Origin of the sequence: Pectobacterium wasabiae CFBP 3304 (assembly GCF_001742185.1) — a bacterium.
Classification (GTDB): Bacteria; Pseudomonadota; Gammaproteobacteria; order Enterobacterales; family Enterobacteriaceae; genus Pectobacterium; species Pectobacterium wasabiae.
Window position 1 is genome coordinate 173,014 of sequence record NZ_CP015750.1, and the last position, 461,373, is coordinate 634,386.

The window sequence follows — 461,373 nt, forward strand, 5'->3', positions numbered from 1 at the left end:
TGGAATCGTTTTACGCAGGCCGCCCATCTTGAAGATATTCTGCTCATGGTGGCAGGCCAAAATCACCGAACCAGAAGAGAGGAACAGCAGCGCTTTAAAGAATGCGTGCGTCATCAGGTGGAAAATCGCGGCATCCCATGCCTGCACGCCCAGCGCCAGAAACATGTAACCAATCTGGCTCATGGTGGAATAGGCCAGCACGCGCTTGATGTCGGTTTGAACCAAGGCAGCAAAACCCGCCAGCACCAACGTCACAGCACCAACAATACCTACCAGATGCAACACATCCGGTGCCATCAGGAACAGGCCGTTGGTACGTGCAATCAGGTAAACACCGGCGGTAACCATCGTGGCGGCGTGGATCAGTGCAGATACCGGCGTTGGACCGGCCATCGCATCTGCCAGCCAGGTTTGCAGCGGCAACTGTGCTGATTTACCCACCGCACCACCCAGCAACATCAGCGTAGCCCAGGTGATTTCAGGTGAACCTTCAGCCAGTTTCTGCGGAGCCAGAACCATCAGTTCGCGGAAGTTGAGCGTGCCCAACTCTTTGTAAAGGATGAACAGCGCAAAGGCTAAAAAGACGTCACCGACACGCGTAACGATAAAAGCCTTCATCGCTGCCGCGCCGTTCTTCGGATTGGTGTAGTAGAAACCGATCAGCAGATAACTGCACAGCCCTACCCCTTCCCAACCGAGGTACATCAGCAACAGGTTATCAGCCAGTACCAGAACGACCATACTCGCGATAAACAGGTTGGTGTAAGCGAAGAAACGAGAATATCCCTCTTCCCCACGCATATACCAGGAGGCGAATAGGTGGATAAAGAAACCGACCCCCGTCACCACGGACAGCATCGTCACCGAGAGACCGTCGAGCACCAGCGTTACGCTAATGTCGAAATTACCCACGGTCATCCATGTCCACAAATGCTGATTAAAGAAGGTGACGCCGCCGCTGTGCTGCTGGCCCATAAAATCGACCGCAGCCCAAACGGTAACTAACGCTGCCAAACCAATCGAGCCAACACCGACCGTCGCAGACGTATTTTCCGACCAGCGACCACGGGAAAATGCTAGCAGCAGAAAGCCGAGCAGCGGGAAGAGTATTGTTAAATAGAGTAAGTTCATCCGCGCATCTCACTGACTGTATCAATATTCAGGGTTTGACGACGACGATACATCTGCAACAACAGCGCCAGACCAATACTGGCCTCAGCCGCTGCCAGCGTAATCGCCAGAATGTACATCACCTGACCATCCGGCTGCTGCCAGTAGCTGCCCGCGACGACAAAAGCCAGCGCGGCAGCGTTGATCATAATTTCCAGGCTGATCAACATAAACAGCAGGTTACGACGAATCAACAGACCAGTCAGCCCCAGAACAAACAAGATAGCGGCTAAAATCAACCCGTGTTGTAACGGAATCATGCGCGTTCCCCCGTTATTTTTTTCTCAACGTCCTGGTTCGCGCCTTCTTTATTGACAACGTCACCACGTTTATCTTCACGACCAATGTGGAAAGCGACAACCAACCCCGCCAGCAGCAGCATTGACGCTAATTCAACTGCCAGAACATAAGGCCCAAACAGGCTGATACCTACGGCTTTCGCCTCAACAGGCGTGCCAGTGATGCCCTGCTCTTTCAGGCTCAGGATGGCGTTAACCACAATCACCAATAACGCCAGTGAGAGAATGCTCGGGCCAATCCAGACGCTGGGCTTCAGCCAATTCCGCTCTTGTTCTTCTACGGAATTGCCGAGGTTGAGCATCATGACCACGAACACAAACAGCACCATGATGGCGCCCGCGTACACGATGATGCTCAGCGCGCCGGCAAAATTAGCCCCCAGCGAGAAAAAGACGCCCGCAATCGCCATAAGCGAGGTGACCATATACAACAATGCATGCACAGGATTGGTATGCGTAATGACGCGCAGTGTCGCCAATATCGCAATCAAACCTGTGGTATAAAAAGCGAATTCCATGCTAGCTCCTTAGGGCAACAGGCCTTTGACATCAATAGGTTTGGCTTCGTTTTCAGCTTCGCCTTTGTCTTTCCCATCGATTGCCATACCAGCCATCCGGTAGAAATTGTATTCCGGATATTTACCCGGCCCCGATATCAGCAGATCTTCTTTCTCGTACACCAGATCCTGACGTTTGTACTCGCCCATCTCGAAATCCGGCGTCAGTTGGATCGCGGTTGTCGGACATGCTTCTTCACAGAAGCCGCAGAAAATGCAGCGCGAGAAGTTGACGCGGAAGAACTCGGGATACCAGCGACCATCTTTAGTTTCTGCTTTCTGCAATGAGATACAGCCAACCGGACAGGCCACTGCACACAGGTTGCAGGCAACGCAGCGCTCTTCACCATCGGGATCGCGCGTCAGCACGATACGACCACGGTAGCGCGGCGGCGGATTCACAGGCTCTTCTGGGTACATCCTGGTTTCGCGCTTCTTGAAAGCATTCGATCCCACCATACAGATACTGCGTATCTGGGTGCCGAAACCAACCACTAACTCTTTCAATGTCATGGTTTATTCACCCCTTCTTAAGCGTTGTACAAAATGACGGCCGCTGTCGCCAGCAGATTCAAAAGCGTTATCGGCAGACAGACTTTCCAACCGAAAGCCATCACCTGGTCATAACGTGGACGGGGTAACGAAGCACGAATCAGGATGAACATCATCATGAAAAAGCCTGTTTTCAGCGCAAACCAGACAAACGGAGGCAAGAACGGACCATGCCAGCCACCGAAGAATAAGGTCACCATCAGCGCGGAAACGGTCACGATCCCGATATATTCGCCCACGAAGAACAGACCGAATTTCATACCGGAATATTCAATGTGGTAACCATCTGCCAGTTCCTGTTCAGCTTCAGGCTGGTCAAACGGGTGACGGTGACACACCGCCACGCCTGCGATGGCAAACGTAATAAAGCCGAAGAACTGCGGGATAACGTTCCACAAATGTGCCTGAGAATCGACGATGTCACGCATGTTGAACGAACCGGCCTGTGCGACAACGCCCATCAGCGACAGGCCGATGAAGACTTCGTAGCTCACCGTCTGAGCAGAAGCACGAACCGCACCGAGCAGAGAGTATTTGTTGTTACTCGCCCAACCAGCAAACAGCACCGCGTAAACGGCCAGACCCGCCATCATCAGGAAGAACAGGATACCGATGTTCAGATCGGCGACACCCCAGGTCGGTGTGATCGGCACAATCGCGAAGGCAATCAGCATTGACGTAAACGCGATCATCGGTGCCAGCGTGAAGATCACCTTATCGGTAAAGTTCGGCACCCAGTCTTCTTTGAAGAACATTTTGATCATGTCAGCGACAAGCTGTAATGAACCGCCCCAACCCACCCGGTTCGGTCCATAACGTCCCTGGAAGAGGCCGAGCAGTCGACGTTCACCCATACTCATGAATGCGCCACAGGTGACCACAACCAGCAGAATCACGATCGCTTTTCCGACGGTGATCAGAATCTCGATTAATTCCGGCGTTAACCAACTCATTGTGCGGCCTCCCGCAGATTTTCAACGGTTGCACCCGCCAGCACCGGTGCAATACCCGGTAAGCCCAGCGGTAAACCAACCTGTCCCTGACCCAATGCCGCACTTAAGCGCAGTGGCAGACGTAGCGTTTGCCCTGCACAGGTCAATTCCAGCAACGCACCCGCGTTTACGCCCAGCGTCGCTGCATCAGCCGGGTTCACCATTACGTAAGGCTCTGGCATACGCTGCTGAATTACGTCAGAACGCTGTGACATTTCATCACTACCAAACAGGTGATAATACGGCGCAACGCGCCATTGACCCGCCTGTGGGACGAAAGCCGCAGGAATGTTGTCGAAGTACGCCAGCGAACCTTCTCCGGCCTCGATCATACGCACACCGGGATCGCCATGACGCAAATGTCCGCCCACTTCGTCCTGGAATTTGTTCCAGGCTTGCGGTGAGTTCCAGCCTGGTGCCCAGGCAAATGGAATTTGCTGACGATTGGCTGTCGGGCTGTTGTTCCCTTCCATTGAGAAGGCAAACATGGTGTCTTTGTCGACAGGCTGACGCGGTTCATGCACGCTGATATTGGCACGCATCGCAGTACGGCCGCTGGAGCGAATCGGTGAACGCGACAATTTCTGCCCACGAATACGGAACGAAGCGTCCGGCGCAGCATCTTTAATCGCCGCTAGTTGCGGCAATGCAGTAACACACGCGTCAATCACGTTATCCAGTTGCGTCCAGTCAACCTGACGGCTGTTATAGGTGATATACAGCGAGTGCAGCCAGCGCCAACTTTCCAACATAACAATTTTGTCGTTGTAGTACGTTGGATCATAGACCTGGAAGAAACGCTGAGCGCGGCCTTCTTGATTCACCAGCGTACCGTCGCTTTCAGCAAAGCTGGCAGCAGACAGAATGATGCTGGCTTTGTCCATGATGCGAGTACGCTGATGATCGACCACAATCAGGTTCTCAGCTTTTTCCAGTGCCGCATCAACGCGAGCGACCGGCGCATGACGGTAGAGATCGTTCTCCAAAACTACCACGCTGTCGGCTTCGTCGTTTTCCAACTGCACCAGTGCTTCATCCAGCGAACCGCCGCCCATGATTGACAACCCAATGCTGTTTGCAGCAGGTGCAACAAAGGTAATACCGACGTCAGAGCCACGATTTTTCAGCGCTTTAGCAACGTTTGCCGCAGCGGAGATTACGTCTTCGCTACCTGCATTGGTGCCAGAGATGATGAGCGGCTTTTTCGCACCGGCCAGCGCCTGTACGATAATATCAACTTTCTGATCCAGACCCGCAGCCAGATCGGCAACTGCCGGTGCGCTGCTATCCAGACCATGTGCAATGGCAAAACCAAGGCGAGCCTGATCGGCAACCGGTGCACGATAGTTCCATGCCGCAATGTCGTCCAAACGGGTGTTGTCTACGTTGGTGACAAACAGCGGGTGCTTGGCATGCTGACCAATGTTCATGATCGCCGCAATCTGCCAGTCAGCCACTTTCTGTGCGGCCGCCATTTCGCGAGCTTTACCTTTAACAGCTTGACGAACGGCCAGAGCGATACGCGCCCCCGTCTGCGTTAGGTCTTCACCCAGAATCAGAACGGCATCATAGCCTTCGATCTCACGCAGCGCTGGCGTTCTCACGCCGCTTTCGCGCAGCACTTTCAGAATCAGTTGCAGACGATTTTGTTCTTCTTGCGCAATACCGGTGTAGAAGTTCTCTGCACCTACCAGCTCACGCAATGCGAAGTTGCTTTCAATGCTGGCACGTGGCGAGCCGATACCGATGGTTTTCTTCGCCTGACGCAGCACATCCGCCGCACCTTGCAGTGCCTGATCGGCATTCAGTGCGATCCAGTCATTACCACGACGTTGCAGCGGCTGGTTCGGACGGTCTTTCTGGTTGACATAGCCGTAACCAAAACGGCCGCGGTCACACAGAAAATAGTGGTTTACGCTACCGTTGAAACGGTTTTCGATACGACGCAGTTCGCCATAGCGTTCACCGGGGCTGGTATTACAACCGACGCTGCACTGTTGGCAGACGCTCGGTGCAAACTGCATATCCCATTTACGGTTATAGCGCTCGGAGTGCGTTTTGTCGGTGAACACGCCAGTAGGACACACTTCAACCAGGTTACCGGAGAACTCACTTTCCAGCGTGCCATCTTCCGGGCGACCGAAATAGACGTTGTCGTGCGCGCCGTAAACGCCAAGATCTTTGCCATCCGCATAGTCTTTGTAGTAACGCACGCAGCGGTAGCAAGCGATACAGCGGTTCATCTCATGAGAAATAAACGGTCCGAGATCCTGATTGCGATGGGTACGCTTGGTGAAGCGATAGCGACGGAAGTTTTGCCCCGTCATAACCGTCATATCCTGCAAATGACAGTTACCGCCTTCCTCACACACCGGACAATCATGCGGGTGGTTGGTCATCAGAAACTCAACTATCGTCTTACGGAATAGCTTCGCTTCTTCATCTTCGATCGCGATGAACGCCCCATCGGTTGCTGGTGTCATACAGGACATCACCAGACGACCGCGAGTATCTTCCGCGTTTTGATACTGTTTTACCGCACAGAGGCGGCAAGATCCGACGCTCCCGAGCGCGGGGTGCCAGCAAAAGTAAGGAATATCAAGTCCCAGAGTCAGGCAAGCTTCTAGAAGGTTGTCTGCTCCGTTTACTTCATACTCTTTGCCGTCTACATGAATAGTAGCCATAGTCAGCATGCTTCCATAATGGCCCGTGTTGCCACGAGCGCTAATCAAAAATTCTGTATACCCTCATCTTTCAAATCGCAAATGCGTTGGCTACCTGCGCCTTGAAATCTATTGGGTTTATGAGGGTGGCTTATTTGCGCCACCCTGCGGATACATTCACTGCATCTCGCACGTGTTGAGCGATAGCTTACCAGCGCTCTTTCAACAGGTTAGGCTGGATACCGCCAATCGCTTTAAGATTGCCTAAATACTGTTTAGAGATACCCGCTTCGAATTCTTCCCGGAAATACTTGATGGCACTTTGCAGCGGCTCGACCGCACCCGGCGCATGCGCACAGAAGGTGTTACCCGGCCCGAGGAAACGGCAAAGCTGCTCCAGCGTTTCGATATCGCCAGGCTGGCCTTCGCCATTCTCCAGCGCACGCAGAATCTTCACGCTCCACGGCAAACCATCGCGGCACGGCGTACACCAGCCACAGGATTCACGGGCGAAGAACTCTTCGAGGTTACGCGTCAACGAAACCATATTGATTTCGTGGTCGACAGCCATCGCCAGCGCAGTACCCATACGGCTACCTGCTTTTGCAATGTGCTCAAAATCCATTGGTAGATCGAGGTGACTTTCCGTCAGAAAATCCGTACCTGCACCGCCCGGCTGCCAAGCTTTCAGCTTCAGACCATCGCGCATGCCACCCGCATAGTCTTCCAAAATCTCGCGCGCTGTAGTGCCGAAAGGCAGTTCCCACAGGCCAGGGTTCTTGACCCGACCCGAGAAGCCCATCAGTTTCGTGCCAGCATCTTTACTTTTACCCGCAGACAACCCCTGATACCACGCCGCACCGTGCTCGATAATCGCCGGTACGTTGCACAGCGTTTCCACGTTGTTGACGCAGGTCGGTTTACCCCAAACACCCGCAGACGCAGGGAACGGCGGCTTGGAACGAGGATTGGCACGACGGCCTTCCAGCGAGTTAATCAGTGCCGTTTCTTCACCGCAGATATAACGCCCAGCGCCCGTATGCACGAACAGCTCAAAATCGAACCCGCTGCCCAGAATATTCTTGCCCAGCAGACCAGCGGCTTTTGCTTCTTCAATTGCGCGACGCAGGTTAACCGCAGCTTCGATGTATTCGCCCCGCAGGAAGATGTAGCCGCGGTAGGCTTTCAGCGCAAACGCGCTGATTAGCATACCTTCAACCAGCAGATGAGGCTCTTGCTCCATCAGCAGGCGGTCTTTATAAGTACCCGGCTCCATCTCATCCGCGTTACACAGCAGGTAGCGGATGTTCATGCTTTCGTCTTTCGGCATCAGGCTCCACTTCAAGCCTGTTGAGAAGCCCGCGCCGCCACGCCCTTTCAGGCCAGCGTCTTTAACCAGTGAGACCACTTCATCCTGTGCCATGCCGGTTAACGCTTTTTGCGCGGCGACATAACCATTTTTGCTGCGATATTCATCCAGCCACACTGGCTGCTTGTCTGCGCGTAAACGCCAGGTCAGAGGATGCTGCTCAGCCGTCAGAACAATGTCTTTACTCATTGATACTGCTCCAATAACGTTTCAATACCTTCCGGCGTCACATGGCTGTGGGTATCGTCGTCAATCATCATTGACGGCCCTTTGTCACAGTTCCCCAGGCAGCAGGTCGGCAACAGCGTGAAACGTCCATCGAACGTTGTCTGTCCCGGTTTAATGCTGAGCTTACGCTCCAGCGCAGCCTGAACGCCCTGGTAGCCATTGATGTGGCACACAACGCTGTCGCAATAGCGAATAATGTGACGTCCGACAGGCTGGCGATAAATCTGGCTGTAGAACGTAGCCACGCCTTCCACATCACTGGCAGGAATACCCAGCAGATCGGCAATCGCGTGGATAGCCCCATCCGGCACCCAGCCGCGTTCTTTTTGCACAATTTTCAGTGCTTCAATTGATGCGGCGCGTGCATCTTCATAGTGATGTTTTTCGTGCTCAATGGCGTCACGTTCGGCGTCACTCAATACAAAAGTGCTTTCTTTTGTCAGCGAATCGGCAGCCGGTTGTCCCAGAGCGTCAATATGATCGTGATTGTTGTGATCATGCATAGTTAGCGGTCCACATCTGACATTACGAAATCAATACTGCCGAGGTAAACGATCAGATCGGATACCAGACACCCGCGAATTACAGAAGGAATCTGTTGCAGATGCGCATAGCTCGGCGTGCGAATACGGGTACGGTAGCTCATCGTGCCGCCGTCACTGGTCAGGTAATAGCTGTTGATACCTTTTGTTGCCTCAACCATCTGGAATGATTCATTGGCAGGCATCACCGGTCCCCAGGAAACCTGGAGGAAGTGGTTAATCAGCGTATCAATATGCTGCAACGTGCGCTCTTTTGGTGGTGGCGTCGTCAGCGGGTGATCCGCTTTGAACGGCCCTTCCGGCATGTTCTTGAGGCACTGATCCAGAATCCGCAGGCTCTGACGCAGTTCTTCAACTTTCAGCATAACGCGGCTATAGCAATCGCTGATGCCGTCGCCTACTGGCACTTCAAAGTCAAAGTTTTCATAACCGGAATAAGGACGCCATTTGCGCACGTCAAAACCAATGCCTGTGGCACGCAGACCCGCACCGGTTACGCCCCATTCCAATGCTTCTTTCGCATTGTAGGCCGCAACACCCTGAGTACGACCTTTCAGGATGGTGTTCTGTAACGCGGATTTGACATAGGTATCAAGGCGGGCCGGCATCCAGTCGAGGAATTCACGCAGCAGACGTTCCCAGCCGCGTGGCAGATCGTGCGCCACACCGCCAATACGGAACCAGGCTGGATGCATACGGAAACCAGTAATCGCTTCAACCAAATCGTAAATTTTCTGGCGGTCCGTAAATGCAAAGAACACCGGTGTCATTGCACCGACGTCCTGAATATAGGTACTGATATACAGCAGATGGCTATTAATACGGAACAGCTCAGACAGCATCACACGAATCGTTTTAACGCGATCCGGCACCTCGATACCCGCCAGTTTCTCAACGGCCAGTACATACGGCATTTCGTTAACGCAGCCACCAAGGTATTCAATACGGTCAGTATAAGGAATGTAGCTATGCCAAGATTGACGCTCGCCCATTTTCTCTGCGCCACGATGGTGGTAACCCACATCAGGCACGCAGTCGACGATTTCCTCACCATCCAATTGCAGGATAATACGGAAGGCACCATGTGAAGAGGGGTGGTTCGGACCGAGGTTGAGGAACATGAAATCCTCATTCTCCGTGCCGCGCTTCATGCCCCATTCTTCCGGTTTAAACGTCAGCGATTCCATTTCCAGATCTTCTTTCTGCTTAGTCAGCTCGAAAGGATCGAATTCGGTCGCACGCGCCGGATAATCTTTACGCAGTGGATGCCCTTCCCACGTCTGCGGCATCATGATGCGTGTCAGATTTGGGTGACCATCGAAGGCCATGCCGAACATTTCCCACGTTTCCCGCTCATACCAGTTGGCATTCGGAAACAGTTTGGTCACGGTCGGCAAATGCAGATCATTCTCGGCCAGCGCGACTTTTAGCATGATGTCGCGGTTACGCTCAATAGAAATTAAGTGATAAAAAACGGAGTAGTCGGCAGCGGGTAAACCTTCACGATGGGTACGCAGACGCTCATCCATACCGTGCAGGTCAAACAGCATGACATAAGGCTTTGGCTGTTTTTTCAGGAATGTGACAACATCGAGTAATTGCTCACGTTTAACCCACACAACGGGAATACCCGTGCGGGTTGCCTGTACAGTAAATGAATCTGGTCCAAAACGGTTACACAGTTCGCCAACGACCGGATCATTAAGATGATCGCGAGTTTGCCAGCCTGGCTGAGCGAGATCGTGTGTCGTTAAATCTGTCATAAATATGTCACCACATTAAATGTGCTATTTCTGTATCTGATAATGACCGCACACTATTATCGAGGTATTACACGGCCACCGGATTTATCAGCTACAGGTCAAATCTCATCAGGCGAACGCAGGTTGGTCACTGCGATTCGCTCGCCGCGTTTGCGCTCACGCTCAGATTGCATATTGGCGCGGTAAACGCCCTGTTCGCCTACCACCCATGACAGAGGGCGGCGTTCTTTACCGATGGATTCTTTCAGCAGCAGCAACGCTTGCATGTAAGCTTCTGGACGCGGAGGGCAGCCCGGAATATACACATCAACGGGCAGGAATTTATCTACACCCTGGACAACGGAATAGATATCGTACATACCGCCAGAGTTAGCGCACGCGCCCATGGAGATAACCCATTTAGGCTCAAGCATTTGCTCGTACAGACGCTGAATAACAGGGGCCATTTTGGTAAAACAGGTTCCGGCTACAACCATGAAGTCAGCCTGACGTGGCGACGCACGCAGAACCTCAGCACCAAAGCGTGCAACGTCATGAACGGCGGTAAATGACGTCACCATTTCTACATAGCAACAGGAAAGGCCGAAGTTATACGGCCACAGGGAGTTCTGACGACCCCAGTTCACCGTATCGTGTAATGCATGTTCCAGTTTGCCCATGTAGACACTGCGGTGAACATGTTGCTCCAGAGGGTCGGAAACGATCTCCTGACGTTGCAGGGGATAACGGTCATTCTCACCGTCCGGCTCTATGCGGGTGAGCGTATAGTCCATCTTAAAATGCCTCGCTGTTACTGCGGATGAGTGTTGGTAGTGTTGATGATGTCTGATTTAACGACTTGTCTCTTGGAACGAACCGGGGTCCAGTCAAGTGCCCCAACGCGAACCAGATAAACCAAACCAGCCAACAGCACCAAAATGAAAATGGTTGCTTCAATGAAGCCAATCCAGCCGCTTTCTTTGATAGACACAGCCCAAGCGTAGAGATAGAGGGCTTCAACGTCGAAGATAACGAAGAACATAGCGACAAGATAAAATTTAGCAGACAGACGTAACCGCGCTGAACCCACGGAATCGATCCCGGATTCATAAGGTACGTTTTTGGCTCTGCCTTTTGCTCTCCCGCCCAGCAAGAATCCACCGGTCAGCATGAAGACGCAAAGGCCTATAGCGATGATAAGGAATAGCGCAAACGCCCAATGATGGGCGAGGATTTCAGTAGTTGTTGACATTCTCTTTGCTTACTCATCAAAAGTGGCAGGTAATATCTCTGCTCTGTTATCGGCAGTTAATGCGCCACATCGATTAAAAGGAAGGATTAATAACCACAAAAAAGCACGGAAACGTATCAGGTAAGCCTTGCTTGGTATGGTTGAGCCCCTAAATTTGTAACCTTTTTTTCAACCTTACTAAAAATAACAGTACATTACTTTACATGCACGCTGTTTTGTTAACATTTTGTGTTCTCACCCGTAGCTAAATCGAGTCAGTGCCTTCCTCAGTTAACTAGAACGCAGCAGCATAAAAAGCAAGTTTGCAGCGTCACTATACCATTTCCACAGAAAATGCCTGTTCCCCCATGTGGTTATTAGGGGTATTTTTTGATCCAGCACACATTTTTACCAATTTAGTTAGTAAAAAAATCACACGGATTCAGGACAAGGAAGGATGTCATTTTCCATAACATAATTTTAAAAAAATAGAACCAGCGTTTTATAAAAAGAAATAACGCCTGATTTCGCTACGCCTAGGCTATTGATACCAAATGGAAAACGCAAAGTGGGAGAAAACTGGAGAAATCAGGTCAATAAGACGCCGCCTACGCGGGTTTAACACATTAGTCATAAATCATCATCATTCGGGGTGCATCCCTACCCTCCCCGAATGATAGTTAACTACCCATTACGATTAGATCGCGTCCTTCAGCGACGAATCAGAAGACAACTTTCCATTCGTACTATTTGCCAACATACTGACAGGCGTAATGTGAGAAGGCTTCCCTGATTCAATCACATTGAAAATTGCCGTCGCCAGTTCATTCTCCTGATTAGGATTCTGGCAAAGAAAATAACGGGTTTCAGGCAATCTCGGCAACCCTTCCTCTTCGCCCAACACCCGTAGTTCCGGACTCATCATTTCCACCGAACGCACAGTGATCCCCATGCCCGCCTTCACGGCGGCACGCACAGCAGAGAGCGTTGAAGCCACATAGGCGATTCTCCAAGGGATCCCAGCAGCCGTCAGTTGCTGTGTGGCCAACGAACGGAAAGGGCTTGGCTCATCCAGCACAACCAAAGGTATAGGTTCTTGCGCTCGGAACTGATAATCCGCCGCGCAATACCATAACGTCGGGGAACTACGCAATAACACATGGGGAAACAGCACACCGCTCATTGTGGTAATGACCAGATCTATTTTCCCCTGATTCAGCATTTCCATCATTTCAGCACTACGTTTTATACTGACATTGACGGAGAGTTTAGGAAATACGGATGCCACCCGATGTAAAATATAAGGAAGGATGGTGTCTGCCGTATCGTCAGACGCCCCGATGGTTAGCGTGCCTTGAATATCACTGTACATTAATGAAATACAGGCTTCATCATTGAATTGTAATATTTTTCTGGCATAACCTAGAAATTGTATACCATGTTCGGTCAGCAATTTATTACGCCCGTGTCGGGCAAAAAGCTCCTTTCCGATGAGTTGCTCCAGCCGCTGCATCTGCTGGCTAACAGCCGATTGAGTCCGATTGACTGCGGTTGCCGCTGCTGCAAATGTATTTAAATCTGCAACGGCAACAAACGTCCTCAGTAAATCAAGATCGAGATTAAGTACTGGTCGATTTGCACTGGTCATACGATTTTTCACTTATCTATTTTAATTTTAACAAAATATTCCTGGTGTTTTATTACATGTACAGGTAATGACCGATACATTTAAAGACACTATCGCAGACGCACGATAAGGGCAAAAAAATACTTATATTTCGTTACCCCTATCGCCTTTCCATTGGTAAGACATCACATAATTAAATGGCTCACCTGCCTTAATCCTTTATTCAATAACAACGACACGTTTTTTATTTCACCCTACGAAATAAATACGCTCCACACGTAAATAAACACGCTATCCCTGTCACCCAATTCTGGCGCTAAAAAGTGCGGCCTGAACGGTTATCCGCTCCCTACAATATCGCACCATTCGACGAGTACACAACCATATAGTGCAGATGCGCAATCATTTGCAGCGAAAGCGATAATCATTCTTCAAAAGGTACTTTAGGAGGAGTACATTAAGCAGGTTATGCTATTCCGTATGGGAATATGCGCTCTCTGCAAAAGGTTCGTACTATTTATGTCTCCGATTGAAAAATCCAAGAAACTGGAGAACGTATGCTATGACATCCGTGGCCCAGTTCTAAAGGAAGCCAAGCGGCTTGAAGAAGAAGGTAATAAGGTCCTTAAACTGAATATTGGCAACCCTGCGCCTTTCGGCTTTGAGGCACCTGACGAAATTCTGGTCGATGTCATCCGTAACCTGCCAACAGCACAGGGCTACTGTGATTCTAAAGGGCTCTATTCCGCCCGTAAGGCCATCGTTCAGCACTATCAGGCACGGGATATGCGCGATATGACGGTTGAAGACGTCTATATTGGCAACGGTGTTTCCGAACTCATCGTACAATCCATGCAAGCGCTGCTCAATCCGGGCGATGAAATGCTGGTTCCCGCACCGGATTACCCACTCTGGACCGCGGCGGTTTCCCTGTCTAACGGCAATGCCGTTCACTATCTCTGCGATGAGTCCTCCGATTGGTTCCCCGATCTGGATGATATCCGCAAAAAGATCACCTCTAACACTCGCGGTATTGTCATCATCAACCCGAACAACCCGACGGGTGCGGTCTACAGCAAAGAACTGTTGCTGGATATCGTGTCTATCGCGCGTGAGCACAACCTGATTATTTTCGCCGACGAAATTTACGACAAAATTCTGTATGACGATGCGCAACATCACTCTATTGCCGCTCTGGCACCGGACCTGCTGACGGTCACGTTCAACGGGCTGTCCAAGACATACCGTGTGGCAGGTTTCCGTCAAGGCTGGATGGTACTGAACGGCCCGAAAAAACACGCCAAAGGCTATATTGAAGGGCTCGAAATGCTGGCTTCAATGCGTTTGTGTGCCAACGTGCCGATGCAGCATGCGATTCAAACCGCACTGGGGGGATATCAAAGCATCAGCGAATTTATTCAACCCGGCGGGCGCCTGTACGAACAGCGTAACCGCTCCTGGGAGTTGATCAACCAGATCCCCGGCGTATCGTGCGTAAAACCACGCGGTGCGCTCTATATGTTCCCACGCATTGATGCCAAGCGCTTTAATATCCACGACGACCAAAAACTGGTACTGGATCTCCTGTTACAAGAAAAAGTGTTACTGGTTCAGGGCACCGCCTTTAACTGGCCTTACCCGGATCATGTGCGTATTGTCACGCTACCGCGTATTGATGAGCTGGACATGGCAATCCACAAATTAGGGCGTTTCCTGGGGCATTATCATCAATAACCCAGCAGTCAGCGAATCGACCATCGCCGGGCAGTCGTCGCCCGGCGAAAGCCAGACCTTCGTTTGCATAATCTTTGGCAAGTGCTCACAATAGACGCCCACGATATTGATATTTCACCGCGCTGTTGTCTGAGAGATCGCCATGAATCAGAGCCACTTTTTCGCCCACTTATCCCGTCTAAAACTGATCAGCCGTTGGCCATTGATGCGCAATGTGCGCACGGAAAACGTCTCCGAGCACAGTCTTCAGGTCGCGTTTGTCGCTCACGCGCTGGCGGTCATCAAAAACCGCAAATTCGAAGGTAACCTGAACGCAGAACGTATCGCGCTATTGGCGATGTATCATGATGCCAGCGAGGTACTGACTGGCGACATGCCGACGCCGATCAAGTACTACAATGCGCAGATCGCGCACGAATATAAAAAGATAGAGAAGATTGCCCAGCAGAAGCTGATCGAGATGCTGCCAGAAGAGTTGCAGCAGGATTATCGGGTGCTGCTGGATGACAACTATACCAGTGAAGAAGAACGCGCTATCGTTAAACAGGCAGACGCACTCTGCGCCTACCTGAAATGTCTGGAAGAATTATCCGCAGGCAACGCGGAATTCACGCTTGCTAAAGCACGACTGGAAAAAACATTGCAGTTGCGCCATAGCCCGGAAATGGACTATTTCATGACGGTGTTCGTTCCCAGCTTCAGCCTGTCACTCGACGAAATTAGTCAAGACTCTCCGTTATAGCGAACATCCGCAATAACGAGCTGAACCCCTTAGAACGGATACAACCACGGCACCATCACCACGCTGACAAGCATCACCAGTACGGTAAAGGGGACGCCCATGCGCACAAAGTCCCCGAATTTATAACCGCCCGGCCCCAACACCAGCGTATTCACCGGTGACGATACCGGCGTCATAAACGCGGCAGATGCCGCAACAGCGATGATCATCGCAAAGGGATAAGGTGATACCCCCATTTGCTTCGCCGCAGCAATCGCAATGGGTGCCATCAACACCGCCGTCGCCGTGTTGGAAATAAACAGGCCAATGACGGCACACAACACGAACAAGCACACCAGCATCACATGCGGTCCGGCATTCCCGGCAACATCCATCAGACCTTTAACAATCAACGCAACACCACCCGTTTGCTGCAACGCCAGCGCAAATGGCATCATCCCGACGATGAGAATAATACTTGGCCAGTGAATGGCTCGGTAGGCGCTTTCCATATCAATACAGCGGAACTTACCCATCAACAAACAGGCGATCAGTGCGGCAACCGCATTCGGTATTTCATCCGTCAGCATCATCGCTACCATCAGCGCCAGACAAAACAGCGCGTGCGGAGCCTGACTCACCGCGGGGGCGACATCATCCACTTCGGCAGGAAGATTGAGCAACAGGAAGTCATTTTTCTGCGTGTGCAACTGCCGAATCATGCGCCAGTCCCCCATCACCAGCAGAATATCACCGAGTTGGAGCGGCTCATCGGCAAGAATACCCTCCATTGCTTCACCCGCTCGGCGAATCCCCACGACGCTCAGGCCATAGCGGCTGCGAAATCCAACGTCGTAGAGCGTTTTTCCCAGCAGCTCAGAATCGGGGATTAAAGAAACTTCCGCCATCCCCACATCACGCGCTTGCTCAGAGAAATACTCACCGCGTAGCACCATCGGCTCAAGTCGCTGTGAGGTGCAAAATTCGCGTAAATCCACCTCAGATGCCGACATGTCGATCAGCAGCACATCATTCAGGCGAAGTTCGGTATTGCCAGCCACGCTGATCATCACGCGGCGGAATTTACGCCAGCGTTCAATCCCAACCACATTGGCACCAAAGCGCTGACGCAGGCGTAAATCATCCAGACGGTGACCGATAAAAGGCGAGCCTGGACGAATAGCCAATCGGCGCGCCCTGCCCGTCAGTCGGTAATCGCGAATCAGATCGCGAAACGTTCTTCTCTTCCACATTTCTTTTGCGGTTGCCGTCTCAGCGTCGCCAAGCCAGTAACGTGCCACCATCATATATGCCACGCCGAGCAACAACACCACCATCCCTATCGGCGTCACGCTGAAGAACCCAAAACCCGCAACACCCTCGCGCATCAGTTCGCTGCTCACCACCATATTCGGCGGCGTCGCCACCAGCGTCATCATGCCGCTAATCAACCCAGCGAAACTCAGCGGCATCATCAGCCTTCCGGGAGAAATTTTCATCCGCGCGGAAACACTCAGTACTACGGGAATGAAAATTGCGACAACGCCAGTGGAACTCATGAAAGCTCCCAGCAGCGCAACGGTGACCATAAGCAAGATCAGCATCTTCATTTCACTGCTGCCCGCCACGCGCACCAGCCAGTCACCGACCTGATAAGCGACACCGGTACGAACCAACCCTTCACCAATCACAAACAGGGCAGCAATCAATATCACATTAGGATCGCTGAACCCCACCAACGCTTCAGATAGCGTCAGCGTGCCGCTCAGTACAAACGCGATGATGACCAACAGCGCGACGACGTCCATGCGTAATTTATTGGTGGTAAACAACACAATGGCGATCAGCAACAGGGATAAAACCCAGAGAAGTTCGCTATTCAAAACGGTTCCCCTGACGGAAAATACAGAGTGAGAGGCGTAGGTTCAGCGTGTCACAAAAAAGGAAGCTAACACCCATGCAGCTTGAAATATGACAGATATAGTCTGCCATAAAAAAAACCTCACGGATGCGAGGTTTGATCATATTTAGTCACAGTTTCGTCATTATATTACAGACGAGCTATTGGCACAGAAGCACCTTAACGCCACCTTGTGACTTATCTACCTTTATCTGTTCCAACGAATCAAGAATCAGATCGACCTGATCCAACTTCGGCGTATCCGTTGGTGCTTTAACTGCAATAACCTTGCAGCCTGCCGCCAGACCCGATAGCACCCCTGCGGGTGCATCTTCAACAACCACACATTCTTCTGGCTTAAGTCCTAACTGCTGTGCACCCAGTAAATAGGCATCAGGGTTAGGCTTACCTTTGGCAACCTGCTCCGCCGTAATAAAGGCGCGAGGAGCAGGGAGTTCTCCACGATGATGACGCGCGCTGGCAATCGGTACGGTGCCGGATGTCACAATTGCCCAGGGAATATCCAGCGCATCCAACCGTTCCAATAGCGCCTTTGCCCCTGGCATGGCAACAATACCTTGCGTATCAGAGGCTTCAGTTTGCTCCAGCGCATCGAACTCTTGTTGAATCGTTTCTTCGCTCTGCCCCTGAAGAAAGTGGCGCAGGGACGTGATGGCCTGTTTGCCATGAATAAAATCCAGCACTTCCTGTGGTTCAATATCGTGATCTTTTGCCCAGTTAATCCACGCACGTTCTACAGCAGGCAGTGAATCAACCAGCGTACCATCGAGGTCGAACAGAAAACCTTTACACTCCACAGAAAGCCCCTTTTTCATTAATCAGGCGTTGATGATCTGTGCGATTTCAACCGCACTCAAGTGATACTGACGCGGGCAGGATTGCCAAACCGCCAGCATTCTGTTGTATTTTTCCCACATTTTTGTCTGCGCATTGAAACCATGCGTACCCGCATCAAAGTGAGGGTAACGACCTTCAACATGTACCATGAAGCGTACAAAACCCAGATAACGCGCTTCCGTTGCCGCATCAAAACCCAGGAAGGTCAGACGTCGTTCATCCAAATCCTGCTTATCTTTCAGATTGGTCCATGACACCTGCAAAGCATGATGCATTTCCATGACGTTAATAATGGTGCGGCAAACCTCTTCCGTCAGCTCACCAAACTCACGATCCAATTCACGCATCTGCAAGCCGTAACCACGCTCGATAATCGTTTGTAGCCGACGATAGCGCTCAGCGTTATCTGGATCGAGCATCGTCATCATTTTGTATTGGTTTGAAAGGATCAATCTCTGGGCATTCGTCATTTCCATGTTGCTCTCCTGAACCCTCTTTGGTGTAGGCCAATGTCACTAAATAGGTATTACCCGCAGAATCGCATACTGAATCGTGTCACGGTAGCAGTAGCTACCGCTTCTTTGATTTGAAACAGGGGAAAGAACAAAATAGCCATCAACCCGTACACAGCCTGACGCCGATCACAAATCATCAAGGAAGGTTTTATCAAGCTGATTAAATGCACGTTTCAGCACATCCGCCAACGCTTGGTAAGTTGGCGCTTCTTCTAACGGGGCTAATGCCTGTCCTGACTCCACGAGCTTGTGGCGAATGTCATGGAACCACTGTGCCAGCGTTGGTGGTAAAGGCGTAACGGAACGGCGGCCAAGCCACCACAGGCCCTGCAACGGCAGGCTACAGGCAAAAAGCGCGGTAGCGATAGCCGGACCGAGTTGGCCACCAAGCGCAATCTGCCACGTTAAGGTAAACACTGCCAGTGGCGGCATAATGCGAATACCGAACCGCGTCGCTCGCGCCACACGGTTCTCTGGAAATATCGGTGCCAACTGCTTTTCTGCTGGCCACGTCTTCATGTAATGCTGCCCACGTTGGAGTAACTGTAGCCAACTAATTCTACTGTCTGGTTTCGTCGCCATAGCCACACCTCAACTTTACAGATAAAAAATAAAACTTTTGCACAAATCAACAACTCAAGTTGATAAGGTTAAAATATATTTTGTATTTACCCTACGCAATCGGTATCCTAAACCGGCCTTTTGGCCGCTGTATACCTAAAGTAGTAGACTACTCGCAAGGAGTATAATTCCCTTCGCGACACAAGCGCAGCCAACGGTCATAACGCGGTTATCATCACTTTAAAAGCTGCGGTTTACATCAGGTCGAAATCACGTTGTTGTAGAGATTATGGTGTACCGATTATCCGGTATAACATGCATCATAGTATCGACCCTTATTCATCATCGTGCCTGGTGTATCACACCAAGGCATGATGTTAATCATAAATGCCAGCAGCGGCATGCGATACGCTATGTCCTGTATGACATTTTTTTAACCATGTATAACAAGTAGGTACTTCCATGTCGAGTAAGTTAGTACTGGTTCTTAACTGCGGTAGTTCATCTCTGAAATTCGCGATCATCGATGCGATTAACGGAGAAGAGTACCTGTCTGGTTTAGCCGAATGTTTCAACCTGCCTGAAGCCCGCATCAAATGGAAAATGGACGGCGGTAAACACGACGCCGAACTGGGTGCCGGTGCAGCTCACAGCGAAGCGCTGAACTTCATCGTCAATACCATTCTGTCTCAGAAGCCAGAGCTGTCTGCTCAGTTGGTTGCTATCGGTCACCGTATCGTTCACGGCGGTGAGAAGTTCACCCAATCCGCGATCATCACTGATGATGTTCTTCAGGGTATCAAAGATTCCGTACCTTTTGCACCTCTGCACAACCCGGCGCACTTGATCGGTATCGATGAAGCACTGAAATCTTTCCCGCACTTGGCTGATAAAAACGTCGCTGTCTTCGACACAGCGTTCCACCAGACCATGCCGGAAGAATCCTACCTTTATGCACTGCCGTACAAACTGTATAAAGAAAACCATATCCGTCGCTACGGCTTCCACGGCACCAGCCACTACTTTGTTTCTCGTGAAGCCGCTAAAGTGCTGAACAAACCAGTAGAAGAGCTGAACGTCATTACTTGCCACCTGGGCAACGGTGGTTCCGTTACTGCAATCCGTAACGGCGAATGCGTTGACACCTCTATGGGTCTGACCCCGCTGGAAGGTCTGGTGATGGGTACACGCTGTGGCGATATCGACCCGGCTGTGATTTTCCACCTGCACGACGCACTGGGCATGGACATCGAGCGCATCAACACGCTGATGACCAAAGAATCTGGTCTGTTGGGTCTGACTGAAGTGACCAGCGACTGCCGTTACGTTGAAGATAACTACGAGACGAAAGCAGATGCTAGACGTGCGATGGACGTTTACTGCCACCGTCTGGCTAAGTACATCGGCTCTTACGCTGCACTGATGGAAGGTCGTCTGGATGCCGTCATCTTCACGGGTGGTATCGGTGAAAACGCGGCAATGGTTCGCGAACTGTCGCTGAAAAAACTGGGTCTGCTGGGCTTTGACGTCGATCACGAACGTAACCTGGCGGCACGCTTTGGTAAAGGTGGCAACATCGCTAAAGATGGCACCCGTCCGGCGCTGGTTATCCCGACCAATGAAGAATTGGTCATCGCCGAAGACGCTTACCGTCTGACCGCGTGAAACACGTAACTCCCAACACCGTCAGCCAAGGCTGACGGTGTTGTTTTTGACTAACGAGCAACCGTAAAGAGGTTCGGCCGTGTCCCGTATAATCATGTTGATCCCAACTGGCACCAGCGTTGGTCTGACAAGCGTCAGCCTGGGTGTCATTCGTTCCATGGAACAAAAAGGCGTCCGCCTGAGCGTGTTCAAACCTATCGCCCAGCCGCGCAGTGGCGACAGTACGCCAGATCAGACGACCACTATTATTCGTGCTAATTCCGCCATCAACGCTGCCGAGCCACTGGCAATGAGCCGCGTTGAAGCCCTGCTGAGTTCCAACCAGCAAGACGTGCTGATGGAAGAAATCATCGCGCGCTACCACGAAAATACCAAAGATGCTGAAGTTGTTCTGGTTGAAGGTCTGGTTCCTACGCGTAAGCACCAGTTTGCTAACGCGCTGAACTATGAAATCGCCAAAACGCTGAACGCAGAAATCGTCTTCGTACTGGCGCTGGGCAACGATTCTCCGGCACAGTTGAAAGACCGCATCGAACTGGCACGCTCTAGCTTCGGCGGCAGCAAAAACAAAAACATCACTGGCGTGATCATCAACAAACTGAATGCGCCGGTAGATGACCAGGGCCGTACTCGCCCTGATCTGTCTGAAATCTTTGATGACTCCACGAAAGCCAGCGTTGCCAACATCGATCCTAAGCAACTGTTCGCTAACAGCCCGCTGCCAGTTCTGGGCTGTATCCCGTGGAGCTTCGACCTGATTGCCACGCGCGCCATCGATATGGCGAAGCACCTGAATGCCCGTATCGTCAATGAAGGTGACATTCAGACGCGTCGCGTTAAATCTGTGACGTTCTGCGCACGCAGCATTCCTCATATGCTGGAGCATTTCCGTCCAGGTTCACTGCTGGTGACCTCTGCTGACCGTCCTGATGTTCTGGTTGCGGCTTGCCTGGCTGCCATGAACGGCGTGGAAATCGGTGCCTTGCTGCTGACTGGCGGCTACGAAATGGACCCAAGCATTGCCAAGCTGTGCGAACGCGCCTTCCAGACTGGCCTGCCAGTATTTATGGTCGATACCAACACTTGGCAGACCTCACTCAGCCTGCAAAGCTTCAACCTTGAAGTACCGGCTGATGACCGTCAGCGTGTCGAGAAAGTGCAGGAATATGTTGCACGCCATATCGATACCCAGTGGATCGACTCTCTGAGCGCTGAATCTGAGCGTTCACGCCGTCTGTCTCCGCCAGCATTCCGTTATCAGCTTACTGAACTGGCACGCAAAGCGGGCAAACGTATCGTTCTGCCAGAAGGTGATGAGCCACGTACCGTTAAAGCCGCTGCAATCTGTGCCGAACGTGGCATTGCACACTGTGTGCTGATCGGTAACCCGGAAGAGATTCAACGCGTTGCCGCCGCTCAGGGCGTAGAACTGGGCAAGGGCATCGAAATCGTCGATCCGATTGTCGTGCGTGAGCGCTATGTTGCGCGTCTGGTTGAACTACGTAAGAGCAAGGGCATGACCGAAGTGGTTGCGCGCGAACAGCTCGAAGATAACGTGGTTCTGGGTACGTTGATGCTGGAACAGGGCGAAGTTGATGGTCTGGTTTCTGGTGCCGTTCATACCACCGCTAACACCATCCGTCCGCCGTTACAGTTGATCAAAACTGCACCGGGCAGTTCACTGGTGTCTTCCGTGTTCTTCATGCTGCTACCTGAGCAGGTTCTGGTTTACGGCGACTGCGCCATCAACCCAGATCCGACCGCAGAGCAATTGGCTGAAATCGCTATCCAGTCTGCTGACTCTGCAACGGCATTCGGTATCGATCCACGCGTTGCGATGATCTCCTACTCTACCGGTAACTCCGGCGCGGGTAGCGATGTTGAGAAAGTGCGTGAAGCGACCCGTCTGGCGCAAGAAAAACGCCCTGATCTGGTCATCGATGGTCCGTTGCAATATGACGCCGCTATCATGGCAGACGTTGCACAGTCTAAAGCACCAAACTCACCTGTTGCGGGTAAAGCCACCGTGTTCATCTTCCCTGACCTGAACACCGGTAACACCACGTACAAAGCGGTACAGCGTTCTGCCGATCTGATCTCCATCGGGCCAATGCTGCAAGGCATGCGCAAACCGGTTAACGACCTGTCTCGTGGCGCACTGGTAGACGATATCGTTTACACCGTCGCTCTGACCGCAATTCAGGCTACACAGCTCTAATCTATTCAGATTAATTCTGTTATCTTCTATGCCAGCCTTAGCGCTGGCATTTTTTATTGCTATCCACACGAAAAATAACACCGAGTAGACACAAAAATAACCATAAAACAGGGTCAATGGATGATTGTAATACGATTATTGGATCAACACTTTCAGCAGCAATTGGAAAAAGGGATCCCCCCCTCACCACCACAAGGATTAGCCCGTTTTTTGATTGAATTTCTCTATTTTGGTGTCAAAGAAGCCCGCGCCTGTATCTTCGTTGGTCTGTTCTTCCTTGCGGTTTTCAGCGTACCGAAAGCTGGCTGGTTTTCTATCCCGCGCTATGATTTGCTGCTGATATTCGCCATTCTGATTCAGGGATGGATGGTTGCCAGTAAATTGGAAACCTGGGACGAGCTAAAAGCCGTTACACTGTTTCACCTCGTGGGTTTTGCGCTTGAGGTTTTTAAAACCTCATCGGGTATTCGTTCCTGGTCTTATCCTGATTTCGCCTACACCAAATTATTCGGTGTGCCGCTGTTCGCCGGATTCATGTACGCCTCTGTGGGTAGCTATATCATTCAGTCTTGGCGGCTATTCGATCTTAAAATTCGCCATCACCCGCCCTACTGGCTGGCGACGCTGGTTGCGATCCTCATTTATGCCAATTTCTTCACCCACCACTACATCGGCGACTATCGCTGGTATATCGCCGCGCTAGCCGTCGGGCTCTATGCACGAGCCACCGTCATTTTCACGCCTTACGATCGGGAACGACGAATGCCGCTGTCATTGGCTTTTATTCTGATCGGCTTTTTCATTTGGCTGGCTGAAAATATCAGTACGTTTTTCAGTATCTGGAGCTATCCAGAACAGCTCGGCGCCTGGTCGATGGTTCACGTAGGAAAATGGAGTTCATGGGCTTTGCTGGTGATCATGACGTTCACCATCGTGATTTACCTGAAGGACATCAAAAAGAGTATTCATGTTCCTGAATGATGAACAGCGAGCCATCATTCGGAAAATAGACGCCGCTGCGGAGAAAAAGCAGCGGCGAGGCAGGAATTTGGCTGACGTTGGACTATTTCTGCGGATCGCCTTCCGATAACTCTGCGTTGCTGTCGTTGTCGTCATGAGTACTTTCATCATAAACAACAGACGTCGCAGAGGCTTCTACCGCCTCGATCAACTGACGTGGAATCGGCTTGCCATATTCCTGATCGCTATAGCGCGTCAGCCACAGCGACAGGGCTTTCAGTGAATCCGGCGTAAACTCATCGCAACGTGCGGTGATTTCTTGCGGCGTCAGCCAACTGACTTCGTCAACTTCTTCTTCCTGTAGCGCGAACGGCCCGTGAGTGACACAGCTAAACAACCCGCCCCACACTCGGCAATTTTCGCCTTCGTAATAAAACAAACCGTGTTCCGCAAACGGTACACCAGCAATGCCAAGCTCCTCTTCCGCTTCACGACGCGCAGATTCCAACATCTGTTCACCGCTTTGCACCACACCGCCAGCAGTCGCATCCAGCCAACCGGGATAGAAATCTTTGATTTTCGTCCGGCGCTGCACCAGAATTTTACCCATGCCATCATGTACAACAATGTATGTGGCGCGATGACGAAGACTCTGAGCACGCATCTGCTGACGACTTGACTGAGCAATTACCTCGTTATTTTCATTGACGATATCAACCCATTCGGTGCCTGCTGCCTGACTTTGTTCCGCCATCCTCTGAAACCCTTTAGTATTGGCGCGTTGCTACGCGCATCTGTTTTAAATGATCGATCTTTGCTGTGAATCTTCCCTACTACCCTGCCATTATTCAAGGTCAAAAGCAGGGTATATATCCGTCATACTTCAAGTTGCATGTGCGTTGGCTGCATTCAAATACTCGGCCCGTCGTGGGCCTCGCCCTGAAGGGCCGCTGCAAGCAGCGTTCAAATCTGCTCCCGGCAGATTTGTCACCCGAATCACTTACCTGAGTAAGCTCATCGGGATGCCTTCTCTTGCCATGTTACGATGCTCATTGATGAGCATCGCCCTAAAGGGCTAACGCTTCGCGTTATTCAAAACGAATACGTTTTGTCCTGAAACTCGAATTATTTAGGGTATACGATAAATTAGTGCCTAATCGCGACCTGTGCAATAGGCTCGCCGCCGTGTAACGATAGAACCCGCAGTTCGTCTTGTTCAAGTAAGCCGTAGCTCGCAGGGTATCCCCCTTTCGGCAAGCTCACTGAGCCGGGATTAAAAAAATAGTGCTCCCCGCGCTGCTCAGCAACCGGGATATGGGTATGACCATATACCAGCACATCTCCCGTGTGTAGCGGCGGTAGATTCCCGGGATGATAAAGATGACCGTGCGTCAGGAAAAGACGATTCTGTTGCAATAGCACATGTTGCCACGGTGCCGTTATCGGAAAGGTCAACAGCATTTGGTCAACTTCGCTGTCGCAATTCCCGCGCACGGCAATGATGCGTGATGCATAAGCGTTCAACCGAACAGCAACTTCCGCAGGCTGATACTTTTCCGGCAGCGGGTTACGCGGACCATGATTAAGAAAATCGCCCAGTAAAATAAGCCAGTCGGCATGACTTTGCTCAAAAATCGTCAGCACCCGCTCTACTGCATTAAGAGAACCGTGTATGTCGGACGCAAACATCAACTTCATCGCTTATCTCCACCGCGTTTATACCAACAATGTTATATCCACAATACGCTCACCCAACTAAGGACGTAGTCTACCAAAGTTGGCAGTGCGCTTCCGGTAAAGATCGTGCAACAGCGTGCGCTATCGCTTATTTTTCGCTCGCAGAAGTGGTAGGGTAAGAACCCGTTCCCTACTACGCCATTCTGACAGCACCTCGCTCTCTGAAGCGATCGCCTGCCATACAGTTCCATGATGTTTTTCTGAATTAAAACGGAGACTTGATTCATGATTGACCTGTATTACGCACCAACCCCCAATGGGCACAAGATCACCCTGTTTCTGGAAGAAGCTAATCTCCCCTACCAACTCCACCGCGTGAATATCAGCAAAGGCGAGCAGTTCAAGCCGGAGTTTTTAGCTATCTCGCCTAACAACAAAATTCCTGCCATTGTCGACACGCAACCATCTGAAGGCGACACGCCAATCAGCCTGTTTGAATCCGGTGCGATCCTGCTCTATCTGGCGGAAAAACACGACGTACTCTTGAGTTCGTCATTACGTGAGCGCACGGCTACACTACAGTGGCTGTTCTGGCAGGTCGCTGGTTTCGGGCCTATGCTGGGGCAGAATCATCATTTCAACCACTATGCCCCTCAGCCGGTGCCTTATGCCATTGATCGCTATCAGCAAGAAACGCAGCGTCTGTATCGCGTGCTGGATAAACATCTGCAAGACAGCCCTTGGCTAGCGGGGGAACATTACAGTATTGCCGACATTGCAACCTACCCTTGGGTGGTTTCTTATGCACGTCAGCGCATCGACCTTGATGATTACCCGGCGGTGAAGGCGTGGTATACCCGCATCAGTGAACGTCCGGCAACACAGCGAGCTTATCAGCGAGCAGAGCAGTAAAATTCTGGCGTATCTCATTCGGCCTTTGGGTATCTTCTGCTATGGTAATCAACATATTATTGTTAACGATACCCCTGACGCTGCGATTGACTCGCGGTAACAGAAGCAACCGAGGGCCGAGCAATGCCACATCCCCCTTCCGACGCCATTATTCGTATAAAAAATCTGCGGCTACGCACCTTCATCGGTATTAAAGATGAGGAAATCACGAATAAGCAGGATGTAATCATCAACGTTGTGATTCACTACCCAGCAGAGCAGGCACGTAACAGCGAGAATATCGCTGATGCGTTGAACTACCGCACTATCACCAAACATATTATTCGCCACGTAGAAGATAACCGCTTCGCTTTGCTGGAAAAATTAACGCAGGATGTGCTCAACATCGCCAGCGATCACGAATGGATAACCTATGCTGAAGTAGAAATAGACAAACCGTTTGCCCTGCGATACGCCGACTCGGTTTCTATGACCCTGCGTTATCACAAGGCATAAAGATAGGGAGAGGGAGCGATGCAACTACTCATAACCGGCGGAACCGGCCTTATTGGTCGCCATCTCATCCAACGATTACAACTGCTTTCCCACCACATCACGGTACTGACACGCGATCCTGAACGCGCCCGAGGAGTTCTCGGCAAACAGGTCGAATATTGGTCAACATTGAGTCATGTCACCTCACTGAACGACTTTGATGGTGTCATCAATCTGGCGGGCGAACCTATTGCCGATAAACGATGGACGCCGCAGCAAAAGCAGCGTCTGGCACAGAGTCGCTGGAGCATCACCGAACAGCTTGCCACGTTGATTAAGGCCAGCAGTGAACCACCGGCCGTTTTCATCTCAGGCTCCGCCGTCGGATACTATGGCGACCAGGGAGAAGCGCTGGTCACGGAAGAAGAATCCCCGGTTGATGAATTCACACATCACCTATGCGCCCGCTGGGAAGCGCTGGCGCAGTCTGCAGAAAGCGATGACACGCGCGTCTGCCTGCTGCGTACCGGTATTGTTCTTTCGCCACAGGGCGGTGCGCTGGCAAAAATGCTGCCGATTTTCCGCCTTGGATTAGGTGGGCCGATGGGTTCCGGCAGACAATACATGCCGTGGATTCATATTGATGACATGGTTAACGGCATTATCTATCTATTGGACCAGCCGATATTGCGTGGCCCCTTCAATATGGTTGCGCCCTATCCGGTTCATAATGAACAATTTTCCGCCATGCTGGCACACGTATTAGATCGCCCCGGTTTTCTGCGAGCCCCCGCTTTTGCCATCAAACTGCTGATGGGAGAAGCTTCGACGCTGGTACTGGGCGGACAACGCGCCATCCCACAGAGATTAGAGGCCGCAGGCTTTGGTTTCCGTTTCTTTGAGCTGGAAGAAGCCCTACAGGACGTGATCAAAAAATCGAGCTGATTCGGTGCTGAGAGCGGTGACAATGGACGTTTTATTCTCCTATTCCATTATCACCGTTTTATTTGAGAGAAACATCTGAGGCTGATAATCATCAGCCCCAAAACCTACTTCAACGCCCCTGACAGAAATTGCTGCAAACGCGCACTTTTCGGGCTACCGAAAAGCTGCTCCGGTGGCCCTTCTTCTTCGATCACACCCTGATGCAGAAAGATAACGTGGCTAGAGACATGACGGGCAAACTCCATCTCATGCGTCACCACCACCATCGTTTTCCCTTCCTCCGCCAACTGCTGCATGATGCGCAACACCTCGCCCACCAGTTCGGGGTCAAGCGCCGACGTCGGCTCATCAAATAGCAATACTTCAGGCTCCATCGCCAGCGCCCGCGCAATCGACACACGCTGCTGTTGGCCACCGGAGAGATCCGACGGGTATTTCTGTTGGGCTGAATCCGTAATCCCAACTTTATTCAGGTAGAACACCGCCCGCTCACGCGCTTCCGCTTTACTGAGCCCTAATACCTGAATCGGCGCTTCCATCACGTTCTCCAATGCAGTCATGAAGCTCCACAGGTTGAAGTGCTGAAACACCATAGTCAGGCGCGTCCGCAGCATCTGAAGCTGCTTTTTATCAAAAACCTTCAGTTGTCCGTCAGTATCGCGCACCATGCGGATTTCCTGATTGCTGACGTAGATGGCCCCTTCACAGGGCTTTTCCAGAAAATTAATGCAGCGCAGTAAGGTACTTTTCCCCGACCCTGACGACCCGATAATCGAAATAACGTCCCCCGCTTTCGCCTGCAATGAGATCCCTTTAAGTACCTCATGCTGGCCATAACGTTTACGCAGTTCCGTCACCATCAATTTGTTATTCGACATGTTTTTTCCTGCGCTTAATGAGATGAACGGGTATAAAGATGACGTAACCAGCGCCGCTCTGCCCTTCTGAACAGCCCGATTAATACAAATGAGATCGCCAGATAGATCACCGCTGCGATGCCAAACGCATAAAACGGCTGGTAGGTAGCAGCATTAATATCGCGTGCAATTTTCAGAATATCCGGCACCGTCACGGTAAAAGCCAGCGCCGTCGAATGCAGCATCAGAATCACTTCGTTGCTGTAGGCTGGCAGTGCAATACGCAGCGCACTCGGCAAAATAATGCAGCGATACTGCTTAAAACGGGAGAAACCGTATGCTCTGGCGGCTTCAATCTCCCCATGAGGTACAGAGCGGATTGCCCCCGCGAAAATCTCTGTGGTATACGCACAGGTATTGAGCGCCAGCGCCAAAATCGCGCAGTTCAGCCCGCTGCGAAAAAAAGCGTTCAGCAAATCGGTACCACGCACGATTTCCAGGCTATATACGCCGGAATAGAACACCAAGAGTTGCACGTAAAGCGGCGTACCACGGAATACATAGGTAAATAGCCAAACCGGAAAGCTGAATCGGCGTCGCGGCGACACGCGGGCAATCGCCAGCGGCAATGCCATCAGTCCGCCGATCACCACCGAGGAAATCAGCAGCCAGAGCGTCATCGCCAGCCCGGTCAGGCGATAACCATCGCTCCACAGCAGCGGTTGCCAATATTGTTGCAGGATCTCATTCATAGTTTACTTTCTTGACTCCCTGCGAATAGTGCCGCTCAAGCCACCACAACACGCCGTTAGAAACCGTGGTAAAAATCAGATACATCGCCCCGGCAACCAGTGCGAAATAAAACGGTTCGTGCGCGCCCTTGCCTGCCAGTTGCGTCGCCTTAATCACATCATTCAGGCCAAGCAATGACACCAGCGCCGTCGCTTTCAGGATCACCTGCCAGTTATTGCCAATCCCCGGTAGCGCGAAGCGCATCATGGAAGGAAACAAAATACGGCGGAATACTTTCAGAGGGGAGAAACCGAACGCCACAGCCGCTTCGATCTGTCCGCGCGGTACGGCAAGATAGGCACCACGAAAGGTTTCCGTGAAATAGGCACCGTAAATAAAGCCCAGCGTAATCACCCCAGCAGTCAAAGGATCGATGTCAATCTGCTCCAGACCGATCGATTCTGTCACACCGTTTAAGACGATTTGTAAGCCATAGAAAATCAGCAGCATCAGCACCAAATCGGGGATGCCGCGAATCAACGTGGTATAGCAGGAAAATCCCCCAGCCAGCAGGCGGTTGGAAGACAGCTTCGCCGATGCGCCCATCAGGCCGATAACCAGCGCCAGCAGCAGCGAACTCACCGCCAGCTCCAGCGTCATGATGGCACCATCCAGAATTAGCGGGGCATAGCCATAGAGCATCGATTATATCCGTTGAAAATAGGGCTCGGTGCGTTATCGGTCAGGAACACAACACGAGAGGAACGTTCCCGTGTCGTATTGCCCTACGAGCTCGCTACAACATATGAATAGTGGTGACGAAATTAGCCGCCGTAGACGTCAAAATCGAAGTATTTTTTCGCGAAAGTATCGTAAGTGCCGTCTTTGCGCATCGCTTCAAAGGCTTTATCCAGTGCGGCTTTCAGCTCAGTATCCGCTTTACGCAGACCCATCCCCGTACCAACACCGAAGAACTTGTCATCTTTTACTGCCGGGCCAGCAAACGCGTAGTCTTTGCCCATATCAAGCTTCAGGAAACCTTCGCTTGCCGCCACTTCATCCTGGAAAGCAGCATCGACGCGGCCTGCGGCCAAATCTGCGTAAATCAGATCCTGATTTTGATAAGCGACAACCTCAACGCCTTTTGGCTGCCAGTTCGCATTGGCAAAAGCCTCCTGCGTTGACGCCTGCAATACGCCTACACGCTTGCCGCCCAGCGAAGCCAACGTTGGCTCAATATTCGCCCCTTTCTTCGCAATCAGACGAGAGTTAGCCGCATACAGCTTCTCGGTGAAGGCAATTTCCTGCTGGCGTTTCTCGGTAATGGACAGAGAAGAGATGATGGCATCAATTTTTTTAGCTTTCAGGGAGGGAATTAACGCATCAAAGTCACTTTCCACAAACGTACAGTTAGCTTCAATACGCTTGCACAACTCTTTCGCCAAATCGATATCAAACCCGACCAGTTCGCCGCTGGCATTTTTAGATTCAAAAGGCGCATAGGTAGGATCGGTGCCGATTTTAATATTCTTAGGAATCTCCGCCATCGCGCTGCCCGCGGCCAGAATAAGTGCCAACGGCAAAACCTTGATCAGTTTCTTCATATTGCTACCCTTATCATGAGTGATTGATGTCATGTGTCGTCAATGTCGGAACGATATATCGATTTATTGCTTTAAATATGAACGATATGAGTGCTATTTGTTTTCTACGCCGACTATTACAGTTTTCATAAGCAGTTTTCATGCCACAATGAAAGTAGGGAGTCATAAAAAACTCATGCACAAAACACACAGAAAACACTGACTAATCATTTGATTACCCAGTGTTTTTATAGATATCTTCGGTGAGTAACAATAAGAATAGATAATATTGGCGTGAATACAAAAAAACCAATAGCACTATTTTAGTGCAATTACGCACAAAACTGGTGCAATGTGATAAAAAGGCACAAAAAAAGGGCAATCTCGTTTTACTGCTTGGAGATAAGAAAATAGCACTTATTGGCATCTATACTGTTACGACGCGCCCTGCCAGCGGGTAAAGAGATCTTTCGGCAGGTCGATGTCAAACTGGTCGAGAATGCGATTCACTGTCTGATCGACAATATCCTGCACACTTTCTGGGCGATGGTAAAACGCAGGGACGGGCGGCATGATTATCGCACCCAGCTCAACAGCCGTGGTCATCAGTCGCAAATGCCCTAAATGCAGCGGCGTTTCACGCACGCCCAACACCAGACGACGACGCTCCTTCAGCACCACATCGGCTGCGCGGGTCAATAAATTGTCACTGTAGCTGTGCACAATCCCAGAGAGGGTTTTTATTGAACAGGGCAAAATCACCATCCCCGCCGTTTTAAACGACCCCGAAGAGACACTGGCAGCGATATCACGCGTGTCATGTACCACATCAGCTAACGCCTGTACGTCACGCAGGCTAAAATCTGTTTCTAACGCCAACGTCTGACGAGCCGCCTGACTCATGATTAGGTGGGTTTCGATACCTTCCAACGTCTGTAAAACCTGTAGTAGTCGGATGCCATAAATGACACCGCTGGCACCGGAAATCCCTACAATGAGTCGTTTCATTCTTGCTGCCTCTGGCTGACCGCGTAAGCAGAAACGCGGAAAAATCATCTGCGCAAACTTTGCCGCATTGATTAGTGATAAGCAAGGACAAGCGCTGAAGCGATGTTTTTATATACAAACAGGTTTTCTATATACAACCTGTTTTCTATATACAAGAAGGGGGAAGACACTTTCGCGCCCTCCCCCTTAACTAAAGCCTTACGTGAAGCTAGCCGTTAACCTTCGTTGTGCAGTTCCAGATCTTCGACTTCATTCTGGCTACGCAACGCTTTGGCATCGTCGTTACGCAGAACTTCCAGATAATCCAGATAGCCTTGATCGACGTCCTTGGTCACGTAAATTCCGTTGAAGACTGAACATTCAAACTGAACAATATCTGGGTTGTCTTCACGCGCTGCGTCGATCAGATCTTCGAGATCTTGGAATATCAGCTCATCGGCACCAATAATCTTACAGATCTCATCCACTTCGCGACCGTGAGCAATCAGTTCATTAACGCTTGGCATGTCGATGCCGTACACGTTAGGGAAACGAATTTCCGGTGCCGCAGAGGCCAGATAAACCCGCTTGGCTCCTGCTTCACGCGCCATTTCAACAATCTGCTCCGACGTTGTACCACGCACGATGGAGTCATCCACCAGCAGCACGTTTTTATCACGGAACTCGGCACGGTTAGCATTCAACTTACGACGCACAGATTTCTTACGCGCCTGCTGTCCCGGCATGATAAAGGTGCGACCAACATAGCGGTTCTTCACAAATCCCTGACGATACGGTTTGTTGATAATGCGCGCGATTTCCAACGCAATATCACAAGAAGTTTCAGGAATCGGGATCACAACATCGATATCGAGATCTTCCCACTGGCGCGCAATCTTTTCGCCGAGCTTCTGCCCCATGCGAACGCGTGCGCTGTAGACCGAGATTTTATCGATGAAAGAGTCCGGGCGAGCGAAGTAGACATATTCGAACAGGCACGGGTTGCTCTTTGGATTCTCTGCGCACTGACGGGTAAACAGTTGTCCTTTTTCCGTAATGTAGATCGCTTCTCCCGGCGCAACATCGCGTAAAAACTCAAAGCCCAGCGTATCCAGCGCAACACTTTCTGACGCTACCATGTATTCGCTGCGGCCATCTTCCAGGTCGCGTTTACCAATGACCAGCGGACGAATACCGTTAGGATCGCGGAACGCCACCATGCCATGACCGATAATCATGCCAACACAGGCATAGGCACCGCGAATTTGCTGGTGCGTTGCAGCAACGGCCGCAAAAATATTATCGGCTTCCAGCGGATAATGTTGGAAACGGTCCAGCTCTCTGGCAAAAATATTCAGCAGAATTTCAGAATCGGACGTGGTGTTAACGTGGCGACGCTCCTGCTCGAACAGCTTTTTACGCAGTTCGTGGGCGTTCGTCAGGTTACCGTTGTGAGCCAGCGTGATGCCGAACGGAGAGTTGACATAGAAAGGCTGTGCTTCCGAGGCGCTGGAACTGCCTGCGGTCGGATAACGCACATGGCCAAGCCCCATGTTTCCCTGTAAGCGTTGCATGTGCCGCGCTTCAAACACATCCTTCACCAGGCCATTGGCCTTACGCAGGCGAAAACAATTAAAGGCATCGATGGTTACAATACCCGCAGCGTCCTGCCCACGGTGTTGCAACACCGTTAACGCGTCATAAATCGACTGGTTGACCGGTGTAAAACCGGCGATACCGACAATACCGCACATGGTGTCTTTTCCTCATCAGCGCTACCGCAGCGATAAATGCTGCGGCAAGAAACTTGACGTGCTTTGCAGGTAGTCAAAAAACCACCTGATAATATAACTGAACTGCGGGATTAACTGGGACTGTTTCCAGTCATCACTTTGTGAAAAACCGGTGAACGTATCCAGAAAGAATAGCAGTGCGGAAACGATCAGCACCCCGCGCAGCGCACCAAAACAGATGCCCAGAACGCGATCGGTGCCGGATAATCCGGTACGTTCAACCAGTGAACTAATCACATAGTTGACGATAGCTCCCACAATCAACGTTGCAATAAACAGAATGGCAATCGCAATGCCGTTACGCACCAGCTCATCATCAAAACGGGTGAAGTAGACCGCGAGGTAAGCGTAGTAATGACTGGCAACAAAAAAAGCACATCCCCAGGTTACTAACGACAGCGCTTCACGAACAAACCCCCGGATAAGGCTAACCAGAGCCGAAAACCCGATGATGCCAATAATGACGTAATCAACCCAAACCATGAACTATCCTAATAATGAACGATGCTACCGATAAGCCGCTACGTCATCCTGTTCGCGGCGCATTCTAACAGAAAAAGAAAACGTTTGCGTAGCGTATTTCCGCCGATTTCATCGATAGATAATCAGGCGTAAAAACCAACAATCCGTCACGCCTGATTCTATTATCTACCGGTCTCTTAGCGAACCGAATGTGCTCGCACCTGCCCGCTTAATCCGCTCAACTGTTGCAGTTCACCCAGAGAAGACTCTAGTTTCTGCTTTGAGGCATCCGGCCCGACATAAATACGGGTGATTTGCCCTGAAACTGGCGTTGACGGTACGGTATACGCGCGATAGCCAGAGAGACGAAGTTTAGCGACAATTTCGTTCACCTTATCCGCATTTTTCAGCGCACCAAGCTGCACAATATAGGCCTGTCCGGCTGGCGCTTGCTGCGTCGGCTGCGTTTCAGGCTTCACTTCCGGTTTCGGTTCCGGCTTAGGTTCAGGCTTCGGTTTCACTTCTGGCTTAGGCTCAGGTTTTGGCTGAGGCTTCGGCGTCACTGGCACTGGTGTCTGAATTGGCGGACGCTCAACCACTACCGGCGGCGCCGTCATGGCTGGCGTGTTTGTGCCTGAGCGGGACGATGATGGCGGCGTGGACGTTTCGGGAGCCTTGGTTTCAGGTAATTTAGCTTCCGGCGTTTCGGCTTCTGGACTGTTCTGCATCGCTGCTTCCGCCCCTTCCGGTGGCTGGCTCGGCAACGACGGGTTCAGCGCAGGCAGCGATTCCATCTCATTGCTGTCGCCCGGTTTAGGGATCAGCGGAATTGAGGCAAACTCATCTTCGTAGTGCTTTTTCTTGCCATCCAATAGGCCGGGTAAGACGATCACGCCCAGCGCGACCAGAATGACCGTGCCAACCAATCGATTCTGAAATTTACTCGCCATTCGCCTTCTCCTCATCCAGCGCTTCCATCACATGCGCTACCGTATGAAAAGATCCACACACAATGACGATATCCTGTTCTGTCGCGTCGGACATCGCCTGCTGCCAGGCGGTAACGACATTGGGGAACGACTGGCTGCGCGTCAGGTGTTCAGCGATCTGCTGTGCCGTTGCGCCACGAGCCCCTTCCAGCGGTGCGCAATACCACTCATCCACTAACGGCGTTAAGTAGGCCAGCGTACCCGCGATATCTTTATCCGCCAGCATGCCGACAACCGCCCGTATTTTTCCGTTTTTTGGCAACGCAGCCAAACGATTTGCCAGATACGCCGCCGCATGAGGATTGTGCGCAACATCGAGGATCAACAGCGGTGATTTCTGCACGACCTGAAAACGACCCGGTAATGCTGCGCACTGTAAACCTTGACGAATCGCCTCTTCGCTCACATTCAGTGAAGAATAGTGCAGTGCGGCCAATGCCGTAGCGGCGTTCGGCAATGGAACATTGGGTAATGGCAGACGCGACAATTCGCGCTGTTTATCCTGCCAGCTCCACGTCTCGCGCTGAACTGAAAATTCCCAATCGCGACCGCGCCGACGCAGTTGCGCGCCTTTCTCAGCGGCAACATCAGCAATCGTTCCCGGCATATCCGGTTCACCGACAACGGCTGGTCTATCCCGTCGGAATATCCCCGCTTTCTCACGGCCAATGCTTTCCCGATCGTTACCTAGCCAGTCGGTGTGGTCGATAGCAATGCTGGTGACCACGGAGACATCCGCATCCACAATATTGGTGGCATCCAGACGCCCGCCTAATCCCACTTCCAGAATGACGACATCCAGATTCGCTTGCTTGAAGAGTTGCAGTGCCGACAGCGTACCGAATTCAAAATAGGTGAGCGATACCGCTCCCCTTCCTGCTTCGATATCCGCAAACGCTTGAGTATGCAGTGCTTCAGGCAATTCGTTGCCCTGAATACGCACCCGCTCGGTATAGCGCACGAGATGAGGAGAACTGTACACGCCAACCCGTAGGCCTGCGGCCAATAGAATGGACTCCAGCGTACAGCAAGTGGTCCCTTTGCCGTTCGTTCCCGCAACGGTGAAAACCGTGGCTGCTGGCTGTAGCAGTTGAAGATGTTCGGCAACCTGCTTAACGCGTTCCAGACCTAAATCAATGGCCTGAGCGTGCAGGTGCTCAAGATAATGAAGCCACGTGACCAAAGGTGACGTGGCTTGAGGTATTTGAAGAGTATCCATGAGTCCCGTTCACCGGCTTACGGTTCATTGCGGGCAGAGCGTGCGCATCACTACTTGGTCGAGAACAACTTAGTCGAATGCCACACGCCCAGCCCATCATGTCAATTATGCGTCATCCTGTGATGATTCAGACGGCGCATCGCTGCGGATTTCCACGTCATCGTTGCCCGGTTCTGGATGATTCGTCAGTTTGGCAAGGATGGTGGCCAGCTTGTAGCGCATTTCCGGACGGCGAACGATCATATCAATCGCCCCTTTCTCAATCAGGAATTCACTACGCTGGAAGCCCGGCGGCAGTTTTTCACGCACGGTTTGTTCGATCACGCGTGGACCAGCAAAACCGATCAGCGCTTTCGGTTCGGCAATGTTCAGATCGCCCAGCATTGCCAGACTCGCAGAAACGCCACCCATGGTTGGATCGGTCAGCACAGAGATATAAGGCAAGCCGCGCTCGCGCATTTTCGCTAGGGCAGCACTGGTTTTCGCCATTTGCATCAACGACATCAGCGCTTCCTGCATACGCGCCCCGCCACTGGCGGAGAAGCACACCAGCGGGCAACCGTCTTCCAGTGACTGCTCAACGGCACGCACAAATCGCGCCCCGACGACAGACGCCATTGAACCGCCCATGAAAGCGAACTCAAACGACGCGACCACAACCGGCATGCCGTAAAGCGTGCCTTTCATGACAACCAGCGCATCTTTCTCATCGGACTGTTTCTGCGCAGAAACCAGACGATCTTTATATTTTTTGGAATCCCGGAATTTCAGGACATCCTTCGGCTCCAGTTCACTTCCCAGCTCGACAGTGTTTTCTTTATCCAGAAAAGCCTGTAGACGGGCACGCGCGGAAAGACGCATATGGTGATCGCACTTCGGGCAGACCCCCAGATTGCGTTCCAACTCAGCACGATAAAGAACCTGACCGCAGCTATCACATTTTGTCCAGACCCCTTCAGGGATGTTCGCTTTACGGGTCGGTGTGATATTGCTTTTGTTAAGAATTCGTTCAATCCAGCTCATTGATAACCTTTCTGCTTGAACCTGGCAAACGCCAGTCCGCTGTTCATGTTATTCCCTGACAACATTGCCAATGAAAAAATGCCTGAGACGCACGACAATCGCGGTACAAAGGCATCGGCACCAAGGGTGTTCCCGAGAACAGACCATAAATGCTGCCCATTAAACCATAACGCTCCGGGACTGTGGATAAAAAACTGGTCAAACCGGATGTTAAAATACTTCACTTATTTCACATTGCCGCGCGAGGCCGCTCTACGGTGACGGGCGATTTCAATAATACCCGGCAGGATAGAGAGAAAAATAATCGCAACAATCAGTAATTTCAGATTTTCCTGCACGACCGGCAAATCGCCAAACTGGTAGCCCGCATAGGTGAACGACAGCACCCACAGCAATGCACCAATAACATTATAGGCGGCAAAATGCCGATAGCTCATATGCCCCATCCCAGCGACAAACGGCGCAAATGTTCTCACAATCGGGACAAAGCGTGCCAGAATTATCGTCTTGCCACCGTGACGTGCGTAAAACGCATGCGTTTTATCCAGATAGCTGCGGCGAAAAATCTTTGAGTTCGGGTTGCTAAATAGCTTCTCTCCGAACAGTCGTCCAATCGTGTAGTTCACTGCATCACCGGTAATCGCGGCAGCAATCATCAGAAATACCATCGTATGCACATTCAGATCGTTCGACGGCAGCGCTGCCAGCGCCCCAGCGACAAACAGCAGCGAGTCTCCCGGTAAAAACGGCGTCACTACCAGCCCTGTCTCACAGAACAGAATCAGGAACAAAATGGCATAAACCCAGACACCATATTGCGCCACCAGTTCCGCCAGGTGAACGTCAATGTGCAGAATAAAATCAATAATAAACTGTATGAACTCCATCACAGCATCTTCTCCCAGAATGTATACCAAACGCACGCGGTCGATATACGCAAGGCAGCCGCACCATCCGTGTTGCCTTGCGTATAGCACGCTAACTCGTATCGTCCTGATCACGCATTGCACACAGCCTTTTGATTTATCGCCATCCGGCAGCATGCAATGCGCAAAAGACGCACTCGTTACAGCAAAAACATCAATCCGCTAAAAAGAGCGGCCCCATAGTAGGCTGTGGCAAAGCAAAACGCGCGGGGTAATCTACAGCCACCAAATACAGTCCTTCTGCTCGAGCCGTTGCACCTGCCAACGTGCGATCTTTGGCTGCCAGCAGCTCCGCAATCCACGACTCGGGACGATTGCCACATCCAACGTCCATCAGGCTACCGACGATATTGCGTACCATGTGATGAACGAATGCATTGGCCTTAATGTCTACCACGATATAGTCGCCGTGACGTGTAACCTTTAAATGATTTACATAGCGCCACGGCGTGCGCGACTGGCACTGCACCGCGCGAAAAGAGGTGAAATCATTTTCCCCCAGTAGACACTGTCCGGCGCGTTCCATCCGTTCCACATCTAGCGGGTGATAAAAGTGCGTCATACCGTGCGAGAGCACCGCAGGGCGATAGCGGTGATTATAGATAACATAACGGTAGCGGCGAGCCGTCGCACTAAAGCGCGCATGGAAATCTTCATCCACCGTTTTCACCCAGCGCACCGCGATATCTGGCGGTAAATTCGCATTCACGCCCATCGTCCAGGCGGCATCTTTTCTGATCGCCTGCGTGGTGAAATGCACAACCTGCCCAGTACCATGAACCCCGGCATCGGTCCGTCCGGCGCAAAACACTTCTGTCGGTGCATCCGCGACTTTGCTCAGCGCCTTTTCAAGACAGGCCTGTACGCTAGCGACATCATTCTGGCGCTGCCAGCCATAATACTGGCTACCGTCATACTCAATGCCTAGCGCAATTTTTAGCGTAGCGCGTTCGTTTTCCGCAACGGCGGTGGCTTGAATAGCCACCGCCTGAGTGGTTTCCGACATTACCCGAGATACTCCTGCACCAGACATTCTGCCGTTGCCACCGCCATCAGCGCACCGCCAAAGCGAGCGTTATCGGCGACAGACCAGAATTGCAGCAGCTCAGGAATACCATAATCATTACGCAGACAGCCGACGCTCAGTTGCCCATTGCCAGAAGCATCACCCACCTGCGTCGGGTAATCCTGCTCGTCGCTGACCTCAATATTTCCGGCATTGAGCAGTTCGTCACGCGCCTCTTCCGCAGACAGCGGACGCAGCGATTCAAGATGAACAATCTGAGCGTGGCCATAGAACACGGGGGATTGAACGCAGGTCACTGAAACGGGTAGACCTTCATCCTGCAAGACTTTACGCACCTGATCGACCAGGCTGCGTTCTTCACGCACACTGCCCACGTCATCCGGCAGTAAGGGCAACAGATTGAACGCCAGCTGTTTCGGGAACAGCCCTTCTTCGGGCGGAATACCATTCAGCAAGCGGGCACTTTGCCCAGCCAGATCGTCTATCGCCGCTTTACCGTGTGCAGAAACTGACAGCATATTGACGACATGCAGACGCGAAAGCCCAGCAGCATCGGTCAACGGTTTAATCGCCGTCAGCAGTTGGCTGGTCAGGCTGTCCGCCACCGCAACAATATTGCGGTTACGATAATCGGCCAACGTATGTGTATTCACGCCAGGCACCACCAGCGGCACATCCGGTTCAAGTGCAAACAAGCCGCTGCTGTCGATGACCAAACAGCCCGCATCCCCCGCGGCTTCTGCATAGCGAGCGCTCGCATCTTGGCCTGCAACAAAAAACGCCAACTGCGCCTGCGACCAGTCAAAATCCGCCACATCGGTGACCAGACAGGATTGCCCGTTAAAGCGTATGGTTTCACCCGCGCTACGTTCGCTGGCCAGCGGATACAGTTCACCCACTGGGAATTCGCGTTCCTGCAATAATTCCAGTAACGCCGTGCCTACTGCGCCCGTTGCGCCCAGCAGAGCGATATTCCAGCCGTTAGACATTTGGTTCTCTCCCAAATTTTGAATGAAACACAAATCATGAAGGAAACCGACAGACGATAGCGACACCGTTTGTCAGTTCCTGAATAAAAAAGGATCATACTCGTGCAACACCGTCGCAAGAGAAGCGCCGCTAGTGTCTGCCCCGCACCGATGCGGTGAATCCCAGCGCGTTCAGACAATCTGCGCTCTCAGCATCGGCGCAGATGACATGAAGTGACGACCATTCGCGTCGTTCCTGATAATGTTTACGTAGGCGGTCAAACTCGCCTTCCTGATGCGCAACATGACGTAACAGCGCATCGTCTCGGCGCACATCATACACCAGATGCACCAGACGTTTTAGCAACGCCTCATCTACCGGCGCAGTTAATGTCACTTCGGCAAAGTCCGGCACAGGTAAAAGCGATGAAAGCGCGACCTGCTGCGGGGTTCCGATAAACTCGCTCCAGGCTTCAAAAACCTGTGTGGTGCCACGTGCCTTTCCTTCCAACGTATAACCGGCGATGTGCGCCGTGCCAATATCCACTCGCGCCAACAGTTCGGTCGATAACGCGGGTTCGGGTTCCCACACATCAAGGATCACGCTAAGTTTTTTGCCCTGTTGCAGCGCCTCAAGCAATGCCACATTATCCACCACCGGACCACGGCAAGCGTTAATCAGAATACGTCCGTCCGCAAACGCATTCAGCACATTGGCATCAACCAAGTGATGGGTCCGGTATGGCCCGTCGAGATACAGCGGCGTATGCAACGTCAGAATATCAGCATCACGTACCAACGTTTCCAGCGGTAGGAAATCACCCGCATCCCCGCGGTCAGCACGCGGCGGATCGCACAACAGCGTTTTCACACCCCAGGCTTTCAGGCGAGCGTCCAGACGCCGGCCAACATTCCCCACGCCGACAATACCGACAGTTTTATCCCGCAGTTGAAAACCATCACGCTCGGCCAACATCAGCAAAGAAGAAAACACGTACTCTACTACCGCAATGGCATTACAACCGGGGGCAGCAGAAAACGCGATGCCGTTAGCGTTAAGCCAGGACTCATCAACATGGTCGGTGCCTGCCGTCGCGCTGCCGACAAATTTTACCGCAGTGCCAGACAGCAGATCCGCGTTCACCTTCGTGACCGATCGCACCATCAACGCATCAGCGCCTGCCAGCAGATCGCGCGGCAAAGGGCGTCCTGGTACAGCCTGAACGTCACCCAAACGGCTGAAAAGCTCGCGGGCATACGGCATATTCTCATCAACCAGAATCTTCATTCTCTTCTCCGGTAACCTGTAGCCAGCAAAAAAGCGGGGAGATATTTTGCCACCGAATGGTGCAGAAACCCAAGGCAATTACGATGCAATCCCTTTCCTCTATCGGTTCACGTCGCTCTCGTAGCATCATCGTTCCCGCGATAGACGGCAATTTATGGTAGCAAAGCCATGCCTCTTGAAGGATAGACTGGGTTGATCGTCGTCACGTGGCTCTGCTATGTTGTTTGCCATTGTGGCACTTGCCCATTTTTATCAACCAGACTGGCAACCGATACCTTTTCCGTCTGGTCTCCTACGAGAAGCTCAACGTTGAACGCCCTATTTCCCACCATTGCCGTCCTGATCTGGTCAGTTAACGTCATTGTCAACAAACTCTCCGCGAGCGTCATCGATCCCGCTGCCATTTCATTTTACCGCTGGCTACTGGCATTTCTTGTCATGACACCGTTTATGCTGCCAGCCCTGCGCCACCATGCAGCAACTATTCGCCAGCACGCAGGGAAACTGCTGGTATTGGGTCTGCTCGGCATGGTGTTGTATCAAAGTCTGGCCTACTACGCCGCACACACGATCAGTGCCGTGATGATGGGGATCATGGGGTCGCTCGTGCCGCTACTCACCGTCCTGCTCAGTATTCCTCTGCTACGCGTCGCACCCACGCTGGGCGTACTGCTCGGGAGCCTGCTGTCGCTGGCAGGAATCGTCTGGCTGATTGGCGAAGGACACCCCGAACAGATTCTGGCGCAAGGCATCGGCCCCGGTGAATTTATGATGTTTTGTGCTGCGTTGTCGTATGCACTCTATGGCGTATTAACCAAACGCTGGAGCATCCCCCTGCCCAACTGGGTATCGCTCTATGTGCAAATTGCCTTTGGCGTGGTGGTGCTGATTCCCAATTTCTTGCTAACCGACAATGTCGAGCTAAATGCCCAAAATCTGCCGCTGGTCATTTTCGCCGGTATCATGGCTTCCATTATTGCACCTTTTCTGTGGATTCAAGGGGTGATGCGTCTGGGAGCCAGCAAGGCCGCCATCTTTATGAACCTGACGCCAATCTTTGCGGCGGTGATTGCAATCGGTTTTTTGCACGAACCGTTGCACCATTATCATCTGGTCGGTGGGGGCATTACGCTACTTGGCGTTATCCTCGCCCAGCGTTTGCGCATCCCGTTAGGGCGTACTTCAAGTGATTAGTGCGTTTTAGGCGATGCATGACTATCGGCCGTCACGGGAGATTGCTATGATTCATTTCAATCATGACGGCAGTGAGGATAACCGATATGCAACCTGTAAGTGGCCCAGGTGCCCCGCTGCCCGGCGAACGTGCGGTTACGCCGACAACGACATCGTCAACCTCATCTACATCCTCTAATGCCGCAGGTTCTACCAGCGGCGATCGGCCACTGACGCTGGCACAGCGCACGACGCTGGAAAATCTGGTAATTAAAGTTGCCGCGCTGACAACGTCAAAAGCAGCGGAAGTCTGGACGACGGTAAAACAGGGATTAGGGCTGGCAGAAAATAATGAACTACAGTCCCGTCACTACCAGCCGGCCGAGCAGATACTTCAGACGCGTCTAACGCAGGCGCAAGATAGCAGCGGTCGTCAGCCGTTGCTCCAGCGCCTGACAGATATGCTGCATCAGGGTAATAATCGCCAGGCAGTCAGTGATTTTATCCGTCAACAGTTCGGCAGCACCACGCTAAGCGCACTGAGTAAAACACAGCTACAGCAGGTTGTGACACTGCTACAAAATGGGCAGATTCCGCAGTCAACAGCACCGGCCTCAGCGCCGCAAGCGGCTCAGGCACCTAATTCGCCTGAGCGTCCGCTCTCGCCAGTTGAACAGCGCAGCTTGAATCAGCTAGTCACCCGGTTAGCAACCATGACGGGAGAACAGCCTGCGAGAGTGCTGAGTAACCTGATGACGATGCAGAATCTTACCCCTGGCGACGCCATCCCGTTCAAGCATCTGCCGCTACTCACGCAGTTCCTGCAAGCACAAGTTGAGCTGCAACAGACACAGACGCTGCTTCGCACCACGTTGACGCCACAGGGAACGCCGACCAATACGGGAACGACTGGCGCGCCGCAGGAACCGCCGACAGCCAACACAACCAGTACGGCTAACGCGACAAATGCCAATTCGGCATCAACAACCACGCTATCATCATCACAGCCACTGCCAACACAAAGCGCACTGCTTTCCCCGAACCTCGCTCCGTTACAGGCGCTGTTACCACAGCCTATGACCGCGCAGGAACAACAATTATTGATAGATTACACACAGAATCGTTTTAATATTGGCTTGCAAACCCCGTTGACGCCGATGCAGGTCAGCGATCTACTGACGCTCCTGTTTACGCAACGAATTCAGCGCTCACAGGAAACTGACTGGACGACGACCTCACAGTTGCTACATCCGCTGTTTAACCCGTTGATTGCATCGCTACCGCTCAGTTGGCAATCCCTGTTCCATAAGCCGATGTTTCTGGTGATTGTCAGCACCTGCGTGGCTGCGTTTCTGCTCTGGGTACTGCTGTAGCGCAAAATTAGTCCACGCAATACGTGTTAAACCTAACCACACCACGATAGTACACCTTAATCACGCAACTCAGCTTTCTTCCATCAAAGGAGACAGGATGACTCTTGAGCCAAACATCGCTGAACTCGTCAATACGTTTATCCGTAATGGTCGCCCTTCAGTAAAAAATCAAACGTTGGCAGAACGCCGTGAAGGATATATCGCCAGTACCGTGCTGGCAGGAGAGGCACCTCCTGGCATCCATTGTGAAGAGATAAATTGGCAATCACTCACACTGCGGCTTTACACGCCACCGACCGCACCGCCACACGCTTCTGCTGTAATTTACTATCATGGTGGATGTTTCGTCAGCGGTGGGTTCGCCACACACGATTGCCAATTACGACATATCGCCTTTCACAGCGGCTGTAAAGTCATTGCCGTACAGTACCGTTTAGCCCCAGAACATCGCTACCCGGCTGCGCATGATGATGCCTACCAGGCTGCTGAAATGATCCATGAACGGGCCAACATGCTGGGTATCGATCCCGACAATATCATCTTGATGGGTGACAGTGCTGGAGGCCACCTAGCGTTAGTGACCGCCATACGGTTACGCGATCGCGGTACATTCAAACCCTGCGGACAAATCCTGATCTACCCCATGTTGGATGCCACAGCCAGCAGCGATAGCTACCGTACAAATGGCAAAGATTATGTCATTACACGAGAAACATTGGTGAGTGGATATGAAGCCTATTTTGATTCCTTGCCCCCCAATCATTGCGAAGCCAGCCCGGCAATGCACAGCCCATTATCAGGTCTACCGTCAACGCTGATCATTACAGCGGAATATGATCCGCTGCGAGACGAAGGAGAAGCATTGTTTCGCACGCTAACCGAGCAGGGTGTCAATGCACAATGTCGGCGCTATTTGGGGGTTATCCACGGTTTTTTCCAGCTTGGTGGCATCAGCCAGGCGGCAAAAGACGCAATGCAGGATGTGACTGCCACAATCAAAAAATGGACAGTACCTCTTCCATAACAGCACCTCACGCCAGTTGAACACCATCCAAAAAACAAAACCCCGTGGCTTACGCCTGCGGGGTTTTTATTACTTTTCATAATAATACGCGTGTGAGAAACCGATTATTTATCGAGTTTTCTCATCACCAGCGCGGCGTTAGTGCCACCGAATCCGAAGCCGTTAGACATCACGGTCTTCAGTTCACGGTCGGTGGTTTCGGTAATGATATTCATACCTTCCGCACGTTCATCCAATGTATCCACGTTGATACTTGGCGCAATAAAGCCATGTTCCAACATTAACAGGGTATAAATGGCTTCCTGAACGCCAGCAGCACCCAGAGAGTGACCCGTCATCGCTTTCGTCGCAGAAATCGGCGGAACCTTGTCACCGAAGACTTCGCGGATCGCCCACAGTTCTTTCACATCGCCCACTGGCGTAGAAGTACCGTGCGTGTTGATGTAGTCGATCGGCGTGTCAATGTCCTGCATCGCCATCTTCATGCAACGCACTGCGCCTTCACCCGACGGAGCAACCATATCCGCACCGTCAGACGTCGCACCGTAGCCGACGACTTCCGCGTAGATATGCGCACCACGCGCTAGCGCGTGTTCCAATTCCTCTACCACAACCATACCGCCGCCGCCTGCGATCACGAAACCATCGCGATCGGCATCATAGGTACGAGAAGCTTTTTCTGGCGTCTCATTGTATTTGGTAGACAACGCGCCCATAGCATCAAATTCACAGGCCAGTTCCCAGCACAGCTCTTCGCCGCCACCAGCAAAAACGATATCCTGTTTGCCCATCTGGATTTGCTCAACCGCATTACCGATGCAGTGTGCAGAAGTGGCACAGGCAGAGCTGATGGAGTAGTTCACACCGTGAATTTTGAACGGCGTTGCCAGACAGGCAGAAACCGCAGAACCCATTGATTTAGTCACTACATAAGGGCCAACCGCTTTCAGGCCACGCGGGCTACGCATCGCGTCAGCACCAAACACCTGATAGCGTGCAGAACCACCTGAACCAGCAATCAGGCCAACGCGTGGGTTATTCTGATAAACCTCATCAGACAGCCCAGAATCTTGAATCGCCTGCTCCATAGATAAGTAGGCATAAATCGACGCATCACTCATAAAACGCACAACTTTGCGGTCAATGAGGCCAGTGGTGTCCAGTTTGACATTCCCCCAGACGTGACTACGCATGCCGGAATCTTTCAGCTCTTGAGAAAAAGTAATGCCCGAGCGGCCTTCCCGCAAAGATGCCAGAACTTCCTGCTGGTTATTACCAATGCTTGATACGATCCCCAGGCCAGTAATCACTGCACGTTTCATTTAATACCTCTTCTTCCACTTATAGAGTTTGGGATTTCGCTTCGCACTTTAGCGTACAGTTGTAAGCTGAACAAGTCCGATCAGCCGAACTATCGCGAAATTATTGCTAAATTTGCACCACGATCTTCAGCCCGTTAAAATCTCGCCATCACTTGAATAATGAGCTTTTGCCGTGGCGAACCTTCCCATCCAACATGCGTCGTTAAGTTGGAACACTCAGGGTACACCTGTATCGCAACAGTTTGATGACGTCTATTTTTCGAATCAGGATGGGTTAGCAGAAACCCGTTATGTGTTTTTACAGGGCAATCAATTTCCTGAGCGCTTCACTACACACCCGCGTACAAACTGCGTGATAGCGGAGACTGGCTTTGGCACCGGCCTGAATTTTCTCACGCTGTGGCAAGCCTTTGCCCACTTTCGTCAACAGCAACCACAGGCAACACTGCGGCATCTGCATTTCATCAGCTTCGAGAAATTCCCCCTGCGCCAGCACGATCTGGCTGCCGCACACGCACAGTGGCCGGAGCTAGCAGAATTCGCAGATGAACTGCGCCAGCAGTGGCCATTGGCGCTACCAGGCTGTCACCGTCTCATTCTGGCGCAAGGCAGCATTACACTCGATTTGTGGTTCGGTGACGTCAACGTCTTACTACCTGAGCTGGATGACACCCAAAACCATCAGGTCGACGCCTGGTTTCTGGACGGTTTTGCGCCCTCTAAAAACCCCGATATGTGGACGGATAACCTATTTCAGGCGATGGCACGCCTGTGTCGTAAAGAAGGGACATTCGCCACCTTTACCGCTGCAGGCTTTGTGCGTCGCGGTCTGCAACAGGCGGGGTTTCACGTCAGTAAAGTCAAAGGATTCGGACAGAAGCGCGAGATGTTGAGCGGTATCCTTCCCGACGCGCTTCCCATCACCTCGCCGACACCGTGGTATGCACGTCCCGCGGCCAGCACAACTGACGATATTGCAATTATTGGCGGCGGTATCGCCAGCTTACTTGCTGCACTGGCTCTGCAACGGCGCGGCGCAAACGTCACGCTCTACTGCGCGGAGGCACAGCCAGCCACTGGTGCATCCGGCAATCGTCAGGGCGCGCTGTATCCTCTGCTGAATAACCGACACGATGCGGTATCCCGCTTTTTCTCGCTCGCCTTTGACTTTGCCCACCGCAACTACACGGCGCTGGCGCAGCAGGGACTGGAATTTGAACACCAGTGGTGCGGCGTCAGCCAACTTGCCTGGGATGAAAAGAGCGCACGTAAGATCGCGCAGATTCTGCGAGGGGAATGGCCAGAAGAACTGGTCGTTAGCGTGGATGCCCAGCAACTGGAGAAACAGAGCGGCCTGAATCCCGGCGTAAATGGCATCACCTATCCCGACGGCGGCTGGCTGTGTCCGGCAGAACTGACAGCCGCTGCGCTGAAGCTGGCACAGCAGAACAGCCTGTCGGTACAGATGAATACTGCCGTTTCCGCTCTGGAGAAAACGGATAACGGCTGGGCGCTCACCTTAAGCACGGGCCAACAGGTAAATCACGCGGTTGTGGTGCTGGCGAATGGTCACCAGATTACCGACTGGCCACAAACCCGCGATTTACCCGGCTACGCCGTGCGCGGACAGGTCAGCCACGTTCCAACTAACCCTGTTCTGGGGCAGTTAAAACAGGTGTTGTGCTACGACGGCTACCTGACGCCAGTTAGTCCGCAGCATCAAACGCACTGCATCGGAGCGAGCTATCTACGGGGCGAAGCGCATTGTGATTATCGGGAAGAAGAGCAGCAGGAGAACCGTCAACGGCTACTGAATTGTTTGCCTCACGCAGACTGGGCCAAGACGGTCGATGTCAGCGATGGGCTGGCTCGTCAAGGCGTCCGCTGCGCACTGCGCGATCATCTGCCGCTCTTAGGCGCGGTGCCGAACTATGAACAAACGCTGACAGAGTATGAAGATCGGTTGCATCCCCAGCACCGTGCCGACGCCGTACCGAGCGCACCTTATTGGCAAGATCTGTTTATTCTCGGTGCGTTAGGCTCACGCGGGCTCTGTTCTGCCCCACTTGCGGCGGAAATTTTGGCTTCGCAGATGTATGGCGAGCCTCTACCGCTGGATCGCGATACGCTAGCCGCGCTAAACCCGAATCGCTTCTGGATAAGGAAACTGCTGAAAGGCAAACCCGTGACGCGGGATTAATGAGGAAGATGTGCTGGCTCGACTAAGCCAGCACTGACAGATCACACATGAAAATCAGTGCGTACTGTTTTGCGCCTGCTGGAACAAACGTTCCCACATGCCGTTAACCAGTACCTGATCCGGCGGTGACAGTTCACCGTTTTTGATCGCGTTATTAATGCTGCCGCTAACGCGCACATGCAGGGCTTCAAGCGTGTGTTCGCCGTTTTCTTCCGCTTCTGCGACTGACACCGTCAGATGACCACGTAAATAGCCACCGGCAAAGAGTTCATCGTCGCTGGCATGCTCTACCATGTCATCAATCAGCGCCAGAATGCGCGTTTCAAATTCTGCGATCATTTCTTATCCTCAAATTTTTTGCAGTTCCCGCTCATCACAGATCGGCTGGATACGGGAAGCTCGCCGCCGTCAGCGGTGGCGTATTGTAAAACGATTGTAACGCACGAATAAAGCTCGCTGGACGCGCGGGAATCCCGTCGTCCAGATACTGCATCACTTGTGCATGCACACGCCGTTGGAAATCAATACGGTCTGGCTCGCAATCGCCGTTCAGGTTGTCGCAACTGACGTTAAACGGAAAGCCTGCCGCGACGCAGAACAGCCAGTCGAAGGCCTGGGGTTTGATTTCCACCACTTCAAACTGGCTTTGCGTCGTGGCATCGCGGCCATCCGGGCAATACCAGTAGCCGAAATCGACCTGCAAACGCCGCTGTGCGCCGGCAATGCACCAATGCGAAATCTCGTGCAGCGCGCTGGCATAAAAACCGTGAGCAAACACAATCCGATGATACGGAATCTCATCATCTGCGGGCAGATAAATAGGCTCATCGTCGCCTTTTACCAGACGGGTATTGTATTCGTCGCCAAAGCAATCATTAAATATATCAATTAGTTGCTGATAATGGTGCGTCGTTGTCATGTTATCTGTTGTTATCATAAAATTGTTATCATAAAAGCTGCTCCAGCCAGACAGCAATTGTGTGTCCATGGCTGTCATAAATCAGCTTGCCGCTCATGATGGCAGAAACCAACACCAGCATAGGACGAATCAGCTTTTGCCCTTTCGTCATCACCATTCTGGCACCAAGTCGCGCACCGAGGATCTGCCCGACCAGCATCACTCCCCCGACTACCCAGACGACTTTTCCGCTGAGCATAAAAAACAACAGCCCACCGAAGTTAGAGGTAAAGTTCAGGATTTTGGCATTCGCCGTCGCTTTTGCCAGGTTGAAACCATACAGCGTGACAAAGGCCAGCGCGTAAAATGATCCGGCACCGGGACCGAAGAAACCGTCATAAAAGCCGACGCAGCCGCCTGCCACAATCGCAAACGGAAGTGGCGACAGACGACGCTGCCGATCTTCATCGCCGATTTTGGGCGTGAGTAAAAAGTAGAGGCCGATACCAATGATGAGAAACGGCAACAGTTGGCGTAGAAAATCGGCGTGGATTTGCTGAATCAACCAGGCACCAAAGGTCGAACCGACAAACGTCAGCGCAATAGCCAGTTTCTGCTCGCCCAGATTCACCGCACGACGACGAATGAAATACAGGCTGGCAGAAAAGGAGCCGCCGACAGCCTGAAGTTTATTCGTTGCCAGCACCTGCGCCGGGGATAAACCCGCCGCCAGCAAGGCAGGGATCGTCAATAACCCACCACCTCCAGCAATCGAATCAATAAACCCTGCCAACGCCCCGACAAAAAACAGCACGACCAGCATGTCTGGCCCAAGAACTAACCAATCCATCGTTATTCGTTATCTCGCGGCAAAATGTCTGTCGAGCAATGCCTGACAAGAAGGCGGCAACGGTGGCGGCGTCGTTTTCTCTGGGGCTTCGCTACTCGGCTGCTTCGGCTGGAACCAACTGGTTAACTCAGCACCACATCCGTCTCCGATAGGGGGATCGCTCTGTTCCTGACACTCCAGGCTATCTGCCGGGCAGCGCAAGCGAACATGCATATGCGCACGATGCGCAAACCAAGGACGGACTTTACGTAACCAATCACGATCGTGGCCTGCTTCGGCACACAGTTGTTTTTTAATCGCCGGATTAACAAAAATACGCGTCACGTCACTATCCAGTGCTGCGGTCTTGATCAACGTGGTGACTTCCGGCCGCCAAACGCGCGGATTAACACTCAGCCCGCTGGCGTTAACCAAATCGATAGGCTGTGGTTTCAGCAACTGTTGTTCACTCCAGCGCTGTCTGGGCAATTGCAGCCAAATGTCCACATCCAACCCGGATTGGTGACTGGCGTGGCCGCTGCTGAAACGCCCACCGACAGGCATTCCCATATCCCCCACCAGCACATTACCCGATGTCGTGCGCTTAACCTCGGTGCTCAGGCGCTGAATGAACGCCAGAAGATCAGGGTGACCAAAATAGCGTCGCTGGTCGGTACGCATCACCTGATAATCCAAAGACTGCAACGGTAACGGTTGGGCACCGATGATACAGCCATTGGAAAAGCTACCGATTGACTGTGCCGTACCCGCAACCGGATGCGCAATCTCCTGCCAGGGCGTTTTCGCCCACGTGGCGTTCGACAACAACGATGCACTCAGCGCCAGAACCCCGATTAACCCTTGTTTCATTATTTTTTACCAGCGAGGAACTTGACTGTTCACATCCCCACACTGCGCGCGTTGGCGCAACAGGTGATCCATTAACACAATCGCCATCATGGCTTCGGCAATCGGCACCGCACGAATCCCGACACACGGGTCGTGACGTCCGCGCGTCACCATTTCTGTCGCTTCCCCCTGACGGTTAATCGTTTTCCCCGGCACCATAATGCTGGAGGTCGGTTTCAACGCCAGATGCGCAATGATGTTCTGCCCGCTGCTGATCCCACCCAAAATGCCGCCAGCATGATTGCTCTGGAAACCTTCCGGCGTGATTTCGTCACGGTTTTCGCTGCCACGCTTGGTGACAACCGCAAAGCCATCGCCAATTTCAACGCCCTTCACGGCATTGATGCTCATCAGCGCGTGAGCCAGGTCAGCATCCAGACGGTCAAAGACCGGTTCGCCTAACCCGACAGGCACTGATTCCGCTACGACGCTCACCTTCGCACCAATGGAATCACCCTCTTTTTTCAGCGCGCGCATTAGTTCATCCAATGCGTCCAGCTTGTCGATATCGGGGCAAAAGAACGGGTTTTGCTCAACCTGTTCCCAATCTTTCAGCTCGCAGGTGACATCGCCAATCTGTGACAGATAGCCACGGACCTTCACACCATGCTGCTGTTGCAGATATTTCTTCGCAATCGCACCCGCGGCAACGCGCATCGCGGTTTCACGCGCGGAAGAGCGGCCACCGCCACGGTAATCACGCTGGCCATATTTTTGCTCATAGGTGTAATCGGCATGACCGGGGCGAAAGACGTCTTTAATTGCGCCGTAATCCTGAGAACGCTGATCGGTGTTTTCAATCAACAGGCCAATGCTGGTGCCAGTCGTCACGCCCTCAAACACACCGGACAGAATCTTGACCTGATCCGGTTCACGGCGCTGCGTCGTATAGCGGGATGTCCCCGGACGACGGCGATCCAAATCATGCTGCAGATCCGCTTCCGTCAGCGGGATACCCGGCGGTACACCATCAACAATACATCCCAGAGCAATACCGTGGGATTCACCAAATGTAGTGACGCGAAAAAATTGCCCAATACTGTTGCCTGCCATCACAACTCCTTCACATGTGTTCTGTTTCCACCTGACCGTCAAACGGTAAGGTGGATGAATATCGTTATGACCGTTTAATCACGGTAAGCGCTAAAATGATCTTTGCAATCAACCAACTGTGACTGAGTTAGCATAAACACGCCGTCACCGCCGTTATCAAACTCCAGCCAGGTGAACGGAATCTCTGGATATTGATCGATCAGGTGCACCATGCTGTTACCCACTTCGCAAATCAGCACGCCATCATCGCTAAGATAGTCTGGCGCACAGGCCAGAATACGACGAACCAGATCCAGACCGTCATTGCCCGCCGCCAGCCCCAGTTCAGGCTCAAAACGGAATTCCTGCGGCAGATCGAACATATCTTCTTCATCGACATACGGCGGATTGGTCACGATCAGGTCATAGCGAATCGCCGGTAAATCGCGGAACAGGTCGGAGCGAATCGGCGTCACGCGATATTCCAGACCGTGCTGCTGAATATTTTGCTCGGTCACCGCCAGTGCATCGCTGGAGATATCGACGGCATCGACTTCCGCTTCTGGGAACGCCTGAGCACAGGCAATCGCAATACAGCCGCTGCCGGTACACAGATCCAAAATATGGTTTGGCGCTTTCGGCAGTTGCTCGCCAAAATAGTTATTGATCAGTTCACCGATAGGAGAGCGCGGCACCAGCACGCGTTCGTCAACGTAGAATTCCAGGCCGCAAAACCAGGCTTTATTGGTCAAATAGGCGACCGGGATACGTTCATTGACGCGACGGATCACGCGTTCAACAATGCGCTGCCGTTCGCTGGTGATCAGACGCGACGTGTACATATCTTCAGGAATATCGAGCGGCAAATACAGGCTAGGCAGTACCAACTGTATGGCTTCATCCCAGGGATTATCCGTCCCGTGACCGTAATAGACGTTAGCTGCGTTAAACCGGCTGACAGCCCAGCGCAACATATCCTGAATAGTATGAAGTTCACTGACGGCCTCATCGACGAAAATTTTGTCCAAGGGTGTCCTCCGCAGACAGTTCTGAATAGGAAATTGGCGCTTAGTTTGCCACGAAGCCCACGACAAATCAGCAGATATAACCGACTGAACGCGCCCCGATACAGACTTTTATTTAGCGACAGCGGAGAGACAAGGTAAACTGCTCGAATGTTGACGCAAGATGAATGAAAGATGAGTAATAAATATTCGCTGAATGACGACGAATTGCAGCTTTTTCGCACGTCAATCACTGGCACAAAAAAGTTGCGTCAGGATACCTATACCCATAAACCGCTGCGCAGGAAAACAGGCGAACTGCCGGCAAAACGGGCATTGCAGGAACAGGTTGATGCCAGTTTTTATTTTTCGGATGAATTTCAGCCACAGTTGGATGCAGAAGGCCCGACGCGCTATGTCCGGCCAGGCACCAGCCATTATGAATTGAAGAAACTCCGGCGGGGAGATTATTCACCGGAACTGTTTCTGGATCTGCACGGTCTGACGCAGCTTCAGGCAAAGCAGGAATTGGGCGCGCTGCTGGCAGCCTGTCGCCGGGAGCACGTTTACTGCGCCTGCGTGATGCACGGGCACGGCAAACATATCCTTAAGCAACAAACGCCGCTTTGGCTGGCGCAGCACCCTGACGTGCTGGCTTTTCATCAGGCACCGAAAGAATTCGGAGGGAATGCAGCACTGCTGGTACTGGTTGCGCTGGAAGCCCCTTCGCTTGAATAATTCCGGTCATACTCTTGAATGAAAAGGCGTGTAAGTGCGTGACACACCTCATAGTATTTATGGGTATAGCCTATGAATTTAGGGGATCGAAGTTAGCACTCAGGGTTTCGCGGTCAATTGTGCCGGACTAACCTGCCAGTGCAAAACACCGTTACCGGATTCCCCTTCTACCTTCACGCAGGCAATGGCAGACGTGGCGAACATTGGAGCCGTTTCATTCCGGCATAATTCGGCAACCAGATAACCCACCAGCGGCAGATGCGAAACGACCAGAACCGCACCAACACCTTCTCTCGCCAGCGTTTGCAGATAATAGCTGACAAGTTGCGCATCACCGCCGGGCGTCAGTTCATTGAGGCAGTCCGCTTCTTCTGGTAAAGGCAGTGCTTTTTTCACCACGTCGAGCGTTTGCTGGGCGCGTAAATAAGGGCTCACCAGAACACGCTCAATATCGATATTTTGCTCGTTCAACCAACACGCCATCTGGCGAGACTCATCACGACCACCGGCACTCAATGGCCGAACAGCATCACTTGCTGCATCAAGTACCGCATCACCATGACGCATTATCAACACTTGCATATTACACCGCTATGTTAATGAAATATATGATATATCCTTCATGCTTTACGTTGTATGAGCGCTGACGTTCCTGCAACATAAGTGTATGTAGGGTATAAACAGTCTTATTACTGTAGGTTACCTGAGTTTTTCATGTTGATAAACTCACCCGGAGCCAGGTTTCGGGTACGGATACATCCGACACCCATTCTCCTGAAGTAATCACATGATAAATAAAAGGTTTAAAGACACACGGCAGAAGATATTCTCTACAGCACAGATAACCACGACCTTAAAATGGGTATTAAAATAACTTACAACAAGGTCATTGTTTGGCCTAAAAAACCACATAATATTAATTAATCAGCATAAAAATCCAACTATAAAACCAACATCAATCATTTTCACTTTTTTAACACATATCAATTTTGAGATATTGTTAAATAACCACTCTACTTCTATCTTTATCTTAAATAGCGTTTTTTTATATTCACTTTATATAAACAAAGAAATCATACGGAATATCACGTCATATAATAAAAATAAATTACTCTTCTATTTTATGGACGTTCGTGCAACTCAGGATAAAAATCGAAGAAATTTTTTATTATTCTTATATGTTCGGAATTCCCCATCATCATGGAAGAGAGAATTAGCAGCACATTTTTCCTTTATAGATTTATTTTCACCATGCGAAAAACACTGAAATTTTAGCAAGCTATATTTCAGCAGTGCGGATTTGTTGTGTCAGTGGCTCGACCAATCAGAAAAGAGAATAATCCTCTGCATTTTTCCGATAGGTTACCCCATGCCATATAAATATCCGGACTGATTAAAACGACTCGTTATGATTTCCTTTGTCATAGTCACTCGTAACGAGCAGTTTTCACGAAAAAAATACACTTTCGTGAAGATACTTTCGATGAAAATAAGTGAGATACCTATAAAGGAATCGTTATGAATTCTAGACGTATAACATTACCTATTCTGGCTACACTATTCACCACATTCGGCCTCTCTCCCATCGCCAGCAGCGTGACGATTACTGGCGAGATCCCCGTATCGCTGACCATTACTGCCGCCTGTGCGGTCAACAGCGGCGGAGGTGCCGGCACCACATGGGGAACCATCGACTTTGGCTCCCATTCAAACCTGATGACCAATATTGACAGCCAGGTTACCAACAGCGGGAGCAGCGGGATTACCATCAGTTGCCCTGTCGGCCTATCAGCAGCATTGAAGATAGGTCAAGGCGGAAACCCACTCAACTCGCTACGCAGGCTCACTCCGGGTACGGGAACCTATAATGTGCCTTACCGTTTATACAGTGACTCAACACGCTCGACAGAAATTCCACTCATAGACGCCACGGGTATTGCTATTCCAGCAACAGGCAACCCACTGCTGATTCCGATTTATGCACGCATCGCTCCAGCAGACCAAACTGTTATGTCCCCTGCCGCTGGATCGTATACCGACACCATCACTGCCACTATCGAATGGTAATTTTTATAGGCTGACATGCTTACATGTCGGCCTTTTTAGGGGTATTGCCCCACAAAGAAAGGAACGGCTATGTCACTACATTTTATACACGCTGCCGCGTTTACTGCTTACGCCCCGCAGTCGGCTTCCGACATGTTCCGTCTCGCCATTCAGGCTAAGTAACCATCGGTATCGCAATGCGTTTTCCTCTGGCATTGATTTCATTACTTCTGCTGTTTGGCCCTCTTGTCCCTACGGTGACAAGGGCGCTCACGGTTAGCAGCACCTTTGACGTCAACGCAACCATACAAAAGGGCTGTGTATTCGGCACCAGTACAGCAAATAGCCAGCCCAATATGGGCCCACTTAATTTTGGGACACGCAGTTCTACAGCGACCAACGTGGATATTGCTAGTACGGACGGGGGCGGATCGATTATCGCCACCTGTACACCGGGCACTAACGCCATTATTGAACTGGACTACGGCACTAATGGCGGCAGCAGTACGCAGCGTTATCTGATAAATGCGGCAGGAACGCGCCTGCTGGCGTATCAGCTTTATCGCGATGCTGCACGCACACAGGTATGGGGGACGGGAGGTCTGGCTCTTAGCATTGTCTCTTTTCCCGCCACAACCCAGACCTACACGGTTTATGCCCGCTACTTTGGCGGCACACCTCTGCCTCCCGCGGGGGTTTATACCGATAACGTAACCGTCAGCCTGACTTATTAAAAATAAAACAGGGTAGATACAGGATGAAAAGGAAAATGACGTTTTTTATTCGGGTAATGGCTTTTTTGTTAAGCAGTATCAGCTTATCTTGCTTCGCCGCCAGTTCTATCCTCGTTTGGCCGATTTATCAGGTCATTGAATCAGATGAGAACAGTTCGGCGCTGTGGCTGGAAAACAAAGGCAATGCGCCCGTCGGTTTACAAATTCGCATCGTGTCCTGGAAGCAAATTGACTTTCAGGATCGTTATGCAGAACAACGTAGCGTAATTGCTACCCCGCCGTTCATGACGCTGGAGCCGGGTAAGCGCAATATGGTGCGCCTGATTCGTGTCAACCCAGCCCCCGCCAACACCGAGCAGGCTTACCGTATCATCATTGATGAAATCTCTCCCTCCTACCAACAAGACGCACCGCAGATGGGGCTGCAATTCCAGATGCGCTATCTACTGCCCCTGTTTCTTGATGGGGAAGGGATCTGGACACATACTCGCCCAGATAAACGGCGTGCCGGCACTGAGCCTACACGGCCAGTGCTCAGTTGGCGAGTCCGTGCAGCAGAAGGGAAAAACTATCTTTATGTCCGCAACCGAGGCGTAGTACATGCCCGCCTGAGCAACGTCTATTGGTCCACCGACCAGAACGGGAAAGGGAGTCGAACAACGTTAACCGACGGCTTTTTAGGCTATGTGCTACCGGGGCAAGAGATGCGTTGGCCGTTGCCAGCAGGGGTATCCACACCGAGTGCGGCGATGCAACTCTTTACCCACCTGATCGACACCCACGATCCCATCTTGATCAAACGCGAATGATGGAACGGTTAACGACAGAGCTGTGTTTATTGCCCGTGCAGCCAGGGTGAGGCCAGATATGAGGATCAGTACGGGTCTCTTCCCCTTACTCATGTATGCCCCGTTTGCGCTGTTTTATTCTGCGATGGCTCTCGCGGAAGAGTACACCGATCTTCCCGCTCCCCCTCGTGCCATGCCCTCACTCAGCGAATCCGTTTATTATTTAACGCTTTCCGTTAACGGACAGAGCGATAACACCGTGGTGCCCGTCACGTATCGTGCTGGAAATTATTATGTGGATGCCGAGGTGCTGCGGCAGAATCACGTCCGTTTGCCGCAGCAAAGCACGGGGCTCGTCAGTGTCAGCACGCTGCCTGAGGTCACCGCTGATTACGATCAGGCCATACAGCAGCTACAGCTCACCGTGCCCACGCTCTGGCTGCCCGAACAATCCGTTGAAGGTGGCGGGCAGGACATGGCGCACCTCCCCGCTCGCAGCAGCCCCGGTTTGCTATTCAACTATAATCTGTATTACACCTCCCCCGCAGCAATTCGGATTCACTCAGCAGTTGGATGGAACAGCGCTTTTTTAGCCCCTATGGAACCTTATCCAATTCGGGGATCTACAATTTTATTTCGGGCAGTAATAACACGCAGCAAGGTGGTTATCGGCGTTTTGATACCTATTGGCGCTATAACGATAGCGAACGCATGATCACCTACCAGGTTGGCGACCTGATTAGCAACGCCTTAACGTGGAGCAATTCAGTACGTATGGGCGGCCTACGTGTCGCCCGTAATTTCGGCCTTCGCCCGGATATCGTAACCTATCCGATGCTGCAATATACCGGCACTGCCGCCGTACCCAGCACGCTTGATCTGTTTATCAACGGCTATAAAGCCAACAGCACTAGCCTGAATGCAGGTCCTTTCACCCTAACCAATACGCCTTACCTGAACGGTGCAGGGGAAGCGACCGTGATTACGACGGACGCTCAGGGGAGGCAAGTCTCTACCACGATCCCTTTTTACGTCTCCAACGTATTACTGAGAGAGGGGTTAAGCGATTTCGATCTGTCGGTTGGAGTTTTGCGTCAGAACTATGGGGTACAGAATAATGCCTATACTAACGATCCTGCCATCAGCGGCATCTATCGATATGGGTTGGCCAATAAACTGACGGTTTCAGCGCATGGTGAAGCGGTACAGGATCTGTATCTGCTCGGCGCAGGGGCCGACTTTACCCTTGGCCGCTGGGGAACATTGAGTTCGTCCTACAGTCAGAGCGAGAAGGACTCGACTGGACACCAATACACCGCAGGCTACTCCTATTACACCTCCGCATTTGGCCTGAGCACTCAACATGCCAAACGCAGTGAAGAATACCGTGATTTAACGGCTGTGCTCACAGAAGGTCGTCTCAGCCGGGAAAGCAATCAGGCAACGCTCAGCAGCCAAATTTTCGGTAAAGGCAATGGCTCGTTCGGCATGGGTTATTTCGATATCCGTGCCTACGATTCAACCCGCACCCGCCTGCTGAATCTCTCTTTCAGCCGCCAGGTCTGGCAAGGCAGCTCCATCTATCTCGCCGTTAACAAAGCGTTAGGGGAAAACGGCTACAGCGCTCAACTTCAGTTCGTGATGCCTTTTGGTAACAACAGCAGCGTCAATGCTGGGGTTCAGCGCGACAGTAATGGCGATTATTCACCGCGCATAGGGGTGAACCGTACCGCGCCGACAGAAGGTGGCTTTGGCTGGAACGCGGCGTATGGCGCGGGCAGAAATCCTTATCATCAAGGTGCATTAAATTGGCGCGGCCCTTATGCCATGCTGGCTGGCGGGGCGTATGGCAATGAAGGAAATACCACACAGTGGGGGGAACTGAGCGGTTCGCTGATCTACATGAACGGAGGGCTTTTTCCCAGTAACCGCATCAACGACGCCTTTATTGTCGTCGATACCGAGGGATACCCCGACGTCCCGGTGAAATATGAAAACCAGTTGGTGGGGAAAACCAATAAACGCGGCCATTTACTCGTACCGTGGGTCGTATCCAATTACCCCGCGAAAGTGGAAATTGACACGTTACAACTGCCGGCCAACGTCACTACCCCACAGGTGGAATCACGCGTGTCGGTAAAAGAAGGCAGCGGCACCGTCGTGACGTTCCCCGTTCACGTCGTGCGCTCAGCCAACATTATGCTACGCAATACAGATGGTAATCCTCTCACCATCGGCACCTGGATAACAGACGAAGCCAGCGGCAACACTACGATCAGCGGCTATGACGGCCTGGCCTACTTCGCCAATCTGGGGACATCAACTCGCTTACGCTTTAAACAAGAAGATGGACGACTTTGCCGTGTGGCGTTCTCACTGCCGGAATCACAGACCATGATGGCAACCATCGGCCCGCTTACCTGTCAGACTGACCCAAAAGGATAAAATGATGCTGACCCCAAGACCGCAGATCCATCGCCTTCCTTCCGTCAACCGGCACGCCTCCCGTTGGCTGCGGCTGGCTTTCCTGCTGGTGGCGCTGCATTACGCCCCCTTCAGCGACGCCGCTTGTACCACGCCCCCCAGCAGCACCACGCTGGGGCCTTATAGCTCTTCTGTGGTCGGCGTTAACGGTACACCGCAGGTCGTGGCATCGGGAAGTGGGTTTCGCTGCTCAGGAGGGGTATTGAATGTGGGGACGACCAATACCATTGACGCCACAATACTGAATGATAGCAACTCCAGCGGTACTACCATGCGGATGCGCAGAGGAACAAGCACAGACTACGTTCCTTATAGCCTTTGCATGACTTCTGCCTGCAATCCTCCCTATTACACCATTGGCTCGACCTACAACTGGACCCAAACAACGGTACTGGGCATACTCGGCCTGTTCAATTCATCGGATGGCACCATGCCAATTTATATCCGCACCAGCATCGGCAACAATATTGCCGCGGGTACCTATACCGATGTGGTAACGATTAAATGGGATTACAATATTTGTTCTCTGGGGATTCTGTTCGCCTGTATTCCTGATCGAGGAACGACGACGTCAACCCTCAATATCTCTATGACCATCACCAATGATTGCCAGATTACCAGCGCACCGAACATCAGCTTTGGTATTGCGGCGTTTCCCGCTGATTTCGTAGCCGTCAATAACAACCTCGGCGTTAACTGTACGCAACTGGGCGCGTATACCGTCAAACTCGTCAGTACCCACCCCGATGATGCCAACTGGCGTAGGATGACCGCAACCGTCGGTGGAACGCCTTACTACCTGCAATATCAACTCTATCGCACCGGAAACATCGCCTGGACAGAGACGAACGACCATAGCGGGACGGGAACGGGAATCACACAGAATATCCCGTACACCGCCCGTATTAACGCCAGTCAAACCAGTAAACCGGAGGGAGCGTATAAAGACACTGTCACGATTAACGTCACGATCAACTAACGCGACTGTCTTCATCGTCTGGCGGATAGAAGGTCTGCCGCTCTTCGCGCATCGTGAGTAAACGTTCACAGGGTGCGAACCGCTCGCCATACTGTTGTTGCAGCACCAGTAGCGTTTTCACCACCGTTTCCATCCCCAGACGATCCATATAGTGGAATGGCCCGCCAAGGAAAGGGGGGAAACCGATGCCAAATACCGCGCCAATATCGCCGTCACGGGCACATTGAATCACCCCTTCATCCAGACAACGTGCCGCCTCATTTAACATCATCATCACGGCACGCTGGCTGATTAACGCAGGGTCGATATGAGCCTTCGGCGTGACATCCAGCAGCGGGTAAACCGAACTATCGACCTCTTTTCCCGCGTGCCAGAAGCGGCGCGTTTTATTGTACCGATAGAACCCTTTGCCATTCTTGCGCCCTTTGCGCCCATCTTTCAGGATCGCATCAAACGCGGGTGGGGAGGTAAAGCGTGCGCCGAATGCTTCGCTCAGCACCGGTACGATCTTGGTTGCAACATCAATACCGACTTCATCAAGTAGCGCGAGCGGACCGACAGGGAAACCAAAACGCACCAGCGCATAATCAATCGATTCAACCGGCTCCCCTTCCAGCAGGCAGTACGCGGCTTCGTTGATGTAAGGTGCCAATATGCGGTTTACATAAAAGCCGGCGCTATCACCGACAACAATCGCTATTTTCCCCTGCTTTCTCGCCAGAGCAACCGTCGTCGTGACCGCCTCTGCGCTAGTGTGTGCGTGGGGAATGACCTCAACCAGCGGCATTTTATCTACCGGGCTAAAATAGTGCAGGCCAACCACCTGCTGTGGACGTCGCGCACCCTCTGCGATTTGATGGATCGGCAACGATGAGGTATTTGATGCGAAAATCGTGTGCGGCGCGGCATGCTCTTCAATCTCCGCCACCATTTGCCGCTTCAGCGCCAAATCTTCAAAGACCGCCTCAATGACGATATCCGCATGCTCAAAACCACGATAGTCCGTACTGCCGGAAATCAACGTCATCACGCGTTGGCACTCTGTCGGCTTCATTCGCTTACGCTCGACGCGCTTGGTCAGCAGTTGCCAGTTGTACTTCAACGCATGGTTGATGCCCTGCTCATTGATATCTTTAATGCGCACTGGCAACTGCCCGCGCATCGCCGTGACGCTGGCGATCCCTCCCCCCATCAATCCACCGCCGAGAATGCCGACGCGATGGATTGGCTTCGCGTCAGAGGCCGCACCTGCGGTTTTCTTTAACGCATTCGAGGCGAAAAACAGATGACGCAGTGCAGCAGACTCCGGCGTCATCACCAGCTTGCCGAACGCTCGTGCCTCCTGCCGATATCCTTCTTCACGGCCTTTTTCTATTCCTCGACGTACCACCTGAATAATCTTTTCAGTGGCTGGGTAGTTGCCGTGTGTTTTCGCGCGGGTCTTGCGTTTCACCATCTTGAAAAGCAAATGGCGTATACCCGGGCTGCTCAGCAAACGCGAACGCCAGCCTAACGGCACCGTCTTCCTTTTGCCTTTTTTGATAATCTCGACTGCCGTATCCAGCAGAATATCGTGCGGCACCGCCTCATCCACCAGCCCTTGCCGCAGCGCCTGACTCGCGCGGAGATGACGACCTGTCAGTATGAGATCCAATGCGCTATCCAGACCAATCAAGCGTGGCAAGCGCTGCGTTCCGCCCGAACCAGGAAGAAGGCCAAGCTGGACTTCTGGTAGCCCCAGCACCGTCTTTTCATCCAGCGAGCAAACGCGATAGTCACAGGCTAATGCCAGCTCTAACCCACCGCCCAGACAGGCACCGTGAATGGCAGCCACCACGGGGAAAGGTAACTCAGCAATTTGATCGAACGTCTCCTGCCCCTGTTTCGCCAGATTTTCTGCCTGTTCTGCGCTGCTGCACTGGTTCAACATGGTGATATCCGCTCCGGCAATAAACGAATCAGGCTTGGCAGAAATAAAAATGAGTCCTCGGAGCGTCGCATGCTGTCGCGCCAGTTCGAAGACCGAGATAATCTGTTCTGCAAATTCGCGCTTTAACGTGTTCACTTTCTCACCGGGGACATCAATGTTGATCACACCAATATTATCCGGCCGAATGGTGAAAGAAAAAGCAGAGGGGCTTTCCGTTGCCGCAAGGAAAGGCTGTTGATCGTTCATGGCGTCACCTCCAGTACCATTGCCGCACCCAGCCCGCCCGCCGCGCAGGCGGTGGTTAATCCCAGTCCACCACCGCGCCGACGCAGTTCATTCAGCGTTTGCGTGATCATCCTCGCACCAGTGGCGGCAAAAGGATGTCCATAGGCAATAGAGCCACCCAATACGTTGAACTTAGCGCGATCCACCTCACCCAGTGCGGCATTTCTGCCCAATTGGCTTCGGGCGAACTCATCGCTGGCAAACAGCTTCAGATTTGCCAACGTCTGGGCGGCAAAGGCCTCGTGCATGTCAATGAGCGTCAGATCGGCCAGTGCTACACCCGCCCTTGCCAGCGCAAGCGGAGACGCATAAGCCGGCCCCAACAACATATCACGTTGCACGCCGATGGCGCTGAATGCATAGCTGCGCAGGTAGCCTAATGGCGTAAGTCCCAGGCTTTTGGCCTTAGATTCACTCATCATCAAGACCGCCGCCGCACCATCCGTTAGCGGCGTACTGTTCGCTGCCGTCACCGTGCCATGCCGACGATCGAACGCCGGACGTAAGCGCGAATACTGCTCTAAGGCCGAATCGTGGCGCACGTTGTTATCTTCACTCAGTGCTTTCTCATAAGGAGGAACATACGCCGTCATCACCTCATCGCGCAGCACGCCAGATTCCCAGGCCTGGGCCGCTAGCCTGTGCGAACGATGCGCCAACTCATCCTGCTCTTCACGCGTGATGCCGTAAGTTTTTGCCATCTGTTCAGCAGTATCGCCCATGCGCAACCCGGTGGAATATTCCGCCACAGCAGGCGCAACCGGCAGCAGATCTTTCGGCCGCAGGCCACTTAACAGCTTCAACTTCTGACTCAGCGTTCTGGCCTTGTTCATATCCACCAGCGCTCTGGCCAACGCTTTGCTGACACCAATGGGCAGCACGGAAGAAGAATCTGCGCCCCCGGCAATGCCGACTTCCACCGTTCCCGCCATAATGCTTTCCGCCACATTGGCAACGGCCTGAAAGCTGGTAGCACAGGCGCGTGAAACGCTATACGCATCGGTATATACGCTCATGCCCGTACCGAGCACGATCTCTCTGGCGATATTCGGCGCTTCGGGCATTTGGACCACCTGCCCGAACACCAATAGCTCGATCAGTTCAGGATCGATACCCGTTCGAACCAGTAACTCACTGGTGACGAGCTTGCCTAACTCAATGGCAGGAACGCCATGATAGGCCGTTGCCTGCCGGGCAAATGGGGTGCGTAATCCGCTCACGAACGCAATGCGATCGCCACGGCGGGTTATCAGAGGTAATACCTCGCTCATAAACGCTCCTGTTAACCGAAAATAAAGTACGCGCACAACAGGTCTGACCTGATTTCATTGTTAACCAGATAGTTACATTACGCAAAGCTGCGCAACATAAAAGTGTGAAGAGCATGCGCGTCGCGGCGAACAAAGATGAATGAATGGCAAAAAGCGAAGGGGGAACCAGTAGTCAGGCGATTCGTTAGGACAAGACAGGAAACAATCAACAGGAGCCAGGAAAAGACTCCTGCCAACACAAAAATTAACGCAGGCCGAGCTGGAAAATCATCGTTTCAGCCTGACAACTGAATGTGAAATCGATGTCCAGTTTCACGCCGCCGTCTACCTCTTCCAGCGTGCTGGCAATTTCGCAAGGTTCGGATTCTACCGCGCGCGCTTTTGCCGTCAGAGCAGTGAGTGCCGCCTCAGCATCAGAACGATCGCCGAACACTTTACTGTAAGACGCCGTGCAATCCGTATTATCCATGATGGTACCGACATCGACACAGCAGCAGGCTGCGGTTTCTTCAGCGCTGCATTTATTGATTACGTTCGTCATGATGCTTTCCTCTTAAGACTTAAGACGCGGGAGATTTGATCCAGTTCAAATATTTCTATCTTCCTTATATTTTACTCTCTCACCCTAAAGCAGTACCAGCACTTCATGCCAGCCAGTAATTTTAGTGATATCAGTCACATTAAAGCGTTATTAGGCAGTGAAAACCGCGTAACACCTCCTCACACAAATTAACCAAAACGTTAAGCAGATCTAAATTCCGCATCATTTTGGAAATATTTAGAACACACAAACGCAACATTACCGTATTCACAACTTATACTTTGGCAACTGGTCTGATTTGTCAGGCTGAGTGCGCCCCCTACAATGCGCGTCCCTTGTTACCTCGTGTAACAACGTTAAATAACAAGCATATAAAGAGGTTTTGGTCATGAGCCAGAAAAACCTGTTCAAACAATCCACAATTGCTGTTGCGGTGGCCCTGTTTTCAGCAAATGTGTCCGCGGCTGGTTTCCAGCTTAATGAATATTCATCATCGGGTCTGGGACGTGCGTTTTCTGGTGAAGGTGCCGTAGCCGACAACGCCACCTCCGGCAGCCGTAACCCAGCGACCATGACTATGTTTGACCGCCCATCGTTCTCCGGTGGTGTCACCTATATCAACCCGGATATTGATGTTCAGGGGAAAAACTCCCAAGTCCCAGGGCAGAACACCAGCGCCAAGAATATCGCGCCACACGCCTGGGTACCTAATCTGCATTTCATCATGCCGCTTAATGAGCAGTGGGCGATCGGTGCTTCCGCCACCACTAACTATGGTCTGGCGACTAAATTTAATGATAGCTATGCGGCTGGTTCTATCGGCGGGGAGACCGACCTGTTGACGTCAAACCTGAACCTGAGCGCTGCGTATCGCCTGAATCAACATTTCAGCTTTGGTCTGGGCCTCAATGCGGTCTATGCCGATGCTAAGATTGTTCGCCGAGCAGGTGAACTGGCAAACATTCCTCCCGTCATTAACGGAGTACCGTCTGGTGGTTTGCAAGGCGTAGTTGCAGGCCCATCTTCAGAACTGGTTCACATGGAAGGTAAAGAGTGGGGCTACGGCTGGAATGCCGGTATCCTGTATGAAGTGGATGAAAACAATCGCTTCGGCCTGACCTACCGTTCCAAAGTCGACATCGACTTCGATGGTGATTACCGCAGTAATATCCCTGCCGGCCTCCCAGGAACACCTGTCGGGACAGGGGGGGCAACAATTCCCGGTAAGCTGACGCTGAACCTGCCGGAAATGTGGGAAGCCTCCGCCTACCACCGCGTAGCGCCTAAATGGGCGGTGCATTACAGCCTGACCTACACCAGTTGGAGCCATTTCCAGGAACTGAAAGCGACAGGTAGCAACGGTAATACGCTGTTCCAGAAAGAGGAAGGCTTCCGTGATGCCTACCGTATCGCACTCGGCACCACCTACTATCATGACGATAACTGGACATTCCGTAGCGGTATCGCATTTGATGATAGCCCGGTACCAGCCGACAGACGTTCTATCTCTATCCCCGATCAGGACCGTTTCTGGTTAAGTGCAGGCACTACCTATGCGTTTAACAAAGATGCCTCTGTTGATGTTGGCGTGTCTTATATGCACGGTAAGCAGGTTGATATCAGCGAACCTATCTCTGATAGAGCAGGTTCTCCAAGTTACAACTTCAGCTCTAAAGGTAAAGCCTGGCTGTACGGCGTGAACTTCAACTATGCGTTCTAAATAAAAAATGGCGTTCTAAATAGAGTACGCATTCTATTTGTTACCAGTCAGCGTGATAAAGCAGGTAAGGCAACTTACCTGCTTTTTTTTTGCTCATCACAAGGCATTTGTCTCTTTCTTACTGGCGTAGTGATTAGCTAATGATGAACAATCCACGAACATCATAATGTCAAATCAGTCATTCAACAGACGCCCGCCATCTACGACGATCTCACTACCGATTGTCCATCGGGACTCATCTGAAGCCAGGTACAACACAGCCTTGGCAATCTCCTCCGCCGTGCCGAAACGGCCTGAAGGGATGCTCTTGACGATCTCCTCATTGACTTGTTTACGATAGCTTTCAGGAATACCCAGTTTGTCATACAGCGGGGTATCTATAGGACCTGGGCTAACCGCATTGATGCGAATACCACGTTCCATCAGTTCGCTAGACAGCGTTTTTGACAGGCTAAGGAAAGCTGCTTTAGTCGCAGAATAAACGGAGGAGCGGCTCGATCCTACATGCGAACTAATCGACGTATTGAGCACGACTGAAGCGGGATTGGCGAACACAGGCAAAAGCGACTGGATCAGAAAATACGGCCCCTTGACGTTAATATCGAAGGAGCGATCAAACATTTCCTCTGTCCATTCTTCGATCGGCTGCCAAACGGAAACACCAGCGTTGAGAAAGACAACATCAACCTTTCCGTAATGTGCCTCCACGGCTTGAGCCAGTTCATTCTGTGCACTCACGCTGGCCGAGTCAGCACGCAGCACCAGCACTTCACTGCCAAGTTCGGATTTTGCCGCGGCAATAGAATCGGGGTTGACCCCGGTGACGATGACGCGAGCCCCCTCAGCGAGGAACTGCTTTGCGGTTTCCAACCCAATGCCGGAGGTGCCGCCAGTGATAAGGGTACGTTTATTGTGTAATCGAGACATTAAGAACTCCTGATCATAATAGCCGGATGCAGCAATTTGCTGCCAGGGACAGCGCTAATCATATGTGTATGCATAAATAATGATAAGATTCTTATTTCGCATATGATTTATTCCATTACCGCATGAATCAAGGAGCCTTCACGTGGATCGTTTTCTGCTCATGACCTGTTTTAAACGAACTGTCGAAACGGGTAGTTTCTCTGCGGCAGCGCGCGACCTGAATATGGGGCAACCCAACGTAAGCCGATACGTTGCCGCCTTAGAAGAGCATTTGGGCGTAAGACTACTTCAGCGCACAACACGCCAACTTGTGCTGACGCCCGAGGGTGAGCGGTACTACGCAGATGTAAGCCGAATTCTCGATGCAGTTGCAGAATCAGAGTCATCCTTGAGCAATGAGACGGAACCCACGGGACTTCTGCGAGTGGCCTGCCCAACGGCAATGGCCCATAGCTTCCTGGTACCACAAATCCCCGTTTTTCTGGCACGCTACCCCGGCTTGTCGCTGGATTTGCAACTGAGCGATCGTTTCGTCGATCTGGTGGAAGAAGGTGTCGAGTTGGCGATCCGAATAGGCCATCCCTCCGACAGCGCACTACGAGCACGCCGGATTGGTCTTTTCACTCGCGTGTATGTCGCCTCTACAGACTATCTGAGCCGTCGCGGTATACCGCAAACACCGGAAGATCTGCGCGATCATGACTGTATTCTGTATTCTCTGTTAAACACGGGTAATACGTGGCATTTTCGAGATACCGAAATCAACGTTTCGGGGCGATTCCGCGTCAACTCACCACAGGCCATACAGGAAGCCGTCATAGCCGGTCTTGGGATCGCGAATGGGCCCGCATGGTTATACGAGGATGGATTGAAGAGCGGCAGACTGTGTCAGGTGCTTTGTGACTATGAAGCGCCGCCCGTGCCAATTCAGTTTCTCTATGTTGCCAATCGGCTGCTACCGAAGCGAGCGATGGTATTCATGGACTTCATTGCAGAAGCGTTTTCCAGAATTCCAGGACTCAACACTGGCCATCATTACCGCTAGCGCATATTGTTCTCGATTGCTGTGACTTGCTTAACCCAATCGATATTGGTGCTCAATTGCAAATGTAGTATTCCACTTCAGCAAAGTACAGCAACCCTTTTCTCACCCGGTTTACCGAGTCAGAGAGACGAAAAAGGCCGCTTTCGCGGCCTTTTTCGTGACTTCCAGCTAACCCGATTACTCAGGCTTAACCTCAATATAATCCAGATCCAGCGTGCTGCTGGTGTAGCTGCGGATTTTATTGGTCATTTCAATATTACCGTCCAGTTTCTGACCATAAGACGGAACAATCTCTTTCAGCTTGCTCTGCCATTCCGGCGTCGCCACTTTATCTTTAAATACTTTTTGCAGCAGGCTCAGCATAATCGGCGCGGCGGTAGACGCCCCCGGAGAAGCCCCCAGCAGTGCGGCAATTGAGCCATCCTGCGAGCTGACGATCTCAGTACCCAATTTCAGCACGCCGCCTTTATCATCATCTTTCTTGATAACCTGAACACGCTGGCCTGCGATCGCCAGTCGCCAGTCTTCTTTCTTCGCATTCGGGAAATATTCCTGTAATGAAGCGAAGCGATCGTCATCATCCATCATGACCTGGCCGACCAGATATTTCACCAGATCGAAGTTATCCAGACCGACGTGCGTCATCGGCATCACGTTGGAGAAGGTCACTGAACCGATCAGATCCCACAGCGAACCGTTTTTCAGGAATTTACTGGAGAAGGTGGCAAATGGCCCGAACAGCAGGACTGGCTTACCGTCAAAAATACGCGTATCCAGATGAGGAACCGACATCGGTGGCGCGCCTACCGAGGCTTTACCGTATACTTTTGCCATGTGACGCTTCACGATTTCCGGATTTTCTGTCACCAAGAATTCGCCACCGACCGGGAAACCACCGTACAGATCGGCCTCAGGAATGCCAGATTTCTGCAATAGTTGTAATGCCGCCCCACCTGCACCGATAAAGATGAATTTCGCCTTAATCACGCTCTCTTTTTCGCCGTTCTTCAGATCGGCGTAAGTCACGCTCCAGGTGTTGTCTGCATTGCGCTTGATATCGCGCACTTCTGAATTCAGGTGCAACGCAAAGTTGGACTTGGTTTTCATCGCACCAACCAACTGACGTGTGATTTCGCCGTAGTTCACGTCCGTACCGATAGGCATACGGGTTGCTGCAATTTTCTGAGCCGGATCGCGACCTTCCATCACCAATGGAGCCCACTCTTTGATCGTATTGGGATCGTCAGAGAATTCCATACCACGGTACAACGTGCTGTGCTGCATCGCATCATAGCGGTGTTTCAGGAAGGCGGTATTTTCGTCGCCCCAGACAAAACTGATGTGCGGCACACTGTTAATGAAAGAGTGCGGATTATTCAGCACGCCGTTTTTCACCTGATAGGACCAAAACTGGCGCGAGATTTCAAACGCTTCGGTGATTTCCAGCGCTTTGCTGATATTGATTGGACCGTCGGGATTATCCGGCGTGTAGTTGAGCTCCATGAAGGCCGAGTGGCCCGTACCGGCATTATTCCAGCCGTTAGAGCTCTCTTCCGCAACGTTATCCATACGCTCAACCATATCGATGGACCAATCTGGCTGTAGTTCCTGTAGATACACACCCAGCGTAGAGCTCATAATCCCCCGCCGATCAATACCACATCCGTTGTCTTCTCTGTCGTTTTAGCATCTTCAGCCATCGCCAGTGGGGCGCTAACCACCACACTCAGGCTGAAGAACATAGCAAGTAGTTTTTTCATGCTTATATCTCTATTTTTATAAGTGCAGGTAAATAGAACTCCAGGCATTCATTAACACGACCGCACTACCATCAGTAAAAGGCATCATTCTTATGACCTTTTTGTTAATCATCTCGCTAACAAAAAAATCAGCGTACTGACACATTCAGTCATGATGAGCATTCGAACCGGTTAACGACGTGACATTATTGTTATCTAACGGAAGGAAATAAATTTTAGTAAGTAAATAAATACACAACAAAGTAATAACTTTTAAGAAACAAACCACAGAATCAGTAGGGTAAAAACACGTTTAGCCGTATTTTATAAAAGAAAAAGGCACCCACAGACAGGTGCCTTTGAAATGAGCGAGATTATGCAGAACGACCTACATCCCTATTTCGCTGAATCGATCTCGTCGAGCGAGTCTTCAATCGCGGCGGCATTTGGATTCTGCTGCGGGGTGATTTTCCCGTCGCTGGCAAGGAAGTCATGCCGTTGGAAGTAGGCTTCACGCATCATCAGGTATGGATCGGAAGAATTACGCAGCAAACCATCGGAATCCAACAGTTGCGCTCGCGTTTCTAGTCCCTCGATAGCCCACTTGCCCGCAGACATCCAGAGCGTCAGATAGCTCAGCATCGGATATAGCGTATCCACGACGTCACCGCCATCTTCACGCAGGGTAGCACTACCGTAGCCCGGCACGACCAGATAAGGCCCATAGCCCATGCCATAATTACCCAATGTGCTACCAAAACGGCGAGGCTCTTCTTTTGCCAATTTAGGATTAGCCATCGATGCAACATCAATCAGACCGCCCATCCCAAGCAAGCTATTCAGGAAAAAACGGTTAAAGTGAATCATCGCTTTATACGGTTTACCTTCAACGAAGTAGTTTACCATCGTCGCTGGCTCTTCCAGGTTGCTGAAGAAATTCCCCAGCCCGTTACGCGCAGGCGTCGGCACATAATCGCGCCAGGCAACAGCAGCCGGACGAACCAGATAAGGATCCAGAACGTCGTAATTGAAGTTGAACATGGTACGGTTAAAGCCTTCAAGCGGATCTGAACGTCCTTCTTGAGCGCGATCCCCGGAACTGGCGCAGCCGATCAGTAACACGCTGGCAAACACCACCCCACTCAGGCGGTAATTCATATCTGTTCTCCCTGATTTATAGTGTGCTATACCCGCGACCGAAATGGGTATTCCCACGATCGGCCCTAACCTATCAGGCTGGACGATAAGGACGGGATATCGGCCAACAGTGTAACATTTTATTGATCTATCGCTACGCTGGCTTACGTATTACTGCCTTTTCAGAGGCTTGCCATTTTTTCTTATCAGGACAACATGCTAGTTCGTTGTTCCGCTCAAAGCATAGCATTGCCAACCTAAATCAGTGAGGCATAACGCGGCATCCCGCGTTGTAAAAAAGACTACGCCTACCCTCGGGGTTATCGCTATTCACGTCAGCACCGCTAGCCAAGTATCAACGGGTCCAGACATTGAGGGGATTGCTATGAATGCATTTTCAGAATCCAAACATACCCGGCAAGAGAAAAAGAAGGACGTAGGGGTAGAAAACGAGAAAAAAGAACATTGATAAGGCACTGATTGACGACACTTTGAGCAAACGAACCGTTAAGTGCTTATTCTCAGAGCAAAAATGCGTATAATAGCCAAGCTTTATGTCCCCGTAGTTAAACGGATATAACAAGCCCCTCCTAAGGGCTAGTTACTGGTTCGATTCCAGTCGGGGACACCATAACGCCCTCTTACACACTCTCTGAAAGTCTAAAAAACCCTTTAAAAACAGCGAATACACCCTATTCACTGTCTTAGTTAATACCATAAAATCTTGTAGAAGCTATGCACAGATGCGTATAAAATCGTGTATACATTTGGTTCGATCTTTTTCTTATACACATGCTGCTAACCGATCTCAAAATCAAGAAGGCGAAAGCCCAAGACAAACCCTACACACTCAATGACGGCAACGGGCTGTCTTTGCTGATTGATCCTAAAGGTACAAAGGGCTGGCGCTTCCGCTATCGGTTTGCCAATAAGCCTAAACTTATATCGTTTGGCACTTACGATACCGTATCCCTTGCCGATGCCCGTAAGAAGCGCGATGAAGCCCGATCCATGTTGGCCAATGGTATTAACCCCAGCGACGCACGCAGAGCCGATAAGCTCTCTTTGTTGTTCTCTACGGAAAACACCTTTGAAGCAGTAGCGAGAGAATGGCACACATCAAAACTCACTACCTGGTCGGAAGGGTACGCCAAAGAAGTTATACACTATCTGGAAAAAGAAATTTTCCCGTTCCTGGGTAAGCGCCCGATAGACCAAATCACGCCGCTTGAACTCTTAGCCGTTCTGCAAAAAATCGAAAAACGTGGGGCATTAGAGCAAGCCAGCAAAATCCGCCGCCGCTGTGGTGAAGTATTCCGTTATGCAGTCGTAACCGGGCGTGCTATGTATAACCCAGCGCCCGACCTGGCCAGCGCCATGAACAAGCCAAAGAACAATCACTTTCCGTTCCTCACCGAAAGTGAACTACCGGATTTTGTTCAGGCGCTCAATAATTACAAAGGAAGCCAAATCACCAAATACGCCACTCAGCTTTTAATGTTGACCGGTGTTAGAACCATTGAATTACGCGCGGCTGAATGGGTTGAATTCGATTTAGATAATGCACTGTGGGAAATCCCCAAAGAGAGGATGAAGAAGCGCCGTCCGCATTTGGTACCACTATCCACGCAGGCGGTTACCATTCTGAAAGAACTGAAAGTGCTTACTGGCTATTACCAGCTTGTCTTTCCTGGCCGAAATGACACAAGAAAGCCGATGAGCGATGCCGCGATTAATAAAGTGATCAAGATGCTGGGTTATCACGGCAGGCTTACGGGTCACGGCTTCAGACACACCATGAGTACCATATTGCATGAGCACGGATTTAACAGCGCATGGATTGAAACCCAGCTTGCGCATGTGGATAAAAACTCTATCCGTGGAACTTATAACCATGCGCAATATTTGGAAGGGCGTAGGGACATGTTGCAACACTATGCAAACTTCATTTGTATATAATTATTTTGGCCATTCCCAATTTTTATATTCTCTAAAAATTCTAGTTAGTTCGGTTGGAGCTAAGCTATCGACAATATTCGCGCTGTAAGAATGAATTTTACTTGTCACGATATTTTCAAATCTATTCGGAACATAAGGATCGAATTTTTTAAATCCAGCTAAAGTTACTATATCAGTATTAATGGTTTTCAACCATGAAACCATAATAACCTTCGATCCTGTTTGTTCAATATAGGCTCTAGCGGACTCTAAACTATATCCACGAGTGGTTATATCATCGATGAGTAATACTGTTTTACCAGAACCTAACGGGGGGTTTTATAAGTGGTTGTTGCGGTTTTGTGCGGAATAGGATTGAGGTGAATTGTGTTTAACTGATTTGCATGATCAATGTCTCTGCCAGAATTCCTAGCTGTTTGAGATTTTATTGACTGGGTATGTCTCAAAATAAGGTCAGGTATATAGTTTTTCCTGAAGCACTTACCAAATATAGAAATAGCCTCATCCATAACATTATTACCGAAACCTACTTTGTGACCGGGATAAACACTGACATAATTAATTCTATTGTGAACCCCACTAAAATATAAACTAGAAATCAAGGCTCCTGTCCAAAAATCAGGATGACCAAGGCCATGCTTGGCGGCAGCTTTTGCATCAGCAGAATACAAAGTATACTCTTCTTTCATTGTACTAAATGGTGCCAATGCATAAAACTGGAAGTCACCATCATGTATCTCATGACACCATAGATGATCTCTTAAACAAAATATATCAATAAATCTCGCTATGTCTTTAGGGGTAGAAAATTCAAAACCATAATCCGTTTTATGTGCCCACCAAGTCGCTCTCAAGAACAATAAATTCCCATTTACAGCTGTTTGCATATCATTTTCTGAAGCACCGATATAAACAGTTTCAATACTTTTCCAACCCATTAGGTCAAGGACATATTGCGTTGCTTCCTTTTTAGGCTTTCCTGGAATTTTCCGATCCGTTGACCTACATAGATAATGAAAATCCCCCCAACGAGCCTTTAACATTTCTTCAAGAGGGAATCTTTCTGAGCCTACAACCCAAGATCTATTCGTAAACACTACAAAATCTATATTCTTTGAGCGAAAATATTTAATTAACCTATCAACTTCAGAAAATATTTTCCCATCAACTTTACCATGCGGCACTAATATATCTTCAACACTAAGGATAACACCCTTTATTTTGCTCATTTCTACTTCCTTAGAGATCTAAGCTCTGCTGTATTGGCTGTGCTTTTTCGTAAGGGTCTTCATTCAAAATATATTTCACAATTTCATTTAATTTTTGTGGAACTTCGAAAGACTTCGCGTTTCTATGTTCTTCAGAAAATCTCAATTCAGGTCTATTTTCATATGTTTTGGGAAGAAATGGGCTAGCAATTTTTCTCGAATATTTGAATGCATACTCTACGGTATGAGATGTTCCACTTTTTATCTTCCACTCTACAGGAACTAAGGTAGTGCATAGTGCAGCTTGAATTCTATTACGTCTTACAAAATTTTCGGCACTGTAACCCTGATCAGGTAGATATTCACTAATTATAGCTCCACCGTTAGCAATAATCTCGTTGTAAAGTGAACGAGATCCTTTTGGATATTCAACAAAAATACCATTACCTAATACCGCTATGGTTGGAATACCATATCTGAGTGACTCATAATGACATGATTGATCTATACCTGTAGCTAAACCACTTACTGTCGAAACCTCTGTTCCATACAGGGCAGAAACGATTAGCTTTACTAAAAAAATACCATCATTGGTTGGTTTTCTAGTTCCGACAATTGCAATTGCTTTTTTATTTAAAACATTAACATCACCATGAATAAATATCCAAAATGGTGGGTCATTTATAGTTTTCAACAACGAAGGGAATGTCGATTGATCATAAAAAGACAAAGTTATCCCTTTTTTATTTAAATCCCTTGCTCTTTCAAGCCCTTTATTCCATAAATCTTGTTGGAAATCTTCCCAAGACATTTCCTCAGGCAATGAAACTCTTAAATAACTAGCCAAAGCATCAGCCGAAATTCCCTTTAAAAGATTTTTAAATCCCACTTTAGACTGATATATTTTTCTTAATGTCCAATACCCAACACCTTTCAAACAAGTTAATGCAAGAAAAGCAATGATTTCATTTTTCCAGAAATCTCTAACTTCAGCGTAATTTTTATCTTCCATAGTCATATTTGCCTTATGGATTACAACTTAATCGCAACTAATAAAGTGTTTATTCTTCACCACCGCTCTGTTTGAACATACTATACATAACATCTTGGTGCAGAATAGTGAAGTTTATCATATTACTTTTTATGAGTTTACTACATAAGAACACTTTCATTCTGCCCACCACACTCACTAATCACAAATATAAACATTTGAATGACAAAATCGGCACTACACCGCACCCGCCTGCGGTTTTCGGATCATAAAAATTTTTCAGTTTTCCTTTTCTACAAACCAACCCGCCAGGCCGCGCCATATCTGGGCTTGTTCGCTTCGGTGCCAACTGAAATCATTGAAAAGAATTTCAGCTTTTTTCAGTTTTGCCGTTTTTTGTCAGTTTTGAAACCCGCAAAAAATCACGCTATCTCTTTGAATTTAAAGACACGGTATTATTTTACGTGACGTGGAGAAAAAAATTAGACGGAGAAAGAAACGTGCTACCGTTCCAGCAATCCCTTGCAGGACGTGGCCTACAGATGAGTATAGGTGTTGGAGTCACTGAAAAACGTGAACAGCCAGGCACAAAAAAACCCAACTGGTGAGGTTGGGTTTTTTCATGACGCTTGGGATTCGCAGCCTCAGATAAAGCGCGGTTAATCCACCACTAACGTTGATGAGTGTAATTCCTATCTATAAGCATTACAACATCATGCTTCCACTAACAATCAACAGTTTAGTCCCTATCCACAGGGATAACAACAGGCCGTTACCTTTACCCAACTTTACGCCGCACCACAACCAGAGAACGTTCTGGTTCGTCCACGGCTTCGGCCTTTTTGTCGTCCTCCTGCGCCTGGTTCAGCATGTCGATCATCTCTTTGCGCTTCTCCGGTGCGATACCGTCTATCACGCTCTTAATCACATGCCCGTGGTTTTTGGCGCTGGGGCTGAGAGTATGCGAGAACGTCATGTTCATCACGAATGTATGCCCGCATTCCACATCCGCACAGGCGCAGTAAATATCTGAGATATGCGGATGTTTACGGTGAGTTTTCTTCACCGTGGCCACCGTGCCGCATTCAGGGCAGTAAACACGCATTATCCTCATGTCGCTCACTCCTTCCATTCTGTTAACCCCGCCCGCCAGAAATAAAGCCCTCACGGACGGCCATTTTTACTGTGTTTATCTTCTCTGCGCGTGGATACAGCGGTTACAGTGGTTACACGATTGATATAAAAGGGTTTTTACTGTAACCACGCCATTTTCACTACTGGTGACAGCGGTTACAGGTCGTGTTTTGTAACCTCTGTCACCACAGACTATTTATTCATGGTGACAACACCAGCCCTTGCCTTGCCTGCTTGTCACCTCTGTAACCGCTGTATCCTCAGAAAAATAAGATACGTGCGAGAGTATTAACCCAATACGCTGCTATTAAACTGGTACACCCACTTGACGCCTATTTCTGGCAGGCGGATGTTTTTCTGTGTGCGGCTGCTGCCCTCTGCCACATCCAGATAGCCCGCTCTGACACAAAGCTGTGCCACCTTCTTGGCATCAAACCCCTTGCAGATTTCTTTCCAACCCGATGACAGCACGTAAAACGTGGTGGCGGCATCCTCGGTGTTGTTGCCTTTCACTACCTGACGGAAACCCACCAAATTGGCCGGGCGGCTGTACTCGTTGTGCCAGTCGGCAAAGCGGCTGAACTGGTTACGGGTGATGAAGTCTTTCACCTGCTCCAGCGCGGCGGCTTCCTCCTGATTGGCCACATGCCCGCGATCGACCATCCACGCATCCAGACAAACTTTTGCCGCCCGCAGCGCTTCCCCAGCAGGCCAGCCGGTTATCCCCGCTTCGGTGGCCAGTTCACCCGCCATCGCGACCAGGGCAAAACGCGTGACCGCCCGCCCCACCTGGTTGCCTGCCTCGTGGGGCGTTAACTCGCGGGTGTAGGTTTTCAGCAGCGCTTTGGCTTTGGCCGTCATGCCGGATAAATCCGTTGTGAGGTGGCGCAGCCATTCGCGGAAGGCCGCGCCGTGGCATTCCGTCACCGCCTGTTCTAAATGCTCGGCCAGCGTCTTGCCGCCTGAAAAACCGTGCAGTTCTTCAAACACACCGTACTTGCCCGAATCGCTGGGGATTTGCACCATACGCACTTCCACACCGGCATAAGTGCGTTCTCCGGCGTTGGCGGCGTGTTCAACCAGTGATAGTTCTCCGGTGGAGAGAAACAGCAAACACCAGCGGTTCGTTTCCCTGACGCTGCCGTCCGTTCTGGCTCTGGCCTTACCCTGACCGTTAGCCAGCATGTAGGCGATATTTCCGGCTTCCCGTCCATCTACCTCACGGATTTCATCGAGCATTAACGTGGCATCGTTGCGGCGGCTGGCCGTGCCTTCCAGCGCATTGCCGGTTGACCGCCAGGTGTGCCAGAAGTCCGAACCGCCGCACACCGACGCCGCCACCTTCATCGTGGTAGTTTTGCCGTCCGTCGATTCCCCTTTCAGGTGATAGCCACCGCCCCCAACACCAACCAGTTTGAGCAACGGCGCGGCAAAGGCCAGACTGACGGAAAACGCCACGCGAGCATTACCGACGCAATACCGAGACACCTGATCGCGCCAGTCGGCCAACGTTCCCGCCGTGCGAAAATCCCGCCCCTGTACGCTGGATGTTTGCAGAATGACCGATTCCGCCCCCTCACCTATCACCTCGTCTTGAAGCACGTACACCGAACCGTGCCAGCCGGTTTTACTGACGCACGTCACCTTGCGATCTGGCTTGCACAAGGAAAGGTATTCCATCAGGTGTGCCCGTGCCTGGCCGTTGGTGTTGATGTACGACAGGCCATTAACCAGCAGTACGCGGCGCAGCTCTTCCCCGCTGCCGCCTAACAACTCCATCGGCATCGCCCATTTGCGGCTTATGCCGTTGGTGTCTTCCCATTCAAGTAAGCGGCCGTAGTTGCTGCCGTCCATATCGCAGGTGATAGCCGTCACCCGTACCGGGCTGCACAGTTTGATATTGCGAATTTCCGTATCGCCGTCTGACTTGTTCACCAGTTTGTCAAACCACAGGTATTCTTTAGTCAGTCGGAAGCCTTGCGGCAAGCGGGTCTTACCCTTGCCAAACAAAATCATTTCTTCGCGCAACGCCTCTTTGGTGCGCTCCTGGCCATGCTCCTGTCTGAAATCATCCCAATCGGCTTTATGGCGCGTCGGCGGTAACGTCACCCAGCCGTCTACTGCCTTGGCCGCTTTCTCAGCCCACTGTTTCCCGGTATTTTCCTTGCCGTCGTCAAAGTCGTTATCGCCAGCAATCACCAGCCGCACATCTGGCCAGTTCTGCCGGAACGCCTGCGCCACGTTCAGTAAATTACTGGCGGCGACAGCGGCTACCGTGACGCCCTCGGTCAGTGCCGCCACCGTCAGCGCGGTAGCGTAACCCTCGGTGATAGTCACCTGCTCCGGTGTCTCACTCGGCAACGGTTGCAGAGCAATAAAGCTGCCCGCCAGGGTGGAATTGGCCAGTAGCCGTTTATCCCCCAATGGGCTGATTAGCTGCGCTCCCGTTATCTGACCGTCGACGTCAGTCAGCGGCAGCAACAGCGAACCGGCAGGGAAAGCCACGCCGCCGCTGTGCTTCTCCTGGCGAGTCAGGGACAAGCCCTGCCCCGTTAAGCCTTTATTCATCAGATAGGCGCTTTCGCCGGTTTCACAAGTCGCCCACAGTGTGCGATAGCTGGCGCTGAACTGGCGGCGCTTTTCGGCTTCATCGGCTTCTTTCCTGGCGGGCGGGGTTGTCGGGTGTTGCACCTCCGGTAAGCCCAGAACGGACGCCACTGCATCGGCGGCGGTTTTGTTGTCGTCCCCGCTGACCAGTTGCACCAAATCCAGCCCGTCACCGTTGCCACACTGCGAACAAAACCACGTCCCGCGCCCGTCCTTATCATCAAAGCGGAAACGGTCTGTACCGCCGCATTTCGGGCAAGCGCCATGCTTGCCGTTGGCCGGAACCGTAATTCCCAGCGCCGGTAATATCTGCGCCCAGCGGTTGTTTGCTGCCTTCACCGTCTCGGAGAGTTTGGGTCTGCTCATTGTGCCGTCCCTCCCGTCATTAGCGTTTCCACCACAGTACCGGGTGGTAGTTCGCCATCCGTCGCACCATTCGCAATCTCCGCATACATGGCTAACAGACAGCGATAGCCATACGCTGACAGGCGCACAGCCTCACGCATAAAGCCCGGTTCAAGCATTTCATACAACGCCTGCGCCGCCATCGCTTGCCCCATCGCACAGCCGAACTGGTCGATATAGGGCGCTTCAATATGGCGAATGATGTTAATTGCCACCTTGTCGGCGGTCAGCGGAATATAGCTATCGTTCAGCACATAAACCGCCTGGCCATACTGGGTTGTCATTGCTTCAAGGAAAGCGCTGGCGATGTAATGGCGCAAAAGCGCCATTTTGAAAGCCGGTGAGGTCGGCAGGTTAATTGCGCTCATGGTTCACCCCTCCGGCAAAGAATTCACTGGTTTCTACCGCGCCGTTGAGTTGGTCACGAACACATTCAAAAATAGCGGCCAGGCCGTCTGAATTAAGAGGCTTACCAGGGTGATCGGCATGGTGGCGTAACAGCTCGGCCATGCACTCGCTGGCCTGTAAAGCACGATTTATACGCTCTTCACCATTCTGCGTGTAGCCACAAGGAAACTGAGCATTAGTCATGATCGCACTCCGCTACCGGCTGGTTAAAGGTGCGGTGCAAGCAGTCCAGCCGCTCTGACAGAACAAAGGTCAGCACCTCTTTCGCCTGGGGCTGATCCAGTTCAACCAGCGCATACGCCAGCGCCCGGCATTGGTCGATGATTTCTTCCAGATCCAACGGAGTGTTATCAAACATGACGCGCCCCCTCAATCGGCAGACGGCCAGCAAAAGCGAGCACATAGTCACGCGCCAGCAGACGACGGGCGCTGCGTTCATTCGGGGCAATAACGGTTTCACGGTGCGGAACGGCGTGAACATCAGCACGGCGCACAGCCAGAAATAAAAAGACAAATTCGGGGCGAGTTTGAATAGGGGTAGATGACATGGCGTCAACCTCCAGTGAGTAGTTAAAACACTACCACCAGAGTTTCCACGCTCTTGATTGGTGGTAGCCCAGACGGGGGTGGAAATACCGGCCTCACTGGACACCGGCCAGCCCGAAAGCTGCCCCGCCTGAGCCACCATTGATTCGGTACGGATCGGTGCCGTAAAAAATGGGTGTACAAAGGCTACGATACAAAAAAAGACGCAATCGGCGTCTGGTATCGCCAGTAAGTTACACGGGTTTCCACGCCCGGTTGCCGATTTTGCGGCAACGGGCAGACTATACCCCGCGTATTCTGGCGGCAGCAAGCAATTTTTATCCGAATCCCCGTGATTGACCGGGTGTGTTATCGCGTACATAGTGTTTCCTGCTCAGTGATGAGCCATGACGTTAGACGACAAGGGAGTGTTACCCGGTGCCTGCCGCACCGGGTATTTTTTTACCTGTGTTCAGCCGCCTGAAATCGCGGAATACCAGCCGGACGGCGACAGCGAAAACTGGCAGGGGATCGGCTGGCTGAGCCGGGCGCGTTTCCCCCGTCGTGAGAAGTACGCCCGATTAGCGCTAAAGCGGATGCGATCCGTTCCCACACTGGCGGGGCTATCCGTTACAGCCAACCCACTGAGATAAAACCGCCCCGCTTCGGGGAAATCCTCTTCAATCTCAATCGAGCAAAACAGCTTTTGCCCTTTCTCGTTGTAGCTAACCAGTTGTGCCGTGGGACGAATACGCACAAACAGCCGGGACTCGCCATCGATAACCTCATGTTTCGCGGCCAGCACTTCCCCCAGGTTATCGCCGGTACGCTTGTGTTCTCCCCAAATCAGCGCGGTATAACGTGACGGGTTGTAGGTCGCGCCCATGTCTTTTAGCCAGGTCGGATCGATATAGCGCCCGTCAATGGTGATGCCTTCGGTAGCCACGCAAAACCAGCCGGTGGTTAACTGTGAATCGTTCATGTACTCCCTCACGGTAACAACGTAATGGCCTGTTCATCGGCAGCGGCATACAGATAACCATCCCCCAGCGCGTAGCCCTCATTGCGCCAGTAGCTGTGCTCATACACGGAACGGTCATCCACGAATTCCGCCCGGAAATAGCGGCTGTGTTTTTGCGTGTAGACGTGCAAGTTTTCCAGCGTGGTCACGGCCAGTCGTTTACCCGGCATAAACGGTGGAACAAAGGCAAAACGTCCCGCTACAGAACTGGTGACCATCTGCGCAGCCGCGAGATCCGCTGGCCGGTCTGCCATATTGAATAGTCGTAGCCGTTCCGCAGCGGCCAGTTCTGCACCGACTAACACCACCAGGCGCGGATCTTCACGCAATCCCTCTGGTATCTTTTTGGTGATCAGATGATTGGCCAGTGCATCCAGATGCGGGAAATCGCCGCCATTTCCCAGCGTGATCGCATCAGCCAGCACTTGTGAGCCGCCGTTAAATTGTTTGGCAATGGCATGCCAGCCCAGATTGATATCTTCCCCTTTGGGGTATTTAGCGGGGTTGGTTTCGGGGCTGAGAAACGCGCCATTTAGTCCGATACGCAAAATATCTAACGCCATTGCGCGTTCAAAGAACGCCGCCACCGTCCGGGTGAAGTGATCAATACCGCCCACGTTGGCAATCAGTGACATTTGCGCATACGACAGCGACGCGCAGGAATCCGTTTCAACCAGCACATACGGCGTACCATTGACAGCCAGCGGCTTGTTAAATCGCCCTTCTAGCGCACGCCCGGTATGTAAGCTGCTATCACCAAGCGTGATCGCCTGGCCGGTTTCCTCCGCCATGTCCATCATGGTAATGCCCTGCGTCATCCAGCCAGATTCCAGCAAGGCAACGCGTAATTTATTTTCGGCCTCATCGGATATCGAAAAACTTTTTTTGTTACTGCTTAAATAATTTGCGCCGCGGGTGAAATTGCGATGGAATTCCCCCGCCAATGCTGGAGCATTAACGTGATGCATAAAATATCCTTTTATATAAATGTGGTAATACAGTGAATTACAGTGTGTCTCGCATCATTCTATTTTTATATTTTTCGCCCTTCACCATTTCTATCATTAATTCCACATAATCATTCACTGGCATGAGTTGGCGAAACAGCTCACCTTCATGACCGTAATACAAACGGCATAACTCAGATTTTTCGATCCCATTATTATTTAACTCATATCTTTCTATTGGGTGACGACATTTTTTAAAAATTTCCTCTACCGCTTTCTGTAATTCATCCATCGCTGACCAGGCATAAATATGGGATTGACTGCTTAGGCCGTTAGAATAGGAATCCATTCTATAGGCGTATGCAGGCAATGAGGCAACCGGCAATTTCTCCATCACCTTGTTCATAAAACCTTTGATGTTCTTTTTCAGCATGGCTTCCACAACAGGCCGCAGTAAACCTAATAACCCCTGCCGTGCCTGATAGATTAATTTAGCCCGTTCATAATTATCCAGCGCCCGTTCCCGCTGCACTTGCAATTGTCTCAATGCCTCTTTCATCGAGATAAGGCCTTGCCGGGTATAAGGCATATTGTGATTAGGATTATCCGCTTCACCGCCGTAGCGGAGAACGCCCTGATGGGCTTCATTAACCGCTTCCTGTGCCGCCTCACAAATCGCCGTACCACGCTCAATCAGGAAGTTGATTTCGTCCGGGTCACACATGTAGCTGGGCATGTTATAGCCCGTCAGCGTTTCCAACTCGGCTAATGAACGTTCCATTTTAAACAGGCGATAAATCTCAATGATGCGGATCGCATAACCGCCATCCCCGTATTTAGGTTCAAATGGAACCGGCTGATAAGCCGAAATGACATTCAAGGCTTTATCATATTTGCAGCGTTCTATTTTTTTCATTTCCTTACTCCGCACTTTTCCTATTTACCAGATTGCTATTAATCCAATCGATAATTTCCTGCTCCACCCATGCCACCGTTCTTTCCCCGATCGATACATTAAGCGGGAATCGACCATCCTTCATTCGATGATAAATCGTTGAACGTGGAAGCCCCGTTTTAGACATTACATCCTTCAGACGGATTAACCGTATCTCTTTGTTTTTAATCAATGAAGCATCCATAGCCATACCTTCCACACATTTATTTGAGATGCACGTTCCCTCTGAGATTAATTCAGATTCAAGAGGAGTTCGTAAGATGTATATAGATTTACATGGCGGGATTTTGTTGTAAATAGGGGTAATCAGGCGAGTATCACCATTCAAGTTAATCAAAAGCCCATATTTATCTATATATCGCTATATATCTCTATATTTAATAAAACTGGTTCATTAAAAATAAAAATGTAATTTTTTGTAATCGAGAATTTTACCAAGACTCCAACAAGATTTAGCTCAATCTCACTGGGTTCATAAATCCTCGCACAAAAACATTAATTCGTAAATGCACCTGGATTTCACTTAAAAGATGCCAGCCTGAATAAAGCTGGAATTTTGAACTATTGAATATAGACGAACATAAGTGAGTGTTAACTGGCTGTAAACTTATGTTCACAAAATGTATACTCGAATCGACCGAAATTCATTTTGTAAAGTTAGGTAAACAAAATGGTTAGATTAACCGGTTGCCAAAATGAAGTCAGAAGATCGCTTATGTATAAATGAATGTATAAATATTTATTCTTAATGAAAATTAATTCTTAAAAATCAGCATGATGATTTATATTATCGATTCCAGTCGGGGACACCATTCACACTTCTCAACACGCGTCGTAAACTCCACTTTTCCTTGTAAATTCATAAAATTAAGTCATGTTCGTCGTTAGCAGCACACAGCAATGTTGTATCAACGCCTAAATAAAAATAGTGCTCACTATCGACGTTGACCGAGAAGATTATCGACGGGTCTAATTTTGAAGTCAGGGTAAGCGCTATATTGTTCTGATAGGGTCTGAACATGATGAAACGTAGCAGACGCCCCCGTAAAGCATCAATAGTGACTTGAATAACAAAGAATATATACTTGCAACCATGAATATCCTTATAATATCAATAGGATTTATTCACTATTTGTAAGGAATGTGTGTTTATTATGAAACGGAGTTATATAAAAAGCATCATTTTGCCTTTTCTTTTTCTCTCCATCGGGGCATATGCGCAGGATTTCTCCACCTTTGTTACAGACTTCACTGCAGTGTTGCAAAAGAGTAAATTATCACAAAAAGACTACAATCAATTCATTGAACTGAAAGATTCACATTTTATCCCAGCCCATTATCGCGCAAACGTAGCGAAAAAAGATGCGAACCGTGATAAAAACAATAAAATAATGCTAAAAATGGAATCTGACTCCAGTTTTATCTTCACTGGTTCAAATGGAAAAGAAGCGTTTATTTCTTTTTTGCAAGAAATAAAAAACCTACCGCCGTCAGAAAAATATTTCGAAAAATCTTATACGAGTGCGGGTTCGGTTTTCGTTATGAATTACTATATGCTGTCATCCGGCATCATTAATATTCAGATGGACATCACTTCCCCTCCAGGCTTCAAGGGAATAGTCAGAAAACTCATTAACAAAGGGACGCCAGATCTTGAACAGGAAGCAGGCGAATTCGCTTATATTTATCGATTCTCAAATATAAATGGCATTTATAAAATGGTCGACGCGAATTCATATTCAGATAAACGAATCTGCGCGTCCTGCTAACACTATTTAAATGGAATTTAAAATGATAAAAATCATAACAAAAACCATATTATTAATAATTATTTCATCACACTATGTTAACGCAAATAATCTTGTATGTCGTAGTCCTCTCGTCATTCAATCACTAATAAAAGAAGATCAGGAGAAAGCACAACCTATCCGCGATCGGGTCTCTTTAGACACGATTAGAAAAATAGAATTTGAATATGATGTTATTATATCAAACCTCAAAACAAAAAATAATCTTAGCTGTGTTGGCACTGCAAAAATAAAAATCCCGGCAGACACGTTAAGTTTCTTAAAATATTACCCTATTAAAGATAATGCAGACCCTAAGGCAAAAAGCATTTACCGTTCCAATCTCTATCTTCATAAAAAAGGGGATGAATACATTGCATCGGATCGTGTGTATTACAATGTTCACATTGCTGATAACCAGCAAGAAATCAATATTACCTATCCACACGGTGAGCCAATTTCACAGGTGCTTTATGGTCTTGCCTGGTTACAGGAAAATTCGGCAAGGTTGGAAGAACAATCACCACGTTTTAAATATAATAAAGCAATTGTCGAGTTCAGAGAGGCTGATAGTGAGTTAAATACTTACTGGAGTAGCCTACCTGATTATATTAAAGGGAAATTAAAAGAAGATGCTCGGCGGTGGATAAAAAATAAAAATAAAAAATGCGGTGCAATAGAAACTATCGCGAATAAACCTCGTTCGATGGAAGAACATACAAAAATTTATACCTGTCAAAAACAAATGACCAAGGAAAGACTGACGCAACTTGGATTGATTGAAAACAAGGACAAAAAATGAAAAATATTCTTTACGCCATAATTGCAATTATCTTTTCCGCTACTTTAGCGTATGCAAAGAATGATTTTCAATGCAGCAATCCCAAAGCGGTTGAAGTCGTTAAAAAAACGTTTTCCGACCGCGCAAAATCCATGTTTTTTAAGTCTCCCTCTCAATCGGTTGATGCTGTAAACGTTATTTATTCTAAAATATCAACCCAACCACGCTGGGGAGAGGCGTTCTCATGCAGCCTTAGGGTTGAAATCCCAGTGAGTCAGGAGGTTGTCGATATCATTCTTAATGAAGATGATCTTTTGTACACAAAAGATGAGATGTATAAGATCGAAAATGATCTTTTCACTAAAACAGGTGAAAGCAGAGATAATAGACTCACCGACAACAAGATCGTCATTCCGTCCTTTGCTTACGACCTCAGCGTTCTTGATAATGGCAAGGAAATAAAAGTAGAAAAAGACACTTATGATGAACTATCCAGCGCGATTTATGCAGTTGCCTGGCTCAGTGAAAACGCAGAAAAAATAACAAAAACCGCACAAAATAAAAAACTTGCAAGCGAAAAGGACGAGTATCTTTTCTTTTTCACTGATGTATATGGAATATTGGAAGACGCCCCCGAAGACATGAAGAGAAAATTCCACGCCTCTCAAGAAACATGGGTTAAAGACAGAATTAAAAAATGCGGGAATATCGAATCGTTAGAGGCGAGTAATCTTTCAATCAAAGAGCAAATTCATGCTTATCGCTGCCATAATGCAACGATGAGTGAACAAGTATCGAGTTTAAATCCAAGTGAGGATTGATAATAACGCAGATATGGCTCCGGGCTATTGTTTCGTATTTTAGCAATAGCTCGGATATAAAATCCTCGTCCTATTAACTCACCAAGATGAGCAGCTAATCAACTATCGCTCGATTGTTCAGGGCGTTAAAGATAACTCTACAGAATAATATACCCATTCATAAATATATTATTCCAAAAAATAATTTTATCTTGCTGAAAAATACGACAATAGGGAGAGGTATGTTTGCTCACACCTCTCTTATCATGATTATTTCGATGCTGTTAGACTGGCAGCCGTAAATTCTGGATAACCTGCCGGACGACCATTATTCAGGTTAGTCAGAAAATTGTTGTCTTTGAGAGGAATCGAGGCTGACCCATAGTCAAACGCGTTTAATCGGTTTCGCAGTTCCTGATTATTAATGCCATCACCAGACATGGTGTACCAACTGATGATGTCTGGCGTTACAAATTTTTTATACGGGTTTTCCGCATTTTCATTCGCTTTAGAGAAACGGAAGGCATGGGTTAATGCCCCATCTTTGTGATAAACAAATTTCAGATGACCATCCTGTTTATCGATGCTCGCCGCATCTTTAGTCGTCAATTTTCCATGCGCACTGTAGCTACCATGCGTTACCACACCATTTTTAGTCCAAATAGCCACATGCTCCCAATCATGACGATGCCCTGAATTGACCCCATTCAGTATCTGGTCTTTTAAAAAATAGAGTGAATAGAAGCTACCACAATAGCAAGCACCACTAGAATTTACACAGGCGTATCGGTGCAATGTATTTGATGAGTCGAGAAAATTACTCCACCGGCACCCACCCGTTATATTTCCTGATGGTTTCAACCCTCCGTTCTGCACGCCATTACGACTGACTCCCGCGCTGGGAAGGCAGCCATCCGAATCAAAGTCAAATACAGGCGAAATTGCTCGCGCATCAATTCCTGATGGCAACGCCTGATTCAATTTAGGGAAATTATCTGCATATGAAGAAAAAGTGATGAATAACATTGAGAATACTAGCGTCGTTTTCTTTCCTGAAAGCATATTAACTCCTTTAGCAAAGGACAGTCCTTTTAAAGCCAATACCATCAATAGTCAAAAGTATAACCATGATGAAAGTGTAGGAAGGAATACTTTTAACAAGAAAGAAGAGGAAGTGAAAATCATTTATTTACAACAATATAATACTATATATTTAGCCTGCAAAATAATGCATGGGATTTATATATAAAAATCAGTAAAGATCCTAACCCGTTAGGATCTTTACTCGCTGACCACCTCATAATGCTGGTTGACCACATCAAAACGGTATTCCAATAGCACATCGCCTCCACCATGGGAATAGCAGTTCAGCGTAATGCTGCGGTTATCTACGCCGTTCTCAATATTCATATAAATTGGGGTCATGAAAAAACCAAACTGGCATTGCTGAAAATCAGGCTTAAGAACCTGATCGACATTGCCGCTCTTCTTATTGATCGCCTTGATTCCCTCAACAATCATCCCCGTATCACTGTTTTGATACACCCCAACGAAGCTATGCGTCGCCGTTTGCCCCCAGAAAGGGATATCAACCTGCCCTTCTAGCTTGGCGGGCTGTTCGCTATCGTCAAAGGATGCAACACGCCGTAAACTTACATCATAACGTGCCTTTCCGTTTGACCATTCGCCACGGAGCTCTTCCCCCATTTCCGTCAATTTAAACGGGCACTGGGTCGTATCGATACCGGACTTAACCCCCTGAATGATATATTTATCATAATCCTGCGGGGAATGGATTTCGCAGATTTCGAGCGACGTTTCCGAGAGTCGCCCATACAGGGGAATCGGCGCTCGGTATTTATCGTAAAAGTAGCTCCCCAGAAGATTTTTATCTTGGTCAGAGCTGTATTTCTGCAATGAAAAATGTACCGGATAAGGCCCAATGTGGCCTTCGTAATTGCTCACGACATACCAACCGGCATGCACTTCCCATGTTGCCGTCAACAGTCCACAGGTTATTAAGGTTGATACTGCTAATCTCATACATTCACCTTGTTTACCCGCCATACTTTAGCTGCATGTGCATTGGTTTTTCCGTAACTCGTGTTATTTAGTGCGTCAATCATGAAGCACCGTCGTTCAAAAATGACGAGCAGTTTCAGCGCGTCAATCTAATCATGGTGGCAGCAGGGACAGATTTCCACCTCAGAAACCGTCATAGCTGTTGTTCCCAGGCAATCCCATTCGACACGTACAGGCTGCACTTCTGGCTTCGAGTAGTGCAAATATTTATTAACCGGGGTTTCCGTCATACCGGTAATCACCTCAGTAGCGATAAGCTCATCACCGACAAAAACACGCGCTGTCGCCTGTGAGGCTTCTCGCGTTTCACCGGATTGCCGATACAAATAGTTAACCGTGAGTTTAATGCTAGACATAACGCTTCTTAACAGGGAAAAGACTAGGAAAACAGTGTATCGCGTTCACCTGCGCTTGTAGAGCACATCCGTTGCAAGCGCTATCGTAGGATGATGTTAATACCATGATAGTTTTACATTTTTTAAAAATAGAGGGGTTTAGTCACATAAAATCGCATAATTGGTAATCAAAAAGTTAAATCTTATATCTTTTGGATATTAATGAAGTATAAAAAACAGCCGATACCTTTTCTGATAGGGTGTTTTTTAATGCAATTGCATTTTTCATAAATAGAGTTTGGTATAAATACCGTTTTATATTAACTGTGTTCTGACTGAACCATTTCATTAGCGTCATCGTGTTGAAGAATAGGAAATTATACTCAGCAGATTGGTGACTCTTCCAAGGAAGATAATTAACCTGCTGGTGTTGGTGGCACGAATCTCAACAATGGTGGCATTACTGTATGTGGTTTTAACACACTGAAGTAACTCACTGGTAAAAACCATTACCAGCATTAAATAGATATAAGAAGGAGTTATACTGTGGTGATTCCAGATATTCAAATCGTGAGTACAACAACCCCGGCCACCATGCCACCTATTGGTGCTGCTGCCAATCCAACGGTTGTCGCCGCTATCAGTCCGGGGAATAAAACCGACACATCAGCAAACTCCGACTCTCAAAATATGCCAAGTTCGAACGAAAGTACGAAAGTTACGCTGTCGTCTCAAAAGAAACGTGCCACTGAAGAGAAAGATACCTCACCGCCGGAACAGATTAAGGCACAGCAGAAAGCCGCTACTGAACACTCTATGGCGATGACGGGTATTCCTTTGTACAACGGCAAGCTCATTTCAGTGGTTAAGTACCCAGATGGTAATTCTGAAATGTTTGATGCCTTTACAGGACAGCGTATCACACAAGAAGACCTGGCACTCATGGACGCACTTCATAGTTCTGATGGCGAACAGGTATTACATTTTGAGAGTAAAACGTCATACAGCAATTTGTCTGCAGCCGAAATTTATCAGCAAATTCAGGAAATGCTGCATGGTTCAGGCGATCAAGAAGAGCGGTCTTAATAACAACGAGATGCCAAGACAAATAAACAGATTGCCTTGGCATTAGAGAAAAATATAACGTTACCTTAATACTATAAGATAGCTACTTGATAGCAACCGGCCAATTAGCAATGAGCGCTTGCGCAAACTCAGCTAATCTTCTCAGGCCATATTCCCAGGGACCAAACCCCGCTTCTGCATTAATATGTCCGGCCTCGCCCACGTCAATCAACTCACTGTCCCACGCCTGCGCCCAGTATTGGGCGCGAGTGAAACTCATCAACGGATCGTTATGGCTGGCAAATGTCAGCGTAGGAACTGGCGGCGGCGCTGCCTGAATGCGATCGTCGATTTCAAAGCGCAGGGGTTCGGCAGGAGCCACCAGTATCACACCCGCGATCCCTTCCTGACCCTGTTGCGCAATATGGCAGGAAGCCAGTGCGCCAAAGCTGTGACCGATCAGAATCACAGGCTGTGTACAGACGCTAAGCTCACGGCGGATCGCCAACACCCATCGGTCCAGATCGGCCTGATACCATTCCCGCTGGCGTACACGATGCCAGTCAGGAAAACGCCGCTCCCAATGGCTTTGCCAGTGTTCGTCATCGCTGTCTCGCAATCCCGGCACCAGCACCATCGTTAGCTGCTGGCTCACTTCCGTCAGCCGCCGATCGATTTCTGTTGTCTGCATCCGCCCTTAACACTCCTGTCCGCTCTCTCAAACACCAGTCACTTTAACAATCTGGCCTTACAGCTTTTCCCTTTGATTTTGCCTTTCTGGAGCTGCTGCAGTGCACGTTTAGCACTGGCTTTACGGATAGCCACATAGGCATGCAGAGGGAACATATCTATTTTCCCGACTTCTGCTGCCGTTAATCCCGCATCGCCAGTTAACGCGCCGAGGATATCGCCGGGACGGATTTTGGCTTTTCTGCCACCATCAATGCATAGCGTCATCATCTCAGGTTCGAGCGCAACCTCACCGCTGCGGCTAATTTCATCCGCCGGTGTCCATTTAATTCGCATACCGAGATAATCTTCAATCAGATTAGCGCGATTCATTTCCTGTGGCGTACACAGGCTGACAGCCAGCCCCTGCGTGCCCGCGCGGCCTGTTCTGCCAATGCGGTGTACGTGAACTTCAGGATCGAAAGCCAGCTCAAAATTCACCACCAGCGCCAACTCTTTGATATCGAGACCGCGAGCCGCAACATCGGTTGCGACCAGCACACGGCAGCTACGATTAGCAAAGCGAACCAGAACCTGATCGCGGTCGCGCTGTTCCAGATCACCATGCAGCGCCGATACGCTAATTCCGCGCATGTCCAGTGCGTCAAACACGCTCTGGCAATCACGTTTCGTGTTGCAGAACACCACGCAGGAGGCCGGTTGATAATGGCTCAGAATGGCAATCAACAGCGGCAGGCGTTGCTCTTTCGTCGTCTCATAGAAGCGTTGTTCAATAGCCGACTCTTCGACATTATCTGCAATCTCGAAACGCTGCGGCTGGCGCTGAACGCGGGCGCTGATCTGTTCGATCTCTTCAGGGTAAGTAGCGGAAAATAGCAATGTTTGACGCTCGGACGGTGTATAGGAAATCACATCATCAATGGCGTCAGTAAACCCCATGTCCAACATGCGATCCGCTTCATCCAGCACCAGCACTTTCAGGCTATCCAAGGATAGTGACTGCTTGCGTAAATGATCCTGAATACGTCCTGGCGTCCCGACAACGATGTGCGGTGCGTGAACCAATGAATCGAGCTGCTGCCCCATCGGCTGACCGCCGCACAGTGTCAGAATCTTAATGTTTTGTGCAAAACGCGCCAGACGACGCAGCTCTTTGCTAACCTGATCGGCCAGTTCACGCGTCGGACAGAGTACCAGCGCCTGTGTCGTAAAGTCACTCACGACAATACGATCCAACAGCCCAATGCCGAATGCCGCCGTTTTGCCGCTACCGGTTTTCGCCTTGGCCCGCACGTCTGCGCCGCTCAGAACGGCTGGCAACGTCGCCGCCTGGACTGGCGTCATGTCGGTATAGCCCAGTTCATTAAGATTGGATAACTGCTCTGCCGGCAGCGCGAGGGAAGAAAAAGAGGTTGTACTCACAGTGATTACTCTACCAAGGACGATATAACGAAGGTGACGCCGAGTCAAAAAGCGGCGCAGATATGCCGCAATCATAGCAGAGTTCGCCATCGTTGGCCGATTTACCTCCCGTTAGGCTATTAAAACAACGAGGCAAATCCTTTACTCACCAAAAAACCCTGTCCTTCGGGTGATAAAAGGTAGTTCGCCAGCAGCCGTGCCTCACGTCGAGCCGGCTTCATGATGGCCAACATGTACTCGGCATCAATACGATAGGGATCGGGTAGGTGAACCACGTGCAGATCCGGTTGATTGAGCAGCAACGGCAGATAGCTGGCATAGCCAATGTGCATATCGCTCTGTCCGTTACGGATCAGGTAACTACCCGCCGTCATACCGGCAGGAATGGCATGGTCTAGCCCCCCGCCTACCAACGGTTTAGCCTTGTCCCGCAGTTGATTTCCCCATCCACGATGCAGACGTTCGATGCGATCAAAGAGTTGAAGCGCATAATCCCCGCCGGGATCACTGCCGGGCGTTGAGGTAGAAAGCACAAAACGTGGGTCAAGCAGCGCCATCAACCAGGATTGCGTGGTGAGTTCAGGCACATTACGCATGACGATGCAAAGATGGTTGCGCGTAAACACGGTGGTTTCCTCCGCCAGCCCCAGCATCTTCAAGCGTAAAGGGTGCGCGCAGTTTGCCGATGCAAAAATATCCGCCGCGTCACCGTGCAACACCTTTTCACTCAGCAGTCCCGCTGGGCCGAAAGTCGGTATCACCTCCACCGCGTAACGTTCACTGAATGTCGTCAGCAAAGGCGCAAACGCGAGGCGCAGGCTGCCAGCGGCATACAGGCGCAGAGGGTCGGTCACGGTCGCTCCGTCATGGTTAATATCGGTATCAACGCACGATACGGCTGCGGTGCGATTTCAACACAAACCTGCCGTACCGGGATGCCGTACAAACGCGACAAATTAGCCTCAGTCAAAACCTCGTCACTGCGGCCATAAAGATAATGCTGATTATCCATCAGGAGCAGCGCCTGCTCGGCAATGGCTAACGCGTGGGAAGGGTCGTGCGTGGTCAGCAAGATACTCAGATGCTGCGTTCTAGCCAGATCAGCCAATAGCCGCAGCACCTGCGCCTGATTTTGTACATCAAGCGCCGCCATCGGCTCATCCAGAATCAGCGTCTGACACTCCGACGCCAATGCCCGTGCGATTAACACAAGCTGTCTCTGTCCACCGGACAGCGTGCTAAATTCACACTCGGCAAGCGAGGCGATTCCCAGCAGGGTCAGCGCATTCTGAGCCACGCGGATATCATGGGCTGAGGGCATCGCAAACAGCCGAACACGCGCCGCGCGCCCCATCAGTACCATATCCAGAACGCTATAGGAGAACGGTGGGGTAAATATCTGTGGCACAAAACCAATGCGTCCCTCGCGCTGAATCGTCCCGGCAAGTGGCGATAAGTGGCCCAGTAAGGTATTCAGCAGCGTGGTTTTTCCTCTGCCATTCGCCCCCAGAATTGCCGTAACCTCGCCTTCCCGACAGCATAGGTTCAACGGTGAAAAAAAGCCCCGTCCCTGTTGGTAGCCATACACCAGTTCCTCTGTCGATAACCTGATTTGAGGCATGCTAGCGTCCCCCGCCCTGTCGCTGTGTTTTATACAGCAGCACAGCAAAAAGTGGTGCACCGAGTAGCGCCGTCAGAATGCCCAATGGAATCTCGGCTTCGCTGAGATTGCGAGCCAGATCGTCTACCAGCATCATAAATCCCCCGCCAAGCCACAATGACACTGGCAGCAAGCGACGGTGGTCGGCTCCCACCAACCTACGTGCGATATGAGGGATCACCAGCCCAATCCAGCCGATGCTGCCGCTAACCGCTACCTGAGCAGCCACGATGGCGGCACACAGGCTCAAAATCAGCCAGCGCAAAGGTTGTACGACGACACCCAGCGCACGTGCGTCCTGCTCCCCCATCGACAACACATTCACGTGCCAGCGCAGCCGCAACAGCAATCCCCCCGCGAGCGCTAATGGCACCGCTAGCGTTATCAGCGAGTTCCAATGTGCGGTGGCAAAGCTGCCCAGCAGCCAGAACACGATACTCGGCAGTTTCTCTTCGGTATCCGCCAGATATTGCATCAGGCTGACCAGCGCGCCAAAGAAGCCGCTGAGGATGACGCCCGCCAGAATCAGGATCAGTACGTTCTGCCTGCCAAATGCGGCAGCCATTACGAAAATCAGCAGGAGCGCCAACATGCCGAAGGTAAATGCAGACAGCAGCAAGAGCAGCGGCGTCCAGCTTAATAAAATTGCCAGCGTGCCGCCGAAAGCGGCGCCAGCGGAAACGCCAATAATATGTGGATCCACTAGCGGATTACGAAAAACGCCCTGCAGCGTGGCTCCACTCAGCGCCAGTGCCGCACCAGCACACCAGGCCAACAGCACGCGGGGTAAGCGTACACTCCACACCACCTGCCGCTCGATATCACCAAGTAAAGGATTACCGCCAGACAGTGGTTCAATAAGGATCTGGATGATGCGCCACGGGGATAAGCTAAAATGCCCTATCCCCAGTGAGCACACGGCAATCAACAGCGTGGACACCACCACCGTCAGCAGCGTGATCCGATAGGTGCGATAACTCATTGCGCCGCAGAGGCTTCTGCACGGTAGTCCATGCGATAGAAGCGCTGGTAATACTCATCGGCAGCTTTTTGCATATCGATATCAGCGAAGCGTTCGGGATACAGCTTTTTCGCCATCCACAATTCGCCAATCGCTAACGCTTCCGGCATCGGATAACCCCAGGCTTTGGCGTATTCCGGCATCAGATACACGCGATGCTGCTTCACCGCATCAATCGCCTGCCAGGCGGGATCGTTGACGATCTGCTTCACAACATCCGGGTAGCGATCCTGCACAAAAATAACCTGTGGGTTCCAGGCCAGTACATTTTCAATCGATACCTGTTTGAAGCCTTTTATCGAGGCTGCCGCCACGTTCAACGCTCCGGAATGCGACATCATCAGGCCGGTATATTTTCCTGAACCGTAGGTTGTCAGATCTGGGTTAGCCATATACACGCGGATTCGCTTTTCTTCTGGGATGGAATCCAACCGTGCGCTAACGCTTTGCCGCTGCGTAAAGGTATAGTCAATCAGCGCTTCCGCCTGCTTTTGACGTTCAACCACTTCACCAATCAGCCGAATTCCTGCCTTGAGCCCTTCGTTATACGCGGTGTTTTCATCACCCATGGTAGGATTGATCTTATCGGCTTCTCCCGGCTGGTCTTGACGTAGCGAGATCGCCACAACAGGAATCCCCGTCCGCTCAATCTGTGAAATCATTTCTGGCGGTGCATAGTTAGCCACAAAAACCACCTGCGGCGACAGCTTCAGCAGGCTTTCAATATTAACCTGCGTGAGATCTCCCGGCATCGGTAGATCCGCTAAACGCGGTGCCAGGCGCAAGTAATGCTCGCCCAACTGTTTCTTCCAACTGGACAACACCCCAACGACGCTCTCCTGTGCATCCAACTGCACCAGTAAATTTAGTGTTTGATGCTGCAACACCACCACGCGATTAACATGGTCGGGGATCGTCACATCGCGCCCCAGTTGATCGGTGACCTGACGCGCTGCCCAGGCGTTGGAAAACACCAAAAACAGCCCGGTAAGCCACAGCGTGTAGCCAAATTTCTTTATCATGTTCGTATCCTGATTTTCGCTATATATAAAATAATACAGCGTAAGTGAGAAAGAAAATACTGATCTCGCTCATAATAATATTTGGATACCAACTTCGGGGTAGATAAGCATGACAGCGTTTTACCCTAAAGGTTATTTATGGGAAAAAAACAGAAATTATCCGATCAACACGCCATTTACTCTGCAAGCAATCACTCAGATAAACTGAATTATTACGTTAAAAAAATGACATTTATTCTCATTATTAATCGCGTAGAGTGATCGCACTATTGCGTTATGCCTTGCTACACGCGCACCTATGCTAAATATTTCGCTGAATATAAGGATAAATACCCTATGAAAAAGATTGGATTTTTATCATTTGGCCATTGGACACCGTCGCAGCAGTCCGGCACACGTTCAGCGGCAGATGCATTACTGCAATCCATCGATCTTGCTGTCGCGGCAGAAGAGTTGGGCGCTGATGGCGCTTATTTCAGGGTGCATCATTTTGCCCGCCAACTGGGCTCACCTTTTCCACTGCTGTCGGCGATTGGCGCGAAAACCCGCAGTATTGAAATTGGTACAGGCGTCATCGACATGCGCTACGAAAATCCGCTGTATATGGCTGAAAACGCCAGTGCCGCCGACTTGATATCTGGGGGACGCTTACAGCTCGGCATCAGCCGGGGTTCCCCTGAGCAGGTGATCGATGGCTGGCGCTATTTTGGTTATCAGCCTACAGAAGGTCAGTCTGAAGCTGATATGGCACGACATCATACCGAGGCACTGCTGGATGTGCTGCGCGGAGAAGGGTTTGCAAAACCGAATCCGCAGCCCATGTTCCCGAATCCACCGGGTCTGTTGCGCCTGGAACCCTATTCTGAAGGGTTACGCGAACGAATCTGGTGGGGAGCTGGCTCGAATGCCACGGCAGTATGGGCAGCGAAACTGGGAATGAACTTGCAAAGCTCTACGCTGAAGGATGATGAAACTGGCGAACCTTTTCATATTCAACAAGCACAGCAAATTCGCGCGTACCGGGCAGCCTGGGCTGAAGCCGGACATGCACGCACACCTCGCGTCTCCGTCAGCCGGAGTATTTTTGCACTGATGGATCAGCGCGATCGCGCCTATTTCGGCGGGAGCAGTAACGATAGCGATAAAGTCGGTTTTCTCGATGAGAAAACGCGCGCGATTTTCGGACGCAGTTATGCTGCCGAACCAGAAGCACTCATCCAACAGTTAAAACAGGATGAAGCGATTGCCGAAGCAGATACATTATTGCTGACTGTGCCGAATCAACTCGGTGTTGATTATAATACGCATGTTATCGAGGCAATTCTGAAGCATGTTGCGCCTGCGATGGGATGGCGGGATTAGCCTCGTCGCCTAAATCATTAGCCTGATGAGCTCGTGACAATACCGTCACGCGAGACGTTAACTCGAAGATAACGTCGCCAAGAGTCGGGGGAATAAGGTACGATTTTTACCGTAATTCCCCCGGTTTTTCCTACCGCTGAAACGACGCAACGCTTTTTAATGCTATTTTAAAAATATAGTGTCTGGACCTCTTGAATTCCCCCCCTAACTCGGCGTAAATTTAGCGCCGATCCCGTCATAACTAGTGTGATTCTGGTGATGACAACGGGAAAGATTACCCTTCGGTGATATAACCAACAGCGTAATTATTTCCTTCCATAATAAAACGCACAATCGGGATCGTTGCTGGCGTGGTTTCTGCTGGAGAATAAATCGGTGAAGTATTTTTTTATGGGTATCTCATTCTGCTTAGTCGTTTGGGTGAGTACCTTTATGCTGATGGTAGAATAACCTGTCATTTGCCCGGCAAAGATGTATTCGCTGAAGGGCACACACAGAGATAAAAAAGGCTGATGGTATTGATACCCTCAGCCTATTTTTATGCCTTTTATTCGCCTCGAATAATGATTCGGCCATGTCTTTGCCATTATCTACAGATTGAACCCATTCATTATCAGACTAAACACGCCGCCAAGTGCCAGCCAGGGGCCAAAGGCCAACGGTTTATTCGTCTCTTCTTTACGCAATCCACGCCAGACGAGCGTCACAACCAACCCACTCAGCGCCGCCACCAAGACGAGATTCGGCAATGCCCGCCAGCCTAGCCAGGCGCCCAGCGCAGCCAGTAACTTAAAATCGCCGTACCCTAGCGCCTCTTTGCCTGTGGCATATTTAAATACCCAATAAAGTAACCACAGTGACAAATAACCAGCTATTGCACCTACCACCGCATCGCCCAATAGGACAAACGTTTCCGACAGATTAAACAATAACCCCACCCACAGGAGCGATAGCGTAAGCACATCCGGCAGCAGCAGCGTTTTTATATCAATAACGGTCAATACCAACAGGAAAGACAGCAGAATCAACGCTCCCCACAGCGCCATACCGGGCGGCCATAGCAAACCCGCCGTTAGAAAAACCAGCAGGGTGATCGCTTCCACCAGCGGATATTGCACAGACACGGGCTGATGACAGCAGCGAGAGCGACCGCGTAGCCACAACCAACTGAACAGCGGGATGTTATCTTTCACCGCAATAGCCTGCTGGCAATGTGGACAAGCCGAAGGCGGCCACCACAGGTTATAGCGAGTACTATCACGACTGGAATCCGTCATTCCCGCCTGAAGATCGGTGTCCTGCTGCCAACGCCGTTCCAGCATAATTGGCAGGCGATAAATCACTACATTCAGAAAACTGCCAATAATCAGCCCCAACACGCCTAGCGTGCAAAACCACCATGCTGGAAAAACCAGTGCAAATTCCCTCAAATCGTCCACGTTAATCCCTGATTATTGATAAAGAAGCGGCGTAGATGAGCGTTTCATTCTTTAATACCAGACTTAACCTTCATCCGCCCGTTCTAACATCAACCGGGTAACATCCACCATCCCCGGGCTTTGCTCGATGGCATTCACATCCAGCGACACGACTCGCACACCGTTTTGCTGTTCCAGCTCGCTAAGCCACCGCAGCAGGCTATTGAAATCGCTCTGAGCGAGCGTCACCGATGCCTGATTGCCCTGCGGCTGCAAGCGTGCAACGGTCAGTCCATAACGCTTGGTGCTTTGCGAAATCAAAATAGGCAGACTGGTTTCCCTCTGACCACTTTCCCCCTGCGCCTGATTTCCCTGCGGAATCGATAAGGCCTGTTTCTGCATCCAGTTGACCGTCTGCTGCTCACGGGAAATTGTACGTTCCCACAGATCTTCCCGCAGTTGCCACGGCTGAAAAATAGCGTAATACACCAGACAGAGCAGAAGCATCGCCGCACACACGACCATAAGCTGGCGTTCGCGCGGACTCATGGCCTGCCAGCGTTGTCGTAATTCATTCATTGCAGGCTCCTTAATGTTAACCGGCCTTCAACCCGCTCGTTTTCCTGCCGCATCTCACCCGCCTGTACCTGATAATAGGCAGCAGCCTGCTGCTGAAACTGCTCTAGCTCTTGATAAGACGCCCCCTGCAACGCCAGTCGGAATTCACCCGCAGAACCGTCGTAAGACAGCGACTGGATTTTGATCGCGCTATTCTGCGTCATGAGTTGCTGCAAAGGGTTCAACTGCTCCAGTAGCCCCTTCCCTGCGCCCCCGGCCGCGGTACGTTGCAGATGCTGCTGCATCTGTGCTCGCGGGTTAACGACATTCGTCTCGGAAGGGAAAATTTGCCGATAGACACGCACGCTCTCCTGCCGCCAATGTTCAGCCTGTTGATAAAGCTGATAGTGCGCCCAACCCGCCTCCGCCACGATCAGTAGAAGGTAACAGGCAAAAGCGATCCCAACGCTACGCCACGGCAGCAGGGTGTTTTGCCACGCTTTCTCCGGCGCATAATCGCCTTGCCGCAAATCAACCGAGGCAGGGAGTTGCGCCGTTGCTGCCAACGTGAAGAGATCTGTTTCCGGCTGCGCTTTCCACTCGCACGCCTCCTGCCATTCGTACTGTGACAACTCACCGCCGCCCAATGTAACGCTGTAGCTGTATATTGCTGGCAGCGGCATGGACGCCTTGAGTAAATCGCCGCACCAGGAGGACTCCGCTGCCATAACATGGCCCGTTGGCTGACGAAACAGCCACATGCCACCATGTTGTAGCGCGCTCCACCCATCCTGATGTTTTGGCAATACGCGGGCATCAGGCAATAGAGCATCAACGCTGAGATCCAACGCATCACTCTGAGCCAGCCACTGCCGCATCCGGCTTTTTTCCACCACCGCGACCGTACCGTCATCACCATGAATTTCCAGCACGGCAAAATGCAGCTTTTCAATGTCCGTAGCCAGTTGGTCTTCCAGCATAAATGGCACGACTTGCATCAACTGACGCCGCGCCTGCCGGGGTAGCGTCAGGGCATAAAAGGTCACGTCAGTTGCCGGAACCAGAACGCGTGTAAACGTCACAGACGGGTAAGCTGCCAACGCTGGGCGAACCTGCTCTACGCTACCACGCCCCTGGCTTAGTAAATTTTCCCCATTGGGTGAACGGAGCTGCCATTCGATTTCTCCCTGTTCCTCTACCGGAAGACGCACAATGAGGCACGGATGTCGAACCACCGAACCTCGATTTAATGGGGCTTTCGCGGCTTTTTGCTTCCATTTTCCCGCTAATTTCATGGATTCACCGTCCTATATCCTCCATATTGCCGCTGTACGACCTCTACCTTTTGTCCACTCAGATGAAGCAAACTGCGTTGGTGAAAATCACTGTCGCCAACACGCACCTGAAGCTTTACAAAGAACCATTCACTTTTCACTGCCAGCACCCGCTGCGCAGTATTTTTACTATTCGGAGGCAATAATCCGGTTTGCTGCAGGACTTCAAGGCTTGCCCACCCCATTTTTGGACGTTGCTGCACCAGCGCTTTTGCCTGCGACATTGTCATTTCATTCAAGAAAACGGCAGATAACAGCGGCGCATCAAACTCAGTTAATGTATTGATATTTATGGACATCGCATCCACCGGCAACGCACAGACATAGGGCAATAATCGGCGATAGAGATCGCTGTCCATGCCGTAAACGGCCCGTAATTCGCTGATTTCACTCATTCTTTGATTGGCAGTACGATAAGGCATCGGCAACGTGGCATAGACCTCGTCTTCTGCACCATTCGCCGATGGATAGTTATCGGCATCAATCCAGTCACGCACTGCAGCAGTGATTTTCTCTGCGCGATCCGCTTCCTCGCCCAGATTTTTCAACAGAAAACGAAAAACCTGCGCCGGATAAGGTGTCTTCACCAGCGTACTCTCGTTATCCACGCCTTGATTGATCGCATTCAGGTTAAAGCAGGTACGTGCATCACTAATCTGACCAATGACATCCCCACCGTCCACGGGAAAACGCTGGCTTGGCTGCGACCAGTTCTGCCCGACAAACGTGCGACCCGGCATATTTCGGGTATCACGCAGCAATATCTGCCCGCTTAGCGTTTCCGCCCCTAACGCAAACCATTTCGCCTGCTGGCGGCTTAAATGACTTTCGGTACGCAAAAACGCTTTACCGGTACGTTCCGTGATCGCTGAGGCTATCATCACCATTAATGCCAGAATCAGGAGCACCACCAGCAGCGCTACGCCGCGCTGACGCGACTTCATTTAACTGGCCCGGTGGTAATCAAAAATATACGCGACATTTCTCCGTAATCCCTTAAGGTCAGAACCACTTCAATACCTTGTGGCAATTGCGTACTGTTATCCCAGTGGTCGCGCCAGGTTTTATTGCTGAAAAAGCGCAGGCGGAAACCGTCAACCTGCGTGAGAAGCGGTTTTACACCAGGCTCAAGCCCTTCAATAGGATCGGGAACCGCGTGCGTTAGCCGTTCCAGAGTATGCTCCCGCAGTCGATAGGCCACAGGCTGCAGTTCAGAACGCGGCAGAATGCCAAACGGGTTCTGCCAGCCATTGCGCATAAAACTAACGCCCCAGTCGTCACTTTTTAGCCGATCGCGACCCGCATAAAATATCGAGGTGCTCCCCCGGCTGCCGCGTGCGATCATCTGAGAAAAATCGCTGTCCATTTGTGAAAAAGCGCGCTGTATTTCAGCCAGACGCTCTGCTTTACGCTGTGAGATTTCATCGTTACGCATCACGCCGTTCAGCACCTGAAACGCGCTGAGGCTCAGCGCCGCAAAAATAGCGATCGACAGAATCATTTCCAGCAGCGTAAAACCCTGCTGGTGCCTGTGCCGCACGGTCTCTCGCATTCTTCTGGTTTGACTACACATCCTTGTTTTACTAAACATCATGGCTTCACCACATAGGTACGTAGCGAGGCATCGGCGGCAAAGGCATCTTTATTACGCCGCACTTCCACATCCAGCGCTTTAGTCTGGGGGTCGCCAGTTTCTATACCTTGCCAGCGCCAATGCCAGCGCACACCAGCGAATTTCGTTTCCCCTTTCACCCACGACGCTTCCGGCCAGCGCTGTTCCAGTCGCAGTTGAACCTGCTGGTTTTCCGCCACCCAGCTAGCAAATGTCTTCTCTTCCAGCCGGCTCAGGCTGCTTGCTTGTCTAGCTGTCGTTTGTAAAACGGCAATGCCTGCCAGAGCAAAAACGCTCAGCGCAACCAACACTTCCACCAGCGTCATCCCTTTCTGCCGTCTCATTGTTTCTTACCCTGACTCATCGACGTCACAAACCGTCCGTTGGCATCGACCTGAAGCCAATTTGAGAGCGCTTTGTTTTCAGACTTAAAGGCCAGACGGAAAGGCGTGATTTCACCACCGGGCAAAATCAGGATATCGGGGTCGTCGCCGCTCTGCGTTTTATCCACTTTTTTCCCATCGGCCTGCAATAGCTCAAGTCGTAACGCATCGGGCAACGTCGCCGAGGCACGCACCCGATACGGTTGCCACGGCTGCCACTTGTAGCCCTGCCAGCGGTCGTTGCCTGGCATTGGTACTCCTTCCGCTGCAGCGGGTCGCTGGAGTTGATAAAACTGCCAGCGATCGGGATAGATGCGAACACCCAGCATATATTCGTTAATCTGACTGCTTTCAGCGGCAAATTCCAACTGCGCCTGAAAACGGGCCAATTGCCAGGCGCTGTCATTCTGGCGCTCGGGAGGAAACGCCATGACCACCATGCTAGCTGCGATACCAGCCAGTAATACAACCAGCATCATTTCCAGTAGGGTAAACCCCTGCTGTTTCCTCATTGACCGCTTCATTGCGCTTTTGCCGTCCTTTTTATGCCGTCATTTATAACGACAGACATGCCGCCGCATATCTTTATTTCTTATCAAGATTCCAGTTGCCGATATCATCTTCCGTTCCCGGCATACCGTCTGGCCCCAGGGAGAAGATATCTAACTTGCCGTGCTGACCTGGGTTTAACAGTTGATAGTCTGTACCCCACGGATCCTGCGGCAAGCGGCGAATATAGCCATCGGCCGGGTAGTTACGCGGTTCCGGTTGTACCGTCGGCTTCGTCACCAACGCTTTCAGCCCCTGCTCTGTGGACGGATAACGGTTGTTATCCAGCTTGTACATATCGAGTGCGCTTTCCAGAGAGACAATATCGCTGACGGCTTTTTGTCGATCCGCCTTTTCTTTATTCCCCATCAGATTGGGCACCACCAAACTCGCCAGTACGCCGAGAATGACGATCACCACCATAATTTCCAACAGGGTAAAACCACGCTGACTATGACCACGTTGATACTGTTGCATCCTTACTTTTCCTTGTTCAATTGTTGGTTCTCTTACGAACTCATTAACGTATTCAGTTGCAGAATCGGTTGTAAAATCGCCAATACGATAAACAACACCACCGCCGCCATACTGACCACCAGCAGAGGTTCAAATAACCCCAGAGCCAGCGTCATCTGCGAGCTGAATTCACGATCCTGATTATCCGCTGCCCGTTCCAGCATGCTGTCCAACTCGCCGCTGCGCTCACCGCTGGCAATCATATGCCGCATCATCGGGGGAAAGAGCGCCGTCTGTTCCAGCGCCTTGTGCAGACTGACGCCCTCTCGCACCGCATCCGTTGCCATCGAGAGCCGATGGCGGGCGTAATCATTGCTCATCACATCGCCGCTAATGCGCATCGCCTGTAACAGCGGCACGGCACTGGCGTTGAGAATGCTGAGCGTCCGCGCGTAGCGTGCCGTATTCAAGCCGCGAGCGATACGACCAAGCAGCGGTAAATGCAGCAGGCGTCGATGAAAACTAACGCGCCGTTTCTCCTGCCGCAGCATCACGCGCAGCGCCATAAACCCTGCCAGCAACGCCAACAGGAACCACGGCCCAAACGTGCGCACGGCATCACTCATCCCCATCAAAATTCGAGTTGAAAGCGGGAGCGCCTGCTTCATATGAATAAATTGCTCGACAACTTTCGGCACCACAACGGATAGCAAAATACTGACCACGGCAATCGCGACCACGGTTAGCACACAGGGATAAATCATTGCTTGCTGTATACGGTTACGCATCTGTTGGCGCTGCTCGGTGTAGTCCGCCAACCGATTTAAGACGGCATCAAGGTGACCAGACGTCTCGCCTGCGGCGACCATTGCGCAATACAGCCGTTCAAAGCTACTGGGAAAACACTTCATGGCATCGGCCAGCGAATGACCTTCCATCACCTTGCTGCGCACCGCCGCCATCAACTGGCTCAGATGCGGCTTTTCACTCTGCTTCGCCACCGCATCCAGCGCTTCTTCCAGCGGCAACGATGCCGCTACCAGCGTGGCTAGCTGGCGCGTCAACAGTGCTAAATCTGAGGTACTAATACGAATTTTGCGGCGTAGGGAGAACCCCGTGGAACTGGATTTCTGCTGATCGCCTCGGCTTTCATCAACCGACAGCGGCACCAGTCCACGCTCCCGCAATAGCTGGCGTGCCTGTCTGGCTGAGTCGGCTTCCTGACTGCCACGGCATTTTTTCCCCTGCGCATCCAGCGCTTGATATTGGTACTGTGCCATATCATTCCTCTTTGGTTACGCGGATCACTTCTTCCCAGGTTGTGAGCCCCGCCAGTACCTTCTCCAACCCGTCCTGACGGATCGTCGTTCGGCTCTCCCCCAGAATCTGCGCAATCGCCATTTCACCCTCACAACGGTGGATCGCCGCACGGACGTCGTCATTGATCAACACCAGTTCATGAATGCCGATACGTCCCCGGTAACCGGTAAAGCTACACTGCGGACAGCCAACGGGATTGTGCAGCAGCGTATCCGGTGCAATCCCCATCTGTTTTGCCTGAACCAGATCGACAGGCTGCGGTTGACTACAGTCAGAACATAACGTTCTGACCAGACGCTGTGCGAGTACGCCCAGCAGAGAGGTTGAGAGCAGGAAGGGCTCGACACCCATATCCTGCAAACGAGACAGCGCGCCCAACGCGCTATTGGTATGTAGTGTGGAGAGCACAAGGTGGCCGGTCAGCGATGCCTGAACAGCAATTTGTGCAGTTTCACCATCACGAATTTCCCCCACCAACACCACGTCCGGGTCCTGACGCAGAATGGCACGCAGTCCGCGGGCAAACGTCATATCCACCTTAGCATTGACCTGCGTTTGCCCGATGCCTTCCAGTTCATATTCGATGGGGTCTTCCACCGTCATGATGTTACGTTCCGAAGCATTCAGGCGACTAAGCGCAGCATAAAGCGTGGTACTTTTCCCCGACCCTGTCGGGCCGGTGACGAGAATAATACCGTGTGGGCGATGGATCAGGCTGTCCAGCAGTTGTCGATTGCGTTCCGACATCCCCAGCAATTCAAGATCGAGCTTAACGCTGTTTTTATCCAGCAAACGCAGCACGACACGCTCACCGTAATTCGACGGCAGAGTAGATACACGCACGTCAACCGCCCGTCCTCCCACCCGCAGCGCCATGCGCCCATCCTGCGGGATGCGCTTTTCCGCAATATCCAGCTTTGCCATGACTTTGATACGCGACACCAGCAGTGAAGCTAACTTACGCTGTGGACGCAAAATCTCACGCAATACGCCGTCAACACGGAAACGGATCAGCAAATAACGCTCATAGGTTTCGATGTGAATATCCGACGCCTTATTCTTAATCGCTTCGGTTAACATGGCATTGATGAGGCGGATAATCGGCGCGTCATCATCGGCATCGAGCAAATCATCACTGTCTGGCAGTTCTTCCACCAGCGTATAGAAGTCCATCTCATTACCGATGTCCTCCATCAGACGGCGTGCTTCTTCTGAATCGCGCTGATAGCTAATGACTAACTGCCGTTCAAACTCGTCCTCCGTCACTCGCTCAATCCTGAGTGGGCAGCCTGCAACCCGACGCGCCTCCAACAGCGCTATCGCTGGCGTCTGCGCAACACAGATCGTCTGGAGACTTGCATCATTATCCCCCTGCAACAGCAGAATTTGCTGCGATCGCGCATAGGCGAAAGGCAATATGGGACGTAATTCTATAATCGAAGAGGCAACGTCGCTCATTTCCCGCCTGCCGGGTAAAATGCCACGATAGAGGACTGAACCTGACGGAACGTATAAGCGTTCCCCCCCTCAGGTAAGCGCAGCAAGTCGTTATCCAGCAGTCCGCCCTCACCGTTGCTCACGTTCCGTTGCTTCTCTTCTTCAGCATTGAATGAGTGATACTTACTGGCAGAGGCGCTCTGATATTGGCTGCGATCGCGGATAATAGAAGGACGGATAAACAACATCAGGTTGCGCTTTTTCGTTTCCTGACTGTTGGAACGGAACAAATGCCCCAGAATCGGAATATCTCCTAACAAGGGGACTTTACTGGCGGACTCATTCGTACTTTTATCCAGTAAGCCCCCACCACGACGGTTTCACCGCTGCTGACCAGCACCGCGTTATTAACAGTACGCGTATTGAATGTTGCCCCGAGGTTGGTGCTACTGCTGGAGGCCGCATCTGCTACGCTGGAGACTTCCTGTTCGATTTCCAGCAGAACGGAGTCGCCTTCATTAATTTGGGGTTTCACCTTCAGTTTGATACCGACCGTTTTACGTTCCACCGTTTGGAAAACGTTGTCACCAGATGTTGTCTGCGAACCAGCTAGCACGGGGACTTCCTGACCGACGTTAAACGTCGCTTCCATATTGTCCAACGTCACAATACTGGGCGTTGCCAGAATATCGTTCTTGCTGTTGCTAGACAGCGCCGTCATCAGCATGCCCCAGTTGCCCTGATAGAAACCCGCAGCAATCCCGTTGAAACCGCCAAGTGCACTCGTCGCTGCCGTGCTAAGCGTTCCGTCACGCCGAAACTGGTCTGCTCCCGCCATCATTGTCGTGATCGGTAACCCGGTATTCGTGAACTGCGTCACCCCAGCATTCTTATTGGCCCATTGCACACCGAGGTTCATCCCATCGGCATCCTGTACTTCCGCGATGATCGCTTCGACCAATACCTGTGGACGACGGATATCCAACTGCGCAATCACCTGTTCCAGATCGCGCATAATGTCAGGCGCGGCATTCACAATCAGCGAGTTGGTTTGTTCATGCGCCTTAATCGAAATGTCTTTACGCAGCGCGGGCAATGCATTTTGTTGATCAGTTTGGATACTGTCGCCTACGCCCGTGAGCACTTCGACCAAATCGGCAGCCTTGGCGTATTTGAGATAGATAACTTTAGTATTACCCTGCACCGCCTGCTGGCGATCGAGTTGCTTGACCATATCGATAACACGCTGGCGTGAATTCGGTTCGCCACGTACCAGCACGGAGTTGGTTCGTTCATCTGCCACCACATTCGCGGTCAACATCCCCGGCAAGGCAGATTTTTCATCCATCTTGTTCAGTTCATTCACCATCTTCACCACTTCCGTCGAGGACGCGTAAGACAGTGGAATACTGGTAACATTCCGATCGCCCGTCTGATCAACCCGTTCGACGATCGTCATCAGCCGCTTGATGACGCCCGCACGCCCAGTCATCAGCAGCACGTTCGAGGGTTCGTAATGCACCACACTCCCAGCGCCCGCGTTGTCGTTCAACTGGCGCAGCAGCGGTGCCAAATCGCGTGCCGCCACATTGTTGACTGGCACAACGCGCGTAACAACTTCATCGCCGATACCCGGCTGCTCATCACTCGCCAGCGGCATAGATGTCGATTTCGCATCTTTTGAGCGAATAATCTTCAACACATTGTTATCCATAGGAATAACAGTAAATCCGTAGACATCCAACACACTCAGGAAGAACTGGTAATACTGCTCTTCGTTCATCATGTCATAGCTGCGAACGGTAATCGTTCCGCTGACCGACGGATCGATAATAACGGTCTTATTCAGATTCTTACTGACGGTATTGATAAACTCCTGAATATCCGTACCTTTGAAGCTGGCGGAGAACTCAGCGCTCCACGCTAACGATGATGCCATCAGCAAAACACTCCCGCCAAGCAACAACATACTCTTGCGGCGTACATGACTAAGCCATTGGTTTTTATATTTCGAAAAAACCTGACGCTTAAAAAATCCCTGTCCCTTGCTAAACAAATTAGTGGTCTCCATCCAGTGCCAGATATATATCTTGCTGTTGACCATCACGCTCGACGGTCAAATTAAATTTGCTCATCCCTGCCAGTTGCGCCATCGCCTGCTGTGCCTGATCCGTATCGCGTAAATCCATGCCGTTTAATGACACAGCGAGATCGTTATCCTGCAAGCCTGCGCGGTAAAAAAGATCGGGGTTTTTGCCGGGGTTTAACTGATATCCTTTCAGTACATCTTCTTCCGTGACGGGGGAAATGGTGAGGTAATCCTGTGCCGTAAAGGGATCTTTTTGTATCTCGCCCTTCACCTGACTAAAAGCATCAGGAGACGGCAGCGCATCGGCAGCGTGTTCTTCCTGATACAAATTCAGCGCCTCATAGCGCCCCTGATACTGGAGCACGACACGATCGGCAGAGATAGTCACAATTTTGGCTTCATAGCCGGGAATAGCATCGCCGACGTTGCGACTGTATTGCTGACTATCTTTAGCGATAATGGCAATCGAGCGTTTGGCATCTCCGCTCGCCAACACCCCAGTCAGACTGATATTTAACGATGTCAGCGGGATATCACCGGATAACGCAGCATCATTAACCACAGGCGCATCGGGGGCATGGCCGAATAAGGTAAAATCGCCCGGCGTAGCGGGCTTTTCTTTCGCCTGGGCAGGCGTAACTGACACGCCAACAACGCGTGAGTCTTCAGGCAGGAGAAAACGCCAAGCCAGTACGGCCAACTGCTGACAAATCAGCAGCAAAATCACCCCCAACACGATGCGTCGAATCAGAGGAGTTGGCAGTGACCGAAGAGTGGCAACCAACGAATTAAAAGACGGTTCTTTGAACGCTTGCAATCGTGCCATAGAGTAATCATCCATAATACTCCCCACGCCCAACGACGTGGGGAAAATGCCTTATTCCGTTGCGGCTTCCCGACTGATGGTCTCATCATCACGGGTCGTCAGCGCGGCATCATTATTTACACGGTCTTTGAGCCCGATATTTTCAATATGGCCGAAATTCCAGGCTCCCGGTACATTCTCAAAAACGACATTCTTAAATTCACTGTTCTTCAGGAACGTGATGTCAGTGGCTTTTACATTTTTGAATTTTACATTCTCAAAATGCAGGCCTTGGTGATAAGCATCTCGTCCAAAAGAGAACTTATACGCATCAGCCATCTCAGCGATGGTCATCCCATCGACCATGATGCTGTTTTTCTTCGCTGAACCATCAACCGTGACGTTGGAAACGGTCACATCGCGGAACTGTGCAGGTTCTGCCGCTGGCTGGGTATCGTTCACGTCCGCTTTATATTTGATAGTGAACACGAACGGTTCTTTGACAATATCACGCATCGCGTTATTACGGAATACCACGTCACGCGAGCCGCCACCATAATAGGGACGACTCTTCATGCGTAGGCCAACATCCGTCTTATTCATTACGTTATCTTCAGCAACAATTTTTTCTATCCAGGCACCAGTATGGCTACCCGTGACCACCGCGCCATGCCCGCGACGGAAGTAGTTATTGAAGATCCAGGCGCCGCTCTGCGCTTTTTGCCCCAGTGTCACTACTTCGGCACCATACCCTGCGGCAAAGTTTACGCTGTCATCACCTGTATCAAAAAAGTTATTGAATACCATGACATTCTGGCTATTTCCGAATTCAATACCATCCGCATTATTAGCATCATACGTTGTGTGCACCAGCGCATTCATCGCCACATTTTCGGATTCCAACACCATCACACCGTGGTATGCAGGATTCAGAATTGTCAGCCCTTCCAGATACATATTGCTCACACCGCGCAACGTCATCAGGCTGGAGCGTCGGTTTTTGTACGCCTCATCCAGTAGCATTCCTTCAGAAATGGCTTTTGCCGTTTGGTCTTTTGCCAGAATGCCGTCACTACCAACATTAGTCGCTTTGCTCGCACGATAGAGTGGCAACGCATTCTTTAATTCATCAATTTCAGTAATGTTTTCATCACTGGCTTTAATGCCACGCATCCAGCCATTGCCATCAATCGTACCCTGTCCGACGATACGAATATTTTTAAAGGTGCCTGCATGACTGCTACCCTGATCGTCCGCTTCCAATACGTTAATCAGTGAGGGGGGGCGCTTAGGCAATTTAGGTGCACTGTACGGGTAGAGATAGTAGCCACGCGCGAGCGGGTAATCGTCACCGTTTGCCGACCCCAGCAACGTAGCACCTTTCGCAACTTCAAACGTCATATCGCTATGCAGGAACAGCGCTCCGGTTTTAAACGTGCCACCTTCAACCACGACTTTACAGCCTTTCGGATACGCGGCTGGCGTACAGTCATCAATCGCCTTCTGAATCGCCAGCGTATCGTTTGCTACCCCGTCCCCTTTCGCACCGTAGTTAGTCACGTTCAGTGAGGCTGGTGTAGCAGTCGTTTTCTGCACAACCGCTTCACTATCAACAGATTCTTTGCCGTCGTCATAAAGCGCGCGCACAGTGAAACGGTACTCAGTTTCAGGCGACAGGTTAGCCACCTTGAAATTATGGAAGCTGACGCGGACGTGCCAGTTGGCGGTATCGATCGAGTTATAGAAGTTATCGATATACGGCTTGGCTGGTGAATGAACGTTCTGGTTATCAATGGTTCCGCCCAACAAGGTTCCATTCATATAGACACGATAATCTTTAATGCCTGCGGCAGGTTTAGTCGGTTTTTCCCAAGCTAGTACCACGCTGTTATCATCATAGGCCAGCGCCGGCACTTTAACATTCTGCGGCGCAGCGGAACGATCGACACCAACATCCGGCGTTGCATCGCTATCGCTGCATCCGGCAATCAGGCCACTCAGGACTAATGTCGCGCAAAGCGTAAGACGGGTACGAAGTAAAAAATAAGTCATAACATTTCCTGTATTTTTACTATTATTGCCCCGATATCCCCCACCCTACAGCAGGTTCATTACCGCAGAATGATAGATATTGGGCTGAAGAATTACAGATAACTATTTCAATAAAAATAATGTGCTAATAGATAATTCCCTTCAATGGTGACCCAGCATTCCCCTTTACCTCAGCATTAAAAAAATATAGAGAAAATAAACCCACACAAAACCCTGCAATATTAATTACATATTTTAAAATTTTGCTTATACTCTAAAAAATTCGAACTTCAGACAAGCGGCAAGTGGAGGCGTCCCAACGAGCTTACTCAGGTAAGTGATTCAGGTGGCAAATCTGCCGGAAGCCGATTTGAACGCGGCTTGCTGCAACGTGAAGCATGACAAGTATATTCATTGTTTAGCGGCAGATTGTTCGCTCCCTTGCCAATAAAAAACCAGCGAAATCTCTGTAGAAAAAAACCACATAACACTACAGCAAATTAACACTCGTCGCTGTTAATTAAATTATTCCCCTTCACAGTTACTGACTATCGAAAACCAAAAAAAACACCATGCCAACAATAATAAAACGCAATTTCATGAAAGCAAATTTACACGTTCTTTTTGCGACCCGCATCAAGATTCCGTCTGTGATTATTATTATTGTAATAGCTTTTAATCAAAATGGAGGCACGGTCACATAACCGAGAGATTCAGTTTTTAGCTCTTTCTATTTTTTGCAAAATAAGGCAGATAGCACCATCCATTTGTTCAACTTTCGTTTATGATGTGACGCTACACGGTCTAAGGATAGATAATTAAGGATTAGCGCGTGGATAACGCACCGGATGCACCGACACCCCCACAGCCAGCGCTACTTGCGAGATACCCGATGCCCGGTTATCTGATGGTGGTTTATGCTCTGCTTTTTATCGCGCTAGGCTGGTTCAGCCATCAGCGCTGGGGGAGTCCGACGACTTCCGCACCGACCACTCTGGCCGCTCACGCCGCTACCTTGCCTGCGGTTGAGGAGCAAGCACCGACAACATCCTCGGCTACACCTCACCAAGGGGAAGCACATGCCAATACGCCAGCCCCCCCAGAAAAAAAGACCATGTTGCCGTTACCTGCCGTCAGCAATGGCGAGATCCCATCGCTGACCTACAGCGCACATGTTTATACGTCGGATGAAGCCAAGCGCAGCATCACACTCAACGGCCTGCAATTCCGCGAAGGCGATTCGCCAGTTGAAGGGCTAACCATAGAACAAATCCAGCAAGATATGACCATTTTCAGCGTAGAGGGCGAAGTGTTTATTCTGGAAGCGCTAGAGGACTGGCCGGGCGGAAAATTCAACGAGAATGAACGTTCCGCCGATAATGAACGTGGAAGTGCTGCGCCTTAGCCGTGGTTGCGCATGGCATCAATAAACGGCGTCAGGGTGCGGTTAAATTCCAAACACTGCGTCTCTTTTGGCGTGCTGTCTTTTAATAACCCTTGATACAGGCTTTCACTGCGCTGCGGCAAAGCCTGATAACTCGCAACATTCCAGCCTTTTTGCTTCGCCACCGCCAACGCGACATTGGTAATCGTCGCATCATCGGGGAGATCGCTGCGGCTACATTTCGATTTGAGATATCGGGTGGCCGCAACCAGTGACGCCAACTGGTTCAGTTGATCGTTAGGAGAAACCGTTACCGCAGAAGACTGGCCTGCCACTGTTCCTTTGTGGGCAGACGTTCCTGTTTGTTGGCACCCGGCCAGCGTGACGCAAAGCAGCGTTAACGCAGAAAATTTAGACAGAGATAACGACATGACAAACTCATCCTGATTGAGATTAACGGTAGGCATTCTAGCAAATGATAAGCCGCTGTCACGGCATGTTTATGTTGCTCCCAGTCAGGCGACTGGGAGCCGAGGATATCAGGCAGCAGAGCCCTTTCCTGATAAGGGTTTAGTGGTCGGTAAGATACCGTCAGCACGGAACATCGTCTTAATACCACGCACCGCCTGTCGAATACGATCCTGATTTTCGATTAAGGCAAACCGAACATGGGTATCGCCATAATCCCCAAAACCAATACCAGGCGAGACGCAAACCTTCGCCTCCGACAGCAGTCGCTTAGCAAACTCCAACGACCCCAGGTGCGCATAAGCATCAGGAATTTTCGCCCACACGTACATTGAGGCTTTAGGTTCAGTAACCATCCAGCCCGCCTCATGCAGACCGCGCACCAAAACGTTACGACGCTGGCGATACTGTTCGGCAATATCCCGCACACATTGTTGATCGCCTTCCAACGCGGCGATCGCGGCAACCTGCAACGGCGTAAACGTGCCGTAATCGTGGTAGCTCTTGATCCGTGCCAGTGCGTTTACCAACTCAGGGTTACCGACCATAAAGCCAATGCGCCAGCCCGCCATGTTGTAGCTTTTTGACAGCGTGAAAAACTCGACCGCGATGTCTTTTGCGCCGGGAACCTGCATGATCGACGGTGCCTTCCAGCCGTCATACACAATGTCAGCATAGGCCAAATCATGGATCACCAACACACCATACTGTTTCGCTAACTCCACAACGCGCTCAAAGAAATCCAGCTCGACACACTGCGCCGTCGGGTTCGACGGGAAGCCAAGAATCATCATTTTCGGCTTCGGAATACTCTCGCGGATCGCACGCTCTAATTCATTAAAGAAATCGACGCCTTCCACTAGCGGTACAGAACGTACCTGAGCCCCGGCAATCACTGCACCATAAATGTGAATCGGATAACTCGGGTTCGGCACCAGCACCGTATCACCATGATCCAATGTTGCCAGCATCAGATGCGCCAGCCCCTCTTTGGAACCAATCGTGACGATCGCTTCGGTTTCAGGATCGATATCAACCTCATAGCGATCGGCATACCAGCGAGAGATCGCACGGCGTAAGCGCGGAATGCCTCGGGATGTCGAATAACCATGCGTATCTTCGCGCTGTGCAACCGTACAAAGTTTTTCCACGATATGCGGGGGGGTCGGGCCGTCAGGATTACCCATGCTGAAATCGATAATATCCTCGCCACGACGACGCGCAGCCATTTTTAATTCAGCAGTGATATTAAATACATACGGGGGAAGACGATCGATGCGCGTAAAACGGCGCGGAGAAGGTGAATCAGCCATAACATCCTCAAATTAACGTGAGCGCCCGGACCGTCCGAGCGACGCAGTGCCTGTAAAAAGACACTCTACTCAACATCCTTCGAATCGCACGAAGCCCGTTTTCGTTGACTACCGCTTTCGTTAACCACAAAAGCACATGCGATCTGAAGTGTGATGAGTTTATTCAAGCTATCTCAGATAATTCGCTCTGTCGATACCCGTTCATAAATTTTCTCAGTCTGGAAGTAAACCGCATTTATTTCTGACCAAAATTGCGAAAAATGAAGAATACGCGTAGGAAGAAGCATTACACTTTACGGCCCGATCGGGCCTGCTAAATAAGGTATTTATAGCTCGGGACACTAGATGGTTGATTCGAGAGGGGGGATTCAAGAGTAAGCCTATGACCGAGATGCGATTTTTCACCGAAAGCTGGCCAATAGAAGGCACATTTACCATTTCACGCGGCAGCAAGTGTCAGGCTGATGTCGTTGTCGTGGCGCTTCAGTCCGGCAACGTGACGGGCTATGGCGAGTGCGTCCCCTATTCACGCTACGGTGAATCCCTCGATAGCGTAATGGCGCAACTCGCCTCGCTGAGCAGCGACGTTCGTAATGGTTTAGATCGAGAGAGCTTGCAAGCCATTCTGCCTGCTGGCGCAGCGCGTAATGCGCTCGATTGCGCGTTCTGGGATCTGGAGTGCAAACAGCATCAGCAGCGTATTTGGCAGCGCCTGAGTCTTCCTTTGCCTACCGCGTTGGAGACCGCCTATACGCTATCGCTTGATACACCAGACCGTATGCGACAGGCGGCGACGCAAAATGCCAGTCGCCCCCTTCTCAAATTAAAACTGGCGGACACCGACGATCTGGCCAGAGTGGCCGCCGTTCGCGAAGGCGCGCCATTGGCTCGCCTAATCGTTGACGCCAATGAGGGATGGGACACCGAACGTTATCTGGCGCTGGTTCCTGAACTCGCCGCACTTGGCGTAGCGATGATCGAGCAACCGTTCCAGGCGGGTAAGGATGATGTGCTGGTAGATCTGCCTCGCCCCATTCCCGTCTGTGCCGATGAATCCTGTCATGACAGTCAGTCGCTAGCCGCGCTGGTAGGACGCTATGACATGATCAACATCAAACTGGATAAAACCGGTGGACTGACTGAAGCTCTGCGTTTGCGAAAATACGCGCAGGAGCAAGGTTTAAAAATTATGGTCGGCTGCATGGTGAGCACATCACTGTCGATGGCACCCGCATTTGTTGTAGCGCAGGGTGCCACCGTGGTCGATTTGGATGGCCCGCTGCTCTTACAGCGCGATCGCAATAATGGGTTGCACTATAACGGTAGCGAAATATTACCGCCCAACGCATTATTGTGGGGATAACGCGCGTTAACCTGCATTGAGCAACTATTAAGGAGTGTTGTGATGCAACGTCTTGTTTACGTTGATGGACAGTATTTAGAAGAGAATGAAGCAAAAATTTCCGTGTTTGACCGTGGTTTCCTGTTTGCCGATGCCGTTTATGAAGTGACAGCGGTAATCGATGGCAAGCTAGTTGATTTCCCCGACCACATCACTCGCCTGCAACGCTCCTGCCGCGAGTTATCGCTTACGCTGCCCGTCACCGCCGAGGCGCTCAAAGACATTCACAATGAGCTGATCAATAAAAACGATCTGCAAGAAGGCGCGATCTATTTACAGCTTAGCCGTGGCAATGCTGGCGATCGTGATTTCTATTTCCCTTCTGCGGACGTCAAATCCACGCTGGTTTTATTCACTCAGGCACGTTCGCTGGTCGGTAACCCGAAAGCCACAACGGGGCTACACGTTGTCACCACCGAGGATATCCGCTGGCACCGCCGAGATATCAAAACTGTCAGCCTGCTCGCCGCCAGCCTGGCGAAAGAATATGCCCACGCGAATAAGGCCGACGATGCCTTCTTTGTCGAAGATGGCTTCATTACCGAAGGTAGCTCTTGCAACTGCTACATCGTCCTGCATGACAACACGGTGGTGACTCGACCGCTTAGCAACGATATTCTGCACGGTATCACGCGTCAGTCGCTGCTCAAACTGGCAGAAAAGGATGGCATTGCGCTAGAAGAACGCAGTTTTACGCCAGAAGAGGCGTATCACGCCAAAGAGATTTTTGTCAGTTCAGCCACCATGCTCATCCTCCCCGTTGTGATGCTGGATGGAAATACGATCGGCGACGGCAAGCCAGGCCAAATGACTCAACGGCTGCGTGAAATCTATCTCGATATGATTAAACAGCAGGGAAAATAGCCGCAATCCACACGCGGTGAGCACTGCATTGATGTTCATCCGTTACCCGTTCAATGCCGGATAACGGATGGCTAAATAGAGTAGATTATTTATCCTCACCCGAAATGCTATCAGGTAGCGCCAACCCCGAATTTTCCAGCACCATCTTCTGCGGTACAGCCAGCGGGATATTTGATGCCCGTAACCGTTTGATGATCTCAAACAGCAGGTCGCTCTTCGCTTCCGAGACCATTCTCGGGCTGCTGACATAGCCTGTCACACTCAGCACCATGCCCGTCGGATTCAACTGGCTAAATTTCACTGACGGTGCTGGTGATTCGAGAATCGCATCATGGTTGATGTAAGCATCCAGCAACAGGGTTCGGACTTCTTCAGGATCGATATCCAACGGGAACGTCAGCGCCAGCGTCGCAACCCCAAACGGGTTCCCCATCGTAATATTGCGCACGTTCTGTGAAATGAATTGGGAGTTCGGCACGATCACCGTCGAACGGTCGCCCAATTGAATTTCCGTCGCACGCACGTTAATCCGGCGGATATCACCTTCGACTCCGCTGATACTGACCGAATCCCCTACTTTCACTGGGCGTTCCGTCAACAGAATCAGGCCAGAGATAAAGTTCTTCACTATCTCCTGTAAGCCAAAACCAATCCCCACCGACAACGCACTGACAATCCACGCCAGCTTGTTCCATTGAATCCCCAACGTCGCCAACGTCAGCAGAATAATCAGGATATAGCCGATGTTGCTAAACAACGTCACCAGCGATGCACGGATCCCACGTTCTAACGTCGTTTTAGGAAGAAACTCGTCCTCCAGCCAGCGTTTTGAAGAGCGTAAAACATAAACCCCTACCACCAAAAATAGCACCGCGTTAACCAGATGAGCAGGCACGATGCTCAAGGTTTCCAGCCCTTTCCCTCCCCAAATCTCAACCGCTTTTTGCACCAATTCCAGAGGCGTAGTAGTGCCAAACGTACCGTTTAGTAAAGCAACAGCCGCCATCAAAATTAAAAAGACTTTACCGCCGGCCGACAGCAGCAATGTAGCTTGAGCCAGATGCCGATCGTCCAGATTGAGCGAATTTTTCATCCGCTTGCCACTGGCATTATGGGGGGAGAAGAGGCTTTCGCAGATATCGGTAGTAAACGTTGAAAACAAGTACAGACAGGAGAACACCATGCCGATCCACACGAGCTCGAACGCCAGGAAACGGGCCAGTGAGATATAACCGATGACCAACGACACCAGTATTGAGAATGACGTCGCCAATACCGCAAGGTGGATAACGCCAGATAGCGTCGAACGCGCTTCCGGTTGTTCCCCTGAATGTACCATCTGCCGACGAATTTGATCGCTTTTCAGCGTGATCGTCCCTGCGGTGAAGGCTAAGAACAGTGCAGATAAGCCGTTCACCATAATGGTTGCCGCAACCGATGTCCCTACTGTCGCCGTCACCTGTTCAATAAAACCGAAGATCAGAATAATGCCGGCTGCGACCACAGGGAACGGTTTCATGGCCTTTGCGACTGGATTAGCAATCGCAGGTAAACGCCACGAAGGGCGTTTGTTTGACAGAAATGCTCGCCCCAGCCCAGCAATCATCGAACAGAAGATTGCCTGTCTCACCAGCGCATCAAGGAACGACACTACGCGTTCTGTAGCCTCGCCATGACGCGTGAGCGTAAAGTCGATTAAATTTGCAGCAATGCCGATCGTTACCACGGTTGAAATAACCGATGCTGTGGCCAAGAAGCTCCGCCGCAAGCGCCCTTCCGGTAACCAGTGGATCCCCGCCCAAGCCAGATATTTTTCCAGATACCGACGACCTGCCGAGCTCATAGCCATTGCAATCAGAATCAAAAGTGCAGAACCGTAACGCCAGTCCGGCTCCCAAGCCACCATAAAAGCATCGCTTAATTGATCCTGAAAAGTACTCAGACGGCGAACATCCTCGGCCTGCGGTGCCACAAGCGGCGCCCAGAAACGCCCACCCAAAATACTCCCGGAATTCAATGCCAACTGTGTTTTCAGCGCGCTACGGCGCAGAGTAACAATTTGCGCCGACAAATTAGCCGCACTGGTGCGTAGAGCCTGAATTTGTTCGATCTGCGCATCCATTTTTGCTTTTTGCGCATTCAGACTGTTGCGCTTACGCGTCACTTCACTGGTTTCATTAAGACTGGAGCCAGGCTCTGGCGCGGGCCCTAATACGTCCAACTGAGCCTGAATTTGAGCACGTAGCGGCGCAACGGCATTAGAAAGCTCGTTGGCGCTATTCACCAATTCCTGCGTTGTGTCATTCAATGCACCAAATTTGCTGTCGTTATTGGTGCCTGAAACCTGCTGTTTGATACTATCTAATTGTTTTTGCAGCTTAACCAATTCAGCATCAACATTAATTTTTACTGGTGTCTCAGTCTGCGCGGGTTGTGGGTCAGGATCCGAACCCGCACTCGCCGCCGCTGCATATCCAACAGGTAGCGTTAACATCGTCAACAGACAAATGCGCAAGAATGCGGATGAAAGAATATTCATAAGTCAAAAAGTTCCAAAGTTCGACGAAATAGCGGATTCACCCATAGCCAAGCAACGACCCCAGCACGTGAAAGCAGCCCACACTCATCCAAAGCCCAATGAATGCCAGCACAGTGTACCAACAGCACAGGACGTAGAATATGGTCGTTCATAACTTGAAAAGAATTACTGAATACATCCAGCAAATAAAACTGAAACTTTCATTGCTATGCCTGGTTCACGTGAACAGCACTCGCAATTGTGCAAAAAAGTCACACCAGAAAAAGCAATATTCGTCAAAGTTGTACAGGGATTCACCGTATAACGTAAATCCGGCGCCAACCCGTTGACTCACCGGGACGTGTGGGTATAATCCAGCCCACTGTTGCAACAAGCAGCAGCCACTTCTTTGCGCAATGCGCCCTTAGCTCAGTTGGATAGAGCAACGGCCTTCTAAGCCGTAGGTCACAGGTTCGAGCCCTGTAGGGCGTACCATTTCGAAGTAAACAGACGTCAAGCGACGTCTTTTTTTATGCCTAAAATTCAGTGGATTAGATATAAACCCACTGATTTCAGTCAACCAGACTCTACCGACATCTACGTACATCAAGTAGGATCTGTTGGTATAAGTGATGGTACAAGCCCGTTCAATGAATTCTTATACCAACAGCCAGCGTATGCCGACACCTCAATATGGAGATCTGCTATGCCACTCACCGACGTAAAAGTCAGAAGTGCCAAACCAGAAGACAAGGCTTATAAACTTACCGATGGTGAAGGGATGCATCTGATGGTCCATCCTAATGGCTCAAAATACTGGCGTCTGCAATACCGCTTCGACGGTAAACAGAAAACGCTGGCGCTTGGGGTATATCCTGAAATTACCCTGTCTGAAGCCCGGCAACGCCGTGATGAAGCCAAACGCCAGATTGCAACCGGTACAGACCCCAGCGAACAGAAGAAGGTGGACAAACAACTGCGCCAAACGCTCGTTGATAACACCTTCAAAGCTATCGCATTGGAATGGCATGAATACAAACGCCCTAACTGGTCGAAGGGTTACGCTGAAGACCTGATGGAAGCGTTTGAGAATGACATCTTCCCTGACATCGGCAAACGCCCTATTGCTGAGATCAAACCGCTGGAAATGCTAACCTTGCTGCGGAAACTTGAAAAACGCGGCGTACTCGACAAGTTGCGTAAAATCCGCCAAGCCTGTAATCAGGTATTCCGTTACGCGATCGTCACTGGTCGGGCGGAAAATAATCCGGCATCAGAACTGGCAAGCGCCCTTCCCCCACCAAAAGCTACACACTACCCTCACCTGTTGCCTGATGAACTGCCGGATTTTCTACGTGCGTTATCAACTTATTCGGGTAGTAAGGTCACACAATTGGCAACACGTATCCTGATGCTTACCGGCGTTCGCACCATCGAATTACGGCAAGCAGAATGGAAGGAGTTTGATTTTGAAAAAGGGCTCTGGGAAGTGCCGAAAGAACGCATGAAAATGCGCCGCCCTCACCTCGTGCCCCTTTCCGATCAAGTGATCGATGCACTGCAACAGCTCTATGCCGTGACCGGACGCTACAATCTGGTTTTCCCCGGACGTAACGACATCACCAAACCGATGAGTGAAGCCAGTATTAATCAGGTACTGAAACGGATTGGTTATCACGGTAAAGCGACAGGGCACGGCTTTCGCCACACAATGAGCACTATTCTTCACGAACAAGGCTATAACACCGCTTGGATCGAATTGCAGCTTGCTCATGTGGACAAAAACACCATTCGTGGAACGTATAACCATGCGCAGTATTTGGAACAACGTAGGGGTATGTTGCAGTGGTATGGGGATTTTGTTGATGGACTGGAGTATGAGGGGAAGGTTGTGATGATGGGTAAGCGGAAGTAGGCTGGCAGATGATTAGCCGGAGTTGTTCCGGCTTTCACTCGGTGTGTATTTAGCTGGCTGATTTCATCGGACTCATACTAGAGAGATGATATTGAGCAGAGATATCCAAACTTATATCAGAAGATAACACTAAAATATCAGATGAGTTAGCCGCTACTCAACAGGACACTGACCTACGACAGAGTGAGGCTAAATTTCACTGTCGGCTATGAGCGAACAGTGGAAATCCACAATGCCTTTAACCGCTAATGAAAGATACACAGTGTATTAATTAACGGGGAACTGGTCACAACTCCTAGACGGAGGAAACATCAACTATATGCCACAAGTGCAGACAGTGAGTGAAGCACTGGATCACGTTCTGGCAAAACAGAAGAAAAAGCGTTATTGGATATCGGTGGATGGCTTCAGGGGTGAATATTAAAGACTGGACAGCAGTCGCGCGAACGCTGACTATATAGCCAATTCTGGTTAGATCTGTCAGTGTTATCGAAGATAGTCAAAGGGAATAAAACTTTACTAGCAAAGGAAATTTTATGATTAGACCACTCAGAAATATTTTTATTGTGATTTTTATTCTATTGCTAAATGGATGTTCCATACTTGAGAATGGAAAGAGGTACAGAACCGACTTAACGCAAATCTCACTTAATGAAGATTTAACAAGGAAGTATCCAAATAGTAATGGTAGTCATCCACACTTATATATTCCCGGTTCAATGAAGTTCGCTGAACTCGTGCAAGATACCGGTGATAACTACATTGATCATGCCTATACAACCAAGAAAATGCTTCCTCAGTGGGACGATATTTTTCAAAGATTTATAGACTGGAAGCCGACTGAAAATGAGGTAATTGAACTGACAGACCCAGTAACTACTGCCACAGCATTTAGGCCATTAGGGGTAAGTCATAAGGTCAGCTTCATGGAGATAAGAGGGGAAAAATATTTGGTTTTCACTCACCATCAATTACCTCCTTTTAGCAATGATATATATGCATATAATCAAAAAAATGTCCTTAAGATGAGGCGATTATTTAGAGATCTTCAATCAGTCTTGGTAGACTAGGTAAAAAGAAAGCACTAGGCAGTTCTTCATCGCCCAACTGGATGGGGAACCTTAAAATTTGGTATCGTTCAGTAGTAGCTCACTAAATTTTGCAACCTGAATAGGGATTTAAAACTTCCGCTCCTGGCACGAGGCCGCCGATCAAGTCGGATTGAAGGTCTGGTATGAGCAAGGAGCGAAAGCTGGATTTAATGCATATTTATCTTTTTATCACAGGCCAGCTTCTGCATTAATCAATAGCTAGACACTTGATGGAGACTCATAGCGCTCACTGATTACCAAATTGTTTTTCATAAACATCCAAATGATTTTTAAAGTATTTTCTATAATCATCAGCGGAACTTATTGAGATTGTTACCTCAATAAACGTTTCATCCAGCTCTTCTGAAAAATCTTCGATCGCGATGAATTCATTGGCGATTTCTTCATTTGTCCCTTTAATAAATAGTTTACAGCCAGTTTTAATAACATCTGGCGAATAAAACTGCGTGGGTTTAAGGGCTCCATGCACAAATCCCATAGGGGGATCACCAAACTCTAATTCAGAAACGCCAATAATTTTGTCTTCTTTTCTAATCTCGAATGCCACGTAATTATTCCTGAGTTATTGATTCTTGTTGGCGATAAACCTACTTACAAACTAAGGGCCATCAGATCTGCTATGAGAGAAAGCAGACGTTTCCGCCCGTTTAGTTATTCAATATATATGAGATACCGATTTAGTGATGGTTATTAAAAAAGTCCCACAAATCAGTAGACGAACCGATCATCAGTATTCCCTGCTAATCCGAGACTGACATGCCAGTATGCTAACTTTATCGTAAATAGCCTACTGAAGTGACCTTCTCTATATGAGAAGGTTTTTTTAACGTCTAAGGAGGAGATTAAATATTTATTAATTACGGCTAGCTATCTGGTCATACAGCAGTTTTTAAAAAAGATAACGACCAGAAACCCAGTTTCACCATTTGAATAATTTTAGCAACTCGGAAAGAACGCCGACACAAATAATGAAATAAAGTATCGTCCATATAGCTGAAAACCAAGTGAAATCCATCCATTCAATCATTTTCCATGGACTGGAAAAAACCCTGCTCATGATAATGCCGGGCTTGCGGATAAAAGGAACTCCTTTCGGCCAGGCTGCCCAGAACATAATAAAAAGTGCCAGAATAGCCAGTAGCGAGACGAGTGCCATTGTGCCATGTCCGGAGGGAGGAATAGTGATCACGGCGGAAAAAAAAAGCCCGCCGAAAAACAACTGAATGACCGCGAGTGAGAACATAAATTCTATGAAAAGGAAGCAACTAAGCCATCGGGGCCTGCAACTAAATCCCATCATGAGAATATCGCTGAGATACAGATAAAATACGACGATGACGATAGCCGTTATGCTGGCAGCGTGATGAATATCCGGTTGCTGGAGTAACGATTTAAATGCCATTCCCCAGAACACTAACAGAAATATTCCCTGCCAACTGAGCGTCAGGCGTGTCTGGCGCAGGAACTCCAGCATCACGGGATTGAGTCGTTCAGCAATCTCGGGATAGTAAGACGTAAGATGCTGAGCCTGGTAAACGAGCGCCTGCTGAAGCCCTGGCGTAAGACGAATCCAGAACGGCACGTGTTTACGATCGCTTTTCAGTAGCCGAACCGCCATTTTCGTTAGCAGCGTACCATGTGTTTCCTCGGTTGACATCTGTCGCCAGGCACGATTAACTTCCGTCTCCCGCAAGCGCTGCTGGATAGCGTGTTGTATCGGCCCGGGGATGATATGACTGTAATCATATTCATCTATCCCCCACGTCAGTAGTCCAGAAACACGTTCAAGAAGCCCTTCCGTGAGCCCTTGCTCTTCAGAGAGCGCCGCAGCTAAATGCTGATGAAATTGCTGCTGTTGAAGCAAACTCCCTTGCGAAGCGATTTTTGTCCATAACCGTTTCATCGCTACGATCCCAACCATCTCAGTGTTGACCAACTGATGTGCCAACGCCTGCATCTCTTCGGAGGTATAGAACGTTTTCGCCCAAGGGAACGCGGCCTCGACGGTAGGAGACTGAGATTGGGGGGAGTATCAATGAGTATTGGAGTAGCGCCGCCCCGTGCCTGCTGCTTGGCCGAATCAAAGGCTTCGCGTAGTCGCTGATATCCTTCTGGATCTCTGTCAGGGCGATGTGTTTTGAGTTGCTGGGCGTAGGCACGACGTATTTCTGCTTCATCGTGTGTAGGGGCTATCCCGAGAACTTGCCAGATATTCACGAGGGTAGTTCCTCATCATATTGCCGCAGAAATTGCTCTACCCGCCCACGCATCGTTGCAATACAGCGAACATCCTGACTCTCCAGGGCCTGTTCAAACGCGGTCAATAGCTCGTCAATCCACCTGCGCTCCTCGCCGAGTAAATGTTCGAACAGGCGTGAGCAGCGTGCCAGTAGTACCTGATTTTCCTGGCGAGCCCTAGGGTGCAGCTTGAGATCAATGAGCTTTTGCAGACTGGCGGCTATTTGCTCTTCGCTCATTTGTCCGGGGATTTTTTCGATAACCAGTCGCGATACCGTTGGGCTGTCTTTGTTGCAGCACTCCACTTCTAACAGTCCATCCAGTGTGTAAGTAAAGCGCACATCAAGCTCGACCTCACCAGCGGGACGGGGGGGGACCTCAACCCGCATTTCTCCAAGGAACACGTTATCCTGCACCCGACGCCCCTCTCCTTGGTAAATTCTCAGCAGTACCATGGTCTGGTTATTCTCGACCGTGTTAACTGTCTCCATTTTACTTACCGGCAAAAAGGTATTGCGTTCAATGAGGGGCAGAAAGAACCCAGACTCTATCTGGCCAGCATGACGTTTAGCTACTTCTACACCAAGCGAAAAAGGCATTACATCGGTAAGGATAATGTCTTCTACGGCGCGGTCATTCATCATCATTCCCGCCTGCACGCCAGCCCCCAGCGCTACCGCTTCGTCAGGATTCAGGTCATGGCGGGGAAAGCGTCCGAAAAGCCGGGCGACAGTCTGGCGTACTAGACGCATCCGCGTCGCACCGCCGACCAACAGGATATGATCGAGGTCATGCAGAGAGAAACGTGCATCGTGCAACGCCTGTTGAACGGGACGCTGTAGCCGTGTCAGCAGCGTCTGGCAACAGTCCGTCAGTGCGGTTTCCGTCAGCGTCCATTGCCATTGGCGGCCATTCCATTCAATGGTGGCCGACGCATTATCTTCGAGGCTTAACGTCTGCTTCATAGCATCCGCCCTCGCCAGTAATTCAGCGCTGAGCACCGGTGATGACTGTTTAAGCTCAGGATGCTGGCGTAGCATCCACTGTACGATAGCTTCTGAGAAATCATCCCCGCCCAGTTGCACGTCGCCACTGCTGGCACGAACCTCAACCACACCTTCAAACATATCGATTACGGAAACGTCGAAAGTGCCACCACCGAGGTCAAAAGTGAGATATTTCTGTTCGCGGTTTTCAAGCAAGCCGAAAGCGAGGGAAGCGGCAGTTGGCTCATTGAGCAAGCGCGCGACCTCTAATCCGGCCAGATGGGCTGCATTTTTGACAGCACGTCGTTGGACATCATTAAAATAGGCAGGGACAGTTATGATCGCTTTTGTCAACGGCTGTCCAAGCCAGGCTTCTGCATCCTGTTTTAGCTGGCGCAACAGTAATGCAGACAACTCTTCGGCACGAAACTGTCGTGTCCCCAACGAAAGTATGACGTCGGTTCCCATATAGCGTTTAAAGCTTGCTTGCGTTAGTTGTGGAAAACTTTGCAAGCGGGCATGTGCCGGACGACCAATCAAAATATTGCCTTGTTCATCGAGCCCGACAACTGACGGAGTGAGTACATCTCCCCACTGATTTGGGATCAAAACAGATTTACCGTTCTGCCAGAGACTTACTGCGCTGTTGGTTGTCCCAAGATCAATTCCCATAATGTGCATGGTTGCCACTGTTATTCCTTAGATCGTGAAGTCAGATAATAAATACCGCGTCCATGTACACTTTAGGGCTATGGTTGATGTATCTGCTTATTCTGCTGCTTCTTACTTAGGCATGGGTAATTGCCTCATGAACTAACCTGATGCCCTGAGCGACGATTCGAATTCTGTTACTACAAAGCGAATCCAAGAGCGACAGCAAACACTTCTTTGAGTTTGCCCCCTCTCTGCGGATGATATCAAGTCACTCGATGCTGAAATAGACTCAGATTTGAGGACATCACGTCAGTATGACCTCCAATCACCTGCGTGGTTTTCGGTTATAAATATCCTACCTGTTATAATCCGCATATCTGGCGAATACCCCCTAGGTCATATATCTGTAAGCATCCGTGCAACAATTATTCACCTCTTCAACATTTGGCACAGACCTGCCTGCATGACTCCCCCGCTAAGTTTATCTATGAACTTACGGTATTTAATGTAAGCCTGATGCGGCTCGTCCGTTGACAATACGCATGAGAGTACGTCAATAGCGAAAGCCATTGAGGGCAGGATAATATACATAGCAGGCTGAATGTCTTGCTAAGCGCTGCGGAAAAATACTGGCAAATACCAGAGCTGTATGGGGACTACTGATTTGCGTAAATATGCCAGTTAGAAAAACTTTTGCGGCACTTACAGAACAACTCAGTTGTCGGCGGCTCTTCTTTCAAGAAAATCGTGATACTTACACTTACAGGCCCAGCTCAGTCAAACCCGGATGGTCATCCGGACGGCGTCCCAACGGCCAGTGGAATTTACGCTCACTCTCTTTGATGGGCATGTCGTTTATGCAGGCGAAGCGACGGTGCATCAAACCATCTGCTTCAAATTCCCAGTTTTCGTTGCCATAAGAGCGGAACCAGTTACCAGAATCATCGTGCCACTCGTAGGCGTACCGCACGGCGATGCGGTTGTCAGTAAAGGCCCATAACTCTTTGATCAGGCGATAATCCAGCTCTTTTTTCCATTTACGCGTGAGGAAGCCTTTGGCTTCTTCGCGATTGGTAGCAAACTCGGCGCGGTTACGCCATTTGGTGTCCAGCGCATAGGCAAGAGAGACTTTTTCGGCATCACGGCTGTTCCAGCCATCTTCAGCGAGTCGTACCTTCTCAATCGCCGATTCGCGAGTGAAAGGAGGAAGTGGTGGGCGAGTTTGGATATTGGGCATAGTAGTGCCTCCAGGAAAATTGGATAGATCAGTAGAGTTAGCGTCTCTGAAGTTCAAGCCCTCAGAACGAGACCTGTTTTAGCAACAGTTGCGCAACGTCCCTTGCGCTGTCGGCGGCGCTGTAATCGCCCATTACACGTGACATGGTGATTGCGCCCTCCATCAGTATCAGCAACTGTCTAGCCAAGGCTGACGATTGCTCGATATTCAATTGATCGGTCAGTTCAAGCGTGTAATCCAGCAACTTTTGTTTATGAAGCTTGGCGATCTGGCGGATGGGATCAGCAGGATCGCCAACTTCTCCAGCCGTGTTGATGAATGCACAGCCACGAAACCCATCTGACTCGAACCAGCCTTTGAGCACAGTGAACATATTCAGAATACGATCTTGCGGCGTATCTGCTTTGTCGCATTCAGTTCTGAACCAGTGCATCCAGCGTATATCGCGTGCATTCAACGCCGCGGCTGCCACATCATCTTTGGTCGCGAAATAGCGATAAATACTTTTCCGGGCTACGCCTGAAGTCTTCACCAGCAGGTCCATGCCTGTGGCATGAATCCCATTCTGATAAATGAGTTGCTCGGCGGTCGCCAGGATTTTTTCTCGAGTGTCTGTCGGCTTTTTGTTCATGAACTTAAGGTAGAACGATCGTTCTACTAAGTCAAGCGCTGGCTGGAAAAGCTTTTTTGATCAATTGGATTTTCAACGTGTCTCGCCACCCCCTTTCAGCAGAGGAATCAGATGATTTTCAGTAAGAGGGGCAAGTTTAATATGATTATGCTGGCCAGACTCAAACCAGATCACTTCCTCAATTTCTGCCGCAGGTTCAAAATAAGTTCTATCTGTCGATATGCGAAAAATATCAGCACATACCCTATGCCCTGGCTCATTAGCAGCGACATCGGTGAAACTGCCGACCGATACAAGCTCATCAGGTGAAACAATGAAATTGAGTTCCTCTTTAAGCTCACGCACTAAAGCCGCTTCCGGAAGCTCTCCGGCTTCCGGTTTTCCTCCAGGCTGCATGAAGTAGCGAGTGCCACGTTTCCTCACTAACAGGCAACGTCCTTTACTATCGGTGATAATCGCCGCTGCAATGTTAATTTTTCCTATCGTGCTCAATATCTTTCCCTCCGTATGCGGTTTACATTTCATCTTAAATTTTTATGTTCCACATCTCACAAAACAACCAAAGACCACGAACTATAAAAGGATATTATGATAAGCAACCCTGTGTGTTATGTAACTTATTAGATTCACACAGCACCTGGAGTATCAGAAAAAGGAGAGGCATTTCGCCTAACGTTTTCTCGTCTAACGCCAGAAAACAACGCTTATAAGCTTACCGATGGTGACTATTGTTGGGGCGGAATCTGGGCTGGAGTATAGATAACTCCAGCGGTGAACTCTGTAAAACAGGGGCTTCTGTACTAACGTCGCTCCTGACCGTACACCCGATCATGAATATAATTCATATTTGATGAAATTAACTCTCTTTCACTCCCCCAGTGACTCTGGCATAAAATATGCAATATTAACTTATCGACAACATGAAGATAACTGAATAAGAAACAACTAAAGCCATTAAAATCAACAAATTGATTCAGTTTTCATATCAAAATTTAGGATACAAGAACGCGATGAACAAAGATTTTACATTTACGATTAAGAGCAGTTGCTTCGATGAGAATTATAACCCCTCCGAAAATACGCGTATCACGACCAACTTTGCTAACTTGGCCAGGGGAAAGAATCGCCAGGAAAACTTACGCAACACGTTAGCGATGATTGATAATCGCTTCAATACATTGGCGTATTGGGATAACCCTAAAAGCGATCGTTACTCTGTCGAACTTGAAATCATTTCCGTTGAAATTGATATTGAAGGCAATGGCGACACCTTTCCGGCGATCGAAATATTGAAAACAAATATTGTCGATAAAAAAACGAATGAACGCATTGAAGGCATCGTAGGGAATAATTTTTCCTCTTACGTGCGAGATTATGATTTTAGCGTATTACTGCCAGAGCATAATAAGAGTCACCCCGGATTTAGTACACCAGATAATTTTGGCGATTTGCATGGGAAATTATTTAAATGTTTCACAAACTCAATTTATTACAAGAATAACTTTAATAAACAACCTGTTATATGTTTAAGTGTTTCAAGTAAAAATATCTATCATCGGACGGGGAATCAGCATCCGGTATTGGGCATCGAATACCAGCAAAATGAACCTTCCTTGACCGACTATTATTTCGAAAAAATGGGATTACAGGCTCGCTACTTTATGCCTGCGAATAGTGTTGCACCTTTGGCCTTTTATTTTTCTGGTGATTTACTGAGCGATTACACGAATCTTGAACTGATCAGTACGATCAGCACGATGGAGACTTTCCAAAAGATTTATCGACCTGAGATTTACAACGCTAACGCGGCAGCAGGGCAATACTATCAGCCCAACCTGAATCATCAGGATCATTCATTAACAAAAATTGTTTATGACCGGGTAGAACGCAGTCAGTTGGCTATTGAGCAAGGAAAGTTTACTGAAGAGCACTTCATCAAACCCTACAAGAATATTCTTGAACAATGGTCTGCTCACTACGCGCTTTGATTCACCAAAAATATAAGGTCACCTGTTATGAAAAGATTGCTACCCACTTCGACTGCTGGCAGTTTGCCCAAACCGTCCTGGCTCGCAGAGCCTGAGAAACTGTGGTCCCCCTGGAAATTACAAAACGAAGAGTTAATTGACGGGAAAAAAGATGCCCTGAGTTTGTCGCTGTTTGATCAACTGCGTGCAGGCATTGATATCGTCAGCGATGGTGAACAAACGCGCCAACACTTTGTCACAACGTTCATTGAGCACCTTAGCGGCGTGGATTTTGAGAAACGTGAAGTCGTTAAAATTCGTAATCGCTATGACGCAAGCGTACCAACCGTTGTCGGTGCGGTGGCACGTCAAAAACCCGTCTTTGTTGAAGATGCCAAATTCTTACGTCAACTCACCAAGCAACCAATTAAATGGGCTCTGCCTGGGCCGATGACGATGATCGATACGCTCTATGATAATCACTATAAAAGCCGCGAAAAACTGGCCTGGGAATTCGCTAAAATTCTCAATCAGGAAGCGAGAGAGTTAGAAGCCGCGGGTGTGGATATTATTCAGTTCGATGAGCCAGCTTTTAATGTCTTTTTTGATGAGGTGAATGATTGGGGTATCGCCGCGTTAGAAAGAGCCATTGAAGGGCTGAAATGCGAGACAGCGGTACACATCTGCTACGGATATGGCATCAAAGCCAATACCGACTGGAAAAAGACGCTGGGCTCAGAGTGGCGGCAATATGAAGAAGCGTTTCCCAAGCTGCAAAAATCCAATATCGATATCATCTCGCTGGAATGCCATAACTCACGTGTTCCCATGGATCTGCTTGAACTGATTCGCGGTAAAAAAGTGATGGTCGGGGCCATTGACGTGGCAACCAATACCATCGAGACACCAGAAGACGTCGCCAATACGCTACGAAAAGCACTTCAGTTTGTCGATGCAGACAAGCTCTACCCTTCGACCAACTGTGGCATGGCTCCCCTATCTCGTCAGGTAGCCAGAGGCAAGCTCAATGCGTTAAGTGCAGGCGCAGAAATTATCCGAAGAGAACTCTCAGCGAAATAACGCTTTCTCGCGACTACGAGATAAACCCTAAACGGTATAAAAAATCCACCTGCACTATGCAGGTGGATTAGTTTTCCGCATTGTTGCTATCAATCGCTGCTATTCATCACACCATTCAGCAAAAGTAGCCTCATAGGGTTGATCGTCCGCGCTGATGTAAACAATTTTATTGTCTGAATGTCCTTTTGCTACCTCCCCATGAGGGGCGTGAAAGAATACATAATCTTTAATCGTTGCCTGCCATTGCGTGCCATCACCCGTGTGATAATTGATGATGGTATCTTTATGACCTTCAGCTTTTTGGCCTCGATGCCAATGAAAAAACGCATTGCCATTATCAATGACTTCTGCGAACCAAAAGTTAGGATCGTTCCAGGCTTTATAGGAGATATACTTACTTGCTGTTTTAACCGATGGGTTCGCTAAAGACTGATTGATAAAAACAGGGTTCTTATATTTACTCATGATAATTTTCTCTCAAGGTTATTGTTGATGTATGTTATTGCTAAACAATTTATTATTTAATTAATAGCTAAAAACACTTCCATATATAAAAAAGCAATAAAATAATTTACCGATATTTAAAACGTATGCTGTATGCCTAATGACAACGTATAATATTTGTTATCCATCCCGCTCCAGTCACCATCGTAATATGTTGTGCTGTCGGCGACTCGCCATTCCATGCCACTCTTTGATTCTTCATTTCGGATATAAGCGGCTTCGGCATAGAGTTTCGTTTGAGGCAGAATGTAGTAGCCCGCATTTAACACCGCCGAAAAATGCAGTGAGTTTCTTCCCTTAGTCCGAACAGTAAGATCCCGGGCATAATGGTTGTCGTTACTTTTCGCCTGAACCAAGTTGCTGAATTTAAAAATCCCCCCGACCTCGAGATCTTTATGCCTCCATGCCCCAACTAGCCCGATGTAAGGCATGCTATAACTTTGTTGATATCCAAAGATTTTCTCGCTGTCGGGGATAGTGAAGATATCGCGTCCCCCTTGTTCATCGTCATAGTCAAAGTAGCCGCCATACCCTGACCAGCTAAACCTGGTTTTTTGATAGCCTAAGGTGGCCCCAAGTTTGTAATCCGGCGTTTTTATCATCCAGCCGATAAGATTCAGATCAATTTCGTTCGCATAATTCAAGTCGGTTTTTTTGTGGTGGCTCCAGTGAGACCAGCCAGCTTGATTATCATTAACCCAGTCATAATCATCCAGAGTTCCATTTCCTGACGTAAGCGTCGTCCAGCCTCGAATTCCCGCCGTCAAATGAGAAAAAAGATCGTAGCTGAGATCGCCTTTCAGGATGACTGCACTGTCTATTTTCCAGTCGAGCTCACTGGCTTTTTTTCCTCCATAGGTAGGGTGATAGATAAATTCTTTTGATTCCCCGGCTAAAAATCCTAATGCCATGCTACCCGTTAATAGCTGGTTATTGGTCTGATCTACAAGTGTCACTTCTGCCATCGAGGTCCCAGGTATAACGAGTCCGCTCGTTAGGATAATAAGAATAAGCGGTGTTTTCATTTTTAATTCCCTTAATTATGTTTGTGTGTCTTTTTCATACTGATTATTCGTTATAATGGAATTACTTTTATTTTTACAAATAGCTAAACATCACATCGTCATATCGATATAACTGAGTGCAGAGGAATAGACGAGTAGAGGTATCGAGCAACGTTATTTCCCTGCGCTTACACAAATAATATTTATGTACTATTTAGACTATGCGAATTTTAATCCTTTGCCATCACCCTTTCTCTGATTCATCGTTCACCCCCCTCGATTAAAATCGGGGATGGGATCACGGTATTAACCGGTATTTAACCGTAGTCTTGTAGTAAAAATCAGGGGGTTACCACCGCTGCTCACCCCTGAACGAAGACAAACAAATCTTTGTTTTACATTGATATTTTATTTAACTATAAATAGCCTCACCCCCCGTTAACGCATTTTTTATGCAAAAAGGGGGTGAGCGTGTTTTTTTATATTTACAGCTTGATAAAGATCACGGTAAATACAGCGGTACAGGAAAAATAATTATTAGCATTCTCACCATCACGTTAGCCATTTGGTCTTTTATTATGAATAAATTGTTAAGCTTCATTACACAGCGAGAAGGCGAAGCGATAAATCTCCATCGGGAATTAGTTCGTCGCCCAGCAGTTAATCCTGAGCACGGCGGTGAGGGAGAAGAAATAAAGGCACGTTGGATAGAGGAGTGGCTATATCATAATGGCCTGTGCCGCGAGCAGCGTATGGATGCATTAGACGTTCAGGCAAACAATAAGCTAAGGCCCAATTTGGTGGCACATTTTCTTCCACCTGGATGCAGGCACACACTGTGGATCGTGACGCATATGGATATTGCTGCACCTGGTCCACTCGAGCACTGGGTGAGCGATCCGTTTATATTGCGCATCGATGGCGACCGACTGTATGGCAGAGGCGTCGAAGATAACAATCAGGGAATTGTTTCCGCTTTATTATTACTGGATGCGGTCAAGCAACTGAAGATAACGCCGCCAATGGGTATTGGGATTATTTTTACCAGCGCCGGTATTACTGACTACACGAAAGGCATCGGCCATATTTTGAATAAGACCCCACAGTTATTTCGCGCTGACGATCTGATTGTGGTGCCCGATTATGGCAACGAGAACGGCAGCATTATCGAAATTGGCGAAAAGCGTAACGCCTGGGTGCGCATTGATGTCAAAGGTCGGGAATATCATGCAGGATTTAGTGAAGGGCCAAATTGTTTTGAGGCAGCGGCTCGTTTTATTTCTCGTTTGAAGCATGTACGTCGTCGCCATGCTTGTCCTGACCCGTTTTTCTTCCCTCCCACATCAACGATAACCCCAACGCATTCCGAAACTAATTGTACGGGGCTAAACCACGTCCCTGCCAATTTTGTGTTTTATCTCGATATTCGCTTGATGCCGAATTGTGGGCTTGAACTGGTGATGGAGGATCTCCAGCAGTTAGCCCGCCTTATTGAAAAACAGGAAAGGGTTTCGTTTACCTTTTCCTATGTGGAGATCACGCCTGATGCCCCCATTACCTCCGGGCATTCGCCAGTAATTCGCATTCTTTCCGATGCCATCGAGAAAGAGTTAGGTGTTACACCACGTCTGGTCGGGGTTGGTGGTGTGACCATGGTGTCGGTGATCCGTTCTCTAGGGTTGCCCGTCGCAGTGTGGGGGATTCAACAATCCAGCAAGAACCAGATAAATGAAAGTATCAGCCTTAAAGCACAGTTAGAACAAACCCGCATTTTTGTTCGAATGTTATATACCTCGCCACTAAAATCATCCAAGGTGACGCTGTCTCAATCGCTCCCTTGTGAAGGCGCAAAAAATATCACGCCGGCGGAACAGTCGGTCGCGATGTTGGTGGGACTTGGCATGAATAATGAGAATATAGGTGAACAACTCAATTTGAGTGTTAATACGATTCGAACCCACTTGAAAAATCTATACCGTAAAACGGGGGCGCGTAATCGGCGCGAGTTGCAGCGTTTATTTATTTTGAAGTGATCTTACCCACGTAAAGTGTGCGCAGCCCTAAACGATATTCTGGTTTTCAAACTGTTCCAGGCTAAGGCCGCCACAAACGCGATGCTGACGCCAACCGCTTTTGTAAAAAAGCCCCTGAATACATATCCAGGGGCTTTAAAAAACGCCACCACGTCGAGCTTAGCCGCGGTTCTCTTCAATGTAGCGAGCCAATTCTGCTGGGGTCTTCAGAACGGTAGCGACTTCAGTTGGCGGGATCACACAGCCGTAAACGTCCTGCACTTCCAACACCAGATCGACCGCCAGAATCGAGTCGAGAATATCGGACTCAATCAGTTCATCATTAAAGCCCACTTTACGGGATAAGATCTTTTCAAACAGCGCGAGTATTTCTTGTTCCATAATTTTTCCTGGGATAATTAAATCGTGCGGGCATGAGTGTCCAGCAGTTTACGGTCAATCTTGCCGTTAGGATTCAGCGGCAACGCGTCTTTGATAATAATTTGGGAAGGCACCATATAGGGCGGAATCACCTTAGAGAGCGAGGTTTTAATCGCCTCTGGTGCTAAGTTCGTCACGCAGAACGCCGCGATACGCAGAACACCGCCGCCCGATTTCATCAGCGGCAGAACAACGGCTTCGCTGATGTCGGATATCGCCAGCAGACGGTTTTCAATCTCGTTGATTTCAATACGATAACCATTAAGTTTGATCTGGCTGTCATTTCGGCCCTGGCAGTACAACAACCCGTTCTCATAGCCCAGGTCGCCGGTTCTGTAGCCTCGGAATGCTTCACTTTCCCGATGCAACAATTTCTCAGCGTTCTCCTGCGCGAGCCCAAGGTAGCCGCGCATCACGTTTTTGCCCCAGATGATCAGCTCACCCTCAGCGGTAATTTCCATTCTGGAGTCCGGCATCATCGCGCCGACAGGCAGCAGATCATTTTCGCTGTGCAGAATGTCATCGGTGATTTCGATAACGGTGGTAGCGACAGTCGCTTCCGTTGGGCCATAGGAATTGAGAATTTTAGCGTGCGGGAAGCGGCGACGTAGCTGTTTTACTAACGCTTTATTGAGCACTTCGCCAATAAATACGAAGACGTTAAGTTCAGGTAAATATTCACTGTTGAACTGAGGAGAAAGCAGCCGCTGATAGGCGAAAGAGGGCGTTGAAACCCAGACAGAAACGCCGTTGTCTTTCAGGCGATCGAGCCAGTTTTCTGCTGCAATATCTTCTTTTGCATTCAGGACGATGTGCCCTCCGGTTGCCAGATTCGCCAGCAGCGGGATCAGAGAGAGATCGAAACTGAACACCGCATGATTCATCAGCACCGGCACGTCTGGCAGTGAAAAGTCCTCACGCACCCATTTCATGAAGTGCCACAGGCTTTCGCGTCCGATCTGCACCCCTTTCGGTTTCCCAGTGCTGCCGGAGGTGAACATGATATAGGCGAGATCCTGCTCGACCAGCGCCTGACCCGCCTCACCGGTAGCCATAAACTGCCTGGTCGCGACATCGTAGTAGTAAGGGGCGTTCGCCAGATGGCAAATCTCCTTAAGCCGCTCCTGCGGATAGATGCAGTCCACCGGGATATACGGAATGTTATGCAGCAGGCAACTATAGATCGCGACAGCAAACTCCGCCTGCTGATGCCCATATAACACCACCGGCGAACCTGCGGGCTGCTGACAGTGCCGATAGCGATGCGACCAATCAGTCACAGCGACAGATAGCTGTTGCCAGGTCATTGCTTCATCGCTGCCGCTAATCGCCAACTGATTGGGGTTAGCGGGGTCGAGTAATGCCGCACGCAGGAAATCTTGTAGTTCCTGAAGTTCTGAGTGAAGGTTCATAGAGGAGACATTCCGCTAAAGATGTAGAGGGAGGCCGCAGCGCTTGTCAGCGTCAGAATTCGACCGATGAATACAATAACCGGATGATGTAGACAATTATTCAAAGCCGGGCTACGTTTGGCAGACCACTGCAACATGTTATGAACAACGGAAATGGCACCAAACAGCGCGCCGCTAATAACATAGTGTCGTTCAAGCCCGTTCCATGCCCCCATGCAAAACAGGGTGCAGAAAATGCCAATATTCTGCGCCAGCGTTTTGTTCTGTCGGAAAAAGTCGAGCTTCATCAGATTCATATAAATCGGCATAAAGACCACGTCCCTCAACCATTCTGACAGGCTGATGTGGAAGCGCCGCCAGAAATCCTGCGGGTTTTTAGCCAGAATGGGCATATTGAAGTTCGCCGGGATAGTCAGGCCAAATAAGCGCCCCGCCCCGATAGCCATATTGCTGTAGCCAGCAAAATCAAAATAGAGATAGGCGCTGTAGGCCAGTGACATCACTACACCAACGCTTAATGTAAACGGGCGTTGGCTCCACGACTCAATAACCAGATTATTGATCAGCATGGCAAATAAGAACTTCTGAATAATGCCGGTAACAATTTGCTCCATGGCCACTAAAAACTGCTCACGAGTAATAACGAAGACCGGTTTATTAATGTCAGTAAGCCATGTCCGCCAGCGATACATCGGGCCAGCCAGAATAATGAATGGCATAAAGAGATAGCAGAAGTAATGCAGGAAATTCTGGCCATCTTTTTTGCTGCGATAAAGCAGAACATCAATGGCGCGGAAGGTCATAAAGGACAGACCAATCATGCCCCAATGGTTGTTAAGGTGTAACTTCACTAAAAACAGCGGGAGCAACGTCAGGCTGACCGCCTGCCAGGTTTTTAACCAGCCTTTCTCTTTTAAGGTGACGAGAATATAAAAGCTCAGGAAAACCGCCACGGGAACAACGTAATCCCCCTGGAAAATATATCCCCAGCCTAACACCGCCAAGACGGAAAAGGCGGATAAATACGTCAGCCGATAACTGAATACGCGATTAATCAGCGCAAACAATAATGCTGATGAAAACAGAAGGAAAAAAAACATTCCGGAGCTGTACATCATTCATCCTTCAGAATTTTTGATATTCAAAATGCACTTTTAAACTCATGCTTTCATCAACAGAGGTCCACGCAACGATGGTTACCGCCAGAAAGAGATAAAGGAAAAAAAGGCGGATGGCGGTTTTCATCATTTAAAACTCTCAGCAATAAATTTATCCATCGCGACCCATGCCGGCTCGGTTGGGTGAAGGCGGTCCCAATTCCAGCCGTTCTGATAAGGCTGTGCATACATATCAAGATAGCGAACCTGATTTTCCTCCAGCATCGACCTGATCTGACTATCGATTGGCTGGAATTTCTCGGAATTCTTAATTGCCCACGGATTGATCGGATCGACGATGACCACAAACTGGGCATTGCGCGCTTTCAACAGTTTGATCGTTGCCGATAACGCCTCCATTTGCGCAGGAATAATCGGCGCGTCATCCCACTCTTCCCGCGCTTGATCGTCTGCAAAAACAGACTTATCCATCCACAGCGTGGCGGCACTTTGCTGGCGAGATTTATTCAGCTCATGAGCCTGAGCCAGTTCATGATCCCAGTCAGGGCTCACGTTGGTAACGGGTGGATGAGGCCACGGTTGCGCAGGCTGAGGGACAATACGTAGCATCGCTAGCCAGTCGCTTTTTATTAGCTCGCAGAAATTAGCAAATTGATAACTCACTTCTTGCCAGATAATTTGCGGGTCCCAACCATAGACTTTCATTTGGCCGAACGTTAAATGGCTTATCTCTTCTTTATCGATCTGCCGTAAGTAATTGACCAGAAAGGAACGCGTTTGGTCGTCCTTCATCAATGGGTTAAAGACAGATGCTGGGAAATTGTTGGCAAAAATTGCCGGGGGAATACCGTCCGAATAAAAACTATCAGGCGCAAGCAGCAAAACAACTTTACTGTTAGCGTTAAGCTCATCTTTAAAACGTGAAAGCAGTAAAAAGTGCGTGACGCTATCGATATAACTATCGCCATAGGCCACAACCGGACGATGCAGTTGGTTATTAAAATAATTATAGACCGCATAATGTTCATCTTCAGAAGTAGAAACTTCAGATGCACCAAGAAAGAAAATCGCATTTCCCTGTAAAGCATGAGAAATAGTCGCTATTTTTTCCCTTTGTTCTTTCGGCGTTCCTTCCATGGTGTTAATCAGCGGTTGGAATGTTAACGCCGGATCAAAGCTTGTCGCTAGCGGGTGAACGCTAAGGAACAGGATGGCGAGAGTAGCCATCAGGAGATGTAGACAGAGAGTATTTTTTATTTTCATTATATAAAGTAAGGCTACATGATATTTATTGTTTGAAATTTGTGAATTTTTATCTTCACGGTAAATCGATCCCTGTATTTTTTGGATTATATACCAGGGTTATCTTCGATGATGAGCGTTGCTGTGTAACGGTATGTACAGTGTTTATGTCCGTCACAATAATCAGGTTGGCGACCAGGCAGGAAAAGGATTCTCAGACATCCCTTCTTGCTTACGCCGCCCGAATGTGAGGTAGTAAAGGCTCGGTGAGCGGGATTCCATCGCTCCCGTTTGGACGCGATCGCAGTGATGATGGCGCTCAAGGGCTTTTGAGTGATGACCGGCAACCGATACAAAAAGGTGAAAAGGAGAGTTTATGAAAAACTACCAGACCATTCCCCATCGGCTATTGATTATCTCAGTAACGTTGTTGGTTATCGCCTGTTCATCCAGTGCGAAAAAATCCCCCCCGGATGAAACGCCGGCATGTATGAAGTACCGTTCAATGATGACAGCCCCTTTACCGCCAGCGGAAATGATGAGGTTAAAAAATCAGTGTGAGCAGTCAAGGCATTAACGTAATAGGGTGTTTTTATCGTGTCGATGATTAAAAAATAATAAAAGATGCCCTAATAAATAAGGCGAAGAAATAGAGGTCACCATTGAAAATGATCGCTATTCGTTTCAATTCCCCACGTGTTCCAAATCGCCGTAAAATGTATAAAACGCCTCATTATTATCAGAGCACATTTTATTTCCCCATCGGGCATATACTGCGCGCCGAGATTCATGAATGAGATCGATAACGGCATCCTGGAGGTTTCCGCCGCCACGCCGCAGACATCGCGCTAACGCGGATAACGCAGCGCCTCAACAAACAGTGAGAAAGCGGTGGTATGCTGCTTGCGGCTGGGATAATACAGATAGTAGCCCGGAAACGGCGGGCACCATTCTGTCAGCACCCGAATCAGGCATCCGCTGGCAATATCATCCTGCACCGAATCTTCTGGCACGTAGGCCACGCCTAGCCCAATTTGCGCAGCATCAATCCGCTGGCGCAGGCTATTCATCGTCAACTGTCCTTCAACGCGCACCTTGATTTCCCGACCGTTTTTTTCAAACTCCCAGGCATAGATGCCGCCCACCGTCGGCAGGCGCATGTTAATACAGCGATGCTGATGTAAATCTTGTGGCGTTGCGGGAGGCGGATTGCGCGCAAAATAGTTAGGAGAACCGACCACCGCCATACTCATTTCCGGTGCAATACGCACGGCGATCATGTCTTTTGCTACCTGTTCACCCAAACGAATGCCCGCATCAAAGCGGCCGATGACGATATCCGTCAAAGCATTATCCATCGTGATTTCGACGTTAATATCGGGGTAATTCACTAAAAATGGCTTTAACACCGGCCATAATATCGAGTCAACCGCGTGCTCCCCCGCCGTGATGCGAATATTCCCCGCAGGCCGCTCGCGCATATCGCCCAGTGCAACCAGTTCACTTTCGATATCCGCAAAACGTGGGCCGAGGCTATGCGCCAGTTTATCCCCCGCTTCCGTCGGCGCGACACTACGCGTGGTTCGGGTCAACAAACGCACACCAAGGCGTTCTTCCAGACCGCGAATCGAATGGCTTAACGCCGACTGAGAAAGCCCGAGCTTCGCCGCCGCTTTGGTAAAACTGCGTTCTCTTGCCACCACGAGGAACGAAATGAGGTCATTAAAGTTTTCTTTTAACATCAGCGTGTCCTAAAAGTGGTGCTATCAATCGGTGTCCATTATACAAGTTCATGAATAATATTGTTCTGCCCCAAAAACAGCAAAGCCACTCAGCGTGAAACTGAATGGCTTTTTATCCCAGTTCACACCGAGACACGAACTGAAATAACGTGATGGCCGAAATATCACATTCACCGAAACCTTAATTTAACCTTAAGAAAGGGAAATAATAATAACTATCATTATTATTATCAATATGTAAAATCCATTTTCGACTGCCGCTACATCCCCCGCCTGTGTCACCAAAATAATGTGATGCGAGGGGATCAACGTAGGCCAGCAATATTCAAATATAACGGGTATTGATAAGGGTAAATACTATGAAGCTTGGTTTTGGATTATTGAGTTCTGCCGTTTTATTGGCTTCCGGCCTGACTCTCGGCACATCGGCAAACGCAGCAGAAAACGATGAAGGGATCGTGATTTACAATGCCCAGCATGAAAACCTGGTGAAATCCTGGGTGGACGGCTTCACGAAAGAAACTGGAATCAAGGTGACATTACGCAGCGGCAGCGACACCGAATTGGGCAACCAACTGGTGCAGGAAGGGAAATCGTCTCCTGCCGATGTGTTCCTGACCGAAAACTCACCGTCGATGGTGCTGGTCGATAACGCCGATCTTTTTGCGCCGCTGGATAAAGCCACCCTCGATCAGGTCGCACCTGACTATCGTCCTTCTCACGGACGCTGGATCGGCATTGCCGCACGCTCCACCGTATTTGTCTATAACCCAACCAAATTTACCGATGCGCAGTTGCCGAAATCCTTAGCCGATCTGGCGAAGCCAGAATGGAAAGGTCGCTGGGCGGCATCTCCATCGGGTGCGGACTTTCAGGCCATCGTCAGCGCTTATCTGGAGTTGAAGGGCGAGAAAGCCACGCAAGCATGGTTGAAAGGCATGAAAGAGAACTTCACTGCCTACAAAGGTAACAGCACGGTGATGAAAGCAGTGAACGCAGGCCAGATTGATAGCGGCGTGATCTATCACTATTACCGTTTTGTCGATCAGGCTAAGACCGGCGAAAACAGTAACAACACCAAGCTGTACTACTTCAAGCATAAAGATCCGGGCGCGTTCGTCAGTATTTCCGGCGGCGGCGTGCTGGCATCCAGCAAACATGCGAAAGACGCTCAGGCTTTTATCAAATGGATCACGGGCAAATCCGGTCAGGAGATTTTGCGCACCAACGACGCGTTTGAATATGCAGTTGGCGTCAATGCGCTCTCAAATGACAAACTGGTTCCGCTGAAAGATCTGGACGCGCCGAAAGTGGATGCCGCCAAACTCAACAGCAAAAAAGTCGTGGATCTGATGACGCAGGCTGGCCTGTTGTAGAGAGTAGATTGTAATACGTAGATTGTAATGATAGTGCCTTCGTCAGGGCATTTTCGCCCTGACGAATCACCATAAGAATGGCCGCTCAACGCGGTTTCATCGTCTAAGAATATCGTCCTGACGAGGCAACTACAGGCAGCATGACAAACGTTAGCTACAGCGAAACCACCACGTTTCCCGAATCCTCTCCGCCATTACGCAAGCCCGCCGCATTGCTTACGATCGTCGCCCTGACGTTATCTCTCTTGGGGTTTATTCCGTTGGGCTTTGTGATTGGCGTAAGTATTGATACCGGTTGGGAAACGGCTCGCACCTTGTTATTCCGCCCGCGCGTCGGCGAACTCCTGACCAATACGGTGCTGCTGGTTGTACTGACGCTACCGATTTGTACGATTTTGGGCGTGCTGTTAGCCTGGTTGACAGAGCGTACAACCTTACCCGCTCGACGCCTGTGGTCCCTGCTGCTCACTGCGCCACTGGCAATTCCTGCGTTTGTACAAAGCTACGCCTGGATCAGCACCGCCCCCAGTCTACATGGCTTACCGGCTGGTGTATTTTTATCCGTCGTCGCCTATTTACCGTTTCTTTATTTACCCTGCGCCGCGACGCTTCGGCGTCTTAATCCTGCGTTGGAAGATGTTGCGGCTACGCTGGGAGTGCCTCCGGTTACCGTGTTTTTCCGCGTAGTGTTACCGCAGTTAAAGCTAGCCATCGGCGGCGGATTACTGCTGATCGCCCTGCATTTACTCGCGGAGTACGGCCTGTTCGCCATGATCCGTTTCGATACCTTTACTACCGCCATTTTCGATCAGTTTCAGTCAACGTTTAATGGCCCAGCGGCCAACATGCTCGCTGGCGTGCTGGCGCTGCTGTGCCTGTTTCTATTGTGTGCGGATACCCGCATACGTGGCGTCACGCGCTATGCGCATGTTGGTTCCGGCGCGCCGCAGGTTGTCACACCGATACGCTTACCACCACGTTCTCTCTCGCTGGCGCTGCTGTTACTGACAACGCTGGTGCTACTGACACTCGGCGTACCTTTTATTACGCTGTCTCGCTGGCTGTGGTTTGGCGGCTGGGACGTGTGGCAACGGCATGAGTTACTTGATGCCTTTCGCCAGACCATGACGCTGGCACTGAGCGGTGCTGCACTGACGACGCTGGCAGCGATCCCGATGGCCTGGCTGACCATCCGCCACCCCAATCGCCTGTATCGGTTTTTGGAAGGGTGCAATTACATCACCAGTTCTCTGCCGGGTATCGTCGTCGCGCTAGCGCTGGTGACCACGACGATCCACGTCATCAGACCGCTCTACCAGACCGAGTTCACCGTGCTACTGGCTTATCTGCTGATGTTCATGCCACGAGCGCTGGTTAATCTACGCGCGGGTATCGCCCAGGCACCGGTAGAGTTAGAACAGATTGCTGCCAGTCTGGGACGTTCCCCCTTGCAGACGTTAATGACCGTGACCATCCGGCTGGCTGCGCCTGGCGTCGCCACAGGGGCAACGCTCGTTTTTCTGGCGATCATCAATGAGCTAACTGCCACGCTGCTGCTGGCTCCCAACGGCACGCGCACGCTGGCGACCGGATTTTGGGCGCTAACCAGTGAGATCGATTACCCTGCGGCAGCACCCTACGCGCTTATACTGGTCTTACTGTCGCTGCCGTGGACCTGGTTTCTCTACACGCAATCACAAAAAATGGCGGGGCTGTAATCATGTTGGAACTTCATCGCGTCAGTAAAAGCTTTAATGGGCGCACCGTGCTGTCTGACATTCGTTTAACGTTAGAAGACAGCCGCCGCACGGCGATTGTCGGCCCGTCCGGTTCGGGGAAAACCACCCTGCTGCGCCTGATCGCCGGGTTCGAAAAACCAGATACCGGCGTCATTACGCTAAACGGCCAAACGCTCTGCGATAGCGGGCTTTCCGTTCCCGCCCATCAGCGTGGAATCGGCTATGTCCCGCAGGACGGCGCGCTGTTCCCGCATCTCTGCATCGCCGACAACATCGCCTTTGGATTAAAAGGCACGAAGGCGGAGAAACAAAAACGGGTGGATGAGCTGATGGCGCTGGTTTCCCTTCCCGCACATTTACAGAAGTACTCACCGCATGAAGTTTCCGGCGGTCAGCAGCAGCGTGTTGCGCTGGCTCGCGCGCTGGCGCAGCGCCCTGCGCTGATGCTGCTGGATGAACCGTTTTCTGCTCTGGATACCGGACTGCGCGCCGCCACCCGCAAAGCGGTAATGGACGTTTTGCAACAGGCTAACGTGGCCTCGATTCTGGTGACCCACGATCAGGGGGAAGCGCTATCTTTTGCCGATCAGGTTGTCGTCATGCGGGATGGACAACTGTCGCAATCCGGCTCGCCGTGGGCGCTCTACCATCAGCCCAACAATGAGGACATCGCCACCTTCCTTGGTGAAACGCTGATTCTCGACGCGCAGATTGATGGCGGTCAGGCTAGCTGCCTGCTTGGGCACATCGCGGTGGATCGCCCAACGGCAAACGGTCGAGCAAGGATCATGCTCAGGCCAGAACAGATAACGATTCAGGATACCGAGATAGCGAACACAGCACACATTCGCGCAACTATCCGCAACGTCGAATTTTCCGGCTTCGTCTCTACGCTGACGCTCTGCATCGACAACGCAGAAGCCGATGTCATTGAACTGAAAACCGTCAGCCACGCTGCTTTCACCGTCGGCCAACAGGTTAGCCTGAGCGTGAACGGTGCCGCACACGTTTTCAGTCAATAGCCTCTTTCGCAGGTAGCAGCATAGGCGGTTTACCGCGCCGCCTGTGCGTTGCGGCTAACCAGCCAGACCCCGAGAAGAATAATCAGCACGCCGAGGCTTTTACGCAGGCTCATCGGTTCGTTCAGCCACGGTAGAAAAACCGCAGCAAGGTAAACTACCGCATAGCTCAAGCTAATCAGCGGGTAAGCACGGCTTAGCGGCAAATAGCGTAGCACCATGAACCAGCACACCATCGACAGGCCGTAACAGATAATCCCGACCAGCACCGCGACAACAGGCCAGCCCGCCATCAACGTGCTGAGCGATGGCCAGTGCGTCATGGAAATGCTCGGCAGCGCCAGCATGCCACTTTTCATTAATACCTGTGCAGCGCTGGCTAGCACAATACTGGCAAGCGCCCAGACATAGCCTATTTTCGCCATCATCCCCCCTGCATCAAATAGATACCGGTGACAATCAGCGCGATGCCCCACCAGTGATGCCTATCCACGCGTTCGCCAAATCCATAGTGCGCCAGCAGCGTCACCAGAACAAAATTGATGCTCAGCAACGGGTACGCCACGCCGAGCGGCAGACGCTGCAACACCAAAAGCCACAGCAGAAGCCCAATCCCCAGCAGCGCTACCGCCAATATCAGCCACCCGAATGTCACCCGTTGACGTTGAGCCACGGGCAAACGCCGCCAGCACTCCGCCGCCTGTTTCTGACACAGTTGCCCTAAGCTGGTCAGCAGGCAGACTATGGCAACCAATAGATAACTCATGGTGCTACCTGCTTATAAAATAACAGCACGTAGCGGTGCGATTTTCTCAATTGATTGGGAATAGGCAGATTGCGATATTCCTCATCGCTATCCCTATCGATCTTCAGCACCAGCGCAACATTCCCGCTATGCCGTTTATCGGCTAACCAGGCTGGGAAAGCGCCCTCATCCATAAAGCGGTCAGCAGAATCCGCATAGCCCAGCCCATAGTTCAGTTCGCCACGCGCTTTGAATAAGGTGATGTCACTGCGCTTCAGTTCCCACGCCAGTCCGGCAGCCAGCCCTACCTCGTCGCTCAGCACATAGCGGCTATCCGCCAGCAACGGCATTTGACTACGGATAAAAGTTTGGGGATTCTTGGAATCCACCACGCTCGCAGGAATGCTTCCGCCAACGAGCAGCGCCAGAAAGAGCGGACAGCCCGCCACCAGATAGCCCCACGTCCGGTCTTTTTTTAAGCTGACGACGGCAAACATAACCCAACCGATAAAGCTGATAACGCCCGATATAATGGTAAGGTCTTCTCCCGGTTGATAGACATGCGGCATGATAATGCCAAGTCCAAGTGTGGCAACCGTGAGAGCCAGCACGCCGCCAAAAGCAATATTGAGCCAGCTATTGATGCGCAGCAGACGCTGGCGCGCTTCGGGTGCCAACTCGGAAATCCACGCCGCCATCAGCAACGCCAACGGCGCAAAACACGGCAGAATGTAGGTCAGCAGTTTGCCTTTGGCGATGCTGAAAAACAGCAGCGGCATCACCATCCAACACAGCAAGAAGAACCGCTCTGGTTTCACTTTCCGTTCAGTCCAACCGCTGCGTAACGCCCCCGGCAACAGCGCGAACCAGGGGAATGTCCCAACAATCAAAACGGGCAGGTAATACCAGAACGGCGCTTTATGCTGCGCATCGTCTTCTGCAAAACGCTGGATATGTTCAATCCAAAAGAAGTAATGCCAGTAATCGGCTTCGCGTTCGTGCACCGCCAGCGCCCACGGTGCGCTCAGCAATACTGCGACGACAATCGCCAGCGGCCCGAACAACAGCAGTTCCTTGATTCGCTTTTGCGCCACCGCGACCGGTAGTACGCCGATCACCGGTAAGGCAAGTGCCAGAAAGCCTTTGGTCATAAACCCCATACCGCAGGCTAGTCCCATCAATCCCCAGGCCAACAGCCGTTCACGCGTCAGTTTTGCCCGCAAAATCAGCGCATGGCTGAACAACGCCGCCGTCATCCAGAGCGTCACCATCGGATCGAGCACGCTGTAAGTGCCGATGCCATACACAAGCAGTGACGTAAGATAGATCGTCGCCGCCAACAGCGCGGTACGCTGGTTTTTCCACAGCAGCATCGCCAGCCAAAACACCAGCAACGCACTCAGCGCGGTAGAAAACACCGAGGCAAAGCGCACGGCAAAATTGGTGTGACCTAATAGCCACTGACTGATGTTATTCAGCCAGTAGCCTGCGACGGGTTTCTCGAAATAGCGAATATCCAGCAAATGCGGCACGATCCAATCGCCACGTTGAAGCATCTCACGGCTGATTTCGGCATAGCGAGTTTCATCTGGCGACCACAGCCAGCGGCCGTTAAGCGGCAGCAGGTAGAGCAAAGCAAACAACACCACTATCACGGTACTTTTCAGCTTGAACATGCTTTTTTCCATGCTGTCTCCTGCTTTATTTATTCTTCCGTTTGTACGCCAAGCCACCCTTCCCGTCCGAGAAACGGCGCACGTTCAATCCGCCCGACCGGTAACGTAGCCAGATCGTCAGGCAGTAATGAGGAAAGTGGACAAAATTCGATGTGCTGCTGACGGGCGCGAAGCAGTAGTTGGCGGAACAGCGCCAATTTCACGCCGCCTTCAACCTCTGCGTGAATGGTATACACCGGCACGCCACGATCCTGCTCGATGGCATCGAGAATAAAATCGTTGAATTCGCCGTCACTCACGCGCTCACCGATGACTTCATCATAGGTCGGCAGCGTGACGGGGATCTGTGTCGTGCCGAGTTCACCATTTTTCAGGCGTGGCCGAAAAGGTCGGGTGCCGCGACAGTCGCTGTTATAGTCCAGATCCCAACGCTGTTTCATCTCAACGACACGCGGATCGGCTCGCCAGCCAGCCACCGCAGAGCAGCGTACTGGCGAGGGCAAAATCTGCATTAACGCATCCATGCCTTCACGGAATTGCGCCGCCAGTTGTACATCCGACCAGCGGGCAACATTCGCCTGCCAGCCGTGATGATCCCAGGCGTGTAACCCTATCTCATGACCAGCGTCGGACGTCTGGCGGATTAACGCGCCAAACCGTGCGCCAATATGACGCCCCGGCCACGCCGTACCAGCCAGCAAAATATCCCAGCCGTAGAGCGAGGCAGCATTAGAGCGCAACATCTTCCATAGAAAGCGTGGGCGCAGCAGACGCCACAGGTGACGCCCCATGTTGTCCGGCCCGACGCTAAAAAAGAAACTTGCCTGAATATCAAACTCAGCCAGCACCTTCAGCAGCGCGGGCACGCCGTCCCGCGTACCCCGCCAGGTATCAACATCAATTCGTAGGCCAACGCGCGTCATCCCTGCGCATCCGTGGCGTCAACGCTGTGCGGGATATCAACGGTACGCAGAAAATAGTCCAGCGTTTCCGCGATGGTTTGCTCCATCGTCACCATGGGTTCCCATTCCAACAGCCGTTTGGCGTTGCGAATGCTCGGCGTGCGGTGCGCCACATCCTGATAGCCTTTGCCGTAATAGCTGCTGCTTTCCACGTCAATAAATCCGGCGAACGGTGGAAAACGATCGCGCAGCGGGTGAGCATTAAAGCTGGTGAGCAGCATGTCGCCCAGCTCGCGGATACTGGCTTCATTATGCGGGTTGCCGATATTGATAATCTGCCCGTCACACTGGCCGTTGCGGTTTTCAATAATGCGGAACAGCGCTTCAATACCGTCATGAATATCGGTAAAGCAGCGCTTCTGCTCCCCACCGTCCACCAGCTTGATCGGCGATCCTTCCACCAAATTGAGGATCAGTTGCGTAATGGCACGAGAGCTGCCGATCCGCGCGGCGTCCAGCGTGTCCAGACGCGGCCCCATCCAGTTAAACGGGCGGAACAGCGTGAAGCGCAGGCCATTTTTCGCCCCATATGCCCAGATCACCCGATCCAGCAGTTGCTTGGATACGGAATAGATCCAGCGCTGTTTGTTGATCGGCCCGACAATCAAGCGTGAGGTATCTTCATCAAACTCTTTGTCATCACACATGCCGTACACTTCTGAGGTGGACGGGAAAACGATGCGTTTGTTGTAACGCACGCAGTCGCGCACAATCTTCAGGTTCTCTTCGAAATCCAGCTCAAACACGCGCAATGGGTTACGGGTATATTCGATAGGCGTGGCAATCGCCACCAGCGGCAGAATGACATCGCATTTCTTGATGTGGTATTCGATCCATTCGTTGTGGATGCTGATATCGCCTTCCACAAAATGGAAACGCGGATCGTCAAGGAAACGAGCAATCGCATCCGAACTGATATCCAGCCCGTAGATCTCATAGCGATCGTCGCGCAGCAGGCGTTCGGTCAGATGGTTACCGATAAAACCGTTTACGCCGAGGATCAGCACACGTGTGCGGCGTCGCTGCACACGGCTGGAGAGGTTACCCAGCCGAGCCTGTGCCACCATGCCCATTTCCGCCGCCAGTCGGCTGCCCGACATATACAGCCCGGCTTCACGCTGTCCGCTGACAATCTCAAGCGCGTCTTCACCACAGGACACCACCAGCGGCGAGGTCGAAATTATCGAGCCCGGCTCATGCTTCACGCCATTGACGTTCACACTATCGTTTTTCACCACACGAGCACGCCAGATAATCACCTTGCGCTCGCCGAGAAACGTAAACGCCCCCGGATAGGGTTCCGTCACGGCCCGAATCAGGTTGTTGATCTCGCGGGCGCTTTTGTGCCAGTCGATTAGCCCATCTGCCGCCGTGCGGCGACCGAAATAGCTAGCCTGACTGTCATCCTGTGGCGTCAGCGCAATCTCACGCGAACGAATCAGCGGTAGCTGCTGCGCCAGCAAAGTAGCAGCGGCGGTACGACATTTTCCATGCAGTGTCAGCGCGGTATCTTCATCGTCAATTGCCACCACAGACTGCGCGACGATATCACCCGCATCCGCGCGGGAAACCATCTTGTGCAGCGTCACGCCCGTCTGCGTTTCACCGTTCACCAGCACCCAGTTAACCGGTGCTCGCCCACGGTAGCGCGGCAGCAGTGAACCGTGCAGATTAAAGGCACCAACCAACGGTAACTGAAGAATGTCATCGCTTAATAATGTGCGGTAATAGAAGGAAAAAATAACATCCGGTGCCAGCTCCCGAATACGGTTCACCCAGAGAGGATGGTTCACGTCTTCCGGTGCAAACACGGGCACATCCATTTCGGCAGCCGTTTTCGCCACCGACCCATAAAAGTGATTTTCTCCCGGTGCATCACTGTGCGTGAATACCGCCTGAATCTCGTAGCCTGCCAGCCTCAATGCTTCAAGACCGATACAGCCGATATCATGGTAGGCAAATACGATCGCTTTCATTCTTCTTCATCCCGTAAACTGGTAGCCAGTGGCGTTGCCGCACTCACTGTTTTTTGCACAAAATAGCGTGGCCGAGCACGCACATCGGTATAGATACGACCAATGTATTCACCCAATAGCCCCATCCCGACAAACTGCGCACCGATAAACATGAACAGCACGGCAAACAGCGTGAACACGCCCTCTGCTGCCCACTCCGCACCGAAGAACAGACGCAGGCCAATCAACAGCAGTGCCAGCAGGAAGCCCGACAGCGCGACGACGCTACCAATCAGGCTGAGTATGCGCAGCGGCGTCGTGGTCAGGCAGGTCAGCAGGTCGTACATCAGGTTAATCAGCTTCAGAACACTGTATTTGGACGTGCCAAATTCCCGCTCGGCGTGCAACACGTCGATCTCGATGGTTTTGCGGGCGAACGTATTAGCAAGAATAGGAATAAAGGTGCTGCGTTCGTGGCAGCGCAACATTGCACTGACAATGTGGCGACGATAAGCACGCAACATGCAGCCGTAATCCGCCATCGATTTTCCGGTTGAGCGGCGAATCATCATATTGATGGTTTTCGAAGCCAGTTTGCGAAACAGCGAATCCTGTCGATTGGCCCGCACAGTGCCAACCACGTCATACCCTTGCTCTGCGTATTCCACCAGCCGTGGGATTTCCTCCGGCGGGTTCTGCAAATCGGCATCCAGCGTAATCACCACGTCGCCCACCGCCTGCTGAAACCCCGCCATGATGGCCGAGTGCTGACCATAGTTACGGTTCAGCAGCACGGCGATAATGTGCTTTTCCGGGTCGCTCGCCGCCTCGGTTAGCAGTTCCGCCGAACGATCGCTGCTGCCGTCATCGACCAGAATAATCTCCCAGGGTTTCCCGATCTTCCGACAAGCCGCCAGCGTGCGTTCAATCAGCATCGGCAAACTCTCTTCTTCGTTATAAACGGGAATTACAACGGAAACATTTTTGATGTCATCAATCACGAGCAGACTCCAGAATCGAGGTTAACGCCGCGACGACGCGATCGACATCGCTATCCAGCATGTCGGGGAACAACGGCAGCGTCATCAGCGACGCCGAATTCCACTCCGTTTCCGGCAGATGCAAATGGGGATAACGCTCACGGTAATATTTCTGCGTATGCACCGCTCTGAAATGCAGTCCGGTGCCAATACCGTGCGTTTGCAGCGCTGCCATCAGATCATCGCGTGAAATACCGCACTGCGTTTCGTCCACGCGCACCATAAATAGATGCCAGGCATGCAGATGGGGATAATCAGGAACGGCCAGCGGCTGGAGTGGCAGCGCGTGCAACAGTGTGAGATAACGCGCGGCAAGCTGCTGACGGCGGGCGTTGATCGCCGAGAGTTTATCCAATTGAACCAGCGCAATGGCCGCATTGATATCCGCCAGATTGTATTTAAACCCCGGCGTCACCACTTCAGCCTGCGGCTTGCGTCCCTGCAACTGCCTGTCGAACGCATCAACACCCAGCCCGTGAAATTTTAGGCTGCGTATACGCTCAGCGAGTGCTTCGTCGTCCGTCACCACCATGCCACCTTCTGCACAGGTGATATTTTTAATCGCGTGAAACGAGAAAATAGCGGTTCCACGCGAACCGATCCGCTCATCACGATATTGAGTACCGACGGCGTGCGCCGCATCCTCAATCAGCGGAATGCCGTAACGTGCGCTGAGCGCACGCAACGCATCCAGATCGGCAGGCACACCAGCATAATGCACAGGAATAATCGCTTTAGTCTTCGGCGTAATAGCGGCTTCAATGTCCTGCGGCCGCACTATCAACGTATGCCGATCCACATCCACCATGACCGGCTCCGCCCCCAATAGCGTGATGATATTGACGGTTGAAACCCAGGTCTGAGACGGTGTAATCACCTCATCGCCGGGGCCAATACCAAGCGCCATTAACGTAACGTGCATTCCACCTGTTGCAGAACTGACTGCAATCGCCTGTCGGCAGCCAAATTGTTGGCAAAAAGCCTGCTCTAACTGCTGACATTTCGGACCCGTGGTTATCCAGCCGGAACGTAATACTTCCGTCACGGCAGCAATTTCCTCGTCGCCCATGGTCGGGCGAGAAAAAGGCAAAAAATCCGTCATAACGTATTCCCAAAATAAATAGTGGCGACAAATCATCATTCAACAGTCTAAATAATGAAGCCTTAAGCCGACCTTAATTTATTACGATAGCCATAAAATCATAGATAAACGACACCACATGGCATAGCGTAAAAAAATGCGTACTCAAAGAGATATAATTAATTACAATGTATAAATGAACTTTTCTCTAATGGGCGAATGACAAAATATCGGCCCATTGATTTACGCCAAGAATTCAATCTTCGCCAAATAAATCTCGCGTATAGACTTTACCCATCACATCGTTTAATTCATCGGCGTAACGATTGGTAATAATAATGTCACACTGTTGTTTGAAGCTGTCGAATTGGTGAATGACAGGAAAATCCAGAAAATTGTCATCATCAATGCCCGGTTCATAAATCACGACATTGATTCCTTTCGCTTTTATCCTTTTCATAATGCCCTGAATGGAGGAAAAACGAAAATTGTCCGACCCCGCCTTCATGATAAGGCGATAGACGCCAACGGTTTTAGGGTGGCGACGGATAATCGTGTCAGCAATGAAGTCTTTCCGCGTATGGTTAGCCTCTACGATAGCCTTGATCAGATTATTCGGCACGGTACGATAATTAGCCAAAAGCTGTCGAGTATCTTTCGGTAAGCAGTAGCCGCCGTAGCCAAAAGAAGGGTTATTGTAGTAATCGCCAATACGGGGATCGAGGCACACACCTTCAATAATCTGCCGAGAGTTCAACCCCAGAGATTCAGCATAGCTATCCAACTCATTAAAGTAGGCCACCCGCATTGCCAGGAAGGTATTCGCGAATAACTTTATCGCCTCGGCCTCTGTCGGGTCGGTAAATAGCACGCGAACATCTTTTTTTAATACGCACTCCATCAATAGGTTAGCGAAAAATCTTGCTCTTTCTGACCGTTCACCCACCACAATCCGTGATGGGTAAAGGTTGTCATGCAGCGCCTTTCCCTCACGTAAAAACTCGGGCGAAAAAATGATGTTATCCGTATCCAACTGTTGGCTGATTTTCTCCGTAAAGCCAACAGGCACCGTCGATTTAATCACCATAATAGCCTGTGAATTAATCGCCAATACATCGCGAATGACCGCCTCTACCGATGAGGTATTGAAATAATTGGTCTGCGGATCGTAATCCGTCGGCGTAGCGATAATCACGAACTGCGCATCGATATACGCCTCATGCTTATCCAGCGTAGCCGAAAAATCCAGCGTTTCATGTTGTAAAAAACGCTCAATTTCGGCGTCATGAATCGGCGATTTTCGTTGATTTAACAGCGCCACTTTTTCAGCCACAATATCCAACGCCACAACCTGATGCCGTTGTGCTAATAGTAATCCATTCGATAACCCCACATATCCCGTTCCGCTAATGGCTATTTTCATGCAAAGCTCTTCATCTCAGTATTCGCTAAAAAACCATACGTTACCGCAGTATCTTTGCTATTTACCCATCTGAGTAGTCGTGTTGGTTTTCAATTTATTTCCGGTTAAACCCACACAATTAGCAACTACATCACTTAAAGAAAAACTGCCCTCACACGTCAAAAACCAGGAACGAAGTATCATTTATCATTAGCAAATTCAGTTAAACGATAATTAAACAGAGTGCATTTAATGATAAATAAAAAAAACCCTTACACCTTCTGAGATTTTTAAATCATTAACATGAAAATAAATTTTCATGAGGCGATGTAATACAACGTAATTTATCTTGAAAGGCTCTCTAAGCGTGATAGACGGATGATGCCAGCAAAAAACATAAGCTAATTTCATCAATTCCAACGCAGGCGGCAGAAGCGTCTACACTTATTATCAGTCATCTCTCTGGCTAAGGATGGAAAGGACAATGAGGGTCAGCACGCACAACAAAGACAGTTGCTACCACATGCCACTCCAAAAGTTGATGCTTATCTTTATGTTATTCATCATCACAACCGTAGTGGCACTGAACGGGTGGACGGTATTCAACTCTCACCAACAGCTTATCGATTCCACAGAGCGAAACGCCAAAAATCTGTCGCTGTCGTTGGCACGCCATGCCGAAGATACCTTTCTACAAGTCGATATCTTGTTACAGGATTTGCAAGAACGTATCGATAAAGATGGTTTATCACCAGCGCAAATAATCAGGCTCGGCGATATTTTAAAAAACAGGAAAACCACGCTGCCACAACTGCACGGAATCCTTATCTACGATGAGAAAGGTGAATGGCTGGTAAGCTCGGCAGGAACTAAACCCACCAATGCCAATAACGCTGACAGAGAATATTTTAGATATCACCAAAACAACGTCAACAAAGACATGTACATCGGCAGCGTGATTACTAGTCGCTCTACTGGCGATCTGATCATTCCGGTTTCTATGCGTATCAGTAAACCAGACGGCAGCTTTAACGGCGTGCTGCTCGCCACCCTCTCGCTGAACTATTTCAAACAGTATTATGGCTACTACTCCATGGGGAATATGGACGTGCTCGCCATTCTACTTTCCGACGGCCGGATTCTGTACGGCCGCCCCTACGACGATTCGTATATCAATCGAAATGTGTCAAGTGGCCCACTCTTTTCAGAATATCTGAGACAGTCCGAAAGCGGGACCGCGACGTTTGTCTCGACGCTCGACCACATCGAACGTATTTATGGCTACACAAAATTAAAGCGTTACCCCATCGTTATCGCTGCGGGTTTCGATCTTGAGTTGGTTCTCAGTAAATGGCGAACGGACAGTTTGGTCTACTGTGCCATTACGCTCATTTTGCTGCTCACGATGACCCTGCTGGGCCTGATCGTACTGCGGCAGATCCGCATGAATTTAAAAAATCAGATCGATTTAACCATCGTGCGTGATGAGCTCACGTCGGTTAACCATACCCTGCAAACGCTGGCGTTGTTTGATGGCCTGACAGGCTTGGCTAACCGCCGCCAGTTTGATATTTTCCTACAGCAAACCCTCTCGCGAGTTGCCGGTACGCAGCAGTGTATGGCGCTGATCATGATCGACGTTGATGCCTTCAAGAAATATAACGACCATTATGGGCATGTGGCTGGCGATGAGTGCCTGCGCAAAATTGGTCGCATCTTGAACAACATGCCGAAGCGTAAAGAAGATTTAGTCGCCCGTTATGGCGGCGAGGAATTCGCTATCATCATCACTGATACCGATAAGCAAGGTGTGATCACGCTCGCTCAGCGCGTACTGGATTTAGTGCGGGAGGAAAAAATCCCCCATGAAATGACGCTGTTTCCAGAAAAGATCGTCACCATTAGCGCCGGAGCCTATGTGTTCTGCGTCGATAACCCACTGCCAGCGGCAACATCCATTATCGATATTGCCGATGCCGCGCTGTATCGCGCCAAAAATGGCGGTAAAAACCGGTTCGAGGTCAGTGAATAGCGATATCAATTGGAATTAATGTTGACGCAATGCCTGACAGCACGCGCAGGTTCTGACAAAATAGCGGCCATCTCCCCCTATTTCAAATTGATGGGTCTCATCTCAGATGGCAGCAAAGATTATTGATGGTAAAACGATTGCGCAGCAGGTCAAAGACGAAGTTGCCGCACGAGTCACGCAGCGTTTAGCTGAAGGAAAACGCGCGCCGGGTCTGGCTGTTGTACTGGTCGGCGAGAATCCAGCGTCACAGATCTATGTCGCCAGCAAGCGCAAGGTGTGTGAAGAAGTTGGCTTTATCTCCCGCTCTTATGATTTACCCATCACCACCACAGAATCAGAGCTGCTAGCGCTTATCGATCGGCTCAACGCCGACCAAGCGATCGACGGTATTCTGGTTCAGCTTCCGCTGCCGGAAGGCATTGACAACACCAAGGTCATTGAACGTATCGCACCAAGTAAAGATGTGGATGGCTTCCATCCTTACAACGTGGGCCGTCTGTGCCAGCGTGCGCCAATGCTGCGCGCCTGTACGCCACGCGGCATCATCACGCTGCTGGAGCGTTATAATATCGACACCTTCGGGCTGAATGCCGTTGTGGTTGGCGCATCCAATATTGTTGGCCGTCCGATGAGCCTGGAACTGCTGTTGGCTGGCTGTACCACTACCGTTACGCACCGTTTTACCAAAAATCTGCGCCACCATGTTGAAAACGCCGACCTCTTGGTTGTTGCGGTGGGCAAGCCGGGCTTCATCCCTGGCGAATGGATTAAACCGGGCGCAATCGTGCTGGACGTGGGGATCAACCGTCTGGAAAGCGGCAAAGTGGTCGGCGATGTGGAATTTGAAACGGCACAGGAAAGAGCGTCTTACATCAGCCCTGTACCGGGCGGCGTCGGCCCCATGACCGTTGCCACACTGATTCAAAACACGCTACAGGCGTGCGAAGAGTATCATGACCACGCCGAATAATTGGCGAGTCAAACACGAATAAGCAGGAACTTATGGCAACTTTTAATCTTGAAAAACATCCGCACGTTGAACTGTGCGACCTCTTGAAATTGTTGGGCTGGAGTGAAAGCGGCGCGACGGCCAAACTAGCTATCGCCGCAGGCAACGTGACCGTCGACGGCCAGACGGAAACGCGTAAGCGCTGCAAAATCATCGCAGGGCAAACCGTTCAGTTCAATGGCGAGACGGTAACCATCGCCGAGTAACCTTTGCGACGTTGATGATGCCGAAAAAAAGCCCGCGATTTATATTTGCGGGCTTTTTGTTAGCTGAACTGAAAGCATGTTTACTGAGATAAAGGGTTACTTACGACGCCAGATCGTTCCCTGCGAGCCGTCTTCCAGCACAATTCCCATTTCATTTAACCGATCGCGTGCCTGATCGGCCAGCGCCCAGTCTTTCGCCGCGCGTGCGTCTTTACGCTGCTGGATTAACGCTTCGATTTCTTTCACTTCATCGTTATCCACCTGCGCGCCGTTTTGCAGGAACTGTTCAGGATCTTGTTCCAGCAGGCCAAGCACGCCGGACAGTTTACGCAGTGCCGATGCCAGTTGATTCGCCGCCTGCACATCTTCCGCTTTCAGGCGGTTGACTTCTCGTGCCATATCAAACAGCACCGAGTAGGCTTCCGGCGTGTTGAAATCGTCATCCATCGCTTCGCGGAAACGTGCTTCAAACTCGTCACCGCCGTGCGCCGCAACATTGAGATCCGTTCCGCGTAATGCGATATACAAGCGTTCTAACGACGCACGTGCCTGTTTCAGGTTATCTTCGCTGTAGTTCAACTGGCTACGATAGTGGCCTGACATCAAGAAGTAGCGCACGGTTTCCGGGTCGTAATACGCCAATACGTCGCGCACGGTGAAGAAATTGTTGAGCGATTTTGACATCTTTTCACGGTCAACCATCACCATACCAGAGTGCATCCAGTAATTCACATACGGGCCATCGTGCGCACAACGGGATTGCGCAATCTCATTTTCATGGTGCGGGAACATCAAATCTGAGCCGCCGCCGTGAATATCAAAGTGCTCGCCGAGCTGTTTGCAGTTCATGGCAGAACATTCGATGTGCCAGCCAGGACGCCCTTCCCCCCACGGAGAAGACCAGTGAGGCTCACCCGGTTTGGACATTTTCCACAGCACGAAGTCCATCGGGTTACGTTTTACGGCTGTAATTTCAACACGCGCGCCAGCCTGTAACTGATCCAGATCCTGACGAGACAGCGCACCATAGCCCGGCGCGGTATCAACGGAGAACATCACATCGCCATTGCTCGCCACATAGGCGTGGCGACGGGCAATCAGCGTTTCTACCATTTCGATAATATCGGCAATATGGTGCGTCGCCCGCGGCTCGGCATCCGGGCGAACAATATTCAAGGCATCAAAATCTGCATGCATTTCTGCGATCATGCGGGTCGTCAGTTGGTCGCTGGTTTCCCCATTTTCGATCGCACGTTTAATAATTTTGTCGTCAATATCGGTGACATTACGCACATATTTCAGTGAATACCCCAGATACCGCAAATAGCGCGCCACCACATCAAACGCCACGAAAGTACGCCCGTGACCGATATGACACAGGTCATAAACGGTGATGCCACACACATACATTCCCACCTGCCCGGCGTGGATAGGTTTAAATTCCTCTTTTTGGCGACTCAGCGTATTAAAAATCTTTAGCATCAGGACGTTCCAGTGTTTTTATAAAAAAATGGTTTTCACAAAAAATGGTCTTCACAAGAAAAATAGTGTTCACACGATAGGTCAATTGCCGTCGCGGTTAGCGTCAGTAACATCAATACATTCAGGGTTTACACCCTAACAGCGTATTGAAACCTGAACCCTACTGTATTGCAAGGTTAAGAAGCGGGAATAAGCGAGAAAGGATAAAAATGAAATGGCCCGGAAAATCCGGGCCATTTCATACAATCGGTGCTGTTGACGAAAAAACAATCTGCTGACAAAAACGATCAGCGCCAGCGTGGATTCGACATCACTGAGTATTTTCCGCTACCGAGCAAGGCAATAGCGATACCCGCAAAGAAGAAGACTGCGGTGCCTTCAACACCCCAGGCACCGGTTTTTGCCAGCGTGAAGAAACCATCAGGGTGAACCAGCAACGTCGCGACGAGCATAGTGAAAGAGAAAATCAGCGCGGAAGGACGTGTAAAAATACCTAAAATCATCAGGATCGGTATGATGACTTCGCCAGCATAGACACCGTAGCCAATGAAAGCAGGAAGCCCAGCATTGGTCAGCATACCTTCAATGGCACCAATCCCACCGTGCAGCTTGTGCCACCCGTGGAACAGCATCAACACGCTGAAAGATACGCGCAGAAACAGCTTGCCAAAATCCGGTTTGTCTAATAAACGATTAACACCATCCAGAATACCCAGCATAGTTCACCTATCTCTTTAGAGTTATTTGGGAAAATAAGAGTTACTCTCAGATTAATCTGAGCCAGAAAAAAAGAATACATTGATTACGCAAAACATTGATCTGGGGCAACAAAAATATCATTCAAATAAATTAACCATAATATAGTCATTTAATCAATTTATTTGCTTTTAAAAATCCACATTGCGTGATGAATGTATTCATCAATGCACACTTAGCCACAGATTCCCCTTGCCAAGGATTACCTAAATAAGAGTAGTACACATTTTTATACGATTTTTCAATCACACTCGTCGCCAACCAAGCCGCAGCAAGAGCGAAATACTGACTCAATCGACCAGTTATGCTATAACAGCGCTCTTGTTGCTCACCGCCTTTTGTGGGCAGCACTCTTATCACTAAAGCTATCTAGGGTTCATTATTATGATTACGCTTCATACCAATCACGGCGATATCGTTATTAATACGTTTGCAGACAAAGCGCCAGTTACCGTAGAAAACTTTCTGAACTACTGCCGCAGCGGTTTTTATGACAACACGATTTTTCACCGTGTCATTAATGGTTTTATGATTCAGGGCGGTGGCTTCGCTCCCGGCATGGATCAAAAAGAAACCAACGCGACAATCAAAAATGAAGCCAACAATGGCCTGAAAAATACGCGTGGCACGCTGGCGATGGCTCGTACTAACGATCCGCACTCAGCAACAGCTCAGTTCTTTATCAACCTCGTTGATAATGATTTCCTGAACTTCCGTTCAGAACGTGCCGATGGTTGGGGCTACTGCGTTTTCGCTGAAGTCACCGACGGCATGGATGTCGTTGATAAAATCAAAGGCGTGGCAACTGGCCGCAGCGGCATGCACCAGGACGTACCGAAAGAAGACGTGGTGATTACCCACGTAACGGTCAGCGAATAATCCGACCTGCATGGCAACGCTGTTCATTGCCGATCTGCATTTGAGTCTTCATGAACCGGCGATTACCGCCGGTTTTCTGCGTTTTTTACGTCATGATGCGATTCATGCTGATGCGCTGTACATCCTTGGCGATCTGTTCGATGCCTGGATTGGTGACGACGATCCGCAGCCGCTGCACGCAACCATCGCCGCTGAACTGTATGCATTACATCAGCGTGGCGTCCCTTGCTATTTCGTACACGGTAATCGTGATTTTCTGATCGGCAAGCGTTTCGCCAAACAGAGCGGAATGACGCTGCTGCCGACGGAAACGGTGCTTAATCTCTACGGTCAAAAGATTCTCATCCTGCATGGCGATACGCTGTGTACTGACGATTTGGCCTATCAAAAATTTCGCCGCCGCGTACACAACCCACTGATTCAGCGACTGTTCCTGCTATTACCTTTATCGCTTCGCCTGAAGATTGCTGCCAAAATGCGCGCCAGCAGCCAGCAGGCCAATCAGAAAAAATCGCAGCAGATTATGGATGTCAATCACGATGCTGTGCTTGAACGTTTACGGCATCATCAGGTGACAGCGATGATCCACGGCCACACTCATCGGCCGGCGATTCATCAGGTCTCTCTCGGAGAATCTCATGGCCGTCGTGCCGTTCTCGGTGCCTGGCATGAAGAAGGGTCGATGATTACGGTTACACCGCAAAATATCGAACTGATTTCCTTCCCATTTTAATGCGTTTCCTACCATTGACTTAACAATTGCTCACTTAATCTTACGTGTATTTCCGCATACGCAACCGTTTTCCTCACCATAATGGCGTGATATGCTCTACGCCCTCAACGCCAGACCCTCTCTGTCTGGCCGACGCAATATCGTCACGAACACGTACAATTACAGGAGCGTCACAGGCATGTCATCCAACGTTGCCCCGGCTAAAATTGCCATCGTCATGGGTTCAAAGAGTGACTGGGCCACTATGCAGTTTGCTGCGGAAATCCTCACCACGCTGAACATTCCTTTTCATACCGAAGTCGTTTCCGCACACCGGACGCCAGATAAACTATTCAGCTTCGCTGAGCAGGCGGCACAACATGGTTTTGATGTGATTATCGCGGGTGCAGGCGGCGCAGCACATCTGCCGGGTATGCTGGCAGCGAAAACGCTGGTTCCTGTGCTCGGCGTGCCGGTACAAAGCTCAACGCTGAGCGGTGTAGACAGCCTGTATTCCATCGTTCAAATGCCGCGCGGTATCCCGGTCGGCACGTTGGCAATTGGCAAGGCGGGCGCAGCGAATGCCGCTCTGCTGGCCGCACAAATTCTCGCCCTGCATGATAAAGGCATCGCCACCCGACTGGCGGACTGGCGTCAAGCGCAAACTGATGATGTACTCTCTCATCCCGATCCGCGGGAGGAGGCATGAAGCCGGTCTGCGTATTAGGCAATGGTCAGTTAGGCAGAATGCTCCGACAGGCTGGCGAACCGTTAGGTATTGCGGTTTACCCCGTAGGGCTGGATGCAGAACCAGAATCGGTTCCGTTTCATAATAGTGTGATTACCGCCGAGATCGAACGTTGGCCAGAAACCGCCCTCACTCGCGAATTGGCTGAACACACGGCGTTTGCGAATCGCGACATTTTCCCACGTCTGGCCGATCGCCTGACGCAAAAGCAGTTGCTAGACTCGCTGAATCTGGCAACCGCGCCCTGGCAATTGCTGGCCAGCGCCGATGAATGGCCACACGTTTTCACCTCATTAGGTGAACTCGCGATCGTTAAACGCCGCGTCGGCGGTTACGATGGCCGTGGGCAATGGCGCTTGCGTGACGGAGAACAGCAGACGCTGCCCGCTGATTGTTACGGCGAGTGCATCGTTGAGCAAGGGATTAATTTTTCTGGCGAAGTCTCGCTGGTGGCCGCCCGCAATACGCACGGCAAATGTGTATTCTACCCGTTAACCCATAACCTGCATCAGGATGGTATTCTGCGTACCAGCGTAGCTTTCCCTCAACCTGATCTGCAATTGCAACAGCAGGCTGAGCAGATGCTGTCTGCGATTATGAATGCGCTAGGCTATGTGGGCGTGATGGCGATGGAGTGCTTTATTGTCGGCGATCGCTTACTCATTAACGAGCTGGCTCCACGCGTACACAATAGCGGACACTGGACACAAAATGGCGCATCGATCAGCCAGTTTGAACTCCACCTGCGCGCCATTCTGGATCTGCCGCTGCCGGTTCCGGTCGTCGAAACACCGTCGGTGATGGTCAATTTGATCGGAACCGATGTGAATATCGACTGGCTGGCGCTGCCACTGGTGCATCTGCACTGGTATGAGAAAGAGGTTCGTCCTGGCCGTAAAGTCGGACATCTCAATCTACCGTCGTCGGATGTCGTACAGTTGCGACACACGCTGCAATCGCTGGCTCCTCTATTACCAGAGGAATACCACAGCGGCTTGGCGTGGGCAGAAGAAAAACTCACTGCCTGACGATCGGCTTATCCGGCAGGTTGCGATCTGCCGGATAACTCTCATTAGATCACAACGCATCTGAGCACAACGCGATTAGAGGCAGCAACAGGCGCTACACCACCAATTCGTCCCCGAAAAGAGAAAACCATCGTTACACGTGAAATCAGAAAAATTGCGTTTATTATTTAATCTGATTTTTACTTTATTTATTGTTCGTTTTTTATCACCTGGTCTTTAAATAAAGTATCAATAATGAGCTATTGGGAATATTTAAATTAAAGTATCAGTATTGATATTTTAATTTGCGAAAAAATTTATTAAAATAATCCTCATCATTCCATTTCTGTGATCGCTTCAATATTATTCGCTGACCACCACGATATAGAATGCCGCCGCAAAACAGTATTGATCTGTTGACATAATTAGCACTATGTCTTGTTCATTTTTTAAACTTTGTAACGGCAAGTTGCCGGTACTGTAATTTTTATACCCCAGCATGGGGGATATTAATGTGTTCACCGAGGAGAAACCACTAAATGAGCACAATTCAAGATAGCAGCCACGTGTTAGAACAGGCTTCAGGATGGCGTAAAAGCGATACCGTCTGGATGTTAGGCCTCTATGGCACAGCCATCGGTGCTGGCGTGTTATTCTTACCTATCAATGCTGGCATTGGTGGTTTAATTCCGTTAATTATCATGGCGCTAATTGCCTTCCCGATGACGTATTATTCTCACCGTGCATTATGTCGTTTTGTATTATCCGGCAAGAAAAGTGGCGAAGATATTACTGAGGTCGTTGAAGAACATTTCGGCGTTGGTGCGGGTAAATTAATCACTTTGCTTTATTTTTTCGCTATTTATCCGATTCTATTAGTTTATAGCGTTGCCATCACCAATACGGTAGATAGTTTTATTACTCACCAATTGCATTTGCCTTCTCCACCGCGAGCCGTGCTGTCATTAATATTGATCCTCGGGCTAATGTTTATTGTCCGTTTCGGTGAAGCGATGATCGTTAAGGCTATGAGTATTCTGGTTTACCCTTTTGTTGCCGTGCTGATGTTACTGGCGCTGTATTTAATTCCGAACTGGAATACCTCTGTTTTTGAAAACATTTCTTTGAGCTCCAGCGTAACGGGCAACGGTCTGTTGGCGACATTATGGCTAGCGATCCCAGTGATGGTTTTCTCCTTCAACCACTCGCCAATCATCTCCTCTTTCGCTGTGGCCAAGCGCAAAGAATATGGCGATGACGCAGAGAAAAAATGTTCACGCATCCTATCTTACAGCCACATCATGATGGTGTTGACTGTGATGTTCTTCGTCTTCAGTTGCGTACTGAGTCTTTCTCCGACCGAGCTGATGGAAGCCAAAACGCAAAACATTTCTATTCTGTCTTATCTAGCGAACCACTTTAACAATCCAGTAATCGGCTATCTGGCCCCGGTTATTGCCACCATCGCGATCTCCAAATCGTTCCTGGGTCACTATCTGGGTGCTGGCGAAGGTTTTAACGGCATGATCGTGAAAACCCTGCGCAGCAGAGGAAAAACCATTTCCAACACCAACTTGAACCGCATCACGTCGCTGTTCATGCTGATCACTACCTGGATTGTCGCGACCAAGAACCCGAGCATTCTGGGTATGATCGAAACGTTGGGTGGCCCGATTATCGCTTGCCTGCTGTTCCTGATGCCGATGTACGCCATCCAGAAAGTCCCAGCGATGAAAAAATACAGCGGCCACATCAGTAACGTCTTTGTTACCTTGATGGGACTGATCGCTATTTCCGCCATTGTTTACAGCCTGCGCGATCTACTGTAGGCCCCGACACTAATTTAACGCAGGAACGTTGTTCAACACGCCCGCGTTTTGCCACGCAACTTGAATTATTTAGGGGATCAATAGCGGGTGAAAAACTGATCCTGTCGCGTTAACTGTCTGGAGATTAACGCGACAGTCGGAAGTAATCTGGGGGTTTAATACGAGTAATATCGGATTAAACCTTTATTTTTTATCGCTTTCAGGCAGCGACCAGACGATATTGTTTTCAGCCGCCGCGATGTACCAATCCACGGTGCTGTTAGCTGGTTTCTTGATATTTTCATGTTTGGTAAGCGCTTTGGCAGGAAACGTCGCGGCTTTCTTTCTGATACGCAAAGGGGTCTGTTTTTTCTTACCGCTGATCTGCGCATGGAAGGATTCTACTTCCGCATCGAAGAGCACGCCTTCAATCTGATGCAAACGGTTCAACCCACGCAGAATAGACAACAGGCTGATGAGCGTAATGGATTCGCCCATTTCAGCCCGTTTGATCGTTGCAATCCCGAGCCCCGCCCGTTCGGCAAGATCGACCTGCGATAAACGCTGCTGGATTCTGGAATCTCTTATTCTCCGGCACAGTTCGGTAATAATTTCGCCTTCATTCATGGTGCTGAATTTCATCTTACCCGCCACTTACCAAAGTCATAAAATTGCGCGCATTTTATCATCAATTTTTCAAATGGTACGGATAATTGATGACCGATAGTCATAATTTTTCATGATTTAATGAAACCACGAACATCCCATCAGGCGGGTTATATTAATGAAAACCGTCAAACAATTTAATCATTAAAACCATAAAAAACAGCCAAAGAAGGTTTAATTAAAAACCAAACAAAAACAATAAATTAAAAGAAAAATCAATAATTAACAAAATAAAAGAGACGACAAACACCTTAACTAAGATAAAATTTGTTCTATATTCATACAATTGCACGGCATAACGATTCTCTACTATTGAATCTCACCCTCGCAGGGAAGGAACCTACATATGAGCATCACGAGTCTTAATGGCATAACCCACTATTCTGCCCCATCAGTAAACCGTAAGGAGCGCACGGAGAGTGCATTTTCATTCGGTAATAACGACATGGCAGGAACAAATACCCAGTCAGTCTCCCCTGGTACATCTACAGCGGTTCAGTCAAGTAGACTATATAATTTCTCCAATATGACACCGCAGGAAGCGCTTGATGCAACAAAGGCACTCACGGCTTCCGGCGATATGTCATTTGAAGAAAGTCTGGAAATTGGTATGGCGGCGCTGCTCATTTTGCATCCTCCGCTTGACGGTGCCACTCCTGCCGATCCCAACCAAAAAATCAATTTTATCCAAATGCTCAAAAACGGGATGAATGGTTCGTTGTCACGCGGCGAGCACCTACATGCAGAACAACAAAGAGCAGTATTGGATAAGTTAATGCAGCTTGGTTCAACACCAATTAGCATAAAAATCTAATTACAAGCAGGTTCTTCTTTTGGAAGAACCTGCTGAAAATATACTGTTTATCGAATATTCAATGAAGTACCAAGCGTTCGAAAAGGAAAATTAGTCGACGTGGATTGATAACGGAAGGTTCCAGACTGCAAGCCGTCACCGTTGAAATAGGCCATCCATCCCACATAAGTCGAACCTACAGGGCATGACTCAGTATAGTTTCCGCCAACGACGCAGACACCGTTAACCTGATATGGGCTCTTTTGCACACCATCAATCCAACCAAAGCGATTACCGCCATAGCCGACTTCCAGCACCGCAATGCGCAGTTGCGCTCCACCATGATCCTGAGCCGTCGCAATCTTATTCGGGCCAATATATTCCCAGGCTCCGCCATTCTGCGTTGATGCCACAGCATAAACATAGACGGAACTCAATGCAGGCGCTGGCGCACGAAGAGGCTTATAGTCCTGAGAAGAGGATTCATTTGCAGATGTTGGATTCTCCAGAAGAGGAGAGTCAAATGCTGTAATGGCTTCCGCCACTGGCTCTTCTATATCCTGAGAATAAGCCGGAAAAATAGCACTAACCAACATACTTAATGCAAAACCAATATATATTTTCTTTCTCATCCTGAGTAATTCCATTTAAATGTAGCCCATTGCTACAAATAAACTATGAATCAAAATATTATTTTTTCCAGTAATTAAGTCACCGAAAAATAAAAACATTTACATAAAAATGAAATGATTGTAAATTAATTCATTCCCATTGGAACATTAAACACATTAATAATATCATTACCATTCACAATTAAATGATATTCCTGGTAATGATATTGCATTCTAATATTTAAGTAAGAATCTAACCAAATCGCCCGGTAATATAATCTTCCGTGCGGCGCTGCATCGGAGAGGTGAATAGATCGTCCGTGCGGTTGTACTCAATTAACTTACCCTGATTGATAAATGCGGTGTAATCCGACACACGGGCCGCCTGCTGCATATTGTGCGTCACTAACACCAGCGTAAAGTGCTGTTTTAGCGTTCCCATTAGTTCCTCGACAATCAGCGTCGAAATCGGATCGAGCGCAGAGGTCGGTTCATCTAACAACAGCACTTCTGGTTCAATGGCGATAGCACGGGCGATCACCAAACGCTGCTGCTGTCCGCTGGATAACGTGAGCGCGTTGTCGCTCAATCGATCCTTTACCTCATGCCACAGCGCCGCTGAGCGCAGCGCACGCTCAACGGCATCATCCAGTAAGCGCCGATCGCGTAGCCCCTGCAATCTCAGGCCATAAATCACATTTTCATAAATTGACTTGGGAAAGGGATTCGGACGCTGAAAAACCATACCGATGCGGCGACGTAATACCGCAACATCCAACTGCGGATCGTTAATTGGCATACCGTTCAGCCTGATATCGCCTTCGGTACGGCAATCATCCACCAGATCGTTCATACGATTAAAGCAGCGTAACAGGGTGGATTTGCCGCAACCAGACGGCCCAATCAGCGCTGTGACCTGATTCTTCGGAATGCGAATCGAAATATCGTTCAATGCCTGTTTATTGCCATAGTACAGATTCAGATGTTCCACGGTTAACGTCGTCTGCTCATCACTCAGTTGATGAACATCAGGCAGCGGTGCCATCTCCTTTTGTGTCATAAATCCCATAACTTCATCCTACTTTCAGAGTGATAACGACCGATATTTCTCACGCAAAACATGGCGAATCCCAATTGCAGCAAGGTTCAACCCGACCACAATCAATACCAGCAACAGCGCGGTGATGTACACCAGCGGCCTTGCCGCTTCTACATCCGGGCTTTGGAATGCCAGATCGTAGATTTGGAACCCCAGATGCATAAATTTTCGCTCAAGATGCAGATAAGGGAAAATGTCATCAACCGGTAAGACCGGCACCGACTTCACCACACCGACCAACATCAGCGGGGCAGTTTCCCCTGCGGCACGCGCCACGGCAAGGATCAACCCCGTCATCATCGCGGGAACCGCCATTGGCAACACGACGTGCCACAGTGTTTCGGCTTTGGTTGCCCCCAGCGCCAGTGAACCGTGGCGTACGGACATCGGAATACGTGACAACCCTTCTTCTGTCGCCACAATCACCACCGGTAACGTCAGCAACGCTAGCGTCAGCGACGCCCACAATAGCCCCGGCGTACCAAACGTCGGGTTCGGCAACGCTTCAGAATAGAACAGTTGATCCAGCGTGCCACCGATGAGATAAACAAAAAAACCTAATCCGAATACACCGTAAACAATCGATGGCACCCCAGCCAGATTAACCACCGCAATCCGTACCCAGCGCGTTAAACTATTTTTCCCGGCGTATTCATGTAGGTAAACCGCCGCGATCACCCCCAGCGGCATCACTACAATGGACATCAGCACTACCATCAGTACCGTGCCAAAAATGGCGGGAAAAAGCTGGCCGGTGCTGTTATTGTCCGACGAGTAGTGCGTCAGCATATATTTCGCCTGCTGGCCCCAGTGGCGGACTTTTTCCCACAGGCTCATCGCATTAGGATACCAGGCCTGCTCAATGTCTCTGAGCGGGATAAGATGGACGCTGCCGTTCGCATCCCGTAACTGCACAGTATCGCGATTAATGTCTAAATTGAGTGCAGTTAACTGGCGCGATAGTTCATCAAAGCGGCGTTGCAGTTCGATACGTTCTGCCTGAAGACGGGCGAGCGCCTGATTATCCAGCGTCTTTGCCTGCTGTCGCTTTTTCTCTTCCAGCCGCAGCGCCTCAAACTGCTGGTTGATCTTTGCCATCTCGCCCATGCGAATTGCCTGCGTCTTCGCGAGCAATCCCTGCACCTGCTCGACGCGATGCTGTAGGGTTGCAGGGAGATCCGTCGCCACCAGCGATTGCTCTCCCTCCTGCATCCCTGCCAGGTAGCCGTAGGCAGTACCATTGTTCGTCCGCTTTAACACCAGAATATCGGCAGGGTTATCAAATTTGATAATGTCGCGGGACAGCAGCGCGCGAAAGCTCTGCCCATAAATTTCACGCTGGCCAATTTTGATCAAATAACGGGTTTCTTCCTTCCCAGACGAAGACGCTAAATCGGCCTGTTGCAACTGCTGAGGCGAAAGCGTCTGCTCGGCATAAATTTCCCCTATCAGCGCACGTTGTACACCCTGTTCAGGCTGTAACGCCAGTAGCCAGACGGGCTGCGGCCACAGATAACGCATTCCCTGCCCTGCCAGCAGCACAATAATCGCCAACATCGCCAACAGGCTGATTGAAATTGACGATGCGGTCAGCCACACCCACGGTATTCCCGAACGGAACCAGCGCTTCACACGTTTTCTCCTTCATCACGGTAGCGTTGGCGCAAGCGCTGCCGGATAATTTCAGCCAGCGTATTCACGATGAACGTGAAAACAAACAGCGTTAATGCGGTTAAAAACAGCACCCGATAGTGACCACTGTTCGTTACGGCTTCCGGCATTTCAATGGCGATATTCGCCGCCAGCGAGCGTAACCCCTGAAGCAAACTTTCATCCATAATCGGCGTGTTGCCCGTCGCCATGAGTATAATCATGGTTTCCCCTACAGCGCGGCCAAAACTCAGCATCAGCGCGGCAAAAATTCCGGCACTGGCCGACGGTAGTACAACGCGCCACAAGGTTTGCCACGCTGTCGCCCCCAGCGCCAACGATCCCTGACTTAAGCGCACCGGCACGCTGAACAAGGCATCTTCCGCTAGCGAAAAAATCAGCGGGATCAAAGCGAAGCCGAGGGCCACCCCCGCCACCAGCGTATTACGTTGGGCAAAATCGTCGCCCAACCATTGGTATAGTGGCTGCCCCAGTACCGCTATTTCGATATGTGGCGCAGCCCAACAGCCAACCACGAATGTCAGCAAAATGGCGGGGATGAGAAATAACGCGTCCCACCCCGCAGGGAAACGGGCGCGCCAGCGCGTCGGCAGGCACTCAATCAACCAGCCACAGCCAAGCACGGCCAGCATCCATAATATCGGCATGACCAGAATGGCGGACAAATAAGTCGCAAAATGTGGTGCTAACCAGATGGCCGCAATCAGGCCGATAACAACCGTCGGCAGCGCGCCCATGATCTCCAGCGTGGGCTTAATCCAGCGTCGCAGCGTCGGCGACATAAAGCAGGCCGTGTAAATCGCAGCGGATAGCGCCAGCGGCGTGGCAAACAACATGGCATAAATCGCCGCTTTCATGGTACCCAACATCAGCGGCATCATGCTAAATTTGGCCTGATAGCTGTCATCCGCAGACGTGGATTGCCAGATATAAGCGGGTTCCGGGTAGTTCTCATACCATAGCTTTTGCCACAGCCCACGCCAGCCAATGTCGGGATACGGATTATCAACCTGATAGCGATGCCAACCCTGCGCCGTTTCAATCAGCATGGCAGAGCCGCGCGGCGAAAATGCCAGCCCCTGCGCCTGCGCCGGTAATGTCTTCGTCAGCAGCGCATGCGATTGTTTACTGGCAAACAGTGACAGTTCACCCTGTGCATTTAATGTGGCAAATACGCGTCGCTGCGCCTCCGTTGCCAGCAACACCGATTCCCCTGTAACGTGTGGAAACTGACGCGTTTCCGTCAGCCTGGCACCCTTTTCACTCGGAACTTCAAACCATTGGCTAATTCGCCCGTCAGCGGCCTGCACCAGCAACGAGCGTCCGCCGGATAACAGCGCCAGATGCAGGGGTTCCACCCGTTGCAATTGCCGTTCCTCACGCAGCGTCAGCGTATTTTCTCCCACTTGCCACAACGTTAAGGTATTCCCGCTGAGCAAATACACTTGCTGTCCGTCTGGGGTCAGCAGTAATTGGCTAATCGTCCCCGTTGGAAGCGGAATAGGTGCCCGTTGCCGCACACCATTTTCATCAATATCGGCAATAATCAGCGTATTTTCCTGCCCAATCGCGGCGACAACGACATGCTTTTCGCCTACCGCCGCTATCGCCAGATGACGCAGCGGTTGCGCGGGTAGCCCAAGTGAATACGCCTGCTCACCCAACGGATACGCCCAGACAGGAGAACGATTTTCTGTCCTCGACAATGCAGGCTGAACGAAAAGCAAACGACCATCGGGTTGGCTCAAAGCATAAATCTGTCGCTCGCCCTGACTTTGCGCCAGCAAACTCAGCGTAGGAACCAGTTGAATACGCGACATAGGCTGATTTTCCGCAAACGGAATAAATTCGCCATATCCCTGAGCGTCGATACGAAACCCGATTTGCCCATTGTCGCTGAGTCCCAATGCCAGCGACGGTTCGGCAGTGTGGCGTTGAACCGTTTTTTGCCCGTTGACCGAAGGGGAAAGGAACAGTGGCGTCACCACATACAGTAGATAGAAGAAGATTAACAACAGCATAGCCAGCACCAGCAGGCCGCTGCCCGCCACAATGCGGTGCACCAAACGATCTACCCACGCTCGTCGACGATCTCGATACTGTAATGTGCTGCCGGTTTTTACCATTATTCTCGCCGTTAAAATGAAGCTGCCAGAGTCGTGTTGCTAACGTATTGCGGGTAGCATATGTTGCCTTTACGCCCATAATATGACAATGGTAAGTCTGTCTATGAATTAGATTTTATACCCTAAACAGTTCGAGTTGTATGAAGGCGGCAACCGAGGGAGTCCCCAGGAGCATACTCGAGTACGTGACTGGGGTTAGTGAGGACAAATCGGCTAAGCCGATTTGAACGCCGCAAGCGGCGGCCCTTCAGGGTGAGGCTCAGAGATGAGCCGAGTATTGCAAACGCACAGACGGCTCGAAATATGACGGGTATCGTCATCAACACGCCATAATGTTGTTGTACCCTATCTCCACACAGGAAGGGTATGAATATTGGATGAACCTTCAGTACATGAGTTGAGCGGAGTGACAATGGGTCAGGACAAACTCTATATAGAGAAAGAATTAAGTTGGTTATCCTTTAATGAGCGAGTACTTCAGGAAGCAGCAGATAAAAGCAATCCATTAATCGAACGCATGCGCTTTCTGGGCATTTACTCCAGCAACCTTGATGAATTTTATAAAGTCCGTTTTGCCGACTTGAAAAGGCGTATTCTGATTAACGAAGAGCAAGGTCTGGACGGCAATCTGCGGCATCTTTTAGGCAAAATTCAGGCACGTGTACTAAAAACCGATCAACTCTTTGATAGCTTGTATAACGAACTGTTGCTGGAGATGGCGCGTAACCAGATTTTTCTGGTCAACGAGCGTCAGGTTTCCCCTAATCAGCAAGAGTGGCTAAGGGACTACTTCCGACAATATCTGCGCCCGCACATCACGCCAATACTGATCTTTAACGAAACCAATCTGGTGGAGTTCCTGAAAGATAACTACACCTATCTTGCCGTCGAAATTATTCGTGGCGATGAGATCAGTTATGCCCTGCTGGAAATTCCTTCGGATAAAATACCGCGTTTCGTCAACCTGCCAGCGGAAGCGCCACGCCGTCGTAAGACCATGATCCTCATAGATAACATTCTGCGTTACTGTCTGGATGATATCTTCAAGGGCTTCTTTGATTATGATGCGCTGAACGCGTATTCCATGAAGATGACGCGCGATGCAGAATACGATCTGGTGACGGAAATGGAATCTAGCCTGCTGGAACTGATGTCTTCCAGCCTGAAGCAGCGCCTGACCGCTGAACCGGTGAGATTCGTCTATCAGCGCGACATGCCGGACGCGATGGTCGCCATGTTGCTTGAGAAATTGGGTATTTCTTCCTATGACTCCGTGATCCCCGGCGGACGTTATCACAATTTCAAAGACTTTATTTCTTTCCCGAACGTCGGACGCGCCAACCTAGTCAACAAACCGTTGCCGCGCCTGCGACACACCGGGTTCAACCATTTTCGCAACGGGTTTGATGCGATCCGCGAACGTGACATCCTGCTCTATTATCCGTACCACACCTTTGAACATGTGCTGGAATTGCTGAGGCAGGCTTCTTTCGATCCCAGCGTGCTGTCCATCAAAATCAATATTTACCGAGTCGCCAAGGACTCACGCATCATTACCTCGATGATCCATGCGGCGCACAACGGCAAGAAAGTCACCGTGGTCGTGGAACTACAGGCGCGCTTTGACGAAGAAGCAAATATTCACTGGGCTAAGCGTCTGACTGAAGCCGGCGTGCACGTCATTTTCTCGGTGCCAGGGCTGAAGATTCACGCCAAGCTGTTCCTGATTTCCCGGCGCGAAGGGGAAAATATCGTGCGTTACGCGCACATCGGCACCGGTAACTTCAACGAAAAAACCGCCCGTCTGTATACCGACTATTCGCTGCTGACCGCCGATGAACGCATTACCAACGAAGTTCGTCGCGTCTTCAACTTCATTGAGAACCCTTACCGTCCGGTCAGCTTTGAACACCTGCTGGTGTCACCACAAAACTCCCGCGACAAACTTTACCAACTGATCGATACCGAGATCGAAAACGCGCTGGCGAATCGTGATGCAGGCATTACGCTTAAGGTAAATAATCTGGTGGATAAAGGGCTGGCGGAAAAGCTGTATCAGGCTTCATCTGCGGGCGTGAAGATTAATCTGCTGGTACGTGGCATGTGCTCGTTGATCCCTAATCTGCCGGGGATCAGTGAAAATATTCAAGTCATCAGTATTCTTGACCGCTATCTGGAACACGATCGGGTGTATGTCTTCAACAACGGTGGGGACAAAAAAGTCTACCTCTCCTCTGCCGACTGGATGACCCGTAATATTGATTATCGCATTGAAGTGGCGGTGGAAATCCTTGATCCCATTTTGAAAAACCGCGTACTGGAAACGCTGGATATCCTGTTCAGCGATACAGTGAAAGCCCGCGTCATTGATAAAGAGTCGAGCAACCGCTATGTATCACGCGGCAACAAGCGTAAAGTACGCGCGCAAAATGCCATCTACGACTACATCAAGGCGTTGGAGCAACCTGGAGATAAGCCTGAATAATGCCGTTAACGAACAGTGAAGAAATCGAGATGAAACCGCAAGAATTCGCGGCTATCGACCTGGGCTCCAATAGTTTTCACATGGTGATCGCACGCGTGGTAAACGGTGCGCTTCAGGTGTTGGGGCGTTTAAAACAACGGGTACATCTGGCTGATGGACTGGATAACAAAAATGTGCTCAGTGAAGAGGCCATTCAACGCGGCTTAAGCTGTCTGGCGCTGTTTGCTGAACGTCTGCAAGGTTTCCCGGCCATGAACGTCTCCATCGTCGGTACGCACGCGCTGCGTCAGGCGGCCAACGCCCAGGAGTTTTTGCGCCGTGCAGCGGATATCATTCCCTATCCGATAGAGATCATTTCCGGTCATGAAGAAGCCCGCCTGATTTTTATGGGCGTGGAGCATACGCAGCCGGAAAAAGGCCGCAAACTGGTTATCGATATCGGCGGTGGTTCTACAGAGCTGGTTATCGGAGAAGATTTCGAACCGATGCTGGTAGAAAGCCGCCGTATGGGCTGTGTCAGCTTCGCGCAGCAATTTTTCCCAAATGGTGAAATCAGCGAAGCCAACTTCAAGCGTGCTCGGCTGGCTGCGGCGCAAAAGCTGGAAACGCTGTCCTGGGAATATCGCATATACGGCTGGAAATTCGCCCTCGGTGCATCGGGAACGATCAAAGCCACACACGAAATTCTGGTGGAAATGGGGGAAAAAGACGGTCTGATTACCCCCGAGCGGCTGGAACTGTTACGCACGCAAATCTTGCAATTTAAGCACTTCAAAGCGCTGAGCCTGCCAGGTCTATCCGAAGATCGACAATCGGTGCTGGTGCCGGGTCTGGCGATTTTGTGTGGTATTTTCGATGCGCTGGCGATTAAAGAGTTGCGCCTTTCTGATGGTGCGCTGCGCGAAGGTGTGCTGTACGAAATGGAAGGCCGTTTCCGCCATCAGGATATTCGAATCCGTACCGCACAGAGCCTGGCCACGCATTACAATATCGACCGCGAGCAGGCGCGACGCGTGCGAGAAACCACGCAACAGCTTTATGCACAATGGGCAGAGCAAAACCCTAGCCTGGTGCATCCTCAGCTTGAGGCCATCTTAAACTGGGCTTCCATGCTACATGAAGTCGGATTGGGCATTAACCATAGCGGTATGCACCGCCATTCCGCCTATATACTGCAAAATACCAACCTGCCCGGTTTCAATCAGGAACAGCAGCTTGTGCTGTCAATGATCGTGCGACTGCATCGTAAAGCCATCAAACTGGAAGAGTTACCGCGGCTGAATCTGTTCAAAAAGAAACAGTATTTGCCACTGGTGCAGCTCTTGCGCCTTGCCACACTGTTGAATAACCAGCGTCAGGCAACGACGACGCCAGAATCATTGCAACTACATACCGATGACAATTACTGGACGCTGACGTTCCCGCACGACTTTTTTACCAATAACACGTTGGTACAGCTCGATCTGGAACGTGAACAGGAATATTGGCAGGACGTCACCGGTTGGAAGCTGATGATTGAGGAAGAGAAAGCCTGATTACTGAAAGTGTTACGCAAGAATCTGGCGCATATCAAACGGCACAGTAAGGCCAAATTGCACCACCGCGTTGGCAGCTTCACTCGGGTTAACATAAAGTTAACCCGAATGGGGCCGATACCGAATTGATGGCTGGTGAGAATGTTCGCCAACATCCTGCAACCTCGGCGGAAAGGCGCGCTTCCTTTCCATACCGGATAGTAATCCAACTCAACGTTAAGGAGAGTAAAATGGATGTATCACAGATTGCATCACTCGCGACCGACCTCAGCAACCTGCGCACCAGCAGTGAGGCCAGTACGCTTGTGATGAAAAAAGCGCTCGACAGCCAAGAAGCTGTTGCTTTAGGTATTTTGCAAGCGTTACCCCCGCTGCCAGCAAACCCGGCGATTGGGCGTAATGTGAATACCACAGCGTAATTCCACCGTACTACTCAACCCGCTTATCCGTCTTTGAGCGGGTTTTTTTGTACCACCTCTCCCTATCTTCATGTACTTTCCTCTTCGTGCCCGTTCCTAAAATCCCCATCCTTGCACCGAACGTGCGGAAACCGAATCGGTTATCACCTTTTTCACCGCGACAGATTGACCTCGGTCATCGCTTGTGCCTAAATGAAAAATAGCGAATGTTCGCTTTCACAGAGGATTTACTGGTAATGTCCACGCTTACCCACAAACGACGATTATCGATACGCCCGCGACAAAGTGGCTCTCGGATCGCTCGTGCCGTCTTACTCATCAGCTTCGTTATTCTTTTAGGCCGTTTTGCTTACTCCACCATCACCGCGTTTGGTCATCATCAAGACAAACAGCAGCAACGTGCTGAACAATTATTGCTTCCTACCAATGTACTCATTAATCAGAAAGAGTAACGCTTAACCAGGCTCGCCCCTCTATTCTACTTTTCCTCATCAGGCTTTATTGCCTTCGTATTCTTGTGTCCATTCTTCACGCCCACACACATTGCCCATTCAGCCTTTTCCGTACAAATAAAAAAACGGCAGTGCGAATCTTCGCAACCACCGTTTTCAACTCTCAACAATACACTTACATCAAACCGAACTTAGACGATAGTCAAGGTCACATCGATGTTGCCACGCGTTGCATTGGAGTAAGGGCAAACGATGTGGGCTTTCTGCACCAGATCTTCAGCCACCGCGCGATCCAAACCTGGCAGAGAAATTTTCAATTCAACTTCAATACCAAACCCTGTTGGGATGGCACCGATGCCTACGCTACCGTTTACCGTGGTATCAGCCGGTACGGAGATTTTCTCACGCGCACCGACAAATTTCATGGCACCAAGGAAACAGGCAGAATAGCCGGCGGCAAACAACTGCTCTGGGTTAGTCCCCTCGCCGCCTGCACCGCCCAATTCACGCGGCGTCGTCAATTTAATATCAACCGCGTTGTCGGAAGACACTGCACGACCATCACGACCACCACTGGCTTGTGCATGAGCAACGTATAATACTTTTTCAATAGACATAATGTGACTCCAGGTAGTTAAGGAAATAGGAATGCAACTGTCATTTCATTTATATAGTGAAAAATTAAATCGCACACTACTTAATTACATAAAAATAAATCAGCTAAAAACAGGATATTACATAAAAAATCTTACCATGTGCAGAGAGCAGACGCGTGTTTAAAGATGACCGATAAGGCTCTTACGCAGCGTCTCTAAATCTTTTTTGATCGTCTGTAACTGTTCAAGATGACATTCCGTCGCACAAAACACGCTTTCAGGAATCGCTCGCGCCTGTTGCTGAAGGGCACGTCCTGCTTCAGTTAACCCGATCAGTACCTGACGTTCATCTTCCGTACCTCGGTTACGCACCACTAATCCTGCGCTTTGCAACCGTTTGAGCAATGGTGTTAGCGTGGCGGAATCCAGATACAGCCGCTCACCCAGTTCAGATACCGTCAATCCATCACGTTCCCACAGTATCAGCATGACCAGATATTGGGGATAGGTCAGATTCAGTTCAGACAGCAAACGGCGATACAGCTTATTCATTGCCAGATTGGCAGAATACAATGCGAAGCATAGCTGTCCATCCAGTTTATAAGCGTTATCGTTCATCGTCTCTGCCATCGGTGCCTGTTGAGTTTCTGAGACTGACTTTATATCGCCAAAAACTAAATAGCAAACGATTTAATGTTGCATTAAATAAAAATCAGCATAAAAAACACACTTAGCCAGTATCAGCTCGTTTTTCAGACTGCGATTCGCCAGTAATCCTATTCTTAATCTACTGATTTTGCGCTACGTTTAATAAAACATGGATAAAAACAGACCGAGCATAAAACATTATGTCGAGTGTAAAAAAACTTACCGACCTCCGACGCCGCATCTCCCTTCTGCTATTGGAAAATAAGGAACTGGTTGAAGACATCATCAATCGGCAACCTCCTATCACAGAACATGACGAAACCACGTTAGGCGACAAAACGGTATTAAGTAACAAAATCAGGCTACGTGAAAAAAGTATTCTGCTCGACCAAACCGCAGAAATCAGCGAACTGATCGTCGATCTCCATGCGGCTGACCAGGCTGATTTATTGGAGTCGTTACCACAGGATGAACGTCTGGCGCTCTGGCGACTCATCCCCATAGCAAAACGCGGTCGCGTTTTGATTGAAGCCTCAGACAGTATTTCTGACGATCTCATCGGCGATATGCAGGATAAAGAAATTCTGAGGGCGGTCCGGATACTGGATGTGGATGAACAGGCCCAGCTTTCTCGCCTCGTCCCCCGCCATCTGCTGGGCAGAATACTGACCTCGCTTGAACCAAAGCAACGTGCGCAGTTACGTGCCGCCATCAATTATGATGAAGACTGCCTCGGCCACATGATGGATTTCAAACTCATCACCGTGCGTGCCGACGTCACGCTCGCGACAGTACAACGCTATCTGCGCTACCGCAAAAAGATCCCCAATTCCACTGACAAACTGTTCGTCACCGATCGCAAAAACACACTGATTGGTGAGTTGTCTCTGGCCAGTATCCTGCTCCACTCGCCTCATGCTTTAGTTACTGACGTTATGGATGCTCAGCCGCTAAGGTTTCAGCCTGAAGATAAAGTCGAAGAGGCCGCAGGGGCTTTTGAACGTTACGATTTAATCTCCAGTGCCGTGGTGGACAGCAAGGGGAAACTCATGGGACGCCTGACGATTGAGGATATCGTCGATGTCGTGAATCGGGAAAGCGACAGTAACCTACGGCGTTCAGGGGGGTTAACGCCTTCTGAAGATGTCTACGCGCCCGTATATAAATCGTTCCGCAATCGCTGGGCGTGGCTAGCTATCAATCTGTGTACGGCGCTCATCGCCTCGCGAGTCATCGGCCTGTTTGAGCACACGTTATCCCATTTGGTGGCGCTGGCGACGCTCATGCCGATTGTCGCCGGTATCGGCGGGAATACTGGCAACCAAACGATCACCATGATTGTGCGCGCACTGGCACTGCATCAGCTTGAACACGGTAAAAAATCGTATTTGCTGCTTAAAGAATTGGGCGTTGCGCTGGTCAACGGGGTGATCTGGGGCACGATAATGGGCGTGGTGACCTTCCTGCTCTATGGCAACCCCGCAATGGGTGGCGTGATGATGCTGGCTATTCTGCTGAATTTACTGCTCGCGGCGCTAATGGGTGTCGCAATTCCGCTGATCATGATGAAGTTTGGACGCGATCCAGCTATCGGTTCCAGCGTGATGATCACGGCCATCACCGATACCGGCGGCTTCTTTATCTTCCTTGGACTGGCAACAGTGTTCCTGCTGCCCTGAACCGATGCAATGCAAAAAGGGCTTTACGCATAAAGCCCTTTTTGCCTGCTATTATCGATCAAGACTTAACTCAAGCGACCCGCACCGTCTGATGCCTGGCACAGGTAAATTGAGGGCTGAAGCCCAGTACGCGCCGGATATTCACGCTCGATCACCTGTTTGACCTCATCGGTTAACGCTGAAGGAATCAGGGCGACAATACAGCCACCGAAACCACCACCGGTCATGCGCACACCGCCCCGATCTCCAACATAATCCTGAATCAGATCCACCAGAATATCGATCGGCGACACGGTAATCTCAAAATCGTCGCGCATGGAGACATGCGATTCCGCCATCAGCGTAAACAAACGGTGAGCATCCTGACGCGCCAGTGCATCGGCTGCTTCCAACGTGCGGCGATTCTCGGTGATGACGTGTCGTGCACGACGTATCGCCACCGGATCCAGCCCCTCAATTCCCGCTTCAAACTGCGGCAGTGATACATCACGCAGCGCTTTAACGTTAAAGTGACGTGCAGCCGCCTCACACTGCTGACGACGCGTGTTGTACTCACTGTCCACCAGCCCACGACGCACGTTGGAATTCACGATGAGAACATCGATACCGTCGAGCATGCGCACAGAGCGTCCTTCCAGAGAGCGACAGTCGATCAACATGGCCTGACCGGCCCGCCCCTGAGCAGAAATAAACTGATCCATAATGCCGCAGCTACAGCCAACAAAATGATTTTCCGCCTGCTGGCCGTTTAACGCTACATCCAGTTGGCTGATATCCAGATTATTCAGCTCTTTGAACGTCTGCCCGATCGCCACTTCCAGCGACGCCGACGAGCTAAGTCCGGCACCGGAAGGCACATTCCCAGAGACCACCATATCCATGCCGCTAAGCGACAGGCCACTCGCCAGCAAAAACTTCACCGTTCCGCGGATATAGTTGGCCCAGAGGTATTCCGGGTGAGGCACTATTTCTTTTGCAAGATCAAATTCATCCTGCTGGTTGTCATAGTCCACCGCCACCACTCGCACGATGCCATCCTGGCGCACCGCCGCACTGACGACCGTCTGGTAATCGATAGCACACGGTAAGACAAAACCGTCGTTATAGTCGGTGTGCTCGCCAATCAGATTGACCCGTCCGGGTGCCTGTATAGCGGCGTGCGGCGTATAGCCAAATAATCGAACAAAAACAGACTCAGTTGACTGACGTAGAGAATCAATACGGCTCATAAAATGACCTCAAATTTGCTCACGGAAATGGATATCACTCACGCTGCGTAAACGTTCAGCGGCCTGCTCTGCCGTCAAATCTCGCTGTGCTTCGGCCAGCATTTCATAACCAACCATAAATTTGCGCACGCTGGCGGAACGTAATAACGGGGGATAAAAATGGGCATGCAGTTGCCAGTGCGCAATGTCTCCATCCTTAAACGGTGCGCCATGCCACCCCATTGAATAGGGGAATGAACACTGGAACAGGTTGTCGTAACGGCTAGTCAATTTTTTGAGGATCAGCGCCAGATCGTCACGCTGAATGTCATTCAACTGTGGCAATTGCTGCACGACAAACTTGGGCAGCAGCAACGTCTCAAACGGCCACGATGCCCAGTAAGGGACAACCGCTAACCAGAATTCCGTTTCCACCACGATACGGGAGCCGTCAGCCTGCTCTCTCTGCACATAGTCAAACAGCAACGGCGAACCATGGCGGGCAAAATAATCCCGCTGCTGTTCATCCTCACGCAGCACCTCGTTCGGTAGAAAATCGTTCGCCCAAACTTGCCCGTGTGGATGGGGGTTAGAACACCCCATCATCGTTCCTTTATTTTCAAACACCTGAACCCACGGATAGCGCTTGCCCAGCTCTGCGGTTTGCTCACTCCACGTATCAATCACGGCTTTCAGCGCCGGTAGCGAAAGCTGCGGCAGGCTTTTACTGTGATCGGGAGAAAAACAGATCACGCGGCCAACCCCACGGGCTTGCTGCACGCGAAACAGCTCATCGTCGCCCACAGGTGCATCCGGCGTGTCTTCCATCAGTGCCGAGAAATCATTGGTAAAAACAAAAGTCCCCTGATAGTGCGGATTAATATCGCCCGTAATACGTTTATTGCCTGCACACAGATAACAGGTCGGATCGTAAGGCGGCGGCGTGGCGCGATCCGGCTCATCCTGCTGACCTTGCCAAGGGCGCTTTGCCCGATGCGGGGAAACCAGTATCCACTCGCCTTTCAGCGGGTTAAAACGGCGATGCGGATGTTCAGTTGGCTCAAACTGCATAAGCTATTCCTCAATACAAAACACAAATTCAGTACAGCGAAGCGACCACCCGCTAGCGCTAACAACCCGCTTTCGGAGTGAAAGAGGCGTCAGTCACGCCCGTATCTCTAGTAAGAAAAACCCATTTATGTAATCAGTTTCACTCTATACCATGGATGAAATAGCTGAAATAATGCTGAACAAAGGTAGACATCTATCGTTTATCCACTTAAAAAATGTAATCGGTTACCCTAAATTTAAACCTCAGAATAGTATTTTGGAAGAGAGAAATGGCGGGTGGTTATTGATAGCGATCACATAAGTGCGGTCTGGATCAAAAAGGAAAGAGGGTCGGATAAGTAACATCCGCAAAAAACCTGTACATTTATCAATATAAATCGTCGATTTTTTCTTTTAACTTATGCGTTAGGCTGCTGTCGTTCGCCCCACAACACATTTGACCGTTCAGGAATGCTAATGGCCACAATAAAAGATGTTGCTCGCCTATCAGGTGTATCAGTCGCTACGGTGTCGCGCGTCATCAATAATTCGCCCAAAGCCAGTACTGCTTCAAAGGAAGCGGTACACAAGGCCATGGCGGAGCTGCAATATCATCCGAACGCCAATGCCAGAGCACTCGCACACCAAAGCGCAGAGACAATGGGGCTGGTTGTTGCGGATGTATCCGATCCCTTTTTTGGAACGATGGTCAAATCTGTCGAACAAATTGCACAAGCAACCGGCAATTTTCTGCTGATTGGTAACGGTTACCACAATGCCGAGCAGGAAAAAAAAGCCATTGAGCAGTTGATTCGCCACCGCTGCGCGGGGCTGGTTGTGCACGCCAAAATGCTTCCAGATGAGGAGCTGGCAGCGCTGATGAGCCATATTCCGGATATGGTACTCATCAACCGCACCTTACCCGGTTATGAAAACCGCTGCGTTGCGCTTGATGACCGCTATGGCTCCTGGCTGGCAACACGTCATTTAATTCAGGAAGGTCATCAGAAGATCGGTTTTCTCTGTTCTAATCACCAAATTTCCGACTCCGTCGACCGCCTGCAAGGCTATATGGACGCATTGCAAGAGCACGGCATCGCACGGGATGAACGCCTCATTGCACGCGCATCACCAGACGAAGTGGGCGGCGAATCCGCCATGACGGAACTCCTGAGTCGGGGCGGCAATATGACGGCGGTGGTGTGCTACAACGATTCCATGGCGGCTGGCGCGCTTTCCGTCCTGAGTGATAACAGCATCAACGTACCACAGGATATGTCGGTGGTAGGGTTTGACGACGTATTGATCGCCCGCTACCTGCGCCCTCGCCTAACCACCGTGCACTATCCGGTTTCCGCCATGGCCATTCAGGCAGCAGAATTAGCTATCGCGTTATCCCACGGTAAACAGCTCAACGAAACCACGAATATGTTTAGCCCGACGCTGGTACGCCGCCACTCGGTAAGCCCTCCCATCCGTAAGAAATAGCCCCCTTTCATCAATGCTGCTTGCCTGATGCGATATTCCGCGCCAAAACAGGCAGGTCGTTGGGCAGGCATATTACATCGCATCGCGCAACGATCTCGCCTTCCAATATGATTTTTTTACCACGCTGATACAAACGCTGGATCTACCGCGTGCACTGCCAACTTGCTCTACGGCATTGTCGCGATAACAGGGATGTCTACTCACTGTGTGTCGCCTAACAGTAATGTTAGGTGAACGGTATTATCATACACACGCTGATAAACAAACGAAGAGGTGACTACGATGGGCAAGATTCACAATTTTCGGAAATTGTTCGCGTCAATGTTGGGTAAGCAGATTACCGAGATTGAAATCGCTTCACCGCTAGACAAAGAGAATTTACAGCAGTTGGTGAGCGCCTTTGGCGGCAAAGAAAATATCGTCAGTCTGGATGCCTGCATCACCCGTCTGCGGGTTGAAGTCCACAGCCTGCGGCTGGTTAATAGCGACAGTCTGCAAAAACTGGGGGCTATCGGCGTGATTATTGTCGGTCATCAGGTACAGGCGATTTTCGGCACCCAGTCAGATAACCTGCGGCGCGAACTGGCTGCCTGGTTTGAAGACGACGGTGCAGAGGCGCACTAACGACACGTTTCCGTTCCGATCGGTGCCGAATTCTGACCTATCACGCAGGACAATCGACGGGCTAAAAATGGTGAAACGCAGTAAGCCATCCCGCTAACGGACACACCACGCCCGTTAGCGGCATCAGCTATTTAATGGTTGATGTGGTGCTCTTCACAACCGGTACAGCCCCAGTTTTTCAGCTTGGTGGTTTTGCCTATTCCTGGGTTCAGGCTATTGGTAGGATCGCTTTTCTGATAGAACGCTTTCAACTGTGGTTTAGCCTGATAGATATGGCCAACATTGTGCTCTGCCGGATATTCTGCCCCACGCTGATCGAGTAAGGCCAGCATTCTCTCTTTCAGTTCATGAACATCCACGCCTTTCTTCACAATATAATCCTGATGGAAGACATGGCACATGAAGTGACCGTAATACAACCGATGCACCAGCATATCGCTAATATCCGCCGGTAAATGCTCGAACCATTCACGATCGTTACGCCGCAGAGCGATGTCCAGAGCCAAGATATTTTCCACTTCACTGCTGTGTACCGAGTGATAACGGATCGCGGCTCCCGCTGCGACGAAGCGATGCAGAAAGGCCTTCGTGCCTTCTTCCGGCGTACAGACAAAAAACTCACCGTCGGCATCATGAAAATACTGTTCCAGCCAACGGTGTGCTTCATCAATGCCGTCGCCCGCCATTTTCACCATCAAATGGTGTTCAAAACGGTCACGATACGTTTTCATCCGCGCCGGTAGATGGGAAGGCAGCAGGCGGCTGAGAAACTGCATGGTACGATCCACAAGATGCGACGGTAGGAAAGGCACTTTGCTAAAGATCGCATCCATCCGCCCTTTCAGGTTGAAGAATAGGGGTAATTTATCCGTACCCAGTTTATCGATCATCATAAACGTATCTTTGCCGTATATTTCGGCGATATCGAAGATATCGCGGTGCATATACTCACCCGCCACCGGCAGATTTTTAAAATCTGCGAGCATATGCCGGCGTAATTCCGTCAATACCTGCGGCTGATTAGTCCCAATATAAAAAACCTGTTGGGATTTTTCCGCCGGAAACGTATCCAGGCGCACAGCAAAAACCGACAGTTTTCCTGCACAGCCAGCGGCCTCAAATAAACGGCGTTCATCGGCGTTAAAGCGCGACGGCGTATCTGCATCGACATCCCGCACACGTTCAATATAGTCGTGGTCGGATGCCTGACGCTCGTCATAAATCACATCCTTCGCGTCATATTGTTGCGATTCTAAACGGGTCAGGATCGCTTCCGGCGTATCACCCAAATTGATCCCCAGATGGTTGATCAGTTCCACCTGACCTTGCTCGTTAACCCGGCCGTAAAGTGCCATTTCGGTATACGCCGGGCCACGGTGAACCAAAGAGCCACCGGAGTTATTACAAATCCCCCCAATCACCGAGGCGCCAATACAAGAAGAACCGATCACAGAATGCGGTTCACGCCCAAGCGGTTTCAATACGCGTTCAAGATGCCACAAGGTGCTTCCCGGCAGCGCCACAACCTGCCGTCCTTCATCCAGCAGTTGAACGTTATCCAAACGCAGGGTATTGATGATCACGATTTCTCGATCGTAATCATTACCGTTCGGGGTGGAGCCTTCGGTTAAACCGGTATTAGCGGCCTGCATCAGCACGATACAACCCGCTTCAATACTGGCTTTAAATACCCGCCACTGTTCGAGTAGCGATGCGGGAAAAACCACCGCCAGTGCCTCTCCGCTACCCGAACGAAAGCCTTTGCGATAACGCTCTGTTTTATTGTTATCGGTTAAGACGTGAGACTTACCGACAATGCGGGTTAGCGTTTGGATAAGAGATTGAGAATCAACGGAAATACTACTTTCTGGGATTACATCGTCCTTCATAGCGGTCTGTCCTGTTAATTAATTTAACAAGTACGATAAAAAGATTCGTATTCAAAAATCTTTCAATTATTAGTAACGGCTCGCGCGATTCAATAGCTCAATATCTTCTACTGGCAATACTAGCCGCGTTGCACTCGCCAGTTCGACTACCTGATCCAGCGACGTCGCACTCGCAATCGGTGCCGTTATGCTCGGACGCGCGATCAGCCATGCCAATGCAACCTGCGATGGCGTCGTCTGATGCGCATTCGCCACGCTATCCAGCGCTTCCAAAATAGTCCGACCGCGCTCGTTCAGGTATTTTTCCACTACGCCCTGCCCGCGCGCACTTTTCGATGCATCCTTTGGCTGACGATACTTTCCTGACAGAAATCCGCTCGCCAGCGAATAATAGCTAATGACCCCGACCCCTTGCTCACGCACCAGCGGCTCCAACGCAGCCTCATACCCTTGCCTATCGTACAAATTATATTCCGGTTGCAGGGTTTCATAACGCGCCAGATGATTGGCTTTACTGACTTTCAGCGCTTCAGCCAGACGCGCCGCGCTGTAGTTAGACGCCCCAATCGCACGGACCTTGCCCTCTTTAATCAGCGCATCAAACGCGGCCAGCGTTTCTTCCAGCGGCGTTTCCTTGTCGTCAGTATGTGCCTGATAGAGATCGATGTAATCAGTTTGCAAGCGCTGTAATGAGGCCTCAACCGCCTGACGAATATAGGCAGCAGACAGCCCTTTCTTGCCATCGCCCAGATCCATGCCGACTTTGGTGGCAATAATCACCTTGTCACGCTGACCGCTTTTTTTCAGCCAGTTGCCGATGATCGTTTCAGATTCACCGCCTTGATTACCGGGTGCCCAGCGCGAATAAACATCCGCGGTATCAATGAAATTCAGCCGATGCGCCACGAGTGCATCCAGCAGGCTGAACGACGTCGACGCATCGACGGTCCAACCAAAAACATTACCGCCGAACGAGAATGGTGGAACCACAATGCCTGAACGTCCAAGCTCACGTGTGGTATCTGGTACTGACATAATCACTCTCCTTTTGAATCATGCAGAAAACATCATAAAAAACCTCGCCAACCTGCAACGCAAAACCTTTCGGTTCGTTTTCTATACCCTAAATAATTCAAGTTTCAGGACAAAACGTTAGCGTTTTGAACAACGCAATGCGTTGGCCCACTAGGGCAAGGCAGATTTGAACGCTGCTTGCAGCGGCCCCTACGGGGCGAGGCCCACGCCAGTGTGCCGAGTAGTGCTGCCAACGCACATGCAACTTGAAGTATGACGGTATGTGTGGAATAAGAATAATGAATGAACAGAAAGCCCCAAATAACGAGACGTGGCATTTAGTTTAGGTAAAATCCCAAGGTATAATTGTTTTTTTGCGTTATCCCTCTCATTTTTAATGTACGCGTTACATAAAATGACGTGGAAAATTTGGCCTGCCTCATATTCGGAGCACACATGTCCTTGTCCCATATCGCGCAATTTATTCTGGCGCTGGTTGTTGTTACGGCGCTGTCGCTACTCATCTGCCGCGATCGTAAAAACATTCGTATTCGTTTTATTATTCAGCTACTCGTCATCGAAATTCTGCTCGCTTACTTCTTCCTGTACTCAAACGTTGGGTTAGGTGTGGTCAAAGGGTTCGCAGCAGTCTTCGACAAATTACTCGGATTTGCAGGCCAAGGGACGGACTTCGTATTCGGTGACATGGTGAATAGTGAGAAGAACCTGATTTCCTTCTTCTTCAAAGTACTCTGCCCGATTGTCTTCATTTCCGCGCTGATCGGTATTCTGCAACACATTAAAGTGCTGCCTTTCATTATCCGCATCATTGGTACTGTTCTGTCCAAAGTGAACGGCATGGGCAAACTGGAATCCTTTAACGCGGTCAGTTCACTGATTCTTGGTCAGTCCGAAAACTTTATTGCCTATAAAGATATTCTCGGCAAGATGTCCGAAAAACGCATGTACACCATGGCCGCTACCGCCATGTCCACCGTTTCGATGTCCATCGTCGGTGCGTATATGTCTATGCTGGATGCCAAATTCGTCGTTGCCGCGCTGATTCTGAACATGTTCAGTACCTTCATCGTACTGTCGCTGATTAACCCCTACAAAGTCGGTGAAGAACCGGAGTTGCAGTTGGGTACTCTGCATGAAAATCAGAGCTTCTTTGAAATGCTGGGGGAATATATTCTGGCAGGCTTCAAAGTGGCCGTCATCGTCGCCGCTATGCTGATTGGCTTCATTGCTCTGATTGCGGCGGTTAACGCCATTTTCAGCGCCATTTTCGGTGTCAGCTTCCAGGAAATCCTTGGCTACGTGTTCTACCCGTTCGCCTGGATCATGGGCATTCCGTCGCATGAAGCCCTTCAGGTTGGCAGCATCATGGCGACCAAACTGGTTTCTAACGAATTCGTCGCGATGCTGGAACTGCAAAAAGTGGCAGGCGAACTGTCTCCGCGCAGCGTGGGCATCCTGTCTGTGTTCCTGGTGTCCTTCGCCAACTTCTCCTCTATCGGTATTATTGCCGGTGCGATTAAAGGCCTGAACGAGCAGCAAGGTAACGTGGTTTCCCGTTTCGGCCTGAAATTGGTTTACGGTTCCACGCTGGTGAGCATCCTTTCCGCGTCTATCGCTGGTCTGGTGCTGTAACCCTCCATCGCGTTATAAAATGCTTATTTCAATCCGGCAGTCTTACACTGCCGGATTCTTTTTCCTACAAACCCTGACACATCTTCCATATTTCCTTCATTTTTGTCCGGCATCCCTTGTTTAAACTAGTAAAATGCGGCCATTGGCTAATGTTGATCGCTTAAGCCTCATTTTAGGAGAAACACGGGGATGAGGTTCCCGCAAGGACACCTCGCCCCGTGGTCACTCCGTGTATCTCGGTTCTTAAACGATCGGCACGTGGCCATTGGTCCAATAACACGCTGAGTATGATAGCCAATGCACATGCAGCGTGAAGTATGACGGGTAGATCGTGCTTCCCGCACAACCTGGAGAGAGTAATCCACCACTATGAATGCTAAACGTATCCGAGGCCTGCTGGTACTTGCCGCCGTTATCGCTATTGCTGTACTGATCTGGCGCCATTTTACCCAGACATCGCCTGTCGCCTCCGGCACGAGTGAACAGCATGCCGCCCGCACGTCACATTCGGGCAGCAACAGTGGTGGTGGACGTCGCGCCGCCATGCGCACATTGGCTCCGGTGCAGGCTGCGCTGACGCAATCTGCCTCCGTACCTTATTACCTGTCCGGTTTAGGCACCGTGCTGGCAGCCAATACCGTGACGCTACGCAGTCGGGTGAACGGGCAACTGATGGCACTGCACTTTCAGGAAGGGCAGCAGGTTAAGGCTGGTGCCCTGCTGGCAGAAATCGATCCTCGTCCTTTTCAGGTTGAACTGACAAAGGCACAGGGGCAGTTGGCAAAAGATCGGGCCGTGCTGGCTAACGCTCAGCAGGATTTAGCGCGCTATCAGCAACTGGTGAAAACCAACCTGATCTCCCGTCAGGAACTGGATGCGCAAACCGCCGCCGTGCGTCAGGCGGAAGGCACGTTAAAAGCCGATGACGGTGCCGTAGCCAGCGCACAGCTCCAGTTGGATTACAGCAAGATCACCGCGCCGATCAGCGGGCGGATCGGTTTAAAACAGGTCGATGTGGGGAATTACATCACCAGCGGCGACACCAATGGTATTGTCGTGATTACGCAGACGTACCCTATTGATGTCGTCTTTACCGTACCGGAAGCGGAAATCTCCACCATTATTAGCGCACAGAAATCAGGTCAGCCACCCGTGGTGGAAGCCTGGGATCGCGCCAATCAGAAGATACTCTCGCAGGGTAGCCTGCTCAGTATGGATAACCAGATAGACACCACCACAGGGACGATCAAGCTCAAAGCGCGTTTTGACAATCTGGATGATGCCCTGTTCCCGAATCAGTTTGTGAACATCCGCATGAAGGTCGATACGCTGAAAGACGCCGTCGTAGCGCCTTCCGCCGCCGTGCAAATGGGCAATGAAGGCCGCTTCGTCTGGATTCTGAACGATAAGAACGAGGTCAGTAAGCGTCAGGTTACAACCAGTATTCAGTACGGCCAACTGGTCGTGGTGACCGCCGGACTGGATGCCGACGTTCAGGTTGTCACTGACGGCATCGATCGTCTGACCGAAGGGAGCAAAGTGGAAGTGGTTCCCTCTACGCTGACGGAGAAAACACCCGCAATCGCTGGGGAGAAATCCTGATGCAGGACACCGTTCCAGCCAACGGAGGCGGGCCGTCACGCCTGTTTATTCTACGCCCCGTCGCGACTACGCTGCTGATGTTCGCCATTCTGTTGGCCGGTATCATTGGCTATCGGGCGCTGCCCGTTTCAGCGTTGCCTGAGGTTGATTATCCGACAATTCAGGTTGTTACCCTGTATCCAGGGGCTAGCCCGGATGTGGTGACCTCCGCGATTACCGCGCCGCTGGAACGGCAGTTCGGCCAGATGTCCGGACTAAAACAGATGTCGACGCAGAGCGCAGGCGGCGCATCCGTCATCACGCTTCAGTTCCAACTTGAGCTGTCGCTGGATGTCGCAGAACAGGATGTGCAGGCCGCCATCAATGCGGCAAGCAACCTGCTGCCAAGCGATCTACCCTATCCCCCCACGTACAGCAAAGTGAATCCGGCAGACCCGCCAATTATGACGCTGGCTGTCACCTCCACCGCGATGTCGATGACGCAGGTGCAGGACATGGTAGATAACCGCATCGCGCAGAAAATTTCGCAGGTCGCGGGCGTCGGGCTGGTATCGTTAGCCGGTGGCCAGCGGCCAGCCGTGCGAGTAAGGCTAAACGCGCCGGCGCTGGCGGCTTACGGCCTGACCAGCGAAACCATTCGCACCGCAATTACCGCCGCCAACGTGAATTCCGCCAAGGGGAGTCTGGATGGTCCAACACGCTCGGTGACGCTCTCCGCCAACGATCAGATGAAATCCGTTGATGATTACCGCAAGCTGATTGTTGCGTGGAAAAACGGCGCACCGGTAAGGCTTCAGGATGTCGCCACTATTGAGCAAGCCGCCGAGAACACTCATCTCGGAGCCTGGGCGAATCGGCAGCAGGCGATCATTATCAACGTTCAGCGCCAGCCGGGTGCCAACGTCATCACGACCACGGACAGCATTAACAAGATGCTGCCCGCGTTAAAAGCCAGTCTGCCGAACGCCGTCGAGGTCACTACGCTGACTGACCGCACCACCAGCATTCGCGCCTCGGTGAAAGACGTCCAATTCGAATTACTGTTGGCGATCGCGCTGGTCGTGATGGTGATTTACCTATTTTTGCGTAACGCCGTCGCTACGCTGATCCCAAGCATTGCCGTACCGCTATCGCTGGTTGGCACCTTTGCCGCCATGTATTTCCTCGGTTTTTCCATCAATAACCTGACGCTGATGGCGCTCACCATTGCCACCGGTTTCGTGGTGGATGATGCCATCGTAGTGATCGAAAATATCTCCCGGTATATCGAAAAAGGGGAAAAACCGCTTAACGCCGCGCTGAAAGGGGCGGGAGAAATCGGCTTCACCATCATTTCTCTAACCTTCTCCCTCATCGCCGTGCTGATCCCACTGCTGTTTATGGGTGATATCGTCGGGCGCTTGTTCCGCGAATTTGCCGTGACGCTGGCGGTGTCGATCCTGATTTCCGCCGTTGTGTCGCTCACGCTGACGCCCATGATGTGTGCACGGATGCTGAGCCATCAGTCGCTGAGTAAACAGAACCGTTTTACCCGTGCCAGTGAACGTTTCTTCACGCGTTTGATTACTGTCTACGGCATCTGGCTACGTAAAGTACTCAATCACCCGTGGCTGACGCTTAGCGTCGCGCTCGGTACGCTGTTGCTCACTATCCTGCTCTATATCTGGATCCCGAAAGGCTTCTTTCCAATACAGGATAACGGCATTATTCAGGGCACGGTACAGGCACCGCAGACGGTCTCGTTCAGCAATATGGCCGACCGCCAACAGCGCGTCGCATCCATTATCATGAAGGATCCCGCGGTAGAGAGCGTTTCCTCATACGTCGGCGTCGATGGTACGAATACCGCGCTGAACAGCGGTCGACTGCAAATCAACCTGAAACCGCTCAGTGAACGTAGTGAGCGTGTTCAGGCGATCATCAGTCGCCTGCAACAGCAAACTGCCCAGATCCCCGGCATTCAACTGTATCTACAACCAGTGCAGGATCTCACCATCGACACCCAAATTAGCCGCACGCAATATCAGTTTACGTTGCAGGCGATGTCGCTGGATGAGCTGAGCGTCTGGGTGCCGAAGCTAATGACCGAACTGAAAAAGCTACCGCAGCTAGAGGATGTTAGCAGCGACTGGCAAGACGGGGCGGCGGTTGCTTATGTCAACGTCGATCGCGACAGCGCCAGTCGTCTGGGCATCACGATGTCACAGGTCGACAGTGCGCTGTATAACGCTTTTGGTCAGCGTCTGGTTTCTACTATTTATACGCAGGCCAGCCAATACCGCGTAGTGCTGGAACACGATACGACCAACAATACCGGTCTGGACGCGTTGAACGACGTGCGCCTGATCAGCAGCGATGGCGGCACAATTCCGCTCAGCAGCATTGCCACTATCGAAGAGCGTCAGGGGCCGCTGGCGATCAACCATATCGACCAGTTCCCCTCGACGACAATCTCTTTCAACGTCGCCAGCGGCTACGCACTGGGTGAAGCGGTTGATGCCATCACGCTGGCCGAACAGCAGATGAATCTGCCTGCGGATATCACTACCCGTTTTCAAGGCAGTACGCTGGCGTTCCAGTCGGCGCTGAGCAGCACCGTATGGCTCATCGTCGCGGCGATTGTCGCGATGTACATTGTGCTCGGCGTGCTGTACGAAAGCTTTATCCATCCGATCACCATCTTGTCTACGCTGCCAACGGCAGGAGTCGGCGCGCTGTTGGCGCTGATGATGGCGGGGAATGAGCTGGATGTGATCGCCATTATCGGGATCATCTTGCTCATCGGGATCGTGAAGAAAAACGCCATCATGATGATCGACTTCGCGCTAGCGGCGGAGCGAGAACAGGGCATGACGCCGTATGACGCCATTTATCAGGCTTGTCTGTTACGTTTCCGGCCGATCCTGATGACAACGATGGCTGCCTTGCTGAGTGCGCTACCGCTGATGCTGAGCACCGGCGTCGGCGCGGAGTTGCGCCAGCCGCTAGGCGTTTGTATGGTCGGCGGCCTGATCATGAGTCAGATTCTGACGCTGTTTACGACACCGGTCATTTACCTGCTGTTTGACCGTTTGGCGGCGCGTTTCCGTCATGCACCGCGTCAGGAGGAAGAAACCGAGTGAAGTTCTTCGCCCTGTTCATCCACCGCCCCGTCGCCACTCTGCTGTTGACGTTGGCCATCGCGCTCTGTGGCGTATTAGGTTTCCGCCTGTTGCCGGTGTCGCCGCTGCCGCAGGTGGATTTCCCGGTCATTTCAGTCAGCGCCTCGCTGGCTGGCGCGTCACCGGAAACCATGGCCTCTGCCGTCGCAACCCCGCTGGAACGCGCGCTCGGAAGAATTGCAGGCGTCAATGAAATGACGTCCACCAGTTCACTCGGCAGTACGCGCGTCATACTGGTGTTTAACCTCGACAGGGATATCAACGGCGCGGCGCGCGATGTTCAGGCAGCCATCAACGCCGCACAGAACCTGCTGCCGTCGGGTATGTCCAACCGCCCGACTTACCGTAAAGTCAACCCATCCGACGCACCGGTCATGATTCTGACGCTGACCTCGGACACCTACAGCCAAGGCCAACTGTACGATTTCGCATCCACCCAACTGTCACAGAAAATTTCTCAGATGGAAGGCGTTGGTGATGTCTCTATTGGCGGAAGCTCGCTCCCCGCAGTGCGCGTGGCGCTGAATCCGGTGGCGTTGTTTAATCAGGGTATCTCCCTCGACGACGTAAGGCAGACCATCGCGCAGGCTAATGTGCGCCGACCGTTGGGAAATGTGGAAAACAGCCAGAAAAGCTGGCAGATAAAAACCAACGATGAGCTCAAAACTGCCGATGCTTACGCCCCGCTGATTATCCACTACAACAACGGAGCCGCCGTTCGCCTGAGCGACGTTGCCACAGTGGAAGATTCGGTACAAAACGCCCGCAACGCAGGAATGGCGAACGCGAAACCGGCGATTCTGGTGATGATTCGCCGCTCGCCGGATGCCAACATTATTACCACGGTAGACAATATCCGTGCCGCGATGCCGGAACTACGTGCCAGCCTGCCTGCCGAAATTCAGTTAGATGTCGCGCAGGATCGTTCCCCCACCATTCGCGCCTCGCTGGCGGAAGTGGAGCAATCACTGATTATCGCCGTCGCGCTGGTTATTCTGGTCGTCTTCCTGTTCTTACGTTCTGGGCGGGCAACGGCGATTCCGGCGCTGGCCGTTCCTGTATCACTCATTGGCACCTTCGCCGCCATGTACCTGTGCGGCTTCAGCCTGAATAACCTGTCGCTGATGGCGCTCACCATTGCCACCGGTTTCGTGGTAGATGATGCCATCGTGGTGCTGGAGAATATTTCCCGCCACATTGAAGCCGGCATGAAGCCGATCCAGGCATCGCTTCAGGGGGTGCGAGAAGTCGGGTTCACCGTGTTATCCATGAGTCTGTCGTTGGTGGCGGTGTTCATTCCGCTCCTGCTGATGGACGGCTTGCCGGGGCGGCTATTCCGCGAATTTGCCGTGACGCTGTCGGTGGCGATCATGATTTCTCTGCTGATCTCGCTCACGCTGACGCCAATGCTGTGCGCACGACTGCTGCGCGCGGTTCCCAAACGCAGCCAGCCGCGCACCCAGGGGTTTAATCGCGTATTGCTCGCCATGCAGCAAGGTTACGGGCGATCGCTGAAGTGGGTACTCAATCATGCACGCTGGGTTTTGCTGCTCTTGCTGGGAACCATCGCACTCAACGTCTGGCTGTACATCAGTATTCCGAAAACGTTCTTCCCGGAACAGGATACGGGCAGGCTGATGGGCTTTATTCAGGCTGACCAGAGTATTTCTTTTCAGGCCATGACGGTGAAGCTCCAGAATTTCATGACCATTGTCAGCAGCGATCCCGCGGTGGATAACGTGAACGGTTTTACGGGGGGATCGCGCACCAACAGCGGCTCGATGTTTATTTCGCTTAAGCCTTTGTCCGAGCGCGATGTTTCCGCGCAGCAGGTCATTAGTCGCCTGCGCGTCAAGCTGGCAAAAGAACCCGGTGCCAACCTGTTTTTAATGCCGGTGCAGGATATCCGTATCGGCGGGCGGGAATCGAGCGCCGGGTATCAGTACACGCTGCTGTCTGATGATTTGAGCGAACTGCGTACCTGGGAGCCAAAAATTCGTGCCGCTTTCAGCAAACTGCCTGAACTGGCCGATGTGAACTCCGATCAGCAGGATAAAGGCGCAGAAATGGCGTTAACCTACGATCGTGATGCGATGGCACAGTTAGGCATTAGCGTCTCTGCCGCCAATGCGTTGCTTAATAACGCCTTCGGCCAGCGCCAGATTTCGACCATTTACCAGCCGTTAAACCAGTACAAGGTCGTGATGGAAGTGGATGATGCCTATACGCAGGATGTCAGCTCACTGAACAAGATGTTCGTCATCAATAGCGACGGTAAACCCATTCCGCTTTCTTATTTCGCCAGTTGGAAACCGATCAACGCGCCGCTGTCGGTGAACCATCAGGGGCTCTCTGCCGCGTCAACCATCTCTTTTAACCTGCCTGAAGGCACCGATCTTTCCACTGCGACGGCGGCGGTAGAAAGAACCATGACGTCGCTGGGCGTGCCATCGTCGGTACGCGGCCAGTTCTCCGGTACGGCACAGGCGTTCCAGCAATCGCAGTCTTCCCAACTGTTGCTGATTTTGGCGGCAATTATCACGGTGTATATCGTGCTGGGCGTGCTGTATGAGAGCTATGTGCATCCGCTGACAATTCTGTCTACCCTGCCCTCGGCGGGCGTAGGTGCTCTACTGGCGCTGGAGTGGTTTGGCGTACCGTTTAGTCTGGTGGCACTGATTGGTATCATGCTGTTGATTGGGATCGTGAAGAAGAACGCGATCATGATGGTGGATTTCGCGCTGGTGGCACAGCGCAGCGGCAAGCTGAACGCGCGGGATGCCATTTTTCAGGCCTGCCTTCTGCGTTTCCGCCCGATTATGATGACCACATTAGCCGCACTGTTTGGTGCCCTGCCGCTGGTGCTGACCAGCGGTGACGGCGCAGAGTTGCGTCAACCGCTCGGCATCACGATTGTCGGCGGGCTGGTGATGAGCCAAATCCTCACGCTGTACACCACCCCGGTGGTGTATCTGTTTTTCGACAAGCTGAGGATGATGCGGCGCAAAGCCCCGGAGAGGGATTTGCCAGTATTGTGACGGAATATGAGCAACGGTAGAGATCTAATAACATGCTATTTCAGGGGGAGGTTTCGTGCGCTCAAGCTTCACCATTTTTCTAGTAGCGCCCCGAACGCGCCCGACCAAGGGCGGCTCAATTGCCGTCGCCCTTGGAACCCTGGCTTTTGGCGCTAAATTGTACCGCTACGCGGTGCCTTCGCCGCAAGCTGTCTCTTCACGGGCCGCCAGTGACGCGCTCCCAGCGCGGCACTGGCTTTCGTGGCGTCCATGCCACTCACCCTTGAGCCAACTTACGCCTCAGTACAATTTTTTACGCCAAGGAAAACAATGATCAATTCCGCCTCTGTCCGCTGGCAGCTCTGGATCGTCGCCTTCGGCTTTTTTATGCAGACGCTGGATACCACTATCGTGAATACCGCGCTGCCTTCAATGGCGGCGAGTCTGAATGAAAGCCCGCTGCATATGCACTCGGTGATCGTTTCCTATGTGTTGACCGTCGCGGTGATGCTGCCCGCCAGCGGCTGGCTGGCGGATCGTATCGGCGTGAAGAACATCTTTTTCGCCGCTATTCTGCTGTTTACACTGGGATCGCTACTGTGCGCCCGTTCGGAAACGTTGGATGAGTTGCTGATTTCCCGCGTGATTCAGGGCATTGGCGGCGCAATGATGGTGCCAGTGGGACGCCTGACAGTGATGAAGATTGTCCCGCGCGATCAGTATATGGCAGCAATGACATTCGTAACGCTGCCCGGCCAAATCGGCCCATTGTTGGGGCCCGCGCTCGGCGGTTTTCTGGTGGAGTACGCCAGTTGGCACTGGATTTTCCTTATCAACCTGCCGGTTGGCATTATCGGCGCGCTGGCAACCTGGTTCCTGATGCCCAATTACACTATGCAAACTCAGCGCTTCGATGTCAGCGGTTTCCTCTGGCTTGCCGTCGGTATGGCGACGCTGACGCTAGCACTGGACGGTAACCGTAGCCTCGGTATTCCGCCAATTGCCATTTTCGCGCTGATCGCCATCGGGCTCATCGCACTATTGAGCTACTGGCTGCACGCTCGTCATAACGAACGGGCGCTGTTTAATCTACGTCTGTTCGACACCCATACTTTTTCTATCGGCCTGACCGGTGGGCTTCTGGCTCGTATTGGCAGCGGCATGTTACCGTTTATGACACCGCTATTTTTGCAGTTGGGAATGGGGTTTTCCCCGTTCCATGCCGGGCTGATGATGGTGCCAATGGTACTTGGTAGTATGGGAATAAAACGCGTCGTGGTGCAGATCGTCAATCGGTTCGGCTACCGGCGTGTGCTGGTCGCCTCGACGTTATTGCTGGCACTGGTCACGGCGCTGTTTGCACTGGTCGCGCTTATGCAATGGATCTGGATGATCCCGATTGTGCTGTTCTTCCTCGGTACGGTGAATGCCATTCGCTTCTCCACCATGAACACGCTGACGCTGAAAGATCTGCCAGATCCCCTCGCCAGCGGCGGCAATAGCCTGCTGTCGATGACCATGCAGCTATCCACCAGCCTGGGAGTAAGCACCGCGGGTATACTACTGGGCATGTTTTCTCAGCCGCATATCGCGGCAGAAAGTGGGGCAACCCATACGGTATTTCTCTACACCTATCTCAGCATGGTCATCATCATCGCCCTACCGGCGCTGATTTTTAATCGTGTCCCACCTGACACCGTAAAACAGTCAACGCTAACGCGTAAATCGTGAGGTCGTTATGAAATTTGGAATCACTGCCAAGCTGTTTCTCGCGATTTTCGCCACCTGCATGCTGGTGCTAGTGACCATGCACTGGGGCGTGCGCGCCAGTTTCGAACGTGGCTTTATCGACTACATTAAGCGCGGCAATGAGCAGCGGGTTACGCAACTGCGCGATGCGTTGGCGGAGCAATACCAACTGCGCGGCGGCTGGTCATTCCTACGCAACAATGAGCGTCTGGTGTTCAAGATGCTGCACTCTATGGATCAGAACAATGACACCGATACCGACAATAGTATGCAGGGATGGCGAGTGCGCCTTTGGGTGCTGGATGCCAGTAAACGCAAGCTGTTCGGATCGCCGGCACCGATACCTAATGAAGGCACCTGGCAGCCGATTCAGGTGCAAAATCAGACCGTCGGCTGGATTGTCGCCTCGCCTGTTGAACGACTGACCCGTAACGCCGATATCAGTTTCGATCAACAGCAGCAGCGCACCAGTTGGCTGATTGCCGCGCTATCGATGTTGCTGGCTATCATCGCCACCTGGCTGACCGCCCGTGGCCTTCTCGCGCCCGTAAAACGACTGGTCAACGGCATGCACAGTTTGGCTTCGGGAGATTTCAGCACGCGCGTAACAGCAAGCTCGCACGATGAGCTGGGCAGGCTGGCACAAGATTTCAATCAGCTTGCCAAGACGCTGGAAAAAAACGAACAGTCACGCCGCGCGTTTATGGCCGATGTCTCCCACGATCTGCGCACGCCGCTGGCGGTGCTGCGCGGCGAGCTGGAAGCCTTGCAGGATGGCGTGCGCAAGCCCGATGCGCATTCCCTGCATTCGCTCCAGTCTGAGGTCGCAACACTCACCAAACTGGTGGACGATCTGCACCAGCTCACCTTGTCCGATCGCGGGGCGCTGGCCTACCGCAAAACGTCTGTGGATATAGTGCAAACCCTGCATATTGCTATCGCCGCGTTTCATGAACGTTTCCAGAAAAAGCAGATTACGCTGACCACCGATTTCCCGCTTCAGGCTGGCGTTTTTGGTGACCCGGATCGGCTAAGCCAGTTGTTTAATAATCTGCTGGAAAATAGCCTGCGCTATACTGACGAACAGGGTCAACTGACCCTTTCCGTTGTTCAGCGACATAAACACTGGGCCATTATCTGGCAGGACAGTGCCCCCGGCGTAACCGATGAGCAGCTCACGCTGATTTTCGAGCGTTTTTATCGGGCGGAAAGCTCACGCAACCGCGCCAGCGGCGGATCTGGTCTGGGGCTGGCTATCTGCAATAATATCGTTGAGGCACATAACGGACGGCTGTATGCTGAACATTCACCATTAGGGGGAGTGATGATTACCATTGAGCTTCCATCGCACGTACCTGATTAATTGCTATTCCTGAAACCGAAACTAAGCAGAGCTATGACAACCGCATCCGATTTCGCTATGGCATCACCCATTTTGATCGTCGAAGATGAGCCCAAATTGGGGCAACTGCTGGTGGATTACCTTCAGGCCGCAGACTATGCCACGCACTGGTTGCCCAACGGCAATGATGTCGTCGAGTGGGTGCGGCAGCATTCCCCTTCACTCATTTTGCTGGATTTGATGTTACCGGGTTGTGACGGCCTGACCCTCTGCCGCACCATACGCCAGTTTTCCAACGTGCCGATTATCATGGTCACCGCGCGCAGCGAAGAGATCGATCGCCTGCTGGGGCTGGAAATTGGGGCTGATGACTATATTTGTAAACCTTTCAGCCCGCGTGAAGTGGTGGTGCGCGTCAGAACGCTGCTGCGCCGCTGTGGCTGGCAAAACGACGGCGTGAAAGCCGCAGAGAAAACTGAAACGGCCTTATTAATTGATAAGAGTGGCTTTCAGGCCAGCTATCTGGGGCAGAATCTCGATCTCACGCCAGCAGAGTTTCGCCTGCTCAAGACGCTCTCCAGCGAACCAGGCAAGGTGTTTTCACGCGAGGCGCTGCTGGATAAGCTTTACGATGATTATCGCGTCGTGACCGATCGCACCATCGATAGCCACATCAAAAACCTGCGCCGCAAGCTGGAACAGTTGGATGAAGAGACCTCATTCATCCGCACGGTGTATGGCATCGGCTATCGCTGGGAAGCCGCCTCCTGCAATGAGGTATAACCTCTGCGTTTTCCATCTCGAAGAACGGTTAAAGCAGCGTTGGATCGCGGACGGCGAGGTTTCCGATTCTGCGCCCTACGGCCTGCTGGCGGCTGAGCGCTATCCGCCACCCTCCCATGCCAGTCAAAAATACTGTCCGACTTAATGAAAATTTTGTCATTTTTTCTTTTCCCACGGCTGTTACCATTTCAAGCCTACAATAATGACAGGTCTCCATCCGCATCAAATGCGGGCACAGGTCACCTGCAACACCATTGATTTTTTAACGTCATTGATTTTGAAAACAATTGATCTTCAAAATAACCGATCTTCGAAGCAGTTGTTTTTCAAAAGAATGGGGCTTGAAAACAATAGACAGGGGAAAAAATATGTCAGGCTTAGTTGATGGCAAATGGGTTAACGGCGATGTCGCAGTGGAAGAAATCAAGAACGGCGCATTCCACCGCGAAGAAACCAAATTTCGGCAAACCGAACTGGTGCCAGAAGCTGGGCGTTACCAGCTTTTTGTTTCCTATCTCTGCCCATGGGCGTCACGCACGCTGATTTTCCGCAAGTTGAAAGGGTTGGAGAACGTTATCCCCCTCTCAATTGCCAAACCACGTATTGCCGATAACGGGTGGGAATTTGACGCTCCACAGGATGCTGGCGAACACGTAGGCGAGATTCACTATCTGCACCAGTTGTACACCGCCAGCGTACCGAACTATACCGGAAAGGTCTCGGTTCCTGTTCTATGGGATCGGGTGGAAGGCCGTATCGTAAACAATGAATCAGCAGATATCATCCGCATGCTGAACAATGAGTTTAACGATCTGACAGGCAACTACCTCGATTTCTACCCATCGGAACTGCACAGCGAGATCGACCGCTGGAACGAAACCGTGTACCACAACGTCAATAACGGCGTGTATAAAACCGGGTTCGCTAAAACGCAGGAACACTATAACGATGCGGTCACCACACTCTTCGCTACGCTGGATGACCTGGACGCTCGTCTGAGCAACCATCGTTACATACTGGGTGATACGCTGACCGAAGCCGACTGGCGTCTGTTTGTCACGCTGATACGTTTTGACGTGGCCTACCACGGTGCGTTCAAATGCAATCTAAAACGCATTGCCGACTATCCGCACTTATCAAATTACCTGCGCGAACTGTATCAGTGGTCAGGCATTGCGGAAACGGTCAATATCGACCATATCAAAGCCGGTTATTACGGTATTGCCTGGCTGAACCCGACACAGATTGTGCCGGTTGGCCCACAGGTCGATTTATACCAGCCTCACAATCGGAATACGCTTGGCACATCGCGTATCTCCACGCGTTAATACGGCAAGATCTGGCCTGCTCTATCTATGGCGGGCCACTCTTTATTTAGGTCAAAAAAATTGATTTACGTCAAACAATAGACCCACTTTTCGTGTGTCGTCTACTGCAATTTCCCCCCATTAGCGCTAGAATCCTCCGCCTTTACTGTTCCCACCGTGGAGCAGCCTGACTTGTGATCAGAATCGAGAGATACCATGTTTAAACCGGAACTGCTTTCTCCGGCCGGTACGCTGAAAAATATGCGCTACGCCTTTGCCTATGGCGCAGACGCGATTTATGCCGGTCAACCTCGCTACAGCCTGCGCGTGCGCAATAACGAATTCAACCATCAGACGCTGGCGCAAGCCATTAATGAAGCGCATGAGCTGGGCAAAAAATTCTACGTGGTCGTTAACATCGCGCCACACAACGCCAAGCTGAAAACCTTCCTGCGCGATCTGCAACCCGTGATTGAAATGGGGCCGGATGCGCTGATCATGTCCGATCCAGGTTTGATCATGCTGGTGCGTGAAAACTTCCCACAAATTGATATCCACCTTTCTGTTCAGGCCAACGCGGTTAACTGGGCCACGGTGAAATTCTGGCAGCAGATGGGGCTGACGCGTGTGATTCTGTCGCGCGAGCTGTCACTGGAAGAGATTGCAGAAATCCGCCAGAACGTCCCGGATATGGAACTGGAGATCTTCGTGCACGGTGCGCTGTGCATGGCCTATTCCGGCCGTTGCCTGCTGTCCGGTTACATCAACAAACGCGACCCGAATCAAGGCACCTGCACCAACGCCTGCCGTTGGGAATATAAGGTTCAGGAAGGCAAAGAGGACGAGGTCGGGAACATCGTTCATCAGCACGAACCTATCGCGGTGAAAAATGTTGAGCCCGCACTGGGCATCGGCGAACCGACCGATAAAGTCTTTATGCTGGAAGAAAATATGCGCCCCGGCGAGTACATGAGCGCATTTGAAGACGAGCACGGCACTTACATCATGAACTCCCGCGATCTGCGTGCGATCCAGCACGTTGAACGCCTGACGCAGATGCAGGTTCATTCGCTGAAAATCGAAGGACGCACCAAGTCATTCTATTATTGCGCTCGTACCGCACAGGTGTATCGCCGCGCCATCGACGATGCCGTCGCGGGCAAGCCGTTCGACCCGACACTGCTGGAAACGCTGGAAGGTCTGGCGCACCGTGGCTATACCGAAGGCTTCCTGCGCCGTCACGTGCATGAAGATTACCAGAATTACGACTACGGCTATTCCGTTTCCGATCGTCAGCAGTTTGTCGGTGAATTCACTGGCGTGCGCCGCGATGGGCTGGCGGAAGTCGAGGTGAAGAACAAATTTTCCTGCGGCGACAGCGTAGAAATGATGACGCCAAACGGCAATATTCAGTTCACCATCGAAGCCATGCAAAATACCAAAGGCCAGCCGACCGAGGTTGCGCCGGGTAACGGCCATATCGTTTATCTGCCAGTACCGGATGACGTCTCGCTGGATTACGCGCTACTGCTGCGCAATCTGCCAGGCACCACCACGCGTAACCCTAACGCAGAATAATCAGTAAGACCGCCGGATGCCCCAATCATCCGGCGGCGCTTCCCGCCACCTTCCCGTTCATAGCCGCAAGTAGCATAGAAAGTCATCAGGTATCGTTACAAAGCTCAGGGTTTTTAACGAATATTAGAAACAGATCACATCAATTCGCTAGCCTTGTGGTTAATATTGCGTCGCTGAGAAAACATAGAACGAAAAATAAGCGTAGTGATACTACTAGGAACCACCTCCTTGGCCAGCTCAATCTCCCTTGAGCTGGCTTTTCTTTTTCTCTCGATCACGTATTTCCCACCTCAAATATACCCTAAATAATTCGAGTTTCAGGAAGGCGGCAAGAGAGGGAATCCCGATGAGCTTACTCAGGTAAGTGATTCGGGTGACTGAACGCAGCCAACGCACATGCAACTTGAAGTATGACGGGTATATTCACCGATTCTTCTGATGTCTACCTCCCGATTTAATGACTATGATTAACTGCAACGTTTCTGTATTAACGGCAACATCGCAGCCAGAGAAAGACGCCATGGAAAAAAATCCAATCACACTGCTGATTTTGAATGGGAAAAGCGCGGGTAATGAAGAACTTCGCGAAGCCATCGGTGAGCTACGCAAGGACGGCTATACGCTGCATGTCCGCGTCACCTGGGAATACGGTGATGTGAAGCGCTACGTGGAAGAGGCAATCCAGCTCAACGTCGATAATGTGATCGCCGCCGGAGGCGATGGCACCGTCAATGAAGTCGCCACAGCACTAGCCATGCAACCGGAAGCGGTTCGTCCGTGTCTGGGGATAGTGCCACTGGGCACGGCCAACGATTTTGCCACCAGTTGTCAGATTCCGATGGAGATGCACAATGCGATGACGCTGGCGATCAAAGGCCGCGCTACCGCGATTGATATCGCCAAAGTCAACGACAGCCACTACTTCATCAACATGGCAACGGGCGGGTTCGCCACACGCATCACGACGGAAACCCCCGCCAAGATGAAGGCCGCGCTGGGGAGCGCCTCTTACGTACTACACGCGCTCTTTCGCATGGACATGCTGCAAGCCGAACGCTGTGAGATTCGCGGGCCGGATTTTCACTGGGAAGGCGATACGCTGGTTATCGCGGTGGGGAATGGCCGTCAGGCAGGCGGCGGGCAGCAGCTTTGCCCGGAGGCGCTGGTTAACGATGGGCTGCTGGAACTGAGCGTGCTGTCAGCAACCGAGCTACTGCCCAATATGCTTCAGGCCTGGTTTACCGGCAGCGAAAACCAGAACATGATTTCCGCTACCCTGCCCTGGTTGGAGATCACCGCACCAGACGATATGACGTTTAATCTGGACGGCGAGCCACTTACTGCCAAACGCTTCCGCATCGAGGTGCTTCCCGCAGCGATCTACTGCCGACTGCCGCCTCAGTGCTCGCTGTTGGAATAACGACGCGTTTTGATTATTCCCGCTTCAGGCGATTACTGTTTGCCAGGTATAACGTCACCACCAGCAGCAGGATCGCCGCTGAATACACCAGCGTATCCGATGGGCTTTTGTGATCGACAATAATCAGGCGAATGATGGCCGTGATGCCGATGTAGATAAAATAGCGCAGTGGGAAGTGATAGCCGGACTGGAAATACTTCACGATTAGAGCAATAAACTCAAAATAGAGAAAATAAATCACAATGCCCTCTATCAACTGATAGGAGGAATCTTTCTCGCTGGAGATCAGCAGCACCTTCGCCAGATGAAACGTTTCTTTGACTAAAAAAATCACCAGAATGGTCGCCAGCGCCAGCAGGCCGATATTGAGTATCGTCTGAAGCGCCTTGGCAGCCATTGCACTGCGAGCAGAACCTGCCATATGTTATCCCCACACCCTATTTCACATTAACACCAAGATTTCACAGCAAAGTAACCGGATGCCCCTGCACTGTCACGCCGAAATACACTTAATTTAGTTTGAAATTACTGACAAAGATGTCACGCAAAGTACAAGTCGATTTACTTATACCCATCATACTTCAAGCGGCGTGTGCGTTGGCTTCACTTACTCACCCCGGTCACTTACTTGAGTAAGCTCCTGGGGATTAATGAACCTCATAAATGAGGTTCCCCCTTCGGGCCAGCGCTAGCGCTGTTCAAATCGGTTTAAAACCAATTTGTCGCGCGATTGCCGCGTTACAAGGCCATAAATGGGCCTTGCCCTAAAGGGTCAACGCAGAGCGTTGTTCAAAACGCTAACGTTTTGTCACGCCACTCGAATTATTTAGGGTATGCAATGTTTACCACCAGCGATGGAAATGATGAACGGGACCGATTCCGTGCCCGACCTCCAGTGTGTCGGCCTGCTGTAACGCCTGCTGTAAATAGTCCTTCGCTACCTTAACTGTCTCGCTCCAGCTATCGTGACGCGGTCGCAGCGCAGCCAGCGCGGCAGACAACGTGCAGCCCGTGCCGTGCGTGTGACGCGTATCCACGCGCGCCGAGCTAAAGCGCTGTGGGTCGGCCTGTCGGCTGAACAGCCAGTCTGGACTTTCCGCTTCACTGAGGTGACCGCCTTTCATTAACACCGCCTGACAGCCCATCGCCAGCAGTGCTTCCCCCTGTTCACGCATGTCCCGTTCATTGGTGGCAGGTGACGTATTCAGCAATGCGGCGGCTTCTGGCAGGTTGGGCGTAATCAGGGAAACCAGCGGCAACAGCTCACGGCGGATCGACTCCACCGCCTCCGGCGCGAGTAGCGGATCGCCACTTTTCGCTAGCATCACGGTATCCAACACCACGAAAGGGACCGAGTAATAGCGCAAGCGCTCGGCAACGGTTTCGACAATATCGGTCTGCGCCAACATCCCAATCTTGGCACTGTCGATGCGCACATCGCTCAACACGGAATCTAACTGTGCCGCGACAAAATCCGGCTCAATTCGGTAGACGGACTGCACGCCGAGCGTATTTTGCGCCACTAGCGCGGTAATGACCGACGTGCCATAAGCGCCCAATGCAGAAAACGCTTTTAAATCCGCCTGAATCCCCGCACCACCACTCGGATCGGTGCCAGCAATCGTCAAGGCATTGATACGCTTCATGCCAGATCCTCCGCATGCAGGGTATAGAGTCGATCGAGGAAGTTGGGAATAAAACTCCCCGTACCTTGCGACGCCAAGGCCGCCTGCTGCCCCGCTAACGCCATGACATAGCACGCCGCCGCCACATGGGATAAGCGATCACCTTCCAGAGAAGCAAATCCCGCGACCACCGCCGACAGCGCACAGCCTGTACCGACCACGCGTGTCATCATGCTATCGCCGCCGGCTACCGCCATATCGCGCTCACCGTCCGTGACATAATCCACCGCGCCGGTCACGGCAACAATCGTCCCCACCTGCCGAGCCAGTTCGCGCGCAGCGGGTAACGCGGCAAGGGAATCATCGGCGCTATCCACGCCCCTCCCCTGTGCGGCTAACCCAGAAAGCGCCATGATTTCAGACGCATTGCCGCGGATAGCCGCTGGTTTCGATGCCAGCAATTCCCGGCAAAATTCAGTACGGAAGGTCAAACCGCCTACGGCAACCGGATCGAGCACCCACGGTGTTCCCGCCTGATACGCGCTGCTTACGGCTGCCCGCATCGCCTCGGCACGCGTGCGTTCCAACGTACCAACATTAATCAGCAGCGCATCCGCCATCACGCTGAACTGCGCGGCTTCATCGGGATCGACCACCATGGCGGGCGATGCATTCAACGCCAACAACACATTAGCAGTAAAAGATTGCACTACATCGTTGGTCAAACAGTGTACCAGCGGTGAAGCAGAACGAAATTGAGTGAGTGAGGTTGCTGCCTGAGCGGCAGAAAAGTCGGCGGGTTGCGTGCTCATAGGTCTCCCAACCGGCGTGGAAGAAGGCGGCAACCGGTGGGGCATACCGTGACTTCCCTACGCTGGCATTATCCAGATCAGGTGGTACGGGTATTTCTCAGCCTTCACAAAGAAGGGCACCCCGAGTCATGTGTTTACGCTTTGCAGCATAAGTAAGTGCCCCCCGTAAAGCAAGCGCCAGTTCGTCTCGTTCCACCACCGATAAAAAATGAGAAACTACAGTCCGTTGTGACATAGAGAAAAACGCCATCCCCCTTTAGACTGATTTATCAAACCCATACTGAGGATCAGGGATAGAATGGTCGACGCTGAGATTGATCCGGTAATCAATACAATTTGCCTAAAGTGAAACGGTAATGTGGGACGTTATTTAGCAAGATACGGATCGCGCAGTTCAGCAGTTTTACGTATTGATATAATGCGATATAATTTAAGAATTATATATTGTTGGATTGTATGACGATAATGAAAAACAAATGGCCTCAGATCGAAGATTTTAACGTTTTTTTGACCGTGGTCAGAACCAGTAATTTTTCCGCTGCCGCTGTCGAACTGGGTCTTTCGAATGCATATATCACGAAAAGAATTAACATTCTTGAAAGTGTTTTGGGGGTAAAGTTATTTCATCGTAATACTCGTGAAATAAGGCTTACAAGCGCAGGTGAAGTAGCCAGAGTTCAAGCTGAAGAATTAATAAGAAGTGCAAGAAATTCTATCGAGCAAATCCAGGATGTCAGAAATGACGTAATGGGTAATCTTCATATTTCAAGTTCATTTGGATTCGGAAAGAATCATCTGGCTCAACCTTTTTCCTCTTTTTCAAAAAATAACCCACACTTAAAAATAAAATTGACGCTAACAGATACAAAGCTTGATCTAATAAAGGAAGGCATTGATCTGGAAATCATGGTTGGAGAGAATTTTAACGATAGATATTATGCGAAAAAAATTGCAGATAATAAAAGGATACTCTGTGCCTCACCTGATTATTTTGCAGACAAAGATATGCCAACCATTCCTGAGGAACTGGCTAATCATAGTTGTCTGTTTTTGCAGGAAAAAGGCCAGACATTTGGGCTGTGGCGGCTTTACAATGGGATAAACCTGCAAACTGTACGTGTTAATGGGGATCTATCATCCAACAATGGTGAGATAATTATGCAGTGGGCTCTGGCTGGCCACGGCATAGCATACAGAAGTCAGTGGGATGCCAGAAAATACATTGAAAACAAACAGCTTATTCATATTCTTCCTGATTATTATGAGCAAGCATCTGTCTGGGCCGTTTACCCCACCAAATTAGACGACTCGTTGAAGACCAAGAGATGTGTTGAGTTCCTTGAAGAGTATTTCAGAGACATAAAACTATAAACAGCCACAAGAGTAGCTGTTTATTTATACAAATATCAGGAAAATGCGGCTAATAACATCGTTGCAAGTATTACGGTAAAAGCGCCACCAATACGCGTGGAAATCTGAGCAAATGGCATAAGTCCCATACGGTTCGAAGCAGACAGAATGGCCACATCACCAGTGCCACCTAACCCACTATGGCAAGTTGTCACTATCGAGGCTTCAACCGGATACATGTTGAGGTATTTCGCCATAAAGAAACTCACCATCGCCATTGAGAGCACAACTGAACCACACACAGCCACATAACCTAATGAGAATACCGCAACAACGCTTTCCAGTGGTACATAGAGCATTCCAAGGCCGATCATCGTAGGCCAGATGAGGGACGTTGAAATGAGCTTATAGCAAGATTTTGAGCCATCAATCATACGGTGAGGAATGATATCAATATATTTGCAGATAACGGCAAGGACAATCATCAGTACCGGTCCGGGGATGTGTAGGATTTTTTCAAGCAGTCCACCCACAATAAAGAAACAACAAATTACCAGCAAACCAGCGCCCATTAATGGGAAATCTGTGTTGCCATTCCCTTCCGAGCCAAGGTTGTTGAAAATCGCATTATCTTCAGCAGTACGGATGAGCATCCCGTCACCACTTAACGTAGGTTTGACGCTACCTAATTTTGCCAGGAAGCCAGCACAAACAATGGCAAAAATATTACCGATGACTGCGGCAGGAACCAGTTGAGCAACGTAGATATCCGGCGTGGTGCCAAGGATGGAAGAGTAAGCCAGAGAAAGAGGTAAGATCCCCTCACCGATACCGCCACCAATTATCGGAACGATAATATAGAAGAAGGTATGGTACATACTGTAACCAACCAACTCTCCAACCATCAGGCCAACGCCTACCGCAGTTACAGTACCGACAACCAGCGGTACAAACATTCTGATCATACCCTGTACCAGAATAACACGATGCATTCCGAGAATACTGCCAACGACAAGGGTAGCAATGACAAAATACAGGAAGTTGGCATCTTTCATAAGAACATGCACAGAATCCAGCACGTTCTTAGGAATATAATGGTAAAAAACCAGAATCGATGGAATCATCAGGCAGAAAATTGCCGGGCCACCAATATCCTTTATAATTGGGATATTTTTCCCTACAGTTGAAAGAATAAACCCCAGAGACATTATAATTGCAAGACCACCAATCATATTTTTTGGTAACGTGCCAAAAAATGCAGCCGCACCGATAATAATACACATAACTAAAAAAAACAGAGCAGGTATGGAACAAATTTCTTTAGAAAAAAAGAATTTTTTTGAATTAGTTAGTCCAGATGCATCATCACATTTAGACAAAATCTCTTCTTGAATATTATTCATTATATTCACCTGTATAACACGTAGGGTACACACTTATCCCAAATGAGATAAGTGTTATTTTTAGTATTTATATTTATTAAGCTATTATTGTTTCGCGAATATGATTACGCAGACGTCCTAAACCTTCAATCTCTACTTCAATACAGTCACCCTCTTTCAAAAAAAGAGGTGGTGTTCTTTTTTTACCGACTCCGCCTGGGGAACCCGTTATAATTACATCCCCAGGACTAAGTTGGGTAAAAGTGCTAATATATGCAATAAGATAAGGTATCTTATGAATCATATTCTTCGTATTATCATTCTGCACTTCTGTGGCATTCAGGAAGGTGCGGATTGAAAGGTTATGCGGATCGTGAATTTCATCCTTCGACGTCAGATAAGGACCAAACCCGCCAGTTTTAGGCCAGTTCTTGCCCGCAGTATACCAGGTATGTTGCCAATCACGGGCTGAACCATCCATGTAGCAACTATATCCAGCAATGAAATTAAGTGCATCATCTTCAGAAACATGGAAGCATGTTTTACCGATGATAACCGCTAGCTCACCTTCATAATCGAACTCATGCGACTCAGCAGGCTTGTTGATATAAGTAAGATGTCCTGTCTGTGAGTCAGCAAATCTTACAAATAAAGTAGGTTCTGGATTGAGTTCATTGAACTCAGCACGTTTTTCAGAGTAGTTCATCCCCACACAAATGATTTTGGTGGGGTTATCAATAACCGGAAGATACTCAACCTGATCAATTTTATAATCTATCTTATCTGTAGATATTCCTGCTAATTCAGAGATGTCTTCATTTTCCAGAAATGTCTTCAGCGATGGATACTTATTGCCGTATATCGCACTGACATCAATTATCCCCGTTCCTTTCACAATACCAAATTTGTGTTTACCATTTAATTTAAAATTAGCTATTTTCATTATTCACTCTCAAGCTTTTCAGCTTACTCTGTGCCATGGATTTTCCGAATAATATTCATTTTCAAATTGGATAATTTCATCCCTAAAGGATAATGTTAAGCCAATTGCATCCAGACCTTTTACCAGCATCTCCTTCTTCAGTTCATCTACATTAAATGTAAAATCTTCTTTTTCGGTACTGATGATCTGGTTCTCAAGATCAATCAAGATCTCATTTGTCTCAATGTGGGAAATAATCCTAGCCAGTTCACTCATTTTCTCTTCCGCAAGAGTGATAGTCAGAACGCCATTGCGTAGGCAATTATCATTGAATATTCCCGCAAAAGAAGTGCCAATCAGGGCACGAATACCTAATTGTTTCATCCCCCATACAGCATGTTCACGGCTGGAACCGCACCCAAAATTTGGTCCGGTAATCAGGAATTTTGAACCCTTCCATTGAGGTGTATTAAGAATGAAATCTGGATTTTCAGTGCCATCAGCATTAAATCTCAGGTCGTAAAAAAGGCCTTTATCAAGCCCCTGCCGATCAATACCTTTAAGAAACTGTTTAGGCATAATGACGTCAGTATCGATATTAGCAGCCAGCATTGGAGCGGCCAGTCCTGAAATTTTCTTAAACGTATCCATCATTAAACCCCGGTAAAATAGCGAACATCGGTTAAATGACCAGCGATTGCAGAGGCTGCAACCATTGCCGGACTCATAAGGTGTGTACGTGAACCCGCGCCCTGTCTACCGGCAAAATTGCGGTTGGTACTTGAGGCACAGCGATCTCCTGGGGACAGAACATCTTCGTTCATGGCCAGACACATGGAGCAACCAGACTGGCGCCATTCAAAACCAGCATCCATAAAGATTTGAGCCAGACCTTCTTGTTCCGCTCGCTCACGAACAAGGGAAGAGCCAGGAACAATCATGCCGCGCACGTGTGAAGCCAACTTTTTACCCTGAACAACTTTTGCAACTTCGCGTAAATCCTCAATACGACTGTTGGTGCACGACCCAATGAAAGCGTGGGAAATTTTAATTTCAGTGAAAGGCGTTCCTGGCTTTAGATCCATGTATTTCAGGGCAGTGAAATAATCTTTTCTCTTTTGCTCGTCCGAGATAATTTCTGGATCCGGAACAGAACTACTGATTGCACCGGCCTGGTCGGGACTAATTCCCCAGGTAACAAAAGGTTCTACTGTAGAGCAGTCGATATAAATCTCTTTATCGAATGTTGCATCAGGATCGCTACGCAACTGCCGCCAGTTGGTAACCGCGTTATCCCACATCTCGCCCTTCGGGGCTCGTGGGGTATCTTTCAGATACGCGAATACCTTGTCGTCCGGTGACATAAATGCACCTCGCGCACCGGCTTCTACGGCCATATTGCAGATAGTCATGCGTGCTTCAACGCTCAGGTTATCAATGACGTTTCCACAAAATTCAATGGCATAACCGGTAGCACCGTCTGCGCCAATGCGTGCAATAAGCGCCATAATGACATCTTTTGAAGTTACCCCCAGGCCGAGAGTACCTTCCAGGGTGACGCGCATATTCTTGAGTTTCTTATATACCAAGGTCTGCGTCGCCAAGAGGTGTTCAATTTCGGAGGTTCCAATGCCGAAGCCAAACGCGCCCAGTGCTCCATAAGTCGTGGTGTGACTGTCCCCTGCAGCAATAATCATTCCGGGCATGGCAAGGCCCTGCTCGTGCGCGACCACATGTTCAATACCCTGGCGTTTATCCATGACATCGAATAATTCAATATCAAAGTGCTGGCTGTTCTCCCTGAAGTAGTTAACCTGCAACGTGCCGCCAGGGTCCGTCATGAGCAGATCGCGTGATGGGCGAGTCGGATTTACATGATCTACGTTAAGCAGAATAGATTTTGGATTCCAGACCATACGGTCATTTTCACGCAATCCACTAAATGCCTGCGGGCTGGTATATTCATTCAAAATTGAACGATCAATATATAAAAGAACATTGCCTTCATTATCGAACTTTTTAATTGTGTGTGAATCAATATGTTTGTCGTATAGCGTTTTACTCAGATTCATGATCTTACCTACATTGCTCACGGGTTAAGTTAATACCAGTATAAGCATCGGGTTAATCGTGTATATCCATTACCGAACTCATATGATGAAAAACACTTTTTACAAAATGTAAAACATAACCTTAACCATATAGATCAAGTGGTTATTGTTATATATCCAATTTTATATAAATTAGATATTTGAAGAATTCAATGCTAAGGTAGATTCATTTTTCGCCTGACAATAACATTCGTATATATTGTGTCTGTGATCATGTTTTCAGCTATGCCAGATTTTAATCTGGCTTGGACTAGCTCTGGAACTGAGGGCGGTGGCCTTCAGATAATTGATAACGCTCCCGGTGATGACTTATCTATTTCAGATACCAAAATCTTTAGCACAAGGTACGGTATTGATAATACTTATTCCTAACGTATTGCCAAGTCTTCTACAACATCAAAAAATAAACAACATTATGATGTTGATTGAAAATTACGTAACCTAATAAATAACCTCATTTTCTGATAAAAAGTCGGATACAGACTAATTTCACGAGCAAAAGATAGTTCCTGGCTGTTTTCTCATAGCGGGTAGCAACCCGGCGATACGCTTTTAAAAGACTCAAGCATCTTTCAACAATATGATGGGAAATGAAAAACCACAGGCCGTTGTAACATAGAGAAAAACGCCATAACCCTTTAGACTGGTTAATAAAACCCATACTGAGGAAAATGTGATGACAATAATCAAGAGTTATGCCGCGCCGAAAGCAGGTGCAGCGCTGGAGTTGTATGAGTTTGATGCGGGAGCACTACAGGCAGAAGACGTCGAAGTCGTGGTTGAATACTGCGGCGTATGCCATTCCGATCTCTCGATGATCGATAACGAATGGGGAATATCGAGCTATCCACTGGTTGCCGGGCATGAAGTCATTGGTCATGTACACGCACTGGGCGAAGCCGCAAAGAACAAAGGATTAAAGATCGGTCAGCGCGTCGGCATTGGCTGGACGGCACGTAGTTGTGGGCACTGCGATGCCTGTATCAGCGGCAGCCAAACCAATTGTCAGCAAGGCAGCGTGCCGACGATCCTGAATAAAGGCGGTTTTGCCGATAAAATTCGCGCAAACTGGCAATGGGCTATCCCGCTTCCTGATTCCATTGATATCGAATCTGCAGGTCCGCTACTGTGCGGCGGCATCACCGTCTTCAAACCGCTATTAATGCACCATATCACCGCGACCAGCCGTGTCGGCGTGATCGGTATCGGCGGTCTGGGGCATATCGCGATTAAGCTCCTGCACGCGATGGGTTGTGAAGTCACCGCATTCAGTTCTAATCCGTCCAAAGAGCAGGAGGTGCTGGCGATGGGGGCCGATAAAGTCGTCAATAGCCGCGATCCGCAGGCGCTAACTGCTCTAGCTGGCCAGTTCGATCTCATCATCAACACCGTGAGCGTCGATCTGGAGTGGCAGCCCTACTTCAACGCGCTCGCTTACAACGGGAAGTTCCATACCGTTGGTGCAGTGATGAAACCATTTAGCGTTCCGGCCTTTACACTTATCGCAGGCGACCGCAGCGTTTCCGGTTCTTCTACCGGCTCACCGCATGAACTGCGCTCTCTGATGAAGCTCGCCGCGCGCGCCAACGTGAAGCCGCAGACGGAACTGTTCCCGATGTCGAAAATCAACGATGCTATCCAGCACGTGCGTGACGGCAAAGCCCGCTACCGCGTCGTACTGAAAACCGATTTCTAATCGGTAAAGACATCAGCGGGCGAATACGCCATATACCGTATTCGCCCACATTAACATTGCGTTGCCTGTTATTTTTTCTTGTTCTGCTACTGTAGTGCACATAGTTTCATTTCCTGACGTAAAGTCAGAACATTGCCATGTATTGACGCCATCAGAAATAGCATTGCCTTTTACCCTGGTCTTCCCCCCGCTAATTCCGTCTAATATTCCGACCAATATTCACGAACCAGCCTGATTTTTATCCGTCACAACCTTATCGGACAAAAAAATTAATATTCTTTACTTTCACATCAGGGGGAAATATCGGAATTGGCTTACCATAAATATAAAATCGTGCTTATCTTCGGCTAGCGTGAAAGAGAAACATAGGAACGTCTTGGTATCAACACTTTCATGTTTTTCGCTGCGATAGTAAATTTCCCCATCAATATCCGCCCCCCAAAGTATTTATCATAGATGTTGATGCTACGCTGATACGGGATAGCCTCTTGATGCTGTTTTCTAAAACAATATCTTTCCGGTAAGAAAAAGCGTAAACAGAGAGAACGGATATATTCAAAAAATAAAACTATCAATTGTACCATTTCTTACCTTCATCAATGACCAAGATTAATCTCATCACCAATCAGCATCACAAAAAAACGAACTTACTTTCAATTTAAATAATTATCGTGCATAAAATATCAAACACAAATTGTTACGTGAATTATTAAAGAGACGTTAAGAATATACTTATAAAACAATCCACCGCGATGAATTTACATGCCTTACAAACAAACATTTACCAAATAAAATGCTACTCACCGCAGATTTTCTGCGTTATGTTATTCCATCGCCGACCACGAAGATAAATAGGTTCGTCATACGTCGAGTTACATACCTGTACGTTAGCTGCACGTAGTCACCCGAATCACTTACCTGAGTAAGTTCATCGAGATGAAATGAGAGACATCCACTCATTCACCACAGGCCCGTCGTTGATCGGACAAAGCGGTCTACTCATAAGCGACTATCCCCTCTTGTTGCGCCGTGCAGCCGCAGAAAAATACGTAAGTACCATATTAAGCCATCCCACGAGCATAACAAACTGTCTGTGCATCTAAATTCTTTAAAAACATCCCTTCATCTTGCCAAAATGGCACTAAACTTAATTCTATTCATAGTACGGTGCCTTGTGTTGGAAAGGGGATTTTTCTATGCCTTTGACAAAATATGTTCATGATTTAATTGACAAACGGTCAAAAAAAACGTCTTGCATACAAATTACTTTCTTATTATCAATATTAATCGTTATTTTTAACCTCTTGCTTTTCGAACCCCTTTACACACCACAGGAATTAATAAAACACCCAGGATTGTATATTGATACATTTGTATTTATTATTCTTTTTTTTATTATTTCCAGCACCAGTAAAATATCGATCCGTCATAAATCCGAACGATATATACGTTACGGATTCATTATCTGGACATGCTCAGCAATGTTCGATGTTATGGATGAGATAATTCTACAACCCAAATGGGTCAGGTATTATTTAGAAGATCTATTTAAAATCATTGGTATATCTAGCGTAGGTTTTGGCGTTTATATCCTGATACAGAAAATTAACAATAAATATGTCGAAGCAAGAATACAATCATTCAGCGATGAACTAACACGACTCCCTAATCGCCGTTTTTTTATTAATGAATTAAAAAATCTCGAAGCGAAAATGCCCTATTTATTTATTATTGATATCGACAATTTCAAAACTATCAACGATAGATATGGGCACACGAAAGGTGACGAAATACTGAGCAAATTCGGCCATATTCTTTCTCGTTTAGATAACAGTGAAGTCGTGGCAACCCGAATCGGTGGCGAAGAGTTTGCGATGATTCTGTATACCGGGACACAGGCTCAGGCAGAGGCGCTGGCAATAAAGGTGTTAAAGAATGCGAACAAGATCATCATTAAGAATATGCAACACCTTTCTGTCAGTATTGGCGCAGGGAGAAAACAGCCGCAGGAATCCACCGAACACTTTATGACACGGGTGGATATTGCTCTTTATCAAGCTAAAACCACAGGTAAAGGCAAAGTAGAATGGGCTCTGGAACCAAAAGAAAAAGCCCTGTAGCCCGACATAACATCATACCAATGAATATGGCCGCATGGATGCGTCCCCTTCACTAAAACATCAGAAAAATTACTGTAAATCACGTTCCAGTGATGATCTCCCCTGACCGCGCCACCTCTCATTTTGTAATAAAATTAACCTATTCCTGATTAAGCAACTTGCCAATCCCCGTAGACTCTTCTATAGGTAGAACATAATACATTAACCCCAATAACACATTCAGTAAAAGGAAGACTAATGAAAGCAGCCATCGTTACGAAGGATCACTCTGTTGAGATTCAGGACAAAAAACTGCGCCCCCTCCAGCACGGAGAAGCACTGCTAAAAATGGAATGCTGTGGCGTTTGCCATACCGATCTGCACGTCAAAGACGGTGATTTTGGCGATGTTGCCGGTATCACACTCGGCCATGAAGGTGTTGGTATCGTTAAAGAAGTCGGCCCCGGAGTGACATCACTGAAGCCCGGCGATCGTACCAGCGTCGCCTGGTTCTATCAGGGTTGTGGCCACTGCGAATATTGTAATAGCGGTAACGAAACGCTGTGTCGCGAGGTAAAAAACGCGGGCTATTCCGTTGATGGTGGGATGGCTGAAGAATGCATCGTCGTTGCCGACTACGCGGTAAAAGTACCGGATGGTCTGGATTCTGCGGCTGCCAGCAGCATTACCTGCGCGGGCGTGACAACGTACAAAGCGGTGAAAGTCTCGCAAATCAAACCGGGACAGTGGATTGCCATTTATGGCCTGGGCGGATTGGGTAATCTGGCGTTGCAATATGCCAAAAACGTCTTTAATGCGAAAGTCATTGCGATTGATGTGAATGACGCACAGTTAGCCTTTGCCAAAGAAGTGGGGGCAGATCTGGTCATCAATCCAGCCAAAGAAGATGCCGCCAAGATCATTCAGGAAAAAGTGGGCGGCGCACATGCGACCGTGGTCACCGCCGTTGCACGCGCAGCATTTAACTCTGCCGTGGATTCCGTTCGCGCAGGCGGGCGCATTGTCGTCGTCGGCCTGCCACCGGAATCCATGGATCTGAATATTCCGCGTCTGGTGTTGGATGGCATTCAGGTATTGGGTTCACTGGTCGGCACGCGTGAAGATCTGAAAGAAGCGTTCCAGTTTGCGGCCGAAGGAAAAGTGAAACCGAAGGTCACTCGCCGTCCGCTGAAAGATATCAACGCCATTTTCGCCGAAATGAAAGGCGGGAAAATCACCGGCCGTATGGTGATCGACCTATCGCTATAAGCGTAATTTACCCACAGCTAATAAACGGGATATCACTATCCCGTTTATTTATTTTCATACGTTAACGCAGCGTCTGTGTATTTCCAGGGCACACCAGTTGTTTACTTTTAATATGATAAACCTCAACGTCAGGGCGTGTGAAAAAGGCGATTTCCCACGGGTTCTTAGTGACGAACTCATGACGCACCTTTTCATAGAGTGGATTGTCGCGTGCGATAATAAACGCATCCCCTTCGATAATGGTGTAGTTCCACTCGATTGCCCGCTCAAAGGTGTAATGGCTACGCTCATCCATCGCAAAAAAGCAGTGCGGATTACGTTTGAGCAACTGAGATTTAAACGTTTCAGGGAACGTAATCAGAAAGATATCGTTATCCACGGATGAGAGGAACGCCAGCACCGTGGTATGCGGTTGTTCGGCGGCCATAGTGATTAATACGCCAACCTTATTGGAGAAATCCTGCTTTTCCGTCGGCGGAAAATCCACCATCGATGTCAGAGGCACAGGCATTGATGGGCGATCGTCTTGTGGAAACTGATAGCCCGGTTCACGGATATTCAGCGCAGGCGTGAAACCATGCAGGAGTTGGCACTCTCTCGGTTCCAGCACCACCCAATCGCCTTCGCTGACGACCACCCGCCCTTTGTAAGAGGCGCGATAGACCTGAATATTGGCATCAAATTCATCAACTCCAGAGCGGTTATCAAGGTGAATGGTTGCCAGATCGCCAACGACAAATTCATGTCCGTGCGGGAAAAAAACGCGCAGACTGTTATCCGCATTGGGGTAAACGCCACAAATATGGATGACCACACCATCCTGCTTATAACCCGCCAGTACACCGAGAGTTTGCTTTCCGAGATAGCTCACGAGACTCATACATCACGCCTTATTCAGATTGGGCTTCAGAGGGGACATCGACCCAACTTCACTCGGGCCGTTCCGGCAACAGTCAGGAACCTGAGGAACCATTCAGTTTGACCGTATAACTTCCTACCTATCTATCAACGGAGAAAGCACTGAAAACTTTAGGCTTAATAGGTATGAATTGAAAGAGGTAAATAGGAACACAGGATGAGAGTGATACGCCCCATTTTCCCCTTTGCCTGATTCTCCCCCCAATACAGCACCGACGATAAAAATAAAGCGGAGTATAAACCCCGCTCTATTCTTGACCTTCACGTACCCTAATGAAAAGCAATCACAGCGAAGGATTATTCAGCATTGCGGCATTCCACGACAGGTAATCATGTTCCTGAAATATAGCGAGGCCATATAACCGTTCCAGAATCATAAATGCACTAAACGAACCATCCATATGAAATAGATAAACGGCCAGCATATAATCATGAATGAATTGATCGATAGAAGAGAACTCTTGTTCCATCAAACGAACCACGTCGTCTTTCAAGGAATCCCATTCCTCTATGGATAAAAAACCACAGGTTACGCCGCTACGCATTAATAATGCAGCTCGCTGTAAATTAAATGCAGCGGTCAAATTATTTATTTCACTAACCGGTTTAAGATGAGCACCGGTTTTCTCCGCTAATTGATACAAATGCGACAGCGGCTTTTTATAATCTTCATTACGCTGTTTACTGTAGTTTTGTTCATCCAATAAATCAGCAATGAAGCGCGTCAGCCCACCGCTAGTATTAATATCATAGCTTGAAGAAAGTGCCAGTTTAATCCCTTCTACTGCATCAGGCTCCGATAGATTACACTCTTCTATACAGTTAACAAAATTAGGGTATTTTTTACTCTCGCCATCCCCAACAGAGGTAATCGAATAAAGGCTACTTATTCTGACTAAAAGCGCATCTTTTTCATCTCGACAAGGATATTTCGCATTGCGATTGATCCCTACAGACAAAACATTACTTTCTTTTTTTGTTGAAAGCAAAAAAAACACTTTCGCACAAGATCTAAGAATAACAAAAACCCATATAGCCAGAAACGAGTAAAACAACACGTTATATAACAGAGAGGAATCCACATTTAAATATGTTAATGATGCATTCTTCAGCCATTCCCCGCCAAATAGAATTACCGCCACTACCAACCCGCCACGAAGTAGTTGATTTATATCCTTATAAAAAAAATTCAACATATCAATACCTATTTTATTTAATTAATCATCATATCCATACACCGATTATTTCCCATGCAATAGCATAATGAAAAACGTTTACACGTTTTTCATTGAAAAGATAAAACCGTCCCATATAACATGAATCAAGATACACGTGACTCCCTGGGTACACGTATCTAGAAAATAGGTACTAGGACACTCCCTCTTCCCAATGCCAGCCTCTGAAATCTAATAGGTGCAAGCGTCACTATCATAAAACAAACGCGCCATATTTACGATTGTAACGTGGTATTGTTGGCAATTATTCTCGCCTTAGCGACGGATATATTACGCCTGCAACGCGGCAATGCTTTGATTGGGCGATCATCTCAACAACAGCATGGTGATTCCCACGCCGACCAGCACCAGGCAAAACGCAGCTCGCAAATAAACGACAGGGAGCTTGTGGGCAACCGCGACACCCCACGAGACGCTGACGATCCCCCCAGAGCCAGCGGCAAACCGATATTCCAGTCAACGTTACCCGCCTGCGAATAAGAAAGCAGCGCTGCCAATGCCCCCGGCACCACGAGTATCAGCGCCATTCCCTGGGCCTGCGTTTGCGCAAAGGCAAATAGCGTGACCAACGCAGGCACCACTACCAACCCACCGCCGACGGTGAAAATGCCGGACATAAAGCCACTCGCTACGCCGAGTAACGGCAAATAGTGGGTCGACAGCACAACCTCCGACGTTTGACTGCGCTTCTTGTTATACCACTGCCACATATAGTATGCCGCCAGCACCAGCAGGAAAATGGCAAACGCGCGCTGAAGGCTGTTAACATCAATCGATGAGGCAATATGTGCCGCAAGGTAGGCAGATCCCGTAGCGAATAGACACATCGTCAACGCCACCCGCGTATCAATACGATTACGCTGGCGATAGCGTAAAAAACCAATCAGTACATTAGGCGTAATCATCACCAGCGCGGTTCCCTGTGCCATATGCTGATCCATCCCAAACAGCACGCCCAGAATCGGAATCGCAATAATTCCCCCGCCAATACCCAACATTCCTCCGCAAAATCCCAACCCGACACCCAAAAGCAAACACAACAAAATATCGCTGAACATCATTAAGCTAAACATAACGTAACCAGATAACTCATAGGCTAAAAAATAGAGAGAAAACAACACCATCCTAGGTGCAGAGTCGCGTATTGATAATCCCTGAATCGTCAACGACCCTTTCCTGTCAGGAAAACCTCTGGCTGTGTTAACGTACAGCGTGACACAAGAAATACGACGATATGCTGAGCGGAATCAAACTGCCAACTATTTCCCTATTTTCCGGAGCCGTTTATCCGCATACCGCACAGCCTGCCGGTAAGGAATGGGCTAATCTTGCAGCCAACGTATTAGGCAACATGGAACGTAGAGGAAAAGTGCGGCTATCATCCTAATGCCGATCGTTTACGGACCGAGATACGCGGAGCGACCACGGGGCGGAGTCTCCCTGCGGGAACCTCATCCCCATGTTTCTCCTAAAATGAGGCTTAAGTGACCAGCATTAAGCTATCAGCCTTCTTCACTGCCCGTTTTGTCATAGCCAAGGCGGCCCACAAAGGGTAAACGCAGCGCGGGCGGATTTACATCCACGCCCATATTCAACCCAAGAATATTGGCCTCGATACCTTCTTCAACCCCCATCGTGATACCCATTACACCCAACAGCGAAATCTGCACGCCGCTCCCCGACGGCGACAGCCCGATGGGGCGCGTGATTGGGCGGTAATCTTTACCAATCGCATTGGCAGGCATATCCAGCTTGAGCGAGGGCACCTCACGGCCAATGTGCGCCAGAAACGTATTGCTATTTGGCCCTGGCCACGCGTGATAGGTATTCGGCCACGGATAGCTTTTGATGGCAGCTTCAATCTGCGGGATCATGGCTTCCGCCTTGTTACCTCGATGATCGACTAACAGTCTCGGTTTCGCACCGTACCAATACGCATCGGCCGCCGAACGGTTCAGATGAATAACGTTATCGCCCCCCCAACTCAAAATCTCGTAACGGCGATATTGGGTTTCTCCAGCTTTCTTGAAAATGATCCATGGGTGAACCGCCACCAGCCCGCGCCAACCATAAGTCGGCGCAACATAAACCTGCACGACGGCGGTCTGGCGAAATTGCACCGGATTCGGCGCTAACCCGGAAGAATCACGTTTGGCAGACCACCAACTTTGCCCACTAAACGTTTCGCCGTTACGCGTTGATTGCGCCCAACTTTGCCAAAAAGACAGTAACAGCACACAAATAAACCCAATCCCCAAGGATTTGAGGTAAGTCATAGGACAGATAGCTCACAAAAAAGAGTGGAACGGGATCGATACGCCTGCAGGCGAGCACCCACAGTGAAAATCGGTCAAAAAATCACGGCTACCAGTTTACTGCCAGTTAGCGGTCAGATTAAAGCATCGGGTGAAACCTTGACCTATTTTTACGCTGTGCGGGTGCATGTCAGTAAAATTCTTCCTTTTATCAGATCCCCATGTCACATTCTATGTGCGGAATACACCACGCTAAAATGCCAAGGAACAACAACATGAACGATAACTCGTCTCTGGCGGCCGCTTTCTATCAGGCCTTTAATGCCAATGACAGTGCCGCTTTCGACCACCTGCTTGCAACCCATTGGATCAATCACCCTGCCGACCCCGGTCAACCGAACACACCTGCGGGATTCAAACGCGCAGTGGCGCATACGCATGCTGCGTTTGAAGGCTTCCATATTGATATCGAAGCGGTGGTTGTCGAAAACGATCTTATCGTTTGCCGAATTGCCATGAGTGGTCGGCACATCGGTGATTTCGACCGTTGGAAAGCCTCCGGCCAGCAGGTACGTTTTTCGGGTATGGATATGCACCGTATTGAGGGAGGACGCATCAGTGAAACCTGGCATTTTGAAAATTTCGATGGATTAAAAATAGAAGGAACTGCCTGATTGGCTGTACCCAAATTCCCCGGTTGCCCACGTGAGATCAAGTTTACTCGGGACAAGTCATGCAACATGAAATAAGTGAATATAAAAATGATTTGCACAGAAAATTATAAGGAAAACGAAAAACAGGCCGGTAAGGCGCTGGATGCATATACAGAAAATAAGCTGGGGGATAAGTTCTGTTTTAAAGAGAAGAAGGTAAGTTTCATTTATAAAGAAGGCGATAACGTCGTTGGCCGAATCGTCGGGTCCATATTTTTCAATTATCTCCAAATAGAGATGATTGTCGTAGATGATTATTGTCATGGAAAAGGCATCGGAGGGCAACTGCTGGCTGCAGCGGAAAAAATGGCCTTAGAAGAAGGTTGTATCTTCGTCTATTTGGAGTCAATGAGCTTCAACGCTCCCGGATTTTATGAGAAGAAAGGATATAAAGTTATTGAAAAAGTTGAAAACTCACCCTTACCTGGAGAGTCGCATTACTTCTTTATCAAGCATCTAAAAAATTTATCACATCAAGTAGCATGAGGTTGTATAAAAAAGCCACCATGGAAATAATATACTTACAAAGTATAATTATTAAAAAATCAACAAATTAACTTCAGTTTATTTTTATTTTTTAACACCATAAAAAAACCACTGACTATAATAAATCTGCCGATTCAATTAACAACACACCTCTGGTAGAAAGTGGAGAAATTAAATGACAAAAAATAATAAGCGTATTAAGTCTACAGTATGTGCATTATCATTAGTCACATTAACACTAGCCTCCGCGGTTTCACTCGCCTGTACGCGGTTCGTTTATCTGGATCCAAATAACCCTGATTACCCTATTACCGCCCGTTCAATGGACTGGGCCGAGGATACCCATACTAATCTCTGGATTTTCCCACGCGAATTACAGCGTTCGGGTGCCGCTGGCCAGCATTCTCTGGAGTGGACATCAAAATACGGCAGTGTCATTGCCTCTGCTTTTGATGGCAACGAGAAAATGGCTTCAACAACCGATGGAATTAATGAAAAAGGGTTGGCGGCTAACGTGCTATGGTTGGCAGAATCCGAATATCCTAAAGCCAAGCCGACAGCGAAAAAGCCAGGATTAAGCGTCGCCGCGTGGGCACAGTACGTGCTGGATAATTTTGCTACCGTCGATGAAGCAGTAAAATCGCTACAACAGGAAAAATTTATAGTAGTTACCAAAGACGTACCAGGACAGGATCGACAGGCAACACTGCATCTTTCGTTATCTGATTCGTCTGGCGACAGCGCAATTATTGAATATATCGATGGCAAACAGGTTATTCACCATAATAAAGATTATCAGGTAATGACCAATTCCCCCACTTTCGATCAGCAGTTGGCGCTTAATGCCTATTGGGATCAGATCGGTGGCAATGTTATGCTACCGGGAACGAACCGCGCTGCCGATCGCTTCGTTCGAGCCTCATTCTATGTGCAAAGCGCTGCCCCTAATAAACTCATTCCAGGCATAGCAGAAAAAGGAAAAATAGAAAAAGATAAAGCAGACTTAGCCACCGCATTCAGTATCATACGTAACGTGTCAGTCCCTTATGGTTATTCCTTACCGAACATGCCGAATATTGCCTCAACGCGCTGGCGCAGCGTTATTGACCATAAATCGCTGCAATATTTCTTTGAATCTGCCGTCTCGCCAAACATATTTTGGGTCGATTTGAAGAAGATCAATTTTGCATCACGCGGAGGTAGCGCCGCCAAGCTGGATTTAGGGCCAGACCAAAGCACGATCTATTCCGGTCAGACTTCAGAACACTTTAAACCGGCCGAACCGTTTAAATTCGCAGGACTGTAAATCGGGAAGTGATTTCCCGACATTCTGTTTATTACACGATGATGTTAAAGCGCCATGTTCCCATGGCGCTTTAACATTATTATCATTAGCTATGGATACGATGCAGAGCATTATAATGACTTCGCATTCCCTGCCCACTCGGCATAGAAATGGCTCGAACAGATCCCTGGTTCAATTACCTTAATCTCTGTTTTGACTAATCTCAGATTGACAAACGCTTTTACGACAATCGACTGTTGCACCGCAACCAATCCCTACCGCTTTTCGACACGCCTTTTCCTAGCAGATGGAGATAGCACAACTCCAGTTCAGAAAATGGGCGCGGTTGAGGAATAATAAACCGATAACGTTGGATAATTCGGGTGATGATCAGGACAATAGCTCTGAAATACATGACTTGCAGTAAACTACCGTCTTGAACAACCTCTTCGCCACACATTGCTATTCACTCAGGGAATGAAGTAAGGAAATGAAATCGATGATAAGGAAAACAATAATTGCCTCGCTGCTCAGTCTGTCGGCAATATCAATTAGTCAGGCAAATGACAAGATAGATCCGCTCTACGAACGTCTGACACAGCAGGATACTTCCGCCTTAACTGCGTTGACAGCATTAGCGAAAGACAACGATCCACAAGCATTGCGCATGCTGGGCTTCATCTATGAATACGGGATCACCGTTCCGCAAGATACGACTCAAGCGCTCCAGTTTTATCAGCAGGCCTGCGAAATAGACGGCAATTTTGGCTGCTACAATGTCTGGTATTTTTATCAATACGGCAAAGGCGTGGCGCAGGATAAAGAACGTGCCAGACAGTTCGCAGAAAAAATGAATCGTACCGATCTCAAAACACCGCCTGATGTAATAGAGATAATCATCGATTATCTCTACAGCGCAAAAGCCAATGCCGATAGTGATATATCACAGCGTGCTAAGTTAATTTATGCCGCCAAAAGATACCTCACCAACGGTGATGAAGAAACACAACGTTTCTTTACGCGTCTTGGTTTTAGTAGACAGGATGTTCTACGGTTGGCGACATTCTGGGCAAAGGATGGCGATCCAGAAATAAATTTCCTGGTCGGTTATTTCTATAATTTTGGCTATGCCGATATAAAAAATGAGAATATTGAAGCCGTTAAATGGTTCCGTGTCGCTGCCGAAGGCGGTCATCCAGAGGCACAAAACATTCTTGGGTCAGTATACGAAAAAGGACGCTGGGGTATTTATGCAGACGGAGCAGAAGCTGAAAAATGGTATGAGCGGGCAGCAAAACAAGGCAATGACAATGCACTGATGAATCTGGGAAAAATGTATTACGCTGGCGTGCTCATCAAGGCCGATTACCGCAAGGCCTATGCATTATTTGAACAGGCCTATAAAAATGACGTGACCGGTGCCAGCAGATATTTGTCCCAGATGTATTACAGCGGGCAGTACGTTGATGTGGATTGTCATCAAGCCCAAAAGTACAAAGAGAGTGCAGATAACAGTTATTTTCTCCGGTGTGAGAAAGATAAGCGCGAGAGAAAAGCGACGCGCGACGTATTGCCTGTCTTAACGTTAAAACATGAATCGAGCCCATTCGGTGGAGACAATAACCCCTATAAATGCGAGCTTAATTTCTCTATCAATACAAATAAACTAGGCGAAGTCGCCAATTTTCGCGCCACGCTGCGACTCAAAAACAGTGAAGGCGCTTCGGCCGAACAGGTGCTTGCTTTTCCACCTTTTGGATTGAGTAGCTTTGATGCCCGAATGATTGGAGAAAAATTCATTTTTTCCCATGAATCTGCTCTGCTCCCACAGTACAAACCCGATTTTTGCCCGTTCAGCGATCTGGAATATCAGGTCACCTCCGCTACCGCCACAATTAACGGCAAGGAAGTGGATGTGCTGAAAGCAGGGATATTGAAGTATTAGGAAAGTCGCGACGCCGAGCCGAGCAGTAAAATGAAAATTTTATATCCGTGACGTCATCACTCGCACGATAGGATTTACGGCTTACACAGACAAAGCGCCATTAAACTATGGCGCTTTGTCATTTATGTTCCCGACTCCTAGTTCTCAACTTCACGCCTTAATAACGCGATGGCCAAATCTCTTCGGGCCTTTTCCCCATCGCTTCGGCAATCAGCCGTTCTCCTTTCGGCCAGTGTCTGGTGAGCGCATTCGCCAGCGTGGATGACGCCAGTCCTGCCGATCTGGAAACCGCCGCGAGCGTCGGCATGGCACTTGTGCAACAGGTAAATTCATTATCGATTACGCTCGAAACTTTCCCTTTTCGTAAAAATTTGTCCTATAAACAAACCATAACCCCGTATCACTTAGCAAGCACCCAGTTTGGTTTTAAGACAACCAAAATTCTCCTCAAGGTGCTCTACTAGTGGTCTTTGACACCCTTCAGTAACCCATGCGTCGATCGAAAGCCGCATTGCCCCGACACCAATCATGGCTGCAAGGCGCAAGCCGAGTCGGCTGGCAATATCTGGCCACTGCTCGCACAGAGCCTCGTAGGCTGCTTGCTCCATTCGCAGGAATTTAGCCTGATTGCCCAATTGGAGCTGTTCAGTTGACTGCACAATTCTGCCAATCAATACCGCGACATCCGGGCGCATATTTACCGTCTGAGTAACCAGCGCCGCTTGAATGGTCTCGATTGGCGATGCTGCCACACCCTGCTTCAGTATCTCCGCATGTAACTCACCCGGCAGCGCATTTTGCCAAGCCAAGATGATTTCTTCCTTAGAGCCAAAGTAGTTAAAGAAGGTTCTTCGGGCGATGCCCGATGCTTCAGCAATCGCATCGAGCGTCGTGGCTTCATAGCCGTTCTCTGCGAACAACTTCAGGCCTACTTCAGTGATGCGGTGGTACATCTCGCGGCGCTTCTTTTCGCGAACGCCGTCTTTGCGTTTCAACTCATGTTCCATACCAAGCTCTCACATATTTTTCCCTTGAAAATTTGCACCAAGTGCAATATTTTATTTTGCACTTGGTGCATAAATATATCATCGATACCTATCTTTCCCTAACTTTGGAAATCACACATGAGAGCCATACGCATTCACAATTTCACAGAAGCACCATGTAGGGAGGATATCTCCATACCTGATGTCGGCCAAAATGATGTGCTCGTGCGCGTGGAGGCAACTGCACTCAATCCTCTTGATGCGCTCGTGGCATCGGGGGTGGCTCGCCAGTTCTTCGACATCACTATGCCTATCACGCTAGGCACAGATTTCGCAGGGACGATTGAGCGTGTTGGTGCAGGAGTTACACAATGGAACGCTGGCGACAGAGTAATTGCCTGGGTTGATGCCGGGTCAGGAGGTGGCCTTGCTGATTTTGCGGTTGCCCCCGCCCACGCCTGCGTGCAATTACCTGAAAGCCTTTCGGCTACGCAGGGCTGCGCGATTCCGACTGCCGGGATCACCGCATGGCACGCGCTATTTTCCTGCGGCAGATTGAAACCCCACGAGACAGTACTGATCCATGCTGCTGCTGGGGGCGTTGGCTGTTTTGCTGTCCAGTTCGCCCGCATGGCAGGCGCACGCGTAATCGCAACTGCGTCTGGCAGTGGTCTTACCCTTGCACTAGGTCTGGGAGCTGATGAGGTCGTTGATTATCGTTCACAGGATTTCACTAGACTGGCTGCTGATGTCGATATGGTTCTCGACCTCGTCGGTGGAGAGACACAAAGCCGATCCTACAAAGTCCTCCGCGCGGGTGGACGCCTCATTTCTACTGTCATGCCACCCGACGAAGAAGAAGCACGAGCACATGGAGTAACGGCCAGCATCTTCTATGCCAAGCCCTTTGCCGATCGTCTCGGCGATCTCGTCGCAACGATCGCCAGTCGAAATGTAAAGGTGATCATTGATCGCACAGTTCCTTTAAATCGCTTTGACGAAGCGTGGGACTACCAAATCTACGGTCATGCACGCGGTAAGATCGTCGTACTTTCACAATAAGCCTCAACAACCCACATTAGGATAATTTCATGAATACCTCGCACCTTGGTGGCACATTTACCCCGATCGGTACATCGTTGAACCTGAAACGCATGGGCTATGGCACCATGCAATTGCCCGGCCCGCACGTCTGGGGTCCACCGCGTGACAAAGATGCTGCTATGGCAGTACTACGCGAAGTGATAGCTCTGGGAGCCAATCACATCGACACAGCCGAATTCTATGGCCCGGGCGTATCCAACCAGCTAATCCGCGAAGCGTTATCACCCTATTCGGGTGACATGACGATCGTTACCAAAGTCGGTTTCGTGCGTGGTGACAATGCATCTTGGGTACCCGATCATACGCCGGGTGGGATCGAGCGGGCTGTGCATGAAAACCTCACAAGCCTCGGACTAGAAACGCTTGATGTTGTCAATCTGCGGCTGGGCGACGCGCACGGACCGGACGATCGCTCGGTAGCCGAATCGTTGGAGGTACTTGTTCAACTCCAGCGGCAAGGTCTGATTTGTCACATTGGCTTGAGTAATGTCTCATCCACGCAATTTGCCGAAGCTAAGTCGATAACGACAATCGTGTGCGTCCAGAACCAGTATAATTTGGTCAAACGTGGCGATGATGAATTCATCGATACTCTGGCGGCACAAGGGGTAGCTTACGTTCCCTTCTTCCCGCTGGGCGGATTTTCACCTCTGCAATCATCGATCCTCTCGCAAGTGGCTAACGAGGTCGGAGCGACGCCAAAGCAGGTTGCATTAGCATGGCTGCTACAGCGATCTCCTAATATTCTTGTCATCGCAGGAACGTCATCTACGACGCATCTCAGAGAGAATTTCGCCGCAGCAGATCTCGTATTGTCAGACGAGCAAATCACAAAGCTTAATAGTATTTCGCGACAGGTTGATTAATCACACCTAAGGTGGAGGGTGTCTTTAGTAAGAAACCGCCGTATTCAAAATGGGAAAACCCGCAGTTATGCGGGTTTAGATAGGCTTTTTGCTATTTAGCACAGAATGTAGTGGGCAACAAAACTGACCGCGGTTTTAACATTTACCCAGAACAAACATTCTGATTCATTTGGTGTAATACCGCCATTTATGGTCGCGCGCAATACGCTATAACTGGCGTCTGGTGACTAACCCGAATTCAGTTTTCTCTGTATAACTGAAAGCGCCATCAACGACTTATATCGCTCCAGCCATTATTCATCGTCGCGTTCTTTTCTTGCCCGCTGACGTTCGTAGAATTCATCTTCAGCGGCAATGATTTCATCAATCAGTGAACCCATATCCACTTCATGCGTCGCTTCGACGAACAGACCGGTTAGCACTGTTTCTGGTGTTAATTTTCCGTCTTCATATAACATCCAGATTTCTTGCGCATACCGTGTTTGCAATAATTGTGGCGCGAACTGACCGTAGTAAGCGGTGATGTTATTAACATCACGTGTAAACATGGATTCAGCATGGTTGTTGGCGGCGGCGTCCACAGCTTGTGGCAAATCGATAATTACCGGTCCTTGCGCATCGAGCAGTACATTAAACTCCGATAAATCACCGTGTACAATACCGGCACACAACATGCGCACGATATTGCGGATCATCGTATTAAAATCAGCAACGGCACTCTCTTCCGTAAGAATCACATCGCTAAGGCGTGGAGCAACAGCGCCTTCAACATCCGTGACCAACTCCATCAATAACACACCGTCAATGCAAATATAGGGTTGCGGTACGCGAACGCCAGCATTAGCAAGACGGAACAATGCTTCAACTTCCGCCGTTTGCCAGGATTCTTCTTGTTGCTTGCGCCCGAATTTTGAGCTTTTTTGCATTGCACGGGCGTTACGCGTATTACGGACTTTGCGCCCTTCCTGATACTGTACTGCCTGCTTAAAGCTACGTTGCATTGCTTCTTTGTAAACTTTGGCACACTGAATTTTGTCACCACATAAAACAGTGTAAACGTCCGCTTCCTTGCCGCTTTTCAAGCGTTGGAGCACATCGTCTATCAGGCCATCATCGACCAGAGGTTGGAGCCTATTTGGGATTTTCATGCGGCTTTATACCTTATTTCAGCCGCTTTTCGTATCAATAACAAAGACGGTGATACTGGAAAAAATGGCAGAGTCTGAAGAAAGATTTTAATTTTACCAATAATCATCGGATTTTGCTTGCCTACTCCCCGCTGAGATCCTTTTCTTTACATCATTAAGCCGTTCACACGCCTCCGAAAGAGTCATCCCGCCAGCACCATATCGGCCAAAGGTGATGGTTTCTTGTCTGCCGTGGATCAGGTAGTTATCGTGAAACGAGATGGCTTTATCAGTATCCGGGTAAACCGAACCATTCACTTTTAGAGAGCTTCCGACATACTGATTATGTCCCTCTGAGGAGATCGCTATACGTAAGGCATAATTTACCAAGCATCAGATCATCACCGTGTTGAAGGTCGTGGCAACGTGGGATGCTGCTTGCCGCAGCGATAAAGCATCAATAATTTACTGCGCCAACCTTTCCGTATCAAGCGGCTAACGCGCGGCACTTGTTGGCTCCTTAACGGATTTTCATTCCATAGAAATCCGCTAAGGAGAGCCGAAATCAGCTTATTCATGATGCAAGGTTTTGTAAGTTGACGAGGAGCTGGTTTTCACTTTGTCTTCCCTGCCCCGCCCTGCACACGCTCAGTGTTTTGATAACGCGACGGCCATATCTCTTCGGGATATTTATTTAGCGCCTCGGCGATCAGACGCTTGCCTTTCGGCCAATGCCGCGTCAGCGCGTTTGCCAGCGTAGATGACGCCAGCCCCGCCGCTCTGGAAACTGCCGCTAGCGTTGCCCCTTTCTTCCGTAACCCTGCGATGATATCAGCCGGATGCCAATCAGTGTGATTCATTCCATTTCCCCCCACCTATCAAAAACCATTTTGATTTCCGTGTGGATAGGATCGCGTTTTGTGATGGGTAAGACCACGGACGATGAGTCACATATTTAAGGCGTTAGACAAGCATTATGGTTCTGGCTACCTATTATGCGGATAGATACAAAAGTTTCGTGCGTGCTAACCACCGTATTTCTCTGTGATTTCATCACACGCCCGAAATCTCCCCCTATTCGTAAATAAAAAACTTAGTTCCAAAACCTGATACACCAATACGCTTGAAGGCATCCTTGCAAAATTGTCGTTTTTAAGTTACAAACAGTAAAGGACTAAAGACTTGCGAGGACGCTATCTTGTATACAGTAAAACGTTACCAAAGCAGCGACGGTAAAGTCCCTTACACTGAATGGATACAGAAACTACGCAAGAAAGATCCTCGCGCTGCTTCAAAAGTAGATATCCGAATAGACCGTGCAGAAAAGGGAAATTTCGGCGACCATAAGTTTGAAATAGACGGAGTCTGGGAGCTCAGGGTTGATTATGGTCCAGGCTATCGAGTGTATTACGCGATAGAAGGCGATAAGATGATCTTGCTCTTCACTGGTGGCGATAAATCAAGCCAAAGCAAAGATTTAGATAAAGCGGTGCAATACTGGCGGGATTATCAAAAGAGGTAACATCATGGCAATCATCACCCAATCCACTAAATTCGAAAAAACCATTAGCCACAATGATACAATGGTTGCGGAACTACGAGAAAATCCTGAATACGCAGAAATATACCTCCAGACAGCACTAGAGGACATTTATGAGGAAGGTGGCATCGCTGCATTCCTAACAGCATTACGCCGTGTCGTTGAAGCGCGTGGCGGAGTGGGTGAAATAGCCAAAAAATCGGGACTGTCCCGCCAGCAACTGTACAGAACACTGTCTGAGAATGGCAATCCAACGCTAACAACACTCACAGAAATCACCAGAGCCGCAGGCGTTCGGCTTATTCCCAATGCTCATAATAATTAAAAATATCAGTAGCTCAACCATGTAGAAAGATTTCGTCAGACGTAAAAAAACCCACAGTTATGCGGGTTTTTTGCTGTTTAGCACAACGCTATTTCAGACGTGGGCTTATTCCCACTCGATCGTTGCTGGTGGCTTGCCCGATACGTCATAAACGACACGGGAGATACCGTCGACTTCGTTGATGATGCGGTTGGAGACGCGGCCGAGGAAATCGTATGGCAGGTGTGCCCAGTGCGCGGTCATAAAGTCGATGGTTTCGACTGCGCGCAGTGAGACAACCCAATCGTATTTACGACCATCACCCATCACGCCCACGGAACGTACTGGCAGGAAGACGGTGAATGCCTGACTAACTTTGTTGTACAGGTCGGCTTTGTGCAGTTCTTCGATGAAGATCGCATCCGCACGACGCAGCAGGTCACAGTATTCTTTCTTCACTTCACCCAGCACGCGCACGCCCAAGCCTGGACCTGGGAACGGATGGCGGTACAGCATATTATACGGTAGACCCAATTCCAGACCGATCTTGCGCACTTCGTCTTTGAACAGCTCTTTCAGCGGCTCAACCAGACCCAGCTTCATCTCTTTCGGCAAGCCACCCACGTTGTGGTGAGACTTGATCACATGCGCTTTACCAGTAGCAGACGCCGCAGATTCGATCACATCTGGGTAGATGGTGCCTTGCGCCAGCCATTTCACGTCGGTTTGCTTGTTGGCTTCTTCATCGAACACTTCAACAAACACGCGACCGATGATTTTACGCTTGGCTTCTGGCTCATTCTCACCCGCCAACTCGTTCAGGAAGCGATCTTCCGCCGCCACATGAACAATGTTCAGGCCGAAATGATCGCCGAACATTTCCAGAACTTGATCGGCTTCATTCAAGCGCAGCAGGCCGTTATCGACAAACACGCAGGTCAGACGGTCACCAATCGCACGGTGCAGCAGCATCGCGGTCACAGAAGAATCCACGCCGCCAGACAGACCCAAAATCACGTGGTCGTTACCCACCTGCTCACGAATACGATTCACCGCATCGTCGATAATCTTGGCCGGTGTCCACAGCGCTTCACACTGGCAGATATCGCGCACAAAACGCTCCAGCATGCGCTGGCCTTGACGGGTGTGCGTCACTTCCGGGTGGAACTGCACACCGTAAAAACGTTTCTCTTCGTTAGCCATGATAGCGAACGGACAGGTATCGGTGCTGGCAACGGTCTCAAACCCTTCCGGGATCGCCGTCACTTTGTCGCCGTGGCTCATCCAGACATCCAGCAGCGGTGCGCCCGCGGCGCTCAACGCATCCTGAATATCACGCACCAAAGCGCTATCCGTCTTAACTTCTACCTGCGCATAACCAAACTCACGCTCGTTGGAACCTTCGACGTGGCCACCCAACTGCATCGCCATCGTCTGCATGCCATAGCACACGCCTAATACCGGCACGCCAGCGTTGAAAACGTATTCTGGCGCGCGTGGGCTGCCAAACTCGGTGGTGCTTTCCGGGCCACCGGACAGGATGATCCCGTTCGGATTAAAGCCGCGAATCTGCGCTTCCGTGACATCCCATGCCCACAGTTCACAGTAAACGCCCAGTTCGCGCACGCGACGTGCGACAAGTTGCGTGTACTGCGAACCGAAATCCAGAATAAGAATGCGGTGTTGATGAATGTTTTCAGTCATGAGGAGCGTGTTCCAAAAAGCTAAAAAATAAGTAAACCCGGCGAATAGCCCTAAAAAGGTAGGCAATAGTACCGGGTTTATCGGGTTAAATCAGCCCGCAAATTACCTTATGAACCCATACGGTAGTTTGGTGACTCTTTAGTAATGGTAACGTCGTGAACGTGGCTTTCCTGAATACCCGCGCCGCTGATGCGCACAAACTCAGCCTGAGTACGCAGCGCGTCAATGGTGGCACAACCAGTCAGGCCCATGCAGGAGCGCAAGCCCCCCATCTGCTGGTGAACGATCTCTTTCAGGCGACCTTTATAGGCTACGCGGCCTTCGATACCTTCCGGCACCAGTTTGTCAGCCGCGTTATCGGTCTGGAAGTAACGGTCTGATGAGCCTTTAGACATCGCGCCCAATGAACCCATACCACGATAAGATTTGAATGAACGCCCCTGATACAGTTCGATTTCACCCGGGGATTCTTCCGTACCTGCCAGCATAGAGCCGACCATGACACAGGCTGCACCGGCTGCAATAGCTTTAGCGATGTCACCAGAGAAACGGATACCGCCATCGGCGATGACCGGAATGCCGGTACCTTCCAGCGCTTCAACCGCATCGGAGATCGCAGTAATCTGTGGTACACCCACGCCAGTAACGATACGGGTGGTACAGATAGAACCAGGGCCGATACCGACTTTCACTGCGCTAACACCAGCTTCAACCAGCGCTTTCGCACCGGAGCCCGTTGCAACGTTACCGCCGATGATTTCGAGGTTTGGGTATTTAGCACGTGTTTCACGAATACGCTGCAATACACCTTCGGAATGGCCGTGTGAGGAGTCGATCAGCAGTACGTCAACGCCCGCGGCAACCAGTGCATCAACACGCTCTTCGTTACCAGCACCAGCGCCAACAGCCGCGCCTACACGCAAACGACCGTGTTCATCTTTACAGGCGTTCGGTTTACGTTCTGCTTTCTGGAAATCTTTTACCGTGATCATACCGATCAGGTGGAATTGGTCGTCAATCACCAGCGCTTTTTCAACGCGTTTTTCGTGCATCTTTTGCAGCACGACATCACGCGCTTCGCCTTCTTTAACGGTGACCAGACGCTCTTTCGGCGTCATGAACGCGCTAACCGGTTTTTCCAGATCGGTAACAAAACGCACGTCACGACCAGTAATGATACCGACCAGTTCGTTGTCTTTTGCTACGACAGGGTAACCTGCAAAGCCGTTACGCTCGGTCAGTTCTTTCATTTCACGCAGCGTCGTTTCTGGCGTGACGGTTTGTGGATCGACCACAACGCCGCTTTCATGTTTTTTCACGCGGCTAACTTCTTCAGCCTGACGCTCAATCGACATATTTTTGTGAATAAAGCCCAGACCGCCTTCCTGCGCCAGCGCAATGGCTAGACCGGATTCGGTAACGGTATCCATCGCTGCGGACAGCATAGGGATATTCAGGCGAATGTTTTTCGTCAACTGCGTGGACAGATCGGCAGTGTTAGGCAGAACGGTAGAATGAGCAGGAACCAGGAGGACGTCGTCAAACGTCAGTGCTTCTTTAGCGATACGTAGCATGGGCAATATCTCACCAAGGTGGATGTAAGAATAGATAAAATATTGCCGTGGCATTATACAGAGCGTAATCGGTTGCCTCCAGCATTATTTTACTAAAATGCTTGATTACCTGTTTCAGGTAGGTAGTATCGATCAATTAAGTGACTGTTTTAAAATTTGATCTGGCTCACAATGTCTCAATTTCCCTCCTCTGCAATTTTTACCGTTAGCCGCCTTAATCAGACGGTCAGACAACTGTTGGAAATGGAAATGGGCCAGATTTGGCTCTCCGGCGAAATCTCCAACCTTTCTCAGCCCTCATCCGGCCATTGGTATTTCACGCTGAAAGACGAGCGTGCACAGGTGCGCTGCGCGATGTTCCGCACCAGCAACCGTAAAGTGACGTTCCGACCGCAAAACGGTCAGCAGGTGCTTATTCGTGCGAGCATTACGCTGTATGAACCCCGTGGCGACTATCAGCTACTGGCGGAAAGCATGCAGCCTGCTGGCGACGGCCTGTTACAGCAACAGTTTGAACAGCTTAAGCAGCGTCTCGCCGCCGAAGGGCTGTTCGACCAACAGTTTAAGCAAGTGCTCCCTTCTCCCGCCAAACAGGTCGGTGTGATTACGTCAACCAGCGGTGCTGCCCTGCACGATATTTTGCAGGTGTTACAGCGCCGCGATCCGTCACTGCCGGTTATCGTGTATCCCACGTCGGTGCAAGGTGCGGAAGCGCCGCTACAGATTGTCCGCGCCATCGAACTGGCTAACCTGAGAGATGAGTGTGACGTATTAATTGTTGGGCGCGGCGGCGGTTCGCTGGAAGATCTCTGGAGCTTTAACGACGAACGCGTAGCTCGCGCCATCTTCGCCAGTCGCATTCCGATCGTCAGCGCCGTCGGCCATGAAACCGATGTCACCATTGCCGATTTCGTCGGTGACCTGCGCGCACCTACGCCGTCCGCCGCTGCCGAGTTAGTAAGTCGTAACCAACTTGAGCTGTTGCGCCAAGTCCAGTCCCAGCGTCAACGTCTGGAAATGGCGATGGACTACTACCTTGCCCAGCGCAATCGAGAGTTTACCCGCCTGCACCATCGCTTACAGCAGCAGCATCCGCAACTGCGGCTGGCACGTCAGCAGGCTCAGTTGGTCAAATTGCGCCAGCGGCTGGATGACGCTATACAGCAGCAGCTTCGGCAGACTTCGCGCCGAAGTGAACGCTTACAACAGCGCCTGATGCAACAGCAGCCGCAGACCCGAATTCATCGTGCACAACAGCGTTTACAGCAACTTAGCTATCAGATGCAGAGCGCGGTCGATCGTCAGTTGAATCAAAATAAGCAAAAACTGGGCGTCGCCTGTTCGCGACTGGAGGGCGTTAGCCCGCTGGCAACACTGGCACGCGGTTATAACGTCACCACGGCACCGGACGGTAAGGTGCTGAAAAATGTCGCGCAAATTATCCCCGGTGAAACACTGAAAACCCGTTTGCAGGATGGCTGGGTGGAAAGTCAGGTCACGACGCTGGTTCCAAATCCAAATTCCGTGAAAAAGCGGCGAAAACCCTCATCCCAGCAGCCAAAATAACGCGACTGGCATAAAATACACGAAATGGGGATTTATCCTAAAACGACGTCGATCCCCCATTCTTCCCCCTGACATCTGAACTATACTCATTTCCAGCTCGCTAAAATTTATCCCCATCATTCTTCTAAACAGCACCTGCGCGATGAAGCAGATGGGATAAAAATACAGTGAGCTTTATTGATCGTCTGTGTTACCCCTGATGAGTGTTTTCAAGGAGATGAGGTATGAAGTCCAGACCGATTTGTAGCGTGATCCCCCCTTATATTCTGCATCGTATTATCGCAAACGGAACCGATGAGCAGCGCCAATGTGCGCAACAAACGCTCATGCACGTCCAGTCATTAATGGTCAGCCACAACCCGCGCCCAGAACCCCATGAAAAATTGCCCGTCGGGCAGGTAAATCGCCGTATCCTTGATGCCGAACAGCAGCAACAGTTGCCTGGCAAACTGGTACGCGCTGAAGGCCAATCCAGCAACGGTGATATCGCTGTGGATGAGGCCTATGACTATCTAGGCGTAACCTATGATTTTTTCTGGAAGATTTTCCAACGTAATTCGCTGGATGCTGAAGGGCTGACACTGGCTGGCACCGTGCATTATGGTCAGGATTACCAGAATGCCTTCTGGAACGGGCAGCAGATGGTATTCGGGGATGGTGACGGCAAAATATTCAATCGCTTCACGATCGCGCTTGATGTAGTTGCGCATGAACTCGCTCACGGTATCACCGAACATGAAGCGGGGCTGATTTATTTCCGCCAGTCCGGCGCGCTCAATGAATCGCTATCCGACGTCTTTGGTTCCATGGTCAAACAGTATCATTTAGGGCAAACCGCCGAGCAGGCCGACTGGTTTATCGGTGCCGAACTTCTGGCAGACGGTATCCATGGTATGGGGCTGCGTTCGATGTCTCATCCGGGCACTGCGTATGATGATGAGTTATTGGGTACCGATCCCCAGCCCTCTCACATGAACGAATATGTCAACACGCGTGAAGATAACGGCGGTGTACACCTGAACTCAGGTATTCCCAACCGGGCATTCTATCTGACAGCTATCGCGCTGGGCGGTCATTCCTGGGAAAAAGCGGGTCGCATCTGGTACGACACACTGTGTGACAACGCATTGCCGCAAAATGCGGATTTCGAGATTTTCGCGCGCCACACCATTCAACATGCCGCTAAGCGTTTTAACCACACCGTTGCCGACATTGTTCAGCAGGCATGGGAAACCGTGGGTGTGGAGGTACGCCAGGAATTCTTATGAGGACACAGCCAGAGCTCAACAACGATGCCATCATTGAACTGGCGCGTGAAGGCGGATTTGCCTGGATACCCAAGCTGGCGGAGCCGCGACGCTTCGCGCTCGCCAGCGTGACACCATCCGAACGGGAGCGCATTTGTAATGCGCTCCGTGATGCCTTTCCCCAAGCTCATGAACCTGGCAAACCAGATGGCCCGGGACGCGGCGACCAGTTCTATTACCGCATCCACATCAGCTACAATCGCCCGCAGCAGAATCAATATGCCGATGTCATCCTGCTGATCCCCGAAGACCGCGCACCGCCGGAACTGACCGAACTGTGGCGCAACGGCATACAGGAGTAACTATTGATTCAGTAATAATGGGCTTAATCGGCGGGTACGTAGCTGAACACGATCCGCCGTTTGGAAACCATCCCGTGTTGCTGACAAAAGTAATCCACCGCGCCACAGGCTTTCAGTTCCTGAAGTGAGTGGTTACATTCAGGGCACGCCGCCTTACGCTGATAATGCTGCTGGCAGGCGACACACTGAAATGTGTTGCCGGTTTGCCAGTCCATCACGCTATGGCAGTGTGGACAGATTGCATCCATCTTATCGCCTCCCGATCTTATCGCTAAACATATGATCTCAATGCCCGTGTTAAATTACGCCCAGTGAGCGTAAAAAGTAGAGTCCTAGCGCAATCACAAAGAAGCCTCCCGCTGTCGTCAGCCCGATGATATTCGCCGCCAGCGTGGCGTTGCCCCCCATCGCCCGCGTCATTACGTAGCTTCCCGATGCCGTCGGCGTTGAGGAAAACAAGAAGATGATACCCAATTCAACACCCCGGAAACCAGCCAACCATCCCCCGAGCGTCAACAGTCCCGGAACGACCAACAGCTTAGCCACGGAGGAGAGCATGGCGACGTTGGACGAACGAAACATGCTACGCCATTCCAGACTCGCACCGGCACAGAGTAACGCCAGCGGCAGCGCCATTGAGGAAATAAAGCTGCCGGTTTGCTTAATCATACTCGGCATCGGCAATTGGCTTTGTCCATATGCAGCCCCCAGGAGCAAACCAATGATCAGCGGGTTCGTCACAATCCCCCGCAACAGTTGGCTTACCGGGATCTTCTGCTCAGGAGATTGCCGCTGCAGGCTGCGCGTCAGCGTAATGACCGACAGTGCGTTAAACATAATCACTGTCACCATCAGATACATGGACCCGACAGCCACGCCTTCCTCACCATAGGCGCTCATCGCAAACGCCATGCCCATGATGCCCGTGTTGGAGCGGAAACCACCCTGAACGAAGATGCCCCTCTCCGTGGGTTCTTTGACCAAACGAATTGCCGCTATTTCCAATAGCAGGAAGGTTGCCAGCGTCCCGATGGTGCCATACACCACTAGCGGCCACTGCTCTGAGAACGATTGATGATTGGTCGCAACACTGAAAAACAACAGACAAGGCAAGGAAAGGTTGAACACTAACCGCATCGCGGCGTCGCAAAAGGTATCGTTCAACAAATTTAGCTTACGTAATACCATGCCAATCAATAACATAAGCACATTAGGCATCGTAACATTGAATGCAAAACTCCAGGTTTCCCAGGACATGGCTTTCCTTGATTATTATTCGGTTGGTCAGAGATGAAACGGGGGCGAATATCGCTATTCGCCCCCGCTGTGAATCACTTACTCTTTTTAAGATGCGACATCAGCCGCTTACGCTTACGTAATTGGTTTGGCGTCAGCGTGTTGCGCTTGTCTGCAAAGGGATTTTCCCCTTCTTTAAACTGAATACGAATCGGCGTGCCCATCACTTCCAGCGAACGACGATAGTAGTTCATCAGATAGCGCTTGTAGGAATCCGGCAGGTCTTTCACCTGATTACCGTGGATCACCACAATCGGAGGGTTATAACCCCCGGCGTGCGCATATTTCAGCTTCACGCGGCGACCGCGTACCAGCGGTGGCTGGTGATCGTCTGCTGCCATTTGCATAACACGCGTCAACATCGCGGTACTCACACGACGCGTCGCGCAAGAATAGGCTTCCATAACCGACTCAAACAGGTTACCCACACCGCTGCCGTGTAGCGCAGAAATGAAGTGAATGCGGGCAAAGTCGATAAAACCGAGACGCAGATCTAGCATATCTTTCACCTGGTCACGCACTTCCTGCGACAGGCCATCCCATTTGTTCACCACGATCACCAGTGAGCGCCCACTATTGAGGATAAAGCCCAGCAGTGAGAGATCCTGATCGGAGATACCTTCACGTGCATCAATAACCAGCAGCACTACGTTGGCATCTTCAATCGCCTGCAACGTCTTGATGACGGAGAATTTTTCTACCGTTTCCGTGACCTTACCGCGCTTACGCACCCCGGCGGTATCAATCAGAATATATTCACGTTCGTCGCGTACCATCGGGATGTAGATACTGTCACGCGTCGTGCCTGGCATGTCGTAAACCACCACACGCTCTTCACCCAGAATGCGGTTAGTCAGCGTAGATTTACCCACATTCGGACGCCCGACAATCGCCAGTTTGATCGGCAAATCCTCAGGATTGAAATCGTCTTCAGCTTCTTCTTCGCTAGCTTGCTGTTGCTCTTCCGCTTCTAACGCAGCCCAGTAAGCCGCGTTCTCTTCTTCTTCGGTTAGCTCGACCGGCTCTTCTATTTCATCTTGTACGAACGGCAGCAGAACCGTTTCCAGCAAAGACGTCACGCCACGACCATGAGATGCCGCTATCGCATAGACTTCACCCATACCGAGCGAGTAAAAATCTGCCGTGACCATATCAGGGTCAAGACCATCGGTTTTGTTAGCGACCAGTACCGTCATCTTTTCGCGGCTACGCAAATGCTTGGCAATGCCTTCATCCGCAGGCATCAGCCCCGCACGAGCATCTACCATGAACAGCACGATATCGGCTTCTTCAATCGCTACCAGCGATTGACCCGCCATGCGCGTTTCCACACCGTCTTCCGTGCCGTCGATCCCACCGGTATCGACGATAATAAATTCATGCCCTTCCACCTCTGCACGACCATACTTGCGGTCGCGAGTCAGCCCAGGGAAATCCGCCACCAATGCATCACGAGTGCGCGTTAAGCGGTTAAATAGCGTGGATTTACCCACATTCGGGCGCCCGACCAGCGCGACGACAGGTATCATTGTTACAACCTCATTACTTATATTTCAATACGTTACAGCGAAATACTCGCTGACGATAAAAAGACGAAACGGCCCCTGATAGTGTCAGGAGCCGTTATGGGAACGCATCCAAAAGCGCTGCGCTCCAAATCAATACGGGATTACCTAGCGAGTAAACGCGTAGACATCACCGTTTTTCGCCTGAATCAACAGCTTGTCGCTGGCAACGACAGGGTTGCTCAGGAAACCAGAGCTATCCACTTTTTGTTGCGCCACAAAGCGACCATCCGCCGTATTCAGCCAGTGTAGATACCCTTCAGTATCGCCCACAACCAGATAGCCGTTATACAGCGCCGGAGCCGTTAAGTTACGGTGCAGCAGATCGCTTTGACGCCACAGGCTCACGCCGCCGTTGGTGTTCAATGCAACAACGCGATCGTCTTGATCGACCAGATAGATACGATCGCCGTCAATGATGAAATCATGCACGGAACCCAGTTCACGCTTCCACAGAACCTGACCAGAACGCAGATCCAGCGCGGTCATGTTACCATTGTAACCCAATGCGTATACCACTTCGCCCGCAACAACAGGTGTTGTGTCGACATCGTTCAACCGATCGATTTCGGTTGCGCCACTCGGCTGTGAAATACGCTGTTGCCAGATGAGCTGGCCCTGATTGATCATTACAGCATTTACACGACCGTTGTCACCGCCGACAATCGCCGCACCGAATGCGGTTGTCGGTGCAGATTCACCGCGCAGAGACAGCGTTGGCATATCCAGATTGACGCTCCACTTGATTGCGCCATCCGCTTCATTCAAAGCCTGCAACATACCGTTGCTAGTGTGAATCAGCACCACACCATCACTAACCACAGGTCTGGACAGCGCTTCTCCTGCCACTTTCGCCTGCCACACCGGTGTACCATCTTCCGCATTCAGCGCATAGACCTGCGCCTTTTCGCTGCCGACATAGACATGGTTACCAGAAACCGTTACGCCGCCAGACAGCAGCGCTGGATTATTGCGAGAGAAGAAATTAGTCTTCTCGGACAAGTCGGCGCGCCACACCTCTTTGCCATCATTCAAATCCATCGCTTTTACAGTGCCACGACGATCGGCGGCAAAAACGCGATTATCTTGCCATGCTGGATGAAGATTAGAATAAAATTCACCAATGCCACTCCCAACCGAGCTGTTCCACACTTTGGTTGGCATGAACTGGTTTTCCACCTTCGGCAGTGGAGACATAGCGACGACATCTTCTTCGCTGTTAAACAGCGAGCATCCGCTCAGCAGGGCAACAGAAACCAGTCCTACCAACAGTGTTTTACGCAATTGCATGGAATTCCTCTTAGCTGGATAGGTTATTCAGTTTCATGCGCAGTAACGCTTGCTGTGCCTGCGATGGATTGGAAGACAACCCTTTGTTGTAGGCATCACGCGCAGCCTGGTTGTCCCCTTTGCTCACCAGAATATCGCCACGAACTTCCGCTGCCTGTGACGCCCAGCCTTCCGGCTTGATGGCATCCAACGTTTTCAGCGCGTCATCTGCTTTGTTTTCCTGTAGCTGAACCCGCGCCAGACGCAGATTCACGACCGCCAGCAGATCGGCATCTTTAGTCTGCGACTGTGCCTGTACCAGTTGCTGCGCTGCTTTAGCAAAATCTTTCTGATCAACGTAATGACGAGCCAGTTCCAGAGAAGCCAGCGCACCATAGGTATTCTTATTCTCAGCCGTAAATTTCTCTGTTGAAGCAATCGCTTCCGCTTTGCCTGCCGCCAGTTGCTCCGTCACCTGCTGATAAGACGCAGATGCCACCTGCACGCTGTCATTTTGATGGCTTTGCCAAAAACGCCAGCCAACCAGTGCACCAACGCCCAACACAACACCGACAACCAACGCCTTTCCGTTCTCCGCGAGGAAACGACGTAGCGCATCAACCTGTTCATTCTCTGTGGTATAGACTTCCACGGTGTCTCTCTCCTCAATCCAGTAACGTTGCCAGCCGCGATGCGACGTCGGCCTGTGCCAGTGTATCCTGCTCGCCATTGCTCAGATTTTTAACCACAACCTGACCGGCCGCCACTTCATTTTCGCCTAATACCAATGCGACGCGTGCGCCCCATTTATCAGCGCGGGCGAATTGTTTCTTAAAGTTGCCACCACCGTAGTTGGTCATCAGTTTCAACTGCGGCAGCGCATCACGTAATTTCTCCGCCAGTTGCATTGCGGCGACCTGCGTTCCCGCACCGGAAGAAATCAGATAAGCATCTACGCTTGGCTGTGCTTTAAAATCCGGGTTCACAGACTGTACCAGCAGAACCAGACGCTCCAAACCCATTGCAAAGCCGACCGCTGGCGTCGCATGGCCGCCTAGTTGCTCCACCATACCATCATAACGACCACCGGCACAGACCGTACCCTGAGCGCCCAAACTGGTGGTAACCCATTCAAATACGGTGCGGTTATAGTAATCCAAACCACGAACCAGACGCGGATTAACGGTATATGGGATACCGGACTGCGTTAAAAGTTCACCCAGTGCCTCAAAGTGTTCACGCGATTCGTCATCCAGGTAGTCCGTCAGCACCGGCGCGTCATTCAGCAACACTTGAATCTGTGGATTTTTCGTATCCAGAACGCGCAGAGGATTAGTGTACATCCGGCGCAGGCAGTCTTCATCAAGCTGATCTTTATGCTGTTCAAGGAATGCCACCAGCGCTTCACGATAGCGGGCACGTGCGTCCAATGAACCAATCGAATTCAGTTCCAGCTTCACATGATCGGCGATGCCAAGCACACGCCACCAGCGGGCCGTCATCAGGATCAGTTCGGCATCAATATCCGGCCCTTGCAGGCCAAAAACCTCACAGCCCAACTGATGAAACTGGCGATAGCGCCCTTTTTGTGGACGTTCATGGCGGAACATCGGACCGACATACCACAGTCGCTGTTCCTGATTATAGAGAATACCGTGCTCAATACCGGCGCGAACGCAAGATGCGGTATTTTCAGGGCGCAATGTCAGGCTATCGCCATTGCGATCGTCAAAGGTGTACATCTCTTTTTCGACGACATCGGTCACTTCGCCGATCGCGCGCTTAAACAGCGATGTTTGCTCAACAATCGGTGTGCGGATTTCACTATAGCCGTAGCCGCTGAGCACCTGTTTCAGGCTGTTTTCAATACGCTGCCACAATGCCGTTTCGGCTGGCAGGTAATCGTTCATGCCGCGAATGGCTTGAATATTTTTTGCCACGTCAGTTCTCTATGCGTTTTTCAAAAAATAAACCCGATTATAGAGGGATTGTCGTCGCATCTTCAATGCGGGCATCCCCATCGGGTTCAGGAGTCGTGAATTATGCAGATGACGTCATGCCGTCACGCCTGCAAACTTATTTATCCACCAGATTGACGGTAATGCGCTGATTTTCGTCCATCATGGAGGCTTTCGCGCGAATTTTGGCTTCTAACTGATCGATCATTTGTTCGTTATCGAAGCGTTCTCTCTGCCGCACGCCGTCTTCATAGAAGCCGCTCTTATTGTGCCCACCCGTTACGCCAATGGTAGAAACCAGCGCTTCACCGGGGCCATTCACCACGCAACCGATAATTGAGACATCCATTGGCGTGATGAGATCTTCTAGCCGTTGTTCCAACGCGTTCACTGTACCGATCACGTCAAATTCTTGGCGAGAGCAGGTCGGGCAAGCAATGAAGTTGATTCCGCGAGCACGAATGCGTAGTGACTTCAGGATATCGAAGCCGACTTTCACTTCTTCAACCGGATCGGCTGCCAGCGAGATACGCAGCGTATCGCCAATACCTTCAGACAGCAGCAGACCTAAGCCGATAGCCGATTTCACCGCACCGCTACGTGCACCACCCGCTTCAGTGATACCAAGGTGCAGCGGCTGATCAATGCGCGCTGCCAGCAGACGATAGGATTGCACCGCTAGAAAAACATCCGAAGCTTTGACGCTGACTTTAAACTGATCGAAATTCAGGCGGTCAAGAATATCGACATGACGCATCGCCGATTCCAGCAATGCTTCCGGCGTTGGTTCACCGTATTTTTCCTGTATATCTTTTTCCAGCGAACCGCCGTTAACACCAATGCGGATCGGGATATTGTAGTAACGTGCACAGTCGACAACCGAGCGAATGCGCTCTTCGTTACCAATATTACCGGGGTTGATACGCAGACAGTCGACGCCGTATTCTGCGACTTTCAGCGCGATGCGGTAGTCAAAATGGATGTCGGCAACAAGCGGGACATTCACCTGCTGTTTGATAAGCTTAAAGGCTTCCGCCGCATCCATGGTTGGTACGGAGACGCGGACAATATCGACACCAACACGCTCTAGCGCTTTAATTTGATTGACGGTAGCTTCAACGTCGGTGGTTCGAGTGTTGGTCATGGATTGCACCGCAATCGGCGCGCCATCACCAACAGGCACCTTGCCGACGTAAATCCGTGTTGATTTTCGACGGGTTATGGGTGCAGCGTTATGCATTACTTCATCTCCAACATTGCAGTCTTAACTTGAACAACACGTTATTCGGCCGTCAGCGTCAGGCGTGCAACCTGGCTGCTGCGCACAAATTGGCTTAAATCGACCGACTTACCTTGAAATTGGATCTGTAGCGCCGCTGGCGCGCCAATTTTAAGTTTATAAGGTGACTGACCATCCAGATTCAGCGTGCCGCCATTACGCTGCATGCCACTAAACAGTTTCTTACCGCTAGCATCCGTGACTTCCAACCAGCAGTCAGCCGTAAAGGTCATTACCAATGCATGAGTTGCAGATACCGGAGTGCTCTGCGCTACCGTAGCAGCCGGTGCGACTGCCCCAGCACCCAGTAGGGTATTACCCGCAGCCTGTGGCTGTGTCACGTTCGCCGGTGAAGATGATTGGCTAGACGGTGCGGCAGAAGGGGCTGTTGTGGAAGAAGGAGGCGTTGACGGTGTCGCCGCGATAGTGGCGGAAAGATCGACTGGCGTTGCAGAAGGTGCCGTTGCAGAACTCGACGTCGCGGTTTCCTGCGGAGCGCTGTTATCCATCAGTGAAATGGACTGCCCTTCCGTTTGCGCCTGCACCGAACTGGCGTGATCGACCATGCTGTTGATCTCCGCCTGTTGAGCCTGATGGTTTTGCCACCACCATGCACCCGTTAGCCCCAGAACAACCAGCACGACCAGCCAGGTGATTGTCATCAACCAGCTATCACGCTTTTTGCGGTTTTTCTTCAGTGAAAAACTCTGCATCGGCGAAACCGAGATCGTTTTAGGCACAGCTTGTTTATCCACTATGGGAAGCAGGTCATCTTCGGGTAAATGAACCAGCTTGGCATAAGAACGGATATAGCCGCGCAGAAAGGTCGGTGCTAAATCAGCAGGCGTCGTACCGTCTTCAATATCACGAACGGTGGTGATTTTAAGGCACAAACGCTCGGCAATAGTTTGCTGAGTCAGCCCAAGGCGTTCACGCGCCTCACGCAGACGTTCACCGGGTAGTTTTGCTTCTGTTGTATTTTGGGTGGCTTCAGTATTCATTAGCTAAGAAATGCTGGTACTGTTTAGATTGTGGAAAACTTCGCGCCAGCACGTTGCCATAACGTTCTTTATCGCCATCATGGCCCGCTAACGCGGCGAAACGAATCTGTAACCATAAACTTTCGGCACTGGCCGGAAGACTATGCTGATAAATCTCAATCAGCAGTCGCGTTTGCTCACTTTTTCCGGCAGAAAACTGTTGGTTTGCTTCCGCCAGCAATGCGATGCCTTTCTTCGGGTCATATTTCAGCGCCCGACTTAATAAATTGCGTGCGTCATCAATCTGTCCAGCATTGAAAAAGCAGTATCCCGCATTTTCCAACGCATCAGCAACCTGACTGTAATCAGGAAGTTGTGCAGCCGCACTAAACTGTCGCTGCGCCGCTACATACTGCCCTAAACTACACAGAAACGCACCGTAATTATTCATGACGCTGCCATTTTCCGGTGCCATATTCAGCACCTGTTGATAACGCTGTTCGGCCAGACGGTTTTCACCTATCCGCTGTTCGTAAAGCGCCATCCCCAGTTGTGTTCGATAATCCTGTGGAGCAACCGCGACCGCCTTCTCAAGATTCTGCCGCGCCGAATCCAGATTATTGTGCGCCAGATACGCCAACCCCAACTGTAAGCGGGTTTGGGCGACCGCGGGATTTGTCGCCTCCTGAGGCGAATTCACACACCCCACCAGCAGCAATATCGCAAACAAGTTACTCAGCGGTGATAACGCTTTTCCATGTAATAAAAACAGTCCCTGCAATAGAGGCTCCGCCATCCCTGTTCCCTCGCGTTGTCATTTCTGACAAAGAGGTTACCTGAATACAAACAGAGTGGCAGTCAAGCCTTGCAACAACGCGGCACGCCTCGCAATTCGCCCACCATTGCCCTGAAAATGCCCCTGGCGAAACGACATCGGCGGCAAGGCGCTGGGTTAACGCTTCCGCATTAACCCGCACCATCTGTTATCAGACCGCTTTCACCGCGATAGGTTCACCGGCCATTTTCTTCTTCAACGTGCGCTTGGTTCTGTCCACGACTTCACCCGCCAACTGCCCGCAGGCAGCATCAATGTCATCCCCACGCGTTTTACGTACTATCGTCGTGAAACCATATTCCATCAGCACCTTGGAGAAACGGTCAACGCGGCTGTTTGAGCTGCGGCCATACGGCGCACCCGGGAACGGGTTCCACGGAATCAGGTTGATCTTGCACGGCGTATCTTTCAGGCATTCAGCCAGTTGATGCGCATGCTCGGTGCCGTCATTAATATGATCCAGCATCACATACTCAACCGTAACGCGCCCCTGATTCGCATTGGATTTCTCCAGATAACGACGCACTGCGCTCAGAAACATCTCGATATTGTATTTTTTGTTGATCGGCATGATTTCGTTACGAATATCGTCTGTCGGCGCATGAAGTGAAATCGCTAGCGCAACATCAATCATATCGCCCAGTTTATCCAATGCAGGCACCACGCCTGACGTAGACAGCGTCACACGGCGCTTAGACAAACCAAAGCCGAAGTCATCCAGCATAATTTCCATCGCTGGCACCACATTAGTCAGGTTCAACAGTGGTTCACCCATCCCCATCATTACCACGTTGGTGATCGGGCGCTGACCGGTGACTTTAAAGGCACCGATGATCTTCGCCGCGCGCCACACCTGGCCGATGATTTCCGATACGCGCAGGTTACGGTTAAAGCCCTGCTGCGCCGTTGAACAGAATTTGCACTCCAGCGCACAGCCGACCTGAGACGATACGCACAGCGTGGCACGATCTTCTTCTGGAATATAAACCGTTTCAACCCGCTGACCGCCCACCAGAATCGCCCACTTAATCGTGCCGTCGGAAGAGCGTTGTTCATCCACCACTTCAGGTGCGCGAATCTCAGCAATTTCCTGCAATTTGGAACGGAAAACTTTGTTGATATCCGTCATCTGATTGAAGTCATCACAGCAGTAGTGATAGATCCACTTCATGACCTGATCGGCGCGGAACGGTTTCTCCCCCATAGACATGAAGAGATCGCGCATTTGCTGACGGTTAAGATCAAGCAGGTTAATTTTTTCCGCACTGGTTTTAACGGATTGAGAAGCATCAGCAGATGCCGGGGAGAATTCAGACACGATAGTTTCAGACTCAGACACGATTTGCTTAGACATTGATAGATCCTGGCCTCGTTGTTACACGTTATGGCGCTAAAAAAGAGGGTTGAATTCGATGGTAATGACCAAAGAAATGCCCCGGGCAAGTGCAGGCTCATCCGGGGCGCAGCATTGTACAAAGTTTAAAACAGGTAAGCTACTATCACCGTTTTTTTTCTGTGTCATTGCATTAGCGTCGCGCACTGACTTGGTGAAAAAAGGGCAATATTATTAGTACTCACCTGCGATTACCCACGCAGAATTACGCGCGCGGGCAGATTTCGTCTTCGCTAAAGAAATAAGCAATTTCGCGCTGAGCAGATTCGATGGAATCGGAACCATGCACCGCGTTCGCCGTAAAGCTGTCCGCATAATCAGCACGCAGCGTTCCCGCTAGCGCGTTGGCTGGGTTGGTGGCACCCATGATGTCACGGTTACGTTGAACGGCGTTTTCACCTTCCAGGGCCTGCACCATGATCGGACCAGACATCATGAATTCAACCAGACCGTCAAAGAATGGCTTACCTTTATGCTCTGCGTAGAAACCTTCCGCCTGTTCACGGCTCAGGCGCAGCATTTTAGCCGCAACAATGGTAAAACCAGCGCTTTCAAAGCGTGCGTAAATCGCACCGATGGCATTCTTGGCAACCGCATTAGGTTTTACGATGGAGAAGGTACGTTCTATCGTCATATTGACCTCATTAACTAAACTGTCGGATTACAGCCGGATTATAAGAATTGTTTACCCAGCCGGTGAAAGTGGCGCAAATTATAGGGGTACTGGCCTTTATTGCCTACCAAGGAGATAACATTTTTATTAAAAAAATATTACCTCTTCTTTTATCTTCATTAACGATTCTATTCTCAATGACTGATGCCAATCAGGATGACTGGCCGCAATTAAAACAAGCATATACAAACAGTATCACCCAATAATCCATGACTTGTCGGATTAGGGAAAATCGCTGACAATGAATCTATCATTGCACATCGGGGCTGAATTCCTCAGCCCTAGCGTGGAGGATCTATGTCAGCATCGTCTTCTGATTTGCCCGTTTCTCATGAGCGGTTTGTCTGCGCAGACTGGCTTGCCAGCCACCTGAATGATAGCAACATCACGCTCATTGACGCCCGAATGCTACCGCCGGGTAACGATAGCCGCGATATTCATGCCGAATACCGCAACGGTCATTTGCCAGGCGCCGTTTTTTTTGACATTGAAGCCTTGTCCGACCACAGCACAGACCTGCCGCATATGATGCCAACTCGCGAAAATTTCGCACGCGCGATGGGTGAGCTGGGGATCGATAATCAGCAGCATCTGGTGATTTACGATGAAGGTAATCTCTTTTCCGCCCCCCGTGCGTGGTGGATGCTGCACACCTTCGGTGCCACATCACTTTCTATTCTGAGCGGCGGACTAGCAGGCTGGAAAGCGCAAGCCTTGCCAATGGAACAAGGCAATGTCATACGCAAGCCCGCCACGTTTCACGCCACACTGGATGAAAACGCGATTCGCTCACGTGATGACGTACTCTCAATCAGTCGGGATAAATCGGAACAGATTGTCGATGCCCGCCCCGCTCCGCGCTTTCATGCCGAAGTGGACGAACCGCGCCCCGGTCTGCATCGTGGCCATATTCCCGGTAGCTTGAACGTACCGTGGACCGATTTAGTGAATAACGGGACGCTGAAGCCCAATGCCGAACTGGCGACCATTCTGCATAAGCACGGCGTGGATTTCACTCGTCCTATCGTCGCTAGCTGTGGGTCTGGCGTGACAGCGTCCGTCGTAGTATTAGCGCTGACGCAGTTAAATGTCCCTAATGTGACGTTATACGATGGGTCGTGGAGCGACTGGGGTAGCCGCGATGATGTCCCGATTGCACGCGATTAATGCTGGGTGAGATTGCATTTAACCGCGAATGACGGTCAAGTGCAGAGCAGGCAACAGCGGAAGAAGCGTAATCCGCTGTCGCCGTCATGCCGATTACGCGTTGCCGGTAGCCTTAAACTCCCGCAGGAAACTACCCCACTTGCGCTCGTAGAACGGCGTGGTGTGTTTAATCATGTAATGGCTGATGCCCGGCTCGCCGTCCTTCACCAGACATAGATCGACAGGACGCTCGTCCGGTAAGGTATCACTAGCGACGCTGCCCGCTTCACGAATGATGGTTTCCTCATCCTGATCGACATCAATACCAATCAATAGGTGCGGCTGTTCTTCACCGGGCTCCTGAATCTGTGCCAAAAATGCCCGTTTTACCTGGCGATGCTTGGCAAACAGTTGCGTCAGGGAGTCAATCATCTGTGCTGGCATCTCGGCTGGCTGACTCAGCATCACCTGCATATCTTCTTCAACAACGCGCTGCTGAACAAATCCATTGCCTTCGCCAGACAGAATATGTTCAATTTCCTGCGGCAAAAATTCTTTGCCATACGGCAACTTAGGATTAAGGAACAGCGTGACACCCTGCGTCATTTCAAACAACGACCGCACTGGCAGTGCCAGAAAAGGCGCTTCTTCCGTAATCACACTCTGTAACGCTTCCAGAGAAGAAAAGAAAGGAATGGCGGATGAACCATCGTCTTTTTCCCAGTGCTGGATGTTCACATTACTGCCCGCATGCAACACCACCTCATCGGATTCATCTCCGTCATCGGTACTGCCCAGCACAAACACCGTAGCTTCCATCAGTTCACTGAAAAATTCAGGACGATGCGCTGGCTCCGTTGCGGCCAGAATCAGCACTTCTTCCAGTTTGTTACGTGGCGAAAACTCCATACTTTCCTCAACATGATTACGTTAAAAGCCGGCACGTTGAGAGCCGGCTTTATTTCTCAAAACATTCTGTACATGGCAGACAAACCTGAAGCGACTACTTGGCGTTGCTCAGCAGGAGATTCGCCAATGTGCGAACACCAAGCCCGGTCGCGCCTGTCGCCCACTGTTCTACCGCACTTTTGCGGTACGTCGCAGAACAGTCAATGTGCAGCCAACCCTGCTGATAATTTTTCACAAAATGCGACAGGAAAGCGGCTGCCGTACTGGCACCAGCGGTGTGTGCACCACTGGCAATATTATTCAGATCGGCAAAGCTGGACGGCAGATGGCTGCGGTGGAACTCTTCCAGCGGCAGACGCCAGAACGGCTCATTTTCTTCTTTCGCACTTTCCTGCAATGCCGCCACCAGCTCATCATCAAAGCTGAACAGCGCGTGATAATCGTTGCCCAGCGCCATTTTCGCTGCGCCCGTCAACGTGGCACAGTCGATAATCCACTGCGGATTCTGCTCGGAGGCATCGATCAGGCCATCTGCCAGTACCAGACGTCCTTCCGCATCAGTATTCATCACTTCAACCGTTTTGCCGTTGCGGTAGCGAATAATATCGCCCAGACGGAACGCATTACCGCTCACCATGTTGTCTGCACAGCACAGGTACAGCTTCACGCGCTGTTGCAAACCACGTGACGCCGCCAGCGCCAGTGAACCTGTCAAGGTGGCAGCGCCGCCCATGTCCGACTTCATAGAATCCATAGACCCGCTAGGTTTCAGGCTGTAGCCGCCGGTATCAAACGTAATACCTTTACCCACCAGGCAGGCGAACACTGGCGCATCCGGGTTACCCGTCGGGTTATAGTCCAGCGCCAGCAGCACTGGCTGACGTTCAGAACCGCGACCGACCGTGTGCAGACCGGCATAGTCCTGTTCGCGCAGATCTTCACCTTTGGTGATGCGGTAGCTGACAGCATCACACGCCACATCACACAACAGGTCGACCGCACGGGTCGCTAACTGCTCTGGCCCCAGATCTTCAGCAGGCAGATTGATGGTGTCACGAACCCAATCCACAATTTTCAGGCGGTCGTTCAGCTCTTTCTTGTCGGCATCGTTCAGTTCAGCCCATTCAACCGTTCTTTGCCCTTTCGGCCCGCGATACCCCTGCCAGAATGCCCAACTGTTTGCCAGGTCCCAACCTTCCCCCGCGAGCTTAACGTGTTTAATCCCCTGCCCGTCAATTTTACGGGCGGCACGCTGGATCGTTGCCTGCGCAGCTTTGCCATTCAGTGGCGTCGTCCCAACATGAATGGTAAAACCCTGCTCATTCACACTCAGCGTCGCTTTTTCTCCCCAGCGTGCGTCAGCAGGTTGGGGGGAGAGTGAAATCAGCATGGTATTGTTCGTCATAGTGCTTCTCCGATAATAGGTATTCCTGCCACTTTTCATGTTTGCAGGTGCTTTTCATATTTGCAGATAAGTAAACGATGCATGATGACATGAAAATGTTACGAATTTTGGCACGAAAATAAAACGGGCCACCCGCCTAATACCAGTCACGTAAGCCTCATATTAGGAGAAACACGGGGATGAGGTTCCCGCAGGGATACCTCGCCCCATGGTCGCTCCGTGTATCTCGGTTCTCAAACGATCGGCATTAACCAGGCAGCCCCGTCATATTACTTAGTCGGCTTCATCTAACCAGACCAGCAGGATCGCTTCCAGAATTTTTTCATTGGAGGCATCTGGTCGGTCATCAAATTCATCCAGTTCGCAGATCCACTGATGCATATCCGTGAAACGTACAGTTTTCGGATCGAGATCGGGAAACTGGTCGTAAAGCGCTTCGCCGATCGCCCGGCTGTCCGTCCATTTTAGTCCCATAACGGTTCCTATCTATTCAGATCAATGCTCACGCGCATGGTTGATCGTATAGCGCGGGATCTCGACGACCAGATCGTCCCCGGCGATACGCGCCTGGCAACCCAGACGACTTTCCGGCTCCAGCCCCCAGGCTTTATCCAGCATATCGTCTTCTTCTTCCGTACTTTCCGCTAGCGAATCAAAGCCTTCGCGCACGATACAGTGACACGTGGTGCAGGCACAGGATTTCTCGCAGGCATGTTCAACGTCAATTCCGTTACGCAAGGCCACTTCCAGAATACTTTCGCCGCGTTCCGCTTCCAAAACCGCGCCTTCAGGACACAGATCCTGATGCGGTAAAAAAACTATCTTAGGCATGTTACACCTCATCCACTGAATGGCCTGCCAGCGCGAGACGGATAGAGGCATCCATACGGCGGGCGGCAAATTCCTGGGTTTGTTGATCGACTGTTTTAATCGCGGCTTCAATTGCCACGGGATCGCTTCCCTGCATCATTGTATGCAGATGTTCGGATGCCGCGACAATGACGCCTTTTTCGTCATTGCTCAATAATTCTGCGTCAGCCGCCAGCGCAGTTTGCAAACTTTCCAGCACGCGTGCCGCCTCCACTTTTTGCTCTGCCAAACGACGTGCGCCGACATCTTCCTTCGCGTTCAACATCGAATCGGTGATCATCGTGGCAATTTCCGTGTCGCTCAAACCGTATGACGGTTTAACCTGAATGGATGCCTCAACGCCTGTCGATTTTTCCATTGCCGTCACGCTCAGCAGGCCATCCGCATCAACCTGAAAAGTCACGCGAATATGAGCCCCACCAGCAGGCAACGGCGGCAGACCGCGCAGCGAAAAGCGCGCCAGCGAGCGGCAATCCGCTACCATTTCGCGCTCGCCCTGCAAGACATGGATCATCATGCCACTCTGGCCGTCTTTAAACGTCGTGAATTCTTGCGCGCGGGCAACGGGGATCGTGGTATTGCGTGGAATAATTTTTTCCACCAGCCCCCCCATCGTTTCCAGTCCCAGCGACAAAGGGATCACGTCCAGCAGCAGCATTTCGCTATCTGGCTTGTTGCCCACCAGAATATCCGCCTGGATCGCCGCACCGATCGCCACAACCTTGTCTGGATCGATCGAGGTCAGCGGTGTACGACTCAAAAATGCTCCCACTTGCTCACGCACCAGCGGAACACGGGTAGATCCACCGACCATCACCACTTCCTGCACATCTTCTGCCGTCAGCCCCGCATCTTTCAGCGTGCGGCGACAGGATAGCAACGTGCGTTTCACCAGCGGAGCAATCAATGCATCGAACTGTTCACGGGTGATAGTCCCCTGCCAACCAGCAACATCCACACATACCGCATCAGCGCTGCTGAGCCCAATCTTGGCTTTCACTGCCGCGTCGCGAAATGCATGATCCAACTGGCGATCGTCACGATCGTGAACACGGGCCTGCTCACGCAGCCACTCTGCCAGCAGATGATCGAAATCATCACCGCCCAGCGCAGAATCGCCGCCAGTCGCCAGCACTTCAAAGACGCCACGGCTTAAGCGCAGAATGGAAATATCAAAGGTGCCGCCGCCCAGATCGTAAATGGCGATCACGCCTTCTTTACCGGAATCCAGCCCGTAGGCAATCGCCGCCGCGGTTGGCTCGTTGAGCAGACGTAATACGTGCAGTCCAGCCAAACGCGCCGCATCTTTGGTACCCTGACGCTGTGCGTCATCGAAATAGGCAGGGACGGTAATCACCACGCCATCAGGCACACCGCCTAGCGCCGCTTCCGCACGCGCAGCCAGTGCGGACAAGATATCCGCCGATACCTGCACAGGGTTGAGGTTGCCAGCGGGAGTCTGAATCAGCGGCAAGCCGTTATCGCTGGCATGAAAACGATAGGGTAAATGGGGGTAACGCTGCTGAATGTCGGCCAGAGAACGCCCCATCAGGCGTTTGACTGAACTGACCGTGTTTTCCAGATCGTGAGCGGCATTGTCACGTGCTTGCCAGCCGACGCTGTGGCCATCGTGACGATAGTGGACAACTGACGGCAGCAGATCGCGTCCGTCGCCATCCGCCAGCGTTTGGGCTTCGCCGCTGCGCACGGTGGCAACGAGCGAATGGGTGGTGCCTAAATCAATACCAGCGGCCAGACGTCGCTGGTGCGGTGCGGCACTAAGGCCAGGCTCACTAATTTGTAATAAGGCCATATTGAGCTTCCATCAATTGGCTGGCGAAAAAATCCGTATGGTAATCACCACTAGATTTACCGCCGGATTAACGAGTTATCTATCCAGCAATTGTTCTTCGAGTTCTTCAACCTGTTGCTGGAGCTTGTCTAAAAAGCGTAGCTTGCGCACGGTGTCCGCAGCGTCTGTCCACGTCTCATTATCGAGTTCATCACGCATGTGAGAATGACGTGTGGCGATCGCGGCCTGCAAACGCTCGGCGAAGGCCGCCAGCGCATCATCCGCATCGGATCGCCGCGAAATCGACTCTAACTCTTCGCGCAGTTCAAGCTGTTCCATCAGGAATGCGGTGTCACGCATCGTATGCTGTTCGTTGTTCACATCAAAACCGTGCAGTGACAGCATGTACTCCGCGCGTTTCAGCGGATGCTTTAGCGCCTGATAGGCGTTATTGATCGTCGCCGCCTGCTGTACCGCCAGCATACGCTCGCGCTCAGGGCTGGCAGCATAACGGTCAGGATGGAACTGCCGTTGCAAGTCCTGAAACCGGGATGCAAGCAGGCCACCATCCACATCATAGCGAATAGGCAGCCCGAATAACGTAAAGTAATCCATAGTGGTACTCTGGGAGTTCTGGGTAGCGGCACTTGCCATTCGTTAATAGCATGCTCACTACCCAAGAGAGGTCAGACGTTGAAACTTTCGCCGCAACCACATTCGCCGGTAATGTTAGGATTATTGAACTTAAAGCCTTCGTTCAACCCTTCCTTGACGAAATCCAACTCGGTTCCGTCAAGATAAACCAGGCTTTTGCCATCCACGATGACCTTGACGCCTTTGTCTTCAAAGACTGTGTCACCGTCGTTCAAATCATCCACAAACTCCAGCACATACGCCATACCAGAGCAGCCGGATGTACGCACGCCAAGACGCAGTCCAAGGCCTTTGCCCCGGTTTGCGATGAAAGCGCTCACGCGTTGTGCCGCACTTTCACTCAGAGAAATCGACATACTGTTACCTCGATCGTTCGCCAGCTCGACGGGATCAGGCACCGAGAACCACGGTGCCCCCGACGAGTTCAGCCGCAGAGATTACTGCGCGTCGCGTTTACTTTTGTAATCCGCAATCGCTGCCTTGATAGCGTCTTCTGCCAGAATGGAGCAGTGGATCTTCACTGGCGGTAGCTCAAGCTCTTCGGCAATCTGCGTGTTCTTAATCGCTTCAGCTTCATTCAGCGATTTGCCTTTTACCCACTCAGTGACCAGCGAGCTGGAGGCAATAGCAGAACCACAACCGTATGTCTTGAAGCGGGCATCTTCGATGATACCCTCATTGTTGACTTTTATCTGCAACTTCATCACATCGCCGCACGCTGGCGCGCCGACCATGCCACTGCCGATAGAAGGATCGGCGTTGTCAAACGAACCCACGTTGCGTGGATTTTCGTAGTGATCAATTACTTTTTCGCTGTAAGCCATGATAGTCGTCCCCGATCTGGTGAATTAATGATGTGCCCATTCGATGCTGCTGATATCCACGCCCTGCTTGAACATTTCCCACAACGGAGAAAGATCGCGCAGACGGCCGATGGATTTACGTACCAGCTCGATGGTGTAGTCGATCTCTTCTTCGGTGGTAAAACGCCCCAGCGAGAAACGGATCGAGCTATGTGCCAGCTCATCATTCATGCCCAACGCACGTAACACGTAGGAGGGCTCCAGACTAGCCGACGTACAGGCAGAACCGGACGATACCGCCAGATCCTTGAGCGCCATAATCAACGATTCACCCTCAACATAGTTGAAGCTGACGTTCAGGATGTTAGGCACGCCCTGCTCGATATCACCATTCAGATAGACTTCTTCAATATCATTAATACCGTTCCACAGACGATCGCGCAGCGCACGCAGGCGATCCATTTCTGCGGTCATCCCTTCTTTCGCGATGCGGTAGGCTTCGCCCATACCGACAATCTGATGCACAGGCAAGGTGCCAGAACGCATACCGCGCTCATGGCCACCGCCGTGCATCTGCGCTTCAAGGCGAATACGGGGTTTACGACGAACATACAGTGCTCCGATCCCTTTCGGCCCATAGATTTTATGGCCGGAGAAAGACATCAGATCCACTTTTAACTGACTGAGATCGATAGGCAGTTTACCTACGCTCTGCGTGGCATCGACATGGAATACGATACCGCGGCTACGGCACATCTCACCGATGGCTGCGATATCCTGCACAACGCCAATTTCGTTGTTAACGTGCATGATGGAAACCAGAATGGTGTCCTCACGCATTGCGGCTTCAAGTTCAGTCAGGTCGATAATACCGTTACGCTGCGGTGCCAAGTAAGTGACATCGAAACCTTCACGTTCAAGCTGACGACAGGTATCCAGCACGGCTTTGTGTTCAGTCTTGCTGGTGATGATGTGCTTGCCCTTCTTCTGATAGAAGTTGGCAGCACCTTTAATCGCGAGGTTATCGGCTTCGGTCGCGCCTGACGTGAAGACGATCTCACGCGGGTCGGCACCAACCAGTTCAGCAATTTGGTTACGGGCGATATCAACCGCCTCTTCCGCCTGCCAGCCAAAACGGTGTGAACGGGAAGCCGGATTACCGAACGTACCGTCCAGAGTCAAACACTGCATCATTTTCTCAGCAACGCGCGGGTCAACCGGCGTGGTGGCTGAATAATCGAGATAGATAGGTAACTTCATTGCTCATAAACTCCGTACATCACTTCAAAACGTACAATGCGTTTTGTTTTATTGACAGGTTGTTTATACCCGCAACCTCTCGGGCCAATGCAAAATTTTACGATGTCATCGTCGGAACAATTCATCGTCACAACAACACCGTGACAGCCGCAATAACACGCGTACCACATTAGGCAATATGGTCATCGATTACGCAGCGATCAGAAAGACAAAACGTGACGAGTAAAGATAGCTCGTCACGTTGAAGGTATATCAGGCGCGCAGGTTAACGTTGATCGTTTCCTGGATACGTCCATTAGCGGTACGGCGGATGTCAGCATCCTGACGATCGGCAACGTTCAGCACTTCCTTATTATTCACCAGCTCATCCAGCGTGATGTTATTCAGGAAGTCGGTAATACGGTCGCTCAGATCGCGCCACAGCGTATGCGTCAGGCAGCGATCGCCACCCTGGCAGCCTTCACGACCCTGACAGCGCGTTGCATCAACAGACTCATCGACCGCAGAAATAACCATACCAACGGCGATTTCATTCGCGCTTTTACCCAGCAGATAACCACCGCCCGGGCCACGAACGCTGGCAACTAGTCCGTTCTTGCGCAAGCGCGAAAACAGTTGCTCCAGATAAGACAGTGAAATGCCTTGGCGTTCAGAAATATCCGCTAATGGAACCGGACCTTCCTGGGAGTGTAGAGCCACATCGAGCATGGCGGTAACGGCGTAACGGCCTTTGGATGTCAGTCTCATGATAGTGGTACCTGTAGGTAAAACATGTATTATGAAAACATGTATTGGCAGAACATACCGCGAGTCTGACATTCCCGAGTGTTTTAGTCAACTATTTAACCGAGTAAAATACTCAAGTATTATTCGTCGTGTGTTTTCTGTACTGAACTCAGTATCCCACGCAGGATGTTAAGTTCCTGCGCTTCAGGTCTGGCGCGGGTAAACAGGCGACGCAGCTTGTTCATCACCTGCCCTTGATGTGCGGGTCGGATAAATCCGGTTTGCAGCAATGTCTCTTCGAGATGCTGATAAAAGCGTTCCAGATCGTCGACTAGCGGATACGGCGACTCTTCATGTTCCGGCTTACCGGCCTGTAGCCGATCTAAATGCGCGATACGGACTTCATAAGCAATAATCTGCACCGCCATCGCCAGATTTAACGAGCTGTATTCCGGATTAGCGGGGATGGCCACGTGATAATGGCATTTTTGCAGTTCATCATTCGTCAGCCCGACACGTTCACGCCCAAACACCAATGCAACTGGAGCGTGCTCCGCTTCCTGTGCGCTACGAACACCGCACTCGCGCGGATCCAGCATCGGCCAAGGCAACGTGCGAGAACGCGCACTGGTGCCAACGACCAGACTACAACCCTCAAGCGCCTGATCGAGCGAATCAACAATCGTAGCATTACCGATGACATCGCTGGCACCGGCCGCCAGCGCAATCGCCTGCGAATCAGGCTTAACCAGTGGATTGACCAAATAAAGTTTGCTTAATCCCATGGTTTTCATCGCTCTGGCCACCGACCCCATATTGCCAGTGTGCGACGTTTCAACCAGAACAATGCGAATATTGTCTAACATATGTACTCTGTTATGCGAAAAGGAAGAAATAGTAGTGTGAAAAGGAAAGCGCCATACCTTAACACAAACTTAGCTATTTTACTTTTCCACTGCTATACTCTGCGCCGCTTTCCGTTCTTTAACATTCCAGTGGACCGATACCATGCATCCGATGCTCAACATCGCTATACGCGCTGCGCGTAAAGCCGGTAATTTAATTGCCAAGAACTATGAAACGCCAGACGCCGTCGAAGCTAGCCAGAAAGGCAGCAACGATTTTGTGACCAACGTCGATCGGGATGCAGAACGTCTGATCGTTGAAGTCATCCGTAAATCTTACCCACAGCACACCATTATTGGTGAAGAGTGTGGCGAGCTGGTTGGCGAAGATCCGGCAGTACAATGGGTTATCGATCCTCTGGATGGCACCACCAACTTCATCAAACGTTTACCCCACTTCGCCGTTTCTATCGCGGTTCGCATTAAAGGCCGTACCGAAGTTGCCGTTGTTTATGATCCTATGCGTAATGAACTGTTTAGTGCTACCCGTGGTCAGGGTGCGCAGTTGAACGGCTATCGTCTGCGCAGCAGCACTGCCCGCGATCTGGACGGCACCGTGCTGGCAACCGGCTTCCCTTTCAAATTAAAACAACACAGCAAAAGTTATATCAATGTCATCGGCGCGCTGTTCACCCAGTGTGCGGATTTCCGCCGCACGGGTTCTGCTGCACTGGATCTCGCCTATGTAGCCGCGGGTCGCGTTGACGGTTTCTTTGAAATCGGCCTGAAGCCGTGGGATTTTGCTGGTGGCGAACTGCTGGTACGCGAAGCTGGCGGGATCGTGACAGACTTCGTTGGTGCTCATAACTATATGACGTCCGGCAATCTGGTTGCAGGTAATCCGCGAGTGGTTAAAGCCATTCTGGGCACCATTCGTGAAGAACTGAGTGACGCGCTGAAACGCTAATTTCGCCCCACTCCGGCCCACCCACATAAAAATGAAATCGGGTCGGAGTTGTTATTTTTCTTTACATATGAATCCTGTATACGCATTGTTTATCCTTATACGATAATAATTATCAAACTCATTACACTGATGAGTTCAGTACTCTACTGATAAATTCAATACTCTGATAAATTGTGAATTAGGATGACCACCATGTTAAGAACATCAGTAAGATCGCTCTTTCTGACTGCATTACTCTCCGCTCCGCTCTTCAGCTACGCCACCCAATATCCTCTCACCGTTACCGACTTCGACGGCAGAAGTGTCACCATTCAACAAGAGCCACAGCGCATCATTCTGCAAGACGGCCGCGACATTATGGCGATGGCCCTGCTTGACCGCGATAATCCCTTTCAGCGTCTGGTTGCCTGGAACAATCTGGCAAAAAAACAGGACACCGCAACCTGGGACATGCTGAAAGGAAAGTGGCCTCAGTCCGTTGGTATTCTGGACATGGGATTCAGTGATAAAGGCAACGTCGATCTGGAAAGCGTGCTGTCAAAACAGCCGGACCTGATGATTGCCCAGTTGCGTGCCAAGGCGGCGCTGAAAGAAAGTGGCGTGATCGACAAACTCAGCGCGCTGAATATTCCCGTACTCTTTGTCGATTATGAAGTGAATCCGGCGAAAGATACCGCCCCCAGCATCGACCTATTGGGTAAGGTTCTGAACCGCGAAACTAATGCCAAAGCGTATACCGATTTCTATCGTCAGCACTTTGATGCCATTCAGCAGAAAACCGCCGCAATCACCCCGAAACCCGGCGTCTTTGTAGAACCGATTGCCGGTAACTCAGACTCCTGCTGCTTCACACACAGCAACAGCGGTTGGGGCGGACTGATTGAAGCGGTCGGCGCAAAAAATATTGGTTCTGATTTGCTGCCGGGCGCAACAGGTTTTGTCTCGCTGGAAAAGATTATCAGCATGAAACCTGATGTCTACATCATGACAGGCTCTAAACGTGGTAACAGTCAGGTACTGCCGCTAGGCTATGGTGCCAGCGTAGAAGGTGTTCGCACTCAGGCTAACGTGCTACTCAACCGCACCGGTATTAGCCAAATTCCGGCCGTTCAGGCTAAGCACGTGTATGGCGTTTACCACCATTTCTACAACCATCCCTACAACATTGTCGGTATGGAATATCTGGCAAAAGATATTTATCCTCAGGCGTTTGCCAGCTTGAATCCTGATGACACGTATCACCATATCATTCAGAATTTTACCTCACTGCCTGACAGTGACTTTATCTTTGCCTGGAAACAAGGTGAATAATTTTTCATGAGTACAACCACTGAACCGGGTATCCGTAATACTGCCACGGATGCCAACACCATTATGGACAACTATCGCGGCATTATTCGACGCCGTGTAGGTGTTATGGCGATACTGCTGTTGATCATCATCGGCTCGTTGTTGCTGGATTTCACGATGGGGCCTTCGGGGCTAACGCTTGATGTGCTCTGGAACACGCTGACCGATCCGGCCAGCGCCGATGCAGGTACGCGCGTGATCGTCTGGGATATTCGTCTGCCCTATGCGCTGATGGCCATCATCGTCGGGCTAGCGCTCGGCCTGGCTGGTGCAGAAATGCAGACGATCCTGAACAATCCGTTGGCCAGCCCGTTTACGCTCGGCGTTTCCTCCGCTGCCGCATTCGGCGCGGCGCTGGCGATCGTGCTCGGCATCGGCATCCCCGGTATTCCGGCTCAGTGGTTTATTTCTGCTAACGCATTTATTTTCGCCCTATTGGCAGCATTGCTGCTTGATGGCATTACGCGCTGGACGCAGGTCGCCACCTCCGGCGTGGTGTTGTTCGGCATCGCGTTGGTGTTCACTTTCAATGCGCTGGTTTCCATGCTCCAGTTCATCGCTAACGAAGACACGCTGCAAGGTTTAGTGTTCTGGACCATGGGCAGTCTGGCCCGCGCCTCGTGGGAAAAACTGGGCATCCTGCTGCTGGTGCTGGTCATCGTTATGCCCATTTCGCTAATGAGTTCATGGAAACTGACCGCACTGCGGCTGGGTGAAGATCGTGCCGTCAGCTTCGGCATTAACGTGCGCCGCTTGCGCCTGGCAACGCTGCTGCGCATTAGCATTTTATCCGCTATTTCGGTCGCGTTTGTTGGCCCCATCGGCTTTATCGGCCTGGTTGCTCCGCATATCGCGCGTATGATTTTCGGTGAAGATCACCGCTTCTATCTGCCTGCCAGTGCGTTAACGGGCGCACTGGTACTGTCGATGGCGTCTGTTGCCTCGAAAAACCTGATTCCCGGCGTCATTATTCCGGTCGGTATCGTCACCTCACTGGTTGGCGTACCTTTCTTCCTGAGTATTATTCTGCGCCACAGAGGGAACGTATGAGTCAGCAAACCCTATCTGGATTACGACTTTCCCATTTTCGTGCGGGTTATCCCAAGCGTCAGGTGATTCGCGATCTGTCCGTACCACAACTGCCACGCGGGAAGATCACCGTTCTACTCGGCCCCAACGGCAGCGGCAAATCCACCCTACTGCGTGCAATGGCAGGCCTGAACCCTTCTGAAGGCGAACTGTGGCTGGATGACACCAACCTGATGACATTGCCGTTCGCTCAGCGGGCGGAAAAGGTCGTTTATCTGCCGCAATCCTTGCCCGCAGGCGTTCATCTGCACGTGCTGGAATCTATTATCGTCGCACAGCGCGCGTCCGGCGGCATGCATAACGCCGAAAAGCAGGATGAAGTCATGACCCTGCTGCGTCAGTTAGGTATCGAGCATCTGGCGTTGAGCTATCTCGATCAACTCTCTGGCGGACAGAAGCAACTGGTTGGGTTAGCGCAATCACTGATCCGCCAGCCCTCGCTGCTCTTGCTGGACGAGCCGCTCAGCGCGCTGGATCTGAATTATCAATTCCACGTAATGGATTTAGTGCGTAAAGAGACGCGCAAGCGCAACATCATCACCGTGGTGGTGGTGCATGACATCAATATCGCGCTGCGTCATGGCGACCACGTGTTGATGCTACAAAATGGTAACCTGATTGCCGATGGTGCCCCCGCAGAGGTCATTAGCCCCGAAAGCCTGTCAGCGGTCTATGGCGTGCGCGGACGTATTGAACGCTGTTCACAGGGCGTACCACAGGTGATTATCGACGGACTGGTCAGCGAGCCGACCATCTAAATGATGGGCCATTCGAACAACCTCCGGTAAGCAAGCGCCCCGGAGGTATAATATTGCTAGTCTAAACGCTCAGTTCCCAACATATCGCGCATGTTCGTCAGCATGTTCTCAAACAGGCGTAATGCCAAGCCAACACTGTTTACATTGTAATACAGCGCCGCGTCATGATGTTTCAAGTAATGCTCAAACTCTGGTTTACCGATCAATTTATAAATTTCAGTAAAACGCAAAATCAGATGACGACAATTGTTGAGATACAGATCAAGCGTGCGGTAATCGCTGTTCATTAGCTGAGTCAGTAGCGTCGTCATGTGTTCGAATTCCGCCAACAAGGACGCATAATCTCCCAAATTTTCAGCGCTGTGCTCGGTCGATTTCATATTGTCATCTCCCTTTATCCTTTCGCCATCCGGCATAGGATTCTATGGCCGCGTACAGCCTTAAGGCACCACACGCGGCTCGATAGATTAGAAACGCTGCCAATCTCCTTCATCCTGAGCAGCAGCGCTTTTTTTCTTCGCGGGGGCGAGACGAGGTACGGACATGCCAGACGGTACAGAGGCAAGAGCGGGGGTCAGTGCCGCTGGAGTCATTTGCCCCACAATAAATTGCCCGACCAGTTGGCTCAATGTGCTTGCCTGTTCCTGCAATGACTGCGAGGCGGCTGACGCTTCCTCGACCAATGAGGCATTTTGCTGGGTCACATCATCCATCTGGTTAACGGCCTGATGCACCTGACTGATACCCTGACTTTGCTCTTCCGTCGCCGCAGCGATTTCGTTCACCAAATCCGTCACCTGTTGGATCGCGTCTTTCATCGCCGCCATGTTTTTCCCTACATCGCTGGCTTGTTCAACCCCTGCTGATACCAGCGAATTTGACGCACCGATCAAATCCTTGATTTCGCGGGCTGCCGTAGACGAACGCTGTGCCAGCGTGCGCACTTCTCCTGCGACCACGGCGAAACCACGCCCTTGCTCACCCGCACGCGCGGCTTCTACCGCCGCATTCAGAGCAAGGATGTTGGTCTGAAACGCAATCCCTTCAATGAGCGCAATGATGTCGGTAATCTTGCCTGAGCTAGTACGAATATGTTCCATCGTACTCAGCATCGTACTGACTGAATCGGCACTATTGATAGAAATCCGGCTGGCATTACCCGCCAACAGGCTGGCCTGCTGCGTGTTTTCCGCATTCTGGCGTACTGTTTCGCTGATTTCCGTCATACTGGCAGCGGTTTGTTCCAGCGAAGCCGCCTGTTCCTCAGTACGTGCTGACAGATCCTCATTACCTGCTGCAATCTGCGTCGCCGCACTACTTACCGACTGCGATGAAGCATTCACCGAAGCCAGCGCCGCGGAAACGCGATGCATCAGGCTATTAAAGGCACGGGCAGTATTCCCAACCTCATCCTTGCGCCGATCGTCAGCCTGAATGGTCAGATCAAGATGATTGCTGACGTCTTCCATCGTTTGATTCATATTGTTCAAACTCTTTCTAATGCCCAGGATGGTTCTCACAGCAAAAAAACCAATCAACAGCACAACCAATAGCGTGCCTGACAACAGGCCAAACCACGTTTGATCATAAACTTGTTTATTCACCTGGCGCAGATCGTCGCCCATTTTAACATTAAGATCGAATTGCTTACGGTAATTGGCGAGGAGGTCACGAACCACTCTCCCCGGACCGTCCATTCCCTGAAGCAGGCCAAGAGCAACATCGTTTTGGTTCGCTTTTGACGCATTAATAAAAGCAGGTAGCGATGCCTGTAATTTTTGGGTCTGGTCAATTGCCGCATTAGTTAGTTGTCGATCCGCCTCGCTGGAAGCATCATTTATCAGGTAATACTCATTGAGCTTCTTTATTTCCTCAATGGTTCTATTAATGTCCTGCTCGATCGCAGGCAGCTTACGATCGTCATCCGTAGTCTGATGACGATACAAAAAAAGCACCAGTGAATTACTTTTATCCACCAAGCTATTCAAATCCTTGATGCTTGGAATAGCATTATCCTGAACGTATTCAAAACGAGACTGGAACCCTGACAATAGTGACAAAGTGACGATAACCAATGCGATAAGTGCTAGCGACATTAACGAAAACGTCAACAGCAGGCGTTGCGTGATATTCATAAACCGCTCCATTTTAAATTTTTATACTGCATATTTTCCTGATTCGGGTATGTCGCATCCGCAACATCCCGTTCTTGCATGCCATTGAGTGAAGATCAGGCATTCTTTCACCACGCTCAGTTATCGACACATCAGCAAGCAGTTTTATATATTCGATCGCCAAAACCATTCAATAATCTCAAATCAATATGAGAAAACTATCAAAACAAGATAATCGATCGTCAAAAACATCTGACGATCCGTGATGACATAAATTGATAGGGAAACGTTTGCTTTACTCTTCGCAAGATAAAGAATTCAGTGACATAAACATCGCCAACGCTGCTGCCGATGGGCACCGGAATCGGTAAGAAAGGTATAAAAAAAGCACTGACCAATTAAGGTTCAGTGCTTTTTTATCTCTGGTTTACTGTCTGATAGCGTTATTTCTTCGCTGGCAGCGTAACCCAATAGCCTGGCTGATACGGCAGCGGCAGGAACTTCTCATGGAAGGTACGGAATGTTGCATCAGGGTCGAGATCTTTAAACAGTTCCGGGTGCATCCATTTCGCTAATACTTGAATCGCCACAAACTGATACGGACTATCATAGAACTGATGCCAGATTGCATGAGCGTTGCCATCGGTTGCTACTGGCAACGTTTTAAATGCTGCGCGTTCCATCAGTTTTTGCAAACGTTGCAGCGCTTCCTTCTGATCGGCTCCCGGTCCGACGCCAACCCAGCCGTTCGCCGTGTTGTAGTTTTTCCAGTTAGCACCCGTTACTACCACGACATCAGGACGAGAGCTGATAATCTGCTCAGGGTTCAGCGTACCAAACGTGCCGGGGATGATGTTCTTGGCAATGTTGTCACCGCCGGCAGCCTCAACCATGCGGCCAAAGTTCTCATCACCGAATGACATACAGCACTCTTCATCATAGCCACCCGCGCGGTCGATCATCACTTTCGGGCGTGGACCCTGATAGTTTTTCAGCCGATCGGTAACGAGTTCAATCTGCTCACGGCGGAACTTAATAATCTCTTCCGCACGTTGGGGCTTGCCCACCAGTTGGCCCATAATGTGAATGCTTTTCTCTGCGTTCTCAAACGGCTTTTCGCGGAAATCGATAAACACCACCGGAATACCCAGCGAATTGAGTTTTTCAATCAATTTGCCTTCATCCGTCGCCGCTTTTGACTCCAGATTCATCAACACCAAATCCGGTTTCAGCGTCAATGCCTGCTCGACGTTGAAAGTACCGTCTTTCGCCCCGCCAAAGGTCGGCAGCTTTGTGATCTCCGGGTATTTCTTTTCATAAGCCAGATAGCCGTCGTAATCGGCTTTTGGCAGATCGTCACGCCAGCCCACCACACGTTGGAACGGCGACTCGGTATCAAAGGCGGCCAGCAGATAAATTTGTCGACCTTCCCCTAAAATAATCCGCTTCACTTCGGATTTGATTTCTACCTTCCTGCCACTAACGTCTTCAATAACAATCGGGTTAGCGCTAGCAGCAACGCTCGCACTCAGCCCCAAAAGCATAACGACTGAGAACAGCCATTTTTTCATTCTTATTCCCTTCTGCGATTATGGTTATAGATGATAATAGTTATCATTAATGAAATAATATCTCGCCGTGATTATCGGAGGCAATGGGTTTTTAACGCGAGGTTAATAAAAAGTGAAATCAGCCGGAGAATGGCCGAATACCGCCCATCATCGCGGGCTGTGCGCTGAGATAAAGCAGGATGCCGGAGCCAACTAAAATCAGCCCGCCAGCAAAAGCCAAAAGAGAAAAAGCAGTACGCTGCCACACGGGCGATGCGCGGTTCGCACCTAGGCGCTCAACAACACGACGACAGTAAAAAACCAACACGGCCAGTGCCGAGATGGTGATCGCCGTTCCGGCAGCCATCACCAGCGCGGAGGCCACGCCCCACACATAAACGCCGATCACTTTAGAGAAAAGCAGCACCAGAATGGCACCGGAGCACGGGCGCATCCCCATCGCCAGCACAATCATCAGACGCGTGCGCCAGCGGCTATCACGCTCAAGTTCTTCCTGACTGGGGAGATGGCGGTGCCCGCAGCCACAGTCAGCATCGTGCTGATGAAGGGAGTGAGGCGGCACAGAAATCGGACGAAGCGTCATACGTCCATGAACTGATACGTTAAGTGGTGTCATGCGAAAAATCGTCGCCGGCTTGGGTTGCCACACTAGCGCGATATATAGCTGCTTCAACGCACGAAAACAGAGCAATAACCCCAGCCCTGCCACCAACACGAAGCTCCCTTTTTCCATCCAAAAACTGCTGTTATGCAGCGTTCGGCTCGACAATTGCAAGATCCCAAGTACTACGGTCACCAGTACTACTGCCATCAACCCTTGAACCAGCGAGGCCGCAAGCGTTAACTTCAGGCTGCTTTTTAGCTTCGACGGATGTGTCGCTAAATAGGTCATGATGACGACTTTACCATGCCCCGGCCCGACCGCATGGAGCACGCCATAGACCAGACTGAACATCATCAAACTCAGCCCTGCCTGATGCGGTTGCTGTTCCACCATCTGCAACAAGTGCGACATCTGCTGGTGCAGCGATTTCTGCCACATCGCACTTTGCAGCACGATTTGCGGCCAATACCCCACGATGTAATGCAGCGCCGTGGCAAGCAGCACCAAAAACAGCCACAGCGGCCACAGATCGCGCAGTCGGCTCAATAACGAGCGTTGATGTAACAGCGGGCCAAGGTTCATTGACATTGCAACGTCACCCGCTGTGCAAACTGTTTCCCCAAGTCCATATCTTCATCCGGTGCATCATTTTTATCTAGCGACAGCGCATAAGATTGCAATTCAGCATTAGGTTCCGGCGTGACGAGCGTGGTTTTACAACGTGAAGCCAGCGCAGGCGCCAGATTAATGGCCTTATCATTCTGATAGGACATATCGACAAAGTAGGTCGGGTCGTAAGTAGAAATCAGCAAAGGCTTGCCAGCCAGCGGCTGTGGGTGTGCCAGCGGCAACACAAATTCCAGTACCGCCTGGTTGCCTTTACGGGAAAGGTGATACTCGGTTGGCAGCCGCGCATATTTTACGGGCTGATTATCGCGATAAATATCGGTGAAATAGTGCTGCCCCAAGACATTCGCCATAACTTCCGCCGCCAGTTTTTTCCAGACGTCAGAATCAGTTTTCGCCTTCCCTGCGTCATACAGCAGGTCGGCCGATGTAATAGGATCCATCGTCCACTGCATGCGTAAACCAGTGATATTGTCGTTCTGACTCTCAACTGTCGTCTGCATATCAATAAAACTGTGTGGGTGAGCGAAAACGGGCTGGCAGAGTGCCAAGCCTGTCATTAGTAACGTTATCCGACCGACTCGTCGTTTCAAAGCGTTATAATGTAACATTATTTTTACCACAATGTGTTACGCCACTCTCTTATGTTTTTGCGACAGTGTGATAGCTCACAGAGGGCCTGATAAACAGGGCTGGAACCGCCAACAGCGCCATCACCCAAAACGTACCGCCCTGCAAATGATCAAACAGGAAGCCGGACACCATGGTCATCACCGCAATACTCCCGCCCATCGCCAATGCGGAATATACCGCCTGTAATCGCAATACGTCACCATCACTGCGTGCTGCAATAAAACGCATGGCGGCCAGATGACAGACGGTAAACGTACCACAGTGCAATATCTGTATCACAATCAGCCACGGCAGAGCCACCGTCGCCCCCATCAAACCCCAGCGCACCACACCGCATACCGCAGAAAGCAGCAGAAGCTGTCTGGCGCTCCAGCGTCGGAAAAGACGCTGACTAAAGGTAAAAATGACGATCTCCGCGACAACACCCAGCGACCAGAGATAACCGATAATCGAGGCGGAGTAGCCTGAATCCTGCCAATAAATCACGCTGAAACCATAGTAAGCCGCGTGCGCCCCCTGCAACAGCGACACGCAAAGCAGGAAACGCCATACCGCCGGTTCACTCAGTAATTTTTTCCATGGCGTAACGCTGGCAGATTGCGCTGTAGACGCAGCAGCCTGTGGCATCACACTCGGCCGGAACAGCATACCAAGCAGCATGGCGACAAGGCCTGCACTCAGAATCGCCAAGATGGCGGAGTGCCCCCAGATAGCCACCAGTTCCCCCGTCACGGCAGAGGCAATAACAAAGGCAATTGATCCCCATACGCGAACCTTGCCGTAATCCATCGCTACCTGCTTTTGCCACGTGGCAGCCAACGCATCAGTCAGCGGCACCAGCGGCGCAAAAAACAGGTTAAACCCGATCATCACTATCATTAGCCACAGCCAGGCATTACCCAGCCAAAAACCCACCACCAACGCCAATGACAGCAGCGCTAACCCCCGCAATACCGTAATTAATGTGGACGGATCTTTCACGCTGGGCGTAATGACCAGACTACCGATGAAGCGCGCCACCAGCCCTGCCCCCAACAGCATGCCGATCGACTCTGCGGAAAGCCCCTCCCCCTTCAACCATCCGCCCCAAAACGGCAGGAAAACGCCATAACAAAAAAAGTATGTGAAATAGCTCAGCGCCAGCCAGCGCGTCGATTGCAAAACCATGATGTCTCCCTTTCGATGATGAACACTCCCGCTCACCATCCGACAAACTGTAACAAACACGACGTATATAATTCTCAACTGAAAGTACGCCAACGTTTCTTGCTGGCGACTCTTTTTGCCAGTGACTGTTTTTGCTGGTTACTGTGTCAGAGTGCATGCGGTGGCGCAACGCGTTATTCGTCATTACACGTGAACGGAAATATCGCCTGATCGACAGCCATAAAAAATTTCCGAGAGAAATTTTTAACGTTGCGTCAGCAACGGCCCGTAAGGGTGGGTGCCAAGGATGGCACGCCATAAAAAAACGTGGGGAACGTTTTTCAACGTCGCTTGCGACGGCCCCTAAGGGTGGCGGCCAGGGATGGCTCGCCATAAAAAACGCCAGCACACAGGCTGGCGTTTAGTACATGTTCCGACGGTGATGTCAGAAACAGTATGGGATTATGCGTAAACCGGGAAGCGGGCGCAGATATCCAGAACTTTTTGCTTCACGCGTTCAATGGTCGCTTCATCATTGATGTTGTCTAACACATCACAGATCCAGCCAGCCAGTTCACGCACTTCTGCTTCTTTAAAGCCGCGACGCGTTGCTGCTGGCGTACCGATACGGATACCGGAAGTCACGAACGGGCTCTTCGGATCGTTAGGCACGCTGTTTTTGTTCACGGTGATGTTCGCACGGCCCAGCGCAGCATCGGCTTCTTTACCCGTCAGGTTTTTACTGACCAGATCCAGCAGAAACAGGTGGTTGCTGGTCGCACCGGAAACCACGTTGAAACCACGTGACAGGAAGACTTCTACCATTGCTTTGGCGTTTTTCGCAACTTGCTGCTGATAGACTTTGAACTCAGGCTCCATCGCTTCTTTCAGTGCGACAGCTTTACCCGCGATAACGTGCATCAACGGGCCACCCTGACCGCCAGGGAAAACAGCGGAGTTCAGCTTTTTATACAGCTCTTCATCACCGCCTTTCGCCAGAATCAGGCCACCGCGTGGGCCAGCCAGCGTTTTGTGCGTCGTCGTGGTCACGATGTGGGCATGAGGAACCGGGTTAGGGTAAACATCTGCGGCAATCAGACCGGCAACGTGCGCCATATCAACAAACAGGTAAGCACCGATGCTATCAGCGATTTCACGCATCTTCGCCCAGTCAACCACGCCAGAGTAAGCAGAGAAACCGCCAACGATCATTTTTGGTTTGTGCGTGCGCGCCAGTTCAGCCATTTCGTCGTAGTCGATTTTGCCGCTTTCGTCGATACCATAAGGAATAACTTTATACAATTTACCGGACAGGTTAACCGGAGAACCGTGAGTCAGGTGACCACCGTGCGCCAGGTTCATACCCAGAATGGTGTCACCCGGCTGCAGCAGCGCGGTGTAAACGGCAAAGTTAGCCTGAGAGCCGGAGTGCGGCTGCACGTTGGCATAATCGGCACCAAACAGCGCTTTAGCACGATCGATCGCCAATTGCTCAACCACGTCAACATACTCACAGCCGCCGTAGTAACGTTTGCCCGGATAACCTTCAGCATACTTGTTCGTTAGCTGAGACCCTTGAGCCTGCATAACGCGTGGGCTGGTGTAGTTTTCTGATGCAATCAGTTCAATGTGCTCTTCCTGACGCACCACTTCTTGCTCCATTGCTTGCCACAGGTCGGCATCATAATCGGCAATGTTCATTTCACGCTTTAACATCCGGATCTCCTGACTCAGCTAACATAAATATACTGGGAATTGATGGCTCATTTGAGAATGGGCCCACCCTTTTGGGGAATGGCGTATAGTGTAAACCGTTTTTCCCTAATGAAGATAGGTCTTGACAGAGGTTTTTACGCAAACGATTAGCTACAGGCGGCGCAAGGCTTCAGCCAATCTACATTGTGTAGCGACAAACGGATTTTTCTTCATTCTCATCCTGCTATTTCTTCATGTTATTCCCTCTGACCCACGCTAAAAGTCCCCACCACCAAAAAGGTAATTTACAGCGACGGATAAACCCAATAAGATGCATATAAAATACAACTTATAAGTCATGCAAATAAATAAGGAGTCACCATGCTGGATAACCACACTATCGCTATCGTTAAATCAACCATCCCTCTGCTGGCAGAAACTGGTCCGAAACTGACCGCGCATTTCTACGATCGTATGTTTACGCATAACCCGGAGCTCAAAGATATTTTCAACATGAGCAACCAACGCAATGGCGATCAGCGGGAAGCACTGTTCAATGCCATTTGTGCTTATGCGACGAATATTGAAAACCTGGCTGCGCTGCTGCCTGCGGTTGAGCGCATCGCCCAGAAGCATGCCAGTTTTAACATTCAGGCAGATCAGTATCAGATCGTGGGTAGTCACCTATTGGCAACGCTGGATGAAATGTTTAGTCCCGGCCAAGAGGTGCTGGACGCCTGGGGTAAAGCCTATGGCGTACTGGCGAATGTCTTCATCCAACGCGAAAATGATATCTACCGCAGCACCGAAACCCAAAACGGCGGCTGGAGCGGTGTACGCGCTTTCCGCATTGTGAACAAACAGCCACAAAGTTCCGTGATCACCAGCTTCACACTGGAACCCGTCGACGGCCAACCTATCGCTGATTTTCAGCCGGGCCAGTATCTGGCGGTTTACATCAAGCATGATAGTTTTGCCAATCAGGAGATTCGCCAATACTCTCTGACTCATGCGCCGAATGGACAGTCCTACCGGATTGCGGTTAAACGTGAAGCGCAAGGCACCGTTTCCGGCTATCTGCATGCTACCGCTCGTGAAGGCGATATCATTCATCTCGCAGCTCCGCACGGCGACTTCTTCCTTGATATTCCCGCCACCACGCCAGTTGCTCTGATTTCCGGAGGCGTGGGGCAAACCCCGATGCTGGGTATGCTGCATACACTAAAACAACAGAGCCATCAGGCGAAAGTGTTATGGCTGCACGCAGCAGAAAACGGCGCAACGCACGCATTTGCTGATGAAATCGAACAGACGGGGCAATCATTGCCGCAGTTCCAGAACCACATCTGGTATCGGGAACCGCAACAGACCGACCGTCCGGGAGAAGATTATCATCACAGTGGCCTGATGCAGTTATCCTCGCTACAAGATGAATTAACCACGCCGGCTATGCACTACTACTTGTGCGGCCCAGTAGTTTTCATGCAGTTTGTCGCACAGCAGTTGCTGGCAATCGGCATCCCGGCCGAGCAACTGCATTACGAATGTTTTGGTCCGCATAAAGTTGTCTAACCCTCATTGATAACGGATCAAACCCAAAGGTCGCTTTTGCGACCTTTTTTTCGTCTATCAAAACATCGCCTTCCCAGAAACACTTTACTGATCACAATTTTATGGGTCGATACATGGATACTCCGCTAAAAAAGAGGTGGGTCACAAAAAAGAAGATCTTATTGAAATAACATTTCATTTTTAATGAATAATTATTTCACCAAAAGAACCTACGTTTAGATCCTAAATAATTCGAGTCGCGGGACAAAACGTTAGCGTTTTGAACAACGCAAAGCGTTGGCCCGTCAGGGCGAGGCACACGCCAGCGTGCCGAGTATCGCAGCTAACGCACATGCAACTTGAAGAATGACGGGTATAAGTATCGCCCTTGAATCGGCTTGGGTGCACAATAACGGCCCCAATGTTCTCTCTAAAGGCCGTGGCAAGAACGATAAAAAACAGCGATCTTTCTTTGATAACACTTGGGTTCATTAACCGTTTCCGATTAACCAACAAGGGATATGTCCTACCATGGCAAAACGTTTTTCAGAAAGTATGGCTTTAGCGTTGATACTTTCCGCCCCTTTCACATTCGTACACGCTAAAACTCCCGCTGCTGCACACCAGACCGCGACACCAGAGAGTGCTAAATTGCTGTCAGGCTCAACGCTGGGTGAGAAAACCGGCCTATCGGGTAACGTCACCGTTCGGGATATTCACCTGCCCGCCACCATCATAATCAGAGACCAACAAGGCCAGAAACGGCAGACACAGACCGATGAGCAAGGGAAATATCACCTTGATGTCTCAGGTCTCACGCCCCCGTTACGGGTTTTAGCCATTGAATCCGGTGGTAATAACTGCCTGCTGAATAATATTTCCCGTGCAATCTGCCTGTCTGCCGTCGCGCCTTCACTGCATGACGGTAAAGAAAATATCGCCAATATCAACCCACTGACTGACCGCATTACCTCAGATATCGCCGTAGCAGCCGGTTACATCGGCCCACAGCAGCTAACCGACGACACGGAATCACCAAAACTGGATGCCGCAGCATGGAAAACAGCCTATGCCGATTTCCATGCTGGCTTTAATGGCGCGTTAAAACAGGCGGGTATCAGCGCTCCCGCGCGCTTCGATCCCCTAACCTACCCAGCAAGCCAGCAGGAAGCCGTCACCAAAATCGTCAACGTTATTAACCATAACCGCAATTATCACAACAATACGGGTTACTCCGGCCACACCGTTCTAACCGACAGCGCATTTCACCCGATTGTCGGCCTGAACGATAAAGGCAACTATGAACCGCTAGATTATCGCTCTGCCCGCCAAAGCCTGGATGCAATCCAGAAAGCGCAAACCCGCATTTTCCTCGTTGGCGATTCAACCGCAGCCACTTATGAAAAAATGCGCTTGCCACGTATGGGATGGGGTCAGGTTTTTGAACAACAATTCAGTAAAAACAGCAGTGTGAAAATCGTCAATGGCACACGTGCGGGCCGCAGTTCACGCGACTATTTTTACGAAGGCTGGTTCCGCCAAATGCAGCCCCTGATGAAAGAGGGCGATTTCCTGTTTATCCAGATGGGGCACAACGATCAAAACTGCAACGGTGCGAAAGCAGTACGCGGTCCCGCTGACGTTGCGAACCTGTGTACTTACCCGAACGATGCCGCAGGGAAAAAACAGGCCCCGCAGGGGAAAGCGGATATGTCATTCCAGACTTCGCTGGAACGCTACATCACTTTCGCCCGTCAACATAAACTGACGCCGGTACTGCTTACCCCAACCACCCGGGTGAAAACGGCTGAAGGGAAAAACGGCACGCCTGCCGTACATAGCCACTTCACCAAACAAAATGCAGACAACGGCTACGCCTTCGTTGGCGATTACAGCCAGACCATCAAGGACACGGCTGCGACTAACAAGGTCGTTTTGCTGGACATTGAGCCCGCTACTATTGCGTTGGCAAATCAGGGCAACAGCGAGCATTGGAAACAATATTGGCTGGTGATCGATCCCAAAAAATACCCTTACTACCGCGATCAGGCCGGTAGTCTGAGCAAACCAGACACCACCCATTTTCAGAAAAAAGGCGCGATCGCCGTGGCAGAGATTGTCGCGAATGCCATTCGGCAAGAACCTGCGTTAGCGTCGCTGGCGGAAAAAACAGTCAGCAAGCACAAGTAATTATCAGTCAGGCAAAACGATAAGACAGAACCACGCGCGGCATGACGTAGCCGCGCGTTATAGACCTTCCTCTTTCCCTTACCGATTACAGGACTCTGGACATGATAAACACCTTACACTTCGGCAAGACGCTGACTTTAGCCATGTTAATTTCCTCACCCTGGGCGTTAGCACAGGCAGCCGACTACAATGCACTGGTTTCCGCCAATGCAACAGACGCCAAAGCCTACAAAACCATTACTGAAGCTATCGCCAGCGCCCCAGCAGACAGTTCTCCATTTGTTATCTATGTGAAAAATGGCGTCTACCATGAGCGCCTCACCATTACACGTCCCAACATTCATCTTCAGGGCGAAAGCCGCGATGGAACCGTCATCACCGCAACCACCGCAGCCGGGATGCTCAAACCCGATGGCAGCAAATGGGGAACCTATGGCAGCAATACGGTAAAAGTCGACGCCCCCGATTTCAGCGCCCACTCGCTGACCATCAGCAACGATTTCGATTACCTAGCCAATCAGGCAAAAACGAGTGAGGATCCAACTAAATTAAAAGACTCGCAGGCCGTTGCGCTGCTGGTTGCCGAAAATAGCGATCGGGCGTGGTTCCATGATGTCAGCCTGACGGGCTATCAGGACACGCTGTATGTGAAAGGTGGACGCAGTTTCTTCTCAAAATGCCGTATCAGCGGCACCGTTGATTTCATCTTCGGCAACGGCACAGCGCTGTTCGACGATTGTGACATCGTCGCTCGTAACCGTACCGATGTGAAAGATCAACCAATTGGCTACCTCACCGCCCCCAGCACTGACATTAAGCAAAAATATGGTTTGGTTATTATCAATAGCCGGGTGATTAAAGAGAAAGATGTGCCCGCAAAAAGCTATGGTTTGGGCCGCCCTTGGCACCCAACGACCACCTTTGAGGACGGTCGCTATGCCGATCCTAACGCCATCGGCCAGACCGTTTTCCTGAACACCAGCATGGACGACCACATCTATGGCTGGGACAAAATGTCAGGCAAAGATAAACAAGGCGAAAAAATCTGGTTCCATCCGCAGGACTCACGCTTTTTCGAGTATAAATCCAGCGGTAAAGGAGCAGAGAAAAACGATCAGCGCCGTCAGTTGAGCGAGGCGGAAGCAGCAGAATACACTGCTGATAAGGTATTAGCAGGCTGGGTTCCTACTGCACCTAAAGGGAAATAAATGTAACAAAGCCAGCCTTCATCAGGCTGGCTTCTCTATCTGTCGTACTTCACGCTACGTGTGCATTAGCTGCATGAAACTCGAAGGATGTAGCGTGTAAACCGTATTGGCTGAGGGAGGCGAAACGATTAAATCGCTTCCTCATCCTCTTCACCGGTACGAATACGAACAACGCGTGCCACATCAAAAACAAAGATTTTACCGTCACCGATTTTACCCGTCTGCGCGGTCTGTGTGATGGTTTCAACACAGGTATCAACAATATCATCCGAGACAACAATTTCGATTTTCACTTTCGGCAGAAAATCGACCATGTATTCTGCGCCACGATACAATTCGGTGTGACCTTTCTGGCGACCAAAGCCTTTAACTTCCGTTACCGTCATCCCTGTGATGCCCACTTCAGCTAACGCTTCACGCACATCGTCCAGTTTGAACGGCTTAATAATCGCATCAATTTTCTTCATGGAGGAACCTTTGTGTTATCTATGTTGCGGCCAAAGCCGAGCATCAGCAAATAAACAGCATGTCAGAACTCAGGCGGACAATCTATACCCGTCATACTTCAAGCTACTGGTGAATTGTGGGCACTGACCCACGCCACACTACATTACGGGCGCCCTACCTGCTCCCTTAGCGCTCATCTTTAAAATCGTTGGCATCCAGTTCGTGGCGACCCAACAGTTTATAAAATTCCGTTCGGTTACGCCCAGCCATTCGCGCAGCCTGCGTCACATTACCTTTTGCAATCTGTAATAGTTTTCGCAAATAGTTAAGTTCAAACTGATGACGCGCTTCAACAAACGTCGGCAGCGCGGTATTTTCACCTTCCAGTGCCTGCTCAACCAGTGCGTCGCTGATTACCGGGGCGCTGGTCAGCGCCACACACTGTTCGATGACATTCACCAACTGACGCACGTTACCCGGCCAACTTGCCGTCATCAAGCGCTTCATCGCATCGGTTGAAAAGGTGCGCACAAAAGGCTTATGGCGATTGGCGGATTCGCGCAGCAGATGATTTGCCAGCAGCGGAATATCTTCAGCACGTTCATGCAGCGCTGGCAGTTTCATATTCACCACGTTGAGCCGATAATACAGGTCCTCGCGGAATTCGTTTTTTTCCATCGCCTTCGGCAAATCACGGTGCGTGGCGGAGATAATCCGCACGTCAATGTCCAGATCGCGGTTGCTCCCCAACGGGCGGACTTTTCGCTCCTGCAAAACGCGCAGTAGCTTAACCTGTAAAGACAGCGGCATATCGCCGATTTCATCTAAAAACAGCGTACCGCCTTCCGCCGCCTGAAAAAGCCCTTCACGGCTGCTGACTGCGCCAGTAAAGGCTCCTTTCGCATGGCCAAACAGCTCCGACTCCAGCAGCGGCTCCGGCAACGCACCGCAGTTAATCGCGATAAACGCTTTCTTTGCTCGCGGGCTCGCCGCATGAATCGCCTGAGCCAGCACCTCTTTCCCGGTTCCGCTCTGACCATTAATCAGCACGCTAACGTCCGACTGTGCCACCATTCTGGCTTGTTCCAACAGACGTAACATCATTGGGCTACGCGTCACGATGGTTTCACGCCAGCTTTCATCACCTGCCGGCGCAGACAGCGCCATAGCCTCATCGATGGCTTTGTAGAGCGCATCACGGTCGACGGGCTTCGTGAGGAAGCTGAACACCCCCTGCTGCGTCGCCGCAACCGCATCGGGAATGGAACCGTGGGCGGTTAAGATGATTACCGGCATCCCCGGCTGATAGCGCTGGATTTCGGAAAACAGCGCCATGCCATCCATTTCATCCATACGAAGATCGCTGATCACCAGATCAAACGTCTCGCGCGTTAACAGCCGTAACGCCTCTTGGCCGCTCTCCGCCGTCATTACGCTAAATCCTTCGCTGGTCAGACGCATGCCCAGCAGCTTCAGCAGACTGGGGTCATCATCCACGAGCAACAAACTCGCCGTTTTCCGGGCTGTCATTGTCTTGCTGGCTCCTTCTTCGTCGTCGGCTTGTCCGTATGTGATTCCATCGGCGGCGTATAGGTGTCATCCGCATCAACGGACTCATTTCTCGGCTTTGTAGCCGAATTGCGTGAGCCGTCTTTATTTGCCCCCGCACTGCCACGGTGATCGACATCGTTATCCGGCATATCTCCTGACAACTGCTTACGGGACGACAGTTGGCGTTCAATATCCGTCAGGTTTTCCAGTTTCTGCGTGGTTGTTTCTAACTGGTATTGCAGGTGATTTTGCTGCACGCGCAAGGTGTCTAGCTGCTTGTCGCTGGATTCCTGTAAACGCTTATAGCGCAAGCGCTCATCCGATAGCGCCAGAAAGAGCGTTTGTCTATCACGCCAGGTTTGCATCAGCGGACGCAGCGCCGCAGGGAATGCCAGACGATATAAATTAATCTGTTCCAGTACCTGACGTCGCTCAACCTGAGTAATACCGGCATTATCCAGCAAAATGCCCTGCTTAAACGCATTTTCCCAGCTATCTCCCGCGACCTGCTCAGCTTCTTCACGAGCCTGAAACTGGGTCAGACGCCCCGCACAATCCATCGCCCGCAGCCAATAAAGCGCATTGTTCATGGAGTCGCGATCGTCTATCTGCCACAAATGCTCACATTGCGCGATACGGAAATCGGCGACCTGCTCTTTCGGTGGCGTCCCTTCTATTTCCAGCGATGTCGTGCCACTGTTCACATAACTATTGCACGCGGCTAAAACAAGTGGCGACAACAGTACCGCCGCTTTCAGCAAACAGGAGAATTGTCTATTCGCCAGCCATCCCTTCATAAACCTTACATTCATTATTTATTCATTCTCGGACTATTCGTTATCGGACAATAAGGGCAGCTCGATGCGGAAACACACATCAGCATAGTCCACGGTAATTAGGCTAAGCTCACCACGCATACGACGGATGCAATCACGCGCAATACTCAGACCAAGTCCGCTGCCTTTTACCGCACCACGGCGCTGATGGCTTCCCTGATAAAAGGGCTCAAAAATCATGCTCCGCTCGGCATCAGGAATGGGTGTACCACTATTGGCGACATCAATCTGAACACGGTTACCAATCTGACGGCTATAAATCCAAATGTTACCGGATTCCTTCCCGTAGTGCACCGCATTGGAATAGAGATTATCAATCACTCGCATCAGCAACGTCGTTTCCGCCCAGCAGTGCCCAACAGCCAGTGTCACATCGGTATGAATCATTTTGGCGCGGGCGGGCAAACTGTGAGACGACACGACAATATCGACGATCTCTTCAATTTCAACCCGCTCTAGCTCAGTCGGCGTATCCGCCAGTTTGCGATTATAGTCCAGCAGTTGATCGATCAACTGCAATAGGTGACGGCTGCTGCTATCAAGAATCGTGACAACCTCTTTCTGGTCAGCCGTCAGCGGCCCGACCACCTCATCGGCCAGCAGTTCGGTGCCCTCCCGCAGGCTAGCCAGCGGTGTCTTGAGTTCGTGGGAAATATGGCGCAAGAATTCATGCCGCTGCGACTCCAGCCAGGACAGACGCTCACTCAGCCAGATAATGCGCTGCGCCAGCGTCCGAATCTCACGCGGGCCTTTGAACGTGCTGGTATTCCCCAGCGAACGACCTTCGCCAAGGCGGTTAATCATCCGCTCTACGCCATTAACCGGGCCAATAATCATCCGCGTAAAAAGAACCACCAGCAGTACGCTGACCAGGAAGAGGAGCAACGCTTGCCAACCAAAGAACTGACCGCGTTCAGAAATAGCCTGCTGGAGTTGCTGACCGCGTGAGAAAACGACGTCACGCGTCACCTGCACCATCTGTCCGTTAGCGCGAGAGAACCCTTCCAGCAGGTTGGACGCCGTTTGTTCCGGGCCGCTATTATGACAGCGTATTTCACCAAGCTGAGTCAGCAGTTGACGTAACGTCTGGTAATAACGGGGATCGGGCAGTACCCGCGCGTGGGAGTCCAGCATTTGCGAATACTGTTTACGCTGATTCTGGTAGAGCGTCGCCAGCGTCTGGTCATCTAATACACAGTATTGTCGATAGCTACGCTCCATCGCCAGCGCTACGCTGGTCATCGCCTCACTGCGGCGGGCATCCGCCAGCGTTGTCCGGTTAATATCCGCAGCTTGTTCGCTCAGCATGTTCAAGCTTTGATAAGCCTGATAGGCCAGCACCAACAGCGGCAGCAGTACCAACAAGAACGCCATAATTACTAATTGCCGCAGAGAACGCGGGAATAAACGCCATCGTTTCAAAGAAATCATCTCGTTACCTATCGAATCCGCTCTGATGCTAACTGAGTCTTATAAAAGTTCAACGTTTTCCCTTACGGCATGCGTAACGCTTCGCAAGACGGCATAAATACCGATGTAACACTGTAGAAAGTAACGTCGTAAAAACAATCAGGGAGATTTTCTGGGGGATGTGGCGGTATAAAGCATCACGCGGCCAGAAGAATCACTCCCTCTGGCCGCGTAACTGAATAGGCGGTGCCTCACTCAACGTGTCGTCCGATGCTTGATAACGTTCGTTTTCACGTACTGTTATCGGTCTGGTGGACGATAGGCACCCTTTCTTTTGGCATCATTCCAGATGTTATGAGCGAAAATATTTGCCAGTTAGCAACGCAATCATAACCAGTTGAATGAGCAACACTGGTTAAAATGCACTTATTATGCCAACTATAAAAATAAAAAATAAATATCTGATTATTAATGTTTTTTAATTTTTATTAAATCGCTAAATAAATTATCCAGAGTGCAAACAGCGAAAATACGCGAAAAAGAGACGATTGATGTCGCTAAAAACAGACAGCTTTATGTCGCCATTACAGTATTCATACAAATCAAATAGTTAAATGTCACCAATTAGAGACAGAAAAAATCAATCCGTCGCAAAAAAACGACAAACTGAGACAACAGGTGTAAAAAAGGGGCCGAAGCCCCTTTCCCTAACAGACGTTAACTCAGCCCAGTTGTCTGCGTGCATTGCGGAACATACGCATCCACGGGCCATCCTCGCCCCATTCTTCTGGATGCCAGGAGTTACTAACGGTACGGAACACGCGCTCAGGGTGCGGCATCATGACAGTTGCCCGACCGCTGGTGCTGGTTACCGCCGTAATACCGTTTGGCGACCCATTCGGGTTAGCTGGATAATTTTCGGTTACCTGGCCGTAGTGGTTGATATAACGCAGTGCTACCAGACCGTGTTCTTCAATTGCCGCCAGATGGGTATCATCACGGACTTCAACTTGTCCTTCGCCGTGTGAAACGGCAATCGGCATGCGCGATCCTGCCATATCATTCATGAACAGCGACGGGCTTTTCTCCACTTCAACCAAGCTGAAACGTGCTTCAAAGCGATCGGATTTATTGCGGACAAAACGCGGCCAGAGATCGGCACCCGGAATCAGTTCACGCAAATTCGACATCATCTGGCAGCCGTTACATACGCCCAGCGCCAACGTCTGCGGACGCAGGAAGAATTCAGCGAATTCATCACGCACGCGAGAGTTGAACAGAATAGATTTAGCCCAGCCTTCACCCGCACCCAGCACGTCACCATAAGAGAAACCGCCACACGCAACCAGCGCTTGGAAATCCTGCAAGTTACGACGATTCGCCAGCAGGTCGCTCATATGGATATCAATAGCATCAAAACCAGCACGGTGGAACGCCGCTGCCATTTCTACGTGCGAGTTCACCCCCTGCTCACGCAGGACAGCCACTTTAGGCCGGACATTCTTAGCAATATAAGGCGCTGCAATGTCTTGCTTCGGATCAAAGGTCAGCGACACATTCAGGCCGGGATCGTTATCATCCTGTCTGGCGATGTGTTCCTGATCGGCACACTGCGGATTATCACGCAGGCGCTGCATTTGCCAACTGGTTTCAGCCCACCAGCGGCGCAACGTCGAACGGTTTTCCTGATAGACCGCTTCAGCCCCCTGATTGATGGTGAAACGCGTCCCTTCTTCAGCCTGACCGAGGTAGTGCACGCAATCAGCCAAACCATGCAACGCCAGAATAGCTTCCACTTCGGCACGACGCGCGGCCGGGATCTGGATCACGGCACCCAACTCTTCGTTAAACAGCGTCGCCAGCGTATCCTCACCCTGAGACGTGATATCAACGGTGACACCGCAGTGACCAGCAAACGCCATCTCTGCCAGCGTCACCAGCAGGCCACCGTCTGAACGGTCATGGTAGGCCAGAAGCGCCTTAGCCGCGACCAACTCTTGGATAGCATTAAAGAAACCCGCCAGTTGCTCTGGACTATGCACATCTGCCGTCTTACGACCTAGTTGGCGATAAACCTGTGCCAACGCCGTCGCACCTAATGCTTTATTGCCTGCGCCCAGATCGATCAGCAGCAACGCATTATCCTGCCCGGTACGCAATTGTGGCGTTACCGTGTTACGCACGTCTTCTACACGCGCAAATGCAGAGATCACCAGCGACATCGGCGAGGTGACTGCGCGATCTTCACCGTCTTCCTGCCAGCGGGTTTTCATCGACATGGAGTCTTTACCCACCGGGATCGTCAGACCCAACGCTGGACACAACTCCTCACCCACGGCTTTTACCGCATCATACAGGCCGGCGTCTTCGCCCGGATGCCCTGCTGCTGCCATCCAGTTTGCAGACAACTTCACGCGAGTCAGCGGACCGATATGCGTGGCAGCAATGTTCGTCAGCGCCTCACCCACAGCCAAACGCGCGGAGGCCGCAAAGTTACGCAACGCGACAGGCGCACGTTCACCAATAGACATCGCCTCGCCGTAATAGCTGTCAAGGCTAGCGGTGGTCACTGCACAGTCAGCCACCGGCACCTGCCACGGACCGACCATCTGATCGCGCGCTACCATACCGGTAACAGAACGGTCGCCGATGGTGATCAGGAAGGTTTTTTCCGCAACCACAGGCAAATGCAGCACGCGTTCGACCGCTTCGGCCAGATAAATTTCGTCACGCTGTAACGGTGTGCCTTCTACCTGTTTGCGCTCTACATCACGCAGCATCTTCGGCGTTTTACCCAGCAGCACATCCAGCGGTAAATCGATAGGTTTGTTGTTGAAATAACGATCGTTCATCGTCAGATGCAATTCTTCCGTCGCTTCACCAATCACCGCGTAAGGGGCGCGTTCACGGCGGCAAATGTCATCAAACTGTGCCAACTGCTCTGGCGCAACCGCCAGAACGTAGCGCTCCTGCGATTCGTTACACCAGACTTCCAGCGGGCTCATGCCCGGCTCGTCGTTCAGAATATCGCGCAGTTCAAAGCGACCGCCGCGACCGCCATCACTCACCAACTCAGGCATTGCATTCGATAAACCGCCCGCGCCGACATCGTGAATGAACAGGATCGGGTTGGCTTCGCCCAATTGCCAGCAGCGGTCGATCACTTCCTGACAGCGACGCTCCATTTCTGGGTTATCACGCTGCACAGAAGCAAAATCCAGATCCGCATCAGATTGACCCGATGCCATGGAAGACGCCGCGCCACCGCCCAGACCGATATTCATGGACGGCCCGCCCAGAACAATCAGTTTAGCTCCGACGCTAATTTCGCCTTTTTTGACGTGATCGGCACGGATGTTACCAATACCGCCCGCCAACATGATCGGCTTATGGTAACCGCGCAGTTCTGCACCATTGTGGCTATCAACACGCTCTTCATAAGTACGGAAATAGCCAGTCAGTGCAGGACGGCCGAATTCGTTGTTAAATGCCGCACCGCCCAATGGGCCTTCGGTCATGATATCCAGTGCGCTGACAATGCGATCTGGCTTGCCGAACTCTTCTTCTTCCCACGATTGGATAAAGCCAGGAATACGCAGGTTCGATACGGAGAAACCAACCAAACCGGCTTTCGGCTTAGAGCCTCGACCCGTAGCGCCTTCATCACGGATTTCACCGCCAGATCCTGTTGCTGCGCCCGGCCACGGTGAAATCGCAGTTGGGTGGTTATGCGTTTCAACCTTCATCAGGATATGTGCGTCTTCCTGATGGTAAGCATATTGCCCGTTGGTGTCGGTATAGAAACGGCCGACGGAGGAGCCTTCCATTACGGAGGCGTTGTCTTTATAGGCGGAGAGAACGTGATCGGGTGTGTGTTCAAAGGTATTTTTGATCATTTTGAACAGTGATTTCGGCTGAGTTACGCCGTCGATCACCCAATCTGCGTTAAAAATCTTATGTCGGCAGTGCTCAGAATTCGCCTGCGCAAACATATACAGTTCGATATCGGTTGGGTTACGACCCAGATTGTTGAAGGCTTCCAGCAGATAATCAATTTCATCTTCCGCCAATGCCAACCCCAGACGGACGTTCGCCTCTTCCAACGCCTGACGCCCTTGCAGCAAAATTTCGATACGCTTGAAAGGTGCAGGTTGATGATGAGAGAACAGCGCTTCCGCCTGCTGCAGGTCGCTAAATACGCTTTCCATCATCCGGTCATGCAACAGTGCCCCCAGCTGCTGCCACTGCTCATCACTCAACGTTGGCGCATGAATATAGAAAGCCAGACCGCGCTCCAGACGCAGCACGTTGCTTAATCCACAGTTATGGGCGATGTCCGTCGCTTTGGAAGACCACGGTGAAATAGTGCCAGGACGCGGCGTGACCAGTAACAAACGACCTTGCGGCTCGTGCTCCGCGAGAGAAGGACCATACTTCAGCAAACGTGTCAGTTTGGCCTGTTCATCGTTGTTCAGCGGGGCGCTGACATCGGCGAAATGTACGTATTCAGCATAGATATCGCTGACTGGCAAAACGTGCTCTTTGCAGCGGACCAGCAATTTATTAATACGAAAAGCCGATAAAGCAGGTGAACCACGCAGTATTTCCATAATCTAAAGTTCTCTCGTCTTCGATGCACTGGCTGCAATACAGCCACTGGGCACAACAGGGGGGAAACGCGCACATTATAGAGAATCCTTCCCTCGGACGAAACCGTTTGCGTGGCGATAATTTCACTTCGCATCTGCCGAATGATTAATCGGTGACCAAATCAATAAAAGTTGCACACTGGCGGTTTGTTAAGCAAAATGCCCCCACTCTGGGAAATGACGTATAAAAAAACTGCCGTTACAGACAGCCTGGCCACCCGGCCACCGAGAGATAACTATTTGAAGCCTTTAAAATTAAATTATTTTTTCATCGGGATTATCACGTTACTACTGGCGTTAGCGCTATGGCCTAGCATTCCCTGGCGCAGCAGTCAGGATGTACAGCTCAGGCAGATCCTCTCACGCGGCGAGTTGCGTATCAGCACCGTTAACTCACCGCTGACCTATGCAATGAGCAACGGATCCCCGACAGGTCTGGATTATGAACTGGCAAAACGTTTCGCCGATTACCTCGGCGTCAAGCTGGTGGTTTCGTCGCGCAAGAACCTTGACGAACTGTTCGACGATCTGGACGGTAACGATGCCGACCTGCTGGCTGCCGGGCTGATTTACAATCACGAGCGTCTGGAGCGTTTCCGTGCTGGCCCAACCTACTACTCCATTTCGCAGCAAATGGTCTATCGCCTCGGTTCACCTCGTCCCAAAACGCTGGATAAGCTACAAGGCCGCCTCGTTGTCACATCGGGTTCCGCCCACGCAGCGACCCTGCGCGATTTAAAAGCAGAGAAATACCCACAGTTGAGTTGGGAATCCGCCTCCGATCAGAGCACGCAGGAATTATTGAAACAGGTTGCCGACGGCAAACTGGACTATGCGCTAGGTGATTCCGTTACCATCGGCCTGATGCAGCGTATTCATCCACAGCTCGCCGTTGCCTTTGATCTTAGCGACGAAGAGCCTGTCACCTGGTATATGCGCCGTTCGCACGATGATAGCCTGTCTGCTGCCTTGTTGGATTTTTTCAGCAAGATTGTCGAAGACGGTACGCTCGCGCGCCTAGAGGAAAAATATCTCGGTCACGTTGGCGAATTTGATTATGTCGATACCACCACGTTTCTGGGGGCGATTGATGAAACGCTGCCAGACCTGCGCCCGCTGTTCGAAAAGTACGCCACCCATATCGACTGGAAGTTGCTGGCCGCCATCTCCTATCAAGAGTCACACTGGAACCCATTGGCAACCTCCCCTACTGGCGTGCGTGGGCTGATGATGCTAACGCGTAACACCGCAGAAAGCCTGAACGTGACCGATCGCGTCGACCCAGAGCAGAGTATCCGCGGCGGCGCACAATATATGTCGTATATGATGCAGAAAATGCCAGACACCATTCCCGAAGATGAAAAAATCTGGTTTGCGCTGGCATCCTACAACATGGGATACGCCCATCTGCTTGATGCACGTAAATTGACCGAAAAACAAAAGGGTAATCCTGACAGTTGGGTAGACGTAAAAATGCGCCTGCCAATGTTGAGCCAGAAGCGCTATTACACCCAAACCACCTACGGCTACGCGCGCGGGCAAGAAGCCTATAACTACGTGGAAAACATTCGACGCTATATGGTGAGTCTGGAAGGTTATCTGATAGAAAAAGAAGCCAAGGCTCAGCAACAAACCCAGATTGCGCAAAGCTATCCGGCAGTTCCTCTCAACAAGGTGCCGGAATAAAAAATACTAGAATGGACCTATACCCTAAATAATTCGAGTTGCGTGACAAAACGTTAGCGTTTTGAGTAACGCTCTGCGTTGACCCTTTAGGGCAAGGCCCATTTATGGCCTTGTAACGCGGCAACTGAGCGACAAATTGGTTTCAAACCGATTTGAACGCCACTTGCGGCGGCCCTTCAGGGCGAGGCTCAGAACTGAGCCGAGTATTGCCAACGCACAAGCAGCTTGAAGTATGACGGGTATACGCTATTCCTGCGCAGCGTTTTTCTCTGCCACACGACGGGCTTTATGCTGCTCGCGACGCAGACGAAAGAACGTGCTGAGCGTTGCAGAACATTCGTCAGCCAACACACCAGATTCAATCACGATCTGATGATTCATGCCGGGGTGACGCAGAATGTCTAACAGCGATCCGGCCGCCCCCGTTTTCTCATCTGACGCGCCATAAACCAGACGGCCAATACGCCCATGTATCATCGCGCCCGCACACATGATGCACGGCTCCAACGTGACATACAGCGTGGTCTCCAGCAGGCGGTAGTTCTGCAACACAATCCCCCCTGCCGCAGTGCCATAATTTCAGCGTGCGCGGTAGGATCGTGATGCCCTATCGGACGGTTCCATCCTTCACCAATCGCTTCGTTATCCAGCACCAGCACCGCGCCAACCGGGACTTCGCCTTCATCTTGAGCACGCTGAGCCAGCGTCAACGCATAGCGCATCCAGTATTCATCATTACGCAGGCTAACCACGTTTCCTCACTTATACCCGTAATACTTCAAGCTGCATGTGCGTTGGCTGCATTCGCTCACCCGAATCACTTACCTGAGTAAGTGATTCGGGATGAAATGAGAGACATCCTGTCTCTCACCGAAGGCCAGCCGCTGGCTGGCCAAATTCGTTCCCGACAAATTTGTCCCTCTCTTGCCGCGTTATTCGGCCTTATGGCCTCACCCCTTCGGGGTCAGCGCAAACGCTGTTCAAAACGCTAACGTTTTGTCCTGAACTCGAATTATTTGGGGTATAGAACCTATATCAGTAGGCCCTTATTATTCACATTTTGGCGGCGCATTATACCTATATGGATGACGTATTGAAGGCGTTACTCTAGTTGTTGTAGGCTACCTTCAGGCGTCACCCGCCAGCGGTGTTCGCAAAAATAGAGCAATGGGTTGTCCTGCTTGCTATCGCTATAGCCGCTGTAGAGCTTGAGCGGGGCACCTAAACGCTGTTCCATCTGCGTTACTTTCTCATGCCCGAGACAGCGCAGCGTGAGTACCCAGCCGCCGTAGCGACGCGTAATCTGACTCCCCATCAGGCGAACGCCAGATAGAAAAGGCGAATCATGATAGACCTGTTCCACCAGCCGCTGTGGCGATCCGGTCACCAGCCAAACCTGAGCATCACTGTCTTCGAGATAGGTTTTCAGCCGCTGCTGAACCTGTGGAAACGGTATGACATCGCGACGAAACGCAGCAACGAACTGTTTTTCAAGCTGAACAAGCTCATCTTCGTCACGCCCAAACGTAATCGCCCACAGCAGCCAGCTCATTGGCCAGCGAGCCGCACGACCACGAATTAATAAGCCCAGTCCAATAACAGGTAAGAGCGGAATAACCAGAACGAGATTTAACGGCAACCGACAAAGCAAGAAACGCAGAAAGTTGCCAAACATGTCTTGCTGATGCAACGTGCCATCCAGATCAAAAAAAACAATGCGTTGCTCTCGCTTATCACTCAAAACCTCTCCCCCGACTTGCATCAAGATAGTCTTATCCGCTAATCAGCGCCTCACGCAGATAACCGTTGTGCTGCTTCAGGCGTTCACGCGCCGTCTCCACATCAATATTAGCCAGAAGCATCAGAATCGCAGGTTTAACGTCATTATCCGCCTGTACCAACGCCTGCCGTGCCTTATCCTGCTCTGCGCCCGTCGCTTCCACCACGATACGGCAAGCCCGATCCAGCAGCTTCACATTGGTCGCCTTCACATCAACCATCAAATTTTGGTACACCTTACCCAGCTTAACCATTACGCCGGTAGAAATCATATTCAGAACTAATTTTTGCGCTGTTCCTGATTTCAGCCGCGTCGAGCCCGTTAACGCCTCCGGGCCGACCACAGGAGATATCGCCACCTGCGCTTCCTGTGCGATTGGGGAGTCAGGGTTACAAGAGATTGCCGCTGTCCGGCTGCCAACGTGGCGCGCATAGCGCAATGCGCCAATCACATACGGCGTTCGGCCCGATGCCGCAAGGCCGATCACCATATCAGCAGCGGTTAAAGCCAACGCTTTCAAATCAGCCTCACCCAGTGCAGGATCGTCTTCCGCGCCTTCTACCGCCTTAAGTAACGCCCCCGGCCCGCCGGCAATCAGACCGATAACCAGCCCGTGTGGCACACCAAACGTCGGCGGACATTCCGATGCATCCAATACTCCTAAACGGCCGCTAGTGCCCGCTCCCAGATAGATCAGCCGCCCCCCGCCTGTAACGAGGCCGTAGCCAGATCGACAGCCTCGGCGATCGCGGGTAAAACCTGCGCGATGGCTTCAGGCACTTTCCGATCTTCCTGATTAAAGGCGTGCATCATCTCCAGCGTAGATAACTGATCCAGCGACATTGTTGCCGGGTTACGAGTTTCAGAAACCAGTTTTCCTAAATTAAGACGCTCTCTATTCACTATGCCTGAACTCATTCTGATACCTCATGCCTTATGCCAGCGTTCTTTCAATGATTTTCACCACTATAATCGCTTTGGAGCCCTGAAAAAGTAAGCTATTCTGCATCGTAGCATCGAATTCACTCTCCCATTCATCTCGCAAAGTAAACAGAGAAACCTCAGTGCGACTCTCCAGGTTCAAGCTCTCCGGTTACAAGCTGTTCTTTATTAGCTGTCTGCTGTTTCTGCTGGCGGGTTCTCTACGTGCGGACTGGGATTTTATTACCATTAATCAGCGGACCGAGCAGCTTTATGGCCCGGCAACGCCCGACGCTCGCCGTCGGATAGATGAATGGCAAACGCTGTTGGTCAATTCCCGCAATAAAAACGAAAAAGCGCTGCTGAGTAGCGTGAACCAGTTTTTCAACGATCGTATGCTGTTTCGCGATGATATTGTCGTCTGGAATCAGGAAGATTACTGGGCAACACCGATTGAAGCACTGCGTAAAGGCGCTGGAGATTGTGAGGATTATGCGCTTGCCAAGTATTTTACGCTGCGCCATTTAGGCGTTCCAGCGGACAAATTACGCATTACCTATGTTAAAGCCTTGCGTCTGAATAAAGCGCATATGGTGCTCACCTATTACCCTACGCCAACGTCAATTCCGCTGGTGTTGGATAATCTGACTGACAAGATCCAACCTGCGACAGAGCGCAACGATTTAGTTCCGGTGTACGCCTTTAATGGCGGTGGTCTCTGGCTACCGGGGGCAAGCGGCAGCAACAAACGCGTCGGTGACAGTAAACGACTTTCACGCTGGCAGGATGTATTAACCAAAATGCGTGCCGAAGGGTTTTCAATTGAGGAGTAAAGGTAGGCTATGTCTTTATACAAACAATTACTGATAGCCATCTGCCTGTTTGTGCTAATCATTTTCAGCGGGAGTTTTTTCGTCAGCCTGGAAAATTCGCGCGAACAATATAATAACCAGCTTCACTCGCATGCACAGGATGCGGCGACCGCACTCGGGCTTTCCCTAACGCCGAATATTGATGACCCGGCGATGGTGGAGCTGATGGTCAGCTCGATTTTCGACAGCGGCTATTTTTCCAGTATTCGCGTGCGAGATTTAAAAACCGGCAGCGTTACGCTGGAACGTACCGCATCACCGGATATCCCTGACGTACCGATCTGGTTTGTCCGATTAGTGGACCTTCAGCCCGGCGCAGGCGAAGCCATTGTGATGCGAGGTTGGGAACAGGCGGCAAAAGTCGAAGTCGTCAGCCACCCAATGTTCGCAGTAACCCGACTGTGGCGCAGCAGTACAGCTACTTTCCTGTGGCTGCTTGGCTGCGGTACGCTAGGCGTACTCATCGGCGCGTTGTTCCTACGCCGCCAGTTACGCCCACTCGACTATATCGTCGATCAATCGCTGGCGATTACCCGCCGTGAATTCCTTAGCCAGCCGGATCTGCCCAATACGCCGGAATTCCGCCGCGTCGCACAGGCAATGAACCTGATGGTCAGCAAACTCAAAACTCTGTTTGAAGAGGAGGCGGAGCGGAGCGAGCGCTTACGTCAGGAAGCCTATCAGGATCCACAAACCGGGCTGAATAACCGCCGTGCATTTGATATGCAATTCAACGACAAACTGGCCGATGAGGAAACGGCACCGGGCTTTCTTATTATGATTCGCGTTCAGGATCTGGCGGGTATGAATCAACGACTGGGCGGCCAGCGTACCGATGCGCTGTTAGCCTCCGTAGGGAATATCCTGCGAAAAACGCAAAAACAGCACACGAATACGGAAAGTCTTCTGGCACGTATCCGCGGTGGGGAATTTGCCCTGTTCTGCCCTGGCTTGGTTGATAAAGAAGCCTATGCGCTGATTGGAGAACTGACGCGTAACATCGAAACCTTGTATCTGACAGGCGAAACCGATGTCTCCCCTGTTGCCCAATTCGGCATGGTGCCTTTCCGTCACGGTGACACCGCACAATCCCTGTTTATTCAGGGCGATCAGGCGCTCACGCGAGCCGAAAGTGATACCGATACTGCCGCCTCTCACCAGATTCCGTCACTCAGTGTCGAACAGATCGAGACCGATCGCCATATGTGGTTTAACCTGCTCGATCCCATCCTTGAACAGGAGCGTTTGCAGCTTTTCCTGCAACCCGTTGTCGCGTGTGACGATCCCAGCCAGATATTACATCACAAGGTACTGGCTCGCATTCAGGATGCGCAAGGAAACAGCATCGCGGCAGGTCGCTTCCTGCCGTGGATCCAACGCTTTGGCTGGGATACCCGGCTGGATCAGACCATGCTACGTGAAGTATTGGCCTATCTCCGCCAGCACGACGGCAACCTCGCACTGAGCCTGTCTGGCACCACAGCCCTGAATCTTCATCTACTCGCCGATCTGCTCGCCCCGCTGAAGCATCAACCAGACGTTGCCAAACGACTGATTTTGGAGCTGGATGAGAACCAACTGCCAGACAGCGTCCAACTGGAAGCCTTAATCAAGCTATTGAATGAGCATGGCTGTGCGCTGGGGTTACAGCACTTTGGTGGACGCTTTAATATGATCGGCAACTTGGCCCAGTGGGGGCTGGCTTACCTGAAAGTCGATGGTAGCTACATCCGTAATATCGATCAGGAAAGCGATAAGCAAATGTTTATCGAAGCGCTGTACCGTGCCACCAACAGCATTGCCTTACCGCTTATCGCCGAACGCGTTGAAACGTCGGGTGAACTGAAAGTACTTCAGGATATGGGATTGCAGGGCGCAATGGGACGACTGCTGGGTGAACCAGCGCCAGCACTCAAGGTCTGACGTGACGCCATTTTGGCTAACGGAATTTTAACCGTCCCGGTTTCTTCTATTGCGGAGAGAAACCGGGATCGACGTTAAAATATTATCGCTTTAACACATTGTATCTTTAAAACATTATCTCTTTAGAACATCGCTTCTTCATCATCACCAATCAGCTTGTTCAATCCGCCATTCAGCGCTTCACGCGCCTGTGCACGGCTGATCAACTTCAACTGTGCCGCCTGAGGGAAATCGGTAATGCTGACTACACCTTTCTGGATCAAAACCTGAATTAAATCTTCCAGCACGCGCACCATTTCCAGATCGCTTTGCTGCAGTTGCTGCAAACTGGATATCGCCGCCTGATGGCTCCGGACCCAAGCCAGCGCCTCACGCGAATCGTCAGGCAGCTCACCATTCATGTCAGGAAAAGGACTCTCTTCTACCTTCATCAGGTGCCCATCACTGTCGCGCTGGATATAAAACATTCTCAGAGACCTTTTACGTTTTCGATAAGAAGGGAGCCGGTCAGGCTCCGCCTTTTCCATCAGTGGGACTGTTCAGGTTTACTCACCAAACTTTCAAGCGATGGTAATGCACCGTTATAATGTTCCAACGTAATCGACACCGCAACCGTTCCGCCTTTATCTGCCGTAAAGTTCCCGGCTGTACTCACTTCAATCACCGGAGAACCTTGGCTATCTGTGATGCGAATATAGCGACTGATATCGGTTCCTTGCTCGAGCTCGCCCACCAGATCGCTTAAATCTATCCGATCACCCTCTTTGGCATTAAAGTCTTTGATCACATCGTTGCCAATATCACCAGCCTGCCATTTAAAGGTATCCGCACCCGCACCGCCGATAAGCGTATCGCCCCCAGCTCCACCAATCAGGATGTCGTCTCCGCTACCGCCGTAGAGCAAATCATTCCCGGCACCACCGTAGAGGGTATCATTTCCTCCCTGACCGAAAAGGATATCATCCCCATCACCGCCATTGAGTATGTCATTCCCCCCTTTGGCTGACGACAGATCAAACTCCGAGCTGTGCGACGCAATATAGTTATGCATATCCTTCGTGGTCGGCACACCCGTTTGCATACCTAATTGCTTGCCGATGTAGTTCTGCAAAGTAGTGATACCATTGCCGTCGATATTCGGGAACGACACGACATCGCCGAACAGAACATCATCATTATACGTGCCGGACATCGTGTCACTACCTGCCGTACCGACACTCAATCCATACTGCTCCGCGCCTTCCGCCGAATAGCCCGTTGCCGTATCGTGGTTGCTAATTTCTGTCGATGTCGCCTGCGCGATGACATTCAATTTACCAGCATCACCTGGCACCTCAAGCGTAATCTTCCCAGCCAGCGTTTGGGCATTATGCGCATTTTGAATCAGGTATGTACCATCAGCACCCACGGTATACTTCACGTTGTTGATCTGGTCAGTCAGCACCGTGCCCGTTGGAATCCCCGTCAGCCGAATCCCTGACAACGTTTCACTACCATCACGATCGGTCAATGCCGCTGAAACATCGAGAACATAGACCTGTTTTCCCGCCTGACCGGGAACTTTGTCCACCGTCGCGCTATTTCCGGCGGTATACGTCGAACCATCGCTGTAGATCACCCCTTCAAGCTGGTTACTTACCTGCTGGATTAAAGACCCCGAATGCCCCTTCCCGTCAGAATAAGTAACTTTAACGCCATCCATTGTGTTGAAGTTATTATTTCTATTATTCGTCGAATTTTCAGCCTGATAGCTAAAGCCTTCTTCTTTTTGGACAAAGATATAATCTTTACCTGGGTTACTCGACTGTGACTGACTGTTCCCGTGGACAGAATCAAGCTGCTTATGCTGTTTCTGTGCTTCAGTCCAATCAGACTGGCGGTAGAAATAACCGCTTTTGGAATGAACAACAAAAATATCAGCATAGCTTGTCGATCCCCCGGGATTACCATTGCCGTTATCTTTGCCGTAATACTTAATCTGTTCCGAAGGGTTAGCAGCAGTAGGCGCAGTGTCGCCCTCTGTCAACCAAACTCGCACGTCACTGCCGATCTTAACAATTTTCCCATCTTGCACATCAAACCCACCAGACTTCCCACTTCCTCCGTTCACCTTGATAATTTCCGCAGAACCCGGCGTCGTGGTACTGGTGGTAGTGCTCAGATTTACTACCGGTGCATCAGCTACTGGGGTAATGCCCACCGTCACCGTGCTGGTTGCCGTGCCGCCGTTGCCATCCGCCACAGTCACCGTAAAGTGGTCACTGCCACTAAAGTTGGCAGCCGGCGTGTACGTGTATTTCCCAGTGGCGCTGTCCAGCGTCAGCGTGCCGTTCTGCGGCTGCGTACCCACTCCGTAACTCAGCGTGTCGCCGTCCACATCGCTTGCCGTGATAGTGCCACTGACCGACGTATCTTCCTCGGTACGGATCGACTGGTCGGCGGTGACTGGTGCATGATTCAGATCGCTGATCGTCGCCTGCCCGGTGTCGCTGATCCCGGCCGGCAGCGGTGTCCCCGACGCCGTGCTTCCGCTCAGGGTGCCCACCAGGGCAAAGGTCTCGTTGCCTTCAAATACCGCATCGTCCACGGTCGGCACCGACACCACTATTCCGCCAGTGGTCCCGGCTGCCACCGGCACGCTGTAACTGCCGTCCGCATTCACCGTCACCGCCACCGGCTGCCCGGCTATCGTGACCGTCGGCGTACCAATATCGTCCGCGTCGGTCGAGCCGTGGCGCAGCGTAAAGGTCAGCGTGGTTGCCGCATCCACCGGCTTGCTCAGCGCCACGTCAAAGCGCGCCGGCTGGCCTTCCGCCACGGTTCCCGCATCCCCGACCGTCAGCACCGGCACATCCGACCCGGCACTCGGGCTGTCCGGCGTGCCGCGGTTCAGATCGCTGATCGTCGCCTGCCCGGTGTCGCTGATCCCGGCCGGCAGCGGTGTCCCCGACGCCGTACTCCCGCTCAGGGTGCCCACCAGGGCAAAAGTCTCGTTGCCTTCAAATACCGCATCGTCCACGGTCGGCACCGACACCACTATTCCGCCGGTAGTCCCGGCTGCCACCGGCACGCTGTAACTGCCGTCCGCATTCACCGTCACCGCCACCGGCTGCCCGGCTATCGTGACCGTCGGCGTGCCGATATCGTCCGCGTCGGTCGAGCCGTGGCGCAGCGTAAAGGTCAGCGTGGTTGCCGCATCGACCGGCTTGCTCAGCGCCACGTCAAAGCGCGCCGGCTGGCCTTCCGCCACGGTTCCCGCATCCCCGACCGTCAGCACCGGCACATCCGACCCGGCACTCGGGCTGTTCGGCGTGCCGCGGTTCAGATCGCTGATCGTCGCCTGCCCGGTGTCGCTGATCCCGGCCGGCAGCGGCGTCCCCGACGCCGTACTCCCGCTCAGGGTGCCCACCAGGGCAAAGGTCTCGTTGCCTTCAAATACCGCATCGTCCACGGTCGGCACCGACACCACTATTCCGCCGGTGGTCCCGGCCGCCACCGGCACGCTGTAACTGCCGTCCCCGTGGTCGGTGACCGGCACCGACTGCCCGGCTATCGTGACCGTCGGCGTACCGATATCGTTCGCGTCGGTCGAGCCGTGGCGCAGCGTAAAGGTCAGCGTGGTCGCCGCATCCACCGGCTTGCTCAGCGCAATATCAAAGCGCGCCGGCTGGCCTTCCGCCACGGTTCCCGCATCCCCGACCGTCAGCACCGGCACATCCGACCCGGCACTCGGGCTGTCCGGCGTGCCGCGGTTCAGATCGCTGATCGTCGCCTGCCCGGTGTCGCTGATCCCGGCCGGCAGCGGTGTCCCCGACGCCGTGCTTCCGCTCAGGGTGCCCACCAGGGCAAAGGTCTCGTTGCCTTCAAATACCGCATCGTCCACGGTCGGCACCGACACCACTATTCCGCCAGTGGTCCCGGCCGCCACCGGCACGCTGTAACTGCCGTCCGCGTTCACCGTCACTGCCACCGGCTGCCCGGCTATCGTAACCGTCGGCGTACCAATATCGTCCGCGTCGGTCGAGCCGTGGCGCAGCGTAAAGGTCAGCGTGGTTGCCGCATCCACCGGCTTGCTCAGCGCCACGTCAAAGCGCGCCGGCTGGCCTTCCGCCACGGTTCCCGCATCCCCGACCGTCAGCACCGGCACATCCGATCCGGCACTCGGGCTGTCCGGCGTGCCGCGGTTCAGATCGCTGATCGTCGCCTGCCCGCTGTCGCTGATCCCGGCCGGCAGCGGCGTGCCTGACGCCGTGCTTCCGCTCAGGGTGCCCTCCAGGGCAAAGGTCTCGTTGCCTTCAAATACCGCATCGTCCACGGTCGGCACCGACACCACTATTCCGCCAGTGGTCCCGGCCGCCACCGGCACGCTGTAACTGCCGTCCGCGTTCACCGTCACCGCCACCGGCTGCCCGGCTATCGTGACCGTCGGCGTGCCGATATCGTCCGCGTCGGTCGAGCCGTGGCGCAGCGTAAAGGTCAGCGTGGTTGCTGCATCGACCGGCTTGCTCAGCGCCACGTCAAAGCGCGCCGGCTGGCCTTCCGCCACGGTTCCCGCATCCCCGACCGTCAGCACCGGCACATCCGACCCGGCACTCGGGCTGTCCGGCGTGCCGCGGTTCAGATCGCTGATCGTCGCCTGCCCGGTGTCGCTGATCCCGGCCGGCAGCGGTGTCCCCGACGCCGTACTCCCGCTCAGCGTCCCCACCAGGGCAAAGGTCTCGTTGCCTTCAAATACCGCATCGTCCACGGTCGGCACCGACACCACTATTCCGCCGGTGGTCCCGGCTGCCACCGGCACGCTGTAACTGCCGTCCGCGTTCACCGTCACCGCCACCGACTGCCCGGCTATCGTGACCGTCGGCGTGCCGATATCGTTCGCGTCGGTCGAGCCGTGGCGCAGCGTAAAGGTCAGCGTGGTTGCCGCATCCACCGGCTTGCTCAGCGCCACATCAAAGCGCGCCGGCTGGCCTTCCGCCACGGTTCCCGCATCCCCGACCGTCAGCACCGGCACATCCGACCCGGCACTCGGGCTGTCCGGCGTGCCGCGGTTCAGATCGCTGATCGTCGCCTGCCCGGTGTCGCTGATCCCGGCCGGCAGCGGTGTCCCCGACGCCGTGCTCCCGCTCAGGGTGCCCTCCAGGGCAAAAGTCTCGTTGCCTTCAAATACCGCATCGTCCACGGTCGGCACCGACACCACTATTCCGCCGGTAGTCCCGGCTGCCACCGGCACGCTGTAACTGCCGTCCGCGTTCACCGTCACCGCCACCGGCTGCCCGGCTATCGTGACCGTCGGCGTACCAATATCGTCCGCGTCGGTCGAGCCGTGGCGCAGCGTAAAGGTCAGCGTGGTTGCCGCATCCACCGGCTTGCTCAGCGCCACGTCAAAGCGCGCCGGCTGGCCTTCCGCCACGGTTCCCGCATCCCCGACCGTCAGCACCGGCACATCCGACCCGGCACTCGGGCTGTCCGGCGTGCCGCGGTTCAGATCGCTGATCGTCGCCTGCCCGCTGTCGCTGATCCCGGCCGGCAGCGGTGTCCCCGATGCCGTGGTTCCGCTCAGGGTGCCCACCAGGGCAAAGGTCTCGTTGCCTTCAAATACCGCATCGTCCACGGTCGGCACCGACACCACAATCCCGCCGGTAGTCCCGGCCGCCACCGGCACGCTGTAACTGCCGTCCGCGTTCACCGTCACCGCCACCGACTGCCCGGCTATCGTGACCGTCGGCGTACCGATATCGTCCGCGTCGGTCGAGCCGTGGCGCAGCGTAAAGGTCAGCGTGGTCGCCGCATCCACCGGCTTGCTCAGCGCTATATCAAAGCGCGCCGGCTGGCCTTCCGCCACGGTCCCCGCATCCCCGACCGTCAGCACCGGCACATCCGATCCGGCACTCGGGCTGTCCGGCGTGCCGCGGTTCAGATCGCTGATCGTCGCCTGCCCGGTGTCGCTGATCCCGGCCGGCAGCGGCGTCCCCGACGCCGTGCTCCCGCTCAGGGTACCCGTCAGGGCAAAGGTCTCGTTGCCTTCAAATACCGCATCGTCCACGGTCGGCACCGACACCACTATTCCGCCAGTGATCCCGGCTGCCACCGGCACGCTGTAACTGCCGTCCCCGTGGTCGGTGACCGGCACCGACTGCCCGGCTATCGTGACCGTCGGCGTGCCGATATCGTCCGCGTCGGTCGAGCCGTGGCGCAGCGTAAAGGTCAGCGTGGTCGCCGCATCCACCGGCTTGCTCAGCGCTATATCAAAGCGCGCCGGCTGGCCTTCCGCCACGGTTCCCGCATCCCCGACCGTCAGCACCGGCACATCCGACCCGGCACTCGGGCTGTCCGGCGTGCCGCGGTTCAGATCGCTGATCGTCGCCTGCCCGGTGTCGCTGATCCCGGCCGGCAGCGGTGTCCCCGATGCCGTAGTTCCGCTCAGGGTGCCCACCAGGGCAAAGGTCTCGTTGCCTTCAAATACCGCATCGTCCACGGTCGGCACCGACACCACAATCCCGCCGGTAGTCCCGGCCGCCACCGGCACGCTGTAACTGCCGTCTGCGTTCACCGTCACCGGCACCGACTGCCCGGCTATCGTGACCGTCGGCGTACCAATATCGTCCGCGTCGGTCGAGCCGTGGCGCAGCGTAAAGGTCAGCGTGGTCGCCGCATCCACCGGCTTGCTCAGCGCCACGTCAAAGCGCGCCGGCTGGCCTTCCGCCACGGTTCCCGCATCCCCGACCGTCAGCACCGGCACATCCGACCCGGCACTCGGGCTGTCCGGCGTGCCGCGGTTCAGATCGCTGATCGTCGCCTGCCCGGTGTCGCTGATCCCGGCCGGCAGCGGTGTCCCCGACGCCGTGCTTCCGCTCAGCGTCCCCACCAGGGCAAAGGTCTCGTTGCCTTCAAATACCGCATCATCCACGGTCGGCACCGACACCACTATTCCGCCGGTAGTCCCGGCCGCCACCGGTACGCTGTAACTGCCGTCCCCGTGGTCGGTGACCGGCACCGGCTGCCCGGCTATCGTGACCGTCGGCGTACCAATATCATCCGCGTCGGTCGAGCCGTGGCGCAGCGTAAAGGTCAGCGTGGTTGCTGCATCCACCGGCTTGCTCAGCGCTATATCAAAGCGCGCCGGCTGGCCTTCCGCCACGGTTCCCGCATCCCCGACCGTCAGCGCCGGCACATCCGACCCGGCACTCGGGCTGTCCGGCGTGCCGCGGTTCAGATCGCTGATCGTCGCCTGCCCGGTGTCGCTGATCCCGGCCGGCAGCGGCGTCCCCGATGCCGTGCTCCCGCTCAGGGTGCCCACCAGGGCAAAGGTCTCGTTGCCTTCAAATACCGCATCGTCCACGGTCGGCACCGACACCACAATCCCGCCGGTAGTCCCGGCTGCCACCGGCACGCTGTAACTGCCGTCCGCGTTCACCGTCACCGCCACCGGCTGCCCGGCTATCGTGACCGTCGGCGTGCCAATATCGTCCGCGTCGGTCGAGCCGTGGCGCAGCGTAAAGGTCAGCGTGGTTGCCGCATCCACCGGCTTACTCAGCGCCACGTCAAAGCGCGCCGGCTGGCCTTCCGCCACGGTCCCCGCATCCCCGACCGTCAGCACCGGCACATCCGACCCGGCACTCGGGCTGTCCGGCGTGCCGCGGTTCAGATCGCTGATCGTCGCCTGCCCGGTGTCGCTGATCCCGGCCGGCAGCGGCGTCCCCGACGCCGTGCTTCCGCTCAGGGTACCCGTCAGGGCAAAGGTCTCGTTGCCTTCAAACACCGCATCGTCCACGGTCGGCACCGACACCACTATTCCGCCGGTAGTCCCGGCCGCCACCGGTACGCTGTAACTGCCGTCCCCGTGGTCGGTGACCGGCACCGGCTGCCCGGCTATCGTGACCGTCGGCGTACCAATGTCGTCCGCGTCGGTAGAGCCGTGGCGCAGCGTAAAGGTCAGCGTGGTTGCCGCATCCACCGGCTTGCTCAGCGCCACGTCAAAGCGCGCCGGCTGGCCTTCCGCCACGGTTCCCGCATCCCCGACCGTCAGCGCCGGCACATCCGACCCGGCACTCGGGCTGTCCGGCGTGCCGCGGTTCAGATCGCTGATCGTCGCCTGCCCGGTGTCGCTGATCCCGGCCGGCAGCGGTGTCCCCGACGCCGTGCTTCCGCTCAGGGTGCCCTCCAGGGCAAAGGTCTCGTTGCCTTCAAATACCGCATCGTCCACGGTCGGCACCGACACCACAATCCCGCCGGTAGTCCCGGCTGCCACCGGTACGCTGTAACTGCCGTCCGCGTTCACCGTCACCGCCACCGACTGCCCGGCTATCGTGACCGTCGGCGTACCGATATCATCCGCGTCGGTCGAGCCGTGGCGCAGCGTAAAGGTCAGCGTGGTTGCCGCATCCACCGGCTTGCTCAGTGCAATATCAAAGCGCGCCGGCTGGCCTTCCGCCACGGTCCCCGCATCCCCGACCGTCAGCACCGGCACATCCGACCCGGCACTCGGGCTGTCCGGCGTGCCGCGGTTCAGATCGCTGATCGTCGCCTGCCCGGTGTCGCTGATCCCGGCCGGCAGCGGCGTCCCCGACGCCGTACTCCCGCTCAGGGTGCCCTCCAGGGCAAAGGTCTCGTTGCCTTCAAATACCGCATCGTCCACGGTCGGCACCGACACCACTATTCCGCCGGTGGTCCCGGCTGCCACCGGCACGCTGTAACTGCCGTCTGCGTTCACCGTCACCGCCACCGACTGCCCGGCTATTGTGACCGTCGGCGTACCAATATCGTCCGCGTCGGTCGAGCCGTGGCGCAGCGTAAAGGTCAGCGTGGTCGCGGCATCCACCGGCTTGCTCAGTGCAATATCAAAGCGCGCCGGCTGGCCTTCCGCCACGGTCCCCGCATCCCCGACCGTCAGCACCGGCACATCCGATCCGGCACTCGGGCTGTCCGGCGTGCCGCGGTTCAGATCGCTGATCGTCGCCTGCCCGGTGTCGCTGATCCCGGCCGGCAGCGGCGTCCCCGACGCCGTGCTTCCGCTCAGGGTGCCCACCAGGGCAAAGGTCTCGTTGCCTTCAAATACCGCATCGTCCACGGTCGGCACCGACACCACTATTCCGCCGGTAGTCCCGGCCGCCACCGGCACGCTGTAACTGCCGTCCGCGTTCACCGTCACCGCCACCGACCGGCCGGCGATCGTGACCGTCGGCGTACCAATATCGTCCGCGTCGGTCGAGCCGTGGCGCAGCGTAAAGGTCAGCGTGGTTGCCGCATCGACCGGCTTGCTCAGCGCTATATCAAAGCGCGCCGGCTGGCCTTCCGCCACGGTCCCCGCATCCCCGACCGTCAGCACCGGCACATCCGACCCGGCACTCGGGCTGTCCGGCGTGCCGCGGTTCAGATCGCTGATCGTCGCCTGCCCGGTGTCGCTGATCCCGGCCGGCAGCGGCGTCCCCGACGCCGTGCTTCCGCTCAGCGTCCCCGTCAGGGCAAAAGTCTCGTTGCCTTCAAATACCGCATCGTCCACGGTCGGCACCGACACCACTATTCCGCCGGTGGTCCCGGCTGCCACCGGCACGCTGTAACTGCCGTCCGCGTTCGCCGTCACCGCCACCGACTGCCCGGCTATCGTGACCGTCGGCGTACCAATATCGTCCGCGTCGGTCGAGCCGTGGCGCAGCGTAAAGGTCAGCGTGGTTGCCGCATCCACCGGCTTGCTCAGCGCCACGTCAAAGCGCGCCGGCTGGCCTTCCGCCACGGTTCCCGCATCCCCGACCGTCAGCACCGGCACATCCGACCCGGCACTCGGGCTGTCCGGCGTGCCGCGGTTCAGATCGCTGATCGTCGCCTGCCCGGTGTCGCTGATCCCGGCCGGCAGCGGCGTGCCCGATGCCGTGCTTCCGCTCAGCGTCCCCACCAGGGCAAAGGTCTCGTTGCCTTCAAATACCGCATCGTCCACGGTCGGCACCGACACCACTATTCCGCCGGTAGTCCCGGCCGCCACCGGCACGCTGTAACTGCCGTCCCCGTGGTCGGTGACCGCCACCGACCGGCCAGCTATCGTGACCGTCGGCGTACCGATATCGTCCGCGTCGGTCGAGCCGTGGCGCAGCGTAAAGGTCAGCGTGGTCGCTGCATCCACCGGCTTGCTCAGCGCCACGTCAAAGCGCGCCGGCTGGCCTTCCGCCACGGTCCCCGCATCCCCGACCGTCAGCACCGGCACATCCGATCCGGCACTCGGGCTGTCCGGCGTGCCGCGGTTCAGATCGCTGATCGTCGCCTGCCCGGTGTCGCTGATCCCGGCCGGCAGCGGTGTCCCCGACGCCGTGCTCCCGCTCAGGGTGCCCTCCAGGGCAAAGGTCTCGTTGCCTTCAAATACCGCATCGTCCACGGTCGGCACCGACACCACAATCCCGCCGGTAGTCCCGGCTGCCACCGGCACGCTGTAACTGCCGTCCGCGTTCACCGTCACCGCCACCGGCTGCCCGGCTATCGTGACCGTCGGCGTACCGATATCGTCCGCGTCGGTCGAGCCGTGGCGCAGCGTAAAGGTCAGCGTGGTCGCCGCATCCACCGGCTTGCTCAGCGCCACGTCAAAGCGCGCCGGCTGGCCTTCCGCCACGGTTCCCGCATCCCCGACCGTCAGCACCGGCACATCCGACCCGGCACTCGGGCTGTCCGGCGTGCCGCGGTTCAGATCGCTGATCGTCGCCTGCCCGGTGTCGCTGATCCCGGCCGGCAGCGGCGTGCCCGATGCCGTGCTTCCGCTCAGCGTCCCCACCAGGGCAAAGGTCTCGTTGCCTTCAAATACCGCATCGTCCACGGTCGGCACCGACACCACTATTCCGCCGGTAGTCCCGGCCGCCACCGGCACGCTGTAACTGCCGTCTGCGTTCACCGTCACCGGCACCGACTGCCCGGCTATCGTGACCGTCGGCGTACCGATATCATCCGCGTCGGTCGAGCCGTGGCGCAGCGTAAAGGTCAGCGTGGTCGCTGCATCCACCGGCTTGCTCAGCGCCACATCAAAGCGCGCCGGCTGGCCTTCCGCCACGGTTCCCGCATCCCCGACCGTCAGCACCGGCACATCGTTGTCTTGCACCGTGGTAACGATAGGATCACCATTGACAAGATTTTCGTAATTGCCGCCGGTTGCTGTTTCAATCCCTACTGATTGCGGAATATCACCCTGTACCAGATTGTCATCGCCGCGTGCAGCATAGGTAACTGAGCCTTCGGTCTTACCAACCGGAATCGTGACAATTTCCCCATTAGTCAACCGAATGACCAGATCGCTACCTTGAGGCGGTAAATCGACCCTGGCAATAATCGTGATCTCTTCACCTTCAGTAACTGTGCCAGGGCCTTCCAACGTAATCTTGGTCCCGTCATTGTTGTCTACAACGGTGGTGCGGGTGGTGCTGGTTGTATCCAGCGCTTCGTAGTTGCCTCCAGAGGTGCCCACAATCGAGAACTCGACTGGTACACTGCCCTGCTGATAGGCATCGTCTGGGCGTGTAGCCACATCAACGGTGCCGCTGCTCTGACCAACCGGAATGGTAATGCTGACGTTATTCCCCATGTCAATCACCAGCGGACTGCCCGTCACAGGGTTGTCCACGCGGGCCGTCACCGTGATAATTCCCCCTTCCGTCACCTCATTGGCCGAACTCAGGGTGATGGTGGTCGAGTCATTGTTGTCCCCAACGACCGTAGTCGTCGTACTAGTGGTATCTAGGCTGGTATAACTTCCGCCTGAGGTAGAATCGATACCAATATTGACGAATTCATCCCCTTGGCGATAAGCATCATCACCACGCGTATCTATCGTCACGGACGTGCCCGTTTCCCCAACAGGAATCGTAACCGTTGAACCATTTGTTAACGTTATGACAAGATCGCTGCCAGTCACTGGGCTATTTACCGTTGCCGTAACGATAATTTTTCCGCCCTCAACAACCCGTCCATCCGAGCTCAATGTAATAGTGTCATTATTTTCCAGAGAGGATGGCGTAACCAATAACGCTTGAGTATCAAAACCGTCCGTCTGATCCACGTTATTTATTGCGAAGTTGATCCCTGCGGTTGGGTAGCCGATTATTGGATCCACTATTTGTCCGGTCAAATCCAGTACGACCGCAGCGTGATTTCCACCGCCATCACCCGCTTCGCCTGTACTATCATTACCAGCAGCGGCGGCCTCTAGCACTTGCGTTGGGTCAGCACCCTGAGCGATGGCATCTTGTATAGCAGCGATATCATTGGCGGTATCCGCATTTGTCTGAGGGGACGCACTACTTACATCGCTCCAGCGGCTATCGCGTCCCAGATCCAGTGTCTTACCATCAGGTAACGTGATCGAAACCGCGCCATTGGCACCGGTCACCACTTCTTCACCACTGTAAACCCGATCGCCGGCGACGAGCAGCCTCTGGCTCCCATCAAGCGCAACGATAAAAACTTGCCCAATAACGAATTTAATAACACCAATCACACCGTTCAAAATATTTTCTCCTTGATATCTATAATTATTTTTTTGATATTGCGATATGCAGCTATAGATCTTGGCTATCATCCTGATAAGGTTGATTTGCTGTGTGTCGTCCTGACATTTAAAAAAATACTACGATAGTGCTGCCGTTATGCGTCAAACACTTGACTCAATGAGCGATATAATAAAAAATTCAGAATATTCTTTCCAGAACTTTACTCATTTAGAGTAACTATTATTTCACCTTTTACTGAGCCTTTCAGAAAGGACTTTAACGCAGTGATATTAAAGGAATAAAAAAAATAAATTCGTTAAATGTTCATATAACACTCAAACACTTTAATAGGAATAATCACAAATAAAGTTTTGTGAAGGAAACTGCTGATGATACGTAGATACCGTTTTGCTTTATTACCTTTTATTACCTTTTTTTCCACAGCGACATATGCCGAGACGCTCCAGGAAGCAATAAAAAATACGCTCTATACACATCCTGAAGTAAACGCATCCATTAATAGCCGTTTTTCTGCCGAACATGATTTGCGTGCAGCAAAAGGCGGATATCTTCCTTCCATCACGCTGAATGCAGGCGTTGGCCGCGAAGAAACCGATAGCCCTTCTACGCGTGCAAGCGCCAATAAACGCACGGAGCTCAGCCGCCAGGAATCAAGTATCGCTCTAAATCAGACGGTCTTTGATGGTTTCGCCACCTCGAGTGAAGTTGGCAGACAGCGTGCCACGGTCAATTCACGCGCCTATAAAGTATTAAACACCAGTGAGGCGACGGCGTTAAATACCGTTCAGGTGTATATTAATGTGCTGCAACGTCAGGAATTCGTCCGTTTAGCAGAAGCTAACCTCGCAAGCCATGAGCGTATTTACGATCAAATAAGGCTGCGCAGTGAGCAAGGCGTCGGAAGGCTGGCCGATCTGGATCAGGCGGAGGCACGTCTGGCACAAGCACGCAACAATACATTGACAGAAAAAACCAATCTGGATGATGCCAAAATCAATTACATGAGCGTTGTGGGGAAAGTACCTGAGAATTTGGTGATACCCGATGCTTCCGCGATAAAAATCCCCTCCTCGTTGGAAGAAGCACAGCGCATCATGCTGGCAAATAGCCCGGCACTAAAATCCGCAGAATCGGACATTGAAGCCACCCAGCAGCAATATGAAACATCAAAATCAACCTTTTATCCACGTCTCAACGTTGAACTCTCTCGCACAATGAATAACAACATTGATGGGACGCGCGGCCAAAACAATGAGTGGCAGGCGATGCTGCGGATGCGCTATAACCTGTATGAGGGCGGTAGCAGCAAGGCCAATATGGAATCTAAAGCCTATCAGATAAAAGAAGCACAGGATGTCCGAAATAATGCCCTGCGCCTACTGAATGAAGAACTGAAACTAGCCTGGTCAGCGCTAAACAACGCACGTCAGCAGGTTCCGATTGCCGCCGAATACGCTGACCGTAGTATGAAAGTACGTACGGCCTATCAGAAGCAATTTGGTCTGGGAGAAAGGACGCTATTGGACTTGCTGGATAGTGAAAACGAACTGTTCACCGCCCAGAGGCGTTTGGTCGAGGTCCGCTTTATCGCCCTTTATACCGAATACCGGATCACATCACGTATGGGTGAGCTATTGAATCGTCTAGCGATCCCAGCGCCTGATGCGGGTACCAGCTTGACAAATGTGACAAGCCAAGCAGAGTTACCAAGCCTTAATTAATATATTTCATTAGTCAGCCAGCAATAAATTATGGTTTATATGCGAGGGAATTACGTTGCGTAAGGGAACGTTCAGTTAAATGAAGTTGCATTCAGTACAAGAGACGAAGGGCTCTGATGAATCGGTCACCCATGAGCCTACCGTTCATGAACCCATCGTCCATGAAAATAGTGACCCTCGCAGCCGTCATGATGATCCTTTATTAGATGGTTTGCTGATCCTCTGTACCTTACAGGGGAAATCCGTCAGCCGTACCACACTCACCGCTGGCTTGCCCTTAGCTAACCAGCGATTGTCCGTAAAATTACTCCCAAGAGCTGCGGCTCGCGCAGGATTACAGGGGCGCGTTCTCAAACGCTCCCTGAATAAAATTTCTGAGATGTCACTCCCAGCGATGTTGCTGTTACGGGAAGGAGGAGCAGCAATTCTGTTAGGCTGGAACGCCGATGGCAGTGCACGGTTGATGCCCAGTGAAACAGAAGGCGGGGAAATTTCCGTTGAGCATAATACGCTGCAACAGAATTACCTTGGCTTAGTGATGTTCGCTCAACCCCGCCATCAGTTCGATCTGCAAAATCCGTCGCTGATCCCCCATACCAAATCCTGGTTTAGAGATACGCTTAAGCTTTCACGTTCGCTCTATCTCGATGCCATCCTCGCCAGTTTGCTGGTGAACATTATCGCCTTGGCCACGCCGCTCTTCGTGATGAATGTCTATGACAGGGTTGTGCCTAATCAAGCAACGGCGACATTATGGGTGCTGGCCATCGGCGTTACCGGTGCTTTTGTTTTCGATTTGATACTCAAAACGCTGCGTGGCATTTGCCTTGATATGGCGGGGAAAAAAACCGATCTGATTATTTCTGCCACGTTATTTGAACGTATCACCGGCATGTCGATGAAGGCTCGGCCACCGCGAGTCGGTAGCTTTGCGCAAAATATTCATGAATTTCAGTCACTCAGAGATTTCCTATCCTCACTGACGCTGACGACGCTGATCGATTTTCCCTTTACGCTGCTTCTGCTGTTAGTTATCGGTATCATCGGCGGCCCGCTGGTCTGGGTTTCCATTCTGGCCTACCCTATCGCCCTGCTGGCGAGTTGGGCAATGCAAAAACCGCTGTCTGCCACGATTGAAAAAACGATGCACCTTGCCAGTGAACGACAGGCTACGCTGATCGAAACGTTGAGCTGTCTGGATGCAATCAAAGTTAATAATGCAGAAAGCGAGCGGCAGCACCAGTGGGAACAGACGATTGGCAGCCTGAGCAAGCTGGAAATGCGGGTGAAGGCGTTGTCTTCACTGGCGGTAAACCTGACGCAATGGTTCCAGCAATTTGCTGGCGTGGCTATGATTGTTGTCGGCGTCTACCTGCTGATTAACGGCAAACTCAGCATGGGTGGGCTGATTGCCTGTTACATGCTGAACGGCAGAGCGCTCATGCCTTTGGGCCAACTGTCTGGTCTGGTCAGCCGTTACCAGCAGGCGCGTTTGACGATGCAAACCACTGAACAAATGATGCAGCTACCACAAGAACGTAGCGATAACGAACATCCGCTGAAGCGCGAAAGTATCCGAGGTGGGATCGAATTTCGCGATGTAACGTTCAATTACCCGGAACAAAAAACCAGTTCGCTGCAAAGTATCAGTCTGGCCATAGCTCCTGGCGAGAAAGTGGGCGTCATTGGCCGCAGCGGTTCAGGCAAAAGCTCACTGCAAAAGCTAATCGTGAACCTCTATCAGCCCAATACCGGTAATATTCTGATCGACGGGGTTGATGCTCGTCAGTTGGATGTCAGCGATTTACGCCACAATATCGGCTATGTTCCTCAGGATATTCAGTTATTCAGCGGGTCGCTGCGCAATAACCTTATTAGCGGCGCACGCTATGTCGAAGATGAAGCCATGCTAAGAGCGGCAGAAATTTCAGGGGTGAACGAGTTTGCACGCCTGCACCCCGATGGCTACAACCTTCAGGTCGGTGAACGCGGGCAACAACTCTCTGGCGGGCAGCGTCAGGCTGTCGCAATAGCCAGAGCGCTATTGCTCGACCCTCCAATTTTGGTGCTTGATGAACCCACCAGTTCGATGGATAACACCAGCGAAGATCGGTTAAAACAAGCTCTCGCCCCTATAATTGCAGAGAAAACGCTGTTGCTGGTTACCCATCGGGTTTCCATGCTGGCACTAGTCGATCGTTTAGTGATTGTCGATAAAGGCAAAATTATTGCCGATGGGCCGAAAGCGATCGTGATGGATGCATTGAAGAAGGGGCAGATCAATGCGTCTCGATAAATATATCAAACGAATCAAACAGTATTTTGTTGGTGGGGATGAAGAAAATCTGCAAACCATGCCAGAAGTGAGCCGAGCAATGGCGGAGGATTCGCCACGTTCTATTCGCTTCACGCTGTGGGCTATTGGTGCTTTTTTCCTGTTTTTCATCCTGTGGGCTGGGCTGGCGAATATTGATGAAGTCACACGGGGCGATGGGAAAGCGATCCCTTCTTCCCGACTGCAAAAAATCCAAAATCTGGAAGGTGGCATTATCACGGAAGTGTTCATTCGTGAAGGCCAGATCGTCAATGCAGGCGATCCTTTATTGCGCCTTGATGATACACGTTTTGCTTCTAACGTGGGTGAAACCGAAGCCGATAGACTTGCCCTCCTGTCGCGAATTGAACGCCTGAATGCCGAAATTAGCGGTCAGGCGTTGGTGCTTTCCGAAGAGATTACGACGCAAGCGCCTAAAGTCGCAGCAGGAGAAAAAGAGCTTTATAACAGCCGCCGCCAGCAACTTTATAATGAGGTATCGGGTCTGGAAGAGCAGTTGATCCAACGTCGCCAGGAACTGCGGGATTTTTCTGCCAAGGAGATTCAATTCCGCAATAGCCTGGGCCTGCTTCAGCAAGAAATTAGAATGTCGGAGCCGTTGATCGCAGAAGGCGCTATTTCTAAAGTAGAGGTTTTACGCTTGCGCCGTGCTGAGGTCGAAACCCGTGGCCAACTTGATTCCATCAAACTCTCTATTCCCCGAGCTGAGTCCGCAGTTAAAGAGAGTGAAAATAAAATAGAGGAGACACGCAGCCGCTATAAAAGCGAAGCGTTATCCCAACTCAGTGAAGCACAAACCAATCTGAATAAAATTGAAGCCACGGGTAAGGCACTCGAAGACCGGGTAAACCGGACGCTGGTCGTCTCCCCTGTTCGCGGTATTGTGCAGCAGGTTCTGGTGAATACCATCGGAGGTGTGATTCAACCGGGTAGCGATTTGGTGGAAATTGTGCCACTGGATGACAAGTTGCTGGTGGAAGCTAAAATACGCCCTCAGGATATTGCCTTTTTACACCCTGGTCAGGGTGCCATAATAAAATTGACGGCCTATGACTATACTATCTATGGCGGTTTAACAGGTCAGTTGGAGCAAATTAGCCCAGATACGGTAACGGATAAAGAAGGGAACAGCTTTTATATTATTCGTTTGCGAACTGATAAAAATTATTTAGGCTCAGCCGATAAACCTCTTCTTATTATTCCCGGCATGGTGGCCTCTGTAGATATAATAACGGGAAAGAAAACTATCCTCAGTTATTTGTTAAAACCAATCATTCGGGCAAAAGCAGAAGCACTACGAGAAAGATAATAAAAAGGCGCTCTCACCATGCGCCTTTTATCTATTTCACTAAATCAGTGATCATTCATGCTGTGATAAATCTGTGTTTGACTACGACCCATGGCTTTAGCCTGGTACATGGCAGAGTCAGCGTTAATTGCCAGCGTCAGAGAGTCAGAACCGTGCTCTGGGTACAATGCAATACCGATACTGCATGATATATCCAGTTTTTTACCATTGATTTCAAAAGGTTTGTTCAATGCATTATGGATTTTATCGGCGACATAAAGTGTATTATCAATTTCTTTAATGCCCTGAAGCAGAATAATAAATTCATCACCGCTACGGCGATATACCGTATCAGAATCCCGAACCGCACCGCGCATACGCGCCGCCGCTTCTTTTAATAACAAGTCACCAACAGCATGTCCGAACGAATCGTTTATCTGTTTAAATTTATCAAGATCGAGGAACATTAGTGCGATTTTTCTGCCCGTTTGTTTAGATAACAGGATCGCTTGCTCCATTTGTTCGGCGAATGTCAGGCCATTAGCCAATGACGTTAATGAGTCATAGTGTGCCAACTGCCGATAGTGCTCCTCACTCCGCCGCAGCATATCAATCGCATGATATCGCTCGATAGCGATCGAAATCAGTTGTGCCGATTTCTCTATAGAGAAAATTTCTTCTTCGGTCGGCGCATAGACTTTACGATGGTAAACGCTTAAAACACCTAATATTTCTTTATTCTGACCGATGATAGGTTCAGACCAACAGGAACGCAGCCCGGCATATAATGCAAGCCCTTTGTATAAAGACCAGTGTGGATGGACTGAGATATCTTCAGCAATTACACGCTTTCCGGTATAAGCGGCGGTACCAAAAGAGGCCACACCATCGGCAATTTTTACATTATGAATAGCATTTTTATAAAAACCCGGCAGGCTTGGTGCGGATCCAAGCGTTAGGCATTTCTTATCTTTATCAACTAGCAGTACAGAACAGACAATGCGGCCAGGATTTTTTTCTTCAACGCTGAAAATGATCGCATCCAAAATATCTTTTAGCGGCGCACCACTTGATAGCAGCTCCAGCGCGCGATTGTATGAATTATCATGATGTTCCTGTGATTTCCGCTCCGTGATATCTAACTTAATGCCAACATATTGAGTCGTGTTACTCGCCTTATTATATATTTTAACAATATTGGCCTTTTCCCAATACAGTTGCCCATCTTTACGTCGGTTAACAAACTCACCACTCCAAACATTACCTTTATTTATGGTAGCCCACAGGTCTTCATAAACGCTGGCATTGGTCATGCCAGAGTTTAATATATTCGTTTTTTTTCCAATCACTTCATCCGGCATATAGCCAGACATGGTAATAAACTGACGATTTACGTAAATAATTTCACAATTTTCATCTGCGATCATAATTGAGGCAGGGCTATATTCCATTGCAAAAAAAGTCATGTTGAGAAAATCTTGTTTTTTCTGCTCAGTTTTAAACTTTTGTTTAATTTTTCTATTCTTCACAGAAGAAAACAATAACAACAATAACAGTAAGGTTATTATAATTTCATACACAATAACACTCTCCTCAGGCCCGAGCGGTCCTGATCGTACAAATCACAATGCAGATGACGAAAAATCCCGGTAACAAACTCCGATCCCGCCGATTTTCGGGATCGGTGCATTTCCAGAGAGCAGAAAGGATAAAAGAAAAAATGCTCCATGAAGCAGGAGTATTTAGAAACATAGCAACGTCAGCATAAAGCCCCCGCATATGATTGTGCGCAGATAAAAACAGCAAATTCAAAAGAGTATCTTAATTTAATAGTAGTAATTGTTCGAGTTATAAGCTTTTCTAATGGAATAAAAGAATATTCCTAGAGGTATATGGAGATATATTTTGAACGTCAATTTTTTGTAAGCAAATCAATTATACCAATAAGTATCATTGTTTTAATCAATAAAATCTATCACAAAATGATTTTTGATCGTTAGGAGTGAACATTATATTTTTTTACCATTAAAAATCAAATAATTAAAATAAAAAAATAAAATCATTAACTCAAACGCCTGATGATATATGTCATAATTTGATGCAAAATTTCCCACACCTCCTTTTCTCATTTTATTGAAATCAAACACTGTCATAACAAATAAAATAAGAGTTAAATAACAAAAATAAAACAAAAACAGCATTTTGCTTCAACAGAAAAAATGGAAGGTGATGTTGCCGATGAGTCGATTTTTTATACGATTGCAAATCATTAGAAAATATAATGAATTGATATGAAAGAAGAAAAAGAAAGGATGTCTCGTGGCACTCTACTGACAAAAGTGATATCCCAAACAACAGGTTATCACCTATAGTTCGAGCTTCAACGTCTCAAAATTCTCAAATGGCTGGGGGCGTGAGAGATAGTAACCTTGGGCAGCATAAGCATGCGATGCCTGAACAACCGCCCATTCCTCCTGTGTTTCGATCCCCTCAATCACCACATAATTGCAAAAACGTGATAGCAAGGCGATCAGCGCGGGAAAAACCGTTCGTCCTTCACTACTTTGCTGCAAAAGAATAAAGAGCTCACGCGCGACTTTGATGCAGTCATACTGAGCCAGCATCAATGATGAAAAATTCGCCATACCACAGCCAAAATCATCCAACCACAGTGTTTGTGCCTCTGGGAGTCTGGTTAGCACTTCTTTCGGCAGTCCCCCTTGATTTTCGACCATTTCAAAACGAATCCAAGGCATTTGCGCGATCAGGCGTTTGGCTTCCAGATTATTTTGTAATGCCAATAACGTCATGCCATCTATGTTGACGGAAGCAAAAAGATCGTCACGAGTAAATCGAAAACTCCATTGAGACAAAAGTTGCAATTGTTCTACAATAATTAACAGGCGGGTTTCAACATCAATATTGGCGAAGTATTTTTCAGGAGAGATGAATTTTTGCGGCAGGGTCGGAGAAAAAACGGAGGTCAGTAACTCAATAGCCATTAATTTACCAGATGTTCGATAAATGGGCTGAAAAGTATACCGCCGTTGACATTGGTGCCAGTAATCAGCGCCTAACGGCTCCGCGTTTTCCTGTTGGAAAAATCCAGCTTCAAACTGATTAAGGTGACCTTCCTGCTTCACGATGAGTTCCGCCATTAAACTGACACTATTAGTTATAAAATTATATCATATGGGCATGCACCGTCATCGACTCTCCAGATGCAAACTTAATCAGCAATACCGATTAAATCAATGCCCATGATATTACAAAAATAAGTGGTTCAATATCACAACTAAATTTATTTAAATTGTAAATCAATAAATTAAAACCCAATAAACACAGTCGCACTGGCTGATTTACGCAGTCTAAAGCATATACATAAAACCAATTTAACGAACAGATGGTAATTTTACCCTGTAACCTCACTATTTATACAGCCACTCAGCCGCATGCTGAAGGTCTTCGAAAACACATGAAGGTCGCAGAAAATTGCCTCGACGGGGAGAGTACGTCAAAGACAGCAGAGGCCGATTCGTCAGTATATTATCCATCAATCACAGTTACGCGTGTCTAAACGGGCGTCAACGGGTATAATCTGCGCCCTGTTTGTAAGGTAGAAGAACATCATGGCGTTACTCATCACCCATAAATGCATCAACTGTGACATGTGTGAGCCCGAGTGTCCTAATCAGGCCATCTCCATGGGCATGGACATTTATGAAATTGATACCACGCTCTGCACAGAGTGCGTTGGTCACTACGACACACCGACGTGTCAGAAAGTTTGTCCAATTGACAATACGATCGTCAAAGATCCAAATCATATTGAAGGCAATGAGCAGTTGTGGGAAAAATATGTGCTCATGCACCATGCCGACAGGATTTGAGCATCCGGTGACGGGGCTTAGCTTTCGATAATCACTGTCGCACAGGCATAGCGTCTTTCGTCAGCCAACGTCACATGTACGTGTTTAACGCCTATCTGTTCCGCCAACTCTGCCGCCTTAGCAAAAAAACGCAGACAAGGTTTACCCAGTTCGTCATTAAAAACCTCAAACTGGTTGAACGCGAGCCCGTTGCGAATTCCCGTACCCAAAGCTTTTGCAGCCGCTTCTTTCACGGCAAAACGTTTGGCAAGGAAACGAACTGGCTGCTGATGCTGCTGATAACGCGCCCATTCAGCATCCGTCAGAACACGGCGAGCCAATCGCTCGCCTGAACGTTCAATAACAGCATCAATACGGGCGATTTCGACAATATCGGTGCCAAGCCCAAGGATTGCCATCAGCGGCGAGCTTCCCGCATCAGGCTCTTCATTTCGGCAACCGCATCCTTCAGACCGCTCATTACTGCACGCCCGATAATGGCATGCCCGATATTTAATTCGTGCATTTCCGGCAGCGCGGCAATAGGCAGAACGTTATGGTACGTCAAACCATGACCGGCATTGACTTTAAGCCCTTGCGCAGCGGCGTAAGTTGCAGCATCGCGAATGCGCTCGAACTCATGCTGACGAGTTTCATCATCGGGAGCATCGGCATAGGCTCCCGTATGGATTTCAATATAAGGTGCACCGCTGGCAACGGCGGCATCAATTTGCCGTTTATCTGCATCGATAAATAGCGAAACCAATATGTTAGCCTGGCTAAGTCTGGCTACCGCGTTATCAATTTTTTCCTGTTGCCCTGCGACATCCAAGCCGCCTTCGGTCGTCACTTCCTGGCGTTTTTCTGGTACCAGACAGCAAAAATGCGGCTTCACCTCACAGGCGATGTTCAGCATTTCTTCCGTGACAGCCATTTCCAGATTCATTCGAGTTTGGAGCGTCTCTCTCAGTATCCGCACATCACGATCAGTGATATGGCGACGATCTTCACGCAAATGTACCGTAATGCCATCCGCGCCAGCCTGTTCGACAACAAAAGCCGCCTGAACGGGGTCGGGATACGCCGTTCCACGCGCATTACGCAGTGTCGCGATGTGATCAATGTTAACGCCAAGCAACAGTTCAGCCATGATAAATCCTCGGTAAAGTCATGCACGGTACGTGGGAGTTTACACCGATGTCGCAGCATCGGGGTACTGACGGAGGGGGATTATTTATCAGAAGAAGTGGGTTTGGACAAATTAGCAGCAGGAACAAACTGTCGAAACAGCTCACGACTTTTCAGCGGTTTTCCGCCCAAATACGGCTTTAACGCGATGCGGGTGAAACGCTTTGCTGCCTTTAGTGTTCCAGTATCAGGAAATTCACGTGATGCCAGCGAGCGTAATTCATGTCCGGTAAAGCTTTTATTATCGACAACCAGACTGGCAATAAATCCCCTTTCCTCTCGATACTGATAGGTCATGGTGTCTGCCACGGGCTCACCGCTGCCGGCACAATGTAGGAAATCGACGCCGTATCCCAGATAGCCCAGTAACGCTAATTCAAAGCGCCTTAATGCCGGTTCTGGGGAAGCATCTTGTGCAGCAAGATGTTGTAAACAATGGAGATAGTCAAAGAAAAGAGCGGAGTAATTGGTTTCATGCTCCAGCACACGAGACAGTAGTTCATTAACATATAAACCGCTATACAGCATCGAACCAGTCAGTGGTAATGCCAGCGAAACGGGTTCGGCGCTGCGCAATGTCTTCACTTCTCCCCGCCCGCCCCAACGCACCAGCAGCGGAGTGAAAGGCTGTAAGCAACCTTTCAAGCTAGAGCGGCGGGCTCGTGCGCCTTTGGCAAGCACACGAACTCGACCATCGCTTTCGCTGAACAGATCCAGCAATAAGCTGGTTTCACTATAAGGTCGCCCATGCAAGACAAATGCGCGCTGCCAGCCTTCCATCGGCGTGAACCTTACAAGTCTTCGCTATAACCCAGGCTACGCAGGGCACGCTCGTCATCTGCCCAGCCGGATTTAACTTTGACCCACAGTTCAAGGTGTACCTTAGCCTCGAACATTTCTTCCATATCCTGACGAGACTCGATACCGATGGTTTTAATTTTGGCGCCTTTGTTGCCAATGACCATCTTCTTCTGGCCTTCACGTTCAACCAGAATCAGACCGTTGATGTCGTAACCACCGCGCTCGTTAGTCACAAAACGCTCGATTTCGACCGTCACGGAATACGGTAATTCTTCACCTAGGAAACGCATCAGTTTCTCACGGATAATTTCCGATGCCATGAAACGCTGTGAACGATCGGTGATGTAATCTTCCGGGAAGTGGTGTGTTGCCTGCGGTAAGTGCTTACGCACAATACTGGCAATCGTATCGACATTCGTACCCTTCTCCGCAGAGATAGGGACAACGTCAAGGAAGTCCATCTGCTGGCTGAGGAACTGGATATGCGGCAGCAGCTTAGTCTTATCCGTGACGTTATCGACTTTATTGATCGCCAACAGCACGGGAAGTTTCTGATCGCGCAGCTTATTCAACACCATGTCATCGTCGTCGTTCCAGTGTGTACCTTCAACAACGAAAATGATCAGCTCAACGTCACCAATCGAACTGCTAGCCGCACGGTTCATCAGGCGGTTAATCGCTCGTTTTTCTTCAATATGCAGCCCCGGCGTATCCACATAAATCGCCTGATAAGGCCCTTCAGTATGAATACCCATAATGCGGTGCCGCGTCGTCTGGGGCTTACGTGACGTAATAGAGATCTTCTGCCCCAGTAATTGATTCAATAACGTCGATTTTCCGACGTTTGGTCGACCAACAATCGCGACAAAACCGCAGTGTGTCTGTATTTCGCTCATTCAAGCCCCAGTTTTTTCAACGCTTGTTCAGCCGCAGCCTGTTCGGCTTTACGACGACTCGATCCAGTACCAATGACCGACTCACTAAAGCCACTCACCTGACAGTGGATAGTAAATTCCTGATCGTGTGCTTCCCCACGAACCTGTACCACCAGATAGGTTGGCAAAGGTAAGTGACGCCCTTGCAGAAATTCCTGCAGCCGCGTTTTCGGATCTTTTTGCTTATCGCCGGGACTGATTTCATCCAAGCGCGTTTGATACCAATTTAAGATCAAACGTTCGATATTCAGAATGTCACTGTCGAGGAAAATGCCACCGATCAGCGCTTCGACTGTATCAGCCAATATCGATTCGCGACGGAAACCACCGCTTTTTAACTCACCGGGGCCTAGGCGTAAGCACTCTCCCAGTTCGAATTCGCGCGCGATTTCTGCCAGAGTATTACCCCGCACCAGAGTGGCTCGCATCCGGCTCATGTCTCCCTCATCAACCTTGGGAAAACGATGATACAGCGCATTAGCGATCACAAAACTCAGGATGGAGTCACCCAGGAATTCGAGTCTTTCATTGTGTTTGCTGCTGGCACTGCGATGTGTCAACGCCTGTAACAAAAGCTCGTACTGCTGAAAAGTATAGCCCAGCTTTCTTTGTAAACGATTTATCAGGATGGGATTCATGTGTTACCAATAGATCAACGATGCGTCAAAAACAGCAGCATACGGAACAGCCCTGCTTACCAATTCGGTCAAAACTGTTTCGTTTGCATTGGCTCCCATAAGGGAGCCTGCCTTTCAGCCCATCATACTTCGCATTGCATGTACGTTAGCGGTGTAAATGGCAACGTTTTGTCCTGCAATTCGCATTATTTAGGGCCCGTTCTTTCAAAAAAACGTTTCGGAAAATATTCTACAACGGACAGCATCAGAATGCTGCCTGTATCTTGTTTTGGTTAATGCTTACTTTGATTAATGAATACCGCCGATGCGACTCAAACGAACACCGGTAGGCCATTCACCTTCCTGTTTCTCAAAACTCATCCAGATAGCGGTAGCTTTACCGACCAGATTTCTCTCCGGCACAAAGCCCCAATAGCGACTATCCAGACTGTTGTCTCGGTTATCACCCATCATGAAGTAATGCCCAGTAGGGACAACCCACGTCGCAAGCTGCTGCTGCGATTGCTGGTAATAACCACCGAGCTGATCCTGCTGGCCCGGTACTAACAGAATATTATGCGTGACATTGCCTAATGACTCTTTGCGCGCGCCCATGCGGACACCTTCCACGCTGTTGTCATTAGCCGGCACCGAGTAAAAACCGCCACGCGATCCCCCTCCAGGCTGGTTGAAAGTCTGCACAAAATCGCTAGGCTGCACATTACTGTATGTGACCGCCAGTGCCGTATCACACGCCTGCTGCCCCTGACAGGATGGACGAATCGTTACCTGCTTGGTTATCGGGTTATAGCTGACGCGATCGCCCGGCACGCCAACCACGCGCTTGATGAAATCCACTCTGGGATCGGACGGATATTTAAATACCACCACGTCGCCACGCTTCGGATGCCCCGTTTCGATCAACGTTTTCTGCGTGAAGGGTTCTTTAATGCCATAGGCAAATTTCTCCACCAGAATAAAATCGCCGATCAACAGCGTTGGCATCATCGAACCGGATGGAATTTGAAACGGCTCATAAATGAAGGAGCGCACGACCAGTACCAAAGCCACTACCGGGAAAACGGACGCTATCGTCTCAATCCACCCAGGTTGTTGAATGGCTTTCGATGAAATAGCACTATCTGCCAGATCGGCACCGCTCATAGCAGCAAATTTTTTCCGGCGAGCAGGTGCCCAGACAAAGCGTTCCAAACACCAGACAATCCCCGTGACCAGCGTCACCAATGCCAGAATTACGGCAAACATATTGGCCATGCCAACTCCTCAGAATTTATTTACTGTCTTTGCCGACGTGCAGAATTGCCAGAAACGCTTCTTGCGGCAGCTCGACGTTACCGACCTGCTTCATACGTTTCTTACCGTCTTTTTGTTTCTGCAACAATTTCTTCTTACGGCTGACGTCGCCACCATAACATTTGGCCAGTACGTTTTTACGCAATTGCTTAACCGTCGAGCGCGCAATAATGTGGTTACCAATCGCGGCCTGAATCGCAATATCAAACTGCTGACGCGGAATGAGTTCTTTCATCTTTTCGACGAACTCACGGCCTCGGTATTGTGAATTATCACGGTGAGTAATCAGGGCCAATGCATCGACACGTTCATTGTTGATTAAGACATCAACACGCACCATATCTGATGTCTGGAAACGTTTGAAGCCGTAATCCAACGATGCATAACCACGCGAGGTTGATTTCAGGCGATCAAAGAAATCGAGCACCACTTCGGCCATCGGGATTTCATAGGTCAACGCAACCTGATTGCCGTGATACACCATGTTCGTCTGCACACCGCGCTTCTCAATACAAAGCGTAATCACATTGCCCAAATATTCCTGTGGCATCAGCATGTGGCACTCGGCAATCGGCTCGCGCAGTTCCTGAATATTGTTCAACGGCGGCAGTTTAGACGGGCTATCGACATAAATGGTTTCTTTCGCCGTCGTTTCTACTTCATATACTACCGTCGGTGCCGTGGTAATCAGTTCCAGATCGTACTCACGCTCCAGACGTTCCTGAATGATCTCCATATGCAGCAGACCCAGGAAGCCACAGCGGAAACCAAAACCAAGCGCGGTAGAACTTTCCGGCTCATAGAACAACGAGGCATCATTGAGGCTCAGCTTACCTAATGCATCACGGAATGCTTCATAGTCATCGGAACTGATCGGGAACAGACCGGCATAGACCTGCGGTTTGACTTTCTTGAAGCCCGGTAATGCTTTTTCAGCCGGCTGACGCGCTAGCGTCAGGGTATCCCCGACAGGCGCACCCAAAATATCCTTGATGGCACACACCAGCCAGCCTACTTCGCCGCAGTTCAATACATCGCGGTCGATCTGCTTCGGTGTAAAAATGCCGAGACGGTCAGCGTTATACACCTGACCCGTACTCATTACCTTAATTTTGTCGCCTTTACGCATCGTGCCGTTTTTGATACGTACCAGCGACACAACGCCAAGGTAGTTATCAAACCAGGAGTCGATAATCAACGCCTGCAACGGGGCATCAGAACTGCCTTCCGGCGGCGGAATATCACGCACCAGACGATCCAGAACATCCGGCACGCCAACCCCTGTTTTTGCCGAGCAGCGCACGGCATCAGTGGCATCGATGCCAACAATGTCTTCAATTTCTTGAGCAACGCGATCAGGATCAGCGGCAGGCAGGTCGATCTTATTCAGAACCGGCACCACTTCCAGATTCATATCCAACGCGGTGTAGCAGTTAGCCAGCGTTTGGGCTTCAACACCCTGCCCGGCATCAACAACAAGCAGCGCGCCTTCACAAGCAGCGAGCGAACGAGAAACCTCATAAGAGAAGTCAACGTGCCCAGGCGTATCAATGAAGTTTAACTGGTAGGTTTGACCGTCCTGCGCTTTATAATCCAGCGTTACGCTTTGCGCTTTAATCGTTATTCCGCGTTCACGTTCCAGATCCATGGAATCCAGAACCTGCGCAGCCATTTCACGCTCGGTTAAACCGCCGCAAATCTGGATGATACGGTCAGATAACGTCGATTTACCGTGGTCGATATGGGCAATAATGGAGAAATTTCGTATATGCTTCATTATAAAAATTTTTCTACCTTGATATTCCTGAAATTCTTGCCGATGGGCATGCGCATAGGTGAAAACAGCAGCGATGTTATTCCACCTGAATCGCAGCATTCTACATGCGGGAAGCGTGAAAACCTAGTCATGTCCGGCGCATTCCCCTTGATTATGACGGTTTTGTTTGGAATAGCAGAACAACGAGAGGAAAGCAGGAAGTAAAGTGTCATTACGTGGCAAATATCGTGTCGAACGATAACAAAATAGTGCACGCGGCTTCAGCACCGCACGCCGTTTATGCTCAGGCGCACAGGTCAATTTTGTAACAGCGTTCCAGGTAGCGCGATTTGCAGGATAACAGGCTCATAACGCTTATTTTTACCTAATCGCTTTGCCCAGCGTTTAACGCCGATAAACGCCAAACAGCCCCCCAACAATGCGCCGATAACCGCAGCCAGATCGGTGCTGAATAACGTTTGGAATATCACAGCCCCGAACAGCAATCCAACCAACGGAACAAAGTAAACCAGAGCGGCAGAAAGCAGCAACCGCCCCTCGGAAATACCCAATTCCACTTTTTGTCCGACATCCAAAGGACGATCGTAAGGGACATACAGCGTATTTTCGGCGGAAAGCCCAAGCTGACTTAATAGGCCAGTTCCACACGACGAGCGAGATTTACAACTACCACACCCCGCGCTTGGCTCACACCGCAGTTCTGCGATTCCATCCTGCCATGACACAACCGTTGCCCACTCTTTGATCATGGTTGCACCTTCAGAACAATACTTTCAGCCACGCGCTTAGCCGTAGAGGGCGGAATATCACCGACAACGGTAATCTCGTGATTGCCCCGCATGACAGTGTAAATAGAGCGTCGACCGGTGAGCAGTGACTGCTCCTCACTCATGTCAGAAGACGGGTTAATATTAATCGAAAAACTAAACAGACCATCGCTGTACAGGCGTGTTTCCATCGGAAGAGATGATCCGGGCAAGATTTTTTTGCTATGCGAAAGCGCTTTCATTCCTGTAGGCAACCATTCTGGCTCCCAAGAAAAATCGCCTTTTTCTGCGGCAGGCGCGGGTAGAACAGAAGGCAATGTGATCCCTTCTAGCGGACGCATTACGCTCACCACATCATCATCAACAATTAGCGATGTTGTTAAGAATTGTTCCAACCGCTTGTCACCATTACGATCCTGTAAATCGATACGCAATGGAAGTTTAGATTCTGCATCAATCCACACGGTATAACTGTAGCGTGTGCCATCGCGTGAAATAACGCGAACGCCCAGTGCCAGACGATCGGCAATACGCACCCGCCCATCTGCGGGAACAAAATCATAATAGGGCGATAACTTCTGGAAATCGGCAAAGACGAGGGAAGGGAGAGAGTCGACGATATGATCGCTGGCGAGTGTAAATGGCTCAAAACCGGGATCGAAGTAGCTGACCTCATTGCCACGCTGCACAATTTCGCGCCGCGGGCCATCCATAAATAGCAGTTGCGCCAAGGAATGATTGTTGACCACGGCATGACGATACCGTACCGACTCGAATCCTTGCGGGGTGATGTTGATAAATGAAATTTCGTAATTCAGAGAACGAACTGCGCCATTCATCTGCTGCAGCAGCGCGCCCGGCTCAACATTTTGAGCCGGAGCGAACGTAGAATAAAACAGGCTGCCAATCAGAAAACAGGCGGCGGACCAGGCATGCTTCATTACCGAGGCTGTGTTCCTAATGATTGAGTACCGGGAACCTGAATGGCCGCTTGCTGATCGTCCTGTGGCAGAGCATGCTCTGCATGCAACCGACGCTGTAATTCGTAGTCCTGCAAAATAGCGTTAAGGCGGTTACGCTGCATATCAGATTTCTGTTGCCCGCTGTGAGGAGCAATATTCTCTGACGGCACGCCCAGACTCACAGGGGAAGCCGTACCCATAGCGGGTAAGGTACTGAATACGCCGGATTCCACAACATGTTCGGGCGCATTACCTTGCTGATAATTTTGTACACCGACAATCACGGCTAAAGAGACGCAGGCAGCAACACCGACTTGCGTCAGTTGGCTGCCCCACGGGCGGATTTTGTGCCAGAACGGCATCTTCATCCACTCGACAGGTTGTGGCTGAGATTCAGGCTGCGCTTGTGGAACTAGACGAACAGGCTCTTTTTCGATTGCAGCGGCAACACGAGAAGCAATGTCCAAGTGAATCACGTTTTCACTCACATCACCACGTAACGCATCACGAATTAGATGATAACTTTGCCAACTTTGCTGCAACGCGTCATCCCGTGACAGTGCGCCCAACAGCTCGGAATCTACGGCTTCGCCATCCATTAAAGCGGAAAGTTTCTCTTTCTGCATACCGACACCCTTACCTTGTCAAATCCATCATTAGTCATGCGGATAGCTAGAAACGCTCGCTAGCGCTGAATAAGCGGTTGTACTTTATTATCAATAGCTTCCCGCGCCCGGAAAATACGAGAACGAACCGTGCCGACGGGACAATCCATAATCACGGCAATCTCTTCGTAGCTTAAACCGTCCAACTCACGCAGCGTAATCGCTAAACGTAAATCTTCCGGTAAAGACTCGATAGTTCGGAAAACTATGCTTCGCAGTTCTTCTGACAACATTAAATTCTCAGGGTTCGATATTTCTTTCAGCGCACCCGCATTTTCATAGTTTTCCGCGTCATTGGCATCAATGTCGCTAGAAGGCGGACGGCGGCCCTGAGCTACCAGATAATTCTTGGCCGTATTCACGGCAATACGATACAACCATGTGTAAAACGCACTATCGCCGCGGAATGATTCTAACGCGCGATATGCTTTAATAAACGATTCCTGTACCACGTCCGGCACGTCCCCTTGTGGAACATACCGCGATACCAGGCTCGCTACCTTATGCTGATAACGAACGACCAACAAGTTAAACGATTTTTGATCGCCCTTTTGGACTCGCTCGACCAGAACCTGATCTGCCAGTTGCTCGCTCATCCGAGGTAATCTCTACTCAAACCGTTCTCCACACATAAAATAGTACTGCCAGATATATAAGCCATATTTAGAGCAAGCTCCTCATTAGAACCAAGACATTCAATAAAGTTCCGGGCCATCATTTTTCTTTTACTTAGCGCCGCAACTCGTCTTTGCGATGCGTATCATGACGCATTCTCTTCATCACACATTGTCTTTATCTGAATACACGGTCTTCATCTGAGACTTCTACGCTCTTCCCTGGATGATACGATAAATCCGGGGTATTCGCACGATTCACCATGTTGTGCCATTCGCTTATCCTTTATAGCGTAGCGAAGGGACGAAAAACCGATACGGCAATCGACCATTGGGTGCTAACATCGGATTTCCTCTTCTTTTTGCATCCACGACACAACCATGCAAACGACCACTGAATACGTCTGTGATGTTTTAATCATTGGCAGCGGCGCTGCCGGGCTTTCACTGGCGCTGCGTCTGGCTTCGCAGGCCAACGTGACGGTATTAAGCAAGGGCCCGCTTAACGAAGGCGCGACGTTTTATGCTCAGGGTGGCATCGCCGCTGTTTTCGATGAAGCCGACACCATTGATTCTCATATCGAAGATACCCTGATCGCTGGCGATGGCCTGTGTGAACGGGAAGCCGTTGAATTCATCGCCAGCAATGCCAAACACTGCGTGCAATGGCTGATTGAACAAGGCGTGCTATTTGATACCGAAACCAGCACCAGCGGCGAAGAACGTTATCATCTCACGCGCGAAGGTGGCCATAGCCACCGCCGAATCCTACACGCTGCGGATGCAACCGGAAAAGAAGTAGAAAATACGTTGGTGCAAAAAGCGTTATCTCATCCGAATATTCGGATTATGGAACGCTGCAACGCCGTCGACTTAATTACCTCCAATAAGCTAGGTTTGCCTGGTACTCGCCGCATTATTGGTGCTTATATATGGAACCGTGAGCGGGAACGCGTAGAATCCTGCCGGGCGAAAACGGTCGTTTTAGCAACCGGTGGCGCATCCAAAGTTTATCAATACACCACGAATCCCGATATTTCTTCCGGCGACGGTATCGCCATGGCGTGGCGTGCGGGTTGTCGCGTAGCAAACCTGGAATTCAATCAGTTTCACCCAACCTGTCTGTTCCATCCACAGGCGCGAAACTTCCTGCTGACGGAAGCATTACGCGGTGAAGGTGCGTACCTTAAACGCCCAGACGGCACACGTTTTATGCCCGATTTCGATGCCAGAGGCGAGTTGGCTCCGCGCGATGTGGTCGCCAGAGCCATTGACCATGAGATGAAACGGCTTGGTGCAGACTGCATGTATCTGGACATCAGCCACAAACCCGAAGCGTTCATCAAACAGCACTTCCCCACCATCGATGAAAAACTACACTCTCTCGGCATCGATCTGACCCGTGAAGCGATACCGATCGTACCGGCAGCGCACTATACCTGTGGTGGCGTGATGGTCGACCAACATGGGCGTACCGACCTTGACGGCCTGTATGCGATTGGCGAAGTCAGCTATACCGGATTGCACGGCGCAAACCGCATGGCATCTAATTCACTGCTGGAATGTCTGGTTTATGGCTGGTCAGCCGCCGAAGATATTTTGCAGCGCTTACCGCAAATCAAAGCGGTGAAAAAATTGCCGGATTGGGATGAAAGTCAGGTCGACAACTCCGACGAACAGGTGGTGATCCAGCATAACTGGCACGAGCTGCGTTTGTTTATGTGGGATTACGTTGGGATCGTGCGCACCACTAAGAGATTAGAACGCGCACAACGCCGCATCCATCTGCTCCAGCAGGAAATCAATGAGTACTACTCTCACTTCCGTATTTCCAACAATTTGCTGGAGCTACGTAATCTGGTGCAGGTTGCCGAACTCATCGTCCGCTGTGCGTTGGAAAGGAAAGAAAGTCGCGGGCTGCATTATACACTGGACTATCCAGAACAGTTCGAGGCACCGACACCAACGATTCTGGTGCCATAATTCATAAAAATCGTGGTTCACAAAAACCATAGTTCACTCAGAAAAGGCAGACGCGGCGACAAAGCGTCTGCCACCTACATGAAAAGATAAAAATCTTTTGTCAGTTGCTGAAAGTCCATCGAATAACGCCTTTCTGCATCACGGATTACCAATGAGGAATTCACACATCCCCTTTCCTGACGAGACAGCGTCAGCAAAACGCGGTGCACAGGTCTCTCTTCCTGTTCAGATACGCAAAGCTGCTGCTGGACATGCCAATTATGTTGCTGCGCCAGAGGAATAAAGTGCTCCGCAACCTGAACGGGTAGCACCACGCAAAAAAGCCCTTCAGGCATCAGCAACTGATGAGCACAGCACAATAGCACGTCATGGGTTAACAAGGTGGTGTAGCGCGCCTGTTCACGCTGAGCTGAACCACACGCGATCCCCGGCGGAAAATAAGGCGGATTACTTATAATCAACGAATAATCAGTACTTCGCGTCGCGGTGAAACCCACGATATCTTCAGCATAAACCGTTATTCTGTCAGCCCATGGAGAGGCTGCAATATTTTCTTTTGCCTGCTGACTGGCCGCGCTATCCAGTTCGACGGCATCAATCTGAACATGCTGTTCAGAACGCTGCGCCAGCATCAGCGCGAGGAGACCGGAACCGCTGCCGATATCCAGAATTCGCATGTCTGAGGACACGGGCGCCCAGGCCCCCAGCAAAATACCATCGGTTCCAACCTTCATTGCACAGCGATCGTGCGCTACAAAAAATTGCTTGAAGGTGAATCCATCCCGACGCAATGTCAGTTTATTATCAGCCTGATGACTCATGAAAATAAGATTCCAAACGCAAACCGCAGTAGCATAGGTGAAACATCCGTGCAGGAAAAGTGCCGATGTCTGCTTAAACAGGTGAAGAAATCGGCCAATCCGTCTATAATCGGCGCCCCAAATAGAGGTAGACCATGACTGTAACCAATTTTTCCGAGCTCGATCTTGATGAAAGCCTGTTAGACGCCCTGCGCGATATGGGTTATGAACGTCCGACTGCGATTCAAGCCGAGGCAATCCCTCCGGCGATGGAAGGCCGCGACGTACTGGGCTCCGCGCCAACAGGAACAGGTAAAACCGCCGCCTATCTGCTGCCGGTTTTGCAGCATCTTATCGATTTTCCTCGTAAAAAATCAGGTCCACCTCGTATTCTGATCCTCACGCCAACTCGTGAGCTCGCTATGCAGGTTGCCGATCAGGCGCGTGCATTTGCGGCGCATACGCATCTGGATATCGCCACAATCACTGGCGGCGTGGCATATATGAACCACGCAGAAGTGTTCAGTGAGAATCAGGACGTCGTCGTCGCGACGACTGGCCGTTTGCTGCAATACATCAAAGAAGAAAACTTCGATTGCCGCGCGGTAGAAACACTGATTCTGGATGAAGCGGACAGAATGCTGGATATGGGCTTCGCCCAGGATATTGAACACATCGCCGGAGAAACCCGCTGGCGCAAGCAAACGCTGCTGTTTTCTGCGACGCTGGAAGGGGACGCGATCAAGGATTTCGCCGAGCGTCTGCTCAACGAACCAGTTGAAATCGAATCCGACCCATCGCGTCGGGAACGTAAAAAAATTCTGCAATGGTATTACCGCGCCGACGATCTCAAACACAAAACGGCCCTGCTCTGCAATCAGTTAAAACAGCCAGATGTGACACGCTCAATCATCTTTGTACGCAAGCGTGAGCGGGTGCATGAGCTGGTATCCTGGCTGCATGAAGCTGGCATTAACTCATGCTATCTCGAAGGCGAAATGGTGCAAGCTAAGCGTAATGAGGCGATCAAACGCATGAGCGATGGCCGGGTTAACGTGCTGGTAGCAACAGATATCGCCGCGCGTGGTATTGATATTAACGATGTCAGCCACGTATTTAACTTCGACTTGCCGCGTACAGCAGATACTTACCTTCACCGTATCGGCCGCACCGGCCGCGCGGGTCGCAAAGGCTGTGCCATCTCTTTCGTTGAAGCGCACGATCACCTGCTGCTGGGAAAAATCAGCCGCTACCTGAATGAGCCGCTAAAACCGCGCGTCATTGAGGAACTTCGCCCAGAGACCAAAGCGCCAAGCGCCAAAACCACGGGCAAACCGTCGAAAAAAGTGCTCGCTAAGCGGAAAGAGAAAAAAGAGAAGGAAAAAGAAAAAGTTAAAGTGAAGGTTCGCGATCGCGACAGTAAAAATGTCGGTAAGCGTCGCCAGCCAACAAAGAAAACTGACGAACCGTCTGCTGAATAAAACTGTCGATATTTTATATAGATATAAAAAAGGGAGCTTCGGCTCCCTTTCTGTTAATGCTTGAGTAACAGCTTACAGGCTCGCGGTAAAAGTACGAGCGATAACGTCGCGCTGTTGTTCCGGCGTCAGTGAGTTGAAACGAACAGCGTAGCCAGATACGCGGATAGTCAGTTGCGGATAGTTTTCCGGGTGCTTAACGGCATCTTCCAGCGTCTCACGGCGCAGAACGTTGACGTTCAGGTGTTGACCACCTTCCACACGCACTTCAGGTTTGATTTCCAACGGAATTTCACGATACTCGATTTGACCCAGATCGCTCACTGGAACGATTTGGTCTTCGCTATAACCCGATTTAGCACATACGCAACGCGCCTGTGATTTCTCTTCATCCAGCAACCAGAAGGAATTGATCAGAGCGCTGTCGTTAGCCTTGGTGATTTGAATACCAGTAACCATAATTGCCTCCGTAAAACGGCGTGTTATTGTCTTAGTTAAAAACCGACATCGTTAAAAACTAGCTTAGTAAAAATCGCTATCGGCAAAAAAACTGCCAGATTTCATAACGATCGTATAAAACTATGTATCTCTGTTCTCTTATATACCAGTCTGATAACCAGACATCCTTGACTTAAATCAATTTTAAAACCCATCAACCTAGTAGCGCACTGGCAATATATTGTTTTATATCAATTTTACCAACACACCGAATTGCAAATATTTTTGTAAATTTTCAATTTTTTTTCAATAAAAGACCCTTTCATCCCGACAATTGCGGTTACGGTTTTACCTCGGCACGATAGATCGGTAAGCTACCTACAACACCATTTAACCTGTAAAAAAGAGTGCATGATGGCGACCTCTCTCACTTGGCATGACGTGCTGGCACAAGAAAAGCAGCAGCCTTACTTCATCAACACCCTTGAATTCGTAGGGAAAGAACGGGCTGCTGGTAAGACGATTTATCCCCCGCAGAAGGATGTTTTTAACGCGTTCCGCTTTACCGAACTGAATCAAGTCAAAATCGTCATTCTGGGGCAAGATCCTTATCACGGCCCAAATCAGGCACACGGGCTGTCATTTTCTGTACGTCCGGGCGTCCCCGCCCCACCTTCTTTGGGTAACATTTATAAAGAACTGGCGAACGACATCCCTGGATTTGAAATTCCACGGCACGGTTTTCTGCAAAGCTGGGCGGAGCAAGGCGTTTTACTGCTAAACACGGTATTAACGGTTGAAGCTGGGCAAGCGCACTCACATGCCAATCTGGGCTGGGAAACTTTTACTGATCGCGTCATTGCTGCATTAAATGAACAGCGGGAAGGTTTGGTCTTTCTCTTGTGGGGCTCGCATGCACAGAAAAAAGGCAACATCATTGACCAACAGCGCCACCATATTCTGAAATCGCCGCACCCTTCCCCACTGTCTGCACACCGTGGATTTCTGGGCTGTAAGCATTTTTCGCAGGCCAATCAGCTTCTGGAACAGCAAGGATTATCGCCAATAGACTGGACGCCAAGGCTTCCGGAAGAGGCCTAAGCGGTAACGGTTTGGTTGTTTTCAAACAATGGGAGCAACCGACTACCCTTTACAAAGAACCGTTTATAAAAAATCGTTAACAAGAAGCTACTTACACGTGTATTAAGCAAATGAAAAACGTTGATTGAATGCGGATAAGTCGAGAAAAAGAAATGACTAGGAAATAACGCGATGATTTGGTGGAGCTAAGCGGGATCGAACCGCTGACCTCTTGCATGCCATGCAAGCGCTCTCCCAGCTGAGCTATAGCCCCACAACGTGTGGAATGTTCGTGATAACTAACCAAACAGAGGGAGTGTTTGGTGGAGCTAAGCGGGATCGAACCGCTGACCTCTTGCATGCCATGCAAGCGCTCTCCCAGCTGAGCTATAGCCCCGTATCTTACAGCATTACCGTAAAGGCAAGTACTGTGCGAACGCGTCGCATAATATGAAACCCGATTAGCAGTGTCAACGGCTAAATCCGGTTATCCGATCAACCGCTGAAAAAGACGCCAAAGGTAAGAAAAAAAAGGCGGCAATTTCGGTGTCATATCATCATAAGCACAATAAAAGCTGCCAACGATAACGCGATTTATTATCATCGCTCTACGTTACGCTTTTGTCTTCTATTAAGCACCCAGCACATGCGCTATTTTCCTATGATTGTATTTTCTCTGATGGTATCAACATCTGGCATATTGCCCGTTCGGGCTGAGCCGACTACTCCTGATATTACCGAACAAGCAAAAGCTCAATTTGAGATCAGGCACGTTGAGATGCAAAGCGGCGCACAACATTCCTATCGACTTTTCATCGCGCTTCCCCGTCAACCCGCACCAGAAGGCGGCTATCCGGTGCTGTACATGCTGGACGGCAATGCCCAGTTTCCCGTTGCCGTAAATAGCTATAACGCGAAAAATGGCGCGGCACCGCTGATTGTCGCTATCGGTTATCCGATCGATAAGCCTTACGATATTCCCGCCAGAACGCGAGACTACACGCCACCAACCACACTCACCGACCCAGATTTTGCCGCAGGCGGCGAAGCTGAGGCGTTTTATCAATTCCTGCAATCCACGGTAAAACCCTGGGTTGAAGCGAACTACGCCGTGAATAAGCAAAAACAAACGCTGGCCGGACACTCTTTCGGCGGTCTGTTTACGCTCTATACGCTTTTTAACCACACCGAATCTTTCCAGCGTTATGTTGCCGCAAGCCCATCTATCTGGTGGGGAAATGGCGTTGCGATTCCGGCAAGAATGCCGCTGCTCGCTACACCGCCGCAGTCAATTACCGTCACGGCAGGGGCAAATGAAGATGAGCCAGCCAAAACACAGGCGGGTAAACCCGTTGATGAAAAGCGGGCAGAACGGCTCAGCCAGAGAAAAATGGTGGAAAGAGCAAAAACGCTAGCTGACCGGCTCAATGAGCAAGGCACAAAAGCCGACTTTATTCTGTTCCCAGGAAAAGGACATGGCGACGTGATCCCTGATGCTATCGGCAAAGCGGTCGCTATCGCTGGTCAATAATCATTATTCGATGTCATAAAAAACCCCGACATTTTGCCGGGGTCTGTTCTATATAGCACTATAACGATTACTGCTGGGCTTCACGCTCCGCGATAAACGCCAACGCTTTATCAATGCGCGCCAGCGAACGCTGTTGACCAACAGCGTGCACGGTAACGTCAACGCCTGGAGACTGGCCTGCGCCCGTTACCGCAACGCGCAGCGGCATACCGACTTTGCCCATGCCCTGACCCAACTCGTCCGCCGTACCCTGAATGGCGTGGTGGATATTCTCTGCCGTCCAGCTAGTAATCGCTGCCAGTTTTTCACGTACCAGCTCAAGCGGCTGACGCGCAACTGGACGCAGATGTTTCTTCGCAGCATCTGCATCAAACTCAGCAAAATCTTCATAGAAATAACGGCAAGAGTCCGCCATTTCTTTCAAGGTCTTACAACGCTCTCCCAGCAAACCGATCAGTTCGCTCAACTGCGGGCCGGTGCGCGTATCAATTCCAGCCTGCTCAATATGCCATGACAAATGTGTCGCCACGTATTCTGCTGGCAGATGGTTAATATAGTGATGGTTCAGCCACTGCAGCTTCTCAGTATTGAAGGCGCTCGCCGATTTATTAACGGCATCCAATGAGAACAGAGACTTCATCTCATCGATAGAGAAGATTTCCTGATCGCCAGATGACCAGCCTAAACGCACCAGATAGTTCAGCAGTGCCTCCGGCAGGTAGCCGTCATCGCGATATTGCATCACACCGACAGCGCCGTGACGTTTGGACAATTTCTTACCGTCATCACCCAGAATCATCGACACATGCGCATACTCTGGCACTGGTGCACCCAGCGCTTTCAGGATATTAATCTGACGCGGCGTGTTGTTAATATGGTCTTCACCACGAATAACGTGCGTAATTTCCATATCCCAGTCATCGATAACGACACAGAAGTTGTAGGTTGGTGAACCGTCAGTACGGCGGATGATCAGATCGTCGAGTTCCTGATTGCTGAATTCGATCGGCCCGCGAATACGGTCATTAAAGATGACTGAGCCTGCCTGCGGGTTAAGGAAACGGACAACGTGCGGTTCATTATCAGCATGGTGCTCGTGAGAACCACGGCAGCAGCCGTCGTAGCGTGGCTTATCACCCTTTTCCATCTGCTGCTCACGCAGCGCTTCCAGACGCTCTTTCGAACAGTAACACTTATATGCCGTACCGTTTTCCAGCATCTGGTCAATAACGGCGTTGTAACGGTCAAAGCGTTTAGTCTGGTAGTACGGGCCTTCATCCCAGTTCAGGCTCAGCCAGTTCATACCATCCATAATGGCATCAATTGCGTCCTGAGTTGAACGCTCCAGATCGGTATCTTCAATACGCAGTACAAACTCACCGTCCTGATGACGGGCAAACAGCCAAGAGTACAGTGCGGTACGAGCGCCACCGACGTGAAGATAGCCAGTAGGGCTAGGGGCGAAACGGGTTTTGATTTTCATTTGGGATTACAGCCTTATTACGCAACGGCTGTCGGCATAGACCGACATAAGCTCAGAGAACAAAAGTGGGCAACATTCTATCACTCTGCTTCGATTCCTCAACGCCGTAACATGTCGCACGCGCTTTTATTGTGGTTGACGGAACAAGATAGCTGACTGAATTGCACAAGGATGCGGCGCCAATGACGATAAATACGACGCCTTGCCTAATTTTGCAACGAACAATCATTTTAGTTTTAAAAAGCGTTGACTCATATTCAAGGATCCCTATAATGCGACTCCACACAGCGGGGGTGATTAGCTCAGCTGGGAGAGCACCTCCCTTACAAGGAGGGGGTCGGCGGTTCGATCCCGTCATCACCCACCACTCTTTACTGATTTTAAGTAAGAGTAGCTCGCTGTGTAGAGTAAGAAGATTTGAGATTGGGTGATTAGCTCAGCTGGGAGAGCACCTCCCTTACAAGGAGGGGGTCGGCGGTTCGATCCCGTCATCACCCACCAATCTCTACCAGCTGGTCTTCTTATTAGAAGTTGAAGTAAGTATCGAAGTAAACGTAGTTCAGAAGTGGGTGATTAGCTCAGCTGGGAGAGCACCTCCCTTACAAGGAGGGGGTCGGCGGTTCGATCCCGTCATCACCCACCACTTCTGCGGGTCGTTAGCTCAGTCGGTAGAGCAGTTGACTTTTAATCAATTGGTCGCAGGTTCGAATCCTGCACGACCCACCACTTCCGCAAAGTGAATCCTTCCTGAAGTAAATCCATCCAATGTTATATATTGCACGTGTCGTGTGGGTGAGAACCTGCGCTCAGGTTCGAGCCGAGCGAAGCGAGACAGCAACGCGCTAGCGTTGACCCCGAAGGGGCGAGGCCAAAGGCCGAGTCATCCTGCACGACCCACCACTTCCGCAAAGTGAACCCTTCCTGAAGTAAATCCATCCAATGTTATATATTGCACGTGTCGTGTAGGTGAGAACCTGCGCTCAGGTTCGAGCCGAGCGAAGCGAGACAGCAACGCGCTAGCGTTGACCCGAAGGGCGAGTCATCCTGCACGACCCACCAATGTAAAAAGGCGCCCTAAAGGCGCCTTTTTGCTATCTGTCATTTACGTCAAGCTGAAGATTCTTTCGGATACCAGAATCCAGCATACTCGGCGCAAAGCGACGCAATAAGGTCAGACGAGCCGCCGCCGCACCAGCCGTGTAGCGGATTTTTGGGTGCTTCGCTTGGGCCGCTTTCAGCACAACCTTAGCTACGACAATTGGGTTGTCTGCATTTTCCATCGCCTGCTTCAACACTTTGCCTAATTCGCGCCGTACAAACGCATATTCATCCAACATCGCATCCGGCTGCACATTATTCGCTTCAAACTGCGTCTTCGTATATGCAGGTTCAATGACAGAAACTCGGATACCACGAGGGCGCAATTCGTGATCCAGCGCTTCCGAGTAGCCTTCTACCGCATGCTTGCTGGCAACATAAAGCGCGGTATAAGGCATCGGCACGACGCCCAGAATAGAACTGATATTGATGATACGACCAGCCCTTTGCTGACGCATGTGAGGTACGACAGCCTGAATCATCCGAACAACCCCCAAAAAATTGGTATCAAGGATTGCCTGAGCCTGCTCAAGCGAGCTTTCCTCCGCTCCTGCGGGACTCAACCCAAAACCAGCATTGTTCACTAACAGATCGATACGCCCCTCCCGCCGAACGAGTTCACCCACAGCCTCTTTAACTGACTTATCGCTGGTCACATCCAAAGACAGCATTTCAAACCGCTTATTCCCTAATGATGCACCTCGTCTGCTGGTTCCGTATACGGTATAACCCGCAAGTGCCAGTTGCTCCGCGATAGCCTCCCCAATCCCCGATGATGCGCCAGTAACCAGCGCGACAACTTTATCTGACGCCATAAAAAGTGCCTTATCTGTTAAATTCTTGAATTTTAAATGATGAATGACATATATAATGAGAAAATAAAGCCGACATGGCACAATCCGATATCGGCAGAAAAATATATTGTCATGCTGCCACAGCCTTAATTCGCCACGGCACCTGAAGGTCACGCCAGTACGGCTAAATCCGCTGCATCAAAGCCGCGTAATTTATCGGTCTGCCCAGCTCGTACTTTTTGTACCCATTGTGCGTCAGAGAGCAGTACCCGGCCGACCGCGATCAAATCAAATTCTTCTCGCTCCATACGGGCATACAGGTTGTCCAGCGCTGCCGTACCGGAACCCTCGCCACCAAACGCAGCAAAGAAATCCGAACTCAGCCCTACCGAGCCAACGCTGATTGTCGCCGCACCGGTCAGCTTCTTCGCCCAACCGGCGAAATTCAACCCTTCGGCCCCATCAATCTCAGGGAACTCCGGTTCCCAGAAACGGCGCTGAGAACAGTGGAGAACATCCACACCCGCCTCAACCAGCGGTGCCAGCCAGTCCGTCATCTCCTGCGGTGAGGTGGCAAGCCGTGCGCTGTAATCTTGCTGTTTCCACTGGCTCACGCGCAGGATCAGCGGAAAATCCTCACCAACAGCGGCGCGGACCGCGCGGATAACCTCTGCGGCAAAGTGGGAACGCTCACGGATCGTTGCTCCACCGAAGACATCTGAACGCTTATTCGTACCCGGCCAGAAAAATTGATCGATCAGGTAGCCATGTGCGCCATGCAGCTCCAGCGTGTCAAACCCCAAACGTTTGGCATCGGCTGCCGCACGGGCGAAAGCCGCCACGGTATCCGCGATAGCTTCTTCCGTCATCACCACACCGCGAGGCTCATCGGGCCCAACCAGCCCAGAAGGGCTCTCAACAGGAGCACCCGGTTCCCAGCCGCGACCGTGCGTTGATCCCGTGTGCCAAATTTGTGGACCAATACGACCACCAGCGGCATGAACCGCTTTAGCCACCGCATCCCAGCCTGCCAGCGCCGCCTCGCCATGGAAAAACGGAATCCCTGGCATATTGCGCGAAGCGGGACGATCGACAACGGTTCCCTCCGTTAGAATCAGTCCTACGCTGCCTTCGGCACGGCGTCGGTAATATTCCGCATTCGCCGGACCGGGAATCCCCTCTTCTGCCATACTCCGCGTCATGGGTGCCATAACGATGCGATTGGGAAGGGTTAACCCTTTCACCGTGAAGGGACTAAACAGAATATCGTCAGACATGGATATTTCCTTTTAAGGTTTAACGCCATAGTGACGTTGCACATTGATTAAAAACGCAATTCATGCAGTTAAGCAACCCTCATTAGCGTGGCCTTCCGTAAAGAGAATGTCACCCTGCTTGCACTTATAGATGATGTATGACATATATAATAAATGTCAATCAACATTTAAATGTAAGGTGAACGGTATGAAATACACGACGTTTGGACGGAATACAGGTTTACGCGTCTCTGAGCTGGCTCTCGGAACAGGAAACTTTGGCACCGGCTGGGGCTATGGTTCTGAAAAAGAACAGGCTAAACAGGTGTTTGATCGTTATGCCAACGCTGGCGGCAACTTCATCGATACGGCGGATGCTTACCAGTTGGGCCAATCTGAGCAAATGGTCGGAGAATTCATTGCCACAGATCGCGATCATTTTGTCGTGGCGACGAAATACACCCTAAGTGCCATGCCGGATGCCGGAATTTCCCAAACTGGCAATAGCCGTAAGAACATGATCTCATCGGTAGAAAACAGCCTGAAAAGACTGAAAACCGATCGTATCGATGTGCTGTGGGCACACTTTGATGACCAATTAACTCCGTTGGAAGAGATTGTTCGCGCTTTCGACGATCTCATTCGGGCAGGGAAAATCCAGTATGCGGGCTTCTCTAATTTCCCAGCCTGGCGCATTGCCCGAGCGAGCACCATCGCGGAACTGCGCGGCTGGTCGCGAATTGCCGGTATTCAGGTGGAATACAGTCTGGTGCAGCGCACCGCAGAGCGAGAACTGCTACCGATGGCAGAAGCTATGGGGCTGGCAGCAACGCTTTGGTCTCCGTTAGGTGGCGGTCTGCTGACGGGCAAATACCGGCAAAGCAAAGAAGGCCGACTGATCGGCTTCGGTGGAAGATTAGTACACACCGAGCAAGACACAACCTTGTTGGATGAGGTATTTCGCGTTGCAAACGATTTAAACGTCATGCCAATACAGATCGCCATCGCCTGGTTGCGGCATAAATCCGCTCGCGCCAGCACCAGCCTGATCCCTATTTTAGGTTCCCGCACGCTGGCACAGTTGGACGATACGCTACTCGCCTTAGATGTGACGCTAAGTGAAGATCAAGTTACGCGACTGGATGACGTCAGTGCGATTTCACTGGGAACGCCGCACGATCAGATCGCGGGTACATTACCTCGGGCTCAGGGAGGCAACAGCGCTAATATCATTACGCCGTATCCACCACGCGCCTGATCTGGCTATTGATGAAAGGCATCATCTATTGAGTCTGGCTTTTTCATACCCTAAGATGGTGCCTGACAGAAAAAGGAGAACAGAATGGCCCGTGTATCAAAACAGCAGATGGAGCGTAATCGAGAGGAAATTATCCAGGTTTCCTCACAGCTCTTTCGTGAACGGGGCCTGAACGGCGTCAGCGTGAACGACTTGATGGCCGCGGCTGGATTAACCCACGGTGGCTTTTATGGTCATTTTGCTTCTAAAGATGAGCTCGCCGCTATCGCCAGCCGTAAAGCACTTGAAGATTCCGGTTCTCGCTGGCAGGAAATAAGCCAACACGCCGATCAACATAACCTACGAACGATGGTGGAGCACTATCTTTCCCCCACCCATCGTGACGGTGCCAAAGATGGCTGTGCGATCACCGCGTTAGCCAGCGACATCGCCAGAGAAAGTGAAGACAAGCCGGTACGTGAAGTTTATCTCAGCGGCGTCAGGGCAATGCTGGACAGGCTGGAATCCCTCTCTACGATAGAAGACAAAGAACAACGTAGACTGCATGCGCTGGCGCAATTTGCCCTATTATCCGGCGCATTAACGTTAGCGCGCGCAACGGCTGGTGATGCCTTGTCGGATGACTTTCTCAGCGCAGCAAAAAAAGCGCTGCTTGGCGAAGCATAGATATGTTATGAAAAGGGGCCTACCGCATCCGTGATAAGCCCCAACCGTGTTCTTTGTTAAAAATATTCCTTTATACCATTCATTTTCTGACCGTTGGCCGCTCAGGTCACTGCCCCTTCTCATAACATATTGTTATTGCGTTATTCTCATCCATCATTAGGCCGCCCTAATTACGGTGCTATGCTTATTCGCGTTGACACGCTTCACCTAATTTTTTGACAGAAAATATCAAATTTATTTGTTTTCTATTCAGGCGCTAAATCGACGACACTGCCGCCTTATACCAAATAGCACTTTTCGCTTACTCATGAGGTTGTCTAGTATGATTTCTCAGTTGAATCAGTGGTTCACGCGTTTAACCGATCATCCCGATGCAGGAAAACTTTTACTGCGTTTAACCGTGGGTATTCTGCTGCTGTTTCACGGCGTAGCAAAAGTTGAGCACGGCGTAGGCTGGATCGTAGAAATGCTGCAAGGCGCAGGCCTGCCAGGTTTTATCGCTTATGGCGTTTATGTGGGTGAAGTCGTTGCGCCAATTCTGATTATTTTGGGCGTGTTTACCCGTATTTCTGGCCTGATCGCCGCATTGACGCTGGTAGTGGCTACGCTGATGGTGGGCACGGGTAAATTCTTTACCCTGACCAACGTGGGTGCATGGGCGCTGGAAGTCGAAGCGCTCTATTTCTTTGCTGGCCTCATTATTATGCTGGTGGGCAGTGGTCGTTACTCTGTAGCCTCTAACCCTGCTTATCGTTAATTCTTTCAACCGAAAGCATTAACCGTAAACGCAAAAAACCCGCGAATTTCGCGGGTTTTTTATTTCTATGGCTTACCGATCAGATTTCCCAATCGTGGTTATAGCGCTTGGGCTTAAACTGAATCACGTCACCTTTCTGCAACCCTTCGAGGCTCACATCGTCTTTTGCAACTTCGGCTTCAATCAGTTCCGACTGTTCGCCCAGCTTCAGCGACAGACGCGTCAAAGCACCAAGCGGGCGAATATCACGCACGGTCACCGCCTGATAGCCATCCTGTGCCTGAACGGATAGCGACACTTCATGCGGACGGAACAGAATGGTTTCTTCCGTTTGCGCCACTTTCAAGCGGTTGCTGTCGCCAAGGAAATGGTAAACAAATTCGCTGGCTGGGTTGTTATACACCTCTGCCGGTGTACCGATTTGTTCAATCACGCCTTTGTTCATCAACACGATACGGTCGGCGACTTCCATCGCCTCTTCCTGATCGTGTGTCACAAATACCGATGTCAGATCGATATCTTCATGCAACTGAGACAGCCAGCGGCGTAGCTCCTTACGCACCTTGGCATCCAGCGCGCCAAAGGGTTCATCCAGCAGCAGAATGCTCGGCTCGACGATCAACGCACGTGCCAGCGCAATACGCTGACGCTGGCCGCCAGAAAGCTGTTCAGGGTAGCGATCCCCCAGCCAGTCCAACTGCACCAGATTCAGCAATTCATGCACTTTCTTTTCGATCTCACTCTTCGACGGGCGGATATTCTTCGGCTTCATTCGCAGCCCAAACGCGACGTTATCGAACACCGTCATGTGGCGAAACAGCGCATAGTGCTGGAAGACAAACCCGACGTTACGCTTACGTACATCGTGAACGGACACGTCCTGACCGTGGAAAATGATGCTACCGCTATCCGGCTGCTCCAGCCCGGCGATAATACGCAGCAGCGTCGTCTTACCGCAGCCTGATGGCCCCAGCAGCGCCACCAGCTCGCCGCTGTGGATCGACAAATTAATCTCGTTCAGCGCCCGAAACTGGCCAAATTGTTTATTAATATTGCGGATCTCAATGCTCATTTTTGGCCAACTCCTGTTGTTTCTGTATTTGCTTCGTCAACCGACCTTCACTCCATTGGCGCAGTAACAGCACCACCAGCGACATCAGCAGCAGCAGAATCGCCACGCTGAAGGCAGCAACAATGTTGTACTCGTTATAAAGAATTTCGATATGCAGCGGTAGCGTGTTAGTCAGGCCACGAATATGGCCGGAAATGACGGAAACCGCGCCAAATTCTCCCATCGCACGTGCAGTACACAGCACCACGCCGTAAATCAGCGCCCATTTCACATTCGGCAGCGTAATGTGCCAGAACATTTGCCAGCCATTCGCCCCCAACAATCGTGCCGCTTCTTCTTCCTGCGAACCCTGTTCTTCCATTAGAGGAATCAGCTCACGGGCAACATAAGGCAGTGTGACGAAAATCGTCGCCAGTACGATGCCCGGTACGGCGTAGACAATTTCCAGATTGTGTTCGAGCAGGAAGGGATGGATTTTGCTTTGCGCCCCAAACAGCAGCACATACACCAGCCCCGCAACAACGGGTGAAACGGAGAAGGGCAAATCGATCAGCGCCAGCAGAAAACTCTTGCCACGAAATTCAAATTTCGTCACACACCACGCCGTCGCCAGCCCGAACACGACGTTTAACGGCACGGAAATGACGGTTGCGAGTAACGTCAGCTTAAGCGCGGAGATCGCATCCGGTTCGCTAATCGCGTCCCAAAATGCGCCAACGCCTTTATCCAGCCCCTGAGTCACCACCATCATCAGCGGCAGTACCAGAATCAGGAAAAAGACGACCCACGCCAGTGAAACCAGAATGTAATAGGCTGCGGGCTGTTTTTTTCTTTTAGCCGCGCTGGCCTGAGAGGAAATAACCTGTTCCATGACGACCAGCCCTTATAGTTTCGGTTGAATGCGGCGCTGCAACACGTTAATCAGCAGCAGCATAATGAAAGAAACCAACAGCATGAATACGCCGATCCCAGTTGCTCCCTTGTAGTCATACTGATCGAGCTTAGAGACGATCAGCAGCGGCAGAATTTCGGTTTTAAACGGAATGTTTCCCGCAATAAACACCACCGAACCGTATTCCCCCACGCCGCGGGCAAAGGCTAGAGCAAAGCCCGTCAGCCATGCCGGTAACAGTGCGGGAAGTAATACATGGCGGAAAACCTGAAGCGGACGCGCACCAAGGCAGGCGGCGGCTTCTTCCACTTCTTTGGGAATATCGGCCAACACCGGCTGTAGCGTTCTGACCACGAAAGGCAGCGTGACAAAAATGAGCGCCAGCGTGATGCCGATGCCGGTGTAGGCAATTTTGAATGGAAATAACGAACCAATCAGGCCATTTGGTGCATACAGCGCCGTCAGAGCAATCCCCGCCACTGCGGTTGGCAGGGCGAAGGGCATGTCGATCATGGCATCGATCACTTTACGGCCGGGGAAGGTATAACGTACCAGTACCCACGCCAGCAGCGTCCCGAGAATACCGTTAATAAAAGCGGCAGCCAATGCAGTACCAAACGAAAGCCGCAGAGAAAAAAGCACCTGACGGCTGGTGATCAGCTCCCAAAACTGGCCGAACGTTAATTGGCTTGCATATAAAAACATCCCTGCCAATGGGATGAGGACAACTAATCCTAAATAGCTCAGGCTAAACCCTAACGTTAGCCCGAAACCGGGAATCACTGAGGAAGAACGCTGTGACATACCGTGCCTTTAATTTTCATACTCACTACCCAGCCAACAACTGCTTGCCGACACGCGCTACCTGACAGAGCGCTTCAGGCGGCAGTTTCCCTGCCTCTGTAACCTGAAAAAAGCCGCTACGGTAATAGCGGCCTCGATCCGTCAAACGTTATAAATTTACTTATTGATCTCTTTAAAGATTTTGTCGAACACGCCGCCATCGTTAAAGAATTTGTCCTGTGCCGCTTTCCAGCCGCCGAAATCTTTATCGATCGTGACCAGATTCACCGGTGCAAACTGATCTTTAAACTCTTCGGCAATCTTGGCATTACGTGGGCGGTAGAAATTTTTACCGATGATACGCTGCGCTTCATCGCTATAGAGGTATTGCAGATAAGCTTCAGCCTGTTTCTGTGTCCCTTTGCGCTCCACCACTTTATCAACGACGGCAACCGGCGGTTCGGCCAGAATCGACAGTGACGGTGTGACGATCTCAAGCTGATCGCCACCCTGCTCATTCAGAGACAGATAAGCCTCGTTTTCCCACGCCAGTAGCACGTCGCCTAACTGACGTTGTACAAAGCTAATCGTTGCCCCACGCGCACCGGTATCCAGTACAGGAGCATGGCGATACAGTTCAGTGACAAATTTCAGTGCGGTTTCATCATTGCCGCCCGGTTGCGCTTTGGCATAAGCCCATGCAGCCAGGAAGTTCCAACGTGCGCCGCCGGAGGTTTTCGGGTTTGGCGTGATCACTTCAACACCCGGCTTCACCAGATCGTTCCAGTCTTTGATTTGCTTCGGGTTACCTTTGCGCACCAGGAAAACGATGGTGGAGGTGTAAGGGGTACTGTTGTCAGGCAAACGCGCCTGCCATTTAGGATCGATCAGCGGTTGGTTCAGGTTTAATGCATCAATGTCGCCCGCCAGCGCCAATGTCACCACATCAGCCTGCAAACCGTCGATGACCGAACGTGCCTGCTTGCCAGAACCACCGTGCGAGTTTTTGATGGAAATATCTTCACCCGTGGTTGCTTTCCAATGCTTAATAAACGCCGCATTGTATTGCTGATACAGTTCACGCGTCGGATCGTAAGACACGTTTAATAATTCGGTAGCCGCCGAGGCCACACCGGAAAACAACAATGCTGCCGTAGCAACAGATAACCCCAGACGACGTATTGACATTCTTATCACTCCCTAATGCTCGAAAGTATCAGATAAAATCATGACGGATGTGACTGATTAATAACTTAAATAATTCGATTTGCAGGACAAGACATTATCGTTTTGAACCGCGTATATGCCGCTTGAAGTAGGACGGGTATATCAGGCTGACAACATGGAAGTGACAATAGTGGATATAAGGAAGGGGCAAAAATATTGTTTCGCGATAATTTATGCTATCGCGTTATATTGTTAATGATTATGTAATAGTTTTCAGTCTAAGCAATTTTGTTGCAGCGGTAATATTTTACGACGGGATATGAGGTAACCCTGATGCCGTGCGGCATCAGGTGAATACGGTGCAAGGTAAGCTTGAATCACAGTGGGCGTAAAACGAGGTGTCTTTCTGCCCTACTCTTCTTCATCCAGTTGTAAAGCAACGTACAGCAGCAGGCGGTCGTCGAAATTCCCCAGATCTAATCCCGTCAGTTCAGAGATACGATTAAGACGATACTCCAGCGTATTACGGTGGATAAACAGCGCTTTTGCCGTCGCACCGGGTTGAACATTATTACGGAACCAGGCACCCAGCGTTCGCCGCAGCAAACCATTACCGTCCATCGCCTTGAGCTTAGAAAGCGGGCGTACCAGTTCGTTTGCCTGCCAACCGCCGCGCAGGCTATCCAGCAGCACGGGCAACATCAAATCCTGATAGTAATAACAGCGTTGAGCGGGCATACGCTGTTTACCTACACTCATTGTCGTTCGCGCCGTGCGATAAGAACGCGCGATACTGCCGGGGCCAGAAAAATAGTTCCCCAACGCCAGCCGCACCCGCAGTCGGCTACTTTCTGCCATGCGCGACATCAGCGTGTCCACACGGCGCCGATGCTCTTCTGCATCCCAGCGCCCGTGGCTGTTCAGCGCCGGTTTTAGTACTACCATTTCCGTTAGAGAGACAATCGCGATTAGGTTGTCACGCTCCGGCGTAGTCAGCAGCGTCTGCAACTGCTGTAGCTCTGCCATAGCAGAGTCTACGCCAAGCTGTCCGCTGTCCACTTCGATAACCGCAGCAACACGGGGCTTATTCAGATCGATGCCTAAACGCTGCGCCCACTCCATGAGAGCGGGAGACAGATCGTCGGTGCGGACCAGATTCAACACTAGCTCTTCGCGCAGACGACTGTCCTGTGCCAGCATATGCAGCAGCCTCGCCTGTTCCAGCATCATTTCCGCTGTCATACAGACAAGTTCGCCGTATTGTCGCAGTTGGCTGGGATTCCCGGTCAGGCCGATAACACCAACAATCTCACCGTCGATGCGCAAGGGTAAATTGATACCCGGACGCACGCCGTGCAAATGGCGAGCTACGGCATCATCAATATCGACAACCCGTCCTTGCGAGAGCGCCAACAGCGCCCCTTCGTGCAATTCCCCCAATCGTTCCTGATCGCCACTGCCGATAATCTTACCGCGAGCATCCATCACGTTGATATTACTATCAATGATCTGCATCGTTCGCGCGACAATATCCTGTGCCATCTTGGCATTGAGATGATACGACGCCATTTTTACCTCTGAGAGGAACATTGACAATTGCACCAGCATACCGCCACGCGGTGCGCCACACATTGTGCAAATTAACAAAGAAACGGGAATTAGGTTAAATCTGTGGGGGAACTCACAAAAGCGCTTTCATGGGGAAAAGAGAAATAGCTGGGCACCTGAGCGCCCAGCCAGACAATCAACGTAATGTATTGTCTTAAAAGGAAATTACTTATTTACACGTTGAACAACTCGATTATTGAGCCAGAAGATAAATCGAGCTGTCGCCGCGGCGTACATTCAAGGCTAATACCGCTGGTTTGCTGTCCAGGATTTTGCGCAGCTCACCAATATTCTGTACCGCCTGCTGGTTAACACCGAGAATGATGTCATCCTTCTTCAGGCCGATTTTAGCCGCAGCAGAACCGGGTTTGACGTTATCCACTTTAACGCCTTTTTCGCCATCCACCTGAGTATTGCTCAACTCCGCACCTTCAATACCGGAATAGAGATTACCGGAAGCCACCTGAGCCTGATTGCTTTGTTGCAGCGTCACCTCGACGGTCAGCGGTTTACCCTCACGCAGCAGCCCCAGCGCCACTTTGCTGCCCACCGGCAACGAACCGACCTGAGCACGCAACGCGGAGAAGCTGCTCACCGCTTTACCATTCAGCGTGACGATCACATCGCCAGCCTTGATGCCTGCCACATCTGCCGCCGATTTCGGCCGCACTTGACTCACAAACGCACCGCGCTGCGCATCAACCTTCATCGCCTGTGCCAGTTCGGAGTTCAGTTCTGTTCCGGTAATGCCCAACTCACCGCGTTTCACTTCACCAAATTCGATAATCTGTGCGACAACGCTTTTCACCATATTGCTAGGAATAGCGAAGCCAATCCCGATATTACCGCCACCTGGGGCAAGGATCGCGGTATTCAGCCCAATCAGTTCACCATTCAGGTTCACCAGCGCACCGCCGGAATTTCCGCGGTTGATCGCCGCATCGGTCTGAATAAAGTTCTCGTAGTTTTCAATATTCAAGCCGCTACGCCCCAGCGCGGACACGATGCCCGATGTCGCCGTTTCTCCCAGACCATACGGGTTACCAATCGCTACCGTGTAATCACCGACCCGCAACTGATCGGAATCTGCGATCTTAATCGCCGTCAGATTTTTAAAGTCTTTCAACTGTACCAGTGCGATATCTGAACGCGGATCTTTGCCTAGCACTTTGCCGTCATACTTGCGGCCGTCGCTGAGCCGAATCTGAATCTTATCGGCGTTATCCACCACATGGCTGTTGGTCACCACGTAGCCTTTTTCCGCATTAATCACGACGCCCGCGCCCAGCGCCTGGAAGTTTTCCTGCTTCGGTTGCGGTTGACCATCATCATCGTCGTCACCGTCTCTCTGACACATCGGCGACGACTGGAATGGCGACCCTTCCTGACAGAAAGGTGAGTTTTCACCAAAAAACGGCTGGAGCTGCGGCGGAATATTTTCTTTGCCTACATTATTTTCTTTACCCTGATTGGTGGTATGCCCTTCCACATAGATGCTCACGACGGACGGCATAACATTTTCCAACATAGGAGCCAGGCTGGGTAATTGACCCGATGCCGCAGCAGATGCCGCTGATTCAGCCGCATTCGCCGCAGTGGAACCCATCGCCATCGCCAGACTTAACGCCAGCGCACTCAGGACCAGTGATTTTCTTTTCATAGGAGTCTATCTCATAGTAATCAACACGCGAGTCTTACGGCCCGTGTACCCGACACCGGGTACACTCAGTGGTCGTGCTGTATGAGATAAATATGGACCAACAAGGTTCCCGAGGGGAAGATCGTGAAGCGTAAGGAAATATTGAACGGCTTTACAAAACCCACGATTTCCATTGCAGCCTGTTCACCGCTAATCCGCTGCCATCAGCTTGCGATATTCATCGTAGGCGTATAAGTCCGTCATACCGCTGATGTAATCCTGAATCAGGCGGGCCCGATAATAATATTCACGAATGATCTGCTCGTTTTCTGGTAACCCTTCCAATTCAGTGACGGCTTCACGATAGGCCAGACAATGCTTGCTGGATAGCTTGTGATAAAGCCGCGTTTCGATCGGATAACGCCTGTGGGTATCCTCGCGGACAAGCTGACTGAAATCCAGATAGGGCATCTCAAGCAGCGGGCTATAAATATCCAGCAGGCCGCGGATCACACGGTCACCCTGTAGCTCCAGTTGCTCAACCTCATGATGGTTAAAAACATGCTTTAAGGCGACATGTTTAAAGATGCCTAACAGACGATTCTGCGGGCTGTCGTCCTCAAGCAAGGCCTGATTGAACGAGCCGGCATAGACCGCCGGCAGATTGTCGATAAAACGCAGCGCGGCATGCGGGACCATCTGCCCCACGGTGTAAACACGGAGATTCATGAAGAACTGGTCATCGTGACTGCGCCACTGAAAACGCTCGCGCTCCTTGTAAGCGCGTTCAATCGTTTTAGCGAAGATGTCTTTCTCTGCGCCTGCCCCCCAATTCTCGCGTAGACGATCGTAAAGTTCTTCGATCGTGAGAATCTCTTTCTCAACAGCATCTTCTAAATCCGCGATACAGTAGGACACATCATCGGCCGCTTCCATAATGTAGCTCAGCGGGTGGCGATGAAATTCGCCCATATCCAGCTCTTCACGCAGCCTGACGACAAAGGCTTCCTCTGACAGATAGTAGCCCGGTTTCTTCATCAAATAATCGTAATCAGCGGGAAGCTCACCGCGCCAATACGCAGGGCGGGTATATTTCAGAATACAGGCCACTTGCCCGTAGGTCAGATTGAGCTTCAGCAACGTATGCACCAGACGGATCGCCTGCGCATTACCTTCAAAATGGCTGAGATCTTGCCGGATCTGCCCACGTAGATCGTCCAACCCATCCTGCCGCATCCGCAGCACAGGAACGTTACAATCATCGACGCGTTCCGGGGATTCACTGTCCAGATAGTGGCTATCCAGCAATTTTCTGAACCATTGATTAATCGCCGATTCGCCAAAATGGCCAAACGGCGGATTACCGATGTCGTGCATCAGGCATGCCATTTCAACCAGGCTTTCAAACGGCGTTTGCCTGTCAGTCAGCCCGAGCGATGCCAGTCGGTCGTCGGTTTGCAGGCGGTGCAAAATCTCTTTGGCGATATAACGGCCAACCTGCTGAACTTCCATCGAGTGGGTGAGACGGGAACGGACCGCCGCGTTACGTTCCAGCGGAAAGACCTGGGTTTTTTGCTGTAAGCGGCGAATGGCAGCGGAGTTAATAATCCGACCGCGATCGCTTTCAAACTGACGCACAATCGCATATTCACTCTCAGCCGTTTTAGGTCGACTGAAATGCCGTTGAAAGCTCATTTTTTTGGCAAAATCGATATCAGACATACGGTTCTCCCTGTCATTACGCTACAGCACAATGATGGACACTCCATCTCCCCCTGCTAGCCATGATAGACTAACGCCCGCGATATATACCTAATGCTGGTCATTTAACGATCGAGATACAGGGATGGGGCTTCAGTGACCAGCATTAGGTATACACCTTCCATTTATAACAGAATTTACGGGGAACCTTATGAAAGTCGGTATTATTGGTGCGATGGAACAAGAAGTAACGCTGCTGCGCGATCGGATTGAAAACCGTCAAACCTTCCAGCGTGCGGGTTGCGAAATCTACACCGGACACATCAACGGCGTAGAAGTCGCACTGCTGAAATCTGGTATCGGTAAAGTCTCCGCTGCACTCGGCACCACGCTGCTGCTGGAATACAGCAAGCCAGACGTGGTGATTAACACCGGTTCCGCAGGCGGACTGGCTCCCACACTGAATGTCGGCGATATCGTCGTTTCTGACGAAGTCCGTTACCACGATGCCGACGTCACGGCCTTTGGCTATGAACCCGGCCAGATGGCGGGCTGCCCTGCCGCTTTCCCTGCTGATGAAAAACTCATCGCGCTGGCGCAGGAAGCGATTACCGATTTACAACTGAATGCCGTGCGCGGTCTGGTTGTCAGCGGCGACGCCTTCATTAACGGCGCAGAGCCGTTAGCCCGTATCCGCACCACTTTCCCAAAGGCAATTGCCGTGGAAATGGAAGCCACCGCGATCGCCCATGTCTGCCATCAGTTTGCCGTACCGTTTGTGGTGGTTCGCGCGATTTCTGATGTGGCAGATAAAGCCTCACACCTGAGTTTCGATGAATTCCTGAGCGTTGCCGCACAGCAATCAACGCGCATGGTAGAAGTGATTCTGGCCAAGTTAGCGGCTCGCTAATCGATGACCTTCAGGCTCCTCTGCTGGCTGAGCGGTCTGCTGCTTTGCTCTGCCGCTTATGCTATTCCGCAACGTGTGATCAGTCTCGCGCCGCACGCGACGGAAATGGCCTACGCGGCTGGAATGGGCGAACAGATGATTGCGGTCAGCGCCTGGTCAGATTACCCGCCGGAAGCGAAAAAGCTGGAACAGGTTGCCTCCTGGCAGGGCATCAACCTGGAGCGGATCCTCGCACTCAAGCCTGATCTTATTCTGGCCTGGCGCGAGGGTAACCCGCAGCGTCCGCTGGAACAGCTCGCCAACTTCTCGATTCCCATCGTTTATCTGGATGCGAAAACGTTAGACGATATTCCAACGTCATTGCGACAGTTGGCAACTTATAGCCGCCATCCTGAGCAAGCCGAACGGGCTGCGGCAAATTTTCAGCAGCAAATAGGCGAGTTACAGCACGCGGGTGAGAAACATAAGGCGGCACGCACAGCACCGTTGCGGGTATTCATTCAATTCGGCACTCAACCGCTGTTTACCTCTTCGAAAGCGACGCTGCAAAGCCAGATCGTTTCACTATGTGGCGCAGAAAATATCTTTGCCGACAGTCCCGTGCCCTGGCCGCAGGTCAGTCGTGAACAGGTATTAAGACGGCAACCACAGGCCATTATCGTCAGTGGTACACCTGATAAAATTGCTAGCGTGCAGGCATTTTGGCAGCCACAGCTCGCAGCCCCGGTGATTACCGTCAATGAAGACTGGTTTAGCCGCAGCGGCCCTCGGTTGCTATTGGCAGCACAGCAAATTTGTTCTCAATTAGCAGAATTAAGATCCACGTCTTCGTCAGCAAAGTGATTGTTAATTAACACTGTGAAATCATCTCGATAACAATAGCTTCATTAGTATACAAGTTGTAACACTAGCAGGCTTTTATTTCGCCAGTATTTGCCGATAATCTGAGCGTAAGAGTGGAATCATAGATACCAACTAAGGTGCTGATTACTGCTCGCCATAACGAAATCAGAAAAAATTTGAACCGATATCGGTTCTTTTAACACCAGGTAGCAGAGAACATGAAAAATGCGTTGCTTTACGCGGGCTTGCTAATGGCGGCCTGTAGCACGGCATATGCAGGGAGCCAGAGTGGGCAAATTAATGCTCAATTGACGATATTACCGTCGTGTGGCGTAACGCCACAATCCGGTCAATATCAAATGAACTGTAACGTAGCGTCTGTACCCCAACCTAAAATTACTGAGTCACGTATTCAGGTCGATCGGGCAAAACTTTCGACATCTACGGCAAAAACGACGCAAGGTACGGAAACACGTCTGATTACGGTCGAATGGTAATCACAGTAAAAAACGTTCTCTACGTTTTTTAACGCCTCGGTGACAGGCTAATTGTTGTAAAAAAGCCGTGTCTTGGTGACAAGACACGGCTTTTATTTTTTAGTCGGTGAATAACCGCAATGCGGGATCAGACGCTGAAAGAGGAACCACAGCCGCAGGTAGATTTCGCATTTGGATTCGTCACGATGAAGCGAGAACCTTCCAGCCCTTCGGTATAATCGACCGCACCGCCAACCAGATATTGCAGGCTCATCGGATCAACCACCAGCGCAACGCCCTGCTTCTCAATAGTCATATCGCCGTCGTTGATTTGATCATCAAAGGTAAAACCATACTGGAAACCGCTACAGCCGCCGCCCGTGATATACACACGCAGTTTCAGCTCAGGGTTTTCTTCATCAGCAATCAGGTTTTTCACCTTGCTTGCCGCCGCATCGGTAAATTGCAGAGGCAGTGCTGCTATATCGTCGCTCATATTTTTACTCCCAACTCAGGGCTTATCAGGTGATAGACCCATATTCATACGCTTATTATCCGGCAGGATTAGAAAACGTTCAAGATTTGACAGCCATACCCTAAATAATTCGAGTTTCAGGAAGGCGGCAACCGCACGACAAATTCGTCGGGAACGAATTTGACCAGCCAACGGCTGGCCTCCGGTGAGAGACAGGATGTCTCTCATTTCATCCCCAAGAGCCTACTCAAGTAAGTGACTGGGGTGAGTAAGGGAAGCCAACGCACATGCAACTTGAAGTATGACGGGTAGATTGTTGAAATAATCGCCGCATTATGCCGCTTCATCTCTCCCCCAGCCAGTACTCTCAGTGGGTATGATGCCACACGTTTTCAGGTGAAAACCTGCACAGCGATTTCATAACGGCGGTCAGTTCATTAGAATACCCCTACATTTTACGATTAAGACCAGTCAGGACCGCGTAATGAACAAATCTGAAAGCCTGTATGCTGCGGCACAGCAACTTATTCCCGGCGGTGTGAACTCACCGGTTCGCGCCTTTAACGGCGTCGGCGGCACACCGCTGTTCATCGAACGGGCTGATGGCGCTTATCTCTACGACGCTGACGAGCAAGCGTACATCGATTACGTGGGATCGTGGGGTCCGATGGTGCTGGGCCACAACCATCCGGCGATTCGTGATGCCGTGATTGCTGCCGCAGAACGCGGTCTGAGCTTTGGTGCGCCGACTGAAATGGAAGTGCAGATGGCGCGTCTGGTCACCTCGTTAGTGCCCAGTATGGATATGGTACGGATGGTCAACTCCGGCACAGAAGCCACCATGAGCGCAATCCGTCTGGCGCGTGGTTACACGGGCCGCGATAAAATCATCAAATTTGAAGGCTGCTACCATGGTCACGCCGACTGCCTGCTGGTAAAAGCCGGCTCTGGTGCGCTGACGTTGGGTCAACCGAACTCTCCCGGCGTTCCGGCCGATTTCGCCCACCACACGCTGACCTGTGTCTATAACGATCTGTCATCCGTTCGCGCCGCGTTTGAACAATACCCTGATGAGATCGCCGCAATTATCGTGGAACCCGTTGCGGGCAACATGAACTGCGTTCCACCGCTGCCAGATTTCCTTCCCGGCCTGCGCGCCCTGTGTGACGAGTTTGGTGCCCTGTTCATCATCGATGAGGTGATGACTGGCTTCCGTGTTGCACTGGCAGGTGCACAGTCGCACTACGGCGTAGTACCGGATTTGACCTGTCTGGGGAAAATCATTGGCGGCGGGATGCCCGTCGGCGCATTCGGCGGCAAGCGTGAAATTATGCAAGCGCTCGCACCGACGGGTCCGGTTTATCAGGCAGGTACGCTCTCCGGCAACCCCATCGCCATGGCGGCAGGTTTTGCCTGTTTGACGGAAGTGGCGAAACCCGGTGTACATGAAAAGCTCACCGCGTTGACCAATCAACTGGCTGACGGCCTGTTGGCTGCCGCGAAAGCGGAAAACATTCCGCTGGTGGTTAATCAGGCGGGTGGCATGTTCGGTTTGTTCTTTACTGATGCCGACAGCGTCACCTGCTATCAGGATGTGATGAAGTGCGACGTCGAGCGCTTTAAGCGTTTCTTCCATATGATGCTGGAAGAAGGGATTTATCTCGCACCATCCGCTTTTGAAGCGGGCTTTATGTCTCTGGCACATACGCCACAGGACATCGAACGCACCATCGAAGCGGCACAGCTCTGCTTCTCACGTCTTTAAGCGTACTCGTACACCATGGCGTCACTGAGTGACGCCATGGCTGCTCAATAACCGCCACTCCTCCGCCCCCACTTTTTTCATCAGGATCCCCGTTTGCGAATGACAAGCCCTCTCAAATTGGTTATGAGTAAGTCTACTTGCCTGAAAATAGCGGAGAAGTCATGTTAAAGGTTCTAGGACGCACGTCGTCAATCAACGTTCGGAAAGTGTTGTGGCTGTGTGATGAGTTGGCGATCCCCTTTCAGCGTGAAGACTGGGGTGATGGCTATAAGTCACCGCAATCACCGGAATTTTTGGCCCTTAATCCTAATGCCATGATACCGGTTATTCAGGACGACGATTTCGTCATGTGGGAATCGAACGCGATTTTACGCTACCTCGCCAACGAGAAGGATGGGGGTTGGCTCTACCCGCAAGATCCGCGTAGCCGCGCGTCGATCGATCAATGGATCGACTGGCAGGCCACCGAACTCAATCCCTCATGGCGTTACGCCTTTATGTCGCTGGTGCGCCAGTCTCCCGCACATCAGGAGCCGCAGCTACTGGCAGAATCCTGCGCGCTTTGGTCACGCACCATGGGCATTTTGAATCAGCAATTGGAGCGGACTGGCCACTATGTTGCAGGACAAGTATTTACGCTCGCCGATATTCCTATCGGGCTATCGGTAAACCGCTGGTATGAAACACCGCTGGAACATACCGACTACCCTGCCGTCCGCGCCTACTATGAGCGCTTAAGCGCGCGCGCAGGCTACCTGACCTGGGGACGAAACGGCACACCATAACGCTATTCTGCGCTACCCGGCCCGATACCGCTCATTTCACATGCCAGTGCACCAGCACGCTTAAGCGCATAGGTGTAGCGTTCATCAAACGGGTAGCAGCAAGACAGCCGAAGCGCGTGCTTACAGCGACCGCTCAGCGTGTAGAGCTCGCCGGGCGTGACGCAAATCTTCTCTTGCAGCAGGCGATGAAATAACTCAACCCCATCCACACCGCCCGGTAATTCCAACCAGAAGACAAACCCGCCCTGCGGCTGCGTTGCTCGTGTACCTTGAGGAAAATGTCGGGCAATCAGCCCACGCGCCTCATCCATCTGCGCGGCATAGCGGCGGCGTAGCGTGCGCAGATGATGATCGTAGCCACCCGATTCCAGAAACTGCGCCAGCGTTTCTGATAACAGCGCCGATTCTGCCATCGACGACACCGCTTTCAATCGCGCCACCTTTGCCCGAAAACGACCCGACGCCATCCAGCCAATGCGAAAATCAGGCGCCAGCGTTTTCGTGAAGCTGGAGCAGTAAATCACCCAGCCCTCACGGTCGAAGGCTTTCACCGTCGGCGACAGCGGCCAGCTAAACTGAAGTTCGCTGTATAATCCATCCTCGATAAGCGGCACTTGATAATCATTGACCAGCTTTGCCAGCCGCTTTTTATCCGCCAGTGTCATGCTGCACCCTAACGGATTCTGCGCATTCGGCATGGCGATAATCGCCTGTAATCGCTGTTCTGATAACAACAACTCCAACGCATCCAGCGCGAGTCCGCGTTGCGGATCGGTCGGGATCTCCACCGTTTTCAATCCTAGACTGGCGAGCAGGGGAAAGAGATAAAAATAGGTTGGCGTTTCCAACCCCACGCAGTCACCCGGCTGTGTGACTGTGCGTAGCGCCAACTGTAGCGCCTCCATGCAGCCGTGAGTGATCGTTATATCCTCGCGGGTCAATGTCATACCCAAATCCATCGCTCGCCGTGCCACTTCGCGCCGTAATCGTTCACTGCCCGGCGGCAGCGCATAGCGACCAATCAATTCAGGCTGTCGCCGCAGCAAGGACGCGGCAATACGGCTGATCTTCTCGGTAGGATAGAAATCGGCATGCTGCGGGCACGCCAGAGAAATATTGGTGTAGTCGGGGTGCGTCTGAGCCGCGAACACGGTATCAATCAGATCCAGCTTTTCACTGCCCGGCACAATCACCTGCGCACGGTGAGGCTTACTTTCCGTTAGCGACGGCAGACGCCCTCGAACAAAGTAGCCAGACTGCGGTCGTGCTTCGATCAACCCGCGATCTTCGAGAATACGCCAGGCATTCAACACGGTGTTCACACTCACCTGATGTGAACCAGCCACTCGACGGATAGAAGGCAAACGGCTTCCCGATGCTAACGTCCCTTGATGAATGGCCATAGCGAAGGTTTCCGCTAGCTGTTGATAGAGCGTACTTTCTTGTGAGTCGATGATGGACACAGTTCCCCCGTCAGCCAATGAGTACAGTTAACGATTAATGCAATTTGTACCCATTACAATAATCATTTTGTGTATCTGTAACCATTTCTTTTTTCTGCCTACCATAGTGTTCTTTCCCATCATCAGGATAACACCATGCTTGACCCTTCTTTTTTCAGCTACGTCACCGTTATGTCGATCACACCGGGGCCAAATAATCTGCTGCTGGCAACGTCAGGCGTCAATTTTGGCCTGCGTCGAACGTTGCCGATGATGATGGGCATTTCCGTTGGCTGTGGGATACAAACGGCGCTGATGGGGGTGGCATTGGAGTTTCTGCTGAGCTGGATGAGCATGATCCGCCTCCCGCTCACCGTGCTGGGCTGCATCTATCTGCTGTGGCTATCGTGGAAAATCGTGCGTTCATCAGCACCGGAGTTACAAGGGCGAGTACAGCCGATGACCGTACTGCAAGGGACGCTATTCCAAGCGGTGAATCCGAAAGCCTGGCTGATGTCCAGCAACATTGCGTTGCTTTATGCCGCCAGCGGCGGCCTTTTCACCACGGTAGTCGCCTTTATGGTACTCAATCTGCCCTGTATTTTAGTCTGGGCACTACTCGGCGATCGTATCGGTAAACATCTTCAGGAACCGTGGAAACTGAAAGCCTTCAACGGCGTCATGGCACTTTCTCTGGTGCTCACCACGTTCTGGATGTTGGTCGAAGCCATCAACCTCTCCAGCTAATCGCACAGTATCGGCGGGTTTCCTTTCCCGCCGACGCTCGCATTATTTCACCTGCTTGCGTAGCAGATATACAAAGTAAGGTGCCCCAATAAACGTCGCGAGCAGCCCTGCCGGGATCTGCGCCGGAAAGAGGATCATTCGACCACACCAGTCCGCAATCACCATCAGCGCGCCACCAATCAGCGCAGAACTGGCGATTTGCGGCAGCACACGGCTAAAACCCAGCATCCGCGCCATATGCGGTGCCATGAGGCCCACAAAGCTCATCGGCCCGACCATCAGGGTTGCCATCGCGGTCAGCACCGATGCCAGCAATAAGACCAGCAGGCGGACTGGTGTGACGGCCACACCAAGCGATCTGGCCGTTGTCGTACCCAGCGGCAGAATACGCAGCCAACGCTGGCACAGCGGGACGATCAACAGCAGCAAGACGGCAATCACCGCCGTGCGTATCGCGTCTACAGGTTCGACCGCATAGGTTGAACCTGACAGCCAGGTCAACACCGTCCCCATACGCGGATCGCCACTGGCCAACAGCAGCGCAATCACGGTGGAAAACGCCATACTCAACGCGATCCCCGCCAGCAGCATACGCTGCGTAGAGAAACCGCCTCGTCCGGCGATAATCACCATAACCAGCAGCGACAACGCCGCCCCCGCACTACCGGCGGGAAGCAGCCACACAAACGCATTGCCGGGAATGAAGAACAGTAAAATAATGACGCCAAACGATGCGCCAGAGCTAATCCCTAGCACTTCCGGGCTTCCCATCGGGTTGCCCGTCAGTTTTTGGATTAACGTTCCCGCTACCGCCAGCATGACTCCAGCGGTTAGCGCCGCCAGAACCCGAGGCCAACGCCATGAAAGCAATTGCGCGAGTACATCACCACCGCCCCATTGCCAACCTTCCGCATCTTTTCCCAACATCAGCGCCGTAATAACCACCATTCCCAGCAGTACAATACCAAGCACCAGCCACTTTCCCCACAGGCTGCGTTCAGCCGTCAGCGTGCTGTTACTGTCGACCATCGCGGGTTGGGTACTATTACGCAGACGGGGCAGCAGCCACAGTAGCAGAGGTGCACCAATCAACGCTGTCGCCGCCCCCGTAGGGACTTCAAACCAAATGCGGCTCAGCCAGATAACCCCCTGATCGGCAACGCTCAGCAGCAGCGCACCGAGCAGCGGTGCGAATAAGAGGCGGTGAAGCAAGCGCCGTGCGCCCAACATTTTCGCCAGCAGCGGCGCAAAAAGGCCGATAAACCCGATAATGCCCGCCGCATTCACTAATTGGGCACACAGAAAAATCCCCAGCCCAAGCGCACTCAAACGCGCCAGCGACAGCCCAAGCCCCAGATTACGCGCAATGCCGTCATCCAACCCCAGCAACGTTAGCGGGCGAATCAAAAGCAGAGCCAGACAGAAACACACCACGAGACGCGGGAGAACAAATTGCACATTGCTCCAGTCCTGTTGGTTCAGCACGCCGCTACTCCACAGGAACAACCCCTGAAGCCGCTCATGATGGAAAAGCACCAGTAACTGGTTGACCGCACTACAATAGAAACTCAGCACCAGCCCCGCCAGTATCAGCGTCACTGGTGATAATCGCTTGCCCCAGGCGACACCAAACACCAGCGTGCCAACCACCAGCGCCCCGATCATCGCCGCAGCCTGCTGGATCCATGCGCCACCGGGCAGCGCCCATAGCGTTACGACGGTGATCCCTAAGTGTGCTCCCGTGGCAATCCCCAACGTTGATGGCTCGGCCAGCGGATTGCGCAAGACCTGTTGGAACAGTACGCCACACAGTCCCAGCCCCGCGCCAATTAGCGGCGCTAATACCATGCGCGGCAGCAAACTGTAGTGAAACAGCAGTTGCTGCATATCTTCTAACGCAGGCTGTGTCAGTGCCTGAAACCACTGCGATACCGGTAATTGCTGCTGCAAATTGTAACCGCCCATTCCCATGGTCACGAGTAGCAGAAAACCAGTTAAAACAATGGGAAGCACTAGCGGGTGCACAGCACGCTTATGTGCGACAGACAGAGAATTAGGCATGTTTTTTCGCCTCCAATGCCTGATTCAATACACGGCAGAAGCGCATCGCCGAGAGCGTTCCGCCATACAACCAGACGGCAGGCACACGTTGTACACGCTGCTGACGCACAAATGGCATGGCCTGCCAGAGAGGATTATTATCAAGCTGTGCGCTGATCGCGCTATCGCCGTGCTCGAAACAGAGTACGTTGGCATCACCAATGTCTGCCAAACTTTCAATACCCACAATCGTGCTGCCCCAGAAGCTGGTTTCACCCTGCCAGGCATTCTCTATCCCGATATGGTCCATCACTTCCTGAAACAGGCTATTCTTACCAATCACCAGCACATGGCGGCTATCGATCAGCGTGATGAGCAGCAGAGGCCGCTGGGTATACGGTTGAAGCGTGATTTTTTCCTGCTGGAGAAACTGCGCCAGTTCGGTCAGGTGCCGCTCTCCGGCAGCCCTGATATTCAGCGCCTCGGCCAGCCGCATGACCGAAGCCTGTGCTGACGTCAGCGGTTTTCCCTGTTCACTGCTAAAGCCAAAGCCCAGTATCGGAGAAATGCGCTTCATTTTTGCGGCTGACGGGCCGTAACCTTCAGCATAAAGAATCAGTGACGGGCGGATCTGCGTCAACAGTTCCAGGTTAGGCTCGGTACGCAGCCCCACATCGATCACCGACTCAGGTAACGCAGGCTCTTGCACCCACAGGTTGTAATTACGCTTATCGGCAATCGCAAGTGGCGTGATCCCCAATGCCATTAGCAGTTCCACCGTCCCCCATTCCAGCGCCACAATACGATTCAAATCAGGAAACGTTGATCCCCGGCTTGCCGCCGAATAAACCAGTGGAGACAGCAACAGTGCAGTCAGTAAACGACGGCGCAGCGGGTCGGGAGAGGATTGAGAAGAAAAAAGTTCAGACATCATGAGCTGGGAAACCGAGTTAACAAACAAAGCTGACCGGTGCGCCACCAGCCGGATGAGGCAGAATGCCCATGGGAATGCCGTAGATATTTTCCAGCACATCCCCTTGCATTAGTGCGACAGGTTCACCCTGTGCAATCATTTTTCCACCGCGCAGTGCCACCAAATGATCGCAATAGCGGGCAGCCATATTGATATCGTGCAACACCGCAATGACGGTAATGCCGCGTTCGCGGCTCATACGCTGAATCAGCGCCAGAACCTCAACCTGATGCGCAATATCCAGTGCGGAAGTCGGTTCATCCAACAGCAGGCAGTTGCTGTCTTGTGCCACCGTCATCGCCAACCAGGCTCGCTGCCGTTCACCGCCGGACAGGCTATCCACCAGACGGTTAGCAAATGGCTTTAATCCCACGAGCGCGATGGCTTCTTCGACCTTTTCCCGATCGGCGCTGCCGAAACGGCCTAATGCGCCATGCCACGGGTAGCGCCCTACAGCAACCAACTCACGCACGGTCATCCCTTCAGCAGCGGGAAGCTGCTGCGGTAAATAAGCAACCTGACGGGCAAACAATTTGCTGTCCCAACTTCCGGTCGCCTGTTCGCCCAACAGCGCGGTACCGCTGCTGGCGGGCTGATGGCGACCCAAAATTTTCAGCAATGTCGATTTGCCTGAACCATTGTGCCCAATCAGACCACACACTTTCCCTACGGGAAACGTGATCGATAACGGGTGTAACAGCATACGCCCAGCGACGGAAAAGCTCACGTCGTCCAGTCTGAAGGTGGTATCAGGCAGTACAGTTTGATTTTGCATAGTGCTTTTGATTTTTAATGTCACAGACGGAAGGGGTATAAGCAGGCATCGCTATTCCCGTAACTATCGAACCAGATCCAATAACGACCAAGCCAAAAGAGAACGATAATGATTACGATAGATGAAGGCAGCATGATAGGCGCAACGGAATGCCAATCGCAAGACTTTTACCTATTGGTAGCCGATAGCATGGAAGGAAAAGCGGTATCAGGCAGGACGTGACCCTTCTCGAAAAACGGCAGGCACAAAAAATATCCCCAAATTAATCCTGTTCCTTATACACAAGTCTAGAAGACTCACGGTTTTTGCCGTGGTCAGGCGTAAAAATTATGCTGAGGAGGTAGCTGGCTTCGGATGAGCCGCAGGACGCGGCGAAAGCTTGCGCCACGTAGGGAACGTGTCGCAAGCGGTCCGCTAAGCCAGATACCGACGAAGGTACCGCGTCAGCGGCATAATTTCCGCCGAAAGCCTGGGGTCACGGGGCGGCGGCGTTTGAGCCGCCTCGTGTCGGGCGCGTGCTACGAGGTAGCATAAAATAACCGTATTGTAAGCGCACGAAACCGTCTCTCAGGCTGCATAAAAATATGGCTAGGAGACGTCAACCAGTTGAAGCATCGATAGATTATTGACCAAACATTTCTTTGATCCAGTCAGCGACGCCTTCACCGTTTTGCTGGTCCGGCTGCGCGGAAAGCTGCGGCTGGCTAGCCTGACACAGCGCCTGCGGATTATCCGTCCAGACCGGCAACACACGCCCAGCGCTGCTACCGTTACAGATAAAGTTACCGCTGGCATCCACCGTCATAGTCGTAATACCTTCCGGCGGCGTCAGCATCAATGGCAACGGAGTTTGGTTTTCCAGATAGCGACGATAGATCGTCAGCGCACCGTTCGCGCCGGTCAACTTAGCCGGGCCATTGTTATCGCGCCCTACCCAGCTAATCGCCACTTCTTTACCGTCAATCCCGGCAAACCAACTGTCACGCAGGTCATTGGTGGTACCGGTTTTTGCCGCCAGATGATAATTCGGGAATTTCACTGCCAGCGAACGCGATGTACCCCGTTCGACCACCTGTTGCATACCATACAGCGTCAAATAGGCTGCCTGCGCCGGAACCGCCCGTTCAGCCTGCGGGAAGCTCTGATACAGCACCGTGCCATCTTCCGCAATCACCGAACGCAGTGAGGAAAGCGGAGCACGATTACCGCCGCTGGCGATCGTCTGGTATTCCTGCGCCACTTCCATCGGCGTTAGGCTGATCGCCCCCAACAGCATCGCCGGTACGGGCTGAATTACGTTTTCGGGGATGCCTAAACGCTTCAACGTTGCCGTGACCTGATCCAGCCCTACGGCCATCCCCAGATTGACGGTCGGGACGTTCAGCGAATTTGCCAGCGCATCGACTAACATGACGCGGCCACGGAATTCACGATCGTAGTTCTTAGGCTGCCATAATTGTCCATTAGGCTGCTTGAGCGACAGCGGCTCATCCGCCAACAGGGTATTCAAACGATAAGTATCTGGCTGGCTCAATGCCGTCAGGTAAGTCGGCGGCTTCGCCAGCGATCCGACGGGACGACGCGCCTGTAGCGCACGGTTAAACCCGGCATACTGCGTTTGAGCACCACCAACCATCGCGCGGACTTCGCCACTGAAACGATCGACAATCACCATTGCCGCTTCCAGATCGCTGACGTTACGACCTGCACGCAGTGCTGGCACGCCCACTTCCACTGCTTTTTCCGCCGCATCCTGCGAGACGGGATCGAGCGTGGTAAAGACCTTCACGCCGGAGAGATCGTTAACCTTGTCGCCAAGCCGCTGTTGTAGCTCCTGACGTACCATCTGCATAAACGCGGGCTGAGGACTGATTACGCCGCCTTTCGGCTGTACGCCCAGCGGGCGCGCACTCAGCATGTTGTACAGATCGGCATCAATTACCTGCTGATTCTGCAACAGGCGCAGCACCAGATTGCGTCGCTCTAACGTAATATCTGGGTTACGCCATGGGTTGTACAGCGATGCCCCTTTCACCATCCCCACCAGCAGAGCCTGCTGATCGAGACTCAGTTCATTCACCGGACGGCCAAAGTAATACAGGCTGGCAAGCGGGAAACCACGGATCTGATCGTTACCGCTCTGACCGAGGTACACCTCGTTAAGATACAGCTCAAGGATACGATCCTTGCTGTAGCGGTAATCCATAATCAGCGCCATATAGGCTTCGTTAGCTTTACGCCACAGCGAACGTTCGTTGGTCAGGAACAGGTTCTTCACTAACTGCTGCGTCAACGTACTCCCGCCTTGCACTGCACGTCCGGCGGTGATGTTCGCTAAAAACGCACGACCAATCGAGTACAAACTGATGCCATCGTGCTCATAAAAATGGCGATCTTCGGTCGCAACCAGCGTATCCACTAACAGATCGGGGAAACCAGCACGCGGCACGAACAAACGCTGTTCGCCGTTCGGCGACTGCATCATGGTGATCAGTTTTGGATCGAGACGGAAAAAGCCGAAATTACGCTGGTTGTCCAGGTTCTGGATCTGCGACAAGCGATCGTTGGCAAACGTCAGACGTGCCTGAATCTGCCCTTCTTTTCCATCAGGGAAATCAAACGGGCGGCGTAGCATATCGATGCTGTTACCACGCACGCTGAATTCACCCGGACGGGTAATGCGACTCACCTGACGGTATTGCATACCTTCCAGCAGGCTAATCATCTCTTTCTGGCTATAGGCCATGCCGGGCTCAAGGTTAACCATCCGTCCATAGACGGCAGCAGGCAATTGCCAGACTTTGCCTTCAATACGACTACGGATCTGGCTGTCAAGGTACACGCCATAAATCGCCATCGCCACGGCAAAGATCAGGAACAGTTTGATCGCCAGCCCCAGCCAGCGCCGTCTTCTTTGCGATTTCCGCGTCATGGCATCATCGCCGTCGTAATCATCATCGTCGTCATAGTCGTCCTGATAATCGTCATAGTCATCATCATAGTCGTCATCCCTGCGACGTCGTATGGCCTGCTTGCGTTCAGGCTTACGTTTTGGCGCTTTCCCTTTACGTCCGATAGGTTCGCGGTCATCCCGAGACATTACAATAACTTCTCCATCAGGTTGTTCACGGCTATCAGCTCTGCGCTCAAGCCGCCTACTCTGTTTCCAGCTCCCTTTTTGGGAAAGCGGAAACGTCTGAAATTAGTGATTCTGATATTTCTTGGTACGCCTCGTCGGAGCCGTATTCGCCGGATCGTCCGGCCAGACATGTTTGGGGTAACGCCCCTTCATTTCTTTTTGCACCTCGCGGTAAGTGCCTTGCCAAAATGCGGCTAAATCCCGCGTAATCTGTAATGGACGCTGTGCTGGTGATAAAAGTTCCAACACCAGCGCCACACGACCTTCCGCCAGCAGCGGACTCTGCTGCTCGCCGAACATTTCCTGCATCCGTACCGACAGCACCGGTGGCTTATCGTCATAATAGGCAATGGGCAAACGGCTACCGCCGGGCGCGGTGTAGTGCGTGGGCAGCGCACTATCCAACCGCTGGCGTAGCGACCAGTCCAACAGCCGCAACAGGGCATCGCTTAAATTAATCTGGTGCAGCGCACGTAAATCGCGCACGCCAGACAGTGACGGCTGCAACCAGATCTCCAGCGTTGCCAGTAGCGTGTCGTCATCCACCTGCGGCCAGTCAACCTCAGGTAACCACTGGCAAGCACACTGTAGCCGCGCGCGTAGCTGCAACGCTGCGGCATCCCAATTTAATGCTTTAAGCCCCTGCTCCCGAATCCAGAATAGCATCGCCTGCTGTAATGCCTCATCGGAAGGCTTATTCAACGGGCGTGTTCGCAGAACCAGACAACCTATCTGGTCGCGCTGGCTGGCGCGCAGAGTACCCTTTTCTTCGTCCCAGTGCACCACGTTACGTTCATTTATTAATCCAGATAACCGCCGTTCCAGCCGTTCAATATCCAACGGCAACGCCAGTAGGATCCGCGCGTCTGCACTCTGACTATTCTGCAATAGCGCCGGAGCCAGCAGCCACTCGTTGCCTGACAACGCGTCATCCGCCGACATCATCGCGCCGCTACCGTTAGCGAGTTGGTAACGCCCATCCTGACTGCGCCGCCGGGCGATACGGTCAGGGAAAGCCTGTGCCAGCAGCCAGTCGGCTTCTCCGCCGTCAATTCGTTCCGAAGCCGTCGATAAACGGCGCGTTAACTGCTTTGCCCGCCGTAGCCAGTGCGGCAATGGGCGATGCAGCCAGTCAGCCAGATTGATCGATCCGCTACGCGGTGGCTCTTCAAGTATCGCCGCCAGGCACCCTGCGGTAGCCAACGCATCTGGACCTTGCTGTGACGCGGCATACAGCATCGTCGCCAAACGAGCATCGCTGCCGAGTGCCGCAATCTTGCGCCCCTCGGCGGTCAACCGCCCATGTTCATCAGTGATACCAAGCTGGCGCAGCAGTTGACGTGCGGCATAAAGCGCAGGTGCTGGCGGCGTATCCAGCCAGGTTAACTGCGCCACATCGGTACAGCCCCACTGTAGTAAATCCAGCCAGACGCTGCTTAAATCACTATTCAGGATCTCGGCTTCGCTTTGTACTGCCGCACGTTCGGCCTGTTCACGAGAGCACAAATGCCAGCAAATACCGGGACTTAAACGTCCCGCACGCCCCGCGCGCTGAATCATAGATGCCTGACTGATGCGCTGTGTCACCAACCGAGTGACGCCGCTTTTTACATCAAAGCTGGCTACGCGTTCAAGGCCGCAGTCCACCACCAGCCGGATACCTTCAATTGTCAGACTGGTTTCCGCAATATTGGTGGCTAACACCACCTTACGACGACCTGGACCCGCAGGCAGAATGGCCTTTTGCTGCTCCGCCAGCGTCAATGCGCCATATAAAGGGCAGAGATCCGTCTCACTCGACACGCTATTTTCCAGCAGCGCCTGCACGCGGCGAATTTCCGCGACGCCGGGCAGAAACAGCAACAGAGAGCCGTCTTCTTCACTGAGCAGACGCCGCACCTGCCGTGCAGCGCCCTCTTCTAAACGTTCCTGGCTATTTAGCGGTGCATAACACCGTTCTACCGGGTAGCTGCGACCTTCGGAAACCACGCAGACGGCTTCCGGCAGCAGCATCGCCAGCCGCGCATTGTCGAGTGTCGCCGACATAATCAGCAGTTTTAAATCGTCGCGCAGCCCTTGTTGCACATCAAGCAGCAACGCCAATGCCAAATCGGCCTGCACGCTGCGCTCATGGAATTCATCAAGGATAATCAGCGCTACGCCTTGCAATTCCGCATCCTGTTGCAGCAAACGGGTTAACATACCTTCGGTGACAACTTCCAGCGTCGTTGAATTGCTCACGCAGGTTTCCGAGCGCATCCGATAACCTATCGTTTGCCCCGGTTCTTCACCTAACTGCTGTGCCAACCGCCAGGCAACGCTCTTCGCTGCCAGTCGGCGCGGCTCCAGCATGATAATGCGCCCGTTCAAATTGCCCTGTTGCAGTAATTGCAACGGCAGCCAGGTTGATTTCCCCGCCCCCGTTGGGGCATTGAGCAGCACCTGAGGCGCAGTATGTAGCGCCATTATCACATCATCCAGCACGGCGCTGACGGGCGGTAAAATCACAGACATCTCCGTATAAGGTTAACTTTCAGCGGCGGGCATTGTAGCATCTGGATGAATGTAGCATCGGATGGAATCAGAACAAGAGAGAGCACCATGCCACCCACCCGCCGCCTGTTTTTTGCCTTATCACTGCCGGAAGCCACACAGCAAGAGATTATCCGCTGGCGTGCCGAACACTTCCCTCTGGACGCTGGCCGTCCAATCGCCGCAGCCAATCTTCATCTGACGCTGGCATTTTTAGGCGATGTGAGTGAGCAAAAGGCGCAGGTCTTACAGACCTTAGCAAGCCGTATCCGCCAGCCCGCGTTTCCCCTCACGCTGAATGATGCCGGACACTGGCCGCGTCCCGGCGTGGTCTGGCTGGGCTGCCGCCGTGCACCGCGTGGATTATTACAGCTCGCGGAACTGTTGCGCTCTCAGGCCGCACGCAACGGCTGCTATCAAACGGCTTTGCCTTTTCACCCACATATTACGTTATTGCGCGGTGCCACTCGACCTGTGGCAATTCCCCCAGCGACGTTCAGTTGGCAGGACGATATGACGCACTTTTCCCTTTATCAGTCACTTTTCGACAACGGTAAAACCCGCTATCAAAAGCTGGAAAGCTGGTCATTTATTAAACAAGAAAACAGTTAGATATACCCTAAATAATTCGAGTTGCATGACAAAACGTTAGCGTTTTGAACAACGCTCTGCGTTGACCCTTTAGGGCAAGGCCCATTTATGGCCTTGTAACGCGGCAACCGAGCGAATCCCCAGGAGCTTACACAGGTAAGTGACTGGGGTAAGTAAGGACAAATTGGTTTAGCCAATTTGAACGCCGTTTACGGCGGCCCTTCAGGGCGAGGCTCAGAGATGAGCCGAGTATTGCCAACGCACAAGCAGCTTGAAGTATGACGGGTATAAACGAATAAAACAGGATACGCATGAACTATACCCCACGCCTACAACCTGCTCGCTTGATTAAACGTTACAAACGCTTTTTGGCCGATGTCGTGACGCCGGAAGGCGAAACGCTCACGCTGCACTGTGCCAACACCGGTGCCATGACGGGCTGTGCCACACCCGGTGATACCGTCTGGTACTCAACGTCCGATAACCCTAAACGTAAGTATCCGCAAAGTTGGGAACTGACTGAAACGCAACAAAATCACTGGATTTGTGTCAATACTCTGCGTGCCAACACATTATTGTACGAAGCCTTATTAGAGAATCGCATAGAAGAGCTGGCGGGCTATCCGGACATAAAAACGGAAGTGAAATATGGTACGGAAAACAGCCGAATCGACCTGCTTTTACAGGCGACAGATAAGATTGACTGCTATATTGAGGTGAAATCTGTCACATTATTGCAACATGAATGTGGTTACTTTCCCGATGCGGTTACACTCAGAGGGCAAAAGCATCTGCGTGAACTGCAACAGATGGTCTCTAATGGAAAACGCGCCGTCCTTTTTTTCGCCGTTCTTCATTCAGGGATCCAGCAGGTTTCTCCTGCCCGGCATATTGATTCACGCTATGCAGAATTATTTATCGAAGCACAGCAGGCAGGGGTTGAAATTTTATGTTACGGCTCCACATTATGCCCTGACGGTATTAAATTGACGCATAAGCTACCGTTATTGGGATGACGTACAAGCATTGCATAACACGCCAAACGTACCACTAAAGGCGTAACACATTGTTTATTATTTAATGTAAGCAGGTTGTTCCTCACACTTTATCAGGCCGGTGTCAGGAAGCATTGCCAACCCCATCTTCATCTGCTATTTATAGCGGCCTGTTTTTTCCCCCCTTTGGGGGCCGATATACCCAGATAGCTGAAGTTCTGGTCAACAACGCCGCAACTTCACTGCATAAAAGGGTATTATGCGTGTCGTGTTATGTAGGAGAAGCAACATGCAAGAAGGGCAAAATCGTAAGACATCTTCTCTGAGCATTCTCGCAATTGCCGGAGTAGAGCCGTACCAAGAAAAGCCGGGCGAAGAGTATATGAACGACGCTCAACTGGCTCATTTCAAGCGTATTCTTGAAGCATGGCGCAACCAACTCATGGATGAAGTGGATCGGACTGTATCGCACATGCGCGATGAAGCCGCTAATTTTCCCGATCCCGTGGATCGCGCGGCGCAGGAAGAAGAGTTCAGTCTCGAACTGCGTAACCGTGACCGTGAGCGCAAGCTGATCAAGAAAATCGCCAAAACGCTGGTGAAAATCGAAGATGAGGATTTCGGATTCTGTGAATCCTGTGGCGTCGAGATTGGCATCCGCCGTCTGGAGGCTCGTCCGACTGCCGATCTATGTATCGACTGCAAAACACTGGCAGAGATACGCGAAAAACAAATGGCAGGATAATTTTCCTGTCCAAAATCGGCTCCTGCCACTCGCAGGGGCCGTTTTCGGATAATTTACTGCTGATGAATGGCATTCATCACTCTATCTTCTGTCTGGATAAACGCTGACGAGATAGCACCAACCTCTTATGTCTGTGACCGATTGTTTTACCCAAGCTAATAATTTTACCCAAATTAATCATTTTACCGAAACTCATCGTTATGTCGGGCGTTTTGCTCCATCTCCCTCTGGTGACCTGCATTTTGGCTCACTGATCGCCGCACTAGGTAGTTATCTTCAAGCTCGTTCCCAACAAGGGCGCTGGCTGGTACGCATTGAAGATATCGATCCTCCACGGGAAATTCCCGGAGCCGCTTCCCGCATACTGGCACAGCTAGAGCACTACGGTCTGCACTGGGACGGTGAGGTGGTTTATCAGTCACAGCGTCATGCACGTTATCGCGAAATTCTTCAGAAACTTCAACAGCAGGGAATGAGCTATTACTGCACCTGTACGCGTAGCCGTATTCAGCAGCTAGGTGGGCACTATGATGGGTATTGCCGAACCCGCAACCTGCCCGCCGATAACGCGGCATTACGCCTGCGCCAGACGACGCCAGTATTGCACTTTTACGATAGATTGCGTGGCGATCTGTATGCCGACCACGCGCTCGCTCAGGAAGATTTTATTATCCACCGCCGCGACGGGCTATTTGCCTATAATCTGGCCGTGGTGATCGATGATAACGATCAGGGGATTACCGAGATCGTGCGCGGTGCCGATCTTATCGAGCCCACTGTTCGGCAAATCTCGCTCTATCGCCAGTTGGGTTACACGCTCCCCACCTACGTTCATCTGCCGCTGGTGCTGAATACTGAGGGAAATAAGCTTTCCAAACAAAATCATGCCCCCTCACTACCGAACGGCGATCCGCGTCCAGCGCTGCTTGCCGCACTGCAATTTTTGCATCAACCGCTGCCAGAAAACAGCCAAGATATGACACTTGCCGCGCTTCTGGCATGGTCTGTCGCACACTGGTCCTTGGATACCGTCCCGTTACAAGCAGCAATAAACGCGTCCGCGATCACATCAGCATTCTCAAAGGGGCATTGGTGAGCTATCATTAGCCGCTATTTTTCGTGGCGCGCCATCCTTAGCCGCCCCTTTGGGGGGCGACGCCAATGCTGTGCTGTTGATTTATCCATCACTATCGAGGTGTATTATCTTTTCCCGAGTTGCTAATTTTTGTCGTAAAGTACTGAATCGTGAGAACGAAATGGTCGAATCAGAGGAACCACGTCAGCATCTGACGGTGATCCCGCGTGACCAACATACTATTTCACGCAGTGACATCAGCGATAACGCGCTGAAAGTACTTTATCGCCTGAATAAAGCGGGCTACGAAGCTTATCTGGTTGGCGGCGGAGTACGCGATCTGCTGCTGGGCAAAAAGCCGAAGGATTTTGATATCACCACTAACGCCACGCCCGATCAGGTGCGCAAGTTGTTCCGCAACTGTCGTTTAGTTGGGCGTCGTTTCCGTCTCGCACATATCATGTTCGGGCCAGAGGTGATTGAAGTTGCCACGTTCCGTGGTCACCACGATCAGCATCAGGAGCAGCAAGAAGTCAAAAACTCTTCTCAGCAGGCTCAGAGCGGCATGCTGTTGCGCGATAACATTTTTGGTTCGGTAGAAGAAGACGCTCAACGCCGTGATTTCTCGATCAATAGCCTCTACTACAGCATTGCTGATTTCAGTGTTCGCGATTATACCAATGGCCTGAACGATCTGCGTCAGGGTGTCATTCGCATGATCGGCGATCCTGAAACGCGCTACCGAGAAGATCCCGTGCGCATGCTGCGTGCCGTTCGTTTCGCCGCCAAGCTGAACATGACCGTCAGCCCAGAAACTGCCGAACCGATTCCTCGTCTAGCCTCATTGCTGCACGATATTCCCGCCGCGCGGATGTTTGAAGAGTCGCTGAAGCTGCTTCAGTCAGGCTATGGCTATCCAACCTATAAAATGCTGTGTGAATATCAACTGTTCCAGCCGCTTTTTCCGCTGCTGAGCCGTCATTTCACACCAAACGGCGATTCCACGCTGGAACGCATGGTTGCTCAGGTGTTGAAAAACACCGATCAGCGTTTGCAAAACGACATGCGGGTAAATCCGGCATTTTTGTTCTCCGCCATGCTGTGGTATCCGCTGATTGAACATGCGCAAAAGCTGGCTCAGGAAAGCGGTCTGGCCTACTTCGATGCGTTCGCGCTGGCAATGAACGATGTACTGGACGAACAGTGCCGTTCTCTGGCGATCCCTAAGCGTATTACCTCGTTAGTCCGCGATATTTGGCAACTACAGACGCGCCTGTCTCGTCGTCAGGGTAAGCGCGCTTACAAGCTAATGGAACATCCTAAATTCCGCGCCGCGTATGACCTATTGTGCCTGCGTGCCGAAATCGAAAACCATCAGGAGCTGTTGCGTCTGGCTCAGTGGTGGGGAGAATTCCAGGTTGCGACACCGCCACGCCAACAAACCATGCTGAGATCGCTGGATGACGGCCCGACACCACATCGTCGCTCCCGCCCTCGTCGTCCACGTAAACCGACGACGGCACGCAGGGATCAAGCCTGATGGCACGCGTGTATCTGGCGCTGGGCAGCAATCTTGCCCAGCCTTTGCAACAGGTACGCGCCGCACTGGCTGCGCTGGATACGATTCCACAGACTCACGTCGTTCGCTGTTCCTCGTTTTATCGTAGCCGCCCGCTCGGCCCACAGGATCAGCCGGATTATCTTAATGCCGTCGTTGAACTGGAAACTGCATTAGCCGCCGAGTCATTGCTCGATTGCACACAGGCTATTGAGCTGGAACAAGGCCGCGAACGTAAAGCGCACCGCTGGGGCCCGCGCACGTTGGATCTGGACATCCTGCTGTTCGGTGATGCCACTATCCAGACGGAACGTCTGACAGTGCCGCATTACGATATGAAAAATCGTGAATTCATGCTCTACCCGCTCGCAGAAATCGCCCCTGATCTGACATTCCCCGACGGCGAAACGCTCGTGCAACGACTAACCCATGTCGATCGCAACGGTCTGACATTGTGGAACGACAACAATCCCACCTGAGCCACAATAACGCCAACAGACAAGCAGATTGAAGCATGGCGGGTATATCGCTACACGTCGGCTTACATTAGAATGTTCCCCTCAATTCTTCGCCCTATTGACATAGGAAGACCGTCATGAAACCGACGACTATCTCCCACTTGCGCCAATGGAAACAAGAGCAGCGAAAATTCGCTACGATAACGGCTTACGACGCCAGCTTTTCTCGTTTGTTTTTTGAACAAGGTATTCGTGTGATGCTGGTGGGTGACTCTCTGGGAATGACCGTGCAAGGTCATGATTCCACTTTGCCCGTAACCACACACGACATCGTCTACCATACACAGTGCGTTCGACGCGGTGCGCCACTCGCGCTGGTTCTCTCCGATATGCCGTTTATGACCTATGCCACGCCAGAACAAACATTTAGCCAGGCGGCAGAACTGATGCGTGCCGGTGCGAATATGGTCAAGCTGGAAGGTGGAAGCTGGCTTGCCCCAACGGTAAAAATGCTGACTGAACGGGCCGTACCCGTTTGCGGTCATCTGGGCCTGACGCCGCAGTCCGTTAATATCTTCGGTGGCTATAAAATTCAGGGCCGCAGCGAAACCGATGCCAACCAGTTGCTGGCTGATGCTCTGGCGTTAGAAGACGCTGGCGCGCAGTTGCTTGTACTAGAATGCGTGCCTGTCGCGCTGGCTAAACGCGTAACGGATGCGCTGTCGATTCCGGTGATCGGTATTGGCGCAGGCAATGTTACCGACGGGCAGATTCTCGTCATGCATGATGCCTTCGGCATAACTGGCGACAACACGCCTAAGTTCGCCAAGAACTTTCTGGCGCAAAGCGGTGATATTCGTGCAGCGGCACGCCTGTATGTACAGGAAGTCGAACAGGGTCTCTATCCAGCCGAAGCGCATTCATTTCATTGAGAACACTCGTTTCATTAAAGAACGAGCACTCCATTAACCGGGCTATTTTTAGGAGTACGGGTGTGTTAATTATCGAAACCCCTCTGCTGCTGCGTCGCGAAATTCGTCGCTGGCGTCAGGAAGGGAAACGCATTGCTTTGGTTCCCACTATGGGCAATTTGCACGACGGGCATATGACGCTAGTCGATGAAGCCAGAGCGCGCGCTGACATCGTTATTGTCAGCATTTTTGTCAATCCCATGCAGTTTGAGCGGCCAGATGATTTAGCCCGCTACCCACGGACGTTGCAGGAAGATTGCGAGAAATTGAACCGCCGTGGTGCCGATCTGGTTTTCGCACCGAGCCCGGATGTGGTATACCCAAATGGACTGGAATCGCAAACGTTTGTCGATGTACCCGGCCTGTCTGCTATGTTGGAAGGGGCCAGCCGTCCAGGCCACTTCCGGGGCGTAGCCACCATCGTTAGCAAGCTGTTCAATCTGGTACAGCCGGATTTGGCCTGCTTCGGCGAGAAGGATTACCAACAGTTAGCGCTGATTCGGCAGCTTGTTCGCGACATGGGCTATGACATTGATATTGTCGGCGTTCCTATCGTGCGTGCAAAAGATGGTTTGGCATTGAGTTCGCGTAATGGCTATCTCAGTGCGGAAGAGCGCCAGCTAGCACCACAACTTTATCAGTTGATGATGGCGCTCTCAGCGCAGTTGGACAACGGCGATCGCCAGATCGATACATTACTGGAACAAACGACAGAGAAATTGCACGAAGCAGGCTTTACGCCTGATGAACTGTTTATTCGCGATGCTGATACGCTACAACCGCTGAGCACTGCCAGCACGCGTGCAGTGATTTTGATGGCTGCCTGGTTAGGCAAGGCCAGATTGATTGATAACCACCAGGTCGATTTGACTGTATGAACCGAGGTAACAAAGCGATGATACGTACCATGCTGCAAGGCAAGCTGCACCGGGTCAAAGTGACTCAGGCTGACTTGCATTATGAAGGCTCTTGCGCCATCGATCAGGATTTTATGGATGCTGCCGGCATTCTGGAATACGAAGCGATTGATATCTACAACGTTGATAACGGTCAGCGTTTCTCTACCTACGCTATTGCAGGCGAAAGAGGCTCACGCATTATCTCCGTGAACGGTGCCGCCGCTCGCTGCGCCTGCGTGGGCGACAAGCTGATTATCTGTTCCTACGTGCAGATGTCGGATGAGCAAGCCAGAAGCCACAGTCCTAAGGTTGCCTATTTCTCTGGCGAGAACGAACTGCAACGTCAGGCCAAAGCGATTCCGGTCCAGGTCGCCTGATCGCTTTATCGACAAGCAAAAGGCGGTGTTACCACCGCCTTCTCATCAAGCTATATATAACTGACAAATTATGTCCGCAGCCCGCGTCCGCGTTCAATCAGCCACCAGACCAGCAGATAAAACACCACGATAAAGGCAATCAGTACCGACATCGTGAACAGCAGCGGCACATCCTGAATCCCGAGGAAGCCGTAGCGGAAGCCGCTGATCATGTACACCACCGGGTTCAGTTTGGAAATGGCCTGCCAGACAGGCGGCAACAGCGTCAATGAGTAGAACACGCCGCCCAGATAGGTCAGAGGCGTCAACACAAACGTTGGAATCAGACTGATGTCATCAAAGGTTTTCGCAAACACCGCATTCAGCAATCCCGCCAGCGAGAACAGCGTCGCTGTTAGTAATAGTGTCAGAACAATAACCCACCAGGCATGCACATGCAGCGGAACGAAGAACAGCGACACCGCAGTGACCAGAATCCCTACGCACACACCACGCGCGATCCCACCGCCAATATAACCCGCAATGATCACGTGTGTTGGCACAGGCGCGACCAGCAGTTCTTCAATATTGCGCTGAAACTTGGCACTAAAAAAGGAAGAGGCTACGTTGGCATAGGCGTTGGTAATCACCGCCATCATGATCAGGCCCGGTACGATAAACTGCATGTAGGTAAAACCGTGCATTTCGCCAATACGTGAACCAATCAGGTTACCGAAAATAATAAAGTACAACGTCATGGTGATCACTGGCGGCACCAGCGTCTGAATCCAGATCCGACCAAATCGGGTCACTTCTTTAACCCAGATACTCTGTAGCGCCACCCAATACAAACGCATCATGCCTTTTCTCCCTTACCGTTCACCCCGTCCCCATTAACCAACGTGACAAACAGCTCTTCTAACCGGTTAGCTTTATTACGCATACTTAATATTGTTATCCCTTGCGCGCTTAGCTGGCTGAATAACGCGTTCAAACCTTGCTCACGCATCACATCCACTTCCAGCGTTGACGTATCCATCAGGCGGAACGCATAACCTTCAAGCTGTGGTAACGGGCTTTTTGCCGCCAGATCAAAAATAAACGTTTCAGACTTCAGTTGAGCAAGTAACTGCTTCATCGAGGTGTTCTCCACCAGCTCACCCCGCTGAATGATCCCGATATTGCGGCACAGCATTTCCGCTTCTTCCAGATAGTGCGTCGTCAGGATAATCGTGGTGCCCTGTGCATTTAGCTCTTTCAAAAAGCCCCACATGGAACGACGCAATTCGATATCCACACCCGCCGTTGGTTCATCAAGAATCAGCAACTTAGGCTCGTGCATTAATGCACGCGCAATCATCAGGCGGCGCTTCATCCCCCCCGACAACATCATTGCTTTTTCGCTGCGTTTCTCCCACAGATCGAGCTGTTTCAGGTATTTTTCCGCACGTAGCAATGCATCCTGACGTTTCACACCGTAGTAGCCAGCCTGATTAACCACAATCTGTAATACCGTCTCGAACTGATTGAAGTTAAATTCCTGCGGAACCAGCCCCAACTGGCGTTTCGCATTCACTTTATCCAGCTCAAGATCGTAACCAAAGACGCGGACTTTACCGGCAGTTTTGTTCACCAACGAGCTGATAATTCCAATCGTAGTGGATTTTCCTGCGCCATTCGGCCCCAGCAGTGCATAGAAATCCCCCGCTTCCACGTTCAGGTCGATCCCCCGTAACGCCTTGACGCCTCCCGAATAAGTTTTGGTTAGTTGCGCCAGTTCCAGTGCATATGTCATAAGAAATGGATTGCCTTATTATCAGTGAGTTCTACAGATTCGAAGTGTGACAAATAAATACTCTACATAATTCAAGTTTCAGGCAGGCGGCAAGCGAGGGACAAATTCGTCGGGAACGAATTTGACCAGCCAAAGGCTGGCCTCCGGTGAGAGACAGGATGTCCCTCATTTCATCCCGATGAGCTTACTCAAGTAAGTGATTCGGGTGAATGAACGCAGCCAACGTACATGCAACTTGAAGTATGACGAGTATAAACTATCGTTTTTCAAACGACGCATGTTGCCTTATATTACTCCCCACTGCCCCTTGTTTGTTACAGGTCATTTACTTTCATGAAAGAAATCGAAACGCTCATCGCCAATAACCAGCTTTGGTCTAAAACGATGGTGGAAGAGGATCCTGGCTATTTTGAACGTCTGGCGCAGGCGCAACGTCCCCGCTTTCTATGGATTGGATGCTCGGACAGTCGCGTACCTGCGGAAAGTCTGACCAGCCTTGAGCCTGGTGAACTGTTTGTTCACCGTAACGTCGCAAATCTGGTTATTCACACCGACCTAAATTGCCTGTCTGTCGTGCAATATGCCGTCGAAGTTCTCGAAGTCGAACACATCATCATCTGCGGCCACTACGGCTGTGGCGGTGTTCAGGCGGCGGTGGAAAACCCGGAGCTGGGTTTGATTAACAACTGGCTGCTGCATATCCGTGATTTGTGGTACAAGCATAGTTCGCTGCTGGGGGAATTGCCTCCCGAACAGCGCCTGAATACGCTATGTGAAATCAACGTTGTCGAGCAGGTTTATAACCTCGGCCACTCCACCATCATGCAGTCCGCATGGAAACGTGGGCAGAAAGTCACGATCCACGGTTGGGTATACGGTATTCAGGATGGCCGACTGCGCGATCTGGAAGTGACGGCAACCAACCGGGAGACGCTGGAACAGCGTTATCGCCGCGCGATTTCCACTCTGTCTTGAGTCGCTGCCTGACGCCCACTCACTGGGCGTCGCTCACGGCATCGGCTTTATCTTGATCGTTATTCTTGCGGAACAACCTTGCCGACGTAAGGTAAATGGCGATAGTGCTGAGCATAGTCGATGCCGTAACCCACGACGAACTCATCAGGGATCGAGAACCCAACCCACTCCACTTTTACTGCCACTTCACGGCGCTCTGGTTTGTCCAGCAGCGTACAGATAGCCAACGATTTCGGCTCACGCAGTTGTAGAATTTCCCGCACTTTGCTCAGGGTATTGCCTGAGTCGATGATATCTTCAACGATCAATACGTCTTTGCCGCGAATATCTTCATCCAGATCTTTCAGGATTTTAACATCGCGCGTACTGTTCATACCGCTGCCATAGCTGGATGCCGTCATGAAATCCACTTCGTGAGGAACATCGATCGTCCGGCATAAATCGGCCATAAAGATAAACGAGCCGCGCAATAACCCCACCAGCACCATATCGCTGCCGCTATTACGGTAGTGTTCGCTGATCTGTTGCCCCAGTTCGGTAACCCGCGCCATCACTTCCTGCTCAGAAATCATGACTTCCACGGTATGTTTCATCATACTGATAACTCTTTGAAGTAAGGTATTCAGCACCATCGGAAAAACGATTGACCCATTATCGATGATGCGCCAATGCTGACGTTTAAATCAGTCTGGGCAGTGCCCAAGCGCGCGAAGTATATCAGAAACCACACCGTGAAGGAGACATCATGAGCACACCCCCCGTGGATGTTTGCTACAAAGTGAACGCCCCACTTTCTCGCCAGCAGTTCGTTGAGCTGTTAGCGAAAACTTCATTAGGACCACGTCGCCCACTGGATGATGAGGTAGCGATTGCAGGTATGCTTAAGCACGCCAACCTGCTGGTTTCCGCATGGCGAGGGGGAACACTGGTGGGGATTGCACGCAGCGTAACGGATTTTCATTTTTGCTGTTATCTGTCCGATCTGGCGGTATCAGAGGACTGTCAGCATGCCGGGATAGGAAAGAAGTTGATTCAGGAAACCGCTCAGCAGTTGGAAAAAGGCTGCAAAATCATTTTGCTGGCCGCACCGCTAGCGGTAGATTACTACCCGAAACTAGGGTTTGAAAAGCACAACAGCGCCTGGATCAGGCCTGCATCAGATTTACACGCAGACGCGTAATCATTTCTTTTCAGAACCGTCAGCCGGACTGCTGACGGCCGGCAAAGCCGGATACAGAACCGGAGGATCCGTCTTAATGCTCAAACGTATCTGCTGTCCTGGTTCAAACCAGTTTCCGGTCTGCACCAATAACATCAGCTCCCCCAATTTCACCCGATACAAGTTTGATGTGCCCATAAACAGCCGATCTTCGATAAATGCCGGGCCATCAGGATCAAGCGCCAACGCCACATCAGCCGGACGAACCATCCAATCGCACTGCGAATCGATCGGCTGATTGAGAGGGTGTGTTGCATGATGATCGCCCAATGGGCTCTGCCATTGATGGTCACTCATAATTTTCACAGGTAAATAGTTCGTATTCCCCATAAAATCAGCCACAAAGCGACTATTCGGGCGATGATACAGCTCAGATGGATAGCCCTGCTGCATAATTTTCCCTTCATCCAGCAGAATCAGATGGTCGGCACAGGCAAAAGCTTCTTCCCGACTGTGCGTGGCGAACACCGCCGCGACATGACGCTGTTTCAGAACCTGCCGCAATTCAGTAATCAGGCGATAGCGGGTCTGGCTGTCCAAACCGGGAAACGGCTCATCCAGCAGCAATAATTTTGGTTCACAGGCTAGCGCGCGGGCTATGGCCAAACGCTGTTGCTGTTCATTTGATAGCTCGTGTGGATAACGCGCGGCAACCTCGTCCAGTTGGAAAAGCGCCAGCATCTCCGCACAAATTGGCTTCACCTCGCTTTCCGGGCGGCCATATAACCCAAACGCAATGTTACCTTCAACGGTCAGATGCGGGAAAAGTGCATAGTCCTGAAAAATCAGCCCAACCTGACGCTGTTCAGGCAGGACATATTCTTGCGGTGAGCTGACGGGCTCACCGTCCAACAAAATTTTGCCCTGCGTAATCGGCAGCAGGCCCGCAATCACCTGTAGTAGCGCCGTTTTGCCGCAGTTGTTCCTGCCTAGCAGACAGATTGTCTCATCGTCGCGCACGGCAAATGAGATGTTCTCCAACACCTGAGATTGCTGCAACGAACAACTTACCGACTGAACGCTCAGAATATCTATCGACGCGGCCATGTGATTATCCTTTTATGTTCAATGCGCGATTCAGCCCAAAAATCGGTATCAACCCTACCGCCACCAGCACCAGCGCAGGAAAGGCAAATGACGCTATCTGCTCACTCGCCGTAAAGCGAAAAACATAGGTTGCCAGCGTATCGATCCCAAAAGGACGCAACAGCAGCGAGACATTCAACTCTTTCATGCTTTCCGTGAAGATCAGCAACGCGCCGATGAACACACTGCGACGCAACAACGGTAGATGCACGCGTGACCAACGGTTGAGGGGGGAAGCGCCCAGCACAAGGCTCGCGCTATCCAGCGACCGCGGAATAGCGTCCATGCTGCGCTCAAGACTGTCTAGCATCAAACGCCCAAATTTAACGCTATAGGCGAGGATGAGAATAAACAGCGATCCCGCCAGCCAGGCATCTGCCGTGGGTAACCCAGCAGCGCTGGCAAATAGATTAATTCCGCTGTCCACCAGCGACAGCAAAGTAAACAGCCCAACGGCCAGTACCGTACCAGGCAAGGCAAAACTCAGGCTCACCAGCCGCACTGGCGTCTGATTGGCAAACACGCCAGCCGTGCGCGTGTAGAAGATAAACGACAGTGTCATTAGCGTAATGATGACGGTCGCCGTGGCGGATGCCAACAGGCTGTTCATTACCGCGTGAAGGAATGCCATATCCCATATCGACATCATGTGCCGCAGAGCAAGAAATAATAGGTACATCACTGGGAACAGGAACGAAAGACAAACGACGCCCCAGCAATAACTGCGAACCGCCCTGCTGCGCCACCCACTCAACACAGGCGGCACCACCAGAGAGGAATTCGCCTGAGCTTGATAAATTTTCTGCTTCCGACGCCAGAAATTCACCAGAAACATCAAGAGAAAGATCGCGGGCAGAATCAATACCCCAAGACGCGCGGCTGCCCCCAAATCGCCCTGTCCCTGCCAGATATCCAGTACCTGTGTTGTCATGGTTGGAATACCCAGATAAGACGCCGCACCATAATCACCCAGCGTCTCGACCACCACTAACGCGCCGCCACAGGCAATCGCTGGCAGTGCAATAGGCAAACATAAGCGACGGAATACCTGAGCACGCGTCTGATTCAGTAAGCGGGCTGAATGAATCAGACTAGCAGGTTGTTTCACTAACGCTTCGCGCACCAACAGGTAAATGTAGGGGTACAACACCAGCGCCAGAACCAAACTCACACAGCCGAGTGAAACGGCTAGCCCAGCAACGTGAGATTCTCCCCACGGCGATGTTATCTGTAGCCCTCCTTCCCTTAACAACAGGAACAAGTGTTGTAACGCATCGGTATAAAGGTAAGCGAGCAGGAAAGCGGGCATCGCAAGCGGCAGGCAAAGCGCCCATTGCAACACGCGATGGCCGGGAAAGCGGTACATGGCGATAAACCAGGCCGAAGGCAAGCCAAACAGTAGACTGAAGAAAAGCGTCCCCATCACGATGACCGCGGAATGCATCAGGTAGGTAGGTAAACCGATTTGCCACAGTTGGGTAAATCCGAGTCCTCCGGCAAAAAAAGCCTGATAAAAAACCGTCGCTAAAGGAAGCAGCAACAGTCCCGCCAACAACCAACTACTGACGCGCCAGACACCGGAGATCATAGAATAAAAACTGTATTGGATAAGATCGTTGTTATTAATAACAGAGCCTGACAGCGACGTCATCGTATCAAACAGCGATAAATAGGCTCTAATCCTGCGATTAATCTGATACGACTTTTACCATCGAAATAAAATAGAATAAAAAGCTTACATTTCAGATATTTATTAAAATCACCTTTCCTTCATTGCGGATCTTTTTTTATTGCGATCCCCGCAATAATTCGAGTTGCCAAACACGATGTTACCGTTTTTGAACAACACGGCGCGTTGACCCACGAATGCGTACTTAAGAAAAACAGACCGACATGCAGCTTGAAGGATGACAGGGCTATCAGATGTTTCCCGTAAGAAAGCTTGGAAAACCCTGTAATATCTGTGATAACGTCACCCGACAACATTTGGAACAGGTTCAACCATGAAAAACTCTGCGCTGGCTCTGCTCCTGCTAAGCCTGATGAGCTTCTCTTCCGCCAGCAAGGCACTGAATGAATTTGAGGCGGAAGATCTAGCCGATCTGACTGCGATCTTTGTTTATCTGAAAAACCACTGTGGCTACCAAGACCTGCCAAATGAACAGGTTCGTCGGACGTTGGTTGCATTTGCTCAACAGAATCGCTGGGATCTCAGTAATTATAGCGCCTATGACATGACGGCAATGGGTGAAGACAGCTATCGCGACCTCAGTAAAATCGCAATCCCAACCCCGAAGAAATGCCAGTCTCTGGCACGCAACTCGCTCGGTTTGCTCTCCTACGCGCAGTAATTCCCCTCCTCCACGCAGACTGGAATTTGACCGAGCAAGCGACAAAAGGGTCGGCTATGGTAGCGCGCCAATTTTCATAGCTGCTATCGCATAGGAGACCCTGACATGTCCCAAAAAGAAATTTTCCCATCCTGTAATCGACAGTCTTAGGCAGCGGCGCTGCTTTTTTCGTTTTTCCCGCACACTATTTCGTCAAGAATGATGTGCATCACATTTATTTCTTTCTGCATTTTTTACTTGCATTCTCTACCAGCCTTGCCACATCTGGGTTTGCGTTAATTTAGATAAGGCCAACTAAAAATCATATATCTTGTGTGGTTGAAATTTTAAATACCTACATCTAGTATTCTTCGTGTAGCACTCGCGTAACGGGTCGCTACCCAGTGGATCGGTTCGGGTGAATGCGCCCTGAAGATAGCCGCTCCGACATACTTCTTTCACGCCAAAGGGTAAATACGAATCATGCGTATTACTATTTTCACTAAGCCAGATTGTGTTCAATGCAACGCCACATGTCGTGCGCTGGATAAGCAGGGAATTAACTATCAACTGGTGGACTTAACTGAAGATGAACAGGCGTTACAGCAGGTAAGAGCGTTGGGCTATCAGCAGGTGCCCGTCGTGATGACGGCCAATGACCATTGGAGCGGTTTCCGCCCGGATAAGATCAGTACTCTGAACGCTGCCCTGCCATTGCAGTAAGGGAGGCCATATGAACCCGCTGGTCTATTTCTCCAGCCAGTCGGAAAACACGCATCGCTTCATTTCCAGGGTTGGTTTACCAGCCCTGAGAATTCCGATAGCGACAGAACAGCCTGCATTGAAAGTTGATCGCCCCTATATACTGGTTGTCCCCAGCTATGGCGGAGGCAGCACGAAAGGGGCTGTGCCGCGTCAGGTCATCATCTTTCTCAACGATCCGCACAATCGCGCTTATCTGCGCGGCGTGATTGCCGCAGGCAATACCAATTTCGGTGCAGCGTACTGCATCGCCGGTGACATCATCGCGCAGAAATGTCAGGTTCCCTACCTGTATCGCTTTGAATTACTCGGCACGCCAGAAGACGTTGCAAATGTGCGTAAGGGAGTAACTGAATTTTGGCAACAACAGACCACGTGAGTGCAAAGGCAACCAAGGCCGACGCGGAAGCCCACTCGCTCGATTACCATGCGCTGAACGCCATGCTGAACCTCTACGACGCAGAGGGAAATATCCAGTTCGAGATGGATAAACTCGCGGCACGCCGTTATTTTCTGCAACATGTGAACCAGAACACCGTGTTTTTCCACAATCTGGAAGAAAAGCTGCGTTATCTGGTTGAAGAAGGCTACTACGAAGCGGACGTGTTAGATCAATACCACTTCGATTTCATCAAGAGTCTTTTCCAGCAGGCTTACGCTCACAAATTCCGCTTCCAAACTTTCCTAGGTGCGTTCAAATACTACACTGGCTATACGCTGAAAACCTTTGATGGCAAACGCTATCTGGAGCGCTACGAAGATCGCGTCTGCCTCGTAGCACTCGCCCTCGCCAAAGGGGATACCGCACTGGCTAGCGCGCTGGTCGACGAGATCATCAGCGGACGCTTCCAGCCTGCCACACCCACGTTCCTCAACTGCGGCAAAAAGCAGCGCGGTGAACTGGTCTCTTGCTTCCTGCTGCGTATCGAAGACAATATGGAGTCGATTGGTCGAGCGATTAACTCCGCGCTTCAGCTATCAAAACGTGGCGGTGGCGTGGCCTTCATGCTCAGCAACATCCGTGAAACGGGTGCGCCAATCAAGCGTATCGAAAATCAGTCATCCGGCATTATTCCTATCATGAAAATGCTGGAAGATGCATTCTCCTACGCCAACCAGCTTGGCGCACGTCAGGGTGCTGGCGCGGTGTACCTCAACGCACACCACCCGGATATTCTGCGTTTTCTGGATACCAAGCGGGAAAATGCCGATGAGAAAATCCGTATCAAGACGCTATCTTTGGGTGTAGTCATCCCCGATATCACGTTCCAACTTGCCAAGAATAATCAGGTGATGTACCTGTTCTCGCCCTATGATGTCGAACAGGTTTATGGCGTGCCGCTGTCAGAAATTAGCGTCACCGAAAAATACCACGAGATGGTCAACGACAAACGCATCCGTAAATCCCAAATTAAGGCGCGCGAATTCTTCCAGATCCTCGCCGAAATCCAGTTCGAATCCGGTTATCCCTACATGATGTTTGAGGATACGGTGAATCGCACGAACCCGATTCACGGCCGTATCAATATGAGTAATCTGTGCTCCGAGATTTTGCAGGTCAACGAAGCCAGCCTGTACAACGACGATCTTGGCTACAGCCACATTGGTAAAGACATCTCCTGCAACCTCGGTTCGATGAATATCGCCAACGCAATGGCATCGCCTGATTTCGGCCAGACGGTTGAAATGGCGATCCGCGCGCTAACTGCCGTTTCCGATATGAGCCACATCAGTTCAGTGCCATCTATCGAAAAAGGCAACGACCAATCACATGCGATTGGTTTAGGCCAGATGAACCTGCATGGCTACCTAGCGAAAGAGCGTATCTTTTATGGCACAGAAGAAGCCGTCGATTTCACCAATATCTATTTCTACACCGTTGCTTTCCACGCGATTCGGGCATCGAATGCGCTAGCGATAGAGCGTAACCAGCGCTTCTCTGGTTTTGAACTCTCAAAATACGCCACAGGCGAGTATTTTGATAAATACATCGAACAGCACTGGGAACCGACAACAGCTCGCGCACGTGAACTGTTTGAGCAGGCAGGCATCCACATTCCTACCCAGCAGGACTGGGCGGCGCTGCGCGAATCCGTCATTGCACACGGTATTTATAACCAGAACTTGCAGGCGGTTCCGCCGACCGGTTCGATTTCGTATATCAACCACTCGACGTCCAGCATCCACCCGATTGTGTCACGCATCGAAATTCGTAAAGAGGGCAAGATTGGCCGCGTCTACTACCCAGCCCCCTATATGAACAACGACAACCTGGAGTATTACCAGGATGCCTATGAGATCGGGCCGCAAAAGATCATCGACACCTACGCCGCCGCAACGCAGCACGTCGATCAGGGGCTGTCGCTAACACTATTTTTCCGCGATACCGCCACCACGCGTGACATCAATAAAGCGCAGATCTACGCCTGGACTAAGGGTATTAAAACTATTTATTACATTCGCATACGGCAGATGGCGCTGGAAGGCACCGAAGTTCAGGGCTGTGTGTCCTGTGCGCTATAAGCCATCGCGGAAGGAAATCGAAACATGACCGCACTCACTCGCGTCCAGGCGATTAACTGGAACAAAATTGAAGACGACAAAGATTTAGAAGTCTGGAACCGGCTGACGTCCAACTTTTGGCTGCCGGAAAAGGTGCCGCTCTCGAATGATATTCCGTCGTGGAGCACGCTGAATACCCACGAACGTCAGTTGACGATCCGTGTGTTCACCGGCCTGACGCTACTGGACACCATCCAAAATACGCTGGGCGCACCGACGCTAATGCCCGATGCGGTGACGCCGCACGAAGAAGCCGTGCTGTCTAACATCAGCTTTATGGAAGCGGTGCACGCTCGCTCGTACAGCTCGATTTTCTCAACGCTGTGCCTGACCAGCGAAGTGGACGATGCGTATCGCTGGAGCGAAGAGAACCCGGCGCTACAGAAAAAGTCCGACATTATTCTGTCGCACTACCGTAGTGACGATCCGCTGATGAAAAAAGTCGCCAGCGTGTTTCTGGAGTCGTTTCTGTTCTACTCTGGATTTTACCTGCCGATGTATTGGTCAAGCCGCGCCAAGCTGACCAACACGGCAGATTTGATCCGGCTCATCATCCGCGACGAGGCGGTACACGGCTACTATATCGGCTACAAATTCCAGAGAGGGCTCGCGAAGGCCGATCCCGCTCGTCAGCAGCAGGTGAAAAATTTCGCTTACGATCTGCTACAGGATTTGTATGACAACGAAGTGCTGTATACGCAGGAACTCTATGACGGCGTGGGCTGGACGGAGGATGTGAAGAAATTCCTTCACTACAACGCAAATAAAGCACTGATGAATCTGGGCTATGAAGCGCTATTCCCCGCCAGCATGACGGATGTGAATCCCGCGATTCTCTCAGCACTCTCGCCTAATGCCGATGAAAACCACGACTTCTTTTCTGGCTCAGGTTCATCTTATGTGATCGGTAAAGCCGTTAATACCGAAGACGAAGACTGGGATTTCTAAAAAATGGCCACCGCATTCTGGGTGGCCATTTTTTCTATAAGCTATTCTCTACCGCTCTTTTTCTATAAGAGCCTGAAATGAAAAAACCCTGAACCATTGCTGATTCAGGGCCTTCATAATAAGTGGCGGAACGGACGGGGCTCGAACCCGCGACCCCCTGCGTGACAGGCAGGTATTCTAACCAACTGAACTACCGCTCCACTCATGCTCACTGAGCGGGATGAATACTAAGATGATGACACTATTACGTCAATGTTTTTTATAACTAACTGCTTCTGTTTGCTTATAATTTCAGCTTGGTGACGATTATCTCACCCATAACGTCACCAACCTACTTATTTTGCTATGCAAGGGGCGATACTTCAGCGGTGTTATTCTGCCCGCCACAGACAACTACCCCCTTTTTTAGCAATCAGATCCAAGCGTTGTTCATGCGCCAGCAGCTCGGCCTCGTCGGCGTAAAGCACCGTTAGTGCCGACTGTGGACGGACAATTCTTTGGATCGTTTCACTATTCTCATTCTGCTGCTGTGTATCACCGTCCATCGAAAAAGTCAGAGACGTTTGACCACCAGTCATCGCCAGATAAACTTCTGCCAGAATCTCGGCATCGAGCAATGCGCCGTGCAACGTACGCTTGCTGTTGTCTATCAAATAGCGATCGCAGAGCGCATCCAAACTGTTACGCTTACCGGGAAAGATCTTCCGCGCCATAAACAGGCTATCGGTGATCTTACAGAACGTTTCCGTCTTGGGAATATCCCGATTCAACAACCGAGATTCGTAATCCATAAAGCCGATATCAAACGTCGCGTTATGAATGACCAATTCCGCGCCACGGATAAAATCGAGAAAATCATCCGCAATATCAGCATACGTCGGTTTATCAGCAAGGAACTCATCGCTGATACCATGTATGTTATAGGCCTCTGGGTCCACTAAACGATCGGGTTTGATGTAGACGTGAAAATGACGGCCAGTCAGGCGGCGGTTAATCACCTCGACCGCACCGATCTCGATAATTTTATGTCCTTCGTAGTGAACCCCCAGCTTATTCATACCGGTGGTTTCTGTATCCAGGACGATTTGTCGCGTAATTTCAGTGCTCATCGTTTTCGTTTATGTCAGACTTGCCGTTTTTATCATAAGGGAGAGTCTACCAGAGATGCGCAAACAGGTAGAAATTTTCACCGACGGATCTTGCCTCGGTAATCCCGGCCCCGGCGGTTATGGCGCCCTACTGCGCTACAAGCAGCACGAAAAAGCGTTAAGCGCAGGCTATCGTCTTACGACGAATAACAGAATGGAGCTGATGGCCGCAATTGCAGCGCTTGAAACGCTGACTACTGGCTGTGACGTGGTGCTCAGCACAGATAGTCAATATGTTCGTCAGGGTATCACCAGTTGGATTCATAACTGGAAAAAGCGTGGTTGGAAAACCGCTGACAAAAAGCCCGTCAAGAATGTCGATCTCTGGCAAAGGCTGGACACCGCGATTCAGAGTCATTCCGTGCACTGGGAATGGGTAAAAGGCCACGCTGGGCACCCAGAAAACGAACGCTGTGATGAACTCGCACGCGCAGCCGCCAATGCGCCAACGCTTGATGACACCGGTTATCAGGCTGAGTAAATCACCGCAGGCGTCTGCCTCATCTCCGATATATCTTTGTTGCGCCCACAGTGTGGCGCACAGATGCTTTCCGCAACCGCGCTCTCATCGGCGTAGCCATTAATGGAATTGTTCGCTTTCTAGCAATAATTAGCGTCAGGCATCCCAGCATCGGAATATGTTTATTCAACTTCCCTTCATTTTTTCGCCATGGCGTAACGTGAAAATGAGTCTGATGGATAACCTCATAGTTCAACAGCCCCAACCAGTCCGTGATACGCATTTGAGTAAACATGCGGCTGCAATAGGGATGCTTTTTATTGAGCCGAGGGATTAGTTTGCCAAGGCCGACCAAGCTGATGGGATTAAATGTGCTCAGGATTAGCCAGCCGTCATCGACCAAAACGCGATCGACCTCCCGCAGAATACGATGCGGGTCCGACGAATAAGAGAGCGTTTGAGCAAGTAAGCAGGCATCGATAGACTTTTCAGAGAAAGGTAATTGATGGGCATCAGCCACAACGTGAAGATTATCACCGTGTGGGGCAACGTTAACCTGATGCGCGATCGCGCACTCCGTTACATGGATTTCTGCACTCAGTGCCCCTATCTTGATAAGATGAAAACCAAAGAGTTTTGACCACCATGGCAACAAAGCCAGCTCAAGTGACTCGCGATAAAACTGCCCGCAAGTGATATCATCCCATGAATCAGGAGCAACAATGGTCTGAGGAATTCGTGCCGATTTCATCTTCTGTTCTCGTCCTCAGGCTACTAGAAAAAGAGGTGATGAATGAATCTTATCAGTATCCCTGCCCTTCAAGACAACTACATTTGGTTATTGAGCAATAAAGAAAACCGCTGTGTGATCGTCGATCCTGGTGAGGCGACCCCGGTGCTTAATACTCTCGTTCAACACTCACTTTCTCCCGAAGCAATCTTGCTCACTCACCACCATAACGATCATGTTGGAGGCGTTAGCGAACTCCTCAAACATTACCCTAATCTGCCCGTTTTTGGGCCAAAAGAAACCGCTAAATGCGGCGCAACCTACCTCGTCAAGGAGGGAAATACCGTCTCTTTGCTAAATTCGGAATTTTCTGTAATTGAGGTTCCAGGACATACATCAGGTCACATTGCCTACTATAATGCGCCATTTTTGTTCTGTGGTGATACTTTATTTTCAGCAGGATGCGGTCGAACTTTTGAAGGGACTCCGAGGCAAATGTATGAATCAATTAAAAAAATAGCAGACCTTCCAGATGATACCGTGGTGTGCTGTGCCCATGAATACACGTTATCAAACTTAAAATTTTCTAATGTTGTGTGGCCTGAAGATCCAAATATTGAAGCTTATCTCCATAAAATCAGCCAGATACGCGAAAAATCACAGTCTAGTTTACCAACAACATTAGGGCTAGAGAGAAGAATCAACCTGTTCCTACGCTGCCATGAAATTGATTTAAAAAGAAAATTATCAAAAGAACCTGAAAATATAGAGAATTGGCAAGTTTTTGAGCTGCTACGCAGCAAGAAAGACAGCTTCTGAAGGTTTAGGTTGTGCTATTCCTCTAATCAACGTATCCTTGCTCGTCTTTTAAGCAACTATTGACCAACATATGAAGGCTAAAGCGATGATCATCGCCTCGGTCTTGCTGGTCGGCTGTCAGGTATCGCCACATGACACCTCGCAGCCCAAACAGCATGCACAGAGTTTGTCTTCAGCAAGTCAAAGTGAAGCAGGAAAGTACACAGATGGTCGAGAGGCCTCCGCGCGATGGCTAGATGACGATAGTCTCGCGCAACGAGATCTGTGGAACTTCATTGGCGACGAGCTGAAGATGGAGGTTCCGGATAACGCCCGGATCCGCGAGCAAAAAACGCGTTATTTGAAAAATAAGAGCTATCTCCACGATGTAACATTACGGGCAGAGCCGTACATGTACTGGATAGTCGAGCAGATTAAGCAACGTAAAATGCCGATGGAACTGGTACTGCTACCCATAGTGGAGAGCGCTTTTGATCCAAGTGCCACATCATCCGCCAATGCCGCTGGGCTATGGCAGATTATCCCTGGTACAGGACGTAATTATGGTTTGAAACAAAACCAGTGGTATGACGGGCGTCGTGACGTAATTGCATCTACGACGGCTGCGCTAGATATGATGCAACGGCTCAACACGATGTTTGATGGTGACTGGTTATTGACGGTTGCTGCATACAACAGTGGTGAAGGTCGTATCATGCAGGCGATGAAAGCAAATAAAGCAAAAGGGAAATCAACCAACTTTTGGGCATTGGCGTTACCGCGTGAAACGTCCATTTACGTTCCTAAGATGTTGGCCTTGAGCGATATTCTTAAAAACAGCAAGAAGTATGGCGTGAGTTTGCCGCAACCTAATGAAAGCCGGGCATTAGCCAAGGTTGAACTGGGGCAGCAGATAGAATTGACTCAAGCCGCTGAGATGGCTGGCCTGTCGTTGAATAAGCTGAAGAGCTATAACTCGGGCTATAAGCGTAATGTAACCGCACCCAATGGGCCACATTACATTATGGTTCCTAAAGCTCATGTTGAGCAGTTGAAAGACTCACTGGCTGATGGCGACATCGCGGCGATTCAACCAACACGTTTAGCGCAAACACAGTCAACGCCAGTATCACAGCAGTATAAGGTGCGATCAGGTGATACTTTATCGGCGATCGCAGCACGACTTAATGTCAGCACGAAAGATTTGCAGAGCTGGAACAATCTGCGTAGTGCTGGCGCGCTCAAGGTTGGCCAGACGCTACAAGTTGCCAAAGCGTCAAGTAATAGCAACTCTATCACCTATCAGGTTCGGAAAGGTGATTCGCTGGCTAGCATTGCTAAACGCCACGGCGTAAATATCGCTGATGTAATGCGCTGGAATACGGTCATCAATAAAAATGCCAACATCCAGCCAGGCGATCGTCTGACGCTTTATGTTAGCAGCAATATAAAACCTGATTCTTAACGTCATATCAGAATCAGCCAAGATTCAGCCCTCCTATAGAAATGTAGAGGGCTGTTTTTTTATGGCATTAAATCAGGCTAAACTCGACGAGTAGTGGATTATGATCTGAGGCCGTAGTCACCAATACAGAAGACTGGTTGACGATCAACTCACGGTAAAAAACGAAATCCAACGGCCGGCCAAACGCCTTACGCCGTTGGTCATCAACAAAGCATACTTCCTGCAACCCCATCCCCGTCGCAAATCGATTAAGCGCACTGATACGTTGCTGGCTCCATGCATTGAAATCTCCAGCCATAATAGCCGGCCCTTGATGATGTACGAGCTGCTCCCCAATTGCTGCCAGTTGTTTGGTATAGACTTCAACACCAAAACTAAAGTTAACTGCATGGATATTGATAACCATCAGCCTCTGCCCATTCTGAAGTGCATAAACCGTCACCAAAGAGGACTTAGCCAAACGCAGTAAAGGCTCCCTTTCACGTAAAGGACAACAGTATACTGGCTGGGCTGCTGATAGCGTCATCACACCCGACGGGTGCTGCGGAAGGATAATGGCAGGAACCTGATCGGCAGAAAGGTAGTTAGTGGTTGCAAAACGGATAAGGTCTGGCGTACTTTGTGCTTCCTGTAATAGAACTAGCTGGGTATCTTTACCAAAATTCTGTAATACAGAAAGCCAGTTCATTCTTTGTTGCTTAAAAATGTTCCACACCATTACGCGTAAAACATCTCCCTCCAGCAACAATGAGCCTGTCGGTAGCGCTTGCCCCGGATAATGCATTTCCCCGGGGGGAAAGATACGTTCAACTGGTTGGCCAGCAACATACCTCATTGCATAGGTTTTTTTCCGCACGCCTAATCCACTATCAGTTTCAATACACCAAATACCCTATCAAAAAAGAGCCCCCTTCTGTTATAAGAATTTTATCGCAGACTTGTAATATATGCCGTGCGATAGGAGAGGAAAAATGACGTATTTGGTAAAAAGAAGGCGTAAGCATAAGAGAGAAAAGAGGAAATTATCTAAACGTTCTAATCTGTTAGAATAAAAAAAGCCCTAAGCGTTAACTTAGGGCTTTTTTCACAATAAGTGGCGGAACGGACGGGGCTCGAACCCGCGACCCCCTGCGTGACAGGCAGGTATTCTAACCAACTGAACTACCGCTCCACCGAATTTCTCTACAACCACCAGATTGCTCCGGCTTACTGCTTAATTTGATGCCTGGCAGTTCCCTACTCTCACATGGGGAAGCCCCACACTACCATCGGCGCTACGGCGTTTCACTTCTGAGTTCGGCATGGGGTCAGGTGGGACCACCGCGCTATCGCCGCCAGGCAAATTCTGTTTCATTCTAACCGTTATGCTTTACTCTTTTGTATCGCACAACCATCAGAACCAATCTTTGAACAAGCTGAATATCGTTCTTATGAGTCATCTCACAAAACACCTTCGGTGTTGTAAGGTTAAGCCTCTCGGGTCATTAGTACTGGTTAGCTCAACGTATCGCTACGCTTACACACCCAGCCTATCTACGTCGTCGTCTTCAACGGCCCTTCAGGGACATCTAGTGTCCAGGGAAGACTCATCTCGAGGCAAGTTTCCCGCTTAGATGCTTTCAGCGGTTATCTCTTCCGCACTTAGCTACCGGGCAATGCAATTGGCATCACAACCCGTACACCAGTGGTGCGTTCACTCCGGTCCTCTCGTACTAGGAGCAACCCCTCTCAATCTTCCAACGCCCACGGCAGATAGGGACCGAACTGTCTCACGACGTTCTAAACCCAGCTCGCGTACCACTTTAAATGGCGAACAGCCATACCCTTGGGACCTACTTCAGCCCCAGGATGTGATGAGCCGACATCGAGGTGCCAAACACCGCCGTCGATATGAACTCTTGGGCGGTATCAGCCTGTTATCCCCGGAGTACCTTTTATCCGTTGAGCGATGGCCCTTCCATTCAGAACCACCGGATCACTAAGACCTGCTTTCGCACCTGCTCGAGCTGTCACTCTCGCAGTCAAGCTAGCTTATGCCTTTGCACTAACCTCCTGATGTCCGACCAGGATTAGCTAACCTTCGTGCTCCTCCGTTACGCTTTGGGAGGAGACCGCCCCAGTCAAACTACCCACCAGACACTGTCCGCAACCCGGATTACGGGCCTACGTTAGAACATCAAACATTAAAGGGTGGTATTTCAAGGTTGGCTCCATGCAGACTGGCGTCCACACTTCAAAGCCTCCCACCTATCCTACACATCAAGGCTCAAGGTTCAGTGTCAAGCTATAGTAAAGGTTCACGGGGTCTTTCCGTCTTGCCGCGGGTACACTGCATCTTCACAGCGAGTTCAATTTCACTGAGTCTCGGGTGGAGACAGCCTGGCCATCATTACGCCATTCGTGCAGGTCGGAACTTACCCGACAAGGAATTTCGCTACCTTAGGACCGTTATAGTTACGGCCGCCGTTTACCGGGGCTTCGATCAAGAGCTTCGCCTTGCGGCTGACCCCATCAATTAACCTTCCGGCACCGGGCAGGCGTCACACCGTATACGTCCACTTTCGTGTTTGCACAGTGCTGTGTTTTTATTAAACAGTTGCAGCCAGCTGGTATCTGCGACTGGCTTCAGCTCCATCCGCAAGGGACTTCACCTACACGCCAGCGTGCCTTCTCCCGAAGTTACGGCACCATTTTGCCTAGTTCCTTCACCCGAGTTCTCTCAAGCGCCTGAGTATTCTCTACCTGACCACCTGTGTCGGTTTGGGGTACGATTTGATGTTACCTGGAGCTTAGAGGCTTTTCCTGGAAGCGTAGCATTGGTTACTTCATCACCGTAGTGACTCGTCATCACGCCTCAGTGTTAACGATGACCCGGATTTACCTAAGTCACCCACCTTCACGCTTAAACCGGGACAACCGTCGCCCGGATAACCTAGCTTTCTCCGTCCCCCCTTCGCAGTAACACCGAGTACAGGAATATTAACCTGTTTCCCATCGACTACGCTTTTCAGCCTCGCCTTAGGGGTCGACTCACCCTGCCCCGATTAACGTTGGACAGGAACCCTTGGTCTTCCGGCGTGCGGGTTTTTCACCCGCATTATCGTTACTTATGTCAGCATTCGCACTTCTGATACCTCCAGCAGCCCTCACAGGCCACCTTCGACGGCTTACAGAACGCTCCCCTACCCAACAACACCTAAGTGTCGCTGCCGCAGCTTCGGTGCATGGTTTAGCCCCGTTACATCTTCCGCGCAGGCCGACTCGACCAGTGAGCTATTACGCTTTCTTTAAATGATGGCTGCTTCTAAGCCAACATCCTGGCTGTCTGTGCCTTCCCACATCGTTTCCCACTTAACCATGACTTTGGGACCTTAGCTGGCGGTCTGGGTTGTTTCCCTCTTCACGACGAACGTTAGCACCCGCCGTGTGTCTCCCGTGATAACATTCTTCGGTATTCGTAGTTTGCATCGGGTTGGTAAGTCGGGATGACCCCCTAGCCGAAACAGTGCTCTACCCCCGAAGATGAGTTCACGAGGCGCTACCTAAATAGCTTTCGGGGAGAACCAGCTATCTCCCGGTTTGATTGGCCTTTCACCCCCAGCCACAAGTCATCCGCTAATTTTTCAACATTAGTCGGTTCGGTCCTCCAGTTAGTGTTACCCAACCTTCAACCTGCCCATGGCTAGATCACCGGGTTTCGGGTCTATACCCTGCAACTTAACGCCCAGTTAAGACTCGGTTTCCCTGCGGCTCCCCTATACGGTTAACCTTGCTACAGAATATAAGTCGCTGACCCATTATACAAAAGGTACGCAGTCACCTAACAAGTAGGCTCCCACTGCTTGTACGTACACGGTTTCAGGTTCTATTTCACTCCCCTCGCCGGGGTTCTTTTCGCCTTTCCCTCACGGTACTGGTTCACTATCGGTCAGTCAGGAGTATTTAGCCTTGGAGGATGGTCCCCCCATATTCAGACAGGATGTCACGTGTCCCGCCCTACTCATCGAACTCACAACTTGTGCATTTTTGTGTACGGGACTATCACCCTTTACTGTGCGACTTTCCAGACGCTTCCACTAACACACAAACTGATTCAGGTTCTGGGCTCCTCCCCGTTCGCTCGCCGCTACTAGGGGAATCTCGGTTGATTTCTTTTCCTCGGGGTACTGAGATGTTTCAGTTCCCCCGGTTCGCCTCATGACACTATGTATTCATGTCATGATAATGTGTCGAAACACATTGGGTTTCCCCATTCGGGTATCGTCGGGTATAACGCTTCATATCAGCTTACCGACGCTTATCGCAGATTAGCACGCCCTTCATCGCCTCTGACTGCCTAGGCATCCACCGTGTACGCTTAGTCGCTTAACCTCACAACCCGAAGATGTTTCTTTCGATTCACCATCGCGCTGCGATTATTTGAGAGACTCATTGACAGACTGATGCATCACGACCTACCCGAAGGCAGTCCTGTATGTTCAGCTGTCATGTTTCAATTTTCAGCTTGTTCCAGATTGTTAAAGAGCAATATCGTAAACATGACTCCGAAGAATCATCTTTAAGATATTCGGTGATAATGTCTTTCACTCATTATCGGATTGGCGTCCCCAAGGGGATTCGAACCCCTGTTACAGCCGTGAAAGGGCAGTGTCCTAGGCCTCTAGACGATGGGGACACGATAAATCCGTACCGAATCAGAAATCCGGTACTATCGCGTCAGCATGAGTCTACACTCATGACATCAACAGGTGCGCTTGCTCAGTATTTTCATCAGACAATCTGTGTGAGCACTTCACGTAACACACATCTTTTTTGGTAAGGAGGTGATCCAACCGCAGGTTCCCCTACGGTTACCTTGTTACGACTTCACCCCAGTCATGAATCACAAAGTGGTAAGCGCCCTCCCGAAGGTTAAGCTACCTACTTCTTTTGCAACCCACTCCCATGGTGTGACGGGCGGTGTGTACAAGGCCCGGGAACGTATTCACCGTAGCATTCTGATCTACGATTACTAGCGATTCCGACTTCATGGAGTCGAGTTGCAGACTCCAATCCGGACTACGACGTACTTTATGAGGTCCGCTTGCTCTCGCGAGGTCGCTTCTCTTTGTATACGCCATTGTAGCACGTGTGTAGCCCTACTCGTAAGGGCCATGATGACTTGACGTCATCCCCACCTTCCTCCGGTTTATCACCGGCAGTCTCCTTTGAGTTCCCACCATTACGTGCTGGCAACAAAGGATAAGGGTTGCGCTCGTTGCGGGACTTAACCCAACATTTCACAACACGAGCTGACGACAGCCATGCAGCACCTGTCTCACAGTTCCCGAAGGCACTAAGGTATCTCTACCAAATTCTGTGGATGTCAAGAGTAGGTAAGGTTCTTCGCGTTGCATCGAATTAAACCACATGCTCCACCGCTTGTGCGGGCCCCCGTCAATTCATTTGAGTTTTAACCTTGCGGCCGTACTCCCCAGGCGGTCGACTTAACGCGTTAGCTCCGGAAGCCACGCCTCAAGGGCACAACCTCCAAGTCGACATCGTTTACAGCGTGGACTACCAGGGTATCTAATCCTGTTTGCTCCCCACGCTTTCGCACCTGAGCGTCAGTCTTTGTCCAGGGGGCCGCCTTCGCCACCGGTATTCCTCCAGATCTCTACGCATTTCACCGCTACACCTGGAATTCTACCCCCCTCTACAAGACTCTAGCCTGTCAGTTTTGAATGCAGTTCCCAGGTTAAGCCCGGGGATTTCACATCCAACTTAACAGACCGCCTGCGTGCGCTTTACGCCCAGTCATTCCGATTAACGCTTGCACCCTCCGTATTACCGCGGCTGCTGGCACGGAGTTAGCCGGTGCTTCTTCTGCGGGTAACGTCAATCAGCAAGGTTATTAACCTTACTGCCTTCCTCCCCGCTGAAAGTGCTTTACAACCCGAAGGCCTTCTTCACACACGCGGCATGGCTGCATCAGGCTTGCGCCCATTGTGCAATATTCCCCACTGCTGCCTCCCGTAGGAGTCTGGACCGTGTCTCAGTTCCAGTGTGGCTGGTCATCCTCTCAGACCAGCTAGGGATCGTCGCCTAGGTGAGCCATTACCTCACCTACTAGCTAATCCCATCTGGGCACATCCGATGGCAAGAGGCCCGAAGGTCCCCCTCTTTGGTCCGAAGACGTTATGCGGTATTAGCTACCGTTTCCAGTAGTTATCCCCCTCCATCAGGCAGTTTCCCAGACATTACTCACCCGTCCGCCGCTCGTCACCCAGAGAGCAAGCTCTCTTGTGCTACCGCTCGACTTGCATGTGTTAGGCCTGCCGCCAGCGTTCAATCTGAGCCATGATCAAACTCTTCAATTTAAGATTTGTTTGATTTGCTGAACTCGTCAGCGATGCTCAAAGAATTAGTTACTGTTCATTCGTAATGAATTTACTGTTGTTCACTCTTCAAGACTTTTTATATCGTTAAGATACGGTCTTGTGAGTGCCCACACAGATTGTCTGATTATATTGTTAAAGAGCAGTGCGTTGCGGTGTTATCCGCTTCGCGAGGTGGCGTATGTTACGCTTATCACCTTCAGAGTCAACGTTTATTTTAAAGCGCTTTCTCTTTCTTTATCGACCCGGTTGTGAGTCACAGCGCCGTGTCGATGGAGGCGCATTATAGGGAGCCGATTCAGAAGCGCAAGCAAATCTAGCAAACTTTTTTCTGTTTGCGCATCTTTCATTCGTTCCGCCTGTTAACTGCGCGTTTTTATCCATTTTGGCAGCTCTGCGAGGCTTTCCAGCACGCCATCAGCCAATGACTCGCCTTGCTCGGTAACGGGTTTACCAGTGCGAACCAGCAATTTACTTCCCACACCTGCGCCAATTGCAGCCTGCATATCCTCAACCTTATCTCCCACCATATAAGATGCAGCCATATCAATGTGCAGCTCGCTCTGTGCGGAAAGCAACATACCAGGCTCAGGCTTACGGCAATCACAGACCTGCCGATACTCATCTTCGCCAGCTTCAGGGTGATGCGGACAAAAGTAGATGCCATCCAGATCAACACCACGGTCTGCCAGCGACCAGTCCATCCATTCCGTCAGTTGCATAAACTGATCTTCTGTAAATTTACCGCGGGCGATACCGGACTGATTCGTCACAACCACCAGCGCGAACCCCATGTCCTTTAACTCACGCATGGCATCGATAACACCATCTATAAATTGAAAATCGTCAATCTCATGGACATAACCGTGATCGACATTAATCGTGCCATCACGATCAAGAAAAATTGCTGGAATGCTTTGTACCACTGACTTTGCTCCTGAATGGCGGAAATTACGTGGCAGTATCGCATGTTTTCGCCCCCAGAGAGAATGCAGGACAGTGACACCCCCGATTGACTTAGACGTCTAGACTCCCTAACATCCATTTCATCTTCTGTTAATTCAGAAACTGATTTATCCAGCCATAGGCATTTACGATAAAAAACATATGATTGAACTTTCTAATATTACTAAGGTTTTCCAGCAGAACGGGCGGAGCATTACCGCACTTGCTGATGTCAACCTTCATGTCCCCACTGGGCAAATCTATGGCGTTATCGGTGCATCGGGCGCAGGTAAAAGCACACTGATCCGCTGCGTCAATTTATTGGAACGCCCAACAAAGGGGAAAGTGCTAGTAGATGGACAAGAGCTAACTCAACTGGCAGATAGCCAGTTGACGCGTGCTCGCCGTCAAATCGGCATGATTTTTCAACATTTTAACTTGCTCGCTTCGCGTACCGTTTTTGGCAACATTTCGCTACCGCTGGAATTAGATAACACACCAAAAGCAGATATTGCCAAGCGCGTTAATGAATTGTTGGAGCTGGTTGGGCTAGCGAATAAACACGACGTGTACCCAGCCAACTTGTCCGGCGGGCAAAAGCAGCGTGTCGCTATTGCCCGTGCGCTGGCGAGTAATCCCAAGGTTCTGCTGTGTGACGAAGCAACCAGCGCATTAGATCCTGCAACGACGCGTTCGATTCTTGAATTACTGAAAGACATCAATCGCCGTCTTGGCCTAACCATTCTTCTTATTACACATGAAATGGATGTGGTGAAACGCATTTGCGATCAGGTTGCGGTGATCAGTGACGGACGACTCATCGAGCAGGACACCGTAAGCGAAGTCTTCTCTCATCCGAAAACGCCGTTGGCACAGAAATTCATTCAGTCAACGTTACATCTGGACATCCCGGACGATTACCTCGCTCGCCTGTCACCAGACCATCGCCCGGAGGCTACGCCACTATTACGCATGGAATTTACCGGCAAATCGGTGGATGCCCCACTGCTGTCCGAGGTTGCTCGGCGCTTTAACATTAACAACAACATTATTAGTGCTCAGATGGATTATGCCGGTGGCGTCAAGTTCGGCATCATGCTGACAGAAATGCACGGCAACGATGTGGATATCAAAGCCGCAATCCAATTCCTGCAGGAAAGTCACGTTACAGTTGAGGTTCTGGGTTATGTCTGAAGCAATGATGTGGTTAATGGCTAAGGGAGTATGGGAAACCGTCGCGATGACGCTCGTTTCTGGTTTCTTTGGCTTTGTACTTGGCTTACCCGTGGGCGTTTTATTGTATACCACGCGTCCGGAGCAAATTATCGCGAATCCAAAGCTCTACCGGATCCTTTCTGCACTGGTAAACATTTTCCGCTCGATTCCGTTCATTATTTTGCTGGTCTGGATGATTCCTTTTACCCGCATCATTGTCGGCACCTCTATTGGTCTGCAAGCGGCAATCGTTCCTCTCACCGTAGGTGCAGCACCGTTTATTGCCCGCATGGTGGAAAATGCGCTACTTGAAATTCCAACTGGCCTGATCGAAGCTGCCCGCGCGATGGGGGCTACACCGATGCAAATCATCAGAAAGATATTACTGCCGGAAGCATTGCCGGGGCTAATTAATGCCGCAACCATCACGTTAATTACGCTCGTAGGCTATTCTGCTATGGGTGGGGCCGTGGGCGCAGGCGGCTTAGGTCAAATTGGTTATCAGTATGGTTATATTGGTTATAACGCGACGGTCATGAATACGGTATTAATATTACTGGTTGTTTTGGTTTACCTGATTCAATTCTGCGGCGACAGGGCAGTAAAAGCGGTCACACACAAGTAGTCATCACAATACGCATTTGCCTAAAAGCATCTGCCAAGAAAATAGTTAATTAGGGGTAAGGATATGGCGATTAAACTGAAATCTATTGCGACCATTGGCGCACTGATTGGTGCACTGGCGCTAGCGGGATGTGGTCAGGAAGAGAAGAATCCTAATCATATTAAAGTCGGCGTTATTGTTGGTGCAGAACAACAGGTTGCAGAAATTGCACAGAAAGTGGCAAAAGACAAATATGGTCTGGACGTTGAATTAGTCACATTTAACGACTACGTGTTGCCAAATGAAGCCCTGAGCAAAGGCGACATCGATCTGAATGCCTTCCAGCACAAGCCTTATCTGGATCAGCAGATCAAAGATCGCGGTTATAAACTGGTTTCTGTCGGCAACAGCTTTGTCTACCCAATTGCGGGCTATTCCAAAAAAATCAAATCGCTGAATGAGCTGCAAGATGGCGCTCAAATTGCGCTGCCAAACGACCCGACCAACCTAGGTCGTTCCCTGCTGCTGCTGCAAAAAGTCGGCTTGATTAAACTGAAAGACAGCGTGGGCCTGCTGCCAACGGTACTGGATGTGACTGAAAACCCGAAAAACATCAAACTGGTTGAACTGGAAGCGCCACAACTGCCACGTTCTTTAGATGATGCGCAAATCGCTCTGGCTGTCATCAACACCACCTACGCTAGCCAAATTAACCTGACACCAACGAAAGATGGCCTGTTTGTTGAAGAGAAAGACTCCCCGTATGTAAACCTGCTGGTTTCACGCGAAGACAACAAAGACGCTGAAAACGTGAAGAAATTCGTCCAGGCTTATCAGTCTGATGAAGTGAACGATGCTGCAAATAAAATCTTTAATGGCGGCGCGGTGAAAGGCTGGTAATCCTGCAATTATACGCTAAATAATTCAAGTTTCAGGAAGGCGGCAAGAGAAGGAATCCCGATGAGCTTACTCAAGTAAGTGATTCGGGTGAGTGAACGCCGCCAACGTACATGCAACTTGAAGTATGACGTGTATACACGTTTAATTAAAAGATATCTGCAAGACGGGCTAAGGCCCGTCTTGTTATTTGTGCAATTGCTTGCTTCAATACTCGCTCTTTGAGAAAAAGCAGAGGAATCCTTAATGCGTGCTGTTCCCTTTATATTGTTAGCCATGTCGCTGACAGGCTGTTCTTTATTTCAGAAGCCACAGGCACCCGTTCCTCAACCTGTTGTTGAAACCAAAACCGTAGAACCGGCACCGAAACCGAAGCCTCCCGTTCGCCCTGCTCCAGCCGTGCTATATAAAAGCGCTGAAGAATTAGTGGGTAAACCTTTCCGTGATATGGGTGAAGTGTCTGGCTCCTCATGTCAGGTCAGCGCTCAGGACGCTCCACCCAACGCGGCAAATGCGCGTAAAAGAATGCAGAACCGCGCAACCGCAATGAAGGCCAATGCGGTCTTACTACATGAATGCCAAACCGTCAGTGGCGTAGCCGGTTGCTATAGCCAAGTCGTTTGCCAAGGCACCGCGCTGAAAGTATCTGCACAATGAGTCAATTTGTTTTCAATCAGATCGGGATTATCCGTTCACCGTATAAAGAAAAATTTGCCATTCCGCGGCAACCGGGTCTGATTGAAGATGGAGGCGGAGAACTTCAGCTATTACCACCGTACAATCAGGCAGAGTGTGTACGGGGACTAGAAGATTTCAGCCACATTTGGGTACTATTCATCTTTCATCAAACGATGGAAGGCGGCTGGCGTCCAACGGTTCGGCCACCGCGTCTGGGAGGAAACACACGTACAGGCATTTTCGCTACCCGTTCCACCTTTCGCCCTAACCCTGTCGGCATGTCGCTGGTTGAATTAAAAGGAATCCGTACCAAAGGCGATGCGATCACGCTCGACTTAGGTAGTCTCGATCTGGTCGATGGCACACCGGTCGTCGATATCAAACCTTACCTACCCTTTGCAGAAAGCCATCCTCAGGCACGAGCGGGTTTCGCCCAAATGGCACCCGATGCCGCGATGCCAGTCTCTTTTTCTCCTCTTGCAGACAGCCAGATCGCAGGACACCAAAAGAAATATCCGCAGTTGAAACGCTTTATCTCGCAGGTCTTGGCACAGGACCCGCGCCCGGCCTACCGCAAAGGGGAAAGCACCACGCGGGAATACGCCGTTTTACTGTTGGAGTTCAATGTGCGCTGGCGCGTCTGTGGAGAACAAACCGAAGTGCTAAGCCTCGATCCTGTACCCGCGTGTTAATACACGAGCCAGGCAATATATTCTAAAATTGTTCCTACTCTCTTTTGACACGCCGCCCACGCTGGTAAACTAAACCACTTTTTATGTGCCTTCGGCTGCGCGGCAGCCCTATGCTATTTGTCGTTCTAACGGAACTAAAACCCCATGCGTACTAGCCAATACATGCTCTCCACTCTCAAGGAGACGCCAGCCGATGCGGAAGTCATCAGCCATCAGTTGATGCTCCGTGCAGGAATGATTCGTAAACTGGCCTCCGGCCTTTACACCTGGTTACCGACCGGTTTACGTGTTTTGAGAAAAGTTGAAAACATCGTGCGCGAAGAGATGAACAACGCGGGCGCTATTGAAGTGTCTATGCCGGTTGTTCAGCCTGCCGATTTATGGGTGGAAAGTGGACGTTGGGATCAGTATGGCCCAGAGTTGCTGCGCTTTGTCGATCGTGGCGAACGCCCATTTGTACTCGGTCCTACACACGAAGAAGTTATTACTGACCTGATTCGTAATGAAGTCAGCTCTTATAAGCAGCTACCACTGAATTTCTTCCAGATTCAAACCAAATTCCGCGATGAAGTTCGCCCACGTTTTGGCGTAATGCGCTCACGTGAGTTCCTGATGAAAGATGCCTACTCTTTCCACACCTCACAGGAATCGTTGCAGACTACCTACGACGCCATGTACGCCGCTTACAGCAAGATTTTCAGCCGTATGGATCTGGATTTCAGAGCCGTCCAGGCAGATACCGGTTCTATCGGTGGTAATGCGTCCCATGAGTTCCAGGTACTGGCAACCAGCGGTGAAGACGATATCGTTTTCTCAACGGAATCCGACTACGCGGCAAACATTGAATTGGCAGAAGCTGTCGCGCCGAAATTAGGCCGCGCAGAAGCGATGGAAGAGCTGCGTGTGGTGGATACACCAAACGCCAAGACCATCGCCGAGCTGGTTGAGCAATTTAAGTTGCCAGTAGAAAAAACCGTGAAAACACTGCTGGTTAAAGCCACGGAAGAAAGCGGTCATAAACTGGTTGCGCTTCTGGTGCGCGGCGATCACGAGCTGAACGAAATCAAGGCTGAGAAAATTGCTCAGGTCGCCAGCCCGCTGACGTTTGCAACGGAAGACGAGATCCGCGCCATCATCGGCGCAGGTCCTGGCTCACTGGGCCCGGTCAAGCTGTCGATTCCCGTCGTTGTCGATCGCACCGTTGCCGCCATGAGCGACTTCAGCGCTGGCGCGAACATTGATGGCAAACACTATTTTGGCATCAACTGGGAGCGTGACGTTGCACTGCCGCAGGTTGCAGATATCCGCAATGTGGTTGAAGGCGACATCAGTCCAGACGGTAAAGGCACGCTGCAAATTAAACGCGGTATCGAAGTGGGCCACATCTTCCAACTGGGCAGCAAGTATTCTGAAGCGTTGAAAGCGACCGTTCAGGGCGAAGACGGCCGTAACCAAACGCTGACGATGGGCTGCTACGGTATTGGTGTAACGCGTGTTGTCGCAGCCGCGATTGAGCAAAATCATGATGAACGTGGCATCATCTGGCCAGACGCGATTGCGCCTTTCCACGTTGCCATTCTGCCAATGAACATGCACAAATCTTTCCGCGTGAAGGAAGTCGCTGAGGATATCTATCAGCAGTTGCGCGCTAAAGGTATTGAAGTTCTGCTCGACGATCGTAAAGAGCGTCCAGGCGTGATGTTCGCTGATATGGAGTTGATTGGTGTACCGCACACTATCGTCATTGGCGATCGCAATCTGGATAGCGAAGAGATTGAATATAAAAATCGTCGCGTCGGTGAAAAGCAAATGATTAAAACCAGCGAAATCATCGATTTCCTGCTGGCGAATATCGTGCGCTAATCGCTATTACGGCTCCGCCCTTTCACACGGAAGGGCGAACGACAGACATAAAAAATGGTGGGTTTCCCACCATTTTCACTTCAAGACATCAGTAACCCGTCACGAGTTATTCACGAAACAGTTCTTCAATGCTCAAACCCTGAACCTGCAAAATTTCCCGCAGGCGGCGTAAACCTTCAACCTGAATCTGACGAACACGTTCACGCGTTAAGCCGATTTCACGACCCACATCTTCCAGCGTAGCCGCTTCATACCCTAGCAGGCCGAAACGACGCGCCAACACCTCACGCTGTTTGGCATTAAGCTCAAACAGCCATTTAACGATATTCTGCTTCATATCGTTATCCTGCGTGGTGTCTTCAGGTCCGTTGTCTTTTTCGTCTGCCAGAATATCCAGCAGCGCTTTCTCCGAATCACCACCTAACGGGGTATCGACGGAAGTAATACGTTCATTCAGGCGCAGCATGCGGTTGACGTCATCGACTGGCTTATCAAGCTGCTCGGCAATTTCTTCCGCACTCGGCTCGTGATCCAGCTTATGAGACAATTCGCGCGCGGTGCGCAGATAAACGTTGAGTTCTTTGACAATGTGAATAGGCAAACGGATGGTGCGGGTTTGATTCATAATCGCCCGCTCTATCGTCTGTCGAATCCACCACGTCGCGTAGGTTGAAAAACGGAATCCTCTTTCAGGATCGAATTTCTCCACCGCACGGATCAGACCGAGATTCCCCTCTTCAATCAGATCCAGCAACGCCAGACCACGATTGTTGTAACGGCGGGCAATTTTCACTACCAGCCGCAGGTTACTCTCGATCATTCGGCGACGTGATGGAATATCACCACGCAGCGCGCGTCGGGCAAAATAAACTTCTTCTTCTGCGGTTAAAAGCGGCGAATAGCCGATCTCTCCCAAATAGAGCTGTGTTGCGTCTAAAACACGCTGTGGGACCCCTTGAGATAGCAGCTCGTCTTCCGCCGAGTCACTATCATTGGTATCTTCCTCTGCCAGCGCTTTATCGTCAAAAACGTCAAGTCCATTTTCGTCGAAATCGGTCTCTTCATGTAACTCGTTAACTTTCAGCGTACTTTGGCTCATAAGTGGCTCCTACCCGTGATCCCTTGGCAGAATACCGAAATACTCTGCCCGATTTATCGCTGCGGCAGAAAACGCAGCGGGTTTACGGATTTCCCCTTGTAACGAATTTCAAAGTGCAAGCGAACTGAGCTGGTGCCTGTACTGCCCATCGTAGCGATTTTTTGTCCTGCCGTGACATCTTGTTGCTCACGGACGAGCATCGTATCGTTATGGGCATAGGCACTGAGGTAGTCATCATTATGCTTGATGATTATCAGATTTCCGTAACCACGTAGCGCATTGCCCGCATACACCACGCGCCCATTAGCGGTTGCGGTGATCGGTTGCCCACGTGAGCCGGCGATATCAATCCCTTTATTTCCCCCTTCTGAATCGGAGAAACTATCTATGACTTTCCCATCGGTAGGCCAACGCCAACTGCTTACAGCAGCCGTATTGCTGCTGGCAACAGCCGCTGGTGCGGAAACAGGAGCGGTTGTTGTTGCCCCTGCCGTAGGTAACATCTTACCTACATTCTGTTTACCCTGATTAGCAGAATACGCATTAGTTGACTGAGAATCAACCGATGTAGTTTGTATTTGAGTACTTGATGGCGGCGTTGGTACTCCACCTCGGGTGGCGTCGGTAGTCGCCAACATTCCACCGCCGCTCGTCAGGCCACCGCCCGACGTATTATTGCCGGTACCATTACCTAAGCTCAGCGATTGCCCCACATTCAGGCTGTATGGCTCTGGAATATTATTGCGCTGCGCCAGATCTCGGTAGTCATTGCCGGTAATCCAGGCGATATAAAACAGGGTATCTCCCCGCTTAACGGTGTAGGCATTGCCGCCGCTGTAGCTGCCTTTCGGGATATTACCGTAGCTGCGGTTATAAACGATCCGGCCATCGGACGCTGTTGCAACATTTTCACCTGCCGCTGAAATGCGCGGTGGTGGCGAAGATAACATTCCCCCTCGGCTGCCCGTGTTTCCGTCAACGCTGCTAATTGGTGCGGATTTGGAATTATTGTTGGAGCATCCAGCTACCCCTAAGACAACCACCATACACGCAGCAATCTGACGAAAATTCATCATTCGGCTTCCCATGCGCCTAACTCCCCTATAACTATCGCGTTCAAAAAAGTAACTATATCCATCATACTTCAAGTTGCATGTAGGTTGGCAATACTCGCCTCACCTCTGAACTTCGCACTGGCGGGCCAACGCTCTGCGTTGTTCAAAGCCCCCGTATGTTGCCCTGCAACTCGAATTACTTAGGGTATATAACGTTCAAAAAAACAGTAATACTCGGAATTCAATTTGGACGTGTCTGCTTCGCATCTGCTGTTGCTTCACTAACCGTAGCGTAAATGATTGTAGCGTAACCGATATTTTATTCATTAGTTGGAATGAGAAAGATCGCTAGTTCACCATCGCTGGCGCATAGGCAAAACAGGAGAGGCACCACGATGATTAGATGCTAACCATATCAACCAGTTCGCACCATAAAACCGTTGTATTGAAATGTTAAAGACTTAGCAACACATACATACCACCGCCACGGTATCAGGCTAATTCGCCTTTGACTAGCGGAACAAACCGAACTGCTTCAACCGTTTGAATAATAAATTCGCCGGCATGGCGCTGAACAACTTGCAGTATTTGCGACTGTTCTCCGACAGGCAACACCATCACGCCGCCCTCATCAAGTTGTTCCAACAGCGCCCGAGGAATTTCCGGCGGTGCTGCCGTAACGATAATCGCATCAAACGGCCCACGCGACGCCCATCCTTGCCACCCATCGCCATGACGGGTAGAAACATTGTGCAAATCAAGTTGCTTTAAACGACGTTTAGCCTGCCATTGCAGCCCTTTGATACGTTCAACCGAACAAACGTGCTGAACTAAATGCGCTAAAATCGCCGTTTGATAACCGGAGCCGGTGCCAATCTCAAGCACGCGGGATACCGGCGTCAAATTGAGCAGTTCCGTCATCTTCGCAACCATATAAGGTTGCGAGATCGTCTGGCCGGAGCCGATAGGTAGAGCGGTATTCTCATACGCTTTATGTTCGAAAGCCTCGTCAACAAAGCGTTCTCTAGGTACGCCTTCTATTGCCTTCAGCAGACGTTCGTCCTGAATGCCTTGCTGGCGCAATTGTGCCAGCAACGTTTCTATACGTTTGTTTACCATTCCCCGCCGACCTCAGCTCTGGTTAACCTCGTCACCAATACAGCAATTTTCCCGCACAGGGGTAAGCCAGCTATCACGCAGTGGCCAGCATTGATTCTCTTCAACTATGTTCCGCAAAAAAGCGTCACTGCGCATCAGGCGCCAATATCGGTATCCTGCTGTGCATGCAGTAATTCACGTACCACACTGGTCGCAAAGCTGCCCGCAGGTAGCCAGAATTTCACTTCCACGGTTGCGTCATCCTGCCATTCCCACTGCATTTGCTGCGGATAAAGCAGCACAGCACGCCGGGCAGGTTCAACCCGCTCACGTTTGACCAAAGACCATAATATTTCTTGTCCGGTCAAGGCCCGTTCTTCAAATTCCCGCGCGTCATTCTGTGTGCCCAGTTCACCATCACCAGGCAGCGGTGCAGTAATCTGGAGTTCGCCAGCGTCAAGACGCACCTGTAAGGCTTCCAGTTCGTCAGGTTTGGCAACAAACCAACTGCCGCGTCCCGTTAGCTGTAATGCATCACCACACAGAACGCTTTTCGCTTGCTGCTGCGCCAATCTCGTACTGGCAACCTGATTAAACATCGCACTGCGGCTGGCAGAAAGATAAAAGCTACGTTTACTACGTTCTTTTACCCGAATTTCGTTGTTGGCCCAAAGACGCGCTTGCTCAAGATTATTCCCGTTGCGCCCAAAACGCTGGCGACCGAAATAATTAGGGACACCGTTAGCAGCAATCAGCGCCAAACGTGCGTCCACCTCGTTTCGATCGCTCACCTGACGTAACACCAGAGTAAAATGGTTACCCCGTAGCGCACCAATGCGCAGTTTGCGGCGGTGGCGGGTTACTTCAAGCACGTCACAGCCGTCAAGTTCCAGCGAGGAGAAATCGGGCGTCTCTTTTCCCGGCATGTGCAGGCAAAACCACTGTTCGGTGACAGCATGGCGATCTTTCAGGCCAGCATAGCTGACAGCGCGCAGCGGCAGGCGAGTAAATTTTGCCAGCATTTCAGCCACAAATTGCGTATTGCAGCCGCGCTTGCGTACACGCACCAAGACCTGTTCACCATCACCATCGGGCAGAAACCCCAGATCTTCCACCACCAGAAAATCTTCCGCAGTGGATTTCAATGAGCCAGTAGCCTGTGGTTCACCGTGCAGCCAGACGAGTTGTTCGCTATTTTCCATCGTTATCCCACAAGATACATAACCGGATAATGCACAGTCATGACATTGTTTCTTATACTGTTAACGTTCTATTATTGACAAGGCATTGTTGATAAAAACGGCTTACCACGCGACAATTTCGCCCGTTTCTTTTTTCACTAATAAGGCAACGGCTTCGCAGGCAATGCCTTCGCCACGGCCGGTAAAACCCAACTGTTCTGTCGTGGTCGCTTTCACGTTGACGTCATCCATATGGCACTGCAAATCTTCCGCCAGATTCACGCGCATTTGCGGGATATGGGGAGCCATTTTCGGCGCTTGCGCAATAATTGTGACGTCCAGATTACCTAGCTGATAGCCCTTTTCATTGATACGACGCCAGGCTTCACGCAGCAGGCCACGGCTGTCCGCACCTTTAAAGGCCGGATCGGTATCAGGGAACAGTTTGCCAATATCGCCCAGCGCGGCGGCACCCAACAGGGCGTCAGTCACCGCATGCAACACCACATCCCCATCGGAATGTGCCAGCAGGCCTTGAGTATAAGGAATTCGCACACCACCGATCACCAGCGGACCTTCTCCACCGAACTTATGGACATCAAAACCGTGACCGATACGCATCGCGCGTTCTCCTTATCTGTATTTAACGAATAAATTTAGCGAATAAAATGAGGTTACTGCAAACGGGTTAAATAGAATTCGGCTAATGCCAAATCCTCTGGACGCGTGACTTTTATATTATCCGAACGCCCGCTGATAATTTGCGGACGATAGCCACAATATTCCAGCGCTGAAGCTTCGTCCGTGACGGTAATGCCATCCTGAAGCGCACGTTGCAAACACGGTTTCAGCAGCGCCGCCGGAAAAAGCTGTGGCGTCAGCGCATGCCACAAATCGTTACGTTCTACCGTGCGGTCGATAAACCCATCTGTGCCGCGTTTCATGGTATCACGAACCGGTGCAGCCAGAATTCCGCCGACGTCACTCTGCCCGGCAATCGCCAACAAACGAGTCAGATCGTCCTGATGCAGGCACGGACGCGCAGCATCATGCACTAACGCCCACGCCGTATCGGCAACAGCAGCCAGCCCAGCCAGTACGGAATCCGCACGCTGCTGCCCGCCCATCACGACACAAATACGGGGATCGTTGGCAATCGCCAAGGTATGAAAAAATACGTCATTCGGACTAATGGCAACAACGACACGCTGTACTCGCGGATGGCGTAAAAGCGCATCGATGGTGTGTTCAAGAATGGTTTTATGGCCGATCGCATCATTGCCAATCGTCAGGTACTGTTTAGGACGATCGTTCTGCATCCGGCTGCCGTTACCCGCAGCGGGTAAAACGGCAACAATTTCTGGCGGGGAAAGGCGTGGTGTCTGCATGCGTCAACGTTGTGTATTATTGGATGAAGTCATATTGGGTGAACTCGTATTCGCGCTACGATGCCCTGATTCAGGCACCAGACGATAAAAACTTTCGCCGGGTTTGATCATACCCAGTTCATTGCGTGCGCGCTCTTCTATCGCCTCTTGTCCGCCATTGAGATCGTCAATTTCGGCAAACAGTTGTTCGTTACGGTCTTTTAATTTGGCATTGTTCCCCAGTTGGACGACAACATCATCGTTCACCCGAACATAATCGTGAATGCCATTTTTGCCCAGCCACAGTGAGTACTGAAGCCAGCCAAGCAATATCAATAATAACAGCGTAAGCTTTCCCATCCCGCCCCCGAAAAACCGCCTAATCATCCCATAACTTTTGTTTCGACTCCACTGTGTCCAGCAGTGGAAGGCAAGATTCCCCACGTTGCGTGCAAAAATAGGGATATTTCTGGTAAGCAGCAGGCTAAATCCTCTCTCGCAGGCTCCTCAAATTCATCTATTCACCAGCATCATTCTTTCTGCAACCTCCACCATTTGTCAGGAGACGCAAAACGCAGGCCTCGCATGGGCAAAACCGCTCATAGGAAAAACGTCAGTTGAACCATTAATGCTATCTGTGTATTTTTATGCATACAAAGTGCATAAAAAAAGAAAATTTACCTTTAAACCAGGAGAAACCATGTTCAAAAAACTGTTATTCGTTGGGGCGATTTTCGCTACCGCACTATCCGCCAGCGCCTTCGCCGCTGAACAAACTTATGTTGTCGGCTCTGGCGGGACCTACCGTCCCTTTGAGTTCGAAAATGCGCAGAAAGAGCTGGAAGGTTTTGATATTGATATTATTAAAGCAGTTGCCAAGGCGGAGAATTTTAATATCAAGCTGATCAATACCCCGTGGGAAGGCATCTTCGCGACCCTGAATTCCGGGGACCGCGACATTATCATTTCCGGTATCACGATTACCGACAAACGTAAGCAAATGGTCGATTTCTCCGCGCCTTATTTTCCTGCCGAGCAATCGATCGTCATTCCTAAAGGTTCGACGATCGACTCAATTGCCGCACTGAAAGATCACAAAGTGGGCGTCGTGAACTCCAGTACCGCTGATATCGTGGTTTCCGATGTATTAGGCAAAAACAGTACATCGATTAAGCGCTTTGATAACACCCCGTTAATGTTACAAGAGCTGTATGAAGACGGTGTGGGTGCTGCGGTTGGCGATGTGGGCGTGGTGAAGTTTTACATTAAGACGCACCCTGAAAAACAGTTCAATCTGGTTTCCGACGCCAAATTCGAACGTCAGTATTTTGGCATCGCCGTAGCGAAGGGCAACGATCAGTTGCGTGAGAAGATTAACGCCGGACTGAAAAAAATCGTTGCTGACGGCACCTACGCCAAGATCTATCAAACCTGGTTTGATAACAACGTGCCAACCTTACCCGCAGAATAACGCCTGCAATACGCCGCGCACTTCTCCTGGTCTCCACCGCCTCGCATGAGACGTCGCATAAACCGGACAGCCAGCCTGTCCGGTTTACTTTAGAAAAATCATTACGTTAGCCTATTGAAAAAAGGAAACGATCTTGACGGGATTTCGTTGGGAGATCATTCAGGAATATGCCCCCTTATTTATGGAAGGCACCTGGATGACCATCAAATGCACCATTATCTGTGTCATTCTTGGCACCTGCTGGGGATTAACGCTCGGATTAGGCCGCTTAGCGCAAGCGCCGCACGGGCCGTGGAAATATATCCTGCACTACGGCGTTCAATGGCCGGTGCGCATCTACATCAGCGCCTTTCGGGGTACGCCGCTGTTTGTGCAAATCATGGTGGTGCACTTCGCGCTGGTGCCGCTGTTCATCAACCCGCGTGATGGACTGCTGGTCACCAGCAATATCATGTCGGTCGATTTTGCCCGCACATTACGCTCAGATTACGGCGCGTTCCTCTCGTGCGTGGTAGCCATCACGCTGAACGCAGGCGCCTATGTCTCTGAGATATTCCGCGCTGGTATTCAGTCTATCGATCGCGGTCAAATGGAGGCGTCACGCTCCCTCGGCATGAGCTATGGCCGCACCATGCGGAAAGTGATCCTGCCACAGGCTTTTCGCCGTATGCTGCCACCGCTGGGTAATAACGCCATCGCGATTGTGAAAGATTCCTCGCTGGCTTCGGCGATCGGGTTGGCGGATCTCGCCTATGCCGCTCGCACGGTATCAGGGGCTTACGCCACGTACTGGGAACCCTACCTGGCGATCTCTATCGTCTATTGGGTTATTACTTTCCTGCTCTCGCTGCTGGTGCGGCACATGGAAATGAGGTTTGGCAAAAGTGATTCACGTTAATAACCTGCAAAAACAGTTTGGCGATACCCATGTTCTGCGTGGTATTTCCTGTGATATCGCGCCTCAGGAAGTACTCTGCCTGATTGGCCCATCTGGCTCAGGAAAAAGTACCTTTCTGCGCTGTATCAACGCGCTGGAAACGCTATCGGCGGGCGAAATTACGGTCAACGGTTTTGCCATTCACGATCAAAAAACCGATATCAACCGCATGCGTGAAAGCGTAGGGATGGTGTTTCAACGCTTTAATCTGTTCCCCCACATGACGGTGTTGGAAAATGTGATTATGGCTCCGATGGGCGTGAAGAAATTACCCCGTGCCCAAGCCGTCGAACGCGCTAAAGCGTTGCTCAGTAAAGTTGGTTTGCTGGATAAAATCGATGCCTGGCCGAACAGCCTGTCCGGTGGTCAGCAGCAGCGCGTCGCGATTGCCCGCGCGTTAGCGATGGAGCCAGCAATCATGCTGTTCGATGAGCCGACATCTGCGCTAGATCCAGAACTGGTTGGCGAAGTGCTGGCAGTCATGAAAACGTTGGCGAACGAAGGCATGACCATGGTCATCGTGACTCATGAAATGGCCTTTGCTAGAGAAGTCGCGGATAGAGTGATCTTTATTGATCAGGGGATTATTCAGGAACAGGGGACGCCAGAGGCGATCTTCACGCATCCGAGTAACCCACGCACGCAGGCCTTCTTGAGCAAGATCCTGTAAATACGTTGAATGCTGTAAAATAACAGGCTGTCAGCGCCTTTTGCGCTGGCAGCCTTCTCCCTTACCACCTTTCTTTTACCACCCGGTCAGAAAAGAAAAAACCAGCCAGAACAGACAGACCACCGTCAGTCCCGTCGCAAAAAGCGTGTAAAAAAGATAGCCTCTCAGCAGAAAGCTAAACCCGACGCCAACCAGCACTGAAAACGGCATCAGCGCCAAAAAGAACGGCCACGTGTAAAGCATGAAGAAAAACGTAGTATTAGAGCCATACACCAGAAAAGGGATACTGAAAGCCAGCCAATAAAAGGAGAACCCCGTCACCGCTCCCATAAACAGATAGGAAACGCTGTCATCCTCTTCTTGCGCTGGCCGAGTCTTACTAATCGTTAACTGCGTGGCATTTTGCATAATCTTTCCCATTCTTCCCCTGCATCACCCAACAACTCGGTGAAAAAAAGCGGGGACATCAGAGCTTGATAATAGCTCGCTTGCCAAGCAGATCTAACAATTGGCCGGTCAAATTTGTTACGAATTGTTCACCATCCAGATGGCTATCCGGCGCTTCCGGCGCTTCGTACACTGAGTCGATCCCAGTGAAATTACGCAACTCCCCCGCCCGGGCTTTTTTATACAACCCTTTAGGGTCGCGCGCTTCGCAGGTCGCTAACGGCGTATCGACGAAGACCTCAATAAATTGCCCCTCACCGAGCAGATCCTGCACCATTTTACGCTCGGCGCGATGCGGTGAAATAAACGCGGTCAGTACCACCAGACCGGCATCGACCATCAGCTTGGCGACTTCACCCACGCGGCGGATATTCTCGCGCCGATCGTCGTCAGTAAAGCCGAGATCCCGGCATAGACCGTGCCGAACATTGTCGCCATCCAGCAGGTAGGTGCTGACACCACGCTGGTGCAATGCCTGCTCCAGCGCTCCCGCTAGCGTAGATTTACCGGACCCAGACAGCCCGGTAAACCAGATAACGACGCCTTGATGACCATGTAGTTTCTCGCGCGACTCACGGGTGACATCGTGCGCATGCCAAACCACGTTATCGTCAGTCGATTCATCGCGTAAAGACACCTATTTTCCTCCCAACAAATCGCGCGCACCCCAATGCGGGAAGTGACGGCGCACCAGTGCATTCAGCTCCAGTTCAAACGCACTGTACGCACCCGGTTCCTGATACACCTGTTCGATAGGCTCGCGCACCAGGCCAGCGCCTACCGTGACATTACTCAGACGATCGATAAAGATCATCCCGCCTGTCACTGCATTATGTTGATAATTGTCCAGCACCAGCGGCTCATCAAAAACCAGCTCAACGGAGCCGATACCGTTCAGCGGCAGATTTTCGGCTACGCGCTGCGTCAGCGTATTGATCTCAACCTGATATTGAATATTCTCAACCCGAGCGCGCGTTTTCTTACCGCCAATCTTGATGTCGTAACTTTGTCCCGGCACCAGCGGCTGTTCCGCCATCCAGACGACATCCACCAACGCATGCTGCACCGCTTTCAGCGATTCGCTGCTGTCGACCAGCAGATCGCCGCGGCTGATATCGACTTCATCCGCCAGTACCAGCGTAATCGCTTCACCGGCCTGTGCCTGTGGCAAATCACCGTCAAAGGTCACGATGCGGCTAACGGTGGATTCTACGCCGGACGGCAGCACTTTGACCCGCTGCCCGACACGGATAATGCCAGATGCCAGCGTTCCTGCGTAGCCACGGAAATCCAGATTCGGGCGATTGACGTATTGCACCGGGAAGCGCATCGGCTGTTCCAACGTGCGCTGTGCCACATTGACCGTTTCCAGCACATCCAGCAACGTTGGTCCGGTATACCAGCCCATCGTCGTGCTTGGCGTCGCAACGTTGTCACCATCCAGTGCAGAAATCGGCACGAAGGTAATATTCAGGTCGGCAGGCAGTTGCTGAGCAAAATCCAGATAATCCTGCTTAAACTGTTCAAATACCGTTTGCTGGTAATCCACTAAATCCATCTTGTTCACCGCCACCACCAAATCGCGAATGCCCAGCAGGGTTGCGATAAAGCTGTGGCGACGGGTTTGATCCAATACGCCCTTACGCGCATCAATCAGCAGGATCGCCAGCTCGCAGGTTGATGCGCCGGTTGCCATGTTACGGGTGTATTGCTCGTGTCCCGGCGTATCCGCGATGATAAATTTGCGTTTTTCCGTCGAGAAATAGCGGTAAGCCACGTCAATCGTGATGCCCTGCTCACGTTCAGCTTGAAGCCCATCGACCAACAGCGCCAGATCCAGCTTTTCGCCCTGCGTCCCGATACGCTTGCTGTCATTGTGCAGCGTACTGAGCTGATCTTCATAAATCTGGCGCGTATCGTGTAGCAAGCGGCCAATCAGCGTACTCTTCCCATCGTCAACGCTGCCACAGGTCAGGAAACGCAGCAGCGTTTTATCCTGCTGCGCATGTAAATACGCTTCCACACCGCCTTGCTCGGCGATCTGCCGAGCAATCGCATCGTTGATAACGACGGCATCTTTCTCAGCCGCATTTTCCGCAACTGTGTCTTTTAAAGAAATTTGGCTCATTCGACGATTCCTCAGAAATACCCTTGACGCTTTTTCAGCTCCATTGAACCGGCCTGATCGCGGTCAATTACCCTTCCCTGACGTTCACTGGTGGTGGAAACCAGCATCTCTTCGATGATTTCCGGCAATGTCTGCGCATCCGATGCTACCGCGCCCGTCAGCGGCCAGCAGCCCAGCGTGCGGAAGCGCACCATACGTTGTTCGATCACTTCACCCGGTTGCAGATCGATGCGATCGTCATCCACCATCAGCAGCATGCCATCGCGCTCAACCACCGGACGCGGGGCAGCCAGATACAGCGGAACAATATCGATATTTTCCAGATAGATATATTGCCAGATATCCAGCTCGGTCCAGTTGGAGAGTGGGAAAACGCGGATGCTCTCGCCTTTGTTAATCTGACCGTTGTAGTTGTGCCACAGCTCCGGGCGCTGATTCTTTGGGTCCCAACGATGGAAACGGTCGCGGAAGGAGTAAATACGCTCTTTGGCACGAGATTTCTCTTCATCGCGACGCGCCCCGCCAAATGCAGCATCAAAACCGTATTTATCCAGCGCCTGCTTCAGCCCTTCGGTTTTCATGATGTCGGTGTGCTTGGCGCTGCCGTGTACAAAAGGGTTAATCCCCAGCGCTTCCCCCTGCGGGTTGCGATGCACCAGCAGTTCACAACCGTAGGCCTTTGCCGTCCGGTCACGGAATTCGTACATTTCACGAAATTTCCAACCGGTATCAACATGCAGCAGCGGGAAAGGCAGCGATCCCGGATAAAACGCCTTGCGCGCCAAATGCAGCATCACCGAAGAGTCTTTACCGATGGAATACATCATCACCGGGTTACCGAACTCGGCTGCCACTTCGCGGATGATGTGAATGCTTTCGGCTTCAAGCTGCCGTAAATGCGTGAGTCGTTTCTCGTCCATACCCTTTCCTTAAGCCAAGTTTACTACCGCTGGGCGGCTGTCTTGCGGCACCGTCGGCGTTGTCTGACCAAACCAGGCAATCTGGTGATGCAAATCCACCACCTCGCCAATCACCAGCAGCGCCGGTGTCGGCGCTTGCCGTGCCAAATGTACTAACTCTTGCAGCGTACCGATTTGCACCTGCTGATCGTGTCGGGTGCCGCGGCTGATCACCGCGACAGGCGTCTGCGCTGAGCGGCCATGCGCGATAAGCTGCTGCGAAATTTCCGCAGCCTTCATCGTTCCCATATAAATCGCCAGCGTCTGACGCCCACGCGCCAGCGTTGACCAGTCCAGTGCATCGCCGTCCGGGCGACAGTGCCCGGTAATAAAAATCACGCTCTGCGCATAGTCACGGTGCGTCAGCGGGATCCCCGCATACGCCGTGACGCCCGCGGCGGCCGTCACACCGGGCACCACCTGAAACGTGATCCCCGCCTGTGCCACCGCCTGTAGCTCTTCGCCACCGCGACCAAAAATGAAGGGATCGCCGCCTTTCAAGCGCACCACCCGCTTACCTTCCTGCGCCAGCTTCACCAGCAGTTGATTAATCTCATCCTGTGGCAACGAATGCGCGCTGGCACGTTTTCCCACACAGATGCGTTCAGCATCGCGGCGTACTAAATCCAGCACATCGGCACTGACCAGATGGTCATACAGCACCACGTCCGCCTGCTGCATCACCTGCAATCCACGCAGCGTAAGCAATCCGGCATCGCCGGGGCCTGCGCCAACCAGTGCCACTTCACCTCGTGCCACCGCTGGCCGTTGCTGTTCGTCTTGCTGATTAACCAATTGCTGTTGCAATTCGGCTTCGGCCTGCTCCAACTGTCCGGCAGACACCAGCGATGCAAAGCGTCCGACAAACAGTCGTTCCCAAAAGCGACGACGGGCTGGCATCGAATGCAATCGGGTTTTAATCCTGTCGCGCCAGCTTCCGGCGATATCCGCCATCGTCCCTAAACTTGCGGGCAGCAATGATTCAAGCTTTTCACGCAGCAGTCGCGCCAGTACAGGTGCCTGTCCCCCAGAGGAAATCGCCACCACCAGCGGAGATCGGTCAACAATCGAGGGAAAAATAAACGAGCACTTCGGCTGATCGTCCACCACATTTACCAGCAAATTCCGCTGGTTTGCCGCCTCAAACACCGCGGCATTCAGCTCTGCATCATCCGTTGCGGCAACCACCAGAAACACGCCAGATAACAGCTCCGGCGTAAAAGATTGCGCCAGCCATTCAACCTGCCCGGCTTGATGCAGTGCAGCCAACGGTTCCGCCAGCGCCTGTGCGACAATTTTTATCTCCGCACCCGCGCGTTGCAGCAGATCGATTTTGCGCGTAGCAACCTCGCCGCCGCCGACGACCAGTACCGGGCGCTGACGAAGATCGGCAAATATAGGGAGATAGTTCACAATCGCCTTAACTAAGCAAAAAAGTAGATAATGCGACTATACGGTGAGGACAGAACACTTATGAAATGCCGAATTGGAATGACAAGTTCCGTAATGGAATAACAACACGTTTACAACTGAGATCGGGGCGATGACTCTCCCCTCACAAAGACGGCTTCTTATACACAAATCCACAGGCTTCGCAGATTTTGCTATTCCCCGGCGTAAAAAATTATGCTGAGGAGGTAGCTGGCTTAGGATGAGCCGCAGGACGCGGCGAAAGCTTGCGCCACGTCGGGAACGTGTCGCAAGCGATCCGTTAAGCCAGATATCGACGAAGGCACCGCGTCAGCGGCATAATTTACGCCGAAAGCCTAGGGGTCACGGGGCGAGCGGCGCTTGAGACGCCCCGTGTCGGGCGTGTGCTACGAAGTAGCATGGAATGGCAATATTGTGGCGCACGAAACCGTCTCCTCATCTGCATAAAAATATGGATAAGGGACAAACGACAATATGTCAGATGCCTTTACCCTTCGTGCAGCCCACACTCGCGTTTGAGGCCGAAGAAGCGAGTTTCTTCTTCACTCATCCCCGGTTCCCATTTGCGGGTGGTGTGCGTATCGCCAACGGACAAATAGCCCTGATCCCACAGCGGATGGTAACTCAAGCCGTTTTCTTTCAGATATTGATACACCGTCCGGTTATCCCAATCGATAATCGGCAGAAATTTAAAGACGCCGCGCTGAATCGCCAGCACCGGCAATTCCCCCGACTGCCGGACTGTTCACGGCGCAGGCCAGCAAACCAGGTTCCTGCGTTTAGCTCGCTCAGCGCTCGGTTCATCGGCTCGACTTTATTCAGCAAGTTGTAGCGTTCAATGCCTTCCACGCCCTGCTCCCACAGCTTGCCGTAGCGCGCTTCTTGCCAGGCAGGAGACTCGGCAGCGCGATACACGTGCAGGTTCAGCTTAAGCTGTTTCGTCAGTGCATCAATAAACTGATAGGTTTCAGGAAACAGATAGCCGGTATCTGTGAGGATAACCGGAATATCCGGCCGCTGTTGCGTCACCAGATGCAGCGATATCGCAGCCTGAATGCCGAAGCTGGACGACAAAACAAAATCGCCCGGCAGATTCTCCAGCGCCCAGCTCACCCTTTCCTGCGCAGACAGTTGCTCAAGCTGACCATTCACGGCGGTCAGCGCCGCCACCTGTTCCTCTTTCGGTAACGCGTTGAGCACCGCAAGGTTAAATTCGGCCATCAGGATCTCCTGTCAGTCATAAAAATCGTGGGCGGGATCCAGCACCGGTTTAATGATGTTGGTACGAATGGCGAAATCACCGAAGCCTTCATTCGGCTGGCGATCTTGCGCCCACAGCCCGACAAGCCTGTCGATTTCCGCGAGGATCTCGGTTTCATTAATGTTTTCGCGATACATACGGGGAATGCGTGTTCCTTCGCGATTCCCACCGAGGTGCAAGTTATAACGCCCCACCGCTTTACCCACCAAACCAATTTCCGCCAGCATCGAGCGACCACAGCCGTTCGGGCAGCCCGTGACGCGCAGGACAATGTGTTCATCACCCACGCCGTGCTGCTGCATAATACCTTCCACTTTCGTGACAAACTCCGGCAGGAAACGTTCGGCTTCAGCCATCGCCAATGGACAGGTTGGAAACGATACGCAGGCCATCGAATTCTTGCGCTGTTCGCTGACGCTGTCATCAATCAGGCCGTGCTCACGCGCCAGCGCATCAATCTTCGCTTTGCTACGCGCAGGAACGCCGGCCACGATCAAGTTCTGATTCGCTGTTAAGCGGAAATCCCCTTTGTGGATCTTAGCAATTTCCGCCAGACCGGTTTTCAGCGGACGGCCTGGATAATCCAGAACACGACCGTTTTCGATAAATAGCGTCAAGTGCCATTTATTGTCGATGCCTTTTACCCAGCCGATGCGATCGCCACGCCCGGTGAATTCATACGGACGCACCGCTTCAAATTTCACACCAGCACGCGCTTCCACTTCCTGCTTAAAGTTATCGACACCCACACGTTCCAAGGTGTATTTGGTTTTGGCATTTTTACGGTTGGTACGGTTACCCCAATCGCGCTGTGTGGTCACCACCGCTTCTGCGATAGCCAGCGTATGCTCAATGGAAATATAGCCCAGTTCACTGGCGGTACGCGGATAGGTTTCTTTGTCGCCGTGCGCGATAGAGAGTCCACCGCCCACCAGCACGTTAAAGCCGACCAGACGGCCGTTATCGGCAATCGCAACGAAGTTAAGATCGTTCGCATGCAGATCGATATCATTCTGCGGCGGGATCACCACCGTCGTTTTGAACTTACGCGGCAGATATGTCGAGCCCAGAATCGGCTCCTCATCCGTCGTTGCCACTTTTTCCTGATCCATCCAGATCTCTGCATAGGCGCGCGTGCGCGGCAGAAGATGTTCAGAAATCTTTTTCGCCCACTCATACGCCTGCTGATGCAGTTCGGACTCGATCGGGTTAGACGTACACAGCACGTTACGGTTCATGTCGTTCGCCGTCGCCAGCGCGTCTAGCCCAATGCTATTCAGCATCTGATGTACCGGTTTCACGTTCGATTTGAGAATACCGTGATACTGGAACGTCTGACGGTTGGTGATACGAATGCTGCCATAGATCGTATTTTCAGTCGCAAATTTATCGATCCGTAACCACTGCTCTGGCGTCATCACGCCGCCCGGCAGGCGGCAGCGCAGCAGCATCGCATGACGCGGCTCCAGTTTCTGCTCAGCACGCTCGGCGCGAATGTCACGGTCATCCTGCTGATACATACCGTGGAAACGGATTAGCAAAAAGTTATCGCCCTTGAAGCCGCCAGTCAGACCATCGTTCAGGTCTTCAGCAATCGTGCCGCGCAGAAAATTACTTTCTGTTTTCATGCGCTCGGCATCAGCGAGTTTCCCTTCTACCACCAAGGGACCGGGGTGTTTTTCACTGAAAACGTATTTTTCACTCATTAGTACACATCTCGCTGATAACGGCGCTCAAGGCGCAGATCGCTTAAAAACTCATCGGCCTGTTCACTGTCCATGCCGCCATGCTCAACTATCACATCCAGCAGCGCCTGCTCGACGTCTTTCGCCATGCGATTGGCATCACCACACACGTACAGGTGCGCCCCATCCTGAATCCAGCGCCAGACTTCGGCGCCTTTTTCCCGGAGTTTGTCCTGCACATAGACCTTATGCGCCTGATCGCGCGACCACGCCAGATCGATATGAGTCAGCAGTCCATCTTTAACGTAGCGCTGCCATTCAACCTGATACAGAAAATCTTCCGTAAAGTGCGGGTTGCCAAAGAACAGCCAGTTCTTCCCTTCCGCCCCGTCGGCATCGCGCTGCTGCATAAAGGCGCGGAATGGTGCAATCCCGGTTCCCGGCCCAATCATGATGACCGGCGCATCTGAATTAGCAGGCAAGCGGAAGTTATTGTTATGTTCGATGAAAACGCGGATTTCATCATCTTCACTCAGCCTGTCGGCCAGATAGCTGGATGCGCCACCGGCACGCGCACGGCCTTCGTATTCGTAGCGCACCACACCAACGGTGATGTGCACTTCACTTTCGACCTCCGCCTGCGAGGAGGCGATAGAGTAAAGACGTGGAGCCAGCGGGCGTAGTAGGCCAAGCAACTGCTCTGCCGTCAGTTCTGTTGGCGCTTGTCGCACCATATCCACCAGTGGCGTCCACTGTGCGAACTGCTGAAGCGCAGGCTTATCGGCCAGCAGCGACAATAGCGTCTCGTTGCGCGACAGTGCGGCATATTTCTCGACGATCGGCGCGGTGTTTTGCGTCAGTTCAAAGTGGCTTTTCAGCGCCTCCGATAATGGCAACGTCTTACCGTCAACGCTGACGGATTCATCACCTTTCAGCCATAGCAGTTCCAACAATTCCTGCACCAGCGTAGGATCGTTATCGAACCAGACACCCAGCGCGTCACCCGGCTGGTAGCGCAAACCAGAATCGCCCAAATCGATCTCGATATGGCGAACATCCTTTTCGGAGTTACGCCCGGTCACTTTCTGGTTCACTGCAAACGTGGCCTGCAACGGCGAGGCTTTGCTGTACGGGCTGCTGGTAATTTCATCCAGTGCACCCTGAGCGGCAATCTGCGCGACGGCTTCGCCCTGAACCGGCACCCGTGCCTGCAAAATATCAACCAATTGGCGTCGCCATTGCCCGGCAAGCGTCTGATAATCCACATCGGCATCAACACGATCCAGCAGGCGTTCAGCGCCTAATTCGGCCAGACGGCTATCGAAATCCTTACCCGCCTTGCTGAAGAATTCATAAGAGGTATCTCCCAGACCAAACACGGCAAACGCGGTGTCTTTCAGTTCCGGCGCTTTTTTGGACAGCAGGAACTTATGCAGCGCGACCGCCTCTTCCGGCGGCTCCCCTTCCCCCTGCGTCGAGGCGACGATCAGCAACAGCTTTTCCTGCCCAATTTGCTTGAACTTGTAATCACCCGCATTGACCAGGTTGACGGACAGCTTGGCTGCCAGCAGATCGTCACGCAGTTGTTCCGCGACCCGGCGCGCATTGCCGGTCTGCGAGGCGGAGATCAGCGTGATGGTTTGCACTGGCACCGTGACTGCGGATGCCACCGTAGCGGTGGCAGTTATCGCACCTGGCTGCACGTTCCCAGGCTGCTGTACCAACCCCCAGAAATAGCCGGATAGCCAGGCTAGCTGCGTCGATGAGAAATCACCGGTTGCCGCCTGTAAACGCGTTAATTGCTCCGCACTCAGCGGAAGCAATGAAGTGGGGGAAACCGGAGTAGTCATTGTGATTTCTGTTTCCTTGTGCCTGTGCAGTTAGCCAACGACGCTAATACAAAAACATGCAATAAAAAGATGAATGGAGGATAAGGGTAACGATCTGCATCTTAACAATTAAAGAAATGATGGAAATATTAAATAACCAAAATGACTAAATGGTTTTTCTGATAGCCCTTATTGCCTAAAGTGTTATAGCTGATGGCATGCGCGTTGCGTGGCAATATCGGTAAGAATACATTCGAAAAGAGGGGCTGCTGCGCAGCCCCATACAAACAGGATGTGGGCTAAATTTTCAGAACTTTCATGCCGAAATCGTCAGGATGAACGATGTTTTCGAGCTGGCCGACCTGCAATAAATCACCTTTAGAGACGACGCTGCTGATATTGGTGTCAGGAAAGCGCAGATTCTTGACGAGATGTACCACGACCGGTTTACCCTTTTTATCAATATCCATCACCCAGCCAAGAAAGCCTCCCGAATATTTAGCCAGACTACCTATTGGATAGAGACCGTAAATCTGTACGTAATTAACCAACACAGCTTTATCGTAGGCACCTTTCGCCTCATAGATTTTACGGTAGGCCGCCAATGGCGTGCGGGGAGAAATACCATTACGCGTATGCCTTAGCTTATTAATCGCCTTAATCACAGAGACTAATCGGGCGAGCTCCGATAACCGATCGCCGTGTTTACCCTGTGGATAGCCACTACCGTCCAAACGCTCGTTAGCATTCTCAATCACATCGCGACACGTGGGGGTTATCACCCAATCTAGCTCATGTAATTTCGCGCACAGAACACCCACATGACCGCTAAGAATCGCTTTCTGCGCTGGGTTCATATTCACTTTCAGCGATGGAAGGCTGGCATTCACCAACAGCGGCTTTCCCATCGTGTGGAGTAACGCACCTAGCACCGCTTCACGCACCTGAGGCGCATGGGGATCGGAAATTAACAGCATATCGGCCAGTTTCCCCGCAACCTGAACAGCATGCCTGACCCAATCCGCTTCATCACGCAGGAACGATAGCGCATACAAAAACGTCTTTCTCTCTTTTTTGACCATATAAAGCAGGGTGTCAACACAGTCATAGAAGATCTCAATGGGCAGTTGATTGCGCGTTTTCATGTACATCAGCCCAATTTGAAGCCGATGGGCAACCTCCATTACCCCGCGTTCCATCGGCGTCTGCCGGGTACGCTTCTCTCGCTCCTGACTTTCTCGCAGCAATAGACTTTTCTCCTTGGTGCCCGGAGTGAACAGCGGGGACGAATACACCATGCTGCCAGTGATGCCGGTTCGGTAGGCCGCTTCTCTTTCCGACTCATTCGTATAACGGAGAAGTGCTTCAGACTGTGATGAAGACAAATTGATAAATTGAATGCCAACAGCGGCATAGCCATGATTTCCAAAAGGCCGTATATGGCGAATTTTTCCCTCGGCATAAAAACTTTCTCCGTTAGGGAATTCAAGCGCGATACCGGGGATATCTTGACCAACTTCAATCGCAATGCTCTCAACCAGATCGATTTCGACCATACACCCACCGGTCGATAAATTACGCAACGTTCCTGGTACGTTAAGTGTGTGCATATACACTTCAATACGAGCACGAGCCTGCATGCCAAGAATAAAAGGAATACGAATCGCGCCTCTGTTCTCCGTGACGAAAACAGACTCCGGCAAACGACATTCCAGACGATAAAATAGACTGTCCATCTTGAATAATTGTGTGGAGATATTACAAAGACTGTAGGTTTCTCGTTCGATATTCTCCGTACCTTTCAGTGCCTCCAGATCAAAATTCAAACCACCATCTGCAAGGTATCTGTCGATATCAGAGCCAGAATATTCCACTGCCAATACGATTCGGTTTTTATCCGGATTCAGTTCCATAACGTCTGCCTTCAATGCATATAGCATATCTTTGGCGTAGATAGACATCACATAGGTATGTTGCAGCAATGCGCTAATCACTTTAGCGGGAGGGGGAGAAAAGTGTTCCACAATAAGATCCACCTATTAACGCGATGGTGATATATCCAAAAATCCAAAAAAGGATTTCTCTCTTTTTAATAAAAATGAATTCTCTCGTGGGATTTAATGATTTAGAAAAATGCCTATTCTACTGAGTAAAACATCACCCAGGATAAATTCCTTATTTTTTCTCATCCCGATATCATTACGAAACGACGCTCTCATCGTTGTTTATCATCCTAACAAGGATGCCCAAAAGGCACAACGCTCTTACACGCCCACAAAATTGATTAAAATTCAAACAAAAAAGACACTAAACCCGAACAAACAAAAACAAGTAACATTAAAAACCATAAAATAACAAATCAAAGATATAAGACACCAATGACAACATAGATTTAAACGATCATTATTTTTTAATCAATAGCCAATAACTATTAAATGGGGATTATTGATCATTTAAAACAATTTCCAAACATTCCAAATTACTGTGTAGAATCCAGACTGGTAATGTTATGGCATTGCTATATCTATGGAGAGGGTGAGTAATCGGTAAAATGAATACAACAACATTAAATATCGATGGAAAAATTTTTAGGTTAACAGCAGAATTTCAGCCTATTATCCATCTCCCTCAAAATAAGATCTTCCGCTATGAAGCCCTAGCCAGGTTTTATAACTCGGAAGGTGTCTTAGCATCGACCCAGCAGACAATAGATAAAATTGAGAAATGTAAAGCAATCGATGAAGTGACAGATTTTATGTTTGATGTTGTCTGTCAGGTAATAAAAAATAAAAGCAGCATGACAATATCATTCAACTTGTCGCACCTGCTTTTTAATAACACCGCCTATTTGGAAACGTTGTATCAAAAATGCGTAATGCATAAGGTTAGCCCACAGAATATAGAAATAGAGATCAGTGAAAAAACGACCCGCCAACAGCTAATTGATGGAATTCCTTTTTTAAACCAAGCTAAACAATATGGTTTTATGATTTCATTAGATGATTTTGGCGCAGGAAACCTACAGGTAGATAGCCTGAGCTTGTTTAACTTTGATACAATAAAAATCGATCGCTCGATTATAGATGGCATCGGTAAAGAAGAGACAAAATCACAAAAACTAAAAGTCTTATTGAATAAACTCATTCCTCTTGGCGTAAATATTATCTGTGAAGGTGTTGAAAAAGCCACCGATTTAAATCGATTAAACAAATACCATCCTATTGGTATTCAAGGATATATTTTCTATCGCCCATTAACGTTCAGCCAATTAAGGCTGCTGGAAGGTTTTTAGCTGATATCTTCGTTCTGCTGCCCAAGGCCGGTCTGTGGCATCAACGTCTACGATAAATCCCACCACCAATAGCGTCTTAGGCAATCAACATTAGCGAACAGGCTCACATTACAGTGCTGACCACTGGCACCATGCGGCGATCGTGCAGCGGGAAGAATAAATGATTCGCGCAACACTTTCAGGTAGTATGCGACGGTTTTTTGCATACTATGTTCTGAAAGTCTCCTTTTCAGAACGAAACCGGGAACCTCGCTATGGTCACTACGCTATTTAAAGATTTTCAGTTTGAAGCCGCACATCATTTGCCTCACGTGCCGGAAGGCCACAAATGCGGGCGACTGCATGGGCACTCTTTCATGGTGAGACTGGAAATTACCGGTGAAGTGGATCCGTATACCGGCTGGGTGATGGATTTCTCTGAGCTTAAAGCCGCGTTCAAACCTACGTGGGAACAGTTGGATCACCACTATCTGAATGAAATCCCCGGCCTGGAAAACCCGACCAGCGAAGTGCTGGCGCACTGGATCTGGCACCAGTTGAAGCCAGTATTACCGCTGCTCAGCGCCGTGATGGTCAAAGAAACCTGCACCGCTGGCTGTGTCTATAAAGGCGAGTAACGAGGAAGCGGTGTGTAGTCTGGCGTGAAGATCCTTCTCTCACGCCCCCTGATATCAGGCGATATTCAGGTATTTGTGTGTCTGCATCGAAAGCCGCCAGTTGCGGGCGATGCAGGTTGCGATGCACAATTTGGTCGCATCCTCTTTCTGACTGATCGGCTGTAGCGCCACGATGCGTGGTTTATCATCATCAAGCCGCGCCAGCAGTGCATCCAACGCCTCAATGTCACGTTCACGCGCCACCGGATGTTTGATTTCGTCCGCCCGCTGTAGCGCCTGATCGAGCACCCTCATGCCGCCACGCATGTTCACTTTCGGCGAAACCGTCACCCAGGTTTTGGGCGAACAACGCACGTCGTGCGTGCCGCTGGTTTCGATCTGGCAACTGAATCCCTGTTTTTCCAACTGTAGCGTCAGCGGTGCCAAATCATGGATGCAAGGCTCGCCACCAGTGATCACAATATGGCGTGCCGTGTAACCCTGCTGCGCCATCAGAGCCAGAATATCGTCCGCACTCGCCGCGCCCCAGGCATCACTTTCTTCCGTTTTTACCAGCACCTGATCCAATGAGGTTTCCCGCTCTGCCAGTTTGTCCCAGGTATGTTTGGTATCGCACCAGCTACAGCCTACCGGGCAACCTTGCAGCCGCACAAACACCGCCGGAACACCGGTAAAATAGCCTTCGCCCTGTAACGTCTGGAACATTTCATTAATCGGGTACTGCATGTTTTTCACTGTCTCGCTGACTTAAAAACGCATTATACCCTAAATCCTTCGCGTTGCAGGACGCTGGCGATGCGGGCAACATGCCAAACCGAGGACAGTTGAGTAATTCGACGTGTACGTCAATAATCAATCTGTTGTTACGATTTCACCTGCTTTTATTACGTTTCATTATTAACAAGGACAAAAATAAATGACGTTATTGAAACCATTAGCCTTATTACTCGCCTCATGTGCATTTGTACCTGTATTTACGCAGGCACAGGATATTGCCCAGGTTAAAACTCAGCCCGGCTATTACCGCATCATGCTGGGCCAGTTTGAAATCACTGCACTGTCTGATGGCACCAACACCATGCCTATGGATAAACTGTTGCAGCGCACCCCACCGGAAAAAATTACCGAACTGCTAGCGGAAAAAGCGCTCCCCCCACAGGTGGAAACATCGATCAATGCCTATTTGGTCAATACTGGGAAACACCTGATTCTGATCGATACAGGCAACGGCAAGCAGAGTAATCCTACGGTAGGGAAAGTGCTGCCGAATCTGATTGCGGCAGGTTACAAACCTGAGCAGGTCGATACCGTGTTGATGACCCACCTGCACGGCGACCATTTTGGCGGTTTGGTACAGGACAATAAGCTGAACTACCCGAACGCCACCGTGTATGTCAGTCAGCCAGAAACCGACTTCTGGCTTAGCCCGGAAAACCTGAAGAATGCGCCAGAAAACAGAAAAGCGGCGTTCCAACGCGTGCAAAACACCTTTGACGCCATTAAGAAAGCGAACAAGCTGAAGACCTTCCCGGCCCAACAGGCGGCACTGCTGCCCGGCATCACCGCGATTCCAAGCCCAGGACATACGCCAGGGCACACCTCGTATATGGTCGAAAGTGAGGGGAAAAAACTGCTGGCATGGGGAGACCTCGTTCATGCGGAAGCGGTACAGATGAGCTTACCAGCCACCACCATCAGCTTTGACTCGAATATGGATCAAGCGACAGAATCCCGTAATAAAGCGCTGGCTAACGCCGCCAGTCAGGGCTACTGGGTCGCAGGCGCTCACCTGCCCTTCCCCGGCATCGGCCACGTGGGTACACGTCTGGAACGCAACGGCACCACCAACGGTTACCGCTGGCTTCCCGTAAATTACAGCGTGGCTGGGTTAAAAAACTAACGGGCAGAATGAAAGCCAAAGAGGGGAAATAGGTAATGTGTCGATGTCTCTTTCCCGTGGCAATAAATTATCCCGTACTCAGACTGTTCCTTATACAAATCTCCGGTATTCTCACCGGAGATTTTATTAAACCGCACTGGCCAAAAGAGAGACTCGTTTATTAATACCCTCCCTCTCTAAAAAACGAAACACACTTATATTTAAAATCCTATTTATTTAGATAGATCATTAATTTAATTATTATTTAAATTATTAAAAACCACATTAAACCAGACAAATCACACCTATCTTAAAAAAAATAAAAACCAACAATTACAAACAAAAACCAACAAAAAAAACGACTTAACGAAACACTGGCAGAATAAAATATCGATTTACTGAAAATTACGCCCCCATAAAATAATCATCCCACAATGGCGTATTTAAGTGTCATTGAACTCATGCTTCATCCCTATTACCCTACCTTTCCCCAGTAAAAATATGACAATACAAATAAAACATTCAGCTAAAGCGCACCATTAACGCGGTCTCGCTTTAAATTAAGGAAAATAGATGTTGAATGTAAAGAAACCATCGGCAGGCCTTCGATTTACGTTAAATATAGGAAATTTGCCGCCTGAAACCTTTACCGTTGTGGGATTCACGCTGAGTGAGCAATTTTCCCTGCCTTTCGTGCTCAATCTTGAGGCCGTGAGCACTCATTCCAGCATAGCGTTTGGCACGGTGCTGGATAGCACCGCCACACTAACCATAATGCAAGATACCGAGGTGCTACGCACCGTCAACGGCATCGTCAGTGAGATGGAACAAGGCGATGCCGGTTTGCACCAAACCCGCTACCGCATCACCATACACCCCGCGCTCTGGCGAGCTGGGCTGGTCAGACATTCACGTATTTTTCAGCAACAAAGTGTTCAAGAAATACTGGAAACATTACTCAAAAAACATCTCATCAGTGACTATGCCTTTGCTCTACGTTACCCCCGAGCAGTGCGTGAATTCTGTGTGCAATACCAGGAAAGCGATGCCGACTTTATCAATCGTCTGGCGGCAGAAGAAGGGATGTTCTATTTTTTCGAGCATCAACATGGCAAGCATACGCTCGTTTTTGCCGATGACTGTGCAGCACTGCATACAGGGCCGACGCTGCCCTACAGCCCTGAAAAACCAATCCGTTCAGACGAATGGTGTGTGACCACGTTCCGTCGCCGGGAAAACCTACGCCCTTCCGATGTATTGCTGAAAGATTACACCTTTAAAAAACCTCGCTGGCCGGCAGAATCTCGCGAGTATGCCCGAGATACCGAACACCAATCAGGCCGCTACCTTCACTATGACTATCCCGGGCGCTATAAAGGCACCGGGCCCACCGGGGAACATTTTGCACGGTGGCGTATTCAGGCCCTCCGCAACAGCGCTCATCAGGGGGAAGGCGCAACCAACTGCCCGGCACTTCAACCGGGGATCCGTTTTACTCTGGAAAACCATCCACTGGAAACGCATAACACGCGCTGGCAAATCACGCATTCCACCTACATAGGAAGGCAACCCCAGGCGCTGGAAACCGAAACTGGGGAAGAGGGAACGACGCTGATGGGGCAATTCGCCTTTATCCCGCAGGATCAAACCTGGCGTCCCCTTTCACTGCCCAAACCTCGTATCGATGGGGCACAGATTGCGATTGTCACAGGCCCAGACACTGAAGAAATTTTTTGCGATGAATACGGTCGCGTCAGAGTCCGTTTTCTCTGGGACTTATCCGACAAGACAGATGACAGCAGCTCCTGCTGGGTGCGGGTTTCTCACCCATGGGCAGGACAAGGCTGGGGGATGTCGGCTATTCCGCGCATCGGCCATGAGGTGATTGTTGAGTTTCTTAACGGCGACCCCGATCAGCCCGTCATTATTGGGCGCACCTACCACGTCAGCAATCTGCCCCCAGGTAACCTGCCAGGCACGAAAACCCAGATGACGCTTCGTTCACAAACGCATAAAGGTGACGGGTTCAATGAACTGCGATTTGAGGACGAACGAGACAGGGAGGAGATCTATATTCATGCCCAACAGGACATGAACACGGACGTGCTACGGGATCAATCGACGACGATCAACCGGGACATGCAACTGACGGTCGATAACAACCGGACCGCAGTGATTAAAGTGGACGATGACGAATCCGTAGGCGGATACCAGACGCTCAGCGTAACGAAAGATCAAAGCATCACGATTGAAGGGCAGCACAGCACGGTCGTCAAGAAGAGCCGTTTTCTTGAGGTGACGGACAATGATTCCCTGAAGGTTGGCAAGCACATCTCTATCCATTCCGACAGCGGCCAAATTTTGATTGGTAATGCCGGAGGGAGGATTGTCATTGATCCCATCGGCAATATCCGCATCGAAGGGGTAAGTATCACTCTGGCGGAACATTCTGCGGGTGGTATGCCACCGAGCCCACTATTCACTTATTCAGCGCGTTATACGTTATTCAATGAACATACCGGAGCCCCCTTGATCAATGCGCCTTACACCATCAAAGGGGCCAATGGTCAGGTCGTTTCTGGTAAAACCGACGCGCAGGGAAGAACCCTGATGATGCGAACGGAAAAAGAAGACAACCTGCAACTCGATATCCCGGAAACCCAAAAACCGGTTAAAACGCGCTATTACCAGGCCAGTAACAACGCACAGGTCGAGCGTGTAATGGAATTCAAGGAGTTACACCATGAGTAACCCCGGCAGCCTTTGTCCCGCCGTCACCTCCATTACCTGCACCATGGAGCGGGGGAAGTTCCCCGTCGATGCAGACCCGTGCTATCTGGCGCAAAAAGCCGAACTGGCCATGCGCATGCCGCAGCGTATCACCACCAAAACCGGCCAGGTACACAATTTAAAGCAGTTGGTGATGAGCAGCCTGATCCGCATTGAAGAGTACAAGGCACACTATCTCTGGGCCTACAAGGCCGAAGTGGTCTTTGCCATGGCAAAACCCGTCCCCTTGCCGATGCTGGCCACCAGTGAAGCCTCGAAAAAAGCCTACGGCGATAACCTGCCGCACTCCAGCAGCCCCTTTGCCAGACCGTCGCCTGAAAACTGGATAAAACACAAAGTAAAAGGGATGCGCCGCCCGGATATTATTCTGGTCAATGACCCAAACTGCCGCTGGCCCGGGCTCGGTGCCACCTATTTTGATGGCAAAACTTACAGTGACAACCTGAAAATGCTGATCGAGGTTAAATTTCCGAGAGATACATTATCAGAGGGGCAGCGTAAAGATTATATTCTAATCGCCACAAATTCCCGGTTTGGCGTGATGCGCATTGAGGATAACCGTACTGAGAAACAAAAAGCCTATGATGAACAATACAACGCCGCCACCCGGGCGACCGCGGCTCGCTATGCATTACTACCGCCCACCACCGCTGAACAGGCTGCCCTTCAACCTGTGCCTATCCCGGTGCCGCCTCCCGAGGGCGCACCGGGCACCCTGCCCCAGCCCCTCCCCTATAATCTACCGCTGTTAAGCACCACACCCTGGACGTACCAGCCCTCGGTGGAGGACTGGGTGCGCTTCGGCGATGAGGTGTCCAGCCTGGCCGAACAAGGGTGGGAGTTCGTCCGGGATAGCACGCGCGAGGCTTTTCGCCCCTTTGGCGCCTGGGTGAGTGAAAAAGGCGACTGGCTGTGTCAGGAAGTGATTGACCCCGTTACCCGGCAGGCCCGTTATACCCTCTCCTGGTTCAGTGACAAGACCAGCGAAATCATCACCTGGACGTTTACCCAGCTCCAGGCGTTATGGAAAACGGTACAGGCGGGTATGGATATCACGCTGGACTATCTCCAGCAGATAGACTGGGTACAGATACTGCACGATATCGGCGACGGCACGGTACAACTGGCCATTAAAGTCGCCGAGAGGGTCGTGACCCATATCGTGGTATCTGTCATAGCTGGCGCACTGGTGCTCGCGGTGGCCGCCATCGCCGCCGCCATCACCGCTGGCGCCCCAGCCCTGGCCGCCCTGCTCGGTGCCCTGGCCGCCGTAGGCGGCGGCACGCTGGCCATTGCCAATTAATCAACCGGAGCCACAATCATGGAACACCCTGACTATATCGCTCAACTGGCGCAGCACGCGCCCGAGTTTACCTTTACCGACAACAACGACGTGGTCGTCACCCGTCTGGGGCTGTCCATTACCCTGTTTTTTAAACAGGGCTACACCCTGGAAAAACGCCAGAAAATACTCGCCTGTTTCCAGCGCTTTCGTGACGAGTTCGGCACCCACTTACGCTTCCATGCCCACGAGTTCAACGGCATGAAAAAATACACCCCGGAGAATATTGCCCGGGTGGAAGCCAGTATTATCAACAAGGGTGTCTACGACTACGGCGGCTGGTATGTCAGCGATGCCAAAAACATGGGCGAGGCGCCCAACGTCATTATGCGCTACCTGGATTCGGGTGATGACGATGATGATGATAATGCTTATCTCAGCCTGGTTCTGCCCTGGTTTTACCTGAAAGACGCACAGGGCATGGCGCGTTTTACCGACTGGCTGACCTATTTGTGCCAGCAACTGGAGCCCGACAGCGGAGACTGCGGCCACTGCCTCAACCTGCCACAAGATTTTGATGACTATTGCCCCGTTGAATATGAGCTGGCCAGACGCTATCCCCCACTCCAGGTCAATGCCAACGTCTTTGCTGATGCAGCGCAATACAACAATAGTACCCGCGGCGTGAACTGGATCACCGTATTAAGCTCCCGCTATATCACCCGACTGGGCGGGGAAGGCTGGGTACGGCGCGTCCTTTCCCAAACCCCGGACATCAGCGTTGAGCCCTATCCCGGCGGGTTGCTGCTGCGCGCCGGCCGCTACCCGGATTTAACCCCGCTAACCGCCGGCTTATCGCCCCAGTACCTCGCCGTCAACCAGTTACTCCGCCCGATACGCGTCCAGCCCAAGGCCGGGCATTCCCTGCATTCTTACGGCATCAACCAGTTCGATGAGCAATCCACCCACGAATGGTACGCCCGCTATGACCAGGGGCCGTTGTCCATTACCCCGCTCAAGTCCGGCACCCCGGCGCGGGTCAGCGGCTACTGGACCACCCCGTCACAGTCCCACACGATGCGCTTCATCGCGCAGGGCGAACTTGCCCCCGCCCTTTCTGCCACCGAAGCCACCCTGTGGCATTTAGACCATCAAGCCGAGACGCTCGGCGATGTTCCGGGGTCGCCGTCATGAGCACCATAATGCAACACCCTGACTATATCGCTCAACTGGAGCAGCACGCGCCCGAGTTTACCTTTACCGACAACAACGACGTGGTCGTCACCCGTCTGGGACTGTCCATTACCCTGTTTTTTAAACAGGGCTACACCCTGGAAAAACGCCAGAAAATACTCGCCTGTTTCCAGCGTTTTCGTGACGAGTTCGGCACCCACTTACGCTTCCATGCCCACGAGTTCAGCGGCATGAAAAAATACACCCCGGAGAATATTGCCCGGGTGGAAGCCAGTATTATCAACAAGGGCGTCTACGACTACGGCGGCTGGGATATCAGCGATGCCAAAAACAAGGATGAGGCTCCCAATTGCCTAATTAGCTATATCGACTCAGGTGATGACGATGATGATAAGAACGCTTATCTCAGTCTGGTTCTGCCCTGGTTTTACCTGAAAGACGGGCAGGGTATGGCGCGTTTTAACGACTGGCTGACCTATCTGTGCCAGCAACTGGAGCCCGACAGCGGGGACTGCGGTCACTGCCTGAATTTGCCGCAAGATTACGATGACTACTGCCCCGTTGAATACGAACTGGCCAGACGCTATCCCCCACTCCAGGTCAATGCCAACGCCTTTGCGGCCAAAAGGCATTACACCAACAGCACCCGCGGCGTGAACTGGATCACCGTATTAAGCTCCCGCTATATCACCCGACTGGGCGGGGAAGACTGGGTACGGCGCATTCTTTCCCAAACCCCGGACATCAGCGTTGAGCCCTATACCGGCGGGTTGCTGCTGCGCGCCGGGCTCTACCCGGATTTAACCCCGCTGACCGCGGGCTTGTCGCCCCAGTACCTCGCCGTCAACCAGTTGCTCCGCCCGATACGCGTCCAGCCCAAGGCCGGGCATTCCCTGCATTTTTATGGTGTTAATCAGTTCGATGGGCAATCCACCCGCGAATGGTACGCCCGCTATGACCAGGGGCCACTGTCCATTACCCCACTCAAGTCCGGCACCCCGGCGCGGGTCAGCGGCTACTGGACCACCCCGTCACAGCCCCGCACGATGCGCTTTATCGCGCAGGGTGAACTAGCCCCCTCCCTTTCCGCCACCGAAGCCACCCTGTGGCATTTAGACCATGAAGCCGAGACGCTTGGTGATGTTCCGGGGTCGCCGTCATGAGAACGGTGATACAAGGAAAGAAAGTGATTCTGGTGGGCGACACCACCACCACAGGCGGTAAAGTGCTCAGTGGTTCCCCTTTGGCTAATCAAACTCAGTCAATAGCACGCAAAGGAGACCCCGTGTTTTGCCCAGTTTGTAAGGTAACCGGAACGATTAGCGAAGGAAGTACGCTTGCCAATATAGCAGGCGTTGCCATCGCACTTGAAGGACATAAGGTTGCCTGCGGGTGCCCTAACGGTTGTACGTTAGTCGCCTTGGCATAAGGTTTTTATGTAATTGATTTGCTAAAAAAATCGCCCCTGCAAGGTAAATTGCAGGGGCGATCACCATTATAGATAAACTCGCAGATATTCAGCCAGACACAGGATCGCCATCGCCTGACCATAAGGCATAGAGGTCAGCGCGATATTGCGGTAGAAATCCAGATCGTTACCCATCGCGGTGCCGAATGACACCTGCGTCAGCTCACCGTCTTGATTAACGTGATTAATCACACCGCGAATCGCTTTCTCCGCAACCTCAGCGTAGCTTGGATCGACATAACGCTTACGCACCGCTTTCAAAATACCGTAGGCAAAGCCGGCGGTTGCGGAGCTTTCGAGGTACGAATTTGGATCGTCGATCAGCGTGTGCCACAGGCCGCTGTCATCCTGATATTTTGCCAATGCTTCAATTTGGCTTTCCAACACCTGCAGCAGGAAGCGGCGCGTCGCGTTGTGTTCCGGCAGATCCAGCAGTTCGATAAATTCAGGAATAACGATAGTCAGCCAGCTATTGCCACGTGCCCAGCGGGCTTTGGCGTAGTTATGCTGCCCTTCAAACGTCCAGCCGTGAAACCACAGGCCGCTTTCACGATCCATCAGGTATTGCACATGCAGCAGGAACTGATACGTCGCTTCTTCTACAAACTCTGGTCGGTTTAACAGCTTGCCTATTTTCGCCAGCGGCAGCACGCTCATCATCAGCGTGTCGTCCCACAGTTGCTGGTGGTTTTCATTGTTATAAACAATGTGCTGCAAGCCCTGCTTATCCGTGCGCGGCATTTCATACATCACCCACTCCGCCCAACGCTCCAGATACGGCAGCCAGCGGGCATCGCCCGTTTCCTCATAGCGATAAGCCAGCGTCAGGAACGGGCACACGGTGTTCACGTTCTTCGTCGGCGTGCCTTCCGCCAGACGCTCAGTAAACCAGTCATCAATGATGGCACGCATCTGCTCGTCACCCGTCTGCTGGTAATACTGATAGATCCCGTACAGCCCGATGCCGTGCGTCCATTCCCACCCCGCCCAGCCTTTGGTATCAATCACACGACCATCGTCCAGCCGCAACAAGAACTCACCGGTTTTATCCTCGATATTCACCAGGTTGTCGGTGATACGGCAAATCAGCGCTTTCAGATCCTCACGGGAGATGAAACGTTCCGGCTGACGTAAAAGCGGGCTATGTTTTACACTGAATACGGTCATAGTCATTCATCCAATTGAGTTATCAGTTAACAGTTCAATACAGTTACGACTGCGTGGCGTGCGTTACCGGCTTGTCACCTTTATGGCGGTTCAGGTAGCCGATATTATTGTTGCCCCACAGCGATTCATACGGCATACCCGCCAGCATTTCGACCGTGGCCCGCGCCTGCGGGGTAATCTTCTCTGGCACAGGACGCCCAGCCTCACGCATTTTCAGCGTTTCCTCGCGCAGCACGCTGTGCGTTTGCAGGTTGAGTTTAAAGCGGAGAGAGACCAGGAAGCCCAACACCAGCACACCCACGGTGCCGAAGCTCAAAATCATCAAAATCGTGTGACTGACGCCCGGCGCTTGTACGCTTTGCCCAGACACGAAACCAGATAGTTGCAACACAATCCCCACCAGCATCACCGCACCAGCCTGAGAGGCTTTGCGGGTCAGCGTCATAATCCCAGCGAAGATCCCTTCACGACGCTGCGCGGTAATCACTTCATCCACATCCGCAATATACGTGTAGGTGTTCCACGGCACGTAGTTGATCCCGCCGCGTCCGATGCCCGCCAGCGCAGAGATCAGCAGTAACAGAGAGAAGGTGTCATGCAGGCCGCTGTACCACAGAACGGCGTAGGAGAGCGCACTCAGGCCAAACAGGCACACGACCAGACGGTAAGACGGCGCTGGCCCAAAGCGAATACACAACGGAATCATGCCGATCACTGCGATGAATTGCAGAATTGCCATCGTTCCCATCAGGTTAGAGGCCATCGTCGGGCTTTGCATCAGCACAAAGACCACGTAGTAGGTAAACACCGCGTTGAACACATCCTGCGCGATATACCCGCCCAGATACATACCGAGATGCTGGCGGAAAATGCGAATACGCAGCGTGGAAACCAGTTCAACGTTCAGGCGTTTCAGGCTTTGGCCCAGCGTCAGAGACTGGCGCTCTTTCTCTGCTCGTAGCGACGCTTCCGACATCTCATCGCGTGGTCGCTCCCAGGTAAAGAAATAGACCAACGTCAGAACCAGCGCACAGATAACGGAGAACACCAGACTCGAATAGAAGAAGGATACCGCATTGTCTTTGCCAAAGTAGCCCAGCAGGATGCCCGGCAGGAAGGCAGCTAAAATCGCGGAAAGCTGCGCCAGCGCGATACGTGCGCCGGAGAACTTGGTTTTCTGTTTGAAATCGTCGGTCATTTCTGGCACCAGCGTTTCATACGGCACCAGCACCATGGTGTACACGACATCAAACAGCAGGTAGGTCAGCAGATAGTACCAATAGCTCATATCCCCCACCCACATGAAGCTGTAGCTAAACACGAAGGGAATTCCGAGCAGAATAAAGAATTTACGCCGGCCAAAGCGTTTGCCTAGCCAGGTTGAACCGAAGTTATCGGTCAGGAAACCCATCAGCGGGCTGACGACGGCATCGAGCACACGCGCCATCGCAAAAATAAACGTTGCCTCAATCGGCGTTAAGCCACAGAACGTGGTGTAAAAATAGAGTAACCAAGCGGCCGTCAGCGCGGTTGTACCCGCACCAAGAAAGTCCCCTGAACCGTAGGCTAAATAGTTAGCCAAACCGATCTTACGTGTTTTCATCGCCATCCTTCCCCGAGCATTTCTAGTTATGAAGGTGTCACGCTGTTACGTTAGCGCCCGGCGATCGTGAAAACCTTTGCGCTTTTGCCACCACGCCCCCGACGCTGGCAGCACGGGGAAGATTAGTGCGATCCGCTTCAAAGATTTTATAAAAAGCCATTTTAACTGAACAAAACTCGCCGTTCGTTTATGGCGATCACAGGATAGAAGATGGGTGTAGGTAGTAGGAAAGGCGAAAAGAAACGGGGCGTTATACCCCGCCCCGTAATGTCAAAAATCATTCACGGATAGCGCTAACCTGCGCCACCCGCGTGATTCAGCGTGGCGACAAAATTGACTCAACCTGCAGCGCGGTTAAATCAATGCCGTAAAAACGCAGATAAAAATCATGCGTCTCTTTTGCCATATCGATGTGCTGCATCTGCTGTGGGTACAGCGTTTTTGCCAGCCACAGAAATTGCAGCGCCTGCTCCGAGGTTTCCCGACACCACCAGAACATCCCTAGCGGATTCGCATAAACGCGCCCCTGTTTTACCGCCCTTAGCTGCTGCCACTGCGCATCCTGACGAATCGCCTTCGCATCCCCAGCACGCATCGTAATAATCACATCGGGATCGGCCTGAAAAATCTGCTCAAGTGAAACCGGTGCGGTTGTCACACCAGAACGGCTAAACCACGGTTCCGCCACGTTGATCGCGCCGCCCAGATCCATCCAGTCCTGATTCAATGAAGGACGTCCCGATGTGGTTAACGGATCGCCAACCGAATGGTAGACTTTTACACGCTGCTGTGGCGGAATGCGCTGAACAACTTCCGTCACACGCCTGACGTTATCCTGATAGTAGGCAGCAAAATCCTGCGCCCGACGCGATGCATCCGGCCCCAGGACCTCACCGGTAATCAACGTGCGTTCCACCATCGCCGCCAGCGAGTTATAGCGGAGCGGCACAATAGCGATCCCCGCTTTATTCAGCGCCTCAGCTTCAGCAACCAGCACACTTTCCGACACGAAAAAGACCTGAGCACGACGTGCAATCAATGCTTCGGTATTAATTCCCATGTTTCCGCTTTGAGAAACCAGCGAAGCCTGCGTAATGGATGGCACAAACTGACGGAACAGCGGCATATCGCGCACGAGCTTCGTCGTCCCGACAATACGATCGCCATAGCCCAGCATAGCCAGTATCGAGTTTTGCGCATTCCACGAGGTAGCAACCCGCTCAACCGTCGCGGGCACCGTCACCGTGCGATCGCCGTAATAGTGAATCGTCCGCTGCGCGGGTTCAGGCGCTTCCGCCTGAACCCAATGCACACCAGAGAAACCCACCGCCAACAGCATGAGCGCATTAAGCAGAAGCGTGCGATACCGCGTAATAAGGTAATGTTTCAACATTACACTCACCAGTCAACCGTCAGAGTAGCGCGGATTTCACGTGGTTCACCAGCGAACGCATTGGCACCACCGTTTGCACCATCTGTACCGCCAAAGATCGAACTCCAGTAGCGTTCATTGGTGACGTTATTGAGCACAACACGAAACGCTGCTGGCTTATCGTACAGTTTAAAGCCGTAGCGCGTGCCCAAATCCAGCGTGACGTAGCTGTCTGCCCACGTTGTGTTAGTGTCATTAGCTGCGCGTTTACCGGTGTAATGGAGATTCGCCATATAGACCAGATTAGGCGCGGATGGATGGCTATATTCCGTCAACAAATTGGCCTGAAACTTCGGCACACCAAGCACTCGTTTATTACGCGTTGCAGCTAACTTGGTGTCTTTCAACTTGGGATCAAGTAGGGTCATGCTGCTATAGAGATGCAAGCCGGAAAGCACTTCACCATCTGCCATCAACTCCAGCCCCGTGTTAACCTGATTACCTTGCTCCTTGAAAACGTTATCGGAAGGATCAACATAGGCGAAAGGTCGTTCCAAACGGAAAATGGCCGCGTTCAGATTCAGCCCATCCCACTGTGATTTCACCCCTGCTTCATATTGGGTACTGCGGTAAGGCTTCAGCGACTGCCCTGCATTTATCACCAGCTTGCCTGAATCCTTCTCAGGCGCACCTTCACCTTGCTCCAGTGAATCCGCATAGGCGACATAGGTCATCACATTAGGCAAGGGTTTATACATCAACGACACCGTTGGGCTGGTGCCAGTATCACGCTCTACACTACCCTTTGCGCCAAAACTGCGCGAAGTAATCCAGCTTTGGCTCACCACGCCCATCGCTGACCAACGATCGTTGAACGTGATGGTATCACCAACGGTGATCGCCTGCTGGCTGTCACGGCCGGATTTAGAGTAACCAGAACCGACATAAAAGCGCCCGTCACTAGGGTCGGTGTAAGTGCGTGGCGCATCGAACGCACTGGAACCTAACGGATAGGATTTCGGATCCCCCGGAGAGGCATACCTCGTCCACTGATATCCCGTGGTGCTAAATACCACATCATGCGAAGGCCCGTTTGTATCAATGTGGCCGTTCAGTTGTAGCGTATTGCTCAATACCTTAAAGCGTCCCGCAGAGTATGGCTGGTTCAATTTAGATGTAACCGTTCCGTCTTTTTGAATCGCGTGCCCTAACGAACGCATACCACGATCGGCGGTTTGATAGCCCACTCCGCCCGAGGCATACCAGTTATTATTGAAATAGTGTTTAAGGCGTGTGCTGGCCGTTTTGGTTATCAGATCGAGCCCCGCAAAGCTCTGTCCGTATCCCTGCTTCGTCACATCCGGTGCACTGGGTAATTGGGTTACATTGTCATAGGAAAAACCACTGGCATAGCCCATTTTGCGGAAGCGGTACTCGCTGGCGTTAACTTCCAACACCGTATTGGGCGAGAGGTTCCAGTCAAGCGCCACGCTGGCTAGTTGCCGCCTCAGCGTACTGTTGCTGATACTTCCTTCGCCTTCATCCTGTAGCAGGTTGATACGATAGCCGAACTGGTTTTCGTCTCCCAGATGCCCACCCAGATCGGCGTGTCCCATCGCCGCACCTTTACCGGAATAGCCTACGGTAAAGCGGTTTAACGTCTGCGCCGTTGGCCTTTTCTGCGTGAAATTAAACTGTCCGGCTGGGCTGGCAGGCCCATACAGTGCGCCAGTGAGGCTGTTAATCACATCCAGTCGCTCCAGCATCTCAACCGGAAAGGCGGTGGTAGAAATAATGTTTAATCCATCCAATCGGCTATTCGCCAGCACGTTTCCTTGCATGCCGCGACTTTGCGGACGACCTACGTCAATGCCACCCCGCGCCTGCATCTGGCTGGATGCGCTATATTTCAGGAGATCGTTAACATTTTTTGCCTGCTGATTGTTAATCATGGCTTCCGTTACGGTCGTGGTCGAATACGGCGTATCCAGCCGTGAACGTTTCCCCAGCGGCCCGATCTCCACATCATCGGTCGTCATACCTGCGCCAGCCAGATTCGCATTCGTCTCACTGCGATCGGCCTTGACGACCATCACGTCAGCCGCTTTTGCCTTTTCGCTATCTTTGATCGTTGCCGGTTCGGCGCTTAATACCGGTGGAACAACCACCATTAATACTGGCAATAACCACTGTGCTTTTTTTCTATTATTTTTTCGGGCTTTCATCCGCGATATCCCTGTTGGTCAATATTATGTCAATTATCGATATGTAATATTTTATATATCGCCGCATACTATACAGATATGACAGGAAGAAAATAAGGAGAGCGATAGAGGGATTTATTTTATAAAACGTTGAATTTTAAACATTCAAATATAAAAACAGGGTGTATGAAAAGTAACACTTTATGGGTATTAAGCTCCCAACAACAGGAGAGGTGGCGGCCAGGGATTCCGTCATAAAAAAACGTCGGGAACGTTTTCCAACGTTGCGTAAGCAACGGCCCGAAGGGTGAAGGACAGGGATGTCCTTCATAAAAAAATCCAGAAACGCTTGCACGCTTCTGGATTTTTATCGTTAATCACGTTGGTGCGTATCAGGCCGCCTTCTCAGCGACCAGATTACGCCAGAGACGTAATTACTGGCCTTTAACTTCTTTCAGACCGTTGAACGGCGCAGAGTCGCCCAGTGCTTCTTCGATACGGATCAGCTGGTTGTATTTAGCAACACGATCAGAACGGCTCATAGAACCGGTTTTGATCTGGCCCGCTGCAGTACCGACAGCCAGGTCAGCGATAGTAGCATCTTCAGTTTCACCTGAACGGTGAGAGATAACAGCCGTGTAGCCTGCATCTTTCGCCATTTTAATTGCAGCCAGTGTTTCGGTCAGAGAACCGATCTGGTTGAATTTGATCAGGATAGAGTTAGCGATGCCTTTATCGATGCCTTCTTTCAGGATCTTGGTGTTGGTTACGAACAGATCGTCACCAACCAACTGGATTTTGTCGCCCAGAACTTTAGTCTGGTAAGCGAAGCCAGCCCAATCAGATTCGTCCAGACCGTCTTCGATAGACACGATCGGGTACTGTTTGGTCAGATCTTCCAGGAAGTGAGTGAATTCTTCAGAGGTGAACGCTTTGTTGCCTTCGCCAGCCAGAACATATTTACCGTCTTTGTAGAATTCAGACGCTGCACAGTCCATCGCCAACGTGATGTCTTTGCCCAGCTCGTAGCCTGCTGCTTTTACCGCTTCTGCGATAACAGCCAGCGCTTCGGCGTTGGAACCCAGGTTTGGCGCATAGCCGCCTTCGTCACCAACAGCAGTGCCCATACCTTTAGATTTCAGAACTTTAGCCAGGGTGTGGAACACTTCAGAACCCATACGGATGGCTTCTTTCAGGGTTTTCGCGCCAACAGGCTGAATCATGAACTCTTGGATATCAACGTTGTTATCCGCGTGCTCGCCACCGTTGATGATGTTCATCATTGGCAGAGGCATAGAATATTTACCTGGGGTGCCGTTCAGCTCAGCGATGTGAGCATACAGCGGCAGGCCTTTTGACGCGGCAGCAGCTTTAGCAGCAGCCAGAGAAACGGCCAGAATGGCGTTAGCACCGAACTTGGATTTGTTCTCAGTACCGTCCAGGTCGATCATGATCTTATCGATGTTCGCCTGATCTTTCGCGTCTTTACCCAGTACAGCCTGAGCAATCGGGCCGTTAACCGCAGCAACGGCTTTCGTTACGCCTTTGCCCAGAAAACGGGATTTGTCACCGTCACGCAGTTCCAGCGCTTCGCGAGAGCCAGTAGAAGCCCCTGATGGCGCAGCAGCCAGACCTACAAAACCCCCTTCCAGATGAACTTCAGCTTCAACAGTTGGGTTTCCGCGTGAGTCGATGATTTCACGGCCGATGACTTTAACAATTTTGGACATTAGATTTTCCTCAGTACAAGTTAAACTAAAACTTTAGATAGAACTAAAACCCTAGACGAACAACGCGCGATAGCGATCGCGCGTTGCTGATATAACTCTTACTTCACCTGACGCTTCTGGTACGCGCCAGCGGCTTTCACAAAGCCGGCAAACAGGGGGTGTCCATCTCGCGGCGTTGATGTGAATTCCGGGTGGAATTGACAGGCAACGAACCAAGGATGATCGGGTAACTCGACAATCTCCACCAGTTTACGGTCGGCGGAAAGACCAGCAACCCGTAATCCCGCCGCTTCAATCTGTTTCAACAGCATGTTGTTAACTTCATAACGATGACGGTGACGTTCGATAATCGTCTGCTCACCGTACATCTGACGCACCAGACTACCTTCGGTCAGATGGCATTGCTGCCCGCCAACCCGCATGGTGCCGCCCAGATCGCTGGCTTCATCACGGACTTCAACATTGCCATTCTCATCACGCCATTCCGTGATCAGCGCAACGACAGGGTACTTACAGTCTGGCACAAACTCCGTTGAGTTTGCCCCTTCCATCCCAACAACGTTACGGGCAAATTCCATTAATGCGACCTGCATCCCCAGGCAAATGCCCAGATAAGGGATGTTGTTCTCACGGGCGTAATTCGCCGACATGATCTTCCCTTCGACGCCACGATAACCGAAGCCACCAGGGATCAGGATAGCGTCTAAATCTTTCAATACTTCGACACCACGGGTTTCAACATCCTGTGAGTCGATCAACTTGATGTTCACCGTCAGGCGATTCTTCAAACCACCGTGTTTCAGTGCTTCAATCACAGACTTGTAGGCATCCGGCAACGCGACATATTTGCCGACCATACCGATAGTCACTTCGCCGCCAGGGTTGGCTTCTTCGTACACAACCTGTTCCCATTCTGACAGGTTTGCTTCCGGGCAGTTCAAGCTGAATCGTTTACAAATATAATCGTCCAGCCCCTGCGATTTCAATAGCGACGGGATTTTATAAATTGAATCAATGTCTTTAAGGGATATTACTGCTTTTTCCGGCACATTACAGAATAAAGCAATTTTTGCACGCTCATTGGCGGGCACGGTGCGGTCGGAACGGCAAATCAGCACATCAGGCTGGATACCGATAGAAAGCAGTTCTTTAACGGAGTGCTGCGTTGGCTTGGTTTTCACTTCGCCTGCCGCCGCCAGATACGGCACCAGCGTCAGGTGCATAAACAGCGTGTGTTCGCGGCCCACTTGCACCGCCATCTGCCGAATCGCTTCAAGGAACGGCAGAGACTCGATATCACCGACCGTACCGCCGATTTCAACCAGAACAACATCGTGACCTTCGCCACCTTCAATGATGCGCTCTTTAATCGCGTTGGTGATATGCGGAATTACCTGAATGGTCGCGCCCAGATAGTCACCACGACGCTCTTTGCGCAGGACATCAGAGTAGATACGGCCAGTGGTGAAGTTGTTACGGCGCGACATTTTGGTGCGGATGAAGCGCTCGTAGTGACCCAAGTCCAGATCGGTTTCGGCGCCGTCTTCGGTGACAAACACTTCACCGTGCTGCGTCGGGCTCATCGTGCCCGGATCCACGTTGATGTACGGGTCCAGTTTCATGATGGTAACGTTGAGGCCACGGGCTTCAAGAATAGCCGCCAGAGAGGCTGCGGCAATGCCTTTACCCAGAGAGGAAACGACCCCGCCGGTCACAAAAATATAATTAGTTGTCATGCTGAACCTGAGAGTTTAGGTTTAAAGACGATGGGAGTACCAAGACGGGAAAGTAGTATACCTGAACCTGATGAACGCCACAAATGTTCGTTTTACACAATGTGGCGATTCCAACACACTCGCAGACGGAGTGAAACCGCACTCACCACAACCTACAATTACCTTTAAAAACAGACAAATAAAAACAATAAAATCGATAAAAAACGGCTTTGCGGTTAAAAATGGATCAATGGCTGATTTCCTGTTTTTTCACCTGCTGCCATGCGGCTTCCATTTCATCCAGCGTCGCCTGTTCCAGCGTTTTTCCCGATGCCGTAACGATTTGTTCTACCTCACGAAAACGACGAGAAAACTTGCGATTGGCAGCCTGTAACGCATTCTCAGCCTTGTGTCCCAAGTGACGAGAGAGATTGACTGTAGCGAACAATAAATCACCAATCTCTTCACCTAATTTTTCTTCATCGACAACGGCTTGCCGTGCCTCAAACATCACCTCATCAATCTCTTCATAAACTTTGTCGAGCACCGGCCCTAAGCTGTCCCAATCGAAGCCAACAGACGAACAACGCTGCTGAATTTTTTGTGCTTTCATCAAGGCAGGCAGCGCATCAGGAATATCATCCAACGGCGAGTGACGATCTTTTTCCGCACGTTCCTGCGCTTTTGTTTGCTCCCAATTTGCCAGTACAGCATCGCTGTCCGTCAGCGTCAGCTCGCCGAAAATATGCGGATGGCGGCGCTCCAATTTGTCGCTGATGGCGTTACACACGTCGGAGAAATCGAACAATCCCTTTTCCTGCGCCAGTTGTGCGTAAAACACCACCTGAAACAGCAAATCACCTAACTCACCGCGCAGGTCGTCAAAATCCTGACGGCTGATGGCATCCAGCACTTCGTAGGTTTCTTCCAGCGTATAAGGCGCGATGGTGTCAAAGGTCTGTTTTTTGTCCCACGGACAGCCATTTTCGGGATCGCGGAGGGTTTTCATGATGGCGAGCAGACGCTCGGTGGAGGATAAGTTCATTGAATTCTCGATTATAAAACAAACAAAAAATAAGGTGCGCTAAAGCCTGTTCCCCACACCTCCGCTGTGAACTGTCTCTCAGCCACATATTTATGCAGATGTGGAAAGGGTTTCGTGCGCCAGAATACCGCCATTTTCATGCTGCCTCATAGCACGCGCCCGACACAGGGCGGCTCAGTCGCCGTCGCCCTGCGAACCCTGGCTTCCGGCTAAATTATGTCGCTGCGCGATACCTTCGTCGGTATCAGGCTTAACGGACCGCTTGCGACACGTTTACTCGCCCCATAAATGGAGCTCGCCCTTCGGGCCAGCACAAGTGCTGTTCAAAAACGTCTCTGACGTTTTTGTCCGACGTGGCGCAAGCTTTCGCGGCATCCATGCCGCTCATCCTAAGCCAGCTATCTCCTCAGCATAATTCCTTACGCCGGATAACAGCTAACCCCGGCGACTCCCTACATCATTTGAGCCTAAAAGGCAGCCGATGAAGGAAACGTTGGGAAGTGTCACGCCCCCTGCTGGCGCCGCGCATCGATCACATCCGGCAGTTGGTTGAGCTTCGCCAGAATACGCCCCAGCACTTGTAGGTTGTAGATTTCGATATCCATATCAATCGTTGCCAGTTGCTGTTTGGTGTCGCTACGGCTGGCGACGCCCAGTACATTAACCTTCTCGTTCGCCAGAATCGTGGTGATATCTCGCAGTAGGCCGCTGCGATCGTTGGCAATGACTCTCACCACCAGCGAATAACCGCTGGAGTAGCTTTCACCCCATACCGCGTCCACAATCCGCTCCGGCGAACTGGCGCGCAGTTCGTCTAGTTGTTCACAGTCAGCGCGGTGAATTGAAATTCCCCGTCCGCGTGTGATAAATCCGGTGATCTCATCACCCGGTATCGGCTGGCAGCAGCGGGCAATGTGATGCATCAAATTGCCAACGCCTTCCACCACCACGCGACCATTGTCTTTGTTATTACTACGCGCTGGCGGCTGATGCGTTTTTTGCGTCAGTTGTCGCAGCGCTTCGCGATCCAATTCTTCTGCACTCGGCTGTTTTAACTGCGATTGCAGGAAATTCACCATCTGGTTCAGACGTACATCACCGCCGCCAATCGCAGCCAGTAACTCATCCAGCGAATTCACGTTGTAGCGCGGCAGCAGCAGTTTTTCCGCCGCTTTCAGGCTAATCCCCAAATGCGCCAGTTCGTCATCGAGAATCTGTCGACCCGCCAGAATGTTCTTGTCGCGATCTTGCTTGCGGAACCAGTTCTGGATCTTGGAGCGCCCACGGCTAGTGGTGATATACCCGAGATTCGGATTCAGCCAGTCGCGGCTTGGGTTCGGCTGCTTCTGGGTGATAATTTCAATCTGATCGCCCATTTGCAGTTGGTAGGTAAACGGCACAATCCGTCCGCTGATTTTCGCCCCGATGCAGCGATGCCCGATATCACTGTGGATGTGATAAGCGAAGTCCAGCGGCGTGGAACCGGCGGGAAGATCGACCACGTCACCTTTCGGCGTAAAGACATAGACGCGATCGTCGAACACCTGACTACGGACTTCGTCCAGCACGTCATTCGAGTCGGCCATCTCTTCCTGCCAGGCAAGCAGTTTACGCAGCCAGGCAATACGACCTTCGTAGCCAGAACGCCCGCCCACGGAGGTGCCTTCTTTGTATTTCCAGTGCGCTGCGACGCCCAGTTCGGCATCTTCATGCATCTGACGCGTGCGAATCTGAATTTCGAGCGTCTTCCCACCCGGCCCTAACACCACCGTGTGGATGGATTGATAGCCATTCGGTTTGGGGTTAGCAACGTAATCGTCGAACTCGTCCGGTAGATGGCGATAGTGCGTATGCACGATACCGAGCGCCCCATAGCAATCCTGTAAACGTTCAACGACAATACGTACTGCACGCACGTCGAACAGTTCATCGAACGACAGCGCTTTCTTCTGCATCTTACGCCAGATGCTATAAATATGTTTGGGGCGGCCGTAGATCTCTGCCTGCACGCCCTCTTCTTTCATCGCATCGCGCAGCGTTTTGACAAAATCATCAATGTACTGCGCGCGATCGATACGGCGCTCATGCAGCAATTTGGCGATTTTTTTATATTCATCAGGATGCAGGTAGCGGAAGCAGAAATCCTCCAGCTCCCACTTCAACTGGCCGATACCCAAACGGTTAGCCAGCGGCGCGTAGATATTGGTACACTCTTTGGCCGCCAACACCCGTTCTTCTTCCGGGGCATCCTTCACTTCACGCAGGTGTGCGATCCGCTCGGCGAGCTTAATCACCACGCAGCGGAAATCTTCCACCATCGCCAACAGCATACGGCGGATGTTATCGACCTGTTCGGAGGAGCCTGAATCATTCTGCGTCGCTTTGAGCTGGCGGATTGCATCCATATCGCGCACGCCATGCACCAAATCAACGATGTTTTTCCCAAACGCAGCTTCCAGCGTCGGTTCATCGACCACGTTCGCATCGGCCAGCGGAAAGAGCAGCGCCGCACGCATGCTGTCATTGTCCATGCTAAGCGTGGACAGAATTTCCACCATTTCGATGCCACGCCACAGCAATAACGAGGCATCAGCGTGATCTTGCGTTTGCTGTTCACAGTAACGCCAGGTTTCGGCTAAACGTTCACACGATTGCTGACTGGCAATGCCCAGTGAAGCAATCCACGCGTCAGGGACAAATTCACCTGCCGTATTCAAATGCGCACTTCTTACCGCAACCATAATTTCTCCCTACGTTACCCTTCACCTTGCAAACGACGCTGTGCTTCTGTTTATTAAGCCTTCCGCGTGCCGGAATCGTGCAAAAACAGTGCCATCGATTCAAGGTGTCCGGTATGTGGAAACATATCCAGCATCGCAACATTCGCCAACCGGTAACCGGCTGCGAGTAACACTTTGCTGTCGCGTGCTAGCGTCGTGGCGTTACAGGAAACATACACCACCCGTTTCGGTGCCAGTTTGGTTATCTGCTCCATCACGCCTGCCGCGCCCGCACGTGCCGGATCAAGTAATATCTTATCAAAACCCTGAGCCGCCCACGGCTGCTGTGTGACGTCATCTTCAAGATTTTGGTGAAAAAATGTGACATTGGACAACGCATTGCGGCGGGCATTCTCACGTCCTTTCTCGACTAACGCGGTAACCCCTTCCACACCGACAACGCTGGCGGCACGCTGTGCCAGCGGCAGCGTGAAATTGCCCATGCCGCAAAACAGATCCAATATTCTATCCTGCGGTTGTACATCCAGCCACGTCAGCGCCTGAGCAACCATCTGCTGGTTCACCGCATCATTGACCTGAATAAAATCACGCGGGCTAAATGCCAGCGTCAGCCCAGCGACGTGATAGACCGGCTCTTCGCCCTGTAGGCACGTCAGCGAGTCGGCATCTGGTGCCAGATAAACCGAGACACTCTGCTGCTGGGCAAAATCACGCAACGCCTGCTCATCCGATGGATGCAGTGGATCAAGATGCCTCAGCACCAGCAGCGGACCGTTCTCTGCATTCACCAGTTCCACGTGCCCAAGACGCTTCACCGCTTTTAGTCGACTCAGACATTCGCGCAACGGTTGCAGCAGCGCTTCAAGCTCGGGGCGCAATACCGGACAGGCTTTGATATCCACTAGATCGTGAGAATTGGGCTGCCGATAGCCCATCAATAGCCGCTGCTCTTTTGCCTGAAAGTATAACGCAAGCCGCGCACGTCTCCGATAGGCATAAGGTGTGCCAGCAACCAGCGATGCGGCTGGCAGTACAGCGCCCGTTTCCCGCGTCATCAGGCGCATCAACGCTGCGATTTTGCTACTCTGTTGCAGCGTGATTTCTGCATGCTGCTGCTGACAACCGCCACAGCGGGTAAAATGAGGGCACAGCGGCTCAACGCGCTGCGGGCTAGGCGCTAGAAGGCGTTTCAGCTTCGCATGCGAAAACTGACGTTTTTCTTCCGTCAGTTGCACCTCGGCCTGCTCTCCCGGCAGTACCCCTGTGACAAAAACCGTCTTGCCTTCGTGACGCGCTACGCCCTGCCCAAACGGGTCAAGTGACGCCACCGTGACAGTGAGGTTTTTCGCTGGAACTGCTTTCCGGGTCGTCACACGCCGGTTTGGAGAGTAGAATTGCGCCATAATGTACTATCGATTTTTCTCTTGAGTTGAATGGCTGTACCCGATAACTAAATTAAATAATAGGGTGCCTGGCATCCTCTAATTCTCCCACATTGGAACCTCATGACCAAATACAGTCTTCGTGCACGGATGTTGATACTGATTTTGGCACCGACGCTGATGATCGGGCTACTGCTCAGTTCGTTCTTCGTTATCCATCGTTACAATCAACTACAGGCGCAGTTGGCCGATTCGGGCACCAGCATCATTGAACCGTTGGCAACCATCAGCGCTTACGCCATTACCCATCGCCAGATGGACACGATCCCTGCGTTAATTAATACGCTTCATCGCCGCCACTCCGCGATTATTCGTACCATTAGCGTGTTCGATGCCCGTAATCAGCTACTGGCCACCACCAATGTCCGCAACAACGTGACATTACTGCCGCTCAGCAGCGATGCGCTTTCGTACAATAAGCTGCACCTGCACCACACGAATGATGCGCTGATTTTGCACATGCCGATCGTCAATGACAGTGAATTCATGCCTGGCGGAGTGCAGCCCGGCACCGCGACGCCTCTCGGCTATCTGGTGATCGAGCTGGATACCAGTACCATCCGGCTTCAGCAGTATCAGGAAATCTTTATCGCCGCACTCCTGCTGCTGTTATCACTGGGTGCAGCCGTTGTTTTTGCCTATCGTCTGATGCGGGATGTCACCACGCCGATCCGCAATATGGTGGATACCGTCGATCGCATTCGCCGCGGGCAATTGGATAGTCGAGTGGAAGGCTATATGCTCGGCGAGTTGGATATGCTGAAAAACGGCATTAACTCGATGGCGATGTCGCTAACTGCCTACCACGAAGAAATGCAGCAAAACATCGATCAGGCGACCTACGATCTGCGAGAGACGTTGGAGCAGATGGAGATCCAAAACGTCGAGCTGGATCTCGCCAAAAAGCGCGCGCAGGAAGCGGCACGCATCAAGTCCGAATTTTTGGCGAATATGTCACACGAACTGAGAACGCCGCTGAATGGCGTGATCGGTTTCACCCGCCAGACATTGAAAACCTCACTGAACACCACGCAGACCGACTATTTACTTACCATTGAGCGATCCGCCAATAACCTGCTGAATATTATTAACGATGTGCTGGATTTCTCGAAGCTGGAGGCCGGAAAGCTGGTACTGGAGGATATTCCGTTCTCCCTGCACAGCACGCTGGACGACGTTATGATGTTGCTGGCGCATACGGCACATGAAAAAGGGTTAGAACTGACGCTCAGTATTCAGAACGACGTTCCCGAACAGTACGTCGGCGATCCGCTACGGATACAGCAAATCATCACTAATCTGCTGGGCAATGCGATTAAATTTACTGAACAGGGCAACATTGACATTCGAGTAGAGAAGCGCCGACAGGAACATCATCAGGTTCAGCTAGAGGTACAAATATGCGATACCGGCATCGGTATCGCCGAGTTGCAGCAATCACAACTGTTTCAGGCTTTCCGTCAGGCTGACACCAGTATTTCACGCCGTCATGGCGGTACAGGGCTTGGGCTGGTCATCACCCAACGTTTGGTCAAAGAGATGGGTGGCGACATCAGTTTTCAAAGCCAGCTCAACAAAGGCTCGACTTTCTGGTTCCACATCACGCTGCCGCTCAATCCCCACACGGTGCCTATTGAGCCGGTTTATACGATGCTGCAAGGTAAACATCTGGCCTACGTCGAGTACCACCCCATCGCGGCACAGGCCACGTTGGATATCCTGAGCCAGACGCCGTTGATGGTGAGCTATAGCCCGACATTTGAGCAATTGCCGGAAGGGGAATTTGATATCCTGCTGCTCGCCATTCCCGCGCAATATCGCAATACGCTGCTCGACTATACCCCCAGACTGCGCGATATCTGCCGCCGTGCGCCGTGCGTGATTCTGGCGCTGCCCAGTCTGGCGCAAATGGATGCCGAGCAGTTGAAGACTTTCGGCGTGCATGCCTGCCTGAGCAAACCGCTTGCCGCATCACGCCTGTTACCACTACTACAGGACAGCACGCTCTTCCAACTCTCTTTCCTGCCGAGCGACACCACATCGCATCAGGGTGCAGTACGCCATCCAGCCCGTCTGCCGCTGAGCGTGATGGCGGTAGATGACAACCCGGCGAATCTGAAACTGATCGGCACATTGCTGGAGGAACAGGTCGATACGATTATCTTGTGCGAAAGCGGGACAGAGGCGATTACACAAGCAAAAATGCATCAAATCGACATTATCCTGATGGATATTCAGATGCCGGGTATGGACGGCATTTGCGCCAGCGAGTGGATCCGCCAGATCCCTCACCATGCCACTACGCCCATTATCGCGGTGACCGCGCAGACGATGACGGGTGAACGTGAGCACCTGTTGAGCTCGGGTATGGATGACTATCTGGCCAAGCCAATAGACGAGCAGATGCTGAAAAGCGTGCTGACACGTCATGCGCGGAAAGATCCGTTGAAGCGCGATCGGGCCGACATGGTGGGTCTGCTGAGCGAACACGACGACAGCCAACTGTCACTCGACTGGGCATTGGCACAGCAACAAGCTGCCAACAAACCGGAACTGGCGCGTGACCTGTTACAAATGCTGTTGGATTTCCTGCCGGAGGTGCAGCGAAAAATAGAGAACGTGCTAAATGGTCAGACGGATGACGATATTATCGAGCTGGTCCATAAACTGCATGGCAGTTGCAGCTACAGCGGCGTTCCGCGTCTGAAACGCATCTGCCGCTATCTGGAACAACAGTTGCGCAAAGGCGTTCACGCCAGCGATCTCGAACCCGAATGGCTGGAATTACTGGACGAGATCGACAACGTCAACAACGCCGCTCAGCCGCATATCAACCCCCGACTCCCATAATCAATGACCGATATAGCCCTGTCTCTTCGTCATATTTTATCTGGCGGTGGAGACAGTTTCGAGCGCTGACAATACGGCTATTTTATGCTCCTTCGTAGCACTCAGCGCGATACTGACTGCGCCAGTCGGATCGTGGCGGCGATATTGCGCGCCGTCATTCGCACATTCTCTGCCGCATTATCCAGCGCTTCTTCGAGTGAGCAGATGTTGTAAAGCACGCTGAATACAGCATCCAACCCATGCTCATGCACGACGCCGACATCTGCCGTCAGGCTGCCTGCAATACCAATAACCGGTTTATTATACTGTTTGGCAACTCGCGCCACACCAATCGGCACTTTGCCATGGATCGTCTGGCTGTCGATACGTCCTTCCCCGGTAATCACCAGCGTGGCATCTCGAACCAGTTCGTCCAGCCCCAATGCTTCCGTGACAATCTCTATTCCCTGACGAAGCTCAGCGCCGCAAAAGGCCTGTAACGCTGCGCCCATTCCGCCGGCAGCACCCGCTCCAGGAACCTGTTCCACGTCCATGTCCAGATCGTGACGGATCACTGCGGCATAATGCTTCAACGCATTATCCAACTGTTCGATCATCTCCGGCGTTGCGCCTTTCTGAGGACCAAAAATAGCCGAGGCCCCCAGCTTCCCCGTCAACGGGTTAGTCACATCGCAGGCCACTTCAAAACGGCAGCCTTTAATTCGCTCATCCAGCTCGCTGATATCAATGCGGGCGAGTTTGTCGAGTTCACCGCCGCCAAAACCAATCTGTTCGCCCTGCTTATCCAGCAACTTCGCGCCCAGCGCCTGCACCATGCCCGATCCGCCATCATTGGTTGCGCTCCCGCCAATCCCGATGATGCAGTGCCGAACGCCGTGATCCAACGCGCAGCGAATTAACTCGCCCGTGCCATAGCTAGTAGTTTTTAATGGGTTACGCTGTTGTGAAGGCACGCGCTCCAGACCGCTTGCCGCCGCCATCTCAATAAAGGCCGTTTTTTCATCGCCAGACAGGCCAAAGAACGCGTCAATATTATCGCCTAACGGTCCTGTCACCTTAACATTAACAATCTTGCCATCGGTCGCAGCCACCATGGCTTCAACCGTGCCTTCTCCACCATCTGCAACGGGCAATTTGACATAGCAGGCATCGGGAAATATTTCACGAAACCCCTTTTCAATTTGCGTAGCAACCTCTTGTGCAGACAAGCTTTCTTTATAAGAATCCGGTGCGATCACTATTTTCATAAACGATCCGATTTCATCAACGTTCCGATTGCATCAATAATCCGCGCGCTCATGAAATAGCGCTTATACCCATCAGCTTTCAGGGCAGAGATCCTGAAATCTCTTGGGTAGATCAGAATGCTTATCTGCCAGTCGGCTGGCATCCTGTGCCAGCCTCGTGACTATCGCTTCACGGCTTATCGCGTAACTTCTACTTTAGCCAGTTTCTCGTAGTAACACGCCAGCGCACTGTGGTCGGCCGATCCCAGATCGTCCGCTTTCAGCGCCTGCATCATTTCCATCACCGCCGCCGTTAACGGCAACTGTGCACCAACGCCGTGTGAGGTATCCAAAGCATTCGCCAGATCTTTGATATGCAGATCGATGCGAAACCCTGGCTTAAAGTTACGATCCATCACCATCGGCGCTTTCGCATCCAGCACGGTGCTACCCGCCAACCCACCGCGAATCGCCTGATAAACCAGATCGGGGTTAACACCTGCTTTCGTCGCCAGCACCAGCGCTTCAGACATAGCAGCAATGTTCAGTGCCACAATCACCTGGTTCGCCAGTTTGGTGACGTTGCCCGCACCGATATCGCCGGTATGTACAACGGAACCAGCCATTGATTTAAGAATTTCAAAGCAGCGGTCAAACTGCGCTTTGTCGCCACCGACCATCACGGACAGCGTGCCGTCGATCGCTTTAGGTTCACCACCGCTAACCGGGGCGTCCAGCATGGAAATCTCTTTTACCGCCAGCGCAGCAGCAATTTCACGGCTGGCAAGTGGTGCGATGGAACTCATATCCACCACAATGCTTCCGGCACGCGCGCCATCAATGACGCCGTTTTCGCCCAGCACCACCTCTTTAACGTGTGGAGAGTTAGGCAGCATGGTGATGATAATGTCGCTCTGCGCCGCAACCTGTTTTGGCGTTTCAGCCGCCGTCGCACCTGCCGCAACCACTTCCGCGACGGCTTCCAGATTTCTGTCCATCACGACTAATGAGTAACCTGCTTTTAGCAGATTTTTACTCATCGGTTTTCCCATAATGCCCAGTCCAATAAAACCAATTTTCATCGCCCTAACCTCATTGTCTGATGTAGATATCACTTCAATTCACGATGAACCCGTCTCATGACGGATTCGATTCGCGGCGGAATCACTTCTTGTATTTGTCGCTCAGCGCCTGTGTCGCGCCTCGGAACACGCCCAGATCGCTACCGACCGCCACAAAGCTTGCGCCCCATTCCAGATAGCGACGCGCATCGGCTTCAACCGGTGCCAGAATGCCGCACGGTTTGTTATGTGCCGCCGCGCGATCGAAGATGTGGCGGATCGCCTTCTGCACGTCAGGGTGGTTAGGCTGACCGAGATAGCCCAGCGCCGCTGACAGATCGCTCGGGCCAACAAATACGCCGTCTACGCCATCTACCGCGATGATCGCATCCAGATTGTCGAGGCCGTCCTGACTTTCGATTTGCACCACGACGGTAATGTTGTCGTTAATCTTGGCGAAATAGTCCGGTTCGGTGCCATAGCTATTGCTACGATGCGCCACGGAAACACCGCGAATACCCGCTGGCGGATAACGGGTGGAAGCGACCGCACGCGCGGCTTCTTCTGCCGTTTCCACGAAGGGGATCAGGAAGTTATTGAACCCAATATCCAGCAGTCGTTTGATGATGATCGGTTCATTACACGGCGGACGAACAACCGGCGCGCTGTGGCTACCTTTCAGCGCCATTAGCTGGGGAATAAACGTCACGATATCGTTAGGCGCGTGCTCTCCATCCAGCACCAACCAGTCGAATCCAGCGAGCCCCAGCACTTCGGTTGAAATCGGGTTGCCTAGCGCACACCAGCAGCCAATCAACGTTTTCCCCTGCTGCAAATCTTGGCGAAAACGGTTAGGTAACAGCGGAGTCTTCATTTTTTATCCTCGGTCATTCCAGCGCCGCTTACCTGAAGCGGCGCGCTCAAAAAACGGAAAAGTGGGACGTTAGCGAACCAGACACGGACGTTTGTTATCAAACGTCCACTCAGGAATAAGGTACTGCATTCCCATTGCGTCGTTGCGTGCGCCTAATCCCATGTTTTTATACAGCTCGTGGGCTTTCATCACCTGATCCATATCCAGCTCGACACCCAGACCTGGTTTCTTCGGCACTTCCACCATACCGCCAACAATCTGCAACGGTTCTTTCGTCAGGCGTTGGTTACCTTCCTGCCAAATCCAGTGCGTATCGATCGCCGTAATCTTGCCCGGCGCCGCAGCGGCAACCTGGGTAAACATGGCCAGTGAAATATCAAAGTGGTTATTAGAGTGAGAACCCCAGGTCAAGCCCCATTCATGGCACATCTGTGCCACACGAACGGAGCCTTGCATCGTCCAGAAGTGCGGATCGGCCAACGGAATATCGACCGATTGCAGCGAAATAGTGTGACCCATTTGACGCCAGTCGGTGGCGATCATATTGGTCGCGGTAGGCAACCCCGTCGCACGGCGGAACTCAGCCATCACTTCACGACCAGAGAAACCTTGTTCCGCACCGCACGGGTCTTCCGCATACGCTAGTACGCCGCGTAGTTGCTTGCCCAGACCGATGGCTTCATCCAGCGACCAGGCACCGTTCGGGTCTAGCGTAATGCGCGCCTGCGGGAAGCGTTTCGCCAGCGCGGTCACCGCTTCGGCTTCTTCGCTACCGGCTAGTACGCCGCCTTTCAGTTTGAAATCATTAAAACCGTATTTTTCATACGCGGACTCAGCCAGACGCACGATGGTTTCTGGCGACAGGGCTTCTTCGTGACGTAGACGATACCAGTCGCACTTCTCACTCGTCTGATTCTGATAAGGCAGATCGGTCTTGTTACGATCGCCGATATAGAACAGATAACCCAGCATTTCTACCGCATCACGCTGTTGACCATCCCCTAGCAGCGAAGCCACGCTGACATTGAGGAATTGCCCCAGCAGATCCAGCATGGCGGCTTCTATCCCCGTGACAACATGGATGGTGGTACGCAGATCGAACGTCTGCAAACCACGCCCAGAGGAGTCACGGTCAGCAAACTGCGCACGCACTGCCGTCATCACGTTTTTGTATTCGCCTAGCGTTTTACCCACCACCAGCGCGGCAGCATCCTCCAGCGTCTGACGGATTTTTTCACCACCAGGGATTTCACCGACACCGGTATTCCCGGCGTTATCTTTCAGAATCACAATGTTGCGCGTGAAATAGGGTGCATGTGCGCCACTCAGGTTGAGCAGCATACTGTCGTGACCTGCAACCGGAATAACCTGCATGTGGGTAATAACCGGCGTTGAATTTTGCAACGTCATTTTCTTATCCTTATCTCTCTAATTTTTTATGTAGGGTTAGCGGCCAAAAACCGGGCGTTTGCGATCAAACTTCCAACCAGGAATCAGGTACTGCATGGTGACAGCGTCATTACGTGCCCCGCTCGGTAATTTTTTGTACAATTCGTGGGCCTTCATGACTTGCCCCATATCCAGCTCAATCCCCAGACCAGGACGTTCTGGCACCTTAATTTTACCGTTGACGATTTGCAGCGGCTCTTTGGTCAGGTGTTGCCCCTCCTGCCAGATCCAGTGCGTATCAATCGCCGTCGGGTTACCCGGTGCCGCAGCCCCCACGTGTGTAAACATCGCCAGAGAGATATCGAAATGGTTATTTGAATGGCAGCCCCACGTCAGGCCCCATTCGTCGCACAGTTGGGCGACGCGCACCGCACCGTGCATCGTCCAGAAATGCGGATCGGCCAGCGGGATATCGACAGCCTGCAACATCACGGCATGATTCATTTCACGCCAGTTGGTGGCAATCATGTTGGTTGCTACCGGTAGCCCAGTGGCACGGCGGAATTCAGCCATCACCTCACGGCCAGAGAAACCTTGCTCAGCACCGCACGGATCTTCCGCATAGGTCAGAATACCCGTCATGTCTTTGCACAAATCTATCGCTTCATCCAGCAGCCAGGCACCGTTTGGATCGACGGTAATACGAGCATCCGGAAAACGCTTTTTCAGCGCCTTCACGGCATCAATTTCCTGCTCACCGGGCAGCACGCCACCTTTGAGCTTGAAATCTTTGAATCCGTAGCGGTCAGTGGTGGCTTCGGCCAGACGCACAATCGCCTCGCTGTCCATCGCCTGCTGGTGACGCAGGTGATACCACTCATGCTTACCTTTCTCACCCGACAAATAGGGGAGATCCGTCTTTGTGCGGTCGCCGATATAGAACAGATAACCGAGCACGGTGACTTCATCACGCTGCTTACCTGGCCCCAGCAGTTCGGCAACCGGGACGCCCATGAATTGCCCCAACAGATCGAGCAGTGCCGCTTCGAGTGCCGCCACCGCATTCACGCGCAGCTCAAACGTCCAGGCACCTTTACCGAAGGAATCAAAATCAGAAGACTGATTGCCGACATGGATGTCATGAACCAGACGGTTCATCCGAGCGATTTGTTCGCCTTTCACGCGGGGAATGGCCTCGACCAGCGTGTTGTAAATGACTTCACCACCGGGCGCTTCGCCAACACCAGTATGCCCGGCGCTGTCGGTTAAAATCACAAGATTACGGGTGAAATAAGCACCATGTGCGCCACCGATATTCAGCAGCATGCTGTCATAGCCCGCAACGGGGATGACTTTCATGTCGGTAATGACAGGCGTCGCTGAAAAATTTGTCATTACAGACTCCCGTCATGAATAGAGCGCACAGAATGTACGCGTAGGGTTCCGATGTTTGCCAAAATGCAGGAACGCATTGAGGCCAGTGAACATAATTCAGTCATACAGAAATAAAAAACAGATGGTGCACCAGTAGATGATTTCATGTTGTTTTCCTACTTATTAGCGCGACCTTGTTTTTACTCTGATTTGGAATGAACCATGCTTGTAGGGTGATCAGAATAAAAACAGGTATAACTACCTTCATACCGGAATAACACAGTCAGGAAAGCGGTGCCATAATCCGTACCGCCTTACCAACCTCAGTAAAAAGTATAAGTTTTCTTATTTCACAACTCATTGGGCAATAGCACAGCATTCCCTATCGAAATGCAGATTAAATATGTCATTATCACAAACGAATGGGAGGTGTTTCACGAAAACCGAGAAACGCGAATTTCTGCCTGATAAACATCGGAATACGTACTATTGGCACCTAATTTCGCAGAGATAAATCCCTACTTTTCATGACATAAATAAAGGGCAAGCCTTAATACCGATCGTTTAAAAACTGAGATAGACGGAGCGACCACGGGGCAACGTGTTCCTGCGGGAACCTCATCCCGTGTTTCTCCTAAAAATGAGGCTTAAGTGACCGGCATTAGGGCAAGCTTATATAAATAAACGCCGAGCCATCAGCATGATGACTCGGCGTGTTGTGTTACAGACTACATTCAGAATTCAGAGATGCTCATTAACGCTTAACGAACGGCTTCAATTCGATACGTTTAATATCCTGCACGATGAACAGGTAGCTGGCGATAGCAACCAGTGCATGGATCCCGACATACACCAGACCGCCATTGAAAGAGCCAGTCATCCCGATGATGTAGCCAATTGCAATTGGCGTCACGATACCTGACGCATTACCGAACATATTAAACAGTCCACCGCTTAACCCACTGATTTCTTTCGGTGCTGTATCGGCCATAACCGCCCAGCCCAGCGCACCAATACCCTTACCAAAGAAGGCCGCCGACATCACCGCAATGACGACCCACTCGGTTTCAACGTAGTTACAAATCACCATCGACATGGAAAGTAGCATACCAAGCACGATAGGCGTTTTACGGGCAAAGGTCAGTGAATTGGTTCGGCGCATCAGGTAATCGGAAATGATGCCGCCCAGAACGCCGCCCACAAAACCGCAGATAGCAGGCACCGAGGCGACAAATCCCGCTTTAAGGATCGACATGCCGCGCGCCTGAACCAGATAAAGTGGGAACCAAGTGATGAAGAAGTAGGTCAGTGCGTTAATACAATATTGACCGATGTAAACACCAAGCATCATGCGAGACTGCATTAATTGCTTGATCTGATGCCATTTTTCACCCTTCACGGTCGCATTCTTCGACCCTTTGGCGTCCATATTGATCAGTGCGCCACCTGCTTCAATATAATCCAGTTCAGCCTGATTCACGCCAGGATGATCTTTGGGGTCGTGGATCACTTTAAGCCAGACAAAGCTGAGGATGATACCCAATCCGCCCATGAACCAGAACACATGCGCCCAACCCACCGCGTGTACCAGCCAGCCCATGATAGGGGCGAAGATCACGGTCGCAAAGTACTGTGCCGAGTTGAATATCGCGACAGCCGTGCCACGCTCTTGTGCGGGGAACCAGGCAGCCACAATTCGGCTATTTCCCGGGAAGGAAGGTGATTCACACAAACCGACCATAAAGCGCAGGAGGAACAGAGAAATGACAATGCCCGCACCGCTGAAGATATCGACAAAGCCTTGTAATAAGGTAAAAATCGACCAGGTGAAGATACTGTAGAAATAGACTTTCTTTGAGCCAAAGCGATCGAGCAGCCAACCTCCAGGTATTTGACCAATAACATATGCCCAGGAGAACGCAGAGAAGATAAATCCCATCCCCACTGCGTCCAACCCAATCTCCTTAGACATTGCTGAACCAGCAATGGACAAGGTCGCACGGTCTCCATAGTTAAATGACGTGACAATAAACAACATCACGACAATCCAGTAGCGGGCGTTTGTTCTCTTTTGTATCGCGCCAGCTGCTGAGCTTACTGTATTCATGATGAACTCCTGCTTCAATCGCGGTTCGCTCATTCATTCCAAATAACAGATAACGGTGTAGGGTTATCAGAATGAAGATCAGTGGATTATTTAGGGTATAGTAAATTCCCATTTTTATTTTTTTTGCGAATAGCCAGGCTATATAGCTTCAGAGTAATTAGCTGACATCTTCAACTCGCAGGAACATTATAATTTCTACCTGCTGGGTGCTCACTAGATAAAAGCACAACATTAAAAATGTCCTTTGGAATATGTTGGTGCACTTGCCCTAGATAGTGCGAGGTATTTCACGAAAAATACCGTTATTCTCTTTTTACCGTCATACACATCATTTCTATTCCCGCCAGAAAAACCACAAGCAGGAAGAATGTGATCAAACTCACCGAAAACTGGTTCTTCGCCTGATAAATCAGAAACAAAAACCTCTGGCTTAGGTCAATTGCATAATGTACGAGAAGAGAACCTCACGTATACTCGTTAGCGAGCAATGAAGTAATAGTGTGGTAAGTTATTCGTATAGTAATAGTTACCACAGCGTTTCTGATAAACAAATAATAAAGGCTTGCATCATGTCAGATAAATCAGAAAATAATGCTGCACAAGAGCAGCCACTTTATATTAAGGTCCATGATTCTGATAATGTTGCCATTGTTGTCAATAATAATGGCTTACGTGCCGGAACCCGTTTTAATGATAATCTGGAATTAATTGAGCATGTTCCACAGGGACACAAAGTTGCCCTTGTTGATATCATCAAGTCAGGTGCCATCATCCGCTATGGTGAAATTATCGGGTATGCACTGCGCGACATTGCCCAAGGAAGCTGGATTGATGAATCCCTGGTCGAATTGCCTCAGGCTCCTGCACTGGAAACCCTACCACT

The 461,373-nt window shown here is 51.1% G+C and carries 392 protein-coding genes, 11 tRNA genes, 3 rRNA genes, 2 other RNA genes, 10 pseudogenes and 1 riboswitch (2 of these 419 cut by a window edge); of the genes and pseudogenes, 158 read left to right on the top strand and 260 right to left on the bottom strand.

The genetic code is table 11. From position 1 onward, the window contains the following. From nuoL to lrhA, 12 genes are all read right to left on the bottom strand, one after another. Window positions 1-1,131: the 5' portion of an NADH-quinone oxidoreductase subunit L gene (gene nuoL / locus A7983_RS00845; protein ID WP_005969831.1), read on the bottom strand. Its footprint begins 720 nt before the window's first position; the window shows 1,131 of its 1,851 coding nt (coding positions 1-1,131); its start codon is at window positions 1,129-1,131; the stop codon falls past the left edge of the window. Continuing rightward, the gene (gene nuoK / locus A7983_RS00850) at window positions 1,128-1,430 is read right to left on the bottom strand and encodes an NADH-quinone oxidoreductase subunit NuoK (RefSeq protein ID WP_005969835.1); all 303 of its coding nucleotides are present in this window, start codon (window positions 1,428-1,430) and stop codon (window positions 1,128-1,130) included. Before nuoK ends, nuoL begins: the two co-directional genes overlap by 4 nt. Continuing rightward, complete coding sequence (gene nuoJ, locus A7983_RS00855) at window positions 1,427-1,987, bottom strand: NADH-quinone oxidoreductase subunit J (RefSeq protein WP_005969837.1); 561 nt, start codon at window positions 1,985-1,987, stop codon at window positions 1,427-1,429. The genes nuoK and nuoJ overlap by 4 nt, the downstream gene beginning before the upstream one ends. A gap of 9 nt (window positions 1,988-1,996) precedes the next feature. Next, window positions 1,997-2,539 (bottom strand): NADH-quinone oxidoreductase subunit NuoI, encoded by a 543-nt coding sequence (gene nuoI, locus A7983_RS00860; protein WP_005969838.1) that lies wholly within the window; start codon window positions 2,537-2,539, stop codon window positions 1,997-1,999. Window positions 2,540-2,556: 17 nt separating this feature from the next. After that, window positions 2,557-3,531 (bottom strand): NADH-quinone oxidoreductase subunit NuoH, encoded by a 975-nt coding sequence (gene nuoH, locus A7983_RS00865; protein WP_005969839.1) that lies wholly within the window; start codon window positions 3,529-3,531, stop codon window positions 2,557-2,559. Further along, window positions 3,528-6,254: an NADH-quinone oxidoreductase subunit NuoG gene (gene nuoG, locus A7983_RS00870; RefSeq protein WP_005969840.1), complete on the bottom strand. Its 2,727-nt coding sequence runs from the start codon at window positions 6,252-6,254 to the stop codon at window positions 3,528-3,530. Before nuoG ends, nuoH begins: the two co-directional genes overlap by 4 nt. A gap of 187 nt (window positions 6,255-6,441) precedes the next feature. After that, window positions 6,442-7,791, bottom strand: a complete 1,350-nt coding sequence (nuoF, locus tag A7983_RS00875) for an NADH-quinone oxidoreductase subunit NuoF (protein WP_005969841.1) — start codon at window positions 7,789-7,791, stop codon at window positions 6,442-6,444. Beyond that, the gene (gene nuoE / locus A7983_RS00880; RefSeq protein WP_005969842.1) at window positions 7,788-8,333 is read right to left on the bottom strand and encodes an NADH-quinone oxidoreductase subunit NuoE; all 546 of its coding nucleotides are present in this window, start codon (window positions 8,331-8,333) and stop codon (window positions 7,788-7,790) included. Before nuoE ends, nuoF begins: the two co-directional genes overlap by 4 nt. 2 nt (window positions 8,334-8,335) lie before the next feature. Then, complete coding sequence (gene nuoC, locus A7983_RS00885) at window positions 8,336-10,135, bottom strand: NADH-quinone oxidoreductase subunit C/D (protein WP_005969845.1); 1,800 nt, start codon at window positions 10,133-10,135, stop codon at window positions 8,336-8,338. Window positions 10,136-10,233: 98 nt separating this feature from the next. Then, entirely contained in the window at window positions 10,234-10,908 is a 675-nt protein-coding gene (locus A7983_RS00890) for a NuoB/complex I 20 kDa subunit family protein (protein WP_005969846.1), read from the bottom strand. Between the two features lie 17 nt (window positions 10,909-10,925). Further along, on the bottom strand, window positions 10,926-11,366 hold the full coding sequence (locus A7983_RS00895; protein WP_005969847.1) for an NADH-quinone oxidoreductase subunit A: 441 nt from the start codon (window positions 11,364-11,366) through the stop codon (window positions 10,926-10,928). A gap of 676 nt (window positions 11,367-12,042) precedes the next feature. Further along, the gene (gene lrhA, locus A7983_RS00900) at window positions 12,043-12,993 is read right to left on the bottom strand and encodes a transcriptional regulator LrhA (RefSeq protein ID WP_005969848.1); all 951 of its coding nucleotides are present in this window, start codon (window positions 12,991-12,993) and stop codon (window positions 12,043-12,045) included. A 498-nt stretch (window positions 12,994-13,491) separates the two neighbouring features. Here lrhA and A7983_RS00905 point away from each other — a divergent pair, with 498 nt between their 5' ends. Together A7983_RS00905 and yfbR are read left to right on the top strand one after the other, a co-directional pair. Beyond that, window positions 13,492-14,706, top strand: a complete 1,215-nt coding sequence (locus A7983_RS00905; protein WP_005969850.1) for a pyridoxal phosphate-dependent aminotransferase — start codon at window positions 13,492-13,494, stop codon at window positions 14,704-14,706. 142 nt (window positions 14,707-14,848) lie between these two features. Then, window positions 14,849-15,448 (top strand): 5'-deoxynucleotidase, encoded by a 600-nt coding sequence (yfbR, locus tag A7983_RS00910; RefSeq protein WP_005969852.1) that lies wholly within the window; start codon window positions 14,849-14,851, stop codon window positions 15,446-15,448. Window positions 15,449-15,477: 29 nt separating this feature from the next. On the opposite strand, the gene A7983_RS00915 is transcribed toward yfbR, so the two are convergent. From A7983_RS00915 to yfbV, 4 genes are all read right to left on the bottom strand, one after another. Beyond that, window positions 15,478-17,310, bottom strand: a complete 1,833-nt coding sequence (locus tag A7983_RS00915) for an SLC13 family permease (RefSeq protein ID WP_005969854.1) — start codon at window positions 17,308-17,310, stop codon at window positions 15,478-15,480. A gap of 178 nt (window positions 17,311-17,488) precedes the next feature. Further along, complete coding sequence (locus tag A7983_RS00920) at window positions 17,489-18,145, bottom strand: sugar phosphatase (protein WP_039478115.1); 657 nt, start codon at window positions 18,143-18,145, stop codon at window positions 17,489-17,491. Between the two features lie 21 nt (window positions 18,146-18,166). Beyond that, complete coding sequence (locus tag A7983_RS00925) at window positions 18,167-18,661, bottom strand: YfbU family protein (protein WP_005969861.1); 495 nt, start codon at window positions 18,659-18,661, stop codon at window positions 18,167-18,169. 165 nt (window positions 18,662-18,826) lie between these two features. Next, complete coding sequence (yfbV, locus tag A7983_RS00930; protein WP_005969863.1) at window positions 18,827-19,282, bottom strand: terminus macrodomain insulation protein YfbV; 456 nt, start codon at window positions 19,280-19,282, stop codon at window positions 18,827-18,829. Window positions 19,283-19,723: 441 nt separating this feature from the next. On the opposite strand from yfbV, the gene ackA reads away from it, so the two are divergent. The 3 genes from ackA (at window position 19,724) to A7983_RS00945 (ending at window position 24,125) form a co-directional block, all read left to right on the top strand. After that, window positions 19,724-20,926: an acetate kinase gene (ackA, locus tag A7983_RS00935; protein ID WP_005969866.1), complete on the top strand. Its 1,203-nt coding sequence runs from the start codon at window positions 19,724-19,726 to the stop codon at window positions 20,924-20,926. Window positions 20,927-21,005: 79 nt separating this feature from the next. Beyond that, window positions 21,006-23,144 carry a phosphate acetyltransferase gene (pta, locus tag A7983_RS00940; protein WP_005969868.1) on the top strand — a complete coding sequence of 713 codons (2,139 nt, stop codon included), beginning with the start codon at window positions 21,006-21,008 and terminating at the stop codon, window positions 23,142-23,144. 120 nt (window positions 23,145-23,264) lie between these two features. After that, window positions 23,265-24,125 (top strand): DUF817 domain-containing protein, encoded by an 861-nt coding sequence (locus tag A7983_RS00945; protein WP_005969871.1) that lies wholly within the window; start codon window positions 23,265-23,267, stop codon window positions 24,123-24,125. 82 nt (window positions 24,126-24,207) lie between these two features. On the opposite strand, the gene yfcD is transcribed toward A7983_RS00945, so the two are convergent. Next, window positions 24,208-24,858, bottom strand: a complete 651-nt coding sequence (yfcD, locus tag A7983_RS00950; protein ID WP_005969873.1) for an NUDIX hydrolase YfcD — start codon at window positions 24,856-24,858, stop codon at window positions 24,208-24,210. Window positions 24,859-25,250: 392 nt separating this feature from the next. After that, window positions 25,251-25,802: a phosphodiesterase gene (gene yfcE, locus A7983_RS00955; RefSeq protein WP_005969875.1), complete on the bottom strand. Its 552-nt coding sequence runs from the start codon at window positions 25,800-25,802 to the stop codon at window positions 25,251-25,253. Between the two features lie 264 nt (window positions 25,803-26,066). Between yfcE and yfcG the strand changes: the two genes are divergently transcribed. The 3 genes from yfcG to A7983_RS00970 all read left to right on the top strand — a co-directional run bounded on the left by yfcG (window position 26,067) and on the right by A7983_RS00970 (window position 28,112). Further along, window positions 26,067-26,693, top strand: a complete 627-nt coding sequence (gene yfcG, locus A7983_RS00960) for a GSH-dependent disulfide bond oxidoreductase (protein WP_005969876.1) — start codon at window positions 26,067-26,069, stop codon at window positions 26,691-26,693. 123 nt (window positions 26,694-26,816) lie between these two features. Further along, complete coding sequence (folX, locus tag A7983_RS00965; RefSeq protein ID WP_005969877.1) at window positions 26,817-27,188, top strand: dihydroneopterin triphosphate 2'-epimerase; 372 nt, start codon at window positions 26,817-26,819, stop codon at window positions 27,186-27,188. 18 nt (window positions 27,189-27,206) lie between these two features. Continuing rightward, window positions 27,207-28,112, top strand: a complete 906-nt coding sequence (locus A7983_RS00970) for a TIGR01777 family oxidoreductase (RefSeq protein ID WP_005969878.1) — start codon at window positions 27,207-27,209, stop codon at window positions 28,110-28,112. Window positions 28,113-28,216: 104 nt separating this feature from the next. Here A7983_RS00970 and hisP read toward each other — a convergent pair whose 3' ends face one another. The 14 genes from hisP to pdxB all read right to left on the bottom strand — a co-directional run bounded on the left by hisP (window position 28,217) and on the right by pdxB (window position 41,966). Further along, on the bottom strand, window positions 28,217-28,990 hold the full coding sequence (hisP, locus tag A7983_RS00975) for a histidine ABC transporter ATP-binding protein HisP (RefSeq protein WP_005969879.1): 774 nt from the start codon (window positions 28,988-28,990) through the stop codon (window positions 28,217-28,219). A gap of 14 nt (window positions 28,991-29,004) precedes the next feature. Further along, window positions 29,005-29,721, bottom strand: a complete 717-nt coding sequence (locus tag A7983_RS00980; protein ID WP_005969881.1) for an ABC transporter permease — start codon at window positions 29,719-29,721, stop codon at window positions 29,005-29,007. Next, a complete protein-coding gene (locus A7983_RS00985) occupies window positions 29,714-30,403 on the bottom strand; it encodes a histidine ABC transporter permease HisQ (protein WP_005969882.1) in 690 nt (229 codons plus the stop codon). The genes A7983_RS00980 and A7983_RS00985 overlap by 8 nt, the downstream gene beginning before the upstream one ends. A 122-nt stretch (window positions 30,404-30,525) precedes the next feature. After that, window positions 30,526-31,305, bottom strand: a complete 780-nt coding sequence (locus A7983_RS00990) for a lysine/arginine/ornithine ABC transporter substrate-binding protein (protein WP_005969885.1) — start codon at window positions 31,303-31,305, stop codon at window positions 30,526-30,528. Window positions 31,306-31,719: 414 nt separating this feature from the next. Next, window positions 31,720-32,292, bottom strand: coding sequence for a UbiX family flavin prenyltransferase (locus A7983_RS00995; RefSeq protein WP_005969886.1), 573 nt, complete (start codon window positions 32,290-32,292; stop codon window positions 31,720-31,722). A gap of 215 nt (window positions 32,293-32,507) precedes the next feature. Next, complete coding sequence (purF, locus tag A7983_RS01000) at window positions 32,508-34,025, bottom strand: amidophosphoribosyltransferase (protein ID WP_005969887.1); 1,518 nt, start codon at window positions 34,023-34,025, stop codon at window positions 32,508-32,510. A gap of 21 nt (window positions 34,026-34,046) precedes the next feature. Further along, window positions 34,047-34,547 carry a colicin V production protein gene (gene cvpA, locus A7983_RS01005; RefSeq protein ID WP_005969889.1) on the bottom strand — a complete coding sequence of 167 codons (501 nt, stop codon included), beginning with the start codon at window positions 34,545-34,547 and terminating at the stop codon, window positions 34,047-34,049. Between the two features lie 176 nt (window positions 34,548-34,723). Continuing rightward, window positions 34,724-35,476: a cell division protein DedD gene (gene dedD, locus A7983_RS01010; protein WP_005969892.1), complete on the bottom strand. Its 753-nt coding sequence runs from the start codon at window positions 35,474-35,476 to the stop codon at window positions 34,724-34,726. Next, window positions 35,466-36,734: a bifunctional tetrahydrofolate synthase/dihydrofolate synthase gene (folC, locus tag A7983_RS01015; RefSeq protein WP_005969893.1), complete on the bottom strand. Its 1,269-nt coding sequence runs from the start codon at window positions 36,732-36,734 to the stop codon at window positions 35,466-35,468. The genes dedD and folC overlap by 11 nt, the downstream gene beginning before the upstream one ends. A gap of 105 nt (window positions 36,735-36,839) precedes the next feature. Next, window positions 36,840-37,757 (bottom strand): acetyl-CoA carboxylase, carboxyltransferase subunit beta, encoded by a 918-nt coding sequence (gene accD, locus A7983_RS01020; RefSeq protein WP_005969895.1) that lies wholly within the window; start codon window positions 37,755-37,757, stop codon window positions 36,840-36,842. Between the two features lie 224 nt (window positions 37,758-37,981). Beyond that, a complete protein-coding gene (locus A7983_RS01030) occupies window positions 37,982-38,644 on the bottom strand; it encodes a DedA family protein (protein WP_005969896.1) in 663 nt (220 codons plus the stop codon). 193 nt (window positions 38,645-38,837) lie between these two features. Further along, on the bottom strand, window positions 38,838-39,689 hold the full coding sequence (gene truA, locus A7983_RS01035; protein WP_005969897.1) for a tRNA pseudouridine(38-40) synthase TruA: 852 nt from the start codon (window positions 39,687-39,689) through the stop codon (window positions 38,838-38,840). Further along, window positions 39,689-40,699: an aspartate-semialdehyde dehydrogenase gene (locus A7983_RS01040; protein WP_005969898.1), complete on the bottom strand. Its 1,011-nt coding sequence runs from the start codon at window positions 40,697-40,699 to the stop codon at window positions 39,689-39,691. Before A7983_RS01040 ends, truA begins: the two co-directional genes overlap by 1 nt. Before the next feature lie 130 nt (window positions 40,700-40,829). Continuing rightward, complete coding sequence (pdxB, locus tag A7983_RS01045) at window positions 40,830-41,966, bottom strand: 4-phosphoerythronate dehydrogenase PdxB (RefSeq protein ID WP_005969900.1); 1,137 nt, start codon at window positions 41,964-41,966, stop codon at window positions 40,830-40,832. A 309-nt stretch (window positions 41,967-42,275) separates the two neighbouring features. Between pdxB and A7983_RS01050 the strand changes: the two genes are divergently transcribed. From A7983_RS01050 to A7983_RS01060, 3 genes are all read left to right on the top strand, one after another. Beyond that, window positions 42,276-43,160 (top strand): DMT family transporter, encoded by an 885-nt coding sequence (locus A7983_RS01050; protein ID WP_172645132.1) that lies wholly within the window; start codon window positions 42,276-42,278, stop codon window positions 43,158-43,160. 86 nt (window positions 43,161-43,246) lie between these two features. Further along, window positions 43,247-44,512 (top strand): flagella biosynthesis regulator Flk, encoded by a 1,266-nt coding sequence (gene flk / locus A7983_RS01055; RefSeq protein WP_005969903.1) that lies wholly within the window; start codon window positions 43,247-43,249, stop codon window positions 44,510-44,512. Between the two features lie 97 nt (window positions 44,513-44,609). Beyond that, window positions 44,610-45,536: an alpha/beta hydrolase gene (locus A7983_RS01060; RefSeq protein WP_005969904.1), complete on the top strand. Its 927-nt coding sequence runs from the start codon at window positions 44,610-44,612 to the stop codon at window positions 45,534-45,536. A gap of 104 nt (window positions 45,537-45,640) precedes the next feature. On the opposite strand, the gene fabB is transcribed toward A7983_RS01060, so the two are convergent. After that, on the bottom strand, window positions 45,641-46,858 hold the full coding sequence (gene fabB / locus A7983_RS01065) for a beta-ketoacyl-ACP synthase I (protein WP_005969905.1): 1,218 nt from the start codon (window positions 46,856-46,858) through the stop codon (window positions 45,641-45,643). A 172-nt stretch (window positions 46,859-47,030) separates the two neighbouring features. On the opposite strand from fabB, the gene mnmC reads away from it, so the two are divergent. Then, window positions 47,031-49,058, top strand: coding sequence for a bifunctional tRNA (5-methylaminomethyl-2-thiouridine)(34)-methyltransferase MnmD/FAD-dependent 5-carboxymethylaminomethyl-2-thiouridine(34) oxidoreductase MnmC (gene mnmC, locus A7983_RS01070; protein ID WP_005969906.1), 2,028 nt, complete (start codon window positions 47,031-47,033; stop codon window positions 49,056-49,058). 54 nt (window positions 49,059-49,112) lie between these two features. Here mnmC and A7983_RS01075 read toward each other — a convergent pair whose 3' ends face one another. The 6 genes from A7983_RS01075 to prmB form a co-directional block, all read right to left on the bottom strand. Then, a complete protein-coding gene (locus A7983_RS01075) occupies window positions 49,113-49,397 on the bottom strand; it encodes a YfcL family protein (protein ID WP_005969907.1) in 285 nt (94 codons plus the stop codon). 34 nt (window positions 49,398-49,431) lie between these two features. Continuing rightward, window positions 49,432-49,977: an elongation factor P hydroxylase gene (locus A7983_RS01080; protein ID WP_039478207.1), complete on the bottom strand. Its 546-nt coding sequence runs from the start codon at window positions 49,975-49,977 to the stop codon at window positions 49,432-49,434. 28 nt (window positions 49,978-50,005) lie between these two features. Continuing rightward, complete coding sequence (locus tag A7983_RS01085) at window positions 50,006-50,806, bottom strand: sulfite exporter TauE/SafE family protein (protein WP_005969911.1); 801 nt, start codon at window positions 50,804-50,806, stop codon at window positions 50,006-50,008. Window positions 50,807-50,815: 9 nt separating this feature from the next. Beyond that, a complete protein-coding gene (mepA, locus tag A7983_RS01090; RefSeq protein ID WP_005969913.1) occupies window positions 50,816-51,655 on the bottom strand; it encodes a penicillin-insensitive murein endopeptidase in 840 nt (279 codons plus the stop codon). A 6-nt stretch (window positions 51,656-51,661) separates the two neighbouring features. Continuing rightward, complete coding sequence (gene aroC / locus A7983_RS01095) at window positions 51,662-52,747, bottom strand: chorismate synthase (protein ID WP_005969914.1); 1,086 nt, start codon at window positions 52,745-52,747, stop codon at window positions 51,662-51,664. Window positions 52,748-52,821: 74 nt separating this feature from the next. Beyond that, window positions 52,822-53,754: a 50S ribosomal protein L3 N(5)-glutamine methyltransferase gene (gene prmB / locus A7983_RS01100; RefSeq protein ID WP_005969915.1), complete on the bottom strand. Its 933-nt coding sequence runs from the start codon at window positions 53,752-53,754 to the stop codon at window positions 52,822-52,824. 171 nt (window positions 53,755-53,925) lie between these two features. Here prmB and smrB point away from each other — a divergent pair, with 171 nt between their 5' ends. Next, window positions 53,926-54,468, top strand: coding sequence for an endonuclease SmrB (gene smrB, locus A7983_RS01105; protein ID WP_005969916.1), 543 nt, complete (start codon window positions 53,926-53,928; stop codon window positions 54,466-54,468). A gap of 99 nt (window positions 54,469-54,567) precedes the next feature. On the opposite strand, the gene sixA is transcribed toward smrB, so the two are convergent. Continuing rightward, window positions 54,568-55,050, bottom strand: a complete 483-nt coding sequence (sixA, locus tag A7983_RS01110; RefSeq protein WP_005969918.1) for a phosphohistidine phosphatase SixA — start codon at window positions 55,048-55,050, stop codon at window positions 54,568-54,570. 936 nt (window positions 55,051-55,986) lie between these two features. On the opposite strand from sixA, the gene A7983_RS01115 reads away from it, so the two are divergent. From A7983_RS01115 to A7983_RS01135, 6 genes are all read left to right on the top strand, one after another. Then, window positions 55,987-56,535 carry a Csu type fimbrial protein gene (locus tag A7983_RS01115; protein WP_005969919.1) on the top strand — a complete coding sequence of 183 codons (549 nt, stop codon included), beginning with the start codon at window positions 55,987-55,989 and terminating at the stop codon, window positions 56,533-56,535. A 176-nt stretch (window positions 56,536-56,711) separates the two neighbouring features. Continuing rightward, window positions 56,712-57,248 (top strand): Csu type fimbrial protein, encoded by a 537-nt coding sequence (locus A7983_RS01120; RefSeq protein WP_005969921.1) that lies wholly within the window; start codon window positions 56,712-56,714, stop codon window positions 57,246-57,248. Between the two features lie 35 nt (window positions 57,249-57,283). After that, window positions 57,284-58,057 carry a fimbrial biogenesis chaperone gene (locus A7983_RS01125; RefSeq protein WP_005969922.1) on the top strand — a complete coding sequence of 258 codons (774 nt, stop codon included), beginning with the start codon at window positions 57,284-57,286 and terminating at the stop codon, window positions 58,055-58,057. Between the two features lie 58 nt (window positions 58,058-58,115). Then, the gene (locus tag A7983_RS24265; protein WP_237028197.1) at window positions 58,116-58,751 is read left to right on the top strand and encodes a hypothetical protein; all 636 of its coding nucleotides are present in this window, start codon (window positions 58,116-58,118) and stop codon (window positions 58,749-58,751) included. Further along, the gene (locus tag A7983_RS01130) at window positions 58,748-60,481 is read left to right on the top strand and encodes a fimbria/pilus outer membrane usher protein (protein ID WP_237028198.1); all 1,734 of its coding nucleotides are present in this window, start codon (window positions 58,748-58,750) and stop codon (window positions 60,479-60,481) included. The genes A7983_RS24265 and A7983_RS01130 overlap by 4 nt, the downstream gene beginning before the upstream one ends. A gap of 4 nt (window positions 60,482-60,485) precedes the next feature. After that, the gene (locus A7983_RS01135; protein WP_005969924.1) at window positions 60,486-61,499 is read left to right on the top strand and encodes a Csu type fimbrial protein; all 1,014 of its coding nucleotides are present in this window, start codon (window positions 60,486-60,488) and stop codon (window positions 61,497-61,499) included. Here A7983_RS01135 and fadJ read toward each other — a convergent pair. The 3 genes from fadJ to A7983_RS01150 all read right to left on the bottom strand — a co-directional run bounded on the left by fadJ (window position 61,492) and on the right by A7983_RS01150 (window position 65,526). Next, window positions 61,492-63,675, bottom strand: a complete 2,184-nt coding sequence (gene fadJ, locus A7983_RS01140) for a fatty acid oxidation complex subunit alpha FadJ (RefSeq protein ID WP_005969927.1) — start codon at window positions 63,673-63,675, stop codon at window positions 61,492-61,494. The genes A7983_RS01135 and fadJ overlap by 8 nt on opposite strands. Continuing rightward, window positions 63,672-64,985 carry an acetyl-CoA C-acyltransferase FadI gene (gene fadI / locus A7983_RS01145; protein WP_005969928.1) on the bottom strand — a complete coding sequence of 438 codons (1,314 nt, stop codon included), beginning with the start codon at window positions 64,983-64,985 and terminating at the stop codon, window positions 63,672-63,674. Before fadI ends, fadJ begins: the two co-directional genes overlap by 4 nt. A 244-nt stretch (window positions 64,986-65,229) precedes the next feature. After that, window positions 65,230-65,526: a YfcZ/YiiS family protein gene (locus A7983_RS01150; protein ID WP_005969929.1), complete on the bottom strand. Its 297-nt coding sequence runs from the start codon at window positions 65,524-65,526 to the stop codon at window positions 65,230-65,232. 388 nt (window positions 65,527-65,914) lie between these two features. Here A7983_RS01150 and fadL point away from each other — a divergent pair, with 388 nt between their 5' ends. Next, window positions 65,915-67,246: a long-chain fatty acid transporter FadL gene (gene fadL / locus A7983_RS01155; RefSeq protein WP_005969930.1), complete on the top strand. Its 1,332-nt coding sequence runs from the start codon at window positions 65,915-65,917 to the stop codon at window positions 67,244-67,246. 174 nt (window positions 67,247-67,420) lie between these two features. Here fadL and A7983_RS01160 read toward each other — a convergent pair whose 3' ends face one another. Continuing rightward, window positions 67,421-68,173, bottom strand: a complete 753-nt coding sequence (locus A7983_RS01160; protein WP_005969932.1) for an SDR family oxidoreductase — start codon at window positions 68,171-68,173, stop codon at window positions 67,421-67,423. A 142-nt stretch (window positions 68,174-68,315) separates the two neighbouring features. Between A7983_RS01160 and A7983_RS01165 the strand changes: the two genes are divergently transcribed. Beyond that, window positions 68,316-69,218: a LysR family transcriptional regulator gene (locus A7983_RS01165; RefSeq protein ID WP_005969934.1), complete on the top strand. Its 903-nt coding sequence runs from the start codon at window positions 68,316-68,318 to the stop codon at window positions 69,216-69,218. Window positions 69,219-69,395: 177 nt separating this feature from the next. On the opposite strand, the pseudogene mqo reads toward A7983_RS01165, so the two are convergent. Both mqo and mlaA read right to left on the bottom strand, forming a co-directional pair. Then, a pseudogene (gene mqo / locus A7983_RS01170) lies at window positions 69,396-70,978 on the bottom strand (malate dehydrogenase (quinone)). 375 nt (window positions 70,979-71,353) lie between these two features. After that, window positions 71,354-72,115 carry a phospholipid-binding lipoprotein MlaA gene (mlaA, locus tag A7983_RS01175; protein ID WP_005969938.1) on the bottom strand — a complete coding sequence of 254 codons (762 nt, stop codon included), beginning with the start codon at window positions 72,113-72,115 and terminating at the stop codon, window positions 71,354-71,356. A 535-nt stretch (window positions 72,116-72,650) separates the two neighbouring features. Between mlaA and A7983_RS01180 the strand changes: the two genes are divergently transcribed. Then, window positions 72,651-72,725: transfer RNA gene (locus tag A7983_RS01180), tRNA-Arg, on the top strand. Window positions 72,726-72,886: 161 nt separating this feature from the next. Beyond that, window positions 72,887-74,053: a tyrosine-type recombinase/integrase gene (locus tag A7983_RS01185; protein WP_005969940.1), complete on the top strand. Its 1,167-nt coding sequence runs from the start codon at window positions 72,887-72,889 to the stop codon at window positions 74,051-74,053. On the opposite strand, the gene A7983_RS24270 is transcribed toward A7983_RS01185, so the two are convergent. The 14 genes and pseudogenes from A7983_RS24270 to A7983_RS01245 form a co-directional block, all read right to left on the bottom strand. Further along, window positions 74,054-74,257 carry a hypothetical protein gene (locus A7983_RS24270; protein WP_237028200.1) on the bottom strand — a complete coding sequence of 68 codons (204 nt, stop codon included), beginning with the start codon at window positions 74,255-74,257 and terminating at the stop codon, window positions 74,054-74,056. Window positions 74,258-74,358: 101 nt separating this feature from the next. Further along, window positions 74,359-75,282 carry an HAD family hydrolase gene (locus A7983_RS01190; RefSeq protein ID WP_237028201.1) on the bottom strand — a complete coding sequence of 308 codons (924 nt, stop codon included), beginning with the start codon at window positions 75,280-75,282 and terminating at the stop codon, window positions 74,359-74,361. A 10-nt stretch (window positions 75,283-75,292) separates the two neighbouring features. Further along, on the bottom strand, window positions 75,293-76,273 hold the full coding sequence (locus A7983_RS01195; protein WP_039478126.1) for a DNA-processing protein DprA: 981 nt from the start codon (window positions 76,271-76,273) through the stop codon (window positions 75,293-75,295). Window positions 76,274-77,030: 757 nt separating this feature from the next. After that, complete coding sequence (locus A7983_RS01200) at window positions 77,031-77,366, bottom strand: ogr/Delta-like zinc finger family protein (protein WP_005969943.1); 336 nt, start codon at window positions 77,364-77,366, stop codon at window positions 77,031-77,033. Between the two features lie 308 nt (window positions 77,367-77,674). Beyond that, complete coding sequence (locus A7983_RS01205) at window positions 77,675-80,359, bottom strand: DUF927 domain-containing protein (protein ID WP_005969945.1); 2,685 nt, start codon at window positions 80,357-80,359, stop codon at window positions 77,675-77,677. Continuing rightward, window positions 80,356-80,766 carry a hypothetical protein gene (locus A7983_RS01210; RefSeq protein WP_005969946.1) on the bottom strand — a complete coding sequence of 137 codons (411 nt, stop codon included), beginning with the start codon at window positions 80,764-80,766 and terminating at the stop codon, window positions 80,356-80,358. The genes A7983_RS01205 and A7983_RS01210 overlap by 4 nt, the downstream gene beginning before the upstream one ends. Next, a complete protein-coding gene (locus tag A7983_RS01215) occupies window positions 80,753-80,989 on the bottom strand; it encodes a hypothetical protein (RefSeq protein ID WP_005969947.1) in 237 nt (78 codons plus the stop codon). Before A7983_RS01215 ends, A7983_RS01210 begins: the two co-directional genes overlap by 14 nt. Next, window positions 80,982-81,164, bottom strand: coding sequence for a hypothetical protein (locus tag A7983_RS01220; protein ID WP_005969948.1), 183 nt, complete (start codon window positions 81,162-81,164; stop codon window positions 80,982-80,984). The genes A7983_RS01215 and A7983_RS01220 overlap by 8 nt, the downstream gene beginning before the upstream one ends. Beyond that, window positions 81,157-81,354 (bottom strand): host cell division inhibitor Icd-like protein, encoded by a 198-nt coding sequence (locus tag A7983_RS23805; RefSeq protein WP_005969949.1) that lies wholly within the window; start codon window positions 81,352-81,354, stop codon window positions 81,157-81,159. The genes A7983_RS01220 and A7983_RS23805 overlap by 8 nt, the downstream gene beginning before the upstream one ends. 80 nt (window positions 81,355-81,434) lie before the next feature. Further along, window positions 81,435-81,713: pseudogene (locus tag A7983_RS23810) on the bottom strand (ash family protein); the annotation flags it as partial. Between the two features lie 90 nt (window positions 81,714-81,803). After that, a complete protein-coding gene (locus A7983_RS01230) occupies window positions 81,804-82,313 on the bottom strand; it encodes a GPO family capsid scaffolding protein (RefSeq protein ID WP_005969950.1) in 510 nt (169 codons plus the stop codon). Between the two features lie 8 nt (window positions 82,314-82,321). Beyond that, entirely contained in the window at window positions 82,322-83,320 is a 999-nt protein-coding gene (locus tag A7983_RS01235) for a P2 family phage major capsid protein (RefSeq protein ID WP_005969952.1), read from the bottom strand. A gap of 37 nt (window positions 83,321-83,357) precedes the next feature. Then, on the bottom strand, window positions 83,358-84,215 hold the full coding sequence (locus A7983_RS01240) for a hypothetical protein (protein ID WP_005969953.1): 858 nt from the start codon (window positions 84,213-84,215) through the stop codon (window positions 83,358-83,360). A 4-nt stretch (window positions 84,216-84,219) separates the two neighbouring features. Then, on the bottom strand, window positions 84,220-84,438 hold the full coding sequence (locus A7983_RS01245) for an AlpA family transcriptional regulator (protein WP_005969954.1): 219 nt from the start codon (window positions 84,436-84,438) through the stop codon (window positions 84,220-84,222). 970 nt (window positions 84,439-85,408) lie between these two features. Here A7983_RS01245 and A7983_RS01250 point away from each other — a divergent pair. Genes A7983_RS01250 through A7983_RS01260 form a run of 3 tightly spaced genes read left to right on the top strand, consistent with a single transcriptional unit; the run spans window position 85,409 to window position 87,643 of the window. Continuing rightward, a complete protein-coding gene (locus tag A7983_RS01250) occupies window positions 85,409-86,023 on the top strand; it encodes a hypothetical protein (protein ID WP_005969955.1) in 615 nt (204 codons plus the stop codon). A 22-nt stretch (window positions 86,024-86,045) separates the two neighbouring features. Next, entirely contained in the window at window positions 86,046-86,843 is a 798-nt protein-coding gene (locus A7983_RS01255; RefSeq protein WP_005969956.1) for a lysozyme inhibitor LprI family protein, read from the top strand. Further along, window positions 86,840-87,643, top strand: a complete 804-nt coding sequence (locus A7983_RS01260; protein WP_005969957.1) for a hypothetical protein — start codon at window positions 86,840-86,842, stop codon at window positions 87,641-87,643. Before A7983_RS01255 ends, A7983_RS01260 begins: the two co-directional genes overlap by 4 nt. Window positions 87,644-87,892: 249 nt before the next feature. Here A7983_RS01260 and A7983_RS01265 read toward each other — a convergent pair whose 3' ends face one another. The 3 genes from A7983_RS01265 to A7983_RS01275 all read right to left on the bottom strand — a co-directional run bounded on the left by A7983_RS01265 (window position 87,893) and on the right by A7983_RS01275 (window position 90,060). Beyond that, window positions 87,893-88,684, bottom strand: coding sequence for an NPP1 family protein (locus A7983_RS01265; protein WP_005969959.1), 792 nt, complete (start codon window positions 88,682-88,684; stop codon window positions 87,893-87,895). Between the two features lie 219 nt (window positions 88,685-88,903). Continuing rightward, a complete protein-coding gene (locus A7983_RS01270; RefSeq protein ID WP_005969961.1) occupies window positions 88,904-89,665 on the bottom strand; it encodes a hypothetical protein in 762 nt (253 codons plus the stop codon). A gap of 128 nt (window positions 89,666-89,793) precedes the next feature. After that, the gene (locus tag A7983_RS01275) at window positions 89,794-90,060 is read right to left on the bottom strand and encodes a hypothetical protein (protein ID WP_005969963.1); all 267 of its coding nucleotides are present in this window, start codon (window positions 90,058-90,060) and stop codon (window positions 89,794-89,796) included. A gap of 525 nt (window positions 90,061-90,585) precedes the next feature. Here A7983_RS01275 and A7983_RS01280 point away from each other — a divergent pair. Then, entirely contained in the window at window positions 90,586-91,125 is a 540-nt protein-coding gene (locus A7983_RS01280) for a C2H2-type zinc finger family protein (RefSeq protein ID WP_005969964.1), read from the top strand. Between the two features lie 82 nt (window positions 91,126-91,207). Here the strand turns inward: A7983_RS01280 and A7983_RS01285 are convergent, their stop codons facing one another. The 6 genes from A7983_RS01285 to A7983_RS01310 form a co-directional block, all read right to left on the bottom strand. Further along, a complete protein-coding gene (locus tag A7983_RS01285) occupies window positions 91,208-91,795 on the bottom strand; it encodes an alpha/beta hydrolase (RefSeq protein ID WP_005969965.1) in 588 nt (195 codons plus the stop codon). Window positions 91,796-91,833: 38 nt separating this feature from the next. Continuing rightward, entirely contained in the window at window positions 91,834-93,216 is a 1,383-nt protein-coding gene (dbpA, locus tag A7983_RS01290; RefSeq protein ID WP_039478211.1) for an ATP-dependent RNA helicase DbpA, read from the bottom strand. 119 nt (window positions 93,217-93,335) lie between these two features. Further along, window positions 93,336-94,070: a molybdate ABC transporter substrate-binding protein gene (locus tag A7983_RS01295; RefSeq protein ID WP_005969968.1), complete on the bottom strand. Its 735-nt coding sequence runs from the start codon at window positions 94,068-94,070 to the stop codon at window positions 93,336-93,338. Further along, complete coding sequence (locus tag A7983_RS01300) at window positions 94,067-94,837, bottom strand: ABC transporter ATP-binding protein (RefSeq protein ID WP_005969970.1); 771 nt, start codon at window positions 94,835-94,837, stop codon at window positions 94,067-94,069. Before A7983_RS01300 ends, A7983_RS01295 begins: the two co-directional genes overlap by 4 nt. 1 nt (window position 94,838) lies before the next feature. Further along, window positions 94,839-95,858 (bottom strand): FecCD family ABC transporter permease, encoded by a 1,020-nt coding sequence (locus tag A7983_RS01305; protein WP_005969972.1) that lies wholly within the window; start codon window positions 95,856-95,858, stop codon window positions 94,839-94,841. Then, window positions 95,855-96,919 (bottom strand): ABC transporter substrate-binding protein, encoded by a 1,065-nt coding sequence (locus A7983_RS01310; protein ID WP_005969973.1) that lies wholly within the window; start codon window positions 96,917-96,919, stop codon window positions 95,855-95,857. The genes A7983_RS01305 and A7983_RS01310 overlap by 4 nt, the downstream gene beginning before the upstream one ends. 336 nt (window positions 96,920-97,255) lie before the next feature. On the opposite strand from A7983_RS01310, the gene A7983_RS01315 reads away from it, so the two are divergent. Both A7983_RS01315 and ypdK read left to right on the top strand, forming a co-directional pair. Next, complete coding sequence (locus tag A7983_RS01315) at window positions 97,256-98,281, top strand: LLM class flavin-dependent oxidoreductase (RefSeq protein ID WP_005969975.1); 1,026 nt, start codon at window positions 97,256-97,258, stop codon at window positions 98,279-98,281. Between the two features lie 375 nt (window positions 98,282-98,656). Then, a complete protein-coding gene (gene ypdK, locus A7983_RS23815; RefSeq protein WP_099606229.1) occupies window positions 98,657-98,731 on the top strand; it encodes a membrane protein YpdK in 75 nt (24 codons plus the stop codon). A gap of 140 nt (window positions 98,732-98,871) precedes the next feature. Here ypdK and A7983_RS01320 read toward each other — a convergent pair whose 3' ends face one another. The 13 genes and pseudogenes from A7983_RS01320 to A7983_RS01380 all read right to left on the bottom strand — a co-directional run bounded on the left by A7983_RS01320 (window position 98,872) and on the right by A7983_RS01380 (window position 112,294). Next, window positions 98,872-99,720: a prepilin peptidase gene (locus A7983_RS01320; RefSeq protein ID WP_005969976.1), complete on the bottom strand. Its 849-nt coding sequence runs from the start codon at window positions 99,718-99,720 to the stop codon at window positions 98,872-98,874. A gap of 63 nt (window positions 99,721-99,783) precedes the next feature. Continuing rightward, entirely contained in the window at window positions 99,784-100,278 is a 495-nt protein-coding gene (gene gspM, locus A7983_RS01325) for a type II secretion system protein GspM (protein WP_005969978.1), read from the bottom strand. Beyond that, the gene (gene gspL, locus A7983_RS01330; RefSeq protein ID WP_005969979.1) at window positions 100,275-101,552 is read right to left on the bottom strand and encodes a type II secretion system protein GspL; all 1,278 of its coding nucleotides are present in this window, start codon (window positions 101,550-101,552) and stop codon (window positions 100,275-100,277) included. Before gspL ends, gspM begins: the two co-directional genes overlap by 4 nt. Next, on the bottom strand, window positions 101,549-102,535 hold the full coding sequence (gene gspK, locus A7983_RS01335) for a type II secretion system minor pseudopilin GspK (RefSeq protein WP_005969980.1): 987 nt from the start codon (window positions 102,533-102,535) through the stop codon (window positions 101,549-101,551). The genes gspL and gspK overlap by 4 nt, the downstream gene beginning before the upstream one ends. Further along, window positions 102,532-103,131: a type II secretion system minor pseudopilin GspJ gene (gspJ, locus tag A7983_RS01340; protein ID WP_235778011.1), complete on the bottom strand. Its 600-nt coding sequence runs from the start codon at window positions 103,129-103,131 to the stop codon at window positions 102,532-102,534. The genes gspK and gspJ overlap by 4 nt, the downstream gene beginning before the upstream one ends. Window positions 103,132-103,181: 50 nt before the next feature. After that, window positions 103,182-103,547: a type II secretion system minor pseudopilin GspI gene (gspI, locus tag A7983_RS01345; RefSeq protein WP_005969982.1), complete on the bottom strand. Its 366-nt coding sequence runs from the start codon at window positions 103,545-103,547 to the stop codon at window positions 103,182-103,184. Beyond that, window positions 103,544-104,110 carry a type II secretion system minor pseudopilin GspH gene (gene gspH, locus A7983_RS01350; protein ID WP_005969984.1) on the bottom strand — a complete coding sequence of 189 codons (567 nt, stop codon included), beginning with the start codon at window positions 104,108-104,110 and terminating at the stop codon, window positions 103,544-103,546. Before gspH ends, gspI begins: the two co-directional genes overlap by 4 nt. Before the next feature lie 61 nt (window positions 104,111-104,171). Beyond that, window positions 104,172-104,612 (bottom strand): type II secretion system major pseudopilin GspG, encoded by a 441-nt coding sequence (gspG, locus tag A7983_RS01355; RefSeq protein ID WP_005969985.1) that lies wholly within the window; start codon window positions 104,610-104,612, stop codon window positions 104,172-104,174. Between the two features lie 32 nt (window positions 104,613-104,644). After that, on the bottom strand, window positions 104,645-105,871 hold the full coding sequence (gene gspF / locus A7983_RS01360) for a type II secretion system inner membrane protein GspF (RefSeq protein WP_005969986.1): 1,227 nt from the start codon (window positions 105,869-105,871) through the stop codon (window positions 104,645-104,647). Between the two features lies 1 nt (window position 105,872). Next, window positions 105,873-107,369 (bottom strand): type II secretion system ATPase GspE, encoded by a 1,497-nt coding sequence (gspE, locus tag A7983_RS01365; RefSeq protein ID WP_005969987.1) that lies wholly within the window; start codon window positions 107,367-107,369, stop codon window positions 105,873-105,875. Beyond that, window positions 107,366-109,317, bottom strand: a pseudogene (gene gspD, locus A7983_RS01370) (type II secretion system secretin GspD). The gene gspE and the pseudogene gspD overlap by 4 nt, the downstream one beginning before the upstream one ends. An 88-nt stretch (window positions 109,318-109,405) precedes the next feature. Next, window positions 109,406-110,263, bottom strand: a complete 858-nt coding sequence (gene gspC, locus A7983_RS01375) for a type II secretion system protein GspC (RefSeq protein ID WP_039478224.1) — start codon at window positions 110,261-110,263, stop codon at window positions 109,406-109,408. 51 nt (window positions 110,264-110,314) lie between these two features. Continuing rightward, a complete protein-coding gene (locus tag A7983_RS01380; protein ID WP_005969990.1) occupies window positions 110,315-112,294 on the bottom strand; it encodes a glycosyl hydrolase family 28 protein in 1,980 nt (659 codons plus the stop codon). Window positions 112,295-113,105: 811 nt separating this feature from the next. Here A7983_RS01380 and gspB point away from each other — a divergent pair. After that, entirely contained in the window at window positions 113,106-113,678 is a 573-nt protein-coding gene (gene gspB / locus A7983_RS01385) for a type II secretion system assembly factor GspB (protein ID WP_005969991.1), read from the top strand. On the opposite strand, the gene gspS is transcribed toward gspB, so the two are convergent. Both gspS and alaC read right to left on the bottom strand, forming a co-directional pair. Beyond that, complete coding sequence (gspS, locus tag A7983_RS01390) at window positions 113,675-114,088, bottom strand: type II secretion system pilot lipoprotein GspS (protein ID WP_005969994.1); 414 nt, start codon at window positions 114,086-114,088, stop codon at window positions 113,675-113,677. The two genes, gspB and gspS, sit on opposite strands and share 4 nt — an antisense overlap. Window positions 114,089-114,196: 108 nt before the next feature. Continuing rightward, window positions 114,197-115,438 carry an alanine transaminase gene (alaC, locus tag A7983_RS01395; RefSeq protein WP_005969996.1) on the bottom strand — a complete coding sequence of 414 codons (1,242 nt, stop codon included), beginning with the start codon at window positions 115,436-115,438 and terminating at the stop codon, window positions 114,197-114,199. A gap of 382 nt (window positions 115,439-115,820) precedes the next feature. Here alaC and dgcA point away from each other — a divergent pair, with 382 nt between their 5' ends. After that, on the top strand, window positions 115,821-116,801 hold the full coding sequence (gene dgcA, locus A7983_RS01400; protein WP_005969997.1) for an N-acetyl-D-Glu racemase DgcA: 981 nt from the start codon (window positions 115,821-115,823) through the stop codon (window positions 116,799-116,801). Window positions 116,802-116,843: 42 nt separating this feature from the next. Beyond that, window positions 116,844-117,704: a D-amino-acid transaminase gene (locus tag A7983_RS01405; protein WP_005969998.1), complete on the top strand. Its 861-nt coding sequence runs from the start codon at window positions 116,844-116,846 to the stop codon at window positions 117,702-117,704. An 85-nt stretch (window positions 117,705-117,789) separates the two neighbouring features. Here the strand turns inward: A7983_RS01405 and A7983_RS01410 are convergent, their stop codons facing one another. Further along, window positions 117,790-120,243 (bottom strand): DUF3772 domain-containing protein, encoded by a 2,454-nt coding sequence (locus A7983_RS01410; RefSeq protein ID WP_005969999.1) that lies wholly within the window; start codon window positions 120,241-120,243, stop codon window positions 117,790-117,792. Window positions 120,244-120,640: 397 nt separating this feature from the next. Here A7983_RS01410 and A7983_RS01415 point away from each other — a divergent pair. The 3 genes from A7983_RS01415 to A7983_RS01425 all read left to right on the top strand — a co-directional run bounded on the left by A7983_RS01415 (window position 120,641) and on the right by A7983_RS01425 (window position 123,207). Beyond that, window positions 120,641-120,717, top strand: a tRNA-Arg gene (locus A7983_RS01415). Between the two features lie 211 nt (window positions 120,718-120,928). Next, window positions 120,929-122,137: a tyrosine-type recombinase/integrase gene (locus A7983_RS01420; protein ID WP_005970000.1), complete on the top strand. Its 1,209-nt coding sequence runs from the start codon at window positions 120,929-120,931 to the stop codon at window positions 122,135-122,137. 536 nt (window positions 122,138-122,673) lie between these two features. Then, window positions 122,674-123,207, top strand: coding sequence for a hypothetical protein (locus A7983_RS01425; protein WP_005970002.1), 534 nt, complete (start codon window positions 122,674-122,676; stop codon window positions 123,205-123,207). Between the two features lie 268 nt (window positions 123,208-123,475). Here the strand turns inward: A7983_RS01425 and A7983_RS01430 are convergent, their stop codons facing one another. From A7983_RS01430 to A7983_RS01455, 6 genes are all read right to left on the bottom strand, one after another. Further along, window positions 123,476-123,796: a hypothetical protein gene (locus A7983_RS01430; protein WP_005970003.1), complete on the bottom strand. Its 321-nt coding sequence runs from the start codon at window positions 123,794-123,796 to the stop codon at window positions 123,476-123,478. A gap of 372 nt (window positions 123,797-124,168) precedes the next feature. After that, entirely contained in the window at window positions 124,169-125,152 is a 984-nt protein-coding gene (locus tag A7983_RS01435; protein ID WP_237028202.1) for a J domain-containing protein, read from the bottom strand. A 310-nt stretch (window positions 125,153-125,462) separates the two neighbouring features. Further along, window positions 125,463-127,154, bottom strand: coding sequence for an Hsp70 family protein (locus A7983_RS01440; protein WP_039478227.1), 1,692 nt, complete (start codon window positions 127,152-127,154; stop codon window positions 125,463-125,465). 733 nt (window positions 127,155-127,887) lie between these two features. Further along, on the bottom strand, window positions 127,888-128,364 hold the full coding sequence (locus tag A7983_RS01445) for a nuclear transport factor 2 family protein (RefSeq protein ID WP_005970007.1): 477 nt from the start codon (window positions 128,362-128,364) through the stop codon (window positions 127,888-127,890). Between the two features lie 61 nt (window positions 128,365-128,425). After that, window positions 128,426-128,995 carry a TetR/AcrR family transcriptional regulator gene (locus tag A7983_RS01450; RefSeq protein ID WP_005970008.1) on the bottom strand — a complete coding sequence of 190 codons (570 nt, stop codon included), beginning with the start codon at window positions 128,993-128,995 and terminating at the stop codon, window positions 128,426-128,428. 72 nt (window positions 128,996-129,067) lie between these two features. Further along, window positions 129,068-129,478, bottom strand: coding sequence for an NUDIX hydrolase (locus A7983_RS01455; protein ID WP_086002461.1), 411 nt, complete (start codon window positions 129,476-129,478; stop codon window positions 129,068-129,070). Window positions 129,479-130,005: 527 nt separating this feature from the next. Here A7983_RS01455 and A7983_RS01460 point away from each other — a divergent pair. Together A7983_RS01460 and A7983_RS01465 are read left to right on the top strand one after the other, a co-directional pair. After that, window positions 130,006-130,983, top strand: a complete 978-nt coding sequence (locus A7983_RS01460) for a DUF1852 domain-containing protein (RefSeq protein ID WP_005970010.1) — start codon at window positions 130,006-130,008, stop codon at window positions 130,981-130,983. 27 nt (window positions 130,984-131,010) lie between these two features. Beyond that, on the top strand, window positions 131,011-132,042 hold the full coding sequence (locus tag A7983_RS01465; RefSeq protein WP_005970011.1) for a methionine synthase: 1,032 nt from the start codon (window positions 131,011-131,013) through the stop codon (window positions 132,040-132,042). 99 nt (window positions 132,043-132,141) lie between these two features. On the opposite strand, the gene A7983_RS01470 is transcribed toward A7983_RS01465, so the two are convergent. After that, entirely contained in the window at window positions 132,142-132,507 is a 366-nt protein-coding gene (locus tag A7983_RS01470; RefSeq protein ID WP_005970012.1) for a DUF4751 family protein, read from the bottom strand. A 116-nt stretch (window positions 132,508-132,623) separates the two neighbouring features. After that, window positions 132,624-133,571 (bottom strand): omptin family outer membrane protease, encoded by a 948-nt coding sequence (locus tag A7983_RS01475; RefSeq protein ID WP_005970013.1) that lies wholly within the window; start codon window positions 133,569-133,571, stop codon window positions 132,624-132,626. A gap of 431 nt (window positions 133,572-134,002) precedes the next feature. Here A7983_RS01475 and A7983_RS01480 point away from each other — a divergent pair, with 431 nt between their 5' ends. Then, a complete protein-coding gene (locus A7983_RS01480) occupies window positions 134,003-135,583 on the top strand; it encodes a M20 family metallo-hydrolase (protein WP_005970015.1) in 1,581 nt (526 codons plus the stop codon). A 159-nt stretch (window positions 135,584-135,742) separates the two neighbouring features. Here A7983_RS01480 and A7983_RS01485 read toward each other — a convergent pair whose 3' ends face one another. From A7983_RS01485 to A7983_RS01505, 6 genes are all read right to left on the bottom strand, one after another. After that, window positions 135,743-135,964, bottom strand: coding sequence for an acyl carrier protein (locus tag A7983_RS01485; RefSeq protein WP_005970017.1), 222 nt, complete (start codon window positions 135,962-135,964; stop codon window positions 135,743-135,745). A 17-nt stretch (window positions 135,965-135,981) separates the two neighbouring features. Next, a complete protein-coding gene (locus tag A7983_RS01490; protein ID WP_005970018.1) occupies window positions 135,982-137,415 on the bottom strand; it encodes an AMP-binding protein in 1,434 nt (477 codons plus the stop codon). Beyond that, window positions 137,412-138,530, bottom strand: coding sequence for a membrane-bound O-acyltransferase family protein (locus A7983_RS01495; RefSeq protein ID WP_005970019.1), 1,119 nt, complete (start codon window positions 138,528-138,530; stop codon window positions 137,412-137,414). Before A7983_RS01495 ends, A7983_RS01490 begins: the two co-directional genes overlap by 4 nt. 10 nt (window positions 138,531-138,540) lie before the next feature. Then, on the bottom strand, window positions 138,541-138,663 hold the full coding sequence (locus tag A7983_RS24640; RefSeq protein WP_005970020.1) for a hypothetical protein: 123 nt from the start codon (window positions 138,661-138,663) through the stop codon (window positions 138,541-138,543). Beyond that, window positions 138,660-139,796 carry a D-alanyl-lipoteichoic acid biosynthesis protein DltD gene (locus tag A7983_RS01500; RefSeq protein WP_005970021.1) on the bottom strand — a complete coding sequence of 379 codons (1,137 nt, stop codon included), beginning with the start codon at window positions 139,794-139,796 and terminating at the stop codon, window positions 138,660-138,662. Before A7983_RS01500 ends, A7983_RS24640 begins: the two co-directional genes overlap by 4 nt. An 827-nt stretch (window positions 139,797-140,623) precedes the next feature. Continuing rightward, window positions 140,624-141,517: a LysR family transcriptional regulator gene (locus A7983_RS01505; protein WP_005970026.1), complete on the bottom strand. Its 894-nt coding sequence runs from the start codon at window positions 141,515-141,517 to the stop codon at window positions 140,624-140,626. A gap of 359 nt (window positions 141,518-141,876) precedes the next feature. Between A7983_RS01505 and A7983_RS01510 the strand changes: the two genes are divergently transcribed. The 3 genes from A7983_RS01510 to A7983_RS01520 all read left to right on the top strand — a co-directional run bounded on the left by A7983_RS01510 (window position 141,877) and on the right by A7983_RS01520 (window position 145,654). Further along, window positions 141,877-142,893 carry an iron ABC transporter substrate-binding protein gene (locus A7983_RS01510; RefSeq protein WP_005970027.1) on the top strand — a complete coding sequence of 339 codons (1,017 nt, stop codon included), beginning with the start codon at window positions 141,877-141,879 and terminating at the stop codon, window positions 142,891-142,893. 140 nt (window positions 142,894-143,033) lie between these two features. Further along, window positions 143,034-144,611, top strand: a complete 1,578-nt coding sequence (locus tag A7983_RS01515; RefSeq protein ID WP_005970028.1) for an ABC transporter permease — start codon at window positions 143,034-143,036, stop codon at window positions 144,609-144,611. Window positions 144,612-144,613: 2 nt separating this feature from the next. Continuing rightward, complete coding sequence (locus tag A7983_RS01520) at window positions 144,614-145,654, top strand: ABC transporter ATP-binding protein (RefSeq protein WP_005970029.1); 1,041 nt, start codon at window positions 144,614-144,616, stop codon at window positions 145,652-145,654. A 29-nt stretch (window positions 145,655-145,683) separates the two neighbouring features. Here the strand turns inward: A7983_RS01520 and arnF are convergent, their stop codons facing one another. The 8 genes from arnF to A7983_RS01560 form a co-directional block, all read right to left on the bottom strand. After that, window positions 145,684-146,076, bottom strand: a complete 393-nt coding sequence (arnF, locus tag A7983_RS01525) for a 4-amino-4-deoxy-L-arabinose-phosphoundecaprenol flippase subunit ArnF (protein ID WP_005970031.1) — start codon at window positions 146,074-146,076, stop codon at window positions 145,684-145,686. Further along, the gene (arnE, locus tag A7983_RS01530; RefSeq protein ID WP_005970033.1) at window positions 146,076-146,417 is read right to left on the bottom strand and encodes a 4-amino-4-deoxy-L-arabinose-phosphoundecaprenol flippase subunit ArnE; all 342 of its coding nucleotides are present in this window, start codon (window positions 146,415-146,417) and stop codon (window positions 146,076-146,078) included. Before arnE ends, arnF begins: the two co-directional genes overlap by 1 nt. Beyond that, on the bottom strand, window positions 146,414-148,084 hold the full coding sequence (gene arnT / locus A7983_RS01535; protein WP_005970035.1) for a lipid IV(A) 4-amino-4-deoxy-L-arabinosyltransferase: 1,671 nt from the start codon (window positions 148,082-148,084) through the stop codon (window positions 146,414-146,416). Before arnT ends, arnE begins: the two co-directional genes overlap by 4 nt. 17 nt (window positions 148,085-148,101) lie before the next feature. Continuing rightward, window positions 148,102-148,995, bottom strand: a complete 894-nt coding sequence (arnD, locus tag A7983_RS01540) for a 4-deoxy-4-formamido-L-arabinose-phosphoundecaprenol deformylase (RefSeq protein ID WP_005970036.1) — start codon at window positions 148,993-148,995, stop codon at window positions 148,102-148,104. Then, window positions 148,992-151,010, bottom strand: coding sequence for a bifunctional UDP-4-amino-4-deoxy-L-arabinose formyltransferase/UDP-glucuronic acid oxidase ArnA (gene arnA, locus A7983_RS01545; RefSeq protein WP_005970037.1), 2,019 nt, complete (start codon window positions 151,008-151,010; stop codon window positions 148,992-148,994). The genes arnD and arnA overlap by 4 nt, the downstream gene beginning before the upstream one ends. Then, window positions 151,007-151,990, bottom strand: a complete 984-nt coding sequence (arnC, locus tag A7983_RS01550; RefSeq protein ID WP_005970038.1) for an undecaprenyl-phosphate 4-deoxy-4-formamido-L-arabinose transferase — start codon at window positions 151,988-151,990, stop codon at window positions 151,007-151,009. The genes arnA and arnC overlap by 4 nt, the downstream gene beginning before the upstream one ends. After that, window positions 151,983-153,131, bottom strand: a complete 1,149-nt coding sequence (arnB, locus tag A7983_RS01555) for a UDP-4-amino-4-deoxy-L-arabinose aminotransferase (RefSeq protein WP_005970039.1) — start codon at window positions 153,129-153,131, stop codon at window positions 151,983-151,985. The genes arnC and arnB overlap by 8 nt, the downstream gene beginning before the upstream one ends. A gap of 235 nt (window positions 153,132-153,366) precedes the next feature. After that, window positions 153,367-154,533, bottom strand: a complete 1,167-nt coding sequence (locus A7983_RS01560; protein ID WP_005970041.1) for a nucleotide sugar dehydrogenase — start codon at window positions 154,531-154,533, stop codon at window positions 153,367-153,369. A 463-nt stretch (window positions 154,534-154,996) separates the two neighbouring features. Here A7983_RS01560 and A7983_RS01565 point away from each other — a divergent pair, with 463 nt between their 5' ends. The 3 genes from A7983_RS01565 (at window position 154,997) to ybcJ (ending at window position 157,759) form a co-directional block, all read left to right on the top strand. Beyond that, the gene (locus tag A7983_RS01565) at window positions 154,997-156,544 is read left to right on the top strand and encodes a sensor domain-containing diguanylate cyclase (RefSeq protein WP_005970042.1); all 1,548 of its coding nucleotides are present in this window, start codon (window positions 154,997-154,999) and stop codon (window positions 156,542-156,544) included. Between the two features lie 106 nt (window positions 156,545-156,650). Then, entirely contained in the window at window positions 156,651-157,514 is an 864-nt protein-coding gene (folD, locus tag A7983_RS01570; protein ID WP_005970043.1) for a bifunctional methylenetetrahydrofolate dehydrogenase/methenyltetrahydrofolate cyclohydrolase FolD, read from the top strand. A gap of 32 nt (window positions 157,515-157,546) precedes the next feature. Further along, window positions 157,547-157,759 (top strand): ribosome-associated protein YbcJ, encoded by a 213-nt coding sequence (gene ybcJ, locus A7983_RS01575; protein ID WP_005970044.1) that lies wholly within the window; start codon window positions 157,547-157,549, stop codon window positions 157,757-157,759. Between the two features lie 96 nt (window positions 157,760-157,855). Here ybcJ and cysS read toward each other — a convergent pair whose 3' ends face one another. The 3 genes from cysS to A7983_RS23820 form a co-directional block, all read right to left on the bottom strand. Continuing rightward, a complete protein-coding gene (gene cysS / locus A7983_RS01580) occupies window positions 157,856-159,241 on the bottom strand; it encodes a cysteine--tRNA ligase (RefSeq protein ID WP_005970045.1) in 1,386 nt (461 codons plus the stop codon). A gap of 287 nt (window positions 159,242-159,528) precedes the next feature. Continuing rightward, the gene (locus tag A7983_RS01585) at window positions 159,529-159,960 is read right to left on the bottom strand and encodes a DoxX family protein (RefSeq protein WP_005970046.1); all 432 of its coding nucleotides are present in this window, start codon (window positions 159,958-159,960) and stop codon (window positions 159,529-159,531) included. Window positions 159,961-160,105: 145 nt separating this feature from the next. Beyond that, a complete protein-coding gene (locus A7983_RS23820) occupies window positions 160,106-160,348 on the bottom strand; it encodes a hypothetical protein (protein WP_156105179.1) in 243 nt (80 codons plus the stop codon). Between the two features lie 33 nt (window positions 160,349-160,381). Between A7983_RS23820 and ppiB the strand changes: the two genes are divergently transcribed. The 5 genes from ppiB to A7983_RS01610 all read left to right on the top strand — a co-directional run bounded on the left by ppiB (window position 160,382) and on the right by A7983_RS01610 (window position 165,172). Next, window positions 160,382-160,876 (top strand): peptidylprolyl isomerase B, encoded by a 495-nt coding sequence (gene ppiB, locus A7983_RS01590; RefSeq protein WP_005970048.1) that lies wholly within the window; start codon window positions 160,382-160,384, stop codon window positions 160,874-160,876. 10 nt (window positions 160,877-160,886) lie between these two features. Continuing rightward, window positions 160,887-161,609 carry a UDP-2,3-diacylglucosamine diphosphatase gene (gene lpxH, locus A7983_RS01595; RefSeq protein WP_005970049.1) on the top strand — a complete coding sequence of 241 codons (723 nt, stop codon included), beginning with the start codon at window positions 160,887-160,889 and terminating at the stop codon, window positions 161,607-161,609. A 178-nt stretch (window positions 161,610-161,787) separates the two neighbouring features. Then, a complete protein-coding gene (purE, locus tag A7983_RS01600; protein ID WP_005970050.1) occupies window positions 161,788-162,297 on the top strand; it encodes a 5-(carboxyamino)imidazole ribonucleotide mutase in 510 nt (169 codons plus the stop codon). Continuing rightward, a complete protein-coding gene (gene purK / locus A7983_RS01605) occupies window positions 162,294-163,364 on the top strand; it encodes a 5-(carboxyamino)imidazole ribonucleotide synthase (RefSeq protein ID WP_005970051.1) in 1,071 nt (356 codons plus the stop codon). The genes purE and purK overlap by 4 nt, the downstream gene beginning before the upstream one ends. Window positions 163,365-163,882: 518 nt before the next feature. Further along, complete coding sequence (locus tag A7983_RS01610; RefSeq protein WP_005970052.1) at window positions 163,883-165,172, top strand: HAAAP family serine/threonine permease; 1,290 nt, start codon at window positions 163,883-163,885, stop codon at window positions 165,170-165,172. A 183-nt stretch (window positions 165,173-165,355) separates the two neighbouring features. Here A7983_RS01610 and A7983_RS01615 read toward each other — a convergent pair whose 3' ends face one another. Next, window positions 165,356-165,793 carry a helix-turn-helix domain-containing protein gene (locus A7983_RS01615; protein ID WP_005970053.1) on the bottom strand — a complete coding sequence of 146 codons (438 nt, stop codon included), beginning with the start codon at window positions 165,791-165,793 and terminating at the stop codon, window positions 165,356-165,358. A gap of 370 nt (window positions 165,794-166,163) precedes the next feature. Here A7983_RS01615 and A7983_RS01620 point away from each other — a divergent pair, with 370 nt between their 5' ends. Next, a complete protein-coding gene (locus A7983_RS01620; protein ID WP_005970055.1) occupies window positions 166,164-166,631 on the top strand; it encodes a hypothetical protein in 468 nt (155 codons plus the stop codon). A gap of 47 nt (window positions 166,632-166,678) precedes the next feature. On the opposite strand, the gene A7983_RS01625 is transcribed toward A7983_RS01620, so the two are convergent. The 4 genes from A7983_RS01625 to A7983_RS01640 form a co-directional block, all read right to left on the bottom strand. Further along, on the bottom strand, window positions 166,679-167,242 hold the full coding sequence (locus A7983_RS01625; RefSeq protein ID WP_005970056.1) for a YolA family protein: 564 nt from the start codon (window positions 167,240-167,242) through the stop codon (window positions 166,679-166,681). 232 nt (window positions 167,243-167,474) lie between these two features. Beyond that, entirely contained in the window at window positions 167,475-168,290 is an 816-nt protein-coding gene (gene pstB / locus A7983_RS01630) for a phosphate ABC transporter ATP-binding protein PstB (RefSeq protein ID WP_005970057.1), read from the bottom strand. A gap of 15 nt (window positions 168,291-168,305) precedes the next feature. Beyond that, window positions 168,306-169,952 (bottom strand): phosphate ABC transporter permease PstA, encoded by a 1,647-nt coding sequence (gene pstA, locus A7983_RS01635; RefSeq protein ID WP_005970058.1) that lies wholly within the window; start codon window positions 169,950-169,952, stop codon window positions 168,306-168,308. Beyond that, the gene (locus tag A7983_RS01640; RefSeq protein WP_005970059.1) at window positions 169,949-172,117 is read right to left on the bottom strand and encodes an ABC transporter permease subunit; all 2,169 of its coding nucleotides are present in this window, start codon (window positions 172,115-172,117) and stop codon (window positions 169,949-169,951) included. Before A7983_RS01640 ends, pstA begins: the two co-directional genes overlap by 4 nt. Window positions 172,118-172,529: 412 nt before the next feature. Between A7983_RS01640 and ppk1 the strand changes: the two genes are divergently transcribed. The 4 genes from ppk1 (at window position 172,530) to A7983_RS01660 (ending at window position 177,008) form a co-directional block, all read left to right on the top strand. Beyond that, window positions 172,530-174,602 (top strand): polyphosphate kinase 1, encoded by a 2,073-nt coding sequence (gene ppk1, locus A7983_RS01645; protein ID WP_005970060.1) that lies wholly within the window; start codon window positions 172,530-172,532, stop codon window positions 174,600-174,602. Continuing rightward, window positions 174,602-176,137, top strand: coding sequence for an exopolyphosphatase (gene ppx, locus A7983_RS01650; protein ID WP_005970062.1), 1,536 nt, complete (start codon window positions 174,602-174,604; stop codon window positions 176,135-176,137). The genes ppk1 and ppx overlap by 1 nt, the downstream gene beginning before the upstream one ends. 230 nt (window positions 176,138-176,367) lie before the next feature. After that, window positions 176,368-176,556 (top strand): YjfB family protein, encoded by a 189-nt coding sequence (locus A7983_RS01655; protein WP_005970064.1) that lies wholly within the window; start codon window positions 176,368-176,370, stop codon window positions 176,554-176,556. Between the two features lie 236 nt (window positions 176,557-176,792). Next, window positions 176,793-177,008 (top strand): YfgG family protein, encoded by a 216-nt coding sequence (locus A7983_RS01660; protein WP_005970065.1) that lies wholly within the window; start codon window positions 176,793-176,795, stop codon window positions 177,006-177,008. A gap of 191 nt (window positions 177,009-177,199) precedes the next feature. Here A7983_RS01660 and A7983_RS01665 read toward each other — a convergent pair whose 3' ends face one another. Then, window positions 177,200-177,625, bottom strand: a complete 426-nt coding sequence (locus A7983_RS01665; protein ID WP_005970066.1) for an organic hydroperoxide resistance protein — start codon at window positions 177,623-177,625, stop codon at window positions 177,200-177,202. 159 nt (window positions 177,626-177,784) lie between these two features. Next, a complete protein-coding gene (locus A7983_RS01670; protein WP_005970067.1) occupies window positions 177,785-178,234 on the bottom strand; it encodes a MarR family winged helix-turn-helix transcriptional regulator in 450 nt (149 codons plus the stop codon). Window positions 178,235-178,452: 218 nt separating this feature from the next. On the opposite strand from A7983_RS01670, the gene mgtE reads away from it, so the two are divergent. After that, window positions 178,453-179,931, top strand: a complete 1,479-nt coding sequence (mgtE, locus tag A7983_RS01675; RefSeq protein WP_005970068.1) for a magnesium transporter — start codon at window positions 178,453-178,455, stop codon at window positions 179,929-179,931. Between the two features lie 65 nt (window positions 179,932-179,996). Here the strand turns inward: mgtE and galK are convergent, their stop codons facing one another. Both galK and galT read right to left on the bottom strand, forming a co-directional pair. Beyond that, window positions 179,997-181,160 (bottom strand): galactokinase, encoded by a 1,164-nt coding sequence (gene galK / locus A7983_RS01680; RefSeq protein WP_005970069.1) that lies wholly within the window; start codon window positions 181,158-181,160, stop codon window positions 179,997-179,999. 9 nt (window positions 181,161-181,169) lie between these two features. Continuing rightward, the gene (gene galT / locus A7983_RS01685) at window positions 181,170-182,210 is read right to left on the bottom strand and encodes a galactose-1-phosphate uridylyltransferase (RefSeq protein WP_005970070.1); all 1,041 of its coding nucleotides are present in this window, start codon (window positions 182,208-182,210) and stop codon (window positions 181,170-181,172) included. A 456-nt stretch (window positions 182,211-182,666) separates the two neighbouring features. On the opposite strand from galT, the gene galR reads away from it, so the two are divergent. The 3 genes and pseudogenes from galR (at window position 182,667) to A7983_RS01695 (ending at window position 184,301) form a co-directional block, all read left to right on the top strand. Beyond that, entirely contained in the window at window positions 182,667-183,677 is a 1,011-nt protein-coding gene (gene galR / locus A7983_RS01690) for an HTH-type transcriptional regulator GalR (RefSeq protein ID WP_005970072.1), read from the top strand. 61 nt (window positions 183,678-183,738) lie between these two features. Continuing rightward, a pseudogene (locus A7983_RS24780) lies at window positions 183,739-183,840 on the top strand (hypothetical protein); the annotation flags it as partial. Window positions 183,841-183,959: 119 nt separating this feature from the next. Beyond that, window positions 183,960-184,301, top strand: a complete 342-nt coding sequence (locus tag A7983_RS01695) for a glucose PTS transporter subunit EIIB (protein ID WP_005970074.1) — start codon at window positions 183,960-183,962, stop codon at window positions 184,299-184,301. A gap of 131 nt (window positions 184,302-184,432) precedes the next feature. Here A7983_RS01695 and dld read toward each other — a convergent pair whose 3' ends face one another. Beyond that, window positions 184,433-186,190, bottom strand: a complete 1,758-nt coding sequence (gene dld, locus A7983_RS01700; protein ID WP_005970076.1) for a D-lactate dehydrogenase — start codon at window positions 186,188-186,190, stop codon at window positions 184,433-184,435. Window positions 186,191-186,259: 69 nt separating this feature from the next. Then, window positions 186,260-187,225 carry an aldo/keto reductase gene (locus A7983_RS01705; RefSeq protein ID WP_005970078.1) on the bottom strand — a complete coding sequence of 322 codons (966 nt, stop codon included), beginning with the start codon at window positions 187,223-187,225 and terminating at the stop codon, window positions 186,260-186,262. 441 nt (window positions 187,226-187,666) lie between these two features. Here A7983_RS01705 and A7983_RS01710 point away from each other — a divergent pair, with 441 nt between their 5' ends. From A7983_RS01710 to yegS, 10 genes are all read left to right on the top strand, one after another. Continuing rightward, the gene (locus tag A7983_RS01710; protein ID WP_086002463.1) at window positions 187,667-188,857 is read left to right on the top strand and encodes a NupC/NupG family nucleoside CNT transporter; all 1,191 of its coding nucleotides are present in this window, start codon (window positions 187,667-187,669) and stop codon (window positions 188,855-188,857) included. A gap of 369 nt (window positions 188,858-189,226) precedes the next feature. After that, on the top strand, window positions 189,227-190,459 hold the full coding sequence (locus A7983_RS01715; RefSeq protein WP_005970082.1) for an MdtA/MuxA family multidrug efflux RND transporter periplasmic adaptor subunit: 1,233 nt from the start codon (window positions 189,227-189,229) through the stop codon (window positions 190,457-190,459). Beyond that, entirely contained in the window at window positions 190,459-193,581 is a 3,123-nt protein-coding gene (locus tag A7983_RS01720) for an MdtB/MuxB family multidrug efflux RND transporter permease subunit (RefSeq protein ID WP_005970083.1), read from the top strand. The genes A7983_RS01715 and A7983_RS01720 overlap by 1 nt, the downstream gene beginning before the upstream one ends. Further along, the gene (mdtC, locus tag A7983_RS01725) at window positions 193,578-196,658 is read left to right on the top strand and encodes a multidrug efflux RND transporter permease subunit MdtC (RefSeq protein ID WP_005970084.1); all 3,081 of its coding nucleotides are present in this window, start codon (window positions 193,578-193,580) and stop codon (window positions 196,656-196,658) included. The genes A7983_RS01720 and mdtC overlap by 4 nt, the downstream gene beginning before the upstream one ends. 249 nt (window positions 196,659-196,907) lie before the next feature. After that, window positions 196,908-198,368, top strand: coding sequence for an MFS transporter (gene mdtD / locus A7983_RS01730; RefSeq protein ID WP_071531115.1), 1,461 nt, complete (start codon window positions 196,908-196,910; stop codon window positions 198,366-198,368). A gap of 7 nt (window positions 198,369-198,375) precedes the next feature. Next, entirely contained in the window at window positions 198,376-199,749 is a 1,374-nt protein-coding gene (baeS, locus tag A7983_RS01735) for an envelope stress sensor histidine kinase BaeS (protein ID WP_005970086.1), read from the top strand. Between the two features lie 33 nt (window positions 199,750-199,782). Continuing rightward, window positions 199,783-200,511, top strand: coding sequence for an envelope stress response regulator BaeR (gene baeR, locus A7983_RS01740; RefSeq protein WP_005970088.1), 729 nt, complete (start codon window positions 199,783-199,785; stop codon window positions 200,509-200,511). Between the two features lie 368 nt (window positions 200,512-200,879). Then, complete coding sequence (locus A7983_RS01745; protein WP_005970089.1) at window positions 200,880-201,839, top strand: glutathione S-transferase family protein; 960 nt, start codon at window positions 200,880-200,882, stop codon at window positions 201,837-201,839. A gap of 195 nt (window positions 201,840-202,034) precedes the next feature. Further along, window positions 202,035-203,396 (top strand): prephenate-dependent tRNA uridine(34) hydroxylase TrhP, encoded by a 1,362-nt coding sequence (trhP, locus tag A7983_RS01750; RefSeq protein ID WP_005970091.1) that lies wholly within the window; start codon window positions 202,035-202,037, stop codon window positions 203,394-203,396. 520 nt (window positions 203,397-203,916) lie between these two features. Next, window positions 203,917-204,816, top strand: coding sequence for a lipid kinase YegS (yegS, locus tag A7983_RS01755; protein WP_005970093.1), 900 nt, complete (start codon window positions 203,917-203,919; stop codon window positions 204,814-204,816). A gap of 13 nt (window positions 204,817-204,829) precedes the next feature. On the opposite strand, the gene psiE is transcribed toward yegS, so the two are convergent. The 3 genes from psiE to thiM form a co-directional block, all read right to left on the bottom strand. Beyond that, on the bottom strand, window positions 204,830-205,237 hold the full coding sequence (gene psiE, locus A7983_RS01760) for a phosphate-starvation-inducible protein PsiE (RefSeq protein ID WP_005970095.1): 408 nt from the start codon (window positions 205,235-205,237) through the stop codon (window positions 204,830-204,832). Between the two features lie 421 nt (window positions 205,238-205,658). Then, entirely contained in the window at window positions 205,659-206,462 is an 804-nt protein-coding gene (gene thiD, locus A7983_RS01765; RefSeq protein ID WP_005970097.1) for a bifunctional hydroxymethylpyrimidine kinase/phosphomethylpyrimidine kinase, read from the bottom strand. After that, window positions 206,459-207,253, bottom strand: coding sequence for a hydroxyethylthiazole kinase (gene thiM, locus A7983_RS01770; protein WP_005970098.1), 795 nt, complete (start codon window positions 207,251-207,253; stop codon window positions 206,459-206,461). The genes thiD and thiM overlap by 4 nt, the downstream gene beginning before the upstream one ends. Window positions 207,254-207,290: 37 nt before the next feature. Beyond that, a riboswitch (TPP riboswitch) is annotated at window positions 207,291-207,387 on the bottom strand. A gap of 331 nt (window positions 207,388-207,718) precedes the next feature. Between thiM and A7983_RS01775 the strand changes: the two genes are divergently transcribed. Beyond that, on the top strand, window positions 207,719-208,624 hold the full coding sequence (locus A7983_RS01775) for a LysR family transcriptional regulator (protein ID WP_005970099.1): 906 nt from the start codon (window positions 207,719-207,721) through the stop codon (window positions 208,622-208,624). A gap of 35 nt (window positions 208,625-208,659) precedes the next feature. Here the strand turns inward: A7983_RS01775 and A7983_RS01780 are convergent, their stop codons facing one another. The 5 genes and pseudogenes from A7983_RS01780 to A7983_RS24105 form a co-directional block, all read right to left on the bottom strand. Beyond that, window positions 208,660-210,006 (bottom strand): 2-hydroxycarboxylate transporter family protein, encoded by a 1,347-nt coding sequence (locus A7983_RS01780; protein WP_005970100.1) that lies wholly within the window; start codon window positions 210,004-210,006, stop codon window positions 208,660-208,662. Window positions 210,007-210,082: 76 nt separating this feature from the next. Next, a complete protein-coding gene (locus A7983_RS01785; protein WP_005970102.1) occupies window positions 210,083-210,928 on the bottom strand; it encodes a fumarylacetoacetate hydrolase family protein in 846 nt (281 codons plus the stop codon). Between the two features lie 18 nt (window positions 210,929-210,946). Continuing rightward, the gene (gene leuD / locus A7983_RS01790; protein WP_039478161.1) at window positions 210,947-211,558 is read right to left on the bottom strand and encodes a 3-isopropylmalate dehydratase small subunit; all 612 of its coding nucleotides are present in this window, start codon (window positions 211,556-211,558) and stop codon (window positions 210,947-210,949) included. Between the two features lie 2 nt (window positions 211,559-211,560). Then, the gene (gene leuC / locus A7983_RS01795; protein ID WP_005970104.1) at window positions 211,561-212,979 is read right to left on the bottom strand and encodes a 3-isopropylmalate dehydratase large subunit; all 1,419 of its coding nucleotides are present in this window, start codon (window positions 212,977-212,979) and stop codon (window positions 211,561-211,563) included. A 493-nt stretch (window positions 212,980-213,472) separates the two neighbouring features. Further along, window positions 213,473-213,598 (bottom strand): annotated as a pseudogene (locus tag A7983_RS24105) (IS5/IS1182 family transposase); the annotation flags it as partial. Window positions 213,599-213,694: 96 nt separating this feature from the next. Here A7983_RS24105 and ahr point away from each other — a divergent pair. The 3 genes from ahr to adhP all read left to right on the top strand — a co-directional run bounded on the left by ahr (window position 213,695) and on the right by adhP (window position 218,082). After that, the gene (gene ahr, locus A7983_RS01800; RefSeq protein ID WP_005970105.1) at window positions 213,695-214,714 is read left to right on the top strand and encodes an NADPH-dependent aldehyde reductase Ahr; all 1,020 of its coding nucleotides are present in this window, start codon (window positions 213,695-213,697) and stop codon (window positions 214,712-214,714) included. A gap of 1,196 nt (window positions 214,715-215,910) precedes the next feature. Continuing rightward, complete coding sequence (locus tag A7983_RS01805; protein WP_005970108.1) at window positions 215,911-216,834, top strand: GGDEF domain-containing protein; 924 nt, start codon at window positions 215,911-215,913, stop codon at window positions 216,832-216,834. 237 nt (window positions 216,835-217,071) lie between these two features. Beyond that, the gene (gene adhP / locus A7983_RS01810) at window positions 217,072-218,082 is read left to right on the top strand and encodes an alcohol dehydrogenase AdhP (protein ID WP_005970110.1); all 1,011 of its coding nucleotides are present in this window, start codon (window positions 217,072-217,074) and stop codon (window positions 218,080-218,082) included. A gap of 61 nt (window positions 218,083-218,143) precedes the next feature. Here adhP and A7983_RS01815 read toward each other — a convergent pair whose 3' ends face one another. From A7983_RS01815 to A7983_RS01825, 3 genes and pseudogenes are all read right to left on the bottom strand, one after another. After that, window positions 218,144-218,962 carry a hypothetical protein gene (locus A7983_RS01815; protein ID WP_005970111.1) on the bottom strand — a complete coding sequence of 273 codons (819 nt, stop codon included), beginning with the start codon at window positions 218,960-218,962 and terminating at the stop codon, window positions 218,144-218,146. A 322-nt stretch (window positions 218,963-219,284) separates the two neighbouring features. Beyond that, window positions 219,285-220,196, bottom strand: a complete 912-nt coding sequence (locus A7983_RS01820) for a DUF1266 domain-containing protein (protein WP_005970113.1) — start codon at window positions 220,194-220,196, stop codon at window positions 219,285-219,287. A 345-nt stretch (window positions 220,197-220,541) separates the two neighbouring features. Then, window positions 220,542-221,233 (bottom strand): annotated as a pseudogene (locus A7983_RS01825) (sulfite exporter TauE/SafE family protein). 236 nt (window positions 221,234-221,469) lie between these two features. Here A7983_RS01825 and A7983_RS23830 point away from each other — a divergent pair. Beyond that, entirely contained in the window at window positions 221,470-221,622 is a 153-nt protein-coding gene (locus A7983_RS23830; RefSeq protein WP_156105181.1) for a hypothetical protein, read from the top strand. Window positions 221,623-221,737: 115 nt separating this feature from the next. Here A7983_RS23830 and A7983_RS01830 read toward each other — a convergent pair whose 3' ends face one another. Further along, window positions 221,738-222,511 carry a DUF3750 domain-containing protein gene (locus tag A7983_RS01830; protein WP_005970115.1) on the bottom strand — a complete coding sequence of 258 codons (774 nt, stop codon included), beginning with the start codon at window positions 222,509-222,511 and terminating at the stop codon, window positions 221,738-221,740. 254 nt (window positions 222,512-222,765) lie between these two features. Between A7983_RS01830 and A7983_RS01835 the strand changes: the two genes are divergently transcribed. From A7983_RS01835 to A7983_RS01850, 4 genes are all read left to right on the top strand, one after another. Next, window positions 222,766-223,164 (top strand): ester cyclase, encoded by a 399-nt coding sequence (locus A7983_RS01835; protein WP_005970116.1) that lies wholly within the window; start codon window positions 222,766-222,768, stop codon window positions 223,162-223,164. 75 nt (window positions 223,165-223,239) lie between these two features. Continuing rightward, window positions 223,240-223,689 carry a GNAT family N-acetyltransferase gene (locus tag A7983_RS01840; protein WP_237028203.1) on the top strand — a complete coding sequence of 150 codons (450 nt, stop codon included), beginning with the start codon at window positions 223,240-223,242 and terminating at the stop codon, window positions 223,687-223,689. A 175-nt stretch (window positions 223,690-223,864) separates the two neighbouring features. Then, a complete protein-coding gene (locus A7983_RS01845; protein WP_005970119.1) occupies window positions 223,865-224,995 on the top strand; it encodes a linear amide C-N hydrolase in 1,131 nt (376 codons plus the stop codon). Window positions 224,996-225,464: 469 nt separating this feature from the next. Then, a complete protein-coding gene (locus A7983_RS01850) occupies window positions 225,465-226,919 on the top strand; it encodes a tetratricopeptide repeat protein (protein ID WP_235778013.1) in 1,455 nt (484 codons plus the stop codon). Between the two features lie 157 nt (window positions 226,920-227,076). On the opposite strand, the gene A7983_RS01855 is transcribed toward A7983_RS01850, so the two are convergent. After that, window positions 227,077-227,226: a helix-turn-helix domain-containing protein gene (locus A7983_RS01855; RefSeq protein WP_039478164.1), complete on the bottom strand. Its 150-nt coding sequence runs from the start codon at window positions 227,224-227,226 to the stop codon at window positions 227,077-227,079. A 97-nt stretch (window positions 227,227-227,323) separates the two neighbouring features. Further along, window positions 227,324-227,926 (bottom strand): TetR/AcrR family transcriptional regulator, encoded by a 603-nt coding sequence (locus A7983_RS01860; RefSeq protein WP_005970124.1) that lies wholly within the window; start codon window positions 227,924-227,926, stop codon window positions 227,324-227,326. A 117-nt stretch (window positions 227,927-228,043) separates the two neighbouring features. Between A7983_RS01860 and A7983_RS01865 the strand changes: the two genes are divergently transcribed. Next, window positions 228,044-228,967 carry an NADP-dependent oxidoreductase gene (locus A7983_RS01865; protein ID WP_005970125.1) on the top strand — a complete coding sequence of 308 codons (924 nt, stop codon included), beginning with the start codon at window positions 228,044-228,046 and terminating at the stop codon, window positions 228,965-228,967. Window positions 228,968-228,996: 29 nt separating this feature from the next. Then, window positions 228,997-229,875: an aldo/keto reductase family oxidoreductase gene (locus tag A7983_RS01870; protein WP_005970126.1), complete on the top strand. Its 879-nt coding sequence runs from the start codon at window positions 228,997-228,999 to the stop codon at window positions 229,873-229,875. 293 nt (window positions 229,876-230,168) lie between these two features. Here A7983_RS01870 and A7983_RS01875 read toward each other — a convergent pair whose 3' ends face one another. The 3 genes and pseudogenes from A7983_RS01875 to A7983_RS01880 all read right to left on the bottom strand — a co-directional run bounded on the left by A7983_RS01875 (window position 230,169) and on the right by A7983_RS01880 (window position 231,862). Beyond that, window positions 230,169-231,023 carry a PA4780 family RIO1-like protein kinase gene (locus A7983_RS01875; RefSeq protein ID WP_005970127.1) on the bottom strand — a complete coding sequence of 285 codons (855 nt, stop codon included), beginning with the start codon at window positions 231,021-231,023 and terminating at the stop codon, window positions 230,169-230,171. Between the two features lie 111 nt (window positions 231,024-231,134). Then, window positions 231,135-231,287: pseudogene (locus A7983_RS24275) on the bottom strand (tyrosine-type recombinase/integrase); the annotation flags it as partial. Between the two features lie 329 nt (window positions 231,288-231,616). Next, window positions 231,617-231,862: a helix-turn-helix domain-containing protein gene (locus tag A7983_RS01880; protein WP_005970129.1), complete on the bottom strand. Its 246-nt coding sequence runs from the start codon at window positions 231,860-231,862 to the stop codon at window positions 231,617-231,619. Window positions 231,863-232,197: 335 nt separating this feature from the next. Here A7983_RS01880 and A7983_RS01885 point away from each other — a divergent pair, with 335 nt between their 5' ends. Both A7983_RS01885 and A7983_RS01890 read left to right on the top strand, forming a co-directional pair. Then, window positions 232,198-232,524, top strand: a complete 327-nt coding sequence (locus A7983_RS01885; RefSeq protein WP_039478167.1) for a type II toxin-antitoxin system RelE/ParE family toxin — start codon at window positions 232,198-232,200, stop codon at window positions 232,522-232,524. A 4-nt stretch (window positions 232,525-232,528) separates the two neighbouring features. Continuing rightward, window positions 232,529-232,867 (top strand): addiction module antidote protein, encoded by a 339-nt coding sequence (locus A7983_RS01890; protein ID WP_005970132.1) that lies wholly within the window; start codon window positions 232,529-232,531, stop codon window positions 232,865-232,867. Between the two features lie 105 nt (window positions 232,868-232,972). On the opposite strand, the gene guaA is transcribed toward A7983_RS01890, so the two are convergent. Together guaA and guaB are read right to left on the bottom strand one after the other, a co-directional pair. Beyond that, on the bottom strand, window positions 232,973-234,550 hold the full coding sequence (gene guaA, locus A7983_RS01895) for a glutamine-hydrolyzing GMP synthase (protein ID WP_005970133.1): 1,578 nt from the start codon (window positions 234,548-234,550) through the stop codon (window positions 232,973-232,975). Between the two features lie 107 nt (window positions 234,551-234,657). Beyond that, on the bottom strand, window positions 234,658-236,124 hold the full coding sequence (gene guaB, locus A7983_RS01900) for an IMP dehydrogenase (RefSeq protein ID WP_005970134.1): 1,467 nt from the start codon (window positions 236,122-236,124) through the stop codon (window positions 234,658-234,660). Window positions 236,125-236,295: 171 nt separating this feature from the next. On the opposite strand from guaB, the gene xseA reads away from it, so the two are divergent. The 3 genes from xseA (at window position 236,296) to A7983_RS01915 (ending at window position 239,299) form a co-directional block, all read left to right on the top strand. Beyond that, on the top strand, window positions 236,296-237,690 hold the full coding sequence (xseA, locus tag A7983_RS01905; protein WP_005970136.1) for an exodeoxyribonuclease VII large subunit: 1,395 nt from the start codon (window positions 236,296-236,298) through the stop codon (window positions 237,688-237,690). 224 nt (window positions 237,691-237,914) lie between these two features. Continuing rightward, window positions 237,915-238,958, top strand: coding sequence for a M4 family metallopeptidase (locus A7983_RS01910; RefSeq protein WP_005970137.1), 1,044 nt, complete (start codon window positions 237,915-237,917; stop codon window positions 238,956-238,958). Continuing rightward, on the top strand, window positions 238,955-239,299 hold the full coding sequence (locus A7983_RS01915) for a protealysin inhibitor emfourin (RefSeq protein ID WP_005970139.1): 345 nt from the start codon (window positions 238,955-238,957) through the stop codon (window positions 239,297-239,299). Before A7983_RS01910 ends, A7983_RS01915 begins: the two co-directional genes overlap by 4 nt. A gap of 23 nt (window positions 239,300-239,322) precedes the next feature. Here the strand turns inward: A7983_RS01915 and A7983_RS01920 are convergent, their stop codons facing one another. The 11 genes from A7983_RS01920 to ndk all read right to left on the bottom strand — a co-directional run bounded on the left by A7983_RS01920 (window position 239,323) and on the right by ndk (window position 250,508). Continuing rightward, entirely contained in the window at window positions 239,323-239,547 is a 225-nt protein-coding gene (locus A7983_RS01920; protein ID WP_005970141.1) for a zinc ribbon domain-containing protein, read from the bottom strand. Between the two features lie 49 nt (window positions 239,548-239,596). After that, window positions 239,597-240,556: an AEC family transporter gene (locus tag A7983_RS01925; RefSeq protein ID WP_005970143.1), complete on the bottom strand. Its 960-nt coding sequence runs from the start codon at window positions 240,554-240,556 to the stop codon at window positions 239,597-239,599. A 74-nt stretch (window positions 240,557-240,630) separates the two neighbouring features. Continuing rightward, on the bottom strand, window positions 240,631-242,124 hold the full coding sequence (gene der / locus A7983_RS01930) for a ribosome biogenesis GTPase Der (RefSeq protein WP_005970145.1): 1,494 nt from the start codon (window positions 242,122-242,124) through the stop codon (window positions 240,631-240,633). Window positions 242,125-242,268: 144 nt separating this feature from the next. Then, window positions 242,269-243,450, bottom strand: coding sequence for an outer membrane protein assembly factor BamB (gene bamB, locus A7983_RS01935; RefSeq protein ID WP_005970147.1), 1,182 nt, complete (start codon window positions 243,448-243,450; stop codon window positions 242,269-242,271). Between the two features lie 10 nt (window positions 243,451-243,460). Continuing rightward, a complete protein-coding gene (locus A7983_RS01940; protein WP_005970149.1) occupies window positions 243,461-244,081 on the bottom strand; it encodes a YfgM family protein in 621 nt (206 codons plus the stop codon). Between the two features lie 13 nt (window positions 244,082-244,094). Continuing rightward, entirely contained in the window at window positions 244,095-245,369 is a 1,275-nt protein-coding gene (hisS, locus tag A7983_RS01945; protein ID WP_005970151.1) for a histidine--tRNA ligase, read from the bottom strand. 136 nt (window positions 245,370-245,505) lie between these two features. Further along, the gene (gene ispG, locus A7983_RS01950; protein WP_005970153.1) at window positions 245,506-246,627 is read right to left on the bottom strand and encodes a flavodoxin-dependent (E)-4-hydroxy-3-methylbut-2-enyl-diphosphate synthase; all 1,122 of its coding nucleotides are present in this window, start codon (window positions 246,625-246,627) and stop codon (window positions 245,506-245,508) included. A 41-nt stretch (window positions 246,628-246,668) separates the two neighbouring features. Then, a complete protein-coding gene (gene rodZ / locus A7983_RS01955; RefSeq protein WP_005970154.1) occupies window positions 246,669-247,667 on the bottom strand; it encodes a cytoskeleton protein RodZ in 999 nt (332 codons plus the stop codon). Continuing rightward, on the bottom strand, window positions 247,657-248,442 hold the full coding sequence (gene pilW, locus A7983_RS01960) for a type IV pilus biogenesis/stability protein PilW (RefSeq protein WP_005970156.1): 786 nt from the start codon (window positions 248,440-248,442) through the stop codon (window positions 247,657-247,659). The genes rodZ and pilW overlap by 11 nt, the downstream gene beginning before the upstream one ends. Before the next feature lie 190 nt (window positions 248,443-248,632). Beyond that, complete coding sequence (locus A7983_RS01965) at window positions 248,633-249,835, bottom strand: bifunctional tRNA (adenosine(37)-C2)-methyltransferase TrmG/ribosomal RNA large subunit methyltransferase RlmN (RefSeq protein ID WP_005970157.1); 1,203 nt, start codon at window positions 249,833-249,835, stop codon at window positions 248,633-248,635. Window positions 249,836-250,079: 244 nt separating this feature from the next. Continuing rightward, entirely contained in the window at window positions 250,080-250,508 is a 429-nt protein-coding gene (gene ndk, locus A7983_RS01970; protein ID WP_005970161.1) for a nucleoside-diphosphate kinase, read from the bottom strand. Window positions 250,509-250,555: 47 nt separating this feature from the next. On the opposite strand from ndk, the gene A7983_RS01975 reads away from it, so the two are divergent. Then, entirely contained in the window at window positions 250,556-250,753 is a 198-nt protein-coding gene (locus tag A7983_RS01975; RefSeq protein ID WP_039478173.1) for a hypothetical protein, read from the top strand. 91 nt (window positions 250,754-250,844) lie between these two features. Then, a complete protein-coding gene (gene sseA, locus A7983_RS01980; RefSeq protein WP_005970163.1) occupies window positions 250,845-251,714 on the top strand; it encodes a 3-mercaptopyruvate sulfurtransferase in 870 nt (289 codons plus the stop codon). A gap of 93 nt (window positions 251,715-251,807) precedes the next feature. On the opposite strand, the gene sseB is transcribed toward sseA, so the two are convergent. The 11 genes from sseB to trmJ form a co-directional block, all read right to left on the bottom strand. Next, complete coding sequence (gene sseB, locus A7983_RS01985; RefSeq protein ID WP_005970165.1) at window positions 251,808-252,602, bottom strand: enhanced serine sensitivity protein SseB; 795 nt, start codon at window positions 252,600-252,602, stop codon at window positions 251,808-251,810. A gap of 94 nt (window positions 252,603-252,696) precedes the next feature. After that, complete coding sequence (gene pepB, locus A7983_RS01990) at window positions 252,697-254,007, bottom strand: aminopeptidase PepB (RefSeq protein ID WP_005970167.1); 1,311 nt, start codon at window positions 254,005-254,007, stop codon at window positions 252,697-252,699. A 273-nt stretch (window positions 254,008-254,280) separates the two neighbouring features. Continuing rightward, window positions 254,281-254,481, bottom strand: coding sequence for a Fe-S cluster assembly protein IscX (gene iscX / locus A7983_RS01995; RefSeq protein WP_005970169.1), 201 nt, complete (start codon window positions 254,479-254,481; stop codon window positions 254,281-254,283). Window positions 254,482-254,502: 21 nt separating this feature from the next. Continuing rightward, window positions 254,503-254,838 (bottom strand): ISC system 2Fe-2S type ferredoxin, encoded by a 336-nt coding sequence (fdx, locus tag A7983_RS02000; RefSeq protein ID WP_005970171.1) that lies wholly within the window; start codon window positions 254,836-254,838, stop codon window positions 254,503-254,505. Window position 254,839: 1 nt separating this feature from the next. After that, on the bottom strand, window positions 254,840-256,690 hold the full coding sequence (hscA, locus tag A7983_RS02005) for a Fe-S protein assembly chaperone HscA (protein WP_005970172.1): 1,851 nt from the start codon (window positions 256,688-256,690) through the stop codon (window positions 254,840-254,842). 75 nt (window positions 256,691-256,765) lie between these two features. Beyond that, window positions 256,766-257,284 (bottom strand): co-chaperone HscB, encoded by a 519-nt coding sequence (gene hscB, locus A7983_RS02010; RefSeq protein WP_005970173.1) that lies wholly within the window; start codon window positions 257,282-257,284, stop codon window positions 256,766-256,768. A gap of 71 nt (window positions 257,285-257,355) precedes the next feature. After that, window positions 257,356-257,679, bottom strand: coding sequence for an iron-sulfur cluster assembly protein IscA (iscA, locus tag A7983_RS02015; protein WP_005970175.1), 324 nt, complete (start codon window positions 257,677-257,679; stop codon window positions 257,356-257,358). 81 nt (window positions 257,680-257,760) lie between these two features. After that, window positions 257,761-258,147 carry a Fe-S cluster assembly scaffold IscU gene (gene iscU / locus A7983_RS02020; protein WP_005970177.1) on the bottom strand — a complete coding sequence of 129 codons (387 nt, stop codon included), beginning with the start codon at window positions 258,145-258,147 and terminating at the stop codon, window positions 257,761-257,763. 24 nt (window positions 258,148-258,171) lie between these two features. Continuing rightward, window positions 258,172-259,386 carry an IscS subfamily cysteine desulfurase gene (locus tag A7983_RS02025; protein WP_005970179.1) on the bottom strand — a complete coding sequence of 405 codons (1,215 nt, stop codon included), beginning with the start codon at window positions 259,384-259,386 and terminating at the stop codon, window positions 258,172-258,174. Window positions 259,387-259,638: 252 nt separating this feature from the next. Further along, entirely contained in the window at window positions 259,639-260,133 is a 495-nt protein-coding gene (gene iscR / locus A7983_RS02030) for a Fe-S cluster assembly transcriptional regulator IscR (protein ID WP_005970180.1), read from the bottom strand. A gap of 119 nt (window positions 260,134-260,252) precedes the next feature. Next, window positions 260,253-260,978, bottom strand: a complete 726-nt coding sequence (trmJ, locus tag A7983_RS02035; protein WP_005970181.1) for a tRNA (cytosine(32)/uridine(32)-2'-O)-methyltransferase TrmJ — start codon at window positions 260,976-260,978, stop codon at window positions 260,253-260,255. A gap of 142 nt (window positions 260,979-261,120) precedes the next feature. Between trmJ and suhB the strand changes: the two genes are divergently transcribed. The 4 genes from suhB to A7983_RS02055 all read left to right on the top strand — a co-directional run bounded on the left by suhB (window position 261,121) and on the right by A7983_RS02055 (window position 265,121). After that, window positions 261,121-261,924, top strand: a complete 804-nt coding sequence (suhB, locus tag A7983_RS02040; RefSeq protein ID WP_005970182.1) for an inositol-1-monophosphatase — start codon at window positions 261,121-261,123, stop codon at window positions 261,922-261,924. Window positions 261,925-262,116: 192 nt separating this feature from the next. Continuing rightward, on the top strand, window positions 262,117-263,235 hold the full coding sequence (locus A7983_RS02045) for an ABC transporter substrate-binding protein (protein WP_005970184.1): 1,119 nt from the start codon (window positions 262,117-262,119) through the stop codon (window positions 263,233-263,235). A gap of 6 nt (window positions 263,236-263,241) precedes the next feature. Continuing rightward, a complete protein-coding gene (locus A7983_RS02050; protein WP_005970186.1) occupies window positions 263,242-264,324 on the top strand; it encodes a FecCD family ABC transporter permease in 1,083 nt (360 codons plus the stop codon). Continuing rightward, entirely contained in the window at window positions 264,321-265,121 is an 801-nt protein-coding gene (locus A7983_RS02055) for an ABC transporter ATP-binding protein (protein WP_005970187.1), read from the top strand. Before A7983_RS02050 ends, A7983_RS02055 begins: the two co-directional genes overlap by 4 nt. A 56-nt stretch (window positions 265,122-265,177) precedes the next feature. Here the strand turns inward: A7983_RS02055 and A7983_RS02060 are convergent, their stop codons facing one another. The 7 genes from A7983_RS02060 to glyA all read right to left on the bottom strand — a co-directional run bounded on the left by A7983_RS02060 (window position 265,178) and on the right by glyA (window position 273,532). Beyond that, window positions 265,178-265,501, bottom strand: coding sequence for a hypothetical protein (locus A7983_RS02060; RefSeq protein ID WP_005970188.1), 324 nt, complete (start codon window positions 265,499-265,501; stop codon window positions 265,178-265,180). Window positions 265,502-265,588: 87 nt separating this feature from the next. Next, window positions 265,589-267,256 carry a methyl-accepting chemotaxis protein gene (locus A7983_RS02065; protein WP_005970189.1) on the bottom strand — a complete coding sequence of 556 codons (1,668 nt, stop codon included), beginning with the start codon at window positions 267,254-267,256 and terminating at the stop codon, window positions 265,589-265,591. Between the two features lie 422 nt (window positions 267,257-267,678). Then, the gene (locus tag A7983_RS02070; protein WP_005970190.1) at window positions 267,679-268,806 is read right to left on the bottom strand and encodes an ABC transporter substrate-binding protein; all 1,128 of its coding nucleotides are present in this window, start codon (window positions 268,804-268,806) and stop codon (window positions 267,679-267,681) included. 118 nt (window positions 268,807-268,924) lie between these two features. Further along, window positions 268,925-269,998, bottom strand: a complete 1,074-nt coding sequence (locus tag A7983_RS02075) for a nickel/cobalt transporter (RefSeq protein ID WP_039478176.1) — start codon at window positions 269,996-269,998, stop codon at window positions 268,925-268,927. Continuing rightward, window positions 269,989-270,648 (bottom strand): DUF1007 family protein, encoded by a 660-nt coding sequence (locus A7983_RS02080; RefSeq protein ID WP_039478178.1) that lies wholly within the window; start codon window positions 270,646-270,648, stop codon window positions 269,989-269,991. Before A7983_RS02080 ends, A7983_RS02075 begins: the two co-directional genes overlap by 10 nt. A gap of 31 nt (window positions 270,649-270,679) precedes the next feature. Beyond that, window positions 270,680-271,837: a 3-phenylpropionate MFS transporter gene (locus A7983_RS02085; protein ID WP_005970195.1), complete on the bottom strand. Its 1,158-nt coding sequence runs from the start codon at window positions 271,835-271,837 to the stop codon at window positions 270,680-270,682. A 441-nt stretch (window positions 271,838-272,278) separates the two neighbouring features. Further along, window positions 272,279-273,532: a serine hydroxymethyltransferase gene (glyA, locus tag A7983_RS02095; RefSeq protein WP_005970196.1), complete on the bottom strand. Its 1,254-nt coding sequence runs from the start codon at window positions 273,530-273,532 to the stop codon at window positions 272,279-272,281. Window positions 273,533-273,892: 360 nt separating this feature from the next. Between glyA and hmpA the strand changes: the two genes are divergently transcribed. The 3 genes from hmpA to pemA all read left to right on the top strand — a co-directional run bounded on the left by hmpA (window position 273,893) and on the right by pemA (window position 278,460). Continuing rightward, on the top strand, window positions 273,893-275,083 hold the full coding sequence (hmpA, locus tag A7983_RS02100; RefSeq protein WP_005970198.1) for an NO-inducible flavohemoprotein: 1,191 nt from the start codon (window positions 273,893-273,895) through the stop codon (window positions 275,081-275,083). Between the two features lie 510 nt (window positions 275,084-275,593). Further along, on the top strand, window positions 275,594-277,252 hold the full coding sequence (gene paeY, locus A7983_RS02105; protein WP_005970199.1) for a pectin acetylesterase PaeY: 1,659 nt from the start codon (window positions 275,594-275,596) through the stop codon (window positions 277,250-277,252). Between the two features lie 101 nt (window positions 277,253-277,353). Further along, entirely contained in the window at window positions 277,354-278,460 is a 1,107-nt protein-coding gene (gene pemA, locus A7983_RS02110) for a pectinesterase PemA (protein ID WP_005970201.1), read from the top strand. A 128-nt stretch (window positions 278,461-278,588) separates the two neighbouring features. Here the strand turns inward: pemA and glnB are convergent, their stop codons facing one another. From glnB to purL, 5 genes are all read right to left on the bottom strand, one after another. Beyond that, window positions 278,589-278,927, bottom strand: coding sequence for a nitrogen regulatory protein P-II (gene glnB / locus A7983_RS02115; protein ID WP_005970202.1), 339 nt, complete (start codon window positions 278,925-278,927; stop codon window positions 278,589-278,591). Window positions 278,928-279,093: 166 nt separating this feature from the next. Further along, window positions 279,094-280,437, bottom strand: a complete 1,344-nt coding sequence (glrR, locus tag A7983_RS02120; RefSeq protein ID WP_005970204.1) for a two-component system response regulator GlrR — start codon at window positions 280,435-280,437, stop codon at window positions 279,094-279,096. Beyond that, window positions 280,434-281,270, bottom strand: a complete 837-nt coding sequence (gene qseG / locus A7983_RS02125) for a two-component system QseEF-associated lipoprotein QseG (RefSeq protein ID WP_005970205.1) — start codon at window positions 281,268-281,270, stop codon at window positions 280,434-280,436. The genes glrR and qseG overlap by 4 nt, the downstream gene beginning before the upstream one ends. A gap of 18 nt (window positions 281,271-281,288) precedes the next feature. Beyond that, window positions 281,289-282,725, bottom strand: coding sequence for a sensor histidine kinase (locus tag A7983_RS02130; RefSeq protein ID WP_005970207.1), 1,437 nt, complete (start codon window positions 282,723-282,725; stop codon window positions 281,289-281,291). A 701-nt stretch (window positions 282,726-283,426) separates the two neighbouring features. Further along, on the bottom strand, window positions 283,427-287,314 hold the full coding sequence (gene purL / locus A7983_RS02135; protein WP_005970209.1) for a phosphoribosylformylglycinamidine synthase: 3,888 nt from the start codon (window positions 287,312-287,314) through the stop codon (window positions 283,427-283,429). 198 nt (window positions 287,315-287,512) lie between these two features. Here purL and mltF point away from each other — a divergent pair, with 198 nt between their 5' ends. Beyond that, window positions 287,513-289,039 carry a membrane-bound lytic murein transglycosylase MltF gene (mltF, locus tag A7983_RS02140; RefSeq protein WP_005970210.1) on the top strand — a complete coding sequence of 509 codons (1,527 nt, stop codon included), beginning with the start codon at window positions 287,513-287,515 and terminating at the stop codon, window positions 289,037-289,039. Window positions 289,040-289,285: 246 nt separating this feature from the next. Here mltF and tadA read toward each other — a convergent pair. The 3 genes and pseudogenes from tadA to murQ form a co-directional block, all read right to left on the bottom strand. Then, a pseudogene (tadA, locus tag A7983_RS02145) lies at window positions 289,286-289,761 on the bottom strand (tRNA adenosine(34) deaminase TadA). Between the two features lie 380 nt (window positions 289,762-290,141). Then, window positions 290,142-290,780, bottom strand: coding sequence for a phosphatidylglycerophosphatase C (gene yfhb / locus A7983_RS02150; protein ID WP_039478242.1), 639 nt, complete (start codon window positions 290,778-290,780; stop codon window positions 290,142-290,144). A 31-nt stretch (window positions 290,781-290,811) separates the two neighbouring features. Further along, window positions 290,812-291,737, bottom strand: a pseudogene (gene murQ / locus A7983_RS02155) (N-acetylmuramic acid 6-phosphate etherase). A gap of 146 nt (window positions 291,738-291,883) precedes the next feature. Here murQ and lapG point away from each other — a divergent pair. Beyond that, complete coding sequence (lapG, locus tag A7983_RS02160; RefSeq protein WP_005970215.1) at window positions 291,884-292,573, top strand: cysteine protease LapG; 690 nt, start codon at window positions 291,884-291,886, stop codon at window positions 292,571-292,573. Window positions 292,574-292,582: 9 nt separating this feature from the next. Further along, entirely contained in the window at window positions 292,583-294,535 is a 1,953-nt protein-coding gene (gene lapD, locus A7983_RS02165; RefSeq protein ID WP_005970217.1) for a cyclic di-GMP receptor LapD, read from the top strand. Window positions 294,536-294,657: 122 nt separating this feature from the next. Here the strand turns inward: lapD and A7983_RS02170 are convergent, their stop codons facing one another. Next, the gene (locus A7983_RS02170) at window positions 294,658-295,002 is read right to left on the bottom strand and encodes a hypothetical protein (RefSeq protein WP_005970218.1); all 345 of its coding nucleotides are present in this window, start codon (window positions 295,000-295,002) and stop codon (window positions 294,658-294,660) included. A gap of 59 nt (window positions 295,003-295,061) precedes the next feature. Continuing rightward, window positions 295,062-307,001 (bottom strand): retention module-containing protein, encoded by an 11,940-nt coding sequence (locus tag A7983_RS02175; protein WP_237028220.1) that lies wholly within the window; start codon window positions 306,999-307,001, stop codon window positions 295,062-295,064. Between the two features lie 381 nt (window positions 307,002-307,382). Between A7983_RS02175 and A7983_RS02180 the strand changes: the two genes are divergently transcribed. From A7983_RS02180 to A7983_RS02190, 3 genes are all read left to right on the top strand, one after another. Continuing rightward, window positions 307,383-308,735: a TolC family outer membrane protein gene (locus A7983_RS02180; protein WP_005973601.1), complete on the top strand. Its 1,353-nt coding sequence runs from the start codon at window positions 307,383-307,385 to the stop codon at window positions 308,733-308,735. 79 nt (window positions 308,736-308,814) lie between these two features. Continuing rightward, window positions 308,815-311,031, top strand: a complete 2,217-nt coding sequence (locus A7983_RS02185; protein ID WP_005973599.1) for a type I secretion system permease/ATPase — start codon at window positions 308,815-308,817, stop codon at window positions 311,029-311,031. Then, window positions 311,018-312,379, top strand: coding sequence for an HlyD family type I secretion periplasmic adaptor subunit (locus A7983_RS02190; RefSeq protein ID WP_005973596.1), 1,362 nt, complete (start codon window positions 311,018-311,020; stop codon window positions 312,377-312,379). The genes A7983_RS02185 and A7983_RS02190 overlap by 14 nt, the downstream gene beginning before the upstream one ends. A gap of 44 nt (window positions 312,380-312,423) precedes the next feature. On the opposite strand, the gene A7983_RS02195 is transcribed toward A7983_RS02190, so the two are convergent. Together A7983_RS02195 and pdeH are read right to left on the bottom strand one after the other, a co-directional pair. Continuing rightward, on the bottom strand, window positions 312,424-313,938 hold the full coding sequence (locus A7983_RS02195) for a sensor domain-containing protein (RefSeq protein WP_005973593.1): 1,515 nt from the start codon (window positions 313,936-313,938) through the stop codon (window positions 312,424-312,426). A gap of 786 nt (window positions 313,939-314,724) precedes the next feature. Continuing rightward, the gene (pdeH, locus tag A7983_RS02205) at window positions 314,725-315,516 is read right to left on the bottom strand and encodes a cyclic-guanylate-specific phosphodiesterase (protein ID WP_152413557.1); all 792 of its coding nucleotides are present in this window, start codon (window positions 315,514-315,516) and stop codon (window positions 314,725-314,727) included. A gap of 471 nt (window positions 315,517-315,987) precedes the next feature. Between pdeH and A7983_RS02210 the strand changes: the two genes are divergently transcribed. Then, window positions 315,988-316,248 carry a YfhL family 4Fe-4S dicluster ferredoxin gene (locus A7983_RS02210; RefSeq protein ID WP_005973589.1) on the top strand — a complete coding sequence of 87 codons (261 nt, stop codon included), beginning with the start codon at window positions 315,988-315,990 and terminating at the stop codon, window positions 316,246-316,248. 17 nt (window positions 316,249-316,265) lie between these two features. On the opposite strand, the gene acpS is transcribed toward A7983_RS02210, so the two are convergent. The 7 genes from acpS to lepA form a co-directional block, all read right to left on the bottom strand. After that, window positions 316,266-316,646, bottom strand: coding sequence for a holo-ACP synthase (gene acpS / locus A7983_RS02215; RefSeq protein WP_005973587.1), 381 nt, complete (start codon window positions 316,644-316,646; stop codon window positions 316,266-316,268). Next, the gene (gene pdxJ / locus A7983_RS02220; protein ID WP_005973585.1) at window positions 316,646-317,377 is read right to left on the bottom strand and encodes a pyridoxine 5'-phosphate synthase; all 732 of its coding nucleotides are present in this window, start codon (window positions 317,375-317,377) and stop codon (window positions 316,646-316,648) included. The genes acpS and pdxJ overlap by 1 nt, the downstream gene beginning before the upstream one ends. Window positions 317,378-317,457: 80 nt before the next feature. After that, a complete protein-coding gene (gene recO, locus A7983_RS02225) occupies window positions 317,458-318,195 on the bottom strand; it encodes a DNA repair protein RecO (protein WP_005973583.1) in 738 nt (245 codons plus the stop codon). A gap of 11 nt (window positions 318,196-318,206) precedes the next feature. Continuing rightward, a complete protein-coding gene (gene era / locus A7983_RS02230) occupies window positions 318,207-319,112 on the bottom strand; it encodes a GTPase Era (RefSeq protein WP_005973581.1) in 906 nt (301 codons plus the stop codon). Continuing rightward, complete coding sequence (gene rnc / locus A7983_RS02235; protein WP_005973577.1) at window positions 319,109-319,789, bottom strand: ribonuclease III; 681 nt, start codon at window positions 319,787-319,789, stop codon at window positions 319,109-319,111. The genes era and rnc overlap by 4 nt, the downstream gene beginning before the upstream one ends. Window positions 319,790-320,077: 288 nt before the next feature. Next, window positions 320,078-321,043 (bottom strand): signal peptidase I, encoded by a 966-nt coding sequence (gene lepB, locus A7983_RS02240; protein WP_005973576.1) that lies wholly within the window; start codon window positions 321,041-321,043, stop codon window positions 320,078-320,080. A gap of 16 nt (window positions 321,044-321,059) precedes the next feature. After that, complete coding sequence (lepA, locus tag A7983_RS02245; protein WP_005973573.1) at window positions 321,060-322,859, bottom strand: translation elongation factor 4; 1,800 nt, start codon at window positions 322,857-322,859, stop codon at window positions 321,060-321,062. On the opposite strand from lepA, the gene A7983_RS23840 reads away from it, so the two are divergent. Beyond that, complete coding sequence (locus A7983_RS23840; RefSeq protein ID WP_043885462.1) at window positions 322,851-323,063, top strand: hypothetical protein; 213 nt, start codon at window positions 322,851-322,853, stop codon at window positions 323,061-323,063. The two genes, lepA and A7983_RS23840, sit on opposite strands and share 9 nt — an antisense overlap. Before the next feature lie 92 nt (window positions 323,064-323,155). On the opposite strand, the gene rseC is transcribed toward A7983_RS23840, so the two are convergent. Genes rseC through rpoE form a run of 4 tightly spaced genes read right to left on the bottom strand, consistent with a single transcriptional unit; the run spans window position 323,156 to window position 325,849 of the window. Beyond that, window positions 323,156-323,608 (bottom strand): SoxR-reducing system protein RseC, encoded by a 453-nt coding sequence (gene rseC / locus A7983_RS02250; RefSeq protein ID WP_005973570.1) that lies wholly within the window; start codon window positions 323,606-323,608, stop codon window positions 323,156-323,158. Then, the gene (gene rseB, locus A7983_RS02255; protein WP_005973567.1) at window positions 323,605-324,567 is read right to left on the bottom strand and encodes a sigma-E factor regulatory protein RseB; all 963 of its coding nucleotides are present in this window, start codon (window positions 324,565-324,567) and stop codon (window positions 323,605-323,607) included. The genes rseC and rseB overlap by 4 nt, the downstream gene beginning before the upstream one ends. After that, on the bottom strand, window positions 324,567-325,214 hold the full coding sequence (gene rseA / locus A7983_RS02260; protein WP_005973564.1) for an anti-sigma-E factor RseA: 648 nt from the start codon (window positions 325,212-325,214) through the stop codon (window positions 324,567-324,569). Before rseA ends, rseB begins: the two co-directional genes overlap by 1 nt. Before the next feature lie 59 nt (window positions 325,215-325,273). Then, window positions 325,274-325,849, bottom strand: a complete 576-nt coding sequence (rpoE, locus tag A7983_RS02265) for an RNA polymerase sigma factor RpoE (protein ID WP_005973561.1) — start codon at window positions 325,847-325,849, stop codon at window positions 325,274-325,276. A gap of 399 nt (window positions 325,850-326,248) precedes the next feature. Between rpoE and nadB the strand changes: the two genes are divergently transcribed. Further along, on the top strand, window positions 326,249-327,850 hold the full coding sequence (gene nadB / locus A7983_RS02270; RefSeq protein ID WP_005973558.1) for an L-aspartate oxidase: 1,602 nt from the start codon (window positions 326,249-326,251) through the stop codon (window positions 327,848-327,850). A gap of 74 nt (window positions 327,851-327,924) precedes the next feature. Here the strand turns inward: nadB and trmN are convergent, their stop codons facing one another. Further along, window positions 327,925-328,671, bottom strand: coding sequence for a tRNA(1)(Val) (adenine(37)-N(6))-methyltransferase TrmN (trmN, locus tag A7983_RS02275; protein WP_005973556.1), 747 nt, complete (start codon window positions 328,669-328,671; stop codon window positions 327,925-327,927). 134 nt (window positions 328,672-328,805) lie between these two features. On the opposite strand from trmN, the gene srmB reads away from it, so the two are divergent. Then, window positions 328,806-330,131, top strand: coding sequence for an ATP-dependent RNA helicase SrmB (gene srmB, locus A7983_RS02280; protein WP_005973554.1), 1,326 nt, complete (start codon window positions 328,806-328,808; stop codon window positions 330,129-330,131). Window positions 330,132-330,203: 72 nt separating this feature from the next. Here srmB and grcA read toward each other — a convergent pair whose 3' ends face one another. Continuing rightward, a complete protein-coding gene (grcA, locus tag A7983_RS02285) occupies window positions 330,204-330,587 on the bottom strand; it encodes an autonomous glycyl radical cofactor GrcA (protein WP_005973551.1) in 384 nt (127 codons plus the stop codon). Between the two features lie 393 nt (window positions 330,588-330,980). Here grcA and ung point away from each other — a divergent pair, with 393 nt between their 5' ends. After that, the gene (gene ung, locus A7983_RS02290) at window positions 330,981-331,667 is read left to right on the top strand and encodes a uracil-DNA glycosylase (RefSeq protein ID WP_005973549.1); all 687 of its coding nucleotides are present in this window, start codon (window positions 330,981-330,983) and stop codon (window positions 331,665-331,667) included. Between the two features lie 177 nt (window positions 331,668-331,844). Here ung and A7983_RS02295 read toward each other — a convergent pair. Together A7983_RS02295 and A7983_RS02300 are read right to left on the bottom strand one after the other, a co-directional pair. Continuing rightward, window positions 331,845-331,920: transfer RNA gene (locus A7983_RS02295), tRNA-Ala, on the bottom strand. Window positions 331,921-331,967: 47 nt separating this feature from the next. Continuing rightward, window positions 331,968-332,043 (bottom strand) — tRNA-Ala (locus A7983_RS02300). A 264-nt stretch (window positions 332,044-332,307) separates the two neighbouring features. Here A7983_RS02300 and A7983_RS02305 point away from each other — a divergent pair. Continuing rightward, complete coding sequence (locus tag A7983_RS02305; protein WP_235778060.1) at window positions 332,308-333,177, top strand: alpha/beta hydrolase; 870 nt, start codon at window positions 332,308-332,310, stop codon at window positions 333,175-333,177. Window positions 333,178-333,244: 67 nt separating this feature from the next. On the opposite strand, the gene gltX is transcribed toward A7983_RS02305, so the two are convergent. Next, window positions 333,245-334,660, bottom strand: coding sequence for a glutamate--tRNA ligase (gene gltX, locus A7983_RS02310; RefSeq protein ID WP_005973543.1), 1,416 nt, complete (start codon window positions 334,658-334,660; stop codon window positions 333,245-333,247). A 291-nt stretch (window positions 334,661-334,951) separates the two neighbouring features. Here gltX and A7983_RS02315 point away from each other — a divergent pair. The 6 genes from A7983_RS02315 (at window position 334,952) to A7983_RS02340 (ending at window position 335,719) form a co-directional block, all read left to right on the top strand. After that, window positions 334,952-335,027 (top strand) — tRNA-Val (locus A7983_RS02315). A gap of 58 nt (window positions 335,028-335,085) precedes the next feature. After that, window positions 335,086-335,161: transfer RNA gene (locus tag A7983_RS02320), tRNA-Val, on the top strand. Window positions 335,162-335,227: 66 nt separating this feature from the next. Further along, window positions 335,228-335,303: transfer RNA gene (locus tag A7983_RS02325), tRNA-Val, on the top strand. A 7-nt stretch (window positions 335,304-335,310) separates the two neighbouring features. Beyond that, window positions 335,311-335,386 (top strand) — tRNA-Lys (locus tag A7983_RS02330). A gap of 46 nt (window positions 335,387-335,432) precedes the next feature. Beyond that, a non-coding RNA gene (locus A7983_RS02335) (RtT sRNA) lies at window positions 335,433-335,560 on the top strand. A gap of 46 nt (window positions 335,561-335,606) precedes the next feature. Then, window positions 335,607-335,719, top strand: a non-coding RNA gene (locus A7983_RS02340) — RtT sRNA. Window positions 335,720-335,751: 32 nt separating this feature from the next. On the opposite strand, the gene A7983_RS02345 is transcribed toward A7983_RS02340, so the two are convergent. Further along, window positions 335,752-336,573 (bottom strand): oxidoreductase, encoded by an 822-nt coding sequence (locus A7983_RS02345; RefSeq protein ID WP_005969075.1) that lies wholly within the window; start codon window positions 336,571-336,573, stop codon window positions 335,752-335,754. A 149-nt stretch (window positions 336,574-336,722) separates the two neighbouring features. After that, window positions 336,723-337,829, bottom strand: coding sequence for an NADH:flavin oxidoreductase (locus A7983_RS02350; protein WP_005969073.1), 1,107 nt, complete (start codon window positions 337,827-337,829; stop codon window positions 336,723-336,725). Between the two features lie 187 nt (window positions 337,830-338,016). Between A7983_RS02350 and A7983_RS02355 the strand changes: the two genes are divergently transcribed. The 3 genes from A7983_RS02355 (at window position 338,017) to A7983_RS02365 (ending at window position 340,489) form a co-directional block, all read left to right on the top strand. Next, window positions 338,017-339,066 carry an aldo/keto reductase gene (locus A7983_RS02355; protein ID WP_005969071.1) on the top strand — a complete coding sequence of 350 codons (1,050 nt, stop codon included), beginning with the start codon at window positions 338,017-338,019 and terminating at the stop codon, window positions 339,064-339,066. An 84-nt stretch (window positions 339,067-339,150) separates the two neighbouring features. Next, the gene (locus A7983_RS02360) at window positions 339,151-339,732 is read left to right on the top strand and encodes a TetR/AcrR family transcriptional regulator (RefSeq protein WP_005969069.1); all 582 of its coding nucleotides are present in this window, start codon (window positions 339,151-339,153) and stop codon (window positions 339,730-339,732) included. A gap of 322 nt (window positions 339,733-340,054) precedes the next feature. Beyond that, complete coding sequence (locus A7983_RS02365) at window positions 340,055-340,489, top strand: DoxX family protein (RefSeq protein WP_005969067.1); 435 nt, start codon at window positions 340,055-340,057, stop codon at window positions 340,487-340,489. 79 nt (window positions 340,490-340,568) lie between these two features. On the opposite strand, the gene A7983_RS02370 is transcribed toward A7983_RS02365, so the two are convergent. From A7983_RS02370 to dgt, 7 genes are all read right to left on the bottom strand, one after another. Continuing rightward, on the bottom strand, window positions 340,569-341,561 hold the full coding sequence (locus tag A7983_RS02370) for a sulfate/molybdate ABC transporter ATP-binding protein (RefSeq protein WP_005969065.1): 993 nt from the start codon (window positions 341,559-341,561) through the stop codon (window positions 340,569-340,571). After that, entirely contained in the window at window positions 341,551-342,432 is an 882-nt protein-coding gene (gene cysW, locus A7983_RS02375; protein ID WP_005969063.1) for a sulfate ABC transporter permease subunit CysW, read from the bottom strand. Before cysW ends, A7983_RS02370 begins: the two co-directional genes overlap by 11 nt. A gap of 12 nt (window positions 342,433-342,444) precedes the next feature. Beyond that, the gene (gene cysT, locus A7983_RS02380) at window positions 342,445-343,257 is read right to left on the bottom strand and encodes a sulfate ABC transporter permease subunit CysT (protein WP_005969061.1); all 813 of its coding nucleotides are present in this window, start codon (window positions 343,255-343,257) and stop codon (window positions 342,445-342,447) included. A gap of 156 nt (window positions 343,258-343,413) precedes the next feature. After that, complete coding sequence (locus A7983_RS02385) at window positions 343,414-344,418, bottom strand: sulfate ABC transporter substrate-binding protein (RefSeq protein ID WP_407670499.1); 1,005 nt, start codon at window positions 344,416-344,418, stop codon at window positions 343,414-343,416. A gap of 396 nt (window positions 344,419-344,814) precedes the next feature. Continuing rightward, window positions 344,815-345,972 (bottom strand): CdaR family transcriptional regulator, encoded by a 1,158-nt coding sequence (locus A7983_RS02390; protein ID WP_005969056.1) that lies wholly within the window; start codon window positions 345,970-345,972, stop codon window positions 344,815-344,817. 232 nt (window positions 345,973-346,204) lie between these two features. Continuing rightward, window positions 346,205-347,671: a serine endoprotease DegP gene (degP, locus tag A7983_RS02395; protein ID WP_005969054.1), complete on the bottom strand. Its 1,467-nt coding sequence runs from the start codon at window positions 347,669-347,671 to the stop codon at window positions 346,205-346,207. Window positions 347,672-347,860: 189 nt separating this feature from the next. Then, a complete protein-coding gene (dgt, locus tag A7983_RS02400; RefSeq protein WP_005969052.1) occupies window positions 347,861-349,372 on the bottom strand; it encodes a dGTPase in 1,512 nt (503 codons plus the stop codon). A 190-nt stretch (window positions 349,373-349,562) separates the two neighbouring features. Between dgt and mtnN the strand changes: the two genes are divergently transcribed. The 3 genes from mtnN (at window position 349,563) to A7983_RS02415 (ending at window position 351,601) form a co-directional block, all read left to right on the top strand. Further along, window positions 349,563-350,261, top strand: coding sequence for a 5'-methylthioadenosine/S-adenosylhomocysteine nucleosidase (gene mtnN / locus A7983_RS02405; RefSeq protein ID WP_005969050.1), 699 nt, complete (start codon window positions 349,563-349,565; stop codon window positions 350,259-350,261). Window positions 350,262-350,264: 3 nt separating this feature from the next. Then, window positions 350,265-351,104: a vitamin B12 ABC transporter substrate-binding protein BtuF gene (btuF, locus tag A7983_RS02410; RefSeq protein ID WP_005969049.1), complete on the top strand. Its 840-nt coding sequence runs from the start codon at window positions 350,265-350,267 to the stop codon at window positions 351,102-351,104. Between the two features lie 218 nt (window positions 351,105-351,322). Then, window positions 351,323-351,601, top strand: a complete 279-nt coding sequence (locus A7983_RS02415; RefSeq protein ID WP_005969048.1) for a hypothetical protein — start codon at window positions 351,323-351,325, stop codon at window positions 351,599-351,601. 127 nt (window positions 351,602-351,728) lie between these two features. On the opposite strand, the gene erpA is transcribed toward A7983_RS02415, so the two are convergent. Further along, window positions 351,729-352,076 (bottom strand): iron-sulfur cluster insertion protein ErpA, encoded by a 348-nt coding sequence (erpA, locus tag A7983_RS02420; RefSeq protein WP_005969047.1) that lies wholly within the window; start codon window positions 352,074-352,076, stop codon window positions 351,729-351,731. Between the two features lie 463 nt (window positions 352,077-352,539). On the opposite strand from erpA, the gene hemL reads away from it, so the two are divergent. Together hemL and A7983_RS02430 are read left to right on the top strand one after the other, a co-directional pair. Beyond that, window positions 352,540-353,820, top strand: coding sequence for a glutamate-1-semialdehyde 2,1-aminomutase (gene hemL, locus A7983_RS02425; RefSeq protein WP_005969045.1), 1,281 nt, complete (start codon window positions 352,540-352,542; stop codon window positions 353,818-353,820). A gap of 161 nt (window positions 353,821-353,981) precedes the next feature. Next, entirely contained in the window at window positions 353,982-354,605 is a 624-nt protein-coding gene (locus tag A7983_RS02430; protein WP_005969043.1) for a glutathione S-transferase family protein, read from the top strand. 2 nt (window positions 354,606-354,607) lie between these two features. Here A7983_RS02430 and A7983_RS02435 read toward each other — a convergent pair whose 3' ends face one another. Further along, a complete protein-coding gene (locus A7983_RS02435; protein ID WP_039479184.1) occupies window positions 354,608-356,068 on the bottom strand; it encodes an aminotransferase-like domain-containing protein in 1,461 nt (486 codons plus the stop codon). Window positions 356,069-356,203: 135 nt separating this feature from the next. Here A7983_RS02435 and A7983_RS02440 point away from each other — a divergent pair, with 135 nt between their 5' ends. Then, window positions 356,204-356,794 (top strand): LysE family translocator, encoded by a 591-nt coding sequence (locus tag A7983_RS02440; RefSeq protein ID WP_005969041.1) that lies wholly within the window; start codon window positions 356,204-356,206, stop codon window positions 356,792-356,794. Window positions 356,795-356,836: 42 nt separating this feature from the next. Here the strand turns inward: A7983_RS02440 and fhuB are convergent, their stop codons facing one another. The 5 genes from fhuB to hrpB form a co-directional block, all read right to left on the bottom strand. Further along, a complete protein-coding gene (fhuB, locus tag A7983_RS02445) occupies window positions 356,837-358,855 on the bottom strand; it encodes a Fe(3+)-hydroxamate ABC transporter permease FhuB (protein WP_005969040.1) in 2,019 nt (672 codons plus the stop codon). Further along, a complete protein-coding gene (gene fhuD, locus A7983_RS02450; protein WP_005969039.1) occupies window positions 358,848-359,768 on the bottom strand; it encodes a Fe(3+)-hydroxamate ABC transporter substrate-binding protein FhuD in 921 nt (306 codons plus the stop codon). The genes fhuB and fhuD overlap by 8 nt, the downstream gene beginning before the upstream one ends. 16 nt (window positions 359,769-359,784) lie before the next feature. Then, window positions 359,785-360,582, bottom strand: coding sequence for a Fe3+-hydroxamate ABC transporter ATP-binding protein FhuC (gene fhuC, locus A7983_RS02455; RefSeq protein ID WP_005969038.1), 798 nt, complete (start codon window positions 360,580-360,582; stop codon window positions 359,785-359,787). Window positions 360,583-361,204: 622 nt separating this feature from the next. Next, the gene (mrcB, locus tag A7983_RS02460) at window positions 361,205-363,682 is read right to left on the bottom strand and encodes a bifunctional glycosyl transferase/transpeptidase (protein WP_005969037.1); all 2,478 of its coding nucleotides are present in this window, start codon (window positions 363,680-363,682) and stop codon (window positions 361,205-361,207) included. Window positions 363,683-363,784: 102 nt separating this feature from the next. Further along, entirely contained in the window at window positions 363,785-366,229 is a 2,445-nt protein-coding gene (gene hrpB, locus A7983_RS02465) for an ATP-dependent helicase HrpB (protein ID WP_005969036.1), read from the bottom strand. Window positions 366,230-366,322: 93 nt separating this feature from the next. On the opposite strand from hrpB, the gene thpR reads away from it, so the two are divergent. From thpR to panD, 9 genes are all read left to right on the top strand, one after another. After that, window positions 366,323-366,865: an RNA 2',3'-cyclic phosphodiesterase gene (gene thpR, locus A7983_RS02470; RefSeq protein WP_005969035.1), complete on the top strand. Its 543-nt coding sequence runs from the start codon at window positions 366,323-366,325 to the stop codon at window positions 366,863-366,865. Between the two features lie 290 nt (window positions 366,866-367,155). Further along, window positions 367,156-367,860, top strand: coding sequence for a DNA/RNA nuclease SfsA (sfsA, locus tag A7983_RS02475; protein WP_005969034.1), 705 nt, complete (start codon window positions 367,156-367,158; stop codon window positions 367,858-367,860). Window positions 367,861-368,128: 268 nt separating this feature from the next. Next, a complete protein-coding gene (dksA, locus tag A7983_RS02480; protein ID WP_005969032.1) occupies window positions 368,129-368,584 on the top strand; it encodes an RNA polymerase-binding protein DksA in 456 nt (151 codons plus the stop codon). A 127-nt stretch (window positions 368,585-368,711) separates the two neighbouring features. Next, complete coding sequence (gluQRS, locus tag A7983_RS02485; RefSeq protein ID WP_005969027.1) at window positions 368,712-369,680, top strand: tRNA glutamyl-Q(34) synthetase GluQRS; 969 nt, start codon at window positions 368,712-368,714, stop codon at window positions 369,678-369,680. Window positions 369,681-369,786: 106 nt separating this feature from the next. Next, window positions 369,787-371,199: a polynucleotide adenylyltransferase PcnB gene (gene pcnB, locus A7983_RS02490; protein WP_206536645.1), complete on the top strand. Its 1,413-nt coding sequence runs from the start codon at window positions 369,787-369,789 to the stop codon at window positions 371,197-371,199. Beyond that, a complete protein-coding gene (gene folK / locus A7983_RS02495; RefSeq protein WP_005969023.1) occupies window positions 371,199-371,696 on the top strand; it encodes a 2-amino-4-hydroxy-6-hydroxymethyldihydropteridine diphosphokinase in 498 nt (165 codons plus the stop codon). The genes pcnB and folK overlap by 1 nt, the downstream gene beginning before the upstream one ends. A 116-nt stretch (window positions 371,697-371,812) precedes the next feature. Further along, window positions 371,813-372,607, top strand: coding sequence for a 3-methyl-2-oxobutanoate hydroxymethyltransferase (panB, locus tag A7983_RS02500; protein WP_005969021.1), 795 nt, complete (start codon window positions 371,813-371,815; stop codon window positions 372,605-372,607). A gap of 62 nt (window positions 372,608-372,669) precedes the next feature. Continuing rightward, entirely contained in the window at window positions 372,670-373,524 is an 855-nt protein-coding gene (panC, locus tag A7983_RS02505; protein ID WP_005969019.1) for a pantoate--beta-alanine ligase, read from the top strand. A 17-nt stretch (window positions 373,525-373,541) separates the two neighbouring features. After that, window positions 373,542-373,922: an aspartate 1-decarboxylase gene (panD, locus tag A7983_RS02510; protein WP_005969017.1), complete on the top strand. Its 381-nt coding sequence runs from the start codon at window positions 373,542-373,544 to the stop codon at window positions 373,920-373,922. 68 nt (window positions 373,923-373,990) lie between these two features. Here the strand turns inward: panD and A7983_RS02515 are convergent, their stop codons facing one another. Both A7983_RS02515 and A7983_RS02520 read right to left on the bottom strand, forming a co-directional pair. Next, complete coding sequence (locus A7983_RS02515; protein ID WP_005969015.1) at window positions 373,991-374,761, bottom strand: ABC transporter permease; 771 nt, start codon at window positions 374,759-374,761, stop codon at window positions 373,991-373,993. Continuing rightward, entirely contained in the window at window positions 374,758-375,696 is a 939-nt protein-coding gene (locus tag A7983_RS02520) for an ABC transporter ATP-binding protein (RefSeq protein ID WP_005969013.1), read from the bottom strand. Before A7983_RS02520 ends, A7983_RS02515 begins: the two co-directional genes overlap by 4 nt. A 333-nt stretch (window positions 375,697-376,029) precedes the next feature. Here A7983_RS02520 and can point away from each other — a divergent pair, with 333 nt between their 5' ends. Then, window positions 376,030-376,671 (top strand): carbonate dehydratase, encoded by a 642-nt coding sequence (can, locus tag A7983_RS02525; RefSeq protein WP_005969011.1) that lies wholly within the window; start codon window positions 376,030-376,032, stop codon window positions 376,669-376,671. A 59-nt stretch (window positions 376,672-376,730) separates the two neighbouring features. Here can and hpt read toward each other — a convergent pair whose 3' ends face one another. Continuing rightward, the gene (gene hpt, locus A7983_RS02530; RefSeq protein WP_005969007.1) at window positions 376,731-377,267 is read right to left on the bottom strand and encodes a hypoxanthine phosphoribosyltransferase; all 537 of its coding nucleotides are present in this window, start codon (window positions 377,265-377,267) and stop codon (window positions 376,731-376,733) included. A gap of 149 nt (window positions 377,268-377,416) precedes the next feature. Here hpt and A7983_RS02535 point away from each other — a divergent pair, with 149 nt between their 5' ends. Then, the gene (locus tag A7983_RS02535; RefSeq protein WP_005969005.1) at window positions 377,417-377,851 is read left to right on the top strand and encodes a GNAT family N-acetyltransferase; all 435 of its coding nucleotides are present in this window, start codon (window positions 377,417-377,419) and stop codon (window positions 377,849-377,851) included. On the opposite strand, the gene A7983_RS02540 is transcribed toward A7983_RS02535, so the two are convergent. Continuing rightward, window positions 377,852-378,937, bottom strand: coding sequence for an ABC transporter ATP-binding protein (locus tag A7983_RS02540; RefSeq protein ID WP_005969003.1), 1,086 nt, complete (start codon window positions 378,935-378,937; stop codon window positions 377,852-377,854). It lies immediately after the preceding gene. Between the two features lie 4 nt (window positions 378,938-378,941). After that, a complete protein-coding gene (locus tag A7983_RS02545) occupies window positions 378,942-380,627 on the bottom strand; it encodes an ABC transporter permease (protein WP_005969001.1) in 1,686 nt (561 codons plus the stop codon). A gap of 352 nt (window positions 380,628-380,979) precedes the next feature. Between A7983_RS02545 and A7983_RS02550 the strand changes: the two genes are divergently transcribed. From A7983_RS02550 to nrdF, 5 genes are all read left to right on the top strand, one after another. Continuing rightward, the gene (locus A7983_RS02550) at window positions 380,980-381,327 is read left to right on the top strand and encodes a YacC family pilotin-like protein (protein ID WP_005968999.1); all 348 of its coding nucleotides are present in this window, start codon (window positions 380,980-380,982) and stop codon (window positions 381,325-381,327) included. 462 nt (window positions 381,328-381,789) lie between these two features. Next, on the top strand, window positions 381,790-382,029 hold the full coding sequence (gene nrdH / locus A7983_RS02555; protein ID WP_005968997.1) for a glutaredoxin-like protein NrdH: 240 nt from the start codon (window positions 381,790-381,792) through the stop codon (window positions 382,027-382,029). A 10-nt stretch (window positions 382,030-382,039) separates the two neighbouring features. Further along, window positions 382,040-382,447 (top strand): class Ib ribonucleoside-diphosphate reductase assembly flavoprotein NrdI, encoded by a 408-nt coding sequence (nrdI, locus tag A7983_RS02560; RefSeq protein WP_005968995.1) that lies wholly within the window; start codon window positions 382,040-382,042, stop codon window positions 382,445-382,447. Then, a complete protein-coding gene (gene nrdE / locus A7983_RS02565; protein WP_172645152.1) occupies window positions 382,444-384,591 on the top strand; it encodes a class 1b ribonucleoside-diphosphate reductase subunit alpha in 2,148 nt (715 codons plus the stop codon). The genes nrdI and nrdE overlap by 4 nt, the downstream gene beginning before the upstream one ends. 24 nt (window positions 384,592-384,615) lie before the next feature. Continuing rightward, the gene (gene nrdF, locus A7983_RS02570; RefSeq protein ID WP_005968990.1) at window positions 384,616-385,578 is read left to right on the top strand and encodes a class 1b ribonucleoside-diphosphate reductase subunit beta; all 963 of its coding nucleotides are present in this window, start codon (window positions 384,616-384,618) and stop codon (window positions 385,576-385,578) included. A gap of 123 nt (window positions 385,579-385,701) precedes the next feature. Here nrdF and A7983_RS02575 read toward each other — a convergent pair. Together A7983_RS02575 and dnaQ are read right to left on the bottom strand one after the other, a co-directional pair. Next, window positions 385,702-385,778 (bottom strand) — tRNA-Asp (locus A7983_RS02575). Window positions 385,779-385,949: 171 nt separating this feature from the next. Beyond that, window positions 385,950-386,687 (bottom strand): DNA polymerase III subunit epsilon, encoded by a 738-nt coding sequence (gene dnaQ / locus A7983_RS02580; protein ID WP_005968988.1) that lies wholly within the window; start codon window positions 386,685-386,687, stop codon window positions 385,950-385,952. Here dnaQ and rnhA point away from each other — a divergent pair. After that, entirely contained in the window at window positions 386,641-387,207 is a 567-nt protein-coding gene (gene rnhA, locus A7983_RS02585; RefSeq protein ID WP_161601946.1) for a ribonuclease HI, read from the top strand. The two genes, dnaQ and rnhA, sit on opposite strands and share 47 nt — an antisense overlap. A 19-nt stretch (window positions 387,208-387,226) precedes the next feature. On the opposite strand, the gene A7983_RS02590 is transcribed toward rnhA, so the two are convergent. Then, on the bottom strand, window positions 387,227-387,937 hold the full coding sequence (locus tag A7983_RS02590; RefSeq protein ID WP_005968984.1) for a class I SAM-dependent methyltransferase: 711 nt from the start codon (window positions 387,935-387,937) through the stop codon (window positions 387,227-387,229). A 42-nt stretch (window positions 387,938-387,979) separates the two neighbouring features. Here A7983_RS02590 and gloB point away from each other — a divergent pair, with 42 nt between their 5' ends. Then, window positions 387,980-388,735 carry a hydroxyacylglutathione hydrolase gene (gene gloB, locus A7983_RS02595; RefSeq protein ID WP_005968981.1) on the top strand — a complete coding sequence of 252 codons (756 nt, stop codon included), beginning with the start codon at window positions 387,980-387,982 and terminating at the stop codon, window positions 388,733-388,735. A gap of 70 nt (window positions 388,736-388,805) precedes the next feature. Continuing rightward, window positions 388,806-390,179, top strand: a complete 1,374-nt coding sequence (gene mltD, locus A7983_RS02600) for a murein transglycosylase D (protein ID WP_039479193.1) — start codon at window positions 388,806-388,808, stop codon at window positions 390,177-390,179. 67 nt (window positions 390,180-390,246) lie between these two features. Here mltD and A7983_RS02605 read toward each other — a convergent pair whose 3' ends face one another. The 7 genes from A7983_RS02605 to gmhB all read right to left on the bottom strand — a co-directional run bounded on the left by A7983_RS02605 (window position 390,247) and on the right by gmhB (window position 397,482). After that, the gene (locus A7983_RS02605; RefSeq protein WP_005968977.1) at window positions 390,247-391,035 is read right to left on the bottom strand and encodes an endonuclease/exonuclease/phosphatase family protein; all 789 of its coding nucleotides are present in this window, start codon (window positions 391,033-391,035) and stop codon (window positions 390,247-390,249) included. Window positions 391,036-391,273: 238 nt separating this feature from the next. Next, window positions 391,274-391,350, bottom strand: a tRNA-Asp gene (locus tag A7983_RS02610). A 52-nt stretch (window positions 391,351-391,402) separates the two neighbouring features. Further along, window positions 391,403-391,518: ribosomal RNA gene (gene rrf, locus A7983_RS02615) — 5S ribosomal RNA — on the bottom strand. Window positions 391,519-391,642: 124 nt separating this feature from the next. Continuing rightward, a 23S ribosomal RNA gene (locus A7983_RS02620) occupies window positions 391,643-394,550 on the bottom strand. 228 nt (window positions 394,551-394,778) lie between these two features. Further along, window positions 394,779-394,854, bottom strand: a tRNA-Glu gene (locus tag A7983_RS02625). Window positions 394,855-394,995: 141 nt separating this feature from the next. Next, window positions 394,996-396,538: ribosomal RNA gene (locus A7983_RS02630) — 16S ribosomal RNA — on the bottom strand. The 16S, 23S and 5S rRNA genes sit together here with 2 tRNA genes alongside, the layout of an rRNA operon. A 380-nt stretch (window positions 396,539-396,918) precedes the next feature. Continuing rightward, complete coding sequence (gmhB, locus tag A7983_RS02635; RefSeq protein ID WP_005973466.1) at window positions 396,919-397,482, bottom strand: D-glycero-beta-D-manno-heptose 1,7-bisphosphate 7-phosphatase; 564 nt, start codon at window positions 397,480-397,482, stop codon at window positions 396,919-396,921. 181 nt (window positions 397,483-397,663) lie between these two features. Here gmhB and metN point away from each other — a divergent pair, with 181 nt between their 5' ends. The 6 genes from metN (at window position 397,664) to proS (ending at window position 403,450) form a co-directional block, all read left to right on the top strand. Next, the gene (gene metN / locus A7983_RS02640; protein WP_005973468.1) at window positions 397,664-398,695 is read left to right on the top strand and encodes a methionine ABC transporter ATP-binding protein MetN; all 1,032 of its coding nucleotides are present in this window, start codon (window positions 397,664-397,666) and stop codon (window positions 398,693-398,695) included. Next, the gene (locus A7983_RS02645; RefSeq protein WP_005973470.1) at window positions 398,688-399,341 is read left to right on the top strand and encodes a methionine ABC transporter permease MetI; all 654 of its coding nucleotides are present in this window, start codon (window positions 398,688-398,690) and stop codon (window positions 399,339-399,341) included. The genes metN and A7983_RS02645 overlap by 8 nt, the downstream gene beginning before the upstream one ends. Before the next feature lie 63 nt (window positions 399,342-399,404). After that, window positions 399,405-400,220 carry a MetQ/NlpA family lipoprotein gene (locus A7983_RS02650; RefSeq protein WP_005973472.1) on the top strand — a complete coding sequence of 272 codons (816 nt, stop codon included), beginning with the start codon at window positions 399,405-399,407 and terminating at the stop codon, window positions 400,218-400,220. Window positions 400,221-400,463: 243 nt separating this feature from the next. After that, window positions 400,464-400,874 carry an Rcs stress response system protein RcsF gene (gene rcsF, locus A7983_RS02655; protein WP_005973474.1) on the top strand — a complete coding sequence of 137 codons (411 nt, stop codon included), beginning with the start codon at window positions 400,464-400,466 and terminating at the stop codon, window positions 400,872-400,874. Next, window positions 400,871-401,587: a tRNA (N6-threonylcarbamoyladenosine(37)-N6)-methyltransferase TrmO gene (tsaA, locus tag A7983_RS02660; protein WP_005973476.1), complete on the top strand. Its 717-nt coding sequence runs from the start codon at window positions 400,871-400,873 to the stop codon at window positions 401,585-401,587. The genes rcsF and tsaA overlap by 4 nt, the downstream gene beginning before the upstream one ends. 144 nt (window positions 401,588-401,731) lie before the next feature. Further along, complete coding sequence (proS, locus tag A7983_RS02665) at window positions 401,732-403,450, top strand: proline--tRNA ligase (protein ID WP_005973478.1); 1,719 nt, start codon at window positions 401,732-401,734, stop codon at window positions 403,448-403,450. A 106-nt stretch (window positions 403,451-403,556) separates the two neighbouring features. Here the strand turns inward: proS and rpoS are convergent, their stop codons facing one another. From rpoS to ftsB, 7 genes are all read right to left on the bottom strand, one after another. Continuing rightward, entirely contained in the window at window positions 403,557-404,549 is a 993-nt protein-coding gene (gene rpoS / locus A7983_RS02670) for an RNA polymerase sigma factor RpoS (RefSeq protein WP_005973483.1), read from the bottom strand. A gap of 53 nt (window positions 404,550-404,602) precedes the next feature. Then, window positions 404,603-405,625: a murein hydrolase activator NlpD gene (nlpD, locus tag A7983_RS02675; protein ID WP_039478277.1), complete on the bottom strand. Its 1,023-nt coding sequence runs from the start codon at window positions 405,623-405,625 to the stop codon at window positions 404,603-404,605. Between the two features lie 471 nt (window positions 405,626-406,096). Next, entirely contained in the window at window positions 406,097-406,723 is a 627-nt protein-coding gene (locus A7983_RS02680) for a protein-L-isoaspartate(D-aspartate) O-methyltransferase (RefSeq protein ID WP_005973487.1), read from the bottom strand. A gap of 134 nt (window positions 406,724-406,857) precedes the next feature. Beyond that, window positions 406,858-407,904: a tRNA pseudouridine(13) synthase TruD gene (truD, locus tag A7983_RS02685; RefSeq protein WP_005973489.1), complete on the bottom strand. Its 1,047-nt coding sequence runs from the start codon at window positions 407,902-407,904 to the stop codon at window positions 406,858-406,860. Between the two features lie 102 nt (window positions 407,905-408,006). Next, window positions 408,007-408,504, bottom strand: coding sequence for a 2-C-methyl-D-erythritol 2,4-cyclodiphosphate synthase (ispF, locus tag A7983_RS02690; RefSeq protein WP_005973491.1), 498 nt, complete (start codon window positions 408,502-408,504; stop codon window positions 408,007-408,009). A gap of 53 nt (window positions 408,505-408,557) precedes the next feature. Beyond that, window positions 408,558-409,271, bottom strand: a complete 714-nt coding sequence (gene ispD / locus A7983_RS02695; protein ID WP_005973493.1) for a 2-C-methyl-D-erythritol 4-phosphate cytidylyltransferase — start codon at window positions 409,269-409,271, stop codon at window positions 408,558-408,560. A 3-nt stretch (window positions 409,272-409,274) separates the two neighbouring features. Beyond that, window positions 409,275-409,610: a cell division protein FtsB gene (gene ftsB / locus A7983_RS02700; protein WP_005973495.1), complete on the bottom strand. Its 336-nt coding sequence runs from the start codon at window positions 409,608-409,610 to the stop codon at window positions 409,275-409,277. Window positions 409,611-409,950: 340 nt separating this feature from the next. On the opposite strand from ftsB, the gene A7983_RS02705 reads away from it, so the two are divergent. The 3 genes from A7983_RS02705 to A7983_RS02715 all read left to right on the top strand — a co-directional run bounded on the left by A7983_RS02705 (window position 409,951) and on the right by A7983_RS02715 (window position 412,328). Then, window positions 409,951-410,721, top strand: coding sequence for a basic amino acid ABC transporter substrate-binding protein (locus A7983_RS02705; RefSeq protein WP_005973496.1), 771 nt, complete (start codon window positions 409,951-409,953; stop codon window positions 410,719-410,721). A 133-nt stretch (window positions 410,722-410,854) separates the two neighbouring features. Continuing rightward, window positions 410,855-411,619 carry an amino acid ABC transporter permease gene (locus A7983_RS02710; protein ID WP_005973498.1) on the top strand — a complete coding sequence of 255 codons (765 nt, stop codon included), beginning with the start codon at window positions 410,855-410,857 and terminating at the stop codon, window positions 411,617-411,619. Next, the gene (locus A7983_RS02715; RefSeq protein WP_005973500.1) at window positions 411,606-412,328 is read left to right on the top strand and encodes an amino acid ABC transporter ATP-binding protein; all 723 of its coding nucleotides are present in this window, start codon (window positions 411,606-411,608) and stop codon (window positions 412,326-412,328) included. Before A7983_RS02710 ends, A7983_RS02715 begins: the two co-directional genes overlap by 14 nt. A gap of 75 nt (window positions 412,329-412,403) precedes the next feature. Here A7983_RS02715 and A7983_RS02720 read toward each other — a convergent pair whose 3' ends face one another. The 9 genes and pseudogenes from A7983_RS02720 to A7983_RS02760 form a co-directional block, all read right to left on the bottom strand. After that, window positions 412,404-412,736, bottom strand: coding sequence for a DUF3561 family protein (locus tag A7983_RS02720; protein ID WP_025919292.1), 333 nt, complete (start codon window positions 412,734-412,736; stop codon window positions 412,404-412,406). 58 nt (window positions 412,737-412,794) lie between these two features. After that, window positions 412,795-413,412, bottom strand: a complete 618-nt coding sequence (cysC, locus tag A7983_RS02725) for an adenylyl-sulfate kinase (RefSeq protein ID WP_005973504.1) — start codon at window positions 413,410-413,412, stop codon at window positions 412,795-412,797. Beyond that, complete coding sequence (gene cysN / locus A7983_RS02730; protein WP_005973506.1) at window positions 413,413-414,903, bottom strand: sulfate adenylyltransferase subunit CysN; 1,491 nt, start codon at window positions 414,901-414,903, stop codon at window positions 413,413-413,415. Window positions 414,904-414,914: 11 nt separating this feature from the next. Beyond that, entirely contained in the window at window positions 414,915-415,823 is a 909-nt protein-coding gene (gene cysD / locus A7983_RS02735) for a sulfate adenylyltransferase subunit CysD (protein ID WP_005973508.1), read from the bottom strand. A 9-nt stretch (window positions 415,824-415,832) separates the two neighbouring features. Further along, on the bottom strand, window positions 415,833-417,275 hold the full coding sequence (cysG, locus tag A7983_RS02740) for a siroheme synthase CysG (protein WP_005973511.1): 1,443 nt from the start codon (window positions 417,273-417,275) through the stop codon (window positions 415,833-415,835). Window positions 417,276-417,780: 505 nt separating this feature from the next. After that, a pseudogene (locus A7983_RS02745) lies at window positions 417,781-418,514 on the bottom strand (phosphoadenylyl-sulfate reductase). Between the two features lie 12 nt (window positions 418,515-418,526). Next, window positions 418,527-420,260: an assimilatory sulfite reductase (NADPH) hemoprotein subunit gene (gene cysI, locus A7983_RS02750; protein ID WP_005973516.1), complete on the bottom strand. Its 1,734-nt coding sequence runs from the start codon at window positions 420,258-420,260 to the stop codon at window positions 418,527-418,529. After that, window positions 420,260-422,089 (bottom strand): NADPH-dependent assimilatory sulfite reductase flavoprotein subunit, encoded by a 1,830-nt coding sequence (cysJ, locus tag A7983_RS02755; RefSeq protein ID WP_005973518.1) that lies wholly within the window; start codon window positions 422,087-422,089, stop codon window positions 420,260-420,262. Before cysJ ends, cysI begins: the two co-directional genes overlap by 1 nt. 278 nt (window positions 422,090-422,367) lie before the next feature. Next, complete coding sequence (locus tag A7983_RS02760; RefSeq protein ID WP_005973521.1) at window positions 422,368-424,092, bottom strand: PilZ domain-containing protein; 1,725 nt, start codon at window positions 424,090-424,092, stop codon at window positions 422,368-422,370. A 527-nt stretch (window positions 424,093-424,619) separates the two neighbouring features. Between A7983_RS02760 and A7983_RS02765 the strand changes: the two genes are divergently transcribed. Both A7983_RS02765 and queD read left to right on the top strand, forming a co-directional pair. Continuing rightward, on the top strand, window positions 424,620-425,360 hold the full coding sequence (locus tag A7983_RS02765) for an EAL domain-containing protein (protein ID WP_005973523.1): 741 nt from the start codon (window positions 424,620-424,622) through the stop codon (window positions 425,358-425,360). Between the two features lie 254 nt (window positions 425,361-425,614). Further along, window positions 425,615-425,977 carry a 6-carboxytetrahydropterin synthase QueD gene (gene queD / locus A7983_RS02770; RefSeq protein ID WP_005973525.1) on the top strand — a complete coding sequence of 121 codons (363 nt, stop codon included), beginning with the start codon at window positions 425,615-425,617 and terminating at the stop codon, window positions 425,975-425,977. A 54-nt stretch (window positions 425,978-426,031) separates the two neighbouring features. On the opposite strand, the gene queE is transcribed toward queD, so the two are convergent. Continuing rightward, window positions 426,032-426,703, bottom strand: a complete 672-nt coding sequence (queE, locus tag A7983_RS02775; protein WP_005973527.1) for a 7-carboxy-7-deazaguanine synthase QueE — start codon at window positions 426,701-426,703, stop codon at window positions 426,032-426,034. A gap of 190 nt (window positions 426,704-426,893) precedes the next feature. On the opposite strand from queE, the gene A7983_RS02780 reads away from it, so the two are divergent. The 6 genes from A7983_RS02780 (at window position 426,894) to A7983_RS02805 (ending at window position 434,551) form a co-directional block, all read left to right on the top strand. After that, complete coding sequence (locus A7983_RS02780; RefSeq protein ID WP_005973530.1) at window positions 426,894-427,877, top strand: MBL fold metallo-hydrolase; 984 nt, start codon at window positions 426,894-426,896, stop codon at window positions 427,875-427,877. Window positions 427,878-428,429: 552 nt separating this feature from the next. Further along, window positions 428,430-430,607: a type VI secretion system Vgr family protein gene (locus tag A7983_RS02785; protein ID WP_005973532.1), complete on the top strand. Its 2,178-nt coding sequence runs from the start codon at window positions 428,430-428,432 to the stop codon at window positions 430,605-430,607. Next, a complete protein-coding gene (locus tag A7983_RS02790; protein ID WP_039478283.1) occupies window positions 430,600-431,949 on the top strand; it encodes a VRR-NUC domain-containing protein in 1,350 nt (449 codons plus the stop codon). Before A7983_RS02785 ends, A7983_RS02790 begins: the two co-directional genes overlap by 8 nt. A gap of 18 nt (window positions 431,950-431,967) precedes the next feature. Continuing rightward, complete coding sequence (locus tag A7983_RS02795; RefSeq protein WP_039478286.1) at window positions 431,968-433,122, top strand: type VI immunity family protein; 1,155 nt, start codon at window positions 431,968-431,970, stop codon at window positions 433,120-433,122. Between the two features lie 8 nt (window positions 433,123-433,130). Beyond that, a complete protein-coding gene (locus A7983_RS02800) occupies window positions 433,131-434,285 on the top strand; it encodes a type VI immunity family protein (protein ID WP_005974654.1) in 1,155 nt (384 codons plus the stop codon). Beyond that, window positions 434,282-434,551, top strand: a complete 270-nt coding sequence (locus A7983_RS02805) for a PAAR domain-containing protein (protein ID WP_005974656.1) — start codon at window positions 434,282-434,284, stop codon at window positions 434,549-434,551. Before A7983_RS02800 ends, A7983_RS02805 begins: the two co-directional genes overlap by 4 nt. A 66-nt stretch (window positions 434,552-434,617) precedes the next feature. On the opposite strand, the gene bglB is transcribed toward A7983_RS02805, so the two are convergent. The 9 genes from bglB to rlmD all read right to left on the bottom strand — a co-directional run bounded on the left by bglB (window position 434,618) and on the right by rlmD (window position 449,570). Then, window positions 434,618-435,757 (bottom strand): beta-galactosidase BglB, encoded by a 1,140-nt coding sequence (gene bglB / locus A7983_RS02810; protein ID WP_005974659.1) that lies wholly within the window; start codon window positions 435,755-435,757, stop codon window positions 434,618-434,620. A gap of 43 nt (window positions 435,758-435,800) precedes the next feature. Continuing rightward, a complete protein-coding gene (locus A7983_RS02815) occupies window positions 435,801-437,360 on the bottom strand; it encodes an MFS transporter (protein WP_005974661.1) in 1,560 nt (519 codons plus the stop codon). Window positions 437,361-437,676: 316 nt separating this feature from the next. After that, window positions 437,677-438,753: an ABC transporter substrate-binding protein gene (locus tag A7983_RS02820; protein WP_005974664.1), complete on the bottom strand. Its 1,077-nt coding sequence runs from the start codon at window positions 438,751-438,753 to the stop codon at window positions 437,677-437,679. A gap of 5 nt (window positions 438,754-438,758) precedes the next feature. After that, window positions 438,759-440,957, bottom strand: coding sequence for a TonB-dependent receptor (locus A7983_RS02825; RefSeq protein WP_005974667.1), 2,199 nt, complete (start codon window positions 440,955-440,957; stop codon window positions 438,759-438,761). 413 nt (window positions 440,958-441,370) lie between these two features. Beyond that, a complete protein-coding gene (gene eno / locus A7983_RS02830; protein WP_005974669.1) occupies window positions 441,371-442,666 on the bottom strand; it encodes a phosphopyruvate hydratase in 1,296 nt (431 codons plus the stop codon). Window positions 442,667-442,764: 98 nt separating this feature from the next. After that, complete coding sequence (gene pyrG, locus A7983_RS02835; protein WP_005974672.1) at window positions 442,765-444,402, bottom strand: glutamine hydrolyzing CTP synthase; 1,638 nt, start codon at window positions 444,400-444,402, stop codon at window positions 442,765-442,767. Between the two features lie 226 nt (window positions 444,403-444,628). After that, on the bottom strand, window positions 444,629-445,426 hold the full coding sequence (mazG, locus tag A7983_RS02840) for a nucleoside triphosphate pyrophosphohydrolase (protein ID WP_005974675.1): 798 nt from the start codon (window positions 445,424-445,426) through the stop codon (window positions 444,629-444,631). Between the two features lie 503 nt (window positions 445,427-445,929). Continuing rightward, window positions 445,930-448,167 carry a GTP diphosphokinase gene (gene relA, locus A7983_RS02845; protein ID WP_005974678.1) on the bottom strand — a complete coding sequence of 746 codons (2,238 nt, stop codon included), beginning with the start codon at window positions 448,165-448,167 and terminating at the stop codon, window positions 445,930-445,932. Window positions 448,168-448,220: 53 nt separating this feature from the next. Then, window positions 448,221-449,570 (bottom strand): 23S rRNA (uracil(1939)-C(5))-methyltransferase RlmD, encoded by a 1,350-nt coding sequence (gene rlmD, locus A7983_RS02850; protein ID WP_005974680.1) that lies wholly within the window; start codon window positions 449,568-449,570, stop codon window positions 448,221-448,223. Window positions 449,571-449,672: 102 nt separating this feature from the next. Here rlmD and barA point away from each other — a divergent pair, with 102 nt between their 5' ends. Further along, window positions 449,673-452,459 carry a two-component sensor histidine kinase BarA gene (gene barA, locus A7983_RS02855; RefSeq protein ID WP_005974682.1) on the top strand — a complete coding sequence of 929 codons (2,787 nt, stop codon included), beginning with the start codon at window positions 449,673-449,675 and terminating at the stop codon, window positions 452,457-452,459. Window positions 452,460-452,560: 101 nt separating this feature from the next. Here the strand turns inward: barA and A7983_RS02860 are convergent, their stop codons facing one another. The 6 genes from A7983_RS02860 to A7983_RS02885 form a co-directional block, all read right to left on the bottom strand. Further along, the gene (locus A7983_RS02860) at window positions 452,561-453,706 is read right to left on the bottom strand and encodes a glycerate kinase (protein ID WP_005974685.1); all 1,146 of its coding nucleotides are present in this window, start codon (window positions 453,704-453,706) and stop codon (window positions 452,561-452,563) included. Between the two features lie 176 nt (window positions 453,707-453,882). Continuing rightward, window positions 453,883-454,797 carry a 2-hydroxy-3-oxopropionate reductase gene (gene garR, locus A7983_RS02865; RefSeq protein WP_257785310.1) on the bottom strand — a complete coding sequence of 305 codons (915 nt, stop codon included), beginning with the start codon at window positions 454,795-454,797 and terminating at the stop codon, window positions 453,883-453,885. 52 nt (window positions 454,798-454,849) lie between these two features. Continuing rightward, entirely contained in the window at window positions 454,850-455,620 is a 771-nt protein-coding gene (garL, locus tag A7983_RS02870) for a 2-dehydro-3-deoxyglucarate aldolase (protein WP_005974692.1), read from the bottom strand. A gap of 69 nt (window positions 455,621-455,689) precedes the next feature. Next, window positions 455,690-457,030 (bottom strand): glucarate dehydratase, encoded by a 1,341-nt coding sequence (gudD, locus tag A7983_RS02875; protein WP_005974696.1) that lies wholly within the window; start codon window positions 457,028-457,030, stop codon window positions 455,690-455,692. 36 nt (window positions 457,031-457,066) lie between these two features. Then, the gene (locus tag A7983_RS02880) at window positions 457,067-458,404 is read right to left on the bottom strand and encodes an enolase C-terminal domain-like protein (RefSeq protein ID WP_005974698.1); all 1,338 of its coding nucleotides are present in this window, start codon (window positions 458,402-458,404) and stop codon (window positions 457,067-457,069) included. A 733-nt stretch (window positions 458,405-459,137) separates the two neighbouring features. Then, window positions 459,138-460,490, bottom strand: coding sequence for an MFS transporter (locus A7983_RS02885; protein WP_005974701.1), 1,353 nt, complete (start codon window positions 460,488-460,490; stop codon window positions 459,138-459,140). Between the two features lie 569 nt (window positions 460,491-461,059). On the opposite strand from A7983_RS02885, the gene garD reads away from it, so the two are divergent. Further along, window positions 461,060-461,373: the 5' portion of a galactarate dehydratase gene (gene garD, locus A7983_RS02890; RefSeq protein ID WP_005974703.1), read on the top strand. Its footprint extends 1,261 nt past the window's final position; 314 of the gene's 1,575 nt are visible here — the first part of the coding sequence; it begins with the start codon at window positions 461,060-461,062; its stop codon lies beyond the right edge, outside the window.

Excerpts from the sequence above, each read along its gene's own strand:
- nuoK (WP_005969835.1), bottom strand. The coding sequence starts at position 1,430 with ATGATTCCGTTACAACACGGGTTGATTTTAGCCGCTATCTTGTTTGTT.
- nuoJ (WP_005969837.1), bottom strand. The coding sequence starts at position 1,987 with ATGGAATTCGCTTTTTATACCACAGGTTTGATTGCGATATTGGCGACA.
- nuoI (WP_005969838.1), bottom strand. The coding sequence starts at position 2,539 with ATGACATTGAAAGAGTTAGTGGTTGGTTTCGGCACCCAGATACGCAGT.
- nuoH (WP_005969839.1), bottom strand. The coding sequence starts at position 3,531 with ATGAGTTGGTTAACGCCGGAATTAATCGAGATTCTGATCACCGTCGGA.
- nuoG (WP_005969840.1), bottom strand. The coding sequence starts at position 6,254 with ATGGCTACTATTCATGTAGACGGCAAAGAGTATGAAGTAAACGGAGCA.
- nuoF (WP_005969841.1), bottom strand. The coding sequence starts at position 7,791 with ATGAGTAAAGACATTGTTCTGACGGCTGAGCAGCATCCTCTGACCTGG.
- nuoE (WP_005969842.1), bottom strand. The coding sequence starts at position 8,333 with ATGCATGATCACAACAATCACGATCATATTGACGCTCTGGGACAACCG.
- nuoC (WP_005969845.1), bottom strand. The coding sequence starts at position 10,135 with ATGACAGATTTAACGACACACGATCTCGCTCAGCCAGGCTGGCAAACT.
- A7983_RS00890 (WP_005969846.1), bottom strand. The coding sequence starts at position 10,908 with ATGGACTATACGCTCACCCGCATAGAGCCGGACGGTGAGAATGACCGT.
- A7983_RS00895 (WP_005969847.1), bottom strand. The coding sequence starts at position 11,366 with ATGTCAACAACTACTGAAATCCTCGCCCATCATTGGGCGTTTGCGCTA.
- lrhA (WP_005969848.1), bottom strand. The coding sequence starts at position 12,993 with ATGACCAGTGCAAATCGACCAGTACTTAATCTCGATCTTGATTTACTG.
- A7983_RS00905 (WP_005969850.1), top strand. The coding sequence starts at position 13,492 with ATGTCTCCGATTGAAAAATCCAAGAAACTGGAGAACGTATGCTATGAC.
- yfbR (WP_005969852.1), top strand. The coding sequence starts at position 14,849 with ATGAATCAGAGCCACTTTTTCGCCCACTTATCCCGTCTAAAACTGATC.
- A7983_RS00925 (WP_005969861.1), bottom strand. The coding sequence starts at position 18,661 with ATGGAAATGACGAATGCCCAGAGATTGATCCTTTCAAACCAATACAAA.
- yfbV (WP_005969863.1), bottom strand. The coding sequence starts at position 19,282 with ATGGCGACGAAACCAGACAGTAGAATTAGTTGGCTACAGTTACTCCAA.
- ackA (WP_005969866.1), top strand. The coding sequence starts at position 19,724 with ATGTCGAGTAAGTTAGTACTGGTTCTTAACTGCGGTAGTTCATCTCTG.
- A7983_RS00945 (WP_005969871.1), top strand. The coding sequence starts at position 23,265 with ATGATTGTAATACGATTATTGGATCAACACTTTCAGCAGCAATTGGAA.
- yfcD (WP_005969873.1), bottom strand. The coding sequence starts at position 24,858 with ATGGCGGAACAAAGTCAGGCAGCAGGCACCGAATGGGTTGATATCGTC.
- yfcE (WP_005969875.1), bottom strand. The coding sequence starts at position 25,802 with ATGAAGTTGATGTTTGCGTCCGACATACACGGTTCTCTTAATGCAGTA.
- yfcG (WP_005969876.1), top strand. The coding sequence starts at position 26,067 with ATGATTGACCTGTATTACGCACCAACCCCCAATGGGCACAAGATCACC.
- folX (WP_005969877.1), top strand. The coding sequence starts at position 26,817 with ATGCCACATCCCCCTTCCGACGCCATTATTCGTATAAAAAATCTGCGG.
- A7983_RS00970 (WP_005969878.1), top strand. The coding sequence starts at position 27,207 with ATGCAACTACTCATAACCGGCGGAACCGGCCTTATTGGTCGCCATCTC.
- hisP (WP_005969879.1), bottom strand. The coding sequence starts at position 28,990 with ATGTCGAATAACAAATTGATGGTGACGGAACTGCGTAAACGTTATGGC.
- A7983_RS00980 (WP_005969881.1), bottom strand. The coding sequence starts at position 29,721 with ATGAATGAGATCCTGCAACAATATTGGCAACCGCTGCTGTGGAGCGAT.
- A7983_RS00985 (WP_005969882.1), bottom strand. The coding sequence starts at position 30,403 with ATGCTCTATGGCTATGCCCCGCTAATTCTGGATGGTGCCATCATGACG.
- A7983_RS00990 (WP_005969885.1), bottom strand. The coding sequence starts at position 31,305 with ATGAAGAAACTGATCAAGGTTTTGCCGTTGGCACTTATTCTGGCCGCG.
- A7983_RS00995 (WP_005969886.1), bottom strand. The coding sequence starts at position 32,292 with ATGAAACGACTCATTGTAGGGATTTCCGGTGCCAGCGGTGTCATTTAT.
- purF (WP_005969887.1), bottom strand. The coding sequence starts at position 34,025 with ATGTGCGGTATTGTCGGTATCGCCGGTTTTACACCGGTCAACCAGTCG.
- cvpA (WP_005969889.1), bottom strand. The coding sequence starts at position 34,547 with ATGGTTTGGGTTGATTACGTCATTATTGGCATCATCGGGTTTTCGGCT.
- dedD (WP_005969892.1), bottom strand. The coding sequence starts at position 35,476 with ATGGCGAGTAAATTTCAGAATCGATTGGTTGGCACGGTCATTCTGGTC.
- folC (WP_005969893.1), bottom strand. The coding sequence starts at position 36,734 with ATGGATACTCTTCAAATACCTCAAGCCACGTCACCTTTGGTCACGTGG.
- accD (WP_005969895.1), bottom strand. The coding sequence starts at position 37,757 with ATGAGCTGGATTGAACGAATTCTTAACAAAAGCAATATCACACCGACC.
- A7983_RS01030 (WP_005969896.1), bottom strand. The coding sequence starts at position 38,644 with ATGGAGTTCATACAGTTTATTATTGATTTTATTCTGCACATTGACGTT.
- truA (WP_005969897.1), bottom strand. The coding sequence starts at position 39,689 with ATGTCGGAAACCACTCAGGCGGTGGCTATTCAAGCCACCGCCGTTGCG.
- A7983_RS01040 (WP_005969898.1), bottom strand. The coding sequence starts at position 40,699 with ATGTCTAACGGCTGGAATATCGCTCTGCTGGGCGCAACGGGCGCAGTA.
- pdxB (WP_005969900.1), bottom strand. The coding sequence starts at position 41,966 with ATGAAGATTCTGGTTGATGAGAATATGCCGTATGCCCGCGAGCTTTTC.
- flk (WP_005969903.1), top strand. The coding sequence starts at position 43,247 with ATGCAACCTGTAAGTGGCCCAGGTGCCCCGCTGCCCGGCGAACGTGCG.
- A7983_RS01060 (WP_005969904.1), top strand. The coding sequence starts at position 44,610 with ATGACTCTTGAGCCAAACATCGCTGAACTCGTCAATACGTTTATCCGT.
- fabB (WP_005969905.1), bottom strand. The coding sequence starts at position 46,858 with ATGAAACGTGCAGTGATTACTGGCCTGGGGATCGTATCAAGCATTGGT.
- A7983_RS01075 (WP_005969907.1), bottom strand. The coding sequence starts at position 49,397 with ATGATCGCAGAATTTGAAACGCGCATTCTGGCGCTGATTGATGACATG.
- A7983_RS01080 (WP_039478207.1), bottom strand. The coding sequence starts at position 49,977 with ATGACAACGACGCACCATTATCAGCAACTAATTGATATATTTAATGAT.
- A7983_RS01085 (WP_005969911.1), bottom strand. The coding sequence starts at position 50,806 with ATGGATTGGTTAGTTCTTGGGCCAGACATGCTGGTCGTGCTGTTTTTT.
- mepA (WP_005969913.1), bottom strand. The coding sequence starts at position 51,655 with ATGAAACAAGGGTTAATCGGGGTTCTGGCGCTGAGTGCATCGTTGTTG.
- aroC (WP_005969914.1), bottom strand. The coding sequence starts at position 52,747 with ATGGCAGGCAACAGTATTGGGCAATTTTTTCGCGTCACTACATTTGGT.
- smrB (WP_005969916.1), top strand. The coding sequence starts at position 53,926 with ATGAGTAATAAATATTCGCTGAATGACGACGAATTGCAGCTTTTTCGC.
- sixA (WP_005969918.1), bottom strand. The coding sequence starts at position 55,050 with ATGCAAGTGTTGATAATGCGTCATGGTGATGCGGTACTTGATGCAGCA.
- A7983_RS01115 (WP_005969919.1), top strand. The coding sequence starts at position 55,987 with ATGAATTCTAGACGTATAACATTACCTATTCTGGCTACACTATTCACC.
- A7983_RS01120 (WP_005969921.1), top strand. The coding sequence starts at position 56,712 with ATGCGTTTTCCTCTGGCATTGATTTCATTACTTCTGCTGTTTGGCCCT.
- A7983_RS01125 (WP_005969922.1), top strand. The coding sequence starts at position 57,284 with ATGACGTTTTTTATTCGGGTAATGGCTTTTTTGTTAAGCAGTATCAGC.
- A7983_RS24265 (WP_237028197.1), top strand. The coding sequence starts at position 58,116 with ATGAGGATCAGTACGGGTCTCTTCCCCTTACTCATGTATGCCCCGTTT.
- A7983_RS01130 (WP_237028198.1), top strand. The coding sequence starts at position 58,748 with ATGATCACCTACCAGGTTGGCGACCTGATTAGCAACGCCTTAACGTGG.
- A7983_RS01135 (WP_005969924.1), top strand. The coding sequence starts at position 60,486 with ATGCTGACCCCAAGACCGCAGATCCATCGCCTTCCTTCCGTCAACCGG.
- fadJ (WP_005969927.1), bottom strand. The coding sequence starts at position 63,675 with ATGAACGATCAACAGCCTTTCCTTGCGGCAACGGAAAGCCCCTCTGCT.
- fadI (WP_005969928.1), bottom strand. The coding sequence starts at position 64,985 with ATGAGCGAGGTATTACCTCTGATAACCCGCCGTGGCGATCGCATTGCG.
- A7983_RS01150 (WP_005969929.1), bottom strand. The coding sequence starts at position 65,526 with ATGACGAACGTAATCAATAAATGCAGCGCTGAAGAAACCGCAGCCTGC.
- fadL (WP_005969930.1), top strand. The coding sequence starts at position 65,915 with ATGAGCCAGAAAAACCTGTTCAAACAATCCACAATTGCTGTTGCGGTG.
- A7983_RS01160 (WP_005969932.1), bottom strand. The coding sequence starts at position 68,173 with ATGTCTCGATTACACAATAAACGTACCCTTATCACTGGCGGCACCTCC.
- mlaA (WP_005969938.1), bottom strand. The coding sequence starts at position 72,115 with ATGAATTACCGCCTGAGTGGGGTGGTGTTTGCCAGCGTGTTACTGATC.
- A7983_RS01185 (WP_005969940.1), top strand. The coding sequence starts at position 72,887 with ATGCTGCTAACCGATCTCAAAATCAAGAAGGCGAAAGCCCAAGACAAA.
- A7983_RS24270 (WP_237028200.1), bottom strand. The coding sequence starts at position 74,257 with ATGGTTTCATGGTTGAAAACCATTAATACTGATATAGTAACTTTAGCT.
- A7983_RS01190 (WP_237028201.1), bottom strand. The coding sequence starts at position 75,282 with ATGAGCAAAATAAAGGGTGTTATCCTTAGTGTTGAAGATATATTAGTG.
- A7983_RS01195 (WP_039478126.1), bottom strand. The coding sequence starts at position 76,273 with ATGGAAGATAAAAATTACGCTGAAGTTAGAGATTTCTGGAAAAATGAA.
- A7983_RS01200 (WP_005969943.1), bottom strand. The coding sequence starts at position 77,366 with ATGAGGATAATGCGTGTTTACTGCCCTGAATGCGGCACGGTGGCCACG.
- A7983_RS01205 (WP_005969945.1), bottom strand. The coding sequence starts at position 80,359 with ATGAGCAGACCCAAACTCTCCGAGACGGTGAAGGCAGCAAACAACCGC.
- A7983_RS01210 (WP_005969946.1), bottom strand. The coding sequence starts at position 80,766 with ATGAGCGCAATTAACCTGCCGACCTCACCGGCTTTCAAAATGGCGCTT.
- A7983_RS01215 (WP_005969947.1), bottom strand. The coding sequence starts at position 80,989 with ATGACTAATGCTCAGTTTCCTTGTGGCTACACGCAGAATGGTGAAGAG.
- A7983_RS01220 (WP_005969948.1), bottom strand. The coding sequence starts at position 81,164 with ATGTTTGATAACACTCCGTTGGATCTGGAAGAAATCATCGACCAATGC.
- A7983_RS23805 (WP_005969949.1), bottom strand. The coding sequence starts at position 81,354 with ATGTCATCTACCCCTATTCAAACTCGCCCCGAATTTGTCTTTTTATTT.
- A7983_RS01230 (WP_005969950.1), bottom strand. The coding sequence starts at position 82,313 with ATGAACGATTCACAGTTAACCACCGGCTGGTTTTGCGTGGCTACCGAA.
- A7983_RS01235 (WP_005969952.1), bottom strand. The coding sequence starts at position 83,320 with ATGCATCACGTTAATGCTCCAGCATTGGCGGGGGAATTCCATCGCAAT.
- A7983_RS01240 (WP_005969953.1), bottom strand. The coding sequence starts at position 84,215 with ATGAAAAAAATAGAACGCTGCAAATATGATAAAGCCTTGAATGTCATT.
- A7983_RS01245 (WP_005969954.1), bottom strand. The coding sequence starts at position 84,438 with ATGGATGCTTCATTGATTAAAAACAAAGAGATACGGTTAATCCGTCTG.
- A7983_RS01250 (WP_005969955.1), top strand. The coding sequence starts at position 85,409 with ATGAAACGGAGTTATATAAAAAGCATCATTTTGCCTTTTCTTTTTCTC.
- A7983_RS01255 (WP_005969956.1), top strand. The coding sequence starts at position 86,046 with ATGATAAAAATCATAACAAAAACCATATTATTAATAATTATTTCATCA.
- A7983_RS01260 (WP_005969957.1), top strand. The coding sequence starts at position 86,840 with ATGAAAAATATTCTTTACGCCATAATTGCAATTATCTTTTCCGCTACT.
- A7983_RS01265 (WP_005969959.1), bottom strand. The coding sequence starts at position 88,684 with ATGCTTTCAGGAAAGAAAACGACGCTAGTATTCTCAATGTTATTCATC.
- A7983_RS01270 (WP_005969961.1), bottom strand. The coding sequence starts at position 89,665 with ATGAGATTAGCAGTATCAACCTTAATAACCTGTGGACTGTTGACGGCA.
- A7983_RS01275 (WP_005969963.1), bottom strand. The coding sequence starts at position 90,060 with ATGTCTAGCATTAAACTCACGGTTAACTATTTGTATCGGCAATCCGGT.
- A7983_RS01285 (WP_005969965.1), bottom strand. The coding sequence starts at position 91,795 with ATGCAGACAACAGAAATCGATCGGCGGCTGACGGAAGTGAGCCAGCAG.
- A7983_RS01300 (WP_005969970.1), bottom strand. The coding sequence starts at position 94,837 with ATGCCTCAAATCAGGTTATCGACAGAGGAACTGGTGTATGGCTACCAA.
- A7983_RS01305 (WP_005969972.1), bottom strand. The coding sequence starts at position 95,858 with ATGAGTTATCGCACCTATCGGATCACGCTGCTGACGGTGGTGGTGTCC.
- A7983_RS01310 (WP_005969973.1), bottom strand. The coding sequence starts at position 96,919 with ATGATAAAGAAATTTGGCTACACGCTGTGGCTTACCGGGCTGTTTTTG.
- A7983_RS01315 (WP_005969975.1), top strand. The coding sequence starts at position 97,256 with ATGAAAAAGATTGGATTTTTATCATTTGGCCATTGGACACCGTCGCAG.
- gspM (WP_005969978.1), bottom strand. The coding sequence starts at position 100,278 with ATGAATGAATTACGACAACGCTGGCAGGCCATGAGTCCGCGCGAACGC.
- gspL (WP_005969979.1), bottom strand. The coding sequence starts at position 101,552 with ATGAAATTAGCGGGAAAATGGAAGCAAAAAGCCGCGAAAGCCCCATTA.
- gspK (WP_005969980.1), bottom strand. The coding sequence starts at position 102,535 with ATGAAGTCGCGTCAGCGCGGCGTAGCGCTGCTGGTGGTGCTCCTGATT.
- gspI (WP_005969982.1), bottom strand. The coding sequence starts at position 103,547 with ATGAGACGGCAGAAAGGGATGACGCTGGTGGAAGTGTTGGTTGCGCTG.
- gspH (WP_005969984.1), bottom strand. The coding sequence starts at position 104,110 with ATGAAGCGGTCAATGAGGAAACAGCAGGGGTTTACCCTACTGGAAATG.
- gspG (WP_005969985.1), bottom strand. The coding sequence starts at position 104,612 with ATGCAACAGTATCAACGTGGTCATAGTCAGCGTGGTTTTACCCTGTTG.
- gspF (WP_005969986.1), bottom strand. The coding sequence starts at position 105,871 with ATGGCACAGTACCAATATCAAGCGCTGGATGCGCAGGGGAAAAAATGC.
- gspE (WP_005969987.1), bottom strand. The coding sequence starts at position 107,369 with ATGAGCGACGTTGCCTCTTCGATTATAGAATTACGTCCCATATTGCCT.
- gspC (WP_039478224.1), bottom strand. The coding sequence starts at position 110,263 with ATGGCACGATTGCAAGCGTTCAAAGAACCGTCTTTTAATTCGTTGGTT.
- A7983_RS01380 (WP_005969990.1), bottom strand. The coding sequence starts at position 112,294 with ATGACTTATTTTTTACTTCGTACCCGTCTTACGCTTTGCGCGACATTA.
- gspS (WP_005969994.1), bottom strand. The coding sequence starts at position 114,088 with ATGTCGTTATCTCTGTCTAAATTTTCTGCGTTAACGCTGCTTTGCGTC.
- alaC (WP_005969996.1), bottom strand. The coding sequence starts at position 115,438 with ATGGCTGATTCACCTTCTCCGCGCCGTTTTACGCGCATCGATCGTCTT.
- dgcA (WP_005969997.1), top strand. The coding sequence starts at position 115,821 with ATGACCGAGATGCGATTTTTCACCGAAAGCTGGCCAATAGAAGGCACA.
- A7983_RS01405 (WP_005969998.1), top strand. The coding sequence starts at position 116,844 with ATGCAACGTCTTGTTTACGTTGATGGACAGTATTTAGAAGAGAATGAA.
- A7983_RS01410 (WP_005969999.1), bottom strand. The coding sequence starts at position 120,243 with ATGAATATTCTTTCATCCGCATTCTTGCGCATTTGTCTGTTGACGATG.
- A7983_RS01420 (WP_005970000.1), top strand. The coding sequence starts at position 120,929 with ATGCCACTCACCGACGTAAAAGTCAGAAGTGCCAAACCAGAAGACAAG.
- A7983_RS01425 (WP_005970002.1), top strand. The coding sequence starts at position 122,674 with ATGATTAGACCACTCAGAAATATTTTTATTGTGATTTTTATTCTATTG.
- A7983_RS01435 (WP_237028202.1), bottom strand. The coding sequence starts at position 125,152 with ATGAAACGGTTATGGACAAAAATCGCTTCGCAAGGGAGTTTGCTTCAA.
- A7983_RS01440 (WP_039478227.1), bottom strand. The coding sequence starts at position 127,154 with ATGCACATTATGGGAATTGATCTTGGGACAACCAACAGCGCAGTAAGT.
- A7983_RS01445 (WP_005970007.1), bottom strand. The coding sequence starts at position 128,364 with ATGCCCAATATCCAAACTCGCCCACCACTTCCTCCTTTCACTCGCGAA.
- A7983_RS01450 (WP_005970008.1), bottom strand. The coding sequence starts at position 128,995 with ATGAACAAAAAGCCGACAGACACTCGAGAAAAAATCCTGGCGACCGCC.
- A7983_RS01460 (WP_005970010.1), top strand. The coding sequence starts at position 130,006 with ATGAACAAAGATTTTACATTTACGATTAAGAGCAGTTGCTTCGATGAG.
- A7983_RS01465 (WP_005970011.1), top strand. The coding sequence starts at position 131,011 with ATGAAAAGATTGCTACCCACTTCGACTGCTGGCAGTTTGCCCAAACCG.
- A7983_RS01470 (WP_005970012.1), bottom strand. The coding sequence starts at position 132,507 with ATGAGTAAATATAAGAACCCTGTTTTTATCAATCAGTCTTTAGCGAAC.
- A7983_RS01475 (WP_005970013.1), bottom strand. The coding sequence starts at position 133,571 with ATGAAAACACCGCTTATTCTTATTATCCTAACGAGCGGACTCGTTATA.
- A7983_RS01480 (WP_005970015.1), top strand. The coding sequence starts at position 134,003 with ATGCAAAAAGGGGGTGAGCGTGTTTTTTTATATTTACAGCTTGATAAA.
- A7983_RS01485 (WP_005970017.1), bottom strand. The coding sequence starts at position 135,964 with ATGGAACAAGAAATACTCGCGCTGTTTGAAAAGATCTTATCCCGTAAA.
- A7983_RS01490 (WP_005970018.1), bottom strand. The coding sequence starts at position 137,415 with ATGAACCTTCACTCAGAACTTCAGGAACTACAAGATTTCCTGCGTGCG.
- A7983_RS01495 (WP_005970019.1), bottom strand. The coding sequence starts at position 138,530 with ATGTACAGCTCCGGAATGTTTTTTTTCCTTCTGTTTTCATCAGCATTA.
- A7983_RS24640 (WP_005970020.1), bottom strand. The coding sequence starts at position 138,663 with ATGATGAAAACCGCCATCCGCCTTTTTTTCCTTTATCTCTTTCTGGCG.
- A7983_RS01500 (WP_005970021.1), bottom strand. The coding sequence starts at position 139,796 with ATGAAAATAAAAAATACTCTCTGTCTACATCTCCTGATGGCTACTCTC.
- A7983_RS01505 (WP_005970026.1), bottom strand. The coding sequence starts at position 141,517 with ATGTTAAAAGAAAACTTTAATGACCTCATTTCGTTCCTCGTGGTGGCA.
- A7983_RS01510 (WP_005970027.1), top strand. The coding sequence starts at position 141,877 with ATGAAGCTTGGTTTTGGATTATTGAGTTCTGCCGTTTTATTGGCTTCC.
- A7983_RS01515 (WP_005970028.1), top strand. The coding sequence starts at position 143,034 with ATGACAAACGTTAGCTACAGCGAAACCACCACGTTTCCCGAATCCTCT.
- A7983_RS01520 (WP_005970029.1), top strand. The coding sequence starts at position 144,614 with ATGTTGGAACTTCATCGCGTCAGTAAAAGCTTTAATGGGCGCACCGTG.
- arnF (WP_005970031.1), bottom strand. The coding sequence starts at position 146,076 with ATGGCGAAAATAGGCTATGTCTGGGCGCTTGCCAGTATTGTGCTAGCC.
- arnE (WP_005970033.1), bottom strand. The coding sequence starts at position 146,417 with ATGAGTTATCTATTGGTTGCCATAGTCTGCCTGCTGACCAGCTTAGGG.
- arnT (WP_005970035.1), bottom strand. The coding sequence starts at position 148,084 with ATGGAAAAAAGCATGTTCAAGCTGAAAAGTACCGTGATAGTGGTGTTG.
- arnD (WP_005970036.1), bottom strand. The coding sequence starts at position 148,995 with ATGACGCGCGTTGGCCTACGAATTGATGTTGATACCTGGCGGGGTACG.
- arnA (WP_005970037.1), bottom strand. The coding sequence starts at position 151,010 with ATGAAAGCGATCGTATTTGCCTACCATGATATCGGCTGTATCGGTCTT.
- arnB (WP_005970039.1), bottom strand. The coding sequence starts at position 153,131 with ATGACGGATTTTTTGCCTTTTTCTCGCCCGACCATGGGCGACGAGGAA.
- A7983_RS01560 (WP_005970041.1), bottom strand. The coding sequence starts at position 154,533 with ATGAAAATAGCCATTAGCGGAACGGGATATGTGGGGTTATCGAATGGA.
- A7983_RS01565 (WP_005970042.1), top strand. The coding sequence starts at position 154,997 with ATGAGGGTCAGCACGCACAACAAAGACAGTTGCTACCACATGCCACTC.
- folD (WP_005970043.1), top strand. The coding sequence starts at position 156,651 with ATGGCAGCAAAGATTATTGATGGTAAAACGATTGCGCAGCAGGTCAAA.
- ybcJ (WP_005970044.1), top strand. The coding sequence starts at position 157,547 with ATGGCAACTTTTAATCTTGAAAAACATCCGCACGTTGAACTGTGCGAC.
- cysS (WP_005970045.1), bottom strand. The coding sequence starts at position 159,241 with ATGCTAAAGATTTTTAATACGCTGAGTCGCCAAAAAGAGGAATTTAAA.
- A7983_RS01585 (WP_005970046.1), bottom strand. The coding sequence starts at position 159,960 with ATGCTGGGTATTCTGGATGGTGTTAATCGTTTATTAGACAAACCGGAT.
- ppiB (WP_005970048.1), top strand. The coding sequence starts at position 160,382 with ATGATTACGCTTCATACCAATCACGGCGATATCGTTATTAATACGTTT.
- lpxH (WP_005970049.1), top strand. The coding sequence starts at position 160,887 with ATGGCAACGCTGTTCATTGCCGATCTGCATTTGAGTCTTCATGAACCG.
- purE (WP_005970050.1), top strand. The coding sequence starts at position 161,788 with ATGTCATCCAACGTTGCCCCGGCTAAAATTGCCATCGTCATGGGTTCA.
- purK (WP_005970051.1), top strand. The coding sequence starts at position 162,294 with ATGAAGCCGGTCTGCGTATTAGGCAATGGTCAGTTAGGCAGAATGCTC.
- A7983_RS01610 (WP_005970052.1), top strand. The coding sequence starts at position 163,883 with ATGAGCACAATTCAAGATAGCAGCCACGTGTTAGAACAGGCTTCAGGA.
- A7983_RS01615 (WP_005970053.1), bottom strand. The coding sequence starts at position 165,793 with ATGAAATTCAGCACCATGAATGAAGGCGAAATTATTACCGAACTGTGC.
- A7983_RS01620 (WP_005970055.1), top strand. The coding sequence starts at position 166,164 with ATGAGCATCACGAGTCTTAATGGCATAACCCACTATTCTGCCCCATCA.
- A7983_RS01625 (WP_005970056.1), bottom strand. The coding sequence starts at position 167,242 with ATGAGAAAGAAAATATATATTGGTTTTGCATTAAGTATGTTGGTTAGT.
- pstB (WP_005970057.1), bottom strand. The coding sequence starts at position 168,290 with ATGGGATTTATGACACAAAAGGAGATGGCACCGCTGCCTGATGTTCAT.
- A7983_RS01640 (WP_005970059.1), bottom strand. The coding sequence starts at position 172,117 with ATGGTAAAAACCGGCAGCACATTACAGTATCGAGATCGTCGACGAGCG.
- ppk1 (WP_005970060.1), top strand. The coding sequence starts at position 172,530 with ATGGGTCAGGACAAACTCTATATAGAGAAAGAATTAAGTTGGTTATCC.
- ppx (WP_005970062.1), top strand. The coding sequence starts at position 174,602 with ATGCCGTTAACGAACAGTGAAGAAATCGAGATGAAACCGCAAGAATTC.
- A7983_RS01655 (WP_005970064.1), top strand. The coding sequence starts at position 176,368 with ATGGATGTATCACAGATTGCATCACTCGCGACCGACCTCAGCAACCTG.
- A7983_RS01660 (WP_005970065.1), top strand. The coding sequence starts at position 176,793 with ATGTCCACGCTTACCCACAAACGACGATTATCGATACGCCCGCGACAA.
- A7983_RS01665 (WP_005970066.1), bottom strand. The coding sequence starts at position 177,625 with ATGTCTATTGAAAAAGTATTATACGTTGCTCATGCACAAGCCAGTGGT.
- A7983_RS01670 (WP_005970067.1), bottom strand. The coding sequence starts at position 178,234 with ATGGCAGAGACGATGAACGATAACGCTTATAAACTGGATGGACAGCTA.
- mgtE (WP_005970068.1), top strand. The coding sequence starts at position 178,453 with ATGTCGAGTGTAAAAAAACTTACCGACCTCCGACGCCGCATCTCCCTT.
- galK (WP_005970069.1), bottom strand. The coding sequence starts at position 181,160 with ATGAGCCGTATTGATTCTCTACGTCAGTCAACTGAGTCTGTTTTTGTT.
- galT (WP_005970070.1), bottom strand. The coding sequence starts at position 182,210 with ATGCAGTTTGAGCCAACTGAACATCCGCATCGCCGTTTTAACCCGCTG.
- galR (WP_005970072.1), top strand. The coding sequence starts at position 182,667 with ATGGCCACAATAAAAGATGTTGCTCGCCTATCAGGTGTATCAGTCGCT.
- A7983_RS01695 (WP_005970074.1), top strand. The coding sequence starts at position 183,960 with ATGGGCAAGATTCACAATTTTCGGAAATTGTTCGCGTCAATGTTGGGT.
- dld (WP_005970076.1), bottom strand. The coding sequence starts at position 186,190 with ATGAAGGACGATGTAATCCCAGAAAGTAGTATTTCCGTTGATTCTCAA.
- A7983_RS01705 (WP_005970078.1), bottom strand. The coding sequence starts at position 187,225 with ATGTCAGTACCAGATACCACACGTGAGCTTGGACGTTCAGGCATTGTG.
- A7983_RS01715 (WP_005970082.1), top strand. The coding sequence starts at position 189,227 with ATGAATGCTAAACGTATCCGAGGCCTGCTGGTACTTGCCGCCGTTATC.
- A7983_RS01720 (WP_005970083.1), top strand. The coding sequence starts at position 190,459 with ATGCAGGACACCGTTCCAGCCAACGGAGGCGGGCCGTCACGCCTGTTT.
- mdtD (WP_071531115.1), top strand. The coding sequence starts at position 196,908 with ATGCCACTCACCCTTGAGCCAACTTACGCCTCAGTACAATTTTTTACG.
- baeS (WP_005970086.1), top strand. The coding sequence starts at position 198,376 with ATGAAATTTGGAATCACTGCCAAGCTGTTTCTCGCGATTTTCGCCACC.
- baeR (WP_005970088.1), top strand. The coding sequence starts at position 199,783 with ATGACAACCGCATCCGATTTCGCTATGGCATCACCCATTTTGATCGTC.
- A7983_RS01745 (WP_005970089.1), top strand. The coding sequence starts at position 200,880 with ATGTCAGGCTTAGTTGATGGCAAATGGGTTAACGGCGATGTCGCAGTG.
- trhP (WP_005970091.1), top strand. The coding sequence starts at position 202,035 with ATGTTTAAACCGGAACTGCTTTCTCCGGCCGGTACGCTGAAAAATATG.
- yegS (WP_005970093.1), top strand. The coding sequence starts at position 203,917 with ATGGAAAAAAATCCAATCACACTGCTGATTTTGAATGGGAAAAGCGCG.
- psiE (WP_005970095.1), bottom strand. The coding sequence starts at position 205,237 with ATGGCAGGTTCTGCTCGCAGTGCAATGGCTGCCAAGGCGCTTCAGACG.
- thiD (WP_005970097.1), bottom strand. The coding sequence starts at position 206,462 with ATGAAGCGTATCAATGCCTTGACGATTGCTGGCACCGATCCGAGTGGT.
- thiM (WP_005970098.1), bottom strand. The coding sequence starts at position 207,253 with ATGAGCACGCAACCCGCCGACTTTTCTGCCGCTCAGGCAGCAACCTCA.
- A7983_RS01775 (WP_005970099.1), top strand. The coding sequence starts at position 207,719 with ATGAAAAACAAATGGCCTCAGATCGAAGATTTTAACGTTTTTTTGACC.
- A7983_RS01780 (WP_005970100.1), bottom strand. The coding sequence starts at position 210,006 with ATGAATAATATTCAAGAAGAGATTTTGTCTAAATGTGATGATGCATCT.
- A7983_RS01785 (WP_005970102.1), bottom strand. The coding sequence starts at position 210,928 with ATGAAAATAGCTAATTTTAAATTAAATGGTAAACACAAATTTGGTATT.
- leuD (WP_039478161.1), bottom strand. The coding sequence starts at position 211,558 with ATGGATACGTTTAAGAAAATTTCAGGACTGGCCGCTCCAATGCTGGCT.
- leuC (WP_005970104.1), bottom strand. The coding sequence starts at position 212,979 with ATGAATCTGAGTAAAACGCTATACGACAAACATATTGATTCACACACA.
- ahr (WP_005970105.1), top strand. The coding sequence starts at position 213,695 with ATGACAATAATCAAGAGTTATGCCGCGCCGAAAGCAGGTGCAGCGCTG.
- A7983_RS01805 (WP_005970108.1), top strand. The coding sequence starts at position 215,911 with ATGCCTTTGACAAAATATGTTCATGATTTAATTGACAAACGGTCAAAA.
- adhP (WP_005970110.1), top strand. The coding sequence starts at position 217,072 with ATGAAAGCAGCCATCGTTACGAAGGATCACTCTGTTGAGATTCAGGAC.
- A7983_RS01815 (WP_005970111.1), bottom strand. The coding sequence starts at position 218,962 with ATGAGTCTCGTGAGCTATCTCGGAAAGCAAACTCTCGGTGTACTGGCG.
- A7983_RS01820 (WP_005970113.1), bottom strand. The coding sequence starts at position 220,196 with ATGTTGAATTTTTTTTATAAGGATATAAATCAACTACTTCGTGGCGGG.
- A7983_RS23830 (WP_156105181.1), top strand. The coding sequence starts at position 221,470 with ATGCTGAGCGGAATCAAACTGCCAACTATTTCCCTATTTTCCGGAGCC.
- A7983_RS01830 (WP_005970115.1), bottom strand. The coding sequence starts at position 222,511 with ATGACTTACCTCAAATCCTTGGGGATTGGGTTTATTTGTGTGCTGTTA.
- A7983_RS01835 (WP_005970116.1), top strand. The coding sequence starts at position 222,766 with ATGAACGATAACTCGTCTCTGGCGGCCGCTTTCTATCAGGCCTTTAAT.
- A7983_RS01845 (WP_005970119.1), top strand. The coding sequence starts at position 223,865 with ATGACAAAAAATAATAAGCGTATTAAGTCTACAGTATGTGCATTATCA.
- A7983_RS01850 (WP_235778013.1), top strand. The coding sequence starts at position 225,465 with ATGAAATCGATGATAAGGAAAACAATAATTGCCTCGCTGCTCAGTCTG.
- A7983_RS01855 (WP_039478164.1), bottom strand. The coding sequence starts at position 227,226 with ATGCCGACGCTCGCGGCGGTTTCCAGATCGGCAGGACTGGCGTCATCC.
- A7983_RS01860 (WP_005970124.1), bottom strand. The coding sequence starts at position 227,926 with ATGGAACATGAGTTGAAACGCAAAGACGGCGTTCGCGAAAAGAAGCGC.
- A7983_RS01865 (WP_005970125.1), top strand. The coding sequence starts at position 228,044 with ATGAGAGCCATACGCATTCACAATTTCACAGAAGCACCATGTAGGGAG.
- A7983_RS01870 (WP_005970126.1), top strand. The coding sequence starts at position 228,997 with ATGAATACCTCGCACCTTGGTGGCACATTTACCCCGATCGGTACATCG.
- A7983_RS01875 (WP_005970127.1), bottom strand. The coding sequence starts at position 231,023 with ATGAAAATCCCAAATAGGCTCCAACCTCTGGTCGATGATGGCCTGATA.
- A7983_RS01880 (WP_005970129.1), bottom strand. The coding sequence starts at position 231,862 with ATGAATCACACTGATTGGCATCCGGCTGATATCATCGCAGGGTTACGG.
- A7983_RS01890 (WP_005970132.1), top strand. The coding sequence starts at position 232,529 with ATGGCAATCATCACCCAATCCACTAAATTCGAAAAAACCATTAGCCAC.
- guaA (WP_005970133.1), bottom strand. The coding sequence starts at position 234,550 with ATGACTGAAAACATTCATCAACACCGCATTCTTATTCTGGATTTCGGT.
- guaB (WP_005970134.1), bottom strand. The coding sequence starts at position 236,124 with ATGCTACGTATCGCTAAAGAAGCACTGACGTTTGACGACGTCCTCCTG.
- xseA (WP_005970136.1), top strand. The coding sequence starts at position 236,296 with ATGTCTCAATTTCCCTCCTCTGCAATTTTTACCGTTAGCCGCCTTAAT.
- A7983_RS01910 (WP_005970137.1), top strand. The coding sequence starts at position 237,915 with ATGAAGTCCAGACCGATTTGTAGCGTGATCCCCCCTTATATTCTGCAT.
- A7983_RS01915 (WP_005970139.1), top strand. The coding sequence starts at position 238,955 with ATGAGGACACAGCCAGAGCTCAACAACGATGCCATCATTGAACTGGCG.
- A7983_RS01920 (WP_005970141.1), bottom strand. The coding sequence starts at position 239,547 with ATGGATGCAATCTGTCCACACTGCCATAGCGTGATGGACTGGCAAACC.
- A7983_RS01925 (WP_005970143.1), bottom strand. The coding sequence starts at position 240,556 with ATGTCCTGGGAAACCTGGAGTTTTGCATTCAATGTTACGATGCCTAAT.
- der (WP_005970145.1), bottom strand. The coding sequence starts at position 242,124 with ATGATACCTGTCGTCGCGCTGGTCGGGCGCCCGAATGTGGGTAAATCC.
- bamB (WP_005970147.1), bottom strand. The coding sequence starts at position 243,450 with ATGCAATTGCGTAAAACACTGTTGGTAGGACTGGTTTCTGTTGCCCTG.
- ispG (WP_005970153.1), bottom strand. The coding sequence starts at position 246,627 with ATGCATAACGCTGCACCCATAACCCGTCGAAAATCAACACGGATTTAC.
- rodZ (WP_005970154.1), bottom strand. The coding sequence starts at position 247,667 with ATGAATACTGAAGCCACCCAAAATACAACAGAAGCAAAACTACCCGGT.
- pilW (WP_005970156.1), bottom strand. The coding sequence starts at position 248,442 with ATGGCGGAGCCTCTATTGCAGGGACTGTTTTTATTACATGGAAAAGCG.
- A7983_RS01965 (WP_005970157.1), bottom strand. The coding sequence starts at position 249,835 with ATGTCTAAGCAAATCGTGTCTGAGTCTGAAACTATCGTGTCTGAATTC.
- ndk (WP_005970161.1), bottom strand. The coding sequence starts at position 250,508 with ATGACGATAGAACGTACCTTCTCCATCGTAAAACCTAATGCGGTTGCC.
- sseA (WP_005970163.1), top strand. The coding sequence starts at position 250,845 with ATGTCAGCATCGTCTTCTGATTTGCCCGTTTCTCATGAGCGGTTTGTC.
- sseB (WP_005970165.1), bottom strand. The coding sequence starts at position 252,602 with ATGGAGTTTTCGCCACGTAACAAACTGGAAGAAGTGCTGATTCTGGCC.
- pepB (WP_005970167.1), bottom strand. The coding sequence starts at position 254,007 with ATGACGAACAATACCATGCTGATTTCACTCTCCCCCCAACCTGCTGAC.
- iscX (WP_005970169.1), bottom strand. The coding sequence starts at position 254,481 with ATGGGACTAAAATGGACGGACAGCCGGGCGATCGGCGAAGCGCTTTAC.
- fdx (WP_005970171.1), bottom strand. The coding sequence starts at position 254,838 with ATGCCTAAGATAGTTTTTTTACCGCATCAGGATCTGTGTCCTGAAGGC.
- hscA (WP_005970172.1), bottom strand. The coding sequence starts at position 256,690 with ATGGCCTTATTACAAATTAGTGAGCCTGGCCTTAGTGCCGCACCGCAC.
- hscB (WP_005970173.1), bottom strand. The coding sequence starts at position 257,284 with ATGGATTACTTTACGTTATTCGGGCTGCCTATTCGCTATGATGTGGAT.
- iscA (WP_005970175.1), bottom strand. The coding sequence starts at position 257,679 with ATGTCGATTTCTCTGAGTGAAAGTGCGGCACAACGCGTGAGCGCTTTC.
- iscU (WP_005970177.1), bottom strand. The coding sequence starts at position 258,147 with ATGGCTTACAGCGAAAAAGTAATTGATCACTACGAAAATCCACGCAAC.
- A7983_RS02025 (WP_005970179.1), bottom strand. The coding sequence starts at position 259,386 with ATGAAGTTACCTATCTATCTCGATTATTCAGCCACCACGCCGGTTGAC.
- iscR (WP_005970180.1), bottom strand. The coding sequence starts at position 260,133 with ATGAGACTGACATCCAAAGGCCGTTACGCCGTTACCGCCATGCTCGAT.
- trmJ (WP_005970181.1), bottom strand. The coding sequence starts at position 260,978 with ATGTTAGACAATATTCGCATTGTTCTGGTTGAAACGTCGCACACTGGC.
- suhB (WP_005970182.1), top strand. The coding sequence starts at position 261,121 with ATGCATCCGATGCTCAACATCGCTATACGCGCTGCGCGTAAAGCCGGT.
- A7983_RS02045 (WP_005970184.1), top strand. The coding sequence starts at position 262,117 with ATGTTAAGAACATCAGTAAGATCGCTCTTTCTGACTGCATTACTCTCC.
- A7983_RS02050 (WP_005970186.1), top strand. The coding sequence starts at position 263,242 with ATGAGTACAACCACTGAACCGGGTATCCGTAATACTGCCACGGATGCC.
- A7983_RS02055 (WP_005970187.1), top strand. The coding sequence starts at position 264,321 with ATGAGTCAGCAAACCCTATCTGGATTACGACTTTCCCATTTTCGTGCG.
- A7983_RS02060 (WP_005970188.1), bottom strand. The coding sequence starts at position 265,501 with ATGAAATCGACCGAGCACAGCGCTGAAAATTTGGGAGATTATGCGTCC.
- A7983_RS02065 (WP_005970189.1), bottom strand. The coding sequence starts at position 267,256 with ATGAATATCACGCAACGCCTGCTGTTGACGTTTTCGTTAATGTCGCTA.
- A7983_RS02070 (WP_005970190.1), bottom strand. The coding sequence starts at position 268,806 with ATGAAAAAATGGCTGTTCTCAGTCGTTATGCTTTTGGGGCTGAGTGCG.
- A7983_RS02075 (WP_039478176.1), bottom strand. The coding sequence starts at position 269,998 with ATGTCAATGAACCTTGGCCCGCTGTTACATCAACGCTCGTTATTGAGC.
- A7983_RS02080 (WP_039478178.1), bottom strand. The coding sequence starts at position 270,648 with ATGTTACATTATAACGCTTTGAAACGACGAGTCGGTCGGATAACGTTA.
- A7983_RS02085 (WP_005970195.1), bottom strand. The coding sequence starts at position 271,837 with ATGGTTTTGCAATCGACGCGCTGGCTGGCGCTGAGCTATTTCACATAC.
- glyA (WP_005970196.1), bottom strand. The coding sequence starts at position 273,532 with ATGTTAAAGCGTGAAATGAACATTGCCGATTATGATGCCGACCTGTGG.
- hmpA (WP_005970198.1), top strand. The coding sequence starts at position 273,893 with ATGCTGGATAACCACACTATCGCTATCGTTAAATCAACCATCCCTCTG.
- paeY (WP_005970199.1), top strand. The coding sequence starts at position 275,594 with ATGGCAAAACGTTTTTCAGAAAGTATGGCTTTAGCGTTGATACTTTCC.
- pemA (WP_005970201.1), top strand. The coding sequence starts at position 277,354 with ATGATAAACACCTTACACTTCGGCAAGACGCTGACTTTAGCCATGTTA.
- glnB (WP_005970202.1), bottom strand. The coding sequence starts at position 278,927 with ATGAAGAAAATTGATGCGATTATTAAGCCGTTCAAACTGGACGATGTG.
- glrR (WP_005970204.1), bottom strand. The coding sequence starts at position 280,437 with ATGACAGCCCGGAAAACGGCGAGTTTGTTGCTCGTGGATGATGACCCC.
- qseG (WP_005970205.1), bottom strand. The coding sequence starts at position 281,270 with ATGAATGTAAGGTTTATGAAGGGATGGCTGGCGAATAGACAATTCTCC.
- A7983_RS02130 (WP_005970207.1), bottom strand. The coding sequence starts at position 282,725 with ATGATTTCTTTGAAACGATGGCGTTTATTCCCGCGTTCTCTGCGGCAA.
- purL (WP_005970209.1), bottom strand. The coding sequence starts at position 287,314 with ATGGAAATACTGCGTGGTTCACCTGCTTTATCGGCTTTTCGTATTAAT.
- mltF (WP_005970210.1), top strand. The coding sequence starts at position 287,513 with ATGCCCCCACTCTGGGAAATGACGTATAAAAAAACTGCCGTTACAGAC.
- lapD (WP_005970217.1), top strand. The coding sequence starts at position 292,583 with ATGTCTTTATACAAACAATTACTGATAGCCATCTGCCTGTTTGTGCTA.
- A7983_RS02170 (WP_005970218.1), bottom strand. The coding sequence starts at position 295,002 with ATGTTTTATATCCAGCGCGACAGTGATGGGCACCTGATGAAGGTAGAA.
- A7983_RS02180 (WP_005973601.1), top strand. The coding sequence starts at position 307,383 with ATGATACGTAGATACCGTTTTGCTTTATTACCTTTTATTACCTTTTTT.
- A7983_RS02185 (WP_005973599.1), top strand. The coding sequence starts at position 308,815 with ATGAAGTTGCATTCAGTACAAGAGACGAAGGGCTCTGATGAATCGGTC.
- A7983_RS02190 (WP_005973596.1), top strand. The coding sequence starts at position 311,018 with ATGCGTCTCGATAAATATATCAAACGAATCAAACAGTATTTTGTTGGT.
- pdeH (WP_152413557.1), bottom strand. The coding sequence starts at position 315,516 with ATGGCGGAACTCATCGTGAAGCAGGAAGGTCACCTTAATCAGTTTGAA.
- A7983_RS02210 (WP_005973589.1), top strand. The coding sequence starts at position 315,988 with ATGGCGTTACTCATCACCCATAAATGCATCAACTGTGACATGTGTGAG.
- acpS (WP_005973587.1), bottom strand. The coding sequence starts at position 316,646 with ATGGCAATCCTTGGGCTTGGCACCGATATTGTCGAAATCGCCCGTATT.
- pdxJ (WP_005973585.1), bottom strand. The coding sequence starts at position 317,377 with ATGGCTGAACTGTTGCTTGGCGTTAACATTGATCACATCGCGACACTG.
- recO (WP_005973583.1), bottom strand. The coding sequence starts at position 318,195 with ATGGAAGGCTGGCAGCGCGCATTTGTCTTGCATGGGCGACCTTATAGT.
- era (WP_005973581.1), bottom strand. The coding sequence starts at position 319,112 with ATGAGCGAAATACAGACACACTGCGGTTTTGTCGCGATTGTTGGTCGA.
- rnc (WP_005973577.1), bottom strand. The coding sequence starts at position 319,789 with ATGAATCCCATCCTGATAAATCGTTTACAAAGAAAGCTGGGCTATACT.
- lepB (WP_005973576.1), bottom strand. The coding sequence starts at position 321,043 with ATGGCCAATATGTTTGCCGTAATTCTGGCATTGGTGACGCTGGTCACG.
- A7983_RS23840 (WP_043885462.1), top strand. The coding sequence starts at position 322,851 with ATGCTTCATTATAAAAATTTTTCTACCTTGATATTCCTGAAATTCTTG.
- lepA (WP_005973573.1), bottom strand. The coding sequence starts at position 322,859 with ATGAAGCATATACGAAATTTCTCCATTATTGCCCATATCGACCACGGT.
- rseC (WP_005973570.1), bottom strand. The coding sequence starts at position 323,608 with ATGATCAAAGAGTGGGCAACGGTTGTGTCATGGCAGGATGGAATCGCA.
- rseB (WP_005973567.1), bottom strand. The coding sequence starts at position 324,567 with ATGAAGCATGCCTGGTCCGCCGCCTGTTTTCTGATTGGCAGCCTGTTT.
- rseA (WP_005973564.1), bottom strand. The coding sequence starts at position 325,214 with ATGCAGAAAGAGAAACTTTCCGCTTTAATGGATGGCGAAGCCGTAGAT.
- rpoE (WP_005973561.1), bottom strand. The coding sequence starts at position 325,849 with ATGAGCGAGCAACTGGCAGATCAGGTTCTGGTCGAGCGAGTCCAAAAG.
- nadB (WP_005973558.1), top strand. The coding sequence starts at position 326,249 with ATGCAAACGACCACTGAATACGTCTGTGATGTTTTAATCATTGGCAGC.
- trmN (WP_005973556.1), bottom strand. The coding sequence starts at position 328,671 with ATGAGTCATCAGGCTGATAATAAACTGACATTGCGTCGGGATGGATTC.
- srmB (WP_005973554.1), top strand. The coding sequence starts at position 328,806 with ATGACTGTAACCAATTTTTCCGAGCTCGATCTTGATGAAAGCCTGTTA.
- grcA (WP_005973551.1), bottom strand. The coding sequence starts at position 330,587 with ATGGTTACTGGTATTCAAATCACCAAGGCTAACGACAGCGCTCTGATC.
- ung (WP_005973549.1), top strand. The coding sequence starts at position 330,981 with ATGGCGACCTCTCTCACTTGGCATGACGTGCTGGCACAAGAAAAGCAG.
- A7983_RS02305 (WP_235778060.1), top strand. The coding sequence starts at position 332,308 with ATGATTGTATTTTCTCTGATGGTATCAACATCTGGCATATTGCCCGTT.
- gltX (WP_005973543.1), bottom strand. The coding sequence starts at position 334,660 with ATGAAAATCAAAACCCGTTTCGCCCCTAGCCCTACTGGCTATCTTCAC.
- A7983_RS02345 (WP_005969075.1), bottom strand. The coding sequence starts at position 336,573 with ATGGCGTCAGATAAAGTTGTCGCGCTGGTTACTGGCGCATCATCGGGG.
- A7983_RS02350 (WP_005969073.1), bottom strand. The coding sequence starts at position 337,829 with ATGTCTGACGATATTCTGTTTAGTCCCTTCACGGTGAAAGGGTTAACC.
- A7983_RS02355 (WP_005969071.1), top strand. The coding sequence starts at position 338,017 with ATGAAATACACGACGTTTGGACGGAATACAGGTTTACGCGTCTCTGAG.
- A7983_RS02360 (WP_005969069.1), top strand. The coding sequence starts at position 339,151 with ATGGCCCGTGTATCAAAACAGCAGATGGAGCGTAATCGAGAGGAAATT.
- A7983_RS02365 (WP_005969067.1), top strand. The coding sequence starts at position 340,055 with ATGATTTCTCAGTTGAATCAGTGGTTCACGCGTTTAACCGATCATCCC.
- A7983_RS02370 (WP_005969065.1), bottom strand. The coding sequence starts at position 341,561 with ATGAGCATTGAGATCCGCAATATTAATAAACAATTTGGCCAGTTTCGG.
- cysW (WP_005969063.1), bottom strand. The coding sequence starts at position 342,432 with ATGGAACAGGTTATTTCCTCTCAGGCCAGCGCGGCTAAAAGAAAAAAA.
- cysT (WP_005969061.1), bottom strand. The coding sequence starts at position 343,257 with ATGTCACAGCGTTCTTCCTCAGTGATTCCCGGTTTCGGGCTAACGTTA.
- A7983_RS02390 (WP_005969056.1), bottom strand. The coding sequence starts at position 345,972 with ATGGCGTCGTATCATCTCAATGCCAAGATGGCACAGGATATTGTCGCG.
- degP (WP_005969054.1), bottom strand. The coding sequence starts at position 347,671 with ATGAAAAGAAAATCACTGGTCCTGAGTGCGCTGGCGTTAAGTCTGGCG.
- dgt (WP_005969052.1), bottom strand. The coding sequence starts at position 349,372 with ATGTCTGATATCGATTTTGCCAAAAAAATGAGCTTTCAACGGCATTTC.
- mtnN (WP_005969050.1), top strand. The coding sequence starts at position 349,563 with ATGAAAGTCGGTATTATTGGTGCGATGGAACAAGAAGTAACGCTGCTG.
- btuF (WP_005969049.1), top strand. The coding sequence starts at position 350,265 with ATGACCTTCAGGCTCCTCTGCTGGCTGAGCGGTCTGCTGCTTTGCTCT.
- A7983_RS02415 (WP_005969048.1), top strand. The coding sequence starts at position 351,323 with ATGAAAAATGCGTTGCTTTACGCGGGCTTGCTAATGGCGGCCTGTAGC.
- erpA (WP_005969047.1), bottom strand. The coding sequence starts at position 352,076 with ATGAGCGACGATATAGCAGCACTGCCTCTGCAATTTACCGATGCGGCG.
- hemL (WP_005969045.1), top strand. The coding sequence starts at position 352,540 with ATGAACAAATCTGAAAGCCTGTATGCTGCGGCACAGCAACTTATTCCC.
- A7983_RS02430 (WP_005969043.1), top strand. The coding sequence starts at position 353,982 with ATGTTAAAGGTTCTAGGACGCACGTCGTCAATCAACGTTCGGAAAGTG.
- A7983_RS02440 (WP_005969041.1), top strand. The coding sequence starts at position 356,204 with ATGCTTGACCCTTCTTTTTTCAGCTACGTCACCGTTATGTCGATCACA.
- fhuB (WP_005969040.1), bottom strand. The coding sequence starts at position 358,855 with ATGCCTAATTCTCTGTCTGTCGCACATAAGCGTGCTGTGCACCCGCTA.
- fhuD (WP_005969039.1), bottom strand. The coding sequence starts at position 359,768 with ATGATGTCTGAACTTTTTTCTTCTCAATCCTCTCCCGACCCGCTGCGC.
- fhuC (WP_005969038.1), bottom strand. The coding sequence starts at position 360,582 with ATGCAAAATCAAACTGTACTGCCTGATACCACCTTCAGACTGGACGAC.
- mrcB (WP_005969037.1), bottom strand. The coding sequence starts at position 363,682 with ATGTCTCGGGATGACCGCGAACCTATCGGACGTAAAGGGAAAGCGCCA.
- thpR (WP_005969035.1), top strand. The coding sequence starts at position 366,323 with ATGCCACCCACCCGCCGCCTGTTTTTTGCCTTATCACTGCCGGAAGCC.
- sfsA (WP_005969034.1), top strand. The coding sequence starts at position 367,156 with ATGAACTATACCCCACGCCTACAACCTGCTCGCTTGATTAAACGTTAC.
- dksA (WP_005969032.1), top strand. The coding sequence starts at position 368,129 with ATGCAAGAAGGGCAAAATCGTAAGACATCTTCTCTGAGCATTCTCGCA.
- gluQRS (WP_005969027.1), top strand. The coding sequence starts at position 368,712 with ATGTCTGTGACCGATTGTTTTACCCAAGCTAATAATTTTACCCAAATT.
- folK (WP_005969023.1), top strand. The coding sequence starts at position 371,199 with ATGGCACGCGTGTATCTGGCGCTGGGCAGCAATCTTGCCCAGCCTTTG.
- panB (WP_005969021.1), top strand. The coding sequence starts at position 371,813 with ATGAAACCGACGACTATCTCCCACTTGCGCCAATGGAAACAAGAGCAG.
- panD (WP_005969017.1), top strand. The coding sequence starts at position 373,542 with ATGATACGTACCATGCTGCAAGGCAAGCTGCACCGGGTCAAAGTGACT.
- A7983_RS02515 (WP_005969015.1), bottom strand. The coding sequence starts at position 374,761 with ATGATGCGTTTGTATTGGGTGGCGCTACAGAGTATCTGGGTTAAAGAA.
- A7983_RS02520 (WP_005969013.1), bottom strand. The coding sequence starts at position 375,696 with ATGACATATGCACTGGAACTGGCGCAACTAACCAAAACTTATTCGGGA.
- can (WP_005969011.1), top strand. The coding sequence starts at position 376,030 with ATGAAAGAAATCGAAACGCTCATCGCCAATAACCAGCTTTGGTCTAAA.
- hpt (WP_005969007.1), bottom strand. The coding sequence starts at position 377,267 with ATGATGAAACATACCGTGGAAGTCATGATTTCTGAGCAGGAAGTGATG.
- A7983_RS02535 (WP_005969005.1), top strand. The coding sequence starts at position 377,417 with ATGAGCACACCCCCCGTGGATGTTTGCTACAAAGTGAACGCCCCACTT.
- A7983_RS02540 (WP_005969003.1), bottom strand. The coding sequence starts at position 378,937 with ATGGCCGCGTCGATAGATATTCTGAGCGTTCAGTCGGTAAGTTGTTCG.
- A7983_RS02545 (WP_005969001.1), bottom strand. The coding sequence starts at position 380,627 with ATGACGTCGCTGTCAGGCTCTGTTATTAATAACAACGATCTTATCCAA.
- A7983_RS02550 (WP_005968999.1), top strand. The coding sequence starts at position 380,980 with ATGAAAAACTCTGCGCTGGCTCTGCTCCTGCTAAGCCTGATGAGCTTC.
- nrdH (WP_005968997.1), top strand. The coding sequence starts at position 381,790 with ATGCGTATTACTATTTTCACTAAGCCAGATTGTGTTCAATGCAACGCC.
- nrdI (WP_005968995.1), top strand. The coding sequence starts at position 382,040 with ATGAACCCGCTGGTCTATTTCTCCAGCCAGTCGGAAAACACGCATCGC.
- nrdF (WP_005968990.1), top strand. The coding sequence starts at position 384,616 with ATGACCGCACTCACTCGCGTCCAGGCGATTAACTGGAACAAAATTGAA.
- dnaQ (WP_005968988.1), bottom strand. The coding sequence starts at position 386,687 with ATGAGCACTGAAATTACGCGACAAATCGTCCTGGATACAGAAACCACC.
- A7983_RS02590 (WP_005968984.1), bottom strand. The coding sequence starts at position 387,937 with ATGAAATCGGCACGAATTCCTCAGACCATTGTTGCTCCTGATTCATGG.
- gloB (WP_005968981.1), top strand. The coding sequence starts at position 387,980 with ATGAATCTTATCAGTATCCCTGCCCTTCAAGACAACTACATTTGGTTA.
- mltD (WP_039479193.1), top strand. The coding sequence starts at position 388,806 with ATGAAGGCTAAAGCGATGATCATCGCCTCGGTCTTGCTGGTCGGCTGT.
- metN (WP_005973468.1), top strand. The coding sequence starts at position 397,664 with ATGATTGAACTTTCTAATATTACTAAGGTTTTCCAGCAGAACGGGCGG.
- A7983_RS02645 (WP_005973470.1), top strand. The coding sequence starts at position 398,688 with ATGTCTGAAGCAATGATGTGGTTAATGGCTAAGGGAGTATGGGAAACC.
- A7983_RS02650 (WP_005973472.1), top strand. The coding sequence starts at position 399,405 with ATGGCGATTAAACTGAAATCTATTGCGACCATTGGCGCACTGATTGGT.
- rcsF (WP_005973474.1), top strand. The coding sequence starts at position 400,464 with ATGCGTGCTGTTCCCTTTATATTGTTAGCCATGTCGCTGACAGGCTGT.
- tsaA (WP_005973476.1), top strand. The coding sequence starts at position 400,871 with ATGAGTCAATTTGTTTTCAATCAGATCGGGATTATCCGTTCACCGTAT.
- proS (WP_005973478.1), top strand. The coding sequence starts at position 401,732 with ATGCGTACTAGCCAATACATGCTCTCCACTCTCAAGGAGACGCCAGCC.
- rpoS (WP_005973483.1), bottom strand. The coding sequence starts at position 404,549 with ATGAGCCAAAGTACGCTGAAAGTTAACGAGTTACATGAAGAGACCGAT.
- nlpD (WP_039478277.1), bottom strand. The coding sequence starts at position 405,625 with ATGATGAATTTTCGTCAGATTGCTGCGTGTATGGTGGTTGTCTTAGGG.
- A7983_RS02680 (WP_005973487.1), bottom strand. The coding sequence starts at position 406,723 with ATGGTAAACAAACGTATAGAAACGTTGCTGGCACAATTGCGCCAGCAA.
- truD (WP_005973489.1), bottom strand. The coding sequence starts at position 407,904 with ATGGAAAATAGCGAACAACTCGTCTGGCTGCACGGTGAACCACAGGCT.
- ispF (WP_005973491.1), bottom strand. The coding sequence starts at position 408,504 with ATGCGTATCGGTCACGGTTTTGATGTCCATAAGTTCGGTGGAGAAGGT.
- ispD (WP_005973493.1), bottom strand. The coding sequence starts at position 409,271 with ATGCAGACACCACGCCTTTCCCCGCCAGAAATTGTTGCCGTTTTACCC.
- ftsB (WP_005973495.1), bottom strand. The coding sequence starts at position 409,610 with ATGGGAAAGCTTACGCTGTTATTATTGATATTGCTTGGCTGGCTTCAG.
- A7983_RS02705 (WP_005973496.1), top strand. The coding sequence starts at position 409,951 with ATGTTCAAAAAACTGTTATTCGTTGGGGCGATTTTCGCTACCGCACTA.
- A7983_RS02720 (WP_025919292.1), bottom strand. The coding sequence starts at position 412,736 with ATGCAAAATGCCACGCAGTTAACGATTAGTAAGACTCGGCCAGCGCAA.
- cysN (WP_005973506.1), bottom strand. The coding sequence starts at position 414,903 with ATGAGCCAAATTTCTTTAAAAGACACAGTTGCGGAAAATGCGGCTGAG.
- cysD (WP_005973508.1), bottom strand. The coding sequence starts at position 415,823 with ATGGACGAGAAACGACTCACGCATTTACGGCAGCTTGAAGCCGAAAGC.
- cysI (WP_005973516.1), bottom strand. The coding sequence starts at position 420,260 with ATGAGTGAAAAATACGTTTTCAGTGAAAAACACCCCGGTCCCTTGGTG.
- cysJ (WP_005973518.1), bottom strand. The coding sequence starts at position 422,089 with ATGACTACTCCGGTTTCCCCCACTTCATTGCTTCCGCTGAGTGCGGAG.
- A7983_RS02765 (WP_005973523.1), top strand. The coding sequence starts at position 424,620 with ATGAATACAACAACATTAAATATCGATGGAAAAATTTTTAGGTTAACA.
- queD (WP_005973525.1), top strand. The coding sequence starts at position 425,615 with ATGGTCACTACGCTATTTAAAGATTTTCAGTTTGAAGCCGCACATCAT.
- queE (WP_005973527.1), bottom strand. The coding sequence starts at position 426,703 with ATGCAGTACCCGATTAATGAAATGTTCCAGACGTTACAGGGCGAAGGC.
- A7983_RS02780 (WP_005973530.1), top strand. The coding sequence starts at position 426,894 with ATGACGTTATTGAAACCATTAGCCTTATTACTCGCCTCATGTGCATTT.
- A7983_RS02785 (WP_005973532.1), top strand. The coding sequence starts at position 428,430 with ATGTTGAATGTAAAGAAACCATCGGCAGGCCTTCGATTTACGTTAAAT.
- A7983_RS02790 (WP_039478283.1), top strand. The coding sequence starts at position 430,600 with ATGAGTAACCCCGGCAGCCTTTGTCCCGCCGTCACCTCCATTACCTGC.
- A7983_RS02795 (WP_039478286.1), top strand. The coding sequence starts at position 431,968 with ATGGAACACCCTGACTATATCGCTCAACTGGCGCAGCACGCGCCCGAG.
- A7983_RS02800 (WP_005974654.1), top strand. The coding sequence starts at position 433,131 with ATGCAACACCCTGACTATATCGCTCAACTGGAGCAGCACGCGCCCGAG.
- A7983_RS02805 (WP_005974656.1), top strand. The coding sequence starts at position 434,282 with ATGAGAACGGTGATACAAGGAAAGAAAGTGATTCTGGTGGGCGACACC.
- bglB (WP_005974659.1), bottom strand. The coding sequence starts at position 435,757 with ATGACCGTATTCAGTGTAAAACATAGCCCGCTTTTACGTCAGCCGGAA.
- A7983_RS02815 (WP_005974661.1), bottom strand. The coding sequence starts at position 437,360 with ATGAAAACACGTAAGATCGGTTTGGCTAACTATTTAGCCTACGGTTCA.
- A7983_RS02820 (WP_005974664.1), bottom strand. The coding sequence starts at position 438,753 with ATGTTGAAACATTACCTTATTACGCGGTATCGCACGCTTCTGCTTAAT.
- A7983_RS02825 (WP_005974667.1), bottom strand. The coding sequence starts at position 440,957 with ATGAAAGCCCGAAAAAATAATAGAAAAAAAGCACAGTGGTTATTGCCA.
- eno (WP_005974669.1), bottom strand. The coding sequence starts at position 442,666 with ATGTCCAAAATTGTTAAAGTCATCGGCCGTGAAATCATCGACTCACGC.
- pyrG (WP_005974672.1), bottom strand. The coding sequence starts at position 444,402 with ATGACAACTAATTATATTTTTGTGACCGGCGGGGTCGTTTCCTCTCTG.
- mazG (WP_005974675.1), bottom strand. The coding sequence starts at position 445,426 with ATGAACTTATCCTCCACCGAGCGTCTGCTCGCCATCATGAAAACCCTC.
- relA (WP_005974678.1), bottom strand. The coding sequence starts at position 448,167 with ATGGTTGCGGTAAGAAGTGCGCATTTGAATACGGCAGGTGAATTTGTC.
- rlmD (WP_005974680.1), bottom strand. The coding sequence starts at position 449,570 with ATGGCGCAATTCTACTCTCCAAACCGGCGTGTGACGACCCGGAAAGCA.
- barA (WP_005974682.1), top strand. The coding sequence starts at position 449,673 with ATGACCAAATACAGTCTTCGTGCACGGATGTTGATACTGATTTTGGCA.
- A7983_RS02860 (WP_005974685.1), bottom strand. The coding sequence starts at position 453,706 with ATGAAAATAGTGATCGCACCGGATTCTTATAAAGAAAGCTTGTCTGCA.
- garL (WP_005974692.1), bottom strand. The coding sequence starts at position 455,620 with ATGAAGACTCCGCTGTTACCTAACCGTTTTCGCCAAGATTTGCAGCAG.
- gudD (WP_005974696.1), bottom strand. The coding sequence starts at position 457,030 with ATGACGTTGCAAAATTCAACGCCGGTTATTACCCACATGCAGGTTATT.
- A7983_RS02880 (WP_005974698.1), bottom strand. The coding sequence starts at position 458,404 with ATGACAAATTTTTCAGCGACGCCTGTCATTACCGACATGAAAGTCATC.
- A7983_RS02885 (WP_005974701.1), bottom strand. The coding sequence starts at position 460,490 with ATGAATACAGTAAGCTCAGCAGCTGGCGCGATACAAAAGAGAACAAAC.